We start from the raw sequence: 456,269 nt of genomic DNA on the forward strand, positions 1-456,269 counted from the left end.
TCTCCAGGCTGTCCGAGCCGTGCACGGCATTGGCGTCGATGGACTGGGCGAAATCGGCGCGGATGGTGCCGGCGGCGGCTTCCTTCGGATTGGTGGCGCCCATCAGGTCGCGGTTCTTGCTGACGGCGTTGTCGCCTTCCAGCACCTGGATCATCACCGGGCCGGAGATCATGAACTCGACCAGCGCGTTGAAGAACGGACGCTCGCGGTGCACGGCGTAGAAACCTTCGGCTTCCTTGCGCGAGAGATGCTTCATCTTGGCGGCGACGACCTTCAGGCCGGCCTTCTCGAAGCGGGCATAGATTTCGCCGATGACGTTCTTGGCGACCGCGTCGGGCTTGATGATGGAAATGGTGCGCTCCAGCGCCATGGTGTTGCTCCGTGGGTTCTAGGGGTTCGGGAGCCCGTGAATTTAACACAATTCCCCGTCCAATCGGGGGTTTAGCGCAAAACCCTGTGCAAGTCCGCAGGTGCGGCCGCCGGCCCCCGGGCCGGGTCGCCGGGCCAGGCCGGGGTCGCCCGGGGCGGGACCGGTTTCAATCAGCCATTTGACTGTCACGTTGGCCGGGGTACACTCGCCAACACCCGTTTGAATCGAACGCTGGCAGGCCATGACAACTACCCACTTCAACACCAAGGAACGCATCCTGGGCGCGGCGGAAGAACTGTTCGCCCAGCACGGTTTCGCCGGCACGTCCCTGCGCCAGGTGACCAGCCGGGCCGACGTGAACATCGCGGCGGTCAACTACCACTTCGGCAGCAAGGAAAACCTGGTCAACGAGGTCTTCCGGCGCCGCATGGACGAAATGAGCGAGCGCCGCCTGGCCCAGCTGCGGCTGGCCCAGGAGACCCGTCCGGGCGACCTGGAGGCCATCCTGGCCGCCTTCATCGAGCCGCCCCTGGCCCTGACCATCGATCGCCACGGCGGCTCGGCCTTCGTGCGGGTGCTGGCCCGCGCCTTCGCCGAAAAGAACGACCGCCTGCGCAAGTTCCTGTCCGACAACTACGGCCACGTGCTGCGCGAATTCGCCAAGGCCATCGGCAGCGCGGTGCCCAGCCTGGCCAAGGAAGAGTTGTACTGGCGGCTGGACTTCACCGCCGGCGCCCTCACCTACGCCATGGCCGACTTCGGCCTGATCAAGCGGCCCACCGGCGTGTCCGAGAAGGCCCACTGCGAAAAGGCCGCCCAGTCCCTGATTTCCTTCGCCGCCGCCGGCCTGCGGGCCGGCTGACCCCTTTCCCATCGTCTCCCCCACGGAGCTTCCCATGTCGCAACTTCGCATCCGCAAGGTGGCCGTGCTCGGCGCCGGCGTGATGGGCGCGCAAATCGCCGCCCACCTCGTCAACGCCGACGTCGACACCATCCTGTTCGACCTTCCCGCCAAGGAAGGCCCGCCCAACGGCATCGTCGACAAGGCCGTCGCCAACCTCGGCAAGCTGTCGCCGGCCCCGTTCGCCAGCAAGGCCAAGGCGGCCGCGATCACCCCGGCCAACTATGACCAGCACCTGGACCTGCTCAAGGACTGCGACCTGATCATCGAGGCCATCGCCGAGCGCATGGACTGGAAGAAGGCGCTGTACGACCGCATCGAGGCCTACGTGGCCCCGCACGCGATCCTGGCCTCCAACACCTCGGGCCTGAGCATGAACGGCCTGGCCGAGGTGCTGCCGGAGTCGCTGCAGGCGCGGTTCTGCGGCGTGCACTTCTTCAACCCGCCGCGCTACATGCACCTCGCCGAGCTCATCCCTTGCTCGAAGACCGAGAAGCAAGTCCTTGAAGGGCTTGAGACTTTCCTGGTCACCACCCTAGGCAAGGGCGTGGTCTACGCCAAGGACACGCCGAACTTCATCGGCAACCGCATCGGCGTCTTCTCGATCCTCTCGACCCTGCACCACACGGCCGAATTCGGCCTGGGCTTCGATGAAGTGGACGCGCTGACCGGCCCGCTGCTGGGCCGTCCCAAGTCGGCCACCTACCGCACCTCCGACGTGGTCGGCCTGGACACCATGGCCCACGTCATCAAGACCATGGCCGACACCCTGCCCGACGACCCGTGGCACAAGTACTTCGCCGCCCCGGCCTGGCTCAAGGCGCTGATCGACAAGGGCGCGCTGGGCCAGAAGACCGGCGCGGGCATCTTCATGAAGAAGGGCAAGGACATCGTTGTGCTGGACCTCAAGGCCCAGGACTACCGTCCGGCCACCGGCGAGGCGGCCCCGGAAGTGGTCGCCATCCTGAAGAACAAGAACCCGGCCGAGAAGTTCGCCCAGCTGCGCGCCAGCCAGCATCCGCAGGCGCAGTTCCTGTGGGCGGTGTTCCGCGATCTGTTCCACTACAGCGCCTACCACCTGGCCTCGATTGCCGAGACCGCGCGCGACGTCGACCTGGCCATCCGCTGGGGCTACGGCTGGAGCTTGGGCCCGTTCGAGGCCTGGCAGGCGGCGGGCTGGAAGCAGGTGGCCGAGTGGATCGCCGAGGACATCGTGGCCGGCAAGTCGATGTCCAGCGCGCCCCTGCCCGACTGGGTGTTCGACGGGCGCGACGGCGTGCATGCGGTCGAGGGCAGCTTCAGTCCGGCCCGCAAGGACATGCAGCCGCGCTCCAACCTGGCCGTGTACAACCGCCAGCGCTTCCCGGATCCGGTGCTCGGCGAGCGCCAGGCCCCGGGCGAAACCGTGTTCGAAACCGACGCGGTGCGCATGTGGCATGACGGCGACGGCATCGCGGTGCTGGGCTTCAAGACCAAGATGAATACCGTCGGCGACGGCGTGCTGGCCGGCGTGCTGGAAGCGATCGACCGCGCCGAGAAGGATTTCCAGGGCCTGGTGATCTGGCAGCACAAGGAACCCTTCTCCGCGGGCGCCGACCTTTCGGGCGCCATGGCCTCGCTGCAGGCCGGCAAGGTCGCCGAGTTCGAGGCGATGGTGGGCACCTTCCAGGCCACCAGCCAGCGCATCAAGTACGCGCTGGTGCCGGTGGTCGCGGCGGTGCGCGGCCTGGCGCTGGGCGGCGGCTGCGAGTTCCAGATGCATGCGGCCCGCACGGCCTTTGCCCTGGAAAGCTACATCGGCCTGGTCGAAGCCGGCGTGGGCCTGCTGCCCGCGGGCGGCGGCCTGAAGGAGATCGCCGTGCGCGCCTCGGCCGCGGCCGGCCCGGGCGGCGATGTGTTCGCCCAGCTCAAGCCGTATTTCGAGGCGGTGGCCATGGGCAAGGTTTCGGCGTCCGCGCTGGAAGCCAAGGAGCTCAAGCTGGCGCGCGAGGGCGACGTGGTGGTGTTCAACCAGTACGAGCTGCTGCACGTGGCCAAGGCCCAGGCGCGCGCGCTGGCGGAGTCGGGCTACCGCCCGCCCCTGCCCGCCCGCCAGGTACAGGTGGCCGGCGACGTCGGCATCGCCACCTTCAAGATGATGCTGGTGAACATGCTCGAGGGCCGCTTCATCTCCGAGCATGACTACGAGGTGTCCTCGCGCATCGCCACCGTACTGTGCGGCGGCGAGGTGGATCGCGGCGCCTTGGTGGACGAGGAGTGGCTGCTGAAGCTGGAGCGCGAGCATTTCGTCGCGCTGGCCCAGATGCCCAAGACGCAGGAACGCATCCTGCACATGCTCAAGACCGGCAAGCCGCTGAGGAACTGACCCCATGACCAAGCAAATCCAGGACGCCTACATCGTCGCCGCCACCCGCACCCCGGTGGGCAAGGCCCCGCGCGGCGTCTTCCGCAACACCCGTCCCGACGAGATGCTGGCGCACGTGCTGCGCGCCGTGGTCGCGCAGGTGCCCGGCATCGACCCGACCCGCATCGACGACGCCATCATCGGCTGCGCCATGCCCGAGGGCGAGCAGGGCATGAACGTGGCGCGCATCGGCCTGCTGCTGGCCGGCCTGCCCAACGTGATCGCCGCGCAGACCATCAACCGCTTCTGCTCGTCGGGCCTGCAGGCCGTGGCGATGGCGGCCGACCAGATCCGCCTGGGCAATGCCGACCTGATGCTGGCCGGCGGCACCGAGTCCATGTCCATGGTGCCGATGATGGGCAACAAGGTGGCCATGAGCCCGCAAGTGTTCGCGCGCGACGAGAACGTGGCCATCGCCTACGGCATGGGCATCACCGCCGAGAAGGTCGCCGAGGAGTGGAATATCTCGCGCGAGGACCAGGACGCGTTCGCCGTGGCCTCGCACCAGAAGGCGCTGGCCGCCCAGGCCGCCGGTGAGTTCAAGGCCGAGATCACGCCCTATCAGGTGATCTCGCGCCAGCCGGTGGTGGGCAGCAACACCGTCAAGCTGCGCGAGCTGCTGGTGGAGAACGACGAAGGCCCGCGCGCCGACACCAGCCTGGAAGGCCTGGCCAAGCTGCGTCCGGTGTTCCGCAACGGCGGCAGCGTGACGGCCGGCACGTCCTCGCAGATGTCCGACGGCGCGGCGGCGGTGATGCTGGCGTCCGAAAAGGCGATCAAGGAATACGGCCTGACGCCGCTGGCGCGCTTCGTCGGCTTCTCGGTGGCGGGCGTGCGCCCGGAAGTGATGGGCATCGGCCCGATCGCGGCCATTCCCAAGGTGCTCAAGCAGGCCGGCCTGACCCAGGACCAGATCGACTGGATCGAGCTCAACGAGGCCTTCGCGGCCCAGGCCCTGGCGGTGATCCGCACCTGCGGCCTGGATCCGGACAAGGTGAACCCGCTGGGCGGCGCGATCGCGCTGGGCCATCCGCTGGGCGCCACCGGCGCCATCCGCACGGCCACCCTGGTGCACGGCATGCAGCGCCGCAAGAGCAAGTACGGCATGGTCACCATGTGCATCGGCACGGGCATGGGCGCGGCCGGCATCTTCGAGTCGCTCTGACTCCTGGCAGCATGGGCGGGCCTCTTCGGAGGCCCGCTTTTTTTTCTTGCCGGGAAGAGGTTTTTTGACGCGGATGAACGCGGATTACGCGGATAGAAGCGGAAGGACGATTGGATTGCGATGCGCCCGGCTTCAAGCCATTAAACAGGCTTTTATCCGCGTCATCCGCGTTCATCCGCGTCAAAAATCATCTGCCCCACCCCTCCATCCGCGACTTCCACGCGTCCCTGGCTTGCAGCCACCAGTAGCTGAGCTGCGCACCCACGAAGCCGGCCGGCTTGAGGGCCGAGACCAGGCCGTAGTGCGAAAACTGCCGCCAGCGCGGATCGTCCTGGGCGATGGCCGAGGCCAGCACCTCGCCCGCGAAGGTGGTGGGCGCCACGCCGTGGCCACCGAAGGCCTGGGCCAGCCACAGGCCGTCGTCGATGCGGCCGATCTGCGGCATTTCGTGGCGGGCGTAGCTCATCAGGCCCGACCACGCGTGCTCGATGCGCACGCCTTCGAACTGCGGGTAGACCTTGAGCAGGTCGCGACGCAGCAGGCGCTTGACCGCGTCCGGCGCGCGGTCGCGCACCGAGATGCGGCCGCCCCACAGCAGCCGCGTGTCCGGCAGCGGACGGTAGTAATCGAAGGCGAAGCGGGTGTCATAAACCGCCGCCTGGGTGTTCAGGCCTTCCTGCAGCCTTGCGCCCAGCGGCTCGGTCACCATCACGTAGGTGGCAATCGGCAGCACGCCGGCATCCACGTCCCGCCGCAGCCCGGCCAGGTAACCACCGCAGGCCAGCACCACCTCGCGCGCCTGCACCTCCCCTTGTGCCGTGCGCACGCGCCAGGCGCTGCCTGCCCGTTGGAGCGAGATTGCCGGGCTGTTCTCATGCACCGCCACGCCCAGCCCCGAGGCGACGCGCGCCAGTCCGTGCGCGTACGCCAGCGGGTTGAAGTGCAGCGCGTTGCGTTCGAACAGGGCGTCACCGTAGCGCGGGGTACGCAGTCGGGTCGCCAGGTCCTCGCGCGGCACCCAGTCCCAGTGGGTGTCGAAGTGTTCGGCCAGCAGCGCCTGGCGCTGCCGAAGCACCGCAGGATCCCGGAACCAGTTTGCCCACAGGACGCCGGCATCGGTGGCCTGGCAGTCGATGCGGTGGCGGGCGATGCGTTGGCGGATCAGGTCCACGGCCGACTGGGTGCCCAGGTAAAGGCTGCGCGCCCGATCGGGCCCAAGCTCGGCCAGCAGTTGGCCCTCGCCCCGGGAAAAGCCGCCGAACACGAAGCCGCCGTTGCGGCCGGACGCCCCGTGGCCGATGGCCTGCGCCTCGAGCACCAGCACGTCGGGCCGGCCGCGCTCGGCCAGGCCCAGGGCGGTGTTGAGGCCGGCGAAACCGCCGCCGACGATGCATACATCCACCTCGCGGCGGCCCGTGAGCGGGGCGTAGCCGGCCTGCGGCGCGGCCGACGCACGGTAGTAACTGGAGGCGTCCATGGCCGTCACCGTCAGCAATCAGCGTCTAGGATGTCACCATCGCGCGGCGGCAGGAAACCATGGATCAACGAGAACAGCGCCGGGAGCACCAGCACCGTCTCCGCACCCTCCGGGTGCTGGGCACCGTGGCGGCCGTCGGTGTCGCGCTGCTGCTGGGCTACGAAGCCTGGCTGCGGCACGTGGCCGAGTTCGGATTCGATGATCCCGACCGCGCCATGCGCCAGGTGGCGATGGCGTCAACGCTGATCAACCTGGCGATCGCGGCGATGGCCCTGCTACTGGCGCGCTACCTTGCCGACTGGGCCAGGCAGACACGGGAACAGCGGCAGTGGCCCCCGGCGGGCCTGCAGTTGTTGGGCCAGCGACCCGTCCGGCATGGCGACGATGCACGCCGCGTCGCTTCGCGGCTGCAGGCCGCGGCGATCGGTTCGGTGGGGCTGGCGGTGGCCGTGATGGCCTGGACCGCGTGGCGACTGCTGTCCTGATCAGCGGGCCAGCGCGGCGCGCATGATCTCTCGGGTATCTTCGGCCAGGTCGTCGTGCTGCAGCGCGAACTCGATGGTGGCCTCCACCAGGCCGATGCGGCTGCCGCAGTCGAAGCGCTTGCCTTCGAAGCGGTGCGCCAGCACGCGCTCTTCCTTCATCAGCGCGGCGATGCCGTCGGTGAGCTGGATCTCGCCGCCGGCGCCCGGACGCGTGCGCGAGAGCAGGTCGAAGATGCGTCCGCTGAGCACGTAGCGGCCGACCACGGCCAGGTTGCTCGGCGCCACGTCCGGACGCGGCTTCTCGACGATCGCGTTGATCTGCGCCGTGCGGCCCTGCACGTCGCCGGTGGCGACGATGCCGTAGCTGCCGGTCTGGTCCGGCGGCACGTCCTGCACGGCGATCACGCTGGCCGATTCGCGTTCGGCCAATGCCGCCATCTGCCTGAGCGCACCGGGGCCCTTGTTCCAGATCAGGTCGTCGGGCAGCAGCACGGCGAAGGGTTCATCGCCGATCACCGGCCGCGCGCACAGCACGGCGTGGCCCAGGCCCAGGGCCTCGGCCTGGGTGACGAAGATGGCGCGGACGTGCCGCGGCAGCACGTCGCGGATCATGCCCAGCAGCTCGGTCTTGCCCGACTTCTCGAGCTTCACCTCTAGCTCGTAGGCCTTGTCGAAATAATCGGCAACGGCGTGCTTGTAGCGGTTGGTAACGAAGACCAGGGTGTCGCAGCCCGCTTCGATCGCCTCGTCCACCGCGTACTGGATCAGCGGCTTGTCCACGACGGGAAGCATTTCCTTGGGCACGGTCTTGGTCGCGGGCAGGAAGCGGGTGCCCAGGCCGGCGACAGGGAATACGGCTTTTCGGATGCGGAAACTCATTGCTCGGCGTATCTCACTCTTGCGACGGAAATGAGGCGGCCGGCGTTTCGCCGCCCTCCGGACCCGGAGTGTACTCCGGCACGGCTTCACGCAGCAGCGCGACCAGCGCCTGCTCGGAGCGCGCATCGGCCAGCAGCTGGTCCAGGCGCGCCAGCAGCGCGCGCTGCACGTCGCCACGCACCTCGCGCGGGGCCGCCTGCAGGATGCGCGGATGGCGCGTGCGCTGGTAGCGCTCGTCGGGATGGAAAAGGATTTCGTGCAGCTTCTCGCCCGGACGCAGGCCGGTGTAGCTCACCGCGATGTCGATGCCCGGCCGTTTGCCACTCAGGCGGATCATCTGCTCGGCCAGCTCGCGGATGGCCACCGGCCGGCCCATGTCCAGCGCGTACACCGACGATGGATCGCGGCCCAGGCTGACCGAATGCAGGATCAGCTGGCAGGCCTCGGGAATGGTCATGAAGTAGCGCGTCACTTCGGGATGGGTCACCGTCACCGGCCCGCCCTGGCTGATCTGCTTGCGGAACAGCGGCACCACGCTGCCCGCCGAATCGAGCACGTTGCCGAAGCGCACCACCGACAGCTGCACCTGGCTGCCCTCCAGCTCGGCCTGGCAGACCAGCTCGGCGAAGCGCTTGCTGGCGCCCAGCACGTTGATCGGGCAGATGGCCTTGTCGGTGGAAATCAGCACGAAATTGCCGACGCCCGCGTCCCGGCAGGCGCGGGCCAAGGTGGCGGTGGCGCGCACGTTGTTGCGCAGCGCCTCGCGCACCTGCCCTTCGAGCATCGGCACCTGCTTGCAGGCGGCGGCGTGGAAGACATAGTCCATGCCTTCGGCCAGGGCGATGCGGCAGGCGACCGCATCGCCGCAATCGGCCAGCACCGGCAGCACGTCCAGGTGGGGGAAATTGCGGCGCAGTTCGCTGGCGACATCGTCGAGCGGCAGTTCGGCCCGCTCGAGCAGCATCACGCTGCGCGCGCCCGCGGCGGCGCACTGGCGCGCCAGCTCGGAGCCGATGGATCCGCCCGCCCCGGTCACCATGACGCGCTTGCCCTGCACCGCCGCTTCGGCCGCACCGAATTCCACGGGCTTGCGGCCCAGCAGGTCTTCGATGCGGACCTCGCTCAGCTCCAGGCGCTGCGGCTTGCCGGCCAGCATGTCCGACAGGCGCGGCACGGTCCGGAACGGCAGGCCGGTTTCGTCGCACAGCGACACCACGCGCTGCATCTCGGCCGCGCTGGCCGAAGGCATGGCGATCACGATCAGCTTGGGCGCGGTTTCCTGCGCGATGTAGGGCAACTCGTCGATCGAGCCCAGCACCGGGACGCCCTGCACCTTGACGCCCTTGAGCGCGCGCTGGTCGTCGAGCAGGCCCACGGGTTGGTAGCGGCCGTCGCTTCGCAGGTCACGCAACAGGGTCTCGGCGGTGCGGCCGGCGCCGAGCACCAGCACGCGCTCGGTGGCGCCATTGCCCTTGCCCTGGCGGTGGTCCTTCCACAACCGGTACAACAACCTCGGCATGCCCAGGGCCACCACCAGCGCGATCGGATACGGGAACAGAACCCGGCGCGGCACCATGTCCAGCATGCCCAGCAGGAACAGGATGCACACGATCAGCAGCACGCCCAGCAGCGCCGCGCGCACGAGGTTGGCCAGGTCGGGAAGGCTCGCGAAGCGCCACAGCCCCTGGTACAGGCCGACCATGCGCAGCACCACGCCCTGGGTGCCGGCGACGATGGCCAGCTCCAGGCCCAGGGCCGAAGCGGGCGGTGCGCCGGCATAGCTGGCCAGCCAGCGCAGGCTGGTCCAGACCAGCGCGACCATGGCCAGGTCGTGCAGCACGATCAACAGCCGCGGCAGCACGCTGCTGGCGCCCGAATACACTCTCATCGCTGGAACTCCGTCACGGGCGCCGGCAGCGGCCAACGCCGGGTCGACCACGCATAGACCAAAGCCCCCAAGCCTGCCATGCCCAGCAGTAGCGCCAGCTGAAGCACGGCTGGCAGGCCATCGGCCGAGATCGCCAGCAGCACGCAGCACAGCGTCCAGGCGGCATAGGCCGCGGCGATGCCAACGTGGCTCCACCCTGCCGATACGGCGCGCTGGTACAGATGCCAGCGATGGGCCAGCCAGAATTTCCGCCGGCGCCAGACGCGCAAGGCCAGCGTGATGCCGGCATCGAGCAGGAACACAGAAGGCAGCAGCAGCCATTGCCAGGGGCTGGCATTGCCTTGGCCGACCACCATCAGGCCCAGCGCGGCGACCGCATAGCCCAACGCGTGGCTGCCCACGTCGCCCAGGAAAAGCCTTGCGGTAGGCAGGTTCCAGGGCAGGAAACCGAGGCAGGCCGCGGCCAGCATCACCCCGAGCCAGGCGGCCGGCGAACCAGCCGTGGCCAGCAGTGCCGACCCCGCGCCCACCAGCAGGGCCTGGCTGGCCGCGAGCCCGTTGCTGCCGTCCATGAAATTCCAGATGTTGACCAGGGACACCGTCAGCAGCCAGGCCGCGAACACGCCGGTCGCCTCGCCCAGCACGCCGGGCAGCAGCGGCCAGGCCAGGGCCAGCGGCAGCGCGCCCAGCGCCTGCAGCCCCAGCTTGGGCAGGGCCCGCAGCGGGCGCAGGTCGTCCCACAAGCCGCCCCCGGCGCTGATCAGCAGGCCCAGCGCGAAGAGCGCCCCGCCCTGCCCCAGCCAGGGGCTGGCCAGCAGCAGCGCCAGTGCAATGCCCACGCCGCCACCGCGCGGCGTAGGCACGGTGTGCAGCCGGCGCTCATCGGGCAGGTCCATCACCTGCCGCCGCAAGGCGAACCGGCGCCACGCGCCGCAGGCGACCAGCGAGACCAGCGCGGCCCCGAGGGCAAGGGCCGCGGGCGGCGCCGCGGGCCAGGCCATCATTCGCTCACCGCGCCATGCACCGGCTTGATGCTGCCCCAGGACTTGCAGCCCGGGCACTGCCAGTGATGCGCGCGCGCGCTGAAGCCGCAGCGCTGGCAGCGGTATCCCGGCGTACGCACCACCAGCTGGTCGGTGATCTGCTTCAGCGTCTGCAGTGCGGCATCGGCATTGCCATCGTCCTGGCGCAGGCTGAGGTCGATGAAGGCGGCCTCGCCGCGCACCGAGGGCCGCTGCTGCAGCTGGCGCGCAAGGAACCCGAGCGCGGCGGCCTGGCCCTCTTCCCGCTCGATCAGGCGCGTCAGTGCCAGTACCGGCGACACGCCCGGATAGTGCTCGATCATCTCCATCAGGAAGCCGCGCGCGCGGGCGCTGTCGTTGCGCCGCTCGTAGCAGCGCAGCAGGGGCTCGAGGATGTCGGGCAGGAACTCGATGTCGTGACGGGCCACGCGCTCGAAGGCGCGGATGGCGGCCGCGTCGTTTTCCGCCGCCAGCTCCAGCTGGCCCTCGGCCAGACCCGCGCGCACCGAGTGGCTGTCGGCGGCGTAGGCCTCGGCCACGTGGCGACGGGCGTCGTCGAGGGCGCCGGCGAGCCGGGCCTTCTCAGCCAGTTCGCAGTGGTACTGCGCGATCAGCTTGCCCATCGGCTCGCCGCTGGCGGCCTCGAACTGGCGCGCGTGTTCGATTGCCTTGCCCCAGTCGCGCTCGGCCTGATAGATGGAGATCAGGTGCCGCAGCGCCTGCGGCGCCAGCACGCCCATGCGCACCAGGTCGGTGAACAGGGTTTCGGCGCGATCGAGCAGGCCGGCGCGCATGTAGTCCTCGCCCAGGGCCAGAACGGCGCGCGTCTTCTGCTCCTCGCTCAGACCGTTGCGGGCGATCAGGCTCTGGTGCAGCCGGATGGCCCGGTCCACTTCGCCGCGGCGCCGGAACAGGTGGCCCAGTGCGAACTGCGTTTCCACCGTGTCCTTGTCCACGGCGGCGATCTGCAGGAAGACCTCGATGGCCTTGTCCTGCTGCTCGTTGAGCAGGTAGTTCAGGCCACGGAAGTAGGTGTTGGACAGGCGCGAAATGCGGGCACCGCCGCGGCGCTCGCCACCGCGCCGGCCGGCCAGCCAGCCGGTGCCCGCCGCGATGGGCAGCAGCAGGAACAGCCAGGCCCACTCAGTCATGGCTGGCGGGCAGGATCGGGTCGGAGGTGGGTGCGCCGCGGCGCAGGCGGTGGCGCAGTGGCCAGATGACGCCGGCGGTCAGCACCAGCCCCGCGAGCAGGGCGCCGGCCAGCACGGCCAGCAGCAGGCTGATGCCCAGGCTGGTGTCGAGGTTGGCAAAGCCGAGCTCGATGCGGACCGGGTCGCGATTCATGGCGCCGAACAGCACGCCAAGCGCGATGAACAGCAGGGCCAACAGGGCTTTGATCAATCGCATCCGCGGCGGGTCCAGGGGCGGGTCGCTGCAAGCTTAGCCCATGGCGGGCCGGAAACTCAGGCTTCCGGGGCAGCCGGGCTGGCGTTGACGCGGTCGCGCAACTCCTTGCCGGGCTTGAAATGCGGGACGTACTTTCCGGGCAGGGCCACGGAGTCGCCGGTCTTGGGATTGCGGCCCAGGCGCGGCGGACGGAAATGGAGGGAGAAACTGCCGAAGCCGCGGATCTCGATGCGTTCGCCCTGGGTCAGCGCGCCGCTCATCATCTCGAGCAGGGTCTTGACGGCCAAGTCCACGTCGTCGGCCTTGAGATGGGCCTGGCGACGCGACAGCACTTCGATCAGTTCAGACTTCGTCATGTCTGGGCGGAACCTCGGGAACGTTGCAGGGAAGGATCGCGCGGCCCGGGGGATGCCCCCGGGCCGCGGACCGGTGGGCGATTACTCGCCCTTGTTCAGCTGCTCGCGCAGCAGCGCGCCCAGCTTGGTGGTGCCGCTGGAAGCGTCGAACGACTTGTTCACTTCGGCCAGGTTGTCCTGCAGCTCGGCCTCGTCCTTGGCGCGGATCGAGAGCTGCATGGTGCGGCCCTTGCGGTCCATGCCGATGAACTTGGCTTCGATGGCGTCGCCGACCTTGAGGTACTGGGTGGCGTCGTCAACACGCTCCTTGGCGATGTCGTTGGCGCGCACATAGCCCTCGATGCCGCCGTCGAGCTCGATCGTGGCGCCCTTGGCGTCCACTTCCTTGACCACGCCGGTGACGATGGTGCCCTTCTGGGTGGTGGCCATGTATTGGCCCACCGGATCCTGCTCGAGCTGCTTCACGCCCAGCGAGATGCGCTCGCGCTCGGGATCCACGGCCAGCACGACGGCTTCCAGGGTGTCGCCCTTCTTGAAGTTGCGGACGACGTCTTCGCCGGTGGTGTTCCAGGAGATGTCGGACAGGTGCACCAGGCCGTCGATACCGCCGTCCAGGCCGATGAAGATGCCGAAGTCGGTGATGGACTTGATCTGGCCGGAGACCTTGTCGCCCTTCTTGAACAGGGCCGAGAACGCTTCCCACGGGTTCGGGGTGCACTGCTTGATGCCCAGCGAGATGCGGCGGCGCTCGCCGTCCACATCCAGCACCATCACCTCGAGCTCGTCGCCCAGCTGGACGACCTTGGACGGGTTGACGTTCTTGTTGGTCCAGTCCATCTCGGACACGTGCACCAGGCCTTCCACGCCCGGCTCGATCTCGACGAACGCGCCGTAATCGGTGACGTTGGAGACCTTGCCGAACAGGCGCGAACCGGTCGGGTAACGGCGGGCGATGTTGTCCCACGGATCGTCGCCCAGCTGCTTGAGGCCGAGCGAAACGCGGTTGCGCTCGCGGTCGAACTTCAGCACCCGCACGTCCAGCTCTTCGCCCACGTTCACGACTTCGGACGGATGGCGCACGCGCTTCCAGGCCATGTCGGTGATGTGCAGCAGGCCGTCGATGCCGCCCAGGTCCACGAACGCGCCGTAGTCGGTGAGGTTCTTGACCACACCCTTGATCACGGCACCTTCCTGCAGGCGCTCCATCAGCTGCTCGCGCTCGACGCTCGACTCGGACTCGACCACCGCACGGCGGGAGACCACGACGTTGTTGCGCTTGCGATCGAGCTTGATGATCTTGAACTCGAGTTCCTTGCCCTCGAGGTAGCCCGGGTCGCGGACCGGACGCACGTCCACCAGCGAACCCGGCAGGAACGCGCGGACGTCGCGGATGTCGACGGTGAAGCCGCCCTTGACCTTGCCGCTGATGCGGCCGGTGACGATCTCGCCGGCTTCCATGGAAGCTTCGAGTTCGTCCCACACCATGGCGCGCTTGGCCTTCTCGCGCGAAAGCACGGTCTCGCCGAAGCCGTTCTCGAGGTACTCGAGCGCGACCTTGACGGTGTCGCCGACGGCCACTTCGAGCTCGCCGGCTTCATTACGGAACTGCTCGATCGGGATGATGCCTTCCGACTTGAGGCCGGCATTGATCACGACCACGTCGGAGCGGACCTCGACCACGGTGCCGGAAACGATGGCGCCCGGCTTGAGCTTGTTGAGCGCGGTCTGGCTCTGTTCGAACAGTTCAGCGAAAGATTCAGTCATTGTTGGTTACCTGGTTGGACATACGGGCCACCGCATCCGCAGCGGACCCACCTGTTGGCGCTTGCGCGCGTGGATGGAGACTCCGCGCCTCATGGCGCGGGACCTGGTTTCTGCGTCAGAGAAGTCGCGCCCGGGTCGGGGCGGGATGCGCCGGGGAGACTTACGCCTGGCGGGGCGGACGGAGGTTTTCCGGCAGCACCGCCAGCACGCGCTCGATCACCTCGGTGATGGGCGTGCCGGTGGAGTCCACGATCACCGCATCGGCTGCGGGTTTCAGGGGCGCCACGGCACGTCCGGCATCGCGCTCGTCGCGAGCGGCGATTTCGTGCAGCAGACTGTCAAGATTAACCGAAACCCCTTTTTCCTTCAACTGCTTATAGCGCCTTTGCGCCCTTTCCGCGGCGCTGGCGGTCAGGAAGACCTTGTAGTCGGCGTCCGGGAAGATGACCGTGCCCATGTCCCGGCCGTCGGCGACCAGGCCCGGACCGCGCCGGAAACGGTGCTGCAGGTCCACCAGGGCCGCCCGCACGGGGGGGTGGGCGGCAATGGCCGAGGCCGCCGCGCCGGCGGTTTCGGTCCGCAGCTGGCGGGTAGCGTCCTTGCCATTGACGATCACGTGCGGCTCGCCCGAGCCCTGGGTCTCGAACCGGATCTCGGTGCGGGCCGCGCACTGGGCCACGGCGTCCGGGTCGCTCAGGTCCAGCGACTCCCAGGCCGCGGCCAGGCCGACGGCCCGGTACAGGGCCCCGGAATCGAGGTAATGCCAGCCCAGGCGCTCGGCCACGGCGCGGCTGATGGTGCCCTTGCCCGAACCGGAGGGGCCATCGATGGTCAGGACAGGAATGTGCGGCATGGCCCTGATTCTACTCGGCTTGGGGGCTGGAAAGTCCGAAGCCGACCGACCGTGCCAGCGGCACGAAGCCCGGGAAGGACGTGGCGACATTGGCACAGTCCAGGATCTCGACCGGGCCGGCGGCGCGCTGGGCCGCGATGGCCAGGCTCATGGCCACGCGGTGGTCACCGTGGCTGTCGGCGACGCCGCCGGCCAGGGCGCCGCCGTCGATCACCGCGCCGTCCGGAGCTTCGACGATCCGGGCGCCCAGGGCCTGCAGCGCGGCGGCGGTGACCGCGATGCGGTCCGATTCCTTCACCCGCAGTTCGGCCGCGCCCCGCACCACGGTGCGCCCCTCGGCCAGCGCGGCCGCGACGAACAGCGCCGGGAACTCGTCGATCATGTCCGGCACCAGGACCTCGGGCACCTCGATACCGCGCAGGCGGGCATGGCGCACGCGCAGGTCGGCCACGGGCTCGCCGCCCTGCTCGCCCGGGTCGAGCTCGGTGATGTCGGCGCCCATCAGCCGCAGGGCCTGCAGCAGGCCGGTGCGACGCGGGTTCATGCCGACCCGCCGGAGCAGCAAGTCCGAACCGGGCACCAGGCTGGCGGCGACCAGGAAGAAGGCCGCGGATGAAAAGTCGGCGGGCACGCTGACTGCCGTCGCTCGCAGGGCATGACCGCCCGGGACCACGGCCTCGCCCGGCCGGAACCGGACCGGCCAGCCGAACGCCGCCAGCATGCGTTCGGTGTAGTCACGGGTGGGATGCGGCTCGCGGACGCGGGTTTCGCCACGGGCGTACAGCCCTGCCAGCAGCACGGCCGATTTCACCTGCGCGCTAGCCACGGGGAGTTCATAATCAATGGCTTGCAACACATTATTCGCGTGGATTGTAAGGGGCGGCAAGCCCCCTTCCGCCGCATCGATCCGCGTACCCATCTGCCTCAGCGGCGTGATCACGCGCCCCATCGGCCGCCGAGACAGCGAAGCGTCGCCAACGAGCACACTCTCGAACGCCTGACCGGCCAGCAGACCCGCCAGCAGCCGCATGCCGGTGCCGGCGTTGCCACAGTCCAGCGGTCCCGGGGCGCCGCGCAGGCCGTGCAGGCCCACGCCATGGACCCGCCGGCGGCTCGGGTCGGGGGCATCGATGCGCACGCCCAGCGACTGGAAAATCGCGGCGGTGGCGCGCGTGTCCTCACCTTCCAGGAAACCTTCGATCTCGGACGTGCCGTCAGCGATCGCGGCCAGCATCACGGCCCGGTGCGAAACCGACTTGTCACCGGGGACCACCAGTTCCCCGCGCAAGGGCGAGCCCGCGCCGGCCTGCCAGTCAACGCGGCCAGAGCTCATGCCAGCGCCTCGTCCAGGACCTGCAGCAGGCGCCGGTTCTCTTCCCGGGTGCCGACCGTCAGGCGCAGGCAGGTGGCCAGCCCATAGCCTGCCATCGGCCGGGGGACGACGCCGCCGGCGACCAGGCGCGACTCGATCGGCGCCGCATCGCAACCGAAATCCACCAACAGGAAATTGGTTTGGGACGGCGCGACAATGAGTTCGCGTGCGCGCAATGCATCGGCCAGGGCCTCTCGCTCGCGCGCATTTCCGCTGCGCACGGAGGCCAGGTGTGCCGCATCGCCCAGCGCCGCCTCGCAGGCGGCCAGGCCGGGACCATTGACGTTGAAGGATTCGCGCACCCGCTCCATCACGGCCACGAGGCCGGGGTCGGCGACCAAGTAACCCACGCGCAGGCCGGCCAGGCCATGCGCCTTGGAGAAGGTCCGGGTCACGACGAGGTTGCGGTGTGCGGGCAGCAGGGTCAGCGCCGATACGAGCGCCGGGTCGGTCACGTACTCGAGGTAGGCCTCGTCCACGACCACCAGCACGTCGTCCCGCAGGCGCTGCAGGAACTCCGCCAATCGCGCGGTTTCGAACCAGGTGCCGGTGGGATTGTTGGGATTGGCCAGGTAGACCAGGCGCGTGTGCGGCGTGACCGCCGCGGCCAGCGCGTCCAGGTCGTGGCCACGCGGCATGGCGTGGTCCCCGGGCAAGGACTCCGCCCATTGCAGCTCGGCCCCCGCGGCCTGCGCCGCCAGCGCATACACCGCGAAGCCGTGCCGCGACATCACCACGCCCTGCCCCGGTCCGGCGAAGACTTGGGCCAGCATCATCAGCAGCTCGTGCGACCCGTTGCCGAGCAACAGCGATTCGGTCGCCACGCGGTGGTGCGCCGCCAGCGCCCGCTTGAGGTCGCCTCCGTTCGGATCGGGATACCGATGCAGGGAGCCGGCCGCAGCCACGAACGCGGCCCGGGCGGCAGGGCCCGGTCCCAGACTGTTTTCGTTCGAGCCCAGCTCGACCAGGCCCGGCAGCCCCGCGGTCCGCCGTAGCGCCACCAGGTCCAGGCCCGGGTCATAGGCGCGCAGGCCGCGCACGCCAGGCTGCGCCAGCGCCTCGAAGAAGGCCAGGTCCGCGCGCGGCGCCATGCTCAGAGCAGCGCGACCGGGTAGGAACCCAGCACCTTCACGTCGGCGGCGTACTCGCCCAGCTCCGACAGCGCGCGGCTGACCTTGTCGTCCTGCACATGGCCACTGACGTCGATGAAGAACGCGTACTGCCAGCGGCCCGTGTGCGAGGGCCTGGACTCGATGCGGTTCATGCTGACCCCGTGGCGCGCGAACGGGCTGAGCACGTTGTAGAGCGCGCCAGGCTGGTCACGCACGTACACCAGCAGCGAGGTGCGGTCGTGGCCGCTGGCGGTGAACAGCTCGCGCCCGAGCACCAGGAATCGCGTGGTGTTGTCGGGGCGATCCTCGATCGGGCCCGCAACGACCTTCAGGCCATAGACATGGCCGGCGCTCTCGCCGGCGATGGCCGCCGCATCGTCGGCCGTGCGCGAGCGTCGCGCCGCCTCGGCGTTGCTGGCGACCGGGATCTTCTCGGCCTTGGGCAGGTGCTGGCGCAGCCAGGCCTTGCACTGCGCCAGGGACATCGGATGCGAATACACCCGCTCGATGTCCTCGAGCCGGCCGGTGCGCGACATCAGGTGCTGGTGCACGGCCAGCTCCACCTCGCCGCAGATCTTCAGCGGCGAAGTCAGGAACATGTCCAGCGTGGACTGGATGGTGCCCTGCCCCGAATTCTCGACCGGCACCACGCCGAAGTCGGCGTGCCCGGCCTCCACTTCCTGGAACACCTCCTCGATGCTGGCCAGCGGCAGGCCTTGGGCCGAATGCCCGAAGTGCTTGTGCAGCGCCTGCTGGGAGAAGGTGCCCTCCGGACCCAGGTAGCCGACCTTCAGCGGCTCCTGCTGGGCCAGGCAGGCCGACATGATTTCCCGGAACAGCCGCAGCAGCACCTCGTCGCTCAGCGGCCCGTCGTTGCGGTCCAGCACCTGGCGCAGCACCTGCGATTCGCGCTCCGGCCGGTAGTAGTCCACCGCGGCACGCAGCGGGCCCTTGGCCTTGCCGACCTGCTGCGCCCAGCGCGCGCGCTCGGCGATCAGGGTCTGGATCTGGCGGTCGATGCCGTCGATGCGCTCGCGCACCTCCGACAGCACCGGAGCCGCGAGGACGGCCTTGGCCTTCGGGGCAGCCTTGGCCTTCGTCGCAGCCTTGGATTCAGGGGCAGCCTTGGCTCTGGAAGCGGGCTTGCCCGGCGCGGTTTTGCGGGTCGCCATGGCTCAACCGTTGCGACGCGCGAAGTCGGCCATGAAGTCCACCAGGGCCTGCACGCCGGCTTCGGGCATGGCGTTGTAGATCGAGGCGCGCATGCCGCCGACGGCGCGGTGGCCCTTCAGGCCCAGCAGGCCCGCCGCCTCGGCCTCCTTCAGGAAAGGCTTGTCCAAGGCCGCATCGGGCAGGAAGAACGGCACGTTCATCCACGACCGGGCCGCCACGTCGACGGTGTTGCGGTAGTAGCCGCCGGAGCCGTCGATGGCGGCGTACAGCGCGGCAGCCTTGCGCGCGTTGCGCTCGCCGATCGCGGTCGCGCCACCCTCGCGCTTGACCCACTGCAGCACCAGCCCCAGCACGTACCAGGCGAAGGTGGGCGGGGTGTTGAACATCGAATCGTTCTTGGCCTGGTTCTGCAGGTCGAAGATCGGCGGCAGGTCACGGCCGTGCCGGCCCAGCAGGTCCTTGCGCACGATCACCAGGGTCAGCCCGGCCGGCCCCAGGTTTTTCTGGGCACCGCCGTACAGCACGCCGAAGCGGGTCACGTCCACCGGCTTGGACAGGAAATTGGAGGAGACGTCGGCCACCAGCGGCACGTCGCCCACGTCGGGAATGTCGTGGAACTCAACGCCGTGGATGGTCTCGTTCGGGGTGTAGTGCACGAAGGCCGCGCCCGGCGTGAGCTGCCAGTCGGCGCGGCCGGGGATGCCGGTGTAGCCGCCGGCCTTGGCGCTGGCGGCGACGTGGGTCTTCATCGACGGACGCGTGTTTTCCAGCGCCTTTTCGCCCCAGTGGCCAGTGAGCACGAAGTCGGCGGTCTGGTCCGGGCCGGCCAGGTTCAGCGGCAGCAGCGCCGACAGTGTGGTGGCGCCACCCTGCAGGAACAGCACGGCATAGTCGGCAGGAATGCCCATCAGCTCGCGCAGGTCGCGTTCGGCGGCGGCGGCGCAGTCGATGAAGGCCTGGCCGCGATGGCTGACCTCCATCACCGAGGCGCGTTCGCCCTGCCACTCAAGCATCTCGTCCTGGATCTGGCGCAGGACGGGTTCGGGCAGCGCGGCGGGACCGGCGCTGAAATTGAAGGCGCGAGACATGGGGAAAACCTCGGGAACGTTGCGTTGGCAGGCTAGCACGGCGAAACCGCGCCTCGGAAGACAGCTCAGCCGACGATGCGGGCAGAGGCCAAGAGCAATTGCTCGAAGTCTTCCGGCGGCAGGGCCCGCGAGAATAGATACCCCTGCCCGAACTGGCAGCCGACCGAGCGCAGCAGCTCGCGCTGGCCCTCGGTTTCGATGCCTTCGGCGGTCAGGGCCAGGCCCAGCTCGTCGGCGAATCCGGTGATGGTGCGCACGATCGCCCGGTGCCGGGGATTGGTCTCCATGTCGCGGATGAAGACCTGGTCCATCTTCAGCGCATCGAAGGGCGAGGCGGCGAAGGACTCCAGCGACGAATAGCCCGTGCCGAAATCGTCCACGACCAGGCCTACGCCAAGCGCCTTGAGTGACAGCAGGCGCTGCTCGGCCTGGCCGCGGCCCGCACGGAACGCGGTCTCGGTGACCTCCAGCCGCAGGCTGGCGGGCGGCAGCCGGTGCTTCTGCAGCAGTCCGAACACCTCTTCGACGATCTCGGGCGAGACCATCTGCCGCTCGTCCACGTTGACGTTCATGCTCAGGCCGGCGTGCTCCGGGTAGCGGTCGCGCCAGTCGGCCAGCTGGCGGCAGGCCTCGCGCAGGGCCCAGGCGTCCATGTCCACGATCAGGCCGGTCTCCTCGGCCACGGCCAGGAATTCGCCGGGGGGCAGCAGGCCGCGGATCGGGTGCCGCCACCGCACCAGGGCCTCGGCGCCCACCAGCCGCCCCGTCTGCAGCTCGATGATCGGCTGGTAGTGCAGCCGGAACTCGGCCCGGTCGAAGGCCATGCGGAAATCGGTCTCCAGCTGCAGCCGGCTCAGCGCCTCCTGGTGCATGCCCTCGTCGAAGATGACGAAGCCCGACTTGCCGGCGGCCTTGGCCCGGTACATCGCGGTATCCGCGTCGCGCAGCACCTGGTCGGGCGATTCGTACTCCTTGCGGCCGATCACGATGCCCAGGCTGGCCGCCGAGAAGACCTGCTGGCCCCCGAGGTCGAAGGGCTGCTCGAACAGCTTGAGCACGCGCCGTGCGATGTCTACGGCGCGGTCGTGGTCGCAGTCGCCGTCGGGAAGCAGGGTGAACTCGTCGCCGCCGTAGCGCGCGATCAGCACGTCGCGCAGCAGGTTGTCCTCCAGCCGGCGAGCGATTTCGACCAGCAGCCGGTCGCCGGCGCCATGGCCCAGGCTGTCGTTGACCCACTTGAAGCCGTCCAGGTCCAGGAACAGCACCGCGTAACGCCGGCGGCGCCGGTCCTCGGCCTGCGCGGACTGCAGCATCGCCTCGGCCAGGCGCTGGTTGAACAGCATGCGGTTGGGCAGGCCGGTGAGCGGGTCGTGGGTGGCGTGGAAGCGCAGCCGCTCCTCGGCCTCGCGCTGTCGGGTCACGTCGAGCACGGTACCGGTCATGTGCTCGACCCCGTCGAGCAGCACCGGTCCGATGCTCACCCGCACGTGCACGCGGTGGCCGTCCTGGTGCAGCAGCACCGAGTCGAAGTCCGACGGCACCGGCTGACCCGACTCGCGCAGGCGGTCGCGGCGCTCGGACTGCGGGATGGCCTCGGGCGCCATGATGTCGCGGAAATCCAGGCCCGGCAGCGCGGTCTCCTCGTAGCCCAGCATGCGCGCGAAGGCCTGGTTGACGTAGGTGTAGCGGTCGCCGCGCATGATGAACACGCCCACCTGGCTGTGCTCGACCAGGGTGCGGTACTTGCTTTCCGATCGCAGCAGGGCCAGCTGCATTTCGTGGCGCTCGTCGATGTCCAGCACCGAGCCGGTGAAATGCGCCGGTTCGCCCTGCTCGTCGCGGATCAGCAGGGCGCTGGCGCTGACCCACTTGAGCCTGCCGCTGCGCGTGCGCACCCGGGTTTCATGCTGGCTGAAGGAGCCGTCGCGCAGCGCACGCGCCACCATGCGCTCGCGCTCGCCCGGATCGGCGTACACGTCGAGCATGTCGCTGACCGAGGCCTTGAGCTGCTCGACGCTGTCGTAGCCCAGGATGCCGGCCAGCACGCGGTTCACCTCCATCACGCGCCCATCGAGGCTGGTGCGGAACAAACCGGCCGGCGAGTTCTCGAACAGCTCGCGGTAGCGCAGCTCGGCCTCGGCGATGTCCCGCTGCCGGCGGCGCTCGTCGGTGACATCGCGCATGGTGCCGGTGGAGGCGATGTCGCCCTGGTACTCAACCGCGTCGGCGCGCACTTCGCACAGGATGCGGCGGCCGTCCTTGCGGCACAGGTGGATCTCGTAGACCTGCAGGTCGCGCGAGCCGGCCTCGCGCTCGGCCCGCCGGCTGGTCTGGGCCGGCTGGTCGCCGGCGTCCACCAGCTCCATGTATTCCTTGCCGAATAGTTCGCCGGCGCCGTAGCCCAGGATCTGCGCCATCGCCTCGTTGGCGAAGATGATGCGGCCGCGCTGGATCAGGAAGACGCCGTCGCGGCTGTTCTCCACCAGCACCTGGTACAGGGCCTGCGACTGGCGCAGCGCCTGCTCGGCCTCGACCTGCACGGTCACGTCCACCATCGAGCCTTCGAAGAACAGCACGTTGCGGTCGGCGTCGCGGATGGCGCGCGCATTCTCGCTGACCCAGATCACCCGGCCATCGCGCCGCAGCACCTGCGAGCGCTCGCGCTCGAGCCGGCCACCCGACATCAGCCGGGCGTGGATGCGGCGGGCCTGGTCCGCGTCCACGTAGAAGCGAACGGCGTCCCGCGCCGTCTCGATCAGCATCTGCCGCGGCGATTCGAAGCCCAGCATGCGGGCCATCGCCGGATTCACGTCCACGAAGCCGCCCTCGGGCAGGCTGCGGTAGATGCCTTCGGACGCGGCCAGGTAAAGCGACCGGTAGAGCGCATGCCCGGGTTCAGGCACGGTGGCGTCCTGACCCTCGGGCAACACATGCATCAGGCAGAACAGCACCGGCTGGTCGCCCTCTCGGGTGTATTCGACGTTCAGGTGGCCGGCGACGATGCGGCCGTCGGGGCAGGCCATGCGCATCGGCATGTCCACCACCCGCTGCTCGGCGCGCAGCACACTCCAGACGCTGGCCCGGAACTCCAGCTCCGGCCACAGGTCCAACTCCATCGGAAGGCGGCCGATCACCTGGTCGCGACGCCAGCCGGTGATACGCTCGAATGCGGCATTGACGCCGACGAAGGCCCCATCGCGGGCGCGGAGTACCGCGACCACGCTTTGCGACGCTTCGAACGCGTCAACCAGGCGCATCCTTTCCCCCGCTGGTCCCCTCAAGGGAAGGAGTATAGCCATGCCGCAAGGCCACCCACCCCACCCCGACGGAGCCAGCCCGTGAAGACCCGCATTCCGCACGACATCCCCGAATCCCAGGTGACCCCCGAGGCGGTCTACCGCAGCCGCCGGGAGTGGATGAAGCTCGGCCTGGCCAGTCCCCTGCTGGCCCTGGCCGGCTGCGCCGACGCCGAAGATGCTCCCGGCGCCGCGTCCGCTGCCCCGGCCGCACGGGACAGCGCCGACGGTTTCCGCGCGGCCGACGAACTCACGCGGGTGCAGGACGCCACCAGCTACAACAACTTCTACGAATTCGGCACCGGCAAGGTCGACCCGTCGAAGAACGCACATTCCCTGCGGACCTCGCCCTGGTCGGTGGTGGTCGGTGGCGAGGCCGAGCTCACGGGCACCTTCCCGCTCGAGGACTTCCTCAAGGGCCAGCCGGTGCAGGAGCGCATCTATCGCCTGCGCTGCGTGGAGGGGTGGTCCATGGTCATCCCTTGGCAGGGCGTGCCGCTCGGCGCCCTGCTGTCGCGGTTCAAGCCCACTTCCAAGGCCAAGTACGTCGCCTTCACCACGCTGGCCGACCCGGACCAGATGCCCGGCGTCCGCTACCCCGCGCTGGACTGGCCCTACCGTGAAGGCCTGCGCATGGACGAGGCCATGAACCCGCTGACCCTGCTGGCCACCGGCATGTACGGCAAGCCCCTGCCCAACCAGAACGGTGCGCCGCTGCGGCTGGTGGTGCCGTGGAAGTATGGCTTCAAGAGCATCAAGTCCATCGTCCGCATCGACTTCACCGAGCAGATGCCGCTGACCAGCTGGAACCAGTCGCAGCCCTCGGAGTACGGCTTCTATTCCAACGTGAACCCGGACGTCGACCACCCGCGCTGGAGCCAGCGCAGCGAGCGCCGCATCGCCGGCACGGCCAGCAAGCTGTTCGCCGAACGCATTCCCACCCTGCCGTTCAACGGCTACGCCGACCAGGTCGCGGCGATGTACAAGGGCATGGACCTGGCCAAATGGTTCTGACCCGGAAGGTCGCCTGGGACTGGGTGGCCTACAAGGCGCTCGCGCACGCGTTGTGCCTGCTTCCCTTGGCCCTGCTGGTGCAGGGCGTGGTCGAGGACAGCCTGGGCGCCGACCCGGTCGCCGCCATCACGCACAGCACCGGCGACTGGGCACTGCGCGGCCTGCTGGCCACCCTGGCGATGACCCCGCTGCGGCGGATCACGGGCCAGTCCTGGCCGCTGCGCTTCCGTCGCCTGCTGGGCCTGTACGCGTTCTTCTACGCCAGCTTGCACCTGAGCACTTACCTGGTACTGGACCTGGGCGGCTACTGGACCCAGGTATTCGAGGACATCGTCAAGCGCCCGTACATCACGGTCGGCTTTGCGGCCTGGCTGCTGCTGGTGCCGCTGGCGGTGACGTCGACCCGGGGCTGGATGCGACGCCTGGGGCGGCGCTGGGGGCAGTTGCACAAGCTGGTCTATGTCGTGGGCGTGCTGGCGGTGCTGCACTTCGTCTGGCTGGTGAAGTCCGACCTGCGCGAACCGCTGATCTATGCCGGCATCCTGGCCCTGCTGCTGGGCCTGCGGCTTTACTGGAAGCTGGCGGCCGGCCGGCGGCAGGCCGCTCAGCCGCCGATGCGCGGGGCGTAGACTAGCAACGCGGTGATCGAAGCAGCCAGCACCGTCGCGGCCGCAATCAGCCACCACAGGGCGCCGGGGTCGCGACGCGACGCTGGCTTGCCCGGCGCTTCCTGTCGGCCCGGCGCGGGGTCTTCAGCCACCGGCACCCGCACCGCCTTGAGCGTCTGGGTATGGGTGGCCGCGACCGGCCGCTGCCCGGCCAGCTGGCCGCGGTGCGGCAGGCCGGGGGCCTCGAGTACGAAACGGTGCTGGTCGATGCTCAGCTGGTCGCCGGGCGAAAGCACTGCATCGCGGACCGCCACGCCGTTGACCAGGCTGGTGTCGTTGCCCAGGGCGCGCAGCACCACGCGGTCGGCGTGCAGCTCGATGACCGCATGCCGCTCGGCCACGGCGGCATCGTCCAACCGGATGTCGGCAGACGCGGTGCGCCCGAACAGCCGCGGCTCGGTCAGGGTGTAGCTGCGGCCGAAATGCTGGCCGGTAAGTCCCCGCAGCACCACGCGGGACGCGGACACCCGCTGCGCCTCGTTCATGGCGGCAGGCTGGCTGGCCGGGATGCGGCGGTCGATTTCGGGCTGGTCGTCGGCCTTGAGCTGCAGCCGCAGCTTGTCCAGGCATACCAGGTCGCCCGGCCGGAGCTGGGCGAGGCGGCGAACCGGCCGCGCATTGAGGTGCACGCCATGCACGCCCGGGGGAACCCGGAGCCACAGGCCGCGCCGGTCCTGAACGAAGCTGGCATGCAGGGGCGCCAGCCCGCTGGCCGACAGGCACACCCGGCTGCCGCTGCGGCTGCCGACCGTCACCTCCCCCTGCAGGGGTACGTTCTCGTGCTCACCGTTGGGAAACGTCAGCTGCATCCAGGCCCTCCGCCCGGGAATCTAGCATGCCGACCGGCGGCATACCCTTGGTGGATACGGCAAGACAACGCAGAATAGGCCGCCGAGGAGGGCGCCATGGCCAACATCGATATCCGCCGCAAGCACACGCGGCCGCTCAAGGAAGCACGCGCCGCGATCGAGCGCGTGGCTGAACACATCGCCAGCAAGTTCGACGTCGAATACGGCTGGGACGGCAACAACATGCAGTTTTCGCGGGGCGGCGTGGACGGCAACATCGCCGTGACCGGCAAGGAAGTGCACGTCACCGCCAGCCTGGGTTTCCTGCTGATGGCCATCAAGGGTCCTATCGAGCGCGAGATCGAGCGCTACCTGGACCAGGAGTTCGGCTAGACCCGGGCCGGAACGGATCGGCGTCGGCGCGGAACAGCCGGCGCGACACCTCGCGTTCGCGGCTGCCAATCGCCTCCAGGAAGTCTCCGGCGCCATCCAGCGCCTCGAAGGCGGCGAAGCCCCGCTCGAGGAAACCCTGCAGCTCCGACAGGCCGGCCGCCTTGGCCGGGAACCGCGAGGCGCGCAGCAGCTTGTAGACGCCGTGCTTCTTGACGGCGGCATCCAGGGTCCAGCCCACGCCCAACACCAGCTCGATCTGGTGCCGGCGCAGCCGCGGGCATCCGACCGTCCGGTAGGCCTTCCCGTAGTCGGCCACCGTGATCGGCGCCAGCGGCTCGGGCCGGTCGGCCAGGGCCTGGGCCATGCGCAGGTCGAAGGCGTGGCTGAGCACCGCTAGCTCGATGGCATCGGTGGCCGCCACCAGCAGGCTTTCCGGCAGCAGGCGCGACATCAGGGGCATGATCCGGGCCACGTCGCGGTCGCGCGCGGAAAAGTCCCGCTCGCCGTACAGGTCGGTAAGAAAAAATTCGGCAGCCGGGCGCATGCGCGGGCTGGCCAGGAAGTCCTGGAAGCCGTCAGCCAGGCGACGGGTCTGCCAGGCGCGCAGCGGCGCCAGCGTCTTGAGCTTGTTGCGCGGCTCGGCCCGGACATCGTGCAGGGCCTGCTGCCAGGCAAGGCGCTTGGCCAGCCGATGGCGCTGGAACGTCTGGCTCATCGGGTCTGAAGCCGGGCCGGCCGGCGGTTGGGATCAGTGCGCTGGTTCACTCTTGTCCGGGTGCGTCCGCGGGCTACAATCGCCGCGCCTTCAAAGGAATGGACCCATAGCATGCTAGTTCTGCAGCCCGCCAGGAAGCGCAGGCAAGCCAGCAAGGCCCGGATCGGCCTGGCCATCGCCGGCGGCGGCCCGATCGGCGGGATGTACGAGCTCGGCGCGCTGCGCGCGCTGGACGTGGCAATCGAAGGCCTGGACCTGACCCGGCTGGAGGTCTACGTCGGCGTGAGTTCGGGCGCGTTCCTGGCCGCGGGCCTGGCCAACCGGCTCGACACGGCCGAGATGTGCCGCATCTTCATTTCCGGCGACAGCGACCAGGTCAGCTTCCGTCCGGAAATCTTCCTGCGCCCGGCCTTCCTGGAGTATTTCCGGCGCGCCTCGTCCCTGCCCCGGCTGGCCTTCGACTGGTGGAAGGGCGTGGTCACCGACCCCACCGGCTCGCACCTGAGCGAGCTCATCAGCCGTTTTGGCGGCGCCATTCCTACGGGCTTGTTCGACAACCGCGGCATCGAGCGCTTCCTGCGCCAGGTGTTCACCATCCGCGGCCGCAGCAACGATTTCCGTGAGCTGGCGGCGCGGCTGTACGTGGTGGCGGTCGACCTGGACAGCGGTGAAGCGGTGAAATTCGGCAGCCCGGGCTGGGACGACGTCAGCATTTCGCGCGCCGTGCAGGCCAGCTCCGCCCTGCCCGGCCTGTACCCGCCGGTGGACATCCGCGGCCACCATTTCGTTGATGGCGCCCTGCGCCGCACCATGCACGCCTCGGTGGTGCTCGACCACGGCATCGACCTGATGCTGGGCATCAACCCCTTCGTGCCCTTCAACGCCAGCCGCGGCGGGCGCCCGCCCGAAGGCATGGACAAACTGGCCGAAGGTGGCCTGCCGGTGGTGCTGTCGCAGACCTTCCGCACCATCCTGCAGTCGCGCATGCAGGTGGGCCTGGCCAAGTACGCCCAGCAGTACCCGGACACCGACCAGGTCGTGTTCGAACCCAACGAGGACGACGGCGAGATGTTCTTCACCAACGTCTTCAGTTACTCCTCGCGCCAGCGCGTTTGCGAGCATGCATTCCGCTCCACCCTGGCCGACCTGCGCAACCGCCGCGCGCAGCTGGCCCCGGTGCTGGCTCGCCATGGACTGCGGCTGCGCGACGAAGTGCTCGACGATGCCTCCGCCTCGATCATGGACGGCCTGGGCCTGTCGCCGCGGCCAACCGAAACCACGGCGCGCCTGCGCCGTGCCCTGGACGACGTGGACCTGCTGGTGCGCCAGCGTCGGGGCAAGCGTCGTCGCGCGAGCGCAACACGCGCCAAGTAGGCTGGGCGGCGTCCTCGCCTCTGGTGTGAATGCTCTAGACAGCCGGCGCAAATTGGCGCCACTCGGGCACCTGCCCAACCCCTTTACGCTTCGGAGTCAGCATGGCCAAGCTCAAGAAAAGCGTGCGTGCCAAATCGGCCGCCGCCAAGTCCCATCCCGACCTGCAGGCGAAGGCCGAGCAGATGTCGCGTTCGATCGTGGAGTCGGCTCAGCAGATCTGGATGGCGGGCGTCGGTGCGTTCACTCGGGCGCAGGGCGAAGGCTCGAAGCTGTTCGAAGCGCTGGTGAAGGAAGGCATGACCATCGAGCAGACCACCCGCAAGCTCGCCACCGGCAAGGTCGAAATGGTGCGTGACGCCGTCGAGGACCGCGTGGGCGTGGTGCGCGAGCGCGCCGTGGACACCTGGGACCGCCTCGAGACCGTGTTCGAGACCCGCGTGCAGCGCGCCCTCAATCGCCTGGGCGTGCCCAGCCGCGAAGATCTGGTGGAGCTGACCGACCGCGTCGAAGAGCTCAACGGTGAACTGCGCCGCATCTCGCGCCCGGCTGCCAAGTCCGCCACCAAGGCGCCGGCCCGCAAGGCCGCCAAGGCCAAGCCGGCGAAGGCTGCAAAGGCCGCCAAGACCGCCAAGACCACCAAGACCAAGGCCCCGCGCAAGTCCAAGGCCGCCAAGCCCGCTGCCCGCAAGGCCAGGGCGCCCCGCAAGGCCGGCCTTCCGAAGGCGCCGAAGCCGGTCGCACCGCAGGCCCCGTAATTCGGTTCATGTCCGCCAGCCATTAACGGTATCCGTTCGCTCCCTCCCCTTACGGCACCCGGCTGGCGGACATCTTCTACAGGCAAGGCCCGGCTCGCGCCGGGCCTTTTGCTTTGTGGGCCACCCGCTTCATCGCGGTCCGGCCGAGGCCCGGACCAATCCGCGTTATCCTGAGCGCCTGTCCGTCTTGTTCCTGGAGTGGTCTGGATGTTTGGCATGAGTCCCCTGATCGTGGCCCTGGCGGTCACCCTGGCCGCGTTCATCGCCAGCAGCTGGTGGTTTGGCGTCCTGCGCCGCCGCAAAGCGGAGACCGCCGCCGGCATTCGCGCGCTGGCCGGCATGAAGTGGCGCGAGTGCGCCGGACTGGTGCTTCAGGCGCTGGGCGAGAAGGGCTACGTCGAGGCGCCCTCCAGCCGCCAGCCCGGCGACGGCGGCACCGAGTTCCTGCTCAGCAAGGGCGACGAGCGTGTACTGCTGGGCTACAAGCACGGCACCGCCTATCGCCTGGGCGAAGCCAACGTGCGCGACTTCGCCAATGCCGTGCAGCTGCAGGGCGCCGGCAGTGGCATCCTGGTCACGCTGGGTACGGCCGAGGGCTTCGCCCGCGACCTGGCGCGCCGCTACGGCGTGGAGCTGATCGACGGCCGCAGCCTCTGGCCGCAGGTCGAACCCTTCGCGCCCTCGACCCTGGTCGAGGACATCCGCTACCAGGCCGCCAGCGAGATCCGCCGTGGCCAGCGCATGGGCGTTTTCGCCAGCATCGGTCTGGGCCTGCTGGTGTTCGTGGTCGGAGCGATGTTCGATCGCGATGATGCGGCGCCCGTGGCGCCACAGGCTGCGGCGCCGGCACCGGCCGCCGATCCGGCCCCGGCAGCCGCGGCGACGGCGCCTGTCGTGCAGGACCCGGCCTCGCGCGACGCCAGCGCGGCGATGAAGGAACTGGAAGCCATCGCCCGACTGTCCGACGAGGAGCGCGCACAGCGCCGGCTCACCGCCGCGGCGCGCGTCGCGGACCTGGAGCAGGCCAACAGCGCCATCTGGTCGACGCTGTCCACGCTCAACATCAGCCTGGTCAACGAAGACGGCATCGACACCGGCCTGGTCAACGAAGCCTGCGCGATCCTGATCGAGTACGAGGAACTGCGCTACACGCGCCTGCAGCTGGAACCCCCGGCCAGCTCGAAGGTGCCGGTGCGCTGGAGGCAGTGCCAGTAAGCCACCCCCGCCCCCGGCCGCTGCGGCCAGGGGGCGAAGGCACGTCCGATCACCAGTGCACGCCGCGCATCAGGGCGGCGAAGGCCACCTGTTCGTTGGTGGCGGTTTCGTCCTTGAGCGCCTTGCGGTCGCCCTTGGCGGCCGCCGAGTCCGGGAACATCTCGAACGCGGTGTTCATGATCACCTCGTAGGCCTTCGGCACCAGCGCATTGAGCGTGGCGGCGAAGATGCCCATGCGGGTGGCCACGCGGCTGGGACGCTCGATGATGGCCTTGACGATCAGGTCGGCGGCTTCTTCCGGCGTCAGCGTCGGCACCGAGTCGTACATCTTGGTCGGGGCGATCATCGGGGTTTTCACCAGCGGCATGTTGACCGTGGTGAAGGCGATGTTCTTGCCGCTGAATTCGGCCTGCGCACAGCGGCTGAAGGCATCCAGCGCCGCCTTGGAGGCGACGTAGGCCGAGAACCGCGGCGAACTGGCCAGCACGCCGATGGAGCTGATGTTGATCACGTGGCCCTTGCGGCGCGTGGTCATGCCCGGCAGGAAGCCCATGATCAGGCGCAGGCAGCCGAAGTAGTTGAGCTGCATGGTGCGCTCGTAGTCGTGGAAGCGGTCGTAGCTGGCCTCCACCGAGCGCCGGATCGAGCGGCCCGCATTGTTGACCAGCACGTCCACGTGCTTGTGCTCGGCCAGCACGGTCTTGACCAGGCCGTCGCAGCTGGCCAGGTCGGTCAGGTCGCAGGTGTAGGCCCAGCACTTGCCGCCAGCGGCGATGATCTCGTCGCGGGTCTCGTGCAGTTCCTTTTCGCCGCGGGCGACGATGATGACCTTGGCGCCGGCCTCCGCGATCTTGATCGCCGAGGCCTTGCCGATGCCCGACGAGCCGCCGGTGATGACCACGACCTTGTTCTCGACCTTGCCGCGCAGCGAGCGGTCGACGAACAGGTCCGGGTCCAGGTGGCGCTCCCAGTAGTCCCAGATCCGCCAGGCGTAGCTGTCGAGTTCAGGCACCGAGATCTTGCTGCCCTTGAGCGCGCGTTCGACCACCCGGGTGTCGAAGCGCGTGGGATAGGTGATGAAGGCCAGCGTGGACGGCGGGATCTTGAGGTCGCGCAGCACCATGTTGGTGAAGCGCTTCACCGGCGGCAGGTTCAGCACCGCGCCGCGGACCGCGCCCGGCACCACGGCCAGCATGCGTGCGTCCAGGCGCATGGTCATCTCGGGCGCGTGCGCGGCGCGGGCAAAGGTGTTCATCAGCTCGCCGAAGCGCATCGGCTCGGGGTCGACCAGGTGGAAGCACTGGCCGTCCAGGCCCTTCTTGTGGGCGATGTGGTCCATGGCATCGGCCACGAAGTCCACCGGCACCACGTTGATGCGGCCGCCCTCGATGCCCAGCGTGGGCACCCACTGCGGCAGGGTCTGGCGGATCTTCTTGATCAGGCTGAAGAGGTAGTAGGGCCCGTCGATCTTGTCCATCTCGCCGGTGCGCGAATGGCCGATGACCATCGACGGGCGGTAGATGCGGAACGGCACCTTGCACTCCTTGCGCACGATGCCTTCCGACTCATGCTTGGTGCGCAGGTAGGGATCCTTCAGGCCTTCGGCTTCCTCGAACATGTCCTCGCGGAACACGCCCGGATACAGGCCGGCCGCGGCGATGGAGCTGGTGTGGTGGAAGCAGCCGGCCTTGATGGCCGTGGCCAGCTCGATCGCGTGGCGGGTGCCGTCGATGTTGGCCACCTGCTGCGAGGCGGCGTCGGCGGACAGGTCGTAAATGGCGGCCAGGTGGAAGAAGTGCTGCACCTTGCCCGCCAGCGCCTTCACCTGCGCCGGCGTGAGGCCCAGCTTCGGCTTGGACAGGTCGCCGGTGACCGGGACGATGCGCTTGCGGTCCCAGCCCATGCTGGCCGCGATGGCGTCGAGCTTTTTCTCCGACCCCTTGCGCAGCAGCACGTGCACCGTGCCCTTGCGCTTGAGCAGGTTGCTGACCAGGTAACGGCCGATGAAACCGGTGGCGCCGGTGACGAAATAGCTCATGACAACTCCCCTGCCCTGTGCCGGGGCCAGTCCGTGATGGCTGGCCGCATGCGCCTAAGTTGCCAGACCGACACGGCCCTGACAAACGTCGCGTTGACCGTCCCGGGGGGCCGTGATATCACCCTCGCTTCAACCGGGGGATTACGAGATGGCCGACCTGAAAGAACAGTTCCAGAAAGCCGCCCAGGACGTCATGGGCCTGGCCGACCGACCCGACAACGACACCATGCTCCGCCTCTACGGCCTGTACAAGCAGGGTTCGGAGGGCGACGTCAGCGGTCCCAAGCCCGGCTTCTTCGACTTCGTGGGCACGGCCAAGTACGAGGCCTGGGAAAAACTGCAGGGCACCAAGCCCGAGGACGCGATGAAGAAGTACGTGGACCTCGTGAAGAAGCTGCGCGGCTGACGCCGCCCCATGGCCCGCCAGACCCGCCAACGCATCCTCGACACCGCCCTGAGCATGTTCAACCTGCAGGGCGAGCCGAACGTCACCACCAACCACATCGCCGACGAGCTGGAAATCAGCCCGGGCAACCTGTACTACCACTTCCGCAACAAGGACGACATCATCGAGCAGCTGTTCGCGCGCTACGAAGAGCGCATGGACACGGCCCTGGTCTCGCCCGAGGGCCGGCTGCGGGACCTGGAGGACATCTGGCTGCAGCTGCACCTGGTGTTCGAGTGCATCTGGGAATACCGCTTCCTCTACCGCGACCTGGTGGACATCCTCAGCCGCAACCGGCGCCTGCGCCTGCGCTTCGCCCGCATCCTCAAGCGGGCCGCGGACGGCGCCTCCTCGGGCATGAAGGGCCTGGTCCAGGCCGGCGTGATGCGGGCCTCGGCCGCCGAGGTGGAGGCCACGGCCACCAACATCCTGGTGGTGGCGACCTTCTGGATGAACTACGCCAGCGTGCGCGGCGACAAGGACGAGAACGAGGCGATCCGGCTGGGCATCGTCCAGGTGATGATGCTGCTCTCGCCGCTGCTGCGGGATGCCGAGCGGGTGCACCTGAACACCCTGACCCAGGCCTACCTGCGCTGAGCCCGCGCCCCCGGGGCCCCGTCCCGGCCTCCGGCCCGACCCAAACGCTTGTATTGCAAGCCGTTTTGTACTGGGCTATACTCCCGCTTCTTTATCGCCCCATACCCAAGGAATTGCCATGAAAGTGCTCTCGTCCCTGAAGTCGGCGAAGACCCGCCATCGCGACTGCAAGGTCGTGCGCCGCCGCGGCAAGGTCTTCGTGATCTGCAAGTCCAACCCGCGTTTCAAGGCTCGCCAGCGCTGAGCGCAGGCAGCAAGGGTTGCACCGCGAAACGCCGGCGAAAGCCGGCGTTTTCGTTTCCGGCCCCGCCTGCCTGCGGCCGGCGGCCCGGACATGGCGAATTCAGCCCCGTTTTGCGATGATCCCGACCCTACCCGTCATCCCGACGATCTAGCGGAGGTGGACCATGAAGGCCCTGACCCTGACCCTGGCGCTCACCGCCGGCATGTTCCTGCAGTCCCCGGCCCAGGCCGAGACCCTGCTGGTCGAGCGCGTGCAGACCGAAGCCAGCCAGTCCCTACCCGCCCGCGGCGCCAGCATGGGCCAGGTGGAAGCCAAGTTCGGCGCCCCGCAGCAGAAGCATGCGCCGGTCGCCGGCCCCAACAGCCGCCGGTCCAACCCGCCGATCACGCGCTGGGACTACCCCGGTTTCTCGGTGTACTTCGAGTACAGCCACGTCGTGGACGCGGTGGCGAAGAAGTCCAGCCCGACCGAGATCGGCCCCAAGCCCGTCCAGCAGTAAGCGATGTCCCAGAACCTGCGTTTCCCGGCGGAATGGGAACCCCAATCCGCCGTCCTGCTTGCGTGGCCGCATGAAGGCACCGACTGGGCCGAGCGCCTGGCCGGGGTCGAATCCACCTACGTGGACCTGGTGGCGGCGATCTGCCGCTTCCAGCCCGCGCTGATCTGCGTTGCCGACGTCGCGCTGCGCGAGCGCGCTGCCGCCCGCCTGGCGGCGGCCGGCGTGGATCCGGCGCGCGTTCGCTTTTTCGAAGTCGCCTACGACGACACCTGGCTGCGCGACTCGGGCCCGATCACCCTGCGCGAGGGCGAGGGCTTCCGGCTGCTCGACTTCCATTTCACCGCCTGGGGCGGCAAGTTCGAGGCCGGCCTGGACGACCAGCTGGTGGCGAAGCTGCACGCCTCGGGCCTGCTGGTGCCCTCGCGCCACCAGCGCGTGGATTTTGCGCTGGAAGGCGGCGGTATCGAGACCGATGGTGCCGGCACCCTGTTCAGCACCTGGACCTGCCTGCACGAACGGCACCCCGACCTGCCGCGCGACCAGATCACCGCCACGCTGGAATCGGCGCTGGTGCAGCGGCGCACGCTGTGGCTGGACCACGGTTACCTGGAGGGCGACGACACCGACGCCCACATCGACACCCTGGCGCGTTTCGCCGCGCCCGATGCGATCGTGTTCCAGGCCTGCGACGACCCGGACGACCGCCACTACGTGGAGCTGCAGGCGATGGCCGCGGAAATCGCCGCGCTGCGCACCGTCGACGGCCAGCCCTATCGCCTGTTCCCGCTGCCCTGGGCTCGCCCGATCCTCGACCAGGGGCGCCGCCTGGCGGCGTCGTACGCCAATTTCCTGATCATCAACGGCGCCGTGCTGATGCCCGCCTACGGCGATGCCAACGATGACGCGGCCGCCGCGGTGCTGGCGCGCGCCTTCCCGGGCCGCGAGATCATCCAGATCAACTGCCGCCCGCTGATCTGGCAGAACGGCAGCCTGCACTGCGTCACGATGCAACTTCCCGAGGGCCTGCTGGCATGAGCACGCGCATCCTTCCCGTGGCCCTGGTGCAGGACCGCGACCACGGCAGCACCGAGGCCAACCTGGCCAACATCGAAGCGCGCGTGGCCGAGGCTGCGGCGCGCGGCGCCCGGCTGGTGCTGCTGCAGGAACTGCACAACGGCGCCTACTTCTGCCAGCACGAGAGCACCGCCGAGTTCGACCGCGCCGAGTCCATTCCCGGGCCCAGCACCGAGCGCCTGGGCGCGCTGGCGAAGAAGCACGGCGTGGTGATCGTCGGCTCGCTGTTCGAGCGGCGCGCTGCCGGCCTGTACCACAACACCGCCGTGGTCTTCGAAACCGACGGCCGGCTGGTGGGCAAGTACCGCAAGATGCACATCCCCGACGACCCGGGCTTCTACGAGAAGTTCTACTTCACGCCGGGCGACCTGGGCTTTGAACCGATCGACACCAGCGTCGGCCGCCTCGGCGTGCTGGTGTGCTGGGACCAGTGGTATCCCGAAGGCGCGCGCCTGATGGCGCTGGCCGGCGCCGAACTGCTGCTCTACCCCACCGCCATCGGCTGGGACCCGGACGACGTGCAGGACGAAAAGGACCGCCAGCGCGGCGCCTGGATCCTGAGCCACCGCGGCCATGCCGTGGCCAACGGCCTGCCGGTGCTCAGCTGCAACCGCGTGGGCCACGAGCCCTCGCCGCTGGGCACCTCGGGCATCCGCTTCTGGGGCAGCAGCCATGTGCTCGGCCCGCAGGGCGAGTTCCTGGCCGAGGCCAACACCGACCACCCCGAAATCCTGATGGCCAACGTGGACCTGGCGCGCAGTGAACAGGTGCGCCGCATCTGGCCCTTCCTGCGCGACCGCCGCATCGACGCCTACCAGGACCTGCTCAGGCGGTACCGCGATTGAATCCCACCGACGAGGCCGTCCCGCACGGCCTGCACGACCAGCCGCATGCCATCGTCGAACGTGATGGCGTCCGTTACACCCTGCTCGGCACCGCGCACGTGTCGCGCGCCAGCGTCGAAGCCGTTGAAAACGAGCTGGCCAGCGGCCGCTACGACACCATCGCGGTCGAGCTGGACGCCCAGCGCCACCGCGCGCTGACCGATCCCGACGCGCTGTCGAAGCTGGACCTGTTCCAGATCCTGCGCGAGGGCAAGACCGGCCTGGTGGCTGCCAACCTCGCGCTGGCCGCCTACCAGCGTCGCCTGGCCGAGCAGCTGGGCGTGGAGCCCGGCGCCGAGCTGAAGGCCGCGGCGGTCGGCGCACAGCAGCGCGGCCTGCGGCTGTCGCTGATCGACCGGGACGTGGGCATCACGCTGCGCCGCGCCTTCGGGGCGCTGGGCTTCTGGGGCCGCACCAAGCTGATCGCCGGGCTGGCGGCCAGCCTGTTTGCCGACGAGGACGTGGAGTCGCACGAGATCGAGAAGCTCAAGGAAGGCGACTTTCTGGAATCGAGCTTCGGCGAGTTCGCGGCCGGCAGCCCGCCGCTGTACAAGGCGGTGATCGCCGAGCGCGACCAGTACATGGCCTCGCGCCTGCGCCAGGTCGGCGCCGAAGGCGGCAAGGAAGTGCTGGCGATCGTAGGCGCCGGCCACCTCAAGGGCCTGGCCACGCACCTGCGCGAGGAGGCTGCCGCGCCGGCGCCGCTGCTGGACGAACTCAACGTGCTGCCGGCCAAGGGCAACATTCCGTGGTTCACCATCGTGCTCACCGTGTTCCTGCTCGGTGGCTTCGCCTGGGGTTACTGGCAGGGTGGCGCCGAACTGGGCGGCGAACTGGTGCTGCAGTGGGTGCTGATCACCGGCATCGGCGGCGCGCTCGGCTGCCTGGCGGCGGGCGGACATCCGCTGAGCATCCTGGCGGCCTTCGTGTCCTCGCCGCTGACGCCGCTGCATCCCGCGCTGGCTTCGGGCACCGTCAGTGCCGTGGTCGAAGCCTGGGTGCGCAAGCCCACTTACGCCGACTTCCTGCGCCTTCGCGACGACACCGGCAAGCTCAAGGGCTGGTGGCAGAACCGGGTCGCGCGCGTGCTGGTGAACTTCTTCCTCACCAGCCTGGGCACCGCCGTCGGCGTGTGGACGGCTGGCCTGAACATCATCGGCAAGCTGGGCTGATGGCCGCACCGCACGCCGCAGGGCGTGCGATGCAGGCCGGGCCGGTCAGTCGCCCAAGGCCGGGGCAGCGTGAGCGGCCGGCTTGAGCGGCGACTTCTCGCGCGCACGGCGCATCTTGGCCGAGAAGCCCTCGCGCAGGTCGTCGAGCATCGCGTAGATGGTCGGCAGGAACAGCAGGCTGACCAGGGTCGAGAACGCCAGGCCACCGGCAATGGCGCGCGCCATCGGGTAATACGGCGGACCGTCACCGGCCATCTGCGTGCTGCTCAGCGCGATCGGCACCATGCCCAGGATCGCCGTGCCCATGGTCATCAGGATCGGGCGCAGGCGGTCGCGGCTACCCTGCACCAGGGCCGTCGTACGGTCCAGGCCCTGCCTTCGCAGCGTGTTGATGTGCTCCACCATCACGATGCCGTTGTTCACCACGACGCCCATCAGGACCAATATTCCTATCGAGGCCATGATGGTGAAGACGGTCCCGGTGATCCAGAACAGCCAGAACACGCCGAAGATCGAGAACACGATGCTGCTCATGATCGCGGCGGGGAACAGCAGCGACTCGAACACCGCAGCCATCACCACGTAGATCATGATCAGCGCGATCAGCGTGTTCCACAGCATCTGCTGGCCGGCCTCGTCGTCCTGGCGGAAGGCGCCGTCGAAGCTCCACTGGTAGCCCGGCGGCATCGTCATGGCCTTCAGCTCACCCTCCATGGCCGTGCGCGCCTCCTGCACGGTGACCTTCTCGGCCAGGTTGGCCTGGATGTTCAGCGTCGTACGCCGGTTCTGGCGGAAGACCTGGGTGGACGATGCCTGCACGTCCACGTTCACCACCGACAGCAGTGGGAGGGCGGTGCCGTCGGGCGCGCGCAGGCTCAGGCCGGACAGGTCCTCCAGGCCGAACTTTTCAGCGCCGTCGAAGCGCACCCACACCGGCACTTCGGACTCGCCGCGGCGGAACTCGCGCAGCGGCGTGCCGCGCAGGGCGATGCCCACGTACTGGGCCACCTGTTCGGCGCTGAAGCCGAAGGACAGTGCCCGCTCGCGGTCGACGCTGATGGCCAGCTCGGAGTTCTCGTCGCCGGTGTCCACGCGCACGTCGCGCAGCTCCTTGCGGGTCGCCAGCTGCGGGATGATGGTCGCCGCCAGGGCCTTGAGCTCCTCGGACGAGTCGCCGATCAGCGAGACCTGGATCGAGTCGCCGCCGCCCTGCCCGCCCTGCTGGCCGCCGCCCTGCTGGAAGCCGACCGTGGCCCGGGCTGAGCGCGGCATGCCGGCGCGGATCTCCTCCATGATCTCCGACGGGGGCCGCAGCTTGCCGCCGTCGCTGCGCAGCGTGATCTTGGTGCCGGCCCAGCCCTGTTCGCTGAACCAGGAATAGATCTGCTCGATCTGCAGCTTCTCGCGGTTCTCGTCCAGGTATTTCTCGACCTTGGCCACCTCTTCCGAGACCTGGCTCAGCGAATAGGCACCCTTCCACTGATAGAACATGTCCAGCTCGCGGCTGGGTTCCTGGTAGAAGAAGTCGGTCTTGGTCTTCATCATCGGCACCACGCTGACCGCGACGATCAGCAGGATGCCCAGCACGCTGATGCCGCGATGGCGCAGGGTCCACGCCAGGAACGCCGCGTAACGGTCCTGCAGCCGCGGGATCAGGCCGGTGCTGGCCATGGCGGCGGGCGGCGTCTTCATGCGGGCCGACAGCATCGGGATCAAGCTGATGGCCACCAGCCACGACGCCAGCAGCGACACGGTGATGGTGACCGCGATCTGCACCATGAAGATGCTGATCTGGTTGGTCTCGCCGAAGATATTGGGCACGAACACGATGCAGTGGCAGAGGGTGCCGGCCGACAGCGCGATGGCCACGTTCTTGGTGCCGACGATGGACGCCCAGGCGGGATTGCCCGGGGCCTTCTCGCGCTCCTGGTAGATGCTCTCCACCACCACCACCGCGTTGTCCACCAGCATGCCCACCGCCAGCAGCAGGCCCATCATGGTCAGCACGTTGAGGGTGACGCCCAGGAAATACATGAAGCCCAGCGTCATCACGAAGCAGATCGGAATGGCCAGGCTGACCATCAGCGTGGACGGCCAGTGGCGCAGGAAGAAGAACAGTACGGCCACCGACAGCAGCAGGCCGATGATGCCGGCCTCGGTCAGCGCCCACAGCGAGCCGGTGACGTTTTCGCCCTGGTTGTCGATCAGGGTGATTCGGATGCCCTTGAAGTCGGGCTGCTCGCCGATGCGCTCGATCTCCTGCAGCGCGGTGCGCGCCACGTCCACCAGGTTGGCGTTGCGCTCCTTGAACACGTCGATGCCGACCGCCGGCCGGCCCTCGAGGCGGCGGCCGTAGTCCATGCGCGCGGGCTTGAGGCGGACGTCGGCGATCTGCTCCAGCCGCAGTCCGTTGTTGCCCACCACCAGCTCGCGCAGCTCGCGGATGTCGCGCAGCTCGCCGATCGGCTGCACGCGCAGCCGGCGGTCGCCGTCGTCGATGGTGCCGGCCGACACCGAGAAGTTCACGGCCTGCAGCTTCATCGCCAGCTCGTTCAGGCTCAGGCCGTGCGCGCTGAGGCGGTCGGGGTCGATCGCCACTTCGATCTCGTTCGGCGTGGCGCCCGAGATCTCGACGCGCGCGACGCCAGGCATGCGCTCGAGCTGGCGCTTGAGCTTGAGGTCGATCAGGTCGTATTCGTTGGTCAGGTCGCGTTCGCTGGCCAGGCGCACCCGCAGCACGGGCTCGTCGCTGGTGGAGAACTTCATCACCGTGTACCGCTGGAAGTCGTCGGGCAGCTCGTCGCGGATGGCGTCGATGCGCTCGCGCGCCTCCGAAGCCAGCACTTCCACGTCGCGGTCCCAGTCGGAGAACTCGATCCAGACGTTGCCGCCGTCGGCGCGGCTGATCGAGTTCAAGGTCTTGATGCCCTGCAGGGTGGACAGCGCCTCCTCCACCGGCCGCACCAGGCTGCGCTCGACTTCCTGCGGGGTCGAGCCCGGGTACGGCAGATCCACCGCGATGAAGGGTGCGTTGAGCTCGGGGAACTGCTCCAGCGGCAGCCGGAAGGCGGCGATCATGCCGATGGCGACCATGGACACGAAGAACATGATCACCGTCACCGGACGGCGCAGGCTGAGCTCGGCGATGGTCATGCGTGCGCGCCCTCCGTCGCCCCGTCGCCGCCATCCGGACTGACGTTGAGCGGCTTGGCCCGGGCCACGTAGCTGGCGTCGCTGCGGCGGTCGAGCAGGTTGTACATCACCGGGATCACCAGCAGGGTCAGCAGCGTGGATACGGCCAGGCCGCCGATCACGGTGATCGCCATCGGCGAGCGGACCTCGGCGCCGGCGCCGGAGGCCAGGGCCAGCGGCAGGAAGCCCAGCAGCGCGGTCAGCGTGGTCATGATGATCGGGCGCAGGCGCGACTCGGCGCCGCGCAGCAGGGCTTCGCGCTTGGGCACGCCGGCTTCGCGCAGCTGGTTGACCTTGTCGATCAGGATGATGGCGTTCTTCACCACGATGCCGACCAGCAGGATTAGGCCGATGAAGACCACCACCGACAGCGAGGACCCGGTCACCACCAGGGCCAGCACCGCGCCGACCATGGCCAGCGGGATGGTGAACATGATGACGAAGGGATGCAGCAGCGACTCGAACTGCGAAGCCATCACCAGGTAGACCAGGAAGATGGCCAGCGCGAAAGCGAACACCAGCGAGTTGATCGAGGAACGCAGCTCCTCGCCCTGGCCGCCGATGGCCATGCTGACGTCGGTGCCCAGCGGATTGGCCTGCACCAGGTCGCGCACTTCCTGCACGGCGCTGCCCAGGTCGCCGTAGCGCAGGCTGGACGACACCACGGCCACGCGGGTCTGGTTGGCATGGTGGATTTCACTCGGACCGGTCGTGGCGACCACGTCCGCCACCGTTTCCAGCGTCACGGGAGCGCTGGATTCCGGGTTCACGATCAGGCGCTTGATGTCGGCCAGCGAGGCGCGGTCGGACTGCTGCGCGCGCACCAGCACGTCGATCTTGCGGTCGCGGAAGCTGTAGCGCGTGGCCACTTCGCCGCGCACCTTGCGCACCACCTGGTCGGCGATCTGGCGCGTGGTCAGGCCCAGGGCCGCGGCGCGCTCCTGGTCGAAGCGGATCTGGATTTCCGGGAAGCCCTCCTCCACCGTGGACTTCACGTCTACGAAGCGGTCCGAGCCTTCCATCAGCTTCACCAGTTTGCTGCCGGCCCGCTCCAGTTCACCCAGGTCCGAGCCGCGCAGTTCGATTTCCAGCGGCGTGGAGAAGCTGAAGATCTCGGGACGGCCGAACTTCACCTCGACGCCCGGGTACTGCTGCATCGTGGCGCGCAGGCGTTCGGTCTGGACCGCCTCGGTGTCGGCGCCGTGGCCCTCGGCCAGCACCACGCTGATCTTGCCGATGTTCTCGCCCGATTCGGTCGGGTTGGCGTCGAGCCGGGTGCCGCTGCCGCTGACGCCATAGAACGCCCGCACGCCTTCGTCGCCGGCGTGGGTTTCCTGGATCTTGCGCACCATGGCGTCGGTATCCCGCAGCTGGGTGCCCGCCGGCAGCTTCACGGTCATGTCGAAGCGGTCCTGCGCCAGCTGCGGAATCAGGTCCAGGCCCAGGGTGGGCACCAGCGCCAGCGAGATCGCGAACGCCAGGGCCGCGGCGCCAAGCACCAGCCCCGGGCGGTCCAGCGACTTCGGCAGCACGCGCTGGTAGCCGCTCGCCGCCCACTCATAGGGCTTGAGCACGAACTTGCCCACGACCGACAGCGCCCCGCCGACATAGCGGCTGAGGAAACGGAAGACGGTCGTGACGACCATCATCACCGCCAGCACCAGCGAGCCGAACACCCATTCGAAGCCACGCTTGATGCCCGCCACCGGCTTGAGCGCCCGGTTGGCCGGGCGCCAGTCCGGATGCGCCGGCTCGGCCGGGAACGCCAGCGGCGCCTTGGCCTTGAGCGAGGACAGCATTGGGATCAGGGTCAGCGACACGATCAGCGACATCAGGATGGCGATCGAGATCGTCATCGCCTGGTCCTTGAACAGCTGCCCCGCCACACCTTCGACGAACACCAGCGGCAGGAACACCGCCACCGTGGTCAGGGTCGAGGCCACGACCGCCATGCTGACTTCCTTGGTGCCGGCGATAGCCGCCTCGACGATGCCCAGGCCGCGTTCACGCGCCTTGGCGATGCTCTCGAGCACCACGATCGAATCGTCCACCACCAGGCCCGTGGCCAGCGCCAGGCCGCCGAGCGACATGACGTTCAGGCTCAGGCTGAACTGGTCCATGAAGAAGAAGGTCGCGATCAGCGAGATCGGCAGCGACAGCGAGATGACGAAGGTGCTCCAGCCGTCGCGCAGGAAGAAGAAGATGATCAGGATGGCCAGCACGCCGCCCAGCAGCGCGTCGAACTCGACGTCGTCGAGCGCGTCCTCGATGAAGATCGACTGATCCTCGACGGTAGTGAGCGTGGCGTCCGCCGGCAGGCCTTCGCGCAGTCGCTCCAGCGCCTGCTTCACTTCGGCCGCGACGCTGACCGTGTTGGCGTCGCCTTCCTTGTAGATCGCCAGCTCCACCGCTTCGCGGCCGTCCAGGCGGATGATGGATTCGCGTTCCTTGTGGTCCTGGGTCACGGTGGCGATGTCGCGCAGGCGGATCGCCTGGCCGCCGCCGGGCGACCCCGCACCGCCACCCGCGGCCGCACTTTGCGCGCTGGCCGATGCGGCCAGCGCTTCGGCCGAGCCCGAGATCGCCGCCACGCGCGCGGCCGCTTCCGCGGCTTCCTGGGCGGCGCTGTTGCCGTTGCCGCCGGTCCGCGCGGTGATCAGCAAGTCGCGCATCTGGTCGATGTCGGAGAACTGGTTGATGGTGCGCACCAGGTAGCGCTGGCTGCCGTCCTCGATGCGGCCGCCCGAAATGTTGATGTTCTCCGCCTTCAGGCGATCGATGACGGTGCCGATTCCCAGGTTGAGCTGGGCCAGCTTCTGCTGGTCGATCAACACCTGGATCTCGTCCTCCAGGCCGCCGCCGACCTTCACCGCGGCCACGCCTTCCACCGGCTCGAGCTGCTTCTTGAGCTCGTCGTCGGCAAAGCGGCGCAGGCGCACCAGCTCGGCATTGCCCTCGCCCGTGCCTTCCTTGGCCGAAAGCACCAGGCGCATGATCGGGTCGGTGGACGGGTTGAAGCGCAGCAGGACCGGCTGCTTGGCCTCCAGCGGCAGGCGCAGCGTTTCGAGCTTGTCGCGCACCTCCAGGCTGGTGCGGTCCATGTCGGTGCCCCAGGCGAATTCCAGGATCACGTCGCTCTGGCCCGTGCGCGAGATCGAGCTGAGCTTGCGCAAGCCCTTGACCACGCCCACCGCCTCTTCGACCGGCTCGGTGATCAGCGTTTCGATTTCCGAAGGCGCGGCGCCGGTGTATTCGGTTCGCACCGTGAGCGTCGGGTAGCTCAGGTCGGGCAGCAGGTTCACCGGCAGCGCCATGTAGCCGATGATGCCGAACAGCACGAAGGTGACCGTGACCATCAGGATGGTCACGCGCCGGCGGACGGAGGTTTCTACCAGGCTCATCGGGCGGGCGTCTCGGCGACGTCGGCGACCTTCGCGGCTTCGACCGCGCCGGCGGCCGGGTTGAGGACTTCCACCGTGGCGCCATCGCGCAGGGTGATCTTGCCGGCGGTCACCACCTGCTCGCCTTCCTTCAGGCCCTTGCGGACTTCGGCCAGCTCGCCGCTGAGGTAACCCACCTCGATCGGTACGCGCACGGCCTTGCTGTCGCGCACGGCGTACACGGCGGTTTCGCCCGCGTCTTCCAGCAGCGCCTGGCGCGGCACGGTGAGGGCGTCGGTGCGCGAGTCGTACACCACCTCGATGCGGCCGAACATGCCGGGACGCAGGCCTTCGCCGCCCTTGAACTTGGTGACCACGCGGAAGGTGCCGCTGCCGCCATCGACCACGGGGCTGACGCGGTCGATGCTGCCTTCGAACACGCGGCCCGGCATCGCATCGGCCAGCATGCGCACGGCCAGGCCCGGCTTCATCGTCGCCAGGTCGCGCTCGGGCACGTTGAGCACGGCCTCCAGGCGCGAGATGTCGACGATGCGGAACAGCGAGGAGTTGAGCTGGATCAGATTGCCCGGCTTGGCGTTGCGAGTGGCGATGACGCCGTCGATCGGCGCGACGATGTTGGTGTACGACAGCTCGAGCTGCGTCATGTCGTAGGCGGCGCGCGCGGCCTCGAGGTCGTAGCGGATCTGGTCGCTGGCCTCGGCGCTGACCAGCTTGGACGCCAGCAGCTCCTGCGAGCGGCGGTAGTTGTTCTCCAGCTTGCGCAGGGTGGCGCGGGCGCGCTCCATTTCCAGGCGCGGGCGGTCGGGGTCGATGCGGGCCAGCACCTGGCCGGCCTTGACCATGTCGCCTTCCTCGGCCAGCAGCTGCAGCATCACGCCCGAGGTCTTGGCCACCACCTGGGCCTCCACCGGGGCTTCCAGGTTGGCAGTGCCGGCATAGCTGGCCGAGATCGGCCGCTTGGCGACTTCGGCCACTTCCACCGGCACGGCCTCGGCCTTCTTTTCTTCGGGCTTGCCGTCCTTGCCCGCCGTTTCCGCGGCCTTCGCGTCGCCCTCGGGGGCTTCGCCGCCGCCGCAGCCCGCCAGGGCCAGGGAAATCGCCAGCGCCAGCAGGGCGGTGGTCCGGAGCAGCGGGGAGGTGCGGGAAGTCTTCATTTATCTCGGCTTTGGCGGGGGTGTATTAGTTGAATAGAACAGTACAGGACGGGCGTGAAGGCGCGCATATGCCGGAAGTCTGGATGCCGACAGGTGACGGTCCCGTTGCAGGTCCGTCAGTCCCCCTCGTCGGCGCTTGGATGCACAGGCTATAATTTCGGTTTAACGCCGCCCGCCCGACCCTTCGAGCCGGAAACCAATGATGAAGCGAATCGTGTTGTCCGCCGCCAGCCTCGTGCTCGCCCTCGCCTCCTTGCCCGTCCTGGCCAAGGGCGACGCCGAGAAGGGCAAGGCCCTGTTCTATACCTGCACCGGCTGCCACGGCATCGCCGAATACAAGAATGCCTACCCGACCTACCGCGTGCCCAAGGTCGGCGGCCAGAGCGAGCAGTACCTGGTCAGCGCCCTGACCAGCTACAAGAAGGGCGAGCGCCAGCACCCGACCATGCAGGCCCAGGCCGAAAGCTTCTCCGAGCAGGAGATCGCCGATATCGCCGCCTACCTTTCCAGCCTGAAGTCGGCCAAGTGAGGGCCTACCCGATGAATCTCCGCACGTTTGCCCTGCTGGCCCTGGCCACCTTCGCCGCTCCCGCTTTCGCCGCGGGGCCGGTCGGCGACGCCACCGCCGGCAAGGAAAAGTCCAAGACCTGCGCGTCCTGCCACGGCGCCACCGGCAATGAAAGCCTGGACGACACCTATCCCAAGCTGGCCGGCCAGTACCCCGAGTACCTGGCCAAGGCCCTGCACGACTACAAGTCGGGCAAGCGCCAGAACGCGATCATGGCCGGCTTCGCGGGCGCCCTGAGCGACGAGGACATCGACGACCTGGCCGCGTACTACGCCAGCCAGTCCGGCGACCTGCACGACCTGAGCAAGATCGACGAGCGCTGATCCGCGCGGCGGTCCGCACCTGGAAAGCCCGGCTTATGCCGGGCTTTTTCGTTGGCGGTGGTCCGCTCGCCGGGCGCCGCGACTACGGGCCGGCCTTGGGCTTGGGCGGCGACGTATCCTTTTCCAGGGGCTTGCGGCACTGGTTGTCGTACAGCTGCATCGTGTTGCGCCAGGCCGACTGCTCGGTGGCATTGACGATCTTGTCCCACCACAGCTTGCACTGCTTTTCCTCTTCGGGATTGAGCGTGTTCGGATCGTTGAGCTCGACCACGTAGCCATCGTTGTTGTTGACGATGCCGCAGCCGCCGCCCGCGGCAAGAATGGACACGGTGCAGACCATCTTGGAGCCGGGGCTGCCGGGCACCGGAATCTCGATGCTGCCGGTGGTGGCCTCGACGGCGCGCTCGAGCAGCGAGGTCAGCACGTCCTTTTCCGGTACCCAGTACTGGTCGAAGCGCGTGGCCTCGTACACCAGCACGGGCTGGCGCTTCATGAAGCGGCCCGACTCCATCAGGCCCGGCTGCTGGAAGCTGAACTGCCGCTCGTCGCTGGTGCTGGCACCCAATTGGTCCACCACTTCCGGCGGCAGGTCGAGCGAGCCGTCGGCGCGATAGAGCTGCAGGCTTCCGGCGGAGCCGGACGACGGCGGCAGCGTCACCGCCTGCATGGATCGAGGTCCGCCTTCCTCACCGGCCGGCGGCGAGGTGTCGGCCAGCGCGTCTGCGGCAGGCGGCGGTTCGCCGAGGGGATCGTCGGTGGTGGGCGGCACCTCTTCGGGCGGCACGTCGCCCAGCAACGGCTCGGGCTTTTTCTTTTTCCTGAGCGGATCGGGTTTGGCGGGCTCGGGATCCGGCAGGGCCACGGTGGTGCGTTCCGGACGCGCGGCGGTCACCGTGACCGGCTCGGGCGTGGGCGCCAGCGTCACCGAGGTCGAAGGAGCCTCCACGGTGACCCGCTCGGGCACGACCAGGCGATCAGGCTCGGGTTTGGCCACGGGCAGGATCACCAGCGTCGGTTCGGGCACGTCCACGGCTTCGGGCTGGGGTTCCGGTTCCGGTTCGGGCTCCGGCTCGGCTTCGGTCGGCGGCGTGGGCTCGGGCTCGGGTTCCGGCTCGGGCGTCGGTTCGGGCTCCGGCGTGGGCTGGGGCTCGGTCGGCTCGGGTTCCGGCTCAGGCTCGGGCTCGGGCTGAGGCTCGGGAACGGGCTCGGGTTCCGGCACCGGCTCGGGCACCGGGATCGGCTCGGGCGGGATCACCGGCTCGGGCTCCGGTGGTGGCGGGTCCAGGAACACCAGGGTGGTCACACGCTGGTCCGGCCGTTCGGGCAGGTAGAAGCCGCTCTGGTCAAACGCCCAGAACGAGACCAGGTGCCCCACGGTGACCAGTGCCAGCACGCCCAGGCGCATGCGCACCGACATCGGCTGCGGCGGGCGTCGCCGGCGCCAACGGTGGCCAGACTCGTTGAGTGCCTCGGCCGGATCGTACGTCACGCCGTTGTCGATCACAGGCACCGCGGTCAGGGAGGAGGCCGCGAGAGACTACCGGGGCGGCCCGGAAAAAATCGGTTAAGCGGCGATCGCGCCGTCGCGCCCATTCAGCCGCGGGCAATGTACGGCGCGCTGCCGCTGGCGTGGTCGGTGGCGTCGCGGACCGCGGTCACTTCGGGGAATTTGGCGATCATGGTCTTTTCGATGCCCTGCTTGAGCGTGACGTCGGCCATGCCGCAGCCCTGGCAGCCGCCGCCGAAGCGCAGGTAGACCACGCCGTCGGCATCGATGGAGTCCAGCGCCACGCGGCCCTTGTGCGAGGCCAGCTGCGGGTTGATCTCCGATTCGATTAGCCACTGCACGCGTTCCACCAGCGAGGCGTCGCCCTGCGGCTGGTCGCCCTTGATGCGCGGGGCCTTGATGGTCAGCTGGCCGCCGGTGGCATTGCCGACGAAATCGATGTCGGCCGAATCCAGGAACGGCACGCTGGGTGCATCCACGTAAAGCGTGAAGCCCTCGCAGTCGATCGCCCACTCGTCGCCGAGCAGGTCGCCGTGTTCGCAAAACTCAAGGCGCGCGTCGGCGCGAGGCGTGCCGGGATGCACCGCCGACAGACGGATGCCCACGGCGTCGCCGCCCTGGGACTGCATCAGGCGCTGGAAATAGGACTGGGCCGATTCGGTGAGATTGATCATGGGCGCATTGTAGACCCGCGGCCTATACTCCGGCCCAACCGCACTGGAACAGACCGATGACCGACCTGAGCACCCTCGCCGCCCGCCATTGCCAGCCCCTGAAGGGAGCAACGCACCGCCTCGCGCCCGAGGCCGTGGCCCGTCACCTGGGCGTGCTGCCGGGCTGGGAGTTGGTGGAGGACGGGGCCGCGATCCGCAAGACCTTCCCCTTCAAGGACTACTACCGGACGATGGCCTTCGTGAATGCGCTGGCTTACGTGGCGCATGGCGAGGACCACCATCCGGACCTGGGCGTGCACTACGACCGGGCGGTGGTGCGGTATTCGACCCATGATGTGGGGGGCTTGAGCGAGAACGATTTCATCTGCGCCGCGAAGGCCGAGTTGCTCGCGAGGTAGGTGGGAAAAGCAAGGTACCAGGTATGTTTTTCCGGAGTCGGTTATGGCTACGTAGCCAAGACCGACTCCGGAAAAACATACCTGGTACCTCGGCTCCGGCCGTATCGCTCAGGCAAGGCGATCGAGCACGGCGTTGAGCTCCTCGCTCAGCGGCGCATTGATGAGATAGGGCCGGGCGCCCTGCTCCAGCGCAAACTCGATCGAAGCCGCATGCAGGAACAGCCGCTTAAGGCCCACCTGCTGCGCCAGGCGCTTGTTCGCCTCTTCGTCGCCGTACTTGTCGTCGCCCGCCACCGGATGGCCCAGGTGCGCCGCATGCACGCGAATCTGGTGCGTGCGCCCGGTCTCGATGCGCACCTCGCAGAAGCTGTGGCCGCCGCGGCGCTCCAGCACCTTGAAGTGGCTGACCGAAGGCTTGCCCGCCGGATCGACCCGCACGCGCCGTTCGCCGCCCTGCAGCACCGACTTCTCCAGCGGCGCATCCACCGTGAGCGTGCCGTTGGGCACGCGCCCAACCAGCAGGGCCAGGTAGCGCTTGCCCGGACCCTCATCGTCCTCGCCCGCGCGCATCAGCTGCTGCAGCTCCAGCAGGGCCGCCCGCTTCTTGGCCACCAGGATCACGCCCGAGGTGTCGCGGTCGAGCCGATGCACCAGCTCCAGGGGCTCGCCCGGGCGAAGCGCCCGCAGCGATTCGATCAGGCCATGGCTGATGCCGCTGCCGCCGTGGGTGGCCAGGCCGCTGGGCTTGTTCACCGCCAGCAGGGCCTTGTCCTCGAACACGATGCTGGCCGCCAGGCGGTCCAGCAGACCCTGGGGCACGGCCCGGGCCTCGCCCGGCTCGTTCAGTTTCACCGGGGGCAGGCGCACCTCGTCGCCTCCGGCCAGGCGGCTGTCGGGCTTGGCCCGCTTGCCGTTGATGCGGACCTGGCCGCTGCGCACCAGCTTGTAGATCAGGCTGCGGGGGGCGCCCTTGAACTGCAGCAGCAGGAAATTGTCCAGCCGCTGGCCGTCCCGGTCCTCCGGCACCTTGACCATCCTGACGCCGGTGGACTGTTCAGTTGCCGCCATGGAGCCTTCACCTATACAATCGCTTCGCGAGATAACGTCCTGATTTCTCTGGGGTGCCGGCCGAAAGCCCAGCCCCGATGAATCCAGAGGGACCGCTACCACACCCCACGGGGGTGACCATGTTAGCCGGTACCGAAGGCGGACGGATATTGCCCATGCGTCGAAGGCGCGTGGCAGACCGGAGCACGCTGTGCGGGTTCCGGCCCCTTTGATGAACAAAACAAACAAGCGCTCCCGCGGGTACGCCCAAGGTAATGAAGCGCTGGAAGTTCTGCCCAGGCCGGGACGCGCGGTGCGCGCCCGACCGGAGACATCGGGCGCGGACCCCGGCGTTCCTCGCGGTAAGAGCGCGTGAGGAATCCAGACAATGAAGCGCATGTTGATCAATGCCACGCAGGCCGAAGAGCTGCGCGTGGCGATCGTCGATGGCCAGAATCTTTACGACATCGACATCGAGCAGCCGTCCAAGGAACAGAAGAAGTCCAACATCTACAAAGGCCGCATCGTGCGGCTGGAGCCGTCCCTCGAGGCGGCCTTCGTGGAATACGGCGGTGAACGCCACGGCTTCCTGCCGCTCAAGGAAATTTCCCGCGACTACTTCGTCCCCGGCGTCGACCCGAACAAGGCCGGCCTGAAGGAATTCCTGCGCGAAGGCCAGGAAGTGGTGGTGCAGGTGGACAAGGAGGAACGCGGCAACAAGGGCGCCGCCCTGACCACGTTCATCTCGCTGGCCGGCCGCTACATGGTGCTGATGCCCAACTCGCCCACCGCCGGCGGCGTCTCGCGCCGGGTCGAGGGCGACGACCGCCAGGCCCTGAAAGAGGCCATGGACGCGCTGACGATCCCGGAAGACATGGGCGTCATCATCCGCACCGCAGGCGTGGGCCGCGCCGCCGACGAGCTGCAGTGGGACCTGGATTACCTGCTGCAGGTCTGGAAATCGATCACCGACGCCGCCCTGGCCAAGCCCTCGCCCTTCCTGATCTACCAGGAATCGCGCCTGATCATCCGCGCCCTGCGTGACTACCTGCGCGCCGACATCGGCGAGATCCTGGTGGACACCCAGGAGATGTACGACGAGTCGCGCGAGTTCATGGCCTCGGTGATGCCGCAGAACCTGCGCAAGCTCAAGTTCTACGAAGACCCCACCCCGCTGTTCAACCGCTACCAGATCGAGTCCCAGATCGAGGGCGCCTACGAGCGCCAGGTGCGCCTGCCCTCGGGCGGCAGCATCGTGGTGGACCAGACCGAAGCCCTGACCGCGATCGACGTGAACTCCTCGCGCGCCACCAAGGGCAGCGACATCGAAGAGACCGCGTTCAACACCAACCTGGAAGCCGCCGACGAAGTGGCCCGCCAGATGCGCCTGCGCGACCTGGGCGGCCTGGTGGTCATCGACTTCATCGACATGGGCTCGGGCAAGCACCAGCGCCTGGTCGAGGAGCGCCTGCAGAACGCGCTCAAGCAGGACCGCGCGCGCGTGCAGATCGGCCGCATCTCGCGCTTCGGCCTGCTGGAAATGAGCCGCCAGCGCCTGCGTCCCAGCCTGGGCGAGTCCAGCCAGATCATCTGCCCGCGCTGCGAGGGCCACGGCCGCATGCGCAGCGTAGAGTCGCTGTCGCTGAGCATCCTGCGCCTGGCCGAAGAGCATGCGATGAAGGAAAACACCGGGCAGGTGCTGGTGCAGGCCCCGCCGGAAATCGCCAACTACCTGCTCAACGAAAAGCGCCGCGCGCTGATCGAGATCGAGCAGCGCCACGACGCGCCGGTGGTCATCGTCGCCGACGACCAGCTCGAGACGCCGCACTTCAACATCTCGCGCCTGCGCGAGAACGAACTGGGCGAGGAAGCCGGCAAGCCCAGCTACCACCGCACCACCCCGCGCAAGCTGGCGGTGCACTCGCTGACCAAGGCGCACATCAACGTGCCCGACCTGCCGGCGGTTACCGCCGTGCGTCCGCCGAACCCGGCGCCGCTGCGCGAAGAGCCCGAGCTGGAAGTGGCCCCGGCCCCGGTGTTCACCAACACGGCGCCGGCGCCGGTGGCCAAGCGCGGTTTCTTCGCGCGCGTGGCTGCCTTCTTCACCGGTGACGCCGCCGCCGAGCCGGCGCAGGCCGAAAGCCCGGCCAAGCCGGCGCGCAACGAGCGCGGCGAGCAGCGCGGCAACCGCGGCAACGACGGCCGTCGCGACCGCGGCGGCCGTGACCGCGGAGGTCGTGGCGAGCGCGGTGAGCGCGCGCCGCGCCCCGAGCGCGAGCGCGGCGACAAGCCGGCGCAGCCGCAGGGCGGCAAGCCGGCCCAGCCGCAGGCTGCGCAGGCGCGTCCGCCCAAGCCCGAGCGCACCGAGGAACAGAAGAAGCAGGACGAGCAGCGCCGGCTGGAAGGCCAGCAGCGCCGCGAGGAAAACCAGAAGAAGGAAGCCGAGCGCCGCGAACAGCAGCGCCTGGAAAACCAGAAGCGCGAGCTCGAACGCCGCGAGGCGCGTGCCGCGCGCCTGGCCGCGCAGGCCGCCGCCAGCGGCGGTGAGCTGGCCGAAGGCGAAGTGCCGATGCCGCCCGCCGAGGGCGCCGAAGGCCAGGTGACCGCCGGTGTCGACAACGCCGCCCCGGGCACCGACGCGGCCAATGCCGCCGAAGGCACCGGCCGTCGTCGCCGCGGCCGTCGCGGTGGCCGTCGCCGTCGTCGTCCGGATGAAGCGGGCGCCGAAGGCAGCAACGGCAACGAAGGCCAGCTGGGCGACAACGACAGCGAGTTCGACGACGAGGAGCCCGAGACCGAAGGCCAGGCCGGCGCCCCGCGCGCGGCGAATGCGCCGACCGTCAGCGCCGCCGAGTCGGACTTCGATGACCTGGGTCCGGCCCCGTCGGCCCCTGCGCCGAAGCCGGCGCCCGCGCCGCGCCCGGCGCCGGTGGCGATGCCCGTGGCCGCGTCCGCGCCGGCCTTCGTGCCGTCCGCGCCTGCGGCACCGATTGCCGGCCTGCCGCCGATGACCGACGAGGAAGGCGCCGAGCCGGAATCGTTCAAGGTCAAGCCGCTGCCTGCGGTGGATGCGATCGTGGCCGCCGTGGCGGCGCCGACGCCGACGCCTGCTGCGCCCGCGGCGACCCCTGCCCCGGCCGTGACCGCCGCGCCTGCCCCCGTCGTGCCCGCAGCTGCGGTTGCCGCGCCCGTGGTTGCCGCACCCGCCGCTGCGGCACCGGCGCCCGCCGTGCCGGTGGCGCCGTCGGTGCCGGCCACGCCGGAAGTGAAGCCCGTCGTCGCGGCGCCTGCCGCCGCGCCGGCCGCGGTCACGCACGCGCCGTCGGTTGCGCCGGCCGCGCCCGCGCCGGTGCAGGCCAGCCTGATCCCCACCGAAGTCGAGGCCCGCCCCGTGGCGCCGAAGCCGGTGGCCCCGGCCGCGCCGGTCAACCCGTTCCTGCGCACGCAGCCGGCGGTGTTCGACCTGCCGCCGCAGGCCAGCGAGATCAAGGCGGTGACGCCGCCGATCGCGCCGGACGCGGATGACACGCCGCCGCCGGCCGCGCCGGACTGGTCGCTGGATGGCGACGGTGAACCGCCGCAGGCGGGCAAGCCGAACTGAAGCGAAGGGCGCCGGAAGGCGCCCTTCCCTTTTGCAGCCTCAGATCGCGACCATCGGGTCGGACACGCCGTGCTGCCCGGCCAGACGCGCCAAGGCAACCGTGTCCTTGATGCCCAGCTTTTCGTAGAGACGATACTTGTGGGTGGCCACGGTCTTGCCGCTCAGGCTCAGGCGCTTGCCGATCTCTTCCATGCGCATGCCCTGGCACAGCATGCGCGCCACTTCCAACTCGCGCGGCGACAGCGCATCGAAGGGCGTGTCGTCGCCGCAGACCTTGGCCAGCGCCATGCGCTGCGCGACGTGGCTGGCCAGGTAGCGGCGGCCACGCGCCACCTCGCGGATCGCACGCACCAGCTCGACTGCATCGCAGCCCTTGCCCAGGTAGCCACCCGCGCCGGCCTCGATCAGGCGGCGTGGCATGGGACCTTCCTCCTGCACCGACACGATCAGCACCTGCGTGCCCAGCTCGGCGCGCACCAGGCGTTCGGTGATGTCCAGACCGCTGATGCCCGGCAAGTGCAGGTCGCAGACCACGACATGGGGCCGCAGGCGACGGATCATCGGCAGCCCGTCTTCGCCGCTGCCCGCTTCACCCACCACGTCGATGTCCTTCTCCTGCCCCAGGATGAGGCGGTAGCCGGCGCGCACCAGCGCATGGTCGTCCAGCAGGAACACTCGGATCATTGCACTCTCCCCAGAGCGATGGACCCACGCTAGCCGAGTCGTTGCGGCGGCAACACCGCCATCCTTCCCGGCGCGGCGTAGGAAATATCCGTAGCCGAAAACACCTGTGCGCCAACATAAGTCAGCGCCGGCACGCGTCCCGCGTCGCGCTGAACTTTGCCCCGAATCACTAACCGGGTGAGAACCCGGGCCGATGCCGGTGCTCGCTATCCTTCCGCCATGGCCGCCAGGCGCTGGCCGCACCGGGGACAAGAGGATGACGCGCATGACGCCCACCGCACGCACGCGACGGCTGGCGCTGGCCCTGCTGCTGCCGGTCGCGCATCTGGCGCTGACGGTGTTCTTCATCTTCGCCAGCCTGCAGTCGGCCACCCAGGATCGCGCGGTGATCTGGGCCGAGGGCAGCCCCGCGCAGCTGGCCGCGCTGGGCGCGAAGGTACAGGGCAATGGCCAGTTCCCCGCGCGGGGCACCATGCCGCAAGGCCTGGCCTCGCAGCGACCTGCGCAATGCCGGGACGGTGCGCGTGCGTTCTCGCTGGGCGGGCTGCGCGCCGAGGAAAGCCATGCGGCGCGGCAGCTGCTGGAAGGGTTGGCGGACGAAGCCGGTGTGCGGGTTTGCCTGAGCGACTACTTCATCCTCAACGAAGTGCCAGGCGAGGCGAGCGGAAATGCGCCGGGGGCCTTGCACCTGTTGCTGCAGTCGCAGCTGATACCTGCGGGGCTGGTGGGGGTGCTGTTCTTCGCACTCGCGCCCCATGCGGGCTTCGCGCCGCGCCCCGCCACGCTGTCGACGCGGGCCTTGCAGGTCGGCGCAGGCTTGCTCGTTGGCATTGGCGCGTGCGCCCTGGGGGCCGCGTTCGACCTCGTGTCAGGCGGCCCCGTCGAAGGCCGATCCGGCCTGTCGATTGCCGCGCTGGGCGTGGGCATGGGCTTTGCGCTGCTGGTGGTCGAGCCGGCCCTGAGCGAGCTGGTGCATCGACACTGGCTGATCACCGTGTCGGAGCCCGCGTTGGGAACCGCGGGTGCCGCGATGTTTTCGGTGCTGGTTTACGTGGCGCTGCAGCTGCCCACCGGACTCGCCGATGTCGGCCGGCCCCTGATCGAGGGGACGCTGCTGGCCCTGCTCTACCTGCGCACGCGCTCGCTGGCGGCCTGCATCACGGCGCACGCGGTGATCGCGGCCTGCGCCTTCCTCATGGCGCCTTGACCGGGCCTTCGGCCACTTCGGCCAACTGGCCCAGGAACCCCTGCCAGGCCCACACGCAGGTTTCGTAGCACGCCGCAGCCGGCGTCAGCCCTTCGTGCTCGAAGTCGATGATGCTGCCGGTGCCGCCGCAGGGACGCACGCGGAAGCGGATCACGGTGTCGCGCCACTCGCCGTCGTGGCCGCGGTCGTCGGTGACCAGCCAGTCGACCGCGCCGTCGGCCGCCTGCGTCACTTCCACGACGATGCCCGGGCGGGTGCCTTCCAGGCACAGCTGGAGCTGGCCACCGATGGTGCCGAGGCCGCGGACGGTGCCGCGCCACCAGGCCTGGATCAGGTCGCGCTGGGTGAGCGCGGCGAACACGCGCTGGGTGCTGGCGTCGCAGGCCTGGCGGTACCGCAGGCTGTCGGCGAGGTCGATGACGAGGGGACTGTGGACGTTCATGGCCGGCTCCGGCGGTCGTTTGGGAAGAAGGGTCAATCTCGGTCTTGCTGTTTGCAGGGCCGACGGCGGGCCGCCCTTGCACGCTGCAACAGGATGCGCAGGCGGTTATCGCGCATGGTCGCGCTCCGGCCGCGGGTCCTCGGTCAGCTGGCCGCTGCGGGCGGGTTCGGCATCCGTGCCGCCCTGCCCCGGTTTTCCGCCGGGACGGCCGCTCTTGTCCTGGTCCAGGTGGCCGTCGCTGTGCGACTCACGGGGGTCGTCGTTGGCCGCGGAAAGCGAGATGGGGAAGTTCATGGCGGGGCTCCGTGGGCGGACGCGGGAGGGCGTCCCACGGAGTCCTTTGCAGGGAGCGTGCCAACCGGGCGGGTAAAAAAAAACGCGCCCGGGAGGACGCGGTTTTGGACTGGCGGAGAGAGTGGGATTCGAACCCACGGAAGGTTTGACCCTTCGGCGGTTTTCAAGACCGCTGCCTTAAACCACTCGGCCATCTCTCCGTTGTGATCGTGTCGCCGGCGCCGTTGCGGGGCCGGCCAAAGTCTAGCGCTTCGCGCCGTTGCCCGGCTTGGCTCCGCCCGCTTCCTGGTCGCCCTGCCCCTTCGGGCACGGCAGGCCGCCGGGGCCGCCGCATTTTAGGCGCGTGTCCTCGATCAGCTTGGGCAGGCGCTCGGCCAGGAAGTCGATGAACACCCGCACCGCCGGCAGCAGGCCGCGGCGGCTGGGGTAGATGGCGTGGCAGATGCCCTGGGGCAGGCTCCACTGCGGCAGCACCACTTCCAGCTGGCCGGTGCGGATCGCGTCGGCACAGGTCAGCTCGGGCAGCAGCACCACGCCCATGCCGTCCACGGCCGCGGCCATCAGCAGCGGGAAGTCGTGCGCCATCAGCGCCGGCTGCAGGTCCACCTTCTGCACCTGGCCCTCGGGGCCGTGCAGGGTCCAGCGCTGGCGGCTGTCGTCCTCGCTCATGCTCAGGGTGGTGTGCTGGGCCAGGTCGCCGGGGACGACGGGGCGGCCCACACGGTCAAGGTATTTCGGGCTGGCCACCAGCAGCTCGCGCAGCTGGCCGAAGCTGCGGGCCACCATCTCGCCGTCGTCGGTGAGCTGGCTGCGCACGCGGATGGCGATGTCGAAGCCTTCCTGGATCACGTCCACGCGGCGGTTGCTGACGTGCAGCTGCAGGCGCACCTGCGGATGTTTCTTCATGAAGTCGGGCAGGATCGGGCCCAGCACTTCCTGCGCGATCGACACCGGGCAGCTGACCTTGATGCTGCCGCGAGGCGAGGCGCTGACGCGGTCCACCGCCTCGCGCGCAGCCTGGGCCTCGGCCAGCATGGTCTGCGCGTGCCGGTACACGCTCTGGCCCACGTCGGTGACGGCGAACTTGCGGGTGCTCCGCTGCAGCAGGCGTACGCCCAGTTCGGTCTCCAGCTGGGCGATGCGGCGGCTGAGCCGGCTCTTGGGCACGCCCAGCGCGCGTTCGGCCGCGGCGAAGCCGCCGTGCTCCACCACCATGGCGTAGAACTGCAGGTCGTTGAGGTCAGGATGGTTGTTCATCAGCCGATCCGCTCCAGGCCGCCAAGGTAGGGGCGCAGGGCCGTGGGCACGGTGAGGCTGCCGTCGGCCTGCTGGTAGTTTTCCATCACCGCGATCAGGCAGCGGCCCACGGCCACGCCCGAGCCATTGAGCGTGTGCACCGGCTCGGGCTTGCCGGTGGCCGGGTTGCGCCAGCGGGCCTGCATGCGCCGGGCCTGGAAATCGCCGCAGTTCGAGCAGCTGCTGATCTCGCGGTAGGTGCCCTGGCTGGGCAGCCACACTTCCAGGTCGAAGGTCTTGATGGCGCCGAAGCCCATGTCGCCGGTGCACAGCAGCACCTTGCGGTAGGGCAGCTCGAGTTTTTCCAGCACCACTTCGGCGCAGCGGGTCATGCGCTCGTGCTCGGCGTCGCTCTCGTCCGGGCGGGCGATGGTCACCAGCTCCACCTTCTCGAACTGGTGCTGGCGGATCATGCCGCGGGTGTCGCGGCCGTGGCTGCCGGCCTCGGCGCGGAAGCACATCGAGTGCGCGGTCATGCGCATCGGCAGCGCGGAGTCGTCCACGATCTCGTCGCGCACGATGTTGGTCAGCGGCACTTCGCTGGTGGGGATCAGGTAGCGGCGGCTGTCGCCGACGTCGGTGGCGAACAGGTCTTCCTCGAACTTGGGCAGCTGGCCGGTGCCCTTCATGCTGTCGGCGTTGACGATCAGCGGCACGTTCACCTCAAGGTAGTCGTGCTGCTGCGTGTGCAGGTCCAGCATGAACTGCGCCAGCGCGCGGTGCAGCCGCGCCAGCGGGCCGCGCAGCACGGTGAAGCGCGCGCCGCTGAGCTTGGCGGCGGTATCGCCGTCCAGCCAGCCGTCGCGGTTGCCCAGCTCCACGTGGTCCTTCACCGGGAAGTCGAACTCGCGCGGCACGCCGTAGCGGCGCACTTCCTGGTTGTCGGCTTCGCTGGCGCCGACCGGCACGCTGTCGTGCGGCAGGTTGGGCACGGCCAGGGCGATGCGGTCGATCTCGGCGCGGATCTGCTCCAGCCCAAGCTCGGAGGTTTTCAGCTCGTCGGCCAGGCCGGCCACCTCGGCCATCAGCGCGGCGGTGTCCTCGCCCCTGGCCTTGGCCTGCCCGATCGCCTTGGATCGCGTGTTGCGCAGGTTCTGCAGTTCCTGGGTGCGGGTCTGCAGCTGCTTGCGCTCGGACTCCAGCCCCTCCAGCGCGGCCACGTCCAGGTCAAAGCCGCGGGTGGCCTTCAGGCGCGCGGCGGTCTGGGCCAGCTGGCCGCGCAGCAGGATCGGGTCGAGCATGGGTCATTCCAAATTTGAAACGGGAGACGCGATTATCCTCCTCCTCCGCGCAGTCGTGCAACGAGCGAGCCCGGATGTCCGGACTCGTGTCGCCGTCCCGGTCGCCCAAAGCTCCCCCGGGTCGGGAGGTCGTGCCCCCAATGGCCCCAAATTGACCTCCCTCCCGTTCTATTGATCAGACGAGCCAGCCGGTTCGCCACCCGCACCACTGCCCGGAGCCTCCTGCATGAACAGCAAAGCGGTCCTTTCCCTCTCCCTCGTCGGCGCGATCGCGCTCGGACTGTGTGCCAACGTCTCGGCTGCCGTCCCCGGCGCCCAGCGCAGCAATGCCGTCGCGCAGACCTCGGTCGAGACCGGCAAGCTCACCCCGCGCCAGCGCGGCGAACTCACCCGCCAGCTCGTGCTCAAGTGGGGCAGCTACGTGCAGCAGGTCCATGGCGTGCCCGTGCGCACCTGGGCCGAGCGCATGGTTCCGTCGCTGATCCAGGCCGACTCGGCCAATTTCCGCGCCGCGGTCAAGCGCGACACCTTCGAGGGCGCGATGGCCGAGCTGACCGGCACCGGCCACCGCATCAACGACGAGGGCGTGATCACCAAGCTCGCCTTTAGTGACGCCGACCAGACCAAGGCCCTGGGCGCTCTGGGCAACGACCTGGTCTATACCCCGGTCGCCCCGTGCCGCATCCTGGACACCCGCAACGTTGCCGCCGGCGCCATTGCCGCCAACAGCACCCGCAACTTCGTGGCCTTCGGCGTTTCCAGCTTCGCCAGCCAGGGCGGCAGCGCCACCAACTGCGGCGTGAACCCGCTGGCGGCGACGGCGGTCGCGATCAACCTGACTGCCGTCACGCCCGCCGGCGCTGGTTACGCCACCGCCTACCCGTTCGGCACGACCCAGCCGGTCGCCGCCAGCATCAACTACGCCAGCGGCGCGATCGTCAACAACGCGCTGATCGTGCAGACGCCGAACCCGATCGCGACGTTCGACTTCACCCTGTACTCCTTCGCCCAGTCGCACTACGTGGCCGACATCGTGGGTTACTTCGCGCCGCCGGTGGCGACCGCGCTGCAGTGCGTGGAGACCACCAAGACCGTTGTCAACATCGTGGCCAACGGTACCGCCAATGCGAATGCCCCGGCCTGCGCCGCCGGCTACACGCAGACCGCAACCAACTGCGAGTCGTCGGACTGGCTGGTGCCGTTCGTGTTCATCAACGCCGGCACCTGCTCGGCCCGCAACAACAGTGCGGGCGCGCAGGAAATCCGCGCGTCGCGCACCTGCTGCCGCGTGCCGGGCCGCTGATCCGTCGCTGAGCTAGTCCGGAGGCCGGTCATCCTTGATGCCCGGCCTCTTTTTTTGCCTCAGCGCCGGCGACGCCCGAGCCACCAGGCCATCGGCAGCCCCGCCAGGAACCAGCCGACGCCGGTCATGATCAGGCTGCCGGCGGTGAACTGCACTGGGAACCGGTACCAGTTCCAGTACGGCACGCTGATCACCAGCCAGGCGAACAGGCCCATCACCGTGGCGATGGTCACGCGCTTTCCGAAGCTGAAGTTGCCCAGGCTCATCACCCAGGCCGCCAGCAGTGCGGCCAGTGTGCAGGTGCCGAACTCGGTGGCCAGCTGCGGGCCCATGGCCATGCCGTCGCGGCCGACCGGCTGGTAGATGATCACGGCATTGGGCTGGGCCACGGCCTTGGCCGAATAGGCGGCCACGGCAGCGGTGTCTTCGTATTGCTCGGGCGCGAGCCCGGGCACCATGTAGACGCCGGCCTGCGCCGGCAGGCCCTGCTTGAGCGCGGCCAGCACGACATCCTCGTTACTGGCTTCACCCATGCCCATGTTGCCGGTGGGCAGCAGCATGTGCGACACGAAACCCCAGCAGAACAGCATGACGCCACCCAGCAGGGCGGCAATGACCAGGCGCATGGCGATACTCCCTCCCCAGGAAGAAACCCGAGCCTACGCCCGGGCCTTCACGCCGCCAAGTGCCGCGGCCAGCGGCCGGATCAGCGCAGTTCGCGCCGCAGGATCTTGCCCACCGCCGACTTGGGCAGGCTGTCTCGGAACTCGATCCGCTTGGGCTGCTTGTAGCCGGTGAGGTTCTTGCGGCAGTGCGCCCGCAGGTCGTCCTCGGTCAGGGCCGGATCCCGGCGTACGACCACCAGTCGTACCGCCTCGCCGCATTTCTCGTCGGGCATGCCGACCACGGCCGCTTCCAGCACGCCGGGGTGCAAGGCCACGACGTCCTCGATCTCGTTGGGGAAGACGTTGAAGCCCGAGACCAGGATCATGTCTTTGCGCCGGTCGAGCAGGAAGTAATAGCCCTGCTCGTCCTGGCGCGCGATGTCGCCGGTGCGGAACCAGCCGCCTTCGAAAAACGCCACACGCGTTTCCTCCGGCTGCTGCCAGTAGCCGGTGGTCATCTGCGGGCCGCGTGCGCAGAGCTCGCCCGCCTCCCCGGGCGCCACCTCGCGCCCGGACTCGTCGCGCAGGCTGATCTCCACCTCGCCCAGGGCCAGCCCGATGGAACCGACAGGGTTAGGGCCGTCCCAGCGGTTGTAGGTGATGGCGGCGCTGGTTTCGGAGAGGCCGTAGCCCTCGACCACGTCCTTGCCGGTCAGCTGCTTCCAGCGCTCGGCGGTGCCGCGGCGCAGCGCGGTGCCGCCCTGCAGGCACAGTTTCATGCCCGACAGGTCGAGGCGCGCGAAGTCCGGCGAGTTCATCAGCGCGTCGTACAGCGTGTTGACGCCCGAGAAGAAGGCGGGCTTCTCCCTGTCCAGCGTGGCGACCAGCGCGGGAATGTCGCGCGGGTTGGTCACCAGTACCGCGTGGTAGCCGTGGGTGAGCGTGTAGACCAGGTTGGTGAACGCGGCGATGTGGTAGATCGGCAGGCAGATCACGAACACATCGGTGGCCGGATCCATCGCCAGCCCAAAGCACTGCTCGGCGGCGGCCACGTTGGCCACCAGTGCCCGGTGCGGCAGCACGGCGCCCTTGGAAAGGCCGGTGGTGCCGCCGGTGTACTGCAGCTGGGCGGTGTCGGTGGCATGGGCCTGCGACACCACGCGCGGGTGGGCGGCGCCGCGTGCCAGGGCCGTCGGCCATGGCAAGGCGCCGGGCAACGAGAACGGCGGCACCATTTTCTTGACGCGCTTGACGACGAAGTTGACCAGGGCCGACTTCGGCCACGACAGGTGGTCGGCCACCCGCGTGGTGATCACCTGGCGCACGGGCGTGCCCGGCAGCGCTTCGGCGGCGACGGCGCCGAAGTTCTCCAGCACCAGCAGCACCGATGCGCCCGAGTCCACCAGCTGGTGCCTCAGCTCGCGCGCGGTGTACATCGGGTTGACCAGCACCGCCACCAGGTCGGCGCGCTGCACGCCCAGCACGGCCACCGGGTACTGCAGCAGGTTGGGCAGCATGATCGCCACCCGCTCGCCCGCGGCCAGGCCCAGGTCATGCCGCAGGTAGGCGGCGAAGTCGGCGCTGAGCCGGTCGATGTCGCGGAAGCTGAGGCGATGGCCGAGGTTGCTGACCGCCGGGCGGTCGCCGTGGCGCTGGCAGGCTTCGATCAGCAGCTGCGGCAGCGTCTTGCCGGCGTCGAAGGCCGCGCTGGCGACGTTGCGGAACTCGCGCTGCGCGAGCACCGAGGGGACCTGGCTTCCGAAAGGTTTCATCCCGCGTCCCCTGCCCTTTTTGGCCACGATAACCCGCTGGCGCCGTGGCCGCCACGCAAGCGCGTCCCGGCGGCGCCGCGCAGCGGTTACGCGGGCCGGACCAGCTCGGCGAGGCGCGCACCCGCCCATACCAGCGCGAAGCCGCCGGCCAGGGTGATGCCCAGGTACAGCGCCAGCATTCCCGGCCGCGCCCCGCGCGCGTAGATCAGGCACTCGATCATCAGCGCCGAATACGTGGTCAGTCCGCCGAGCACGCCGACGATGAGGAAGGCCCGCAGCGACAGCGCGCCGGGCCCGCGGCCTTCGAGCCAGATCAGCAGGAAGCCCGCCAGGAAGCTGCCCGCCAGGTTCACCGCCAGCGTGCCCCAGGGCAGCCCCTGACCCAGCTGACGCAGCAGCCACGCGCCGATCAGGTAACGCGCGCCGGCGCCGAGGGCGCCGCCGGCCATCACCAGTGCTAGCAGGTTCCAGTTCACGGGCCGAGCCTAGCCCATCCGGCCCGCAGGCCGGAAGCGCACGTAGGCTCTCTCGTTGCCGCCGGCTCGCCGGTCGCTGCTACGCTTGGCGCTTTCCCGCCTGGTGCCGCCCGATGCGCTTGTTGACTGCACTGTTGATTGCCCTGCTCGCCTCCACCAGCCAGGCTGCCCCGGCGCCCCTGTCCACGGTGTCGGAGGCTTCCGGCTTCACCCGCACGGGCCGCTACGAGGAGGTGATTGCGCTGTGTGAGGCCTTCGCCCTCGCGTATCCGCAGTCGGTGCGCTGCCTGGACTTCGGCACCACGCCACAGGGTCGGCCGATGAAGGCACTGGTGGCGTCCACGCGCGGCGTGCTGACGCCGGAACAGGCGCGTGAATCGGGGCTGCCCGTGGTGTTGATCCAGGGCGGCATCCACGCCGGCGAGATCGACGGCAAGGACGCGGGCTTCCTGGCGCTGCGCGAGGTGCTGGAAGGCAAGGCCGCCAAGGGCGCGCTGGACAAGCTGGTGTGGGTGTTCGTGCCGGTGTTCAATGTGGACGGGCACGAGCGGTTCGGCGCCTGGAACCGTCCCAACCAGCGCGGCCCGGTGGAAATGGGCTGGCGCACCACCGCGCAGAACTACAACCTCAATCGCGATTACCTGAAGGCCGACTCGGCCGAGATGCGTGCCATGCTGGGCCTGGTGCAGCAGTGGGACCCGCTGGCGGTGGTGGACCTGCACGTCACCAACGGCGCGCAGTTCGAGCATGACGTGTCGATCCAGGTGGAGCCCGTGCACGCAGGCGATGCGGACCTGCGCAAGGTCGGCCGGCAGTGGCGGGACGGCGTAATGGCCGACCTGGCCCGGCAGGGCTCCCTGCCCCTGCCCTTCTACCCCTCGTTCGTGAAGTACGACGACCCCAGCTCCGGCATCGAGGACGGCGTCGCGCCACCGCGCTTCTCCACCGGCTACTTCTGGCTGCGCAACCGGCTGGGCATGCTGGTGGAAACGCACGCGTGGAAGTCCTATCCGGTGCGCGTGCGGGTGACGCGCAATACCATCGTGTCGGTGCTTGAGCACATCGCCGACCGGGGCGCGACCTGGCGCGAGACCATGCTGGCCGCCGATGCACGCGGATCCACCGCGCGCGATGCGCTGGCGCCGCTGTCGTACACGGCCACGCCGAAGGTGCGCATGATCGATTTCCGCGGCTATGCCTACACGCGCACGCCCTCGGACGTCTCCGGCGCGCTGATGACCAGCTACGACGAAACCAAGCCGCAGGTGTGGAAGATGCCCGTTCGCGACGAGGTGGTGCCGCTGCTGTCGGTGGCGCCGCCGGCGGCCGGCTACCTGGTGCCGGCGGAGCATGCGGGCTGGGTTTCTTCCCGCCTCGACGTGCATGGACTCGCGTACCGCCGCATCGCGGCGGCGGATGACGCCGCGGTGGAAGCCTTCCGCGCGCAGAAGGCCAGCCCGTCGGCGCAGTCGGTCGAGGGCCACCAGACGATGACGCTGGCGGGCGCCTGGGCGGCCGAGCGTCGCGACGTGCCGGCGGGAAGCCTGTTCGTGCCGATCGACCAGCCGCGCTGGCGCGTGGTGATGGCCCTGCTCGAGCCGGAGGCCCCGGACTCGCTGGCGGCCTGGGGCGACTTCAACAACGCCTTCGAGCGCAAGGAGTACATGGAGGACTACGTGGCCGAGCAGGTGGCCCGGGACATGATGGCGAAGGATCCGGCCCTGCGCGCCGCCTTCGAGCGCAAGCTGGCGGAAGAGCCGGAGTTCGCGGCCAGCCCGGCGGCGCGACTGGCCTATTTCCACGAGCGGCATGCGTCCTGGGACGAGCGCTACAACCTGTATCCGGTGCTGCGGGTTGCCGAGGCGCCCGGTGCCGATTGACGCCGTCGCGTAGTTTCCGCGGGCCGTGTCGGGTGGCGCGGTTCAGGACTTTCCGCGGGCCGCCTCGCGCGCGGCGCGCAGCCGGTCCAGCTTGTCCTTGAGCTTGATCTCCAGCCCGCGGTCCACCGGCTGGTAATAGACCTTCTCGCCCATCGCGTCGGGGAAGGCCGTCTGGTCCAGCGCGATGCCTTCGGGGGCGTCGTGGTCGTACTGGTAGCCGGTGCCGTAGCCCAGCTCCTTCATCAGCCTGGTCGGCGCGTTGCGCAGGTGCATCGGCACGTCCTGGGTGCCGTGCTCGCGCACGTCGGCCTGGGCGGCCTTGAAGGCCACGTAGCCGGCGTTGGATTTGGCGCAGCTGGCCAGGTAGATCACCAGCTGGGCCAGGGCCAGGTCGCCCTCGGGGCTGCCCATGCGTTCGTAGGCGTCCCAGGTTTCGATGGCCATCTGCAGGGCGCGCGGGTCGGCCAGGCCGACGTCCTCGATGGCCATGCGGGTCATGCGCCGGGCCAGGTAGACCGGGTCGCAGCCGCCGTCGAGCATGCGCGCGAACCAGTACAGCGCGGCGTCGGGATTGGAGCTGCGCACGGATTTGTGCAGCGCCGAGATCTGGTCGTAGAACTGTTCGCCCTGCTTGTCGAAGCGGCGCGTGCGGTCGGCCAGCACCTGCACCAGGGTGGCCTGGGTGATGTGGCCGCCTTCATCGGCGGCCAGCTCGGCGGCGATTTCCAGCAGCGTGAGTCCGCGGCGCACGTCGCCATCGGCCGCGCCGGCGATCTCCTGCAGGCGCTCGTCGTCCACGGTGATGCCCTGCCCGCCCAGGCCGCGGGTGTCGTCGGCCAGGGCGCGCTTGAGCGCCTGCACGATGTCGTCGCGCGAGACGGCTTCCAGCACGTGCACGCGGCAGCGCGAGAGCAGCGCGGAATTGAGTTCAAACGAGGGATTTTCGGTGGTGGCGCCGACGAACAGGATGCTGCCGCGTTCGATATGCGGCAGGAAGGCGTCCTGCTGGGTCTTGTTGAAGCGGTGCACCTCGTCCACGAACAGGACGGTGCGGCGGCCTTCGCCGAAGCGGCGCTCGGCGGCGGCCAGCACCTCACGCACCTGCGGCAAGCCCGACAGGACGGCGGAAATGGCCACGAATTCGGCCTCGGCGTAGCGCGCCAGCAGCAGGGCCAGGGTGGTCTTGCCGCAGCCGGGCGGGCCCCAGAGGATCATGGAATGCACGCGGCCCGACTCCACCGCGCGCCGCAGCGCCGAGCCCGGGGCTACCAGGCGGCGCTGGCCCACCATTTCCTCGATCGAGGCCGGCCGCATGCGTTCGGCCAGCGGCTTGAGGCCCTCCGGCGGCTGGAACAGCGACTCCTCGCCCGCCCGACCGCGGTCCTGGCGGGTGCGGCTCATTCGGCCAGGGGCAGCACTTCGGCCGATTCGGCGACATCGCCGACCTGGTCCACGCCTTCGGGCTTGACGAACACGAAGGTGCCCGCGGCGAAGGCCGGGTTGCGCTTCCAGGTCGAGAAACCCATCACCGTGCGCTGGCCGAGGCCATCGAACAGCTCCATCCGCACCAGGCCGCGCGGGCCGAAGCCCAGCCGGGCGCGGTCGAACGGCGCTTCATCGGCTTTCTTCGGCACCAGCAGCAGCCAGTCCAGGCCCTGGCCCTTGCCGCCTTCACTGACCTTGAATTGGCGCTCCAGCTCGGCCGGGTCGATCAGCATGGCGAGCGGGCTGTTCTGCTCTTCCAGGCTCTGCTGGCGCACGGTGACCTGCTCCATGTCCGGATCGTAGATCCAGATATGGTCGCCATCGGCCACCAGAAGCTGCGGGTGCGGCTTCTCGTACTCCCAGCGAAATTGGCGCGGCGCCTTGAGCTGCACGCTGCCGATCGAGGTTTCTGTGAGCCCACCGTTGGGGTCGTAGACCCGCTGCTCGAACCGCGCCGACAAGCCCTGCACGTCCTTGCTGAAACTGTCGAGCTGCTGCCGCGCAGTGGCCGCATCCGCCCCGCCCGACAACACCAGCAGGCACACGGCAATCAAGGCAAAAAGAGATTTCATGGCGATTTCCAAGGAATTGCGCGGGAGCATGCCGCCCCCCGCCTGAACAAGGCCGAAAAACCCACTGAAATCCTGGGTCAGAGTACGTTTAGAAATCCGGGGTCAGAGTACGTTTAGGAAGCGCGTCGCGAGGGGATAGCGAACTTGTCCTGCTTCCTAAACGTACTCTGACCCCGGATTCCCCGCATTTTAGCGGGGGGGTGGGGGGGCTATGACGGTGCGGTCGCCGTTGTGTTCGGGGCCGGAGACGATGCCGGCGGCTTCCATGGCCTCGATCAGGCGGGCCGCGCGGTTGTAGCCGATCTTGAGGCGGCGCTGGACGCCGGAGATGGACGCGCGCCGGGTTTCGGTGACCACCTTCACCGCTTCGTCGTACAGCGGGTCGGACTCGTCGCCGGAGCTGCCGGCTTCGGGCAGGCCGCCGGGGCCGACCACCACGCCATCGCCCATCATCTGGATCTCTTCCAGCACGCCCTCGATGTAGTCCGGGCCGCCGCCGGTCTGGCGCAGGTGCGCCACCACGCGGTGCACCTCGTCATCGCTGACGAAGGCGCCGTGCACGCGCTCGGGCATGGCGGTGCCGGGCGGCAGGTACAGCATGTCGCCGTTGCCCAGCAGCGTCTCGGCGCCGGATTGATCAAGGATCGTGCGCGAGTCGATCTTGCTGGACACCTGGAACGCGATGCGGGTCGGGATGTTCGCCTTGATCAGGCCCGTGATCACGTCCACCGACGGCCGCTGCGTGGCCAGGATGAGGTGGATGCCGGCGGCGCGGGCCTTCTGCGCCAGGCGCGCGATCAGCTCTTCGACCTTCTTGCCGACGATCATCATCATGTCGGCGAATTCGTCGATGAACACGACGATGTAGGGCAGTTCCTCCAGCGTGCGCGGCGCCTCGCCCAGGTCCGGGTTGGGCCGGAACAGCGGGTCCACCAGCGGCTGGCCGGCGTCGCGCGCATCCTTGACCTTGCGATTGAAGCCGGCCAGGTTGCGCACGCCCACCGCGCTCATCAGCTTGTAGCGGCGCTCCATTTCGGCCACGCACCAGCGCAGGCCATTGGCGGCCTCCTTCATGTCGGTGACCACCGGCGCCAGCAGGTGCGGGATGTTCTGGTAGACCGACAGCTCCAGCATCTTGGGGTCGATCATCAGCATGCGCACTTCCTTGGCGGTGGCCTTGTACAGCAGGCTCAGCACCATGGCGTTCACGCCCACCGACTTGCCCGAACCCGTGGTGCCCGCCACCAGCAGGTGCGGCATGCGCGCCAGGTCCACCACCACCGGCCGGCCGCCGATGTCCTTGCCCAGCGCCATCGCCAGCGGCGAGGCCAGCTTGTCGTATTCCTTCGAGCGCAGGATCTCGCTGAGGTAGATGGTTTCGCGGTGCGAATTGGGGATTTCCAGGCCCACCACCGACTTGCCCGGGATCACGTCCACCACGCGCACCGACTTCACCGACAGGCCGCGGGCGATGTCCTTGTCCAGCGAACTGATCTGGCTGCCCTTGACGCCCGGCGCAGGCTCCATCTCGAAGCGGGTGATCACCGGGCCGGGGTAGGCCCCGACCACCTGCACCTCGACCCGGAAGTCCTTGAGCTTGAACTCGATCTGGCGCGACAGCGTTTCCAGCGTTTCCTCGGAATAACCCTTGGGCTGTTCCTTGGGATCGTCCAGCAACGACAGCGGCGGCAGCCCTTCGCCGCCGGCGGCGTTGAACAGCGGGATCTGCTGCTCGCGCTGGGCCCGCTCGGACTTCTCGATCACCGACTTGGCTGGCGGTTCGATCCGCACCGGCTCGCGCTTGGCGCGCTTGGCGGTGTCGACCTTGCGCACTTCCTCCCGCTCCTCGCGCAGCACGCGGGCGCGCTGCCATTCGGCGGCCTGCTTCGCGCCCTGGCCGAAGCGGCCCAGCAGCTTCAGGATCTGCGCGCCGATCCAGTCCATCAGCGCGAACCAGCTCAGGCCCGTGGCCAGGGTGATGGACATCAGAACCACGGCGACCAGGAACAGGTTGCCGCCCATGCCGCCGAACACGGTGCGCATGGACGTCCCCACCAGCTGGCCCAGGATGCCGCCGGACTCGGCCGGCAGGTTCGGCGCCGCGCCGCCCTGGGTGTGGGCCAGGCCGCAGGCCGTGACCAGGAAACCGACGATGCCGATCAGGCGCAGCGCGGGGCCGAAGTCCACCCGGCCATCGCCGTCCGAATCCAGGCCGAACAGCGCGATCCACGCGATGCCGCCCAGCACCAGCGGGATGGTGTAGGCCACGTAGCCGAAGAACCAGAACGCCAGGTCGGCCAGGTAGGCGCCGACGATGCCGCCGAAGTTGTGCAGCGGCCCGGCCACGCTGCCGGTGCGCGACCAGCCCGGATCGTCGGTGTGGTAGCTCAGCAGGCTCGCCAGCAGGTACAGCAGCAAGGGCGAGATGGCGACCAAGGCCAGTTCGCGCCAGAGTTTCTGGCGGCGGTCGAGGCCGGCGGTGGAGCTTCGATCTGCGGTTCGCGCCACTGAGAGAAAAGACCTCAGGAAAACGTTATAGACGGCTGTTTATACAGCAATTGCCGGCGCGTTGCCTCGGCCACAAGTCCTGCCCGCCGAAACACAGAGGAAACCGGGTTCGCCTTGATTTGGCCCCCTTCGCCCTCCAAGCTACAGGACCTTCGCAGCCACCTCCGGAGCCTTGCTCCGGCGCCGCCGCGCTGCCCCTTTCCTGACCGAAGAATCATACATGACCGCCCCCAAGCACAGCCGCCTGCTCATCCTCGGCTCCGGCCCCGCCGGCTACGCCGCCGCGGTCTACGCCGCCCGCGCCAACCTCAAGCCGGTGCTGATCACCGGCCTGCAGCAGGGTGGCCAGCTGATGACCACCACCGAGGTGGACAACTGGCCCGGCGACGCCCACGGCCTGATGGGCCCGGACCTGATGGCGCGCATGCAGGCGCATGCCGAACGCTTCGAGACCGAGATCCTGTTCGACCACATCCACACCGTGGAGCTGGGCCGGCGCCCGTTCCGCCTGGTGGGCGACAGCGGCGAATACACCGCCGACGGCCTGATCATCGCCACCGGCGCCAGCGCCAAGTACCTGGGCATTCCGTCCGAGCAGCGCTTCATGGGCAAGGGTGTGTCGGCCTGCGCCACCTGCGACGGCTTCTTCTTCCGCGACCAGGACGTGGCGGTGATCGGCGGCGGCAACACCGCGGTCGAGGAAGCGCTGTACCTGAGCAACATCGCCCGCAAGGTCTACCTGGTGCACCGCCGCGACAAGCTGCGTTCGGAGAAGATCCTGCAGGACAAGCTGTTCGCCAAGGCCCAGGCCGGCAAGGTCGAGATCATCTGGGACCACGCGGTGGACGAGGTGCTGGGCGACGACACCGGCGTCACCGGCATGCGCATCCGCTCGACCAAGGACGACACGCCGCGCGAGATCGCGGTGCAGGGCTTCTTCGTGGCCATCGGCCACACGCCCAACACCTCGCTGTTCGAGGGCCAGCTGGAAATGCGCAACGGTTACCTGACCATCAAGTCGGGCCTGGACGGCAACGCCACCGCCACCTCGGTGCCGGGGGTGTTCGCCGCCGGCGACGTGGCCGACCAAGTCTACCGTCAGGCCATCACCTCGGCCGGCTTCGGCTGCATGGCGGCGCTGGACGCCGAGAAGTTCCTCGACAAGGAATAAGCCGTGCCGGCGGCGACCCGGTGCCGGCCTCGCGGCGGGTACCGGTTGTTGAGCACCACGTACACACGGCATCCCCGGACCGGCAGGTAGGCTGTGGCCATGGACCTGCGACTGCACGAGCGCATCGACGAGATCCCCGCCGCGGCCTGGGACGGGCTGCATGACGGCGCCAATCCCTTCGTCGCGCATGCCTTCCTGTCCGGCCTGGAACAGCAGGGTTGCCTGCGTCCGCGCTGGGGGTGGACACCGCGCCATGCCTCGCTCTGGCAGGACGGGCAACTGGTGGCCGCGGCTCCGGCCTACCTCAAGGGCAATTCGCACGGCGAGTTCGTGTTCGACCATGCCTGGGCCAACGCCTACGCACGCTACGGCCAGGCCTATTTTCCGAAATGGCTGGTGGCCGTGCCCTACTCGCCCGTCACCGGCCCGCGCCTGCTCGCGCACGACCCGGCGCATCGCCTGGCGCTGGCGCGCGCGCTGGTGGACCGGGCCGGACGCGACGGCCTGTCGTCGGTGCATGTGAACTTCCACGGCGAGGACGAGTCGGCGGCGTTCGGGGGACCGTGGCTGGCGCGCGAGGACGTGCAGTTCCACTGGCGCAACCGCGGCTGGCGCGACTTCGACGATTTCCTGGCGGCGCTGCAGCCCAAGAAGCGCAAGAACCTGCGCCAGGAGCGCGACAAGGTGCGCCGCGCCGGCTACCGCTTTCGCACCGTGCACGGCGACGAGGCCAGCGACGACGACCTGGCGCGCATGCACGGCTTCTACTGCCGCACCTTCGCCGACTACGGCAACCATCCGGCCCTGAGCCTTGATTTCTTCCGGCACCTGGCGCGCACGATGCCGCGTCAGGTGGTGATCTTCCTGGCCGACGCGGGCGACGAGGCCGTGGCCGGCGCGTTCTGCCTGCGCGGCGGCGACCGGCTGTACGGTCGCTACTGGGGCAGCAGCGAAGCGGTGCCGGCGCCCGGCCTGCATTTCGAGACTTGCTACTACCAGGGCATCGACTACTGCCTGCGCGAAGGCCTGCAGGTGTTCGAACCCGGCGCCCAGGGCGAGCACAAGATCGCGCGCGGCTTCCTGCCCGTGACCACCCGCAGCCACCACTGGCTGGCCGACCCCGCCTTCGCCAGCGCGATCGCCGACTGGTGCGCCCAGGAACGTGAGGGCACTGCGGGGTATCGTGCGTCCATCCTGGCCCACGGCCCCTACCGCGATGCCGATCCGACTACCGCTGCTGCCGGCTGATCCCAACGGTGCCTTCCCGCCGGCAGGACAGGCGCTTCGGGAGCCCAACGGCCTGCTGGCCATGGGCGGCGACCTGTCGGCGCCGCGGCTGCTCAACGCTTACCGGCACGGCATCTTTCCCTGGTATTCGGAAGGCGAGCCGATCCTGTGGTGGTGCCCGGACCCGCGCATGGTGTTCGACACGGCGAGCTTCCGGCTACCGTCGCGATTCCGGCGATGGCTGCGGCGCAGCGCCTGGCAGGTAAACGCCGACGGCGCCTTCGCCGCGGTGATCGACGCCTGCGCGCGCAGCCCGCGGCCGGGCCAGGACGGCACCTGGATCACGCGCGACATGCGCAGCGCCTACCTGGCGCTGCACCGACAGGGGCACGCGCACAGCATCGAAGTCCATGACGGCCCCCGGCTGGTCGGCGGCATCTACGGCGTGGCCGTGGGGCGCATGTTCTTCGGGGAAAGCATGTTCAGCGCCGAGCCCGGCGGCTCCAAGGTGGCCCTGGCCGCGCTGGCCCGGCACCTGGCCCGGCACGGCTGGCCGCTGATCGACGCCCAGGTCGAGAACCCGCACCTGGTGTCGCTCGGCGGCCGGCGACTGGCCCGCCCCGAATTCCTGGCCCGGGTCGCGCAATTGGCGGCAGAGCCCGTCGCACCGGGCTCCTGGGCCGGCACCCTGCCCGCCTTCGCGGCCTCGGAGCTGTCGGCTTAACCAAATTTTTGCAAGCCCGGCAAGGACATGGCAGAATGCGCGGCTTCCAAGGGCGGCTTTTCCGTCCAGCGCAATCAAGAATGTCCAAAGACGATTCCATCGAATTCGAAGGCACGGTGCTCGAGACCCTTCCGAACACCATGTTCCGGGTCAAGCTCGAGAACGGCCACGTCATCACCGCCCACATCTCCGGTCGCATGCGCAAGAACTACATCCGCATCCTCACCGGCGACAAGGTCAAGGTCGAGATGACCCCCTACGACCTGACCAAGGGCCGCATCACCTACCGCATGAAGTAAGGCGCGCTGCGCCCGACGCCGGCAGCACGGCCTTCAGGCCGGATGCTCGGCAAGCAACGGCGGCCCTGTGCCGCCGTTTTGTTTTGCCCGGTCTTCGCGCGCTCCAACCCCGGCGTTAGAATCAGCCGCCGCAAGTCCGGAGCCAGCCCATGCCAAGCCAAGCACCCAAGGCCGACGTTCCTTTTCTGGGGGTGGCGACGGCGGTCATCTTCTTTCTGGCCGCCTGGGGTGCCAGCTTCAGCCGGACCTGTGAGAGCGATGGCTGCATCGGCATGGTGTTTCCGGTGGGCGCGGCCCTGCTGACCCTGGCGGTGCAGCTGTTCGTGCTCATCCCGGTCCACGTCATCCGGTCCAAGGGCGGGAGCGGACCCCGCCCCCGCGTTGGCGTGTGGATCGCGGCCTCGATCGCGGCGTTCCTGATTCCGATGCTGTTCGCAGAAATCTGACCGGGCCCATCACAACAATGCCCGCCACGAAGGGCGGGCATTGCGATGCCAAACGCTGCGGTGGGATCAGACCGTCGCGGGCAGCAGCTTTTCCGGCTCGGCCTGGGCGTCCACCACCAGCTCGCCGTCGCGCACGTCCACCGTGACCTTGCCGCCCTCGGCCAGCTTGCCGAACAGCAGTTCGTCGGCCAGCGGACGCTTGATCTTGTCCTGCAGCAGGCGCGACATCGGGCGTGCGCCCATCTGCGGGTCGAAGCCGTGTTCGGCCAGCCACTGGCGCGCGGCCGGGGTGGCGGACAGCGAAACATGCTTCTCGTGCAGCTGCGCCTCCAGCTCGATCAGGAACTTGTCCACCACGCGCAGGATGTGCTCCAGGCCCAGCGCGCCGAACTGGATGATGGCATCCAGGCGGTTGCGGAACTCCGGCGTGAACGCCTTGCGGATGATCTCCATCGCGTCGGTGGTGTGGTTCTGCTCGACGAAGCCCATGGTGCGGCGGGCCGCCATTGCCGCGCCCGCGTTGGTGGTCATCACCACCACCACGTTGCGGAAGTTGGCCTCTCGGCCATTGGTGTCGGTAAGCACGCCACGGTCCATGACCTGCAGCAGGATGTTGAACACGTCCGGGTGCGCCTTCTCGATCTCGTCCAGCAGCAGCACGCAGTGCGGCGTCTTGACGATCTTCTCGGTCAGCAGGCCGCCCTGGTCGAAGCCGACGTAGCCCGGGGGCGCACCGATCAGGCGGCTCACGGAGTGGGCTTCCATGTATTCGGACATGTCGAAGCGCACCAGCTCGATGCCCAGCTGCATCGCCAGCTGCTTGGTCACTTCGGTCTTGCCCACGCCGGTGGGGCCGGCGAACAGGAAGTTGCCGATCGGCTTGTCGGGATTGCCCAGGCCCGAGCGGGCCAGCTTGATCGCCGAGACCAGGGTCTCGATCGACGCGTCCTGGCCGAAGATGACCATCTTGAGGTTGCGCTCGAGGTTCTTGAGCACGTCCTTGTCCGAGGCGCTGACCTGCTTGGTCGGGATGCGCGCCATCTTGGCCACGATCAGCTCGATTTCCTCGACGTCAACCACCTGCTTGCGCTTGTCGGGATCCACCAGCCGCTGGCGGGCACCGGCCTCGTCGATCACGTCGATGGCCTTGTCGGGCAGCAGGCGGTCGTTGATGTGCTTGACCGAGAGGTCCACCGCCGCCTGGATGGCGTCGCCGGAGTATTCCACGTCGTGGTGCTCCTCGAAGCGGGTTTTTAGCCCGTTGAGGATGGCCACCGCTTCAGCGATGGTCGGCTCGACCACGTCGATCTTCTGGAAGCGCCGCGCCAGCGCGCGGTCCTTCTCGAACACGCCGCGGTACTCCTGGAACGTGGTGGAGCCGATGCAGCGCAGCTCGCCGTTCTGCAGCACCGGCTTGATCAGGTTGGACGCGTCCATGGTGCCGCCCGAGGCCGAACCGGCGCCGATGATGGTGTGGATCTCGTCCACGAACAGGATGGCGCCCGGCTCCTTCTTGATCTGGTTGATCACGGCCTTGAGCCGCTTCTCGAAGTCGCCGCGGTACTTGGTGCCCGCCACCAGCGAGCCCAGGTCGAGCGAATAGATCACCGCGTCCTTGAGCACGGCCGGCACCCGGCCCTCGACGATGCGCCAGGCCAGGCCTTCGGCCAGGGCGGTCTTGCCCACGCCGGCCTCGCCCACGAACAGCGGGTTGTTCTTGCGGCGGCGGCAGAGCACCTGGATGGTGCGCTCGACCTCGTCCTCGCGGCCGATCAGCGGATCGATCTTGCCCTCGCGGGCCAGCTCGTTGAGGTTGCTGGCGAATTCCTGCAGCGGATTGGCCTTGGACTCGCCGCCCTCCTCGCCCTCGGCCTTGTTGGCCTCCGGCGCGGGCTTCTCGTCGGCGCCGTCGCCGATCTTGGCGATGCCGTGCGAGAGGTAGTTCACCACGTCCAGCCGGGTGATCTCCTGCTGGTTGAGGAAGTAGACCGCGTGCGAATCCTTCTCGCCGAAGATGGCGACCAGCACGTTGGCGCCGGTGACCTCCTTCTTGCCCGAGGACTGCACGTGGTAGACGGCGCGCTGCAGCACGCGCTGGAAGCCCAGCGTGGGCTGGGTGTCGCGCGGGTCGTCGGCCGGCAGCACCGGCACGGTGTCGGCGATGATCTGGCGCAATCCGGTGGCCAGCTTGGGCTGGTCGGCGCCGCAGGCCTTGAGCACGCCGGCCGCGGAGGGATTGTCCAGCAGGGCCAGCAGCAGGTGCTCGACCGTCATGAACTCATGGCGGGCTTCGCGGGCCTGCTTGTAGCACTGGCCAATGGTGAACTCGAGATCCTTGCTGAACATGGGGCGTCTCCGGAACGTTTGCTCCGATATGGGGCCAGCCTAGGTCTTTTCCATGGTGCACAACAGGGGGTGCTGGTGCTGGCGGGAATAGTCGTTGACCTGGGTCACTTTCGATTCAGCCACTTCCCGCGTGTAGACGCCGCAAACGCCCTTGCCACGGGTGTGGACGTGCAGCATCACCTGGGTGGCCTTCTCCCGGTTCATGGCGAAGAAGACCTGCAGGACCTCGACCACGAAATCCATGGGCGTGAAGTCGTCGTTGAGCAGCACCACCTGGTACAGGGGGGGCCGGACCACCTCGGGCTTGGCGGTCTCGACCGCCAGGCCGTGGTCGTGCTCGCGTTCGGGGTGGGGGTCTTGGCTCATTCCGGGAGTATAAATCGGGCCGGCGTGGCCCGGTTGCAAGGCCGCCTGCGTTGCGTGGACGCACCCGGCCCTTTGCGCCGACAATGGCCGGGCCGGAAAGCCGGCCAAAAACCAACCAGGGGAACACCATGAAGCTGCGTGCTGCCTGCCTTGCCGCCATCTGCCTCGCCCTCGCCGCCACCGCCGCCCATGCGGCCACGCCCGACCCCGTGATCAAGGCCCAGCTTGAGAAGAAGGGCACGCCGTTCACGGTGGATGACGACGGCGACTTCCAGATCACCGTGAACGTCGGCGACGGCCGCACCCAGCTGGTCTGGGTCCGCTCCGTGGTCGAGGAAACCGACAACCTGCGCATCCGTGAAATCTGGTCGCCCGGCTACCAGTCCGAAGGCGGCGCCTTCCCGGCCGCCGTCGCCAACGACCTGCTCGAGCGCAGCAACACGCTGAAGCTGGGCTCCTGGGTCAAGCAGGAAAAGACCGCGATGCTGGTCACCAAGATCTCGGCCGACGCCAATGCCGACCAGCTCGACGAGGCGATCGACCTGACGGCCGTCGCGGCCGATGCGGTCGAGCTTGACCTCACCGGCAAGGACGACCTTTGAGTTATCGCAGCGGCCGTTTCTGGCAGCCCGACGTCACCGTCGCCACCGTGGTGGTGCGCGACGGCCGGCTGCTGGTCGTGGAGGAAATGGTGCGCGGCGAGCGGGTGATCAACCAGCCCGCCGGCCACCTGGAGCCCGACGAAACCCTGCTGGAAGCCGCCCTGCGCGAAACGCTGGAGGAAACGGGCTGGGAGGTCACGCTCACGGCCTTCATCGGCGCCTACCAATGGAAGGCGCCGGCCGACGGCCGACACTTCCTGCGCATGGCGTTCGCGGCCGAGCCGCTGCGGCACCATCCGCAGCGGCCGCTGGACGAGGGCATCGTGCAGGCGCTGTGGCTCAGTCCGGCCGAGCTGCAGGCCGAGTCGGCGCGCCATCGCAGTCCGCTGGTGTGGCGCGTGGTGGACGATTTCCTCGCCGGTCGCCGCTTCCCGCTGCAGGCCCTGACGCACTGCGCATGAGTGCGGCCCGGGTCATCGTCGGCATGTCCGGCGGCGTGGATTCTTCGGTGGCGGCGCTGCTGCTGCAGCGACAGGGCGAATCCATCGCCGGCCTCTTCATGCAGAACTGGAATGACGAGGCCTCGTCCGATGGCGCGGAACCTTCCGCCGGCCGCGGCGACTGCCGCGCCGAAGACGACCGCCGCGACGCCCTGGGCATCTGCGGCCGGCTCGGCATTTCCTTCCATGCGCGCAACTTCGCCGCCGAATACTGGGCGGGCGTGTTCGAACACTTCCTGGCCGAGTATCGCGCCGGCCGCACGCCCAACCCGGACGTGCTGTGCAACCGCGAAATCAAGTTCAAGACCTTCCTGGACCAGGCCCACGCGCTGGGCGCCGAGCAGATCGCCACCGGCCACTACGCGCAGGTTGCCCGTCGCGATGGGCGCTGGTGCCTGCTGCGCGGCGCCGACACCGGCAAGGACCAGAGCTATTTCCTGCACCAGCTGGGCCAGGCGCAGCTGGCGGCCACCTTGTTCCCGATCGGCCACCTGCCCAAGGCGCAAGTACGCGCCCTGGCCGCCGAGGCCGGGCTGCCCACCGCCGCCAAGAAGGATTCGACCGGCATCTGCTTCATCGGCGAACGGGACTTCCGCGACTTCCTGGGCCGCTACCTGCCGGCCCGGCCGGGCGAGATCCGCAGTGTGGACGGCACCCGCGTGGGCGAGCATGCCGGCGCCTGGTACTACACCCTGGGCCAGCGCGAGGGCCTGCACGTGGGCGGCGTGCGCGGACGGCCGGCAGCGCCCTGGTACGTGGTCGGCAAGGACGTGGCCGCCAACGTGCTGTACGTGGACCAGGGCACCGACAGCCCTTACCTGCTGTCCTCGCACCTGCAGACGGAAACCGCGCACTGGATCGCCGGCAGCCCGCCGGCCGCGCGTTTTTCCTGCACCGCCAAGACCCGCTACCGCCAGGACGACCAGGCCTGCGAAGTGACGCTGGACGGCGACGGTGCGCTTTCCGTAGCCTTCGCGCTGCCGCAGCGGGCAGTCACGCCGGGTCAATCGCTGGTGCTGTACCGTGGCGACGAATGCCTGGGCGGCGCCGTCATCGCCCGCACCGACGCCCCCCTCGAACGGAAGACCTCCCCCGCATGAAGGATCGTGCCCTCGCCCTTGCCGGACTGCTGCAGTCGGTGCAGCTGGTCCAGCAGTTGGCCCAGACCGGCCAGTCCGAAACCCAGCCGCTGGCCGCCTGCATCGACAGCCTGTTCCGTTTTGATGCCGAAACCCCCGAGGCCGTCTACGGCGGCGCCGCCAACCTGGCACCGGGCCTGGGCCGGCTGATCAACCAGCTCGAAGGCGGCGCCGGCCGGGATGCCGCGCTGACCCGCATGGCGATGACGGTGCTGCATCTGGAGCGCCGCTTCATCAACCATCGCGGCGCCGTCGAGGCGATACGCACGGGCCTTGAGGACGTGTCACGCCAGCACGCGCACTGGGGCCCCACCCACGCCACGGTGATGTCGCGCCTGGGCGACCTCTATGCCCGCGAGATCAGTCCGATCGGGCCGCGCGTGCTGGTGCAGGGCAACCCGGTCTACCTGGGCCAGCCCGACCTGGTCGGTGAGGTGCGCGCCACCCTGCTGGCCGCCCTGCGCGCCGCGGTGCTGTGGCGCCAGCTGGGCGGCAGCTACTGGGACTTCCTGTTTTCCCGCCGCGCGCTGGTGCAATCGGCGCGCGAGTGGCTCGACGGCTAGCACGAACCGGGCCAAGGCCCGCCGTTTCGGGCATAATACGACGCTGTCGCGAGCGCCCGCCGCGCGCGCCTCCCAGCCATCCCCACCGCCGAATTCCAGCCCGGAGCCTGTCCATGAGCGACTCCTTCGCGACCCGCGACCAATTGGCCGTCAACGGTACGTCCTACACCTATTTCAGCCTCGCCAAGCTCGGCCAGCGCTTCAACCTGGCCCGCCTGCCCTACTCGATGAAGATCCTGCTGGAAAACCTCCTGCGCTGCGAAGACGGCGGCATGACGGTCGGCAAGGAGCACATCGAGGCCGTGGCCACCTGGGACGCCAAGGCCGAACCGGACACCGAAATCGCCTTCATGCCGGCCCGCGTGGTGCTGCAGGACTTCACCGGCGTGCCCTGCGTGGTCGACCTGGCCGCGATGCGCGACGCGGTGGTCAAGCTGGGCGGCAACGCCGACCAGATCAATCCGCTGATCCCGTCCGAGCTGGTGATCGACCACTCGGTGCAGGTGGACGTGTTCGGCAAGGCCGAGGCGCTGGACCTCAACGGCAAGATCGAGTTCGAGCGCAACCAGGAGCGCTACAGCTTCCTGCGCTGGGGCCAGAAGGCGTTCGACAACTTCAAGGTGGTGCCGCCCAACACCGGCATCGTGCACCAGGTGAACCTCGAGCACCTGGCGCGCGTGGTGATGGAGCGCGACATCGACGGCGTGAAGTACGCCTTCCCGGACACCGTGTTCGGCACCGACTCGCACACCACCATGATCAACGGCATCGGCGTGCTGGGCTGGGGCGTGGGCGGCATCGAGGCCGAGGCCGCGATGCTGGGCCAGCCCAGCTCGATGCTGATCCCGCAGGTCGTGGGCTTCAAGCTCACCGGCAAGCTGCCGGAAGGTGCCACCGCCACCGACCTGGTGCTCACCGTCACCCAGATGCTGCGCAGGCACGGCGTGGTCGGCAAGTTCGTCGAGTTCTTCGGCGACGGCCTGGACCACCTGCCGCTGGCCGACCGCGCCACCATCGCCAACATGGCCCCGGAATACGGCGCCACCTGCGGCATCTTCCCGGTGGACGAAGAATCGCTGACCTACCTGCGCCTGTCGGGCCGCGACGAGGCCCAGATCGCGCTGGTCAAGGCCTACGCCCAGGCTCAGGGCCTGTGGCGCACGCCCGGCCAGGCCGACGCGGAGTACAGCTCGGTGCTGTCGCTGGACATGGCCGAGGTCAAGCCCTCGCTGGCCGGTCCCAAGCGGCCGCAGGACCGCGTGCTGCTGACCGACATGAAGGCCAACTTCAACGCCAACCTGGAAGGCCTGGTCGCCAACCGCAAGCCGAAGAACGAAGAAACCAGCCGGATGGATGCCGAAGGCGCGGCGCAGCCGCAGGCCGAGCACCTGGCCTCGCGCCCGCGCTCCGCGATCCGCATCCAGGACCAGGACGCGCACCTCACCGACGGCTCGGTGGTCATCGCCGCCATCACCTCCTGCACCAACACCTCCAATCCGGCGGTGATGCTGGGCGCGGGCCTGCTGGCGCGCAATGCGGTGGCCAAGGGCCTGAAGGCCGCCCCGTGGGTGAAGACCTCGCTCGGCCCGGGTTCGCTGGTGGTCACCGACTACCTCAAGAAGGCCGGCGTGCTCGACGACCTCGAGAAGCTGGGCTTCTACGTGGTCGGCTATGGCTGCACCACCTGCATCGGCAATTCCGGCCCGCTGCCGGACGCCGTGTCCAAGGGCATCGCCGAGAATGACCTGGTGGTCACCTCGGTGCTGTCGGGCAACCGCAACTTCGAAGGCCGCGTGCACGCCGAAGTGAAGATGAACTACCTGGCCTCGCCGCCGCTGGTGGTGGCCTATGCCATCGCCGGCACCGTGGACATCGACCTGTCCACCGAGCCGCTGGGCACGGGCAGCGATGGCCAGCCGGTGTACCTGAAGGACATCTGGCCGAGCAACAAGGAAATCGGCGACTTCATCGCCCGCACCGTCGGCCCGGAGATGTTCCACAAGAACTACGCCAGCGTCTTCGCCGGCGACACCCGCTGGAACCAGATCGCCTCGCCCGACGGCGCCTCCTTCGCCTGGGACGAAGCCTCCACCTACATCAAGAACCCGCCCTACTTCGACGGCATGAAGATGTCGGTCGGCAGCATCCAGGACGTGCAGGGCGCCCGCGTGATGGGCATCTTTGGCGACTCCATCACCACCGACCACATCTCGCCGGCCGGCAACATCAAGGGCAGCTCGCCGGCGGGCAAGTTCCTGCAGGCGCGCGGCGTGCAGCCGGCCGACTTCAACAGCTACGGCTCGCGCCGCGGCAATGACGACGTGATGGTGCGCGGCACCTTCGCCAACATCCGCATCAAGAACCTGATGCTGGGCGGCGAGGAAGGTGGCAACACCCTGTATTACCCGGGCGGCGAGAAGCTGGCCATCTACGATGCGGCCATGAAGTACAAGGCCGACGGCGTGCCGCTGGTGGTGTTCGCCGGCAAGGAATACGGCACCGGCTCCTCGCGCGACTGGGCGGCCAAGGGCACCATGCTGCTGGGCGTCAAGGCCGTGGTGGCCGAGAGCTTCGAGCGCATCCACCGCTCCAACCTGGTCGGCATGGGCGTGCTGCCCTGCCAGTTCCTGGAAGGCCAGAACGCCCAGACCCTGGGCCTGAAGGGCGACGAGGTGGTGTCCATCGCGGGCCTGCAGGACGGCGCGGCCAAGCAGGCCACCGTGCTGGCCAAACGTCCGGACGGTACCGAGCTGCGCTTCCAGGTGCAGGTGCTGCTGCTCACGCCCAAGGAAGTGGAATACTTCCGACACGGCGGCATCCTGCACTTCGTGCTCCGCCAGCTGGCCGCGCGCAAGGCCGCCTGATCCCGCGGCTACGGCGGGAGGGCCTGCGGGCCCTCCCTGGATTCAGAGCGTCGGCTCCCAGCTGGCCGACAGCAGTTTCCACTCGCCATCTTCAAGCCGCCAGCCGGTCTTGACCCGGTAGACCTGCGCGCGGTCGGGCAGCCAGCCCTCGCCGCCGCGGGCCGCCGCGGTGAACTCGACCGTGGCGCGCTCGCCGATCAGGGCCACGTCCAGCGGCCCCAGCTGCACGCCCACTTCGCGGTTGCGCAGCCAGACCAGGGCCAGGTAGCGACGGAATCCATCGCGATCCATGCCCTCGGGCCCGGCGAATTCCTCCGACAGCGCTTCGGCCACCGCCGCCGAGTCCCGCGCTTCCGCCGCCACCTGCATCTGGTCGATGCGGGCCCTCAGCGCGGCCTCCGGCGGCTCGGTCGAACACGCGACCAACAGCAGGCAGGCCAGCGTGAAGAGCCACGTACGCAGGCCCGGCACCCCTACCCCCGCCGCCTTGCCTGTCCCCGGGGGGTATGCTCCAATCGAGTGAAAGCTCCAATCCGCACGAGCCTTGCGCCACGCGGCTTTTGGACGTCGCATCTCGGTTTTCAGGGGAATTTGCATGGGTTCTGAACGTCCTTGGCTGGCCAGCTATCCCGACGGAATTCCGGCGGAGGTGGATCTGGAGAAATACGCGTCCATCGTGTCGGTGCTGGACGAAGTATGCCGCGACTTCCGTGACCGCCCCGCCTTCGCCAACTTCGGCAAGCAGCTCACCTACGGCGACGTCGACCGCCTCAGCGCCCAGTTCGCAAGCTACCTGCTCAACGAGCTCAAGCTCAAGAAGGGCGACCGCGTCGCCCTGATGATGCCCAACATCCTGCAGTACCCCGTGGCCATCTTCGGCGTGCTGCGCGCCGGGCTCACGGTGGTCAACACCAACCCGATGTACACCGCGCGCGAGCTCAAGCACCAGCTCACCGACTCCGGCGCCAGCGCCATCGTCGTGCTGGAGAACTTCGCCAGCGTGGTGCAGGAAGTCGTGGCCGAAACGTCCGTGCGGAAGGTGCTGGTCACCGCCGTGGGCGACATGCTCAGCTTCCCCAAGGGCGCGATCGTCAACTTCGTGCTGCGGCACGTGAAGAAGCAGGTGCCCGAATACTCCCTGCCCGGCTCGATCCGCTTCAGCGAGGCCCTGGCCATCGGCGCGCGCCAGACCGCGCCGAAGGTCGACATACGCAGCCACGACATCGCCTTCCTGCAGTACACCGGCGGCACCACCGGCGTCGCCAAGGGCGCCATGCTGACCCACCGCAACCTGGTGGCGAACATGCAGCAGTCGGCAGTGTGGATCGGCGGCAACGCCAAGATGGGCCACGAGGTCATCATCACGGCGCTGCCGCTGTACCACATCTTCGCGCTGACCGCGAACTGCCTGGTCTTCATGAAGTTCGGCGGCCTCAATTACCTGATCACCAATCCGCGGGACATGAAGGGCTTCGTGGCCGAGCTCAAGACCATTCCCTTCACCGGCATCACCGGCGTCAACACCCTGTTCAACGGGCTGCTCAATACGCCCGGCTTCGACCAGGTCGACTTCTCCAAGCTGCACCTGACCTTGGGCGGCGGCATGGCCGTGCAGCGTGCGGTCGCCGAGCGCTGGAAGAAGGTGACTGGCATCACGCTGGTGGAGGCCTACGGCCTGACCGAAACCTCGCCCGCGGCCTGCATCAACCCGATGAACCTGGCCGACTACAACGGCGCCATCGGCCTGCCCATCTCCTCCACCGACGCCTGCGTAAAGGACGATGCCGGCAATGAGTTGCCGGTGGGCGAAGTGGGCGAGCTGTGCATCAAGGGCCCGCAGGTGATGGCGGGTTACTGGCAGCGCCCGGAGGAAACCGCCAAGGTGCTCGACGCGCAGGGCTGGCTGCACACCGGCGACATGGCCAAGATGGACGAGAACGGTTTCTTCTACATCGTCGACCGCAAGAAGGACATGATCCTGGTCTCGGGCTTCAACGTGTATCCCAATGAGGTCGAGGACGTGATCGCGCTGATGCCGGGCGTGCTGGAAGTGGCGGCCGTCGGCGTGCCCGACGACAAGTCCGGCGAAGCGGTGAAGGTGGTGATCGTCAAGAAGGACCCGGCGCTGACGGCCGAGCAGGTCAAGGCGTTCTGCAAGGACCAGCTGACCGGCTACAAGTTGCCCAAGATCGTCGAGTTCCGCGCCGAGCTGCCCAAATCCAACGTCGGCAAGATCCTTCGGCGCGAATTGAGAGATTCCCCCGCCCGGGCGTAGGAGAAACAGTGATGGCGGTCACAACCCCCCTAGCCTAAACAGGGGGTGCTTTACAATGGGCGATGAACAGGGTCTAGAATCGTAAAACCCTACGGTTCCGGGCAACCGCCCCGTTTCCGGCCTGGCCGGGCCGAGGGGTCCTGAGACACCCTCATCCCCCCCAGAGGTAACACCATGCAGAGGCGGCCGGTCGCGATCACCGGGCTGGGAGTCCTGTCTCCCTTGGGGCAGAGCCTTGCCGAGGTCACAGCATCGCTGCGCTCGGGCCGGTCCGGCATCCAGACGGTAACGCTCGATCCGCTGCTCAAACCGATCCCGGCGGGCGTGGTCACCGGCGACTTCGAGGAAGCCTTCACCCGGCTTGAACGCCCCTTCATGGACCGGGTGCAGCATTTCGCCGTACTGGCGGCCCGGCAGGCGATCGAGCACGCCGGTATCGACGACTTCAGCGCACATGGCCTGCGTGCCGGCGTGTACTACGGCAACGTCAATGGCGGCGCCGCGTCGGTGCAGGCCTGGGCACAAACCCTGCTGGCCGAAGGCAAGCAGGCCTCGCGGCCCTTCACCGCCATGGCCATCATGAGCAACGGCGGCGCCGCGCAGATTTCGATCCGCAACAAGATCATGGGGCCGGTGCTCACCCACGGCAGCGCCTGCGGTGCGTCGGGCGTCGCCATCGGCGAAGCCGCGCGTGCGATCGCCGACGGCTACCTCGACGTCGCGGTCGCGGGCGGTTCGGAGGCGCCGCTGTCGGCGATGGTCAGCGGCGTGTTCTCCGGCACCCGGGCGATGTCGCAGCCCGATCCGGAGGATGCCTCGCGCAGCTGCAAGCCCTTCTCGCAGGCACGCTCGGGCCTGGTGCTCGGGGAAGGCGGTGCCTTCGTCATCCTGGAATCAGAGGCACACGCCAAGGCCCGCGGCGCCACCATCCATGGCTACCTGCGCGGCTACGGCGTGTCCTCGGACGCCTCGCACATCGGCATGCCGGCCACGGAAGGCCAGGTACGCGCGCTGCAGGCCGCGCTGGAACACGCCGGCCTCCGCCCGGACGAGGTCCAGTACATCAATGCCCATGCCACCGCCACCGACGGCGGCGACGTGATCGAAGCAGAATCCATCCGCCGCGTCTTTGGCGAAGGCGTCGACGACGCGTACGTGAGTTCCACCAAGGCCGTGCACGGCCATCTCCTGGGGGCCGCCAGCGCACTTGAGCTGGTCGTGACGGTCCTGGCGATGCAGGGCTCGGTACTGCCGGCCAGCATGCATCTGGGTGAAGCAGATCCGCGGTGTTCGCTCAATCACGTGGGCCCCGCGCCCCGGTCCGGATTCCACATCGAGAACGCACTGTCGTTCAGCTGTGGATTCGGGGGCACCAACGCCGCCCTGATCGTGTCCCGCCAACCCAAGCCCGCTTGACCCTGCCTGTCCCGCCCCGGAGAACTGAAATGACCGTCATGCACACGCCCCACCCCACCGTCGCCCGCTTCGCCCACAAGCGCGTTTCCACCCAGTTCCGCCAGCTGGCCATGCCTGTGCTGTGGACCAGCTTCGCACCCGACCCGCTCACCGGCCTGCAGAACTTCACCCCTGACCTGGTGGCCGAGTTCCAGGGCGTGATCGACGGGCTGCGCAGCGAAGCCTGCACCGTCGTCGCGCCGCTGCACTATGCCGTCGTGCAGTCGCGCCATCCGGACTACTTCAGCGTCGGTGGCGACCTGAGCTTCTTCCGCGAGTGCATCCAGGCGCGCCAGGCCGATCGCCTGTACGCCTACTCGATGCGCTGCCTCAACCTGCTGCACGGCTGGTCGGCGCAGATGAAGGAATCGCTGGCCTCGATCTCGCTGGTGCAGGGCCGCGCCCTGGGCGGCGGCTTCGAAATGGCGCTCAGCACCGACTTCCTGATCGCCGAAGAGCAGAGCACGTTCGGCTTCCCGGAAATCATGTTCGGCCTGTTCCCCTGCACCGGCGCGATGTCGCTGCTGGCCGACCGCATCGGCGCCCGCCAGGCCGAGCGCATGATGACCAACAAGAAAATCTACAAGGCGGCCGAGCTGTTCGACATGGGCCTGATCGACCAGGTCTGCGCCAAGGGCGAAGGCGAGCTGGCGGTCGAGCAGTTCGTGGCCAACCATTCGTCCCGACTCAAGGCGCGCCTGAAGGTGCAGGCCAGCCGCTACCGGCACGCGCCGCTCAACCATGACGAGGGCGTGCGCATCGTCCAGGACTGGGTGGAAACCGCGATGTCGCTGACGGCGGATGAGCTGCGCATGCTCGACATGCTGATCATGATGCAGCGCCCCGAGAGCGCCACGGAAGCGCGCCTGGCGTCCTGACGCCCGGCACGCTCCGACGGGCTCAGTAGTCCCGGCCTGCGGCTTCGGACGGCGCGTACTGCCGGCGCAGCTCGCGCAGCGCGTTCACGCTCTGCGCATAGGTCTGGTTGAGCTCGGCCAGGTACTGGTTGCGCTCGTCGGCCAGCACCTGGTCGGAGATGGTCATCAGCCGGTCGGCGATGGCCGCCAGTCGTACCGCGCCGAAGCTCAGCGACAGGCCGCGCATGGTGTGCGCGTCGTGGTGCACGTCGGGCAGTCGATGCTGGCGCAGCGACGCGGCCAGCCTTGCCTGCGTGCTTTCCAGGTCTTCCAGCCCCTCGGAGATCATGCTGAACATGAACTCGGGTGTGTCCTTGATCTCGCGCAGGTTCTCGATGGCCTCCGGATCCAGGAACTCCACTGGCACCACGCGCAGGCGCGGTCCGGTCCGCGTAGCGGGCGGTGTCGACAGTGACGGGGCGGCCGCGCGCGCCACGGGGGCCTCGCCCGGAAGTGCCTCCTCGATCTCCTCGGGGAACTGGCTGGCGATGGCCTTGCGCAGGCTGTCGAAAGACAGGGGCTTGTAGATCACGCCGGCGGCCCCGGTCTCTCCCAGCCGCGCGGCGGTGCTGCGGGTCGCATCAGCCGTGATGAAATAGGTCGGCGCGGTGTTGATGCGGCCGAAGCAGTAGGTCTGGTAGACCGTCGCGCCGTCGATGTCACCCATGTTGAAGTCAAGCAGCACCAGGTCGAAGTCCTCGCGGGCCAGCAGCTGCAGGGCCTGCCCGCCGGAGGTGGCGGTGGTGACCTGGTGCTGGTCCTTGAGCAGCATCTGGCGCAGCAGCTCCAGGTTGACGCGGTTGTCGTCGGCGATCAGCACGCGCTTGCCCGTGACCACGCGCGGCGCCGCGCGCGGCATACTCTCCTCGCTGGCCTTCGCGGCATGCGGCATCTGCAGCTCGAACCAGAACAGCGTGCCCTCGCCCGGCTTGCTCTGCACCTGCAGCAGTCCGCCCATGCGCTTGACGTATTCCATCGCGATGGACGTACCCAGTCCGGTGCCGCCGAACTTTCGGTTGGCGCCCGACTCGACCTGGTAGAAGGGCTCGAAGATCCGCGACAGGTGCTCGGCGGGAATGCCGATGCCGGTGTCCTTGACGCCGAACTGGAGCCGGTAGCCAGCAGGCGTGTCCGCGACCAGGTCCACCTTGATGGTCACCGAGCCGACCGAGGTGAACTTGATGGCGTTGCCCACCAGGTTCATCAGCACGCCGAGCAGGTCCTGCGCGCTGCCCATCACCGGACGGACGATGCGCGGATCCGCGTCAAGACGCAGCTCGATGCCCTTGATCGACGCGGCCGGCGACAGCACACGCATGACGTGGCTGGTGACGTGGCTGAGTTCGAACGCGGCGGCCTCGCTGCGCGTGCCCTTGGACTCGAGTCGGGCCAGGTCCAGCATGCGCTCGATCTCGGCGTCCAGGCCGGACGCCATCTCGTGGATGGCCTGGGCGCGGTTGGCGATGGCCTCGTCGTCGGTTTCGACCTCGATCAGCTGCGCCGACGACACGATGCCGGTGAGCGGCGTGCGCAGTTCATGGCTCACCTTGGCCAGCAGCATGGATTTGGCCTTGCTCTCGTACTGGGCCAGTGCGGTGGCCGACTGCAGGCGGCGGATCAGGGACGATGCGTACAGCGGAACCATCGTCAGCACGACCAGATGCGAGATTTCGGCCAGGCCTGGCGTACGCCAGTGCGCAGACGCCAGCATCACGAAGGAAAAACCGAGGATGGACACCGCCTGGCACAGGAACATCGCCGCGTTGCCCAGCCGGAAACCGAAACCGAGCACGGTGAACACGTACATGCCCGCGAACAGGATCGCGGGATCGCCGAAGATGTAGAGCCACAGCGACAGGAACAATGGGTCGCTGACGGCCGTGATGTAGACGAGCGCCTGCGCATGGCGGTTGTCGCGCCTGGAGAAATAGCGCACCGCCAGCGTATAGGCGATGTACACGCCCATCGCGAGTTCCACGACATGTCGCTGCGTGATTTTCTCGGGGCTGACGTAGTACATTATCGCCAGCATCACCACCGCCACCGCGATGCCGAACTTCAGGCGGAAGTCGGCCTGGGCCCGCACATTGGTGGACAGCTCGTCTGGCGAAGTTGCGGTCATGGGCTAGCCTGTGTCGTGGGCAACCGAGGGCGTCATCGGAACCAACCTGGGGAACCGGACTTTCATGGACAGAAACAAGATACTGGAACTGTTGAAGCGCCTGCTCAAGGAAAAGTACGACGTCGATCCCGACAGCCTGACCGGCGCGTCGCGGCAGGATGAGATCGGCCTGGACTCGATGACCATGGTGGACCTGATGATGGACATCGAGACCGCCCTGGACATCCAGTTCCCGGACCTGAACCTGCCCAAGAATCCGTCCCTGGACGAAATCGTGGACCTGATCGCAAAAAGCTCCGGACCCTGAGTCGCCGGCGATCCCCGCGCCTGTGGGGGATATTGCAATAAGCGTGCCGACCTGCTTCATCCCGCCCGGGGCGGCCCGGGTGGGCAGCGTACCGGCCATTCCGCGGCTGCAGTTGCTCTCCCGTGTCAGTTATGGCCCGCCCGCAGGCATTTCCGGACGGGCGGTGCCGGGGCAAGCCCGGCCTGGCGGCCTCACCGCGAAAGCGGAGCCGGCGCGTGGAAGTCAAAGATCTCCTGGACCCGCTCCCGGCGCGCCATCAGCGCGTCAATCACCGCCGGATCGAACTGCTGGCCCGACTGCGACTTGAGGTAATCCAGGGCCTTGGCCATTGGCCAGGCCTCCCGGTAGGGGCGATCGGTGGTGAGCGCCTCGAGCACGTCGGTAACCGCGACGATGCGCGCAGGCAGCGGGATGCCTTCGCCCGACAGGCCGTCGGGGTAGCCACTGCCATCCCAGCGCTCGTGGTGGTGCAGCGCGATGCTGGCGCCCACCTGCACGAACTTGCTGCTGCTGCCACTGAGGATGTCGTAGCCCAGGCGCGGATGTTTCTTGATTTCCTCGAACTCGGCCGCGTCGAGCTTGCCCGGCTTGAGCAGGATCGCGTCGGACACGCCGATCTTGCCGATGCCGCGCAGCGGCGCCGCCAGTTCGATCATGCGCACCTCGTCCTCGGGCAGGCCCATCGCCTCGGCCAGCACGCCAGAGTAGCGCGAGACGCGCTCGACGTGGGCCACGCTGCCGCCGTCGCGGTACTGGGTGGCCTTGGCCAGGCGGTGCAGGATCTCGCGCTCGCGCTCGTCCAGCTCGTGCATGCGCGCCAGCAGCTGGCGCTCAAGCTCGTGGGCGCGGGTCTTGAGGTTCTGCTGCTGCTGGCGCAGGGCCAGCAGGTTGCGGCAGCGCGAGCGCAGTTCGCGCGGGCGCACCGGCTTGACCAGGAAGTCGATGACGCCGGCCTCGAGGGCGGCGTTGCGGATCGGCTCGTCGCCGACCACGGTGATCAGGATGATCGGCACGTCGCGGTGCGACAGCGGGCGACGGAAGCGGCGCGCAAACTCCAGGCCGTCGAGCTTGGGCATGCGGTAATCGAGCAGCAGCAGGTCGGGCGAGCTGCGCTGGGACCACAGCAGCGCCTCCACCGGGTCGCCGAAGTCGGTCACCTTCACTTCAGGGCTGATGTCCTCCAGCAGGTGGCGGAACATCGTCCGCTGCGAAGGCTGGTCATCGACGATCAAAACGTTCACCTGAAGCTCCCGGGTGCAAACACCGTGATTGCCGCTGTTCGCGGCTCGACCCCAGCTTACTCCGGATATTTCAACGTCGGCAAGGACTTGCTCCCGAAACCTGCACCCCACCCTGAACCCCGAAAAACATACCTGGTATGTTTTCCAGCGATTTCTCCAGACAATTCAGCGCACTCGCCTGGTGCGTAGCCCCCCTTGGCAAGGGGGGCGCGGCGACAGCCGCGGGGGATCGGAAGTAGTGAGCCCGGGGCCCGCGATCCGCGCAGCGGATCGTGGGGGAATCCTGAGTGAATACTCAGGATTCCGGCCGCATGTAGGGGAACAGCAGGACATCGCGGATGGACGCCGAGTCGGTGACCAGCATTACCAGCCGGTCGATGCCGATGCCCAAGCCGCCGGTGGGCGCCATGCCGTACTCCAGCGCGCGGATGTAGTCGGCGTCGAAGTGCATGGCCTCGTCGTCCCCGCCCTCCTTCGCCTCGACCTGGGCCAGGAAGCGCGCCTTCTGGTCTTCGGGATCGTTGAGCTCGGAGAAGCCATTGGCCAGCTCGCGGCCGCCGACGAAGAGCTCGAAGCGGTCGGTGAGCTCGGGATCGCGGTCGCTGGCACGCGCCAGCGGGCTGACCTCGACCGGATGGTCCGTGATGAAGGTCGGCTGCACCAGGGTGTGCTCGACGGTCTTCTCGAAAATCTCCAGCAGCAGCTTGCCCCAACCGTAGCTGGGCTTGAAGCGCACGCCCAGCCGTTCGCAGTGGCGCCGCATCGCGGCCAGGTCGCGCAATTCCCCGCGCGTGATCTCCGGGTTGTGCTCCAGCACCGCGTCGGTCATGGACCAGCGGCGGAACGGCGGCCCCAGGTCGATCGCCATGCCTTCCCAGGTCAGCGCCGCGGTCCCGCGCGCGCGCACGGCCACGTCGCGGATCAGGCCTTCGGTCCGGTCCATCACCTCGATGTAGGTGGCGTAAGCCTCGTACAGCTCGAGCATGGTGAACTCGGGGTTGTGCCGGGTGGACACGCCCTCGTTGCGGAAATTGCGATTGATCTCGTACACGCGCTCCAGGCCGCCCACCGTGAGCCGCTTGAGGTAGAGCTCGGGCGCCACGCGCAGGTAGAGGTCAAGGTCGAGCGCATTGTGGTGCGTGGTGAAGGGCTTGGCCGTGGCGCCGCCGGGGATGTAATGCATCATCGGCGTCTCCACTTCCAGGAAACGACGCGCGTCCAGCCACGCACGCATGGCCGACACGATGCGCGAGCGCTGCACGAACACCTCGCGCGCCTCCGGGTTCACGATCAGGTCCACGTAGCGCATGCGGTAGCGCTGCTCGACGTCCGCCAGCCCGTGCCACTTGTCGGGCAAGGGCCGCAGTGACTTGGTCATCAGGCGCAGCGCATCGGCCTTCACCGACAGCTCGCCGGTGCGGGTGCGGGTCAGGCCGCCCTGCACCGCCACGATGTCGCCCACGTCCCAGCCCTTGAAGGCGTCGTAGCTGTCGCCCAAGTCCGAGCCCTGCAGGTAGAGCTGGATGCGGCCGCTCATGTCCTGGATCTGCGCGAAGCTGGCCTTGCCCATCACCCGCTTGGCCATCAGCCGGCCCGCGACGGCCACCCGCCGGTCCAGCGCCTCCAGCGCCTCCGCCGTCCAGCGCTCCTTGTCGGCGAACTCGTCCTGCAGGTCCTGGCAGTAGTGCTCGCGCTTGAAGTCGTTGGGGAAGGCGATGCCCTGGCCGCGCAGCGCCGTGAGTTTCGCGCGGCGCTCGGCGATCAGCGAGTTCTCGTCGGCGGCGGGCGGAGGCGTGGTGGGCTGGGTCATGGCGGGATGGTTGTCAGGGAATTGGAGAAGGGAACTGGGCAGGGGGAACCGCGAACTACGCGTCTGACCGTTTGGCACCGACGGCCAGGCCCGCCTTCAGGCTGGCCTCGATGAATTCATCAAGATCGCCATTGAGCACCTTCTCGGTATCGCTGCGCTCGATGCCCGTGCGCAGGTCCTTGATGCGGCTCTGGTCGAGCACGTAGTTGCGGATCTGGCTGCCCCAGCCGATGTCGGACTTGGTGGCTTCCACCGCGTCCTTCTCGGCGTTGCGCTTCTGGATCTCCAGCTCGTAGAGCTTCGCGGCCAGCATCTTCATCGCGGTGTCGCGGTTCTGGTGCTGGCTGCGGCCGGTCTGGCAGGCGACGACGATGCCGCTGGGCACGTGCGTGATGCGCACCGCCGATTCGGTCTTGTTCACGTGCTGGCCGCCGGCGCCGGACGAACGGTACACGTCGGTGCGCAGGTCGGCCGGGTTGATGACGATGTCGATGTTGTCATCCACTTCCGGCGACACGAACAGCGAGGTGAAGCTGGTGTGGCGCCGGTTGTCGGAGTCGAACGGCGACTTGCGCACCAGCCGGTGCACGCCGGTCTCGGTCTTGAGCCAGCCGTAGGCGAAGTCGCCCTCGACCCGGAAGGTGGCGGACTTGATGCCGGCCACGTCGCCGCCGCTGACTTCCATCAGTTCGGTCTTCCAGCCGCGCGACTCGCACCAGCGCAGGTACATGCGCAGCAGGATCTCGGCCCAGTCCTGGGCCTCGGTGCCGCCGGCGCCGGCCTGGATGTCCACGAAGGCGTTGTTGGCGTCCATCTTGCCGGAGAACATGCGCCGGAACTCGAGCTGCTCGACTTCCTTGGCCGTCTTCTCGACGTCCTCGACGACGGAGGCGACGGTTTCCGCGTCATCCTCCATCTCGGCCAGGTCGATCAGCTCGTTGCCGCCGACCAGGTTGTCGGTGAGCGTGCGGATGCCGTTGACCACCTTCTCCAGCGAGGCGCGCTCGCGGCCCAGGGTCTGGGCATGCTCGGGGTTGTTCCAGACGTCGGGGCTCTCGAGCTCCCGGTTCACTTCTTCCAGACGTTCGACCTTGGTGTCGAAGTCAAAGATACCCCCGAAGCGAATCCAGCCGGCCCTTGAGGTCGGCGATGCGCTGGCGGATCGGATTGAGTTCCATGGTGTCCTGCAAAAAACGGGTTCGGGCCGCGAATGATAGCAGCCGGCCGACGCAGGGTCGCGCGCACGGCGCCGGAAGCACAACGGAACGTGACCGGCACGGCAGCTTCCGGCGCGGGCCGGGGCTACACTCGAAGCCAAGCCCGCCATGGACCCCTGCCCTGACCATGACTCGCCCTGCCCGGATCCTTCGCTACGCGGCGCCACTGGCACTGGCCGCGTCGATGTCGAGCCAGGCCGCCGTCCGCACGCCTGCACCGCCCGCGAGCGACCTGGACGCCACCGTCGCGCGCTGCTTCGAGCTGCGCACGCGCGAGCCGGCGGCAGCGGTGGCATTGGCCGAGGCCGCGCTCGCCACGCCCGACCTGCCCGTGGACCCGGAAGTGAAGCTGCTGGCCTGCCTGGCGCGAGCCGCCGCGCTGGCGGGCGACGCGGAGCGCACCGGCGAAGCCACCGCCCGCATCGACGAACGCCTGGCCCAGCATGCGATGCCGCCCGAATTCCGGCTGCGCGCCCTGAGCAATGCCGGCGCCGCGCTGCACACGGTGGGCCGAACGCCGGAGGCGCTGGATTTTTATGCCCGCGCTTTCCAGGCCGCCAGCCAGGATGAGTCGGAGGCGGCTCAGGTCACCACCCTGATCAATGTCGCCAGCATCCACAGCGAAGAGCTGGGCGCGTTCGAGCAGGCCGAAGCCTATTTCGCGCAGGCGGCGGCCATCGAATCCGGCAAGGGCCTGGCTGATCCGGCGCTGCCGTACAACCGCGGCATCAATCAGCTGCGCCTGGGCCGCGATGCGGACGCGCTGCAATCCTTCATCGCCGCCGAAACACGCGCGCTTGCGACCGGCCACGAGGTGGTGCTGCAGCGGGCGCGGGCCGAGCTGATCGCATTGCGCGCCGGCGAGGGCGAACTCGCCGCCGCGCTGGACTCGCTCGCGTCGGTGGCGGGCCGGCAGCTCGCCCGGCAGGACCCGGCAGGCGCGGCGATTTCGCTGATCCGCATGTCGGGACTGGCCCTGCAGGCCGGGGACGCCCCTGCCGCGCTCCGGCACGCGCTGGCGGCACGGGCCGCCGTGGCCGACACCGTGTTCCGCATGGAGCAACGCGACGGGCTGCGGGCCGAGATCGCGGCCCGGGTGGCCTTGGGGCAGTGGCGGCCGGCCTACGAAGCGACGCAGGCGCTGCGCACCCTGGAGACCGACCGGCTGCGGTCCCAGCAGCTTTCGGGACTGGCCGGCCTGCAGGCGAGGCTGCTGGACGCGCGCAGCGCCGAGGAACTGGCCCGCCTGCAGGACGAACGTCGGCTGGAGGCCCTGGGCCTGGCCAATGCGCGGCGCCTGCGTAATGGCGCGATCGCGGCGTTCTGCGCGCTGGCCCTGCTGGCCGGCGCATTTTTCCTCTACCAGCGGCGCGTCAACCGCAAGCTGCACCGACTGAGCAACGTGGATTCGCTGACCGGCCTGTCCAACCGCCGCGCGGCCGAGACGGCGCTGGCCGAAGTGGGCGCAGCGGTGGCCGAAGGCGACCGTCGCAGCGTGGTGTTCCTGATCGACGTGGATCGTTTCAAGGACTTCAACGACCGGCTGGGGCACGCCGCCGGCGACGCCATCCTGGCCGCCACCGCCGCCCGGCTGCGGGCTGCGTGCCGTCCCGATGACATCGTGGCGCGCTGGGGTGGCGAGGAATTCCTGGTCGGGTGTCGCGGCATTGATCGCGACCGCGCCGTCGTGATCGCCGAACGCCTGCGCGCCGCGGTGGGGGCCGGGGCTGACGAAACCTCCGGCCCGGTCTCGGTCTCGATCGGTTTCGCCAGCCTGCCCTTCTTGCCGGCGGCCACGCACCGCGCCGGGTGGCAGGACTCCGTGACCCTGGCCGACCGCGCCCTGTATGCCGCCAAGCATGGCGGCCGGAATACCTGGGTCGGGCTGTGGGGCGCCGCCGCGGGCAAGGCCACCTTGGCGGACCTGTTGGCCGATCCGGAGGCCCATGCGCGCCTGGGCCACCTGCAGGTGCTGGCGGCCCGGCAGCCCGTGGTCTGGGGCACCCCGCCGGCCTGAGGCGGACGCCTTGCCGGTGCGGGCGAAAACGAAGGGTTCAGCGGCCCCTGCCTATCATTGCCGCCATGAAATGCCTCTTTCCCCTGCTCGCGGCCCTTTCCCTGGCGCCCGCGGCTTCGGCCGTCGAGCCCGCGACCAGGCCGGCCGCCGACCTCGCGCGCTCGGCCCCCGACGCCGATCCGCACGTGATTGGCCTCGGTCTGCGGGCCATGCGCTGTGCCCAGGCGCGCGGCGTTGGGCCGAAGGCCAAACGCCTGGCCGTGATCGACTACCGCCTGCCTTCGCGCAAGCACCGCCTGTGGGTGTTCGACGTCGAGAACGGCCAGCTGCTGTTCCGCGAGCCGGTGGCCCACGGCCAGGGCTCGGGCGAAGACAAACCGACCCGCTTTTCCAACGTGCACGGCAGCCACCAGAGCAGCCTGGGCCTGTTCCTCACCGACCAGACCTACCACGGCGCCAACGGCTATTCGCTGCGCATGGAAGGGCTGGAACCGGGCTACAACGACCAGGCCATGGCGCGTGCGATCGTGATGCACGGCGCGCCTTACGTGGACCTGGGCACGGCGCAGGCGCAAGGCCGGCTCGGACGCAGCTGGGGTTGCCCGGCCCTGCGGCCGGCCGTGGCCAGGCCGCTGATCGACGAGATCAAGCAGGGCCAGTTCGTGTTTGCCTACTACCCCGACCCGGACTGGCTGCGTGACTCGCAAGTCCTGCACTGTGACAAGGCGGCCCTGGCCGCCCCCTAGCCCTGGCCCCGGGGGCCGGCGCTAGACTGGCCTCGCCCCCACGGAGCCGATGCCATGACCCTGTCGCGCCTTGCCTCGCTCGCCCTCGCCCTGAGTCTTTGCCTGGCGGTACCCGAAGCGGTCGCCGTGCCGTTCTGGGGCGCAAAAGAATCCCGCGCCGCAGGGACCGCGCCTGCCGACCTCAAGCCCGGCGAATGGCTGTGGCTGGCGCAGGCTGCACCGAGCGGTCCGGTGGTGGTGGTGGTCAGCCTTTCCGAGCAGCGTGCGTATGCCTACCGCAACGGCGTGGTGATCGGTATCAGCACCACCAGCTCGGGCAAGCAGGGTTATGAAACGCCCACCGGCGTATTCACCATCCTGCAAAAGGACAAGGACCACCACTCCAGCATCTACAACAACGCGGCCATGCCCTACACGCAGCGGCTGACCTGGGGCGGCGTGGCGCTGCACGCGGGCGGACTGCCCGGCTATCCGTCCTCGCACGGCTGCGTGCATCTGCCTTCGGAATTCGCACGGCTGCTGTTCGAGGTCTCGCCGATGGGCATGACCGTGGTGGTGGCGCAGGAGGGCAAGTCACCCGAGGACGTCGTCCATCCCGGCCTGTTCTCGCCGGTGGACGCCGCCACCGGCGCCGACGACCTGAAGCCGCGCCTGCCGGCAAGCCAGGACTACCGCTGGCAGCCCGAAGCCTCGCCCGAGGGACCGGTCACGCTGTTGCTCAGCGGCGCCGACCGGCGCCTGCTGGTGTTCCGCGGCGGCAAGGAAATCGGCCGCGCGCGCATCACGCTGCGGGATCCGGCCACGCCACTGGGCACGCAGGTGCTGGTGGTGAAGGACGGGGATTCGGGGCAGCCTGATCCGTTCGCCTCAGGGCAGACGATGCCGCTGTGGTTTTCGATCGGCGTGCCGGGCCACGAGACCGACACTACCGTGCCGCTGGATGCGCAGGCGCTGCAACGCATCGACCTGGCGCCGGAATTCGCGATGCGCGTGCGGCCGCTGCTGACTCCGGGCGTGAGCGTCCTGGTCACCGACGCGCCGGTGCTGCCGGGCGCCACCGGCGGCGCGCTGGACGTGCTGACCAGCGCCCCGCCCGAGGATCTGGCCAGCAACTGAGCCGCGCTCAGTCGGCCGGCAGCCAGTGCCGCACCAGCAGCTGCACGCCGCGACGACCGTTCCAGTCGTCGGTCTCGAGCTGGTAGGCCATCCGGATCCGCGCAGGCGGCGGTGATCCCGACCAGCCGCCGAAGTGGATTGCGGCGAGCACGGGTCCGCCGGTCGCGGGCACCACGCTCAGCTTCAGATGGCGATCGCCCAGCTGGCGCCACTGCGTCACGCTGAACTCCCCGTCGAACACGGGCTCGGGGAAACCCTGGCCCCACGGGCCGGCGAGGCGCAGCTGTTCGGCGAGCGGCCGGCCCAGCTCCGTGGCAAGCAGTTCGCCGTCGCTGTGCAGTTCGTTGTGCAGCTGCTCGGGCGTCAGCATGCGCGCCACCTGCGCGGCCAGCGCGTCGCGGAAGACGTCCAGGCGATCCGCATCCAGGCTCAGTCCCGCCGCCATCGCGTGGCCGCCAAAGCGCTCGATCAGGCCCGGATGCGCCGCGTCCACCGCCGCCAGCGCATCGCGCAGGTGCAGTCCGGCAATCGACCGACCCGAGCCTTTCAGCTGTGCACTGCCGGGTTCGGACGGCGCAAACGCGAACACGGGCCGGTACAGCCGGTCCTTGAGTTTCGACGCCACCAGGCCGACGACGCCCGGATGCCACTGCGCATCGAACAGGCACAGCGCCGGCGGCAACCCGCCATCGGGCTGCGGCAAGGCGTCCACCCAGGCTTCGGCAGTATCCACCATATGCTGCTGCACCTGCCTGCGCTCGCCGTTGATGCGGTCGAGCACGCCGGCCAGTTCACGCGCGCGCAGCGGGTCGTCGCACAGCAGGCATTCGATGCCCAGCGCCATGTCCTCGAGGCGACCGGCCGCGTTGAGCCGCGGTGCGATGCCGAAACCGATGTCGGTGGCGGTGAGCTGCGCCAGGTCGCGGCCGGCGAATTCCGCCAGGGCGCGCAGGCCGGGCTGGCACTGGCCTTGCCGGATCCGCCGCAATCCCGCCGAGACCAGCAGGCGGTTGTTGTAGTCCAGCGGTACCAGATCGGCCACGGTGCCCACGGCCACCAGGTCGAGCAGGCAGGACAGGTCCGGTTCGCCCTCGCCGAAGGCACCGGCTTCGCGCAAGCGACGGCGCAGCGCCAGCAGCAGGTAGAACACCACGCCGACGCCGGCCAGTGCCTTGCTGGGAAACCCATCGCCGTGGAGATTGGGATCCACGATCACGTTGGCGTCCGGCAGCGTGTCGCCGGGAAGATGGTGGTCGGTGACCACGACCTGCCAGCCGCGGGCGCGCGCCGCGGCGATGCCCGCATGGCAGGCGATGCCGCTGTCCACGGTGAGGAGCAGGTCCGGCGCCATCGGGACCAGGTGTTCGACCAGGGCCGGCGACAGTCCGTAGCCGTGGTTCACCCGATGCGGCACCTGGTAGCTGACGTGGCCCGCGCCCAGCAGGCGCAGGCCGCGCACCGCCACCGCGGTGCCGGTCGCACCATCGCAGTCGAAGTCGCCGACCACGACGATGTGGCGATGTCCTGCGATCGCTTCGGCCAGCAGGTCCACCGCTGCAGCGATATGCCCGAGCAGATCGGGCGACAGCAGCCTTGCCAGCTTGAGTTCACCCTGTTCGGGCGTAAGTACGCCGCGCGCGGCCAGGATGCGCTGCAGCAAGGCCGGAACCTGATCCGGCCAAGGGCCGTGCGGCGGCACCGCGCGGCGCACGATGCGCAGGGGCGCGCGGCTCACGCCAACGTTGCCATCGCTGATCGCCAGAGTCTCCAGCGCTGGCCGCTGCGCAACGACCAGCGCGCGCCATCGGCGAAATCCAGCTGCAGTTCGTCGTGGCCGAGTTCGGCCAGGCCCGGGCGCAGGCGCGCTTCAACGTCCGGCCACTGCCGCAGGCGGCGCAGGTCGAACAACTGCGCGCCCTCGCGCGGCGGATCCAGGCCGGCCAGCTTGGCCAGCGACAGCAGTTCGACATCGCCGCTGGACACCCCGCTGGCGGCGCTGCGCACGTGGTCGGGCAAGCGGCCCGCGCCCCAGAAGCACAGGCTGTTGACCGTGGGCTTGCCCGCTGCGGCGCGCGCCTGGTTCACCGGATGGTTGTGCAGGATCACCTGCGCCTCGTTGAGCAGGGCGCGCCACCGGCGGCCTTCGGGACCCTGCGGCAGGTGGGTCAGCAGGTCGTCGCCCAGCACCGCTTCGGGCGGGGAGAATTCCGGCAGCTTTGCCTCCAGCGGCAGCGCGAGGTACCAGCGTGCGGGCGTGGGCGCGGAGAGCTGGAAACCGGCGTCGCCGAACACGGGCTGCAGCGGCCGCAGCAGCGCCTGCGCTTCCTGCGGCTCAAGCCCGAGCTCGCCGATCGCCAGCACGCGGGCGCCATTGATGTCGGGACGCACGTGCGCCGGATCGGCGCGGAGCCATTGATGCAGGTGCGCGTCCCCGGCGTCGTGCTGGCGGGTGATCGCGGCCATCGGCCAGCCGCGCGGCAGCAGGCCGAAATGACGCAGCAGCTGGGCGCGTTCGCCGGTCTCGCCATCGGGAAGGCGGTCTGCGCGCGCCAGCGCCTTGCCGATGTCCGGCGCCAGCGGCTGGCCGGCGAATCGACGGCGCTCCGGCAGCAGCAGGGTCAGCGCGGGCAGCGCGGCGGCGCCGGCGGCCATGGGCGGTCAGCCCTGGTAGCGCACGGCGACGATGTCGTAGTCGCGGTCGCCGGCGGGCGCCTGGATGGTGACGGTGTCGCCCTCGTGCTTGCCGATCAGCGCGCGTGACAGCGGGGAGGAGATCGAGATCAGGCCCTGCTTGATGTCGGCCTCGAGGTCGCCGACGATCTGGTAGGTGACCGTGTCGCCACTGTCGCAATCCTCCAGCTGCACCTGCGCGCCGAACACCACGCGGGTGCCGGCGTTGAGCTTGGCCACGTCGATCAGCTGGGCGTGCGAGAGCGCGAACTCCAGCTCCTGGATGCGGCCTTCGATGAAACCCTGCTGCTCGCGGGCGGCATGGTACTCGGCGTTTTCCTTCAGGTCGCCGTGGGCGCGGGCCTCGGCGATCGCGGCGATCACGGCGGGCCGCTTCACCGACTTGAGGTTCTCGAGTTCATCGCGCAGGCGCTGGGCGCCGGTGACGGTGAGGGGTGCGATCATCCGTGGAGTTCCTTGTGCAGTTCCTGCAGCGACCAGACCCGCGGATCGTCGCGATGGTCGGTGGCGCGGATCAGGGCGCGCGCGCCCGGGATGGTGGTGGAATAGGTGACGCGGTGCTGCAGCGCCTCGCGCCGGATCGAGAACGAGTCGGCGATGGCCTGCTTGCCCTCGGTGGTGTTGACGATGTAGCAGATCTCGCCGTTCTTGATCAGGTCCACGATGTGCGGGCGGCCCTCGATCACCTTGTTGATGCGTTCGCAGGCGATGCCCTGCCCGCTCAGGAATCTCGCGGTGCCCTCGGTGGCGACGAGCGTATAGCCGCGTTCGATCAGGTCGTGTGCCACCGGCAGCAGGCGCTGCTTGTCCGGGTCGCGCACCGAGACGAAGGCCTTGCCCGGCTTGGGCGCGCGGATGTTGGCAGCCTCCTCGGCGCGGCCGAAGGCCTGGGCGAAGGTGCGGCCCACGCCCATCACCTCGCCGGTGGAGCGCATTTCCGGGCCCAGGATGGGGTCCACGTTCTGGAACTTGGCGAACGGGAAGATGGCTTCCTTCACCGAATAGTAGTCCGGCACGATTTCCCGGGTCGCACCCTGCTCGGCCAGGGTCTTGCCGGCCATGCAGCGCGCGGCGATCTTGGCCAGTGGGATGCCGATGGCCTTGGACACGAAGGGCACGGTGCGCGAGGCGCGCGGGTTCACTTCCAGCAGGAAGATGGTTTCCACGCCCTCGCCGTCGGTCTGGATGGCGAACTGGGTGTTCATCAGGCCGACCACGTTCAGCGCCTTCGCCAGCTGGGCGACCTGCACGCGCAGCTTGTCCTGGGTGGCGGCCGACAGCGTGTACGGCGGCAGCGAGCAGGACGAGTCGCCCGAATGCACGCCGGCTTCCTCGATGTGCTCCATGATGCCGCCGATCAGCACCTGACCGTCCTTGTCGGCGATCACGTCCACGTCCACTTCCACCGCGTTGTCCAGGAAGCGGTCCAGCAGCACCGGCGAATCGTTCGACACCTGCACCGCCTCGCGGATGTAGCGCGACAGGTCCGCGTCGGAGTACACCACCTCCATCGCGCGGCCGCCGAGCACGTAGCTCGGGCGCACGACCAGCGGGTAGCCGATCTGGTTGGCCAGGGCAATGGCCTGCTCGGCATTGCGGGCGGTGCGGTTGGGCGGCTGCAGCAGGCCCAGTCCTTCGACCAGCTGCTGGAAGCGCTCGCGGTCTTCGGCCAGGTCGATGCTGTCGGGGCTGGTGCCGATGATGGGCACGCCGGCCGCTTCCAGCGCCCGCGAGAGTTTGAGCGGGGTCTGGCCGCCGTACTGCACGATCACGCCGACGGGCTTCTCCAGGTCCACGATCTCCAGCACGTCCTCCAGCGTCACCGGCTCGAAATAGAGGCGGTCGGAGGTGTCGTAGTCGGTGGACACGGTTTCGGGATTGCAGTTGACCATGATGGTTTCGTAACCATCCTCGCGCAGCGCCAGCGAGGCGTGCACGCAGCAGTAGTCGAACTCGATGCCCTGGCCGATGCGGTTGGGTCCGCCGCCGAGCACGATGATCTTGTCGCGGCCGGTGGGCAGGGCCTCGCACTCGTCCTCGTAGGTCGAATACAGGTAGGCGGTGGACGTGGCGAACTCGGCGGCGCAGCTGTCCACGCGCTTGTAGACCGGACGCACGCCGAAGGCGCGGCGTAGCGCGCGCACGGCCGACTCGTCGGTGCCGGCCAGCTGGGCCAGGCGGGCATCGGAGAAGCCCATGCGCTTGAGCACGCGCAGGCGCGCCCCGTCCAGCGCCGGCAGGCCGGCCGCCGCCACTTCTTTCTCGGTGGCGATGATTTCCTCGATCTGGTCCAGGAACCAGGGGTCGATGAAGCTCAGGCCGAACACATCCTCGACGCTCAGGCCGGCGCGGAAAGCCTCGGCGACCTGGAACAGCCGCTCCGGGCCCGGCTCCTTCAGCTCGCGCCGGATGCGCAACAGCCCGTCCTCGCCCTGCTCGGCGCTGCCGGTGGGATCGAAGCCGACCTTGCCGATCTCCAGGCCGCGCAGTGCCTTCTGCAGCGATTCCTGGAAGGTGCGGCCGATCGCCATCACCTCGCCCACCGACTTCATCTGGGTGGTCAGGCGCGCATCGGCGGCCGGGAACTTCTCGAAGGCAAAGCGCGGGATCTTGGTCACCACGTAGTCGATCGCCGGCTCGAACGAGGCCGGGGTGGCGCCGCCGGTGATGTCGTTGCGCAGTTCGTCCAGGGTGTAGCCCACGGCCAGCTTGGCGGCGATCTTGGCGATCGGGAAGCCGGTGGCCTTCGAGGCCAGCGCGGAGCTGCGCGACACGCGCGGGTTCATCTCGATCACCACCACCCGGCCGTCCTGGGCGTTGATGCCGAACTGCACGTTGGAGCCGCCGGTGTCCACGCCGATCTTGCGCAGCACGGCGATGGAGGCGTCGCGCAGCCGCTGGTATTCCTTGTCGGTGAGCGTCTGCGCCGGCGCGACGGTGATGGAGTCGCCGGTGTGCACGCCCATCGGATCGAGGTTCTCGATCGAGCAGACGATGATGCAGTTGTCGGCGGTGTCGCGCACCACCTCCATCTCGAATTCCTTCCAGCCCAGCACCGACTCTTCCACCAGCACTTCGTGCGTGGGCGAGAGTTCCAGGCCGCGGGTGACGATCTCCACCAGCTCCTCGCGGTTGTAGGCGATGCCGCCGCCGCTGCCGCCCAGGGTGAAGGACGGGCGGATGATGGTCGGATAGCCCACGGTGGCCTGGATGCGGATCGCCTCGTCCAGCGAGCGCGCCACTTCCGCCTTCGGGCAGTCCAGCCCGATTTCCTTCATCGCCACGCGGAACAGCTCGCGGTCCTCGGCCATGCGGATGGCCTCGCGCGAGGCGCCGATCAGCTCGACGCCGTACTTTTCCAGCACGCCGGCGTCGGCCAGGTCCAGGGCGCAGTTGAGCGCGGTCTGGCCACCCATGGTCGGCAGCAGCGCGTCGGGCTTTTCCTTGGCGATGATGCGCTCGACCGTCGCCGGGTTGATGGGCTCGATGTAGACCGCGTCGGCCATGTCCGGGTCGGTCATGATCGTGGCCGGGTTGGAGTTGACCAGGATGACGCGGTAGCCCTCGTCGCGCAGCGCTTTGCAGGCCTGGGCGCCGGAGTAGTCGAATTCGCAGGCCTGCCCGATGACGATGGGGCCGGCGCCGATGATCAGGATGCTGCGAAGGTCGGTGCGCTTGGGCATGTGCTTACTCGAAGACGTCGTGGAATGGCGGGAAACGCAGCGGGACTCAACCCGCGGGGGCGGCGCCGGCGGCCGTGGCCAACCGCACCTTGATCACGTTGTACTTGGGCAGGCTCAGCGGAAAACCGCCATCGGCGGCCGACAGCTTGAGCACGATGCTGAGCGAACTGGCGCCGGTGAGCACGCCACGGCGCACGCTGCCAAGGCTGGTCTCCACCTCGACCGTGTCGCCCACGTAGCCGGGCAGGTCGTCATAGGCAATCTCCTGCCCCGGCTTGACGCGGGCAGCCGGGCCCTCACCCGAGGCCTTCGCGGGCGCGGCATCACCCTCGACCTGGCTGGCCGCGGGCGCGGCTTCCGCCGAGGGCGGCGCGGTGCCGGTGGCATTGGCCGGGTCCACGGCAACGGCTCCGGGGATTGCGGCATCGGCGGGCGGCGGACCGGCCGCAACGAACGTGAGCGGCGCAACGAAGTCGTCGTTGTGCTTCACGGTGGCGTCGAAATAGAGCGGCAGGCTTTCCAGCGTCAGGCCGCGCATCTGCATCACCGGCCCCGGCCGCAGGGGACGGAAGGCAATGGCCAGCGTGCCGCCATCGCGAGAGAAGCCTTCGTAGGCTTGGGTCAGCGCAGCGCCGGGCACGCTGCCGCCCTGCGCGAATTCGGCGCGCACCGCCGCCAGGTGCGTGGCCAGGAACGCCGCCGTGTCCACGCCCAGCTTCTTCGCGCAGTAGGCATTGCGGGTGGCCACGAAGCCTTGGTCCAGAAGCGTGAACTGCGCCTGCTGGAAGTTGGCACTGGCCAGGCGGATGGCGTCGTCGCTGCCGGCAGGCATCATCAGCTGCACCTCACCCCCCACCGCCGCGGCACCCGCCGTATCGGTATCGAAGCGCAGCTTCAGCAGGCCGGTGCCGTCGTTGGTCATCACGAAAGCGAAGGTGCTGGACGCCTTGTCCAGGCCCAGCTGGTTGGCGACCGCGAGGTTCATGCCCGGCTCGCAGCCCGCCAGGTCGAAGGGGAAAAAGACGTGGCCGCCGACTCCAACTGATTCGCGGGCAGCCGCGTCACCCTCGATGCGGGCGTTCTCGAGCCGCAGGCCAAAGCGCGAGGGGATCTCATCCGGCACGCCCAGCAGGCTGCTGCGCACCAGCCACAGCAGGCCCGGCGTATGCAGCACCACGCGGTCGGCGGTGACGGTCAGCGCCGGCATCGGGCTGTTGACCTGGGGCCGCATGACCAGCTTGCGGAACCCGATGTCGCCATCCAGGCCCAGCACGGTGGTTCCGCGCTGGATGTCGACATAGGGACGCAGGCGGTCGAGCTGCTTGTCGACCGCGGCATCGGCCCGCCACCAGAGCAGGCCGTACAGCAGGGCCAGCGGCAGCACCAGACGGGTGAGCAGCCACAAGACCGCCCCGCCGGCTCCAGGGCCAGACTTCTTGCCGCGCTTGAGTGCCTTCGTGGCCATGGCGATGCTCGCTGGGGGTCAGGTCAGGGGGACGACGCGGGGGCGGCACCCGCCTTGGCGGTGTGCTTGTCCAGGAACTTCTCCAGCGCCGTGTAGAGGTCGACCTGGTTCTGGAAATCGTAGAAACCGTGGCCTTCCTTGTCCTCGACGATGGTCACTTCCGGCGGCTTGCCGGCTTCCTGCAGCTTCTTGAGCAGAAAGTCGTACTGCGAGATCGGCACGCGCGGATCCTTGGCGCCGTGCACCAGCATCACTGCGGCGCGGATGCGGTCCACGTTGAAGGCCGGAGACTGCGCCTGGCGGCCGGCCTCGGTGTCCGGGAACACGTCGCGCTGGTAGTTGCGGCCGTACTCGGACTCGGCCACGTCGCTGTCCTTCATCCACAGCGACATGCTGTACAGGCCCACGTAGCCGACGGCGCACTTGTACATGGCCGGCTCGCGCACCACGCTCTGCAACGCGGCGTAACCGCCGTAGGACGCGCCATAGGTGCAGATGCGGTTGCGGTCGGCGACACCTTCCTCGATCACCCAGTTCACGGCGTCGGTCATGTCGTCGATCATGGTGGTGCCCCAGTTGCGGTAGCCCTTGCCCTCGAAGGCATCACCGTAACCGCCCGAACCGCGGAAATTGATCTGCAGCACCGCATAACCCCGGTTGGCCAGGAACTGCACCTCGGGATTGAAGCCCCACTCGTCGCGCGGACCGTGCGGGCCGCCGTGCGGGTGCAGGATCAGCGGCAGGTTGCGGCCATCGCTGTTCTTGGGGATGGTGAGGTAACCGTGCAGCGTGGTGCCGTCGCGCGCGGTGACCGTGATCATCTCCATCGGCGACATCTGGTCGGGCTTGATCCACTCGCGCGCCGCCAGCAGGAACTGGGCCCGGCCGGTCTCGCGGTTGAACAGGTAGTACGAGCCCGGGTCCACGTCGCTGAAGGCGCGGAACAGCACCAGTTTGCCGTCGCGGCTGATGCCGTCGAAGCTGAGCGAATGCTGCGGGAAGGCGTTGATCAGGCCGGCGTAGGTCTTGGATTCCGGGTGGTCGCGGTTGATGAAGGTGTAGTTGGGCACGCCATCCATGAAGCGCACGGCCAGCAGGTCGCGCTCGTCGCTGCTGACCAGGTAGTCGTCCGGGCTGACGTTCTTGTTCTGCGCCAGCAGCGTGTCCTGGCCGCCTTCCGGGTTGGCCACGACGATGCGCGCGGGCTCGCCCTTGTCGCTGACCGAGAACAGCACGCGCTCGTTCTTGGCGTCGAAGCCCAGCGGCGTCCGGGTGGAGTCACCCAGGCGCGCACGGTTCATCTCCGACCAGCCGTCGCCGTTGCGGCGCAGGGTGACGCGCTCGCCGGTCTTCTCGATGCCCACCGCATAGCGCACCTTGCCCTCGTGGTCGAGGATGAAGCTGCCGAAGCGCAGCGGCGCGCTGGCCACCGTGGTGACGCGGCCGGTGTTGACGTTGAGCTTGGACAGGTAGGCCGAGTCGACCGAACGCGAGACCAGGATGTTGCTGGGATCTTCCCAAAGCTTGTCCTGGATGGTGTAGGTGCCGCCGTTGGGGATGTCGGCGCGCTTGGTGCCGTCCACGTTGGTGGCATACACGTCGGGCGTGCCCACGCGCTGGTCGAAGCGGCCGACCTTCTCGGACACGTACATGAAGAAGCGCTCGTCGTTCACCCAGCTGACCTGTTCGATGTGCTTCTTCGCGCCGTAGTCCCACTTGCCCACCAGGGACATGTCCTTGACCCGGAACGCCGCCAGCACGGTGCGGTCGCCCTGGGGCACCGACACGGTGATGAATTCGCCGGTGGGGGACAGGGAAACGTCGGTGAACTCGGCGTCCTTGAAGAAGTCGCCCAGCGGCACTTCGGTGGCCTGTACGGTGACGGTCGCGACCAGCGCGAGCGACAGGAGCAACAGCTTGCGGATGGGATTCATGCGTTATTTCCTGTCGGTCAGGGGGCGGACATCATCGAGACGAAACGATCGAACAGGCCGGCGACGTCGCGCGGCCCGGGGCTGGCTTCCGGGTGGCCCTGGAAGCTGAAGGCAGGCGCATCGGTCAGCTCGATGCCCTGGTTGGAGCCGTCGAACAGCGAGCGGTGGGTCACGCGCACGTTGGCGGGCAGCGTGGCCTCGTCCACCGCGAAGCCGTGGTTCTGGCTGGTGATCATCACGCGCTGGGTGTCGAGATCGATCACCGGGTGGTTGGCGCCGTGGTGGCCGAACTTCATCTTCAGCGTCTGCGCGCCGGCGGCCAGGCCCAGCAATTGATGGCCCAGGCAGATGCCGAACACCGGAACACGCGCGGCCAGGATCTCGCGGATGGCGGCGATGGCGTAGTCGCAGGGCGCCGGGTCGCCCGGGCCGTTGGACAGGAACACGCCGTCGGGCTTCTCGGCCAGCACCTGCGCGGCCGGCGTCTGCGCCGGCACCACGGTGACGCGGCAGCCACGCTCGGCCAGCATGCGCAGGATGTTGCGCTTCACGCCGAAGTCGTAGGCCACCACGTGGAAGCGCGCTTCGACCCGCGCGAACTCGTTGCGGTCCAGGTCCAGCGAGCCTTCGGTCCAGCTGTAGCGCTCGCGCGTGCAGACTTCCTTGGCCAGGTCCATGCCCTTGAGGCCGGGGAACTTGCGCGCGGCCTCGATGGCCATGTCGGCGTCGATGCCCTCGCCGGCCACCAGGCAGCCATTCTGGGCGCCGCGGTCGCGCAGCAGGCGGGTCAGCTTGCGGGTGTCGATGCCGGCAATGGCGACCACGCCGCGCGCGGCCAGCCATTCGGGCAGGGCCACCTGGCTGCGCCAGTTGCTGGGGCGACGCGGCACGTCGCGCACGATCAGGCCGGCGGCCCAGACGCGCTCGGCCTCGTCGTCCTGTGCGGTGAAGCCGGTGTTGCCGATGTGCGGATAGGTCAGCGTGACCATCTGCCGGGCATACGAGGGATCGGTCAGGATTTCCTGGTAGCCGGTCATGGCGGTGTTGAACACCACCTCGCCGACGCTCATTCCAGGCGCGCCGACGGAAACGCCCTCGAACACGGTGCCGTCTTCGAGCGCGAGCATTGCAGGTTGGGTCACGGGCGATCGCCTTGCGATGGGGGAACCCGGTTCGCTGGGTGTGCGAGCACCCGCGGACAGGGCGAAACCGTGTCCGTACGGGTGAGGGTTCAGGCGAGCCGGAATTTTAGCGACCTCGCCCGCAAAAGGGAAACGCCGCGACGCGACCGGGGCCTCAGGCCGGCTCGCGATCCAGCAGCAGGCGGCCCAGGTCGCAGCGCCCGGGACCGCGCCCGGCCAGCCGCAGCGCGGCTTCCAGCGCGCCGCGGGCGAAAATGTCCCGGTTGGTGGCGCGGTGCACCAGCTCCAGGCGTTCACCGGGGCCACTGAGCTGCACCGTGTGTTCGCCCACGATGTCGCCGGCGCGCAGGCTGGCATAGTGCGGCCCACGTCCCCGCCCCGCTTCCACCGCAGCCCCGAGGTGCAGGGCCGTGCCCGAGGGCGCGTCCTTCTTGTGCACGTGGTGCGCCTCCACCACGTCGGCATCCCAGCCCGGCAAGGCCGCGGCGGCCTGGCGCACCAGTTCGGCCAGCACCGCCACGCCCAGGCTGAAGTTGGCGGCCCACAGCACCGGGATGCGGGCCGCGGCCGCATCCAGCGCGGCCCGCTGGCGGTCGGCCAGGCCGGTGGTGCCGCTGACCAGGGCACTGCGCCGGGCCAGGCATTGTTCCAGCACGCCATTGAAGGCCTCAGGCAGGCTGAAGTCGATCGCCACGTCGTACGCGGGCGCCTGGTCCATTCGCGACGACGGCAGCACCGGGCAATCGCCGGCTTCGGCGATCGGCTCACCGCGGGCGCTGACGGCCGCGACGACCGTCAGCCGCGGATCCTGCGCCGCCAGCCGCAGCAGGGCACGGCCCATGCGGCCGCTGGCACCGTGGATCAGGAGACGGGTGGATTGGTCGGTCATCGCCGAACGCTATCGGAAACCAGTCCGGGCTGGCAAACGGCTAGACTCGCCCCGACGCCCGAGGGCCCTGCCCCGGCCCGCCCGCACGAGGGTCCATGAGCCAAGCCAAGCCTGCGCCGCTACGCCTGCCCCTGCTGGCCCTGCTGCTGATCGCCGCCACCTTGTGGCTGGCCGGCGGCCTGGACCGCGCCGACAACGCCGTGTCGGACCAGCTGCTGGTACAGCACGCCGCCTCGCGCACCACGCCCGACGACATCGTGCTGGTGGCCATCGACCAGAAGAGTCTGGAAGACCTGCGCGAACTCGCCGGCGCGTGGCCCTGGCCGCGCTCGATCCACGCCGAACTGATCGACCTGCTGGCGGCGCACGAACCGCACGCCGTGGTGTTCGACGTGCTGTTCAACGAAGCCGACACCGTGCAGGCCGACAGCGACCTCGCCTTCCGCGACGTCGTGCTGGGCCAGGACAACCTGTTCTTCGCCACCCAGCGCATGCCCGATGGGCTGCCCACCCCGATGGACAAGCTGCCGCCATCCCTCGGCATCACGCGCGTGGACGGTGGCCAGGACGCCCCCATCACGCTGCTGCTGCCGCTGGTGCTGGATCCGCGCAGCTGGCAGGGAGGGCTCATCAACTTCGAGGCGGACACCGACGGACGGGGCCGCCATGCGCCCTTGTGGACGGACATCGGCGGCTGGAGGCTTCCCGGCATGTCGGCCACGGTCGCCCGCCATGCCGGCGCCACCCTGCCCGACCAGCGCCGCATCCGCCTGAACTGGTACGGCCAGCCGCCGCGCACGATTTCCTACAGCGACCTGTTCAACGACCTGGGCGAGGCCGAACCGAAGATCGCGCCCTCGCTGCGCGGCAAGACGCTCTTCATCGGCGCCACCGCCACCGGCCTCAACGACATGCGCCCGACTCCCCTGGGCACCCAGACCCACGGCGTGCTGGTGATCACCACCGGCGTGGCCAACCTGCGCGCCGGCGACTGGCTGCGCGAACGGCCCGCGCGCTGGCCGCTGGCGATCGTGCTGTGCGCGGCGCTGGTGCTGGGCTTCCGCCGGCGCCGCAGCCCGCTGCGGCTGGGCATCGGCCTGGCGGTGGCCAGCCTGGTGCTGCTGGCCGGCGAGTACCTCGCACTGAGCGCCAATCAATACGTGCCCGTGGCGGCCGCCCTGCTGCTGGCCTGGACCACGTATGGCCTGTTCACGCTGCAGGCGCAGTGGCTGGACCGCCAGGAGCGCGAGGCCACGGTGGGCATCTTCGGCCGCTTCCTGGACCCCCGCGTGGTCGAAAGCCTGGTCGAGGCCGGCGAACTCAACCGCGACCAGAAGCCGGTGGCGCGCGAAATCACCATTCTGTTCTCCGACATCCGCGGCTTCACCACCTTGTCGGAGACGCGCACGCCGGAACAGGTGGTCGACCTGCTCAACCGCTACTTCAGCCGCCAGGTGGACGTGATCTTCAGCAACGGCGGCACCCTGGACAAGTTCATCGGCGATGCGGTGATGGCCTTCTGGAACGCACCCACCGACATCCCCGACCACGCCGAGCGGGCGGTGGCGGCGGCGATCGGCATGACCGAGGCCCTGGATGCCTTCAAGCGCGACCTGCTGGCGCGCGGCGAGGGCCTGGGCGATTTCGATGTCGGCATCGGCCTGCATACCGGGCCCGCCGTGGTCGGCTTCCTTGGCAGCGACTCGCGGATGGAGTACACCGCCATTGGCGACACCGTGAACCTGGGCAGCCGGATCGAAAGCGCCACCAAGGGCGTGGCCCGGGTGCTGGTGTCGGACGCCACGCGGGCCGCTTGCGGCCCCGGTTCCCGTTTCCATTTCGAGCACCGGGGCGAATTCCACGTCAAGGGGCGCGAACAACCGGTGCACCTGTACGAACCCATGCTGCAAGCTGCACGAACCCCAGACGCTGCAAACAACGCGGAGCAAACGCAATGAGACAGCCCACCCTTCCCCGACCGCCCCGCCGACGCGTGATCGCGCTGGCGCTGGTGGCGGCTCTCGCCGGCGGCGCCGTGCTGGCCGAGTCCGGCACCGTGCTCAAGGACACGCCCCTGCGCAGCGAGCCCATGAATTCCGCCAGCCAGGTCGCCCAGCTCAAGGCCAAGCAGACCGTCGAGATCACCGCGCGGCAAGGCGCCTGGGCCAGCGTGAAGACCCCCACGGGCGAGGAAGGCTGGGCCCGCATCCTCACCCTCCGCACCGGCTCCGGCGCCGCCGCCTCGGCCGACGCCAGCCAGATCGCTTCGGTGTTCCGCACCGGCTCCAGCGGCGCCAGCGTCAGTACCGGCGTCAAGGGCCTGTCGGCCGACGAACTGATGAGCGCATCGGCCAACTACCAGGACGTGGCCCTGCTCGACAGTTACGCCGTGAGCAGCGACGCCGCCCGCCAGTTCGCTGGCCAGGTGCCGCTGGCCAACCAGCAGGTGCCCTACCTGCCCGAACCGCGTGCCGGCCGGAGGCAGCGATGAACAGCAAACTTTCCCTGCTTGCCGCCAGCCTGGTGCTGGTGCTGGCCGCCCCGTCCGCGCAGTCCTTTGGACGCCTGGGTGATGCCGAAGGCCTGCTCAAGTTCGGCGAGCGCGCCGCCAAGGCCAACCAGGAAATCACCCAGGAAGAAGAAATCGAACTGGGCCGCGGCATCGCCGCCAACGTGCTGGGCGCCGCGCCACTGGTGCGCGACGAGCAGCTGCAGCGCTACGTCAACCAGGTCGGCCTGTGGCTGGCGATGCAGACCGAGCGTCCCGACCTGCCCTGGCGCTTCGGCGTGATCGACAGCTCCGACGTCAACGCCTTTGCCCTGCCGGGCGGCACCGTGCTGATCACCGCCGGCCTGTACGACCGCCTGCGCGACGAGGCCGAGCTGGCCAGCGTGCTCGGCCACGAAATCGCGCACGTGGTGCAGAAGCACCAGGTGAAGGCGATCAAGAAGGCCATGGGCCGCGAGTTCGCCACCGAGATCGCCGGCGAAGTGGCTGGCCAGAGCGACAACGAGCTGGTGCGTCGCTTCGGCGACAAGGCCTTCAAGGCCGGCACCGAGATCCTGGCGCGCGGCCTGGACAAGCAGGACGAGTACGACGCCGACCAGCGCGGCATGGTCATCGCGGCGCGCGCCGGCTACAACCCGTTCGGCCTGGCCGGCGTGCTGCAGACCCTGGACTCGGCCAGCGCGTCCGACAAGTCGGTGGCGCTGCTGTTCTCCACGCATCCCACGCCGGCCAGCCGGCTGGAGCGCCTGGAAGCCGGCGTGGGCGAGCGGCTGGACGCTTATGCCGGGGCGCCGGCGCCGGGGCGGCTGTACCGGCCGAAGAAGTAGGCGCGGTTGTCGCGCATGAAAAAGCCCGGCTTCGGCCGGGCTTTTTTTTGGGTCAGGACGTCATGCGGTCCCAGAACGCCTTCACTCCATCCAGGAACCCGCTGGACCGCGGCGAATGCCGCGCGCCCTCGCCTTCGAACGTGGCTTCGAATTCCTTGAGCAGCTCGCGCTGGCGCGCCGTCAGGTTCACCGGCGTTTCCACCACCACGCGGCACAGCAGGTCGCCGTGGCCGTGGCTGCGCACGGACTTGACGCCCTTGCCGCGCAGGCGGAACTGCTTGCCGGTCTGGGTTTCCAGCGGCACCTTGATCAGCGCCTCGCCGTCGAGCGTGGGCACCACGATGTCGGCGCCCAGCGCGGCCTGCGAAAAGCGCACCGGCACTTCGCAATACAAGTCGTTGCCGTCGCGCTGGAAGATCGGGTGCTCCAGCACGCTCACTTCCACGTACAGGTCGCCGGCGGGAGCGCCGGGAGGACCCGCCTCGCCTTCGCCGCTGAGCCGGATGCGGTCGCCGTTGTCCACGCCGGCCGGGATCTTGACCTGAAGCACCTTCTCTTCCTGCACGCGGCCGTTGCCGTGGCAGGCCTTGCAGGGTTTGGCGATGGTCTTGCCGCGGCCGCCGCAGGTCGGGCAGGTCTGCTGCACGGCGAAGATGCCGCGCTGCATGCGCACCTGGCCGTGGCCGGCGCAGGTCTTGCAGGTGTCGACCTTGCGGTCCTCGGCGCCGGTGCCGTCGCAGGTCTTGCAGGCCACCAGGCTGGGCACCTCGATGCGCTTCTCGATGCCGAACACCGCCTCTTCCAGGTCCAGCTCGACCACGAAGCGCAGGTCGGCGCCGCGGCGCGGCGCGCGCTGGCGGCCGCCGCCGAAGATGTCGCCGAAGATGTCGCCGAAGATGTCGTTGACGTCGCCGAAGCCGGCGCCGCCGTTGCCGCCGCCCATGCCGTGCTCGAAGGCGCGGTGGCCGTGCTGGTCGTACATGCGGCGCTTGCCGCCGTCGGACAGCACTTCGTAGGCCTCCTTGGCCTCCTTGAAGCTGGCCTCGGCGTTCTTGTCGTCCGGGTTGCGGTCCGGATGGTGCTTCTGGGCAGCGCGCCGGTAAGCCTTCTTCAGCTCGTCCTCGGTCGCGGTGCGCGACACGCCCAGCACTTCGTAATAGTCACGCTTGCTCATGCGGAATTCCGGTCATCCCCTGATAGCAAAACGCCCGCGCCCACCGGGGCCTCCGGTCCGACGCGGGCTGCAGCCCGGCGCGCGCAGGCGCGCGCCGGTCAACGCACTTACTTGCGGTCGTCGTCCTTGACCTCGGTGAACTCCGCGTCCACCACGTCGTCGGCCTTGCCCGCCGCCGGACCGTCCTGGCCCGCGTCCTGCGCGCCCGGCTGGTTGCCGCCGGCCGCCGCCGCGTAAAGCGACTGGGCCGCGGTCTGCAGGGCCGCCGTGCGCGACTCGATCTGGGCCTTGTCGTCGCCCTTCATCGCGGTCTCGAGCTCGGACAGCGCCGACTCGATGCCGGCCAGGGTCTCGCCCGGCACCTTGCTGCCGTGCTCGTTGATCGCGCTGCGGGTGGTGTGGATCAGGCCGTCGGCCGCGTTGCGCGCGGTGACCAGCTCATGGAACTTCTTGTCTTCCTCGCGGTGCGTCTCGGCGTCGCGGACCATCTGCGCGATCTCTTCCTCGCTCAAGCCCGAACCGGCCTTGATCTCGACCTTCTGCTCCTTGCCGGTCTTCTTGTCCTTGGCGCTGACGTGCAGGATGCCGTTGGCGTCGATGTCGAAGGACACCTCCACCTGCGGCATGCCGCGCGGCGCGGCATCGATGCCGGACAGGTCGAACTTGGCGAGGGACTTGTTGAAGCGGGCCTGCTCGCGCTCGCCCTGCAGCACGTGCACCGTCACCGCGGACTGGTTGTCCTCGGCGGTGGAGAAGGTCTGCGAGGCCTTGGTGGGGATGGTGGTGTTCTTCTCGATGATCTTGGTCATCACGCCGCCCAGGGTTTCGATGCCCAGGCTGAGCGGGGTGACGTCGAGCAGCAGCACGTCCTTCACGGTGCCGGCCAGCACGCCGCCCTGGATGGCGGCGCCGACGGCGACGGCCTCGTCCGGGTTGACGTCCTTGCGCGGCTCCTTGCCGAAGAACTCGGCCACGGCCGCCTGCACCTTGGGCATGCGGGTCTGGCCGCCGACCAGGATCACTTCGGCGATGTCGCTGGCGCGCAGGCCGGCGTCATTGAGCGCGATGCGGCAGGGTTCGATGGTCTTCTTGATCAGGTCGTCCACCAGCGCCTCGAGCTTGGCGCGGGTGAGCTTGATGTTCAGGTGCTTGGGGCCCGAGGCGTCGGCCGTCACGTACGGCAGGTTCACTTCGGTCTGCTGGTTGGACGAGAGCTCGATCTTGGCGCGCTCGGCCGCGTCCTTCAGGCGCTGCAGGGCCAGCGGGTCCTTGCGCAGGTCGATGCCCTGCTCCTTGTTGAACTCGTCCACGAGGTAGTCGATGACGCGCTTGTCGAAGTCTTCGCCGCCCAGGAAGGTATCGCCGTTGGTGGCCAGCACTTCGAACTGCTTCTCGCCGTCGATCTCGGCGATCTCGATGATGGACACGTCGAAGGTGCCGCCGCCGAGGTCGTACACGGCCAGCTTGCGGTCGCCGCCCTTCTTGTCCATGCCGTAGGCCAGCGCGGCCGCGGTGGGCTCGTTGATGATGCGCTTGACGTCCAGGCCGGCGATGCGGCCCGCGTCCTTGGTGGCCTGGCGCTGGCTGTCGTTGAAGTAGGCCGGCACCGTGATCACGGCTTCGGTCACCGCTTCGCCCAGGTAGGCTTCGGCGGTCTTCTTCATCTTCTCCAGGATGCGCGCGGAGATTTCCTGCGGCGACATTGCCTTGCCGTCGCTGGTCTTGACCCAGGCGTCGCCGTTGTCGTGCGCGACAATGCCGTAGGACACCAGGTCCAGGTCCTTCTTGACTTCGGCGTCGGTGAACTTGCGGCCGATCAGGCGCTTCACCGCGTAGAAGGTGTTCTTGGGGTTGGTGACGGCCTGGCGCTTGGCCGAGGCGCCCACGATCACTTCGCCGTCCTTGGTGAAGGCGACGATGGACGGCGTGGTGCGGTCGCCCTCGGAGTTCTCGATGACCTTGGCCACGCCGCCTTCCATCACGGAAACGCAGCTGTTGGTGGTACCCAGGTCGATGCCGATGATCTTGCCCATGTGTGTGCTCCCTCGGATTTCTAAGTCTGGCGGCGTAGGCCGCGGATGGTTCTAAAGTGGGGTTGGGGGGCCCTGCTTCAAGGCCCGGGCGACGCTATTCGGCGGCGACCACGACCAGGGCCGGGCGCAGCAGGCGATCGTTCAGGGCGTAGCCCTTCTGGAACACCTGCACCACGCTGCCCACGGCCGCGCCGGGCGCGGCGACCTGGCTGATGGCCTGGTGCCACTCGGGGTCGAAGGCCTGGCCGACCGGGTCGACCTGGACCATGCCGTTGTCGGCGCCGACCTTGAGCAGCTGGCGCAGGGTCAGCTCCAGGCCGTCCTTGAGCGGGCCGGACTCGGCATTGGCCGCCGCCAGCCCGGCCTCGAGGCTGTCGAGCACCGGCAGCAGCTGCGAGAGCAGCTTTTCGTTGGCGAAACGGCGGGCCTGGTCGACGTCGCGGGCCAGGCGCTTGCGCTGGTTGTCGAGCTCGGCGCGCTCGCGCAGGGCTTCCTCGCGCAGGCTGGCCATGGCGGTGCGCAGCTGCTCGAGCTCGTTGTCCAGGCCGTAGTCGTCTTCGGGCGACGGGGCGCCCGGGGTGGGTTGTTCGCTGTGCATGGTCTTCCAGTGGCTGCCCCGTCCCCCGGGGTTCGACAGCCTTATGGGGCCGGGCTGGAGGGTTTCAAGGCGCCGGGGTCGAGCGCGGCGCCCAGCAGGTCGGCCGTGGCCTGCACCATCGGAATCACCCGGTCGTAGGCCATGCGGGTGGGGCCGATGACGCCCAGCACGCCCAGCACGCGGCCGTTGGCGCCGTAGGGCGCGGTGACCACGGTACAGGCGTCCAGCGGGGCCAGGCCGGTTTCCTCGCCGATGAACACCCGCACGCCGGGGGCGTGGATGGTGCGCTCGAGCAGCTGCAGGATCTCGCGCTTGCGGGAAAAGGCCTCGAACAGCTCGCGCAGGCGCTCGATGTCGGACAGGTCCTGGACCCCCATCAGCTTGGTTTGGCCGGTCAGCAGCATGTCGTCCTGGCCACCGGCGCCGTCGCCCAGGGCCTGTTCGGACAGCTCCACCGCGGCCGACAGCAGCCGCTCCATTTCGCTGCGGGTGTCGCGCAGCTCGCGCAGCAGGGCGGCGCGGATCTCGTGCAGGGGGCGGCCGGCGAAGTGGGTGTTGAGGAAGTTGGCGGTCTGCTCCAGCTCCGACGGGGTGTAGGGCCGACGCGGCGTGACGATGCGGTTCTGCACTTCGTTGTCGGTGAACACCAGGATCACCAGCACGCGCTGGGCGTCCAGGGCCACGAAGTCGATGTGCCGGAAGGCGAACTGGCCGCGCTGGGGCACGGTGACCACGCCGACGAACTGGCTCATGGCCGACAGCAGCTCGCTGGTGTTCGACAGCAGGGCCTGCGTGCCGGCGCCGGCCGCCAGGTTGGCGCGCATCTGCGACACCTGCGCCTCCTGCACCGGCTTGACCTGCAGCAGGCTGTCCACGAACACCCGGTAGCCCTGGGCCGTGGGCACCCGACCGGCCGAGGCGTGCGGCGCCGCCAGCAGCCCGATTTCCTCCAGGTCGGCCAGGATGTTGCGGATGGTCGCCGGGCTCACGTCCAGGCCCGAGCTGCGGGCCAGGGTGCGCGAACCCACCGGCTCGCCGTCGCGGATGTGCTGCGAGATCAGGGTGCGCAGCAGGCTGCGGGCGCGCGGGTCGAGGCTGAGTTCCATGCGTCATAGATAAGGCCCGCGGCCGCCCCGCGCAAGGCACGCGAGCGTGGCCCCTGCCCGGCCCGCGCCGCTTTCCTACCCGTTGCCGCCCCGGCCTCGGATGGACGGCCTCGCCCGGGGCAGCGAAACCTGCCTGCTTTCAGGCAAAATCGCCCGGCCCATGATCAGCCACCTCACGCTCAAGGATTTCGCCGTCGTCAGCACCGCCGAACTGGCCTTCGGGCCCGGCATGACCGTGGTTTCCGGCGAGACCGGCGCCGGCAAGTCGCTGCTGGTGGACGCCCTGATGTGGCTCACCGGCGCCCGCGCCGATGCCGGCATCGTGCGCCATGGCGCCGAACGGGCCGAGCTGGCCGCCGAATTCCGCCTGCACGACGCGCCCGCCGCCCTGGCCTGGCTGCGCGAACACGAGCTCGAGGACGAGGACGGCTGCCAGCTGCGCCGCGTGATCCGCGCCGACGGCGGCTCGCGCGCCTGGATCAACGGCCGCCCGGCCACCCTGGGCCAGCTTTCGGAACTGGGCGCCATGCTGGTGGAGATCCACGGCCAGCACGAACACCAGGCTCTGCTCGACCGCGGCCAGCAGCTGGCCCTGCTCGATGCCTTCGGCCGCCACGAAGCCGCCCAGGCCGAGGTGCGCGACCTGGCCCTGCGCTGGGCCGGCATCGACCGCCAGCTGGCCGAACTGGCCCGCGCCGGCGACGTCGGCGAGCGCGTGTCCTGGCTGCAGCACCAGGTGGACGAACTGGCCCGGGAAAGCCTGGACGGCAGCGATGTCGAGGACCTGCTGGCGGCGCATCGGCGCCAGGCCAACGCCGCCGGCCTGCTGCAGGGCTGCGAATCGGCCCTGGCCCGGCTGGCCGGCGAGGACGGCCTGTCCCTGGGCCGCGCCCTGCACCAGCTGGTGGCCGAGCTTTCGCGCCTTAGCGCCGACGAGCCGCGCCTGGCCGAAGTGGTGTCGCTGATCGAATCGGCCGACATCCAGCTGTCCGAGGCCAGCGCGGGCCTTGAGCGCATCCGCGATGATTTCGACCTCGACCCCGGCCGGCTGCAGCAGCTTGAGGATCGCCTGTCGCGCCTGCACGACCTGGCCCGCAAGCATCGCGTGCCGATGGAAGGCCTGGCCGCCCGCCGCGATGCGCTGCAGGCCGAGCTGGAGGGCCTGAGCGGAGCCAGCGAGCGCGGCGAGGCGCTGGCGCGCGAGCTGGCCGCCGCCGCCAAGGCCTGGCAGCTCGCGGCCGCGCGCCTGTCGCAGGCCCGCACGCAGGCGGGCCAGGCCCTGGGCCAGGCCGTGGTCAGCCTGATGTCGGAGCTGGGCATGGGCGGCGGTGAATTCAGCGTGGCCCTGGAACCGCTGGACACCACCCGTCCCACGCCGCAGGGTGCCGAGCGCTGCGAATTCCTGGTGTCGGCCAACCCCGGCCAGCCGGCGCGGGCGCTGCGCAAGGTCGCCTCGGGCGGCGAACTGGCGCGCATCAGCCTGGCCATCGAAGTGGCGGCGCTGGGCCTGGACGCGGTGCCGACCATGGTCTTCGACGAAGTGGACACCGGCATCGGCGGCGCCGTGGCCGAGGTCGTGGGCCAGAAGCTGCGTGCCCTGGGCGCCGAGCGCCAGGTGCTGTGCGTCACCCACCTGCCCCAGGTCGCGGCCCAGGGGCACCATCATTTCCAGGTCAGCAAGGCCGTGGCCGGCGACAGCACCCACAGCGCGGTGCGCCCGCTGGACGACAAGGCCCGCGTCGAGGAACTGGCCCGCATGCTGGGCGGCGTGGAGATCACCCGCGAAGTCCGGGCCAATGCCCGTCAGATGCTGTCGCGCGCGCAGGAAAGATGATTTTTTTGCCGCAGATTTACGCGGACGAGCGCGGATAGAGCAAAAAAAGAAGGTTTGTCCCGGCGCCGAAAAGTCAGTCGGCACAGAGGACCAACTCAGCCCTCTGCTTCATCCGCGTTCATGCGCTCTTGTCCGCGTCTAAAAGCCCTTATTTCTTTTTCTTGGGCCGCACGTAAAGCACCAACGAGTGCTCTTCGATCACGTAGCCATGCTTGGCCGCGATCTCGTGCTGCAGGCGCTCGATTTCCGGGCTGGTGAACTCGATGACCTTGCCCGACTCCATGTCCACCATGTGGTCGTGGTGCTGGCCGCGGTCGAGTTCGTACACCGCCTGGCCGCCTTCGAAGTTGTGCTTGAGCACCAGGCCCGCGGCCTCGAACTGGGTGAGCACGCGGTACACCGTGGCCAGGCCGATGTCGTCGCCCTTGTCCAGCAGGTGGCGGTAGATGTCCTCGGCGGTGAGGTGCCGGGGGCTGGACGACTCGAGCACGTCCAGGATGCGGATTCGGGGGTGCGTGACCTTGAGGCCGGCCTTGCGCAGGTCCTGCGATTCCATCGATTCCTCCTGAATGCCGTCCATCGCGGCGTGGTCGGCGGCCGGCTGGCGGCTGCGGGCCTTAGTGTATCATCGGCCGGTCGCCGATCCGGATCACCCCGCAATGCGCAAGGCTTTCATCCTTCTCGTCGCCGCCCTGCTGATGACCGGCTGCGGCATCATCTACCGGCAGCCCGTGTTCCAGGGCAACCTGCTGGAATCCAAGAACGTCGAGCAGCTCAAGGTCGGCCTCAGCCGTGCCCAGGTGCTCAGCCTGCTCGGCTCGCCGCCGGTGGCCGATCCTTTCCACCAGTCGCGCTGGGACTACGTGGCCACCGAGCGTCGCCGCGTCGGCGACACCGAGGTCAAGAACCTCACGCTGTGGTTCGAAGGTGAAACCCTGGCGCGCTGGGAAGGCGAATATTTCCCCGAGGCCGACAAGGCCCTGTCGGTGGAAATGCGCCGCTTCGGCAACATCGCGCGCGACAAGGACAAGCCGCGCCGTCCGCCCAGCGGCGGCTAAGGCTTCCCGGCACTCCGGGCGCGCTCACGGCGCGCCTGTTTGGGATCGGCCAGCAAGGGCCTGAGTATCTCCACCCGGTCGCCATCGTGCAGCGTGGTCTGCAGCGTGGCGCTGCGTCCGAACACCGCCAGCCGCGCCGGATCCACGTCCAGCCCCGGCACCTGCGCGCCCAGGTCGGCCAACGCCAGCGCATCGGCCACGGTGGCGCCCGCCGGCAGCTGCACCGCGACCCGCCAGCTGCGGTCGGGCAAGGCGTAGACCACTTCCACGGCCAGCATCGGCGCCATGCTCAGGCCCGGTCCGCCTCGCGGCAGAAATCGTCCACCATCTTGTCGGCCAGGCCCTGGAAGCCGACGGCCAAGGCCGTGCCCAGCACCACGCCGGCCACGTCGAAATCCAGCGACAGCGACACCTTGCAGGCGTCTTCGGCCAGGCTGTGGAACTGCCAGAGGCCGGTGAACTTGCGGAAGGGGCCCTCCACCAGCTTCAGCTCGATCCGGGTCGGCGCGCTGAGCGTGTTGCGCGTGGTGAAGCTGGTGCGCAGGCCGGCCACGGTGAGGTCGAGCCGGGCCAGCATGTGGGTGTCGGACGACTCCAGCACCTCGGCGTCCTCACACCAGGAAAACCGCGCCGGATAGGCCGCCACGTCGTTGACCAGGGTGTACATGCGCAGGGCGGAATGCCGGACCAGCGCGTGTCGGTGGATGCTCGTCATCGGGGAACCTGTGTCGGCGCCCTCCCCCAGCCGGCCCGCGATGGGCGACAATGCCCGCCAAGGAAGGATCATGTCCAAGAAGATCGAAAACAAGAATACCGGAAGCAGCAAGGACAAGGCGGCCAACAAGACCATCGCCCTGAACCGCAGCGCCCGCCACGACTACCACCTCGAGGACCGCTACGAGGCCGGCATCGCGCTGCAGGGCTGGGAGCTCAAGTCCATCCGCGCCGGCCGCATGAACATGGGCGACGCCTACGCGCTGGTGAAGGCCGGCGAGATCTTCCTGTTCGGCGCCCAGATCACGCCGCTGAGCCAGGCCTCCACGCACGTCATCGCCGACGACCGCCGCACCCGCAAGCTGCTGATGCACCGCCACGAGATCGACAAGCTGGTGGGCTACATCGAGCGCGAGGGCTACACGCTGATCCCCACGGCGGTGTACTGGAAGGGCAACAAGGTGAAGCTGGAGCTGGCCCTGGCCAAGGGCAAGCAGGCGCACGACAAGCGGCAGGCCAGCAAGGACCGGGACTGGCAGCGTGACAAGCAGCGCGTCATGCGCAAACACAACAAGGATGCGTAGTCAGATCGCATTCGCGAACTGACTACCCCACGATTCGCTGCGCGAATCGGGGGCCCCGGCTCACTCCTTCCGATCCACGCGCCTTTGGCGCGCCCCCTTACCAAGGGGAAGGTAACTCCAGCATTCGCTGAAGTTACCCCACGATTCGCTGCGCGATTCGCGGGCCCCGGCTCACTCCTTCCGATCCCCGCGCCTTCGGCGCGCCCCCTTACCAAGGGGGCTTTGCTCCAGCAGGTTCGAGGCACGGCTGGGTAATCCGCGTGTGTTGGTTGCCTGCTGGGTGCTGAACTTGGGGCGGGCTGGCCTTGTGGAGGGGTGCCGCGGGGCCCATACTTCGGGCATCGGTTGATCGATGTGTTTCCGACGTTTCCGGGGGTGTCCTGGCTTCGACGGGGGTTGCAAAGTCGACTGGTGCATGCCGAGGGGGTAGCTTTCCTCGTTAATCCAGCTGCAAAACTTGGTTGCCAACGACGACAACTACGCTCTCGCCGCTTAAGGCGTAAGCCCCGAACCCACTTGTGCCCGTGCTCGTGGATGTAGGGTCATTATCACGGAACAGCTTTCGGCGGCGACCCGCCAACCGGAAGTGAACTTAGCGGGTGTGGACGACGGTGTGCCTCGCACGTTGTGTTGCCGTCGTACGAGAACTAACAACGAGCTAAGCATGTAGTACCGGAGATGGCGTGCTCTCGGACGGGGGTTCAACTCCCCCCACCTCCACCAAAAACGGACTTGCCAGAGTCCAAGAAAGTCCAGAAACCCCGGGGAAACTCGGGGTTTCTGCATTTCGGGGGTCCATCGGAGTCCGGGGGTGTCCGACGAGGACGAGGGCGAAGACGAGAGCTGGGCGGCCTACTACGCGCTGCGCGTCTTCGCCTGTCAGTTCTACGGCATCCCGCTGGCGCATGACCTGCTGGGTTCGAAGTACGGATACCGGGCCACGCCGGCGCAGGCGATGGGCGAAGCGTTCGACCGGGTGGCGGACGATGCCATCACGCTCCTGGGCGGCGATGAGGTTGGTGCTCGCAAGGCAGCGCGAAACGCGGTCAACGCGGTCGGCTACGCCACCGGCCTGCCGCTGGCCGGGCCGTGGAAGCACATCGATTAACTGTGGCGCGTGTACGAGGGCGAGGAAGAGCCGGAGACGATCCCGGAGTTCGCTGCGGCCGCGCTCACCGGCAAGCGGGAAGAGAGTTAGGGATCCAGGGTAAGGGTAGGAACCGGGGCACGCCCCGCCTTCGGGCGGGGCCACTGATGAATCTATTCACCAGCCGGGCGATCTGCTTCAATTTCCTGGCGCGTCGGCTTGGCAATACGTGCGCGGATACCGCGTGGCGCGTTCGCGGTGTAGAGGATTACCCAGACGCGCCAACCCGATTCCTCGCAGAACTTTTCGACCTCGCTCCAATCGACCATCCCCTGCCACACAGCGCCGGCATCAAGCGGCGATGGCACTGCTTGTCGCTGGCCTGGGATCGCGGGGTTGGGAACTATCGCGCCCTTAGCTGCCCTCCGCCGCAGAAATCGCCACCACCACAAGCGCCCGGTATACGCGACCAGTCCCAAGTTTGTAACAGTAGTAGCCCGATCACCTGTATTGCTCGCGCTTACAAATAGGAACCGGTCGTTGGGATTGGCCAGAGGATTATTGAAGATCATCCCTCGAGACATGAGGCTGATTCGAATCCGAGGCCCAGACGTCCACCACCGAAGGACATCCAGCCCAACAGCCACGCTCGCAACGATCGCGGCGTAGATCGCGAGTGCGGTTTGCCAGGTAACGTGATCCACTTCGATCCCCTTTCCGACTACGAAGGATGCCACCAGCGTCAGCGAGCGTTGGAGGTCAGGCGCAGGGCCAACTGCTAGCATGGCCCAGCGCGCCCGGGTGGGCTACCGCGGGTGCCCAACTCGGCTTCGGCCGTGCGGCCCTGCCCTATGGAGACCCCGGGCGCGCCCTCGCCCGCGGCACTGCCTGAGGGGCTACCTGGTTCGCGGCTTGCCCTTCCCCTTGCCAACCCAGGGCAGCTCATCCTTTACCGGGGACGGGCGCGGGATCTCCACGCCTTCAGGGAATGGGAACGGCTGCTGGTACGTCGGGATCACCGGGTCCCGCGGCGGTTTGGGCTTTTCCATGCCGGCAGGATATAGCCCGGCGGCTCACCGGTTGAGACGAGCGGGTACACTGAGGTCCGGCCCCTGGGGAGGAGCGGCGCTGTGAGCGAAGAGATGGATCCACCACCGGTAGTTCCGAAGAAGTCCATTAAGGAACTTACGGCTGACGTCGGCATTTTGGTGCGATGGGCTCAGGAGCAGCAGGCCGGTTTCATACCCGAGACTGTTAAGCGGGTCACCGCTCTCGAAGAGGCCAGGATGGACGTTGAGATCGAAGAGGCCAAGAAGGTCTTGGTTGATCTCTTGAAGCACGTCAAGGGCTACACCAATCTGATCCTAGCGCTTGGATACGGCGGCATTCTGACGATTTGGAGTAACTCAGCTGAAATCATGTTGCCTGCCGCATTCGCGGGATGTGGGGCGGCGGTGATACTTTCGCTATTGATCTTCATCTGCAGCGAGATCGCCCAGACGAGATTGATCGTGAAGTCGATGCGAAACCCGATTGCAGAAATACCTGAGAAGTCGAAGTTGGCGAGTGCTCGCGCGGACAAAATATCGAATGCCACCTATTGGCCGATCCTGATTCTGGGATTCGGTGGCGGCTTCACAATGTTCCTCTGCTACGTCGGCGCATTGATCCGAGAGGCAGTGAAGGCATGGGGGTAGATCTGGGGGTACGGCCGCGCCCTGCCTGGCTGAAACCCGCGCAGTTTGGCCCTCCCGGACAGCATTTCAGTGGCCCCCACCTCCACCACACCACGGCCCTGCCAGGGGCCGGCAAGTCCAGGAACCCCGCAGCGATGCGGGGTTTTTGCGTTTCCGGGGGACTCCGTGGACAGGCGTTTCGGCCAGGAATAGGCTGCTCGCGACAGCCCTGGGGAGCAGGCCATGTCCGACCCGTTGCCGGTGCCGCGCAGCCTGCCGCTGCGTATCCTGCAGTTTCCGCTTGTGCGGCTGGTGCTGCTGGCGGTGTGCCTGCTTTACCTGATGGCGCTCAGCGGCGCGGTCCAGGAAAAGTTCACCGACGCGCCGCTGACGGGGCTGGGCCTGGTGGCCGTCCTCGCCGGTGCGGCGCTTGCCGTGTACAGCGCGCTCGTGCGCCGGATAGAGCGGCGTTCCGTCCATGAGCTCTCCCGCCCCGGCATGGGCCGTGAGCTGGGCATCGGCATGCTGATCGGTGCGGGGCTTTACACGCTGTGCGTGCTGATACTCATGGCCCTGGGCATCTACCGCATCGATGGCTTCAACCCGGTGTCCTACCTGCTGCCGGCGCTGGCGATGGCGCTGAGCTCGGGTGTGTTCGAGGAGCTGATCTTCCGTGGCGTGGTGTTCCGCATCCTGGAGGAGTCGCTGGGCGGATGGATCGCGCTGGCCGCCTCGTCGCTGCTGTTCGGGCTGGTGCACCTGACCAACCCGCAGGCCACGCTGGAAGGTGCGCTGTTCATCAGTGTCGAGGCCGGCGTGCTGCTTGCCGCGGCCTACATGCTCACGCGCCGGCTGTGGATGAGCATGGGCTTCCACATGGCCTGGAACTACACCCAGTCCGCGATCTTCTCGGGCATCGTCTCGGGCACCGAGGCCCAGCCAGGCTTGATCCAGGCCACGATCCAGGGACCGGACCTGCTGACGGGCGGAAACTTCGGGCTCGAGTCGTCCATCATCGCCTTCCTGCTGTGCACCACCACGGGCGTGGTGCTGCTGTGGATGGCGGCCCGGCGTGGCCGGATCGTGCCGCCGTTCTGGAAGCGTCGCTGAAGTCGGCGCCAGGCGGCTGACCAGGACGCCGATGCAGGCAGGACAGCGTTAGGGATACCTGACCAGATTCCCTCGCTGCGCTGCGCCACCCCCCGGCAGCGGGAACAATCGGAGCGATGCAGCCTGCACGGTCACGCGCACCAATGGCGTGCGTTCTTGCGGATGCATTCCCCCTCCCCCGCCAAGGACTCCGCATGACCCGTTGCTTCCGCCTGCTGGCGCCGCTGGTGCTGGCCAGCCTCTCTGCGCTGCCCACGATCGCCCTCGCGCAATGCGGCCCCGACATCGAACTGGGCGGCCGGCAGTACATCGTCAAGTTTTCGGGCAAGGTCGCGCCCGCCATGGCGGCGGGCGACCGCTCCTCGCGGGTGAAGCGCGAGATCGGCAGCCAGGCCACGTGGGTGCGCAGTGGCGCGCTGGGAACCGAGATCGTCCGCATGCCTGCCGTGGAGGGTTTCGTGGGCAGGCACCAGCTGTCGGCGCTGATGGCCCAGGGGCGCATCGAGTACATCGTCGAGGACAAGCGCATGCAGCCGCTGGCCACGCCCAACGACCCGCGCTTCGTCAACCAGTACGCGCTGGCCAATTCGCCGTCGGGCATCTCGGCGCCGGCGGCCTGGGACCTCGGCACCGGCACCGGCGCGGTCATCGCCATCCTCGACACCGGCATCACCCCGCACCCCGACCTCAATGCCAACCTGGTGGCCGGATACGACTTCGTCAGCGATCCCATGGCGGCGCGGGACGGCAACGCGCGTGATGCCAACCCCACCGACGAGGGCACCTGGGTGCGTCGTCCCGGCTGCACGCCCTACCCGTCCAGCTGGCACGGCACGCACGTGGCCGGCATCGCCGGGGCCGTCTGGAACAACGGCATCGGCATCGCCGGGACCGCCCCCGGCGCACGCATCATGCCGGTGCGCGTGCTGGGCGCCGGAGGCGGCGTGTTGTCCGATATCGCGGCGGGCATCACCTGGGCCGCGGGCGGCAGCGTACCCGGCGTGCCCAACAACCCCAATCCGGTCGAGGTCATCAACCTCAGCCTCGGCGTCGGCGGGGCCTGCGGTCCGGTCGAACAAGCCGCCATCGATTTCGCGCGAAGCCAAGGCGTGGTCGTCGTGGCGGCGGCCGGCAACAGCGCGCTCAACGGCTCGTTCTCGCCGGCCTCGTGCAATGGCGTGATTTCGGTCGCGGCCACGCACTACAGCGGCGGCAGGGCCACCTTCAGCAATTACGGTGCCGACGTGGATATCGCGGCGCCCGGCGTGGAAATCCTGTCGACGATCAACATGGGCGAGACCCGGCCGACCACCGGCACCGCCTACGTGCCCTACTCCGGCACCAGCATGTCGGCGCCGCACGTGGCCGGTGTCGTGGCGCTGATGCAGTCGCTCTCGCCGCGCACGCCGGTCGAGGTCGAGCAGATCCTGGCGGCCACCGCCAAGCCCTTCCCGATGGCCTGCGAGGGCTGCGGCGCAGGCATCGTGAATGCCTTTGGCGCGCTGCAGGCACTGAGCAACCTGCCGCCCGTTGCCAGCTTTTCCGAAACGCAACCCACCGTCTGCCAGACCGGCGGCAGCAAGTTCACCTACACGTTGACCAGCACCTCGACCGACCCGGACAACGCCATCGTTTCCCATGTCTGGGACCTGGGCAATGGCGTCACCGCCAGCGGCGTCTCGACCACACTGGTCCGCAATGCGGGGCAATGGGGCACGGTCAGCCTGACCGTCACGGATGCGGCCGGCGCGTCCGCCACCACGTCCAGGATCATTGGCTTCACCTGCACGGACTGATGCGGCTCCCGGCCCCCGGCCATCACCGGGGACCGCCGATGTTGCCGCACTGTATTTTCGAGCCGGGGAACGCGATGATCGGGCCCGGAAGCGCGCAAGGAAACCGGCATGAATTCCACTAAGAAACGCGCGGGGCTGGTCATCGCCCTGGCAGCGCTGGCAGCCATCGGGTGGCATGCCTTGCGGCCCGGCGCCGCGCCGTCCGCAACGGTGGAATCGGTGCAGGCGGCGGCGTCGGATGAGCAGGTGCCTGCCGACACAGTGAACTCGCCACCATTGCCTGTTCCTTCAAGCGTGCCGCTGCCGCCGGCCAGCGCGCCACTGTCGGTGATCGTCGATGATCTCAAGCGCCGCGCCGGCGCAGGCGAAGCCGCGGCAGGCTGCCGGCTCGCCGCGGAGTACACCTATTGCGCGCAACTTCCCTACCGCCGCAGCGAGTTCGACCGCTGGCTCGAGTCGCGCCAGCAGTCGCTGGAGCGGATCACGGAAGAAACGAGCCGGCAGGGCGTGGCTGCGATGATCGCGCGCGAAATGCCGGTCTGGGAGCGGCGGCTGCAGGAGCTGGAAGATCATTGCCGCGGCGTCGAGATTCCGGGCGCGCCGCAGATCGCCCGCACCTGGCGCGCGGCCGCGCTGGCCGGCGATGCGGTGGCGCTGAAGCAGTATGCCAGCGGCAATGCCTTCCGCTGGGGCAGTCTGCTCGATTCGCTGCCCGAGCTGGGTACCTACCGCGCTGAAGCCGAGCGCCTGGCCACGGTGGCCGCGCAGCGCGGCGACATGGACATGCTGCTGTCGCTGGCCGCGGCCTACGTGCCCGAGCCGCAGCAGCGCGCTTCGCTGCTGGAGCAGTCGATTTCGCCTGACGGTGCCCGTGCGCTGGCCCTGTACCGCCACATCGAGCGCGCCCTGGTGCGCAACGGCGGCGAGAACACCCAGGTGGCGATCCAGGTTCGGCAACGGATGGCCAACCTCTCCGCTGGCCTGTCGCCACAGCAGTTGGCGCAGGCCGACGCCCTGGCCCAGACCATGGCCCGCGACTGGGAGGCACCGACGGTGCGCGGCATGAACCTGCTCAACGCCAGCGGCAACCAGCGCGACGTCGACCGCAGCTGGCGCGGGCGCTGACGCAGGCCTGGATCGCCGGGCCTGCGCACGGTCATTGCAGCTTCACCCCCGGTGGGGCAAAACTGGGGCATGAAGACTCCAGAAACCCTCGACGTCGCCATCATCGGCGCCGGCTCGGCCGGCCTGGCCGCCCTGCGCCAGGTGCGCAAGCGCACCGAGCGCTTCGTGATCATCAACGACGGCCCCTACGGCACCACCTGCGCGCGCGTGGGCTGCATGCCGTCCAAGGCCCTGATCGAAGCGGCGCATGCCTTCCACGCACGCAAGCGGCTCGACACCTTCGGCATCCGTGGCGGCGACCAGCTGCAGGTGGACCTGCCGGCGGTGATGCGGCGGGTACGCGAGCTGCGCGACCGCTTCGTGCGCGGCGTGCTCAAGGCCACCGACAGGCTGGGCGAGCGCAACCTGCAGGGTCGCGCCCGGCTGCTCGGTCCCGGACGGCTGGTGGTCGGCGACCAGGAACTGCAGGCACGCAAGATCATCGTGGCCACCGGCTCGCGGCCGATCCTGCCCGACGCCTGGCGCCGCTTCGGTGCCCGCGTGCAGACCACCGACACGATCTTCGAGCTCGACACCCTGCCCCCGCGCATTGCGGTGATCGGACTGGGCGCGGTCGGCGTTGAGTTCGCCCAGGCCCTGGCGCAGCTCGGCATCCAGGTCACCGCCTTCGGGCGTGACGACCAGCTGGCCGGATTGACCGACCCGCGCGTTACGGCCGCGCTGCGCGAGATCCTCGCGCGCGACCTCACCCTGCACACCGGCGAAGACGCGACGCTGCACGAACACGCCGACGGCATCGCCGTACGTTCCGGCAGCCACGAGTTGGTGGTGGACCAGGTGCTGGTGGCGATCGGCCGCCAGCCCAACCTCGACGGCATCGGCCTGGACACGCTGGGCGTGCCGCTGGACGAACGCGGTCGACCTCCTTACGACCGCACCACCACCCGCATCGGCGACCTCGACGTCTTCCTTGCTGGCGACGTGGATGGCGGGGTGGCCCTGCTGCACGAGGCCGCCGACGACGGCTACATCGCCGGGTACAACGCCACCGCCGACGACCCCACCTGCTTCACGCGGCGCACTCCGATCGGCATCGTGTTCGCCGAGCCCGGCGTGGCCTCGATCGGCCAGCGCCACGCCGACCTCGCGCAGGGCGAGTTCTTCGAAGGCGAAGTGGATTTCAGCGATCAGGGCCGCTCGCGCGTGGCCCAGCTCAACGAAGGCCTGCTGCGCGTCTACGCCGCCCGCGACAGCGGCAAGCTGCTGGGTGCGGAAATGTGCGCACCGGCCGCCGAGCACCTTGCGCACCTGCTGGCGCTGGCCATCGGCCAGGGCCTGGGCGTGCACGACCTGCTGCGCCTGCCCTTCTACCACCCGGTGATCGAGGAAGGCCTGCGCACGGCCCTGCGCGACCTGGCCGGTCACTACCCGATCGACCACTCCGACCTGGCGGCGTGCGCGCCCTTCAAGGCCGAGGCGCTGGACTGAGGCTCAGGCCGATTTCTTCAGCGACAGCGCGTTGATGCAGTAGCGCAACCCGGTCGGCGCCGGGCCGTCGGGGAACACGTGCCCCAGGTGGCCGTCGCAGGTGCTGCAGGTGTTCTCGATACGCTGCATGCCGTAGCTGTTGTCGGCGATGTAGTTGACCACGTTGTCCTTCAGCGGCTGGGTGAAGGACGGCCAGCCGCTGTGGGATTCGAACTTGGCCGAGGCGTCGAACAGCGGCGTGCCGCAGCCGGCGCATTCGTAGATGCCCGGCTCGTACAGGCCACACATTTCAGAGCTGAAGGCGCGCTCGGTGCCGGCTTCGCGCATCACGCGGTAGGCATCGGGGCCGAGTTCGGCGCGCCACTCGGCGTCAGGCTTCTCGACCCTGCGGTCGGGCGCCGGGTTGCCTTTCGCGGCGCGTTCCAGGACCAGCTTCCAGGTATGCATGGCGGTCCTCAGTTCGCGGGCTCGTCGCCCAGGTAGGCGGCGGCGCTGGCCGAGGCCGCATCCACGGCCGTGGTCGCGGCCAGCAGCTTGGCCTGGCTGTCGGCCAGCTCGGCCTCGACCGCGCTGATCTCGGCACGCACGGCCATCACCGCATTGGCGGCGTCTTCCGCCACCTTGCGGTCGGCATCGACCTTCTCGCGCGTCAGGCGCCCGCGGGCGGCACTGGCCTCGGTCGCGGCCAGCTGCTTCTCGGCATTGATGCGGGCGGTGTCGGCGCGCTCGAGGTTGGCGCGGGCCGCGGCCAGCTTGGCCTGGCCCGTCTCAAGCGAGCTGCGCGCCGCCTGCACGGCCGCGACGGCGGTATTGAGCTGCTCGATCACCTGGGCCTTTTGCTCGGGCGTGCCCTCTTCGGCGGTGGCCGGCAGCGCAAACGCGCCGAGGGACAGGGCCAGCAGGCAGGCCAGGGAATGTCGAAGGCGATGGTTTTCCAATCCGGTTCTCCCGAAGGTGGGCCGTGCCCGCGGGCCGCGGGCGGATGCGGCGAGTCTATCCCCTGCCGCGCCGGCGTGTCGCGCCGCTCAGGCGACGTAGATGGTCTTTATGTTCATGAACTCATGGATGCCGTGCTCGGCCAGTTCGCGGCCAAAGCCCGAGGTGCGGGTGCCGCCGAACGGCAGCCGCACGTCGCTGCGGACGATCGCATTGACGAAGCAGGCGCCGGCCACCAGCTGGCGCGCCACTGCATCGCCGCGCGTGGCATCGCGGGTCCACACGCTGGCGCCGAGGCCGAAGGCGGTGTCGTTGGCGACGCGGATCGCTTCGGCCTGGTCCTTCACCCGCAGGATGCTGGCGACCGGACCGAACAGCTCCTCGTGGTAGGCCGGCATGCCCGGCACCACGTGGTCCAGCACCGAGGCCGGATAGGCGGTGTCGCCCTCCCCCGGCTCGCAGCCCAGCAGCGCCGTGGCGCCAGCCGCAATGCTGGCCTGCACCTGCTTGTGCAGCTCGTCGCGAAGGTCGGCGCGCGCCATCGGCGCCAGCGTGCTGGCCTCGTCGCGGGGATCACCCACCTGCAGCTGCGCGCTCGCCTGCACGAAGCGGCGCACGAATTCATCGGCGATGGCCTCGACCACGATGAAGCGCTTGGCGGCGATGCAGGTCTGGCCGGCGTTGCCGAAGCGCGAGGACACCGCCATCGGCACGGTCTGGTCCAGGTCGGCGTCCTCCAGCACCACGAAGGGATCGCTGCCGCCGAGTTCCATCACGCACTTTTTCAGGTGCTTGCCGGCGGTGGCGGCGACCGAACGGCCGGCCTTCTCGCTGCCGGTCAGCGTCACCGCCTTGATGCGCGCGTCGCCGATCACGGCGGCGGTCTGCTCGCTGTCGATGTGCAGCGTGGCGAACACGCCTTCGGGCAGGCCGGCGTCGCGCAGCACGCCGGCGATCGCGTCGGCGCAGCGCGGCACATTGGTGGCGTGCTTGAGCAGGGCCACGTTGCCGGCCATCAGGCCCGGCGCGAGGAAGCGGAACACCTGCCAGATGGGGAAGTTCCACGGCATGATCGCCAGCACGCAGCCGATCGGCTCGTAGCGCACGTAGCTGCGGGCGGCCTCGGTGGGTACGGCCTGGTCGGCCAGGTAGCGGCCGGCGTGTTCGGCGTAGTACTCGCAGGCCGCGGCGGACTTTTCGATCTCGGCCAGCGCCTCTTTGCGCAGCTTGCCCATCTCGGCGCCCATCAGGCCCGCGATGGCGTCGCGCTGCTCACGAAGCGTGGCCGCCACCCGGCGCAGATGCGCGCCGCGTTCCTGCAGTGCCAGCGCCGACCAGGCCGGGAAGGCCCGCTCGGCCGCCGCCAGCGCGCGTTCGATGGCCGCGGCATCGTCAGGTTCGTGCCGGCGAACTTCGCCGGTCCAGGGGTCACGGTTCTCGACGCTCATGTTCAGCCCTTCTGCAGCGCCATCTGCATGTCGCGCTGGCGCTTCTTGTCTTCGCGGGTGATCACCCACCAGCCGATCACCGCGGCCACGGAAACGGCCAGGATCATCAGGGTGGCGAGCGCATTGATCTTGGGGCTCACGCCCAGCCGTACCGACGAGAACACCTTCATCGGCAGCGTGGTGGACGAGGGGCCGGACACGAAGCTGGCGATCACCAGATCGTCCAGCGACAGCGTGAAGGCCAGCAGCCAGCCCGAGACCAGGGCCGGGGCGATGATCGGCAGGGTGATCACGAAGAACACCTTCAGGCGGTTGGCGCCCAGGTCCATCGCGGCCTCTTCCAGCGAGCGGTCCAGCTCCTGCAGGCGCGAGGAGATCACCACGGTGACGAAGGCCATGCAGAAGGTGACGTGCGCGATCCAGATGGTGAGCATGCCGCGCTGCTCGCCGATGCCGATGATCGGCCCGATGGACACGAACAGCAGCAGGATGGACAGGCCGGTGATCACCTCGGGCATCACCAGCGGCGCGGTGATCAACCCGCCGAACAGGGTCTTGCCGTGGAAGTCGCGGAAGCGGGTCATGATCATCGCGGCCATGGTGCCCAGGATGATCGAGGCCCAGGCCGTCCAGAACGCGATCTGGATGCTGACCCAGGCCGCCGACATCATCTGCTGGTCGCGGAAGAGTTCGCCGTACCACTTCACCGAGAAGCCCGACCACACCGTGACCAGCTTGGACTCGTTGAACGAGTACACCACCAGGCTGAGGATGGGCGCGTACAGGAAGACGAAGCCCAGGGCCAGCATGCCCTTGGTGAATCCGGAGTTGCGCGGGGCGCTCATGACAGCTTCGACTCCATCTCGCGCGACTGGTAGCGGTGGAAGATCATGATCGGCACGATCAGCAGCACCAGCATCACGATCGCCACCGCCGAGGCCACGGGCCAGTCGCGGTTGTTGAAGAACTCGTTCCACAGAACGCGGCCGATCATCAGGGTGTCGGCGCCGCCCAGCATCTCCGGGATCACGAACTCGCCCACCACCGGGATCAGCACCAGCATGGCGCCGGCGATGATGCCGGCCTTGGACAGCGGCAGCGTGATGGTGAAGAAGGACTTCCAGGGCCGCGCGCCCAGGTCGTTGGCGGCCTCCAGCAGGCGGTGGTCATGCTTGACCAGGTTGGAATACAGCGGCAGCACCATGAACGGCAGGTAGGCGTAGACGATGCCGATGTACACCGCCATCGGCGTGTGCAGGATCTGCAGCGGCTCGTCGATCAGGCCCAGGCCCATCAGGAAGTTGTTGAGCAGGCCGTTGTTCTTCAGGATGCCCACCCAGGCATAGATGCGGATCAGGAACGAGGTCCACGAGGGCAGGATCACCAGCATCAGGGCGATGTTGCGGTTGGCGGGCGACATCCGCGCAATCGCATAGGCCATCGGATAGCCCACCAGCAGGCACAGGAAAGTGGCGATGACGGCAATCTTCAGCGAGCTCAGGTAGGCGTTGACGTAGAGGCTGTCGCGCACCAGGTACAGGTAGTTGCCGGCATTGAGGCTGACCTGCAGCTTGTCGCCCACCCACTGGAACAGGTCGGTGTAGGGCGGCATGGCGATGGCCGCGCTGGCGAAGCTGATCTTCAGGGCGATGGCGAAGGGAATGGCGAAGAACAGGAGCATCCACAGGTAGGGCACCGCGATGACCAGCCAGCGCGGGCCGGGCAGGCGCTTCCTGATCGACGCCGGCAGCCGCCTCATGAGGTCAGCACCACGCCCGCCTGGTCGTCCCAGCTCAGCCAGACGCTGTCGTTCCAGGTGAATTTCTCGCTGGCCCAGCGCTGGCTGTTGATCATGTTGGCCAGGATCTTGGTGCCGTTGGCCAGCCGCACGTGGAAGACCGAGTGGCTGCCGAAGTAGGCGATGTCCTCGATGATGCCCTTGGCCTTGTTGTGCGGCTGGCCCGGTTCGTCCTTGCTGACGCTGATCTTCTCCGGCCGCAGCGCCAGCGCCACGTCCTGGCCCTCGAAGCCGGTGACGCCGTGGCCGACGTAGGCCAGGCAGTCCAATGCGGGGCTTTCGATGGTGATGAAGTCCTTCTCGTCGTCCTTGATCTTGCCCTCGATCAGGTTCACCGAGCCGATGAACTCGGCGGTGAAGCGGCAGCTGGGCTGCTCGTAGATCTCGTCGGGCGTGCCCAGCTGGCGGATCCAGCCGGCGTCCATGATGGCGATGCGGTGGGCCATGGTCATGGCCTCTTCCTGGTCGTGGGTGACCATCACGCAGGTCACGCCCAGGCGCTCGACGATGTTCACCAGCTCCAGCTGCATCTGCGAGCGCAGCTTCTTGTCCAGCGCGCCCATCGGCTCGTCCAGCAGCAGCAGCTTGGGGCTCTTGGCCAGCGACCGCGCCAGCGCCACGCGCTGCTGCTGGCCGCCCGACAGCTGGTGCGGCCGGCGGCGCGCGTACTTGCCCATCTGCACCAGGCCCAGCATCTCCTCCACGCGGCGGGCGATGTCGGCCTTGGCCATGCCGTCCTGCTTGAGCCCGAAGGCCACGTTCTGCTCCACCGTCATGTGCGGGAACAGCGCGTAGGACTGGAACATCATGTTGATCGGCCGCTCGTAGGGCGGCAGGTCCACGATGTCCTGGCCGTCGAGGATGATGCGGCCCTTGGTGGGCTTCTCGAAGCCGGCCAGGCAGCGCAGCAGGGTGGACTTGCCGCAGCCCGAGGCCCCCAGCAGGGCGAAGATCTCACCCTTGCGGATGGACAGGCTGACGTCGTCCACCGCCACGAAACCGTCGAACTCCTTGCGCACCGACTCGATGCGCAGGTAGTTGTCCGCGCCGAGCTTGTCGGTCTTGGGTGCGCCCGAGGGCGCACCGTTGCCTGCTACTGCTGCCATGTCGTTTCCCGGGGCGAGTGGTCGGCTATTGGCCGGTCTTGAGCGTGGTCCAGTGGCGCGTGAACAGGCGGTCCACCTCCGGCGTCAGCACCGCCAGGGTGTAAAGGCCCTTCTTGGCTTCCTCGGTCGGGTAGATGCCCGGATCGTCCAGCACCGCCTTGTCCACCAGCGGCAGCGCGGCCTGGTTGGCGCTGGCATACATCACGTAGTTCTGCACGCCGGCCATCACCTCGGGCCGCAGCAGGTAGTCCAGGAAGAGGTAGGCGTTGTCGATGTTCTTGGCGTCCTTGGGGATGGCCATCATGTCGAACCACATCGGCGCGCCTTCCTTGGGGATCAGGTAGCTGATGTTGATGCCCTTGCCCGCTTCTTCGGCGCGCGACTTGGCCTGGATGATGTCGCCCGACCAGCCCACGGCCACGCAGATGTCGCCGTTGGCCAGGTCGTTGATGAACTGCGAGGAGTGGAAGTAGGTGATGTGCGGACGCAGCTCGGTCAGGCGGTCCACGCCCTTCTGGATCACGGCCGGGTCGAAGCTGTTGGGCTCCTCGCCCAGGTAGTCCAGCACCGGCGGAATGATTTCGGAGGGCGTGTCGAGGATGGCCACGCCGCAGCCCTTGAGCTTGGCCAGGTTGGCCGGCTCGAACACCATGGCCCAGCTGTCGAGCGGGAAGTCCTCGCCCAGCGCGGCCTTGACCTTCTCGACGTTGTAGCCGATGCCGGTGGTGCCCCACAGGTAGGGCACGGAATGGCCGTTGTCGGGATCGTTCTGGGCGATCAGGGCCATCATGGCCGGGTCGAGGTTGGCGTAGTTCTTCAGCCGCGACTTGTCGATCGGGGCGTAGACGCCGGCCTGGATCTGCCGGGCCAGGAAGGTCAGCGAGGGCACCACGATGTCGTAGCCGGTGTTGCCGGTCATGACCTTGGTCTCGAGCACCTCGTTGGAGTCCATCACGTCGTAGACCACCTTGATGCCGGTCTCGGCCTCGAAGTTGGCGATGGTGTCCTCGGCGATGTAGTCCGACCAGTTGTAGATGTTCAGGACCTTGGACGCATCGGCGGGGGCATCGGCGCCCGCTTTCGGGTCGGCGGCCGGGTCACCGCCGCAGCCTGCGGCGATCAGGGCGAGAAGCAGTGCAGACAGTCTGAGTTTCATTCTGGATTCCCCTGTCGGTCATGAAATCACGGGTTTCTGCCGTTTCCATCATACACAGCGGCCCTGCCGCGGCCAGCCGGTCACGGCCAGCCTGCGCCGGCCGTTCCGAGCCTTTGCTCAAGCGCTGGACAGGCCCAGTTCGCGGGCGGTCATGTCCAGGGATTTCCAGGCCTTCTCGGCCAGTTCGTCGATCTGGGCGCGGCTGATCACCAGCGGCGGCGACAGCAGCATGGAATCGTTGGTGGCGCGCAGGATCAGGCCGTTCTTCAGCGCGATGTCGCGGCACAGCTGCCCCACCCTGCCCCGGTCCGGGAAGAATTCCCGCCGGGACTTGTCGGGCACCAGCTCCAGTGCGCCCACCATGCCGGCGATGCGCGCCTCGCCCACCAGCGGGTGCTCGCCCAGGCGGCGCCAGGCCTGGGCCAGGTAGGGACCGGTGTCGGTGCGGCAGGTCTCGACGATCTTCTCGTCCTGCAGGATGCGGATGTTCTCCAGCGCCACCGCGGCGCAGACCGGGTGGCCGGAATAGGTATAGCCATGGGCCAGCTCGCCGCCCTTGTCCTTGAGCACGCCGGCCACGCGGTCGTTGAACATCACCGCGCCCAGCGGGATGTAGCCGCTGGTGATGCCCTTGGCCAGGGTCATGATGTCGGGCTGGAAGCCGAAGTAGTCGGCGGCAAACCACTCGCCGGTGCGGCCGAAGCCGCAGATCACCTCGTCGGCGATCAGCAGCACGTCGTGCCTGCGGCAGATGCGCTCGATTTCCTGCCAGTAGTTCTTCGGCGGGATGTAGACGCCGATGGCGCCCATGATCGGCTCGCCGATGAAGGCGGCCACGCGGTCGGCACCGAGCGCGAGGATTTTGTCCTCCAGCCGGTGGGCGCAGTGCCGGCCATAGGTCTCCTCGTCCATGTCGCCGCCGTCGGCGAACCAGAACGGCGGGTCGATGTGGTGGATGTCCGGGATGGGCAGCCCGCCCTGTTTGTGCATGCCCTTCATGCCGCCCAGGCTGGCGCCGGCGACGGTGGAGCCGTGGTAGCCGTTGTGGCGCCCGATGACGATGTTCTTGCCCGGCTTGTCCTGCACCGCCCAGAAGTGCCGCACCATGCGCAGGATGGTGTCGTTGGCCTCGGAACCGGAGTTGGAGAACATGGCGTGGTTGAGATCGCCGGGGCACAGCTCGGCCAGCTTCGCGGCCAGGTGCACGGTGGGCTCGGTGGTGCAGCCGAAGAAGCTGTTGTAGTAGGCCAGCTGGGTCATCTGCCGCGACGCCACTTCGCCCAGTTCGCGGCGGCCGTAGCCGATGTTCACGCACCACAGCCCGGCGAAGGCATCGAGCAGCTTGTTGCCCTGCGAATCCCAGACGTAGCAGCCTTCGCCGCGGCTCAGGATGCGCGTGCCCTTCTTCGCCAGCGCGGCGTTGTCGTTGAAGGGATGCAGGTGGTGGGCGGCGTCGAGCTGCTGGAGGGCGCTGTGGTCCATCGGGACTCCGGATCGGTGGGACGGGTGGAAGGCCTGGGATTCAGACGTTGAGCAGCAAGAACTCGCGCTCCCAGCTGCTGATGACGCGGAAGAAGGTTTCGTACTCTTTCTGTTTCACCGAAACGTAGGCCTTGACGAAGCGGGCGCCCAGCAGCTGCTGGAGCTCGCCGCAGTCCTGCAGCAGGGCCAGGGCCTCTTCCAGCGAGCGCGGCAGCGCATAGCCCAGGTCCTGGGCGCTGCCGGCCAGCGGCTTGGTGGGCTTGAGCTTTTCCTGCATGCCCAGGTAGCCGCAGGCCAGGGTGGCGGCAATGGCCAGGTAGGGGTTGGCATCCGAACCGGCGAAGCGGCTCTCCACCCGCGTGTTCTCCGGCGTATCCATCGGCACGCGCAGGCCGCAGGTGCGGTTGTCGTAGCCCCACTGCACGTTGATCGGCGCCACCTGGCCCAGGGCCAGGCGGCGGTAGGAGTTCACGTTGGGCCCGAAGAAGGCCATGGCCGCGGGCACGTACTTCTGCAGGCCGCCCAGGTAATGCAGGAACCGGTCGCTGTGCTTGCCCGGCTTGCTGCCGGCGAATACGTTGCGGCCCGTGCGCGCGTCCACCAGGCTCTGGTGCACGTGCATCGAGCTGCCCGGCTCGTTCTCCATCGGCTTGGCCAGGAAGGTGGCGTAGATGCCGTGGCGCATCGCCGCCTCGCGCATGGTGCGCTTGAACAGGAACACCTGGTCGGCGCGCGACAGCGGGTCGGAGTGTTCGAAGTTCACTTCCAGCTGGGCCGCGCCGGACTCGTGGATCAGCGTGTCCACGTCCAGCTCCATCGCCTCGCAGTAGTCGTACATCAGGTCCAGGATCGGGTCGAATTCGTTCACCGCGTCGATCGAATACGACTGCCGCGCGGTCTCGGGCCGGCCGTTGCGGCCCGCGGGCGGCAGCAGCGGGAAATCGGGGTCGGTGTTGCGCTGGACCAGGAAGAACTCCAACTCGGGAGCGATCACCGGACGCAGGCCTTCGGCCTCGTACAGCGCCAGCACGCGGCGCAGCACGTTGCGCGGCGCCAGCTCGTGCGGGCTGCCGTCCTTGGTGACGCAGTCGTGGATGATCTGGGCGGTGGGGTCGGTGGCCCAGGGCACCATGCGCACGGTGTCCGGATCGGGCCGCAGAATCATGTCCGAATCCGAGGGCGACACCAGGTCGTCGTAGTTGTCCGGGTAGTCGCCGGTGACCGTGGTGGCGAAGATGCCCTCGGGCAGGCGCGTGCCGTAGTCGTGCGAGAACTTCGCGGCCGGGATGATCTTGCCGCGTGCGTTGCCGGTCATGTCCGGCACCAGGCACTCGACCTCGGTGATGCGGCGCTCCTTGAGCCAGCGCTTGAGCGTGCTTTCCTGCTGTTCGGCGGGGGTCTTGCGGGCGTCTTTCTTCTTGGACATGGGAGGCTAGGACCGGAGTTGGGCGCGGGCCCGGCAGGCGGCCGCGAAGGCCTGGAAGATGCCGAGGTAGAAGGGATTTTCGGTGACGCGCCATTCGGGATGCCACTGCACGGCCAGAAGGAAGGTGTCGGGCGCGTCCAGCCGCACCGCTTCCACCAGGCCGTCGTGGGCGGTGGCTTCCACCACCAGGCCCTGCCCCAGCGTGCGCAGGCCCTGGCCATGCAATGAATTCACCATCGCCGACGGGGCACCCGCGATCTGCGCGAGCAACCCGCCTTCGGCGAGGTCCACGGGGTGCGAGGGCGCGTACTGCACGCCCAGCGGATCGTCGGTGTTTTCGCGGTGGTCGTCGTAGCCGGCCACTTCGTGCACCTTCTGGTGCAGGGTGCCGCCCAGGGCCACATTCACTTCCTGGGCGCCGCGGCACAGGGCCAGGATCGGCAGCTTCATCTCGATGGCGAGCGGAATCAGGCCCAGCGTGGTGGCATCGCGCGCGGGGTCATGCAGGTTGCCGGGGTAGCTGGGCTCGTCGCTGTAGTGGCGGGGTTCGATGTTGCTGTAGGCGCCGGTGAGCAGCAGGCCATCCAGGGGCTGCAGCAGCGCGGGCAGGTCCAGCGGCGGCGACAGCGAGGGGATCAGCAGGGGCAGGCAGCCCGCGCCGTCCACCACCGCGCGTACGTACTTCTCGCCCACCGCCTGGAAGGGGTGGTGCCCGATCTGTTTTCGGTCCGAAGGCAGGCCGACCAGCGGGGTACGACGCATAGGCGCCTCGCAAGGGGATGAATGACCTTACTCCCGGCGTTTGATTTTATCAACGCGGGATGAGTATTTTTTACAGCCTCCGGAGCCGATGCTAGACTCGGCTGACTCCAGCGGACGCCGCAGCCCCATGACCTCGACCCCGATCCCGGCCGACGACGCCGCCACCCTCGAGCAGATCCCCGACTGCGAACAGATCGACCTGCTGCTGCCGGACATGAACGGCCTGCTGCGCGGCAAGCGCGTCACCCGCGAGGCGCTCGAGAAGGTGTACCAGAACGGCGTCTGCCTGCCGATGTCGCTGATCGCCACCGACATCACCGGCAACACCGTGGAAGAAACCGGCCTGGGCTACGACATCGGCGACGAGGACCGGCTGTGCCGGCCGGTGCCGGGAAGCCTGCGCGTGGTGCCGTGGCAGCACCGGCCGATGGCGCAGCTGCTGCTGCAGATGGAGGACGGCCAGGGCGGGCTGTTCGAGGCCAATCCGCGCGAGGTCCTCAAGCGCGTGGTGCAGCGCTATGCCGACCGCGGCCTGACGCCGGTAGTGGCGGTGGAACTGGAGTTCTACCTGCTCGACGCCGAGCTGACCCACGACGGTCGCCCGCAGACCTCGATCAATCCGGCCACCGGCGAGCGCAACCGCACCACCCAGGTCTATTACATGCAGGACCTCAACGACTACCAGGCCTTCACCGACGCGGTCGCCGATGCCTGCCTGGCGCAGGGCATCCCGGCCGACACGGCGGTGGCGGAATACGCGCCGGGCCAGTTCGAGATCAACCTCAAACACCGCGCCGACGCCGTGGCCGCCTGCGACGACGCGATGATGCTGCGCCGGGCGATCAAGGCCACCGCCGAGGAACAGGGCATGATCGCCAGCTTCATGGCCAAGCCCTTCGTCGACCAGGCGGGCAGCGGCACCCACATCCACGTCAGCGTGCTCGACGCGGCGGGCAACAACCTCTTCGCCTCCACGCCCGACCAGCCCGCCGACGCGCTGCGCCACGGCGTGGCCGGCCTGCAGCGGGCCAGCCGCGACTGCATGCTGATGTTCGCCCCGCACGCCAACAGCTACCGGCGCTTCGTGCTCAATGCCTTCGTGCCGCTCAACGACGCCTGGGGCTTCAACAACCGCACCGTGGCCATGCGCATCCCGCACAGCGACCCGGCCAACCTGCGCATCGAGCACCGCATTGCCGGCGCCGATGCCAATCCCTACCTGGTCACGGCCGCCGTGCTGGCGGGCATCCTGCAAGGCCTCGAAGACCAGGGTGACCCCGGCCCGCCGGTGGTGGGCAACGCCTACGAGCAGACCGGCCACCGGGAACTTTACTGGCGCGACACGATCAAGGACTTCATGGCCAGCGACTTCGTGACCCGGCATTTCGGCGCCAGCTTCCGCCACATCTACGGGCAGCAGAAGCTCAAGGAGCTGCGCAGCTTCAGCCGGGAAGTGACCACGCTGGAATACGACTGGTACCTGAGGCAGGTCTGATGGCGAAAACGCTGCGCACGCCCTCGGCGCACGTCGACTCCTGGTATTCGCAAACGGCGCATGCAGCGCCCGAGCACCCCCGGCTGCAGGGCCGGGAAACCGCGGACGTGGTGATCCTGGGTGCCGGGCTGACGGGATTGTCGGCCGCACTCGAACTCGCCGAGGCCGGACTGAGCGTCATCATCGTCGAAGCCCGCCGGGTCGGCTGGGGCGCCTCGGGCCGCAATGGCGGCCAGGTGATCTTCGGCTACGGCTGCGACCAGGCAAAGATCGCCGCGCTCGTGGGCATCGAGGCCTCGCGCGTGCTGTTCTCGTGGTCGGTGGAAGGCGTGCAGTTGGTGCAGCAGCGGCTGCACCAGCACGGCATCGACGCCGACTGGCGCGAGGGCCATGCGCACGTGGCGATCAAGCCGCGGCACCTGGACGAGCTCAAGGCCTGGCAGGACGACCTGGCCAGCAACTACACCTACCCGGTGCAGTGGTGGGACCGCGATCGCCTGCAGGCGCAGCTGCCCAGCCCGCGCTACCTGGGTGCGCTTTACGACCCGCGCTCGGGCCATCTGCATCCGCTCAACTACACCCTGGGCCTGGCCCGCGCCGCCGTCGCTGCGGGCGTGCGCATCTTCGAGAATTCACCGGTGCTGTCGCTGGTGCGCGGCGGGCGCCCGATCCTGCGCACCGCCGACGGCGAGGCCGAGGGCAGCTTCTGCGTGCTGGCCGGCAATGCGCTGGTGCACGGCATTGCACCCGAGCTGGACGACAAGATCATGCCGGTGGGCACCTACGTGGGCGCCACCGAGCCGCTGGGCGAGGAACGCGCCGCAGACCTGATCCGCAACGGCATGGCGGTGGCCGACATCAACTGGGCGCTGGATTATTTCCGGCTCAGCCGTGACCACCGGCTGCTGTTCGGCGGCCGCGCCAGCTATTCCACCCTGCCCCCGCCGAATTTGGCCGGCACGCTGGCCCGGCGCATGACGCGGGTATTTCCCCAGCTGGCCGGCGTTCGCTTCGACAGTGTCTGGGGCGGGCTGGTGGACATCAGTTTCAACCGCGCGCCACACTGGGGCCGGCTCGGCGACAAGGTGTATTTCGCGCAGGGCTTTTCCGGCCACGGCGTTGCAGCCACGGGACTGGCGGGACGCGTGATCGCCGAGGCCATCCGCGGCCAGGCGTCGCGACTGGATGCCTATGCCCGCATCCCGCACGCGAACTTCCCTGGCGGCCGCGCGCTGCGCACGCCGATGCTGGTGGCCGCGATGGCCTGGTTCAAGTTGCGCGACGCACTCTGGTAAGGGCGGGTGTTCCGCGGTCGGTTGACTTGACGATGGCGACGGTCAGGTCCATAAAACCCATCCATCCCTGGACGGATGCCGACCTGCAGGAGCCGCTGGATGAAGATTTCACCGTACCTGAATTTTGATGGCCGCTGCGAAGCGGCGATGCGTCGCTACGCCGAGGTGCTGGGCGGCCAGATCGTCGCGATGATGCCCTACGCGGGCAGCCCGATGGCCGACGAGGGCGAGTGTGACTTCCCCGACGGCTTCGCCGGCAAGGTGATGCACGCCTGCCTGCAGGTGGGAGACCAGATGATCATGGGCGCTGACGCCCCGCCGCAGTATTTCGAGAAGCCACAGGGCACGTCCGTGTCGCTGCACATCGACGACCCGGCCGAGGCCGAACGGGTGTTCGCCGCCCTGATGGAAGGCGAAAGCCGGATCACCCTGCCGATCCAGCCCACGTTCTGGGCCCTGCGCTTCGGCAGCGGCGTCGACCGCTTCGGCACCCCCTGGATGATCAACTGCAGTGACCCGGCGGTGCAGGCTTGAACGCGCCCGAACTGGTGATGCAACGCACGCTGCAGGCGCCGCGCGCGCTGGTGTGGCGCTGCCTGTCCGAAGCCGCCCTGTTCGCGCGGTGGTGGGGGCCCGGCAGCCACGCCACGGCCACCCCGCGTTTTGAATTCCGCCCCGGCGGCATCTGCCACTACTCGATGACCGCCGAAAGCGGCGTCATGTGGGGGCGCTTCGTGTACCTGGACATCGACGCACCGCAGCGGGTGGTGTTCCTCAACGTCTTCTCCGATGCCAGCGGCGGGATCACGCGCGCGCCCTGGGAGCCGAACTGGCCCCTGGAGATGCACAACACCCTGAGCCTGGCCGACGCCGGCGACACCACGACCGTCGAACTGCGCGTGCGGCCGATGGGCGAGGACGAAACCGAGGCGGCGGTGTTCCGCGCCGACCTGGCGTCCATGCACGAGGGTTTCGGCGAAACCTTCGACCAGCTGGCCACCCTGCTCGCCGCACTGCAGACCCCGGCGCCCGCCGCGCCGTGACGGAGGCCGGGTCGGCGCCGGGGCCCCGCGCCACGCGTCGGGAATGGATCGGGCTGACCGCGCGCGCCTGATCCGGGTCGCCTTGCCGGCGCCAGGCCGCGTGCCTAGGATGCAGGCATCGGCCGGACACTCCACCGGCTCCGCTGCTCCAGCACCCCGGGACCCCGATGGACTTCTCCTACACCCCGAAAGTCGAGGCGCTGCGCGCCCAGCTGCAGGCCTTCTTCGATGCCCACATCGTGCCCAACGACGCGCGCTACCACGCGCAGGTGGAGGCCCATCGCCGCGCCGGCAACGCCTGGGTGGCCAGCGAGGTGATCGAGCAGCTCAAGCCGCTGGCGCGCGAGGCCGGGCTGTGGAACCTGTTCCTGCCGCGTTCGGACCGCGCGCCGCAGGGCCTGTCCAACCTCGAATACGCGCCGCTGTGCGAGATCATGGGCCGCATCCCGTGGTCGGCCGAGGTGTTCAACTGTTCGGCGCCCGACACGGGCAACATGGAAGTGCTGGAACGCTACGGCACGCCGGCACAGAAGGACCGCTGGCTCGAGCCTCTGCTGGCCGGCGAGCTGCGTTCGGCCTTCCTGATGACCGAGCCCGACGTGGCCTCCTCGGATGCCACCAACATCGAGTGCTCGATCCGCCGCGACGGCGACGACTACGTGATCAACGGACGCAAGTGGTTTTCGTCCGGCGCGGGCGACCCGCGCTGCGGCCTTTACATCGTGATGGGAAAGACCGATCCCTCGGCGGAAACGCACCGTCAGCAATCGATGGTGCTGGTGCCCGCGGGCACGCCCGGCATCGAGGTGCTGCGCCCGGTGACCGTGTACGGCTATGACGACGCCCCGCACGGCCACATGGACATCCGCCTCACCGACGTGCGCGTGCCCGCCGCCAACGTGATCCTCGGCGAGGGCCGCGGCTTCGAGATCGCCCAGGGCCGCCTGGGCCCCGGCCGCATCCACCACTGCATGCGCAGCATCGGCCTGGCCGAGATGGCGCTGGAGCTGCTGTGCCGGCGCGTCAGCACCCGCGTCGCCTTCGGCCGGCCGATCGCCGAATTCTCGGTATGGCACGAGCGCATCGCCGACGCGCGCTGCCTGATCGAGCAGGCACGCCTGCTGACGCTCAAGGCCGCCGACGCCATGGACAAGGTCGGCAACAAGGCCGCGCGCCGCGAGATCGCCATGATCAAGGTGGTGGCACCCAACATGGCCGTGCAGGTGATCGACTGGGCCATCCAGGCCCATGGCGGCGCCGGCGTCAGCGCCGATTTCCCGCTGGCCGCGGCCTACACCAATGCCCGCTCGCTGCGCCTGGCCGATGGGCCGGACGAAGTGCACCGCGGCACCATCGCCAAGCTAGAACTGGCCAAATATGCCGTGACGGCCCCGCGCGGCGACTGAGGCGCCGCGCGCGGCCGGATCAGGGCGCCAGGTTGATCCAGGTGGCCTTGAGCTCGGTGTATTTCTCGAACGCGTGCAGCGACTTGTCGCGGCCGTTGCCGCTCTGCTTGTAGCCGCCGAAGGGCGCGGTCATGTCGCCGCCGTCCCAGTAGTTGACCCACACGCTGCCGGCCCGCAGTTTGCGCGCGACGCGGTGGGCGCGGCTGAGGTCGCTGGTGAACACGCCCGCGGCCAGGCCGTAGTCGCTGTCGTTGGCCATGCGCAGGGCATCTTCCTCGGTGTCGAAGGCGATGACGCTGAGCACCGGCCCGAAGATCTCCTCGCGCGCGATGGTGTGGCCGTGCTCGACGCCGTCGAAGATGGTGGGCGCGATGTAGCAGCCGCCGTCCACGGTCTCCAGCCGTTCGCCGCCGATCACCACGCGGCCGCCTTCGCTGCGGCCCTTTTCGATGTAGGCCAGCACGCGACGGGTCTGGTCCTCGTCCACCATCGCGCCCATCGGCGAACCGGGCTCCAGCGGATGCCGCGGCTGCATGCGCTGGCCCGCGGCCGCCACCCGCGCCACGAACTCGTCCTTGATCGCGCGCTGCACGAACAGGCGCGAGGCCGCGGTGCAGACTTCGCCCTGGTTGTAGAAGATGCCGCTGGCGGCGGCCTCGGCGGCGCGCTGCAGATCAGGCGCGTCGGCGAACACCAGGTTGGGACTCTTGCCGCCGCACTCCATGTAGGCGCGTTTCATGTTGGACTGGCCGGCGCAGGTGAGCAGGTGCTTGCCCACCGCGGTGGAGCCGGTGAACACCAGGCCGTCCACGTCCATGTGCAGGGCCAGCGGCTCGCCCGCGCCCTTGCCGAAGCCGGGCACGACGTTGAACACGCCGGGCGGCAGGCCCGCTTCGATCGCCAGCGCGGCGATGCGCAGCGCGCTGAGCGGGGACTTCTCCGAGGGCTTGAGCACCACGGAGTTGCCCATGGCCAGGGCCGGGGCGATCTTCCAGGTGGCCATCAGCAGCGGGAAGTTCCAGGGCACGATCGCGCCGACCACGCCCAGCGGCTCGCGGGTGACCAGGCCCAGTTCATCGGCCCCGGTGGACGCGACTTCGCCATAGACCTTGTCGATGGCCTCGGCAGTCCAGGCCATGCAGCGCACGGCGGCGGCGACGTCCACGTCCAGGGCGTCGTCGATGGGCTTGCCCATGTCCAGGGTTTCCAGCAGCGCCAGTTCCTGCGCGTGGTCCTGCAGCAGCGTCGCAAATTTCTGCAGCACCTTCTTGCGGTGCACTGGCTTGGCGCCCGACCAGTGGCCGGCATCGAAGGCGCGACGCGCGGCCTTCACCGCCAGGTCGATGTCGCGCGCGCCGCATTCGGCCACGCGGGCCAGCACGCGGCCGTCGATCGGGCTGATGCAGTCGTAGGCCTGGCCGCTGGCGGCGTCCACGTAGCGGCCATCGATGAAGGCCTGGTGCGGCAGCGACAGGCCGGCGGCGAGGCACTCCCAGTCCTGGCGGGTCTTGGGCGGGGTCATGGCGGGCTCCGGCGGCGAATGGGGATCAGAACGAGGGCGGCGTGTTGGCGCTGACCAGGATGGCCACGTCCTTGCCGACGTTGCGGAAACGGTGCGGCTGGCGGCTTTCGAAATAGTAGGCCTCGCCCGGGCCGAGCACGCGCACCTGGTCGCCGACCGTGACCTCCACCTGGCCCTGGAAGACCACGCCGCCTTCCTCGCCGTCATGGCTGAGCATGGTGACGCCGGTGTCGCTGCCCGGCGGCATCACCTCGCGCAGGATGCACATCTGGCGGTTGGCGCGGTGCTGGCCGACCAGGAAATAGTGGATGTCGTTGTTGCCCACGTCGGGCTGCTCGGCCGTGGCGTAGAAGGGGCTGTCGCCGGTGTCGCCCAGGTCCATGGTGAAAAAATCGGCCAGCGAGATCGGGATGCCGTCGAGCACCTTCTTGAGCGAGCTGATGGACGGGCTGACCTTGTTCTGCTCGATCAGCGAGATGGTGGAGTTGGTCACGCCCACGCGCTTGGCCAGCTCGCGCTGGCTCAGGTTCTTGCTCTTGCGCACGGCCTGCAGCCGGACTCCGATGTCCAAGGGGCTCACCTCCGGAATGTTGCGGAATATTTAACACCACACCCGCCAACGGTCAATTAAACCCCGGCATTCCGGGCGATTGTAAATTTTATTCAACGCGGTAAGCTGAGCATTGTCCGCACACGAGCCCCCGCCATGAGCCCCTCCGACTCCGACGCAAGCCTTGCCACCTATGCGGCCCAGGCCGGCGGACTGCCGGAGCGGACCGAGGCGTTCTGGATGCCGTTCACGGCCAACCGCCAGTTCAAGAAAACGCCCCGGCTGCTGGCCAGCGCGGAGGGCATGTATTACCGCTCGGTGGACGGCCGCGAGATCCTCGACGGAACCGGCGGCCTGTGGTGCGTCAATGCCGGCCACGCGCGTCCGCGCATCGTGCAGGCAATCCGGCAGCAGGCCGCGACACTGGATTTTGCGCCCACGTTCCAGATGGGCCATCCCCTGCCCTTCGTGCTGGCCGAGCGCCTGGCCGCGATCGCGCCCGATCCGCTCAAGCATGTGTTCTTCACCAACTCCGGCTCCGAATCGGTGGACACCGCGCTCAAGATCGCGCTGGCCTACCACCGCGTGCGCGGCGAGGGCCAGCGCACCCGCCTGATCGGCCGCGAGAAGGGCTACCACGGCGTCGGCTTCGGCGGCATCTCGGTCGGCGGCATGGTCAACAACCGAAAGTTCTTCGGACCGATGCTGGCCGGCGTGGACCACCTGCGGCACACCTTGGACATCGGTCGCAACGGCTTCAACCGCGGCCTGCCGCAGCACGGCGTGGAGCTGGCCGACGACCTCGAGCGCCTGGTGCAGCTGCACGATGCCAGCACCATCGCCGCGGTGATCGTCGAGCCCATCTCCGGCAGCGCCGGCGTGGTGCTGCCGCCCGAGGGCTACCTCAAGCGCCTGCGCGAGATCTGCGACAGGCACGGCATCCTGCTGATCTTCGACGAAGTGATCACCGGCTTCGGCCGCGTCGGCCAGGCTTTTGCCGCGCAGCGCTTCGGCGTCACCCCGGACCTGATCACCACTGCCAAGGGCCTCACCAACGGCAGCGTGCCGATGGGCGCGGTGTTCGCCTCGCACGCCATCCACGACGCCTTCATGCACGGCCCCGAGGGCGCGATCGAACTCTTCCACGGCTACACGTATTCCGGCCATCCGCTGGCCTGCGCGGCGGCGCTGGCCACCCTCGATACGTACCAGGCCGAGAACCTGTTCGACAAGGCCATCGAGCTGGGCAGCTACTGGGAAGATGCGATCCACGCGCTCAAGGGCCTGCCCAACGTGATCGACATCCGCAACTTCGGCCTGATCGGCGCGGTCGAGCTGGCCCCGCGCGAGGGCGCGCCCGGCGCCCGCGGCTACGACGCCTTCAACCGGGCCTTCCACGAACAGAACCTGATGGTGCGCTGCACCGGCGACGTGCTGGCCCTGTCGCCGCCGCTGATCCTGAACCGGGAGCACATCGACCTGATTTTCGACCGCTTGGCCGCTACCATACGCGCCACCGCCTGACCGGGCGGCCGAACCCACAAGAACAGATCCGCCCCGGGAGGGCAGCTCCATGCTTATCGGCGTCCCCAAGGAAATCAAGAACCACGAATACCGCATCGGCCTGACCCCGGCCGGCGCCCGCGAACTGGTGGAGCACGGCCACCAGGTGATCGTGCAGCGCGACGGCGGCAAGTCGATCGGCCTGAGCAACGAGATGTACGAGAAGGCCGGCGCCACGATCGTGGATACCGCCGCGGAAATCTTCGCGCGCGCCGACATGGTCATCAAGGTCAAGGAGCCGCAGCCGGTGGAATGCGCGATGCTGCGCCCCGGCCAGATCCTGTACACCTACCTGCACCTGGCGCCCGATCCGGACCAGACCAAGGCACTGGTGAAGTCCGGCGCCACCTGCATCGCCTACGAAACCGTCACCGACCGCAAGGGCGGCCTGCCGCTGCTGGCGCCGATGAGCGAAGTGGCCGGCCGCATGTCCATCCAGGCCGGCGCGCACGCGCTGGAGAAAGCCCAGGGCGGCTCCGGCGTGCTGCTGGGCGGCGTGCCGGGCGTCAAGCCGGCCGAAGTGCTGGTGATCGGCGGTGGCGTGGTCGGCATCAATGCCGCGCGCATGGCCATGGGCATGAATGCCCGAGTGACCATCCTGGACCGCTCGCTGGACCGGCTGAAGTACCTGGACGAACTCTACGGCGACAAGATCACCACGCTCTATTCCACCATCGACGCCATCGAGGAGCTGCTGCCGCAGTCCGACCTGGTGATCGGCGCCGTGCTGATCCCCGGCGCCGCCGCGCCCAAGCTGGTGTCGCGCAAGCAGCTGGGCCTGATGAAGCCGGGCTCGGTGCTGGTGGACGTGGCCATCGACCAGGGCGGCTGCTTCGAGACCTCCAAGGCCACCACGCACCAGGCGCCGACCTATGAAGTGGACGGCATCATCCACTACTGCGTGGCCAACATGCCCGGCGGCGTCGCCCGCACGTCCACCTTCGCCCTGACCAATGCCACCCTGCCCTACGCGGTGAAGCTGGCCAACAAGGGCGTGCAGGCGATGCTGGAGGACGAGCACCTGCTCAACGGCCTGAACGTGCACGCCGGCAAGGTGACCTACGAAGCCGTGGCCCGCGACCTGGGCTACGACTACGTGCCCGCCGCGCAGGCGCTGGCCCGCTGAGGCGATGAAATGACCGCGTCCGCCCCGCGCCGGATCCTGCACTTCATCCAGGGCCTGGCGCGCGACGGCGGCAGCGGGCGCTACGGCGACGTCTACGACCCGGCCACCGGTCAGGTGCAGGCGCAGGTGGCGCTGGCCTCGGCCGACGACGTGGCGGTGACGGTGGGCGCGGCCCAGGCCGCGTTCCCGGCCTGGGCGGCCACCACGCCGCTGCATCGCGCCCGCATCCTGTTCCGCTACAAGGCGCTGCTGGAAGCCCACGCCGACGAGATCGCCGCCTGCATCAGCTCCGAACACGGCAAGGTGCTGGCCGACGCGCGCGGCGAGCTGACGCGCGGCCTGGAAGTGGTCGAGTTCGCCTGCGGTGCGCCGCACCTGCTCAAGGGCGAGCACTCGATGAACGTCGGCCGCGACGTGGATTCCTGGACCGAATACGCGCCGCTGGGCGTGGTGGCCGGCATCACGCCGTTCAACTTCCCCTGCATGGTGCCGATGTGGATGTTCCCGGTGGCCCTGGCCTGCGGCAATACCTTCATCCTCAAACCCTCCGAGCGTGACCCGGGCACGCCGATGATCCTGGCCCGGCTGCTGCGCGAGGCCGGCCTGCCCGACGGCGTCTTCAACGTGGTGCACGGCGACAAGGTGGCCGTGGATGCGCTGCTGGACGATCCGCGCGTGCAGGCCCTGAGCTTCGTCGGCTCCACGCCCATCGCCGAATACATCTATGCCCGCGGCTGCGCCCGGGGCAAACGCGTGCAGGCGCTCGGCGGCGCCAAGAACCACATGGTGGTGCTGCCCGATGCCGACCTGGACGGCGCCGCGCAGGCGCTGCTGGGCGCGGGCTACGGCTCGGCCGGCGAGCGCTGCATGGCCATCTCCGTGGCCGTGTGCGTGGGCGACGCCACGGCGGATGCCCTGGTCGCACGGCTCAAACCGCTGGTAGAGGGGCTTCGGATCGGCCCCGGCTGCCAGGGTGATCCGGACATGGGTCCACTGGTGACGGGCGCACATCGCGACAAGGTGCGCGCCTACGTGGACCAGGGCGTGACCGAGGGCGCGCAGCTGGTCGTGGATGGCCGCGGCCTGCGCGTGGCCGGCGCCGAGCAGGGGTTTTTCCTGGGCGGCTGCCTGTTCGACCACGTGCTGCCGTCCATGGCCATCTACCGCGAGGAAATCTTCGGGCCGGTGCTGTGCGTGGTGCGCGTGCCCGACTTCGGCGCCGCGCTGGCCCTGGTCAATGCGCACGAATACGGCAACGGCACCGCGGTGTTCACCCGGGACGGCGAGGCGGCACGCGAGTTCGCGCACCGCGTGGAAGCCGGCATGGTAGGCATCAACGTGCCCATCCCGGTGCCCATGGCCTTCCACAGCTTCGGCGGCTGGAAACGCTCGCTGTTTGGGCCGCTGCACATGCATGGACCCGACGGCGTGCGCTTCTACACGCGGCTCAAGACCATCACCGGGCGCTGGCCGTCCGGCGCGCGGGCCACCGCCGAATTCGTGATGCCCACGATGAAATAGCGGCAACGCCGGACTGCGCGGCCCGCAGCGCGCCGGTGCCTGTGTTCGCTACCGAACGGAAGCGGCCGTTTCCACCTGCTAGACCGGAGCCTGAATCCCTGCGCCGCCCTGCGGCCAGGGACCCGCCCCGGGAGCCGCGTGCACCTCGACCTGACCAGTGACACCACTGCCGACGCGGCCCCCCGTGCCGATGCGCGGGCGCCGCTGCGCCGGAAGGACGGGGTTCGCGCCGCGACGCGCCCGGCCACGGCGCTGGCCACCCTGCCGGCACCCGTGCCGCTGCGGCCCGGCCAGGCCAGCGTCCTGGTCGTCGAGCACGACGCCCGGCAGCGCCGCCTGCTGCAGGCGCTGCTGCTGGCCGAAGGACACGCGGTGCGCTGCGCCGGAGACGGCCGCGCGGCGCTGGCCGAGGTCGCGCGCACGCCTCCGGACCTGGTGCTGCTGGCGGCCCGCCTGCCGCGCATGGATGGCTACCAGGTGGCCGCCGCCCTGCGCAGCGACCCCGCCTGCGGCCACCTGCCGGTGATCCTGATGCTGGGCAGGATGGACCGCAGCGCGCGCATCGCCGGCATCCAGGCCGGTGCCAGCGAGTTCATCACCCGGCCGGTGGACCGCGACGAGCTGGCCCTGCGCATGGGCAACCTGCTCAGGCTGCGCGAGCACGCCCGGCGCGCGCCGCCGCCCGCCCTACCCGCGGCCGAGGCCGCGCCCGAGGGCGAGCTGCAGCGATTCCGCAGCGCCATGGACGCCACCGTGGATGCGATCTTCCTGATCAGCCGCACCACCATGCGTTTCGTGGAAGTGAACCAGACCGCCTGCCAGCTGCTGGGCTACACCCGCCAGCAGCTGTTCGATGCCGGGCCGGTGCGGCTGTGGCCGGGCACCACGCACCGGCTGGAAGACGCCTTCGACGCGATCATCGCCGCGCACGGCGACACCGGCCCCACCGACACGCGCATGCGCCACAAGCACGGCCACCTGGTGGACGTGGAGATCCACCAGAAGGCGCAGCGCTATGGCGACGACTGGTTCATCGTGGGCATGGTGCGCGACATCACCCGCCGCAAGGAGACCGAGAACACGCTGCACCGGCTGGCGCATTACGACGCCCTGACCGGCCTGCCCAACCGGGCGCTGTTCTACGACACGCTGGCACGCACCCTGGCCCAGGCCTCGGCCAATGGCTGGCAGGTGGCGGTGATGTTCATCGACCTGGACAACTTCAAGTCGGTCAACGACACCCTGGGCCATGCGATCGGCGATGAACTGCTGAGCCAGCTTGCCAACCGCCTGGTCAAGTGCGTGCGCACCCGCGACGTCATCGGGCGACTGGGCGGCGACGAGTTCGCGCTGATCCTGGTGATGAACGACTGCCGCAACGGCGCCGCGATCGTCGCGGCCAAGGTGCGCGAGTCCCTGCGCGCGCCCTTCTACCTCATGGGCCACGACCTGTCGGTCACCGCCAGCATCGGCATCACCATCCACCCCGAGGACACCCGGGACCCGGCCACCCTACTCAAGTACGCCGACATGGCGATGTACCGCGCGAAGCAGGCCGGGCGGGATGCGACGCGCTTCTTCACCCCGCAGATGAACGTGGAAATGAACGCGCGCATGGCGCTGGAGAAGGCGCTGCGGGCCGCGGTGGAGAACCAGGAGTTCGTGCTGCACTACCAGCCCAAGCTGTCCCTGGCAGATGGCCGGACGACCGGACTGGAGGCCCTGCTGCGCTGGCAGCGGCCAGGGCACGGGCTGGTGTCGCCGCAGGACTTCGTGCCGGTGCTGGAGGAGACGGGGCTGATCGTGCGCGTGGGCCGGTGGGTGATCGACACGGCCTGCCGGCAGATCGGCCGGTGGCTGCAGTCGTCGGTCGGACGCATGCAGATCGCGGTGAACATTTCCAGCCGCCAGTTCACCGACAGCGACCTGGTGGAGGATGTCTCGTCGGCGCTGGCGCGCAGCGGCATCCCGCCCGAACTGCTGGAGCTGGAGCTCACCGAAGGCTCGCTGATGGACAACACCGACCGCACGGTGCAGACCCTCACCCGGCTCAAGGCCCTGGGCACCGAGCTCACCATCGACGATTTCGGTACCGGCTATTCCAGCCTGGCCTACCTGCGCCGGTTCCCGATCGACAAGCTCAAGATCGACATCGCCTTCATCCGCGACATCACCCGCAGCGACGACGATGCCACCATCGCGCTGGCGATCATCAACATGGCCCACAGCCTGCGCCTGACGGTGATCGCCGAAGGCGTGGAAACCAGCGAGCAGGTGGCCTACCTGCGCCGGCACCGCTGCGACCAGATCCAGGGCTTCTGCTTCAGCAAGCCCCTGTCGGCGCCGGCGATGGAATGGATGCTGCTCGACCGCGCACCCTGGGACCCGCCGGACCTGGCGCCTGGGTGGCAACTCGACGGCGGGGCGCCCGACCCCACCCAGGGTTGAATTCCGACACGGGCGGCCGCCAATGGCGTGGATCGCCGGCGGCCGGCGCTGTCTAGCCTTGGCGTGCCGGTCGCTCCCGCGGCCCGGCATCGCACCGGCGGCGCCCTGCCGCCGGGCCGGACCCCTGGAGGAATGCAATGAATCGCGCCATGTTGCTCGTGCTGCTAGTGCTGGCCTGCGTGTCCGCGGGCCTTCTGCCCCGCGTCGCCCGCGCCACCGAACCCCTGGAATGCAGCCAGGGCTGCCACATCATCGTCTGCAACAACGATGTCTGTTCGATCTGGCGCTGCGACAGCCAGGGCTGCCGCTACCTGGCCAACTGGCGCCGCGAGGACGCCACCAAGCGCCAGGGCCTGGCGGCGGCGCCGGCATCGCCGCCCGAGCGGGTCTATGCGCAGGTCTGCGCCGCCGGCCGGGACTGCGAACTGTACGAGGTGGGCGCGCACCAGGCCCTGCGTGTGGCGCGCTACGCCAACGTCGGCGACCTCGTGCGCGAGCGCCAGCGTCAGTTTTCGAGCCCGGCGCGCACCCGCTGAGCCGCAGCGCCTGCGGGGGCTTTTCCTACCCCTCCGCGGGCACTCCTGCGGTCGCCTGCAGGCCTGCACCCACCTAGCCTGAGCAGGCCCGGACACCGCCTGTTCCGGCCCCATGCCGTCGGCCCCAGGCCACGGCACCACGAGGATTCCCGAGGTCCGCCATGAAGACCCTGATCACTGCCGCGTCCACCCTGCTGCTGTTTGCCGCCGGCCTGTTGCTCCCCGCAACCGCGAAGGCTGACGGCTCGCCCGTCGACTGTTCGCAAGGCTGCTACATCGTCACCTGCGATGCCCAGACCTGTTCGCTCTGGCGCTGCGACACCGGCGGCTGCCGGCTGCTCACCGACTGGCCCAGCGAATGGTCCCAGCCGCAGTCCGTCCCCGGTGAACCGCGCCAGAAGCGGCCGGCGCCCTTGGCCTACGCCAAGGTCTGCGTGCCCGACGGCGACTGCACGCTCTATCAATTGGGCGTGCGCGGCGCGGTTCGGGTGGAAACCTTCGACAACATCGACGACGCCGTGCGGCGCCGGCCGGTGCAGGGCTCCGTGCGCCAGTAGGCGGCGGCCGCCTGCGGATCGGAGGCCAGGTCCTGGCCTCCGGTCCGTATCGTTCACTTCAGGCGATCAGGAAAGGCGTGCACCAGCTTCTCCACCTTGGGCAGGGACACGAACTGGATATAGGGCTGTCCCGGATTACGCGCGGCGTAGTCGTGGTGGTAGGCCTCGGCCACGAAGAAGGCCTCCAGCGGTTCGACCGTGGTGGCCAGCGGCGAGGCAAAGGCGCGCGCCTGCTCCAGCTGCTGCAGGTAGGCCTGCACGACGTCGCGCTGACGCTCGTCGAGCGGAAACACCGCCGATCGGTACTGGGTGCCAACGTCGTTGCCCTGGCGGTCCTTCTGGGTCGGATCGTGAGCGACCGCGAAGAAGACCTTCAGCAGTTGCCCGTAGCTGATGCGGGCCGGATCGTAGGTGATGCGGATGACCTCCGCATGGCCGGTGCGGCCGCTGCAGACCTTCTTGTAATCGGCGGTGTCGGCGCTGCCGCCGGCGTAACCCGGCTGCACTTCCTCCACACCGGCCAGCCGGCGGAACACCGCTTCGGTGCACCAGAAGCAGCCGCCCGCCAGCACCGCCTCACCGCGGTCTTCGTCGGCCGTCAGGTCCAGGGCAGGATCCGGGACCTGGTCGGGCGGCACGCGCAGGCCCAGGCCGGGCAGCTCACAGACGGGATTGGACATGGTGACGTCTCCGGATCGGGGGATCGACTATCCCCGGGAGACCGTTAGATGGGCGCGAGGACGCGCGAAGACAAGGCGTCGCGGCGCTCAGTCCGGCTCCGCCATCAGGGCTTCGGCGGCCTCGGCGCAGAACTCGCCCTCCCATTTGGCCATCAGGGCCAGGTAGAGCAGCTTCTCGAACTCGGGGCGGAAGCGCCGGATCACCGAATCCGGATCGGGCATCAGCTTGGCATCGGCGATCAGGCCGAAGTGCACCGCGCCGTTGTAGCTCAGGATGGAAATGCCCAGGCCGATCGAGCCGGTCTGCGGGACCCAGAACATCAGGTCGCGGATCTTGCTGCCGCCCAGGTACAGCGGCATCTGCGGCCCGGGCACATTGGTGGCCACGGCCGAGGCCTTGCGGCTGAACATCTCCAGCGCAAAGGCCTGTACCGCGGGGGGCGCCATGCCCACGGCCGCGAGCGCACCGAAGGTGGCCACCGCCTGGCGCGACTTGCGCAGCACCTTCATGCAGGCCGCGATGCGTTCCAGCCGCCGCATGGGATTGGCTTCCCCCACCGGCAGCTCCAGGAACACCAGGCCGAAGTGGTTGCCCAGCTGCTTGGCGTGTTCCAGGGGACGCAGGTTGACCGGCACGGTGGCGCGGATGGTGACGCCGTCAAGCTGTTCGCCGCGCTCGAGCATGTAGCTGCGCAGCGCGCCGCTGGCCGAGGCCAGCAGGATGTCGTTGACCGTGCAGCGCAGCGCGCGGCTGACCGACTTCACTTCCTCCAGGCCCAGCGGCTCGGCCCAGGCCACGCGCTTGCTGACGCCCAGCCGGCCGCGCAGGATGGTTTCGGGATCGTCAGAAAGCGCCAGGGCCAGGCCAACCTCCTTCGCGATGTCCACCCCTTCGTTGGCCAGCACGGCGGCCAGGCTGGGGTCGCGGTAGATGTCCATGCCCTTCTCGAGCATCTTGTTGCCCAGCTGCATGTAGCGGTCGATGGCGCCCACGCGCTTGGCCACGGGCGCGTGCTCCTCCTTCTTCAGCCAGCGCTTGGCCAGCGCCGCCTTGCGCTTGGGATCGATGCCCATTTCGGTGAGCGACAGCAGCACCTGCACCAGGGCGATGCCATCGGCATAACAGTGGTGGATGCGCGAGATCAGGGCCGAGCCGCCGCCGAACTTTTCGACCAGGTGGAACTGCCAAAGCGGCTTGGTTTTGTCCAGCGGCGTCGAGGCCAGCTGGCTGGTCAGGCGCTCGAGCTCCTTCTTGCCGCCCTTGCCGGGCAGCGCGGTCAGGCGGATGTGCCAGTCCAGGTCGAAGTCGGCATCGTCCTGCCAGAAGGCGCCGGTGGGCGTGTCCACCGCCTTCTGCCGGAAGCGCGGGTAGGACAGGAACTTGGACTCGATCACCTTGCGCAGGGTTTTGATGTCCAGCGGCGTCTCGAACATCATCACGCCGGTGATCATCATCAGGTTGGTGGGCCGCTCCATGCGCAGCCAGGCCGTGTCCACGCGCGACATCGGCGACTTGCGGATCCTTGCACGCGCCTCGGCCATGTCCCCTCCCCGATCAGGCCTCAGGATGCCGCCTGCGCCGCCGGGGCGTCAATTCTCGGTCGGCGGCTTGGTCTTGGGGCCCGAATACGCGGCCAGTGCGGCCTCGCGGCTGGCCTTGAGGTCCACGATCGGCGTGAGCGGATAGTCCGGGGCCAGGCGCCGCAGCAGCTCGGGCTGCTCCCAGGGCGCGGCCAGCGCGCTGTCGGGCAAGGCGGCCAGTTCCGGCACCCAGCGCCGGATGTACTTGCCGGCCGGATCAAAGCGCTCGGCCTGCGCGATCGGGCTGAAGATGCGGAAGTAAGGCGCGGCGTCGGCACCGGTGCCCGCGGTCCACTGCCAGCCCTGGGTGTTGTTGGCCAGGTCGGCGTCCACCAACGTGTCCCAGAACCAACGCGCGCCGTGCGTCCAGTGGTAGCGCAGGTTCTTGGTCAGGAAGCTGGCCACCACCATGCGCACGCGGTTGTGCATCCAGCCGGTGTGCCACAGCTCGCGCATGCCGGCATCCACGATCGGCACGCCGGTGCGGCCGCGCTGCCAGGCCTTGAGCCGCGCCGGCACCGGCCTGGCCCAGCGGAATTCGCTGAAACGGGGGTTGAGGTTTTCCTGCGCGGTGTGCGGGAAGTGGAACAGCAGGTGGTGGCTGAACTCGCGCCAGCCCAGCTCGCTCAGGAAATGATCGATGTCCGGCTGGACGGCCGCCGGCCAGCGCTGCGCCAGCACGCGCGCCACGATCTGGCGCGGCGAGATCTCGCCGAAGTGCAGGTGCGGGGACAGCTTCGAGGTGGCGATGCGGTCGGGGTAGTTGCGCTGTTCCTTGTAGCCGCTGGCCGCACCGTCCAGGAAGGCGTCCAGCATTTCCGCAGCGCCGGCTTCGCCCGGCTGCCAGTGCTCCCAGAATCCCGTGTCCCAGCGCGGCTGCGGCGGCGCGGGCTCCAATCCCAGGTCGTCCACGCCCAGTCCGAGCAGCCGCGTGGGCGGCTCCGGCAGCCGGGCCGGCGCCACCGGCGGCGCGGTGGCGTCCAGGCGCTGGCGCGCGTTTTTCCAGAACGGGGTGAACACGCGATACGGATCGCCGCTGCCGGTCTGCACCGTCCAGGGCTCCACCAGCAGCGCACCGTTGAAGCTTTCCACCGTCAGGCCCCGTGACTTCAAACCCTGCTTGATGCGGGTGTCGCGCGCGATCGAGGCCGGCTCGTAAAGGCGGTTCCAGTACAGCGCCTCGGCGCGGGTTTCGCCCAGCAGCTTCTCCAGCTCCGACAGGCTCTCGCCTCGGCGGATCACCAGGCGCGATCCGCGCGAGTGCAGGTCCGCGTCCAGCGCCAGCAGCGAGCGGTGCAGCCAGGCGTGGCTGGCCGCGCCCGGTGCCCACGGCGCTTCCTCGTCGGGCGCGTGCACGTACACGAATACCGGCGACTGCCCGGCGTCCAGCGCGGCCTGCAGGGCCGGGTTGTCGTCCAGGCGCAGGTCGCGCCGCAGCCAGATCAGGGCATGGGCCATCCGAACCTCAGGCGGTTTTGACGTAGGGTCGCACCGCCTGGAAGCCGCCGTCGAGCCCGATCACCTGGCCGCTTATCCAGCCGGCGGCATCGGACACCAGGAAGGCGCCCAGCGCCGCGGCATCGGCGGCTTCGCCGTGGCGGCCGAGCGGATACTGCGCCGCGATCGCGCGCGCCGCCGACTCGTTGGACAGCATGCGCTCGGTGGCCGGCGTACGCATCAGGCCGGGCGCAATCGCGTTGACGCGCAGACCGGCGCCGGAAAAATCCGCCGCCAGCGAGCGCACCAGGCCTTCGATACCGCCCTTGGCCATCGCGATCACCGCATGGTTGGCGACGCCGATGCCGGCGGCCACGGAACTGAAGAACAGCAGCGCGCCCGGCGCCTGCGCCTTCTGTACGCGCGGCGCATAGGCCTTGGCGACGAAGAAGGCGCTGTCGAGGTTGGCCGCCAGGCAGGCTCGATACTGCGCTTCGGTGGTGCGGCCGATCGGTGCGATCAGGATCGCGCCGGCGCAATGCGCCACCGCATCCGGCGGCGCGCCGAAGGCGTCGACCGCCTGTGCCAGCGCCGCCTCGGCGCCCGCTTCGGTGGCCACGTCGGCTTCGATCACGAGGTCGTCAGCGCCCGGCGCCAGCCGCGAGGCTTCGCGCGACACCAGCGCCAGCCGCCAACCCTGTCCGCGCAGCACCTCGGCCAGGGCCGCGGCAACGCCACCGCTGGCACCGGTGATCAGGCAGGTCTTCATGACGGTTTCCAGGTCGGGGCGGAGGCGCGCAGCTTAGCCGCCGCCCGCGTGTGTCGGCCGTGAATCCGGCGCCGCAGACAGCGCGTCTCGCAGCGACTGCGCCTGCGCGCGGATCGCCGCCAGCTCGTCGGCAGGCTTGCGCCCCAGGTTCTTCCACTGCAGTGCCGTGCGCGGGTGCCGGGCGAACCGCGCCTCGTGCCGGGCCAGGAAATCCCAGTACAGCGTGGTGTAGGGGCAGGCCTGCGGACCCACCGCCACGTCCGGCTTGAAGCGGCAGCCGGCGCAGTGGTTGGACATCTTGCGGATGTAGTTGCCGGAGGCGGCATAGGGCTTGCTGACCATGCGGCCACCGTCGGCGTACTGGCTCATGCCCAGCACGTTGGGCAGTTCCACCCACTCCACCGCGTCCACGTACACCGCCAGGTACCAGGCGTGTACCTCGCGCGGCCGCACGCCCAGCAGCAGGGCGAACAGGCCGGTCACCATCAGCCGCTGGATGTGGTGCGCATAGCCATGGTCGAGGGTCTGCCGCAGCGCATCGCGCAGGCAGGCCATGTCGGTGTCGGCGGTCCAGTAGAAGGCCGGCAGCGGCGCCTGCGCCTGCAGCGCGTTGTCGTCGGGGAAACCCGGCATGCGCAGCCAGTACATGCCGCGCACGAACTCGCGCCAGCCCAGCACCTGCCGCACGAAGCCCTCCACCGCCTCCAGCGGCGCCCTGCCCTGGCGCCAGGCCTCCAGCGCCGCTTCGACCACCCTGCGCGGCGACAGCAGCTTGAGGTTCATCGCGGCCGAGAGACGCGAGTGGTACAGCCAGGGCTCGCCTTCCCACATCGCGTCCTGGTAGCGGCCGAACAGCGGCAGCCGGTGCGCGATGAAATCGTCCAGCGCCTGCTGCGCCTGCGTGGCGTCCAGCGGCCAGTCGAAACTCTCCAGGCGGCCCGGGTGGCTGGCGAAGCGCGCCTGCACCACCGCAAGCACCTCGCGGGTCGTGGCGTCGGGCGGGAAGGAGATCGGCGCCGGCAGCAGGCCCGGGCCACGCCGGTCGAAGCTGCCGCGGTTGTCGGCGTCGTAGTTCCATTGGCCGCCCACCGGCTGGCCGTCCTGCATCAGGATGCCTTCGCGCTTGCGCAGCCAGCGATAGAAGAACTCCAGCCGGAACTCGCGGCGCTTGCCGGCCCAGTCGGCGAAGTCGTCGCCATCGCAGTAGAAGTGCCGGTCGGGATACGGGATCCACGGCACCCCGGCCTCGCGGCAGATGGCCGGCAGGGACTGGGCCAGGCGCCATTCCCCCGGACGCACCGCAATCACGTGTTCCGGCCGCAGCCGGGCCAGGTCGGCGGCCAGCGCGGCCTCGAGGCTTTCGGGGCCCGCATCGTCCAATTCGAGGTAGTGCACCGTCCACCCGCGCCCGCGCAGGTGGTCGCGGAAATGGCGCATGGCGGCCAGGAACATCGCGATGCGCGGCTGCGTGCTCCAGACCTGGGTGGCTTCGTGCGCGACCTCGGCCATCCAGACCGCGTCGCAAGCCGGGTCGAAGTCGTCGAATACGCTGGACTCGGCGTCGAGCTGATCGCCCAGCACGACCACCAGATTGCGGATGGCTTTTTTCCCCATGCCCCAGCCTGAGGCCAGGCGCGTGCAGGCGGCGTCTAGCCGGCCCCGGCCAGGGACGCCGCCAGCGCGGCATCACCGCCCACGTACTCGCGCGGCAACCGGCCATTGAGGCCGACCAGGATTTCGTAGGGGATGGTGCCTGCCGCCTGTGCCACGTCCTCGCAGCGGATCCACTGGCCGTCCTGGCCACCAATCAACACCACGGCGTCCTCGTTGTAGGCGGTGCCGTCCGGACCCAGGTCGGCCATGAACTGGTCCATGCAGATGCGCCCGACGATGGGCCGGCGCTGGCCGCGCACCAGCACGTCGCCGCGCGAGGACAGCGCGCGCGGATACCCGTCACCGTAGCCGATGGGAATGGTCACCAGGCGCGTATCCACCGCCGGCGCCCAGGTGGCGCCATAACTCACCGGATGTCCCGCCGGCACCACCTTGAAGTAGACCACCTGCGAGACCAGCGACAACGCCGGGCGCAGGTCCACCGTGGGCCGCGAGGCCGGATCGGGCAGCACGCCGTAGAGCGCGATGCCGGGGCGCACCAGGTCCAGGTGGGTCTGCGGAAAATGCAGCACGCCGCCGGAGTTGGCCAGGTGCCGCACCGGCATGGGCGCGCCCAGGCGCGTGAAATGCGCGCAGGCCTCGAGGAAACGCTCGAGCTGGCGCGCCGTCATCGGCGAGTCCGGATCGTCGGCGCAGGCCAGGTGCGAATACACGCCCTTGATGACGCAGCCACGCGAAGCCAGCGCGGCTTCGATGAAACCACCGGCGTGGTAGCTGTGCACGCCGATGCGCTCCATGCCGGTGTCGATCTTGAGGTGGATGGTGGCCTTCCGCCCCAGCGCCTCGGCCGCCGCCTCGACCTGGCGCAGCTTGTCGATCGAGGACACCGTGATTTCCAGATCATTGCGGATCAGCTCGGCCGCCTGCGGGCCGAAGATGCCGCCCATCACCAGGATCGGCACGTGCACGCCGGCGCGGCGCAGGGCCACGCCTTCCTCCAGGAAGGCCACGCCCAGCTGTTCGACGCCTTGCGCCTGCAGATGCAGGCCCACCCGCACCAGGCCATGGCCGTAGGCATTGGCCTTGACGACGGCCATCAACGGCACGCCCGCGTGCGCGCGCAGGGCGTGCAGGTTGTGCGTCAGGGCGTCGAGGTCCACGCGTACGCGCGTGGGGCGCTGGCCGACCGGGGAAACGGGACTCGGGGACGGAGACGTCATGACCGGATTGTAGCGTCTGGATGCGACGCCGTCGGGTCGGCGGCCGAAGGCGGGCAATGGTCGCGGCGCCGCCACGAAGCCGACGGCCCGCTACTCGAAGCTGCCGACGCTGTCGCGGGCCAGGTTGTCGAAGCGGGTGTACTCGCCGAAGAACTTGAGCTTGGCCATGCCGGTGGGGCCGTTACGCTGCTTGGCGATGATCACCTCGGCCAGGCCCTTGTCGGCCGAGTCCTTGTGGTAGTAGTCGTCGCGGTAGATGAACATGATGATGTCGGCGTCCTGCTCGATGGCGCCGGACTCGCGCAGGTCGCTCATCACCGGCCGCTTGTCGGTGCGTGATTCCAGGCCGCGGTTGAGCTGGGACAGCGCGATCACCGGCACCTTGAGCTCCATGGCCAGGGCCTTGAGCGAGCGCGAGATCTCGGAGATCTCGTTGGTGCGGTTCTCGGCCGAGCCGGGCACCTGCATCAGCTGCAGGTAGTCGACCACGATCAGGCCCAGGTCGTGCTCGCGCTTGATGCGGCGCGCCTTGGAGCGCAGCACGTCGGGCGACAGCGCCGGCGTGTCGTCGATGAAGACCTTCACTTCCGACAGCATCTTGATCGCCATGTTCACGCGCGACCAGTCTTCGTCCTCGAGCTGGCCGGTGCGCAGGCGGGTGGCGTTGACGCGGCCGATGGACGAGATCAGGCGGAAGGCCAGCTGCGAGGCCGACATTTCCATCGAGAACACCGCCACCGCCTTCTTGGTCTTGAGCGCGCCGTACTCGGCGATGTTCAGCGCCAGCGTGGTCTTGCCCATGGCCGGACGCGCCGCCAGGATGATCAGGTCGGACGGCTGAAGGCCGGCGGTCATCTCATCCAGGTCGTGGAAGCCGGTGGGCAGGCCGGTGATGTTGCCCTGGTTCTCGTAGCGGTCCTGCAGGATGGCGAAGGCGTCCTTCATCGCCTCGCGCAGCGGCACGAAGTCGGCGCGGCCGCGACGACCCTGCTCGGCGATCTTGAAGACCTTCATCTCGGCGGCCGACAGCACTTCCTGGCTGTCCCGGCCCTCGGGCTGGAAGCCGTCGTTGACGATCTCGGTGCCGGCCTCGATCAGCTGCCGCAGCACGGCCTTTTCGCGCACGATCTCGGCGTAGGCGCGGATGTTGGCGGCCGAGGGCGTGCTGGAGGCCAGTTCGATCAGGTAGCCGGTGCCGCCGATCTGCTCGGACAGGCTGTTGGACTCGAACCACTCGCCCAGGGTCACCGCGTCGAAGGGCTTGTTCTTTTCGCTCAGCTCGCGGATCGCGCGGTAGATCAGGCGGTGGTCGCGGCGGTAGAAATCGTGTTCGGTGAGGAAGTCGCCGACGCGGTCCAGCGAGTCCGGCGCCAGCATCAGCCCGCCGATCACGGCCTGTTCGGCCTCCACGGACTGGGGCGGCAGGCGCAGGGCGTCGATCTTGGCTTCGGAGCGGAAGGACTCGGAACGTGCGGGCATGTCAGCCTTCGTGGAAGCGCCGAAAGGGATCAGCGTTGGGTGATGCATCGGGTCAGCCATCGTACCGATCCCCTCGCCCGGACAACACGGACAACTCTGTGGATAACCGGTGGGCAGTTTCTCCCGCGGGCCTCTCACCAGGTGAGACAGGCCCAGGGACTGTCGGGGCACGGCGGACAGAAAAAAGAAGGGCGCCCGGAGGCGCCCTTCAGGTGTAGCGTAAGCGAGGGATCAGGCTTCGGCTTCGACCAGCACCTTGACGGTGGTCTGGACGTCGGCGTGCAGGCGGATCTCGATGTCGAACTCGCCGGTGCGGCGCAGCGCGCCTTCCGACATGACGACTTCGCTCTTGTCGAGCTTGTGGCCGGCGGCGGTGAAGGCCTCGGCGATGTCGCGCGGGCCGACCGAACCGAACAGCTTGCCTTCGGTGGACGCATTGGCCGGGATCGTGACCGTGGCGCCCTCCAGCTTGGCCTTGCGGGCTTCGGCGTCGGAGAGGATGGCGTTGGCCTTGGCCTCGTACTCGGCGCGCTTGGCTTCGAAGGTGGCGATGTTGGCGGCGGTGGCCGGCACGGCCTTGCCGAACGGCACCAGGTAGTTGCGGCCGTAGCCCGGCTTGACGTCGACCTGGTCGCCCAGGGTGCCGAGGTTCACGACTTTCTGCAGGAGGATCAGTTTCATCTTGTAGCTCCGTCACGTTAGCGGGGCGCGCGGCCCCGCAACTGTTGGCTGTCCGTTGGGACGGGTTGGAGCGCAGGCCCGGAGGCGCGGGCTCAGTTCTGGTGGTTGTCGGTGTACGGGATCAGGGCCAGCTCGCGCGCGATCTTGATCGCGGTCTGCAGCTGGCGCTGGTACTTGGCCTTGGTGCCGGTGATGCGGCTCGGCACGATCTTGCCGTTCTCGGTCAGGTACTGGCGCAGGGTGTTCAGATCCTTGTAGTCGATCTGCTTGACGCCATCGGCCGTGAACTTGCAGAACTTGCGGCGGCGGAAAAACTTGCTCATGTCGGTCTCCGGTCTCGGGCTCAGGCAGCGTCGTCGGTGGCGGCGATGCCGATGCTGTTCTCTTCATCGTCGCGGCGCGGGCGGCGCTCGCTCTTCTCGTCCTTGCTCTTCATGATCAGGGACTGCTCGGTGACCGCTTCCTCGCGGGCGAGAACGATGTGGCGCAGCACGGCGTCGTTGAAGCGGAAGCCGTCGACGAGCTCGGAGAGGGCCTTCTGGCCGCACTCGATGTTGAGCAGGACGTAGTGGGCCTTGACCAGGTTGTCGATGGAGTACGCCAGCTGGCGGCGGCCCCAGTCTTCCAGGCGGTGGATCTTGCCGCCGTCGGCCTCGATGAGCGACTTGTAGCGCTCGATCATGGCGGGCACTTGCTCGCTCTGGTCCGGATGGACCATGAACACGATTTCATAGTGACGCATTGGATTGTTTCCTTGTGGATGCGGCCGTGATGGCCTGGCAGCCCCCGGCATCTGGATCGGCCGTGGAGCAAGGTCTCCCGGGATTCGGGAGCCGCGTATTATGCCCAAGCCGACCACCTGCCCGCAAGCCCCTGTCCCAAAAGGAAAAACCAGGGCAAATCCGGGGTCAGAGTACGTTCAGCCTGCCCGCACGGCGGCCGGCGCGGGCAGGCTGAACCTACTCTGACCCCGGACTTGCGGACTTGCGGAGTTCAGGCGGTGGTGAAGGATTCGCCGCAGCCGCATTCGGCGGAGACCCGCGGGTTGCGGAAGACGAACTGCTGGTTCAGGCCCTGGGCGACGAAATCTATTTCGGTGCCGTCCACCTGGGGCAGGCTGTCGGCATCCACCCGCACGGCGACGCCGTCGGTCTCGAACACGGTGTCGTCGGGACCGGCCGCCTTGGCGATGTCCACCACGTAGGCGAAGCCCGAGCAGCCCGACTTGCGCACCCCGAAGCGCAGGCCGATGCCGCCCGGCGTCTCGGCCAGGTAGCTGCGGATGCGGGCGACGGCGGTGGGAGTGAGCGTGACGGCCATGGGCGGGTCTCCGGAACTGCGGGCAGTATACCGGCGCTGCGTGAATCCACGCCTGCGGGTATCCTTGCGGTCTCACCAAGGTTGGCCCGCAGGGGCAGGGATTCAAGAGCATGGCAGTGGTCAGCGTCCAGCAGGCGCTGTCCGGGGCAGTCGCCCCCGGCAGCGAAGTCACCGTCCGCGGCTGGGTCCGCACGGTGCGCGAGTCGGCGAAGCTGTGCTTCGTCAACGTCAGCGACGGCTCCTGCTTCGATCCCATCCAGGTGGTCGCCACCGATGCCCTGGGCAATTTCGACGGCGAGGTGAAGAAGCTCTCGGCCGGCTGCGCGGTGCTGGCCACCGGCACCCTGGCCGCCTCCCAAGGCAAGGGCCAGAAGTTCGAGATCCAGGCCACGGCGGTAGAGGTGGTGGGTTGGGTGGAGGATCCGCTCACCTACCCCATGCAGCCCAAGCAGCACACCATGGAGTACCTGCGTGAGTTCGCGCACCTGCGTCCGCGCACCAACCTGTTCGGCGCGGTCACCCGCATCCGCCACTGCCTGGCGCAGGCCGTGCACCGCTTCTTCCACGAGCAGGGCTTCTACTGGATCAGCACGCCCATCATCACCACCTCCGACGCCGAGGGCGCGGGCCAGATGTTCCGCGTATCCACGCTGGATCTGGCCAACCTGCCGCGCGACGGCCAGGGCCAGGTCGACTTCGCCAAGGACTTCTTCGGCAAGGAAACCTTCCTCACCGTGTCCGGCCAGCTCAACGTCGAGGCCTACTGCCTGGCCCTGAGCAAGGTCTACACCTTCGGGCCGACGTTCCGCGCCGAGAACAGCAACACCACGCGCCACCTGGCCGAGTTCTGGATGATCGAGCCGGAGATCGCCTTCGCCGACCTCAACGACGACGCCAACCTGGCCGAGGCCTTCCTCAAGTACCTGTTCAAGGCCGTGCTCACCGAGCGCGCCGACGACCTGGCCTTCATCGCCGAGCGCGTGGACAAGACCGCCGTCAGCAAGCTCGAGGCCTTCATCCGCGAGCCCTTCGCCCGCATCGACTACAGCGAAGCGGTGTCGGTGCTGCAGAAGTCGGGCCAGAAGTTCGACTACCCGGTGGAATGGGGCCTGGACCTGCAGACCGAACACGAGCGCTGGCTGACCGAGCAGCACGTCGGCCGCCCGGTGGTGGTGATGAACTACCCCGAGCAGATCAAGGCCTTCTACATGCGCCTCAACGACGACGGCCGCACCTGCGCCGCGATGGACGTGCTGGCGCCCGGCATCGGCGAGATCATCGGCGGCAGCCAGCGCGAGGAGCGCCTGGACGTGCTGGACGCGCGCATGGCGCAGTTCGGCCTCGACCCGGAGCACTACGGCTGGTACCGCGATTTCCGCCGCTACGGCTCGGTGCCGCACGCGGGCTTCGGCCTGGGCTTCGAGCGCCTGGTGGTGTACGTGTGCGGGCTGGGCAACATCCGCGACGCCATCCCCTACCCGCGCGCACCGGGACTGGCGACGTTCTGAAGCATGGGTACGGGCGCGGGCTCGCTGCTGCTGTTCCTTTTCCTGGGCCTGGCCGGTTCGGCGGCGCCCGCGCATTTCGGGTTCCGGGTGCTGGCCTTCCGGCACCAGCTGGACCGTCGCATCGCATTCGCGCCCGGCACCGAGGATGGCGGCCTGGGCTACAGCTGGTGGCTGATGCGCTGGAAGCACCGCGCCGCCGGCGACCGCAACCTCAACTTCTTCGCCGGCATCACCGCCGGCAGCGGCTGGCTGACCCTGATCGGGTCGCTGGGCGTGGTGGCCCTGATCGCACTGCAGTAAGGACGAACCCATGAACGAATCCCGCGAAGACGACGGCTACGACCCGCGCGACACCACCGGCGACCACTGGTGGCTGGCGGTGCTGCCGCGCATGCTGGTGTGGTCGCGGCTGCGGGTGCTGGAGAGCGGCGTGGCCGAAGTCTTCGACTGCGACGGCCGCGTCAACATCTACGAGAGCGAGGACATCGCCCGCGCCCAGCTGCTGGACGCCGACTTCCGCGAGCTCGACGGCATGGACGCCGACGACGCGGAAGCCTGGGGCCTGGACCTGGAAGAGATCGAGCCGCCGCGCGCCGACGACGACGAATCGCTGCGCGAACTGATGATGCAGCCGCTCAAGACCCCCCTCACCGGCCGCGACTGAGCGCGCCACACGGAGCCCCGCGCATGAGCCACCCCCTGCAAGGCAAGCACGCCCTCGTCTGCGGGGGTTCGGAGGGCATCGGCCTGGCCACCGCGCAGGCCCTGGCGGCCATGGGCGCCGACGTGACCGTGCTGTCGCGCCGCGCCAGCCGCCTTAGCGAAGTCGCGGCCGCCCTGCCCTGCCCCGCCCCCGGCCAGCGCCACGGCTTCGTCGCGGCCGATGCGTCCGACGGCGAAGGCCTGTCGGCGGCGGTGCAGGCGCTGTGCGCCGCGCAGCCTGTGCACATCCTGGTCAACAACACCGCCGGCCCGCCGGGCGGTCCCGCGCATGCCGCTTCGCCCGACGACTACGTGGCCGTGTTCGGCCAGCACCTGGTGGCCGGCCAGCGCCTGGTGCAGGCCGTGCTGCCCGGCATGAAGGCCGACGGCTGGGGCCGCATCGTCAACGTCATCTCGACCTCGGTGAAGGAGCCGATCGCCAACCTCGGCGTGTCCAACACCATCCGCGGCGCGGTTGCGTCCTGGGCCAAGACACTGGCCAGCGAGCTGGGCCCGTTCGGCATCACGGTCAACAACGTGCTGCCGGGCTACACGCGCACGCAGCGGCTGGACCAGATTCTCACCGAGCGTGCCGCGGCCACCGGCCAGCCGGCCGATACCATCGCCAAGGGCATGCTGGCCACGGTGCCCGCGGGGCGCTTCGCCGAGCCGGCGGAAATCGCCGCGGCCATCGCCTTCCTGGCCTCCGTTCCGGCGGGCTACGTTAATGGAATCAACCTGCCGGTCGACGGCGGCCGCACCCGATCCCTCTGAGGCCCCCCGCTTATGGATGTGAACGTCCGCTGGTCCGACCGCGTGCCCTACGCCGCCCAGGTGATGGTGATGTGCGGAGACCGGGCCTGGCTGTGCGAGGTGACCGACCTGTCCGAAGGCGGCTGCGGCCTGTTCCGTCCGGTGGACTGGGGCCTGGAAGTGGCCGAGATCGTGCAGCTGATCTTCTTCGACCTGCCCGGGCCGGCGGTGGTGGTGACGGCCCGGGTGGCGCGGGTCGAGCCCGGATCGCTGGGCTTCGAATACCACGAACCGCAGACGGTGCCGCCGGCGCGGACCTGAGCCTGGCGTTCGAAGCGCGGCACCACGCCCCCTGCACGCGTCGCGCCACAGACTGCCGCCATGCCTGAAGGTCCCGAAATCCGCCGCGCCGCCGACCAGTTGGCCAAGGCCGTGGTCGGCCAGCCACTCACCGCCGCCTTCTTCGCGTTCCCGGAGCTCAAGCGCTACCAGCGCAGCCTGGTGGACCACCGCATCCTGGCGATCGAGCCGCACGGCAAGGCCCTGCTCACCCATTTCGACCACGGGATCACCCTGTATTCGCACAACCAGCTCTACGGCGTGTGGAAGGTGGCCAAGGCCGGCGAACGGCCCGAGACCACGCGCTCGCTGCGGGTGGCACTGGAGACCGCGCGCAAGGCGATCCTGCTTTACTCCGCGTCCGAGGTGGAAATGTGGAAGACCGCGGAGCTTCCGCGGCATCCGTTCCTCGCAAAGCTGGGTCCCGACGTGCTGGATCCGCGGCTGCAGGTGGCCACGGTCGCAGCGCGGCTGCGCGATCGCCGTTTCAGCGGCCGCTCGCTGGTGGCGCTGCTGCTCGACCAGGCCTTCCTGGCGGGCATGGGCAACTACCTGCGCTCGGAAGTGCTGTTCGTGGCCGGCATCGCCCCCAATCGCGCGCCCAGGGACCTGGACGCGGACGAGATCGAACGCCTGGCAGCGGCCCTGCTGTCGGTGCCGCGCGCCAGCTATGCCACGCGCGGCATCCGGCGTGCGGCCGGCCTGCGCGAGGACTACCTCACCGATACGCCCGCAGGCTTCCGATTCGAGGTCTTCGATCGCGAGGGCGAGCCCTGCCGGCGCTGCGGCGACGTGGTGGTCCGGCACGAACTCGGCGGCCGCCGGCTCTACTGGTGCAAGGTCTGCCAGGCCTGAGGCCCCTCCTACTGGGAGGCGGTGGCGGGTAAGCTTGCCGGCATGGACCTGCGGCTGACCCAACTCATCGACGGCCAGGCCCGGGATTCGGGCGCGGGCGCCGTGCTCGAGGTGTTCGAACCCGCCACCGGCCAGGCCTACGCCACCTGCCCCGACGGCACCCCCGACGATGTGGCGGCGGCCGTGGCCGCGGCGCAGCAAGCCTTCCCGGCGTGGTCGGGCCTGGCAGCCAGCGAGCGCGCCGCCTGGATCCACCGCCTGGCCGATGCCCTGGAAGCGCGCCTGGACGCCTTCGCGGCGGCTGAATCCCGCGACGTCGGCAAGCCGCTGGCCCTGGCCCGCAGCCTGGACATCCCGCGCGCCGTGGCCAACCTGCGCTTCTTCGCCGCGGCCGCCACCCAGTTCGCCAGCGAATCGCACTCGGCCCCGGGCGTGGTGCACTACACCCTGCGCCAGCCGCTGGGCGTGGTCGGCGTCATCAGCCCCTGGAACCTGCCGCTGTACCTGTTCACCTGGAAGTTCGCGCCGGCCCTGGCCGCCGGCAACTGCATCGTCGGCAAGCCCTCGGAAGTGACGCCGGTGACCGCGTGGATGCTGGGCGAACTGGCGCGCGAGATCGGCTTCCCGCGCGGCGTGCTCAACATCGTGCAGGGTCGCGGCACCGGCGTGGGCCAGGCCCTGGTCGACCATCCGGACGTCAAGGCGATCAGCTTCACCGGCAGCACCGCGGTCGGCACCGCGATCGCACAGGCCTGTGCGCGCACGCTGAAGAAGACATCGCTCGAGCTGGGCGGCAAGAACCCGACCCTGGTGTTCGCCGATGCCCCGCGCGAGAAGCTGCTCGACACCGTGCTGCGCTCGGCCTTCCTCAACTCGGGGCAGATCTGCCTGTGCGGCTCGCGCATCCTGGTCGAGCGCAGTTACTACGACGAATTCCGCGATGCGCTGGTGGCACGCGCGCAGGCCATGATCGTTGGCGATCCTGCCGACCCGGCCACCACCCTCGGACCGGTGGTGTCGCAGGCGCATTTCGACAAGGTCATGGCCTGCATCGACCGGGCCCGTCAGGAAGGCGGCCGCGTGCTCTGCGGCGCCGAAGCGGTGAAGCCCGCCGGCCGTTGCGGCGAGGGCTGGTTCATCGCACCCACCATCATCGAAGGCCTGGGCCCGCACTGCCGCAGCAATACCGAAGAAATCTTCGGGCCGGTGGTGACGCTGCAGCCTTTCGACACCGAAGAAGACGCGCTGATGCTCGCCAACGCCACGCCCTACGGCCTGGCCGCCAGCGTGTGGACCAGCCACCTGGGCCGCGCCCATCGCCTGGCCGAGCGCATCGAGGCCGGCGTGGTCTGGGTCAATACCTGGATGAACCGCGACCTGCGCACGCCCTTCGGCGGCGTCAAACAATCCGGCGTGGGGCGCGAAGGCGGCTGGGAAGCCCTTCGTTTCTTCACCGAAGCCAAGAATGTCAGCATCGACCTGGGGTAACACATGCCGCTGAAGGAACTGCTTGACCGCAACAAGGCCTGGGCCGAGGCCATGCGCGCCGAGGACCCGCACTTCTTCCGCCGCCTGTCGCAGCAGCAGGCGCCCAAGTACCTGTGGATAGGGTGTTCCGACTCGCGCGTGCCGGCCAACCAGATCACCGGCCTGCAGCCGGGCGAGGTCTTCGTGCACCGCAACGTCGCCAACGTGGTGGTGCATACCGACCTCAATGCGCTGAGCACCATCCAGTTCGCGGTGGACGTGCTCAAGGTCGAACACATCCTGGTGGTGGGCCACTACGGCTGCGGTGGCGTGCACGCCGCGCTGACCGGCACGCGCGTGGGCCTGGCCGACAACTGGCTGCGCCACGTCGCCGACGTGTCCAGCAAGCACGCCGGGCTGATTGCCGAACTGGACATGGAAACCCTGCGCCACGCCCGCCTGTGCGAGCTCAACGTGATCGAGCAGGTGGTCAACGTCTGCCAGACCACGATCGTGCAGGACGCCTGGGCCCGCGGCCAGAAGCTGAGCGTGCACGGCTGGGTCTATTCCCTGCTCGACGGCCGCGTGCGCGAGCTGGGCATGGGCGTGGACTCGATGGAGGAACTGCCGGTGGCCTACAAGATGGCGCTGGACACCGTGCGCAACAGCGGGCAGCTGCTGAAATGACCGAGATCATCCAGACCGACAAGGCGCCGCACCCGGTCGGGCGCTATCCGCACGCCCGCCGCGTCGGGCAGCTGCTGTTCCTGAGCGGCATCGGCCCGCGCACGCCCGGCAGCAATGCCATCCCGGGCAACGTGTACAACGCCGCCGGCCGCCTGATCGACTATGACATCGTCACCCAGTGCCATTCGGTGTTCTCCAACGTGCGCGCGGTGCTGGAGGCCAGCCACTGCCGCTGGGAATGGCTGGTGGACGTCACCGTCTACCTCACCGACATGTCGCGCGACTTCCACGCCTACAACGGCGTCTGGGCCGAATACTTCCCGAACATCGACAAGGCGCCCTGCCGCACCACGCTGGGCATCACCTCGCTGCCGACGCCGATCGCGATCGAGCTCAAGTGCGTGGCGGCATTCCCGGAGAACCACCGATGATCGGATCGGCCTTCAACCTGCAGGCCTGGATCGACGAGCACCGGCACCTGCTCAAGCCGCCGGTGGGCAACAAGTGCATCGTGGACGGCGACTTCATCATCATGATCGTCGGCGGGCCCAACGCCCGCACCGACTACCACTGGGACGAAGGCCCGGAGTTCTTCTACCAGCTCGAAGGCGAGATGGTGCTGCGCATCCAGCAGGACGGCGCCGCCCGCGACATCCCGATCAGGGCCGGCGAAGTCTTCTACCTGCCGCCCCGCACGCCGCATTCACCGCAGCGCAGCGCCGGCGGCGTCGGCCTGGTGATCGAGCGCAAGCGCCTGCCGCACGAAAAAGACGGCCTGATGTGGTTCTGCGAGCAGTGCAACCACAAGCTCTACGAGGAATTCTTCGGCCTGAAGAACATCGAAACCGATTTCCCGGCCGTCTTCGACAGGTTCTACTCCTCGGTCGCACATCGGACCTGCCCCGCCTGCGGCCACCTCAACCCCGCACCTGAACGCTATCCCTGAAGCATCAGCCGCGGATTTTCGCGGATGAACACGGATAAAGACCCGCGCATCCAACAAGCTCCCGTTCTGCTCCATCCGATCTTATCCGCGTCAATCCGCGGCAAAAGCTCCACAAGAGACTCCACCTGATGCTCAAGATCGATACGCATGCGCACTACCTGCCCCGGACCTGGCCTAACCTGGCCGAGAAGTATGGGGACCCGCGCTTCCCCGTGATCCACCACGAGGACGGGCGGGCGCGCATCTACAAGGACGGCAAGTTCTTTCGCGAGATCTGGTCCAAGACCTGGGACCCGGCCGAGCGCATCGCCGACTACGCGCGGTTCGGCGTACAGGTGCAGGTGCTGAGCACCGTGCCGGTGATGTTCAGTTACTGGGCCAAGCCCCAGCACGCGCTGGAGCTGCACCAGTCGCTCAACGACCACATGGCCGAGGCCTGCCGCGATTTCCGGCGCCACTGCGCTGGCATCGGCACCGTGCCGATGCAGTCGCCGCGCCTCGCGGTGCAGGAGCTCGAGCGCTGCGTGGACCAGCTGGGCCTGCAGGGCGTGCAGATCGGCTCGCACATCGGCGACTGGAACCTGGACGCGCCCGAACTGCTGCCCTTCTTCGAGGCGGCGCAGGACCTGGGCGCCGCCATCCTGGTGCACCCCTGGGACATGATGGGCACCGAGTCCATGCCCAAGTACTGGATGCCCTGGCTGGTGGGCATGCCGGCCGAACAGAGCCGCGCCGCCTGCGCGCTGATCTTCGGCGGCGTGCTGGAGCGTTTCCCGCGCCTGAAGATCTGCCTGGCCCACGGCGGCGGCAGCTTCCCCTACACCATCGGCCGCATCGAGCACGGCTTCAACATGCGCCCCGACCTGGTGGCCACCGACAACCCGCACAACCCGCGCAGCTACCTGCCGCGCCTGTACTTCGATTCCTGGGTGGCCGACGACCGCGCCCTGCGCTACCTGCTCGACACCGTCGGCGTGCCGCGGGTGATGCTGGGCACCGACTACCCCTTCCCGCTGGGCGAGCAGGTGCCGGGGGCCGGCATCGCCTCGCTGGGCCTGGACGAGGCCGAGCAGGCCAGGCTCTACCACGGCACTGCGCTGGAATGGCTGGGCCTGACCCGCACGAGGTTCGAATGAACACGGCCGCCGAACTCGACGCCGCCGATCCGCTGCGGCATTTCCGCGAACGTTTCCACATCCCGCAGCATGACGGCCAGGACCAGGCCTATTTCTGCGGCAACTCGCTGGGCCTGCAGCCGCGCGGCGTGCGTGCGGCGCTGATGCAGGAACTGGACGACTGGTCGGAACTGGGCGTGGAGGCGCACTTCCGCGGCAAGCAACCGTGGATGCCCTACCACGAGAGCGTGCGCGACGCGCTGGCGCAGGTGGTGGGCGCGCTGCCGGTCGAGGTGGTGGCGATGAATTCGCTGACCGCCAACCTGCACCTGCTGATGGTGAGCTTTTACCGTCCCACCCGGGAGCGGCCCGCGATCCTGATCGAGGCCGGCGCGTTTCCCTCAGACCACCACGCGGTGGCCTCGCAGATCCGCTTCCACGGCTTCGACCCGGCCACCGACCTGATCACGCTGGCGCCCGACGAACCCGCGGGCACCATCTCGATGCAGGCCATCGAACGCGTGCTGGCCGAACACGGCCACCGCATCGCCCTGGTGCTGTGGCCGGGCGTGCAGTACCGCACCGGCCAGGCCTTCGACCTGAAGGAAATCGCGCGGCTGGCGCACGCCCGCGGCTGCACCGTGGGTTACGACCTGGCGCACGGCGCCGGCAACCTGCCGCTGCAGTTGCACGACAGCGGCGCCGACTTCGCCGCCTGGTGCAGCTACAAGTACCTCAACGCCGGACCCGGCGCGGTGGCCGGAGCCTTCGTGCACGAGCGCCATGCGCGCGCCGAGCTGCCGCGCTTCGCCGGCTGGTGGGGCCACGACCAGGCCACGCGTTTCCGCATGGGTCCGGAGTTCGTGCCCACGCCCGGTGCCGAAGGCTGGCAGCTGAGCAATCCGCCGATCCTGGCGCTGGCGCCGCTGCGCGTTTCGCTGGACCTGTACGCCGAGGCCGGCATGGACCGGCTGCGCGCCAAGTCGGAGAAGCTCACCGGCTATCTGGAAACACAGATCGCGCAGCACTGCCCTCAGACCCTGCAGGTGGTGACGCCGGCAGAGCCCGCGCGCCGCGGCTGCCAGTTGTCCCTGCGCGTGGCCGGTGGCCGTGAGCGCGGCCGCGCGCTGTTCGAGCACCTGGCGGCCCGCGGCATCGTCGGCGACTGGCGCGAGCCCGACGTGATCCGCATTTCGCCGGTGCCGCTGTACAACCGCTACGCCGACGTGGACCGCTTCGTCGCCGCGGTCGCCGCCTGGTCGCAGGGACCCGCCGCCCCGTGAGCCTGATCAGCCTGCGCCGCGATTCCTTCAGCCTGCTGCGCGAGCTGATGCGCTGGCGCGTGGCGATGGTGCTGTCGGTGCTGATCGCGGTGCTGATGGTGGTACTGGGCAGCGTGAACGTGCGCATGGGCCTGCAGGACACCGCCCAGCTGGCCTGGATCGTGCTGGGCATTGCCCTGGCCTGCATCGTGGCGCTGCTGGTGCTGCCGCGGCACACGGGCGGCACGGTGTTCTTCTGCGCCATCGCCCTGCTGATGGTGGGCGTGATGGCCTTCGGCTGGTACCACGGCCGCAACATGCAGCACTGGGCCTACATCTTCCCGCCGGTGATCGTGTTCCTGCTGCGTTCTGACCGGGCGCTGGTGGCGATGGTGCTGTTCGGCCTCTACGCCTCCGCGATGACCCTGCCGCTGGTGCCCGGCATCGACGTGGTGCGCTTCGCCAGCGGCTACGGCCTGCTGGTGTGCTTCATGTACACCTATGCGCTGCTGCAGGAGCGGGCCGCGCTGATGCTGCGCTACCACTCCGACCACGACGCGCTCAGCAACTGCTTCAACCGCCGCACCTTCAACGAAGCGCTGGAACAGCTGGCCGGCCCACGGTCCAGCGCGCGCCGCTGCACCTTCCTGCTGATCGACATCGACTACTTCAAGGCCATCAACGACCTGCACGGCCACCTGGTGGGCGACCGCATCATCACCCAGGTGGCGGCCGAGCTCGGGCGCGCGATGGACCCGGACATCCCGCTGTTCCGCTACGGCGGCGAGGAGTTTTCGGCGATGCTGGCCGACGTGCCGGTGGCCGAGGGTGCGGTGCTGGCCGAGCAGCTGCGCGCCGCGGTGGAGGCCGCCGATTTCCAGGGCGTGCCGGTGACGGTGAGCATCGGCGTGTCGCACTGGGTGCGCGGCGAAGGCAGCGTCACCGCCGCGCTCGACCGCGCCGACCGCGCCCTGTACGAGGCCAAGCGCAGCGGCCGCAACCGCTGCAGCGTGTCCGCCCCTGCCGATCCGGCGACGCCCGAAGGCGCCGCCCCTGTCCGAGTCCCCCAACCTTGAATCCCAGCCCCGAACGTTCTCTCACCCTGGTCGGCGCCGGCTTGGCCGGCGCCCTGCTCGCCACCCTGCTGGCCCGCCGGGGCTGGTCGGTGGACGTGTTCGAGAAGCGCCCCGACCCGCGTTCGCGCGGCTACGAAGGCGGGCGCTCGATCAACCTGGCCCTGGCCGAGCGCGGTCTCAATGCGCTGCGCCTGGCCGGCCTGCAGGACGCGGTGATGGCGCAGGCGGTGATGATGCGCGGCCGCATGGTGCATCCGCCCGGCGGCGGCCAGCAGCTGCAGCGCTACGGCCGCGACGACAGCGAAGTGATCTGGTCGGTGCACCGTGGCCGCCTGAACATCGCCATGCTCGACGCCGCCGAGGCGGCGGGGGCGCGGCTGCATTTCAACCGGCGCCTGGACGGCGTGGACTTCGACGCGCGCCGCGCCCGCTTCGTCAACGACCACGACCGCGACGCCCACGTGCAGGACTTCGAGGCCCTGCTGGGCTGCGACGGTGCCGGCTCGGGCCTGCGCGAGGCGATGCGCCCGCGCGTGGACCTGGGCGAACGCTTCGAGCCGCTGGGCCACGGCTACAAGGAACTCGAGATACCGCCCGATGCCTCCGGCGGCTTCCGCATCGAGCCCCATGCCCTGCACATCTGGCCGCGCGGCGGCTACATGTGCATCGCCCTGCCCAACACCGAACAGACCTTCACGGTGACGCTGTTCCTGCCGATGCGGGGCGACCCCAGCTTCGCCACCCTGCCCGACCTGGCCGCGGCGCGCGACTTCTTCGCGCGTGACTTCGCAGATGCGCTGCCGCTGGTGCCCGACTTCGACGCCGACTGGACCAACAACCCGGTCAGCGGCCTGGGCACGCTGTCGCTGCAGCGCTGGCACCTGGACGGACGCGCCGTGCTGCTGGGCGACGCGGCGCACGCCATGGTGCCCTTCCACGGCCAGGGCATGAACTGCGCCTTCGAGGACTGCGTGGCGCTGGACCGCCACCTGGCCGCCAGCCCGGATTTCGCCGCGGCGTTCGCCGCTTTCGAGGCCGAGCGCCGGCCCAATGCCGACGCGATCCAGGCCATGGCGCTGGAGAACTACGTCGAGATGCGCGACCGCGTGGACGACGCCGACTGGCTGCTGCAGCGCGCGCTGGAGCGCGTGCTGGCCGAGCGCCACCCGGGCCGCTTCGTGCCGCGCTATTCGATGGTCAGCTTCCTGCGCGTGCCCTACGCCACCGCCTTCGCGCGCGGCAAGGTGCAGCGCGCGATCCTGGTGCAGGCCACGCAGGGCAAGGCCGGCGTGGAGGAAGTCGACCTCGCCGCCGCCGACGCCCAGGTGCTGGCGCAGCTGGATCCGCTGGAGTGAGCGCGAAGTCCCTGCTCTGGTACGACCTGGAAACCTTCGGCCGCGATCCGCGCCGGACCCGCATCGCGCAGTTCGCGGCGATCCGCACCGACCTGGACCTGCAGCCCATCGGCGAGCCGGTGAGCCTGTTCTGCCAGCCCGCGCGAGACCTGCTGCCCTCGCCCGCGGCCACGATGATCACGGGCATCACGCCGCAGCGCGCGCTGGCCGAGGGCCTGCGCGAAGCCGACTTCATCGGCCGGGTCGCCGAGGAGCTGTCGCAGCCGGGCACCTGCGCGGTGGGCTACAACTCGATCCGGTTCGACGACGAGTTCGTGCGTTTCGGCCTGTACCGGAATTTCCACGACGCCTACGAACGCGAGTGGCGCAACGGCAATTCGCGCTGGGACCTGCTGGACGTGCTGCGCCTGGCCGAAGCCCTGCGCCCCGAGGGGCTGCAGTGGCCGCTGCGCGAGGACGGCGCGCCCAGCTTCAAGCTCGAGCACCTGGCCCTGGCCAATGGCGTGCGCGAGGGCGAGGCGCACGAGGCGCTGTCGGACGTGCGTGCGCTGATCGGCTTGGCGCGCCGCTTCAAGGCCGCGCAGCCGCGGCTGTGGGACTACGCCTTCGAACTGCGCGACAAGCGCAAGGTGGGCGCCCTGCTGGACGTGGCCAACATGACGCCGCTGCTGCACATCTCCTCGCGCTATCCCGCCAGCCGGCACTGCGCGGCGCTGGTGGCCCCGATCGCGCGGCATCCGCGGATCGAATCGCGGGTGATCGTCTGCGGTCTGGACGAGGACCTGTCCGCCCTGCTGACGATGGAACCCGGCGACATCGCCGACCGGCTGTACACGCCGGCGGCCGACCTGCCCGAGGGCGAGCGGCGCATCCCGCTCAAGGAAGTGCACACCAACAAGTGCCCGGTGCTGCTGCCGCTGGCGCACCTGCGCGAGTCGGACTTCCAGCGCCTGGGCATCGACCGCGAGGCCTGCCTGGCGCGCGCGGCCGAGCTGCGCGCCGCGCCCGGCCTGGCCGAGAAGGTGCGGCGGGTGTTCGCGGCCGACGCGGCGCGCGAACCCGCGGACGCCGATGCGGCGCTGTACGACGGCTTCCCGTCCGATGCCGACAAGCGTTTGTTCCCGCGTGTGCGCAGCGCCTTGCCGTCCGAACTGGCCGACTTCGCTCCGCGTTTCGACGACCCGCGCTATGCCGAACTGCTGTTCCGCTACCGTGCCCGCAACTGGCCCGACACCCTCGACGCATCCGAGCAGTCGCGCTGGGACGACTATCGTCGCCACCGGCTGGGCACGGCAACCGGCTTGTCGGAATACGATTTCCCCGGCTACCGCGCCGAGATCGCCGCCCTGCGCGCCAGCCAGGGCCCTGGCCCGGCGCAGGCCTGGCTGGACGCGCTGGAGGCCTGGGGCCACGACCTGGAGCAAGAACTGGCATGAGCACCTACTTCACCGCCAAAACCTTCAAGTTCCTGCGCGCGCTGGGGCGCAACAACTCGCGCGAATGGTTCAACGCGCACAAGGCCGACTACGAGGCGCACCTGCGCCAGCCCTTCCTGCAGCTGATCACCGACCTGCAGCCGGACCTGGCCGTGATCAGTGCGCACTACCGCGCCGATCCGCGCGCGATGGGCGGCTCGCTGTTCCGCATCCACCGCGACACCCGTTTCTCGAACGACAAGACCCCTTACAAGACCTGGTCCGGCGCGCGCTTCTTCCACGAGCGCAGCAAGACCGTGCCGGCACCCTCCTTCTACCTGCACGTGCAGCCGGGCGCCTGCTTCCTCGGCGCCGGCCTCTGGCACCCGGAGCCCGAGACGCAGCGCCGCATCCGCAACTTCATGGTGGACAACCCCACCGGCTGGAAGGCCGCCACGCGCGCGCCTGCCTTCAGGCGCCGCTTCGAGCTCACCGGCGACACGCTGGTGCGGCCGCCGCGCGGTTATCCGGCCGACCATGAGCTGATCGAAGACCTCAAGCGCAAGGACTTCGTCGCCGGCGCCGGCCTCGACGACGAGACGGTGCTGGGCCCGCGCCTGCGCCAGGCCGTGGCCAGCGGCTTCACCGGCATGGCGCCGATGGTGGACTACCTCTGCGCCGCGCTGGACCTGGAGTTCTGAGGCCGATGGACCTGGCGCTGTTCGATTTCGACGGCACCCTCACCGACCGCGAAACGATGCCGGTGTTCATGCACCGGGCGGTGCGGCCACGGCGCCTGGCCTGGGGCAAGCCGCTGCTGATGCCGCTGGTCGTGGGCTACCGCATCGGCGCAGTGCCGGGAACGGTGGTGCGCGCCGCGATCTGCCGGCTGGGCTTCCGCGGCGTGCCGGCAGCGGAACTGGAAGGCCACGGCCAGGCCTTCGCGCAAGACTACCTGCCCACCGTGCTCCGTCCGGAAATGATGGCGCGCATCGGCTGGCATCGCGATCGCGGCGATACCGTGGCCCTGGTGTCCGGCGGACTCGACGTGTACCTGGCCCCGTGGGCGCGGCAGCACGGCCTGGCCCTGCTGTGCTCGCAGCTCGAACGTGACGGCGACCGGCTCACGGGCCGCTACCAGGGCCACCAGTGCGTCGGCGCGGAGAAGGCCAGGCGTGTGCGCCAGCAGTACGATCTCGCGCGCTTCGGCCGCATCTACGCCTACGGCGACACGCCAGAAGACCGTGAGCTGCTGGCGCTGGCGCACGAGGCCTGCTATCGCGGCCTGGACGGCCGGGCGGAGCCGTAGGATTTACTGCGGCGGGTCCTTGGAACGCGTGCGCGATACCGCGGTCATGATGCCCAGGCCCAGCGCGATGAGGCAGATGATCACCACGTACAGCGTAGCCAGCCCCAGGGTGACCAGGCCCCAGGCGATGCCGCCGATGACCAGCAGCAAGCCGACCAGATAGATTGCGAATGACATGGCACGTCCTTTTGTCGCCGACCGGTTGGTCGAACCGCGCCCACTGTACTCATATCCTTCGCCGACGGCACCGGGCCCGGCGTGCGCGGCGTCATGATCGGTTCAAGCGGGGTGATTCGATTTGCACGGATGCGGTGCAATGTTTCGTGCAAGCTGCCGCCCGGAGGCTAGCGACGGGCCCGGGACCCGCCGCCAGAGTGCTCACAGAATCGGGGGCGCCACAAGACTGTTGCCGGGCCCCATCTTTGCGCACTATCCGCCTCGCCGACGCCGGATATCGCCAGGGAGGAGCATCCGGATGTACCGACACCCACGGAGCTGCCTGCGGCAGCTGCACCTGGTGATGGGCCTGGTGACCCTGGCCGCCTTCGTCCTGACCGGCCAGTACCTGGACAAGGTCCACGACCACCTGGTCGGCATGCCGGACGGGCCGCGACTGTTCCTTCGTTCGGCGCACATCTACCTGCTGTGGTCCGGTATCGCCAACGCCCTGCTGGGCTGTCATCTGGCCCGCGCACCGCGGGGATTCGCACGACCGCTGCAGACCTCGTCGAGCCTGCTGATCCTGGCAGCGCCCTTGCTGCTGGCCTATTCATTCTTCCTGGAGCCCTATGGCCCCGATCTCCAGCGACCGGTGAGCTGGTGGGCGAACGTGGCCGCCTTCGCCGGCGTGCTGGGCCACGCCGCGGCGCATTGGCTTGGCGGACGCGGCAACGCCGATGCCGCCATGACCCCGGCCGCCGAACGCTAAGCAAGGAGCAATCCCCATGTCCCGGCTACTGATGCTGCTGAGCACCGGAATCGCGCTGTTGCTGGGCGTGATCCATCTTGCCTACACCTTCTCCGGTTCGCGCCTGCTGCCGCGGGATCCTTCGCTGCTGGACGCGATGCAGCGCGCGCCGCTCAGCCTCACGGCGGAAACCACCGTCTGGCGCGCGTGGGTGGGCTTCAACGCCAGCCACGGGCTTGGGCTGGTTCTGTTCGCGCTGGTGTTCGCCTACCTCGCGATGGCGCAGCCGCAGGTGCTGTTCGCGTCCAACTTCCTGCTCGCGGTCGGGTTCGCGATGCTGCTGTGCCTGCTGGTCCTGGCGAGGGTTTACTGGTTCAGCATCCCGACCGCGGGCATGGCCGCCTGCGTGCTGTGTTTCGCCGCGAGCATCGCCGCGGCCCGGTTCTGGCCACACGGAGGCTGATCCGATGGTTTCCCACCCTGCAAGCACGCTCCGCACCCGCCTGGCCCTGGCTGATCCGGTGCCCATGGACTTCGAACACGGCGAGGTCGTCGAGGGCGATGGTTACGTGCGCCAACGGATCCAATACCGCGGCCGCGAGGATGACCTGATCCCGGCCTACCTGTTCAAGCCCCAGGCTCGCGACCCGGTGGGTGGCGTGGTGGTCTTCCACCAGCACAACGGCCAGTTCCACTTCGGCAAGAGCGAAGTGGCGGGCCTGGTCGGCGATCCGTTCCAGGCCTTCGGGCCGGCGCTGGCGCGCCGGGGCCTGGCGGTTCTGGCCCCGGACGCGATCAGCTTCGAGGACCGGCGCGAATCGGTGCAGGGCGTGCTGCCGGACGACTATGACTGGCTGCAGCACTACAGCGCGATGAGCTACCGCCTGCTCGACGGCGACCTGCTGATGCGCAAATGCCTGGACGACGCACAGCGGGCGCTGAGCGTGCTGCTGGGGGCCACCGGCCTGGACGCGCGGCGCGTGGGCGTCGCCGGGCATTCCTACGGCGGCTACACGGCCCTTTACCACGCCGCCGTGGATGCGCGTTGCCGATTCGCCTGCATCAGCGGCGCCGTCTGCAGCTTCGCGACGCGCCGGCGGGAGAAGACCGGGATCACGCTGTTCGAAGCCGTGCCCGGCCTCGCCCGCGACATGGACACACACGACGTGCTGGCCGCCATCGGTCCCCGCCCGACCCTGGTCGTGTCGGGAACCCAGGACAAATACTCGCGGGACGCCGACCAGGTGGTAGCCCGCGCCGGCGGCGACTTCATCACCCAACTGCGCGTGGACCGCGGGCATGCCCTGGACCAGGAAAGATTCGACGCGATCGTGGCGTGGCTCGTCGATTGCGTCGACCCACAGTGAACCAAGCCGGAGAAGGAAGCCGATGCATGTCGAACACTGCCATCAACCTGCGGCAAAAGCTGTCCCTGTTCGAGGAATGCTGGTCGCCGCGCGTCATCGCTGAAATGAACGACTACCAGTTCAAGCTGGTCAAGGTGATGGGAGAGTTCGTCTGGCACGCCCACGCCGACACCGACGAAGTCTTCATTGTCGTGGAAGGCGAAATGACCCTGGAATTCAGGGACAAGACGGTACCGCTGGCGGCGGGCGAGATGTACGTCGTGCCCAGGGGAACGGAACACCGTCCCGTGGCCACCCGCGAGTGCAGCGTGATGCTGGTCGAACCCCGCGGCGTGGTGAACACGGGTGACGCCGGGGGCGCATACACCGCACCGGACAATGTCTGGGTCTAGCTTCCTGCGGCACGCCCCGCACATCGGCCGAACGTCCCGAGGCACCCCTCCCGCCTGAACGGCCCCTTCGGCGGGCAAGCGCCAAGCCATTGAATTTGTTGCGCCGCGCCATCCATACGCTGCCGCACTGCAGCATCGAAATGTGTTGACCGTCACGATTTAGTCCGTAGTCTCGACCCCCATACGCCGGCGCATTGGAGTGCCGGCTTCTTGATGGACGGGGTCACGCAGGGACGGGGTCGCCGCGTTTCGCAAACGAATTCCTGGGGAGGGATCGTGCGCTATCTACTCTTGGCCGTACTCGCGGCCGCATCCGGCCTTTGCAATGCCAACACCGGCGTCGCCTTCGTGCACGGCACCGGCAAACAGACCAACGCCACGGCCGACTACTGGAAGCCCGAGTTCGTCAACAACGTGCGCGGCGGCCTGGCCAATCCGGCCAATTACGTGGTGATCAACTGTGACTTCACCAAGTACATGTGGGACGCGGCGGCCGGCGGCTGCCTGGCCGGGCAGCTCACCAGCTTCATCAACAGCAAGGGCATCACCCGCCTGATCGTGATCACGCACAGCAACGGCGGCAACGTGATGCGCTGGATCCTTTCCAACCCCACCTACGACAGCCGCTACCCGAACATCATCGCCAAGACGGTGCGGGTGAACGCGCTGGCGCCCTCGTCGGCCGGCACGCCGCTGGCCAATGCGGTGATCGCGGGCAACGTGTTCGAGACCTCGCTGGGCTGGATCGTCGGCCAGCGCAACGACGCGGTGCGCATGCAGCAGACCAGCTGGATGGCCAGCTACAACGCCAACAACCTCTACGGCACCGCCGGCCGCCCGGCCCTGCCCAAGCTGTTCCGCACGGTGGTCGGCACCGACGTCGACTCCGCGATCTGGGACAGCGACAGCTATTGCGGCGGCTACGTCGAGAACGTGGGCCTGGAGACCACGCAGCTGTGGCTCAACTCGTGCTCGGACGGCTTCCTTGAATGCTCCAGCCAGTCGGCCGCGGGCAGCGTGTGGTTCCAGGACAAGGCGCGCATGGCCGGCAGCGAACCGCTGTCGCACAACCAGAGCCGCCGGGCCTGCTTCGGCCTCGACACCATCCTGCGCAACGACATGAGGTCCTGAGCCATGAACAAGCGCCTCCTGTTGGTACTGATGTCCCTTTCCCTGTCGGCCCAGGCCGGCACCCTGTTGCCCGCCGGCAGCCAGGACGCCTCGCCGCGCCTGCTGCAGTCGGCGCCCGCGCCGGCCGGCGAGTTCGAGCGCAAGGCCCTGTCCTACGCCTGGGCGCTGGACCCGATGGCCGGCGTCGAAACGCAGGCACCCTACCAGGCCGAGAGCCGCGAGTTCTGGACCCTGGTGGACGCCTCGGAAATGAAGCGCGGCGTGGCCATCGACACCAGCGCGCCCGGCGCCGTGGTGCGCGTCAGCCCGGCCCTGGGCACTGCGAAGGTGAGCCCGGACGACCTGCGCGTGCTGCGCAACGGCAAGCTGATCCCGGAGCCGCAGGGCTTCCAGCGCAAGGCCACCACCGAGCAGCTGCAGCAGGCCGGCATGGACGTGCCGGACGGTTCGGCCGTGGTGCAGCTGGCCGACGCGCACGGCCAGGGCCGCTTCCAGCTGCAGCTGGCCAAGGCCAGCGGCCAGTACCTGGTGCATGTGTTCGAACCCAACAGCACGCTGGTGCTGCGCGCGCAGTCCAGCCGCAGCCAGCTGCTGGCCGGCGATACCCTGGAAGTGGCGGCGCTGATGCAGGACGGCCAGGCCAAGCTGGGCGGCGGCCGCATCGGCGGCGAACTGGTTTCGCCCTCGGGCCGCAGCTATCCGCTGGCCTTCGTGGACGGCAAGGCCCGGCTGCAGGTGCCGCTGGACGCCGGCGGCGAGCCGGGCCTGTGGGAAGTGCAGCTCTCGGGCGGCGCGCTGGCCAAGGGCGGCAGCGTGCAGCGCGATGCCCGCACCGCCGTGGCGATCTCGCGGCCGACGGCGCGCTTCGGCGGCAGCTATGCCTTCGATGCCAAGGGGCTGCGCTTCGACCTGCCCGTGCAGGTGGCCGCGCCCGGCCGCTATGAGGTGCGCGGCACGCTGTTCGCCACGGGCAGCGATGGCGTCAGCCGACCGGTGGCGCAGGCGCATGCGGCGCAGTGGTTCGCGGCCGGCAAGCGCCAGCTCGCACTGGCCTTCGGCCCGGGCAACGTGCCGACCGGATTCGGTGCGCCCTACGAGCTGCGTTTCCTGGAGCTCAAGGACCAGACGCGCATGGGCACGCTGGACACGCGTGAGCTGGCAGCCCGCGAGGCCGGCGCGCGCAGCGCCCCGGCGCCGCGTGCACCGGCGCCGGTGGCCCCGGTGCGCGGCGGCCGCGTCTCGCAGCGCTAGTTCCGGCCGCCGGGCAAACCGGCGATGATGACGGCCGGGCCTTCGGGTCCGGCCGTTTTCTTTTCGGACCCGCCACGGAATGGACGCCAGCCTCCGGCGCTTCTCGATCTTCTATTTTTTCTATTACGCCGCGCTGGGCGCGTACACGCCGTACGTGGGCCGCTGGGTGGACGGGCTGGGCCACAGTGGCTACGTGGTCGGCGCGATGCTGGGGCTGTGGTACGGAAGCCGCATCGTGTCGCCGCCGGCGTGGGCGGCGCTGTCGGGGCGCAGCGCCCGGCCAGGACACTGGTTCGTGGCGGGCTGCGCGCTGACGCTGCTGTGCTTCGCGGGCTTTCTCGCCACGGAATCGGCCTGGGCGCTGCTGGGTGTGATGGCGGCGTTCGGCCTGTTCTACAACGCGGTGATGCCGCAGTTCGAGGCGATGACACTGACCGCGTTGGGGCCGCGCACGGATCTTTACGGCCGCCTGCGCGTCTGGGGTTCGATCGGCTTCCTGCTCGTGGCCTCCACCTACGGCGCACTGATGGACCGCTTCGGCGACCGCGCCTTCCCGTGGCTCACCCTGCCCCTGTTCGTCGGAATGCTGATGGCGGCCTGGCCGCACCGGCGCGACACGCCGCCCGACCACGTGGACACCGTCGGGGACGCCGGCCATCTGTGGAAGCGCCCGGGCGTGCGCCGCTTCCTGCTGATGGCGCTGCTGATGCAGGTGGGCTTCGGGCCGTTCTATGTCTTCTACACGCTGCACATGCAGGCCGCGGGGCACTCGGGCGCCGCCATTGGCCTGCTGTGGGCCGTGGGCGTGCTGGTCGAGATCGGCATGTTCTGGCAGGCCCCGCGCCTGATCGCGCGTTTCGGCGCCAGCCGGCTGATCATGGTGTGCATGGCGGCAACGGTGCTGCGCTGGACCGTCACCGGACTGTATGCGCACTCGCTGCCGGTGATGGTGCTGGCGGCCAGCACGCACGCGCTGAGCTTCGCCGTCTTCCACGCCTGCTGCATGCGCCTGATGGCCGACTACTTCCCCGGCAGGCGCGCCGCTGCCGGCCAGAGCCTGCTGTACGGCTTCAGCTCGGGCGTGGGCGGCGTGCTGGGCGCGGGCATGGCCGCGCTGGCGTGGGAAAGCGCGGGCGGCGGGAGGCTGGCCTTCCTGCTGGGCGCGGGCGTTACTGCGGTGGCGTGGGTGGTCTACGCGCTGCGGCGGACGGTGCCGGCCATTCCCGTGAGCAGCTCGCCATGAACAAGCATCCCTGCAAAGCCCGTTCGCTGCTGGCGTTCGCCAGCCTGGCCCTGGTGCCCGGCCAGGCCCTGGCTTCCGACTTTTCGGGCCTGATGTTCATCGCCTATGCGATCACGGCCATCCTCGCCCTGCCCATCGCCGGAGTGATCTACCTGCTGACCCGGAAGGTGAAAAGCATCTGGAAGCGGGCGCTGGCGTGGGGGCCGCTGCTCGCGCTGGTGGCCACGCCGCTGAAGACCGATGGCGGCAACGGCACGTCGTCCGGGCCTCCGCTGCTGGATCTGGTGATCGTGGCCTTTGGCGGTGACCCGGTCTACGCGGTCGAGGCGATCAAGGCGCTGGCGATTTCGGTGCCGGCCTTCGTCGCCTTGGTGGCGCTGTGGCTGTGGGCCAGGCCGCGACCCGAGCCGGATCCGAACCCACCCTCGGGTAGCTGAGCTGTCGGGCAATGGCGTAGCTAGCTAATGCGCCTGTCCGCTTTCGACCAAAAAAGCGGACATCCCTGCAGGCAAGCCTCAGCAAGAAAATCTCACTCGTTGGATTGCCCCAGACCTCCAAGCTCCACCGCCTGCCAGCCGTCGTAGAAGAACGTGCGGTCAAAAGGTGAAAGCACTTGGGTTGGGTCGAAATCTCGCGCTGCCTCGAACCGGCAGGCAGGGTTGGTCGGATGTGCGCAAATGAGAAGCCAGTAGGCGTCGTAACCTTTTTTTCTGTACGTCGGCAAGAGGACTGACTTGACGTCCAAGCGCTCTTGCAGCACTTCCGTGGTGAGGGGCGCAACCCAGCTCGCCTCAATGCACTGCCAGACGCATCGATTGGTTTCGCGCCAAAATCTCAACTCGCGAACAATTCTTTGCAGCGCAGCCGGTAATAGTTCGCCAGCCAGAACAACCGCATCAAAATTTTCTTTCAAGGACACATTTAGAAGGAGACCAACAATTTCTTGACTCAGCTCTGCGCGGTTTATTTCTGCCAGATCAACTCCTTGATTGAAAGAAAAACATACGCTCAGCGGAGGGCCATTGTTTGCCTCGTATCCACACCTAACTCGCTCCACGACGTCGTCTTTGTGTGCACGTTTCGCTCGCTCGACCTTGCTCTTCTGAATTTCAGTTACCTCTATACCAATAAGCTTTCCGTTGAGGACCGCCCCAAGATCGGGAGCTTCGAAATCGCCGGGCAGAATTTGCGCGGGAACTTCAAGTCTTTCAAGCAAGCCGTAAAGCATTTGCCTTTCGAAAAGTTTCTTTCTTTGGGCGGTCATTTTTGTGCTGAGTGCCTTAGGCAAAAGGTGGGACGTTGGGATGCGGCTCTTCCTACTTAAAGGGTAGCTAGTCCGCTCTCGGCCGAAAGCAGCCCCTTCCTCTTCGTCACGCCGGGCTAGTACTGAACTTTGGGACGAAGCCAACCCACTCCTTTCTGAAATTTCGCCGTTTTCCAGTGGCCAGCGCGGTTGGCCCGCATTGTCGTCATACGCGTCGGGACATTCTCCTAGACCGAAAAAAACAAGCGTGCGGCGACAGAAGCCTTATCACCGACCGCTAGCCCTCGTTCGTGACGCCGTACGGAACGTGACCCGTGGCCACGTGGCGGCGCGCATTCTCGATGTTGTGCCGGGAATCGTCGAAGAAGATGTCGGCGCCAAAGGCTTCAAGGAAGGGGCCCTTGTCGCGGCCACCGAGGAACATGGCTTCGTCCAGCCGCACGCCCCACTCGCGCAGGGTGAGGATGACGCGCTCGTGCGCAGGCGCCGAGCGGGCGGTGACCAGGGCGGTGCGCAGCGGCGAGTCCTCGCCCGGCGGGAAGGCCAACTGCAGTTCGTGCAGCGCGGCCAGGAAGCCGCGGAAGGGTCCGCCCGAGAGCGGCTCGTTCACGCGATCTGCTTCGTTGCTGTGGAAGGCGGCCAGGCCGGACTGCTGGGACACGCGCTCGGACTCGTCGCCGAAGATGACGGCGTCGCCGTCGAAGGCGATGCGCAGCTGCGGGTGCGAGGGTTCGAAGGCCTTGGCCGGCAGGATGGTGGCCGCGGCAAACCCATTCTCCAGCGCGCCGCGCACCGAGTCGGGGTTGGCCGACAGGAACAGCTGCGCCCCGAAGGGCTTGATGTAGGGCCAGGTCTCGGCGCCGCTGGTGAACACCGCGCGCACGATGCCCAGGCCGTAGTGGCGGATGGAGTTGAAGATGCGCAGGCCGGTGTCGGAGGAATTGCGCGACAGCAGCACCACCTCTACCCGCGGCGCCTCCGGCGGCGCGCCCGCATTGAGCGCCAGCAGCTTGCGCACCAGCGGGAAGGCGATGCCCGGCGACAGCACGTCCCGCTCGCGGCTGCGCTGGAATTCGGCATAGGCCTCCAGGCCGCTGGACTGGAACAGCGCATGGCTGTCCTCCAGGTCGAACAGGGCGCGGGCGGTGATGGCCACCACCAGGCGTTCGGACGGACGTGCGGGCTGGGAGGACAGGGGCATGGACGGAGTATGCGGCCTCGCGGTCGCAGCGGCTGCGACGCTCAGGTGATGAACTGCTCGTTGAGGATGCGCTCTTCGAGGTTGTGTTCGCGGTCGAACAGCAGGGTGACGGTGCGCTCGCGCGATTCGCGGATGGTGACCTCGGCCACGTCGCGCACCTCGTGCGAGTCGGCGGTGGCGCTGACCGGGCGCTTGTAGCCGCCCAGCACCTCCAGCCGCACCACGGTGTCGGCCCGCAGCAGCGCACCGCGCCAGCGCCGGGGCCGGAAGGCCGCGATCGGCGTCAGCGCGATCACCTGCGAGCCCAGCGGCAGGATCGGCCCGTGCGCGGAGAAGTTGTAGGCGGTGCTGCCGGCCGGCGTGGCCACCAGGGCGCCGTCGCAGACCAGCTCCTCCAGCCGCACCTGGCCATTGAGGTGCACGCGCAGGTGCGCCGCCTGCCGGGTCTGGCGCAGCAGCGAGACCTCGTTGTAGGCCAGCGAGGTCACCGTGGCGCCGGATTCGGTGGTGGCCACCATTTCCAGCGGACGCAGCACGGTTTCCTCGGAGGCATGCAGGCGCTCGAGCAGGCTTTCGGGCCGGTGCTGGTTCATCAGGAAACCGACCGTGCCCAGCTTCATGCCGTACACCGGGCGGCCCAGGCCACCGTGGCGATGCAGGGTCTGCAGCATGAAGCCGTCGCCGCCCAGGGCGCAGATGACGTCGGCCTCGTCGGGCGCGACGCCGCCGTGGGCGGCCGACAGTTTGGCCAGCGCCGCCTGGGCCTCGGGCGTGGGGCTGGCGAGGAAGGCGATGCGCGGGTGGGCAGGCAGGCTCATGGCCCCGAGCTTACGTGATGTGAGTTGCGGGTAGGAGGGGCTTCCTGCGGGGACTCAGCGGGTGCCGGCGGCGACCACCTGCGCCAGGCGGCGGACCGCCACCGACAGCGTGGGGTAATCCAGGCCACGCAGGTTGCGCATGTCGGCGAACATGCCCAGCGTGTACTTCAGCGTGGCGTCGTCGCGGCCCAGCCAGTCGGCCAGCAGGGCCTGCGGACGGGTGCCCTTGCGCCCCGAGCCCAGCACCTGCCCCACCAGGGCGCGCTGCTGCGACTGCAGTTCGTCGCGCAGCACGCCGCGGGCCTGCGCATGCCAGCGGCCCTCGACCGGCAGGCTTTCGACCGCGTCCATCAGCCACTTGGTGTGCAGCGCGTCGGACAGGCCGAAATACGCGGCCGCAACGTCCAGCACGGCCAGGTCCTTCTCGATCGCCACCTCGACGATGTCCAGTGCGTAGGCCAGGAACGGCAGGCTGGCGAAGGCGCGCGCCAGATCTTCCGGGAACCCGAGCGCCACCCAGCGGGCCTGGTCGCCCAGCAGGTCGGCGCGGGCCTCGGTGGGCAGCACGTCCGCCATGGACCGGCGCAACGCGGCCACGCCCTCGGAATAGCGCTCGACCTTCTCGGCAATGTTGAGGTTTTCGCCGGGGCGGTTGAGCAGCCAGCGGGTCATGTTGCGCTGCAGATGCCAGATGCCGGTCAGCGCGTCGAGCTGGGCGCTTTCGGGCACCTTCAGGTCCAGCGCATCGATGCCGGCCCACAGCTCGCGGGCGTCCAGCACTTCGCGGCTGATGGTGTAGGCCTTGGCGATCTGGGCCGGGGTCTCGCCGGTGTCCTCCTGCATGCGCAGCAGGAAGGTCGAGCCCATGCGGTTGACGGTGGAGTTGGTGACGGCGGTGGCGATGATCTCGCGCCGCAGGCGGTGGTTTTCCATGTCCTGGGCGTACGTGTCCTGCAGGGCGCGCGGGAAGTAGCGCACCAGCTCCTTGGACAGGTAGGGATCCTCGGGCACGTCCGAGTCGAGCATCTGGTTGAAGATGACGATCTTGTCGTAGCTCAGCAGCACCGACAGCTCCGGCCGGGTCAGGCCCTGGCCGCGCGACTTGCGATCGTTGAGCTCGGCGTCGGTGGGCAGGAACTCGATGGCGCGGTCGAGCAGGCCCTCGGCCTCCAGCGTGCGGATGAAGTGGCCGAACGAGCCCAGGCGCGAAGCGCTCATGCGCTCCATCAGGCTGATGGCCTGGTTCTGGCGGTAGTTGTCGTTGAGCACCAGCTCGCCGACCTCGTCGGTCATGCTGGCCAGCAGGGTGTTGCGCTGCTCCTGCGACAGCTCGCCGCGCTTGACCGGGGCCGACAGCAGGATCTTGATGTTGACCTCGTGGTCGGAGGTATCCACGCCGGCGGAGTTGTCGATGAAGTCGGTATTGACCAGCACGCCGGCCTGCGCCCCCTCGATGCGTCCGCGCTGGGTCATGCCCAGGTTGCCGCCCTCGCCGATCGCCTTGCAGCGCAGCTCGGACCCGTTGACGCGCAGGCCGTTGTTGGCGCGGTCACCGGCGTCGGCGTGGGTTTCGCTGGTGGCCTTGACGTAGGTGCCGATGCCGCCGTTCCACAGCAGGTCCACCGGCGCCTTGAGGATGGCGTTCATCAGCTCCATCGGGCTCAGCTGCTCGGTGCCCTCGGGCAGGTCCAGCGCCTTGCGCACCTGCGGCGTGACCGGGATGGACTTCACCGAACGCGGGTAGATGCCGCCGCCCTCGGAGATCAGGCTGCGGTCGTAATCGTCCCAGCTCGAGCGCGGCAGCGCGAACATGCGCTCGCGCTCGAGGAAGCTGCGCGCCGAATCCGGGTTGGGGTCCAGGAAGATGTGGCGGTGGTCGAACGCCGCCAGCAGGCGGATGTGGCGCGAGAGCAGCATGCCGTTGCCGAACACGTCGCCGGACATGTCGCCGATGCCCACGCAGGTGAAGTCCTGGCTTTGCGAGTCGATGCCCAGCGAGCGGAAGTGGCGCTTGACCGACTCCCAGGCGCCCTTGGCGGTGATGCCCATGCCCTTGTGGTCATAGCCCACCGAGCCGCCGGAGGCGAAGGCGTCGCCCAGCCAGTAGCCGTGCTCGGCAGAGATGCCGTTGGCGATGTCGGAGAAGGTGGCGGTGCCCTTGTCGGCCGCGACCACCAGGTAGGGGTCGTCGTTGTCGTGGCGCACCACGTCCTGCCGGTGCACTACCTGCCCGTCCACCAGGTTGTCGGTGATGTCGAGCAGGCCGTTGATGAAGCGCTTGTAGCAGGCGATGCCCTCGGCCAGCTGGGCGTCGCGGTCGCCGCCGGCCGGCGGACGCTTGACCACGAAGCCGCCCTTGGAGCCCACGGGCACGATGACGGTGTTCTTCACCATCTGTGCCTTCACCAGGCCCAGCACTTCGGTGCGGAAGTCCTCGCGGCGGTCGGACCAGCGCAGGCCGCCGCGCGCCACCGGGCCGAAGCGCAGGTGCACGCCCTCGACGAAGGGCGAGTACACGAAGATTTCGCGGTACGGACGCGGCTTGGGCAGGTCGGGCACCAGGGCCGGGTCGAACTTGAAGCTGATGTAGTCGCGGTGGGCGCCGTCCTTCTTCTGGAAGAAGTTGGTGCGCAGGGTGGCGTTGATCAGGGCCATGTAGCCGCGCAGGATGCGGTCGTCGTCGATGCTGGTGACCACGGCGTCGAGCAGGATCTCCAGCGCGTCCACGCAGGCGTCGATCTGGGCGGTGCGGTCGAGCGCGTGGGCGGCGGCGATTTCCTGCGGGATGGTGTCCAGCGCCTGGCGCTTGTCGGCGGGCAGCAGCCAGGCGATCTGGTCGTGCAGGGCCTGCTGGCCGGCGGCGTCGAGCGGCTTCTCGCGGCCCGGCTCGAAGCGCGCGGCAAACAGTTCGAACAGCAGGCGCGCGATCACCGGATAGCGCTGCAGCGTCTCTTCCATGTACGGCTGCGAGAACGGCACGCCGGTCTGCAGGATGTACTTGGTGTAGCCGCGCAGCATGGCGATGTCGCGCCATTCCAGGCGGGCGCTGGGCAGCAGCTGGTTGAAGCCGTCGTTTTCGGCGTTGCCGCTCCAGATGGCCATGAAGGCCTCTTCGAACGGAAGGCGCGCGGCCTCGACGTCGATCTCGCCGCGGCGCGACTGCACCTCGAAGTCCTGGATCGAGACCTTCTCGCCCTCCACCTCGAATTCGTAGGGATGTTCGGTGAGCACGCGCAGGCCCAGGTTCTCCATCACCGGCAGCACGTCCGACAGCGCGACGTCGCTGCTGCGGCGCACGAGCTTGAGGCGCAGCTCGTCGCCGTGGCGGTAGAACGAGATGCGCTGGTCACCCGCGCCCGAAAGCCGCGAGGCCTGCAGCAGGTCGGCGGCGGCCAGCGCCGGCGAGACGGCTTCGACGTAGGCCGCGGGCAGCGCCCGGCCGTAGCGCTGGAACAGGCTCAGGCCGCGCTCCTCGCCGTGGCTGCGCACCAGGGTTTCGCGCAGCTCGTCGTGCCAGTCGCGCACGATGCCGGCCAGCTCGGCCTCGAGGCGGTCCTGGTCGAACTCCACCTTGGCGCCGGCCTTGGGGCGGATCACCAGGTGCAGCTGCGCCAGCGGCGATTCGCCGATCTGCACGCTGTGGTCCAGGCGCTCGCCCTGCAGTTCGCGCATCAGCAGCGCTTCGATGCGGTGGCGGATGCCGGTGTTGAAGCGGTCGCGCGGGATGTAGGCCAGCGCGGAGAAGAAGCGGCCGTAGCGGTCGCGGCGCAGGAACAGGCGGGTGCGGGCGCGCTCCTGCAGGCCCAGGATGCCCATCGCGGTGCGCTCGAGCTCTTCGGTGCTGGACTGGAACAGTTCCTCGCGCGGCAGCGATTCCAGGATGTGGCGCAGCGCCTTGCCGCTGTGGCTGTTCAGGGCCAGGCCCGAGGCCTGCATCACCGACTCGTGGCGCTGGCGCACCAGCGGGATTTCCCAGGGACGGCGGTTGTAGGCGCTGGAGGTGTACAGGCCGAGGAAGCGCTGCTCGCGGATGGCGCGGCCGGATTCGTCGAACACCAGCACGCCGATGTAGTCCATGTAGCCCGGACGGTGCACGGTGGAACGGGCGTTGGTCTTGGTCAGGATCAGGGCGTCGAGGGTGGCGCCGGGCGCCAGGTCGGCGGCGGCCAGGCCGGTGATCGGGCGCGGCTGCACCAGGTGGTCCTTGCCGCGCATCAGGCCCAGGCCGCTGCCGTTGACGGCGGCCAGCTGGCGGTCGGCGGTCACTTCGTATTCGCGGTAGCCCAGGAAGGTGAAGTGGTTGTCGGCAGCCCAGCGCAGGAAGGCCTGCGCCTCGAGGCGGCTGGCGCTGTCCACCGGCATGGTCCGGGTGTCGAACTCGCTGGCGATGCTGAGCATCTTGTCGCGCATCACTTCCCAGTCGACCACGGCCTCGCGCACGTCGCCCAGGGCGGCGCGCAGCGCGGCTTCGATGGCGGCCATGGCCTCGGCATCGGCCTGGCGGTCGATCTCCAGGTACATCAGCGATTCGGCGGCGCCCTCGCCCAGGCCCTGCAGCTGGCCGCCGGCGTCCCGGCGCACGGGCATCACCGGGTGGGCGATCTGGTGCAGGGTGGCGCCGAACTGGGTCAGCGCCATGCGCACCGAGTCGACCAGGAAGGGCATGTCGTCGTTGACGATGCGCACGACGGTGTGGGTGCTGTCGAAGCCGTCGTTGGCACGGGTGGGATTGAAGACCGCGATCTTGGGGGCACCGGCGGCGCGCTGGCCGGCGAAGGCCAGGAAGGACTGGGCAATGGCCGCCCATTCGGCGGGGTCGCGAGCTTCCAGTTCGTCCTGGGGCAGGCGCTCGTAGAAGCGGCGGGTGAACTCTTCCAGCAGGCCTTTCCCGGCGGTGGGCAGTCCCGCCGGCAGGGCGGCGATGACGGCATCAAGGGTATCGGCGGAGGCCAGGGCGTGGGCGTTCATTGACCGCGTTCTCGCAGGACGAAAAAAGGTGCGGAATTGTAGCCCCGGCACCCCTCCCCGGCCAGCCAGAACGTCGCGTTTGCTTCAGCTCCCCTTGGGATACGCCCCGGTACGGCCGAACGCTGCAGACGCGGTCCCCGTATGTACCGCGTGGTTCCCGGCCGAGGGTCCGACGCACCCGCGGGGCGCCCGGCCGTGGGTGTCCGCGTGGCGGGTGATGTCCGTATCCAGGCCTGCCTGCCGTAGTGGCCCGGGAATGACAGCCCGAGGCGGGACTCGACGCTGCAACGAATGTGGACGGGCTCAAGCGCCGGTCATGACCTGAAAACCAAGGTGGGATGGATCGATGGATAGTTCATGCAAGGCGATGCGCTCGTTCCTGCTCCGTGGGCTGGCTGTTCCGGTCTGCGTCTGGCTCGCCGGCAGTTCCGCCGTGCGGGCCCAGGACCTCCCGACCCCCTTGACGGTGATCGGTCTTGACCGGGACACGCACGAAGCGGTCGAGGTGCCGGCCGACATCCGCGCCAAGGCGGTCACCATCTACGAGATGCATGAAGAGGCCTTCTCGACGCCGCCGAAGATCACGGTCACGACCAACGGCGAGTACACGCTTTTCTACGTGAAGCGGGCAGAGGTCAACAACACCGCCGCGGCCGCAGGCAACCACCTGCCGTTCAAGTCCGCCACCTCGAAGATCCTGAGCACGAGTGAATCGGCCGTGCTGTCGCCGCTCAGGACCTACCGGGAGTCAGACATCTGCACCAACGGGATCGGCGAGGCGGTCCGCCAACAGGGCAATCTGGTGAAGTGGTGCGACGCCAACGGCCACTCCGTCCAGCTATTCGCCGACAGGATGGGGGAATGGAATACCGACCTGCTGATCTCCCACGAATTCATCCATCTTCGCCAGTACGAGAAGATCCCGGGGACCAAGAACGACGGCGCACCGTCCTGGGTCGTGGAAGGACAGGCGAACGGCATTGGATTCGGGATGTTCGAGCGTGAACCGGGCCCCGGCCGCCGCGCCATCGCACTCGAGACCAAAGACGCGAAGAACAGCAACTTCTCGTTCTTCCTCGGACTTCGGTACTTCGACCAACCGCTGGATGTCGATGGCTGGAGCGAACGCTATCCCAAGGACCATCCGGAATATCCCGTCGCCAGGACTCCCGAGGACCCGAACCACATCACGATGGCGGGCTACATGACCGGAAGTTTCTGGCGGCAGGTGATGCGGGGCCGCCCGAGAGGCTTCAATGCCTACCAGCAGATGCTCGACCGCGAAGGCCCTTCCGACCCCACGTCATCGGTGGAATGGCTGCAGTGGACGGACGCGGGCCTGAAGGCCGCGCGCTACCGGGACGTGCCGATCTGGCGGGGCGGCCTGCGCCAGGTGTTCTCCGAAATGGTGACCGAATATGCCGACTTCCCGGACATCGTTGCGCGGGACCGCACCGGCAAGCTGGCCCCCGACACCTTCGACGCGCTGATCTGGTCCAAGGGCTGCACGAAAGTGAACCTGACGGCCTCCCCGGCAGCGACGGTGCCGATCGAGATCCTGCCCTACTCGGCCCGGTGTCTCCGGGTGCGGATGCCCACCTACGGTCCGCAGGAGATCAACTTCGTCGCGAAAACCTCGTCTTGGCAGTTCGTGAAAACCCTGCCCGTCCCCTTCACCGTCGCGGCCATCGGCGACGACAGCTGCGAGGAACTGGAGCTTGGCACCCGGGGGCAACTTGTCCAGCATCCGGTGCTGGTGCGGCCCAAGGACAAGGGCTATTGCATCATCAACTGGCAGGCGGGCTACGCGCCCCTCAACGAGCACGACCCCAACGGCCTGCAGGGCTGGCAGACCATCACGCTCATTTACGCGCCGACGCTGCCGACCGGCGACCGGACGGCGAAGACGTTCAACCTGTCCATCGTCCAGCCGGTGGCGTCCGTCCAGGCGACGGGCTCCTATGCCGTTTCCGACAACGGCGGCCCGCCGCAGAGAAAGCCGCTGCCGAAGTCCAGGGGGAAAGTGGAAGTGCAGTCGAACGCCCTGAACATTGTCCCGGTTGAAGCCACCGACGAGGTATGCGATGCGGACGATGCCGCGAACTTCCTTTGCGGTGACACCGTCAGTTTCAGTGTGCTGACGGGAGACATGGCCGATACCGGCGCCGACGTCGGCAACGCCATCCTTGGCAGCGCGAACCTGCGCTACCTGCCCGGGACTTTCACGCGCGACGGGCTGCAAAGCCTCGGCGACATCTATGCCATGCTGGACCTGCCGACGTTCACCACCGGCCTGATGCCGCTCAGAGCCTCCGGGAAGACCGACGGCGCCAAATACATCATCTCCACCCGGCGACTGGCCGAGGGCGCCACGGGCACCTTCCCTGCGACGATCCAGGTGGAAACCTTCGACTCCGCCGGCACGGGCCAGGAGGACCTGAACTCCCTGGCTCCGAAACGGACCCGGACGGGACAGGATGGCTGCGTCACCGTCATGAGCCTGCAGACCACCGGCAGCCTGACCATTACGGTCAACGAAGGCGGGCTGTTGGTCGGGTCCTTCTCGGCAAATCTCTACGAACAAAACAGTGCCGAGGATCCTGAGGCCACGTGTCGCAATCCGCGCGTGCGCGCCGGCCAGGCAAGCGGCTCCTTTGCAAGCCCGGGCCTTTTCTACATTGGACCCGACGGCCCGAACGAGCTTGATTTCTCCCGGACCCTGACACAGCAGCATTACGACGCCGACATGACCGCGCAGGTCCTGACGCCACTGCATGAGCGGTCCGACCTGCTGCCCGACGATGAGCTGACACCGCAGACGCGCGCCGAACTGGCCGCTTATTCCTCCTCGGGCGCAGGCTCCGGAGGGGATGTCCCGCCGGATACGGGGACATGCGAGGGAACGCCGATCTCCGCTGAAGACAGGTCGGGCTTCCTCGCGGCGATAGCCAAGGGGATGGGCAACGAGGACCCGGCGACGGCGCAGCAGATGGTCGCAAGCATGAGCGGTTTCGGAACCGGCCTGCTGGCGCCGTATATCTGCCGATGGATTTCGCAGGGTCGCCCCGACACCTACACGATGGAAGAAGAATGATGAAGAATCTTGTTGTTGCGTTCGCAACCCTCCTGGCGATCGCCGGCGGAGCGGTGCTCTCGGCGGCCGGCGCGCAGGGAACAAGAGCCGACGTCACCTACCATGCGCTGCCACCGCCGCCTGCCATCGAGATCGCGGCAGAAGCGCCGGTCGCAGCGCCAGCCGCACGCCCACGCGCACCCCTGGTTTCAATGGCGCCGCCACCGCCGCGGGCCTGCATCACCAAGACCGAGTTGGACAACGCGATGATGGGGTCCGGCTGTTCCTGCACCTGCGACGAGTACGCGAACAAACCGGTCGCTCCGGTCTGCGACGTCGCCTGCATGGGCCATTACGCGTGCTGGGCGCCGCAGGTCACCGATGCGGAGCTGCAGGAAAGCCTGGCCGAAATGGGCATGGCCACAGCGGCGCTGTCCCGGGACGAGCGGGAAACCCTACGGGGCGTGGTCCGGGCAACGAAAGGCAGCGAGTGGAGCAGCGCGCGCATGTGCGAGAAGTGAGCCAGAAAAAAGCCCCGCCAAGGCGGGGCTTTTTCACGGGGAACCGCGGAGAAATCAGCGCAGGCCCGTCTCGTTGCGGGCGATGACCAGCCGCTGGATTTCGCTGGTGCCCTCGTAGATCTCGGTGATCTTGGCGTCGCGGAAGTAGCGCTCCAGCGGCATTTCCTTGGAATAGCCCATGCCGCCGTGGATCTGCAGCGCCGCGTGCGTGATGAACATCGCCGCTTCCGAGGCCGTCAGCTTGGCCACCGAGGCTTCGGTGCTGAAGCGGCCGCCGGTCTTCTCGGTTTCGGCCTTGGCCCAGGCGGCGCGCAGGGTGAGGATCTCGGCGGCGTCCAGGCGGCACTTCATGTCGGCGATCTTGGCCTGGATCATCTGGAACGAGCCGATCGGCTGGCCGAAGCTCTTGCGCTCCTTCGCATAGGCCACGGCTGCCTTGTACGCCGCCCTGGCCAGGCCCACGGCCTGCGAGGCGATGCCGATGCGGCCGGCATCGAGCACGCCCATCGCGATCTTGAAACCCTCGCCGTCCTTGCCCACCACTTCGTCGGCAGTGGCAACGTAGTCCTGGAACTCGATCTCGCAGGTGGCCGAGGCGCGGATGCCCAGCTTGGGCTCGGTCTTGCCGCGGTGGAAGCCGGGCTTGGCGGTGTCCACCATGAACGCCGTGATGCCCTTTGCGCCCTTGGACGGATCGGTCATGGCGAACAGGATGATGTACTTGGCCACCGGGCCCGAGGTGATCCAGCTCTTCTTGCCGTTGATGACGTAGCTGCCGTCGGCCTGCTTGGTGGCCTTGCAGCGCATCGCGGTGGCGTCGGAGCCCGACTGCGGCTCGGTCAGCGCGAAGGCGCCGATTTCGCGGCCCTCGGCGATCGCACGCACGTAAAGCTGCTTCTGCGCTTCGGTGCCGAACTTGAGGATGCCGTTGCAGAACAGCGAGTTGTTGACCGAGACAATGGTGGAATGGGCGCAGTCGGCCTCGGCGATCTCGATCATGGCCAGCACGTAGCTGATCGGGTCCATGCCGGCGCCGCCATACTCGGCCGGCACTTCGATGCCCATCAGGCCGTTCTCGCCCAGGGTGCGGATGTTTTCGAGCGGGAACTCGCCGGTGCGGTCGTGGTGTTCCGCGCTGGGCGCGATTTTTTCCTGCGCGATCCGGCGGGCCACGTCCTGGATCATCAGCTGCTCTTCGGTGAATCGGAAATCCACGGCGCGACCTCGTTGCATACGGACAAGTACGCAATTGTAGCGGCTCGGGCCGCGAGGCACAGGTGTCGGGGGCGTGAAGTCCGCGCGAGGCCCGCCGGACGCGGCCGTGCGAGGGGCCGCTTGCCTTGACCTGCCCCTGCCCCGGGCCTACCCTTCGCATATCTTTGAATCCGGATGAAAGGATAAAGCATGGACCTGGACGCCTGGTCGGCCTGCCTGAAGGTCCTGGCGGACCCCACCCGGGTGCGCCTGCTGGCCCTGCTCGAGCGCGAGGAGCTCACCGTGGCCGAGCTGTCGGGCATCACCCGCCTGGCCCAGCCGCGGGTGTCCACCCACCTGGCCAAGCTCAAGGAAGCCGACCTGGTGCGCGACCGCCGTGCGGGCGTCAGCGCCTACTACCGGTTCAATGCCGAGTCCCTTGATCCGGCCGAGGGCCGGCTCTGGGAAACGCTGCGCGACAGCACCGACGACCCGCTGCTGCGCCAGGACGCCGAGCGCCTGCCGGCCATCCTGGCCACCCGCGCCAGCGACCAGAACTGGGCCGATTCGGTGGCCGGCGACATGGAGCGCCACTATTCGCCCGGCCGCACCTGGGAAGCCCTGGCCCGCTCCACCCTGCCCCTGCTGGAACCCGGCGACGTGCTCGACGTGGCCTCCGGCGACGGCGTGCTGGCCGAACTGCTGGCCCCGCATGCGCGCCGCTACGTCTGCGTGGATTCCAGTGCGCGCGTGGTCGGCGCGGCCCGCGACCGGCTCAAGCGCTACCGACACGTGGAAGTGATGGAAGGCGACATGCAGGCCCTGCCCTTCGAGGCCGGCAAGTTCGACCTGGTGCTGCTGATGCACGCGCTCACCTACGCCAGCAAGCCGCCCCAGGCGATCGCCGAGGCCGCCCGCGTGCTGCGTCGCGGCGGCCGCCTGGTCGCCACCTGCCTGGGCAAGCACGAACACCGCGCCGCGGTGACCCCCTACGGCCACGTCAACCTGGGCTTTACCGCCAAGGACCTGCGCCGCCACGCCGAGAAGGCGGGGCTGGAAGTGACCGTGTGCGAGTCCGTCACCCGTGAAAAGCGCCCCCCGCACTTCGAAGTGCTCACCCTGTTGGCCCGCAAACCTTGAAGACCCTGCCCTGGCACCAGCCCGACCGCACCGCCCGCCTGCTCCAGGCCCTGTCCCGCCGCATCCTGGTGATCGACGGCGCGATGGGCACCATGATCCAGCGCCACGCGCTGGACGAAGCCGCGTATCGCCGCGACAGGTTTGCCCGCGGCTACGACGGCCTGCGTTTCTCCGAGGGCCATGCCCATGGCGCCGGCTGCGGCTGCAGCGAGAGCGACCTGAAAGGCAACAACGACCTGCTGACGCTGACCCAGCCGGCCATCATCGCCGGCGTGCACGAGGCCTACCTGGCCGCCGGCGCCGACCTGGTCGAGACCAATACCTTCAACTCCACCGCGGTTTCGCAGGCCGACTACCGCCTCGAACACCTGGTGCCCGAGCTCAACCGGGAAGCCGCCCGCCTGGCGCGCGCCTGCTGCGACCGGTTCGAGGCGCAGGACCCCGGCAAGCCGCGCTACGTGGTCGGCGTGCTGGGCCCCACCAGCCGCACGGCCTCGATCAGCCCGCGGGTCGAGGACGCCGGCTACCGCAACATCCACTTCGACGAGCTGGTGGCCAACTACGTCGAAGCCGCCACGGCCCTGGTCGAGGGCGGCGCCGACATCCTGATGGTCGAGACCGTGTTCGACACGCTCAATGCCAAGGCGGCGCTGTACGCCCTGGAGGACGTGTTCGAGGCGATGGGCGCGCGCCTGCCGGTGATGGTGTCGGGCACCATCACCGACCGCAGCGGCCGCACCCTGTCGGGCCAGACCGCCGAGGCCTTCTGGTACTCGCTGCGCCACGCGCGACCGATCTCGATCGGGCTCAACTGCGCGCTCGGCGCCCGCGACCTGCGCGCCCACGTGGACATGCTGTCGCAGGTGGCCGACACCCACGTCAGCTGCCACCCCAACGCCGGCCTGCCCAATGCCTTCGGCGGCTACGACGAAGGCCCGGACGAAACCGCCGCAACCCTGCGCGAATTCGCCGAGGCCGGGCTGCTCAACATCGTCGGCGGCTGCTGCGGAACCACGCCCGACCACATCGCCGCCATCGCGCGGGCGGTGGACGGCCTGCCGCCGCGCGCGCTGCCGCAGATCGAGCCCTACACGCGCCTGGCCGGGCTCGAACCTTTCGTGATCACGCCGCAGACCAACTTCGTCAACGTCGGCGAGCGCACCAATGTCACCGGCTCGATCCAGTTCAAGAAGCTGATCCTCGAGGGCCGCTACGACGAAGCCCTGGCCGTGGCGCGCCAGCAGGTCGAGAACGGCGCCCAGGTGATCGACGTCAACATGGACGAAGGCATGCTGGACGCCGAGGCGGCGATGGCGCGCTTCCTGAACCTGATTGCCGCCGAACCCGACATCGCGCGGGTGCCGCTGATGATCGACTCGTCCAAGTGGAGCGTGATCGAGGCCGGCCTGAAGTGCGTGCAGGGCAAGGCCATCGTCAACTCGATCTCGATGAAGGAAGGCGAGGCCGCCTTCCTGGAACACGCCGCCAAGGTGCGCCGCCACGGCGCCGCCGTGGTGGTGATGGCCTTCGACGAGACCGGCCAGGCCGACACCTACGCGCGCAAGGTGGAGATCTGCTCGCGCGCCTACCGGCTGCTGGTCGAGCAGGCGGGCTTCGCGCCCGAGGACATCATCTTCGACCCCAACATCTTCGCCATCGCCACCGGCATCGAGGAACACGACGGCTACGCGGTCGCCTTCATCGAGGCCACGGCCGAACTCAAGCGCCGTTTCCCGCTCAGCCACGTGTCCGGCGGCGTGTCCAACGTGTCGTTCTCGTTCCGCGGCAACAATGCCGTGCGCGAGGCCATCCACGCCGTGTTCCTGTACCACGCGATCCGCGAGGGCATGGACATGGGCATCGTCAACGCCGGCGCGCTGGCGCTGTACGACGACATCGAGCCGGCGCTGCGCGAGGCGGTCGAGGACGTGGTGCTGAACCGTCGTCCCGACGGCACCGAGCGCCTGCTGGCGGAAGCCGACAAGCACAAGATGAAGAAGGGCGAGGTCCGCACCGAGGACCTGGCCTGGCGCGACGCTCCCGTCGCCGAACGCATCAAGCACGCCCTGGTGCACGGCATCGACAAGTTCGTCGAGGCCGACACCGAGGAGGCGCGCCAGGCCGCCGCGCGGCCGCTGGACGTGATCGAGGGCCCGCTCATGGCGGGCATGAACGTGGTCGGCGACCTGTTTGGCGCCGGCAAGATGTTCCTGCCCCAGGTGGTGAAGTCGGCGCGGGTGATGAAGAAGGCCGTGGCCATCCTGATCCCCTACATCGAGGCCGAGAAGCGGCTCAGCGGTGACGCCGGCAAGCCAAAGGGCAAGGTGCTGATGGCCACGGTGAAGGGCGACGTGCACGACATCGGCAAGAACATCGTCGGCGTGGTGCTGGCCTGCAACAACTTCGACGTGGTGGACCTGGGCGTGATGGTGCCGGCGCAGACCATCCTTGACCGGGCGCGCGAGGAAAAGGCCGACATCATCGGCCTGTCCGGCCTGATCACGCCGTCGCTGGAGGAAATGAGCCACGTCGCCAAGGAAATGAAGCGGCAGGGCTTCGAGATCCCGCTGCTGATCGGCGGTGCCACCACCTCGCGCGCACACACGGCGCTCAAGATCGACCCGCATTACGGGCAACCCGTGGTCTGGGTCAAGGACGCGTCCCGCGCGGTCGGCGTGATGCAGTCGCTGCTCAGCGTGGACCTGCGCGCGCCCTTCGTGGCGGCCAACCAGGCCGATTACGCCGAAGTGCGCGCGCGACATGCCAACAAGGGCGACGCCAAGCCGCTGATGCCGCTGGAACGCGCGCGGGCCAAGAAGTTCGACGGCGGCTGGGGCGACTACGTGCCGCCGCAGCCGCTGAAGCCCGGGCTCACCGTGTTCGACGACTATCCGCTGCAGGACCTGGTCGGCCTGATCGACTGGACGCCCTTCTTCCAGACCTGGGAGCTGGCGGGCCGCTACCCGGCCATCCTGGACGACTCGGTGGTGGGCACTCAGGCGCGCGAGCTGTTCGCCGACGCCAAGGCGATGCTGCAGCGCATCCTGGACGGCAAGTGGCTCACCGCGAAGGCCGTGGCCGGCCTGTGGCCGGCCGAAGCGGTGGGCGACGACATCCATGTGCTGGGCGATACCCCCGCCGTACTGCATGGCCTGCGCCAGCAGGCCGACAAGCCCGACGACCGCCCCAACCTGTGCCTGGCCGACTTCGTCGCGCCGCGAGGCAGCGGGCGCAGCGACTGGGTCGGTGCCTTCGCGGTCACTGCGGGCCTGGGCATCGAGCCGCACGTGGCCGCCTTCGAGAAGGCCAACGACGACTACAACGCGATCATGCTCAAGGCCCTCGCCGACCGCTTCGCCGAGGCCCTGGCCGAGCGCCTGCACCAGATCGTGCGCACGCAGCTGTGGGCCTACGCCCCGGACGAGGCGCTGGACAACGAAGCGCTGATCCGCGAGCAGTACCGCGGCATCCGGCCCGCGCCCGGTTACCCGGCGTGTCCGGAACACAGCGAGAAGGCGACGATCTTCCGCCTGCTCGACGCCGAGCGGCATACCGGCCTGCAGCTGACCGAAAGCTACGCGATGTATCCCGCCGCCGCGGTCAGCGGGCTGTATTTCTCGCACCCGGGCAGCCAGTACTTCGTGGTGGGCCGGCTTTCGCGCGAACAGGTGGCCGACTACGCCCGTCGCAAGGGCGTGGGGCTGGCCCAGGCCGAGCGCTGGCTGGCATCGAACCTGGACTACGACCCCGAATGAGCGCGGCGCCGGTCCCGGGCACGCGCGAATGGCCGGTGCGTGCGCGCACGCTGGGCGAAGACCGCGTTCCCGGCGACGACAACGCCCTGCCCCTGCGCCACCTGGCCTCGCTGATGGTGATCTGGGGGCACGGCTACACCCTGGCGGCGCCCGGCCACGGTGGCACTGACCGCCTGGCCGCATGGCTGCCAGGCTTCACCACCGCCACGCTGGCGGTGTACGTGTTCTTCGCGATCAGCGGCTACCTGGTGATGCTGAGCCTGCTGCGGCGCCCCGGCTTCTGGCCCTACCTGCGCAATCGCGCGCTGCGGATCCTGCCGGCCTACTGGGTGCAGCTGGTCCTTTGCGCGCTGGTGCTGGGTCCCGTATTCACCACGCTGCCCGTGGCGGACTACCTGGGCCACGCCGGCACCCTTGCCTACCTGCAGGGCAATGCCTTCCCGCTGAGCTTTGTCTGGGACCTGCCGGGCGTGTTCCAGGACCTGCCCTACCCGCGCGTGGTCAACGGCAGCCTGTGGTCGCTGGGGCTGGAGATGCGCTGGTACGGCTACCTGGGCCTGCTGCTGCTCCTGGGCGCCGCGCGCCGCCGCTGGGCGTTCACCGCGGTGGCGCTGGCCTTCCTGGGCTATGCGGGCGTGGAATGGCTGCAGGGCAAGCCCGATCCGCTGCACTACCGCGCCTTGTCCTGCACCTTCGTCGCGGCGGCACTGGCGGCGCACTGGCGCCACCGCATCCGCCTTTCACACGCGCTGATGCTGGCGCTGGTGGTGGCGACGGCCGCCTGCCGCGGCACGCCGGCCTTTGGCGCGCTGGCCACCGCCACGGTGCTGTATGCCAGCGGCTGGATCGTGTACGCACTGCCCGTGCTGCGCTGGCCTGCGCACCGCGACTATTCCTACGGACTGTTCCTGTACGGCTTTCCCTGCCAGCAGGCGGTGGTGGCGATATGGCCGGGCATCACGCCGGCGGGATTGTTTTTCGTGGCCACCGGACTGGCGGCCCTGCTGGCCGCGCTGTCCTGGCACCTGGTCGAATCGCCGGCGCTGCGCTGGAAGGCCGCGTCGCGCTGAGTCTCACCAGACCAGGTCGTCGGGCACCTGGTACTGCGGGTCGGCATAGGGATCCTCGCCCGGCGCCGCGTCCGGATCCACGCGCAGCGCCACCGCCGGGGCGAAGATCGCCTCGGCCTGCGCCAGCAGCGCTGCGGTGACCAGCAGGTAGCGGCCGTCGAGCTGCAGCACGCCCAGTTCGCCGGCATTGAGCTGGCGCAGCTGGTCGGCATTGACGTGGATGCGCTTGATCTTGCCGCCGTAGGGAAAGTGGCGGGCGATGTCGGCAGCAGGATCGTTGAGGCCCTGGTCCTTCACCAGCTCGGCCAGGCGGGCCTTGGCCTCGCGGCGCACACGCGCCTCTTCCTGGCGCAGGCGTTCGGCCTCGATGCGTTCTTCCTTTTCCTTCTGCGCGCGGATGGCGTAGGCCTTGGCCAGGTCCATCTCTTCCTGGCTGCGCGGCCTGGCCGGGCGGCGCGCACCGGGGGCGCGCGCTTCGCCGGGCTTGCCGGCGTGCGGCGGGCGGCCATCGCGGCGGGGTTCGCCGGGCTTGCCTGCGGGCGCGGGGCGGCCGTCGCGGCGCGGTTCGCCGGGCTTGCCTGGCCGGCCATCACGACGCGCTTCGCCCGGCTTGCCGGACGGGCGCCCATCGCGACGCGGCGAACCGGGAGGCCTGGGCCCGCGGTCGCTGCGCGGTTCGCGCGCCTCACCCGACTTTCCGCCACCGGGCGCGCGCTCGGCGCGTTCGGGCTTGCGTTCGGGCTCGGGCGCCTTGAAGCCCAGGCCCATCAGTTTTTCACGGAGCGAATTGCTCATCGGTGCGGCCTTGGATTCAGTAGTGCGGCGGCGGGGGTTCGGCGCCGGGATCCGCGTACAGCAGGGTGCGCAGCTGCTTGAGGTCGGTCAGCGCGCGCTGCAGCGAAAGAGTATTGCGGGTGATCTCGGCGCGGGCCTCGGCCAGCGCGTCGCTGAGCTCGGTCAGCGTGTGTTCCTGGAAGGCCTGGCGGGTTTCCAGTTCCGCCAGACGCGCTTCCAGCGCGGGGTCCGTGCCCGCGCTCATCGTGCGTCGGCCGGCGCAGGCAACAGGCTGCGGCCGCGGCCGATGCCGTAGTAGGCCAGGCCTGCGGATTCCACGGCCGCGGGCTCGTAGATGTTGCGGCCGTCGAACACCACCTTGCCGGCCAGTGCCTGTTCCAGCACACCGAAGTCCGGGCTCCAGAATGCCTTCCACTCGGTCACCACGATCAGTGCGTCGGCGCCCTGCAGGGCGGCCTGGGGCGTGGCGCAGAGGCGAAGGTCGGCACGCTCGCCGAACACGCGCGCAGCCTCGTCCATCGCCTCCGGGTCATGCGCCTGCACGCGGGCACCGGCATCCCAGAGCTGGGCCAGCAGGGTGCGGCTGGGCGCTTCGCGCATGTCGTCGGTGTTGGGCTTGAAGGCCAGGCCCCAGACCGCGAACGTACGCCCCGAGAGGTCGTTGCCGAAGTGGCGCTGCACCAGTTCGAACAGCTTGTGCTTCTGCGCGTGGTTTACCGCTTCCACCGCTTCCAGCAGGCCGGCACGGTACTGGTGCTGGCCGGCGATGCGGCCCAGGGCCTGCACGTCCTTGGGGAAACACGAGCCACCGTAGCCGGCGCCGGGATAGATGAAGCTGTAGCCGATGCGCGGATCCGAGCCGATGCCGTGGCGAACCATCTCGATGTCGGCGCCGACACGCTCGGCGATGTTGGCCATCTCGTTCATGAAGCTGATCTTGGTCGCCAGCATTGCGTTGGCGGCGTACTTGGTCAGTTCGGCCGAACGCTCGTCCATCACCACGAAGCGCTCGTGGTTGCGGTTGAAGGGCGCGTACAGGCGCTTCATCTGCTCGATCGCGTGCGTGCTGCGCGAGCCGATGACGATGCGGTCGGGGCGCATGCAGTCATTGACCGCCGCGCCCTCCTTCAGGAATTCGGGGTTGGAAACCACCTCGAAGGCGATGTCCACGCCGCGGGCCGACAGCTGCTCCGCGATCGCGGCGCGCACCTTGTCGGCGGTGCCTACCGGCACGGTGGACTTGTTCACCACCACGGCCGGGCGGGACAGGTGCTGGCCGATGCTGCGGGCCACGGCCAGGACGTACTGCAGGTCGGCGCTGCCGTCCTCGTCCGGAGGCGTGCCGACCGCGATGAACAGGATTTCGCCATGGGCGATGGCGGCGGGCGCGTCGGTGCTGAACTGCAGGCGGCCGGCCGCATGGTTGGCCAGCACCATGTCTTCCAGGCCGGGCTCGTAGATCGGGATGACGCCCTGGTTCAGGCCCTCGACCTTGGCGCGGTCGATATCCACGCAGACCACGTGGTTGCCCACTTCGGCCAGGCAGGTGCCGGTGACCAGGCCCACGTAGCCGGTGCCAAATACGGTGACTCGCATGCTCACTCCGTGCCGCTGTCCGGCGGCGGGCCCGCCGGGATGACGGGCGTGGGGCGGCCGGAATCCCGGCCGCCCGCGCGCGGCTTACTTGACGATTTCGATCAGCTCGACTTCGAACTTCAGGGTGGCGTTGGGCGGGATCGGGCCGCCGCCGCTTTCGCCGTAGCCCAGCTCGGCCGGGATCCAGAAGGTGTACTTGCTGCCGACCGGCATCAGGGCCACGCCCTCGGACCAGCCCGGGATGACCTGGTTGAGGCCGAACTCGGCCGGCTGGTTGCGGGCGTAGGAGCTGTCGAACTCGGTGCCGTCGAGCAGGGTGCCGCGGTACTGCACCTTCACCACGTCGTCCTTGGACGGCTTGGGGCCGTTGCCGGCGCGCACGACCTGGTACTGCAGGCCGCTGGCGGTGGTCTGCACGCCCGGCTTGCCCTTGTTCTCGGCCAGGAAGGCCGGGCCTTCGGTCTTGTTCTTCTCGCCCTGCTCGGCCATGCGCTTGGCTTCGGCCTCGGCCTCGGCGGCCTGCTTGGCCTGCATCTTCGCGGTGAAGGCCTGCTGGATCTGCACCGACTGCTCTTCGTTGATCTTCGGGGTCTCGCCGGCGAACACGGCCGCCATGGCCTCGGCCAGCACGTCCACGTCGATCTGGTCCTTCACCGGAGTCAGCGACTTGGCCATGTCCATGCCGATCATGTAGCTGACCTGGGCGCGCTCGGTGTCCAGGCCCTTGATGCCCTCGACCAGGGGCGCGTTGTCGGCATCGGTCTTGGCGGCGGTGTCGGCCGCGACGTCGGTCTTGGCGTCGGCCTTGCCGTCCTTGTCTTCGGGCTTGCAGGCAGCGAGGGAGAGCACCAGGCTGGCCAGGACCAGCGGCGCGGCGAAACGCAGGGCGGAATTCATTGCGGGAGGACTCCTGAGGGGGCGGGCCGGATCGGCGCGTCGGCGGCTATTGTCGCGGCGGCAGGCCTTCACGGCAATGACGGCGGGTCGGGGCGGTTCAGGCAGCCCCGGGCCGGGCTCTGGTCATGCCACCCACACGCCCGGCCGGCTGGAATACCGGGCATGGACACCCTGAAAGAGCTCGAGGCCCTGCGCGGCCGCCATCCCCAGCCCCCGGCCGCCGGCAGCGCCGAGGAGAAGCGCGCCCTGGCCACCTTCGGCCAGTTCTTCTCCAGCTTCGCCCCGGACCGGGTGAGCAGCTTGCTGCCGCAGACCTATGCCGAGGACGTGTATTTCAACGACACCCTGAAGGTGGTGCGCGGCCGCGAGGCGCTGGCGCATTACCTCAAGGACAGCGCCGAAGCGGTCGAGTCCTGCCGCGTGGAGATCCAGGAAGTGACGCGCACCGCGCACGACGAACACCTGGTGCGCTGGACGATGATGATCCGCTTCAAGCGCTTCAAGCGTGGCGTGGATACGTGGACGGTGGGCATGAGCCACCTGCGGTTCGATGCCGATGGTCGGGTGGTCTACCACCAAGACTACTGGAACGCGGCCGACGGCCTGTTCCAGCACATCCCGCTGCTGGGAACGGCGATCTCGGCGATCAAGCGCCGGCTCTGACCGCGCGGATCGATACGGCCACCTGCCGTACCGATCCGCAGCGATTCCCCTGCGCTCAGGCCTTCGGCGCCGGCTTGGCCGGAACCGGCGCGGCCAGCAGCTTTTCGATCTCGGCCACCAGCTTCGGATCATCGGGCTTGGTGCGGCTGCCGAAGCTGGCCACCACCTTGCCGTTGCGATCGAGCAGGTACTTGTGGAAATTCCAGCCCGGCTCTTCGCCGGTGGCCGCGGCCAGGTCGCGGTACAGCGGCGTGGCGCCGGTGCCGCGCACCTGCACCTTCTCGAACATCGGGAACTTCACGCCATAGGTCAGCGTGCAGAATTCCTGGATCTCTTCTTCGCTGCCCGGCTCCTGGCCCATGAAATCGTTGGACGGGAAACCCAGCACCGCGAAGCCGCGATCCTTGTACTTCGCGTGCATCGCTTCCAGGCCCTCGTACTGCGGCGTGAAGCCGCACTTGCTGGCCGTGTTCACCACCAGCAGCACCTGGCCGCCGTAGCTGGCCTGCAGGTTCACCTTCTCCTTGCCGGCGAGTGGCCGGTACTCGCGCTCCAGCAGGCCCTGCGCCGCCAGCGCCGGCGTCGCCGCCAGCAGGCCCGCCACCACCCATGAGGTCCAGCTTTTCATGTCCGACCGCTCCCCGGCCCGGAAGTGGGCCTATGCCATCAGTTTGGTCCGAAAAGTGTGCACGGGGTGTTGACAGGCCTTTTCCTAGTGTTATAGTTACCTACAACACCTATCCATTACCTCACCAAGACGGGAGGCGGTATGTACCCCAAGTTCAAGACCAACCTGATCGGACTGGCCGTGGCGCTGGGTTTCGTCGTGGTCGGGTTCGGCCTGGGCGAAGCGCCCCGGTCGTCCCTGCCGGTCGAGATCCCGCCGCCGGCGCTGGTCCAGGTCGATGCCACGCCCCAGCTGGCCCAGGCCTCCGACGACGAAGCCAGCGCCTCGCGCCCGGCCCGCCGTGGCGCCCTCAAGCGCCACCTGGCCCTGCCCTACGTGTCCTTTGCGGCCCTGCTGCCGCGCCAGGAGTCCTGAGATGAATATCGCCTGGAACGACAGCGCGCCGATCTACCGGCAGCTGAAGGACAAAGTGGTGGCGATGATGCTCGACGGCGTGCTGCAGCCGGGCGAGGCGCTGCCCTCGGTGCGCCAGATCGCCGCCGAGTACCAGCTCAATCCGATCACCGTCTCCCGCGCCTACCAGGAGCTGGCGGACGAAGAACTCGTGGAAAAACGAAGGGGACTTGGCATGTACGTGACCGACGGGGCGCGGGAGAAGCTGTTGGCATCCGAGCGCGAGCGCTTCCTCAAGGAAGAGTGGCCGCTGGTGGTCGAGCGCATCCAGCGCCTGGGCCTGGACATGGACCGCCTGGTGCGCAGCGCCGACAAGGAGAAGAAGTGATGAGCGCCGTGATCTCCGCCCGCAACCTGAGCAAGTCCTACGGCAAGAAGCCCGCCGTCAACGGCGTCACCTTCGACATCCCGGCCGGACGCATCGTCGGCCTGATTGGCCCCAACGGCTCAGGCAAGACCACCACGCTCAAGGCCGCGCTGGGCCTGGTGCCCTTCGAGGGCGAGCTCAAGGTGCTGGGCAAGAACCCGCGCACCGAGCGCGACGCGCTGATGCAGGACGTGTGCTTCATCGCCGACGTGGCCGTGCTGCCGCGCTGGCTCAAGGTGAAGGACGCGGTGGACTTCGTGGCCGGCGTGCACCCGCGCTTCGACCGCAAGAAGGCCCAGGCCTACATCGCCCACACCAAGCTGACCCCGAACATGCGGGTCAAGGAAATGTCCAAGGGCATGATCGTGCAGCTGCACCTGGCCCTGGTGATGGCCATCGACGCCAAGCTGCTGGTGCTGGACGAGCCCACGCTGGGCCTGGACATCCTGTACCGCAAGCAGTTCTACCAGAACCTGCTGGAAGACTATTTCGACGAGCAGAAGACCATCGTGGTCACCACCCACCAGGTCGAGGAGATCGAACACATCCTCACCGACCTGATGTTCATCCGCGACGGCCGCATCGTGCTGTCGGCCACCATGGACGAGGTGGGCGAACGCTTCACCGAAGTGATGGTGCCGGCCGACAAGGCCGAGGCCGCCCGTGCGCTCAAGCCGATCGACGAGCGCCAGGTGTTCGGCAAGGCCGTGATGCTGTTCGACGGCGTGCCGCGCAGCCAGCTGGCGAACTTCGGTGAAACCCGCAATCCCGGCATCGCCGACCTGTTCGTCGCCACCATGAAGGGGACCTACGCATGAACACTTTCAAATGGCTGCTCAAGCGCGAGTACTGGGAGCACCGCGGCGGTTTCCTGTGGGCGCCGATCATCACCGGCGCGATCTTCCTGCTGCTTTCGACGCTGGCCATCATCGCCGGTGAATCGGTGCGCCGCTCTTCCGAGGGCGAAGGCAGCGGCCTGATGATGAACGGTGTCCGGCTCAGCGACCTGACCCAGAACCTCAGCGCCCAGGAGCGCCTGGAGATGGCCGGCGGCCTCGACCTGGGCACCCTGCTCGCGGGCTCCTGGCCCTTCCTGGTGCTGGCTTTCGTGGTGTTCTTCTACTGCCTGGGCTCGCTGTTCGACGAGCGCAAGGACCGCAGCATCCTGTTCTGGAAGTCGCTGCCGCTGTCGGACACGCAGACGGTGCTGTCCAAGCTGGCCAGCGCGCTGGTGCTGGCCCCGCTGATCGCCACGCTGGCGGCCATCGTGACGTCGCTGGGCTTCCTGGTGCTGCTGAGCATCTATGCGATGTTCCATGGTGGCAACGCGTTCGACCTGATCTGGGGCCCGGCCAGTCCGCTCACCATCGCCTTCAGCCTGATCGCCGCCCTGCCCGTCTATGCGTTCTGGGCCCTGCCCACCGTGGGCTGGCTGATGCTGGTGTCGGCCTGGGCCAAGGGCAAGCCCTTCCTCTGGGCCCTGCTGGTGCCGCTGTTCGCCGGCCTGCTGGTCAGCTGGTTCGACGTGATGGAAATGTTCGGCATGAAGGCCGGATGGTTCTGGCAGCACGTGGTCGGCCGCATCCTGCTGGGCACGGTGCCGGGCATGGACCTGGTCTACCGCGGCGCCAATGACCCGGCCATGCAGAACTGGAACCCCGACGGCCCCGCCGACATCGTGGCCCTGTTCTCGGCGCAGAACGCCTGGGGCGCCTTTGCCACCCTCGACCTCTGGGTGGGCGCCGCGGCCGGCGCCGCGATGATCGCCGGCGCAGTTTACTTCCGCCGGGCCCGCGACGAGGGTTGATGTCTGCACGACGGGAGGCCCGCAGGGGCCTCCCGTTTTTTCGTGGAAGATTCGGAGAACCGCATGCCAAGTCCCCGTCACCTGTCGCTGCTTTTGCTCACCGCCACCCTCGCCCTCGGCGCCTGCCGCCAGGACGACGCCGGAACCGGCGAAGATCGCAGCATCGCCGACAGCATCCGCGATGAAGTGCGCGAAGAGCTGACCACCCAGAACCTTCAGGTCGGCGGCGGGAAGGCAGACCTGCCCCGCGCCGAGATCTCGCCGCAGGGCGAGTTCTTCATCGGGGGCAAGAAGCAGCCGCTCGATGCCAGCCAGCAGGCCCTGCTGCTGCGCTACCGCACCCAGCTGGCCACCGTGGCCGACGCCGGCAGCGAGGTCGGCCTGCAGGGCGCGGCCCTGGCCGGCTCGGCGCTGAAGGAAGCCGCCAAGGGCGCCCTGGGCGGCGACACCAAGGAAGGCGAGGCGCGGATCGAGGCCGAAGCCGAACGCGTGCGCGCCTCGGCCCGCCGGCTGTGCGATCTGCTACCCGGCCTGCATGCGTCGCAGGAAGCGGCCAAGGCCGCGATCCCGGCCTTCGCGCCTTACGCCGACATGGACGAATCCGACATCACCGACTGCCGCGCCGACATCGACCGGCGCTGAGTGCGGCGCCGATCCCGTTGACCCGACCGCAGCCTGAGGAATCAGGCGCGCATCAGCCCGCGCCGCCGCCGGGCTTGCCGTGGATGCCGCCCTTGGCCAGGGCGGCCGGTTCCAGCAGTCGGCGCAGGGTCTTTTCCGGCAGGCCGGTCACGTCGCGCGCCACATCGAGAACCGGGCGCCCTTCGCGATAGGCCTGCTTGGCGATGGCGGCGGCCTTCTCGTAGCCGATCACGGGGTTGAGCGCCGTCACCAGGATCGGATTGCGGTCCAGCGCCTCGCGCAACCGCGACTGACGCACCGTGAACCCCTGGATCGCGGCATCGGCGAGCAGGCGCGCACCATTGCCCAGCAGCTGGATCGACTGCAGCAGGTTGTGCGCGATCACCGGCAGCATCACGTTGAGCTGGAAATTGCCGCTGGCACCGGCAATGGTGACCGTGGCGTGGTTGCCCATCACCTGCGCGCAGGCCATGCACAGGGCCTCGGGCACCACGGGGTTGACCTTGCCCGGCATGATCGAGCTGCCCGGCTGCAGCGCCGGCAGTTCGATCTCGCCCAGGCCGGCGAGCGGGCCTGAGTTCATCCAGCGCAGGTCGTTGCCGATCTTCATCAGCGCCACGGCCAGCACGTTGAGCTGGCCGGACAGCTCCACCGAGCCGTCCTGGCTGGCGATGCCCTCGAACAGGTTGCGGGCCTGGCTGAAAGTCGTGCCCGACAGCCGGCGCAGGGACACCGCCACGCGCTTGCCGAAGCGCGGGTCGGCATTGATGCCGGTGCCGACCGCGGTGCCGCCGATCGGCAGCCGGCGCAGGCGCACCAGGCTGTCCCCGATGCGCTCCTCCGCCGAGGCCAGCTGCGCCGACCAGGTGCCCAATTCCTGGGCCAGGGTCAGGGGCATGGCGTCCATCAGGTGCGTGCGCCCGGTCTTGACCACCTTGCCCAGGCCCCGCGCACGGCGGTCCACCGTGGTGCGAAGGTGGCGCACCGCCGGCAGCAGCTGCTCGCGACAGGCCAGTACCGCCGCCACCTGCAGGGCGGTGGGGATGACGTCGTTGGAACTCTGGCCCATGTTGACGTGGTCGTTGGGATGCACGGCGCCCCGGGCACCGCGCGAGGCCAGGCGGGCGATCACCTCGTTGGCATTCATGTTGCTGGAGGTGCCCGACCCGGTCTGGAAGACGTCCACCGGGAACTGGTCGTCGAACTCGCCGGCGGCGACCTGCAGGGCCGCGGCGCGCACGCGCGCGGCCACGCCCTTGGGCAGGTGGCCCAGGCTGGCATTGGCCTCGGCGGCCGCGGCCTTGACCAGGCCCAGCGCGCGCAGGAATTCGCGCGGCATGCGCAGGCCGGAGATCGGGAAGTTCTGCACCGCGCGCTGGGTCTGGGCGCCGTACAGCGCCTCGGCCGGCACCTGCAGCGTGCCCAGGCTGTCGTGTTCGGTGCGGGTCTTGCCGGCCATCTCGGAACTCCCTGCGGACTGGCCCCGAGCATACCGCCCCGGCCGCGGCGGTGAACGCGGAGTGCCGCGACCGGAGCGGTTAGAATGGGCGTCTTGACCGACCTGCCGGGAACCCCGATGTCCGACGCCGCCCTGACTGCCCTTTCCCCGCTGGACGGGAGGTATGCCGCCAAGGTGGAGGCGCTGCGGCCGATTTTCTCCGAGTACGGACTGATCCGCGCCCGGGTGCGGGTGGAAGTGGAATGGCTGCTGGCCCTGGCCAGCGAATCCCACCTGGTCGAGCTGCCGCCCTTCTCGCCCGACGCGATCACCCGCCTCAGGGGCCTGGTGTCGGACTTCTCGGTGGACGATGCGGCGCGCGTGAAGGCGATCGAGCGCACCACCAACCACGACGTCAAGGCCGTGGAATATTTCATCAAGGAGCGGCTCCGGGACGATGCCGAGCTGGGCCCGGCGCTGGAGTTCGTGCACTTCGCCTGCACCAGCGAGGACATCAACAACCTCAGCTACGCGCTGATGCTGCACGAGGCCTACACCACCGTGCTGGCACCGCGCACCTGGGCCGTGGTCGAAACGCTGCAGTCGATGGCCCATGAGCACGCCGGGCTGCCGATGCTGTCGCGCACCCACGGCCAGACCGCCTCGCCGACCACGGTGGGCAAGGAGCTGGCCAACGTGGTGGCGCGACTGCAGCGCCAGGTGGCGGTGATGCACGGCATCGAGTTCCCCGGCAAGATCAACGGCGCCGTGGGCAACTACAACGCGCATGGGGTGGCCTATCCCGACGTGGACTGGCCGGCATTGGCGCAGCGCTTCGTCGAATCCCTGGGCCTGGACTTCAATGCCTACACCACCCAGATCGAACCGCACGACGGCATCGCCGAGCTCTGCGACGCACAGCGCCGCATCAACACCATCCTGGTGGACCTGTGCCGCGACATCTGGGGCTACATCTCGCTGGGCTATTTCAAGCAGGCGGTGAAGGCCGGTGAAGTGGGCAGTTCGACCATGCCGCACAAGGTCAACCCGATCGACTTCGAAAATGCCGAAGGCAACTTCGGCCTGGCCAATGCCCTGCTGGGCCACTTCTCCGAGAAGCTGCCGATCAGCCGCTGGCAGCGCGACCTGACCGACTCCACGGTGCTGCGCGCGCTGGGCACGGCCTTCGGCCACAGCCTGGTGGCGCTGGACGCGCTGCAGCGCGGCTTGGGCAAGCTCAGCGTCAATCCCGAGCGCCTGGCCGCCGACCTCGACGCGGCCTGGGAAGTGCTGGCCGAACCGGTGCAGACCGTGATGCGCCGCCACGGCCTGCCCAACCCCTACGAGCAGCTCAAGGCCCTCACCCGCGGCCAGGGCATCACCGCCGAGTCCATGCGCGCCTTCATCCAGGGCCTGGACCTGCCCGCCGATGCCAAGACCCGCCTGCTCGCCCTGACCCCCGCCAACTACACCGGCCTCGCGGAATTCCTCGCCAAGGATGTGTGAAAGCGTTTGGCCACGGATTTACGCGGATAAGCGCGGATCAGAAACTTAAGCTTTCATTACTCCTCGCTTTATCCGCGGTCATCCGCGTAAATCCGTGGCAAAAAAAATGAAACAACTCGCGATCGAAGTGAATGGGGCCGGGGCACCGCCGCTGGGCATGCGCCCCGAGGTGTTCCTGCGCGACTACTGGCAGAAGCGGCCGCTGCTGGTGCGGCAGGCCTTTCCGGGCTTCGTGTCGCCGATCACGCCCGAGGACCTGGCCGGGCTGGCCTGCGAGGAGGCGGCGCTGGCGCGGGTGGTGCTGCATGACCGCAAGCGCGACCGCTGGGAGCTGCGCAACGGCCCCTTCAGCGAAGACTCCTTCCCCCGGCTGCCGAAGAAGGACTGGACCCTGCTGGTGCAGGACGTGGACAAGTGGGACATGGACATCCGCGCGCTGCTGGCGGCGTTCCGGTTCCTGCCCTCGTGGCGGCTGGACGACGTGATGGTCAGCTTCGCCGTGCCCGGCGGTTCGGTCGGCGCGCACGTGGACCAGTACGACGTGTTCCTGCTGCAGGCCCACGGCCACCGCCGCTGGCAGATCGACTCGCGGCCTGGCGCGCCGACCGCGTTCCGGGACGACGTCGAGCTCAAGCTGCTGCGCGAGTTCGAGCCCGACCACGACTGGGTGCTGGCACCCGGCGATATGCTGTACCTGCCGCCCGGCGTGCCGCACCACGGCGTGGCCGAGGATGCCTGCCTCACCTTCTCGGTCGGCATGCGCGCGCCCTCGCAGGCCGAGCTGATGCTGGACCTGGCCGAGGAGCTGGCCGCCGCGCTGCCCGAGGAAGCGCGCTACGCCGATCCCGACCTGGCCCTGCCCGCCGATCCGCACGAAATCGACGAGGCGGCCTTCAACCGCGTGCGCGCGGCGGTCGCGGGCCTGCAGTCCCTGGACGAGGCCGCGCTGCGGACGTGGTTCGGGCGATTCATCACCCAGTACCGCGCCGCGGGCAGCCTGGCGCCGCCGGTGCGCGTGCCCTCGGTGGCTACGGTGGCCGACACCTTGGCCCGTGGCGGCCGGCTGCTGCGTCATCCCCACGCCCGGCACGCCTGGGCGCGCGAAGGACGCGCGGCGCGGCTGCATGCCAACGGCCTGTCCTGGCCGATGCCGGTGGCCTCGGCGCGGCTGTTGGCCGGCGCTGACGACATCGACGGCGACGCGCTGGCCCGCCTGGACGAGGCCGGCCGCACGGCGCTGCACGCGCTGCTCGCCCAGGGCCATTACCATCTGGAAAAACCCGCCCGCCGCCGCTGAGCCCGCCCCCCATGATCGAAAGTGACTTCCGCGTAGAACCCGCCGACTACCGCGCCGATTTCCAGCAGCTGCGGCAGGTGCGCGAAACCGTGTTCGTGCTCGAGCAGAAGGTGCCGATCGAGGAGGAATGGGACGACCTCGACCCGCAGTGCCGGCACGTGATCGCACGCGACCGCCACAACCAGCCCATCGGTACCGGGCGGCTGACGCCCGAACGCAAGATCGGCCGCATGGCCGTGCTGCCCGAGTGGCGCGGCAAGGGCGTGGGCGACGCGCTGCTGCTGGCCCTGATGCAGCAGGCGCGCGAGCTGGGCTGGACCGAGCTGCGGCTCAACGCACAGGTGAGCGCCGAACGTTTCTACGCCCGCCACGGCTTTGCGCCCTACGGCGAGCGCTTCATGGAAGCCGGCATCGAGCACCAGGCCATGCAGCGCACGCTGGAGCCGCTGCCGCGCCCGCAGCGCGATGGCGGCCAGCCGCGCGGTCCGTCGGTGCCCCTGCGCGAGTTCGAGGGCCTGGCCGCCGCCACCGAAGCCACCCTGGCCCTGATTCAGTCGGCCCGGCGCGAGCTGTGGATCTACAGCCGCGACCTGGAGCCGGCGCTGTACGCGCAGCCGGCCGTGCTCGAGGCGCTCAAGCAGTTCGCCATCGCCGGCCGCGGCGGCGTGGTGCAGGTGCTGCTGCAGGAACCGGGCACCGCGCAGGCGGTCGGGCACCCGCTGCTGGGCCTGGCCCAGCGCATGAGTACCGTGTTCCAGTTCCGCATGCCCACCGACCCGGTGGACCAGCAGTATCCTTCCGCCTTCCTGGCCAACGACCGCGACGGCTACCTGTTCCGGCTGCTCGGCAGCCGCTTCGAGGGCGACTGGAGCCCGGCCCAGCCGGCCCGTGCGCGCCAGCTGGAGGAACATTTCGGCCGCGTCTGGGAGCGTTCGCGCCCCTGCACCGAGCTTCGCATCCTCGGCATCTGACCCGGGCCACCCGGCCCGGGGCACTGAACCGCGACCATGGTCGAAGGCCCCGGCACCCCGCCGCGGGCCGCTTCGGGTTCTAAAGGCCGGCGTCGCCGGCTATAATCCCGGGCCTTGCCTCCGCCCGCCGGAGCGCAGCCGACATCCCATTCCATCAATCACTTACCCGCTACTTGTGCGGGCCAGGCCAGGGTCGTGGATAGTCTGATCAAGCAGTTCAAGCAGACCTCGCAACTTGCCGGCGGCAACGCCGCCTTCATCGAAGACCTGTACGAGCAGTACCTGGTCGATCCGGACAGCGTCTCGCCGACCTGGAAAACCTACTTCGACGGCTTCAAGGGCCGCGAAGCCGGTGACGTGCCGCACTCGGCCGTGATGGCCCGGGTGCAGGCTGCCGCCCGCAATGGCGCCTCGCCCGTGGCGATGGACGACGAGGCCGCGCGCAAGCAGGCCGCCGTGGGCAAGCTGGTCACCGCCTACCGCTCGCGCGGCCACCTGGCCGCCGACCTGGATCCGCTGGGCATGATGGCCAAGCAGGAAGCCCCGGACCTGGACCTGCCCTTCCACGGCCTGTCCCCGTCCGACCTGGACCAGGAATTCACGGTGGACACCTGGTTCGCCGAGGGCAAGCTCAAGCTGCGCGACCTGCTGGCCAAGCTGCGCGCTTCGTACTCGGGCAGCATCGGCGCCGAGTTCATGCACATTTCCGACGCCACCCAGCGCCGCTGGATGCAGCAGAAGCTGGAGGGCGCGGCCGGCAAGTACGGGTTCCAGGCGCAGGAGCGCCAGCGGCTGCTCGAGCGGCTCACCGCCGCCGAAGGCCTGGAGCGCTACCTGCACACCGCCTTCGTCGGCCAGAAGCGGTTCTCGCTGGAAGGTGGCGATTCGCTGATCCCGCTGATGGACACCCTGATCCGCCGCGGCGGCAGCGACGGCGTCAAGGACGTGGTGATCGGCATGGCCCACCGCGGCCGCCTCAACGTGCTCATCAACACGATGGGCAAGCCGCCGCACAAGCTGTTCAACGAATTCCGAGGCCAGTTCGAGCACAACGACGACCCCGCGCACTCGGGCGACGTGAAGTACCACATGGGTTATTCCTCCGACGTCGCCACGCCCGGCGGCCCGGTGCACCTGGCGCTGGCCTTCAATCCCTCGCACCTGGAAATCGTCGATCCAGTGGTCGCCGGCTCGGTGCGCGCGCGCCAGATGCGCCGCGAGGACGGCAAGCGCCAGCAGGTGCTGCCGGTGCTGATCCACGGCGACGCGGCGTTCGCGGGCCAGGGCGTGGTGATGGAGCTGTTCCAGATGTCGCAGGCGCGCGGCTTCGCGGTCGGCGGCACGGTGCACATCGTCATCAACAACCAGGTCGGCTTCACCATCAGCCGCCAGGACGACGCCCGCTCCACCTTCTACTGCACCGACCCGGCCAAGATCATCGGCGCGCCCGTGCTGCACGTGAACGGCGACGACCCCGATGCCGTGGCCTTCTGCGCCCAGCTGGCCTTCGACTTCCGCAAGCAGTTCCAGCGCGACGTGGTGATCGACCTGGTCTGCTACCGCCGCCACGGCCACAACGAGGCCGACGAGCCGGCCGCGACCCAGCCGCTGATGTACAAGAACATCCGCGCCCGCAAGACCACCCGCGAGCTGTACGCCGAGCGCCTGGCCGCCGATGGCGTGCTCGATGCCGCCGGCGCCAAGGCCCTGGTGGACTCCTACCGCGACCGCCTCGACAAGGGCGACGTCACCACCGAACTGGCCAAGGTCGGCCCCGACCCGTTCGCGGTCGACTGGACACCCTGGCTCAAGGGCAAGCTCTCGGACCCGGTGGACACGAAGGTGGCCCGTCCCGCGCTCGATGCGCTGGCGACGTCCATCAACACCCTGCCGCCGACGCTGACGCTGCACCCGCGCGTGGCCAAGATCTACGAAGATCGCCTGAAGATGAAGGCCGGCGAGCTGGCCATGGACTGGGGCTTCGCCGAGAACCTGGCCTACGCCAGCCTGCTCGCCGAAGGCTACAAGCTGCGCCTGGTGGGCCAGGACGCGGGCCGCGGCACCTTCTTCCATCGCCACGCGGTGCTGCACGACCAGGTCAAGGGCGAGGCCACCCTGCCGCTGCGCCAGCTGGCGGCCAATCCCGAACACGTGATGATCATCGACTCGCTGCTGAGCGAGGAAGCGGTGATGGCCTTCGAATACGGTTATTCCACCGCCGAGCCGGGCACGCTCAACATCTGGGAAGGCCAGTTCGGCGACTTCGCCAACGGCGCCCAGGTGGTGATCGACCAGTTCATCACCTCGGGTGAATCCAAGTGGGACCGCCTCTGCGGCCTGGTGCTGTTCCTGCCGCACGGCTACGAGGGCCAGGGCCCCGAGCACAGCTCGGCGCGACTGGAGCGCTTCCTGCAGCTGTGCGCGCTGGACAACATCCAGGTCTGCACCCCGACCACGCCCGCGCAGATGTTCCACATGCTGCGCCGGCAGATGCTGCGCCCCACCCGCAAGCCGCTGGTGGTGATGACGCCCAAGTCCATGCTGCGCAACAAGCTGTCGGTGTCCAGCCTGGACGAGCTCAGCGGCGGCGGGTTCCAGACGCTCATCCCCGACACCGTCGCGCGCGATGCCAAGAAGGTGAAGCGCGTGGTGGTCTGCGGTGGCAAGGTCTATTACGACCTGCTGGAAGCCGCGGAGACCAGGAAGATCACCGACGTGGCCTTGGTCCGCGTGGAGCAGCTGTATCCGTTCCCGCGTCCCGAGCTGGCCGCCGAGCTCAAGCGCCTGGGCGCCGCCAAGGAAGTGGTGTGGTGCCAGGAAGAGCCGATGAACCAGGGCGCCTGGTACCAGATCCGGCACCACCTGGACCATTGCCTGGGCAAGGGCCAGTCGCTGAGCTACGCCGGGCGTTCGCGCTCGGCCTCGCCGGCCGCCGGCCACGCCAACACGCACAACGAAGAGCACGCCCGCCTGATCGAGGATGCCCTCGTCAACGCGCCGAACACGCACACCGCCGAATAACCCCATTCCAAGCCACAGGACCTCGTCCATGAGCATCGAAGTCAAAGTCCCGGTCCTCCCGGAATCCGTTTCCGACGCCACCATCGCCACCTGGCACAAGAAGGCCGGCGACAGCGTGCGCCGCGACGAGAACCTGCTCGACCTGGAAACCGACAAGGTGGTGCTGGAAGTGCCCTCCCCGGTCGACGGCGTGCTCAAGGAGCTCAAGTTCAAGGAGGGTGACACCGTCACCAGCCAGCAGGTGATCGCGATCATCGAGGAAGGCGCCGTGGCCGCCGCCGAGCCGGCGAAGGCCGCGCCCGCGGCCGCTGCCAAGGCCGACGCCCCGGCGAAGGCCGAACCGGCCAAGGCCGCCGCGCCCGCCGCCGCCAAGTCCGGCGCCTCCGAGCTGCCGCCCGGTGCCGCGGCCCACGCCGCGCGCAACGACGTGAACCCGGCTGACGTCGCCGGCACCGGCCGCGGTGGCCGCGTGACCAAGGAAGACGTGGTCAACCACATCAAGGTCGGCGGCGGCGCCCGTCCCGAGCAGCGCGTGCCGATGACCCGCATCCGCCAGCGCATCGCCGAGCGCATGATGCAGTCCAAGAACTCCATCGCCATGCTGACCTCGTTCAACGAGGTCAACCTGTCCAAGGTGATGGCCATGCGCAAGGAGCTGGGCGAAGGCTTCGAGAAGTCGCACGGCATCAAGCTGGGCTTCATGAGCTTCTTCGCCAAGGCCGCGGCCAATGCGCTGCAGAAGTATCCTGTGGTCAATTCCTCGGTCGACGGCACCGACGTGATCTACCACGGCTACGCGGATATCTCGATCGCCGTGGCTACCGACAAGGGTCTGGTGACCCCGGTGCTGCGCAACGTCGAGAACATGTCCTTCGCCGACATCGAGGGCTCGATCGCCGGCTACGCCAAGGCGGCCCGCGAGGGCGGCCTGAAGCTCGAGGACCTGCAGGGCGGCACCTTCACCATCACCAACGGCGGCACCTTCGGCTCGCTGATGTCCACCCCGATCGTCAATCCGCCGCAGTCGGCCATCCTGGGCATGCACGCCATCAAGGAGCGCCCGATCGCCGAGAACGGCCAGGTGGTGATCGCGCCAATGATGTACATCGCGCTGTCGTACGACCATCGGATCATCGACGGCAAGGACGCGGTGCTGTTCCTGGTGGACATCAAGAACCAGCTGGAAAACCCGCACCGCATGCTGCTGGGGCTCTGACCATGGCCGACAACTACGACGTCGTCGTCATCGGCGCCGGCCCTGCCGGCTACCACGCCGCCATCCGCGCTGCGCAGCTGGGCATGAAAGTCGCCTGCATCGACGCCGCGCTGGGCAAGGACGGCAAGCCTGCGCTGGGCGGCACCTGCCTGCGGGTGGGCTGCGTGCCCTCCAAGGCCCTGCTCGATTCCTCGCGCCAGTACTGGAACATGCAGCACCTGTTCGCCGAGCACGGCATCACGGCCAAGGACGCAAGCATCGACGTGGCCACGATGGTCGGCCGCAAGGACAAGATCGTCAAGCAGTTCACCGGCGGCATCGCGATGCTGTTCAAGGCGAACAAGATCACGCCTTACTACGGCTTCGGCACCCTGCATCCGAACAAGACGGTGAAGGTGAAGCAGCACGACGGCACGGAAGTGGAGCTGGTCGGCAAGCACGTCGTCATCGCCGCAGGCTCGGATTCGATCGAGCTGCCGTTCGCGAAATTCGACGGCACGCACGTCGTCGACAACGTCGGCGCGCTCGATTTCACCGAAGTGCCCAAGCGCCTGGGCGTGATCGGCGCCGGCGTGATTGGCCTGGAGCTGGGCAGCGTGTGGAAGCGCCTGGGCGCCGAGGTCACCATCCTCGAAGCCATGCCCGATTTCCTGGCCGCGGCGGACGCCGAAGTGGCCAAGGTTGCGCTGAAGGAATTCAAGAAGCAGGGCCTGGACATCAAGCTCGGTGCCAAGGTCAGCAAGGCCGAGGTGAAGAAGGATGGCGTGCACCTGACCTACAACGACGGCAAGGCCGACGCCGAGCTGGTGGTCGACAAGCTGCTGGTGTCGGTGGGCCGCAAGGCCGCGTCCAAGGGCCTGCTGGCCGAAGGCACCGGCGTGAAGCTTACCGACCGCGGCCAGATCGAAGTGGACGAACACTGCTTCACCGGCGTCGAGGGCATCTGGGCGGTCGGCGACTGCGTGCGCGGCCCGATGCTGGCGCACAAGGGCTTCGAGGAAGGCATCGCGGTGGCCGAACTGATCGCGGGCCTGCCGGGCCACGTCAATCTCGACACCGTGCCCTGGGTCATCTACACCGAGCCGGAAATCGCCTGGGTCGGCAAGACCGAGCAGCAGCTCAAGGCCGAGGGCGTCCCCTACAAGACCGGCAGCTTCCCGTTCGCCGCCATCGCCCGCGCCGTGGCGATGGGCGAGCCCGCTGGCTTCGTCAAGGTGATCGCGCACGAGGAGACCGACCGCATCCTGGGCATGCACCTGGTGGGCGTGGGCGTGTCCGAGCTGGTGCACGAAGGCGTGCTGGCGATGGAATTCCACGGTTCGGCCGAGGACCTGGCGCGCATCTGCCATGCGCATCCGACCCTGTCGGAAGCCATCCACGACGCCGCCATGGCGGTCGACAAGCGCGCCATCCACAAGGCGAACTGAGCATGCGCGCGGCCGTGGCGTCGGCGCTGTCGCTCGCCCTGCTGGCGGGATGCGCAACCCAGGGCGGCGACGTGTCCGCGCAGGAGGAAGCTGACCTGGCTTCCTTCCTCACGCCGGTGCCCGCCTCCCGCCCGCCGCTGGCGACCGATGCCCCACTGGGCACGGAAGAAAATCCGGTCCGGGCCGTGGGCCCGGCCGGTCAGCGCGACTACCTGGCGCGCCTGCGCTGCAAGGACGGTTTGGCGCCGGAGTTTTCGCGCACGGGATCTGTCGGCCTGAGCGGCTACGGCAAGATGATGGACGGCTACCGCGTGCAGTGCCGCGGGGAAGCCGAACGCATCGTCGTCATGGACATGTACCACTGCGCGCAGGAATCGCGCACCGTGCCGGGCTTCCAGCTGATGGACAGCGTGGCCACGCCGATGACCCAGCAGGGATGCGACGCACCGTGAGCGCCCCGGCTGCGGCATTTCGCGCCTTCCGCATCCACACCGAGGGCGGCCACCGCGCCGGCATCGAGACGATCACGCTCGACGACCTGACGCCCGGCGAGGTGGTGGTCAAGGCGGCCTATTCCAGCGTCAACTTCAAGGATGCGCTGGCGGGCACCGGCCAGGGCAAGATCCTGCGCAAGCCCAGCCTGGTGGGCGGCATCGATCTCGCGGGCCACGTGGTCGCGTCCAGCGATCCGCGCTTCAAGGAAGGCGACGCGGTGCTGTGCACCGGCAGTGGCCTGTCGGAAACGCGCGACGGCGGCTACTCCGAGTACGTCAGGCTGGAAGCCGACTGGACGATTCCCCTGCCCGCCGGCCTGTCGCTGCGCGAGGCCATGGTGCTGGGCACCGCCGGCTTCACCGCCGGCCTGTCGCTACTGCGCATGGAGCACAACGGCCAGTCGCCCGACCAGGGCCCGGTGGTCGTCACCGGCGCCACCGGCGGCGTGGGCATGCTGGCCCTGGACCTGCTGACCCGCGCGGGCTACGAGGCCCATGCGATCTCCGGCAAGGCCGACCAGGCCGATTTCCTGCGTGCCCTGGGCGCCCGAGAGGTCTTCCCGCGCGACACGCTGGACGCGGCGCGGCGCCCGCTGGAAAACGCCCGCTGGGCCGGCGCCATCGACAACGTCGGCGATCCGGCCCTGGCCGCGCTGACCCGAGTGATCCAGCCCTACGGCAACATTGCCAGCTGCGGCCTGGCCGGCGGCCCGGGCCTCGCCACCACGGTGATGCCCTTCATCATCCGCGGCGTGTCCCTGCTGGGCATCGCCTCGGCCGGCACCGCCCGCGCCCAGCGCGAGCAGGTCTGGGAGCGGCTTGCCGGCCCCTGGAAGCCCGCCCACCTGGACACCATCTGCACCCGCGAAACCACGCTCGACTGCCTGCCCGAGGTATTCCCTGCCATGATGGCCGGGGCATCTTTCGGACGAACGGTTGTCCGGTACTGACCCCGGTTGCGCCCTGACCGCCCCCCCGGCATACAATCACCTACCTGTTGGAGGCCCATTCATGGCACGCATCCTGATCGTCGATGATTCCCCGTCCCAGCTCATGGGTATGAAGCGCATTGTTGAGAAGCTGGGGCACGAGGCCCTCACCGCCGAAGACGGCGCCGCCGGCGTGGACATGGCCAAGGCGCAGAAGCCCGACCTGATCCTGATGGACGTGGTGATGCCCAACCTCAACGGCTTCCAGGCCACGCGCGCGATCTCCAAGGAAGCCACCACCTCGCACATCCCCATCGTGCTGGTCACCACCAAGGACCAGGAGACCGACAAGGTCTGGGGCATGCGCCAGGGCGCGAAGGCCTACATCACCAAGCCCTTCAACGAAAACCAGCTGATCGAAGTCATCAACGGCCTGCTCTCGGCGGGCTGATCGCTTCCCGCGATTTCGTAAAGGCTTTTTTGCCACGGATTTACGCGGATGATCGCGGATCCAGAAGCAGGATCAGAAAAGTAGAAAGGGTCCCGCGAGGGACCCTTTCCTGTTTGCGATCATCAGTTTTATCCGCGTTCATCCGCGTAAATCCGCGGCAAAAACTCACGCCTTCCGCGCATCGAAGTCGAAGGCCTCCGCCATCTGGCGATAAAGCGCCTTCTGCGCGTCGGTGTCGGCACGCGGCGCGCGCACTTCGATCTCGACGATCTGGTCGCCGGCCGCCGGCTTGCCCGGCAGGCCGCGGCCGCGCAGGCGCAGCTTGCGGCCCGTGTCGGAATCGGCCGGGATGCGCAGTTCGACCGAGCCGCCCAGCGTGGGCACGCTCACCGTCGCGCCCAGCGCGGCCTGCCACGGCGCCAGCGGCAGCGTGTACAGCACGTTGCGGCCGTCCACCTCGAACTCGCCGTGCGGGCGGTAGTCCACTTCCAGCAGCAGGTCGGACGCGCGCCCGGCGCCGCGCTGGCCCTGCCCCGCCAGGCGGATCACCTGGCCGGGCGCGATGCCGGCGGGCACGTTCACTTCCAGCGTGCGTCCGTCCACGTTGATGCGCTGCTTGCCGCCGGTGTAGGCCAGCTCCAGCGGAATGGCCAGCTTGGCGCGCACGTCGCCCGCCGGCTGCGGCCGCGCGGGTCCCCGGCCGCCGCCGAACAGCGACTCGAAGAAATCGCTGAAGCCGCCGCCCTGGCCGAAGTCCTGCTGGTAATTGAAACCGCCCTGCCCGAAACCGCCCTGGCCGAACCCCGGCGGCGGCCGGAACTCTTCGCCGGGCCGGTAGCCCTGCGACTTGAGGCGATCGTATTCGGCGCGCTTTTCCTTGTCGCGCAGCACCTCGTAGGCCTCGTTGACGGCCTTGAAGCGCTCCTCCGCGCCTTTTTCCTTGCTCACGTCGGGGTGGTACTTGCGCGCCAGGCGGCGGTAGGCGGTCTTGATCTCCGCCTCGCCGGCACTGGCCTCCACGCCCAGCGTTTCGTAGTAGTCCTTGAACTGCATCGTGTGCCTCTGGCAAGTGAAAGCCCGCGGAGAGCATCCGCGGGCCTAGTCTACCTGTTGCACCGCGACGGTCTGCGGCGTGGCGCTTCCCTGGCCACGCCCGCGCGACCGCCGCGGGACCTCCACCCGGGGGAGCGGGCCTTACTGGACCTGGATGCGGCGCGGGGTCACTTCCGGGCGCTTGGGAATGGTGATCTCCAGCACGCCGTGCTTGCCGGCGGCGCTGATGCCCTCCGGGTTGGCGCTGTCGGGCAGCGCGAAGCGACGATAGAACACGCCGTGCGCACGCTCCACGCGCGAGAAGCGCGCGCCTTCCTCGCTCGCACCGGTGCTGCGCTCGCCCTTGATGGACAGGATGCCCTTGTCCATCTGCACTTCGATCGACGCCGGGTCCACGCCCGGCAGATCGGCGAAGATCACGAAGCGCTCGGCCTCTTCCTTGATGTCCACGCGCGGCACCCACTGGCTGGTGACGACGCTGGACGCGTCGGTGTCGTCGGCATTGAAGAACTTCTCGAACGCCTGCTTGATCTCGTCCTGCAGGTGGCGCGGTGCGGTCTGGGAATAACGGGTCAGGCTCATCTGCTCTCTCCTTGGGTTCGGCGGCCGCTCGACCGCCATGCCACCAACATAGGGCCCGCCCCGCCCGCTTCAAGCCGTTGAAATCGGCCGGTCGCGGCCCCAATCCGGGTCTTTCCGCCATCACAACCGGGTAGATCTGGCGCCGGGCGAGCCGCGGAGGTGCAGGTCACTTTCTGCTCAGAGAATCTGCGCCTTTGGCCGTCCCCGCCAGATTCGCTTCTCGGGATTGCCAGGAACTCACCTCCGCCGCCGGGCGGACAGGTGTCCCGGTCTCGACGTCCATCGAGCTCGCGACCATGGGGGTCGCGTGTCCAGGTGGACACGCACGCGCTGACGCGCGGGTGGCAGGTGCATCGAATCGTTTAACCGCGAGATCAGCAGGAGAGATGGCCCGCCTTGGTCCGGATCGCACACGCGCAAGCATCGAAGCGCGTGGTCGCGGGCCTTCCGTTGAGCACCCGCGGCGGAGGGACCGGCGGCGCCGTGGAAGCGAAGGTCACTTTCTGCGAAATAAAGGCCTTGCTGAGCAGAAAGTGACCTTCGCTTCCGCGGTGACGCCGGCGCCACGCACCCCCAAGCCGAGTGATAGCAACGAACAAGGGCTAGACTGTGGAGCCATCCCCTGCCCCGGAGACCCGCATGACCATCCAGATCGGCGACAAGATCCCGCACGCCACCCTCAACACCCTCAAGGACGGCGTGCAGGCCGTGGACACCGGCGAACTCTTCGAGGGCAAGAAGGTCGTGCTGTTCGCGGTGCCGGGTGCGTTCACTCCCACGTGCTCGGCCAAGCACCTGCCGGGTTACGTCGAGAAGTTCGGCGAGTTCAGCAAGCGCGGCATCGAAGTGGCCTGCCTGTCGGTCAACGATGCGTTCGTGATGGACGCCTGGGGCAAGAGCCAGGACGTGCCGGAGGAAGTGCACATGCTGGCCGACGGCAACGGCGCCTTCACCCAGGCCCTGGGCCTGGAGCTGGACGCCACCGCGTTCGGCATGGGCCTGCGCGCGAAGCGCTTCGCGCTGTACGCCGAAGACGGCGTGGTCAAGCAGCTGCACGTCGAGGCGCCGGGCGAGTTCAAGGTGTCGTCGGCCGACTACGTGCTGGAACACCTGCCCTGATCCCGGGCCGGCGCGCGCGGCGGCACGGGCCGCGGCGCGATCGCTTCAGCGCACCACGCGCAGCGTGATCTCCGCCCAGGCGCCGGTGTCGGCCAGGGCGGTGATCTGCTGTTCGCCCGGCGCGTCGAACACATGCGTCCACGGGCGTGCGCCGCGGGTTTCGCCCGCCAGGCGTCCATTCACCAGCCAGCGCACGCGTGTCTCGGTGCCCAGGGCACGCAGGCGCAGCGTGGCCGGCCTCGCACTGCCCGGTGCCCGGGCCAGACGGCTGCCGTCGGAAGCGCCGTCGATGCGCAGGTTCTCCATGCCATCGAGCGCATCCGGCGCGCAGTCGGCCGCCAGCGGCGGGATGGCGCTCGCGCGGCGCTGCGCGGCCGGCAACCAGGGATAGGCCAGGCCGGGCCAGCGCGCGATCACTTGCGACTGGCGGCGGTGGGACGCCGTGCAGGACGCCGACAAACGCTGGCCGGTACGCGCATCCACGTCCATCTGCAGCCGGCCGGCGCCCCAGCGATGCGCATCGCGCTCGGGCAGCGTGGGCGGCAGGCTTCCGGCCAGGGCCAGGGCCTTGCGCGTCTGCTGGCACAGCGCAGGTTCCGCCGGATCCGGCGGCAGCCCCAGCGGCCAGCAGATGTCCACGCGCTGCACCTCAGCCGGCAGCGCGCGGCGGCGCGCATCCTCGCTGGCGCGCGGCAGGCTGTCCACCACTTCAAACAGCAGCGGCAAGGCCGTGATCGCGCCGTACTGGCCGGGCAAGGGCGTGCCGTCCGGCCGCCCCACCCACACGCCGACGGTGTAGCGGGTCGTGCTGCCCAGCGCCCAGGCATCACGAAACCCGTAGCTGGTGCCGGTCTTCCAGGCCACGCGCGGGCGGCCGCTGGTGTCGAAGGCCTCGTCGCGCTGGCCGGGCCGGCCATGCTGTTCGAGCACGTCGCGGATGATCCAGGCCGCACCCGGCGACAGTAGGCGTCGCTCCTGCAGCGGATCCTCGGGCGCGTAGCGCACCTGCCCTGCCAAACCGTCGGCGTTGAGTGCGCGGTAGGCCCCGACCAGTTCCTCCAGCCGCGTGCCGGTGCCGCCCAGGATCATGGACAGGTTGGGCTTGGCGCCGCGCGGCAGCCGCAGGCGCAGGCCGGCATGCGCCAGGCGCGCGGCGAAGCGTTCGGGGCCCACGCGGTCCAGCAAGTCCACCGCGGGCACGTTCAAGGACAGGCGCAGCGCATCGGATACCGACACCGGGCCGTTGAACGCCGGATCGAAGTTCACCGGCCGGTAGTCGCCAAAGCTCTGCGGTGCATCCACCAGCAGGCTTTCCGAGTGCACCAGGCCGTCGTCCAGCGCCAGCCCGTACAGGAAGGGCTTGAGCGTGGAGCCGGGCGAGCGCGTGGCGCGCACCATGTCCACGTGGCCCAGGCGCCGGGCATCGGCGAATTCCAGCGAGCCTACGTAGGCGCGCGCCTGCAGCGTGGCGTTGTCCACCACCAGCAGCGCGGCCGAGGTGCGTTCGGGCAGCTGCGCGAAGTAGCCGGCCAGCCGCTGCTCGAGCACGCGCTGCAGGGGCGCGTCCAGCGTGCTCGGGATCCGCGACTGGCCGGGATGCGCCGCGCGCAGTCGCTGCGCCAGCAGCGCCGCCGACAGTGGCTGCTGCAGGCGTCGCGCCACCACCGGCTCGATGCGGGCGTCGGCCACCTCGGCCGGCGTCCAGGCGCGCTGCGCCACCATGCGCGCCAGCAGCTTGTCGCGTGCCGCGCGCGCCGCTTCGGGATGGCGATCCGGACGCAGCCGGCTCGGCGCCTGCGGCAGCACCGCCAGCAGCGCGGCCTCGGCCTGCGACAGGTGGCGCGCGGGCTTGCCCAGGTAGGCCCAGCTCGCCGCCTCGACGCCCTCGATGGTGCCGCCGAAGGGCGCGTGGTTGAGGTACAGCGTGAGGATCTGGTCCTTCGAGAAATGGGCTTCCAGCTGCAGCGCCCGCAGCGCCTGCCGCAGCTTGCCGCCAGGGGTGCGGCGGTGCGGCTCGAGGATGCGCGCGACCTGCATGCTCAGGGTCGAGCCGCCCGACACCACGCGTCCGTTGACCACCCATTGCCCCGCGGCGCGCAGCATCGCCACCGGATTGATGCCGAGGTGGTAACGGAACCAGCGGTCCTCGTAGGTGGTCAGCGCCTGCAGGTAATGGGGCGACACCTCATCGGGGACAACGGGATAGCGCCATACGCCGGAGCGGTTGGCGAAGGCGCGCAGCGGCGTGCCGTCGGCGGCCAGCACCACGCTGCCGTTGTCCCGGGGGTCGGGCAAGGGCAGCGGGTACATCTGATCGAGCGCGAACGGCGAGGCCAGCACCAGCAGCCCCGCCGCGACCATGCGCCATCGGCGCACGTCAGGGCTGGACGACGGTCACCGACGCCGGCACCGCCTTCCCGACGCCGCGCAGCTGCGGCCGGTACATGTCCTCCACCTGCGGCGGCGGCACCACGTAGGTGCCGGGCGTCACCGCCCGCACCAGGTAGAACAGCTGCGCCTGCTGGCCCTGGTAGAGCTTGAGCGCGGCCACGTAGCGGTCGTCGCGGTACTCCTCGTGCCGGATCTCGGACGCGTTGGCCCGCTCGGTGATCGTGACGCCCTCGATCACCACGTCGGCCCACTGGTCGGGATCGCTGAGGTTGAGGTTCTCGATCTCCAGGCCGGCGGGCAGCAGGTCCACCAGCAGTGCGTCGGGCATCGCCTCGCGTGCCTCGACGCGCAGCGCGGCCACCAGCACCTGGCCTTCGCGCAGCGGGCCGGGCTTCCAGGCCGTGCCGTCGGGGTTGTACCAGCTGCGCTTGACGCTGATGGCCGAGTCGTCGGCCACCGGCGCGGTGCGCGGCACACCGGCCACGTCGATGCTGGCGAACAGCGGCGCTTCGGCCTGCGGGGCGAAGCGCACGCCGGCCGCGAGGTCGCCGTAGCCGAAGTCGCGGCTGAACATGCGGTCGGCGTCCACGTCCGTATCCTGCGCACCGACAGTGAGCACACCCGAGAAGGTGCGCTGCGCATCCAGCGACAGGCCCTTGCCGAGGCGGGCCAGGGCGATCTGCTCCTGCGTGCTGAACCAGGCGTAGCCGCTGGCGTTGCGCGCCTGCATCTCGCGCGACAGTGCCATCAGGCGGTCGTCCTGCTGCTTGCTGCTGCGCTTGTGCTCGCGCAGCAGGGCCAGCATCAGGCTCTGGTCGCGCAGCTCGGAGCCGTAGTCGCCCAGCCAGCGCGGACGGGCGTCCTTCTTCGCCAGCGCCTCGGCGATGGCCTTGCCGGCGCGGGCCTCGTCGCCCTGCAGCGACAGCGCCAGGCCCAGGTGCAGCAACGGCAGGCCGGTGAGCGACTTGCTGCGCTCGTTGTCGTACAGCGCGCGCAGCGTGCCCAGCGGCGCCCGGTTGACCTTGGCCAGTACGTAGCCGGCCTGGGCCTGGTAGGCGAAGCGCAGGTGGTCGGCGTCGTCGTACGCGTAGAACGGCACGCCGCCGGTAAGCAGGTCCTCGTTGAGGCGCTCGAGCGACTTCTGCAGCATCGCATCCGGCACCGCGAACCCGGCCTCGCGCGCCGCGAGCATGAACTCGGTGATGTAGGGCGTGAGGATGGCGGTGGAATCGTTGCCGCCCCACATCGAGAAATGCCCGTTGGCCGACTGCAGTGCCGCCAGGCGGCTGAAGGAGGCCTCCAGCCGCTTGCGGCGGGCCTCTTCGTCCAGGCCCGGGAAGCCCATGCGGCGCGCGGTGTCGGCATCGAGCAGCAGGGCCGCATAACCGCGGGTGGTGGTCTGCTCGACGCAGCCGTACGGGTAGCTGAGCAGGTCCTGCAGCGCACGCGCGAACGGCAGCGGTGGCTGCGTGGTCAGGGTCATGCGCGCCGAGACCGTGCCGGGCATGAGGCCTGCGGCCACGTCGGCGCCCAGGGTCACGGCAGAACCCGGCTGCACGGTCTGCGCGCGCGAGCGCACGACGGTGCCCCAGGCGGCGCGCACCGGCACGTCGAACTCGCGGTTCACCGTGTAGCCGCCGCCTTCCACGCGCAGCTTGAGCGTGCCGACGCCGTAGCCTTCGGTGCCGCTGAGCACGTAGGTCAGGGTCTGCTTGGCTTCGTCGGCCAGCGATACGCTGCGGCGCTCGCCGGCTACCGCGATCGGCCCTTCGGTGCCGAGGGTGACGACAAAATCACCGGCCTTGCCGGTGTAGTTCTGCAGGTCCAGCGTGACCGTGCTGCGGTCGCCGGGCGCCAGCGCGCGCGGCGCGCTGACCTCGGCCAGCACCGGCGCGCGCAGGATGCTCTCGGTGCTGCCCTGGCCATAGACCTCGTCGCTGAAGACCAGGGCCGACACGCGCAGCGTGCCGTTGAAGTCCGGCACCATCACCTCGACCTGGGCCTTGCCCTGGGCATCGAGCTTCACCGGGCCCGAGAACAGGTCCACCGTCTGCACGCGCGCGGTCGGGCGGCGGGCCTGCGGCAACGCCAGCAGCGCCATGTCGCCACCGAAGCGCAGCGTGGCCGCCTCGCCCTCGAAGCTTTCGATCACGCGGCCGTAGAGATCGTAGGACTCGATGCCCAGGCGGCGCTGCGCGAAGAAATGCGCACCGGCATCGGGCACCGGGAAGCGGGTGATGTTGAGGATGCCCACGTCCACCGCCGACACCGTGGCCCACGCGGTCTTGCCGGCCAAGGCCGGCGCGCTGAGCGTGACCGGCAGGGCCTGCTCGGGACGGGTCTGCGCCGGCGCCGTGACGGTGACGGGCACCGAGCGCGCACTGCGGTCCATGGGCACGTGCGCCACGCCCACGGCGCGCGCCGGCGTCACCTTCTCCACCGCCGAACCGCCGCGCAGCACCAGCGCGGTGATGTAGACGTCATGGCGCTCCCATGCATCGGTGACCTGGAGCTCGTAGGTTTCGCCCGGCTTGGCCGCCAGCGGCTGCACGTGCAGCAGCTGGTCGCTTTCGACGATCAGCAGGCCCTGGCCCGGCTGGGGCGGCGTGACCGTCACGCGCAGCGTGTCGCCGGCCCGGTAGGCGGTCTTGTCCAGCGCAATCTTGACCTTGTCGGGACGCGCGTCCAGGCCGCGGTTCTGGTTGTCCCAGCTCCAGCCGGCCACGAAGGGCAGGCGCGACAGCAGGCCGGTCTGCGGATCGGTGATCTCCAGCCGGTACTCGCCCCACTCCACCGGGAAGTCGATGCGCACGTCGCCGTCGGCGCGCGCGTCCAGCGTGCGCGTTTCCACCGTCTCGTAGCGTGCGGTGTAGTCGTAGCCCCAGCCGCCGTCCTCTTCCTGGCGCCAGTGGTAGTCGCGCAGTTCGCGCACCAGGCTGACCTTCAGGCCGGCGCCCGCCAGGCGCTTGCCGGCGGCATCGCTGCGCAGGATCTCGAAACCGGCCACGCCGTTGGCGGGCGCGCTTTCCTTGATGTCGAACAGCGGGCGCACGCCCACCAGGGCCGGCGCCGGCCACAGCGTGCGCTTGAGGCTGCGGCTGACCGGGCGGCCGCCGCTTTCGTACACGCTGCCGCTGAGCACCACGGCCACCGGTGCGGCCGGCTTGGCGGCTTCCTCCGGCAGGTCGACGTCGACGCTGAGCTTGCCCTGCGCATCCAGCGCCTGGTCGATCACGTCCTTGCCGTCCTTGGGCAAGGACACGGTCGGGTCGCCGAAGAAGTGATCCGGGAACGCCTCCACCGGATGCTGGTCGGCCGCCACCGACAGACGCGCGGTGAAACGATTGCCCGCGGCCGGCGCGCCGTAGAGATAGGCGGCGTCCACGCGCAGCGGCAGCGCGTCGCCCGGCGCCAGCGTCGGCTTGGCGCTGGCCAGGTCGAGCTTCATGCGCTCGGGCAGGAACTCCTCGATGCGCAGCGACATGCCCTGCACCACTTCGGCCGCGCCCGGTGCGGTGCGGAACTCCACCTGCCAGCGGCCGGTCGGCACGTCCGGCGGCAGCGCCTGGCTGAAGCTGAAGTAGCCGCCCTCGCCCGGCGTGAGCCGCGTCTCCAGGAAGACCTTGCCGTCGGGCTGCTTCAGGCTCAGGAACAGCGGCTGCGCCTTCACCGCGCGGCCGTCGTAGTCGCGCATCAGTGCGGACAGGCGCACGGTCTCGCCCGGGCGATACAGGTCGCGGCCCGACCATGCGAACACGTCGAACCAGGCCTGCGGCCGGCCGGCCACCGCGAACTCGGACAGGTCCAGCGCCGGCTGGTTGAAGGGCAGCAGCGATACGTCGTTGCCGCTGCGCGCCACCAGCACGTGGCTGGCGTCGAGCTTGTAGGCCACCAGCGCATTGCCGGCGCCATCGGTGCTGGCGCGCGACACCACCTCGCCCTTGCGGTCGAGCACGGTCAGCGCGACGTCGCCGGCGGGATCGCCCGACTGCAGCGAGGCTGTGTGCACGAACACCTTGTCGTCGTAGGCGCGCAGGTGCAGGCCGATGTCGCTGACGAAGAAGATGGCGGTGTCGTAGTCGTCGCTGTACGCCCCGACCTTGCGCATCAGCGCGAAGTACAGGCCAGGCTCCTGCAGCTGGGCGATGTTCTGCACCGGCAGGTAGCTCAGCCGGCGCTCGTTGTCGGCGCCGCCCAGCACGAAGCGGTTGAGGTAGACCGAATCGGCCACGCGCGTGATCGCCACGCGGTCCTGCCATTCGCTGTCGCTGAGCTCCCAGCCGCCGCGGCGGCCGCCGCGCTGGTAGCCGACGAAGAAGTTGGCCACTTCGCTGTCGCGCACGCGCAGGAATTCGACGTCCACTTCCGGCACGTTCACCGACACCACCGGCAGGCCGCGGGTGTCGCGCGCGGGCAGCACGCTGCCCTGCGAGGCGAAGCCGACGGCCGGCTCGACCGGACCGGTGTTGACCTTGCGGGTGTCGTCCTTGCCCAGCGTCTTGCCATCGGCCGCGGCCAGCCCCGCGCGCAGCAGCACGCTGTAGTCGCGGCTGGCCTCGACCGCGGGGAAGCGCAGCTTGGTGGCGCTGTCGTCCAGCACCCAGCTGCCCTTCACCACTTCACCGTTGGTGCCGGTGACCACCAGCAGTTCGTCGAACACCTGGCTGGTGGCCAGCGGCTGCGAGAACTCGAGTTCGATCGCCAGTTCGCCGCCCTGTTCGCTGCGGCCGGCGCCGACCAGCGCGAAGCCTTCGACCTTGGGCCGGGCATCGACCGCGTCGCCGCCCTGCAGTTCGGGCACTTCGTTGGCGTCGCGCTTGCAGCCCGCGAACACCAGGGCAACCACGACGAGGATCAACAGTGCCGCGACGCGGCGGAGGGCGTTGCTTGCGATCATGGGGCCTGCTCCCGGGGGATGCGGCCAGTATAGGGCGAGCGCCGCGGCGCCGATGCGCCACGGATTCGTCTCGGGAAAACGGTCAGCGCCCGGCGCGATGCCGGGACGCGTTTACTCGCCGCCGGCGACCGGCAGTTTGGCCGCCTGCGCGGTGGCGGCGGCCACCTTGTCGATCGGGGTCATGCGCAGGGCCATGTCGGCCATGTCCAGGCCCAGGCCCGCGCCGCGCGAACGCGACATGGCGGCCAGGTCGATGTCGACGTAGCCCATGGGCTTGCCCTCATGGGTGAAGGCCAGTCCCGGCACGCCGTCCACCAGCAGCCGGTAGGTCGGGGTGCGGGTTTCGCCCAGTACCAGGCCGGGGCGGAACACGGGTACGCCGCCCCACTCGTCCGAGGTGCGCATCAGCGAAAAGAACACCGTGCCCGGCTCGGCCTTTTCACCCTGGGACAGGTCCACGTAGTCAAGCTTGCCGGCCGGCTTGCGCAGCCGCAGCCAGGCCAGGCCCAGTTCGGCGTCGCGCGTGACCAGGTCGGCCGGCAGCCATTCCTCGCTGTCGGCCAGGCGCACGCGGAAGTCGCTGGACTTGGCCACCGGCGCCGCTTGGCCCGGGGTGGTGCCACCGAAGGCGCTGAAGTCGAGGCTGACCGACCGGTCGGGCACCAGCAGCAGGCCATCGGCGCTGACCAGCACCGCCTGGGTGCGGTCCTCGATGCGCTGCTCGTTGCCGGAATTGGTCACCGACATCACGAACTTCACCGTCACCACGGCCTGGGCGTGCTGCTGCACCAGGTCCTTGTAGATCGGGCGGTAGTCTTCGAACACTTCGGCGGCGTGGACCGCGGGCGCCAGCAGCAGCAGGGCGGGCAGGACGAGCAGGCGGACCAGGGTCATGGTTTCTCCGTGAGCCAGTAGCGTTCGAGGTAGAGGATGCGGGTTTCGCTGCCGCGGATCACCTGCAGCGGGATCACGCTGCCGTTGCCCTTGGCCAGCGCCGCGTCCAGGGCCTGGTTGAGATCGGACAAGCCGCGCACGGGCTGGTCGGCCAGGCTGATGATGACGTCGCCGCCCTGCAGGTGGGCCAGGCCGGCCGGACCGCCGGCCTCGACACCGTCCACGATCACGCCGGCCTGGCTGGCCGGCAGACGGCGCGCGGCGCGGTCGTAGAAGCCGAACTCGCGCAGCTGCGCGCGCAGGCGGGTCAGGGCCAGGGTGCGCAGGCCCGAGGTGTTGGTGGGTGATTCGGCCAGCGTGACCTCGAAGCTGCGGGCCTTGCCGGCGCGCATCGCGTCGAAGCGGGCCTGGCTGCCGATGGCCAGGTCGCGCACGCGCTGGTGGTAGCCGTCGGCCGAGGTTTCGTTGGCGGCGCGCAGCGGCTCGCCGTCGATGGCGGTGAGCAGGTCGCCGACTTCGGCACCGGCTGCGGCCAGCGGGCTGCCGGGATAGACGCGGATGATGCGGTAACCCTGCGCGCCCAGCCCCAGATCGCGGGCCAGGGTGGTGGTGACAGGCTGCACTTCCACGCCCGACCAGGCCTTGGCCAGTTCGGGCAGCGGCGTGCGCATGCGGTCGCCATGGATGGGCACCAGTACCGCCAGGCGCTGCTCGGCCTCGCGCTGGAACTCCACCACCATCGGCGCGCCGGGCTCGGCGCCGGGCTTGCCGGCCACCGCCTCCAGCTCGGCCAGGCTGGCCACCGCCTTGCCATTGACGCGGCGGATCAGGTCGCCCTGGGCGAGGGCCGGACGGGCGATGGCGGCCGGGCCGCCGGGGCGGATGCCGGTGACCAGCAGGCCGCGCGGATCTTCGAAATTGCGGCGACGGCCCATGGCCGCGGTCATCTCCGACACCGACAGACCGAACGGGGCGAAGGCACGCTCGACCGCGCGGTCGTCGGGCTGCGACTGCGCCACGATGCTGACCGTGCTGCGCTTGCCGTCGCGGTCGATGTCCAGCTTCACCGGCTGCCCGATCGGCATCTCGGCGATGCGGCGCTGCAGCGCGGGCACGTCCACCGGCTGAAGTGCGCTCACCGCGCTGCCCTGGAGCTGGACGATGCGGTCGCCGGCGCGCAGGCCAGCCTTCTCGGCCGCCGAGCCGCGCTCGACCGCATTCACCAGCACGCCCTCGCGCAGGCCCGTGCCCTTCAACGAACGCAGCCGGAAGCCCAGCTGGGCGCGCGCGACGTGGCCGTGCTCGATCAGCGTGCGCACCACTTCACCGGCATCGGGGCCGGGGATGGCGAAGGCCAGGTCGCCGCCGAAGATCATGCCGCGGGTGTTCACGCCGACGATGCGGCCCGACAGGTCCACCAGCGGGCCGCCGGAATTGCCCGGCGCGATCGCGGCGTCGTGCTGGATCCAGGCGTAGTAGCGGCCGGTGGGTTCGTCGGCGCCCAGCCGGTCTTCGTAGTCGGCCTCGTCGTCGAACAGCGACACCAGCAGGCGGCGCGGGTTGTTCACCACGCCGGCGCTCATCGAATTGGACAGGCCCCAGGGCGCGCCCATCGCCAGCACGGTGTCGCCGGGACGCAGGTCCAGCGTGGAGGCGAACTCCGCATAGGCGAAGGTTTCCGGACGCGGCGTCACCACCTGCAGCACCGCCAGGTCGGACAGGGTGTCGGTGCCCACCAGGCGCGCCGGCAGCTCGCGGCCGTCGGCGAACACCACGCGAAAGCTCTTGCCCTTCTGGGTGACGTGGGCATTGGTGGCGATGTGGCCCTCGGCCGACACCACGGTGCCGCTGCCGCTGGACACACTCAGCACGGGCTCGCCCTGCTGGTGGTCTTCGCGCACGTTGAGGATGCTGACCACCACCGGAAGCACGCGGTCGCGCGCTTCGGAGATGCGGTTGGCGTCGCTGGCGCGGACCGGCGCGGGGTCCGGCGTGGCGGCGGGCTGGGCCTGCACCACGGCGGCGGCCAGCAGGAGCAGCGTGGCCACGGCGGCCGCGGCAGGTCGGATCAGGGGCATGCGGGGCTCCAGAGAGGTTCCGGGCTTAGGGTACAGGCCGCGCGGAGAGTTCCGCGCGGCCCGGACGTGGCGACGAGGCTCAAGCCTCGGGCTGGGGCGGCGACGGTTCCGTGACGGCCGGGGCGGCGCCCTCGGCCGGCTCGGCCGCTTCGGCGGCATCCAGCGGCTCGATCACGTCCACCCGCTCGACCGCGATCAGCTCCTCGTCGGCCGCCACCCGCATCAGGGTGACGCCCTGGGTGTTGCGGCCCACCTGCGACACTTCCGAGGCGCGGGTGCGCACCAGGGTGCCCTGGTCGGAGATCAGCAGGATCTCGTGCTGTTCGGTGAGCTGGATCGCGCCGACCAGCGCGCCGTTGCGCTCGCTGGTCTGCAGCGCGATGACGCCCTGGGTGCCGCGGCCCTTCTTGGGGTAGTCCTCGACCGGGGTGCGCTTGCCGAAGCCCTTGGCGCTGGCGGTCAGGATGTCGCCATCGCCATCGACGACGATCATGCTGACCACCTTGGCGCCCTGCCCTTCGTCGTCTTCCTTCAGGCGCATGCCGCGCACGCCGGTGGCGGTGCGGCCCATCGAGCGCACTTCGGACTCGTCGAAGCGCACGGCCTTGCCGCTGCTGGCGAACAGCATGATGTCGCGCTGGCCGTTGGTCAGCTGCACGTCCACCAGGCCGTCGCCCTCGTCCAGGTTGATGGCCCAGATGCCGGTGCTGCGCGGGCGCGAGTATTCCGACAGCGGCGTCTTCTTGACGGTGCCGTCGCGGGTGGCGAAGAACACGAAGTGGCTTTCGTCGAACTCGCGCACCGGCAGCACGGCCTGCACCTTCTCGCCTTCCTGCAGCGGGATCCAGTTGATGATCGGGCGGCCGCGCGAGTTGGGGCCGGCGTCGGGCAGCTGGTAGACCTTGAGCCAGAACACGCGTCCGGTGCTGGTGAAGGTGAGCAGGGTGTCGTGCGTGTTGACGATCCACAGCCGGTCGATGAAATCTTCTTCCTTCACTGCGGTGGCCGAGCGGCCCTTGCCGCCGCGCTTCTGGGCGCGGTAGGTGGTGAGCGGCTGGCGCTTGGCGTAGCCGGCGTGCGACAGCGTGACCACCACGTCTTCCGAGGCGATCAGGTCGAGGATGTCGAGGTCTTCCTCGCCCGGGCGGATCTCGGTGCGGCGCGGGTCGGCGTATTCGTCTCGCAGCGTGCGCAGCTCGGTGCGGATGACCTCGAGCAGGCGGTCGGGGTTTTCCAGGATGTGGATCAGGCCGCGGATGGTTTCCAGCAGCTGCTTGTACTCGTCGGTGAGCTTTTCCTGCTCCAGGCCGGTGAGGCGGTGCAGGCGCATCTCGAGGATCTGCTGGGCCTGGATGTCGCTGAGCTGGTAGCCGCCCGGCTGCATGCCCAGGCCGGGCGCGAGGTCCTCGGGCCGGGAATCGTCGGCACCGACGGCGCCGAGCAGCGCGCCGACCAGGCCGGGCTCCCAGACGCGGGCCAGCATGCGCTCCTTGGCCACCGTGGGGTTCTCGGAGGTCTTGATCAGCTCGATCATCGCGTCGATGTTGGCCAGCGCGACGGTGAGGCCCTCGAGGATGTGGGCGCGGGCGCGGGCCTTGCGCAGCTCGAAGATGGTGCGGCGGGTGACCACCTCGCGGCGGTGCCGGATGAAGGCCTCGAGCATCTGCTTGAGGTTGAGCACCTGCGGCCGGCCGTCGACCAGGGCCACCATGTTGATGCCGAACACCGATTCCATCGGCGTCTGCAGGTAGAGGTTGTTGAGCACCACTTCGGCCGACTCGCCGCGCTTGACCTCGATGAAGACGCGCATGCCGTCCTTGTCGGACTCGTCGCGCAGCTCGCTGATGCCTTCGAGCTTCTTTTCCTTCACCAGCTCGGCGATCTTCTCGATCAGCCGGGCCTTGTTCACCTGGTAGGGCAGCTCGGTGACGATGATGGCCTCGCGGCCGCTGTCCTCGTTGACCTCGACCTCGGCCTTGGCGCGGATGCGCACCCGGCCGCGGCCGGTGTGGTAGGCGGCATGGATGCCGGCGGCGCCGTTGATGATGCCGGCGGTCGGGAAATCCGGACCGGGCACGTACTGCATCAGGTCGCCGATGCTGGTTTCCGGGTCGTCGATCAGGGCGATGGTGGCGTCGATCACCTCGCCCAGGTTGTGCGGCGGGATGTTGGTGGCCATGCCGACCGCGATGCCGGCCGAGCCGTTGACCAGCAGGTTCGGGAAGCGCGCCGGCAGGACCGTGGGCTCCTCTTCCTTCTCGTCGTAGTTGGGCTGGAAGTCGACGGTTTCCTTGTCGATGTCGGCCAGCAGCTCGTGGGTGAGCTTGGCCATGCGGGCTTCGGTGTAGCGCATGGCGGCGGCGGAGTCGCCGTCCACCGAGCCGAAGTTGCCCTGGCCGTCGATCAGCATGTAGCGCAGCGAGAAGGGCTGGGCCATGCGCACCAGGGTGTCGTACACCGACTGGTCGCCGTGCGGATGGTATTTGCCGATCACGTCGCCGACGATGCGCGCCGACTTCACGTGGGGCTTGTTGCTGTGCGTGCCCAGTTCGTTCATCGCGAATAGGACGCGGCGGTGCACGGGCTTGAGGCCGTCGCGGACATCCGGCAGGGCGCGGCCGACGATCACGCTCATGGCGTAATCGAGGTAGCTCTTGCGCATCTCGTCTTCGAGGTTTACCGGGATGATTTCCTTCGCCAGATCTGCCATTCGTCTTCCGTTTCTCGAGAGGTCCGGGGCTGTTTTCCGGCCCGGTCCGGACTGCCTGCACGCCGGGGATTCCAGCGTGCCCTGCAAGCGTGAAATGATACCACGCACGCACCCCGCAAAGCCTTGTTTTCCATGGTCAAGATCCTCCGATGAGCCCGCCCGCAGCGGGCTCCGCACCGCCCCTCCCGCAAGCCCCGTTTTCTGCGTCCTGGCGCTCCGTCGCCGGCCTGCTGCTGGCCCTGCTGGCGGTCAAGGCCGTGTGGCTCTGGGGCGACCCGGGCATGCGGGTCTTCATGGGCGACTCCGGCTCCTACCTGCATTCGGCGCTGACCGGCTGGATTCCGACCGACCGCTCGTTCACGTACGGCTGGCTCGTGCGCCACAGCGCGCTGGCCTGGCAGTCGCCGATGGCGCTGGTGCTGCTGCAGACCGGCGCCGGGCTCGCCAGTGGCCTGCTGCTCTTCTGGCTGCTGCAGCGGCGGCTGGCCGTGGGCGCAGGCCTCGCCGCAGCCGCGGCCCTGCTGCTGGCGCTCGACCCGCTGCAGTTGCTGTACGAGCGGATGATGATGGCCGAAGCCGCCGGCAGCCTGGCCCTGGTGGGGCACGTGGCGATGTTGGCGGCCTTTGCCAGCTCGGGACGCTGGCGCTGGATGGCGCTGGCTGCCGTGGCCGGCATCGCGGCGGTGAGCCTGCGCTTCAGCCTGCTGCCGGTGGTGGTCGGCCTGGCAGCGACCGTGCCGGTGGCGGTGGCGCTGTGGGGTCCGCGGCGTGGTCCACGCTGGCGGTCCTTGCTGCTGCACCTTGGCGTGGCCGCGATCACCACCTTCGCGGCGCACCAGGCCTACACGCGCTACTACGGCCAGCTGTTCGGATCCGAGCCGACCTACCTGCAGGCCCGCGGCATGATGCGCATCGGCCTGGTGGCCCCGCTCGTCCGCGCCGAGCATTTCCGCGACACCGGCGTACCCGGCACCGTCCTGGACGAAGTGAAGCTGGACCTGCGCGACCCACGCCAGCGTGAGGCCCACGTTTGGCATCCCGAGGGCCTGTATGCGGCGCTGGCGCGCCATACCGGCGACCCGGAACGCGTGGCGCGCAAGATCACCAGCCGCGCCCTGCGTTCCGACCGCTGGGCGGTGGTGCGCCTGGGCCTGGTCAACCTGTCGGATTATTTCGATGCGCCCCTGCTGCAGCACCGGCTGCAGGACGACCTGGGCCGGCGCGCACCCGACCCCGGCATGGTGGAAGCGCTGCGCGAGCACCTGGGCTACGACTATCGCGGCGTTGCCGAAGGCCGCACGCCCGTCACGACCTGGTTCGAGGCGGGGTGGCCCTGGATGCTGGCTTGCCTGTTCGGCCTGGCACCGGTGGCCACGCTGGCATTGCTGCTGGGGTGGCGTTCACCGCAGCGTGCGCCGCTGGCCGTGCTGTGGCTGGCTTCGATGGGCCTGGTCGCCAGCCTCGCGCTTTTCTCGCACATCCCGTCGCTGCGTTACCTGCACCCGCTCCCGTTTTTCATGCTGGCCAACCTGGCGGTCGTGGCCGACCAGCTGCGGCGCCGGCGTCAGGGACCGGGCGTGGCCAGGTAGGCCAGCATCTTTTTTTCGCGGCGGCCGCGCGTGACCGTATCAAGCACCAGTCCGGCCGTGAGCGACAGGCCGGCCATCAGCGCCAGGCCGGTGGCGAGGATCGCGGTGGGAAAGCGCGGCACCAGGCCGGTGTCGAGGTAGGTCGCCACGACCGGCGCGGCCAGCCCCAGCGACAGGCCCGCCAGCGCCAGGGCCGCCAGCCCGTAGAAAGGCAGCGGCCGCTCGGCGACGTACAGGCGCAGGATGGTCCACAGCACGCGGCAGCCATCGCGCCAGGTGCTGAGCTTGCTCACCGAGCCTTCGGGGCGCTCCTTGTACGGCGTGTCCACTTCGCTGATCGGCATCGCCAGCTCCAGCGCATGCACGGTGAGTTCGGCCTCGATCCCGAACCCGGTGGACAGCACGGGGAAGGATTTCACGCAGCGCCGCGAGAGCGCGCGGTAGCCGCTGAGGATGTCCTTGCAGGGCCGGCCGAACAGCCAGGAAAGGAATCCGGTGAGCAGACGGTTTCCCAGCACGTGGCCGGGCCGGTAGGCCAGTTCCGCCGTGGAGACGCGCACGCCCACGACCATGTCGGCGCCGTGCTCCAGCACCTGCCGCACCAGCTGCGGCGCGCTGGCGGCATGGTAGGTGTCGTCGCCGTCCACCATCAGGTATACGTCGGCCTCGACGTCGGCGAACAGGCGGCGCATCACCTGCGCCTTGCCCTGCAGGCCGACGTGCCGCACCTGCGCACCGGCGGCGCGGGCCAGGTCGCCGGTGCCGTCGCGCGAGTTGTTGTCGTAGACGTAGACCTGCGCGCCGGGCAGCGCGGCCTGGAAATCGGCCACCACGCGGGCGATGGTGACCGCCTCGTTGTAGCAGGGCACCAGCACCGCGATGCGCGGCGACATCAGGCGTTCCCCGCGCCGAACACCGCGCGCATGGCCGCCGCATCGGGACGCTCCACCACGCCCCTCTCGGTCACGATGGCATCGATCAGGCCGGCCGGCGTCACGTCGAACACGGGATTCCATGCCGCCACGCCCTCGGCGACAGTCCGCGTGCCCGACATGGACAGCAGTTCGGCCGGATCGCGCATCTCGATCTCGATCGACTCGCCGCTGGCGGTGTCCATGTCCACGGTGGACGACGGCGCCACCACCATCACCTTCAGGCCATGGTGGCGGGCGGCGATGGCGTGGGAATAGGTGCCGATCTTGTTGGCGGTGTCGCCGTTGGCGCAGATGCGGTCGGCACCGACCACCAGCCACTGCACCTGGCCCGACTTCATCAGGTGGGCCGCGGCGCCATCGCCGATCAGCGTGGCCGGGATACCGTCCTGCAGCAGTTCCCACACCGTCAGGCGTGCGCCCTGCAGCCAGGGCCGGGTTTCGCTGGCGAATACGCGCTCGATGCGGCCTTCGGCGACGCCGGCGCGGATCACGCCCAGCGCCGTGCCGAAGCCGGCGGTGGCCAGCGAGCCGGTGTTGCAGTGCGTGAGCACGCCGCTGCCGGGCGCGATCAGCGCCGCGCCCAGCGCGCCCATGTAGCGGTTGGCGGCCAGGTCTTCGGTTTCGATGGAGCGCGCTTCGGCTTCCAGCACGGCCAGCCAGTCGCTGCCGGCCGTGGCCAGGGCGCGACGCAGCCGGGCCAGCGCCCACATCAGGTTCACCGCGGTCGGACGCGCGGCCTTCAGCCGGTCCAGGGCGGGCGCCATCCGGGCCAGCGCCTCGGGACCGTCGGCCGCGACCGTGCCCTGCCCCGCCAGCACCGCGCCCCACGCGGCCGCGATGCCGATGGCCGGGGCGCCGCGCACCACCAGGTCGTGGATGGCCCGGGCCACGGCATCGCTGTCGGCGCAGTCCACCATTTCCACGGCGAAGGGCAGCTTGCGCTGGTCGAGCAGCGTCAGGTGGTCACCCTGCCAGCGGATCGGGCGGATGCGGTCGTAGCGGTCGAAGTCCATGTGTAGGTCCAGGGGGCGCAGGCCGATGCCGGAGTTTACCAAGGCCGTCGCCGCGTTATGCTCCGGGCCATGAGCCCACGCCCTGCGCCCGCGTCCCGCCGCAAACCCGTGCTGGTCGACACCGGCATCGAGCCCCTGCTGCATGCGGCCTGCGTCAAGGCCGGCGCCGGCGCCGCGCTGCAGGTGGGCCTGGACCGGGTGCCGCTGCTCAAGCCCTTCCTGCCCACGCGGCTGCGCAGTGCGGGCAGCAGCGAATCGGCCGAGGACATCCAGCGCCGGCTGGTGCAGGCGATCTACCGGCGCTACAAGCTCAAGCCCGCCGGCTGGGAAATCGAAGGTGTGCTAGCGGTGGCTCAGACCCAGGCCGTGCTGAGCCCGCTGGCCACGCGCGAAGGTTTGCGCACGCTGCTGCGGGGCTGGCTGCCGGCGGCGGTGAGCACGCCGCTGATGCGCTACACGCCGCTCGAACCGCTGGTGACCGCGACGGTGCGCGCGATCGCCGCCACCTGGGCCGCAGGGCGTTACGCCGACAGCGTGTGCCGGCTGCGCAAGGCCGGCGCCGACTGGCTGCCGGCACCGCTGGCGGGCGCGCTGAACCTGGCTCCGTCCAAGCTCAAGGCGTGGAGCGCCGAAGCGCTGGCACTGGCGATGCCGCCGCTGAAACTGGCCAGCGCACTCGGTCGCCAGCTGACCCAGGTGGTCGCGCCCCAGGCGTTGAAACCAGCGGCCAAAAAAACTTCGCCGCGCAAGCGCGCGGCGAAGTCAGTGTCCGGCTCGCGGGCCAGGACTCAGTAGACGCGGAACTCGGCGCGGCAACCGCGCTCGACCCAGATGCCGTCGCGACGGAAGCCCCAGCTGTAGTTGAACTCGCAGCGGCTGTCGCTCAGACGCCGGACGATATCGGCGCGGCGCACGCCACCGGGCACGCGGCAGAAGCGCGGGCGGTCATCCTGCGACTCGCACCGGATCACCTGCGCACCGCGGTTGTAGCCCGGGCGGTAGCCGTCGTCGTAGCCCGGGCGGCCATAACCGTAGCCGCCGCCAACCTCGAAGCGTGCGCGGCAGCCGCGCGTGACCCAGATACCGCGGCGGTCATAGCCCCAGGTACGGCCCTCGATGCAGGGCGAGCGCGAGTCCTGCTGCACGATGCGCACGCCGCCGCGGGTGTCCACGTTGCAGCGACGCGTGCGGTCGTCGTTGGACTCGCAGCGCACGATGCCGGCGCTGCCGTAGCGCCCGTCGTCGTAGTAGCGGCCCTGGGCCGACGCCGCCAGCGGCAGCGAGGCCGCCACCAGGGCAAGCAGGGAAACGAGGATGCGGCTCATGGTCTGGTCTCCGTCGCGTCGGCCACCCGGCCGCTCGGTTCGAAATCTAGGGCCTGCAGGATGAATCGACGGAGAATCGGGCCGGCCCCGGCCGCCGTTGCTTACCGGCTGTTCATGCCCGGTCGAACGGAAAGGCCAGCACGTCGGCGATGCGGTCGGTGCCCAGCAGCGCCATCATCAGCCGGTCCATGCCCAGGGCCACGCCGGCGCAGTCGGGCAGCTTGCCCAGGCTGGCCAGCAGGCGTTCGTCCAGCGCCGGCAGCGCCGCGTTGCGTTCGCGGCGACGCGCCAGGTCGGACTCGAAGCGCTGGCGCTGCAGGCCGGGGTCCTTGAGTTCGTGGTAGCCGTTGGCCAGCTCCAGCGGCCCCAGGAAGGCCTCGAAGCGCTCGGCCACGGGCGGCTCACCCTCGCGGATGCGGGCCAGCGCGCACTGGCTGGCCGGATAGTCGTACACCAGCAGGATGCGGTTGCTCGGGATGGTGGGCTGGATCAGATGCGTCATCAGCAGATCCAGCCAATCGTCACGGGTCAGTCCCGCCGGATCGATGCCGTACACGCCCAGCGGCGAGCGCAGGTCTTCCTCGGGCGCGGTGAACACGTCCAGCCCGAAGCTGTCCTGATAGAGCTGTCGGAAACTGGTGTCGCGCACCGTGGCGCGGCGGCCGGCCAGGGCCAGCGCGGCCTTGATCAGTTCGGCCGTCTCGTCCATCAGCTGATGGTGGTCGAAGCCGACGCGGTACCACTCCAGCATCGTGAAGTCGGGGTTGTGGCGCTTGCCGGCCTCGCCATTGCGGAACACGCGGCCCAGTTCGTAGCAGTCGCCGACGCCGGCAGCCAGCAGGCGCTTGAGCGGGAACTCGGGCGAGGTGCGCAGCCAGCGCGTGGCTTCGCCGGCGCTGCGCGCGCCATCGAACTGCAACGCGAAGCTTTCGATATTGGGATCGGTGTTGCCGGCGCTTGAAAGCACGGGTGTCTCCACCTCCAGCACCTTGCGCTCGGCGAAGAAGCGACGCACCAGCGCGTACAGTTCGGCACGCAGGCGCAGGGCGCGGATGTTGGCGGTGGGTTTCCAGTCCTTCATGGGATTACTTTACGCCCGGCCCGCGCAGGCCGGATGCGCCGGACTCAGGGCGCCGGGTGATCGTTCAGGAAGGCCAGCAGCCGCGCCTCGTCCCAGACTTCCACGCCCAGCTCCTCGGCCTTGGCAAGCTTGGAGCCGGCGGCCTCGCCGGCGACCACGAAGCTGGTCTTCTTCGACACGCTGCCCGAGACCTTGGCGCCCAGGGCCTGCAGGCGATCGCCCGCCTCGTCGCGGCTCATGGCCGACAGGCCGCCGGTCAGCACCACGGTCTTGCCCGCCAGCGGGCCCTCGGCCGAACGCTGCGGCGGCCCCTCGGGCCAGGTCACACCGGCGTCGCGCAGGGCCTGCACCACCTCGCGGTTGTGCGCTTCGGCGAAGAAGCCGGCGATGCGCGCGGCAACCACCGGCCCGACGTCGGGCACCTCGACCAGGGCGGCTTCACTGGCGTCCATGATCGGATCCAGGGCGCCGAAGTGCCGGGCCAGGGTGCGGGCGGTGGATTCGCCCACGTCGCGGATGCCGAGCGCAAACAGAACGCGCTCCAGCGTGGTCTGGCGGCTGTCGGCGATGGCGCCGACCAGGTTCTCGGCCCACTTGCTGGCCACCTTCCCGGCCTTCACCGTCTCGGGCACGGTGTCGTCGCGCTCGTCGGCAAGCCGCTTCATCTCCAGGAACGCATCCAGGGTGAGCGTGTAGAGATCGGCCACGGTGCGCACGTAGTCGAAGTCCACCAGGGCTTCGATGAAGCGTTCGCCCAGGCCCTCGATGTCCATCGCGCGGCGCGAGGCGAAATGCACCAGCGCCTGCTTGCGCTGCGCCGGACAGAACAGGCCGCCGGAGCAGACGATGGCCGCGCCTTCGGCGTACTCGATGCCGCCGGCCTTGGTCGAGCGAAGCACCTTGCGCACGGCTTCCGTATGCGAGCCGCAGGCCGGGCAGGTTTCCGGGAAGACATAGGGCGCGTGCAGCGGCTGGCCAGCCGCGTCGCGTGGCCGCTGGTCCTCGATCACGCGCACCACTTCCGGGATCACGTCGCCGGCGCGGCGCACGATCACGGTGTCGCCCACGCGCACGTCCAGGCGCGCGATCTGGTCGGCGTTGTGCAGCGTGGCATTGGTGACGGTGACGCCCGCCACCTGCACCGGCGCCAGCCGCGCCACTGGCGTGAGCGCGCCGGTGCGACCAACCTGGACCTCGATCGCCTCGACGGTGGTCAGCTGTTCCTGGGCCGGGAACTTGTGCGCGATCGCCCAGCGCGGCGCGCGCGAGACGTAGCCCATCGCCGCCTGCTGGTCGTAGCGGTCGAGCTTGTAGACCACGCCGTCGATGTCGTATGGCAAGCCGTCGCGGCGCTGGCCCAGGCGCGCAAAATACGCGAGCAGGCCGGAAACGCCCGACGCCACCGCCACCTCCGGCGACACCGGAAAGCCCAGCGCCTTCAGCGCCTGCAGCATGGCCGAATGGGTGTCCGGAAGTTCGAAGCCGGCGGTGACGCCCAGGCCGTAGGCGTAGAAGCTCAGCGGGCGCGCAGCCGCGAGCCGCGGATCGAGCTGGCGCAGCGAACCGGCGGCGCCGTTGCGCGGATTGGCCAGCACCTTGCCGCCGGTGTCGCGCATGCGCGCGTTGTAGGCCTCGAAGCCGGCGCGCGGCATGTAGACCTCGCCGCGCACCTCCAGCACGGCGGGCGCCGCGGATCCGGTGGCCTCGCGCCGAAGCGTGAGGGGAATGGCATGGATCGTGCGCAGGTTTTGAGTGACGTCCTCGCCGGTGGCGCCGTCGCCGCGGGTGGCCCCACGCACGAACACGCCGTCTTCGTAGCGCAGGCTGATCGCCAGCCCATCGAGCTTGGGCTCGACCGAAAACGCGGGATCGGCCACGCCCAGCTGTCGCTCGATGCGCTGCACGAACTCCCGCACTTCCTCGTCGCTGAAGGCGTTGTTGAGCGACAGCATCGGCTGCTCGTGCACCACCTGCTCGAAGCCCGGCAGGATGCCCGCGCCGACCCGCTGGGTGGGCGAATCCGGCGTGCGCAGTTCGGGATTGGCCTGCTCCAGGCCCTGCAGTTCGCGCAGGAGGGCATCGTACTCAGCGTCCGGGATCGCCGGGTCGTCGAGCACGTGGTAGCGGTGGTTGGCGTCTTCCAGCAGGCGCCGCAGTTCGGCAGCGCGGGCGGCGGCGGCGGTCATCGCGGTCGCCTCAGCGGGTGGTGCGCAGGTCCCACTTCTGCTGCTTGCGGTCGTAGTTGCGCAAGTCCTCGCGGATGTGGGCGATGCGCTGGCGGCCCAGGGCGTTGCGCTCCTCATCCAGCAGCACGCCGTCGAGCAGTTCGGCCATGCGCTGGGCCGTGGGCAGCATCGCGTCCCAGGCGTCCAGCGCGGGCATCGGGCCCGGCAGCGCCATGAAGAAGCTGATGCCCGGCGTGCGCAGGTCCTGGATCTGGGTCATGTCGAAGGAACCGGGCTTGACCAGGTTGGCCACGCTGAAGATCGGGCCCTGCTCGGGGTGGTTGTCCACCAGCCGGTGGAAGATGTTCATGTGGCCGTAGACCAGGCCGGCCTTTTCGGCCGCGACCACCAGGTCCGGGCCGCTGAGCACCTGGCCCGCGCGCGCGGCCAGGAACAGGCTGACCACCTTGTCGAAGCTTTCGTCGGGTCGCGCGCCGGGCAGCGGTGCCGGGTGCGGGCGACGGTCCGGCACGGGCTCGCCGGCCAGGGTCTTTTCCAGCAGGTCGAGCTCGGACTGCTCGATCGCGGCGGCGTCGCCGCCGGCGCCGGCATCGGCTTCCATCAGTTCGCGCAGCGTCGGCTCCTGGCGCGGACCGCCGGTCTCGCGCTGGGGCGCCGTGCGCTTGCCCTGCTCGGGTTTCTTGCGGCTGGTGAGCAGGATCACCGCGAACAGGACCAGGGCGGCGACGCCGATGGCGATGCGAAGCAGCGCGGTTTCGCTGAGTCCGTCGAGCATGGCGTTCCTCCCTGGTTGCCGTCACGGCCCCGCGAAGGCGGCCTGCTGCGAAATGATGCCCGAATTCTGCGGCGAGGTCAGGCCGCACCGACCAGGCGGGTGGCCTCGGCCAGGTCCACCGACACCAGGCGGCTGCAGCCGGGCTCGCGCATGGTGACGCCGGAGAGCTGCTTGGCGGCTTCCATCGTGGCCTTGTTGTGGGTCACGAACAGGAACTGCACCTTCTCGCTCATCTCGGTGACCATCGCGCTGAAGCGGCCGACGTTGGCCTCGTCCAGTGGCGCGTCCACCTCGTCGAGCAGGCAGAACGGCGCCGGGTTGAGCCGGAAGATCGCAAACACCAGGGCCACCGCGGTCAGCGCCTTCTCGCCGCCCGAGAGCAGCGAGATGTTGCTGACGCGCTTGCCGGGCGGGCGCGCCATGATCGAGACGCCGGTGTCGAGCAGGTCTTCGCCGGTCAGCTCGAGGTAGGCGTGGCCGCCGCCGAACAGGCGCGGATAGAGCTCCTGCACGCCGGCGTTGACGCGGTCGAAGGTTTCCTTGAAGCGGCCGCGGGTTTCCTTGTCGATCTTGCGGATCGCGCCTTCCAGGGTTTCCAGCGCCGAGGTGAGGTCGTTGTTCTGGGCGTCGAGGTAGGTCTTGCGCTCGCTCTGCTCGCCGTATTCCTGGATCGCGGCCAGGTTGACCGGCTCGAGCCGGCGCATCTTGGCGTCGATGTCGGCCAGCGACTTCTGCCAGCCTTCCAGGTCGGCCTTCTCCGGCAGTGCCTGCAGCACGTCCTCCAGCACCAGGCCGGCGGCCGCGATGGCCTCCGACAGCTGGCCGGCGCGCAGGCTCAGGGCCTGCTCGTCCATGCGGCGGGCCGAGATCGCCTCGCGCTGCGCCAGCGCCTGCTGGTCGCGCTGCTGGCGGGTCTGCTCGTAGCCGCGCATTTCGCTTTCGATGCCGTCCAGCGCCGAACGCGCCGCGGCCAAGTCCTTCTCGACGATCACGCGCTGGTCCAGCGCAGCCTGGCGCTCGGCCTGCAGCGCCACCACCGGCGCATCGCCGTCGGCCAGCTGGGCCACCAGTTCATTGAGGCGAACCTCGAGCTGGGCCTTCTGGCTGCCCATGCGGGCCAGCGACTGGCTGAGCGCGATCACGCGGGCGCGCTGCGATTCCAGGGTCAGCGCCAGCTGGTGGGCGGCGTCGCGCGCCTCGCGGGCGCTGGTGCGGGCGGCGTCGCGCTGTTCGCCGAAGCTGCGGCGCTCGGCGTCCAGGCGCTGGCGTTCCGACTCCAGGTCACCCATCTTGCCGACCGCCTGTTCAAGGCGGGCGCGGGCTTCGCGGGCGTTGGCCTGCGACTCTTCCAGCGTGGTGGACAGGGTGCCCAGTTCGGTGTCGATGCGGGCCACGCGCGCCTGCGCCGATTCCAGGCGGCTCTGCTGGCCCTGCAGCTGGCCGGCCAGCTCGGACACGCTGCGGTGCGCCAGGTACAGCGAGCGCTGCGCATCCTCGCGATGCTGCTCGGCTTCCAGCAGGCGGTCGCGCATCGAGGTCAGACCCTCGTTGAGCTGCTGTTCCTTCTTGCCAAGCGCGTCGATCTCGGCGCGCAGGCTCTGGATCTCGCGTTCGCGGCCCAGCGCGCCCTGCTGCGATTCACCGCTGCGCAGCACGCGCAGCCAGCCCGCACCCAGCCATTCGCCGGTGCGCGTGATCACGGCCTCGCCGTGGCCCAGCGCGATGCCGCGCGCCTGCGACGCCGAATCCACCGCGTGGATGCCCGCCAGCAGGCGGCGCACGGCCGCAGGTCCCTGCACCTTCGCCGCCAGCGAGCCGGCCGGCACGTCCACTGCTTCCTGGCTGCCGCTCACCAGGGCCACGCGGCCCTGGGCCAGCCCGGCGATGGCCTCCAGCCATTCCGCCGGCGCGTCCACGGTGACGGCTTCCAGCAGGCTGCCGAGCACGGTCTCGACCGCGGTTTCCCAGCCGGCCTCGACCTGCAGCGCCTCGCCCAGGCGGGTGTTGCCGGCGATGCCCTGCGACTTGAGCCAGTCCAGGGCCACGTTCTTTTCCTGGCCCAGCGCGGCATGCTGCAGCGCCTCAAGCGAGGACAGGCGGCCACGCGCGGCCTGCGTCTGCTTGCGCACGTCCGCCAGCTCCGCCTGCTGGTGGCGCTGCTGTTCCTGCAGCGCGGTCAGCGACGCCTTGCGCTGCTCGAGCACGGTGCCCAGGCCATCGAGCCCGGACTTCTGGCTGTCGTGGTCGGCCACCAGCCTGGCCAGCGCCTCGGTGACGGCGCTGGTGTCCAGCCCGCTGCGCTCGCCCGACAGGGCCTCGCGGCGGCGGCCGGCGTCCAGCGCCTGCTTTTCCAGGTATTCGATCTTGGTGCGCTCGACCTCGGCCCAGCGCGCGGCCTCGGCCTGCGCCTTGGCGTAGGTGTCCCAGCGCTGCTGCCAGTCCTGCAGCGCGGCCTCGGCGGCACGCAGCGCCTCCTGGCGGCCGGCGTCCTCGGACCGCAGGGCTTCGAGCCGGGGATCGGCGGCGGCGATGGCGTTGTGCAGTTCGGCCAGCTGGCGCTCGTCGCCGCTGATGTGTTCCCCGACCTGGGCGAAGGCCGCGTCGGCCTCGGCGCGCGCCGTCTCCAGGCGCTGGCGCAGTTCACGCTGGTGCTGGATCTGCTGCTCGATGCGGGCCAGTTCGCCGCCCACGCGATAGACCTCGGCCTGGGCCTTGCCCAGCGCCTCGCTGGCTTCGCCGTGCTGGCTGCGGCAGGCCTCGATCTGCGCTTCGGCCTGGCGCTGGTCGGCCAGCAGCGCCTGCAGCTTGATCTCGTCCTGGGTCAGGGTCTCGTGCAGCGCCTTGAGGTCGCCATCGTAGCGGCGGAACTCCAGGGCCTTCAGCTGGGCGTCCTTGTTCAGGCGTTCGCCCTGCAGGGCTTGATACTGCTCGGCGGCGCGGGCCTGGCGCTTGAGGTGCTCGAGCTGCTTGTCCACTTCCTCGCGCAGGTCGTTGAGGCGGTCGAGGTTCTCGCGGGTGGCCTTGATGCGCGATTCGGTTTCCTTGCGGCGCTCCTTGTACTTGGAGATGCCGGCGGCCTCTTCGAGGTACACGCGCAGGTCTTCGGGCCGGGCCTCGATGATCTGGCTGATCATGCCCTGCTCGATGATCGAGTAGCTGCGCGCGCCCAGGCCGGTGCCCAGGAACAGGTCGGTGATGTCGCGGCGGCGGCAGCGGGCGCCGTTGAGGTAGTAGTTGGACTGGCCGTCGCGGCTGACCATGCGCTTGACCGAGATCTCGGCATAGCGCGCGTACTCGCCGCCGATGCTGCCCTCGGAGTTGTCGAACACCAGCTCCACCTGCGCCTGGCTGACCGGCTTGCGGGTGGACGAGCCGGAGAAGATCACGTCGGTGAGCGAGTCGCCGCGCAGGCGGCTGGCCGAGCTTTCGCCCATCACCCAGCGCACGGCGTCGATGATGTTGGACTTGCCGCAGCCATTGGGACCGACCACGCCGGTCATGTTGGTCGGCAGGTGCAGCACCGTGGGGTCAACGAAGGATTTGAAGCCGGACAGCTTGATGGTGGAAAGGCGCATTCGTCAGGGTTCTCAAGCAGCCGGCCAGTGGTCGCCGGCCACGGGGCGCGCAGGGCGCTCCGCCGCAGGGTCGAAGGGAAGCACGCGTGGGGGTCTGCAGCCCGGGCCAAGGGGTTGATTCCATTGGCATAGCGCGGTCCCCGGCACGCGGCCGTGGGCCAGTATACCAGCGGTGCCGGGCGCCCTCGCCCACCGGCCGCGCGGGCCGGGCTTCAGGCTTCGGCCGGGGTCCGGGCCTGGATGGACAGGGCGTGGATGTCGGTCTGCATCAGGTCGCCCAGCGCGGCGTAGACCAATCGGTGGCGCGCCAGCGGGGCCTTGCCGGCGAAGGCGTCGCTGACGATGACCACCGCGAAATGGCCGCGGCCGTCGCGGGCACCGGCGTGGCCGGCGTGCTTGTGGCTCTCGTCCACCACGTCGACGTGGCCCGGTGCAAAGGCCTCTTCCAGCAGGGCCCGGATCGCCTGCGGCCGCTGTGCCGGGGCCAGGCTCATGGCAGCACCGGCCGGAAGGGATAGACGTCCGCACGGACGTACACGCCGGCATCGAGATACGGATCGGCGGCGGCCCAGGCGCGCGCTTCCTGGATCGAGCCGAACTCCGCGACCACCAGGCTGCCGGTAAACCCCGCCGGACCCGGATCTTCGGCATCGATGGCCGGCAGCGGACCCGCCAGCTTGAGCCGGCCCGCATCGCGCAGTGCCTCCAGCCTGGCCAGGTGCGCCGGACGCGCGGCCTTGCGGCCTTCCAGCGAATTCGGAGCATCAATGCCGTGGATCACGTACCACATGGGGCTGGGCCATTTGATTGCGGGCCTGCATGATAGCGGCATGAGTGAGCGACTAAGCGTCCATCCCGTCAACCCGCAATCGCGCCTGATCGACAAGGCCGCGGCCGTTCTGAAGGCCGGCGGCCTGGCCCTGGTGCCCACCGATGCGGGCTATTCCCTGGTCTGGAGCCTGAACGGCAAGGACGCCGAGGACCGGGTGCTGCGCCTGCGCGAACTGGACAGGAAGCATCCTTTCACCTTACTCTGTCGGCAATTGAGTGAGGCCGGCCGCCTGGCCCGGCTCGACGATCCGGCCTTCCGGCTCCTGCGATCGCTGACCCCCGGACCCTGCACTTTCATTCTTCCGGCCTCAGCGGACCTGCCCAAGCGCATCAAGAACAGCGGCCGAAGCAAGCGCCGCGACATTGGCATACGCCTGCCCGACCACGTGGTCACGCGGGCCCTGCTGGAAGCGATGGGCGAGCCCTTGTTGTCGACCAGCCTGGTGTTGCCGGACGAGGTGGATCCGGTCAGCCACGAGGCCGAAGTGGTGGCCGAGCGCTGGTTGCGCTGGGCCGACGTGATGCTGGATGCCGAGGACTGCGAGCCCGGCCCCACCAGCGTGGTGGACTGCACGGGCGACGAGCCCGAGGTCGTGCGCCAGGGGTTCCATCCCGTGACACTGTGAGTCACCTATCCATGAGTCTTTGATGAGCGAACCGACCGCGATCCCAGCGGAGCACCCGGCGTTCCCGGTGCCGCCCCAGCAGCAGGAAATGCCCCTGGCCGTGTTCAAGGGCCAGCCCGTGCTGCAGATGCCGCAGGACCTCTACATCCCGCCGGATGCGCTGGAGGTGATCCTGGAGGCGTTCGAGGGTCCGCTGGACCTGCTGCTCTACCTGATCCGCCGCCAGAACCTGGACATCCTGGACATCCCGGTGGCGGAGATCACCCGCCAGTACGTCGACTACATCGGCGTGATGGAGGACCTGCGCTTCGAGCTGGCCGCCGAATACCTGGTCATGGCCGCCATCCTGGCCGAGATCAAGTCGCGCATGCTGCTGCCCCGCCCGCCCAGCGAGGAGGGCCTGGAGGCCGACCCGCGCGCCGAGCTGGTGCGCCGCCTGCAGGAGTACGAGCGCTTCAAGAAGGCCGCCGAGGACATCGACGAGCTCGACCGCCTGGACCGCGACACCCACGTGGTGCATGCCCACCTGCCCGAGCGCGCCGCGGTCAAGGTGCCGCCGCCGGTGGACCTGCGCGAGATGCTGTTGGCCCTGCGCGACGTGCTCAAGCGCGCCGACCTGTTCACCCACCACGCCATCCGGCGCGAGGCGCTCAGCGTCCGCCAGCGCATGGGCGACGTGCTGGGCCGGCTCTCGGACGGCAAGTTCCACGCCTTCGAAAGCCTGTTCAACGCCGAGGAAGGTCGCCTGGGCGTGGTGGTGACTTTCCTGTCCATCCTCGAGCTGGCCAAGGAACAGCTGCTTGAGATCGTGCAGGACCCGCCGCCGGAACACGCCAGCCTGCAGGGCCCGCGCCCGGTGCTGGCGCCGATCTACCTCAAGTCGCTGGCCGCCGGCGACGGCGAACCCGAACTTCCCGACCCCACCTCGGACGGCGGCGATGATGCCCTCGCCTGATACCGGAACCTTCGAATCCATGGATCCAAGCCTGATCAAACACATCGTCGAGGCGGCCCTGCTGGCCTCGCCGCAGCCGCTCACCCTGGCCCAGCTGGCCGGCCTGTTCCCCGAAGAGGAGCAGGCGCCGCCGGGCGCCATCGAACAGGCCATCGCCGAGCTGCGCGCCGGCGACGCCGACCGCGGCGTGGAGCTGGTGGAGGTGGCCTCGGGCTTCCGCTTCCAGGTCAAGGCGACCGTGCACGGCTGGGTGGCGCGCCTGTGGACCGAGCGCCAGACCAAGTACACCCGCGCCACGCTCGAGACCCTGGCGCTGATCGCCTACCGCCAGCCGATCACGCGCGGCGAGATCGAGCAGATCCGCGGCGTCAGCGTCAACGCCAACATGATCAAGATGCTGGAGGAGCGCGAATGGATCCGCTCGGTCGGCCATCGCGACGTGCCCGGCCGGCCCGAGCTGTTCGGCACCACCAAGACCTTCCTGGACTATTTCGGGCTCAAGAGCCTGGATGAACTGCCGCCGCTGGCCGAGCTCAAGGACATCCCCGAGCTCGAACCGCAGCTGCCGTTCGACATGAACCCGCCTGGCGTCGCCAACGCCGCGCTGCTGGCCGAGCTGGAAACCGGCGAGCTGCCGGACGGCGACGACGGCAGCCTCGACGACGAGGCCGACCTGGCCAACGACGATGGCGACGAAGACGAAGTACTGAACGACGATCCCGCCGTCGAGACGACGACCGGGCAATCCACCGATGAGGCCGGCGACCACGCCGAGCCGGAGCAGAAGTAATGAGCGACAAGATCAAGAAAACCCTGTCCCTGAAACTCAAGGGCAGCGAACCGGCGACCGCCAAGGTCGAAGAGCGCCTGCACAAGGTGCTCGCCCAGGCCGGCCTGGGCTCGCGCCGCGCGCTCGAGGAGCGCATCGCCCAGGGCCTGGTGAAGGTCAACGGCGCCGTGGCCCAGACCGGGCAGTCGGTGAAGGGCGGCGACCGCATCGACCTGGACGGCAAGACCTTCGTGGCCACCGCGCTGACCGAGCCGGCCAGCGTGCTGGTGTACAACAAGCCCGAAGGCGAAGTGACCACGCGCGAAGATCCCGAAGGCCGCCCCACCGTGTTCGAATCGCTGCCGCGCCTGAAGGGTGCGCGCTGGATCGCGGTCGGCCGCCTGGACATTAACACCACCGGCCTGCTGCTGCTCACCACCGACGGCGAGCTGGCCAATGCGCTGATGCATCCGTCCAGCGGCATCGCCCGCGAATACGTCTGCCGCATCCATGGCGAGGTGCCCGACGACGTGGTCGAGCGCCTGGCCAAGGGCGTGCAGCTCGAGGACGGCGCCGCCAAATTCGACGAGATCGAGCGCATCGGCAGCTCCGATTCGCACGCCTGGTTCAAGGTGGTGCTCACCGAGGGCCGCAACCGCGAAGTGCGCCGGCTGTGGGAGTCGCAGGGCTTCAACGTCAGCCGCCTCAAGCGCGTGAAGTACGGCAGCGTGCACCTGCCGCGCCTGCTCAAGCGCGGCCACTGCGAGGAAATGACGCCCGAGGCGGTGGAAAAGCTGCGCGCCCAGTTCCGCCTGGAAGACAACCCGCCGGTGCTGACGCTGCAGCCGGTGATCGGCCAGCGCAAGTCGCGGCCCACCGAGATCCGCGTCGGCAAGGACCGCAAGCAGGCGTCCTACGTCAACGGCGCGGTGGACGACGAGGCGCGCGAGCTGCGCCGGTTCGACACCTTCCGCGAAGACAAGCCCGGCGGCCGCGGTCGTGGCCGGCCCGGTGCCGGTGCCGGCAAGCCTTACGCGGGCAAGGGCAAGCGCGGTCCCGGCAAGCCCTTCTCCGGCCCGATGGGCGCCGATGCGCCGCGTGGCGCGCGGCCCGGTGGCCCGGGCGGTCCCGGCGGCAAGCCCTTCCGCGGCGGCAAGCCGCAGGGCGGTCCGCGCGACGACAACTTCGGCAACCGCGTCGATGGTCCGCGCGGTCCGCGGCCCGGTGCCGGTGGTGGCTTCGCCGGCAAACCGCGCGGCCCGCGCGGCGACGCGCAGCCCACGCACAATTCCAATGCCCACGACAGCAATCCGGCCGCGTTCCGCAGCTGGTACGTGCCCGAGGGCGTCGAGACCGGTTCCAAGGTGGCGCCGCCGCGCGGCCAGCGTCCGGCGGGTCGTCCGGCCGGTCCGCGCCCGCAGGGTGCGCCGCGTCCGTTCAACGAGCGGGGCCCGCGTCCGCAGGGTGACGGTCCCTACGGCCAGCGCGGTCCGCGCGGTCCCAAGCCGGCCGCCGATGCGCCTTACGGTCACTCGCGGGGTCCCGTGGGTCCGCGGGGTCCGAAGCCGGCGGGCGGTAGTCCCTACGCGGGTCCAGGCAATCGGGGTCCGCGCCCGCAGGGCGGCCAGGGTCCGCGCCCGGCCGACGGCAATCGCGGTCCGCGCAAGCCGGGTCCGGGCGCGCCGCCGCCGTTCAAGCGCAAGCGTCCTGAAGGCCTGCCCTCGGACGACTGAGCGCCGCCATGTCCGACCCCGAAACGCGCTGCCTGGACCGTGACTGGTTCTATCCGTTCCGACTCGCGTCGGGGCGGGTGACCCGCACCTACGTCAGCGCGGAGGTGGCGAAGATCCACGACACCCGCCTGCAGATGCTGCAGGCAGCGGTGCAGGCGCATTTCGGCGCCGATGCCTCCGGACGCAGCGCGGTGGACCTGGCCTGCCATGAAGGCTGGTTCTCGCAGCAGGTTTCGGCGCTGGGCTTCGCGCCGGTGCTGGGCCTGGATGCGCGCGAACAGCACGTGGCCGATGCGCGTCTGGCCGCGCAGGCCTGTGGCGCCAAGCACAGTCTGGTCTTCCGGCAGCAGGACGTGCACGCGATCACCGCCGGCGAGCACGGCCAGTTCGACCTGGTGCTGTGCCTGGGCCTCATCTACCACCTCGAGAATCCGGTAGGCGCACTGCGCGTGGCGCGTGCCCTCACCCGCGCCGGCGGCCTGTGCCTGGTCGAGACCCAGGTGGCGCCGGGGCTGTCGGGCCATATCGATTACGGCCACCACACCTTCGTCAAACCCGTCACCGGCAGCTTCGCGATCGTGGACGAAACCGACGAGACGCACGGTCCGGAAACCTCCACCACCGGCATCTGCCTGGTACCCAGCCTCGACGCGCTGCTGTGGATCCTGCGCAAGGTCGGCTTCGCGCGGGTGGAGTTGCTGCCCGTGCCGGACGATGGCTACGAGCAGCTGCGGCACCACAAGCGGGTGATGGTGGCGGCCTACGCCTGAGCCGGTGGCTCAGCGCAGTTCGAACGCGTCCGCGTCGAGCTGGGCCGGGAACCGTTCGCGGTGCCCGGCCAGGGCCTCGGCCGACAGCGTGGTGGTGGCCACGCGCACCTGGTCATCGAGTTCCACCAGCGGCTGCCCCAGGAAATCCAGCGCAACGCTGTCGCCGCTGTAGCCGTGGCCGTTGCCGTCGGTGCCGACGCGGTTGACCGCGGCGACGTAGCTCAGGTTCTCGATCGCACGCGCGCGCAGCAACGTCTGCCACGCGTAGCGGCGCGGGCTGGGCCAGTTGGCGACGAACAGCAGCAGGTCGTAGTCGAACCGCTCCGGCGCTTCGACCCCGAAGCGATTGCGGATGAAGACCGGAAAGCGCAGGTCGTAGCAGACCAGCGGACACACCCGCCAGCCCTTGAGGTCCAGCGTGAGGCGATCGCGACCGGCCGCATAGCGCTCGTGCTCACGCGCCATGCGGAACAGGTGGCGCTTGTCGTAGTGGTGCAGGCCGCCTTCCGGCGTGGCCCACAGCAGGCGGTTGTAGACGCCCTGCTCCGTGCGCAGCTGCACGCTTCCGGTCACCACGGCGCCGAGGCGCCGGGCCTGGTCGCGGATCCAGGCCACGGTCGGCCCCTGCATGTCTTCGGCCTGCGCCAGGGCGTCGTTGCTGAAGCCGGAGGTGAACGTTTCCGGCAGCAGCACCAGGTCGGTGGCGCCGGCCAGCGGCGCGATCAGCTCGGCATACATCGCGCGGTTGCCCGCCGGGTCGTGCCAGCGGGTGTCGCCCTGCACCAGGGACACGCGCAGGTCGGGGCGTGCCGCGGACGTCGCGCTCATATGCGCGCCAGCCTTTCGATCGCGGCGTCGAGCGTGGATTCCACCTTCGCGAAGCACAGGCGCGCCAGGCGCTGGCCCGGCGGCGGCGATTCGTAGAACGGCGACAGCGGGATCGCCGCCACCCCCTTCTCGATGGTGAGCCAGCGGCAGAATTCGGCGTCGGGCAGGTCGCTGATGGCCGAGTAGTCCACCAGCTGGAAATAGCCGCCCGGCACCGGCAGCGGCTGCAGGCGCGTGGTCTGCAGCTGCTCGCGGAAGCGGTCGCGCTTGGCCTGGTAGAAGGCGCCCAGGCCCTCGTAGTGTTCCGGCTCCTGCTCGATCATCGCGGCGAACGCCCACTGCGCCGGGGCGAAGGTGCAGAAGGTGTTGTACTGGTGCACCTTGCGGAATTCGGCGCTGAGTGCCGGCGGGGCAATGGCGTAGCCGATCTTCCAGCCGGTGCAGTGGTAGGTCTTGCCGAAGCTGGAGATGACGAAGGCGCGTTCGGCCAGTTCCGGGTAGCGCAGCACGCTTTCGTGGCGGCGGCCGTCGAAGATGATGTGTTCGTACACCTCGTCCGACAGCAGCAGGATGTCGGTGCCGCGCAGGAGGTCGGCCAGGGTCGCCAGGTCGTTGGCGTCCATCATCGCGCCCGAGGGATTGTGCGGCGTGTTGGTCATCAGCAGGCGCGTGCGCGGCGTGATCGCGTCGCGCACGCGCTGCCAGTCCACCGCGAAGGTGACCGGGTCCAGCGGCACGTGCACGGCGCGGGCGCCGGCCAGGTCGATAGCGGGCTCGTAGCAGTCGTAGCACGGGTCGAGCACGATCACTTCCTCGCCCGGGCGCACCACGGCGTGGATGGCGTTGAAGATCGCTTCGCTGGCGCCGCTGGTGACGGTGACTTCGGCATCGGCGTCGACCTGGCGGCCGTAGCAGCGCAGGGTCTTGGCGGCGATGGCCTGGCGCAGGGCCGGGATGCCGGTCATCGGCGCGTACTGGTTCTTGCCTTCGGCCATCGCCCGGGCCAGCTCGTCCACCAGCCGCTGCGGCACCGGGAAGTCCGGAAAGCCCTGTCCCAGGTTCACCGCCTTGTGGTCCAGCGCTAGCTGGGACATCACGGTGAAGATGGTGGTGCCCACCTTGGGCAGCTTGGTCTGGGGCGTCATGGCGGCATCCGCGGGGCGTGGCCCCCGATTATGCCGCCCCCCGCCCCGCCACGGAAAACATACCTGGTATGTTTTCCTGAGTCAGGGGGTGCAGCCCTGGGTGGCGCTGAGGGCGGTCATGGAACCGCTTTCGCTCCAGGTGCCGGGCAGGCCGCCGAAATAGGTGCCGCTGCTGGCGATCGAGGCGATGGTGTTGCTGCCGTAGGTGCGGCTCAGCGTGCCGATGGTCGTACGCACCGGGGCCGCGTGCGGGCCCAGGGGCGCGAAGCCGTTGAGCTGTTCCAGCGGCAGGGCGGCGCCGCCGGTGTTGAACGCACCCCCGCGCTCGGCCACCAGGAAGCGCGGCTGGCCCAGCCCGTCGTACGCGAACACGGCGTGGAACTCGTAGTTCGCATTGACCTGCACGCTGTAGCCATAGCCGGGCTTGGCCGCGTTGAACCAGTGCGAACTCACGTTCAGCGGCGAGCCGCCCACCGTCGGGCACCCGGTGAGGAAGGCTTGCATCGGCTCGGCGCCGGTGAAACCGTCGATGTTGTAGGCCATGGTGAAGGTGTTGCTGGTGGTGGGCGCGATCACCAGGTTGCCCACCGCCACCAGGTGGTTGGCTGCGCCGTTCCAGGCCGAGCGGTAGACGATGCCGTTGAACACGCCGTTGGCGCCGGGCTGGGCGCCCTGCACGTAGTACCAGGTCGGCGTGCCGTCCTGGAAGTAGGTGTACCAGAGCAGGGCCAGGTCCGGACCGGACGGATAGAAGAACACGCCATGGCCACCGCGCGGGGCGTTGAAGTACGAGCCCGGCTTCGCCACCAGGGCGGCGCCGCTGCTGTTGATGGTGGCGGTGACGGTGACCTGGGCCGTGCCCGCACCCGTGTTGACCGGCGTGAGGTACCAGCGCCCGGCCTGCAGCGCCGCGCCGGAGACCGTGATGGTCTGGTTGGCGCCGGCCGCCGTGGCGGCGATGACACCGGCGGCATTGCGCGCCGGTGCGGCCGCCACCACGGGCGTGGTCGGCGCCGCATCGCGCGCGGCGTACAGCGACACCGAGCCGCTGCCGCTGGTGGTGAAGGTCACCGAGGTGGCGTTGGCCGGCACCGTGAAGAACAGCCGCTCGTGCGCCGCACCGGCCGGCAGGGTCACCGCGCGGCCGACACCGGGCGCCAGCGCGAAGGGCTCGAAGCTGGTGCCGCTGCGCGTGAGCCGCACTTCCAGCGCATGCGCGGTGGAGCCGGCGGTGGGCTGGATCAGCACGTAGCCCACCCGTTCGGCTCCGGCCACCAGCGTCGCGTCGTCATAGCCCACGCGCAGCTTGAAGCCGGCGCCCGCCGCGGTGACGCCCGGACCGGTGGCCACCAGGCTGGCCCCATTGCCGGCCACCAGCGGCACCACGTAGGAATCCACGGTGACGCCGGTGCCCGCGCCGGAGAAGTTCTGCACCATCACCCAGTAGTTGGTCGCCGCGGCTTCGCTGAGCACGGACAACTCGCAGGTTTCCGCCGACTGCGCCGAGGTCGAACGGCACAGCTCTTCGCCGGCATCGGGCTCGCCGTTGCCGTTGGTGTCGCGCCCGACGAACAGGTCGATGTCCGGCGCCGCGGCGCGCGTGCCGACCCGCAGGCGCGTGGTGACCGGCGGGCTGCCGCCCGGCGTGGCCGGCACGACCAGGATGCGGCGATAGTTCGAGCCGACGTTGTCGTAGGGATCGTCGTTGCTGGGATCCACCGCGATGGTCTGGGTGCTGCTGGTCGGTGCAACGAGATTGGTGGCCGGGAAGCGCGCGTTGGCCAGCGGCACCAGATCGGTCAGGTCGAGGTCGAAAAAATCACGCTCGCGCGTGACGGTGCGGCTGACGCGGGCCAGGGAAGTCTCGGCCACCTGGCTCGCGAATGGCGTGGCATAGATGGCCACCGGCAGCTTGAGGTTGGGACGCCCGCCGCCCGCGGTGTTCACCAGCGTCACCGACCCGTAATGCCATTTGCCGGCCAGCTGGGGCGCATCGACGTTGATGCTGAAGGCGATCGAGGTGCCGGCGCCGCCATTGGGCGTGAACGAGGTGACGCTGGGCACCAGGGACACCCCAGCCGGCATCGACACCTGCACGTTGTAGTTGCCGGCAGCCGCGCCCGGCATCAGCTTGAACACGCGCGTGAGGCTGCAGGTGCGGAAGCAGGCCCCGTGCGCCAGGCTGGGCAGGTTGATGTCCTGCGCGCCGCCGCTGTAAGGATTGACGCGTGCGGTGGAGAAGCCGCCAGCGGGAACATCGAGGTAGACGCCGGCCTTCACCGCCAGCGAGGCGTCGATGGTGCCCGCGCCCTGTTCGTGCGGCGTGGCGGCCACGGCGCCGTTGGTGACCGAAGACCGCGCGGTCAGCACCAGGGCCGAGACCACCTGGCTGGGCGTCAGCGCCGGGTTGACCGAACGCACCAGCGCCGCCGCGCCCGCGACGTGCGGCGTGGCCATGGACGTGCCGCTGAGCGTGCGCGTGCTGGTGGCGCCGCTGGTGCCGGCGGCGATGATGGACACGCCCGGCGCGGTGACGTCGGGCTTGACCACACCCAGGGGCAGCACCGGACCGCGGCCGCTGAAGCTGGCCAGGCGATCGCCGGCACCGCTGCGGTCGTGGGTGGCGGCGGCGACGCCGATGACCCACGGCGCGTTGCCCGGATTGCCATGGGTGCCCGGCGAGGGGCCGTCGTTGCCCGCGGCCACCGCCACCACGATGCCGGCCTCGCGCGCGGCGAGGAAGGCTTCGTTGTCGTCGTTGATGGCGCCGCCCAGCGTGGCCCAGGGATCGTCCGGACCCGAGCCGATCGAATAGTTGATGACGTCCACGCCGTCGGCGACGGCCTGGTTGATGGCGGCCAGGATCGCCGAGCCGTTGCACTGGGTGTCCGGGCAGGCCTTGTAGGCGATCAGGTTGGCGCGCGGTGCCACGCCGCTGTAGGTGAGGAAGGCATTGCCCACTGCGGTGCTCGCCACGTGGGTGCCGTGGCCATCGTTGTCCACCGGGTCGGAGGTGTTGCCGGCGCCGACGGTGAAATCCCACAGGCCCACCAGCTTGGTGTTGCAGGCGGTGGGATTGGCCACGCAATAGCCGCGGAACCCGCCCAGCGGATTGCTGATGCCGGTGCCGGCGAAGGCGACATGGCTGCGGTTGATGCCGCTGTCGATCACGCCGACCACGACGCCTTCGCCGCGGTTGGCGGTACCGGTGGCGGCCCCGCTCCAGACCAGGTCGGCCTTTATCCACGCCGGGCCGCGATCGGTCTGCAGGAAACGGTGGAATTCGGGCTTGACGCTGCGAACGCCCGGCATCGTCGCCAGCGCCTCGGCCTCGGCCGGGCTGAGGGTCACGGCCATGCCGTTCATCGCATGGGTGTAGACCAGGCGCGAAACCAGCGGCCGGCCAAGGCGCACGGAAGCGTCGCCCAGGCGGAGCCGGCGCAGGTCGTCCAGGTAGGCGACGTAGGCGCGGGCCTGCGGGCTGTCGGCGTCATAGCGGTCCTGGCCGGTGGCGGCGGGACTGGTGGCGGCCAGGCGTGGCCGCTGCTTGTCGGTCGCCGGGAAGCCGCGGAAGCGCGCGGCGGCGGGCTCGTCGAACACCACGATGTAGGTCCGCATCGCGGGCGAGGACTTCAGCCCTGCGGAGGTGGAGGTGGCGGCCTGCAGGGCATCGGTGGGCAGGCCCAGCGCGAGCGCCATGGCGAGCATCAGGGGGGCTGCGCGCATCGTCATTCCTTGCTGCCATGGGGGGAAAGGTGGCATCGCGATTCTCACGCAGCGCCGCGTCGACCACAACGACGGAACTGGGCCTGGCGGGCCTCCAATCCGTGACCACCGTCACATTTCCCGCCAGCCAGGCTTGGGGATGGCCGCAAACGACGACGGCCCCGAAGGGCCGTCGAAGTTAAGCCTGGTCCAATTGCCGCAGGATCAGGGCGTGCAGCCCTGGGTGCCGCTGAGCGCGGTCATCGAACCGCTCTCGTTCCAGGTGCCCGGGACGCCGCCCACGAAGGTGCCGGTGCTGGCCATCGTGCTGAGCGTGCTCACGCCGTAGGCGCGCGTGAGCGAGCCGATGGTGGTGCGGGTCGGCGCCGAGTGCGTGCCCAGCGGCGAGAAGCCGGTGAGCTGCTCGAGCGGCAGCGGCGCGCCACCGGTGTTGAACGCACCGCTGCGCTCGGCCACCAGGAAGCGCGGAACGCCGATGCCGTCGTAGGCGAACACGGCATGGAACTCGTAGTTCGGGTTCACCTGCGTGCTGTAGCCGTAGCCCGCGCGCGCCGCGTTGTACCAGTGCGTGCTCACATCCAGCGGCGTACCCGAGACCGTCGGGCAGCCGGTAAGGAACGCCTGCATCGGCTCGACGCCGGTGAAGCCGTCGAGGTTGTAGGCCATCGTGAACGTGTTGCTCGAGCTTGGCGTGATCAGCATGTTGCCCACGGTGGTGAGCACATTGCTGGTGCCGTTCCAGGCCGAACGGTAGATGGTGGCGTTGAACACGCCGTTGGCGCCCGGCTGCGCGCCCTGCACGTAGTACCAGGTCGGCGTGCCGTCCTGGAAATACGTGTACCAGAGCAGGGCATGCTGGCCACCCGACGGGTAGAAGAAGATGCCGTGGCCGCCGCGCGTGGCGTTGTAGTACGAACCCGGCTTGGCCACCAGGGCCGCGCCGCTGCTGTTGATGGTCGCGGTGACGTTGACGTCCGCCGTGCCGCCGCCCGTGTTCACCGGCGTGACGTACCAACGGCCGGGCTGCAGGTTGCCGCCCGTCACGGTGATGGTCTGGCTGGCCCCGGCAGCGGTGGACGACAGCACGCCCGGCGCATTGCGCGCCGGAGCGGCCGCGACCACCGGGTTGCCCGGGGATGCGACGCGCGCCGCATACAGCGACACCGAGCCCGTGCCGGTGGTGGCGAAGGTCACCGAGGTGGCATTGGCCGGCACGTCGAACACCAGGGTCTCGTGCGCGGCACCCGCCGGCAGCGTGACCGCGCGGGCAACGCCCGGCGCCAGCGCATACGGCGCGAAGCCCGCACCGGTGCGGGCGATGCGCACCGGGATCGAATCCACGGTGCTGCCCGGGGTGGGCTGCAGCATCAGGTAGCCGATGCGGTTGGTACCCGGGATCATGGTGGCATCGTCGTAGGCCACGCGCACCTTGAAGTCGGTGTTGACCGGCACGTTGCCCGGGCCGGTGGCGCGCAGGCTGTTGCCGCTGCCGGGCACCAGCGCCACCGCGTAGGACTCCACCCGCACGTTTGTGCCCGGACCGCTCCAGTTCTGCGCCATCAGCCAGAACACCTGGGGCGTACCGGCGGTGGTGATGGTCAGCTCGCACACTTCGGTCGAGCCCGAGCTGCCCGAGATGCACAGTTCCTCGGACTCTTCGGGCGTGTTGTTGCCGTTGGAGTCACGGCCGACGTACAGGTCGATGTCGGGCGACGCGGCCGAGGTCGACACGCGCACCTTGTAGGTCACCGGGCCGGTGCCCGGGCTGGCGGGCACGACCACGGTGTCGACGTAGTTGATCGCCACGTTGTCATAGGCGTCGGTATTGGTGGTGTCGGCGGCGATGTTGGTGGTGACCACGTTCGGCGCCGTCAGGTCGGTGGTGACGAAGCGCGCATTCGGCAGCGGCACCAGCGAACCGAGGTCGACGTCCACGAAGCCGCGCTCCAGCGGCGCATTGATCGCGACCTGGGCCAGCGCATCGGCGTCGCTGGAATACGCCGCCGAGTAGACCGCGATCGGCAGGCGCAGGTTGGGACGGCCGTCGCCGGAGTTGTTGACCAGGGTGACGGTGCCATAGACCCACTTGCCGACCAGGCTGGGCGAGGACACGTTCACCGTGAAGCTGACGGGGCTGCCGCCCGCGCCGCTGGTGAAGCTGTTCACGCTCGGCGTGACGGTGGCGCCGGCGGCGATGCTGGTCTGGATGCTGTAGTTGCCCGCCGCCGCGCCCGGCATCAGCTTGAAGTTGCGGCTGAAGGTGCAGGACTGGAAGCAGCTGCCGTGCGCGAGCGCGGGCAGGTTGAGATTGTGCGCATCACCGGTGTAGGTGTTGGCGCGGGCGTTGCGGAAGGCGTTGGCGGGCACTTCCATGAACACGCCGGCGCGCGCCGCCAGGGCGACGTCGGTCATGCCGCTGCCCTGCTCGTGCGGATTGGCCACGTCGGTGACGTTGAGCTTCACCGAGGGACGCGCAGTGAGGTTGAGCGCCGAGATGATCTGGTCGGCGGTGAAATTCGGGTTGATCGACTTGAGCAGCGCCGCGGCGCCCGCAACGTGCGGGGTGGCCATCGAGGTGCCGCTAAGGGTGGCGGTGCTGGTGCTGCCGTTGATGCCGGCGGCGATGATGCTGACGCCCGGCGCGGTGATGTCGGGCTTGAGCACGCTGAATGGAAGCACCGGGCCCCGGCCGCTGAACGAGGCCAGGCGGTCGGCGGTGTTGATGTTGTTGCGGTCGTGGGTGGCCGCGGCCACGCCCATCGCCCACGGCACGTTGCCCGGGTTGGTCACGGTGCCGGCATTGGGGCCGTCGTTGCCGGCGGCGATGACGGCGACGATGCCGGCCTCGCGCACGGCCAGGAAGGCCTCGCTGTCGTCGGTGGCGCTGATGCCCACGGTCTGCCAGGGATCGTCCTGGCCACCGCCGATGGAATAGTTGATCACGTCCACGCCGTCGGCAACCGCGCGGTCGATGGACGCCAGCAGGGCCGAGCCCTGGCAGGTGTCACCCGGGCAGGCCTTGTAGGCGATGATGTTGGCGCGCGGCGCGACGCCGCTGTACTGGCCGAACACGTTGCCGGCCGCGGTGCTGGCGACATGGGTGCCGTGGCCGTCGGTATCCACCGGGTCGGAGGTGTTGCCGGCGGCGCCGTTGGTGAAGTCCCACAGGCCGATCAGCTTGCTGTTGCAGGCGGTGGGCGTGGTGGCGCAATAGCCGACGAAGCCGCCGAGGGGATTGCTGATGGCGCCGCCACCGGCGAACGAGGTGTGGGTGCGGTTGATGCCGCTGTCGATCACGCCGACGATGACGCCTTCGCCGCGGCGCGAGGGCACGCCCGGCACGGTGCCGTTCCAGATTTCGTCGGCATTGATCCAGCCCGGGCCGCGGTCGGTCTGCAGGCGGCGGGTGAATTCGGGCGCGATGGCCTTGACGCCGGGCATGGCCCCGACGATGCGGGCCTCGTCGGCGGTGAGCTCGACCGCGACGCCGTTCATCGCGTGCGAGTAGACATGCAGGGGCTCGAGGGGACGTGCGAGCTTGATGGCGGCGTCGTTGAGGCGCACGCGGCGCAGTTCGGACAGGTAGTCGACGTAGGCGACGGCCTCCAGGCTGCGCGCGTTGTATTTGCGCTCGCCGGTGGCGACCGGGCTGGTGGCGGCCAGGCGCGGGCGGTTCTTGTCGGAAGCATTGAAGCCACGGAAGCTGGCGGAGGGCGCTTCGTCGAAGACCACGATGTAGGTGCGCAGCGCGTCGGCGCGGGTGGTGGCTTCACGCACGGGCGTGGCGGCATCGGCGCCCACGGCGGGCAGGCCCAGTCCGAGGGCAATGGCAAGCATCAGGGGGGTCGCACGCATGTCTTGGCTGTCCTGCAGATGAATGAGCCCCTCGATTCTCACGTACATTCATTGCAATCACAATGTATCCGCCACCGTGCGGCACGGTTTGGTTCGTGAAGACCCGGGCGAGTGCGGATTGCAGTCTAAAATGGACACCGGTTTCCGCCAGTCGGTAGCATCCGCACGCCATGACCCCCTCGCCGTCCGCTCCGGCACTGCTGCTGCACGCCAGCGGGCTGTGCTTCGCCCGCAACGACGAGCCGGTGTTCGGGCCGCTGCGTTTCGACCTGGGACCCGGCGAAGCGCTGCTGGTGCTGGGCGGCAACGGCGCCGGCAAGACCACCCTGCTGCGCGTGCTGGCCGGCCTGCTGCCCGCCACTGAAGGCGAAGTACACCTGCAGGGCCGCCGCGTGGACCGCGAGCACCTGGCGCGCGGCACGGCCTACCTGAGCCACCTTCACGGCCACAAGGCCGAACTCTCCACGCTCGAGAACCTGGCCTACACCCGCGCACTGCAGGGCGGCGGCGGGACCTCGCCCGGCGAAGCCCTGGCCGAGGTCGGCCTGGCCGGCTACGAGGACACGCCCGCGCGCCGGCTGTCGGCGGGCCAGAACAAGCGCCTGTCCCTGGCCCGGCTGCGGCTGCAATCCGCGCCCGTGTGGTTGCTGGATGAGCCTTATGCGAACCTCGACCTCGACGGCATCGCGCTGGTGAACCGGCTGATCCAGGCCCATCTCGCCAGCGGCGGAGCCGCGCTGCTGACCACGCACGGCGCCTATGCCGCACCGCCCGTTCCCGTGCGCACCCTGGCCCTGGGCGCGCAGGAGCTGCCGGCATGACCGGTCCCGGCCTGTGGACCGCGGCCCGGGCCCAGGCCCGACGCGATCTGCAGCTGGTGTGGCGTCGTCGAGGCGACGCCGCCCAGCCGCTGCTGTTCGCGCTGATGGTGGTGGCCCTGTTTCCCCTGGCGCTGGGCTCGGACCCGGCGCAGCTGGCCCGCATCGCACCGGGCGTGCTGTGGGTGGCGGTGCTGCTCGCCGGCCTGCTCACGCTGGACCAGCTGTACCGAAGCGACGTCGAGGACGGCAGCCTGGAACAGATGCTGCTGGCGCCGGTGCCCCTGCCCTGGCTGCTGGCCGTGCGCGTGGCGGTGCACTGGCTCACCACCGCCCTGCCCCTGGTGCTGGCCACGCCCCTGCTGGCCGAGCTGATGTTCCTGCCTGCGGAACTCCTGCCGGTATTGATGGTCTCGCTGGCGGTGGGCACGCCGCTGCTGAGCCTGCTGGGCGCGGTGGTGGCGGCGCTGACGGTGGGGATACGCCGCTCTGGTATGCTTTTGGCCCTGTTGGCGCTGCCCCTGTTCCTGCCGGTGCTGGTGTTCGGGGCCGGCAGCGTGATGGCCGCCGCACAGGGCCTGCCCTGGCACGGTGCGCTGCTGATGCTGGGGGCCGGACTGGTCCTCGCCCTGGTGCTGGCTCCCCTCGCCGCGGCCGCGGCGATCCGCATTGCCTTGAACTGAAAACAATCCCGTGAACCCCGTCCTGCTCTGGTTCCACCAACTCGGCTCACCCCCCGTGTTCGACCGTTTCGCCGCGCGCTGGGCGCCGGTGGGCTTCGGCCTGGCCGCGCTGACGATGGCCGTGGGCCTGTACGGCGCGCTGTGGGTGGTGCCAGCCGACTACCAGCAGGGCGACAGCTTCCGCATCCTCTACATCCACGTGCCCAGCGCCTGGATGAGCCTGTTCGTGTACGCGCTGATGGCGTTTTACGCGGCCATCGCGCTGGTCTGGCGGATCAAGCTGTGCGAAGTGCTGGCCATGGCCTGCGCCCCGATCGGCGCCCTGTTCACCGCCGTCACGCTGGCCACCGGCTCGATCTGGGGCAAGCCGATGTGGGGCACCTGGTGGGACTGGGATCCGCGCCTGACCTCCGAACTGGTGCTGCTGTTCCTGTACCTGGGCGTGATCGGCCTGAATGCCGCCATCGAAGACCGCCGCGCCGCCGCACGCGCCGCCGGCTTCCTGGCCATTGTCGGCGTGGTGCTGCTGCCCGTCATCCGCTACTCGGTGGAATGGTGGAACTCGCTGCACCAGGGCGCGACGATCCGCCTGTTCGGCGAATCCACGATGGATTCGTCCATGACCTGGCCGCTGTGGGTGATGGTGCTGGCCACCAAGTTCTGGTTCATCGGCTCGCTGCTGCAGCGCGCCCGCGCCGACAACCTGGAACGGGAGTCGGGCAAGGACTGGGCGCGGGCCGCCGCCGGGGTGCCGCGATGAGCTATCGCGAATACGTGATCGGCGCCTATGCCGTCTTCGCCACCTTCCTGGCCTGGGACTTCCTGGTGCCGCGGATCCGGCTGGCGCGCGCCCGCCGGGCCATCCTGCAGCGCGTCGCGCGCGAGTCCGCGCGCGCGCAACACGCCGCCATGGTCAAGGACGCTGCCGAATGAACCCGACCCGCAAACGCCGCCTCTGGCTGATTGCCGCGCTGCTGCTGGCTTCCGGCGCCGCCGCGGCGCTGGTGACCCTGGCCCTGCGCGAGAACATCACCTACCTCTACACGCCCAGCCAGGTCTACGCCGGCGAAGCCGGTGACCAGGCGGTGTTTCGCCTGGGCGGCATGGTCGCCAAGGACAGCCTGCAGCGCGAGCCCGGCACGCTGAAGGTCAGCTTCGGCGTCACCGACGGCGACGCGGTGATGACCGCGCACTACGAAGGCATCCTTCCCGACCTGTTCCGCGAGAACCAGGCGGTGATCGCCACCGGCCGCCGCGAGGGTGACGCCTTCATCGCCACCCAGGTGCTGGCCAAGCACGACGAGGCCTACATGCCGCGCGAAGTGGCCGAAGCCATGGGCAAGGCGCACGAGAAGCACAAGGTGCCCGACGCGGCCGCCGCCGACGCGCCCGAGCCGGGAGCCTACTGAGTGCTGCCCGAACTCGGCCTGCTGAGCCTGGTGCTGGCGCTGCTGCTGGCCATCACGCTTTCCATCCTGCCCCTGCTGGGCGCGCACCGCGGCAATGCCGCGTGGATGGCCACCGCGCGGCCGCTGGCCTACGCGCAGCTGCTCACGGTCGCCTTTTCCTATGGCCTGCTGACCTGGGCGTTCCTGCAGCATGATTTTTCGGTGGCCTACGTGGCCACCAACTCCAACTCGCTGCTGCCGCGGGTATACCAGTTCACCGCGGTGTGGAGCGCGCACGAAGGCTCGCTGCTGCTGTGGATCCTGTTCCTGGCGCTGTGGGTGGCGGCGGTGGCGCGCTACTCGCGCTCGCTGCCCGAGCCGGTGGTGGCGCGGGTGCTGGCGGTGCTGGGCATGGTGGCGGTGGGCTTCCTGGCCTTCACGCTGTTCACGTCCAACCCCTTCGAGCGCCTGCTGCCGGGCGCCGACGAGGGCCGCGACATGAACCCGCTGCTGCAGGACCCGGGCATGATCTTCCACCCGCCCCTGCTCTACATCGGCTACGTCGGCTTCGCGGTGGCGTTCGCGTTCGCGGTGGCGGCGCTGATCGACGGCAAGGTGGACGCGCAGTGGGTGCGCTGGTCGCGGCCGTGGACCAATGTGGCCTGGGCGGTGTTGACCCTGGGCATCGCGCTGGGCAGCTTCTGGGCCTATTACGAACTGGGCTGGGGCGGCTGGTGGTTCTGGGATCCGGTCGAAAACGCCAGCTTCATGCCCTGGCTGGTCGGTGCGGCCCTTATCCACTCCCAAGCGGCTACGGAAAAACGCGGCAGCTTCCGCGGCTGGACCCTGCTGCTGGCGATCGCGGCGTTTTCGCTGTCGCTGCTGGGCACCTTCCTGGTGCGCTCGGGCGTGATCACCTCGGTGCACGCCTTTGCCTCCGACCCCGAGCGCGGCGTGTTCATCCTGGCCTTCCTGGCGCTGGTGGTCGGCGGCTCGCTGCTGCTTTACGCACTGCGCGCGCCGCGCGTGGAAACCGGCAAGCCCTTCGCCGCGTCCTCGCGCGAGACCTTCCTGCTGGCCAACAACCTGCTGCTCACCGCCGCCGCGGCGATGATCCTGCTGGGCACGCTTTACCCGCTGCTGGCCGAGGCGCTGGACCTGGGCAAAATCTCGGTCGGCCCGCCCTACTTCGGCCTGCTCTTCATCCTGCTGATGGCGCCGCTGGTGGCCCTGCTGCCGTTCGGGCCCCTGACCCGCTGGCAGCGCGAGGACCTGTCGCAGCCGCTGCGCTGGCTGGCGCCGTGGGCGGCCCTGGCGCTGGCGGTGGCCGTGATCACCTTCTTCGCCTGGCCCAACGGTACGCTCAAGACCGCGTTCGGCCTGCTGGGCGCCACCTGGATCCTCGCCGGCACCGCCCGCTTCATCTGGCAGCGCTCGCAGTCCCAGGGCAGCCGCTACACGGCCGAGATGGTGGGCATGATCTGCGCGCACGTGGGCGTGGGCGTCTTCGTGGCCGGCGTGTTCATCACCGAATCCACCAGCATCGAGCGTGACGTCGCCGCGCGTCCGGGCCAGAGCTTCGAGCTGCGCGGCTACGATTTCCATTTCGACGGCGTGGCCAAGCGGCAGGGCCCCAACTTCCTGGCCGACCGCGGCACCGTGCGCGTGACCCGCAACGGCGACGACGTGGCCGTGCTGCACCCCGAGAAGCGCGCCTACGCCAGCGGCGGCCAGGTGATGACCGAAGCGGCGCTGGACGGCGCGCTGTCGCGCGACCTGTACGTGGCCCTGGGTGAACCGCTGGACCAGGAGGGCACCTGGGCATTGCGCCTGTACGTGAAGCCCTTCATCCGCCTGATCTGGCTGGGCTCGATCTTCATGGCCCTGGGCGGCTTCATCGTGGTGTTCGACAAGCGCTTCCGGCGCCCGGTGGCGGCATGATGACGCGCCTGCTGCCGCTGCTGGCCTTCATCGCGCTGGCGGTGCTGCTGGGCGTGGGCGTGAAAATGAACTCGGGCAAGGACACCAGCGCGATCCCCTCGCCGCTGATCGGCAAGCCGGCCCCGGCCTTCTCCCTGCCGGTGCTGGGCGAGCCGTCCCGGATGATTTCCAACGCCGACCTGCGCGGCGAGCCCTACCTGCTCAACGTCTGGGGCAGCTGGTGCCCGGCCTGCCGCGACGAACACCCGGTGATCACGCAACTGGCGCAGGACGGCGTGGTCAAGGTGATCGGCTACGACTACAAGGACTCGCCCGAGGACGCGCAGCGCTGGCTGGACCAGTTCGGCAATCCCTACGCCCTGGTGATCACCGACCAGGACGGCCGCGCCGCGCTGGACTGGGGCATCTACGGCGCGCCCGAAAGTTTCCTGGTGGATGCCGAAGGCATCGTGCGCTGGAAGTTCATCGGCCCGATCACGCCCGAGGTAGTGCGCGAGCAGCTGATGCCCGAGCTGGAGAAACTCAAGTGAAGCGCTGGCTGCTGGTGCTGATGATGCTGCTGGCCGGCCTGGCCGCGGCGATGGAGCCGATCCGGTTCACCGACGCGGCCGAAGAGGCGCGCTTCCGCGCGCTGGCGGCCGAGCTGCGCTGCGTCATGTGCCAGAACCAGTCGCTGGCCGACTCCAACGCGCAGATCGCCCATGACCTGCGCCTGCAGGTGCTTGGCCTGATGCGCGAAGGCAGGACCGACGCGCAGATCAAGGAATACCTGGTCGCGCGCTATAGCGACTTCGTGCTCTACAACCCGCCGGTGCGCCCGGCCACGTGGTTGCTGTGGTTCGGTCCGGGCCTGCTGCTGGTGGGCGGGGCGGTGGTGGTGGCCGTGGTGGTGCGGCGCCGCGCCGCGGGCGCGCCGGCCAGTTCGCCGTCCGAAGACAGCCAGGAGTGGTGATGGCCGGTTTTGCGATTGCTTCCCTGCTGCTGCTGGCCATCGTGCTGGTGATCGTGCTGCCGCCGCTGTGGCGCGGCGCGCGACGCACGGCGCTGGTGCTGGCGCTGGCGCTGCCCTTGGGCGCCGCGGGTCTGTACCACCTGCTCGGCGTTCCGGCCGCGCTGGACCCCAAGAACGTGCAGGCGCCGGAAACGCTTGAGGACGCCATCGGCCAGCTTGAGCGCCGGCTGGCCGAAGAGCCGGGCAGCGTCGAGGGCTGGGTGCTGCTGGGCCGCAGCCGCATGGCCCAGCAGAAATACGTCGAGGCACGGGACGCGTTCGCGCGCGCCAACGCGCTGCTGCCCGACGAGCTCGACCTGCGGGTGGAACTCGCCGACGCGCAGATGCGCGCCGCGGGCGATGGTCGTTTCCCGGCGGAAGCGGTCGCCCTGCTGGAGTCGGTGGTGGCGGCCGAGCCCCGGCACCAGCGCGGGCTGTTCTTCCTGGGCGCGCAGCGCCTGCAGGCCGGCGAGCCGGCGCAGGCGGCGGAATTCTGGGAGCGGCTGCTGCCGCTGGTGGATGCGTCCACCGCGCAGGCGCTGCTGCCGCAGATCGCGATGGCGCGTGAGCAGGCCGGCCTGCCGCCGCTGGAACCGCCGGCCGCCGCCGCGGACGGCCCGTCCATCACCGTTCGCATCGAACTGGCGCCCGCGCTCGCTGCGCAGCTGGCCGCGGGCGACACGCTGTTCGTGTTCGCGCGCACGCCCGACGGCGCCGGCCTGCCGGTGGCGGTGAAGCGGCTGCCGGCCGCCGACTTCCCGCTGGAGATCACGCTGTCCGACGCCGATGGTCTGATGCCGGCGCAGAAGCTGTCCATGCAGCGCGACGTGCGGGTCATGGCGCGCATCTCCAGATCCGGCGACGCGGCCGCCGCGCCGGGCGACCTCGAGGCCAAGGCGCAGGTGATCGCCGTCGGTGACGCCGCCCGCCTCACGCTGGTGATCGACCAGGTGCGGCCGTGACCGAGACCATCCCGCCGGGCACGCAGTTCGTCGCCCTGCCCTCGCCCTTCGCCTTCAAGCGCGGCGGCGAACTGCACGGCGCGCGCATGGCCTTCGAAACCTGGGGCGAGCTGAACGCGGCGCGCGACAACGCCGTGCTGATCCTCACCGGCCTCTCGCCCAATGCCCACGCCGCCTCGCATGCGGACAACGCCGAGCCCGGCTGGTGGGAAGCGATGCTGGGGCCGGGGAAATACATCGACACGACGCGCTGGTTCGTCGTGTGCGTGAACTCGCTGGGCAGCTGCAAGGGATCGACCGGCGCCGCATCGCTGAATCCGCGCACCGGCGAGGCCTACCGGCTGGACTATCCGGACCTGTCGATCGAGGACGGCGCGCGCGCCGCGCACGTGGTCGTGCGCGCGCTGGGCATCGAGCGCCTGGCCTGCGTGATCGGCAATTCGATGGGCGGCATGACGGCGCTGGCCTACCTGCTGCTGCATCCGGGCGCAGCGCGCACCCACATCAACGTCTCGGGCAGCGCCCAGGCCCTGCCCTTCTCGATCGCGATCCGGTCGCTGCAGCGCGAGGCGATCCGGCTGGACCCGAACTGGAACCAGGGCCACTACACCGACCAGGATTACCCCGAAAACGGCATGCGCATCGCCCGCAAGCTGGGCGTGGTGACCTACCGTTCCGCCATGGAATGGGACGGCCGCTTCGGCCGCGTCCGCCTCGACAGCGAGATGCACAAGGACGAAGACCCCTTCGGCCAGGAGTTCGAGGTCGAACGCTACCTGGAAGGCCACGCGCGCCGCTTCGTGCGCAGCTTCGATCCCAACTGCTACCTCTACCTGGGCCGCTCGATGGACTGGTTCGACGTGGCCGAATACGGCGGCGGCGACGTGATGCGCGGCCTCGCCAGCATCCGGGTCGAACGCTCGCTGTCCATCGGCGTGCACACCGACATCCTCTTCCCGCTGCAGCAGCAGGAACAGGTGGCCGAGGGCCTGCGCGCCGGCGGCGCCGAGGCCGAATTCCTGCCCCTGCCTTCGCCGCAGGGGCACGATGCGTTCCTGGTGGACATTGCGCGCTTCGGGCCGGCGATTGGTGGGTTTCTTGGCAAGCTCTGAGGGCGTTTTTTGCCGCGGATTTACGCGGATGAACGCGGATAAGAGCAAATGAGGTTGATGGGGTCGCGCGCCCGGATAAAGCACGGGACGCCTAAGCGACACGTTCACCCTTTTCAGAATCGCACTATCGGCTTTTATCCGCGTTCATCCGCGTAAATCCGCGGCCAAAAAAAAGCCCGCAAGCGCGGGCATCTTTTGGTACCGGTGATAGGACTCGAACCTACACGACATCGCTGCCAAGGGATTTTGAGTCCCCCGCGTCTACCATTCCGCCACACCGGCACTGCGCGGGGATTATAGCCCAGCGCGCGCGATCAGGCCGCTTCGTCCAGGCCCAGCTGGCGGTCGGCCTTGGTGTACCAGCCATCGCCGGTGGGGTGGAAGTGGGCGCAGCAGGTCAGGGCCTGCTTGTAGATGTGCAGCGAGACCGCGATGGCGCTGGCGCTGGGGTTGCGGATGGTGTGGTACTCGTGCGGCGGGATCAGGCTGCCGGCCGAGCCGGCGCCGGCCAGGTGGGTGCCGACCGGGACGAAGCGGAAGCGGTCGCCCGCCTGCTCCTTGAGGTCGTACTGGGTGATCTCGAGCTGGCCGTGCCAGATGCCCTCGACGCACCAGACCCCGGAGTGGTCGTGGATGGACGTGCCCTGCCCCGGGCCCCAGGTCATGGCGACCACGCTGTAACCGGATTCCTCGCAGCGGTACAGCTCGCGCCGGGCGTAGTGGTCGGCCACCGGCTCGAGCACGCAGTCGGGCAGCTGGATCTCGCCATCGCGGATGGCATCGGACAGGCCATTGCGCAGCGCGTCGGTGACCGTCTTGTCGTCGCCGGCGGCGACGGCCTGGTCGATCATCGCCAGCAGGCGGCGACAACCGGGAAACTCTAGGGCCAACATGGCGTTACCCCGCGTGGATGGGTGTGCCGCCAGTTTAACACCGCCGTCACGTGGCCGGATTTGCGCCCGGTCAAGCCCAGGGCCACCAGCCGCGGCCGGTCTGCGCGTAGCGGTCGGCGGCCTGCTCGAAGCGGTTGCGGTGGCTGATGCCGCCGCAGGCGAAATACAGCGGCAGGAACAGCGGTCCCAGCACCAGGGCCTGGTAGACGTGGGCGCGCTCGTGGTCGCCCAGGCGCACGCGCTCGTCGTGGCCGCCGCGGGCGGCGCAGGCGTAGGTCCGGGTCTGCTCGTCCATCGAGGCACCGGTGTGCAGGATCACGCAGCCCAGGGTCAACGCGCCGCCCGGACCCCAGGGAAAGTGATGGAACACCAGCGCGGCGTCGGAGAAGCGTGCCCGCGCGCCGAACGGCAGCGCCACCAGCCCCGCCAGCAGTCCGGCCAGGCTCATCGGGCTGGCCCAGACCGCGCCCAGGGCGTACAGCAGCACCGCCCCGGCGCGGGCCATGGCTACTGGTCGCCGGCCCAGATCATGCGCGACAGGGCTTCGGCGCTGTCGGGCGAAAGCTGGGTGGCGTTGTGGGTCAGGGTGTTGATGGCCCAGCAGGCATCCTCGTCGGAGGCCGCGACCGGGTTCTGCACCACGGCTGCGATGCGTTCACCGAAGCGGCCCGGAAACTTCTGTCCCAGCAGCATCAGCGCATCCTGCCGCGCCGCCGCGTTCACCGGCTTGATCGGCGCCTGCGTCACCTCGGCCTTCAGCGCGCGCAGGTAGAAGTCCCAGAGGTTGTAGTGGTGGATCGGGGGCAGGCGCTCCAGCGCGGCATCGATGTCGCGGCTCAGCGGCAGGTCGAAATCGTCGGCCGGGCGCATCAGCTTGGCGCAGCTGTGCTGCGGCAGCCGCGGGATCATGGCCGCCATCGCCTTCGTGGCCTTGACCAGGGACGGACCGTCGAGCGACTGGGCGCCGCGCTTGAGCGCGAACTGCACTTCCGCGAACAGGCCCTTGCTGGTGAAGGTGCCGGCGAAGCGCTCGCGCAGCTGCGGATCGGCGTTGAACTGGTCCACGAAGCGCTGCTGCTGCGCGTACAGCGGCGAGGTGGGCGCCAGCACATTGGTGATGCCCGGCTCGGTCTTGAGCAGCGGAACATTGCCCTTGCCGCTTTCCTTCACGATGACCACCGCCACCACCAGCAACACCAGCGCGATCAGGACCTTCTTCATTCGACAACCCCTGTTTTCCCCGGCCGACATGATAATCCGACTTGTGGCCGGCCCGGGCAGTCTGCGAGGCTAGCGGCCTTAAGCCAGGGGATCCCATGGAACCGCACGCGCCCGCTCCCGAAGAACCCCAGCAGGTTCCCAAGCGCACCACCCCGACCTGGGAGATGGAGCTGCTGCTGTCGGGCGCCACGGTGTTCGCGCTGTGGCAGATCGCAGGCGCCATGGCGCCGTTCGCCTCGGAAATGATGCCGCGCCTGTCGCCCTCGATCGCGCAGATCCTGAGCGTGATCTACATCTATCTTTCCGGCGGCGTGATCATGATCGGGCTGGCCTTCATCCTGCACCTGATCCTGCGCGCGCACTGGGTGGCGCTGGTGGGCATGCACTCGGTGTTCCCCAACGGCCTGCGCACCGACAAGCTGGGCGGCGGGCCGATCATGCGCGAGGCGCTGCTGGCGCGCTGGCAGGACATGGAAGCGGCGATCGAGCGCGCCGACAACCGGGCCACGGTGGTGTTCGGGCTCGGCATCGGCGTGGCCAGCGTGCTGATCCCGATCACGATCACCGTGGTGGTGCTCTACGGGGTCACGGCGGCCTTGTGTTGGGCTGTCGGCCGCATGGATACCTTGTCCTGGGTATTCCCGGTGGTGTCCATGCTGGTGCTGTTGCCTTACGTGGGCGTGCAGCTGGTGGACCGCTATTTCGGCAAGCGCATGGCGCCCAAGGGCCGGGCCTACCGCACCGGCCTTCGGATCATCGGCGCGTACTCGCAGCTGGGACTGGGCCGCGAGGCCAATCCCCTGGTCACGCTGTACTCCAGTAATGTCGGCAACCGCAAAGGCACCGTGGTGGTGATGGTGGTGATGATGGTCTCGCTGCTGGTGGCCAGCGTGTCCCTGTTCGCGCAGCGCATGGACCTGGGGGTCGGCAACTACCGTGTCTTCCCGGAACCGTACCGGGGCATGCCCGACACCCTGGATGGAAGGTACTACGCGTCCATGCACGACCCGGGCGCGAGTCCGCTGGTGCCGCACATCCCGGACCCGGTGGTGCGCGGCGATTACCTGCGCCTGGTCATCCCTTACGTGCCTTTCCGCCAGGCCGGTCCGCTCGAGCGATGTGCAGACAAGGTGTCTGCGGCGGAATCGCCGGCCGACGACGGCACCACCGGCACGTCGGCTACGACCGGAAGCGTAGCCCTGCGGGAAGCCGCGCGACGCAGTGCGCTGCTGGCCTGCTGGGGCCGCCTGCACACCCTGCGCCTGGATGGCCAGCCGCTGGCGCTGACGCCGCAGTGGTACACCGACCCCCGCCGCAACCTGCGCGGTCTGGTCTACATGGTGCCGGTGCATGATCTCGCGCGCGGCCGCCACGAGCTGGAGCTGCGCAATCCCGATCCGCGCGAACCGGGCAGCGAGGAGCCGGTGCCTATTCCCGACCGGATCGCATTCTGGCGCTGATCACGAGTCGCGGCTGGGGTCGGCCAGTGCCAGCGATCCGAGCAGCACGCCGGCCTGGGTGCGGTTGCGCACGCCCAGCTTCTCGAAGATGGCGCTCATGTGCGCTTTCACCGTGCGCTCCTGGATGCCCAGCTCGTCGGCGATCTGCTTGTTGAGCCGGCCTTCGGCCACGCGCGTGAGCACCTTGAACTGCTGCGGGCTGAGCGTGGCCAGGCGGGCCGCCGTCTCGCGGTCCTTCGGATCGGACGCGGCCGCGGCCACCGACTCGCGCAGCGCCGGCGGCAGCCACTGTTCGCAGGCCAGCACCGCCTTGAGCCCGGCCTGCAGCTGCACCAGGTCGGCGCGCTTGGTCAGATAGCCGGCCGCGCCGTAGGCCAGCGCGCGGCGGATGGTGGCGGGGTCGTCGTGCGCCGAGATCATGGCCACGGCCACGCCCGGGTGCTCGGCACGCAGCGAGGCCAGGCCCATCAGTCCGTGGCTGCCGGGCATGTGCAGGTCCAGCAGCACCAGGTCGATGTCGGGATGCGCGCCCAACGCGGCGTGCACGCCGGCGATGTCTTCGGCCTCGGTGATGGCGGCGTCCGGCAGCACGCCGCGCACGGCCTGGGTCAGGGCCAGGCGATAGAGCGGATGGTCGTCGGCGATCAGCAGGTGGGTCATGCCGGCATTGTATGCGAGGCCTTCGCCGCCGCTGCCTACTCGACCCGCTTGAACGAGAACAGCGCCGACAGCGGATGGCGCCGCTTTTCGATGCCGGCCCGCAGCAGCGCGGCGCCGATCATGCTGTAGGTGATGCCGTTGCCGCCGTAGGCCATGGCGAACAGCACCCGCGGTCCCAGCGAGGGATGCGGGCCGAAGAACGGCAGCCCGTCCTCGGTTTCGGCGAAGGTGCCGGCCCAGGCGAAGGCCGGCGTGTAGTCCAGGTCCGGGAACACCTTGGCCAGCTTCTTCTGCAGCCGCGCCTGCTTCTTCTCCACGCGCGCATCGCGCCGCGCGGGCACGTCCACGGTGTCGTCCTCGCCGCCCACCAGCAGCCGGCCGTCGGCAGTGCTGCGCAGGTAGAGGTAGGGGCGCGCCGATTCCCACACCAGCGTGTCGGCGATGAATCCCAGGGCCTCGGGCGACATCGGATCGGAGATGAAGGCGTAGCTGCTGCGGTTGCTGGCCACGGACTTGGGCAGCCACTTCTGGCTGGCGTAGCCCGCCGCCATCACCACATGGCGCGCGCGGATCACCGCACCCTCCTCGGTCACCAGGCGCACGCCGCGGCTACCGGGGGTGATGTCCGAGATCCGCGTGCGGTCGTACACGCGGGCGCCGGACCTTTCCAGGCGCATGAAGAGACGGTAGGCCAGGCGATAGGGATCCACGCGGGCGGCCTGCGCGCTCAGGATGGCGCCCGGGGCATCGATGCGGAACCGGGACGCCAGGGCATCGCGGTCCAGCCATTCGACGTCGAAACCGGTGCGCTCGCGCAGCTCGAACTCCTTGCGCACCCCGCGCGCCTGCCAAAGCCCGGAGGCGTAGTAGAGGCTCTGCTGCTTCGCGAACTCGACATCGCGGAAAGGCCGTGTCACCTCACGCAGCGAGTCGATCGCCTGGTCGCAGGCGCGGTAGGCCAGCAGGGCGTCGTCCTCGCCGTACTTGCCGGCCAGGTCCACCAGGTGTTCGTCGATTTCGTACTGCAGCATCGAGGTGCTGGCCGAGGTGCTGCCCCAGCCGATGTCGCGCTGCTCCACCACCATCACCTCGTGGCCGTGGCGCGAGAGCTCGTCGGCGATCAGCGCGCCGGTGATGCCGCCACCGACCACCACCACGTCGGCGTCGGCATCCTCGCGCAGGCGCGGGAAGGCATGCATCAGCCCGTTCTTGACGGCCCAGTAGGGGTAACCACTCTTGAGGTCCACGGGCGCATCCAGTGCTGAGGGAGCGACACTGTAGCTTTCCGGACCCGTGCACGTTCCGTGAAGCACAACGCGGACTGAACCCGGCGCCCGGATTCATGCCCGGTTGTCGGGCTCCGGGCCAATGTCGGGCTTCCCCCTCCCAGGAGTTCCGCCATGAAAACGCTGCCGTTTGCCCTGTGCACCCTGCTCGCCACCGGCGCCGCCTTCGCCCAGTCGCAGGAAGTGACCTTGCCGGTCACCGAAGGCACCGTCACCGTCAAGTCGGTGCAGCCGCCCATCGCCAATGCCAGCGACTACCAGGTCAAGGTCGCCGACGTGGATGCCAATGGGGACGGCGTCATCAGCAAGAAGGAAGTGCCGACCGACCACGCGCTGTATTTCGAGTTCAAGCTGGTGGACACCGACGGCAACGGCCGCGTCACCGACGAAGAACTGGCCAACTGGAAGTAAGCCCTACTGCGCGGTCCAGCCGCCGTCCACCGGGATGGCGGCCCCCGTGAGGTTGTGGGACTGCTTGCGACACAACCACACCACCAGGTCCGCGATTTCGGCGGGCAGCGACATGCGCTGGCTGGGCTGCTTCTCGCGGAGTAGCTCGCGCACGCCGGCATCGCGGTTGCCGCCAACGTCTTGGGCCTTCGCGGTGATCTGCGGTTCGATCAGTGCGGTCTCCACCCAGCCCGGGCAGACACAGTTGACCGTCACGCCGCCGCTGTCGCGCGAGCCGGCCGACGCGTATTCCAGCCCCGCCACCTTGCTCAGGCCGATCAACCCGAACTTGCTGGCCACGTAGGGCGACTTGTTGATGGACGCCACCAGTCCGTGGACTGAGGCGATGTTGACCACGCGTCCGTAGCCGCGGGCGGCCATGCCGGGCAGCGCCAGGCGCATGGTGTGGAAGGCGGCGCTGAGGTTGATCGCGATCAGGCGGTCCCAGGTCGCGGCCGGCATGTCGGCGATCGGTGCGGCGTGCTGCACGCCGGCACAGTTCACCACGATGTCGGCCGGTGACCAGGCCGCGAGTGCCTGCATCATCTGCTCCACGGCACCGGCATCGGCCAGATCGGCACCGAAGTGACGCACCTGCGGCGCGCCCGCGGCGTGAACGGCGGCGACGGCCGCCGCAATCTGCGCCTCGTCACCCAGTCCGTTGACGGCCACCCGCGCGCCCGCGGCGCCCAGGGCCTCGGCGATCGCCAGGCCGATGCCCGAGGTCGAGCCGGTGACCAGCGCCGTACGGCCCGCGAGGAAAATGTCGCCCATGTGCCCTGCCCCGAATTTCGACCGGACCACCGTAGCAGCCATGCCCGCCGGCCGCGTCGTACCAAGGTACGATGCCGTCCTCGTGCACGGTTGATAAGGTCGGCGCATGAGCCCGAGCCCGCCGCTGCCTTCCCGCCCCCAGCCCGCCTGGGACCGCCGCACCCGGCCCGTGTCGCAGCGCCTGCCTGTGCCCGGGGCTCCGACGCCCGCGCGCGAACCGGAACTCCCGGCCCGGCCGGCGCCAGAGCCGCGCACCACGCTTGCCCTGGCCGTTCTGGCGGTCGCCCTGGCAGCCTGCACCGGTCCGGGCACCCGCGAGACCGCCGCTGCGGACCTGGCCCAGGGCATGCGCGTGCAAAGCCATGCCGAGGCCGATGACCTGCTGACAGCCGGACTGGGTGAAGCCGGACTGCGCAGTCCGGTGCCGCCGGCCTTCGCCGATGCGCTGTCCCCGACCGCGCAGGAACTTCGGCGTCGCGCCATCTGGTCGAACTGGCGCGGCATCGCCGACCTGTCGCCGGGCAGCGGCTATGGTTCGGCCTACGGATCCTTGGCCAGGGTGCCCGGCCGCGAATACCACGCCTTCGCCACGCTGCCGGGCCGGCAGCAGCCGCACCGCCTGATGGTGCAGCTGCCGGATGCGTTCGATCCGGACCGGCGCTGCGTCGTCGTCACCGCCTCGTCGGGATCGCGCGGCGTGTACGGTGCGATCGCGCTGGCCGGTGCCTGGGGCCTGCCGCGCGGCTGCGCCGTGGCCTACACCGACAAGGGCGCGGGCACGGGCTTCGTCGACACGGCCAGCGGCCAGGGCACCGCGCTGGACGGCCGTCCTGCCGCCGCCGGCGAAGTGGTCGAATTCCGCGTGCCTGCGCATGCCGGCGACGGCATCGCGCCGGTGGCGGTGAAACACGCGCACTCCGGCGACAACCCCGAAGCCGACTGGGGCCTGCACGTGCGCCAGGCCGCCGACTTCGCGCTGCAGGTGCTGGACCGGGCCCGCCCGGGCGAGGCGCCGTGGACACACGCGAACACCCGCGTGATCGCGGTCGGTGTGTCCAACGGCGGCGGCGCCGTGCTGCGCGCCGCTGGATTGCCGGGCGACTGGATGGATGCCGCGGTGGCGGTGTCGCCGAACATCCTGCCGCGTGACGGCGGGCGGGCGCTGTACGACTACGCCACCGAAGCCGCGATCTGGATGCCGTGTGCGCTAAACGCCGCGGCCTTCGACACGGTCGCGCTGGCGCGGCCCGGCGGCGCGAAGTCGCCTGCCGGCACCGCGCGCTGCGCGGCCCTCACCGCCGGCGGCGAACTGCAGGGCGACACCGCGCAGTCGCAAGCGGAAGCGGCCCGCGCGCACCTGTTGGCGCAGGGCTGGACCGATGCCGCGATCACCGCCGGCGCGCTGAGCACGGCCTTCGATCTTTGGCGCGCGGTGGACGTCACCTACGCGTCCTCCTACGCCGGCACCGGACCCGGCGACATGCCCTGCGGCTACTCGCTCGCGGCCGTGGACGCGGCCGGTGCGCCACGCGCGCCGACCGCGACCGAACGCGCCGCGTGGTGGAGCGATGCCAGCGGGATTCCGCCCAGTGCCGGTGTCGGCATCCTCGACACGCTGGCCGCCGGCGATGACCGTGCCCTGCCCGGCCTGCGCTGCCTGCGCGCGCTGTGGGATGGCCGCGATGCGCGTGTGCGCACCGCCATCGAGGCCACGCGCGCCGATCTGCCGCGGGCAGGCCTGCCCTTGGTGGTGATCCACGGGATTGACGACGGCTTGGTGCCGGAGGCCTTCAGCGGTGCGGCCTATGCCGCCTGGCTGCGTGCGAACGGGCGAGAACTGACCTACCTGCGCCATCCAAAGGCCCAGCATTTCGATGCCTTCGTGGCGCTGCCGGCGCTAAGCGGCCAGTACCAGCCGCTGCTGCCGCAGGCCTACCGCGCGCTGGACGAGGTGTGGCGGCAGCTGCAGGCGACGCCCGCGCACTGAACCACGCGGTCATCGCCTCCGGGCTTGCTCAGGCGGGCGCCAGCAGGCGCGACATCACCGACTTCAGCGCCAGAGGCTTGAGCGGCTTGTGCAGCAGCGTGCAGCCGGCCGCGGCAACCGCATCGCGCACCTCGGCGCTGTGGTCGGCGGTGATGATCACGCAGGGACGTACCGGCATGGCCGCCGCCAGCCGCTCGCGCAGCATCAGGCCGGTCTGGCCGCCATCGAGGTGGTAATCGAGCAGCAGCAGGTCGGGCGTGGCCTGCGACACCAGGCGCAGGGCCTCGTCGCCGTCGCGCGCGGCCAGCACCTCGCACTGCCAGCCCGACAGCAGCGCCTGCATGCCGCGCAGCACGTCGGCGTCGTTGTCCACCACCAGCACGCGGCTGCGCGGCGGCTCGGGCGTGGCGATCTCGGGCAGGGCTGCGGCTTTCGGCGCGGGCGCCGCGCGCGGCACCTGGATCGAAAACACGGTGCCGCGTCCCGGGCGCGAACGCAGGCCCAGCGGGTGGTCGAGCAGGCGCGCGATGCGTTCCGCGATGGCCAGGCCCAGGCCCAATCCCTGGCCGCCGCGGTCCAGGCGCCGGAACTCCTCGAAGATGACCGCCTGGTCGGCCTGGGCGATGCCGGGCCCGGTATCCCAGACCTCGATCGCCAGCGCGTCGCCGCGCCGGCGGCAGCCCACCACGATGCGGCCGCGCGCGGTGTAGCGCACCGCATTGCCCAGGAAGTTCTGCAGCACGCGCCGCAGCAGCTGCGGATCGGTGCGCACCCAGGCACTGCAGGCCACGCAGTCCAGCGGCAGGCCTTTTTCAGCCGCCAGCACGCGGAACTCCGCGGCCAGGTGCTGCAGCAGTTCGTCGATGCGGAACACCTGCGGCTTGGGCTCCATGCCGCCGGCATCGAGCCGCGAGATGTCGAGCAATCCCGAAAGCAGCGACTCGGCCGAGCCCAGCGCGCCGTCGATGTTGCCCAGGGCCTGCTGGTGCTCGGGGCGCGAGAGCTGCGGCGCGAGCGCATGCACGAACAGGTGCGCGGCGTTCAGCGGCTGCGCCAGGTCGTGGCTCACCGCGGCCAGGAAGCGCGTCTTGGCGCGGTTGGCGCGCTCGGCTTCGCCCTTGGCACCGGCCAGTTCGGCCGTGCGCTCGGCCACGCGCTGCTCCAGGGTCTCGGCCACCGACTTGAGCTCGGCCTCGCTGCGCCGGAAGTCGGTGACGTCGGTGAAGGTGGCCACGAAGCCGCCGCCGGGCATCGGATTGCCGCGGATCTCGACCACGGTGTCGCCGAAACGCCGCTCGGCCACGTAGGGCGTACCGGCGCGCATGTGCGCGATGCGCTTGTCGACCTCGCCGTCCTCGCGCCGCTCGCCGGCCAGGCCGCGCGCGATGTTGTGCGCCACCAGTTCCGACACCGGCACGCCCACGCGCAGCAGCGAGGGCGGATAGTCGAACAGTTCGGCGTAGGGGCGGTTCCAGGCCACCAGCCGCAGCTCGGCGTCCACGACGCTGATGCCCTGGCTCATGTTTTCCAGCGCGGCCTCGAGCACGCGCTGGTTGAAGCGCAGCGCCTGCGAGGCTTCGCCGACGATGGTGGCGACCGTGTCGAGGTCGCGGCCCTGTTCGCTGCGCGCGGCGTCCAGCAGCAGGCGCGCCGAGGCGGCACCCAGCACGGCGGCCAGTTCGCGCTCGATGCGGTGCTCCACTTCCTCGGGCACCGCGCCCTGACCGCGTGCATCGGCCAGCGCCGCGTCCACGCGCGGCATCGGCAGGAAACGCGCGGCCACCTCGCGCAGCGTGTCGCGCGACAGGCGGGCGCCGGCCTCGCGGTGCGGCGTGGCGTCCGGTCGCGACGCCAACATCCACGTCACCAGGCTGCCTGCGGCCAGGCTCAAGACTGTGGCACGCGCCAGCCGGCTCCATTCGCCCAGCCCCATCAGCGTGTCCGGCGCCAGCCAGGCCAGGCCCCACGGTCCCTCCAGCAGCCAGCCGCCGCGTTGGCCGAAGGCATCGGCCAGCGCCGGCACCAGCAGCACCCAGCTCCAGATCGCCACGGCGGCGAGCAGGCCGACCATCACTGCGCGCGCCGGCGTTTGCGGACGCCAGACCGCGAAGGCCACCGCCGGGGCCAGCGTGGCCAGGCCCGAGAACGACAGCGCGCCGATATCGGCCAGCGCATCGCTGCCCGCGATCGCGCGGCTGTACAGCCAGGCCAGCAGCACCACCACCAGGATGCCGACCCGGCGCTGCATCAGCACCGCGCCGCGCAGGTCTTCGCCCTTGCCGGTGCCGGCCCAGGCGCCGCGCACCAGCAGCGGCGCCAGCCAGTGGTTGCCGATCATCACGCTCAGCGCCAGCGTGGCCAGGATCACCATGCCGGTGGCGGCACTGAGGCCGCCCAGGAAGGCCAGCAGCGCCAGGGCCTCGTGGCCCTGCGCCAGCGGCAGGGCCAGCACGTAAAGGTCGGAGGGCACGCCCATCGGCGCCAGCAGCGCATCGCCCGCGCGCGCGATCGGCAGGATCGGCAGCGCGATCGCCAGCATGTACAGCGGGAACAGCCAGCGCGCGGTGCGCAGCTGGCGCTCGTCGCGGCACTCGACCACGCCGACGTGGAACTGGTGCGGCAGGGTGAACATGGCCAGCGCACCCAGCAGCACCAGCGCCGGGAAGCCGCTGGCGCCGTCGGTCGGCGGCGGGGGCGCCGGTACGTCCGGAAGATCGAGCCCGAACCAGACGAAGGCGCCCAGGGCCAGCATCGCGCCCAGCTTGAGCAGTGATTCCACGGCCATGGCGAGCACCAGGCCGCGGTTGTGTTCGGCCGCAGACGCGCGCCGCGTGCCGAACAGCATCGCGAACAGCGCCATCGCCAGCGCCACGTACAGCGCGCTGTCCTGCCACGGCGGCGGCGACAGGTCGGACGCGCGCGTGAGCAGGCCGTAGCTCATCGCCACCGCCTTGAGCTGCAGCGCGATGTAGGGAACGATGCCCAGCACCGCGACGAAGGTGACCACGGCCGCGAGCCAGGAGTTCTTGCCCAGGCGCGTGGCGATCAGGTCGGCCAGCGAGGTGGAGTTCTGCTCGCGCGCCAGCCGCAGCAGCTTGAGCAGGAAGCCGAATCCCAGCACGTAAAGCAGGATCGTGCCCAGGAAGGTCGGCGGGATCGGCCAGCCCGAACGCTGCGCCTGCGTGACCGTGCCGTAGAAGGTCCACGAGGTGCAGTAGACCGCCAGCGACAGGCTGTAGACGACGGGCCATTGCCGCGACAGCAGCCCCGGCCGGCGTTCGGCCCACAGCGCGGTGCCGAACAGCAGGCCCAGCCACAGCAGGCCTGCGCCGACAACCAGCGTATCGGTCAGCACGCGCCGCGCCCTCGCGGGGTCACGGTCGCCGCCTCAGCCGCAGGATCGCTCAAGGCGCAGGCGGCGCGCCCGCATCCAGCGGGGCGCCCAGCGCCGCCATGGCCGCGGCCAGCCAGCGCTGCTGGGCGCCGCGCCGGGTGTCGTAGTCCGGTCCCGTGTAACCCCACCAGTCCCAGCATGCTTTTGGATTCAGCGGCAGATAGCTCGATCGCACCTGAGGATACAGCACCACCAGGCGATGCACGTCGGCCCAGCGGTTGTAGCCGGCGTCGCGCACGAAAGCCTCGCCGACCTTTTCCTCGTTCTGTTCGCAGCCGTGGAAAACCACCAGCGCGCCGCAGGTTTCGCCCGCGGCGCAGGCGGCCGGCACGTACAGGAAACCGTCGGCCGCCAGCTGCGCGTCCTGTCCGTCGGCCAGCAGCACATCCTGGTCGAAGCGGCGCAGTTCGCCCGTGGCCGCCGCCGCAGGTACGGGGGCGTCGCCGAAGATCCAGGCCAGCTGTTCACCCGCGGCGTCCCAGCCGCAGGCGCCCAGGTAGGGGCTGCCGCCCGCGACGCAGTCGACGCCCGCGTCCACCGTCGGCATCAGGTGGCCGAAGGCGCGCTCGCCGTCCCAGTGCACGGCCGGAGCCTGGTCGGCGCCGCCCAGCTTTTCGTACAGCATTGCCGAGGCGCGGCTGACGACGGGGTTGACGATGCGGTCCCCGGTGCCGTGCGAGACGTGCACGCGATCCCTGGCCAGGCCGGCGAGCGGGGCGATGTCGCCCTGCTCCGCACGCCGCACCAGGCTGGCCGCCAATGCATCCACGTCGGGTGCGCCAGGGTCGGCGATCATGCAGGGGCCCAGCGCGGTTTCCATCTTGCCGTCGGCGCATCCATACGGACCGCCCGCCACCAGCCCGGCGCCGCGAAGGTGATCCGACCACGCGAAATGCGTCTGGGTGGCCATGTAGGCACCTGAGGACAGGCCCGCCACGGCCACGCGATCCGGGTCGATCACCAGCCGCGGCAACGGCGCCGGGCGCGGTTCGCTGCAGCCTGCCGCCAGCAGCATGACCGCCGGAACAAAAACACGGGCCGCTTGCGCGGCCCGTTGGGAAAATTCCCGGGGAATCGTCGACATCAGAACTCGTAGCGCGCCGACAGGCTGTACTGGCGCGGCGCACCGTAGAAGCCGGTCTGCACGCCCAGCGCCGCGTTGAGGTTGTAGCCCGTGGTGCGGTATTCCTTGTCGGCGAGATTGGTGCCCTGCAGGGCGAAGGACCAGGCGCCGCCGGTGTTCCAGATGATGCCGGCGTTGACCAGGCCATAGGCGTCCTGCGTGATCGGCAGCGCGCCGGTCCGCACGATCTCGGTGGTGGCCACCACGTCGTCCTGGTAGCTGTAGCCGATGCGGGCCGACAGGTCGCCGCCGCCCGAGAGCTCGGTGCGGTACTCGATGTTCAGCGCGCCGGAGAACTTGGGCGCATTGGTGAACTCCTGCTCGTCGGCGATGTTCAGGCCGGTGTAGATGAACTCGTCGTACTCGGCGTCCAGGTAGGCCAGGTTGCCGCTGATCAGCCAGTTGCGGGTCGGCAGCCACTGGTACTCGACCTCGATGCCCTGCACCGTGCCCTTGCCGGCGTTGGTGAAGTCGCCGAAGAACGCGTCCAGCGAGCCGTTGCCGTCGCTGTCGTAGCTGGTGAACACCGAGAGCTGGATGTCCTCGTACTTGTTGTGGAAGGCCGACAGGTTCAGGAACAAGCGCTGGTCGAGGAAGGACATCTTGGTGCCCACCTCGAAGCTGTCCACCACCTCGTCGTCGAAGGGCTCGGCCGAGCGCGGCACGGCCGTGGCCTGGGCGCGGATGTTGTAGCCGCCGGACTTGAAGCCGCGGGTGGCCAGGCCGTAGACCAGGATGTCGTCGTTGACTTGGTAGCCCAGCGAGATCTTGGGCGCGACGTTGGTGAAGTTGATGGTCTTGTCGAAGTCGGCGACCACGCTGATCGGCACCGTGTAGGTGGCGTTGGTGTAGCCGCGGTTGAGCACGTCGGCGCGCTTGTCCTCGTCGGTGAAGCGCACGCCCAGGTCCAGGTTCCACTGGTCGGTGAGGTCGATGCTCCAGTCGCCGTACAGGGCCACGCTTTCGGTGTAGACCGTGCCCTGGGTGTCGCCGAACAGCAGGTTGAAGAAGTTGTTGCGCACCTGGCCGCCGGCGGAACCGTCGAACACGTACAGGCCCATCACGCCGCGGTGGCGGCCGCCGCCGTCGTAGTTGAGCTGAAGCTCGTGGCTGACCTGCTCGTCGCTGTAGAAGGCCTTGACGTCCGCGATGATGTTGGGAAGGGTGTCGAAGTCGATGTTGGTCTCGGTATCCGACTCGCGCTTGGAGGTGACGAACTTGAAGTTCCAGTCGTCGTTGATGCGCCAGTTGGCCGTGGCCGAGACGCCGCCCATCGAGGTGTCGTTGATGTTGGGCATGCCGTTGCGCACGTCGTAGCGGCTGTCCATCGGCAGCGTGCCGGGCGCGAAGCGGTTGGCGGCCAGCATCTGCGCGCCGCGCACGCCGGACTGGTCGTCGAGCCAGTCGAAGGCGAACTGCAGGTTGAAGTCGTCGGTGACGTAGGCGCCCAGCTGGCCGCGCACCGCCAGGATTTCCTTGTCGCTCACTTCCTGGTCGGTGCGGGTGTTCTGGCCGAAGCCGTCGCGGCTCAGGCTGGCCACGGCCAGTCGCCCGCGCAGGGTCTGGCGCTCGTCGAAGGCACCGCCGATGGCGGCCTTCACGTCCAGCTGGTTGAAGTTGCCGATGGTCACCTGGGCGGTGCCGCCGAATTCGGTGGGCATGCCGCGGGAGATGTACTTGATGGCGCCGCCCACGGTGTTCTTGCCGTACAGCGTGCCCTGCGGGCCGCGCAGCACTTCCACCCGCTCCACGTCGAACACGTCCAGCAGCGCGCCCTGCGGGCGGGCGATGTAGACGTCGTCGAGGTAGATGCCCACGCCCGGGTCCACGCCCCAGAGCGGATCGGACTGGCCGACGCCGCGGATGTAGGCGGTGACGGTGCTGCTCGATCCACGCGCTGCGTAGATGGTCAGGTTCGGCACCTGCGCATCGAGGTCGGAGATGTCGCGGATGTTGAGCTTGTCCAGGGTCTCGGGGGTGAAGGCGGTGACGGCCACCGGCACTTCCTGCAGCGTTTCCTCGCGCTTGCGGGCGGTGACCTGCACGGCCTCGAGCGTCACCGACTCGTCGCTGGCGGGCGCCGCCGGGGCGGCTTCCTGGGCCTGCGCCTGCAGCGCGGCCAGGGACAGGGTCAGGCCGATGGCCAGGCTCAGATGGTTGCGCTTCATGGTCTCCCCTTGCGGAACGTGACAACGGCCGGTCGGCCGGTTGCCACGCAGACTATGACGCAGGGCCGGGGGCGGGTACCTGTACCTTGGTACAGGTGGCCGGCGGCACCGGGCCTGCGGACACTCGGGGCCTGGGAATTCCGGGGGAACCGAAGGCATGTCCTTCCTGATCGTGCTGGCCGCGCTGTGCTTCCTGATGCTGGTGGCCTACCGCGGCTACAGCGTCATCCTGTTCGCGCCGGTGGCGGCGCTGGGCGCGGTGCTGCTGACCGATCCGGCGCTGGTGGCGCCGATGTTCACCGGCCTGTTCATGGACAAGATGGTCGGCTTCCTGAAGCTGTATTTCCCGGTGTTCCTGCTGGGCGCCATCTTCGGCAAGCTGATCGAGGTCTCGGGCTTTTCCAAGTCCATCGTGTCGGCCGTGATCCGGCTGTTCGGGCCGGACCGGGCGATGCTTTCCATCGTGGTGGTGTGCGCACTGCTCACGTATGGCGGCGTTTCGCTGTTCGTGGTGGTGTTCGCGGTGTACCCGTTCGCGGCCGAACTCTTCCGCCAGGGCGACCTTCCCAAGCGCCTGATCCCGGGCACCATCGCGCTGGGCGCGTTCACCTTCACCATGGATGCACTGCCGGGTACGCCGCAGATCCAGAACATCATCCCGGCCTCCTTCTTCGGCACCGATGCCTGGGCCGCACCGGTGCTGGGCACGCTGGGCGGCGTGTTCATTCTGGCGCTCGGCCTGATGTACCTGCAGTGGCGCCTGCGCGTCGCACGCCGCGCCGGCGAAGGCTACGGCACCGAGTTGGTGAACGAGCCCGCGCCCTTCGTCGGCGACCGCCTGGCCAACCCCTGGGTGGCGCTGCTGCCGCTGCTGCTGGTGGGTGTATCCAACAAGGTGTTCACCCTGCTGATTCCGCGCTATTACGGCACCAGCCACGAATTCCTGCCTTCGGTGATCGGTGCGCCGGCACCCGTGGTGCAGGAGATCTCGAAGGTGGCGGCGATCTGGGCGGTGGAGGCGGCGCTGCTGGTGGGCATCCTGGCGGTGCTGCTGCTGGCCTGGCGCTCGGTGGCCACGCATTTCGCCGAAAGCACCAAGCCGGCGATCGGCGGCGCGCTGCTGGCCGCGATGAATACGGCGTCCGAGTACGGCTTCGGCGCGGTGATCGCGGCCCTGCCCGGCTTCCTGGTGGTGGCCAATGCGCTGGGTTCGATCGCCGACCCGCTGATCAATGAAGCCATCACCGTCACCTCGCTGGCCGGCATCACCGGCTCGGCCTCGGGCGGCATGTCGATCGCGCTGGCGGCGATGGCCGAAACCTTCATCGCCAATGCCAATGCGGCGGGCATCCCGATGGAGGTGCTGCACCGCGTGGCCTCGATGGCCAGCGGCGGCATGGACACCCTGCCCCACAACGGCGCGGTGATCACCCTGCTGGCCGTGACCGGGCTCACGCACCGGCAGGCCTACAAGGACATTTTCGCCATCACCATCATCAAGACGATGGCGGTGTTCTTCATCATCGCGGTGTTCTACGCCACCGGCTGGGTGTAGGCCGCCGTGGCTTGACAGGCCTGCCGCTGCGCTGAAAAGTAGCGGCCACCGATGTCCGACCAGAACGCCATTGAACGCGACGGCTACGTGCTGCTGCGCGGGCCGATCCCGGCCGCCTGGCTCGACGGGCTGCGCGCGTGCTTCGACCAGGGCGAGACGCCTTCGCACCTGTGGCCGGTGCCGCGCCAGCACGGCTGGCGGCATTCGCTGGTGGACCTGGACCCGACCGTGCAGGCCGTGTGCCGGCTGCCGCCCCTGCTGGAGGCCGTGGGCCGGCTGATCGGCGAACGCTTCTTCCTGTCGCAGGCCGAGGGCCGCGAACCGCTGCCGGGACATGGCCACCAGGGCCTGCATCGCGACCTGTCCGCCTTCCGGCCCGGCGACACGGTGAACGCCATGGTGTTCCTGGACGATTACGGTCCGCACAACGGCGCCACCCGCTTCGTCCCCGGCAGCCATCGCCCGGGCCCGGAGGCGCCGCCGCTTTGCGACGCCGACGAAGCGGCCGCGGTGCGGATCGCCGGCCGCGCCGGCGACATCCTGGTGTTCGATGCCGACCTGGCGCATGGGGCCAGCCAGAACACCAGCGGTGAACGCCGCCGGTCGCTGCTGGTCAGCTACCGCAGCCAGGGCCAGCGCGAGGACCACGCGCGCACGGCGCACCTGCGCGCGGTGCGCATGGCCACCGACGAATACTTCGACCCGCCCGCGCCCGGCCCCACGTGACGGCAAGGGGCACTTGCGCTAGTTTTGGCGCGACCCCCTCCCTGCCACGAGGCCACCGATGCGCGCGATCCATTGCCTGTTGCTGCTGACCAGCCTGGCCTTCACGGCTTCCCCGCGGACCGAAGCCGCGACCTACCGCATCGACCCGAACCACTCCACCGTGGTCGCCAGCTGGGAACATTTCGGATTCACCCGCACGGTGCTGCAGTTCTCGGCGCTGGACGGACAGGTGGTGTACGACCCTGCCAATGTCGGGAAATCCAGCGTCGACGTCCGCATTCCTTTTTCAGGCCTGCTCACGGGGGCGCCCGAGTTCCGGGACCACCTCGCCAGTTCGCAGTTCTTCGATGCCGACAAGTTTCCCGAGGCCCGGTTCACCAGCACGTCGGTACAGGCGGCCGGCACGGGCAAGCTCAAGGTGGTTGGCAACCTGACCCTCAAGGGCATCACGCGCCCGGTCACGCTGGACGCCACGCTCAACAAGGCCGGCATGCAGCCGATGGCGAGAAGGGATGCCGTCGGCTTCAGCGCCAAGGGCGTGATCCGACGCAGCGACTTCGACATGGGCGACTACGCACCCAACGTCAGTGACGAGGTCGAGCTGCAGATCTTCGTCGAGGCCATCGTGCCCCGTACCGATCCGTGACGCTTAAGCCGCGCCTCTCCCGCTTCGTCCTCCTGCTGCTGGTCTGCGCGGCTTTCGTCGCGCTCGGCATCTTCCTGGTCCTGCGCGGCCAGATGCTGCTGGGCTGGCTCAACGTCGGCTTCTTCGGACTGGGCGTGGCGGTGGCGGCGATCAGCCTGCTGCCGGGCAGCAATTACCTGCGATTGTCGCGCGACGGCTTCGAAGTCTGCTCGCTCTATCGCCGCGGGACGGTGCGCTGGCGGGACGTGCAGGCTTTTTTCCCTGCCGAGATCGCGCGGCGGCCGCTGGTGTGCTGGAACTATGCCGATGACTACGACCGCCAGCGCGCCGGGCGCCTGCTGGCCACCGAATTGGCCGGTGTCGAGGCCGCCTTGCCCGACACCTACGGCCTCTCGGCCGACGCCCTGGCGCAATTGCTCAACCAGTGGCGTGCCCGCAGTCTCGACGCCAGCAATACTCGCTAGCCTCACCGCTTCTTCGTGGACTACGCTCGGACCCCGGGGGCAGCCCAAGGTGTGCTGCACTCGGTGGATCAATCGACTAGGGGCGACACGATGGGCATGTGCATGGGGCTGTGTGCGGTAAGCGACGCGACCATCCAGCGCCTGCACGCGGACCCGCCGCTGGTCTGGCGCGTACTGGCCCCGGACGACGATGAGCCTTACACCGCGGCCCGCCAGGCCGGCCGCGGCTGGCTGGAGCGGCTGTTCGGAAGATCCGTGCCGGATCCTGCGCCCGTGGACCCGGCGCAGGGCGACGTGGACCTGGACAAGTCCTGGCACGGCATCCACTACCTGCTCACGGGCACGGCCTGGGCCGGCGAGCCGCCGCTCAACTTCCTGGCGGGCGCCGGTCAAACGGTGGGCAACGTGGATGTGGGCTATGGCCCGGCCCGCAGCTTTTCCTCCGACGAGGTGGCCGCCATCCACGCCGCGCTCGCGCCGGTAACCCGTGACTCACTGCGTGCGCGCTTCGATTCAGACGCGATGGCCAAGCTCGACATCTACCCCGCCATCTGGCGCGACGAGGGGGATGGCGCATTCGACTACTGCGCCGACTACTTCGACGAGCTCAAGGCCTTCATTGCCGATGCGTCCGCGCGGGGTCTGGGACTACTCATCCACACCTCGTGAACGGCGCGCAAGGACGCTCAGGGCTTTGGAATGCGTAGCGTCTTGCTGATCATCAGCGAGCCGGACACGGCGAACATCAGCACCAGCGGATGCAGCTGCCAGCCCAGGTCCACACTGCCCAGCCACAGGTCCGGGCCCAGCCGGCCCTGCCAGGCCGCGACTGCCAGCACCACCACCAGCGCCAGGCTGGTCGGGATGGGCGTGCCCTCGAAGAACGTGACCTTGCCTTCGTCACCGGAGAGCGCCTCGGCCGTGACGTTGTAGCGCGCCAGCCGGCTGACGCCGCAGCACACGAAGTAGGACAGCACCACCCAGTCCCAGCCGCCCTGCATGCCGCAGGCGTAGGCCAGCGCCGCCGGCGCGACGCCGAAGGAAATCACGTCCGACAGCGAGTCCAGTTCCCGCCCCAGCGTGGACGAGGTGTGCCGCGAGCGCGCGATCCGCCCGTCGAGTGCGTCGAAGATGAAGGCCAGCGGGATCAGCGCCATGCCCCACAGCAAGTAGGGCACGTGGCCATCCTGCAGGAAGCGCATCGCAGCGAAGATGGCCCCGGTGCCGCAGAAGGCGTTGCCCAGCGTGAACCAGTCGGCGAGGTGGAACTCGCGCAGCATCGAAAAATGTCGCTTCATGGCGTCGCACTCGCAGGGGGTTGTGCAACAGGGTGCCAAATTGCCGGCGACATTGCAGCGCGGATATCAAAAGCGGGCCGAAGCCCGCCGTCGCACTGTGCAGAATGCAGCCCCGGATACGGCCCGGGGCGCTGATCACTCAGGGCTGGCAGCCCTGCGTGGTGCCGGTGCCGCCCAAAGGCTGAACCGTATCCTGCGCGCTCCACGATCCCGGCACGATGCCGGTGTAGGTTCCGTTGACGCCCAACGTGACCAGGCTTCCGCCACTGATCGTGCGCGACAGAGTTCCGACATTTACGCGCGTCGGCGCCGACAGCCGCTCGCAGGTCGGGCAGAAACCAGTGAGCTGCTGAAGCGTGAGCGCCGCCGCCGGTCCGCCGATGGTCGGACGTTCGGCCAGCAGGTAGCGCGCGATGCCCTGGCCGTCATAGACAAACGCCGCATAGAACTCGTAGTTCGGGAACAGCTGCACGCTGTAGCCGGTGCCGCCTCGCGCGGGATCGAACCAGTGCGAGCTGGCATCCACCGACAGCCCGCCCACCGTCGGGCAACCGCGACCCAGGGCGGTCATCGGCTCCGAGCCGGTTTCTCCGTCGACCGAGAAGCTGAAGCGGAAGGCATCCGGCCCGGTCGGCGACACGACGGCCCGACCGATGACGGTGAGCTTGTTGCTGCTCCCGTTCCAGGCCGAACGGTACAGGGTTGCGTTCCAGAGGCCGTTGAGCCCCGGCTTGAGCCCCTGCAGGTAGTACCAGGTCGGCGTGCCGTCCTTGAGGTAGGTGTACCAGAGTCCGGCCCAGCTGCCGCCAGCGGGATAAAGGAACAGACCATGGCCGCCGCGGGCAGCATTGAAGTAGCTGCCCGGACGGATGACTGGCGCCACACCTGTGACGCTGGCGGTGAGGGTAACGATGGCCGCGCCCGTGGGGCTGGTGTTGACCGGCGTCACGTACCAGCGGCCCGGCGTGAGCTGGCTGCCCGCCAGGCTCACCTCGCGCGTGCCCTGCACGGCCATCAGCGACGCCGAAGCGGCGTTGCGCGCGGGCGCCAGGGCGATGCCGGGACCGGCGTCCTGCGCGCCGCGGGCGAGGTACACATCCACGTCGAAACCGCTGGCGGACACCGTGAGGCTGCTCGCGCCCTCGGGCACGTCGATGAACAGGCGCTCCTGCGCTTCGCCCGACGACAGACGCAAGCGATGGGCGATGCCCGACTGAAGGGCCTTGCCCGCGGACTGCCTGCCCACGCGATCGAAGCCCACGGGGAACTGGCCGTACTCGACACCGCCGGACAGGACGCGCACGAAGCCGCGGCGGCGCAAGCCATCCAGCGCGCCGGGCTCGTCCCAGCCCCAGGTCAGGCGGCCGGTCGCTGCCGGCGCCAGGCTGCCCGGTCCCGTGGCCACCAGCGTGCCGTCGGTCGCCACCAGCGGCACCGCGAACGCGTGCGTGTTCACCGCGCGGGTGTCGAAGTCGATGTTGTGCAGCATCACCCAGTAGGCCAGCGTGCCCGTGCCCGGGTGCTGCAGGCCGAAATCACAGGTCTCGGCGGCGGTGCCGGCCTTGAGCGAGGTGCAGCGCAGCTCGTCCAGCGCGGGCAACCCGTCGCCGTTGCTGTCCACGCCGACGTACAGGTCCACGTCGGCGGCCTGGGCCGCCGAGGCCTCCACCAGGATCCGGAACTTGCGAGGCAGGCCGTCCGTGGGCGCCGCGATCGTGTAGACGGCATGGCTGCTTCCAGACCTTCCGTTGTCCCAGGGCGAGGTGGGTGTGGCGTCGGGCGCGGGAGCGTGCTGCGTCACGTTGGGAACGGCCAGGGGCGTGGCCTGGAATTCAAGGGACGGCAGCGCCGGCAGGCCTTGCAACACGCTGCTCGAATTCCCCGACACCACCGCCGACGTCACCACCGACCGCGGCGACGGACGCAGAACGATCGTGGCCATGGCCTCGACGCAGCGACCGCCGGATTCGCACACCCGGTAGGCGAAGACATCCTCGCCGCTGAAGCCTTCGGCCGGCGCGTAGCGGATGAAGTCGTCGGCGGCGGAGCCCGAGGTGCCGGACGTCCAGGCCGAAGCGCTGCCGTGCAGCGCCGGCTCGGTGATCGTGACGCTGCCTCCGGCGAGGCGGGCGGCGGTGAATACGTCGTTGTCCAGCACGTCCAGCAGCGTTTCCGCGGCGTTGACCGGAAGCTCGTAGCGGTCGTCGCGGGCCGCCAACGGAGGCGGCAGCGGATTGTCGTTGTTGCGGATGGTTCCGACGGCCTGGTCGATGCCCAGCGTCGCATTGCTGACGCCGTGCAGCACGACACGGAAGGTTTCGTCAGTCTCGCTCACGCCATCGGCCATCAGGCTGACGGGGAAGGCCGCGCTGGTGTTTCCGGCGGAGATGGAAAGACTGGCCGTACGGCCGACGAAGTCGGCCCCGGACGTTGCCGTGCCGTTCTCGGTGCGCAGGCTGAATCCCACCGGCGCGGACGCGGCGCGATCAAGGCGGACCACGAACACGGCCTCGCTGCCCTCCTCGCCGCTCGCCGGCGAGAGGGAGAGGATGGGCAAGGTCTGCGCGGTGCCGGGCACGACGGCCGCCGACAGGGCCGACGGCAGGCCCGGACCGACCGCATTGATGGCGCGCACCGAGAACCGGTAGCTGGTGCCGTTCTGCAGCCCGGTGACGATGCGTCGCCGCGTCAGCGTACCCGCCTCGGCATCGATGGCGCCCGCCGGCGTGGAGGTGAGCAGGTAGCCCGTGATCGGACTGCTGCCCGGGTTGGCCGGCGGATCGAACGAGATGACGGCCTTGCCGTCGCCGGCGACCGCGACCGGCGCGTCGGGCGTGCCCGGCACGGCCGCGACCGCGCCCAGCGACACCACGCGGATGCGTTCGTTGTCCTCGTCGGAAACGAACACGCTGCCGCTGCCCTGCGCGGAGTAAGCCACGTCATTGACATGCGTGAAGCGGGCGCCGGCCGCGGGCCCACCATCGCCGAAGAATCCATAGTCGCCGTCGCCTGCGATCTGCTGCCACTGGCCGCCCACGGTCAGCTTGTGCACGCGACGCTCGTTGGCGATCGCCAGGTACAGGTTGCCCTCGGCATCGTCGTCCATGCCCAGCACCTGCCCCACGGGAATCTGGGTCGCGGTACCGGGCCCGGTGTACGGGACCATGCCATTGCCGGCGACGGTACTCACGACGCCATCGGCGGCAATGCGGCGAAGCCGGTAGTTGCCACAGTCGCCGACGTACAGCGAACCCTGCGAATGAAGCAGCGAGCACGGATTGCGGAAACTCGCGGCCGCCGCCTGGCCCCCGTCGCCGGAAAAGCCCGCCGCCACCGTGCCCGCGAACACCGACTGCACGCCGGCCGGGGTAATGCGCAGGATCTGGTTTCCGGCCACGGTGTAGAGGTTGCCGGCCGGGTCGCGTGCCAATCCCGTCAACCAGGGGATCTGGGCGAAGGTGGAGATGACACCGTCCGGGCCGACGCGGCGGATGCGCCACGCTGGCGAATCGACAAAGAAGACTTCCCCGGGCACACCACCGACCAGGCCGCCGACGCTGCCGATCTGGGCTGCAGACGCGGGGCCGCCATCGCCGGTGAATCCTTCCTGGCCAAACCCGGCCACGGTGCTGATGATGCCCGCGGGCGTGATGCGGCGGATGCGGCCGTAGGTGGAGACCAGCACATTGCCTTCGCCGTCCACGGCAACACGCCCGGTCTCGCCCAGGTAGGCCTGGCTGGCCGCGCCACCATCGCCCACGCCGCCGCCGGCGAAGCGCTGGATGCTGCCGCCGACGGTGGCGATGCGCACGGTGAAGCCATTGGCGACGATCGCGATCCGCCCGTCCGGCGCCAGCGTCACCGACTCCACGTAGCCCAGGCCGGCCTCGATGGCGGGGCCGCCGTCGCCGGTGGTGTCGGTGCCGCCATTGCCTGCGACGGTCGTGATCAGGCCACTGGCCACGCGCCGCACGCGGTTGGCGTTCTCTTCGCCGATGTAGAGCGCACCGTCCGGGCCGATGCCCACGCTGCTCGGCGCGCGCAGCTGCGCCTGCAGGGGCGGTATGCCGTCGGCATCGGTCATGCCGCCGCCGGCGACGGTCGAGATCTGGCCACCGGTATCCACGCGCCGCACCACGGCATGGAAGGGATCGGCGATGTAGAGGTTGCCGGCCGCGTCGAAGGCGACGTCGCTGGCGGCCGCGATGCTGGCGCTGGTGGCCGGGCCGCCGTCACCGGTATAACCCGCCACGCCGTTGCCGGCGACCGTGGTCAGGAAGCCATCGGGCGCCACCTTGCGGATGCGCTGGTGGTCGGCGCCGTCGGCGATGTAGACGTTGCCCGCCGCGTCCAGCGCCAGGGCGGACAGGTAGGAGAAGCCGCCCGTGAGGCCGGGGACGTTGTCACGGAAGACGCTGCTGCCGTCGCCCGCCAGCGTGGTGATGGTGCCGTTGGTCAACACCTTGCGCAGGCGCAGGTTGCCCAGGTCGGCGATGTAGAGATTGCCGGCGGCATCCACCGCCACGTCCATGGGTTGGCTGAGCCGGGCCGACGTCGCCGGGCCGCCATCGCCGCTGAAACCCGACACGCCAGTGCCGGCGACGGTGGTGATGACACCATTGGTGCCGACCTTGCGAACGCGATGGCCGCCACGTTCGGCGAAATAGAAATTGCCCGCGGCGTCGAAGGCACCGCCGGCCGCGCGGCGCACATAGGCCTGCGTGGCCTGGCCGCCGTCGCCGGCGCCGCCCCCGGCGAAGGTGGAGATGGTCTGCGCGGATGGGGCGGTGGGAACGGCCAACAGCAGCGAAAAAACAGCACAGAACGCGCGCACGCCCGACATCCCCATGAACCCCTGCCCTGTTGTCGTTTCCCCAGGCGCAACTTTAACCCACTCGGGTTCCTGCAGGTGGTGCACGGGTCGCAGATCTACGGAGACCCGCAAAGAAAAAGCGGGCCGAAGCCCGCTTTTCCTTCACCTGAGACAGGCGGGGAAGGCTTACAGCCCCTCGCCCTCTTCCACGGCCTTCATGGACAGGCGGATGCGGCCCTGCTTGTCCACTTCCAGCACCTTGACCTTGACGATGTCGCCTTCCTTGAGCTTATCGGAGACCTTCTCGACGCGCTCGTTGGAGATCTGCGACACGTGCACCAGGCCGTCCTTGCCGGGGGCGATGGTGACGAACGCACCGAAGTCCATCAGCTTGGCGACCTTGCCCTCGTAGATGCGGCCCGGCTCGACGTCGCTGGTGATCGACTCGATGCGCGCCTTCGCAGCCTGGGCGGCGGCGGCGTTCACGGAGGCGATGACGATGGTGCCGTCGTCCTGGATGTCGATCTGGGTGCCGGTTTCCTTGGTGATCGCCTGGATCACCGAGCCGCCCTTGCCGATCACTTCGCGGATCTTGTCCGGATGGATCTTCATGGTCAGCAGGCGCGGCGCGTACTCGGACATCTCGGTGCGCGAGGTGGAGATGACCTTGGCCATCTCGCCCAGGATGTGCAGGCGGCCCTGCTTGGCCTGCGCCAGCGCGACCTTCATGATGTCTTCGGTGATGCCGTCGATCTTGATGTCCATCTGCAGGGCGGAGATGCCGCCCTCGGTGCCGGCCACCTTGAAGTCCATGTCGCCCAGGTGGTCTTCGTCACCCAGGATGTCGGACAGCACGGCGAAGTCGGAACCTTCCTTGATCAGGCCCATCGCGATGCCCGCGACCGGCGCCTTGATCGGCACGCCCGCGTCCATCAGGGCCAGCGAGGAACCGCAGACCGAGGCCATGGACGAGGAACCGTTGGACTCGGTGATCTCCGAGACCACGCGGATGGTGTACGGGAACGACTCCATGGACGGCATCACGGCCTGGACGCCGCGGCGGGCAAGGCGGCCGTGGCCGATCTCGCGACGCTTCGGGCCCATCATGCGGCCGGCTTCACCCACCGAGTACGGCGGGAAGTTGTAGTGGAACAGGAAGTGGTCCTTGGACTCGCCTTCCACCGCGTCGATCACCTGGCCGTCGCGGGCCGTGCCGAGCGTGGTGACGACGATGGCCTGGGTCTCGCCGCGGGTGAACAGCGCCGAGCCGTGGGTGCGCGGCAGCACGCCGGTCTTCACGGTGATCGGGCGCACGGTGACCAAGTCGCGGCCGTCGATGCGGGTGCGGGTCTTGAGCACCGAGTTGCGCATGGTGCTGTATTCGAACTCGCCGAATTCCTTCGACAGTTCGGCCGCATTCCAGCCATTGGCTTCGATCTGCGGGGCCAGCGACGCCAGCACTTCCTTCTTCACCGCCGAGATGGCGTCCTTGCGCTCGAGCTTGTCGCGCACCTGGAAGGCGGCCGACAGCTTGTCGCCGATGGCGGCCTTGAGCGCGTCGATCGGGGCCTGGGCCTTTTCCGGCGCGGTCCAGGTCCAGTGCTTGACGCCGACTTCGGCGACCAGCTCGTTGATGGCGTTGATGACGACCTGCATCTGCTGGTGGCCGAACATCACGGCGCCCAGCATCACGTCCTCGGACAGCTCCCGGGCTTCCGACTCCACCATCAGCACCGCGTTGGCGGTACCGGCGACCACCAGCTCCAGGTCGGAGGTCTTGAGGTCGGTGGTGGACGGGTTGAGCAGGTACTGGCCGTTGGCGTAGCCGACCTTGGCGGCGCCGATCGGGCCCGCGAACGGGATGCCCGACAGGGCCAGCGCGGCGGAGGCGCCGATCAGGGCCGGGATGTCGCCGTGGATTTCGGGGTTCATCGACATCACGGTGGCGATGACCTGCACTTCATTGCGGAAGTGCTCGGGGAAGAGCGGGCGGATCGGGCGATCGATCAGGCGGGACACCAGGGTCTCGCGCTCGGTCTGGCGACCTTCGCGCTTGAAGAAGCCACCCGGGATGCGGCCGCCGGCGTAGAACTTCTCGATGTAGTCGACGGTGAGCGGGAAGAAATCCATGCCCTCCTTCGCATTCTTGTTGCCCACGGCCGTCACCAGCACGACGGTGTCGCCGAACTTGACGATGACCGAGCCACTGGCCTGGCGGGCGACTTCACCCGTCTCAAGCGTGACCTGGTGCTGACCGTACTGGAACGTCTTGGTTACTTTCGCCACGATTTTTTCTTCCTCTTTGCGGATTCATTCCGGCGGGCACCCTGCCCGGCGGTTTGGCCCCGGCGTTTCCGGGGCCCCAAATGCAACGCGGCGCATCACTGCGCCGCGTTGGTTTACTTGTCTTAGCGGCGCAGGCCCAAACGCTCGATCAGGGTCTGGTAGCGCGCGGCGTCCTTCTTCTTGAGGTAGCCCAGCAGGCTGCGACGCTGGTTGACCATCTTGAGCAGGCCGCGGCGGGAGTGGTGGTCCTGCTTGTGGGCCTTGAAGTGGTCGGTCAGCATGTCGATGCGGGCGGACAGCAGGGCGACCTGGACTTCCGGCGAGCCGGTGTCGTTGGGGACGCGACCGAAGTCCTGGATGATCTTGGCGGTGTCGACGGACATGGTGTTTTCTTCTCGGTAGATGCGCAGCCTGCAGGAACGACGCCAGGATTGACGCCGCACCGCGTGGCCCGCCGGTTGGGGAGGTGCTTGTGAAAGCCGCGAAATGATAGCCGACCGGGCCTTTTCGAACAAGGCTTTAGCGCGCTGAAGGCGGTCTCTGGCGGTCGTTGCCGGCGGTGTTCAGCACACGGAAGCCCAGCGGAACAGGCGCTTGGGCCAGGCGGTGCCGTCTTCACGCAGTTCGCCCAGGCCCAGTGAGCGGCCCGCGGCATCGGTGAGATTGAGCGTGGCGGCCGGGGTCCATCCCGCGGGCAGTTCGGGCCGGATGGCCTGGCCCTGCCCCAGCCTCCGGGCCTGGTCCGGGTCCACCACCAGGGCCGGCCAGTGCGCCAGCCCGGCCTCGACCGGCAGCAGCAGGGCATCCAGGGCGGTCTCGCCGCCGGCCGCGGACACGGCCTGCAGGTCCTCCAGCGTGTGCATGCGCGGGGCGGTGAAGGGCTCGACCCAGGTGCGACGCAGCGCGGTGATGTGGCCGCCGCAGCCCAGCACCTCGCCCAGGTCGCGGGCCAGGCTGCGGATGTAGGTGCCCGAGCCGCAGGTCACGTCCAGTTCCAGCCAGTCCGGCCCCAGCGCCAGCAGCTCGATGGCGATCACGTCCACCTCGCGCTCGGGCACCTCGATGAGTTCGCCGCGGCGGGCCTTCACGTACAGGGCTTCGCCGCCCTGCTTGAGCGCCGAGTAGATCGGCGGGCGCTGGCGGATGCGGCCGACGAAGCCCTGCAGGGCCTCACGCACGCGGGCGGCCTCCAGCGACGGGACCGGGCGTTCGCGCAAGACCACGCCGTCGGCGTCGTCGGTGTCGGTGGTCCGGCCCAGGGCAATGCCGGCGCGATAGGCCTTGCGGCCGCCCAGCAGCAGGCCCGCGATCTTGGTGGCCTCGCCGAAACACAGGGGCAGCAGGCCGGTGGCCAGCGGATCGAGCGCGCCGGTGTGGCCGCCCTTCTCGCCGCGATAGAGCAGGCGCGCCTGCTGCAGGGCCTGGTTGGAGCTCAGGCCCGCGGGCTTGTCCAGCAACAGGAGGCCGTCGAGCGGACGGAAGACGGTGCGGCCCACGCGGGCCTCAGTCGTTCGCGTCGTCGGTGGGCGGCGGCGTCGGGTTGTCGCGCAGCAGCTTGTCGATGCGCTCGCCCTTGTCCACCGAATCGTCGTAGTGGAAATGGATCTCGGGCACGTGCCGCATGCGCACGGCCTGGCCCAGGCGATAGCGCAGCTCGGGCGCGATTTCCTTCAGCGCCTTCACCGCCGCCGGGCCCTGCTCGGCCATCAGCGCGGTGACGAACACCTTGGCGTGCGCCAGGTCGCGCGTCACCTCGACGTCGGACACGCTGACCGAGGGCAGCCCGAACTCGCGCACCGCCTGGTGCACGATCTGGCCGATGTCGCGCCGCAGCTGGGCCGAGACGCGATCGGTGCGATGGAAGCTCTTGGTGGCCATGGCTGCGCGCGCGCCTTACAGCGTGCGCTGGACCTCGATGCGCTCGAAGCACTCGATCTGGTCACCCGGCTGCACGTCGTTGTAGGCCTTCACCGCGATGCCGCACTCGGTGCCGCTCTTGACCTCTTCGACGTTGTCCTTGAAGCGGCGCAGGGATTCCAGCTCGCCCTCGAACACCACCACGGAGTTGCGCAGCACGCGGATGGGCTTGGACTTCTTGACCGTGCCCTCGATGACCAGCGAACCGGCGACCGCACCGAACTTGGAGCTGCGGAACACGTCGCGGACCTCGGCGATGCCCAGGATCTCCTCGCGGATTTCCACGCCCAGCAGGCCGGAAGCCACCTGCTTCACCTGGTCGATGACGTCGTAGATGATCGAGAAGTAGCGCAGGTCCAGCCCGTTGCTCTCGATGATCTTGCGGGCGGTGGCGTCGGCGCGCACGTTGAAGCCGATGATGACGGCCTTGGAGGTCGCCGCCAGGGTGGCGTCGGACTCGGTGATGCCGCCCACGCCGGAGCTGATGACGTTGATCTTGATCAGGTCGTTGGACAGCGCGACCAGCGACTGGCGCAGCGCCTCCACCGAGCCCTGCACGTCGGCCTTGACCAGCAGGTTGAGGTTGGCCTGGCCCTGGTTCTGGCCCATGGACGCCATGATGTCTTCCATGCGCGAACCGGCGGTGGCGACCAGGCGCGACTCGCGGCGCTTGGCATCACGCTGCTGCGCCACTTCCTTGGCCAGGCGCTCGTCGGCCACGACCACGAAGTCGTCGCCGGCGTCGGGCACGCCCGACAGGCCCAGCACCTGCACCGGGATCGAGGGCGCGGCCGAATCGACCTGCTTGCCGTTTTCGTCGAACAGCGCGCGGACGCGGCCGTAGTGCACGCCGCAGACCAGGTAGTCGCTCTTCTTGAGCGTGCCCTGCTGCACCAGCACCGTGGCGACCGGGCCGCGGCCCTTGTCCAGTGCCGACTCGATGACCACGCCGGTGGCGCGGGCGTCGTAGACGGCCGTGAGTTCCATCACCTCGGCCTGCACCGAAATGGCATCCAGCAGGGCGTCCACGCCCATGCCGGTCTTGGCCGAGACGGGCACGAACTGCACGTCGCCGCCCCACTCTTCCGGCACCACTTCAAGCTTGACCAGGCCCTGCTTGACGTTGTCCGGGTTGGCCTCGGGCTTGTCCATCTTGTTCACGGCGATCAGCAGCGGCACCTTGGCGGCGCGCGCGTGGTTGACCGCTTCCACCGTCTGCGGCATCACGCCGTCGTCGGCCGCGACCACCAGCACCACGATGTCGGTGAGACGGGCGCCGCGGGCACGCATGGCGCTGAACGCCGAGTGGCCCGGGGTGTCGAGGAAGCTGATGACGCCCTTGTCGGTTTGGACGTGGTAGGCACCGATGTGCTGGGTGATGCCGCCGGCTTCGCCGGTGGCCACCTTGGTGCGGCGGATGTAGTCGAGCAGCGAGGTCTTGCCGTGGTCCACGTGGCCCATGATGGTGACCACCGGCGGGCGCGTGCGGCGCTCGCCCTGCAGTTCGTCCTGGTGCGCGACCAGCGCGACCTCGGCGTCGTCGTCGTTGGCCTTGCTGGCGCGGTGGCCCAGTTCCTCGACCACCAGCACCGCGGTGTCGTGGTCGATCACCTGGTTGATGGTGGCCATCACGCCCATCTTGAACAGCGAGCGCACCACTTCGCCGCCCTTCATGGCCAGCTTGGCGGCCAGGTCGGCGACGGTGATGGACTCACCGATGTAGACGTCGCGCACGATCGGCGCGGTGGGGCGCGAGAAGCCGTGCTGGCCGCTGGCCGTGCGCGAGGGCTCGGACGTGCGCAGCTTGGGCTTCTTGCGGTTGCCGGCAGCGCCGCGACGGGCGCGCTCGGAGTCGGTGAGGTGCAGCTGGCCGGCGGCGAAACGCTGCGCCTGGCCCTCTTCGCCCTCGTTGTCGACCATCGAGTTGGAGCCGCGCACGGTCTTGTTCTTCGGCGGGGTCTGCTGGCTCTTGTTGGCGCCGCCCGCGGGCGGGCGGTTCGGGCCGCTGGGGGCCGGACGGGCCGGCGGGCCCGGCTTGCGGTCCATGGCCGGACGCGCGGGGCGGTCCTCGACGCGGGCCGGCTTGCGCACTTCGGCTTCCACGGCCGCGGGGGCTGCTTCGGCCTCGGCGGCGGCAGCGGCCGCAGCGGCGCGGGCTTCCTCGGCGGCGCGGACACGGGCCTCTTCGGCGTCACGCTCCATCTTCCGCTTGCGGTCGACTTCGCTCAGGGCCGCCAGTTCGGCGTCGTTGCGGGCCTTGGACTCTTCAAGCTTGCGCAGGGCGTCCTGGCGCTCGTCGGTCACCGGCGCGTCGACGTCGTCACGCTTGACGTAGGTGCGCTTCTGGCGCACCTCGACCGTGACCGTGGACTTGGTCTTGCCGGCGCTGACGGTCAGCTCTTCCTGCTTGCGGCGCTGCAGGGTGATCTTCTTGGGCGCGGAGACTTCGGCCGGCTTCTCTTCCTTGCCGTGGGTACGGCGCAGGAAGCCGAGCAGCTTCATCTTCTCGGTGCTGCTGACCACCTGATCCGGCCCGCTGAAGGTCATGCCGGCGCCGGAAAGCTGCTCGAGCAGCTTCTCGGTGGGCATACCCAGCACTTTGGCCAGCGACGCTACGGTGACTTCAGACATTGGTTGGTGATTCCTTGGGGCTGCGCGCCGGGCGCGCGATGGTGTGTCCTGGAACGGCTTGGAGCGGTGGCCTTATTCGAACCAGTGCTGTCGCGCGGCCATGATCAGCTTGGCGGCGCGCTCGGCATCCATGCCGTCGATGTCGGTGATGTCGTCGGTGGCGAGGTCGGCGAGGTCGTCGCGGGTGACGATGCCCCGGCCGGCCAGCGTGTAGGCCAGGGTCTCGTCCATGCCGTCGAGCGAGAGCAGGTCGTCGGCGGGCTTGTGCTCCTCGATCTCCTCCTCGACCGCCAGGGCCTCGGTGAGCAGCGCGTCGCGGGCGCGGGCGCGCAGTTCCTCGACGATGTCCTCGTCGAAGCCCTCGACCGCCAGCAGCTCGGCCGCCGGCACGTAGGCGATTTCCTCGACCGTGCTGAAGCCCTCGGCCACCAGGATGCCGGCGATTTCCTCGTCCACTTCCAGCTTGTCCATGAACAGCTGGCGCGCGGCGGTCTGCTCGCCCTCGGACTTGGCGGTGACCTGGTCCTGGGTCATCACGTTGAGCTGCCAGCCGGTGAGGCGGCTGGCCAGGCGCACGTTCTGGCCGCCCTTGCCGATGGCCTGGGCCAGCTTGTCCTCGGCCACGGCCAGGTCCATCGAGTGCTTCTCTTCATCCACGATGATGGACTGCACCTCGGCCGGCGCCATGGCGTTGATGACGAACTGGGCCGGGTTGTCGGACCACAGCACGATGTCGATGCGCTCGCCGTTGAGCTCGTTGCTGACGGCCTGGACGCGCGAACCGCGCATGCCGATGCAGGCGCCGATCGGATCGGTGCGGTGGTCGTGGGCCAGCACGGCGATCTTGGCGCGGTCGCCGGAGTCGCGCGCCGCGGCCTTGATCTCGACCAGGCCCTGGCCGACTTCCGGCACCTCGAGCTTGAACAGCTCGATCATGAACTCGGGCGCGGTGCGGCTGATGAACAGCTGCGGGCCGCGGGTCTCGGCGCGCACGTCGAGCAGGTAGCCGCGCACGCGGTCGCCCGGGCGCAGCACGTCGCGCGGGATGGCCTTGTCCTTGGGGATGAAGGCCTCGGCGTTGCCGCCCAGGTCCACGTAGACGTTGCCGCGCTCGACCCGCTTGACGATGCCGTTCACCAGCTCGCCGATGCGGTCGCGCCAGGCTTCCAGCACCTGGGTACGCTCGGCCTCGCGCACGCGCTGCACGATCACCTGCTTGGCGGCCTGGGCGGCGATGCGGCCGAACTCGGCGTTCTCGACCTGCTCCTCGATGAAGTCGCCGATCTGGGCGTCTTCCTTTTCGTCCACCGCGTCCATCATGCGGATCTGGCGCTCGGGCGATTCCATCACCACGTCGTCGGCCACCACTTCCCAGCGGCGGAAGGTTTCGTAGCTGCCGTCCTTGGGGTTGATGGCCACGCGCACGGACACGTCCTGCTCGTGGTAACGCTTCTTGGCGGCCGAGGCCAGCGCGGCCTCCATCGCCTCGATGATCACGCCACGCGGCACGCCCTTTTCATTGGCCACCGCTTCCATCACCAGCAACAGTTCCTTGCTCATCTTTTGCAGCTCCGTCAAAGGCGGCCACGCCGCCTCGGGGTTGATCAGGATTCTTTCTTCGGGGCCTTGCGGCGCGAGCCGCCCGGACCGGTGGGCTTGGGCTGGGCGGCGAGGCCCAGGGCGACCAGGTCGGGGACCAGGCGCGCCTTTTCGATGTTGTCGTGCTCCACGCGCATGTCGCCGGCCTCGTGCGCCAGCAGCACCACGTTGCCCTCGACGCCGGTGATGCGGGCAATGAAACGGCGGCGGCCGTCCTGGGCCATGCGCAGCGTCAGCTTGGCCTGCTCGCCGACGAAGCGGCCGAACTGCTCGGCGGTGAACAGCGGGCGGTCGATGCCGGGCGAGGAGACTTCCAGCGTGTACTGCGAGGTAATCGGGTCTTCGACGTCGAGCACGGCGGCCACTTCGCGGCTCACGGCTTCGCAGTCCTCGATGCCGACCAGGCGGCCGGGGGCGTCGATGTACAGGCGCAGCAGCGCGCTGTGGCCGGTCGCCGCGAATTCCACGCCGAGCAATTCAAGCTCGAGCGCCGCGACGGTGGGCGCCAGCAGTTCGCTGATTTCGTTGGCCTTGCTGCTCATCGGTGCGGCGGTCGCCTCTGAATTTCTTGAATTTCGAAAACAAAAAAGGGCCGTAAGGCCCTTTTCCGGTACATCCAGGTTCCGGCTTCCCGGGGCTGCCATGTGGGCCAACCCGAGGGAAAAAGCCTGTGCGATGAATCCTTTCGGAACCAAAGCCAGAAACTGGTAGCGGGGGCAGGATTTGAACCTGCGACCTTCGGGTTATGAGCCCGACGAGCTGCCAGACTGCTCCACCCCGCAGCAGTAGACGCGCATTATAGGGGGCCGGGTGAATCCGGCGCAAGCCCAATGATGAGCGGGCGATTCAGGCCCGCCGGATCAGACCGGGAACGCCAGCCGGCACCAGCCCATGATCCATTCGGCGAACAGGCCCAGCACCAGCAGGGCAGAGGCGTTGACGGCGAATACCAGCCGCAGGTGGCCATCGGGATGAACCCGGGCGCCCTCGCCTTCCGGCTCGTCGAAGAACATCACCTTGATCACGCGCAGGTAGTAGAAGGCGCCGACCACCGCCATCACCACGCCGACCACGGCCAGCCACAGCAGGCCGGCGTCGACCGCGGCGCGCAGCACTTCGAGCTTGGCCCAGAAGCCCAGGAACGGCGGCACGCCGGCCAGCGAGGCCATCACGAACAGCACCAGCATGGCCTGCATCGGATTGCGCGACCACAGGCCCTTGAAGTCCTCCAGGTTCTCGGACTCGAAGCCCTTGCGCGACAGCGCGATGATCGCGCCGAAGGCCGCGGCCGCCATCACCGCATAGCTGATCGCGTAGAACATCGCCGCCGAGTAGCCCAGCTGCCCGCCCTGCGACAGGCCCATGAACAGGAAGCCCACGTGCGAGATGGTCGAGTAGGCCAGCATGCGCTTGAGGTTGGTCTGCACCAGCGCCACCAGGTTGCCGATCACCAGCGACAGCGCCGCCAGCCAGGCCACCATGTCCTGCCAGTAGGCATCGATGGGTCCGACGCCCGACTCGAGCAGCCGGTAGGCCATGGCGAAGGCCGCCAGCTTCGGGGCCGAGCCGATGAACAGCGTGATCGCGGTCGGGGCACCGTGGTAGACGTCCGGCAGCCACATGTGGAACGGCGCCGCGCCGAATTTGAAGGCGATGCCCACCAGCATGAAGACCACGCCGAACAGCAGCAGGGTGCGGTCGCCGACGCTGGACGCGGCCACGCTGATCTCGGCCAGCTCCAGGCTGCCGGTGGCGCCGTAGACCATGGACATGCCGTACAGCAGCAGGCCCGAGGCCAGCGAGCCGAGCACGAAGTACTTCATGGCCGCTTCCGACGAGCGCGGGTTGTCGCGGTCCATGCCGACCAGGCCGTAGGAGCTCAGCGCCAGCAGCTCCAGGCCCAGGTACAGGGTGAGCATGCTGCCGGCCGAGATCATCAGCATCATGCCCAGCACCGAGAACAGGCCCAGGGCGTAGAACTCGCCCTTGAACAGGCCGCGGTCCTGCAGGTACGGCTTGGCGTAGACGAAGGACATGCCGGCCACCACGTACACCGCCAGCTTGAGCACGTCGCTGGCGGTGTCGCGCACGAACAGGTTACCGAAGCCGTAGACCGGTTCCATCGCCATGTCGCGCGCGGTCAGCACCGCCGCCGCGGCCAGGATGAACAGGGCCAGGAAATGCGTGAGGCCGCGCCGCTGGTCGGACAGGAACAGGTCGATCATCAGCAGGGCGAAGGCCGCGCCGCAGACGAAAATTTCCGGCCCCAGGGGCAGCAGGTCGGCAACGGTGGGCATCGGCAGGGCCATCTTGTTCCTCTTACAGCTTGGTGGCGGCGAGCTGGGTGAGCAGCTGCGCGATCGGTGCTTCCATGAGGTCGGTCAGCGGCTTGGGGTACACGCCCAGCAGCAGGGTGCCCAGCGCGAACACGCCCAGCACCAGGGCCTCGCGGCCGTTGATGTCGGTCAGCTCGGCCACGTGGTGGTTGGCCACCTCGCCGAAGATGACCCGCTTCACCATCCACAGGGTGTAGGCGGCGCCCAGGATAAGAGTGAACGCGGCGCCGAAGGCGACCCACACGTTGTGCTGGAACGCGGCCAGGATGACCATGAACTCGCCCACGAAGCCGGACGTGCCGGGCAGGCCCGAGTTGGCCATCGCGAAGAAGACGAAGAAGGCGGCGAACCAGGGCATGGTGTTGGCCACGCCACCGTAGTCGCGGATCATGCGGCTGTGCATGCGGTCGTAGACCACGCCCACGCACGAGAACATCGCGCCGGAGATGAAGCCGTGCGAGATCATCTGCACCATCGCGCCCTGCAGGCCCAGCTGGGCCGCGTCGGTGCTGCCCAGCTCGCGCACCAGCGCGAAGGCGATGAAGGTGCCCAGGGTGACGAAGCCCATGTGCGCGACCGAGGAGTACGCGATCAGCTTCTTCATGTCCTCCTGCACCAGGGCCACCAGACCGACGTAGATCACCGCCGCCAGCGACAGGCCGATCACCAGCCAGGCCCACTCCTGCCCCGCGTCGGGCACGATCGGCAGGGTGAAACGCAGGAAGCCGTAGCCGCCGATCTTGAGCATGATCGCCGCCAGGATCACCGAGCCGCCGGTGGGTGCCTCCACGTGCGCGTCCGGCAACCAGGTGTGCACCGGGAACATCGGCACCTTGACCGCGAACGCGGCCAGGAAGGCGAAGAAGATCCAGGCCTGTTCGCTGGCGCTCAGCGGCAACGCATAGAAGTCGGCCAGCTGGAAGCTGGGATTGCCGGCCTCCACCGTCTGCAGGTACAGGTAGACCAGGCCGATCAGCATGAAGACCGAGCCCAGGAAGGTGTACAGGAAGAACTTCAGCGACGCGTAGACGCGGCGCGGGCCGCCCCAGACGCCGATGATGATGAACATCGGGATCAGCATGCCTTCGAAGAAGACATAGAACAGCATGGCGTCGAGCGCGCAGAACACGCCCACCATCAGGCCCTCGAGCACCAGGAAGGCGGCGAAATACTGGTGCGCGCGGCGCTCCACCGAGGTCCAGGCGCCGATCAGCACCAGGGCCGAGGTCAGCGTCGTCAGCGCGATCAGGGCGATGGACAGGCCGTCCACACCCAGGTGGTAACGGATGTCGAAGCTGGGGATCCAGGGCAGGTCCTCGACGAAGCGCATCGCCGGCGAGGCGTAGTCGTGGCCCACGAACAGCATCAGGCTGACCGCGAAGGTGGCCAGCGCCACCAGCAGCGCGAACACTTTCGCCTGCCCGGCACGGGCGTCGCCGAAAGCCAGCGTGAGCAGGCCGCCGACGATCGGCAGCCAGATCAACACGCTAAGCAGGGGCCAGGTGGCTTCCATCAGGTCTTCCTTGTGGGTCTCAGGCGCCGACCATCCGCACCAGCACCGCCAGCAGGACGATGAGGCCGAGGATCATGGCAAAGGCATAGTTGTAGAGGCGTCCGGTCTGCAGCTGGCGCACCAGGCCGGCCACGCGGTCGACCAGCAGGGCCGAGCCGTTGACGAAGAAGCCGTCGATCAGGCCGGCGTCGCCGCGCTTCCAGGAGAACTTGCCCAGCTTGATGCCGCCGCCGGCGAAGCCCTTGATCCAGAGGTCGTCGAAGCCGTACTTGTTCTCGAGGATGCGGGTGAAGAAGGCGCCGACCTTGCTGTGGCGCATCTTCGTGGCGGTATCCGGAAAGAACAGGTACAGCGCGGTGGCGGCCGCGAAGCCGGCGAACGCCATCCAGAACACGATCGAGCCGTAGAAGTGCAGGCCGAAGCCGACCGCGGCGCTGAGCCAGCCGTGCTGGTCATGCCACAGCGTCTTGCCCGCGGCGGCCACGGTGTCGTGCGCCGGCATCACCTCGATCGCACCGCGGAAGAAATCGCCGAACAGCATCGGACCGACGGTGAAGAAGCCGATCAGGATGGACGGGATGGCCAGCAGGATCAGCGGCACCGTCACCACCCACGGCGACTCGTGCGGCTCGACGGGACCATGGTGGTGGCCATGGTCGTCGTGCGCGTGCTCGTCGTGGTGGGCGTCGGCCTTGGCGATGTGCGGGCCGTCGTGCGCGCTGACATCGGGCTCGTGGTGGGTCTCGGGCTGGGCGTCGTCGTGCGGCATCTCGCCGTGGGCATGCGCCGGTGCGGCGTCACGGAAGCGCTCGCGGCCGTGGAAGGTCAGGTACAGCAGGCGGAAGCTGTAGAAGGCGGTGACGAACACGCCCAGCAGCACCGCCCAGTAGCCGTACTGCTGCACCCAGCCGCCGGTCTTGGCGGCCTCGTGCGCGGCCACGATGATGGTGTCCTTGGAGAAGTAGCCCGAGAAGAACGGCGTGCCCACCAGGGCCAGGGTACCGATCAGGCTGGTGATGTAGGTGATCGGCATGTACTTGCGCAGGCCGCCCATCTTGCGCATGTCCTGCTCGTGGTGCATGCCGATGATCACGCTGCCGGCCGCCAGGAACAGCAGGGCCTTGAAGAAGGCATGGGTCATCAGGTGGAACACCGCCGCCGAGTAGGCCGACACGCCCAAGGCCACGGTCATGTAGCCCAGCTGCGACAGCGTGGAATAGGCCACCACGCGCTTGATGTCGTTCTGCACGATGCCGATCAGGCCGGTGAACAGGGCCGTGGTGGCACCCACCACCAGCACGAAGGACAGCGCGGCCTCGCTCTGCTCGAACAGCGGCGACATGCGCGCCACCATGAAGATGCCCGCGGTCACCATGGTGGCGGCGTGGATCAGCGCCGAGATCGGGGTCGGGCCCTCCATCGAGTCCGGCAGCCACACATGCAGCGGCACCTGGGCCGACTTGCCCATCGCGCCGATGAACAGGCAGATGCAGATGAAGCTGATGACCTGCACCTCGACCGAACCCGACAGCACCTGCCAGGTGTGGCCGAACAGGCTGACCTGGCCCGACCACAGGCTGAAGGTGGAATGCAGCTCGGGGTTGGCGGCATTGGCGAAGGCGGTGGCGTAGTCCAGGGTCCCGATCCAGGCCAGCACGCCGGCGATGCCCAGCAGGAAGCCGAAGTCGCCCACGCGGTTGACCAGGAAGGCCTTGAGGTTGGCGAAGATGGCGGTCGGCCGCTTGTACCAGAAGCCGATCAGCAGGTAGGACACCAGGCCCACCGCTTCCCAGCCGAAGAACAGCTGCAGGAAGTTGTTGCTCATCACCAGCATCAGCATGCTGAAGGTGAACAGCGAGATGTAGCTGAAGAAGCGCTGGTAGCCCGGGTCCTCGGCCATGTAGCCGATGGTGTACACGTGCACCAGCAGCGACACGAAGGTGACCACCACCATCATCATGGCGGTGAGCCGGTCGACCATGAAGCCGACGTGGGCCGAATAGCCGCCCACTTCGAAGAAGGTGTAGACGTTCTGGTTGAACGGGTCGGCGTTCTGGGCCACCAGCAGCCAGAGCACCTGCAGCGACAGCGCGCAGCTCACCGCCACGCCCAGGATGGTGACCCAGTGCGCGCCGGCGCGGCCCACCTGCTTGCCGAACAGGCCGGCGATGGCGCTGCCCAGCAGGGGCGCCAGCGCGATGACCAGGAGCGTGTTCATCGAGATCATCGCGCGCTCAGCCCTTGAGTGAATCGAGTTCGGCGACGTTGATGGTCCGCTTGTTGCGGAACAGCGTCACCAGGATCGCCAGGCCGATGGCGGCCTCGGCGGCGGCCACGGTCAGGATGAAGAAGACGAAGATCTGCCCGTCCACGTCGCCCAGGAAGCGCGAGAAGGCCACGAAGTTGATGTTCACCGCCAGCAGCATCAGCTCGATGCACATCAGCAGCACGATCAGGTTCTTGCGGTTGATGAAGATGCCGGCGGTGCTGATGCAGAACAGCACGGCGCCCAGCGCGAGGTAGTGGCCCAGGCTGATCACGGGTTGCCCTCCTGGCGCGGCTCGGCGGCCATTTTGACGAGGCGGATGCGGTCTTCGCTGCGCACGGCCACCTGGCGGCCGGCGTCCTGGTGCTTGGTGCCCGGGCGGCGGCGCAGGGTCAGCATCACCGCCACCACCAGGGCCACCGTCAGGATCACGGCGGCGATCTCGAAGGGCAGGATGAACTTGCTGAACAGCGTCTCGCCGATCCATTCCAGGTTGGTCTTGCCGGCGGCGACCGCCGGATCGGTGGCCGACAGGCCCACCTCGAAGCGCTTGCCGCCGATCAGCATCACCATCTCGGCCGCCATCACCACCACCACGGCGGCGGTGAACGGCAGGTAGCGGGTGTAGCCCTCGCGCAGCGGCGTGGTGTTGATGTCCAGCATCATCACCACGAACAGGAACAGCACCATCACGGCGCCGATGTAGACCAGCACCAGCACCACGCCCAGGAACTCGGCCTGCAGCAGCAGCCACAGGCAGGCGGTGGAGAAGAAGGTCAGCACCAGGCTGAGCACGGCGTGCACCGGGTTGCGCGACAGGATGACGCCCATCGCGGCCAGCACGGTGACCGTGGCGAAGGCCCAGAAGGCGGCGAGTTCGTAGCTCATTCGGTCTGTCCCCTGCGCTCAGCGGTACGCCGCGTCGGCGGCCCGGCGCTGCGCGATCTCGTCTTCGAAGCGGTCGCCGATGGCCAGCAATTGCAGCTTGGTGACGACGTTCTCGCCGCGCTTCTCGAAGTGGTATTCGTGGATGTGGGTTTCGACGATCGAGTCCACCGGGCAGCTTTCCTCGCAGAAGCCGCAGTAGATGCACTTGAACAGGTCGATGTCGTAGCGGGTGGTGCGGCGCGAGCCGTCGGCACGCGGTTCGGAGTCGATGGTGATGGCCAGCGCCGGGCACACCGCCTCGCACAGCTTGCAGGCGATGCAGCGCTCTTCGCCGTTGGGATAGCGGCGCAGCGCGTGCAGGCCGCGGAAGCGGGCCGACTGCGGGATCTTCTCGAACGGATAGTTGACCGTGTACTTGGGCTGGAACAGGTAGCCCAGGGTCAGCTTCATGCCGGCCAGGAGTTCCAGCAGCATCAGGCTCTTGAGGTAGGTGGCGATGCGGTTCATGTGATCCTCAGGCCCCGATGGTGAACCAGTTGTTGTAGGCCATGACGGCGGTCACGAAGATCCAGAAGATCGTGATCGGGATGAACACCTTCCAGCCCAGGCGCATGATCTGGTCGTAGCGGTAGCGCGGGAACGTGGCGCGGAACCACAGGAAGCTGAAGGCGAAGAAGGCGAACTTGAGCGCCAGCCACCACCAGCCCGGCTCGCCCAGCAGGCCCCAGGAGGCCGGGAACGGCGACAGCCAGCCGCCCATGAACAGGATCGGCGTGAGCAGGCTGACCAGCATCATGTTGGCGTATTCGGCCAGGAAGAAGATGGCGAAGGCCGAACCGGAGTACTCGACGTGGAAGCCGGCGACGATTTCCGACTCGCCTTCGGCGACGTCGAAGGGCGCGCGGTTGGTTTCGGCCACGCCGGAGATGAAGTAGATGATGAACAGCGGGAACAGCGGGATGAAGAACCACTCCAGCGCGCCCTTGCTGCCGGCCTGTGCGTAGACGATCTCGCTCAGGTTCATGGTGCCGGCCGCGACCAGCACGCCGACCAGGGCGAAGCCCATCGCGATCTCGTAGCTGACCACCTGCGCCGCCGAACGCAGCGCGCCCAGGATGGCGTACTTGGAGTTCGAGGCCCAGCCGCCCAGGATGATGCCGTACACGCCCATCGAGGTCAGGGCCAGCAGCACCAGCAGGCCGGCGTTGACGTTGGCCAGCACCACGCCGTCGTCGAAGGGGATCACCGCCCAGGCCGCGAACGCCGGCGCCAGCGCCAGCAGCGGCGCCAGCCGGAACAGCAGCGGGCTGGCCGAACTGGGAATCACCAGCTCCTTGAACAGCATCTTGAACACGTCGGCGAAGGCCTGGATGACGCCGATGCCCATGAAGCCGCCGATGAACTGCGGCCCGTGGCGCACGTGCATCCAGCCGATCACCTTGCGCTCGGCCAGGGTGTAGAAGGCCACGCCGATGGTGATCGGCAGCACGATGACGATGATCTTGACCAGGGTCCAGAGCACCAGGCCCAGGTCGCCGAAGGAGAGGAAGAACTCGCGGATCGCGTCGATCATCTCAGGCCCCCACCACCGCGAGGCGCGCGACCGGCGACATCGGCGCGGTGGCTTCGTAGCCGTTCTCGATCCACACGGCGCCGCGCGGCACGCGCGGGCTGACGCTCACCGGCAGCGCGGCGCTGCCGACGCCGTCGCCGACCTTGGCGATGCCGCCGTCGGACAGGCCACGGGCCAGCGCTTCTTCCGGGTGCACCACCACGCGCGCGCCCAGCGTGAGCGGGTGCGCGTTGAGCGCCGCGGCGCGGCGCAGCACGGCATCGCCGCGGTAGATCGGCGTGCTGGCGATGCGCTCCAGGCCCGGATCGGCCTTGGCGACCTCGGCCAGGCCAGTCCCGGCCTTCGGAGCGGACGGCGCGAGGCCGGCGCGCAGGCCGTGCAGGTCGGTGAAGTCGAAACCGGCCAGTTCCAGCTGGCCGCCCAGCGCACGCAGCACGCGCCAGCCGGCGCGCGCCTCGCCCGGCAGCTTGCCGCCGGCCTGGGTGGCCTGGTCGGTGCCGTCGAGGTTGGTCAGCGTGGCCTCGATCTCGGGCAGCAGGCCGATGGGCAGGATCACGTGCGCCAGCTTGCGCAGCTCGTCGGAGGCGAAGGCGGCGAAGGCCACGACCTTGGCGCCGGCCAGGGCCTTGAGCGCCTGGGCGCCGTGCGCGAAGTCGTACTGCGGCTCTATGCCGTACAGCAGGTAGGCCGGCAGCGGCTTGGCCAGCATGGCGGCGGCGTGCCTGCCCTGCCCCGTCGGGTGCAGGCCGTGGCGCGCCAGGCCGATGGCGTTGGCGCCCTGCGGAATGCGGTTGAGCTGCGCGCCGGTGGCCTGGGCCAGGGCGCGCGCGGTGGCGCGCAGCCAGGACGCCTGCGCGTGGTTCTCGGCCAGCTCGCCCAGCACGATCACCGCGCTGCCGGCCTTGGCCAGCGCCTCGGCCATGGCCTGGGCGCCATCGTGGTCCTGCGCGGCGATGACCGAAGGCAGCGTGGCGCCGGCGGCGGCGGCGACCGCGGCGAAGGCGCCGGGCAGCTGCGAGGGCGCGACGATGCGCTTGCCGGCCAGGGCGAAGGTGGTTTCGAAGTCGACCGGGTTGATGGCGTAGACCTTGGCGCCGCGCTTGCCGGCCTTGTGCAGGCGCTGGTGCAGCAGCGGCAGCTCGTGGCGCAGGTTGCAGCCCACCAGCAGCACCGCGTCGGCGGTTTCCATCGCCGCCGAAGCCAGGCCGAACGGCTCGGCGTGGGCGTCGTCGGCGAAGTCGAGCGCCTTCAGGCGGTGGTCCACGTGGCCGGTGCCCAGGCCACGCGCGATGGAAGCCAGCAGCGCGCCTTCCTCATTGGACGTGGCCGGGTGCGCCAGCACGCCCAGCGATTCACCGGCCTCGCGCAGCAGCTTGGCGGCGAGCGGCAGCGCCTCGTCCCAGCTGGCTTCGCGCCAGGCGTCGCCTTCGCGCAGCAGCGGACGGGTGGCGCGGTCGGCCGCGGCCAGGCCCTGGTGCGAGTAGCGGTCGCGGTCGGACAGCCAGCATTCGTTCACGGCTTCGTTGTCGCGCGGCACGGTGCGCAGCACGTCGCCGCGGCGCGCGTGCAGGTAGAGGTTGGAGCCCAGCGCATCGTGGTAGCCGATGCTTTCGCGGGCCACCAGCTCCCAGGCGCGGGCGCGGAAGCGGAACACCTTGTTGGTCAGCGCGCCGACCGGGCAGACGTCGATGACGTTGCCCGACAGCTCGGTCATCAGCGGCTTGCCGTCGTAGGTGCCGATCTGCAGGTTCTCGCCGCGGCTCATGCCGCCCAGCTCGTAGGTGCCGGCGATGTCGGCGGTGAAGCGGATGCAGCGCGTGCACTGGATGCAGCGCGTCATGTCGGTGGCCACCAGTGGGCCCAGGTCCTCGTCGGCGACCACGCGCTTGCGGTCCACGTAGCGCGACACCGAGCGGCCGTAGCCCATCGACACGTCCTGCAGCTCGCATTCGCCGCCCTGGTCGCAGATCGGGCAGTCCAGCGGGTGGTTGATCAGCAGGAACTCCATGACGTTGCGCTGCGCGTCGAGCGCGCGCTTGGTCTGGGTGGTGACCTTCATGCCTTCCATCACCGGCGTGGCGCAGGCCGGGGCCGGCTTGGGCATCTTCTCCACGTCCACCAGGCACATGCGGCAGTTGGCGGCGATCGGCAGCTTCTCGTGGTAGCAGAAGCGCGGCACGGCGATGCCGGCCTTGTCGGCGGCCTGGATGATCATCGAGCCCTTGGGCGCGGTCATCGCGACGCCATTGATCTCGATGTTCACCACGTCGGGCGCGGTGGCGGGGGCGGTGGGGACGGCGCTCATGCGGCTTCCTCGGCGGCGACGACCAGCGTGCCGGCGGCCTGGTCATCGACGTAGAAACGCTTGTTGACGATGGCGTATTCGAATTCGTGCCAGTAGTGGCGCAGGAAACCCTGCACCGGCCAGGCGGCGGCCTCGCCGAAGGCGCAGATGGTGTGGCCCTCGATCTGGCCGGCGGCGCCCTTGAGCATGTGCAGGTCTTCCATGGTCGCCTTGCCTTCGGCGATGCGGGTCAGCACGCGGTACATCCAGCCGGTGCCCTCGCGGCACGGGGTGCACTGGCCGCAGGACTCGGCGTAGTAGAAGCGCGCGATGCGCTGGCAGGCACGCACCATGCAGGTGGTCTCGTCCATCACGATCACGGCGCCCGAGCCCAGGCCGGAACCGGCCTTCTGGATCGAGTCGTAGTCCATCGTGCAGGCCATCATGGTGTCGGCCGGCAGCACCGGCATGGACGAGCCACCCGGGATCACGGCCTTGAGCTTGCGGCCGCCCTTCACGCCGCCGGCCAGGGCCAGCAGGTCGGCGAACGGCGTGCCCAGGCGGATCTCGAAGTTGCCCGGGTTCTCGACGTGGCCGGAAACCGAGAAGATCTTCGGGCCGCCGTTGTTGGGCTTGCCCAGGTTGAGGAACCACTCGGCGCCGTTGCGGATGATCGCCGGCACAGAAGCGTAGGTCTCGGTGTTGTTGATGGTGGTCGGGCGGCCGAACAGGCCGTAGTTGGCCGGGAACGGCGGCTTGTAGCGCGGCTGGCCCTTCTTGCCTTCCAGCGACTCCATCATCGCGGTCTCTTCGCCGCAGATGTAGGCGCCCGCGCCCAGCGCGGCGTACATGTCCACGTCCACGCCCGAGCCCAGGATGTCCTTGCCCAGCCAGCCGTTGGCATAGGCTTCCTTCAGCGCTTCCTCGAAGTGCTCGAAGGGTTCGTGGTGGAACTCGCCGCGCAGGTAGTTGTAGGCCACGCTGCAGCCGGTGGCGTAGCAGGCGATGGCCATGCCCTCGATTACCGCGTGCGGGTTGTAGCGCAGGATGTCGCGGTCCTTGCAGGTGCCCGGCTCGGACTCGTCCGAATTGCACAGGATGTACTTCTGGCCCGGCGCGCTGCGCGGCATGAAGCTCCACTTCAGGCCCGTCGGGAAGCCGGCGCCGCCGCGGCCGCGCAGGCCCGACTGCTTGACCATGTCCACCACGGCGGCCGGATCGGTCTTCTCGGTCAGGATCTTGCGCCAGGCGGCATAGCCGCCGGTCTTGAGGTAGTTCTCGTAGGACCAGGGCTTGTCGAAGTGCAGCGTGGTGTAGACCACGCTGTGCTCCTGCGGCGCGGGGCCGACGGGACCGGTGGGCTCGGAGTAGTGGGAATGGTGCGCCATGGTCTTGCTCACTCCAGTCCGTCGAGCAGCGCATCCACTTTTTCAGTGGTGAGCTTCTCGTGGTAATGACCGTCCACCACCATCATCGGCGCGCCGGCGCAGGCGGCCAGGCACTCTTCCTCGACCTTCAGGAAGATGCGGCCGTCGGCGGTGCTTTCGCCGTGGCGGATGCCGAGCTTGCGCTCGCAGTGGCGCACGATGTCTTCGCCGCCGTTGAGCCAGCAGCTGATGTTGGTGCAGATGGCGACCTTGTGGCGGCCAACCGGCGCCAGGTCGAACATCGAATAGAAGGTGGCCACTTCATAGGCCCACACCGGCGGCAGGCCCAGGTACTTGGCGGTGGCGGCGATGATCTCGTCGCTCAGCCAGCCGCCGTTCTGGTCCTGCGCCGCCATCAGGCCCTGGATCACGGCCGAACGCTTGCGGTCGGCAGGGAATTTCGACACCCAGTGGTCGATGTGCGCGCGCGTGGCGTCCGACAGCGCGACCATCGGGTCGACGTGCTGGCAGGCGGCGAAGTTTCCTGTGGCTTTCATCGGTCAGTGGATCCTTAGCGATCGATTTCGCCGAAGACGATGTCGTAGGTGCCGATCATCGCGACGACGTCCGGCAGCATGTGCCCGCGCACGATGGTGTCCATGGACGAGAGGTGGGCGAAACCCGGGGCGCGCAGCTTGAGCCGGAACGGCTTGTTGGCGCCGTCGGAGACGATGTAGGCGCCGAACTCGCCCTTGGGCGCTTCCACCGCGGCATAAGCCTCGCCGGCGGGCGTGCAGTAGCCCTCGGTGAATAGCTTGAAGTGGTGAATCAGCGCTTCCATGTCGTCCTTCATTTCCGCGCGGCTGGGCGGCGCGACCTTGAAGTTCTTCACCATCACCGGGCCCGGGTTGGCACGCAGCCAGGCCACGCACTGCTTGATGATGCGGTTGGACTGGCGCATTTCCTCGACGCGGACCAGGTAGCGGTCGTAGCAGTCGCCCTGCACGCCCACCGGGATGTCGAAATCGACCTGGTCGTAGGCGGCGTAGGGCTGCTTCTTGCGCAGGTCCCAGGCCAGGCCCGAGCCGCGCAGCATCGGGCCGGTCATGCCCCAGGCCAGGGCCATTTCCGGCGGCACCACGCCGATGCCGACCGTGCGCTGCTTCCAGATGCGGTTGTCGGTAAGCAGGGTCTCGTACTCGTCCACGCGGCGCGGGAAGTCGTCGGTGAAGGCGTCCAGGAAGTCGAGCAGCGAACCCTCGCGCCATTCGTTGGCGCGCTTGAGGTCGGCGCCCTTGCGCCAGGGCGACTCGCGGTACTTGGGCATCGTATCGGGCAGGTCGCGGGCGACGCCGCCGGGACGGTAGTAGGTGGCGTGCATGCGCGCACCCGACACCGCCTCGTAGCAGTCCATCAGCTCTTCGCGCTCGCGGAAGGCGTACAGGAACACCGCCATCGCACCCAGGTCCAGGCCGTTGGAGCCGATCCACATCAGGTGGTTGAGGATGCGGGTGATCTCGTCGTACATCGTGCGGATGTACTGCGCGCGCACCGGCGCCTGCACGCCCAGTAGCTTCTCGATGGCCAGCACGTAGGCGTGCTCGTTGCACATCATGGACACATAGTCGAGCCGGTCCATGTAGCCGATGGACTGGTTGTAGGGCTTGGACTCGGCCAGCTTCTCGGTGCCCCGGTGCAGCAGGCCCACGTGCGGGTCGGCGCGCTGCACGACTTCGCCGTCCATCTCCAGCACCAGGCGCAGCACGCCGTGCGCGGCCGGATGCTGGGGGCCGAAGTTGAGGGTGTAGTTGCGGATTTCCTGGGTCATGGGGTGGCCGGGTCCTTGCGCGGGTGCTCGGTGGCGGCCTGTTCCCAGCGCGAGTCCTCGCGCACCACGCGCGGCACGCCCACGCGCGGGTCGATGCTGACCGGCTCGTACACCACGCGCTTGCGTTCGGCGTCGTAGCGGACCTCGACGTTGCCGGTGAGCGGGAAGTCCTTGCGGAACGGGTGGCCCACGAAGCCGTAGTCGGTGAGGATGCGGCGCAGGTCCGGGTGGCCTTCGAAGAGGATGCCGAACAGGTCGAAGCACTCGCGCTCGAACCAGTTTGCTACGGGAAATACATCAACAAGCGACGCGACGACAGGCAAACTATTGTCCGAGGCAAAACAACGGAGCCTCACGCGCCGGTTGTGCTTGACCGAAAGCAGGTGCGCGACCACCGCGAAGCGGCGCTCCGGACCGTTGCCGCGCGGGCGGTCGGCCCAGTTGAAGCGGCCCGGGCCGGCGCCTTCGACGCCGCGCGAGAAGCCTTCCGAGGAGACGTCGGTGGTGTCCCACTCGTCCTCGCCGTAGCCCAGGAAGTCGACGCCGCACAGGTCGATCAGCGACTCGAAGTGCAGGTCGGCGTCGTCCCGCAGCAGGCGTGCGCCCTCGAGCCAGCCTTCGGGCGTGAGCTCGACCGTGGTCTCGCCCAGCGCTTCGCGCACCGAGACGACGCGGTCCTGCAGGCGCGCCCGGAGGCGCTCGGTGAAGCTCGTCGTCGGTTCGACCATGGCGGCGGCGGGGTCCTTAGCGGGCGATGGTGTTGGTGCGGCGGATCTTCTTCTGCAGCTGCAGGATCCCGTAGATCAGCGCCTCGGCGGTCGGCGGGCAGCCGGGCACGTAGATGTCCACCGGCACCACGCGATCGCAGCCGCGCACCACCGAATACGAATAGTGGTAATAGCCGCCGCCGTTGGCGCAGCTGCCCATCGAGATCACCCACTTCGGATCGGGCATCTGGTCGTAGACCTTGCGCAGCGCCGGGGCCATCTTGTTGACCAGGGTGCCGGCCACGATCATCACGTCGGACTGGCGCGGCGAGGGGCGGAAGATCACGCCGTAGCGGTCCAGGTCCAGGCGCGAGGCGCCGGCGTGCATCATCTCGACCGCGCAGCAGGCCAGGCCGAAGGTCATCGGCCACATCGAGCCGGTGCGGGCCCAGTTCACCAGGGTGTCCACGCTGGTGGTGACGAAGCCGCGCTCGAGCAGCGGGTTGTCGCCTTCGGGGCGAAGGATGTCGTCCACCGAGCCGATCGGCTCGGGGTTGTTCATCACGCGCGCGATCGCCGAGGTCACTCCCATTCCAGGGCTCCCTTCTTCCAGACGTAGATGAAGCCCAGCACCAGCAGGCCGATGAAGATGCCCATCTCGGTGAGGCCGACGATGCCGAGGTTGCGGAAATTGACCGCCCACGGGAAAACGAAGGCGATTTCCAGGTCGAAGATGATGAACTGGATGGCGATGAGGTAGTAGCGCACGTCGAACTGCATGCGCGCGTCCTCGAAGGCCTCGAAGCCGCATTCGTAGGGAGAGAGTTTTTCGCTGGTGGGCCGCTTGGGGCCCAGGGCCCAGCCCATCACCAACAGGACGATGCCCAGGCCGGTGGACACGAACAGGAACAGCAGGATCGGCAGATATTCGCCCAGCACGCGCGCTTCCTCACCCTTGCGCCCGTGGGCGCGTTCGTGCCGCCGCTCCAGCTTCGCCGGGCGGCAGCCCGTACAACAAGTTGGTGCCCGAGGGGGGACTCGAACCCCCACGACTTACGTCGCTACCACCTCAAGGTAGTGCGTCTACCAATTCCGCCACCCGGGCAGGTGTGCCTCGTTTCCGGAAGCCCGGAAAGGAGGCGTCAAATTGTACCAGCCGATCAGCCGCCTTGGCTGCCCTGATCGTCATCCGCGGCCGGCGCAGGTTCGGCCGGGGCCGCTTCCGACGGGGTCGCTTCGGCCGCAGGCGCGGCCTTGCTGGCGGCCGGTTCGACGGCCGGGGCCACCGGCGCGTCGGCCGGGGCGTTGGTCGGCGCGACCGGGATCACCGGCACGTCGGAGGTCGGGGCCTTGCCTTCCGGCGCGGCGGGCGCGGCCGGCACGTCCGACATCACGCCCAGGTCTTCCTGACCGGGGGTGTGGACGATGGTGCGGGTGGCGTTCCAGGCCATGCCCAGGCTCATCAGGAAGAACACGACGGCCAGCCACTTGGTGGCTGTGGACAGGAAGTTGGCCGAGCCGCGCGCGCCGAACACGGTGGCCGAGGCGCCGGCACCGAAGCCCGAGCCCGCGGCGGCACCGGAGCCGCGCTGCATGAGGATGAGCACGATCATGGCGATCGCGACCAGCACGTAGATGACACTGACGATGGTGAGCAGCATGATGTGTTCGTTTACCTCGCCGCCGCGGCGACGATTGCCAGGAAATCCTGGGCCACGAGGGACGCGCCCCCGATGAGGCCACCATCGACGTCGGGCTGGGAAAACAGCTCGGCCGCGTTGGCGGGTTTGACGCTGCCGCCATAAAGCAGGGGCAGCGAGCCGGCGATTCTAGCATCGTGGGCCCGGAGTTCGCCACGGATGAAGGCGTGGACCTCCTGGGCCTGCTCCGGCGTGGCCGTGCGGCCGGTGCCGATGGCCCAGACCGGCTCGTAGGCCAGCACCGCGTCGGCGAAGGCGGCGATGCCCGCCAGGGCCAGCACCGGCTCCAGCTGGCGCTGGATGCACCACTCGGTCTGGCCGGCCTCGCGCTGGTGCAGGGTCTCGCCCACGCACAGGATCGGCCGCAGGCCGGCCTTACGGGCCGCGACGAACTTCTCGGCCACCAGCTGGCTGCTTTCCTCGTGGTACTGGCGGCGCTCGGAATGGCCCACCAGAGCGTAGCGGGCACCCACGTCCAGCAGCATCCGGCCCGAGGTCTCGCCGGTGTAGGCACCCTGCTCGTTCACCCCCAGGTCCTGGGCCCCGAAGGCGAGGCCGCGCGGGCCGTAGGCGGCGACCAGCTCGGCCAGGTAGGGCAAGGGCGGCAGGATGGCGATTTCGACGCCCGCTGCGGCCGGGGCGGAGGCTACCGCATCGAGCAGCTGCCGCGCGAAGGCGCGGTCCCCGTGGAGTTTCCAGTTGCCGGCGACGATCTTCTGGCGCATGTCGGTGTCCTCTGGCTCAGGCGCCAAGGATACCGCGCCCGGCTAGGGGCTGACGATGTCGCGGTGCATCGGTGCCAGCCGCACCAGCAGCCGGTTCTGGGCCCGTCGCGGGATGCCGCGCGCGTCCATCGCGTCCACCAGGTCTTCCACCAGCGCGTTGAAATCGGCCTCGGTCACCGCCAGCGTGGCGTGCGATTCGGCCATGGTCTTGCCGGTGTAGGTGCAGGGGCCGCCCACCTCCACGCAAATCTGCTCGACCAGGCGGTCATTGAGGTTGACCAGGTCCACCTCGGCGAAACCTTCGTTGATGCGCGGGTCTTCGAGCACGCGCACCAGCAGTTCCTCGACCAGTGCCTCGATGCCTGCGCGTTCGCCGAATTGCTGGTACAGGGTCTGGCGCGGCGTGCTGGCGCAGGCAGCCAGGGCCACCAGCAGGACGGTCAGGACGAGGTGGCGCAGGCGCATGCCGGGACCCTTCAGTAGCTCAGCTGCAGCGAAAGATAGGCGCCGCGCTGTTGGCGCAGGCCGGCGATGTCGCCCAGGTCGGCCCAGGCGGCCACCACGGCCACATGCTTGTTCGGGAACCACGCCACGAAGGCATCGCGCCAGTCGTCCTCGGCGGCGAAACCCAGGTTGTCGGGCTTCTGGCGATACTCCACGCCCACCGCCCAGCGGGGATCGAGCATCACCGCCGCCGAGCCCTCCCAGACCAGCGAACGGCCGCCATCGCGGTCGCCGCCGAAGCCCAGCAGGCCGGCCTGGTTGGCTCGGGTCGAGCGCAGGGTGGCGTTGAGCAGCAGCTGGTAACCGCCGGCCGCATCAAGGAACAGCTTGCTGGCACTCACGTAGACATCCGTGCCTTGGTCGTCGCGTGCGCCCACGGCCAACGGCAGCGCGCCGTCGCGCAGGCGCTTGCGCTGCACGCCCAGGCTCAGCTGCGGCCAGCCGCCGTAGACGAGGTCGCCGTGCAGGCGCAGCTTGGCGCCGAAGATGTCCTGCTCCAGCGCGTCCCAGGGCAGCGACAGCCGGTCCTGCAGGGCGCCCAGGTCGAAGCGCTGCCGGGCGATGGACAGCTCCAGCCGATTGCGGAAAGTCCACGCGGCGCCATAGGCGTCCAGCGCGTAGTCGCCGGTATCCACGCGGGTGTAGAAGGCGGTGCCGCCGTTTTCGTCGCGCGTGCCATAGCCCGCCAGCACGGCCCAGGGCACGATGCCGCCGCCGGCCGCGCCCTCGACCTGGCTGGCGCCGCCGGTGGCCAGCAGCCTGCCCTCGCCCGCCGCGGCCAGCGCGGGCGCGAACATCAGCATGAGAACGAGGAGGATGGAATGCCTGACCCGGACCATGGCCGGAAAAAGACCACAAGCCGCCCCGCCCTTCAAGCCCCGACCCCGGAAAAATCGCGGCACCAGTCCACCAGCGCCCCGCCCTCCAGCGGCGCGCTGAACAGGTAACCCTGCACCATGTCGCAGCGGTAGCGCTTGAGCAGGTCCAGGCTGATGTCGGTCTCGACGCCCTCGGCGATCACCGAAAGACCCATGTTGTGGCCCAGCTCGATGGTCGAGCGCACGATCACCGCGTCGTCGCTGCCTTCGGTCATCTGCATCACGAAGCTCTTGTCGATCTTGATCTCGTCCACCGGCATGCGCTTGAGCTGGGCCAGCGACGAATAGCCGGTGCCGAAATCGTCGATGGACAGCCGGATGCCGCCGGCGCGAAGCCGGTGCAACATGCGCACCGCGTAGTCGACGTCCCGCATCAGGGCGCTTTCGGTCACTTCCAGGATCAGCCGGGTCGGCGGCACCTGGTGCCGCCTCAGGCAGTCCTGGATGAAGTCGGGCAGGTCCGCGTCCATCAGGTCCATGGCCGAGAGATTGATCGCCATGCCCAGGTCCAGGCCCTGGGCGCGCCAGCGCTGGTTTTCCCGCAGCGCCGAATCAAGCACGAAACGGGTCAGCTCGTGCACGAAGCCGGAGCGCTCGGCCAGCGGGATGAACTCGTCCGGCGGCACCGAACCAAGCTGGGCGTGGGTCCACCGCAGCAGGGCCTCGACGTGGCGCACCTGGCGGCTGGCCAGGTCCACCTTGGGCTGGAACTTCAGGCCCAGCTCGCCGCGCGCGATCGACTGCCGCAGGTCGCCCATCAGGGTGAGCTGGCGCAGGTGCACCTCGTCGCGGCCGGGCTGGTACACCGCCACCCCGGTGCGCGCCTGCTTGGCGTCGTACAGCGCGATGTCGGCGCGTCGCAGCAGGGTCTGGGCGTCGTCGCCGTGGTCGGGATGCAGCACCATGCCGATGCTGCAGTCCAGGTTGATGCGGGTGCTGGGCAGGTCCAGCGGCAGCCGCAGGTGCTCGAGCAGCGACTGCGCGCGCCGCACGGCATGGTCGCGCTCCACGTCCTGCATCAGCACCATGAATTCGTCGCCGCCCAGCCGCGCCACCATGTCCTCGCTGCGCACGGCCTGGCGCAGGCGCTTGCCCACTTCCTTCAGCACCTGGTCGCCGAAGCCGTGGCCCAGGGTGTCGTTGATTTCCTTGAAGCGGTCCAGGTCCAGCATCAGCACCGCGCAACAGTGGCCGTCGGGAGGACGGATCGCGATGGCCTGCTCGAGCCGGTCGCGCGCATGGGCGCGGTTGGGCAGGCCGGTGAGGCCGTCGTGGTTGGCCTGGTGCAGGATGCGTTCCTCGCGGGCCGCGATGCCGCGCTGCATGTGGCCGAAGGCATTGGCCAGGCCAGAAATCTCGTCCTTGCCGGCGGCCTGGATCGGCTGGCTGTAGTCGCCGGACTGGATGCGCTGCGCGGCTTCGGACAGCTGGCTGACCGGCCGGCTGATGCTGCGCCCGAAATACGCGGCCACCAGCAGGGCCAGCAGGCCCGCGAGACCCGACAGCAGCAGGATGCGGCCCTTGAGCGACGCGTACGGCGCCATGGCGCGGTCCAGGGACCCCTGCAGCACCACCAGCACGGGCGCAGCGGTGTCACCCGGCAGGGCCTGGGCAAGCACGAAGTACTGGCTGCCGCCCAACTCCAGCCCGTGCACGCGCTGGTCGGCCTCGATGCGTTCACCCGCGGTGCCGGCCAGCGAGGTGCGCGCGGCCGCGGGCAGACTGGAGCCATAGACCCGGAGACGCTCGCCCTCGCGCCGCACGAAGCTGGCGTCCAGGCCCGTCAGCGCGCGGTAGTCGCCGGCATAGGCATCGCCGAAGGACGAGCCCAGCGCCACCCATGCGATCTGGTCGGGCGCCATCACCGGCAGCAGCGCGACCACGTGCAGCTCACCGTCCAGCGCCACCACCGACACCGCGAAGCCGTCCTCGCGCGCCTGCCGCAGCAGCGGCGCCATGGCCTCGAGCTGGCGCTGGGCATTGGCACCGGCCAGGCCCGCGCGCAAATCACCTTCCGGACCCAGCAGCAGGGCGGCGTCGGCGCCGATGCGGCTGGCCTGGTTGCGCAGTGCCGATTCCATCGTGGCGCGGTCGCCGCTGGCCGCCGCGGCCTTGAAGCCGAAGTCGTCGGCCAGCACCAGCGCTGATTCCAGCAGCTGGCTGCTGCGGTTGTCGTAGAAACGCTGCCACACGCGCTCGCCCAACTGCAGGGATTCCACCAACTGGCGGCTGACGCTGCGTTCGGTGGCCACGTGCACCACCGCGAACGTGGCGAGCTGGGCCGCCAGCACCAACAGCACCAGCAGCAGGAAGATCTTGGTCTGCAGGCGTGAACGCATCAGGGGTCCCGCTTGAGGCTGCGCAGTTTTTCCTGCAGCGCGCGCAGGCGTTCGCTGCCTTGCCGCAGCGGCGGCGCCGGGCCCAGGGCAAGGCTCAGATCCACCGGGACCTGGCCCGGGCCGATCACCACGTCCCGGTCAGCCAGGGGCGCCTTCTGTCGCGCATGCCACACGCGCAAACGGTACTTGCCGGGCGGCGCGGCGACGGCGACGCGGCCCTGGGCGTCGGTCTTGCCGAAGTACGGCGTCTCCAGCACCACGATGTAGCCGATCATCCAGTCGTGGATGTTGCAGCCCACCACCACCACGCCCGGCCGGTCGAACAGCACCGGTGCCTGCGGCGTGCCCGAATACAGCGGCAGCTCGAAAGGCTTGGGCGCGGAGAAGGAATAGACCTGGTGCTGCACGGTGTCGCTGTTGGGGAAGCTGACCCGGGTACCTACCTGCACGGCCAGCACGCCCGGTTCGAAGGCGGAATTGCGCTGGTCCATGACGGCCTCGCCGCCCTGCAGCGGCACTGCCTCGGCATGCAGGCTGACCACGGCATCGGGAACGGGCGCCGGGCCGTCGCTTACTGCAATCTTGAGTGGCGCGGCCTGCACCGGCCCCGACAGCGCCAGAACAAACAAGAGCCCGGCGTACCCGCCGAGCCTGTGGAAAACAGCCATGACACCCCCTGTGTCCGGCAGGCCCGGTCCAGGCCAGGTTCGATTAGCCCGCAGGCGCGGTGATAATGGCGCGAAGTCGGCCCTCCGCCGAGACGCCCGGAACCCAGAACCATGACGCAGTCCACGAAATCCGGCCACGCCCTCGTCACCGGCGCCTCCAGCGGCATCGGCGCCGCGATCGCCCGCGAGTATGCCCGGCGCGGCAAGCCGCTGGTGCTGGTGGCGCGCCGCGCCGACCGGCTCGAGGCACTGGCCGCCGAGCTGTCCGCCCGCGTGCCCTGCGTGGTGATCGCCGCCGACCTGGCCGATCCCGCCACGCCGGCGCGGTTGTTCGCCGATACCCAGGCGCGCGGGATCTTCGTCGACACCCTGGTCAACAACGCCGGTTACGGCGTGCCGGGCCGCTACCTGTCGGCCGACTGGAAGACCCACGCCGACTTCCTGCAGGTGCTGATGACCTCGGTGGCCGAACTCACCCACCGCTACCTGCCCGCGATGGAAGCGGCGCGCCATGGCCGCATCCTCAACGTGGCCTCGCTGGCCGGCCTGGTGCCCGCCACCGCCGGCCACACGCTCTACGGCGCGACCAAGCTCTGGCTGATCCGCTTTTCCGAATCGCTCGACCAGGAGATGCGCCCGCACGGCGTGCACGTCACTGCCCTGTGCCCGGGCATGACCTACACCGAATTCCACGACGTCAACGGCATGCGCGAGAAGGTGTCCAAGCTGCCCAAAGGCATCTGGCTGGGCAGCGATGACGTGGCCCGCCTGGGAGTGGACGCGGTGGAATCGGGCCGGGCGCGCATCGTCACCGGCCGCGCCAACCGGCTGATCGCGGCGCTGTCGAAGTACCTGCCGGACGCGCTGGCGCGGGCGCTGATCAGCTCGCGCTCGAAGGACTTCCGCGACGCCGATTGAGGCGCCGGCTCAGACCAGTTTGATCTCGCGCAGCCGCTCCATCAGGTACTCGTGCGAGGTGATGGGCGTCGGGTACCGGTCGGGATTTTCGGCCGTGACGCAGCCCGGCAGGGTCTTGATCAGGAAGTTCGGGTTGGGGTGCAGGAAGTACGGCGTCGAGTAGCGCGGCTTGCGCGCGGCCTCGCCCGGCGGATTCACCACGCGGTGGGTGGTGGACGGGTACACGTGGTTGCTCAGGCGCTGAAGCATGTCGCCGATGTTGACCACGATGGTGTCGGCGTCCGAGGTGAACGGCACCCACTCGCCCGCGCGCGAGCGCACTTCCAGGCCGGCGGCGCTGGCGCCGACCAGCAGGGTGATGAAGTTGATGTCCTCGTGCGCGCCGGCGCGCACGTTGGGAATGTCGTCGGCGGTGATCGGCGGGTAGTGGATCGGCCGCAGGATGGAATTGCCGAAGTTGGTCTTGTCGGCGAAGTAGTCCTCGGGCAGGCCGATGTGCAGGGCCAGCGCGCACAGCACGCGCGATCCCAGTTCATCCAGCGACTGGTAGAGGCCGTAGGCCACCTCCTTGAACTCGGGCACCTCGGCCGGCCAGAGGTTGGGCGGCATCACGTCGGCATACTTCGAGTCGCGCGGGATCTCGCGGCCGACGTGCCAGAACTCCTTGAGGTCGAAGTGCTTGGCGCCCTTGGCCGTCTCGATGCCGAACGGCGTGTAGCCGCGCGCGCCGCCGATGCCGGGCACGTGGTATTGCCGCTTGGTCTGCTCGGGCAGCGCGAAGAACTGCTGGAACACGTCGTAGGCGCGGTCGATCTGCGCCTGCGGGATGCCGTGGTTGCGGATGCCCGCGAAACCCCACTCCCGGTAGGCCGCGCCCAGCTCGGCGACGAAGGCCTCGCGGTCGGCGGCGCTGGAGGGATGGCTGAAGCGCTGGATGTCGAGAGTGGGGATTCGGGCGGTCACGGCGGGATTCCGGGATCAGGTTGGGGGGAAGTCTAGGCCAGGCGCGCCGCGCCTGCCTTGACCGGACTCAAACGGCGGCGCGCACCACGGTGGCCAGCTGGTCCAGCACCTGCCGCATCAGCTGGTCGTCGTCGGCCTCGACGGTGACGCGAACCACCGGCTCGGTGCCGGAGGGACGCAGCACGAGGCGGCCACGGCCGACCAGGGCACGTTCGGCCTCGGCGCGGGCGGCCTGCACGGCGGCCGACTCCAGCGGCTTCACGCCGGCGGCCACGCGCACGTTGATCGTCTGCTGCGGCAAGGGGCGGTAGCCCTGCAGCGCCTGCGCCAGCGACTTGCCCTGCGAGCGCAGCGAGGCCAGCACCTGCAGCGCGCTGACAATGGCGTCACCGGTGCCGGCGCGGTCCAGGCACAGCAGGTGGCCGGAGGCTTCGCCGCCCAGCACGCCGCCGCCCTCGACCAGGGCCTGGTGCACGAAGCGGTCGCCGACGCGCGCGCGCACGAAGCCGATGCCGGCCTCGCCCAGCGCACGCTCCATTGCGTAATTGGTCATCAGCGTGCCCACCACCGCGCCGCGCAGGCGGCCGTTGGCGTGCCAGTGGTGGGCCAGCACGTAGATCAGGCCGTCGCCGTCCACCAGCCGGCCCTGCCCGTCCACCATCAGCACGCGGTCGCCGTCGCCGTCGAAGGCGATGCCGAGGTCGGCGCCGGTTTCCAGCACGCGGGCCATCAGCGCCTCGGGATGGGTGGAGCCGACGCCATCGTTGATGTTCAGCCCGTCGGGCTCGGCACCGATCACGTCCACCTCGGCGCCCAGCTCGGTGAACACGCGCGGGGCGACCTGGTAGGTGGCGCCGTGGGCGCAGTCGAGTACCACCCGCAGGCCGTCGAGCTTGAAGTCCTCGTCCACGGTGGACTTGCAGAATTCGGCGTAGCGGCCCAGTGCATCATTGACGCGCGAGGCCTTGCCCAGGCGCTCGGAAGGCTGGGTGCTGAAGTCGCGCTCCAGCTCGGCCTCGATCGCCAGCTCGACCGCGTCGGCCAGCTTCTCGCCCTGGGCCGAGAAGAACTTGATGCCGTTGTCGTAGTGCGGGTTGTGCGAGGCGCTGATCACGATGCCGGCGTCGGCGCGCAGCGAGCGCGTCAGGTAGGCCACCGCAGGCGTGGGCATCGGGCCCAGCATGCGCACGTCGGCGCCCGCGGCCACCAGGCCCGCCTCCAGCGCCGCCTCGAACATGTAGCCGGAAATGCGGGTGTCCTTGCCGATCACCACCGTGGCCTGGTCCCTGCCCTCGCCCACCAGCACGCGACCGGCGGCCGCGCCCAGGCGCAGCATGAAATCGGCGGAGATGGGCCACGTACCGACCCGGCCGCGGATGCCGTCGGTGCCGAAATACTTGCGGCTGCTCATGCGGCGGTCGGCGCGGGGTCGGCGTCGGGCATCGGCTGGCGCATCATCAGGGCAAGCAGGGCCGACAGCTTGTCGCGCATCTGGCGGCGGTCGATGATCAGGTCCACGGCGCCGTGCTCGACCAGGAACTCCGAGCGCTGGAAGCCTTCGGGCAGGGTCTCGCGCACGGTCTGCTCGATCACGCGCGGCCCGGCGAAGCCGATCAGCGCATGCGGCTCGCCCACGTTGATGTCGCCCAGCATGCCCAGCGAGGCGGACACGCCGCCGGTGGTGGGATGGGTGAGCACCGAGACGAACGGCAGCCCGGCCGCCCGCAGGCGACCCAGCGCGGCCGAGGTCTTGGCCATCTGCATCAGCGAGAACAGGCCTTCCTGCATGCGGGCGCCGCCGGTGGCCGAGAAGCAGACCAGTGGGCAGCCGATCTCGAGCGCGCGCTCGGCGGCCAGGGTGAACTTCTCGCCCACCACCGAGCCCATCGAACCGCCCATGTAGCGGAACTCGAAGGCGGCCACGCAGATGTCGCGGCCCTTGAGCCGGCCCTGCACGGCCACCAGCGCGTCGCGCTCGCCGGTGGCCTTCTGCGCGGCCTTGATGCGGTCGGCGTACTTCTTCTGGTCCTTGAAGTGGAGCGCGTCCACCGGTCCCAGCGCCGCGCCGATTTCCTCGCCGCTGTCGTCATCCAGGAAGGCCACCAGGCGCTCGCGGGCGCCGATGCTCATGTGGTGGCTGCACTTGGGACAGACCCGCAGGTTCTTTTCCAGTTCGGGGCCGTAGAGGGCGGCGCCGCAGCGGTCGCACTTTTCCCACAGGCCCTCGGGCACGGCACGCTTGCCGCCGCCTTGGGTGCGGATGCGGGAAGGCATCAGTTTGGTCAGCCAGCTCATCGAGCCACCGGTCTTGTTCGGGTCGTGAAGTTTAGCCCGAAAGGCCGGGGCGGGAAGCCCGGCCCGGCCGCGGTTCAGGTCACGGCGTCCAGGGCCGCGCGCAGCGGCGTCAGGAAGGCCCGGGCGCGCTTGGCGGCCTCGTCCGGGCTGGTCGCGCCCGAGAGCGCGTCCACCAGGGCGCTGCCGACCACCACGCCATCGGCGGCCGGGGCCAGGGCCGCGGCCGAGGCCGCGTCGCGGATGCCGAAGCCCACCAGCACCGGCACCGTGGCCTGTGCGCGCAGTTGGCCCGCGCGTTCCAGCACGGCCCCGGTGTCGAGCTGGCCGCCGCCGGTGACGCCGGCGAAGGACACGTAGTACAGGTAACCCTGCGACTCGGTGGCCAGGCGGGCCAGCCGGTCCGGCGTGGTGGTCGGTGCGGCCAGCGAGATCAGCTGCAGGCCGGCGGCGTTGAAGGCGTCCCGGGTCGGGCCGGCCTCTTCCGGCGGAAGGTCGACCAGCAGCACGCCGTCCACCCCGGCTTCGGCGGCAACGCGGGCGAAGGCCTCGGCACCGCGCATCTCGACCGGATTGAGATAACCCATCAGCACCACCGGGGTGTCGGCATCCTGCCGGCGGAAGTCGGCCACGGCCTCGAGCACGTAGCGCAGCCCCGCGCCGCGCTCGATCGCGCGCTCGGAGCTGCGCTGGATCACCGGCCCGTCGGCCATCGGATCGGAGAACGGCACGCCGAGCTCGATCACGTCCGCCCCCGCCTGCACCAGCGCATGCATCACCGGCACCGTGGCCTCCAGCGAGGGATCACCGGCGGTGATGAACGGAACCAACGCCTTGCGGCGGGCGGCCTTGAGCTGGGCGAACCTGGAATCTATGCGGGTCATTGTTTTTTGGCCACGGATTTGCGCGGATGGACGCGGATTCAAAAGCGGATTTCGGACGGATGAAGACGGTTGGACGAAGGTGAGGGGATCGTACGCAGTGGCGCGGAGACAAATAAGGATCGCGGCGTCCGGAACGCCCAGACCCTAGGCGCAATCGGATTTATCCGCTCTTATCCGCGTCCATCCGCGCAAATCCGCGGCAAAACAATCAAAGCTCGATCCCCTCGCGGCGCGCGATGGTGAAGATGTCCTTGTCGCCGCGGCCCGAAAGGTTGCACAGGACCAGGGCGTCGCGCGGCAGGTCGCGGGCGAGCTTGATGGCCTGGGCCACGGCGTGGCTGGATTCCAGTGCGGCGAGGATGCCTTCCTGCCGGGCCAGCAGGTGGAAGGCCTCCATGGCCTCGTCGTCGGTGATGCCCACGTACTCGGCGCGGCCGGTGTCCTTGAGGAAGGCGTGCTCGGGGCCGACGCCGGGGTAGTCCAGGCCGGCGGAGATCGAGTGGGTCTCGGTGATCTGGCCGTCGTCGTCGCAGATCACGTAGGTGCGGTTGCCGTGCAGCACGCCCGGCCGGCCGGCCGACAGCGAGGCGGCATGGCGGCCGGTGGCGATGCCGTCGCCGGCGGCCTCGGCGCCGACGATGCGCACGTCGCGGTCGTTGAGGAAGGGGTGGAACATGCCGATGGCGTTGCTGCCGCCGCCGACGCAGGCCGTGATGGCGTCGGGCAGGCGGCCGTACTGCTCCAGCATCTGCGCGCGCGCCTCGGTGCCGACGACCGCATTGAAGTCGCGCACCAGCCGCGGGTACGGATGCGGGCCGGCCACGGTGCCGATGATGTAGAAGGTGTCGTGCACGTTGGTGACCCAGTCGCGCATGGCTTCGTTGAGCGCGTCCTTGAGCGTCTTCGAGCCCGAGGTGACCGGAACCACGGTGGCGCCCAGCAGCTTCATCCGGAACACGTTGGGCGCCTGCCGTTCGATGTCGGTGGCGCCCATGTACACCACGCACTCCAGGCCCAGGCGCGCGGCCACGGTGGCGCTGGCCACGCCGTGCTGGCCGGCGCCGGTCTCGGCGATGATGCGGGTCTTGCCCATGCGCTTGGCCAGCATGGCCTGGCCGATGGTGTTGTTGATCTTGTGCGCACCGGTGTGGTTCAGGTCCTCGCGCTTTAGCAGGATGCGGGCGCCGCCGACGTGCTGGCTCAGCCGCGCGGCGTGGTAGATCGGGCTGGGGCGGCCGACGTAGTGGCGGTAGTCGTGCTGCAGCTCGGCCAGGAACTCGGGGTCGGCGCGGTAGCGGTCATACGCGGCCTCAAGCTCGCGCAGCGGGCCGATCAGCGTTTCGGAGACGAACACGCCGCCGTAGCGGCCGAAGTGGCCGGCCGCATCGGGCCAGGCGCCGAAATCGGCGATGTCGGCGGCGGCGGGGATCTCATTCCGGGGCATTGCGGTCTGCACGTCTTACCTCGTCCACGAACTGCTGCATTTTTTCGCCGTCCTTCAGGCCCGGCGCGCTTTCGATGCCACTGGATACGTCCACGGCATAGGGCCGCGCCGCGCGGATGGCCTGCCCCACGTTCGACGGCACCAGGCCGCCCGCCAGGAAGACGGGGCGTCCCAGGGGTGGCAGGGTGGTCCAGTCGAAGCGCTCGCCGCGACCGCCGGGCTGGCCGGGGCCATGGCCGTCGAGCAGGAAGGCACTGGCCGAAGGGTAGCGTTTCCGCGCCAGCACCGCATCGTCCGCGCCCTGCCCCATGGGCACCACCTTGATGAAAGGCAGGCCGAAGCTGCGGCAGAAGGCGTCGTCCTCGCCGCCATGGAACTGCAGCAGGGTCGGCTTGAGCACGCGCAGCGCGGCCACCACCTCGCTGCCGGGGTTGTCCATGAACAGGGCGACCGCGTCGACCAGCGGCGGCACCGCCTGGCGCAGGCCTTCCAGCTGTTCGATCGCGAGCCGGCGCGGGCTGGCGGCGGCGAACACGAAGCCCAGCGCGTCCACGCCCAGCTCGACGGCCAGGCGCACGTCGCCGGGCCGCGTCATGCCGCAGAATTTTATCCGTGTGCGCATGGCCGCATTCTACCGGGCAGCCGTGCTGGGGCCGTGATGCTCCGGCAGATCATCCAGCGTGACCTCGGCCGGCAGCTGCCACTGCGAGGGATAGCGCGGGCCCAGGAAGACCAGGCCGTTGGAAGGCGCGGTCGGTCCGGCCAGAGTGCGGTCGCGCCCGGCCAGCAGGCGCGCGGGCCAGTCCTCCGGCTGCTCGCCGCGACCGACCGGCAGCAGGCTGCCGACGAAGTTGCGCACCATGTGGTGCAGGAAGGCATTGGCCTGCACCTCGATCACGACGCGGTCGTCCTCGCGCTGCACGCTGATCGAATGCACGTGGCGGTTCGGATGCGGGGCCTGGCAGTGCACGGTGCGGAAGGCGCTGAAGTCGTGCTCGCCGACCAGGCCCTGGGCGGCGCGATGCATCGCCGCCGCGTCCAGCGGCAGCCGCTCCCAGGTAAGGTAGTCGCGCTGGAAGGCTGCTCGCATGGGCCGGTTGAGCACGGTGTAGCGATAGCGGCGCGCGCGGGCGGAATAGCGGGCATGGAAATCCTGGGGCACCGGCTGGCACCACAGGATGGCGATACCGCCCGGCAGGCGGCTGTTGCCGCCCTGCTGCAGGGCGTACGGCGTGCGGCCCGATTCCGTGTCCAGGTGCACCACCTGGCAACGGGCGTGCACGCCGCTGTCGGTGCGTCCGGCGCAGACCACGTCCAGTGGATGGTTGGCCACGAACGACAGCGCCGACTCCACCGCGGCCTGCACCGAGGCGCCATGCGACAGCCGCTGCCATCCCTGGAAGCCGCTGCCGTCGTATTCGATGCCGAGTGCGTAGCGCATGCCGGTGACGAGAAGGGCCGGGTCGCCCCGGCCCTGCCTGTGGAAAGGGGCGGGAGCGCGAGGTTAGCCGATTTCGCGCAGCAGCCGCTCGGCCTCCGCGCGGCCCGCGGGCCCGGCCTCGGCCATCACTTCCTCCAGCATGCCCTTGGCACCATCGATGTCGCCGATGTCGAGGTAGGCCTTGGCCAGCTCGATCTTGGTGCTGCTGCCATCGTCGTCACTGCCGGTGTCGGGCGCGGCCTCGGTTGCGGGCGCCATGTCGGCCGCCTCTGAATCCGCATCGGTCGCCGCGACAACGGAGAAGCGGTCCCAATCTTCCTCCGGATCCACCGGATCGGGAGATCCCTGCAGCTCCAGCCCGGACAAGTCGTCCAGATCGGCGGCAGGCGCGGGCGTCGCGGCCGCTTCCGGCGCGGGCACGCCGGCGGTGGCGGGCAGGACCCCGGTGTCGCCGAACTTGGGCGCATTCCACCCGGCCTGGCTGAACAACGGATTGGCTGGCGACAGGGTCACGCCCATCACCACGGCCTCGCGCCAGCGCGGATCGAGCGTGCTTCGGACCTTGATGCGCATCGCCTGCGCGGCGACCTCGTACTGCGCCTTGTGGCCGTGCTTGTAGTGGTGGCGCAGCAGGCTGATGTGCGCCTCGAGGTCGTCCGGACGCTCGGCCACGTTCTGCTTGAGCTGGGCCAGCGCGGCTTCCTCGGCGGTGAGTGCGGGGGCATCGGCTTCGGCGTCGTCACCGGCGTCCGAATCGGCGCTGTCCAGGGCCGTCGGCCGGTTGCTTTCGAGGCTGGCCTTGAGCGCGTCGTCATCGGAAATCCGGCGGCCCACCACCGGCACCGGGCTGGCGGTCCGGCGACCGCGCAGCGCCAGCACCAGGCCGAACAGGACCAGCAGGCCTGCGCCACCAAGCACGAAGGGATTGAGGTACCAGGGCGCGGCGGCGGCAGGCTCGACCGCGACCGGGGTGGCGCCGGCGGCGGCCGGCTCGGCCGGCGCAGGCGCCGGGGCTGCCGGTTCGGGCGCGGCCTGGACCTGGCCCAGGCGCTCCTGCAGCGCCTTCATCTGGCTGTCCTGCATCTGGATCAGGCGCTGCGAATCGGCCTGCTGCTGCTCGAGTTCGGTCAGCTGCGAGCGCAGTTCGGACACTTCGGCCTCGCGGGCGGCCAAGTCCTCGCGGGCCTGGGTGAGCTCGGCGCGCAGTTCGGCGCCGGTGCCGGTACCGCTGGCACCCGACTGCACCGCCCGCGCGGACTGCTCGTCGCCCGAGGGCGGCACGATTTCCAGGCGACCATCGGCGCGCGGCGTTGCCGCCGGCCGCGTGGCCGGACGCGCAGGAGCGACCTCGGGCGCAGGCGCCGGTTCGGCGGCCACGGTCTCGGCGGGCTGCGGCACCGGCTGGCGACGCGACTGCCAGGCGTTGGCCTGTTCGCGCACCAGGGCGGCGGCCTCGGCCTCGCCCAGGGTGGCGACCTCGTCGCGCGCCGGGATGCGAAGCACGGCGCCGCGCTTGAGCTGGTTGATGTTGTCGTCGATGAAGGCTTCGGGGTTGGCCCGCTGCAGCGCCAGCATCATCTGGTTCACGGTGACCGAGGCGTCGGGCCGCACCGACTGCGCCAGGCTCCACAGGGTCTGGCCTTCGGTGACGGGGCCATAGCTGTCCGGGCTTGCAACGGGTTCCGGCGCCGGCGCCGGAATCGGCGGCGGCGGGGCCACCGGCTCGGGCACGGGCAGCGGCTCGGGCTCGGCGGCAATGGGTTCGGGCTGCGGCGCCGGTTCCGGTGCGGGCTCTGGAACGACCGGCTCGGGCTCGGGCATCACCGGCTCGGGCGCGGGCTCGGGGGCGGCAGCGACCGGCTCGGGCGGCAACGGCTCGGCCACCACCGCCTCCGGTTCCGGCTCGGGCAGCGGCGCCGGCTCGGGCAGCGGCTCGGGATCGAGCAGGGTGTCGGTGACGATCAGCTCCGGCTCTGGCTCCGGCACGGCCGCGGTTTCAGCCTCGGCCTCGGGCGCGTACACCGGGGGAGGCGGCGGCGCGGTGGGCTGCGTGGCCACGGCCGGCGCTTCCAGCGGACGGATCACGGCGGGTGCGATGTAGGGCGGATCCACCAGCGCGCTGTATTCGCGCACCACGCTGCCCCGACCCCAGTTGGCCTCGAGCAGGAAGGTGAGGAAAGGCTCGCTGAAGCGGCCGGGCGTGGTCACACGCACCACCGGCTGGCCGGCCGCGTTGCGACCGACGCTCATCTGCAGGTTGGCGGTCAGGCCGACCGGGCGCTCCAGCCCCACGCGGGCGAAAGCCTCGGGCGACGCCAGGCGCACCTCTAGCTCGTCGAGCTCGCCGGGGCCGGCCGAGAGGATGGGAATCTCGGCGACCAGGGGCTCGTTGAGCCCCGACTTCACTTCGATCTGGCCCAGCCCCAGCGCATGGGCGCTGGACGCGCCCAGGGCCAGTGCCAGGGCGAACGGTAGCTGCAGATGCCTGTTCTTCACGCTTTCACTCTCCCCGATGAAGGCTGGCGCGACCACTCCCCTGCAGCGGCCCCGTCGGTAAACGTCCCGAATATACCGGTCAGGAACGCTCTTTGACCACGAGTTCCGCCAACTGCACCGCGTTCAGGGCGGCGCCCTTGCGGATGTTGTCCGACACGATCCACAGGTCCAGGCCGCGCGGATGCGAAACGTCCTCGCGGATCCGGCCGACATAGACCGGGTCGGTGCCGGCCGCGTGGGTCACCGGCGTCGGATAGCCGCCCGGTGCGCGGTCGTCCACCACCACCACGCCCGGCGCGGCCTCGAGCAGGACGCGCGCATCGGCGGCCGACAGCTTCTGTCGCGTCTCCAGGTGCACCGCCTCGGAGTGACCGTAGAACACCGGCACGCGCACCGCGGTCGGATTGACCTGGATGCGGTCGTCGCCAAGGATCTTGCGGGTCTCCCACACCATCTTCATCTCTTCCTTGGTGTAGCCGTTGTCCAGGAATTCGTCGATGTGCGGGATCAGGTTGAAGGCGATCTGCACCGGGAACTTCGCCGGCTCGTAGGTCTGGAATCCCAGCATCGCCGCCGACTGCCGGCCGAGCTCCTCCATGCCGCTGCGGCCCGCGCCGGAGACCGACTGGTAGGTGGCCACGTTGATGCGCTCGATGCCCACGGCACGGTGGATCGGCGCCAGCGCCACCAGCATCTGCATGGTGGAGCAGTTGGGATTGGCAACGATGCCGCGCGGCCGGTTCGCCAGGTCCTGCGGATTGACCTCCGACACCACCAGCGGCACCTCGTCGTCGTAACGGAAGGCCGAGCTGTTGTCGATCACCACCGCGCCGGCCGCGGCGAACTTCGGCGCGTATTCCTTCGAAATGCCGCCGCCGGCGGAGAACAGCGCGATGTCCACCCCGGCGGGATCGAAGCCGGCCAGGTCCTCGACCACGATCTTGCGGGCGCCGTAGTCGATCTTCTCGCCGGCCGAGCGCGCGCTGGCCAGCAGGTGCAGCTTGCCGATCGGAAACTGGCGCTCGGCCAGCACGGACAGCATCGCCTCGCCCACCGCACCGGTGGCGCCGACGATGGCTACGTTGTAGGTCTTGCTCATGGGGTTTTAGGTATTCCAAGAATTTTGTTTTTTGGCCGCGGATTTACGCGGATAAGAGCGGATAGGGCGAACAGGGGGTGGGCCTCGGGGGCTTGGGGGTCAGGCGCGCGTGCGCGGGGACCTAGCTGCCCCGAGGCGATCGTTTTCGGGCCAGCACGATTCGGCTCTTGTCCGCGTCCATCCGCGTAAATCCGCGGCAAAAATCGCTCTTGTTCATGGCGAGGCACCCGGCAGACGGGGCGTGACCGGGCCGACGTCGCCGCACTGGGCGCGGTGGCGCAGGGCGTGGTCCATCAGCACCAGGGCCAGCATGGCTTCGCAGATCGGCGGGGCCCGCAGGCCCACGCAGGGGTCGTGGCGGCCGGTGGTGATCACCTCGGCCGGTGCGCCCTCGACGTCCACGGTGGCACCGGGCAGGCGCAGGCTGGACGTGGGCTTGAACGCCACCGAGCACGTGATGTCCTGGCCGCTGCTTATGCCGCCAAGGATGCCGCCCGCATGGTTGCTGGCGAACCCGGCCGGCGACATCAGGTCGCGGTGCTCGCTGCCCTTCTGAACGATGCTGCCGAAGCCGGCGCCGATCTCGACGCCCTTGACCGCATTGATGGACATCATGGCCGCGGCGATGTCGGCATCGAGCTTGCCGTACACCGGCTCGCCCCAGCCCGGGGGCACGTTGCGCGCGATGGCATCCACGCGCGCGCCCACCGAGTCGCCGGACTTGCGCAGCGCATCCATGAACGCCTCGAGCTCGGGCGCCTGGCCCCCGTCGGGCCAGAAGAAATCATTGCCCTCGACCGCGGCCCAGTCGAAGGCGCGAGGGCGCAGGTCGGCGATCTGCGACACGCAGGCCTGCACCGTGATGCCGTGGCGCTCAAGCAGCCACTTCTTGGCGATCACCGCGGCCGCCACCCGCATCGTGGTCTCGCGCGCCGAGCTGCGGCCGCCGCCGCGCGGATCGCGCAGGCCGTACTTCTGCCAATAGGTGTAGTCGGCGTGGCCGGGACGGAACTGCGCGGCGATCTTCGAATAGTCCTTGCTGCGCGCGTCGGTGTTGCGCACCAGCAGGCCGATCGGCGTGCCGGTGGTTAGGCCCTCGTACACACCGCTGAGGATCTCGACCTCGTCGGCCTCGTGGCGCTGCGAGGTGTGGCGGCTCTTGCCGGTGGCGCGGCGGTCCAGGTCGGTGCGGAAGTCGTCGGCCGTGATCGCGATGCCGGGCGGGCAGCCGTCGATGACGCAGCCGATGGCCGGTCCATGGCTTTCGCCGAAGGTGGTGACGCGCAGCAGCCGGCCGAAGCTGTTGTCGCTCATGCGGGGGGCTCAGGCGCGGCGGGCATCGGCCAGGGCCTTGATGCGCGCGTGGTGCGCCACCAGGTCCCCGCGCTCGGCGACGAAGATGCCCATCTGCCCCACCCTGAATTCGACCCAGGCCAGCGGCAGCTCCGGCAGCAGGGCCACCAGGGCGTGTTCGCTCTCGCCCACCTCGCAGATCAGCAGGCCGTTCTCGGACAGGTGCCGCGGCGCATCGCGCAGGATCTCCAGCGCCAGGTCCAGGCCATCGTCGCCGGCGCGCAGGCCCAACTCGGGCTCGTGCGCGTACTCGGGCGGCAGCGCGTCGGTTTCGGCATGGGTTACATAGGGCGGGTTGGTGACGATCAGGTCGTACACCTCGCCATCGAGGTTGCGGAACAGGTCCGAATGCACCAGGCGCACGTTGCGCGTCTCGAGCCGCTCGACGTTCTCGCGGGCCAGGGCCAGCGCGTCCTCGCTCAGGTCGGCGCCGTCCACCTGCCACTGCGGGTTGTAGTGCGCGGTGGCGATGGCGATGCAGCCCGAGCCGGTGCACATGTCGAGCACGCGCTGCACCTCGCGGCCCCCCAGCCAGGGCTCGAAGCCGGCTTCGATCAGCTCGGCAATCGGCGAACGCGGCACCAGGGCGCGCGCGTCGGTCTTGAAGCTCAGGCCGGCGAACCAGGCCTCGCCGGTGAGATAGCAGGCCGGAATGCGTTCCTGGATGCGCCGCTCGAACAGGGCCAGCACCGCGGCGCGCTCCTCGGCCACCAGCTTCGCGGTGCCGTAGGCCGGGCCGAGGTCCGGCGGCAGGTGCAGCGCATGCAGCACCAGCTGCGTGGCCTCGTCCAGCGCGTTGTCGTGGCCATGGCCGAAGCTCAGGCCGGCGGCGCCGAAACGGCTGGCGCCGTAGCGGATGAAGTCAACGATGGTTACAAGTTCGATCGACATCTTGTTGAAATTCCTTGCAATGGCCGGAGTATAGCCGCGCCCCGGCTATAATTGACGCCCCCTGCCCCGCCCCGGAGCGACCGTGTTCAATCGCAACACCCTGCTGATCCTCGTGGCCGCCCTGGCGGCGGGCCTGGGGCTGTGGGCGGCCCAGGTCGCCTTTGCGCCCCGACAGGGCACCGCGCCGGTGGTCGAGGCCACGGCGGCGCCGCCGGCCGCGGCGGTGGACCGCGCGCAGCTCAAGGCGGTGCGCCTCTACCCGCAGCACCGTGTGCTGCCCGCCTTCGCCCTGCAGCAGTCCGACGGCACCCCGCTGACCAATGACGAGCTGCGCGGCCACTGGACCGTGGTCTTCCTGGGCTTCACCCATTGCCCCGATGTCTGCCCGACCACCCTGTCGGACCTGGCCCAGGCGCAGAAAGCCTGGCAGGACCTGCCGGCCGACCGGCAGCCGCGGGTACTGTTCGTGTCGGTCGACCCCGAGCGCGACACGCCGCAGAAGACCGGTGAGTACGCCGCCTACTTCCACCCCGCCACCCTGGCCGCCACGGTGCCGGAACCGGCGCTGCAGGATTTCGCCAGCAGCCTGGGCCTGGTCTACATGAAGGTGGCCGGCATCGACGGCGACTACACCATGGACCACTCCACCGGCCTGGTGGTGATCGACCCGCAGGGCCGCCAGGCGGGCCTGATCCGTGCGCCGCTGGTGCCTGCCGACATCGCGGCCGACCTGGCCCTGCTGGCCCGGGACGCGCCATGAGCCCGAAGGTCGCCCTGCAGTACCTGCTGCCGCACCGGCTGCTCACCTCGCTGGCCTACCGGATGGCGCGCATCCGCACGCGCTGGTTCAAGGACTGGCTGATCGGCCTGGTCATCCGCCAGTTCAGGGTGGACATGGCCGAGGCCGCGGACCCGGAGCCGCGCAACTACCCGCACTTCAATGCCTTCTTCACCCGCGAACTGGCGCCGGGCATGCGCACCGCGGATCCGGACCCGGCCACGCTGGTGATGCCGGCCGATGGCAAGGTCAGCCAGGTGGGTCGCATCGAAGCAGGCCGCATCTTCCAGGCCAAGGGCCAGGCCTTCACCGCGGCCGAACTGCTGGGCGACGAGGCGATGGCCGCGCCCTATGCCGACGGCTGGTTCGCCAACATCTACCTCTCGCCGCGCGACTACCACCGCGTGCACATGCCCTGGACCGGCACCCTGGTGGAAACGCTGCACGTGCCCGGCCGCCTGTTCACGGTGGCGCCCTGGGGCGTGCAGGCCATTCCGCGCCTGTTCGCGCGCAACGAGCGCCTGGTGTGCCACTTCGACACCGACTTCGGGCCGATGTGCTCGGTGATGGTCGGCGCGCTGCTGGTGTCGGGCGTGGAGTCGGTCTGGAACGGCGAGGAAATCCCGCCCTACGCGCACAAGCCCGTGCGCCGCGACTGGCGCGGCCGCAACATCACGCTGGCGCGGTTCGCGGAGATGGCGCGCTTCAACTACGGCTCCACCGTGATCCTGCTGTTCCCGCGCGATGCGGTGACGCTGGACACGATCGCCACCGAAACCGTCACGCGCCTGGGCCGTCGCCTGGGCCAGGTGAACGCGCTGCGCTGAACGCGGCCTGCCGGCCGTTGGCACCGGGCTGAACGCCACGCGCGTCGGATGCGTGCGTGGCGCGTTCGCTGACCCCGCCTTCACCTGCGGACACGCGCGATCGGCGACCATGCGGTCTCGAACCCTGCGACGGCCGCATGCCACCCTTGCAAGATGCAGACGCTTGAAAAACTCGCGATCCTGGCCGACGCCGCCAAGTACGACGCGTCCTGCGCCTCCAGCGGCGCCGACCGTCGGAACTCGCTGGGCACGGGCGGCATCGGCAGCACCGAAGGCATGGGCATCTGCCATTCGTACACGCCCGACGGCCGCTGCGTTTCGCTGCTGAAGATCCTGCTCACCAACTTCTGCACCTTCGACTGCGCGTACTGCGTCAACCGGGTGTCGAGCAACGTGCGGCGCGCACGCTTCACGCCGCAGGAAGTGGTGGACCTGACGCTGGACTTCTACAAGCGCAACTACATCGAGGGCCTGTTCCTGTCCAGCGGCATCATCCGCGACAGCGACTACACGATGGAGCAACTGGTGGAAGTGGCGCGCTGCCTGCGCGAGGACCACAAGTTCGCCGGCTACATCCACCTCAAGACCATTCCCGACGCCACGCCCGAGCTGCTGGCGGCGGCCGGCCGCTACGCCGACCGGCTCAGCATCAATGTCGAACTGCCGACCGAAGCCGGCCTGGCGCAGCTGGCGCCGGAGAAGAAGCTGCCGGGCATCCGCGCGGCGATGGGCGACCTGCGCTGGCGCATCGAGGAAGGCAAGGAGGCGCGCAAGGCCGCGCCGAAATTCCGCGCCAAGCCGCCGCGCTTCGCACCTGCCGGCCAGAGCACGCAGATGATCGTCGGCGCGGACCAGGCCGACGACCGCGCCATCCTGACCACGACCGAAAACCTGTACGGCAACTATCGGCTGCGGCGCGTGTACTTCTCCGCCTTCAGCCCGATCCCCGACGCCTCGAAGAAACTGCCGCTGCTGGCACCGCCGCTGCAGCGCGAGCACCGTCTCTACCAGGCCGACTGGCTGCTGCGTTTCTATGGCTTTGGCGTGGACGAGATCGCGCCGGCCAGCGGCGACGGCATGCTGGACCTGGACGTGGACCCGAAGCTGGCCTGGGCGCTGCGGAACCCGGCCCGCTTCCCGGTGGACATGAACACCGCGCCGCGCGAGATGCTGCTGCGGGTGCCGGGCATGGGCACGCGCAATGTCGAGCGCGTGATCAGTTCGCGCCGGCACGGCGCGCTGCGGGTGGCCGATCTGGCCCGGCTGCGGGTGCCGATGAAGAAGGTGCTGCCCTTCGTGTCGCTGCTGGACCACCACCCCAAGGCCAGCCTGGACGATCCGCTGCGGCTGCGCACGCTGCTGGCGCCGCCGCCGCGCCAGCGCGGCCTGTTCGAGTGATCCTGCCGGCGTGTATTCGGCCAAGGTAGACCCGCCCTGGGACGGCGCCGCCTGGCGTCCGCTGGCGCGCGCCGCCCTTCGCGCCGGGGTGGCGCCGCCGGACATCGACTGGAGCGGCGATGCCCAGGCCACGCTGATGCCGGGACCGTCACTGGATTCGCTGCCGCCGCTGCGCGCCACGCCGCGGGTGCCTTCCGATTTCCTGTCGCTGGCCGACGCGGTGCTCTGCCATCGCGACCCGCAGCGCCACGCCCTGCTCTACCGCCTGCTCTGGCGCATCGCCGAGGGCGAGCGCGGCCTGCTCGAACGCGCCACCGATCCGGACGTTCGGCGCGCGCAGGTGCTGGAGAAGGCCGTGGGCCGCGACAGCCACAAGATGAAGGCCTTCGTGCGCTTCCGTGCGGTCCCGGGTCACGACAACACCTTCGTGGCCTGGTTCGAACCCGCGCACTACATCCTGGACCGCGTGGCGCCCTTCTTCGCGCGCCGTTTCGCGGGCATGCACTGGGCGATCAGCACGCCCTACCGCAGCGTGCGCTGGGACGGCGCCGCGCTGGCCTTCGGGCCCGGCGGCGCGCCCGGCGACGTGCCGGCGGAGGACGCGCAGGAAGACGCCTGGCGCATCTACTACGCCAACATCTTCAATCCCGCCCGCCTCAACCCGACCATGATGCGGCAGGAAATGCCGCAGAAATACTGGAAGAACCTGCCCGAGGCGGCCGAGCTGCCGCGGCTGATCCAGGGCGCCGGCGCGCGCGTGCGCGACATGGCCGAGCGCGAGGCCCAGCCCGCTCGCCGCCGCATTCCCGAGCGCGTCGCCACGCCGCTGCCCGCGCCGTCGGAGGGCCTGGCCGCGGCGCGTCGCGCGGCCAGCGATTGCCGTGCCTGCCCACTGTGGCAGCCCGCCACGCAGACCGTGTTCGGCGAGGGCCCGGACGATGCCAGGGTGATGGTGGTCGGCGAACAGCCCGGCGACGAGGAGGACCTGCGCGGCCGCCCCTTCGTCGGCCCTTCGGGAAAACTGCTGGACCAGGCCCTGGCCGAACTGGGCTTGGACCGGTCCACGTTCTACCTCACCAATGCGGTCAAACATTTCCGCTTCGATCAGCGCGGCAAGGCCCGCCTGCACCGCAACCCCGATGCCCTGCACGTGCAGGCCTGCCAGCGCTGGCTGATGCTGGAGCTGGCCAGCCTGCGACCGGACATCGTGCTGTGCCTGGGCGCCACCGCTGCGCGCGCGGTGCTGGGACCGGGCTTCCGGCTGATGCAGGAACGCGGCCGCTGGCACGCACTGCCCGACGGCACGCGGGTGCTGGCCACCGTGCATCCGTCCTGGATCCTGCGCCAGCGCGATCCCGCCGCGCGCGAATCGGCCTGGCGCGGCTTCCTGCACGACCTGCGCCTGCTGTTGCCTCCGTCGGCGCCGTAATAGACTGCGCGCATGGGAAACCAGCCCGCCATCCGACTGTTCCAGACCGTCGAACACGCCTGCGGCTACTGGCCGGACCGGCTGTCGCGCGACCTGATCATCGACCCCACCGATCCTTATCTGTCGACGCTGTTCGCCCGCGCGCTGGCGATGGGCTTCCGCCGCTCCGGCGGCCACGTGTACCGGCCCTACTGTTCGGGCTGCCGCGCCTGCATCTCGGTGCGGGTGCCGGCCGCCACGTTCGAGCCCAACCGCAACCAGAAGCGCTGCCTGGCCCGCAACGCCGACCTCGAGGTGCGGCATGCGCCGGCGCGGCGCACCGCCGAGAATTTCGCGCTGTATCGCCGCTACCTCGACACCCGGCATGCCGGCGGCGGCATGGACGATCCGGCGCCCGAAAACTTCGACGCCTTCCTGTCCTGCCACTGGAGCCCGACCGAGTTCATGGAGTTCCGCCTGGCCGGCGAGCTGGTGGCCGTGGCGGTCACCGATGTCGTGCCCGACGCCCTGTCGGCGGTGTACACCTTCTACGCGCCGGAACTGGCGGCGCGCAGCCTGGGCACCTACGCGATCCTGCGCCAGCTGCAGCGCGCGCGCGAGGAGGGCCGCAGCCACCTGTACCTGGGCTTCTGGCTCGAGGGCCACCCCAAGATGGCCTACAAGCGTGCGTACCGCCCGATGGAATTCCTCGACGGCGCGCACTGGCGACCCATGCCCTGATGCCGCCGCCACGGCGGATGCCGCGCGGCCCGATTCCCGGCACAATCGGCGCATGAAGAGACCCTGGTTTTTCCTCGCCGGCGGGCTGTGCCTGGCCCTGCTGGCCGCCTGCGCCGGATCCCGCACCCCGATGAGCACACCGACGCCTGCCGATACCGATGCCGCGGCGCGTCCGCTGCGCTTTGCCACGTTCAACGCCTCGCTGTACGACGAAGAGCACGGCGGCCTGGTGGCACGGCTGGCCGACGGCGACGAGGATGCGCGCCGGATCGCGGCCACGGTTCAGCACCTGCGGCCCGACGTGGTGCTGATCAACGAATTCGACTACGACGACGCGGGCCGGGCGAAGACGCTGTTCCTGAAGCTCTACCTGGGCGTGGGCCAGGACGGGCAGGATCCGATCCACTACCCCTACGCCTACACGGCCGAGGTGAACACCGGCGTGCCCAGCGGACTGGACCTGGACCAGGACGGCCGCATCGGTGGCGAAGGCCGCTACCACGGCAACGATGCCTGGGGTTACGGCCTGCATCCGGGCCAGTACGGCATGCTGGTGCTGTCCATGCATCCGATTGACGAGGCCGCGGTGCGCAGCTTCCGCCTGCTGCGCTGGAGCGCGATGCCCGGCGCCCTCAAGCCGGTGCGGCCCGATACCGGCCAGGCCTTCTACCCGGAGGCCGTGTGGTCGCAACTGCGCCTGAGTTCGAAGTCGCACTGGGACCTGCCGATCGACACGCCGCAGGGCCGCATCCATTTCCTGGTCGCCCACCCCACCCCGCCCGTGTTCGACGGCCCGGAGCGGCGCAATGCCGCGCGCAACCACGACGAGATCCGGCTGTGGGCGGAATACCTCAGCCCGGGCGAAAAACCCTGGCTCTGCGACGACGCCGGCCGCTGCGGCGGGCTGGCCGAAGGCGAACGCTTCGTGATCGCCGGCGACTACAACGCCGACCCGGCCGACGGCGGCAGCCTGCCCGGCAGCATCCACCAGCTGCTGGAACATCCGCGCGTGCTGCGCTTTGCCACGCCGCGCAGCGAAGGTGCCGTGGCCGCGGCGCAGGCCGAGCCCGCCAACCGCACGCATCGCACCGCCGCCGCGCACGACACCGCGTCCTTCGGCCCGCGCAACGGCAACTACCGCGTGGACTACGTGCTGCCCTCGGTCGGCCTACCGGTGCAGGCCAGCGGCGTGTTCTGGCCGCAGGCGGGCGAAACCGGTGCCGGTTGGCTGACGGCGACCGACCATCGTCTGGTCTGGGTGGACCTGGCCCCGGACGCGCGCTGAGCCGACCCAGCAGTTGCGGTGGCGGTATCGGACCGGACCGCGTCCGCCGATCGACTCACTCCGGCCGCAGCGTCACCGTCAGGGCGGCCGCTGCGCGACGCGCCTTGGCGCGCGCGGCCTCGATGTCCTCGCCGCGGGCCAAGGTCACCGCGACCCGCCGGTGGCCCTCGACGCGCGGCTTGCCGAACAGGCGCAGCGCGGTGTCGGGTTCAACCAGGGCCGCGTCCACGTTCGAGAACTCCGGAACGCCGTGGCCGGTGGCCAGCACCGCGCAGGACGCGGACGGGCCGAGCGTGGCGATGTTGGGGATGGGCAGCCCAAGGATGGCGCGCGCATGCAGCGCGAATTCACTCAGCTCCTGCGACACCAGCGTAACCAGGCCGGTGTCGTGCGGGCGCGGCGATACCTCGCTGAACCAGACTTCGTCGCCCTGCACGAACAGCTCCACGCCGAACAGGCCCCAGCCGCCCAGGTTGTCGGTGATGGCCGCAGCGATCTCGCGCGAACGCTGCAGCGCAAGTGCGGACATCGGCTGCGGCATCCAGCTTTCGCGGTAATCGCCGTCCACCTGCAGGTGGCCAACCGGATCGCAGAACGAGGTGCCATCGCGGTGGCGTACGGTGAGCAGCGTGATCTCGTAGTCGAATCGGATGAAGCCTTCGACGATGCAGCGGCCTTGGCCGGCGCGGCCGCCGGTCTGCGCGTAGTCCCAGGCCGCATCCACGTCGGCCGCGGTGCGCACGGTGCTCTGGCCCTTGCCCGAGGACGACATCACCGGCTTGACCACGCAGGGCAGGCCGATCGCGGCGACGGCGGCGTGGTATTCCTCGCGCGTGTCCACGAAGCGGTAGGGCGAGGTGGGCAGGCCCAGGGTCTCGGCCGCGAGCCGGCGGATGCCCTCGCGGTCCATGGTGAGGCGCGCGGCGCGCGCGGTGGGGATCACCCGCACGCCGCCCTCGCCTTCCAGCTCCACCAGGGTCGGGGTGTGGATGGCCTCGATCTCCGGAACCACCAGGTCGGGTTTTTCATGCGCGATCAGGTCGCGCAGGGCGGCCGGATCGAGCATGTTCAGCGTGTGGCAACGGTGCGCCACCTGCATCGCCGGCGCATGGTCGTAGCGGTCGGCGGCGATCACCTCCACGCCCAGCCGCTGCAGTTCGATCACCACTTCCTTGCCCAGTTCGCCCGAGCCCAGCATCAGCACGCGGCGCGCGTGCGGCGAGAGGGGCGTGCCGAGGGTGACGGGTCCGGGCGAAGTCATGGGTAGGTTCCGTGCGGGAAACCGTGGATTGTAGCGTTTGGCCCGGCCGCGCCGGCGGCCTCGGGCCGGATCCGGTTCTGCCCGGGGCGTGTTTCTGGCATCCTCGCTCTTCCAAGACAGAACCCCGCATGCATCGACTCCTGTTCGCCCTGCTCCTGCTGTCCGGGCCGGTTTTCGCCGCCCGCTGGTCCGCCCCCGAAGTCGCGGGGCTGGTCACGCACAAGGCGATGGACGAGATCAGCGGGCTGGCGCCTTCGCGCAGCCACCCGGGCTTGTTCTGGGCCATCAACGACGGCGGCAACAGCGCGCAGTTGCACCTGATGGATGCCCGCGGCCAGCACCAGGCCAGCGTGGACATCCAGGGCGTCCGCAACGTGGACTGGGAAGATCTGGCCTCGTTCGAACTCGACGGCCGCCATTACCTGCTGATCGCCGACACCGGCGACAACGGCGGCATCCGCCGCGACCTGGCCCTGCAAGTGATCGAGGAGCCCAGCGACCTGGCCTCGCCGGCGCCGGTGGCCTGGACGCTGGAGTTCGACTGGCCCGACGGCCCGCGTGACTGCGAGGCGGTGGCCGTGGACGTGGCCCGCGGCGAAGTGCTGCTGATCTCGAAAAAGCGCGTGCCCGCCGAGTTGTTCCGCATTCCCCTGGCCCGCAGCCCGCAGCGCCAGACCGCCGAGCTGGTGGGCACCCTGCAGGGCATCGAACAGCCCGACGGCAGCGACCTGCAGCGCAGCCCCACCTATGGCCGCTATCGCGCCCAGGTCACCGGGGTCGACCTGAGCCCCAATGGCCGCGTGCTGGCCGTGCTGAACTACCGCTCGATCCATTTCATCACCCGCGACGGCGGTGGCGACTGGGCCGAGGCGCTGGCGCGCCCGCTGCCGCACCTGGATCTGCCTTGGATGCCCCAGGCCGAGGCCGTGGCCTTCTCGCTGGATGGCCTCAGCCTGACCATCGCCAGCGAACAGCTGCCCTCGCCCCTGGTCCGGTTCCGGGTCGAGCGCTGAGCCGCGGGCCAGGCCGGAGGTCGGCCCGGCTTCCGGCATCTTGCAAGATGATATCTTTATGATATCGTCGGATCACCTCAAGGGAGATCCGCCATGAAAGAACAGTCGCTCCGCTCCGTCCCCGGCATTCCGACCGTGCTGGCCCTGCTGCTGGCGCTGGGCGGCGCGCTGGCCCTGTTCATCTACGGCATCCGGGAGCACGACGCCGCCTTCATCGTGGGCGCCCTGATCCTGGGCGTGGTCGCACTGTTCGGCATGTGCGGCTTCTACATGGTCGAGCCCAACCAGGCCGCCGTCCTTAGCCTGTTCGGCGAGTACAAGGGCACCTGCAAGGATCAGGGCCTGCGCTGGAACAACCCCTTCTACTCTGCAAAGAAGATTTCACTGCGCGTGCGCAACTTCGAGTCGGGCAAGCTCAAGGTCAACGACCTCGACGGCAGCCCGATCGAAATCGGCGCGGTGGTGGTCTGGCAGGTGGTGGATTCGGCCGAGGCCGTCTACAACGTGGACGACTACGAAAGCTTCGTGCACATCCAGTCCGAAGCCGCGCTGCGCGCGATGGCCACCAGCTATCCCTACGACCAGCACGAGGACGGCAAGATCTCGCTGCGCAGCCACGCCGCCGAAATCGCCAAGCACCTCACCGAAGAAATCCAGGAGCGCCTGGCCCAGGCCGGCGTGAACGTGGCCGAGGCCCGCATCAGCCACCTGGCCTACGCGCCGGAGATCGCCCAGGCCATGCTGCAGCGCCAGCAGGCCGGCGCGATCATCGCCGCCCGCACCCGCATCGTCGAAGGTGCGGTCAGCATGGTGGAAATGGCGCTGGAGCAGCTGTCGGCCCGCAAGGTGGTGGACCTGGACCCCGAGCGCCGCGCGGTGATGGTGAGCAACCTGCTGGTGGTGCTGTGCGGCGAGCGCGGTACCCAGCCGGTGGTGAACGCCGGCTCCATCTACTGAGATGGCCATGGACGAAATGCTGCTCGGTGGAATGATCGCGATCCTGAGCGCCCTGCCGGGCCTGGCCCTGGGCGTGGCCTTGCTGATGGGCAAGTGGCGGCCCGCGTCGATGAGCACGGCGCGGGACCCGGCGCGGGCGCGCGCGGCCCTGGGCATCTACCTGATCCTGATCGACGGCCTGATCCTGCTGATGGGCGTCCTGCTGATCGCGCTGCCCGCCGAGCGCGTCGTAGCCCTGGTCCCCTATGCGGTGGGCACGGTGGTGGCGGTGTCGACCCTGGGGCTGGTGCCGCTGCTCCGGGCCGGCCGAAGCTGAGCGATGGCCGAGAAAAAAGCCTATCCGCTGCGCATCAACGCCGAAGTCCTGGACGCGGTCCAGCGCTGGTCGGACGACGAGCTGCGCTCGCTCAACGCTCAGATCGAATACGTGCTGCGCGACGCGCTGCGCAAGGCCGGTCGCCTGCGCACGCCGGAAGGCGCCGACGATGCCGAGCCCGGCTGACCCCGCCCGGAACCCACGATGGACCGTCGCTTCGAACTCACCCCGCTGGGAAAGATGCCGATCCTGTTCGCGCTCGGCTTCGGCGCGCTGATCCCGCTGGGCGTAGCGGTGGCGATGGTGCTGCAGGTACAGGAGGGACGGTTGGATCCGATGGCGCTGCTGGTGATCCAGGCCGGGGTGGCGCTGGTGTCGCTGGCCGTGGTGCTGCCGATCTGGCGCCGCGAGGCCTGGTTCGACGGACAGCGGCTGAAGGTGAGGGCCACCTGGTACACACGCGAGGCGCCGCTGGAACAGTTCGACCTGGACCAGGCCCGGGTCACCAACCTTCGCGAGCAGAAGGAATTCCGGCCGCTGCTCAAGACCAACGGCTATGCCCTGCCCGGCCTGCGCGCGGGCCATTTCCGGTTGCGCGACCGGCGCAAGGCCTTCTGCCTGATCACCGACCCGACCCGGGTGATCGTGCTTCCCCACCGCGACGGCCGGGTCTGGCTGCTGAGCGTGCAGCACCCGCAGGCCGTGCTCGACATCCTGCGCCGGCCCCGGCGCTGACATCTTCCGGTCACACACTCGTCGCAGGCTGCGCGCATGGGCGAAGCCATCTTGGGACTGGGACTACTGCTGGCGCTGGGCACGGTGCTGGCGCTCGTGGTTCGCGCGCGGCGCCCGCGTGCGGCCCGCAAGCAGGACGGCCGCGGCGACGACATCTCGCCGCTCTGGGTAATCGGCGGCGGGGACACCGGCGGCGGTCGCGGCAAGCACGCCGACCACGGGCACGATGCCAGCGATGGCGGCGGTGACGGGGGCGGGGGCGGGGGCGGGGGCGGCGACTGAGCGCTTCCTTCGGCCGGGACGCGAAGGCTAAGCTGGCCGCATGCAGCCCCTGGACTGGCACCTGATCAACACCCAAGGCCTGGAGGCCGTGCCGGCGCGGCTGCTGCGCGCGCGCGCGAATGCGCACGCCCGCACGCTGGCGCAGGCGCAGTGGCTGGTGCGGCGCAAGCGCGATGGCCGCTTCCTGGGCGCGATCGCCCAGGGCCGGCTGCGGCCGCTGTCGCCAGCGCTGTGGCGCGAACCGGGTCTGGGCGAACTGCTGGACGCGCTGGGCGCGGCGCCCGAGCGCGCCGGTCTCGCGCCCTCGCTGCCGCTCGAGGGCCTGCGAGAACGCCTGCACCAGCTGGGCCTGGACGCGTCCTACGGCGACACGACCGGCCTGGCCCTGGTGGCCGAACCCGCGCGGCTGGAATTCGCCGGACGCGACCGCTACCGACGGCCACTGTGGCTGCTGGCGCCGGCGGCGCGCGCCTGGCGGCGCATGCAGGCGGCGGCCGTCACCGAAGGCGTGGTGCTGCAGGCGATCTCCGGCTACCGCAGCCACGACTACCAGCTGGGCATCTTCGAGCGGAAGCTGGCGCGCGGCCTGACCCTGGCCGACATCCTCGCGGTCAATGCCGCGCCCGGATACAGCGAGCATCACGGCGGCTGCACGATGGACATCAGCACACCCGGCGAACCGGCCGCGGAAGAAAGTTTCGAGACGACGCCGGCGTTTGCGTGGCTGTGCCGGCGTGCGGGCGACTTCGGTTTCGTGATGAGCTATCCGCGCGGCAACCCGCACGGCATCGTCTACGAGCCCTGGCATTGGCGCTGGCATGCGGGGCCGCGGGACGCGGGCGCTGCGGTCAATCCTGCGAGCGCTTGACCGGCGGCTTTGCCGGCGCGCCGCTGTCGGCGATCCGCCACAGGTACAGCGCGGCCAGCGTGCGGTAGGGTCCCCACTTCACCCCCCGTTCCAGCAGCTGCTTCGGTGTCGGCATCGCTTCGCTGCGGTCGAGCAGCTGCGCGCCCTTGCGCACGCCCAGGTCGTCCACCGGCAGCACGTCGGGCCGGCCCAGCTGGAACATCAGCATCATCTCCACCGTCCAGCGGCCAATGCCGCGCACGGCGGTGAGGCGCTGGATGATGTCGTCGTCGGCCATGCCGGCCATTTCGCGCGAGCCGGGCACTTCGCCGCGGGCCGCGCGCGCGGCCAGGTCGCGCAGGGCCAGGGTCTTGTTGCCCGACACGCCGCAGGCGCGCAGCGTGGCGTCGTCCACGCGCCCCAGGGTGTCGGCATGCAGCTTCTTCGCGCCGATGGCCTGCTCGACGCGGCCGACGATGGTGGCCGCGGCCTTGCCGGAAAGCTGCTGGTAGAGGATGGCGCGCGCCAGCGAATCGGTGGTGTCGAAGGGCTTGCGCCAGCGGGCGCCGACGTCCAGCGGGCCGATGCGGTCGATCCAGCGCACGAAGCGGCGGTCGCGCCGGCGCAGGTGTTCGCTGGCGGCCAGCAGGTCGAAGCCGCGCACGTGTCGGGTCATGGCCGCACCGCCGGACGCAGTGCGTCCGCGGCCAGCAGCAGCCAGCCCAGCATCAGCAGGATGCCGCCGGTGGGCGCCAGCGCCGTGGAGGCATCGAAGAACACGGCGGCCAGCAGGCTGCCGCAGAACAGGGCCACGCCCGCCACCAGCACGAACAGTCCTGCCAGCCGCAGTCGCGCCACCGCCGTGGGCGCCAGCACCAGCCAAGCCAGGCCGTGACCGAACAGGAAGGCCGCGGCCAGCGAGGCACGTTGGGAATCCTCGCCGTCGAGCCCGTGCATCGCGTAGGCCGACAGGCCGATCGCGGCCGCGCAGGCGAAGCCACCCGCCGCCGCGAGACCACGGCGCGCCGCGCCGCTCATGGTTGGCCTGCGAGATAGTCGCCGCGCGACTTCGCCAGGGCCTGCGCCTTGTACGGCGGCAGCAGGAACTGCCGGCCCTCGAAACTGGCCTGCCAGGCCGCGACCTGGGCTTCCAGGGCCGCCAGCCGCGTCGCCGGGTCGCCTGCCTCCTGCCGCGCCGTGTCGTCGGCAGCGCCGCGCGCGAACCAGGCCGAGGCGCGCTCGCGATCCAGGGAGACCGACAGGCGTGCCCAGGTCTGGCTGCCCTCGCCGGGCCAGGTCGAGACCGTGACAGCCAGGCCATCGACGCTTTCGAAGACCGCGGTTTGGGTCGGTGCGGTCCCCGAATCCCTGGCCACGTCATCAAGCGGAAGCTGGTCGGTGAAACCGGCGATGGCATTGCCTGCATCGGGATTGGCCAGCGCGGCAGACGCCAGGCCTTCCAGCACGAAATCGTCATCGCGGCGCGACAGCACGAAGGAGCGCCCCTGGGCCGGCGTCACGCGGACCGTCTGCACGCGCGCCATCGGCAGGTCGATCAGCCGGCGGTCGAGCCAGTCGGCGGGATTGCGCGCGGGCGCGATGTCCTGGTCCAGCAGCCAGGCCTGCGGGTCGTCGCCAACGCGCACGTAGCTGCCGCCCAGGGACGGATGATTGTTGCCCACGACCAGCGCGAGCGGCTCGCTACCCCCGCCGGACAGGCGCAGACCGACGCCCTTGGCGTCCGCGGCCGCGAGATCTTCCACGCCCAGCCGGACGTGCAGCGATGGCCTGGCGGTCTTGGCTTCGATGCGCCTGGCCTGCCCCAGCCGGAACAGCGCACGGCTGATCTCGCGCTGGTTGCCCGGCCACTGGTCGCGATCGGGCATGCGCCACTGTCCCTGCACCTTTTCCAGCGTGACCAGGGCGGCCTTGCCCGCGCCCGTCACTTCGATGCGATCGATGGTGTCCACGCGCGCCGCGAAGCCCAGCGCCAGCAGCCCGGGCCCGTCGCCCTGCCCCGCGCCATCGCGATCGAGCAGCCACCAGGCCGCGCCGGCCAGCGCCAGCACCGCGGCCGCAAGCGCCAGCAGGCGCACGGGACGCATGGCTCAGGCCACCGCGACGCGGCGGCGCGACCAGCGACGCCAGGCCACCAGCAGCGCCACCAGCACCACCAGCGCCGGCATGCCGAGGATGTTGAGCAGCTTCAGCCGCTGGCCGAGGTCCTCGATGTCGGCGTTGAGCCGGTGCTGCACGTCGCGCAGCTCCTTGCGCATGCGCAGCTTCTCGTCCTGGAATCGCAGGATCTCGGCCTGCTGCTGCGCGCTCAGCGCCTGCGCCTGGCCATCGGCCCCCGGCTGCTGCAGCGCGGTGAGCTGCTGCTCGAGCGCGTCGAGTTCGGTCTGCAGCTGCTGTTCGGTGCTGCGGTAGCGTTCTTCCGCACTGCGACGCAGCGCCGCGACGCGCTCGAACGGACGCGCCGAAGCCGCGCGCGTGCGCACCGAGATCAGGTCGGCGTTGCCCACCAGGTTGTCGACCGCGTTGAACACGAAGTCGCCGTTGTTGGCGAAGGCGTTGTAGACCGGCTGGCCCAGGAAATCGTTCACCTGCACCCACAGCCGATCCGACAGCACATCGGTGTCGGCCACCACGATCACGTTGACCGGCGATTGGCTGGCCGCCACGTGGTCCTTGCCGCTGCGGTCGGGGAAGGCCGTCTTCAGCGCGCCGGTGAAGCGCGCGGCCAGCACGTAGGCTTCGCCGGTGGGGCTGAAGCCTTCGCGCAGCCGGGCCGGGTCGGCCACGGCATCGCGCACCGCGGCCACGTCCGCCATCGCCGAGGCACCGGAGCTCTGCGCCAGCGGCTCCATCGCCAGCGTGGCCTCGCGCGCCAGGCCCAGGGCGCCGACGCTGGAGAAATGCACGGTCTGCAGCTCGGCCGACACCACGTCGTCCTGGTTCAGGGTGTCCTTGCCCAGGCCCAGCACCGCCAGGTGCCGCACCGGCGGACCGTTGGGGTCGGGCTGCACCTGCAGTGCGTGCTTGTCATCCAGCACCAGGCGCGTGGGATCGAATTCGATGCCCCAGCCGCGGAACAGCGTCGGAAGGTCCGAGCTGCGCGGGATGTCGCGCGAGAGCGGATCCAGCGGGTCGATCGCGGACTGGTCGGCCTCCGAGTCCGGGTCCACGAACACCAGCAGCCGGCCGCCGCGCAGCACGAACTGGTCGATCGCGTACTGGGTGTCCTCGGGGATGTCCTTGGGGTGGATCAGCATCAGCAGGTCGACGTCATCGGCGATGCTGGTGGGTGCACCCTGCAGGCGGCGCATCTCGAACAGTTCGCTGATCTGGCGGTCGATCACCCAGCCCGCACTGGGGCGGCCGGTGGGATCCATGCTGGGGCCGGTGGGCAGCCCGCTGATCACCGCCAGCACCGGCTTGGTGTCGACGCTGAGCGTGGACACCAGCTTGGCCACGTCGTATTCGAGGAACGCTTCCTTGTCGGGCTGGATGAACGGCATCGCGGTTTCGCCATCGGTGCTGTTCACGCCCACCAGGCCGAAGTAGAGCTTGTCGCCGGTGCTGCCCAGCGGCACCGCCTGCAGCCCGTAGGCCGCGGCCTGGTCCTCGGCCTCCGAGAACGGCTCGGGGTCGATCACTTCCAGCGTCAGCTTGCCGTTGGAGCGGGCGGCGATTTCCTCCAGCAGCTCGCGCACGCGGGTGGCGAACACGCGGAACTGCTGCAGATCGCGGGTGGCGTGCTCGGAGTAGTACAGCTTGAGCTGCACCGGCTCCTCCAGCCGGCCCAGGATATTGCGGGTGCCTTCGGACAGCGTGTAGAGCTGCTTGTCGGTCAGGTCCACGCGCGCGCCGCGCAGCAGCACGGACGACAGCGCCACCAGGGCGACGAAGGCCAGCGCCAGCAGGGCCAGCGCGAGCAGGGGAACGGAACGTCGGGGCAGGGCTTTCATCGCGCTCAGTCCGCTTTCTTCATGTCGATCACGACCACCGTCGCCGCCAGCCACGCAGCGATGCACAGCAGGAAGAACACCACGTCGCGCAGGTCGAGGACCCCGCGGCTGATGGCCTGGAAGTGGGTGAGGAAACTCAGGCCCGCGAACGCATCCACCCAGGCCTGCGGCGCCCAGCCGCGCACCAGGTCCAGCGCCATCGGGAAGCCCGCCAGCAGCAGCAACAGGCAGATCACCACGGTGAGGATGAAGGCCACCACCTGGCTGCGGGTGGCCGCGGACAGCGCGCTGCCGATCGCCAGGAACGCACCCGCCATCAGCCAGCTGCCCAGGTAGCCCGCCGCGATGACGCCGTGGTCGGGATCGCCGAGCCAGGCCACCGTGATCCACATCGGGAAGGTCAACGCCAGCGCCAGGCCGAGGAAGGCCCAGGCGGCCAGGAACTTGCCCAGCACCGCCTGCCACAGCGACAGCGGCAGGGTCAGCAGCAGCTCCAGCGTGCCGGTCTTGCGCTCCTCGGCCCACAGGCGCATGGCCACGGCCGGCGCCAGCAGCAGGTACAGCCAGGGATGGAAGCGGAAGAAGGGCTGCAGGTCGGCCTGCCCCGCTTCATAGAAACCGCCCAGGTAAAAGGTGAACGCACCCGCCAGCGCCAGGAAGATCACCAGGAACACCGCCGCCAATGGCGTGGCGAAATAGCTGGCGAACTCGCGCTTGAACACCGCGCGCACCGCGCTCATGCGCCCACCCCTTCGGTGGTGATGCGGCGGAAGACTTCGTCCAGGCGGCCGCGTTCGGGCTGCAGGCCGCTGTAGGCAACGCCGCGCTGGCGCAGGCGCTCGGCCACCGCATCGGCGGCCACGGGCTTGCCCTGCGGGAAAACGTACAGGCGGCCGTCGCCGGCGTCCTGGTGGAAGCCGCTGACGCCGGGCATGCCGTCGAGCGCGGCGCGTGCGGCGATGCTGTCGGCGGCCAGCAGCGACACCGCGCCCTGGTAGCGCGAACGCGCCAGCAGTTCGGCCGGCGTGGCATCGGCCAGCACCTTGCCGCGCGCGACGATCATGGCCCGGCTGCACACCGCCTCGACCTCTTCCAGGATGTGGGTGGACAGCAGCACGGTGCGGTCGCGCGCAAGCTCGCGGATCAGGCCGCGCACTTCGTGCTTCTGGTTGGGGTCCAGGCCGTCGGTGGGCTCGTCGAGAACCAGCGCGGGCGGATCGTGCAGGATCGCGGCGGCCAGGCCGACGCGCCGCTTGAAGCCCTTGGACAAGGTGTCGATGGGCTGGTGCAGCACGCCCTCGAGCGACAGCCGCTTGAACACCGCCTGCAGCCGCTCGCGCCGGCGCTCGCCGGAAAGTCCGCGCACGTCGGCGATGAAGCCCAGGAACCCCTCGGGGCTCATTTCGCCGTAGCCGGGTGCGCCCTCGGGCAGGTAGCCCAGCGCGCGACGCGCGGCGATCGGATCGGACTGCACGTCGTGCCCGCAGACCGTGGCCGTGCCCGAACTGGGCGCCAGGAAGCCCGCGATCATCTTCATCGTGGTGGACTTGCCGGCCCCGTTGGGGCCCAGGAACCCGAGCACTTCGCCCGGTTCAACCTTGAAACTGATGCCATCCACGGCCAGCAGGCGGCCGTAGCGCTTGTGCAGGGCATGTGCCTGGATCATCGGTTACCTCAGAAACGACAGGGCGGGCACTCGGCCCGCCCTGCGGTGTATCACTCAGGCGGCGGCCGGTGCTTCGGCCGGCGCTGCATCGGCCGGGGCCTCGGCGTCGGCCGGGGCGGCTTCGCCCTCGGGCGTTTCCGCGGCCGGCTCGGGCGCGATCTGCACCGGGTCGGCGGCTTCGACGCCCGGCACGCGGACCGGCCAGTACACGTTGAACTCCGCCTCTTCCGAGAGCATGTCCTTGATCGCGTCGAGGTATTCCTCGTACGGACGATCGACCGGCTCGGCACCGCGCACCATGGACCAGGCGCGCACCAGGTCACGCACGCGCGGCAGGCCGGGCGACGGACCGGTGTAGCTGGTCTTGGCGGCACGGATGGCCGGGTACTGCACGTACAGCACCGGACCCTCGACCTTCACCAGGTAACGCTCCAGCGGGGCATTCGGATCCACCGGCGCGGTGGCGACCGGGGCCGCGTCGGCGGCGTCGGCGGCGGGCTCGTTGCCCTCGCCTTCGCTGCCCTCGTCCGCGGCGGGCGCCGGGCCGGTGCCCTTCTTGCGGATCGGCTGCACCACGTCGAAACCATAGGTGTCGGTGGTGAATTCGTTGGTGACGATGCGCATCGGGCCGGCGGGCTCGAGGCCGTTCTTCTCCATCACCTGCTCGATCCACTTGTCCTGGTTGGTCATGGCCAGGGCGATGTCGTCGTTGGCGCGCTTGGCCGCCGTGGTCACCACCAGGGCGTTCACCGCCGGCAGGTCCACGAACTCGAAGCCGGGCTCATGCTGGCTGTAGTCGAAGCGCGGGATGGTGGTCAGCAGGTTGCTGAGCTTTTCCAGGCCACGCTTCATGTCGTCGCCGATCTTGTCGGTGACGTACAGGCCGGCGTAGCGACCGAACAGGTCATAGCCGTAGTCGACCGTGTAGCGCTGGGTGATCTTGACGTTCTGGTTGCGCTGGCCGGTCCGCTCGAAGCGGATGGTCATGCGCTTGTTCTCGCCGCGGCCCGGGGTCTGCAGGGCGTAGACGATCTTCTCGCCCGGCTCGCTTTCCACGATTTCCCAGCTGCCCTCGCCGACGGTCGCCTGCTGGGATACGAAGTCCAGCTTGGCACCGACGCCGGTCTCGGGGCCCGAGGTGGTCAGCGTCATGCGCGGGTCATAGTTGATCAGCGCGTTCCAGTCCTTGAACCGCGTGAAGCCGTTCAGGATGTCGTTCACCGTGGACATCGGGCGATTGGTCTCGACCGAATGCGAAACGGTGCGGGTAGAAGGCAGGAAAAGGCCGATCGCCACGAACAGGGCGATGACGATAACCAGGGAAATAATCCACTCGATAACTCGGGTCATTCGGAAGCTCTCCAAGAACGGACCCCTCGGCGGGTTCACGTGCCCGGCCGCAGGAAACCGGGAGGATATCAGGTCAGGCCGCCGCCCGGCAGGGGGCGCGGAAACCGGTGCCCAGGGCCGGGCCCGCAGGCCCTGCGGGCTTCACACCAGCTTGAGCTCGAAGGCCTTGAGCACGGCGCGCGTGCGGTCGCGCACGCCCAGCTTGGACAGGATGTTGGACACGTGGTTCTTCACCGTGCCCTCGGCCACGCCCAGCGAATTGGCGATTTCCTTGTTGGAGAAGCCGCCCGCCATCAACCGCAGGATCTCGGTCTCGCGATCGGTCAGCGGATCGGGCTGGTCGAGGCTGACGAACTCATTCTGCAGCCCTTCCAGCCCCGACAGCAGGCGCTGGGTGACGGCCGGCTGAACCAGCGAGCCGCCCTCGGCCACGGTCTGGATGGCGTTGACCAGCTGGTCCAGCGAGACATCCTTGAGCAGGTAGCCGCGCGCGCCGGCGCGGATGCCGGCCAGCACCAGCTGGTCGTCGTCGAAGGTGGTCAGGATGATGGTGGGCGGCAGCTGGCCCTTGGCGCTGAGCGCCTGCAGCGCCTCCAGGCCCGACATCACCGGCATGCGCATGTCCATCAGTACCACATCGGGCTTGACCTGCGGGATCAGCTCCACCGCCTGGCGGCCGTCGCCGGCCTCGGCCACCACTTCGATGCCCTCGGCCAGTTCGAGCAGCGATTTGACGCCCTGGCGCACCAGGGTCTGGTCGTCGACGAGGCAGACACGGATCATGCGGCGTTCTCCAGGGGCAATCGGATGTCGAGCGCGAATCCCTGCCCGCGCCCGGTGAGGATATCCACCCGGCCGCCATAGGCGAGCAGGCGTTCGCGGATGCCGCGCAGGCCATTGCCGTGGCAGGCCTCGGCATCGGCGCCGCGGCCGTCGTCGCGGGCCTGAATGCGGGCTTCGGCGGCGTCGCGGGCGATGCTGAGCCACAGCGTGGACGCGCCAGCGTGGCGCACGGCATTGGTGATGATTTCCTGGGTGCAGCGCAGCAGCACGTGCGCGCGCTCGGGGTCTTCGATGTTCAGCGGCTCGGGCAGGTCCAGCCGGATGTCCAGCGCCGGCACGCCCTCGACGAGGGTGCGGATGGCGCCGCTGAGGTCGATGGCGCCCTCGTCGCGCATCTCGCTGACCGCCTCGCGCACGTCGGTGAGCAGCAGCTTGGCCAGGGTGTGGCTCTGGCGCACGTGCTCCTGGGCGCGGCCCTCGGTGAGGTGGCCGGCCACTTCCAGGTTCAGGCTGAGCGCGGTGAGGTGGTGGCCCAGCAGGTCGTGCAGCTCGCGCGAGATGCGCACACGCTCGCTCATCCGCGAACTCTCGGCCAGCAGGGCGCGGGTGGCGCGCAGTTCCGCATTGAGCCGGCGCTGCTCTTCCCGGGCCTCGGCCTGCTGGCGCGCGACCAGGCCGATCACCATCGCGAAGCTGGAATAACCCACGTAGGTCATCGCCTGCAGCACCGCGAAGCCCGGCGTGAAGCCTTCGAGCTTGCTGAACACCGGCACCAGCGCGGCATGCTGCAGCACCAGCCACAGCACGCCGATCTGCAGCGGCACCAGCCAGGGGATGACGCCGGCGATGATCATCATCAGCACCGCGCCCACGCCGCTGCCGGTCTGGTAGCTGACCACGATGGCCGACACCGTCAGCGCCGCCAGCAGCACGATGTCGCCGGGGCGGCGCTTGCGCAGGCCCAGGGCGCGCGTCATCTGCCAATAGATCAGGCCGAAAGCGCCGTAGGCCAGCACCAGCAGCACCAGGCCCGCGTCGAGGATGCCGGGCACGCCCTCGGCCGCCTCGATGGCCGGGAAATACCAGGTCAGGGCCACCACGGGGATGCCGACCACCGCCCAGGTGAACAGGCCGGAGTAGCGCAGCAGCTGGGTGTGGGAGAGGCGGTTCAGCATCCGGGCATCATAGGCCGCCCGCGCCCGGGGCAAGGCCCCCGAAAGTCACGGGTCGGGCCGATGGCCTTCCGCCGCCCCGCCGCCGGGCACCCGTGCGATAATCCCAGCCCGATCGCCCGCCGGCACTCCCTGCACAGGCGGCCCTCATGCCATCGGAGTCCCGAAGACAATGCCGATCACCATCCGCGACGTGCGCGAGCACGAGCTGGATTCCGTACTTGCCCTGAACAACGCGGCCGGGCCGTCCATCCTGCCGATGGACCTGGCCAAGGTGCGCTTCTTCTGGGAACACGCCGAATACTTCCGCGTCGCCGAACAGGACGGCCTGATCACCGGCTTCCTGGTGGCGCTGAGCCAGGACGCGCCGCACGACAGCCCGAATTTCCTCTGGTTCCATGAGCATTACGACCGGTTCCTGTACGTGGACCGCATCGTCATCGCCCGGCCCCGCCGCGGCGGCGGCCGCGGCCGCGCCTTCTATGCCGACGTGCAGAGCTTCGCCGAAGTGCGCTGGCCCAAGCTGTGCTGCGAGGTCTTCCTGCAGGCGGGCAACGACCCGGCCCTGCTCTTCCACGGCAGCTTCGGCTTCCGCGAGGTCGGCCAGCAGGTGATGTCGGGCACCGACATCCGCGTGGCCATGCTGATCAAGGAAATGTGCAGCTACCCGTTCGTGGCCGACGCCTACGGCGACCACCTGCCCGACCAGGCCTGGCTGAGCGCGCGCGCCCTGCCCGGCCGCGCGCCCGCGCTGGCGACGGGGACCTGAGCATGGCTGCGACCACGATCGACTACGAACAGGCCGGCGAACTCAAGTTTGGCCAAGTCGGCATCGCCAACCTGCGCGTGCGCACGCTCGACCCCGCGCGCCTGGCCGCCGAGATGACCGAACGCGTGCAGCGTGCCCCGAAGATGTTCGCGCGGGCCGCGGTGGTGATCGATTTCGGCGGCCTGAGCCGCTGCCCGGACGCCAGCGAGGCGCTGGCCCTGATCGACGCGCTCAAGGGCGCCGGCGTGATGCCGGTGGCGCTGGCCTACGGCACCAGCGCAATCGAGGAACTTTCGCAGGCCGTGGGCCTGCCGCTGCTGGCCAAGTTCCGCGCGTCCTACGAGCGCGAGGGCGAGGCCGATCCGGCGCCCGCGCCCCGTCGCGCCGCCGCGCCCGAGCCCGCGCCGGCGCCCGTGCCCCCGTCGCCCGCCGCGAAGGCCGAACCCGGCCTGATGCACGTGCATCCCGTGCGCTCCGGCCAGCAGGTATATGCCCAGGACCGCGACCTGACCGTCTGCGCCACCGTGGGTGCCGGCGCGGAGGTCATCGCCGACGGCTCCATCCACGTCTACGGCGCCCTGCGCGGCCGCGCGCTGGCCGGTGCCGGCGGCCTGGCGAGCGCCCGCATCTTCTGCCGCGAGTTCCATGCCGAGCTGGTGGCCGTGGCCGGCCACTACAAGGTGCTTGAGGAAATTCCCAGGGAGCTGCTCGGCAAGGCCGTGCAGATCTGGCTGGAGCATGACAAGCTCCGCATCGAACAGCTGGACTGAAACCCTTTAAAACAAGTGTCCGCGCCCCGGGCGCGGCGTCATGGAGAAGCAAATTGACTGAAATCATCGTGGTGACCTCGGGCAAGGGCGGCGTCGGCAAGACCACCACCAGCGCCTCGCTGGCCTGCGGCCTGGCCAAGGCCGGCAAGAAGACCGTCGTCATCGATTTCGACGTCGGCCTGCGCAACCTGGACCTGATCATGGGCTGCGAGCGCCGGGTCGTTTACGACTTCGTCAACGTGGTCAACGACGAGGCCAACCTGAAGCAGGCCCTGATCAAGGACAAGCGGTTCGAGAACCTCTACGTGCTCGCCGCATCCCAGACCCGCGACAAGGATTCGCTGACCAAGGAAGGCGTCGAGAAGGTGCTCAAGGGCATGGTCGACGAAGGCTTCGACTTCATCGTCTGCGACTCGCCGGCCGGCATCGAGAAGGGCGCCTTCCTGGCGATGTACTTCGCCGACCGCGCCGTGGTGGTGGTCAACCCGGAAGTGAGCTCGGTGCGCGACTCCGACCGCATTCTCGGCCTGCTCGCTTCCAAGACCCGCAAGGCCGAGAACGGCGAGCGCGTGAAGGAGCACCTGCTGCTGACCCGCTACAGCCCCAAGCGCGTGGAGGCCGGCGACATGCTGTCCATCGCCGACGTGCAGGAAATCCTGGGCCTGGACGTGGTTGGTGTCATCCCCGAATCGCCCGAGGTGCTGCAGAGCTCCAACGCCGGCGTGCCGGTGATCCTGGACGAAGCCTCGCCCGCGGGCCAGGCCTACACCGACGCCGTCGCGCGCATCCTGGGCGAGAACCGGCCGATGCGCTTCACCACCGTCGAGAAGAAGGGTTTCTTCTCCAAGATGTTCGGGGGTTGAGCCATGGGCCTGTTTGATTTCCTCACCCAGCGCAGCAAGAACACCGCCAGCACCGCCAAGAGCCGCCTGCAGATCCTGATCCAGCAGGAGCGCTCGATGCGCGGCGCGCCCGACTACCTGCCGATGCTGCAGCGCGAACTGCTGGAGGTCATTCGCAAGTACATCAACGTGGACACCGATGCGGTGAAGGTGGCCATGCACAAGGACGGCGACAACGAGCTGCTGGACATCTCGGTGGCGCTGCCCGACAAGGCCGCCCCGGCGGGCGGCTGAGGCCACGGTCCGCGCCTCGGCGCGAACCGGGTACGTCACCCGTGATGGACGCATCGCCCCGCAGTCCGGCACCGGCCGCAGCGGACGTGCTGCGGCTGGACGCGCTGGGCTTCGCGCCGGCCGCCGCCCTGCTGGCCCGGCATGGCCTGTCGCTGCAGCGCGTGGCCGATGGCGAGCGCATTCCCGGCAGCTACTGGGGCGACTGCGAAGCCGGCCTGATCGGCTGCACTGTCTACGCACGCGCCGATACGCCCGTGCATTCGCTGCTGCACGAGGCCTGCCACCTGATCGTGATGCCGCCCGAGCGGCGTGCGCGCGTGCACACCGACGCCACCGATTCGGTGCCCGAGGAAGACGCGGCCTGCTGCCTGCAGATCCTGCTGGCCGACCAGCTGCCCGGCGTGGGCCGCGACCGCCTGATGGCCGACATGGATGCCTGGGGGTACAGCTTCCGGCTCGGGTCGGCGCGGGCCTGGTTCGAAAACGATGCCGAGGACGCCCTGGCCTTCCTCGCCCAGCGCGGCCTGGCGACCTGACGTACGCCCGGCCTGGCCAGGCCTCCGGCCCTTGCGTGGCCCCGGCGACGGGTCTAGCCTGCGGCGACTTCCGTTTCCCGCCGCTCTGGAGCCTTACCTGTGAAATCCCAACGCGCCCTGCTGGCGCTCGCCATTTCCGCCAGCCTGCTTGCCCTGGCTGCCTGCAACAAGACCGACACCGCGGCCCCGGCCGCTCCCGCCGCGGGCACGGCGCCGGCGACCTCCGCCGCCGCGCCGGCGGGTGAAACCGCCGACCAGTTCGTCGCCCGCGTCAACAAGACCGCGGTGGAGATGACGCCCGAGCTGACCTCGGCCGCCTGGCTGGGCGCCACCTACATCAACTCCGACAGCCAGCGCCTCGAGGCCCTGGCCAACGAGCGCTACCTCACCCTGAACAATGCCTTCGTCGAACAGGCCAAGTCCTACGACGTGACCGGGCTGAATGCCGACACCGCGCGCGCCCTCCACCTGCTCAAGGTGAGTGCGTCCCTGCCCGCCCCGCGCGACCCGGCCAAGCTCAAGGAGCTGACCGAGATCGTCAGCCGCATGGGCGGCACCTACGGCGCCGGCAAGTGGTGCCAGGACGGCGACAAGGGCTGCAAGGACATCGGCCAGGTGTCGGAGATCCTGGCCAACCCGGCCAGCAGCTACGACGACCTCAAGGCTGCCTGGGAAGGCTGGCACACCATTTCCGTGCCGATGCGCAAGGATTACCAGCGCTTCGTCGAGCTGACCAATGAAGGCGCGCGCGAGATGGGCTTCGCCAACACCGGCGACGTCTGGCGCGCGGGCTACGACATGCCGGCTGCCGACTTCCAGGCCGAGGCCGACCGCCTCTGGGGCCAGGTGCAGCCGCTGTACGAGCAGCTGCAGTGCTACACCCGCGAGAAGCTGGTGGCCAAGTACGGCGAGCAGGGTTCGGTGGACGGCATGATCCCGGCCCACCTCACCGGCAACCTGTGGCAGCAGGACTGGGGCAACCTCTGGCCGATCCTGCAGCCCTACGACGGCGTCGGCAGCCTGGACGTCACCGGCGCGCTGGAGAAGCAGCGTGACGCGATCCTGTCCGAGCTGGTGTCCGACGCCGGCGGCATGGGCAAGCTGACCGCGGCCGAGCAGGTCGAGATCGAGCGCAAGGCCGATTACCAGATGGCCACGCGCATGACCAAGCTGGCCGAAAGCTTCTACACCGGCCTGGGCATGCCGGCGCTGCCGGAAACCTTCTACACCGACTCGATGCTGGTGCAGCCGCGCGACCGTGAGGTGGTGTGCCACGCCAGCGCCTGGCCGATGAACACCAGCGGCGACGTGCGCATGAAGATGTGCATCAAGCCCAACGAGGAAGAGCTGACCACCATCTACCACGAGCTGGGCCACATCTATTATTACCTGGCCTACAAGGACAAGCCGCCGATGTTCCAGAACGGCGCGCACGACGGCTTCCACGAGGCCATCGGCGACACCATCGTGCTGTCCATGACGCCCGACTACCTGGCCTCGATCGGCCTGGTGGACAAGCCGGCGGTCAGCGACGAAGCGGTGATCAACTCGCAGATGCGCATGGCCCTGGCCAAGGTCGCCTTCCTGCCCTTCGGCCTGATGATCGACCGCTGGCGCTGGGGCGTGTTCGACGGTTCGATCGCGCCGGAGAACTACAACGCCGCCTGGTGGGAACTCAAGGCCAAGTACCAGGGCGTGGCGCCGTCCGGCGCGCGCGGCGAGGAGTTCTTCGACGCCGGCGCCAAGTACCACGTGCCGGGCAACACGCCGTACACGCGCTACTTCCTGTCGCACATCCTGCAGTTCCAGTTCTACAAGTCGCTGTGCGACGCGTCCGGCCACACCGGCCCGCTGTACACCTGCAACTTCGCCAACAATCCGGAAGCAGGCAAGCGCTACTGGGCGATGATGCAGCGCGGCGCCTCGCAGCCCTGGCAGCAGACGCTGAAGGAGCTGACCGGCGGCGAGCAGATGGACGGCTCGGCGGTGCTGGAGTACTTCGCGCCGCTGCAGACCTGGCTGGTGGAGCAGAACAAGGGCAAGTCCTGCGGCTGGACCCCCGGCGGCAATGCCCCGGCCACTCCGGCGCCGGCGACCCCTGCCGGTTGATCCTGCGCAAGGCGCAAGTCCGCGGCCGGCGAAGAAATTCTCCGGCCGTTTTTTTGTCCGACGGCCGCCGCTAGGGCAGCTTGAACTTCCGCATGGGGCGCAAGGGCCACAGCGAGGTGAAGCGGTCGCCCCCTTCCACCCGGAATCCGGCGGACACGCCCTGCAGCAGGCTGCTGGCCTCCAGCACGCGCTTGACCCGCCGGAACGAATGGCGCGGGTCGGGCGTCACGATGAACAGGCTGATCTCCTTGGCGCTGGTGTCGTAGCCGTCCAGGGTGGCCGCATCGCCCAGCGCCTGCTTCAGCTCGGTCTCGAGGGTCGGCAGGAAGGTTTCATCGGCGAGCGAGGCGCGCCAGAACTTGATTACGAGCTGATGGTTCATGGCAGGAAGTATGGGACCCGGGCCTGTATCGAGAGTGACGGCCGACCGGCAGCTCGGCAGGCCTTGCCGCCCCCGGGCTTTCGCGGACCCGGCCGCCGCGCAATACTGCCGTCTTGCCCCGATTGGCCCGCCCCATGAACCCGCCGCTGCCCGACCCGCTCGCCCCGCAGACCCTCGGCCACGCGCTGGCCCTGCACGCCGACTTCTACCGGGGCGAGGCCATGCTGGAGCGCGACCGCACGGCCGTGTTCGCCTGCAGCTGGCAGCTGGTGGGCCACGTGTCGGCGCTGGCCAACGCGGGCGACCACGTGGTGTCCGATATCGCTGGGCTGCCGGTGATCGTCATTCGCGACACCGCGGGCCAGCTGCGCGCCTACCACAACGTCTGCCGGCATCGCGCCGGTCCGCTGGCCACCTGCGACGGCAAGGCGGCCAAGGTGCTGCGCTGCAAGTACCACGGCTGGACCTACACCCTGGAAGGCGTGCTGCGCAGCGCGCCCGAGATGCAGACCGCCCAGGACTTCGAACCCGCGACCGTCCGGCTGCCGGAGCTGCGCGTGGCCGAGTGGGAAGGCCTGGTGTTCGTCGCCGGCGACGGCGCGCCGGCCTTCGCCGATTTCAGCGCGGGCTTCGACGATCCGCTGCGCGGGCTGTCGCCGAAAAACTACGTCTTCCACAAGCGGTTCCGCTACGAGGTGGCCTGCAACTGGAAGGTGTACTGCGACAACTACCTCGAGGGTTACCACGTGCCGCACATCCATCCGGGCCTGAACAGCCTGCTGGACTACCGGCAGTACGTGACCGAGGCCAGGGACTGGTTCTCCTTCCAGTACAGCCCGCTGCAGAGCGACGACGGCCTGTATGGCGACGGCGACGCGGTCTACTACTTCATCTACCCCAACACCATGCTCAACCTGCTGCCGGGACGGCTGCAGAGCAACCGCGTGCTGCCGCGGGGGCCGGACCGCTGCGTGGTCGAATTCGACTACTACTACGCACCCTCCGACTGCGCGGAGGCCGAGGCGCGCAAGCAGGCCGACCACGACTTCGCGCACCAGGTGCAGGACGAGGACATCGAGATATGCGAGCACGTCCAGCGCGGCCTGGCGTCGGGTTCGTATGAACCAGGCCGGCTGAATCCGCTGCGCGAGAATGCGGTGTTCCACTATCACGAGCTGCTGCGCGCCGCGTATCGCGCCTCGCCCTGAGGCGACCCCGCTCGGCCCCGCGAGTCACCCTGGCGGCACTAAGCCTCTGACTTGGCGTGCCTGGTGCTGTCTTGACCCTGCATCGAGGTCTGTCCGATATTCGGGAGTCCGACAGGGACGGCCAGGGGACCGGGCGAATGGACATGAACACCGTCGTACTGGGCGCCGCCGCGCTCATCTCCGTTGCGCTGGTGCTTGGCGCACTGACTTGGCGGGAGGGCTACGGCTGGCTGCCCGCCTTCCTGCTGGCCATTCCGGCGGCCATCTGGTTGCCCGGCTTCTTCTTCGCGCCCTGGCAGCGCACTGACCTGCTGTGGGCGCAGCTGGCGGGTTGGCCCTGGATCCTGATCGCGTTGGCGGCCGTTTGGACGCTGCGTCATCGCGTGCAGTGGTATGCCTGGGACAGCCGCAACTTTTTCGCCAGCCTCGTGCTCGGCTGGCTGGCCGCGGCCCTGGTAGCGCGTGGCGGGCTGGATGTGGTGCGCAAGCTGCCGGAACTGCTGGCCTCCAGCGCCACCGATGGCCTGGATCCGTGGCTGTACCGGCTGCTGACACTGGCGATGGTGCCGGTGATGGCCTGGTCGCTGTGGATGATCGGCGTGGCGCTGGGACGGGTGTTCGGCCTGCTGCCCATCGCGCTGCTGCGGCGCGTACGCGGCCTGGGCTTCTATTCCTCGCGCCTGAAATTCCGGCACCGCCCGGGCGAGGAAACCGTGGAGTGGCACTACCACTCCCGCAAGGCGCCCAAGGGCTGGCAGCGCCGCGACGTATCGCTGCGCCACCTGTCGATGTTCACCCATGAATCCCGCACCGAGCAGGTCTACGAACGCAACATCCAGACCTTCGAAGCGCGCGGCCGCTTCAGCGGCGAACAGATCACCGGCACCATCGAGGGGCCGGGCCAGTGGGTCAACCGCACGCGCTTCACCGGCAAGAGCCACCTCACGCTGGGCGACCTGTCGATGGAAGTGCCGACGCCGCAGGCGGCCAGCGCCAATCGCACCCTTGAGCTGCTGTTCAAGCGCTACGTCGGCGCCCTGCACCGCGCCGACAAGGAGCGCCAGGAGCAGGAAGTGCTGGCGGCGGTCGCGCAGCGGAAGGCCGAGGAAGCCCGGGCGCGCCAGCAGGCCATCGACGATGCCGAGGCCCAGCGCCAGCGCGAGGCCGAGGAGGCGGCGCAGCACCAGGCGCGGGTCGAGCGCTCGCGCATCGAGGCGCACGCGAACCTGCAGTCCCTGCTCGCGCAGGCCGGCCTGGCGGGCGAGGACCTGTGGAGCAAGTACGCGCACGACCTGGATGGCCGCATCGTCGCCCTGGTCGCGGCCAATCGCGCGGGTCGTGGCGTGGTCGTGCATGCCGACGGCAACGACACCTGGATCGGACAATGGCGCGGTGCCAGCGCGCGCGTCGCCGACGGGCGGCTGGAAGTGCAGGTGGACGATCCCGCCTGGCGCCGGCAGCACCTGAGCGAACGCCGCTTCGTGCTGGGCGAGCGATGGACGTCCGAGGAGCGCCAGACCTGGGCCGACCGGATCGGCCTGCTGTCGGCCGGCGCCGGCTGAGCGCGCCGGCCGCGACGGGTCAGAGCTCGCCGGTGGGCTCGTGCCGCGCGATGTTGGGATCCGGGTCCGGCACGTGCGGGTACCGCCCGCTGTGCGACACGTACCAGCGCCACAGCGCATAGGCCAACGCCGTGAACACCGCCGCGGCCAGCGCCAGGTGCAGTCCGCTGTCGCTGACCATCGGCGACAGCACGCCGGCGATGACCGCGTTCGACAGCAGGCCGACGAAGGCCTGCATGGACGAGGCGCCGCCGCGGTGGCGCGGATACATGTCCAGGATCGCCAGCGTGACGATCGGGAACACCAGCGCGATGCCGAACGCGCCCAGCGCCGTGGGCAGTACGGCCCAGGGCAGGGTCGGCGCGTCGGTCCAGGCGTTGTAGCCGATGTTGTAGGCCGCGGCGAGGCCGCAGAACAGGAAGCCCCACTCCACCAGCCGCTGGCCGCTGATGCGCCCGGCCGCACGTCCGCTGACGAAGGCGCCCAGCATCATGCCGCCGATGGTGGGCGCGAAGAACCAGACGAAATCCTGCTCGCCCAGCCCCAGCAGGTCCATCACGAAGGCCGGCGCCGAGGCGATGTACAGGAACAGCGCACCGAAGTTGAAGGTGCCCGCCAGCGCCAGCAGCCGGAACTTGCGGTTCGACAGCATGCGCGCGTAGTCGGTCACCAGCGTGCGCGCGTGCAGCGGCGTCCGGTTCGCCACCGGATGGCTTTCGGGCAGGCCCCAGGCCGTCAGCACCAGCAGCAGCAGGCCGAACAGCGCCAGGAACCAGAAGATGCCGTGCCAGTTGCTGAAGCCGAGGATCCAGCCGCCGATCACCGGCGCGATCGCCGGCGCGATGCCGAAGATCATCGATATCTGGCTCATCAGCCGCTGCGCGTCGTCACCCTGCAGGCAGTCGCGCACGATCGCGCGCCCCACGATCAGGCCGACGCCCGCGGAAAGACCCTGCAGCCCGCGGAACACCAGCATCGTGCGCATGTCGGTGGCCAGCGCACCGCCGATGCAGGCCAGCGTGAACACCACGATGCCCGCCAGCAGCACCTTCTTGCGCCCGATCGCATCGGAGATGGGGCCGTGGAACAGCGACATGGCCGCATAGCCGATCAGGTAGACGCTGATCGTCTGCTGCATGGCCACCTTGCCCACGCCCAGATCGCTGGCCATCACCGGGAAGGCCGGGAACACGGTGTCGATCGAGAACGGCCCGAACATGGCCAGCCCCCCCAGGATGAAGGCCAGACGCGCACGCGAAATCTGCAGATGGGGGATCATGGAGGCCTGGCGCGGAAAAACCGTGCAAGCATACAAGCCCGTCCCCTGCCCCGCTTGAACCCGGCCTCAACGCCCCAACCTGCCTGCCATGACCGACGCCCGCGCCCCGAACCCCGAAGCCCCGCCGGTCGCCGAACGCAGCCTGGGCGCCGTGCTGCGCGAACTGCTGCCCTTCCTGCGGCCTTACCTGGGCCGCATCCTGCTGGCGCTGGCGTTCCTGGTGGCGGCCAAGCTGGCCAACCTGGGCGTTCCACTGGTGCTCAAGCGCCTGGTGGACGGGCTGGACGTCGAGCCTTCGCTGCTGGTGCTGCCGGTGGCGCTGCTGCTGGCCTACGGCGCCGCGCGGCTGTCGGTGACGCTGTTCACCGAGATGCGCACCATCGTGTTCGCGCGGGTGATGGCGCGCAGTTCGCGCACCGTGATGCTGCGCGTGTTCCGCCACCTGCACGCGCTGAGCCTGCGCTTCCACCTCAACCGCCGCACCGGCGGCGTGGCGCGCGACGTCGAGCGCGGCGGCACCGCCATCTCCGACCTGCTGGACTGGACCATCTACACCATCCTGCCCACGATCCTGGAGATCACGCTGGTCACGGCGGTGCTGGTGTGGAACTACGACTGGGGCTTCGCGGCAATCACGCTGGGCACCATCGCGGTGTACGTGGCCTGGACCTTCCGCGTCACCGAGTGGCGCACGCGCTACTACCGCGCCGCGGTGGAGGCCGACACGCGCGCCAGTGCGCGCGGGGTGGACTCGCTACTCAACTACGAGACCGTGAAGTACTTCAACAACGAGGACCACGAGGCCCGGCGCTACGACGAGCACCTGCAGGACATGGAGAACGCCACGGTCAAGAGCCTGAAGTCGCTGGCCGTGCTCAACCTGGGCCAGAGCGCGATCATCGCCCTGGGCATCACCGCGCTGATGTGGCGTGCGGCCGCGGGCGTGGCCGCCGGCGAGATGACCATCGGCGACCTGGTGCTGGTCAATGCCTACCTGCTGCAGCTGTCGGCGCCGCTGAATTTCCTGGGCATGGTGTACCGCGAGGTCAAGCAGGCCATCACCAACATCGAGCGCCTGTTCGGCCTGCTGGACGAGGACCAGGAAGTGCGCGACCGGCCCGGCGCCCAAGTGCTGCAGGCGCGGCAGCCGCGCGTGGCCTTCGAGGACGTGCGCTTCGGCTACGACGCGCGCCGCGAGATCCTGCATGGCGTCAGCTTCGTGATTCCGCCCGGCGGCACGCTGGCCGTGGTGGGGCATTCGGGCAGCGGCAAGTCCACGCTTTCGCGGCTGCTGTACCGGTTCTACGAGATCGGCGGTGGCCGCATCAGCATCGACGGCCAGGACCTGCGCGACCTGACGCAGGACTCGGTGCGCGCCGCGATCGGCATCGTTCCGCAGGACACGGTGCTGTTCAACGACACCATCCGCTACAACATCCGCTACGGCCGGCCCGGCGCCAGCGATGCCGAAGTGGAGGAGGCCGCGCGCTCGGCCCACATCCACGACTTCATCCTGGGCCTGCCCGACGGTTATGACAGCGAAGTGGGCGAGCGCGGCCTGAAGCTGTCGGGTGGCGAGAAGCAGCGCGTGGCGATCGCGCGGGCCCTGCTCAAGAACCCGGCCATCCTGATCTTCGACGAGGCCACGTCGGCCCTGGACTCGGCCAGCGAGCAGGCCATCCAGGACGAGCTCGACCGCATCGCGATCGGCCGCACCACCCTGGTGATCGCCCACCGGCTGTCCACGGTGATGGACGCCGACGAGATCCTGGTACTGGACCAGGGCCGCGTGCTCGAACGCGGCAGCCATGCCCAGCTGCTGGCGCGCGACGGCCACTACGCGCGCATGTGGCGGCTGCAGCAGCAGGAGTCGCCGGCGGTCGCTACGGACTGACCGGGCCACCTGGGCCCGGTTTGTGGTTCCCGGCGCGCAAGGTTAAGGTCGGCCCAGGACCTTCCCGCAGCGACGGCATGCCCCGAGCCCGACCGACGTCATCCTGCTTGCCCGCCCGCGCCGCGGGATGGGCGCTGGCCCTGTCGGTTTTCGCAGGCCTCGCGCAGGCGCAGGTGGACTCCCCCGCCCCGGCCGAAACGCAGGTGCCGGCCGCGGCGCAATCCCCCGCCACGGCGTCGACGCCGGTGCCTGGTGCGAAGGTCGTGCCCGACGAGGCCACCCGCACCGCCGTTGCAGAATGGATCGACACGCTGCGGCCCTGGGCCAGCACCCTGGGTGCGTTCGGCGGCACCGGCGCCGAGCTGCGCTGGCGGCACCGTCACGCGCGGCTGGCGCAGGCCGCGCAGTCGCCTCACGTTCTCGACTACTGGCGGAAGCAGGCGGCGCTGGGCCGGGCCACGGGTTTCCATCCCTACCGCAAGCGCGCGCAGTCCGAGATCAGCAACCTGGGCTACCGCCGGGGCGACTACGCGCTGACCCAGGCGATCGAAGAAGAGGCGCTGGCCGATGCCCGCCGCTACGGTGACCTGCGCGACGAGGCGGGTTCGCTGCAGGACCTGGGCCTGGTGGCCACTGCCACCGGGCAGCCCGACCTGGCCGAGCAGCGCTTCAACGAGGCGCTGGCGATCTGGAACCGCCTGGACGACCCGCTGGGCAAGGCGCGGGCGCTGCGTGGCCTGGGTCGCGTGCAGGAAGTGCGCGGCCGCTACCCGCAGGCGATGGCCACGATGGTGTCGGGCCTGGAGCTGATGCTGCAGCACGGCAGCCAGATCGAGCAGTCGGAAAGCTATTACTCGCTGGCCCGCCTGTTCCTCAACCTGGAGGACTACGACGCGGCCCATCGCGCCATCAACGAGGCGATCCGCCTGATGGGGCCGACGCCGCCGGATTTCCCGCTGGGCCTGAACCTGGTCGCGCGCTCCACCATCCGCCGGCATCAGGAACGCTACGACCAGGCCGCCGAGGATGGCGTGCTGGCGCAGGACGCTTTCGCGCGTGCGCGCAGCCCGCTGGGGGGCGCCATCGCGCAGCTGGCGCTGGGCCAGGCCCGGGTCGCGCAGGGCCAGCCCGAGGCCGGACTGGCGATGCTGGCGGAAGGCGTGGACACCGCGCGCGGCCTGGGCGAAACCACCCTGGTCAGCGACCTGCTGCTGGCGCAAGGCGGCGCCCTGATTTCGCAAGGCCAGTACGACCAGGCCCTGCCTCTGCTGACCGAAGCCTATGCGATCGGCGAGCAACTGGGCCTGGACCGCCTGCGCCAGGACGTGAGCCTGGCCATGGAGTCCCTGCATTCCGGTCGCGGCGACAGCGCCCAGGCCCTGCTGTGGAGCCGGCGCGCCTTCGATTTCCGCGGGCGCCTGTCGGGCCTGCAGCAGCTGGGCGACCAGGCACAGTCGCGGCTGGACGACGCGGCCGAGGCCCGCAAGCGCTTCATGGCCATCGACCCGGCGCAGGTGCGCGCCGAACGCGAACCCGCGCAGGCGCCGACCGCGCCGCCGCCGTCCCGGGCCTGGATGTGGCTGCTGCTGCTGCCTTCGCTGCTGCTGCTCTGGGGCCTGCTGCGGGTGGTACGGCACGCGCGTGGCCTTCGGGCGGAAAAGGACCGCATGCACGACCGCCAGCGCGAGCTGGAAAGCGCGCACCTGGCGCTGCAGTCACAGTCCGAATACCTGCGCCGCCAGGTCAGCGTGGACCCGCTGACCGGCGCGATGACGCGGTCGGCCTTCGCGGCCGAACTCGAGGCGCTGCTGGCGCACGCGGCGGCGCACCACCAGCGGGTGGCGCTGATGGTGCTGGACCTGGACAACTTCAAGCAGATCAACGACCGCCACGGCCACCTCGCCGGCGACGCGGCACTGCAGCTGGTGGTCGGCATCGCCCGCGGAAAGCTGCGCAGCGAAGACCTGCTGGGCCGCTTCGGCGGCGATGAATTCCTGATCGCCTGCCGCGGCCTGGACCTGGCCGCCGCCGAAGCGCTGGCCGAGACCATCCGCTTCGACGTGGTCTGGCGCGGCGCCGACCAGGACCCGCCGATGGCGGAGCTGGGCATCAGCGTCGGCGTGGCCCTGGCCGACGTGAGCCAGGGCTATGCCACCGAATCGCTGTTCCGCCGCGCCGACACCGCGCTGTACGAAGCCAAGCGCGCCGGCCGCAACCGCGTGCACACCGCACAGGGCGACGTGCAGCCGCCGCCGGCGACCGAAGCACGGCTGCGGAAGCTGGGTGCCGCGCTGGACGACACGCCCGCCTGAGCGCGCGCGCGGGCTCAGACGCCCAGCCGCGTCTCGTAGTCGTCGCGCAGACGCTGCCACGTCGGCCAGAACGGCGCCGGCGAGTTGCCTTCGATGCGGTCGGCCAGGATGTCGAGGTGGGAATGCCAGCCTGCCGCCACCTTGAGCAGCACGTCGCGGCTCGGCGGCCGGCGGTGGTTCACCGTCAGCCGAACGTGGCGGCCCTCTTGCCGGAGGTCGAAGGACACCTCGCCTGCCTCTCCCCAGGTGAACGCCAGGCGATGCGGCGGCGACACCTCCAGGATCCGGCTGTGCATGCGGTGCTCGGCTTCGAAGCCGGCAGGCCGCGGGCCCGGGGGCGTGGTGAGCTCGTCGTTGCGCCACACCAGCTCGAACGGCGCCCCCACTTCCAGGCGCATCTGGCCGCTGGCCAGCCACTGTCGGCGCAGCTCGCCGCGGGTCAGGTAATCCCACACCCGGTCGATGGGGCCGGGCAGCACGCGTTCGAGGGTCAGGGTCGCGGGGTCGCTCAGCGCGGCGTGGCCGCGCTCCGGGGCAAGGGTGCTCATGCTCATTTCCTCTTGGGTCGGGAAGCGGACTTGCCGGCGTCGTCCTCGCGCAGCAGGCGGTCCAGCAGGTCGAGGCGATCGGTCCAGAAGGCCTCGTAGTGGCGCAGCCAGGCGTGGGCGCTGGCCAGCGGTCCCGGCTCGAGCCGGCAGACATGGGTGCGGCCGCGGATGTCGCGGCGGACCAGGCCCGCGTTCTCCAGGGCCTTGATGTGCTTGGACGCGGCCGCCAGCGAAATGTCGAAGGGGCCGGCCAGTTCGCCCACCGTGCATTCGCCGCGCGAGAGTTCGCGCAGCATCTGCCGCCGGGTGGCGTCGCCCAGGGCGCGGTAGACGAGATCGAGCTGGGAAGCGTTATATTCAACCATGTGGTTGAATGTAGGCGTCCCGCGCCAGATTGTCAACCCCTTGGTTGAATGAATCGTCCGCCCCGGGGGCGGACCCGCTATCCCGCCCCGAGCATCGGCGAGAACACGAAATACAGCCCCAGCAGCACCACGCCCACCAGCAGCAGGCGCACGACGAGGGCGGTGACTTTCCAGGCGATGAGCCCGGCGATGATGATCATGAGGATGCCGGCGATGGTCATGGTGCGCTCCGAGTGCAGGTGGGCCCATCCTGCGCCCTGCGCCTGAATCCACCGTGATTGCCCGGGTCGCGGCGATACAATGGCGGCTTACGCACTGCACGAGCCCCGCCCCGAATGACCGAGCCAGCCCGCCCCACCTTCCACGGCTTCGAACAGATCCCGCTGCGCGAGTACGCCGAGCGCGCCTACCTGGACTATTCGATGTACGTGGTGCTGGACCGCGCCCTGCCCTTCCTGGGCGACGGCCTCAAGCCGGTGCAGCGCCGCATCATCTACGCGATGAGCGAGCTCGGCCTGGGCGCGGGTGCCAAACCCAAGAAGTCGGCGCGCACCGTGGGCGATGTGATCGGCAAGTTCCACCCGCACGGCGACAGCGCCTGCTACGAGGCGCTGGTGCTGATGGCCCAGCCGTTCTCGTACCGCTATCCGCTGATCGAGGGCCAGGGCAACTTCGGCTCCACCGACGATCCCAAGTCGTTCGCGGCGATGCGCTACACCGAGTCCAAGCTCACGCCGATCGCCGAAGTGCTGCTGGGCGAACTGGGCCAGGGCACGGTGGACTGGGTGCCCAATTTCGACGGCACGCTGCAGGAGCCCAGCTGGCTGCCGGCGCGCCTGCCGCACCTGCTGCTCAATGGCACCACGGGCATCGCCGTGGGCATGGCCACCGACATCCCGCCGCACAACCTCAACGAGGTCGTCAGCGCCGCCATCCGCCTGCTCGACGACCCCGACGCGACCGTGCGCGACCTGTGCGAACACGTGCGCGGCCCGGACTACCCCACTGCCGCCGAGATCATCACCCCGGCCGCCGACCTGATCGCGATGTACGAGACCGGCGGCGGCAGCGTGCGCTCGCGCGCCACCTGGACCCGCGAGAACCTCAACATCGTCATCACCCACCTGCCCTACCAGGTCTCGCCGTCGAAGATCATGGAGCAGGTGGCGCTGCAGATGCGCGCCAAGAAGCTGCCCTGGCTGGAAGACCTGCGCGACGAGTCCGACCACGAGAACCCGGTGCGGCTGGTGCTGGTGCCACGCAGCAACCGCGTGGACTTCGATGGCCTGATGGGCCACCTGTTCGCCACCACCGACCTGGAGAAGAGCTTCCGGGTCAACTTCAACATCATCGGCCTCGACGGCCGGCCGCAGGTGAAGAACCTCAAGACCTTCCTCGGCGAGTGGCTCGAGTTCCGCACCCGCACCGTCGCCAAGCGCCTGGTGCATCGCCTGGAACGGGTCGAGCGCCGCCTGCACATGCTGCAGGGCCTGCTGGTGGCCTTCCTCAACCTGGATGAAGTGATCCGCATCATCCGCACCGAGGACGACCCCAAGGCGGTGCTGATGGCGCGCTTCGGCCTGGACGAGGAACAGACCGAGTACATCCTGGAAACCAAGCTCAAGCAGCTGGCCCGCCTGGAGGAGATGAAGATCCGCGGCGAGCAGGACGAGCTGGCCAAGGAGCGCGACAAGATCAAGTCCATCCTCGACTCGAAGGCCAAGCTGAAGAAGCAGGTGAAGGACGAGCTGCTGGCCGACGCGAAGAAGTTCGGCGACGCCCGCCGCTCGCCGCTGGTGCAGCGCGAGGCCGCGCAGGCCATCAGCGAGACCGACCTGGTGCCCAGCGAGCCGGTGACCGTGGTGCTGTCGAAGAAGGGCTGGATCCGCTCGGCCAAGGGCCATGACGTCGATGCCGCCTCGCTGAGCTACCGCGACGGCGACGGCCTGCTGCAGGCGGTGCGCGGGCGCAGCACGCAGCAGGTGGCCTTCGTGGACTCCACCGGCCGCAGCTATTCCACGCTGGCCCATACCCTGCCGTCGGCGCGCGGCAACGGCGAGCCGCTAAGCGGGCGCTTCTCGCCACCGGCGGGCGCGTCCTTCGTGGGCCTGGCCACGGCCGACAACGACGCGCGCTTCGTGCTGGCCTCCAGCTGGGGCTACGGCTTCGTCACGCGCTTCGAGAACTTCACCGGCCGCAACAAGGCCGGCAAGGCGCTGATCAATGCCGACGACGCCGCCGACATCCTGTCGCCGGTGGCAGTCACCGACGCCAAGTCGGACTGGATCGTCAGCATCACCAGCGCCGGCCACCTGCTGGCCTTCCCGATCACGGAACTGCCCGAGCTGGACAAGGGCAAGGGCAACAAGCTGATCCAGATCCCGCCGGCCAGGCTCAAGAGCGGCGAGGAAAAGGTGATCGCGCTGGCCAGTGTGCGCAACGGCGGCGAGCTGACGGTGTATTCGGGCAAGCAGAAGCTGGTGCTGAGCTGGCGCGACCTGCAGGCCTACGAAGGTTCGCGCGCCAGCCGCGGCAATCTGCTGCCGCGCGGCTTCACCAAGGTCGATCGCGTCGAGAGCACCTGAGTCCGGCCTTGCCCACTTCCTAGCCCCCGCATTCGATCCAAGGAGTCCGCCATGTCCCTGAAGTCCATCCTGCCGGGCAAGCTCGGTTTCGGCACCGCCCCGCTGGGCAACATGTTCCGCGCCATTCCCGAGGCCGAGGCGCAGGCCACGGTGGACGCCGCCTGGAACGACGGCATCCGCTACTTCGACAACGCGCCGTTCTACGGCGCCGGCCTGGCGGAGCTGCGCATGGGCCAGGCCCTGGCCGACAAGCCGCGCGACGAATACGTCATCAGCACCAAGGTCGGGCGGCTGGTGCTGGACGAAGTGGAGGACATGAGCGCCCGTGACCTCGGCGAAAAAGGCGACGTGTTCAAGCACGGCCGCCCGAACAAGGTCGTCAACGACTACTCGTACGACGCCACCCTGCGCTCGATCGAGGACAGCCTGGTGCGCCTGAAGACCGACCGCATCGAGATAGCCTGGGTGCACGACGTGGCCCAGGACTTCTACGGCGACGAGTGGCTGGCGATGTTCGAGAGCGCGCGCAAGGGCGCGTTCCGCGCGCTGGACCGGCTGCGCGACGAGGGCGTGATCAAGGCCTGGGGCCTGGGCGTGAACCGCGTCGAGGCGATCGAACTGCTGCTGGACCTGGAAGAACCGCGCCCCGACGGTTTCCTGTTGGCCGGCCGCTACACCCTGCTCGACCACAGCCGCGCGCTGCAGCGCCTGATGCCCAAGGTGGTCGAACGTGAGCTGGGCATCGTGGTCGGCGGGCCCTACAGCTCCGGCGCGCTGGTCGGTGGTCCCAACTTCGAATACGCGCCGGCCACGCCCGCGATCCTGGACAAGGTGGCACGCATCAAGGCCCTGGCCGATCGCCACGGCATCAGCATGAAGGCCGCCGGCCTGCAGTTCGCGCTGGCGCATCCGGCGGTGGCGGCGGTGATTCCCGGCGCCAGCCAGCCCAGCCGCATCGCGGAGGACAGCGCGGCCCTGCGCGAGCAGGTGCCATCGGATTTCTGGCGCGAGCTGCGGGCGGCCGGCCTGGTCGATCCGGCGGCGCCATTGCCTATCCCGGGCTGAATTCGGCGTCGCAGGGGCCGGCGGGTCCCTGCCTCATTCCTTCGCAGGCTATGCCAGACTTGCGCCTGGAGCGCGGCCGGCACCGCGCCAGGGGACAGGCATGGCGGAGGCACCGGGGCAGGCTCCCGTGACCGAACTGCTGGCGCGCAGCCGCGCCGGCGACGCGGCGGCCCGCGATGCCGCCTACGCCGCCGTCTACGCACAACTCAAGCAGGCCGCGCACAAGCAGCTGCGCGGCCAGCGCCACGCGCTGCAGACCACCGCCCTGGTGCACGAAGCCTGGCTCAAGCTGGCCGGCAATGCCGACCTCGCCCCGTCCGACCGCAACCATCTGGTGGCCCTGTCCACCCACGCCATGCGCCATGTGCTGGTTGATCATGCGCGCCAGGTGCACGCCGCCAAGCGCGGTGGCGGCCAGCCGCCGCTCACGCTCACCGCCAGCGGCGTGGCCGAACCGCAGGCCGAAGTGGAAGTGCTGGCCCTGCACGGACTGCTGGAGGAACTGCAGGGCTTCGACCCGCGCGCCGCGCAGATCGTCGAGCTGCGCTATTTCGGTGGCTACGAAGAACCTGAAATCGCCGCCCTGCTCGATGTCAGCCTGACCACCGTGCAGCGCGACTGGCGCCGCACGCGCGCCTGGCTGGCGGCCAGGCTCGGCGACTGAGCCCACGACCCGCGAGCCACACGCATGGGCACCGACCGCAGCACGCAGGCGATGCGAATCTTCGAACAGGTTGCCGACCTGCCGCCGCCGCAGCGCCGCGCGACACTGGACCACCTCTGTGCCGGCGATCCCGCCCTGCGCGCCCTGGTGGAAGCCATGCTGGCCGCCGATGAGCGCGCGGACGAACCCTTCTCCGGTAACGCCGCGCGATGGAGCGCGGCCTTGGGCAGCGACGCCGCCGATGAAGCGCCCGCCGCGCCGGCCGGCAGGACCCTCGGCCCCTGGCGCATCACCGGCGAACTCGGCCGCGGCGGCATGGGCGCGGTGCATGCCGTGCAGCGCGACGACGGTGCCTACACCCAGCGCGCGGCCCTGAAGCTGATCCGCAGCGCCGCCGATTCGCCGGCCGCGCGCGAACGTTTCCTGCGCGAGCGCCAGCTGCTGGCCCAGCTGCAGCACCCGCACATCGCCACCCTGCTCGACGGCGGCTTCACGACCGACGGCGACCCCTACTTCGTCATGGAATACGTCGACGGCCAGCCCATCGACGCCTGGTGCGACGCGCGCCGCCTGGGCCTGCGCGAACGCATCGCCCTGTTCGGCCAGGTGCTGGACGCGGTGAGCCACGCGCACCGCAACCTGGTCGTGCACCGCGACCTGAAACCCTCCAACCTGCTGGTGGACGCCCAGGGCCAGGTGAAGCTGCTCGACTTCGGCATCGCCAAGCCGCTGGAGGGCGCCGACGCGACCGCCACCAACGATCGTGCACTGACCTTCGAATACGCCAGCCCGGAGCAGCTGCATGCCGGGCCGATCACCACCGCGACCGACCTGTGGCAGCTGGGCATCGTGCTGCACCGGCTGCTGTCGGGCGCGCATCCGTTCGGCCTGGGCCGCGACACGCCGCTGCCCAGGCAACTGCAGCTGCTTGAACGCGAACCGGAACCGCTGACGCGGGCCGCAGCGCAGGCGGACGCGGAAACCGCTGGCTTGCGCGACGGCCTGAGCCCCGCGGCGCTGGCGAAGCAATTGCGCGGTGCACTGTCGAACGTGGTGCAGGGCTGCCTGCGCCGGGACCCGACCCAGCGTTACGCCAGCGCCGACGCCCTGGCCGACGACCTGCAGCGCTGGCTTCAGGATCGGCCGCTGCGCATCACCCCGCCCTCGCGCGCGACCGCCGCCCGCCTGTGGCTGCGCCGCAACCGCGGTCCGGCCGCCGCCGCCGCCGCCGTGGGGCTGGCGATCCTGGCGGGCAGCGGCGTCGCGCTGTGGCAGGCCCGGGAAGCGCGGGCACAGGCGACGATCGCGGAACAGCAGCGCAATGAAGCCCAGCGGCAATTCGCGGCCGCGCGCGCGTCGCTGCAATTCCTCACCGACACCCTGGCCGCCGCAGCCCCGGAAAACGCGCTGGATACCGAAGTCAGCGTGCGCCAGCTGCTGGACCATGCGCGCGCCACGCTCGATCGGCGCGGCGCGGTCGATCCGCAGGTGAAACAGCCGGTGCAGCGCCTGCTTGGCGAGCTCTACCACTCGCTGGGCGACCTGAAGACGGCGGCCGCGCTGTTCGCGGCCGGCTTCGAGGGCGTGGCGCCGCGCAGCCGAGAGGAAGCCGAAAGTCTGGCCAGGGAAATGGCCACGCACTCGGGCGTGCTGCACGGCCTGGAGCGTGGCGAAGAAAGCCTGGCCGCCGCCGAACGCGCCGCGGCCTGGTACCGGCTTGATGCCGAGGGCGATGCCGTCGCGCAGGTGAAGGCCCTGGTCGTGCTGGGGTCGGGGCACGCCGCCGTGGCCGACTACCCCGTGGCGGAAAAGCAATGGCAGGCCGCGATCGCGCTGGCCAAACCGATGCCCTCGCCACCGCGCGACGATGTCATCGAGGCCTACCAGCTGCTGGGTGGACTGCTGAACCTGACCGGCGAGTACGCGCGCGCCCTGAAGGTCCTGGACGAAGGCCTGGCCTTTGCCGACGCGCACGGCGTTCCGCCCGATTCGCTGCGGCGCGTCAGCCTGCTGCGCAACAAGGGCGAAGCCCTGGGCCACAACGGCGACTTCGCGGCGGCAGAAAGCACGATCCGCGCGGCCATCGCGCTGCAGGAAAAGGCCGTCGGCTCGCGCGGCACCACCACCAGCCTGCTGTACGGTGCACTGGGCACCGCGCTGAACAATCTCGGCCGCTACAAGCAAGCGCTGGCAGCGCTCGAGCACGCCGATGCCCTGGCCGTCGAGTCCCGCGGCGCGCCGCTGGACGCGGCCATCAACCTGAGCAACCTCGCTTCGGTCTACGAGAGCGCGGGCGACTATGCGAAGGCGGTCGAATTGTTCGAACGCAGCCTGGTGCGCCTGGAGGAAGCGCGTGACTCGGGCGAAGCCCAGGCGATGCGCTGGGGACTGGAACGCAACTACGCGCGCGGACTGGGCCAGGCTGGCCGGTTCACGGAAGCCGCCGCCATCTTCGACCGCCTGCGCGCCAAGGCACTGGCCGACGAAGGCGCGGACTCGTTCGCCTACGCCTTCATCCTCTGGCAGCAGGTGGTGCTGGCCAAGCGCATGGGCGATGCCGGGCGCGGATCGCCGCTGTTGGCAGAAGCGCGCGCGCGGCTGGGAAAACTGGCGCCGGCAGCCCACCCGGTCTTCGCCCACGCGCTGCGCGCCGAGGCCGAGTTCGCGCGGGTGCGGGGCGACCTGGCGGCCGCGGAAACCGCGCAGCGTGATGCGCTGGCGAGGCTGTCGGCGACCGGTGGCACCGACACCGCGATCGCGCAGGCGGAGCTGGCCGCCATCCTCGCCGGCGGCGGCAAACGCGACGAGGCGCAGGCCCTGCTGCGGCAGGCCCTGCCGGTGCTGCGCGAGGCGGTGCTGCCGCAGGAACTGCACCGCGCCGCCGCCGAGAAGCTGGCCTCGCAACTCGGGGTGTGACGGTCGGGCCGTCAGCATGGTGGGCTCCGATGGCTGGCGCGGTTCAGCGCCGGTCGCAGCGGGTGACGCTGTCGAAGACCAGGGTGCTGCCCTCGAGCTTGGCGACCATGTTCCCCATGTCGTTGCCGGAGAACCGCAGCTCGTGGCCCACCACCGACAGCGTGCCGCCGCCCGCGCTGGTGCGGTAGCGATTCCCGGCGATGTCGAAGCTTATGCTGGGGATCGAATCGACCATCATCATGGACGAGCCTCCGGCACCGGGCATGTAACGCACCGACGACACTACGCATTGCCAGTGACCGTCCAACTGCCCTGCGCCGCTGGCCACGGGCGCACCGGACACGGTGGCCGGTGCGACGGCCGCCGCGGTCGCCGCCGGGTCGGCCGCCGGCGCCGCTGGCAGCAGGCGGCCCACCTGCTCCGGCTCCATCTTCAGGATCTCTCGACTGTACTGGGCGGCCAGGGCGCGCGCCTGTTCGATCTGCGCCTGGTTGCCGGTCTGCTCACCGTCGATGTACAGCAGCAGTGGCAGGCTGATGCTGGCAATCAGCGTGTTGTACAGCGTGGACTTCTCCCGGTCGGAAACGCCGGCCAGGTCCGGCGCCAGGGTCTGGCCCATTTGCGCGAACAGCCGGTCCTCCGCGGCGCCATCGGGCACCTTGCCCGTCCAGACATAGCTCACGCCGCTGATGAAGAAGGTGTAGGCCCCGGCGACGTTGTTCTTCCAGCCCTTGGATGCGTAGCGCTGCTCGAAGATTTCGGTCTTCGCCGTGGTGATGGCCTGCAGCATCTGCTCGCGTTCGGACGCGTTGTTGCCCAGCTTGTCGGCGAACTCCTTCAGCGAGGCATCGCCGGGCGGTGCCGTGAACCGCAGCGCGGTCGCCGCCTGGGTAACGCCGGTGCACAGCATGAGCAGGATCGAAAGAGCGGCGGTGTGTTTCATGGCTTTGTCCATTGAGGGAGGGGGCTGGCTGAATCCGGCAGGATCAGCGCTGCAGGACGGCAGGCGACTTCACGTTGGGCCGGGGCACAGGGACCACGGGCTCACTCCTTGCAGTCGTCGACCTGGGTCCAGATGAAGGCTCCGAACGTGCGCGGCCCGGTGCAGGCGGTCATGCCCGCCCCCTGGCCGCAGATCTTTCCCATGGTGTAGATCGCGGTCATCTCCTCCTCCGGGCCGTGCAGCACATAGCTGCCCTTGGCATCGGCGAAACCCTTGCCACCGTCGAAGTGGAAGGTGAACTCGCCGCCGCGGTCGCTGGTGGGGTTGTGCGTCCAGGTCACCTTGCCGCCGCACACCTTGTTTGTGAACGGCTTGCTGACGTCGCAGACCGTGATCGGTTCCGAACAGGCGCCGTCGCCGGAGGCGACGATGCGGTAGCCATGCTTCTTCGTGTCGAAGTCCAGCGTGGCCCGACCGACGCCGCGCCGGCTGCGCGCTTCAAACGCGATGCTGGCGCTCTGGTCCTTCTTCTGCGGATTCTGGTAGTCGAACTGCGCGTCGGCCCGGACCTTGTCCCGCGGGTTCAGCGAATGCGCGCCGGTCAGCGTGGCGCGCACGGTGCCGCCGGCCGGCGCGCCGTCCTGCTTCGCCCGGGGTTCGGCGAACAGGGTGTAGGCGGTGTTCGGCCTCGCACCCTTGCGCTTGGCCGGGTCGCTGCGCACCGTCAGCTCGACGCAGCGGCCCGACTCCCACGGCGCCTGCTTCCCCATCGCGCCGCTCAACATCGCGTCGGCCATGAACCGCATCGTGCTCAGCGTGCCGTCGCGCAGCTTCTGAGTGTGCTCGGTGTCGCCGGGATTGAAGATGGTGAAGCCCCGCTGGCTTTCGACACCGCCGCTCACGGCGCCGGTGCGGTCGATGGCGGAGGTTTCGGTGAACGACAGCGGATTGCCCGAGGCGCCGGTGCCGCTCATCTCGATGTGGAATTCGTCCGCGGCGCCATCGGTTCCCTCGATCAGTTGGGCGTCGTCGTCCAGCCAGCGCTCGCGCCGGTACTTGATCTTCACCGCTCCGCTGTGCGCACCGGCACTCATCTGCGATTCGGTTTCGATGGTTATCACCAGCTTGCCCTGGGGATCGGGGCAGGCGTCGATATGCACTTTCGTCTTGACCTTGCCGGTGACGCCGTTTTCGTTGACGGTGTGTTCCAGCGTGGTGTCGAGCCCGCTCTGGGTAATGTCCACGCCCATGGCGCCCTGCGGGTCGTCGAACTTTATCGGGCCGTTCTCGATGGCCTGCGCGATCTGCGACTCGCTCAGCCCGCCGTTGAGCATGCCGCCGGCGAGGTAACCACCGACCAGGCCGTAACCGGCCCCCAGCAGGCCGGCGTCCATGCCGGTGCCGTCGAAGGTCGGGACCATGCGCGGCAGTTCGTTCTGCGCGGCCAGCGAGGAACGCTCGAAGGCCAGGCTGACCGCCTGCATCGCGGCAATGGCGTTCTGTTCGCCGCCCAGCGCTTCCTCCATGCCGGTGGCCTTCATCAGCTTGTAGTGCGCCCAGAATTCCAGCCTTGAGGCGGCGCGCGCGTACGGCAGCGGGCCGTCGACCCTGAGCCGCTCCAGGTCGGCGCGCGCAGCCGCCGGCGGTGTCGCCGCCGGATCGGCCGTGGCCGCGGCGGCGCGACCGGCGGACGCCTGCTGCCCGCCCTCGGGCGCCGGTGAACAGGCGCCGACCAGCAAGGCGATGGCGGAAGCGATGAACAGAGGGCGTGCGTGCATGGCGTTTCTCGTGTGTGGGTCCGGCGCCAGAGCACCGGAATCGGTTGCGACGGAACGACGCCGCCGGCTCAGGTACCGCGATTGAACAGGCCGCGCAGCAGACGCCGGCCGCGGCCTTCCTTCCGCTCGTCCGGGTCGCCGGCTTGCTCCAGGCCCAACACCAGGCTGGCGGTGGACTTGGTGCGCACGCGCACGTTCCACTCAGGCCTCCACGCCGCCAGCTTCCGCGCATCGGTCGGCCGCGGCGGATACGCGATGTGGGTTTCCGGTCCGTAGGCCGCCATGTTGAGCACCGCGACGCTCGCCACGCCGCTGTCGTCGGCGAAGATGCCCTGCGGCACGGTGCAGCTGCTGGCGCTGGCCGGCAGCAGCACGCGCTGCTTGAGCCAGTTGCTGATCTGGGGCGGGCCCAGGTAGTCAACCAGCGTCTGGCCCGCCCCGCCCACCTCGGCGCTGCTCCAGACCACCACGTCGAACTTGTTCACGCCCTGCCTGGCCGGCGTCTTCATCTGCGCGGCCTGCAGGAAATACGCCTGCGCGCGCTCCACCGGCGACCAGCGCAGCTCGATCGGCGCTTCGAGGTCGCCCTGGCCGGTGAGCGCGATCTCGGGCATGAAGTCGGCGTTGCGATCGAGGTCGAACTTCAGCGACGCCGGCACGCCCTGGCCGGTGAACCGGTGCGCACCGACCACGCTGGCACTTTCGGGAACGCGCGTGCTCTGCAATTCGTTGGGCCACAGCACGTGCGCCGGGCCCGGCTGGATGTCGCCATCGGGCGCGAACCGGCCGGCCGACACGCCCGCGCCGCTCACCGTGGCGTCGCCGGCCTTCAGGCGGAAGGTGGTGACCTTCGGCTGCCCACTGCGCACCGCCGCGCCGCAGCCCCAGTATTCATGCACGGTGAATTCGACATCGGGCGCATCGCCGTCCTGCTGGCCGGGCTGGGACGGGCCCACCGGAGGCGGCGGCATCAGCACCAGGGTGCCGCCTAGGCCCAGGCCGGCCGGGATCGCGTCTTCGACCTGCGCGCCCGGGCGCAGCCGGTTGTGCACGGCGACGTCGAGGTAACGGCCGGTGCCGCCGGGATGTTCGGTGGTCGGGTACTTCGGCTTCGACGCGTCGCGGTCCATCATGCGCTGCGCGAACCGGCCCATGCCGCCCAGGTCGGGTTCGTTGACGTGGTGGTGGGTGGCCACGTCGATCCAGACCTGGGTCGGCGGCGTCGGCGTCGCCGCCTGGCCGGCGGGCGGCGCGAGTGCGGCGGTGACGGCCAGCGCCAGGGCGAGGGGCGCGATGCGGGGGCGGTGCAGCGACGGGACCATGGGGTTCTCCTGGGAGCCGGGGTGGGGGACTCACAGGGCTTATCGCGAAGTCGGGGACACAGCCTTCATGCCCCGCCATCCACCGGGATGAAGGCTGTGTCCCCGGCTTCGCGATAAGCCCGGCATGGCGACAGGTCCGTCGCCGCCTTCCCACCGGAGAATCGCCATGTCCCGTTGCCGCGCCGCCCTGGTCAAGCCATGTCTTCCCTTCCTCTGCCTGGCGGGCGTGCTCGCCGTGATGGCACAGCCCGCGGGCGCGCAACGACGCGACAGCGCAACGGCGCTTCCGCAGGCCGCCGTCCCCGACGACTCGCCCGGCGCACGCGAGGCCGCGCTGCAGCGCCTGCGCAGCGCGGCCCCGCGCGCGGGCTGCGCCGACAGCGCGACCATGGGCAGCGTCTACGGCAGTTCCTGCAACAACCGCGAGTTTCCCGCGCCGCCGATCCTGGCCGCGCCGAACCGGAGCTGGCAGACGACGCCGGGCTGGTGGGGCGCGTGGTCGCCCTTTCTGGTCGGCGACCTGATGCTGACCGGCAGCTGCAACAACGACGGCAATGCCGGCCTGTCCGCGCTCGATCTGCGGACCGGCAGGACCGTCTGGCGCATCGCCGAGATATGCGCCGTCGGCAACCGGCGCGGCTCGACCGGCAATGTGGCGTTCCACGAACTCTCGTCAGGCAAGGTGCTGATGATCTATCCCCGCGACGACGGCGGCCCGACCGACTACTACGTGATCGACGTGGGCGCCGGGCGCCTCGCCGGTTCGCTCAAGCCGGCGGCGAACGTCACCCTGCGCGGGCTGGGCGGCGTCTTCACCGGCGTCAACCAGTCCTTCGGCGAAGGTGTCAGCAACGTGATCGGTTTCAGTGCGGACCTGGGCCAGGTGCGCTGGCGCAACCGTGGATTCCGCCTGGCGATGGACAAGAACGACTCGCACTACCAGCCCACCTTCAGTCCCACGGCGATGGCCGGCGGCGTGCTGTTCGTCACCGCGCGCAGCAAGGACCAGCCCGACCCGCCGACGCGGCAACTGCACGCCATCGACACCGCGACCGGGCGGACGCTGTGGCGGCATACGCAGCAGCCCAGGGCCGAGGGCGCGTGGCGTTCGGACGACGGCACGCCCATGGTCGCCGGCGGCAAGGTCATCGTCCGCGTCCAGGGTCTGCTGGGCGGAGTCAGCGAGGGCCGCAAGCCTGACGGCGATGCGCTGCGCGCCTTCGACCCCCGCAGCGGCGCGGTCGCCTGGACCTCGAAGCCGGTGCCGGGCACGGCCATCGCCAACTACGTTGCCGTCGGTGACACCCTGGTGGCCGAGGTCGACCGGGGCGGCGCACGCGAACTGTGGGGCTTGCGACTGGGCGACGGTTCGCTGGCCTGGCGCCGGCCCGCCGCGAAGGACACCCGGGTGCTGGCCTCGTCCGGCGGCGCGTTCTACGCGTCCGAACGCGTGCCGATCGCCGGCCGCGAAGCGGGCAACTTCGACTACCGCCTGCAGGGCTTCGACGGACAGACCGGCACCTCGCTGTGGACTACCACCCTGCCAGGCAAGAACCTGCTGTTCGACGACGGCTGGGGCATCGTGCCGGACCCGCGCCGCGATGGCGTGCAGGGCCCGGCGTGGCGCATCGGCCGGGACGGTGCGATCTACGGCGTGACGCTGACAGGCGCCTACCGCCTGCAGTGACACGCCGTGCAGTCCGGGCGTCGCCGATTACAGCGTGCGGATGGCAAGGCTGGCCATTGCCATCCCGGTCCTCAAGGCGCGTGCGTCGTCTCGGCCGCGGTGCGGAAAAGATGCGCCGCCGACAGCCACGCCGCGATGAAGAAGCCCGACAGGACGACTACGTAGCCATGCCCCGCCAGCGCGATCCAGGCCATCACCGCCGCCTGCGCCAGCGCCGTGGCCACCATCGCCCGCGCCATGCCCTGCGGGCGGAAGCGTCCGATCGCGGCGGCGATGGCGCCGACCATCAGGATGCCGAAGAACAGCTGGTTCACCGGGTTGTTCTCGTTGCCGACGATGCCGACCGCCAGGTTGATCCAGGTCATCAGGAAGCCCGCCGCGATCGCGACACCGAAGCCCGCGCGGTAGGCCCAGTGGCCCGACAGCCGCGCCCCCAGCTCGTAGACCAGGCAGCAGGTGCCCAGCATCACGCCCATCACGACGAAGTCCCCGGCGGTCCAGTCCACCTCGTCTGTGAACTGCATCGCGATCGCGGGCAGCAGCAGCAGGCCGGCCGCGGTGGTCCAGACCGGAATGCGCCACGGGTTGCCGCGGCGGGTGGGCGTGTTCGGGGCAGCTGCGGACATGGGTCTCTCCTGGGCCTTGAAGGGGATGGCGGCCAGCCTCGCGCCGCTCTGTGAAGCCAGCAAGAAGTCCGCCGCACGTGCCGCCGGCGCGGGCGGCTGCGCTATCCTCGGCGCACGGAGGTGGCATGGCGCGGATCCTGCTGGTGGAAGACGAAGGAGCGATCGCGCAGACGATCGAATTCGCGCTGCGCTCGGAGGGCTTCACCACCGCACACGCGCTCGGGGGCCGCGAGGCGCTGCGGCTGGCGTCCGGCGACCCCTTCGACCTGGCCATCCTGGACGTGGGACTGCCCGACACCGATGGCTTCACCCTGTGCCGCGAGCTGCGCCGCCGTGGTGACCTGCCGGTGATCTTCCTCACCGCACGCGATGCCGAAGCCGAGCGCGTGCGCGGCCTGGAGCTGGGCGCCGACGACTACGTGACCAAGCCCTTCTCGCCGCGCGAACTGGTGGCGCGGGTGCGCGCAGTGCTGCGCCGCAGCGGCGTGCGCGCGAGCGACGCGGGCTTCGAGCTCGACCCGGTCGGCCACCGCATCCACTTCCGCGGCAAGCGGCTGGACCTCACCCGCTACGAATACGGCCTGCTGGCCGAGCTGCTGCGCCGCCCCGGCGCCATCCTCACGCGCGCACAGCTGCTGGACCGGGTCTGGGGCAGCGAGCGCGACAGCACCGACCGCACCGTGGACACCCACGTCAAGACACTGCGCGCCAAGCTTCGCGACGTGGACGCCGCCGCCGACCCGATCCGAACGCAGCGCGGCCTGGGCTACAGCCTGCAGGTGGACTGAGGCGATGCGCATCGGTCTGCGGATCCTGCTGGGCTATTTCCTGGTGGTGGCGCTGGGCGCGCTGCTGGTCACCCAGGTGTTCGTGGCCCAGGTGAAACCGGGCGTGCGCCAGACCATGGAAGACACCCTGGTGGACATGGCCAATGTGCTGGCCGAGCTGGCGGCGCCGGACCTGCAGGCGGGCCGGATCGCGGACGGCCCGTTCGCCGGGCGGATCGTCCGGATGCGGGGGCGCGATCCGGGCGCGGAGATCTGGGGATTCCAGAAACGCGACGCGCCCTATCGCATCTACGTCACCGATGCGGCCGGCATCGTCGTGTTCGACAGCCACGGCCAGGACGTGGGCCGGGACTATTCCAAGTGGAACGACGTGCATCGCACGCTGCGTGGGCGCTACGGCGCGCGCTCCACCGCCACCGATCCCGCGGATCCGGAGTCGACCGTCATGCACGTGGCCGCGCCGGTGCGCGACGAGGCGGGCCGCCTCATCGGCGTGCTCACCGTGGCCAAGCCCAATGCGGTGATCGCGCCGTTCATCGAGCGCAGCCAGCGCATCGTCGCCACCTGGGGGCTGGTGCTGCTGGCCTCGGCCCTGCTGATCGGCCTGCTGGCCGCGAGCTGGCTGTCGCGTCAGCTGGCGGCGCTGCGCCGCTATGCGCAGGCCGTGACGGCCGGCGAGCGCACCACCCTGCCGCGCACCGCCGGCGAGTTCGCCGAGCTGGGCCAGGCGCTGGAAACCATGCGCGACAAGCTCGAAGGCAAACAGTACGCCGAACGCTACGTGCAGGATCTCACGCACGAGATGAAGAGCCCGCTGGCGGCGATTCGCGCCAGCGCCGAACTGCTGGAGACGCCGCTGCCACCGGCCGACCAGGCCCGCTTCGCCGAAGCGATCGGCCACCAGAGCGATCGCCTGGCGCAGATGATCGACCGGCTGCTGGCGCTGGCGGCGGTGGAGCATCGCCAGGCGCTGGACGCGCCCGAACGTCTCGACGTGGCCGCGCTGCTGGACGCCGTGGCGCAGGACAGCGCAACCCGGTTGGCGGAGAGGCAGCAGACCCTCGCCATCGACGCGCCGCCACGCATCGGGGTGACCGGCGACGGCTTCCTGCTGCGGCAGGCGCTGGACAACCTGGTCGACAACGCCTCGGCGTTCGGCCCGCCGGGCAGCGTGGTGGAACTGTCGGCCACGGTCGAAGCCGACCACGTGCTGCTGCGCGTGCGCGACCGTGGACCCGGTGTGCCCGACTTCGCCGCCGATCGCGTCTTCGAGCGCTTCTATTCCCTGCCCCGCCCCGACGGCAGCCACCGCAGCAGCGGCCTGGGCCTGAGCTTCGTGCGAGAAGTCGCCGCATTGCATGGCGGCTCAGCCAGCCTGGAAAACCGACCCGAGGGCGGTGCCTGCGCGACGCTGCGCGTTCCGCTCACGCCACCCCGGTAATCCGACCATCCCCTCAGGTGTTGCCGAGCGGGCTTCGCCTCACGCCGGAATCCGCTTCCCGAGATCGGCGCGCGCCGCAGGCTCCACGGCCAGCGCACCCGCGCGGCGCATGCTGGTATCGCCCATCATGATCGACCACAGCCTGCCGAAGCGCCGGAACACGCTCTCCTCGACATAGGGCACGCCGTGCTTGCGGCAGATGGCCTTGAGCCGGGGCGCGGCCTGGCGGTACTTGAGCAGCGGCAGGTCGGGCCAGACGTGGTGTTCGATCTGGTAGTTGAGGTAACCCTGCAGGTAATCCTGCACGTCGGTGCCGCCCGGGTAGTTCACCGAGCCGGCGCACTGCTGCAGGTAGAACTCGCCGCGGCTCCTGCAGCCGCTGTCGAAGCGATACAGGTCATCGCCCGTGTGGTTGGGCGCGATGGTGACGAAGGTGACCACGTTGGCCACCACCTCGGCCAGCAGCGAATTGACCAGCACCGCCATCCAGGCCCAGGTGCCCAGCGGCAGGAACAGCGCCGGGATCAGGCCGAACCGCACCAGGCCATAGGGCAGCACGCAGCGCAGCCAGAATTCGATACCCCAGGCCGTTACCGGCAGCATCACGCGTTCGCCCGGGATCACCAGGCACGCGACCTCGCCCATGGCGGGCAAGGGATGGGCCCTGGCCTGCGCCGCCGTCTGCGCGCGGATCCTGCGGTGCTGCTTGAGCGCGAAGAAGGTGTTGGGCGCGTAATACGTCAGCTTCCAGGTCATCATCACCAGCACGATGATCAGCGCCTTGACCGGGCGCGGCACCCGGCGGTGCCGGATGAACCAGGCGTTGCGTTCGACCAGGTCCGGGTCGCCCTGCTGGCCCGTCTGGAAGTGGTGCAGCTGGTTGTGCTCGTGCGCCCAGGCGTCCGGATGCAGCCAGTCCAGCCAGTCCAGCCAGCGGCGCCAGCCCATGGCGAAGCGCTTGCTGGTGTAGTGCGCGGGCACGCCCGGCACCGCGTCGTAGCCCCGGTGCATCACCGGGTGGGTCACGCAGGTCCAGCGACCCATGTTGCCCAGCCCCATCAACAGGGCGGCCACGGGGTTGGGCACGATCCAGGCCACCGCGTAGCCCAGCACCGTCAGCATGCGCGACCAGCGGGCCATCCTGCGCAGGTGCACCAGGTCTGCCTGTCCAAGGTCGGACTTGAGCGATCGGTGCAGGGCTTCGACATCGGCGGCGAAGGCCTTGAGGTCGATGCCCGCGAACGGCGAAGGCTGGCTCAAGGGCCGGTCAGCCGTGGACTTCGGCATGTGATGGGAATCCAGAAGGGGCACCGGGCAAAGGGTACACCGCCGTGTTGTACGGATCGTTCGCACTCCGCAAACCGGTCACATACCGCCCGCAAGAACGTCCCAAGTACAAGCCCGGCCGTTCCGGGCAGGGAGCAGGAACATGGTCACTACAGGTCTCAAGGCTTGGCTGGTTGGCGCGGCGCTGATCTATGCACTGGGCATGGCTTGGCTTCTTTGGCTGGGCGCGCCGCCGGCGGTTTTTGGCATGGCGTCATGCCTGGCAGGAACCCTCGTGGCGCTGGCGGCCGCGTGGCGCCGGACGTCGGCGCCGCGCGGTCGCTGCGCGCAGGCGGACTGGTGCCTGAGCGGCAGGTGGTTTAGCGTGCGCGCATCGTTCGCTGCCGGATTTCCCCGCACCAATGAGCTCTCCTCCTGGTCGTTACGCGCGCGCCGCCGCCTGCGGCCGCCCGCCCCTGCGTCTGCCCCGGTATTCGCTGCCCGCCCTGCTGCTGGCGCCCGCCGCCGCGCACGCCTCCGATCCCCTCGCCGACTGGCAGTGGATCGCGCTGGTGGCGATGGTGACCTCGGTCTTCGCGATCCTGGTGTACGCGCTCAGCGCCGCCCTGTTCCTGCGCTTGATCCGGCTCGGCAAGCTGGCCTCGCCGCGGCTGGCCCATGCGGTGCCGATGGCCGTGTTCGGGGCCTACGTGCTGCTGCGCGTGCTTTCGGGTTCGCTGCAGGATGGCGTGGTGGTGGCCGGCGTGCTGGTCGGCTGGCTCTGCGCCGCGGCCCCTTACACGCTGCTGGTGCAGTGGTATTGGGCAAAGCGGCAAGCCGAGCTGGGCCACGATGGCTGAACGGCCTGCCTTCACGGTACGCGCGCTGTCGGGCGACGACCTGCCGGCGATGCACGGCCTGCTGACGCTGTTCGGCGAAGCCTTCTTCCAGCCCGACGTCTACGGCGATGCCCGGCCCGACGACGCCTACCTGCGCCGGCTGCTGGACGGCGACAGCTTCATCGCCGTGGTGGCCGAGGCCGAAGGCCGCGTGATCGGGGGCATCGGCGCCTACGAGCTGCGCAAGTTCGAGCAGGCGCGCTCGGAAATCTACCTCTACGACCTGGCCGTGGCCGAGGACCAGCGCCGCCGCGGCGTTGCCACCGCGCTGATCCGCCGGCTGCAGGCGATCGCGCGCGAACGCGGGGCCTACGTGGTGTTCGTGCAGGCCGACCTGGAGGACGCGCCGGCCGTGGCGCTGTACACCAAGCTCGGCCTGCGCGAGGAGGTGCTGCATTTCGACCTGCCGCTGGATCCCGCGCGTGGGGACTGACACCGTGCCGGACGTCACTTGATTCCGTCGCGCCTGCGTCCGACGATGCGGGTGTCCAACGACCGGAGTGCCCCATGAAGATCCTGCTGACCGCGGTGTGCTGGTGCCTGCTGCTGGTCCTGGCGTGGCCGCTGGCCGTGGCCGTGCTGGTGCTGTGGCCGGTGCTGTGGCTGCTCAGCCTGCCGCTGCGCGCCGTCGGGATTGCCCTGGACGGCCTGTTCGCGCTGCTGCGGGCCGTCCTGATGCTGCCGGCAAGGCTGCTCGGCCATCGCCCTGCCCCGGCGACCGCGCGGTGATGCTGGCCACCGGGCATCGCTTGTGAGCGCACCCGCTGGCCCGCGGGCCGTCCTGGACTTCTGGTTCCACGAACTGGTGCCCGAAGCCTGGTGGAAGACCGATCCGATGCTGGACCTGCAGATCCGGGACCGCTTCATCGCGCTGTGGAAGCAGGCGGCTGCCGGTGAACTGGCCTGGTGGCGCGCCGATGCACGGGGCCGGCTGGCGGAAGTGATCGTGCTGGACCAGTTCTCGCGCAACCTGCACCGCGACAGCGGGCAGGCCTTCGCGCAGGACCCCATGGCCCTGGTGCTGGCGCAGGAGGCCGTGGCCGGTGGCGCGCTGGCGGCGCTGGACGCCGACGAGCGGAATTTCCTGTTGATGCCCGCCATGCACAGCGAATCGGCGGCGATCCATGCCTGGGGCGAGCCACTGTTCCGCGCGCATGCGCCCGAGAAGAATCACGCGTTCGAACTCAGGCACAAGGCCATCATCGACCGCTTCGGCCGCTACCCGCACCGCAATGCCGTGCTGGGCCGCGTATCCACTCCGGAGGAACTCGAATTCCTGCAGCAGCCGGGCTCCTCGTTCTGAGCGAGCCCGCTCCTCCGCCCTTGTCCGGAACCGACCATGGATGCCCCCTCCTCAATTGGTTCGGCCCTGCATCCGCTGCGCGATGCGATGCGCGAGCGCGCCGAGGTGGTCGAGCCCGGCGACTCCTACTGGTTCCATCGGCCGCAGCGCCGTTTCCCGCCGCCCTCGGTGCGCGATCCCGACGCCTACGACGGCGGCGACCGGCTGTCCCTGACGGTGACGCAGACTGACCTGCCGGCCGCCAGGCAGCGCGATCTGGTCAGGCGGTGGTGCCATCTGCTGCCGACGCTGACGGGCGTGCGCACGCTGTGGTTCCACACCAAGGTGACCCAGGAGCTGTTCGAGGCCGCCTGCGGCATGCCTGGCCTGGCCGGCCTGTACATCAAGTGGAGCAGCATCACCTCGCTCGCGCCGGTCGCGGGCCTGCAGGCGCTGTCCCATTTCCATCTCGGCGGTGCGCCGTCCGCACGCGACATCACGGCGCTGGCGTCGCTGCCGCGGCTGGTCGACCTGGAACTGCGCAAGGTGGCCGCGGCGGCCGACCTGGACTTCGTGCAGGGCCTGCCCGGACTGCGCGCGCTGCAGCTGGCCGGCGACACGCACGGCGGCAAGGCGCTGAAGCTGGCCAGCCTCGCGCCGCTGGCGGCGCTTGTAAACCTGGAGAAGCTGCAGCTGTTCGCCCTGCAGGTCGAGGATGGCTCGCTGGATGCACTGGCGATGCTGCCGGCGCTGCGATACCTCGACCTGTCCAACCAGTTCCCGATGGAAGCGGTGGCGCGCCTGGCCGGCCAGCGGCCGGACCTGGCCTGCACCAGCTTCGCGCCGGTGACCGGCCCGCACACGGCGTTTGCCTGCAAGACCTGCGGCCAGCGCCACATCCTGCAGCTCACCGGCAAGGGCAAACCCTGGCTGTGCAGTGACTGCGACGCCGCGCGGGTGGCGGAGCACATCGCGCGCTTCGAGGCCATCGTGCGGGCGCAGCGCGCCCTGCCTTGACGCCGGTTTCGCCGGCCGCCGCTACAATGGCGGCCTGTCGCCGCACCGATCCCAGGCCCCCGGACACCCCGCCCCCATGAATCCGACCATCGAACTCAACCTGGCGATGCTGCTGTTCCTGCCCTGGTTCGCCATCCTGGGCGGCCTGTTCTGGTGGTATCCGCGCGCGCCGCGCACGCCGGCGCGCCGCTGGTTCGACATCGCCAGCCTGGTGCTGGCAACCCTGGCCGCGGTGCTGGGCACCTGGTGGAGCTACTGGAATGCCGACCTCAGCGTGGGCAACCTCTGGCGCCAGCTGCTGGCCAGCACGATTTCCTACGGGCTGTTCCTGGGCGTCATGCTGCTGGCGATCTGGATCCGCCATCGCACCCTGATCCTGCCGAACCGGGCGCCGCCCGCCACGATGTCGGCCTGAGCCGCGCTTCCCCGACCGGGGCGGGGACATCAGCGACGCTACTTCTTCGGCTTCGGAGGCTTGGCCCACGGGTTGCAGTGGGGCCCGGACTGGCTGGGTTCGGGCGCCAGCCCGGTGTCGGTGGTGTCGCTCAGCTGCACCAGGTCGATGGCGCAGCCGCCCGTCACATCCTGCACGGCGCCGACGTAGCGCCGGCCTGGCTCGAACGTGTAGCTGGCGCCGGGTACGCAGGTGTAGGTGACATTGTAGTCGGCCCGCACCACGTAGGAGTACAGCGAAATCCGCTTGTTGGCCGGCACCTGGATGGTGCCGTCCTTGGCCACCTTGGCGTCGTAGCCCACGCCGTCGGCGCAGAACGACGGCGACGGCAGGCGGTCGGCCTGGATGATGGCCACCGGTTCGCCGGCGGCCGGCGCGTAGGTGGGCAGGATCACGCAGCCGCCCAGCAGGGCCGCGGCGGCAGGCAGCGCGAGCAGCAGTTTGCGGGCCATGCGCTCAGTCCTTCTTCGTTTCGACGATGACGCGCGACAGCACGTCGGCGGCGTCCAGCGCGCCAGGCCGGGCCTGGTCCAGCGGCAGGATGTAGATCATCGAGAAGGGCTTGCCGCCCAGCTGGTGGATGCCCAGGTCTTCGCCCACGGTGTTGTTGCGCGCCGCATCGCCCAGGCTCACGTAGGCCCAGAAGTGGGTCTTGCCCTTTTCCTGCACGACTTCGCAGGCGCGGCGCAGCACGTAGCGGCGCACGGTCTCGGCGTCGGTGTAACCGTTGGCGCCGAAGCCGACGGTCACCAGCTTGCCCGGTCCCGGCAGGTCGTAATAGCCGCCGGCCATGCCCGTGATCGGGTTGGTTCCGTCGGTGTAAGTGGTGGCGCAAGCGCCCAGCATCGCCATTGAAACGGCGAGCAAACCCGTGACTGCTCTGTTCCTGACCATCCCCTGGCCGATCCCCTGTTTTCCTGCGGGCAAACCACAGTACGCGGCGCCGCGCGGCGACTTTATCCGAGCCCGGCGGCAAGCCACAAGCCCGCGTAACAAGCTCAGGTCGCCGCGAGGTGCACCCCCGCCACCGCGCGCCCGGACGGATCGGCCGCGGCGGCGAAAGCCGGGTCCCAGGCAATGGCCGCCGGCGAGGAACAGGCGATCGACTTGCCGCCGGGAATCGTGCGTGCGCAGGCCTCGCCCGGGAACTCGCGCTCGAACAGGTCGCGGTACCAGTAGGCTTCCTTGGTCTGCGGCGGATTGACCGGGAAACGCAGCGGCGCCTGCGCCAGCATCGCATCGCTGACGTAGGTTTCCGCGTGCGCCTTGAGGCCATCGATCCAGCCATAGCCGACGCCGTCGCTGAACTGCTCCTTCTGCCGCCACAGGATTTCGTGCGGCAGCACGCCTTCGAAGGCCTCGCGCAGCACCGCCTTTTCCATCCGGCCCGGGCCGGCCATCTTGTGGCGCGCGTCCATGGACATCGCCAGGTCCAGGAACTCCAGGTCCAGGAAGGGCACGCGCGCTTCCACGCCCCAGGCCATCATCGCCTTGTTCGCCCGCAGGCAGTCGTACAGGTGCAGGGCATCGAGCTTGCGCACGGTCTCGTCGTGGAAGGCGCGGGCATCGGGCGCCTTGTGGAAGTACAGGTAGCCACCGAAGATCTCGTCGCTGCCCTCGCCGCTGAGCACCATCTTCACGCCCATGGCCTTGATGCGCCGCGCCAGCAGGTACATCGGCGTGGACGCGCGCACGGTGGTGACGTCGTAGCTTTCGATGTGGCGGATCACGTCGGGCAGCGCGTCCAGGCCTTCCTCGAAACGATAGGTGTAGCCGTGGTGCACCGTGCCCAGCGCCTTGGCCGCCACCTCCGCCGCAGCCAGGTCCGGCGAACCCGCCAGCCCGATCGCGAACGAGTGCAGGCGCGGCCACCAGGCCTCCCCGCGGTCGTCATCCTCGACCCGCTGCCGGGCGAAACGCGCCGCGCAGGCCGCCACCAGCGACGAATCCAGCCCGCCCGACAGCAGCACGCCGTAAGGCACGTCGGTCATCAGCTGGCGATGCACCGCGGCCTCGAAGCCGGCGCGCAGTGTCGCGGGTTCGACCGACACGCCCTGGGTCACGGCATGGTCGCGCCAGGGCCGGTCGTGGAAACGCACGGCGGCGCCCACCCGGCTGTCGTAGACATGGCCGGGCGGGAACGCCGCGACGTCGGCGCAGTGCCGCGCGAGCGCCTTCATCTCCGACGCCACCCACAGCCGGCCATCGGCATCGTGGCCCCAGTACAGCGGGCACACGCCCATCGGATCGCGCGCAATCAGGAAGCGTGCCTGCGCGGCGTCCCACAGCGCAAAGGCGTAGATGCCGTTGAGCCGCGCGATGCCGTCGGCACCTTCCTGGCGGTACAGCGCATTGATCACTTCACAGTCCGAACCGGACTGGAAGTCGTAAGGCACCGTGAGCGCGCGCTCGAGCTCGCGGTGGTTGTAGATCTCGCCGTTCACGGCCAGCGCCAGCGCCCCGTCGGCCGACAGCAGCGGCTGCGCGCCGCCGGCCGGGTCGACGATGGCCAGGCGCTCGTGCACCAGCAGGCACTGCGCGTGGGTGTACACGCCGGACCAGTCCGGGCCGCGATGCCGCTGCCGCGCCGACAGCGACAGCGCCAGCGGCCGCAGCGGCGTGAGGTCGGCGCCTTGGCGCAGGTCGAACACTCCGAGTATCGAACACATGGGACATCTCCTTGGACGGTTTCCGGAAGCACAAATGGAAACGGCCCGCACTTCGCAGTGCGGGCCGTCGGTGACTGGGGCGGGGAAGCGGTGCGCGCCTAGTCGTCGACCCGCAAGCGGGGACGATTATTGGTATTGGCGTTATTGACGGTGCCGCCGGCCAGCAAGCCGAGGGGCTTGCGCAGGGCAGTCGGGGCGATGGCGGCACGGCAGGACATGGGCCATCCTAGGCACAGACCCCGACGACCCGCAAGCCAAACCCATGCGCAAGCTGCTCCGCTTCACTTTCCGCCTGTCCGTCGTGCTGCTGGTGCTGGCGCTGCTGGCCGCGGTGCTGGCCTGGTGGGCCGTGCGCGGCAGCCTGGCCCGGCTCGACGGCGAACTGGCCCTGCCCGGCCTGAGCGCCCCGGTGCAGGTGCAGCGCGACGAACTGGGCGTGGCCACCGTCGAAGCCGCCAACGAGGCCGATGCCGCGCGTGCGCTGGGCTTCCTGCATGGCCAGGAACGTTACTTCGAGATGGACCTGCTGCGGCGCTCGGCCGCCGGCGAGCTGTCGGCGCTGTTTGGCCCGCGCGCGATCGAACGCGACAAGGCCGTGCGCGTGCACAGGCTGCGGGCGCGGGTGGCCGAGAACCTGGATGCCGTGGCCGGCGAGCGGCTGCCCGTGCTGGAGGCCTACCGCGACGGCGTCAACGCCGGCCTGGCCTCGCTGCGCAGCCGGCCCTGGCCCTACCTGCTGCTGCAGGCGCAGCCCGAGCCCTGGACCGTGCCCGACACCGCGCTGGCCGGCTACGCGATGTTCTTCGACCTGCAGGACGAGACCAACTCGCGCGAGCTGGCGCTGTGGCGCATCCGCGAAAACGTGCCGCCGGCGCTGTACGCGCTGATCGCGGTGGACGGCAGCGAGTGGGATGCGCCGCTGTTCGGGCAGGCGCGCGGCAATGCCGTGCTGCCGGGTCCGGACGTGCTGGACCTGCGCACGCTGCCGGCGCCGGAGGACAAGGCCGACTACGACGTGTCCGAGCCCGCCGCACCGGGCAGCAACAACTTCGCCGTGGCCTGGCAACTCACGGCCGATGGCAGGGCCATCGTCGCCGACGACATGCACCTGGGCCTGCGTGCGCCCAACCTGTGGTTCCGCGCCCGGCTGAAGTACGCCGATGCGCGCGCGCCCGGCGGACGCGTGGACGTGAGCGGCTTCACCCTGCCGGGCATTCCCGCGGTGATCGTGGGCAGCAACGGCCACGTGGCCTGGGGCTTCACCAACAGCTATGGCGACTGGCTGGATTTCTACCGGGTGGAATGGGCCAACAAGCAGCGCACGCGCTACCACGTGCCCGGCGGCGACCAGCAGGTGCTGCGCGTCAGCAGCGAATGGATCCAGATCAAGGGCGGCGCGGCGGTGGAACTGCCGGTGCGCGAAACCCGCTGGGGCCCGATCACCGCCGAACTCGACGGCACCACCTCGCTGGCGCTGCGCTGGACCGCGCAACTGCCGGGCGCCCTCAACTTCGGCCTGGCCGACCTGGCACACGCGGGCAATCTTGACGCCGGCCTGGCCGCGGCCGACCTGGCCGGCATTCCCGCGCAGAACCTGGTGATCGGCGACCGCACCGGCCGCATCGGCTGGCGCCTGACCGCGCAGTTGCCCGAGCGCGCGGGCACCTGCCCGGCCACCGCGCCGCTGGCGCTGGCCGATGCCTGCCGCTGGGCCGGCTGGCTGTCTCCGACCGAAAACCCGAGCCTGGTGGATCCGGCGAATGGCCGGCTGTGGACCGCCAACAATCGCCTGCTCGACGGCGAAGCGCTGCGGCTGGTCGGCGACGGCGGCTATGCCAATGGCGCCCGCGCGCGTCAGATCCGCGATGGCCTGCTGGCCAAGGACCGCTTCACCGAGGCCGACCTGCTGGCGATCCAGCTGGACGACCGCGCGCTGTACCTGCAGCGCTGGCATGCGGCGCTGCAGTCCGAGGCCGCGCGCGGCAACAGCGAGGCACTGAAGGCCCTGGCCACCGCGGCCGCGACCTGGGACGGACGGGCCAGCGTGGATTCGGTGAGCTACCGGCTGGTGCGCGCCTGGCGCCTGGCGGTGGTGGAGCGCATCCAGAACGGCCTGATGGCGCCCGCGCAGGCGGCCCTGGGCGATGCGTTCGTGATGCCCGACCTGCCCCAGCTGGAAGCCGTGGCCTGGCCGATGCTGCAGCAGAAACCCGCGCACCTGCTGCCGCGGCGCTTCGACAGCTGGGACGCCCTGCTCGATGACGCCGCGCGCGACATCCAGGGCCAGCTGCTGGCCCAGGGTCCGCTGGCGCAGCGCACCTGGGGCGAGCGCAACACCGCGGCCATCTGCCATCCACTGGCCGGTGCGCTGCCGGCGCTGCTGCGCGGCCCGCTGTGCATGCCGGCCGACCCCTTGCCCGGCGACGGCAACATGCCGCGGGTGCAGACGCCCACCTTCGGCGCCAGCCAGCGCATGGTGGTGTCGCCGGGCCACGAGGCCGACGGCATCATCCACATGCCCGGCGGCCAGAGCGGCCATCCGCTGTCGCCGTTCTGGGGCGCGGGCCACGCGGCCTGGGTGCGCGGCGAGCCCACGCCCTTCCTGCCCGGCGAGGCGCGCCACCGCCTGCAGTTGCGCCCGGAATCGTGAGCCCAGTCACAGTTTGAGCAAAAGTTGCTGACAGGCGTCACGTTTTGGGCCATAAACGGCGTGCTGCCCGGCTCGCTCCGCCGGTGCAGGGACGGGTTGGATCGCCGTCAGGGGGAGCGATCCACCGCACCGATTCTTCGAACCGGCAAGGTGGGTTGGTATGGATTTCCTGATCACGATGCTGACGCAGCTGCGTCGCATGATGTTGTCCAAACAGGCCGCGGCGGTCCGCCAGGCCGTGCTGGCCCTGAACATGGACCAGCGCAAGCAGACGGCCGAACACACGCTGTCCGAGATCCAGGCGGCGGCACGCCTGCCCCTGCCGCACCTTTACGGCGGCAATGGCGACTCGCTCTATCGTCCCTGGACGCCGGTGGCCACCACGGCTGCGGGCCGCGTTCGCGACCGCTCCATCCAGCTTCGCCAGCGCAGCATCGCCACGTGGCTGGCCGTGGTGTACCACGAGACCCGCAACGCGAAGGACGAGGGCCTGCTGGCCGTGCACCGCGAGGTGCTGGGCATCCTGCGCGAACTCAAGGACCACAAGGTGGCGCCCGCGGCCGAGAAGGCCTGGTTCAACGCGGCCGCCTGACGCAGACACACCGGGGGAATCGGACAGCGGGAGGTCAGGCGGGCAACAGCCGTTCGGCGATGGCTCGGAACAGCGCGGGGAGGCGCTCGAGTTCATCCACGGCGATGCGTTCGTCCACCTTGTGGATGCTGGCGTTCACGGGACCCAGCTCCACCACCTCGGCGCCCAGGGGCGCAATGAAGCGGGCGTCCGAGGTGCCGCCACCGGTGTTTTCTTCCGGGCGCATGCCCAGGGTTTCCTGAAGCACCGCGCGCACGGCCGCCCGCAGGCGGCCCTCGCCGGTGAGGAAAGGCTCGCCGCCGCGGTGCCAGGCCAGGGTGTACTGCAGGCCATGGCGGTCGAGCACGGCCTGGGTTTCGCGCTCCAGCGCCTCGGCGCTCCAGCCCGGGTTGTAGCGGAAGTTGAACACCACCTCGCAGTGGCCGGGGATGACGTTGTTGGCGCCGGTGCCCGCGTGGATGTTGGAAATCTGGAAGCTGGACGCCGGGAACTCCGGATAGCCGCTGTCCCATTCGCGCGCGCTGAGCTCGGCCAGGGCCGGCATGGCCTGGTGGATCGGGTTGCGCGCCTTTTCCGGATAGGCCACGTGGCCCTGGATGCCCTGCACGGTCAGCGTTCCCGACAGCGTGCCGCGGCGTCCCACGCGCAGCAGGTCGCCCAGCGCGGCCTTGGACGAGGGCTCGCCGGTGACGCAGAAGTCGATGCGGCGGCCGATGGCCCGGAAGTGGTCGGCGACGCGGCGTACGCCGTCGATGGCGTCGCCCTCCTCGTCCGAGGTCAGCAGCAGGGCCACCGTGCCCGCATGGTCCGGATGCGCGGCCACGAACTGCTCCAGGGCCACCACGAATGCGGCCACGCTGCCCTTCATGTCGGCCGCGCCGCGACCGTAGAGGTAGCCGTCGCGGATCTCGGGCACGAAGGGGTCGCTGGCCCAGGCCTCGCGCGGGCCCGGCGGCACCACGTCGGTGTGGCCCAGGAAACACAGCACGTCGCCGCCCTGCCCGTGCGTGGCCCAGAGGTTCTTCACCGCGCCGAAGTCCAGCGACTCGCAGGTGAAGCCGGCGGCGGCCAGCCGCGCCGCCAGCAGCGCCTGGCAGCCGGCATCCTCGGGGGTTACCGAGGCGCGGGCGATCAGGTCGCGGGTCAGGTCCAGCACCTGGCTCATTTGGATTTCCCGAAGCGCAGCTTGTAGGCATTGTCGGTGAAGCCGACGCTGACCGTGCCGTCGTCGGTCACCAGCACCGGGCGCTTCACCAGCGCCGGATGTTCCTTGATCAGCAGGGTCCATTCGGGGTCGCTGGCCGGCGCCTTGCGTGCCTCCGGCAGCTGGCGCCAGGTGGTGGAGGCGCGGTTGACCAGCTTGTCCCAACCGCCCAGCTGCGCGGCCCAGGCCTTCAGGGTTTCGGCCGGCACGCGGTTGGCGCGGTAGTCGACAAAGGCATGGTCGACTTCGAATCGCTTGAGCCAGTTGCGTGCCTTGCGGCACGTGTCGCAGGCCTCGAGGCCGTAAAGCGTCGTCGTCACTGGCTGTCTCCCGCGGGCATGCGGCCTAGTTTGCCCGTTCGCCGCCCAGGTGTGTGGCCAGGAAGGCGAGCAGGCGGGTGTAGTGGGCGCGCCGGTTGTCTTCGGCGAAGAAGCCGTGGCCCTCGGTGGAAACGTACAGGGTTTCGACCGGCGTTCCGGCCGCCTTCAGCGCGCGCTCCATCGCCCTGGTGTGTGCGATCGGGGCGATGCGGTCGCGTCCGCCGGCCACCAGCAGCACGGGCGCACGGATGCGGGCGGCCACCGTGGTGGCGGATGCCTCGCGCAAGGCCTCGCCCTCGCCTACCCATTCCGAGAGCCAGAGCTTGCTCGAGGCGCCGCGCCGCGCGTCATCGTCGACCATGCGCTGCAGGTCGTAGACGCCGACATAGCCGACGCCGCAGCGGTAGAGCCCGGGTTCGCGCGCCAGGCCCATCATGCTGGCGTAGGCGCCGTAGCTGGCACCGTAAAGGCAGATGCGGGCCGGATCGGCATGGCCCTGTGCGATCGCCCAGCGGGTGGCGTCGGTGACGTCGTCCTGCATGCGGCCTCCCCATTGGCGGGCACCGGCCTGCAGGAAGGCGCGACCTCGGTTGCCCGAACCGCGGAAATTCACCTGCAGCACCGCATAACCGGCCTGGGCCAGCAGTTGCGCTTCGTTGTCGAACTCCAGGGCATCGAACTCACCGAAGGGACCGCCATGCGGCATCACCACCATCGCCTTCGGCCCCGGCGCTCCCTTCGCGCGGGTCAGAAGGCCATGCAGCACGAGGCCGTCGCGCGCCTCGATGAGTACCGGTTCGACCGGAGCGGTGGCCGCGGGATGAAGCCACTCGCGTCGGCTCAGCACGCGGTTGGCCTTCTTGGCAACGGTGTCGAACAGGAAAAAATCGCCCGGGTTGCGCGCCGACCAGTTCAGCAACAGGGCCAGGCGGCCATCGTCGGTGCTGGAGATCACGTGCACGGGATCGCCCCCGAAGCCCTTTTCCAGGCTGCGTTGCAGCAGGGCTGCCGGGGATTTTTCGTCGAAGTAGGCAGTGCGCACTGAGGCGCCGCTATACATCACACCCAGGGGTGCCCGCGACCTGCCGGTATCGCGCACGATCCGGTAAGGGTCGAGCTCCTCGTCGCGCAACACGGGCCGGCGCTCGCCGGTGCGGGTGTCGAAGGCAACCACCGAATTGGGTCCCTGGGCATGCTCGACTTCGAGGTACGCGACCTGGTCGTCCGTGGCGAAGCCCAGGGGAAACTCGCGCACCCGGCTGCTGGACTCGTCGTTGACCAGCGTCCACTCGGCGTCGTTGTCGGCGCGATGGTAGAGCTTGCTGATGTTGTCGGCAGCCGCGCCCACGGCGAAGCGCACCCGGCCCGCATTGTCGGTGCCGAAGCTGGCGCGCGGTACCGGGCCTTCGGCAACGGGACTGCGCCTGCCGCTGCGAAGGTTCATCTTCTGGACCTTGGTGCGTGGCAGGGTCTCGTACGGCCACACCTCGATCAGCACGTGCTGGGGGTCGTCGGGAAGACGGTGCAACAGATGGGCCGCCACATCGCGCGGGCGGTTCAACTGGACCACGCCCACATGCGGCCTGGGATCATCGCCCGCGCGGAAACCCACCAGCGTTTTCGCTTCGCCATCCACGGCCGCGACGCCGTAGAGCTCGCCGGTGGGCACGGGGGTTTCCAGTGCACCGAACTTCTCGGCGATGGACACCAGCAGGTAGTCGTCGCTGACCCAGTCGAAATCGGTGACGTGGCTGTTCGGACCCAGGTTGAAGACTCCGGTGGCCGCCATGTCGCTGCGGCGGATCACCACCAGCGAGGTGGCGTTCTCCTGGGCCACGGTGGTCGCGTAGTAGGTGCCGGCGGGGGACAGCGCCAGGTCGTCGTAGGCGTTGGGCCGCAGGTGCGAAGACAGGTCGATGCCGGCGTTAGCCGGGCCCGCCAGTGCTGCCGCCGCAAGTAGGGCACCGGCGAGAACTACGGCTTTGACGCCTGCGCAGACGCCGGCCTGTCCCAACAGCCTCATGGCGCCTTCGCCTTGGCACCTCCAAGATGGCGCGAGAGGAAGTCGAGCAGTCGCGTGTAGTACTCGGTGCGGTGTTCGGGCGTGTAGAAGCCGTGGCCTTCAGTCTTGTAGTAGAGCGTTTCCACCTGCACGCCAGCGCGCTGCAGCGCCTTCTCCATGCGCTCGGTGTGCTCGATCGGCGCGATGCTGTCTTCGCCGCCGGCGGCCATGAACACCGGCGCCTTCACCTTGGCAGCCAGGGTGATGGCGGAGTTGGCCTGCAGCGTATTGATGGGACCGACCCAGTCGTTCATCCAGGTCTTCGCCGAGTCGCTGTCGCGGCTGTCCTGCTGGTGCATCATCGGCAGGTCGTACACGCCGACATAGCCGGCGGCACAGCGGTAAAGCTCGGGTTCGCGCGCCGCGCCCACCAGGGCCGCATAGGCGCCGTAGCTGGCGCCATAGATGCAGATGCGCGACGGATCGGCGATGCCCTGGGCGATGGCCCACCGCGTGGCATCGGTCACGTCGTCCTGCATGGCGCCGCCCCACTGGCGCGCGCCGGCCTGGTTGAAGGCCCGACCGTAGTTGCCGGAACCGCGGAAGTTGATCTTCAGCACCGCATAGCCCGCCTGTGCCAGCATCTGGGCCTCGTCGTCGAACTGCCAGGTGTCGAAGATTCCGAACGGGCCGCCGTGCGGAAGCACCACCATCGGCAGCTTGCCGGTGGCGCCACGGGGCCGCGTCAGGTAGCCATGCAGGGCCAGGCCGTCGCGGGACTTCAGCGTGACCGGCTCGGCCTGGGCCATCTGCTCGGGGTCGAACCAGTCGCGACGGCTGATGACGTGCTCGGCTTTCAGTGCTTCGCGGTCAAACACGTAGAAATCGCCCGGATTGCCGTCGGTGTAGGTCTGCACCAGCGACAGCTTGCCGTCGCGGGTGGTGGACGTGATCAGCACGGCCTGGCCGGCGAAGGCCTTCTCCAGCGTGCGGTAAAGCCGCGCATCGGCGGACGCGTTGTCGAAAAATTCGGTACGCGGCTTCCCGTCCATGAACACGGCGCCCACCGGCGCGCGACCCGCGCCCGTCTGCCGGATCACCAGCCACGGATCCACGCTGTCGTCGCTGAGCACGGTCTTGCGCTCGCCGCTGGCGACGTCATAGGCCACGATCAGGTCCGGACCCTGCCGCTGGTCGGACCGCAGGTAGGCGATGCGATCGTCGGGCGAAAAACCGATCACGCTGTCGACGCGGCCGGTCTTGAGCTCGTCGTTGATCAGCTCCCACTCGGTGTCGGCGTCCTTGCGGTAGTACAGCTTGCTGGCGTTGTCCGAACCGGCGCCCCGGGCAAAGCGAACCACGCCATGGTTGTCGGTGGCGAAGACGGCACGCTGCACCGGCACCCGGGCGGCCGTGGTCCGGCGGCCCGTGTAGACGTCCAGCCGCTCGGCGCGGGTGTAGGGCTCGGCACTGAACGGCGAGATCGAGACGATGACGTGCTTGTCCTCGTTGGGCAGATCGTCCACCAGCTCCGCAAACACGTTCTCGGCCTCCTTGGGCCGGATGCGGGTGCCGGCACCGGCGTTCTCGACGCGGAAGCCCACCAGGTTCTCCGCCCGCGAACCGTCCACGTTGACCGCGAACAGTTCACCGGTGAGCACGGGCTTGTCGAGCTGGCCGAAACTTTGCGACGGGCTGATCAGCACGCGGTCGTTGCTGACCCAGTTGAATTCCTCGATGTGGGTGTCCTTGCCCAGGGCGAAGGAGGCCGTCTTCTTGCCATCGGAACGCTGCAGGATGACCAGGCCGGTCCGGTCCTCCATGGGCACGGTGGCGGCGAGGTATTCGCCGGTGGGCGAGATCTTGATGTCGCGGAAGACGTCGCGCTTGACGAAGGCCGCCACATCCACGCCGGCGGCGCGTGCAGGCGGGGCGGTGAGCGTCGCGTTAAAGGCCAAGGCGAGAATCAGAAGGGAGGTGCGCATGGATTCCCCGAAATGTGGGCCAGGTGGATTTCCAGCGCCTAGTATTCCTGCACCGCCCCTGCCCGTCGATCCTGTAGCGACGTCGACATCGAAAATGGTGGCCCGCGTCACGGATCGCGGGCCGCGTTCCTACTCCAGCGCGCCCCGCAGCAGCTCGTTCACGGAGGTCTTTGCGCGCGTCTTGGCATCCACCTGCTTCACGATGACGGCGCAGTAAAGCGAGTACTTGCCATCCGCCGACGGCAGCGAACCGGAGACCACCACGCTGCCGGCCGGCACCCGGCCGTGCGTGACCTCGCCGGTGGCGCGGTTGTAGATGCGGGTGCTCTGGCCGATGAAGACGCCCATGCCGATCACGCTGCCCTTCTCCACCACCACACCTTCCACCACCTCGGCGCGGGCGCCGATGAAGCAGTCGTCCTCGATGATGGTCGGGCTGGCCTGCAGCGGCTCGAGCACGCCGCCGATGCCGGCGCCGCCCGAGAGATGGCAGTTCTTGCCGATCTGCGCGCAGCTGCCGACCGTGGCCCAGGTGTCGACCATGGTGCCGGCACCGACGTAGGCGCCGATGTTCACGAAGCTGGGCATCAGCACCACGTCCTTGCCGATGTGGCAGCCGGCGCGCACCACGGCGCCGGGCACCACGCGCGCGCCCACCTCGCGGAAGTCGGCCTCGTCGAAGCCCTGGAAGCGCTGCGGCACCTTGTCCCAGAACGGCGACGGGTAGGCTTCCACCAGTTCCATGTCGTTGACGCGGAAATACAGCAGCACGGCCTTCTTCAGCCACTGGTGCACTTCCCAGCCGCCCTTGGCCGGCGTGGCCACCCGAACGCGGCCGGACTCGAGCAGGGCGATGGCTTCCTCCACCGCGGGCCGGGTGGAGCCGTCGATTTCGGCGGCGCTCAGCGTGGCGCGGCGTTCGAAGGCATCTTCGATGATCGCCTGCAGCTGCTCAGTGTCGGGCTTCTTTCTTGCCATGCTCCATGTCTCCATCGACGCAGGCCACGATGGCCTGGCTCAGCTTGTCCAACAGGGCCTGGTCCTCGATGGCGCGGTCGCGCTCGTCGGTGAGCAGGAAAAAATCCTCGACCTTCTCGCCGAAGGTGGCGATGCGGGCATCGTGAACGCGCAGCCGGTGCTGGCGCAGCACCTGGGCCACGCCGGCCAGCAGCCCGGGCTGGTCGGTGCAGACCAGGCTCATGCGGGTGCGGCTGCCGTCGGGCAGGTGGTCGAAGGTGACGCGCGCGGGCACGCGGAAATGCCGCAGCTGGCGCGGCGCCGCGCGGCGGGCCGGGCGCACGCGCGCCGGGTCGCGCAGGGCGGCCAGCAGCGCGGCTTCCACCGCGGCCGGGTCGGGGGCCTGGCCCTGCGGCGCGACCAGCTGGAAACTGTCGAGCGCGTGGCCGTCGGCCGACCCCAGCACGCGCGCATCGAGCACGTTCAGGCCCAGCCGGTCGAGCGTGGCGACCAGGGCCGCGAACAGGCCGTCGCGGTCGGGCGTGCGCACGAACACCTCCAGCCCGTCCTGCTGCAGGTGCGGTCGCACCAGCACCTGGGTGTCGCCGCCGCGGGACTCGGCGATGCCGCGCGTCTGCCAGGCGATCTGTTCGGGCCGGTAGCGCAGGAAGCCGACGTCGGGATAGCTCTTCCAGATGGCTTCCACCTCGGCCTGGTCCAGGCCCTCGCCCAGCAGCCGCTCCATCGCCACCGCGCGGGTCTCGGCCATGATCTCGTTGGCGTGCACCGGGTTTTCCAGGCCACGCCGCAGCGCGAAACGCGTGGCCGAATACAGGTCGGCCAGCAGGCGGTCCTTCCAGGCATTCCACAGCTTGGGGCTGGTGCCGGCGATGTCGGCGCAGGTGAGCAGGTACAGGTAGTCCAGGTGTTCGCGGTCGGCCACCTTGTTGGCGAAGCGCGCGACGACGTCCGGGTCGGAGATGTCCTGGCGCTGCGCGGTCACCGACATCAGCAGGTGCTGTTCGACCAGCCAGGCCAGCAGGTCGGCGTCGGCGGCGGGCATCGCGTGCACCTGCGCGAACTCGCGCGCATCCACCGCGCCCAGCTCGGAATGGTCGCCGCCGCGGCCCTTCGCGATGTCATGGAACAGCCCGGCCAGCAGCAGCAGGTGCGGCTTGCGCAGGCGCGGCAGCACCTCGTGCGCGATCGCGAAGCGCTCGTCCACCCGGCGCGCGAAGCCATCCATGTGCGCCAGCACGGTCAGCGTGTGCTGGTCGACGGTGTAGACATGGAACAGGTCGTACTGCATGCGCCCCGACACCTTGCCGAAGGCCGGCAGGTAGCGCGCCAGCACGCCCATGCGCGCCATGCGGGTGAGCGTGGCCACCGCGCGGCGCGATTCGAGCAGCTGCATGAAGCGCTGGCGCACCTCGGGCGGCTGCTCGGTGCACGGCGCGATCGCCTGCAGCGACTCACCCAGCGCGCGCGCGGTTTCCGAATGCAGGCCGCGGGCCTCGGGCAATCCGTCCCAGACCGCGAACAGTTCCAGCATCGGCGCCAGGCCTTCGCGCAGTCGCTCGGGCCGGGTCATCGCCAGGTAGCCGTGGCGCAGCTCGTAGCCCTCGCCCGCCGGCACCGGCGGCTCGTCGCCCGAGAGCTGTTCCTCGAATCGCTGCAGCAGCCGGTCGTTGATGCGCATCACGGTGGCGGCGCTGCGGAAGAAGCCCTGCATCATCTGCTCCACCGCCAGGTTGTCGCGGTGTTCGTCCTTCAGGCCCAGCATGGCCGCCAGCGACTTCTGGTGGTCGAAGCCCAGGCGCTCCTCGCGCCGCGGCGCCAGCAGGTGCAGGCCGAAGCGCAGGCGGGCCAGCTGGCGCCATTCGCGCTCGAGGCTGGCGCATTCGTCTTCGCCCAGCAGGCCCAGCGGCGTCAGTGCACGCAGGCCCGGCACGCCGTACAGGCGCATGCCCATCCAGGTGACGGTCTGCAGGTCACGCAGTCCCCCGGGACCTTCCTTGATGTTGGGCTCGAGGTTGTGGGCGGTGTCGTGGAAGCGGGCGTGGCGCTGGCGCTGCTCCTCGCGCTTGGCGTGGAAATAGTCCGCCGGCGGCCAGATCGCCGGCGGCGCCAGGGCGCTGGCTAGGCGGCCGGGCGCCCCGGGTTCGCCCGACAGCAGGCGGCATTCCATCAGCGCGGTCAGCACCGTGATGTCCTCGCGCGCCGCATCCACGCACTGCGCCAGCGAGCGCACCGCCTGGCTGGTGGCCAGGCCGGCGTCCCACAGCAGCGAGAAGAAGTGGCCGATCGCGGTTTCGTGCGCCTGCTGGGCGGCGGGTTCGGCCAGCACCAGCAGGTCGATGTCCGACTGCGGATACAGCTCGGCGCGGCCGTAGCCGCCGGTGGCCAGCAGGTGCAGGGCCGCCTGCGCCGGCAGGCAGCGGGTCCAGGCCGACAGCACCACGGCATCGCTGGCTTCGGTGCACAGCGACACCAGCCGGTCGATGGCCTCGCCGGCCTCGAAGCGGCGGCGCAGCTCGAGCCGGCGCGCGGCCAGCCCGGCCTTGGCGGCCTCGCGCCAGGTGGCGTCGTCGCCGGCCGCGGCGAGGGCGGCCACCAGGGTCGGGGAAACGGGCGTGGGCACGGCGCTCATGGGCCGGCCCCGGTCACAGGTCGTTGTCGTCGCCGGGGAGGCGGGTGAGGATCTCGACGCCATCGTCGGTGACCGCCACCGTGTGCTCCCACTGGGCCGACAGCGACTTGTCCTTGGTCACGACGGTCCAGCCGTCGTTGAGCAGCTTCGTATGGCGGCTGCCTTCGTTGATCATCGGCTCGATGGTGAAGGTCATGCCCTTCTGCAGCACCACGCCCGACTGCGGCTGGCCGTAGTGCAGCACCTGCGGGTCCTCGTGGTAGATGCGGCCGATGCCGTGGCCGCAGTACTCGCGCACCACGCTGAAGCGCTCGGCTTCGGCGTACTTCTGGATGGCGTGGCCGATGTCGCCCAGGGTAATCCCCGGCTTGACGATGCGGATGGCGCGAAACATGGCCTCGCGGGTCACCTCGACCAGGCGGCGGGCCTTGATGCTGGGCTCGCCGACGAAATACATGCGGCTGGTGTCGCCGTGCCAGCCGTCCTTGATGACGGTGACGTCGATGTTGACGATGTCCCCGTCCTTGAGGATCTTGGCCTCGCTGGGGATGCCGTGGCAGATGACGTTGTTGACCGAGGTGCAGATGGTGGCCGGGAAGCCCTTGTAGCCCACGTTGGCCGGGATGGCCTTCTGCACGTCCACGATGTGGTCGTGGCAGATCCGGTCCAGCTCGGCGGTGCTGACGCCCGGCTTCACGTGCGGGGCCACGACCTGCAGCACCTCGGCGGCCAGGCGGCCGGCCACGCGCATGCGTTCGATGTCTTCGGGGGACTTCAGGGTGATCCTCATGCCCGGGATTATCCCTCAGTTGCGGCCGATTCGGCCAGCGGGCTATAATCCCGCGGCTTGATTCCCGCCAGACCCCTACCCGGGCCTGCCGGGGGGCCAAGTCCGCCCACGCCGGGCGTCACCGGTGAATTCACACACCTGGCACTACCCCGCCCCGGGGTGCCCGAGGGTCCGCAAGGTCCCGAAGGTTCGAGGCGGTGGCCAGGTGGAGGCCCAACCCCGGAGCTCCGAAGCCGCCAGCGTGCGGCCGGCTCCCTATTCAAGGAATACCCAGATGACCCAGGTCACCATGCGCCAGATGCTGGAAGCCGGCGTTCACTTCGGCCACCAGACCCGCTACTGGAACCCCAAGATGGGCCCGTACATCTTCGGCGCCCGCGGCAAGATCCACATCATCAACCTCGAGAAGACGCTGCCGCTGTTCACGGACGCGATGAACTTCATCTCGGGCATCGCCCAGAAGCGCGGCACCATCCTGTTCGTCGGCACCAAGCGTTCGGCCCGCGAAGCCATCAAGGAAGAGGCCACCCGCTGCAACCAGCCCTACATGAGCATGCGCTGGCTGGGCGGCACCCTGACCAACTTCGCCACGGTGAAGAAGTCGGTGGCCCGCCTGAAGGAGCTCGAGGCCGCTGAAACCGACGGCACCTTCGAGAAGCTGGTCAAGCACGAAGTGCTGGGCCTGCGCCGCGAGCGCGAGAAGCTGTTCGCGTCCCTGGGCGGCATCAAGGACATGAACCGCCTGCCCGACGCGCTGTTCGTGATCGACATCGGCCACGAGAACATCGCCGTGCAGGAAGCCAAGAAGCTCGGCATCCCGGTCATCGCCGTGGTCGACACCAACTACGACCCCAACCTGGTGGACTACGCCATCCCGGGCAACGACGACGCCATCCGCGCGGTGCAGCTGTACGTGCACGCGGCCGCCGACGCCGTGCTGGAAGGCAAGGCCGCCTCGCCGCAGGCCCACGTGGCCGCCGACGAGTTCGTCGAGCTCGACGCCGAGGGCAACCCGGTCGCCAAGGCCGACACCAAGCCCGCCCCGCGCCGCGCCCCGCGCGACGACAAGCGTCCGGCCCGTCGTGGCCCGGGCGGTCCCGGCGGCGACAAGCGCGACGCCCGCTGAGTCACCGCGGCGTCATGCCGCGGCGCCAAGCTGCGCCGCGGCACATCTTCGAGCGTGATGCCTGCACGGCATCGCGCCACTACCAATAGCTGGAGAAACTCATGGAAATCACTGCTTCCCTGGTCAAGGACCTGCGCGAGCGTACCGGCGCCGGCATGATGGAGTGCAAGAAGGCCCTCGTCGAAAACAAGGGCGACATCGACGCGGCCGCCGAGTGGCTGCGCAAGTCGGGCCTGGCCAAGGCCGACAAGAAGGCCGACCGCGTTGCCGCCGAAGGCCGCATCGTGGCCGCCAGCGAAGGCGGCAAGGCCGTGCTGGTCGAAGTCAACTCCGAGACCGACTTCGTGGCCAAGGACGACAACTTCCTGGCCTTCACCAACGCCGTCGCCCAGGCCGCCCTGGCTTCCGGCGCCGCCGATGCGGAAGCGCTGAAGTCCGCCAAGCTCGCCACCGGCGAGACCGTGGAAGAAGCCCGCGCCGCCGTCATCGCCAAGGTCGGCGAGAAGGTGGACGTGCGTCGCCTGGCCAAGGTCGACAGCGGCAACACGGTCGCTGCCTACATCCACGGCGGCCGCATCGGCGTGCTGGTCGAGCTCAAGGGCGGCGACGCCGAGCTGGCCCGCGGCATCGCCATGCACGTGGCGGCGATGAACCCGCCCTACAACAAGGCGGCCGACGTGCCGGCCGACTTCCTGGCCAAGGAAAAGGAAATCGAGCTGGCCAAGATGTCGGAGAAGGACAAGGCCAAGCCGGCCGAGATCCTCGAGAAGATCATCGGTGGCAAGGTCGCGAAGATCGTCAACGAGGTCACGCTGTACGGCCAGCCGTACGTGCTCAACACCGACCAGACGGTCGAGGCGGCGCTGAAGGCCGCGGGCGCGGACGTGGTGCAGTTCCAGCGCCTGGCCGTGGGCGAAGGCATCGAGAAGGTGGTCGAGGACTACGCGGCGGAAGTCGCGAAGGCCATGGCGGTCTGAGTCGTCGCGCCACCCGTTGAATGAAAAGGCCGCGGAGCGATCCGCGGCCTTTTTTCTTGCCGGCGCTTTTGGCTTGGGTCAGAACTCCCAGCGGAAGCCCAGCGACAGCGTCTGCTGGTCGATGCCCGAGCGGGCGACCAGGCGCTCGTAGGTGATGAAGCCCGAGCGGCCTTCGGTCAGCACCAGGGACAGGCCCAGGCCGATGCGGAAGTAGTCGTTGTCCAGGTCGTCGCCCAGCACCAGGATCGGGGTCTGGGTCGGGTCGTCGACGAAGAAGCCGCGGAAGGCCTCGGTGTCGCTGCCGTATTCGTGCACCCACTCGGCCTCCAGCTGCGGCACCAGGATGCCCCACGAGGCGCTGTGCGCGTAGGCCGCCTTGCCGCCCAGGGTCGAGGACAGGCCGGTGACGGTGCGCGACTCGACCCGCAGGGCCAGGCCATTGCCGTTGAGCGAATCGTCCACTTCTTCCTGGAAGGCGTCGAAGCCCAGGCGGCTGTACGCCGCGCGGCCATAGGCGCCGAAGGTCCAGGCGCCGCGCGAGAAATCGCGGCCGAAGGTGACCGTGGCGCTGAGGTCGGTACCGTCGGAGTCGGCCTTGGCGACCTGGTCCACCACTTCGCCGGGCAGCACGTACTGGATGCGGCGGGCGTGGTCGTACTGGTTGTTGCCCAGCGTCACCACGCTGTCCAGGTACCAGTCGTTGCCGTGGTACCAGGTGGAATAGCCCGACAGGCTCAGGCCCTGCATCTCGACCGAGCCCTGCCCGCCCGACAGGTCGGTGTCCTGGCGCGTGTAGCCCAGGGCCGCGCCCAGCACCAGGCTGTCGCTCCAGCGGTAGTCGACGCCGGCAGTGAGGCCTTCGACATCGAAGTCGTAGCGCGGCGTCAGGCGGGTGGGATCGGATTCACCGCGGCCGATGTTGCCCGACACGAAGAAGCCCCACTTCTCGAACGCCATTTCTTCCGCCGGTGCGGTCTCCGCCGCGCCCAGCAGCGACAGGCCCAGCGGCGCCAGCGCCACGCGGCCACCCGAGGCCGCCAGCGTGAGGCCCGCGAAGGACAGCTTGGCCACCGGCGCGCCGCTGCGCAGGCCCACCATGCGGGTGTTGAGGTTGTTGAACTGCGCGCCCACCGCCGCCTTGCCGGCATCGGCCTGGGTCTGGGCCACGTCGGGAAGCATCGCGGTCAAGGCTTCGCCCACCGCGCCCGGATCCGTCGTCGAAGCCAGGATCAGGGCATTGCACTGGTCCACCAGGTCCTGCTCTTCCGGCGTCAGCGTGCCGCTGCCGCCCAGCGTGAGGCAGGCCGCGTCCAGGGCTTCGGCCACCGAGGCCTCGTTGATGGACAGGCTGGGCAGCGCGGCCAGGTTGGAGTTGTGCGTGAAGCTGACGCTGGAGCCGACGAACTCGTTGAAGGTCGGGAAGCTGGCCGTCACCACCGTGGTGCCCGAGCCGGTGACCGTGACGCGGTTGCTGGTCTTGCCGGTGGCATCGGTGACGGTGGTGGCACTGTCGAGGGTGCCGCCGGTGGTGGTCCAGGTCACGGTCTGGCCCGCCAGCGGCGTGCCGTTGCCGTTCAAGGTCAGCTCCATCGGCGCCGAGGGCGTGCCCGGCGTCAGGGTCTGGCCGTCGCCGGTGGGCGCGGTGACGCTGGTCACCACCAGGGTGCCGGTGACGGTGGCAGTGAATTGCGTCACCACGCCGCCCGGCGCGGTGGCTTCGATCACCACCGGGCCCGGCGTCAGCCCCAGGGTCACCTGCGTGCTGGCCTGACCCGCGGCATCGGTGACGGTGTTGGCCGGCGCCAGCGTGGCGCTGCCCGAGACCACGACGAAGCTGATCGGCACGCCGGACAGGTCCGGCGCCGGATCCACCAGCTGGATCACCAGCGGCTGCGCCAGCGGATCGCCGGGATCGCCGGTCTGGCCGTCGCCGCTGGCCGCGGCGATGCCGCCGGGCGGCTGGCTGGTGGCCGAGGCGTCGGCGGTGGCGCCGTCGTTGAACACCGAGGCGCGGATCACGATCGGTCCCGGCTGGCTGCCATAGCTGAAGCCCACGTCGGCGTTGCCGCCGGCATCGGTCATGGACATCGGCGTGCTCAGCGTGGCCGAGCCCGACTCCACGGTCCAGGCCACGGTCTGGCCCGCCATCGGCGCGCCGTTGCCGTCGAGCAGCTGCACCTGCACCGGCGTCGCCGCCTGGCTGCCGGCCAGGCCGCTCTGGCCGTCGCCCGCCACCACGCTGAGCGTGGGCGGCGTGATGTTGAAGCTGAAGGTGACCGACAGGCCGGGCTGGTCCGCGCGTTGCGCGGTGACGGTGAACGGATCCAGGTCGAAGCCGGTGTCGGTGACGGTGATGGTGCTTTCGCCGGCGCCGTCGGTGATGGTGCTGTTCGAGCTCAGCTGCACGCCCGGCGAGGCGCTCCAGAAGATGGTGACGCCCGGATCCGGTGCGCCGTTGTCGGTGGCCAGCACCACCAGCGGGTTGGGCAGCGGATAGCCCTGCGCCTCGGTCTGGTTGTTGCCGCTGACGATGGCCAGGTCGCGCAGCTCGACCGCATTGACCGTGAAGGTCTGCTGCAGCAGCGGCGAGTCGGCGCGGCTGGCGCGCACGGTGATCGTGCCGGGGAACGGGCCCGCATCCACGAAGGCCTGCGCCAGGCCGTTGGCATCGCTCACCGCGGTGACGCCGCTGAGGCTGCCATTGCCGCTGATCACCTGCCAGGTCACGGCGACGCCGGCCTGCGGCGCGCCGTTTAGCTGGGTGCGCACGACCAGGGGCGCGGCGGTGGTGGTGTCCACCGGCGTGGTCTGGCCGTCGCCGGAAATCTTGTCCAGCGCGGCGATGTTGATGGTGAGCGTGAACACGGCGCCGACGCTGTTGTCGGTGCGCGTTGCGGTGACGGTGACGGGACCCGGACCCGGCCCGAGGCTGGTGACATTGACGCGCGCGCGGCCATCGGCGCCGGTGGTTGCGGTGGCTGCCGACAGCGTGGCGCCGCCCGTCACGGTCCACTGGATGGTGACGCCGGACGCCGCGCCGCCGCCATTGAGCGCCACGACTTCCAGCGGGATCGGCAGCGGGTTATTGGCCAGGCCGCTCTGGCCGTTGCCGGCCAGTATGGCCAGGGTGCCGGTGCTCGAACCGTTGTTGCCGTCGCCGTCCGAGCCGGTGGTCGAGGCCGCGCCGATCAGCGCCAGTCCGGCGCCGGCCCCCGCGACCCAGCGCAGGTCGCGCTGCTTTTCGCCGGTATCGGCCACGTCGGCGGCCGACGCCAGCACCACGATGCGATGCGCGACCAGCACGCAGTCGGCGGAGGCACAGCCGGCATCGCGCGGCATCTGCACGGTGATGCCGTGGCGGCCGGCCGTGGCCGCGGTGAAGCGCGCGCGGCCGGAGCCGGCGGCGACGCCTTCGCCGGCGGCGCGCGAGCTGGCGTCCAGGCGCTCGAGCTGTCCGGACCCGGGCGACTCCAGGGACCAGGTCAGGGCTTCGCCGGCCCGGGCCTGGCCATCGCGACTGGCGATGACCTGGAGTTCGACCGGCTCACCGACGCGGGCCGGCACTTCGGCCGGCTGGTCGGCCGGCGAGGCCAGGCCCGCGGTACCCGGGGCCTGCGCGGCGGCGGTGGAGACCAGCCCCAGCGCGAGCAGCAGCGTGGACGTGACCGCGCGGACCGCGCGCACCGACTTGCCGGCGAACTGGATCATGCATGCCCCCTGTGCCCGGCGGGCCGACCAAGACGGGCGGCGGTGTCCAGACTCGGGCTGGCACACATGCAAACGGGGCCGGGGGTGACGTTCGGCCACCCTGCGCTGCCCCAGCCGGCGCCGTGGCGCTCCCTGCCGATCCTGCTTGCCTTCATGCCGCCGCTCCCCTGTCGTGGCCCGTTCGGACCCTCATGCGGACCGAAGTCCGCGCCCTGTAACCCCCAGGGCGTGAAAGGAGGCCGGATTGGCTCAGGGCGCGCGGGTGGGCGGAGCAAGGCGGGCCGGACTCAGCCGCCCTGGGCCCGGTACAGCACTTCCTCGTAGGGCTGCACCACCACCCAGCCCTCGCCATGGAACTTGAGCTGGATGCTTTCGCCCGAGCCGCGGCCCAGCAGGGTGCGCAGGGTGATGTCGGTCTTGATCTCCGGCACCAGGCCGCCCGACCAGGCCACCGTGGCATTGGGGTCGGTGAACACCGGCCCGGTGCGGCGCGACACCGGCAGGGTCAGCGGCTCGTAGTGAGAGGTGATGGCCACCAGGCCGCTGCCGCTGAGCCGCATGTTGAACAGCCCGCCGGACATCATGCCGGCCATGCGCCGCATCATCGTGATTTCCGAGGCCACGCCCGACTCGAAGGCCAGCACGTCGTTGCCGTTGACGAAGATGGTGTCGTTCTCCAGCCGCAGCAGGGTCACCTTCTTGCCGGCATCGGCAACGTAGAGCCGGCCCTGGCCCTGCACCTTCATCAGCTGCATGCCCTCGCCGCTGAGCGCCTTCTTGAACAGCGTCGACAGGCCCTGCTCGCGGATGCCCTGGCGGATGAAGCGCAGGTCGCCGTGGTAGGCCACCATCGCGCCGGCCTTGGTCCAGACCCAGTCCTGCAGGCGTATTTCGAGCATCCGCGGGCTTTCGAGCTCGAAGGCCTCGGCGGAGGAGTCCTTCTGGGCCGAGGCGGCGAGGAACTGGGAGATCGTCTTGATGGCCATGCGGGGCGTCCGGAAAAGGTGGCCCAAGGTAGGCGATGGGTTCCACGGGCCGCAACTCCGACGCTGGCCGGAAGGCACGGCAGGGGTCGCGATCGGCTAGAATTCCGGCGTTTGCCCGCCTTCGGAGAGCCCCATGAGCCAGCCCCCCCTCAAGTACCGCCGCATCCTGCTCAAACTCTCCGGCGAGGCCCTGATGGGCGAGGTGGACTACGGCATCGACCCGGCGGTGATCAGCGCCCTGGCCGCCGAAATCGTCGAGGTGCAGCGCGCCGGCGCGCAGGTGGGCCTGGTGATCGGCGGCGGCAACATCTTCCGCGGCGCCGGCCTGGCCGCCAACGGCATGGACCGCGTCACCGGCGACCACATGGGCATGCTGGCCACCGTGATCAACGCGCTGGCCATGGCCGACGCGCTGGAGAAGCAGGGCGGCTTCGCCCGCGTGATGAGCGCGATCAAGATCAACGAGGTTTGCGAGGACTACATCCGGCGCCGCGCCATCCGGCACATGGAAAAGGGCCGCATCACCGTGTTCGCGGCCGGCACCGGCAATCCCTTCTTCACCACCGACTCGGCCGCGGCGCTGCGCGCCAGCGAGATCGGCGCCGACCTGCTGCTCAAGGCCACCAAGGTGGACGGCATCTACGATGCGGACCCGAAGAAGAACCCCGGCGCCAAGCGCTTCGACCGCCTCAGCTACGACGAGGTGATCGCCCGCAACCTGCAGGTGATGGATACCGCCGCCTTCGCGCTGTGCCGCGACAACCAGGTGCCGCTGCGCATCTACGACATGATGCAGCCCGGCGCGCTGATGCGGATCCTGCGCGGCGAAGACCTGGGCACGCTGGTCGCGTCCTGAACCGGCCCGGACCGCGCCTGAGCGCGGCCACCGCCCTGCCCCTATAATCCCCGACTGCCTGATTTCCGCGGAGCCCCCGATGCTGAACGACATCAAGAAAGACGCCCAGATCCGCATGACCAAGAGCGTGGACGGCTTCCGCCAGGAACTGACGAAGCTGCGCACCGGCCGCGCCACCACCGCCCTGGTCGACCATCTGAAGGTCAACTACTACGGCTCGGACATGCCGCTGTCGCAGGTGGCCACCGTGCAGGTCGCCGACGCGCGATCGCTGGTGATCACGCCCTGGGAGAAGGGCATGGTGGGTCCGGTCGAGAAGGCGATCCTGGCCTCCGACCTGGGCCTGAACCCCAACACCGCGGGCACCGCGATCCGCATCAACCTGCCCCCGCTCACCGAAGAGCGCCGCAAGGAGCTGTCCAAGCACGTGCACGCCGAAGGCGAGAATTCCAAGGTCGCCATCCGCAACGTGCGCCGCGACGCGATCCAGCAGGTGAAGGAACTGCTCAAGGAAAAGAAGGTCACCGAGGACGAGGCGCACCGCGCCGAGGACGAGATCCAGAAGCTCACCGACAAGCAGGTCAAGGACGTGGATGAAGTGGTCAAGGCCAAGGAACAGGAACTGATGGCGGTTTGAACCCCGCCGTCGCCATGTCCTCGCCTCCTCCCGCTTCCCGCACGCCCCGCCACCTGGCCGTCATCATGGACGGCAATGGCCGCTGGGCCGAGCGTCGCCAGCGTCCGCGCACGCTGGGCCACCGCGCCGGCGCCAAGGCGGTGCAGGTCTGCATCGAATTCTGCCTGGCCAATGGTGTCGAGGCCCTCACCCTGTTCGCCTTCTCCAGTGAAAACTGGAACCGGCCACAGGAAGAGGTCGGCGCGCTGATGAAGCTGTTCCTGCGCATGCTCGACTCGGAGGTCGAGGAAATGCACCGCCGCGGCATGCGGGTGGCCTTCATCGGCGACCGCAGCGGCTTCCCCGAGCCAATCCGCGCGCGCATGGCCCAGTCCGAAGCGCTCACGCGCGACAACCGCCGCATGGTGCTGACCATCGCCGCCGGCTATGGCGGCCGCTGGGACATCACCCAGGCCTGCCGGCAGCTGGCCGAGGACGCCGCCGCCGGGCGCGTCGACCCCGCTTCCATCGACGAATCCCTGGTGCAGTCGCGCCTGGGCCTGGCCGGCCTGCCCGAGCCCGACCTGTTCATCCGCACCGGGGGCGACGTGCGCATCAGCAACTTCCTGCTGTGGCAGCTGGCCTACACCGAAATGTGGTTCACCGACCTGCTGTGGCCCGACCTCGACACCGCCTCGCTGCAGGCCGCGTTCGATGCCTATGCCGCGCGCGAACGACGCTTCGGCCTCACCAGCGCCCAGGTGTCGGGAGGCGCGGCATGAGCCGGCGCCAGCGCATTACCACCGCCCTGGTGCTGGCGCCGCTGCCGGTGCTGGCCGTGCTGTTCCTGCCCACGCCTTGGCTGGCGGCCGGCGTCGCGGCGGTGATCCTGGCGGGTCTGTGGGAATGGACCGCATTCGCCGGGCTGGAGGACAAGACGCCGCGCGTCCTGTTCCTCACCGCCAATGCGCTGATGATGGCGGCGCTGGTCTGGGGCGGCGGGCCCAGCCTGTTCACGCTCAAGCTGGTCAGCCTGATCGGCGTGGTGTGGTGGGGACTGGTGCTGCTGTGGCTGGCACGCCCGCGCTTCGCCGCCGCCGACAACCACGCCACCCGCAGCCTGAAACTGCTGGCCGGCAGCCTGTGCGCCGTGCCCGCGTGGTGCGCGCTGGGCTGGCTTCATTCCGAGGGCGACCTGGGCCCACGCTGGACCCTGTTCGCGCTGGCCCTGGTCTGGGCCGCCGACAGCGGCGCCTATTTCGTCGGCTCCAAGTTCGGTCGCCGCAAGCTGGCCCCCAGCATCAGCCCGGGCAAGACCTGGGAAGGCGTGATCGGAGGTCTGGCCACCAGCGTCCTGCTGGCCGCGCTGGTGCTGCCGCTGCTGGGCCTGGGCTGGTCGGCGCTGCCGGCGCTGGCCCTGCTCACCGTGGTCACGGCCGCGATCTCGGTGGTCGGTGACCTGTTCGAAAGCCTGATGAAGCGGCATTCGGGCGTGAAGGATTCCGGTGCGCTGTTTCCCGGGCACGGCGGCCTGATGGACCGGCTGGACAGCCTACTGGCCGCGCTGCCGGTGTTCGCGGTGGGCAAGGCATGGCTGGGCCTCTGAACACCCTCGCCCTGCTGGGCGCCACCGGGTCGATCGGCGGTTCCACCCTGGACGTGGTGGCGCGGCACCCGGACCGCTTCCGCATCGGCGCGCTCAGCGCTCACTCGCGCGTGGACGAGCTGCTGGCGCTGTGCGCGCGGTTCCGTCCCGACGCGGCGGTGATCACCGACCCCGCCGGCTACGGCGCGCTGCGCGACGGCCTGCAGGCGCTGGGCCTGCCCACGCGGGCAATGGCGGGCCCGGCCGCGCTGGACGAGGTGGCCGCCGATCCCGCCAACGACATCGTCGTCGCCGCCATCGTCGGCGCGGCCGGCATGGCCTCGACCCTGGCCGCCGCGCGCGCCGGCAAGCGCCTGCTGCTGGCCAACAAGGAATCGGTGGTGCTGGCCGGCGACCTGCTGATGCAGGCCGTGCGCGAAGGCGGCGCGACCCTGCTGCCGGTGGACAGCGAGCACAACGCCATCTACCAGTGCCTGCCGGCCGATGGCCAGCGTGGCGGCGTAAGAAGGCTGCTGCTGACGGCGTCCGGCGGCCCGTTCCGCGGCCGACGCCGCGAGGACCTGGCCGACATCACGCCCGACCAGGCCTGCGCCCATCCCAACTGGGTGATGGGCCGCAAGATCTCGGTCGACTCGGCCACGCTGATGAACAAGGGCCTGGAGGTGATCGAGGCCCGGCACCTGTTCGGCTTGCCCGCCTCGCAGATCGAGGTGGTCGTTCACCCGCAGAGCGTGATCCATTCGCTGGTGGACTACGTGGACGGTTCGGTGCTGGCCCAGCTGGGCAATCCCGACATGCGCACCGCGCTGGCCTATGGCCTGGCCTGGCCCGAACGCATCGATTCGGGCGTGGCGCCGCTGGACCTCACCGAGCTGGCGCGCTTCGACTTCGAGCCGCCGGACCGGGCGGCCTTCCCCTGCCTGGACCTGGCCTACCGCGCCCTCGAGGCCGGCGGCAGCGCCCCGGCCGTGCTGAACGCGGCCAACGAAATCGCGGTTTCAGCCTTTCTTCAGGGCCAACTGGGTTTCCTAGGCATTCCCGACCTGATCCGGGCCTGCCTCGACGCCCACCCCGGCGGTCCGGCCGGCGACCTGGACCAGCTGATGCAAACCGACGCCGACACCCGGCGCGCGGCCGAGAGCCTGCTGCCGAGGATGCGCAAGCCATGACGGAGTTCTTCGGTTCGGTGTGGTGGCTGATCGTCAGCCTCGGCATCCTGGTCACCATCCACGAGTTCGGCCACTACTGGGTGGCGCGGCGCTGCGGCGTGCGCGTGCTGCGTTTCTCGGTGGGCTTCGGCAAGCCGCTGTGGACGCGGGTGGGCAAGGACGGCACCGAATGGGTGATCGCCATGCTGCCCCTGGGCGGCTACGTGAAGATGCTCGACGAACGTGAGGTCGAAGTGGCGCCGCACGAGCGCCACGAAAGCTTCAACGCCAAGCCCGTGGGCCAGCGCATCGCGATCGTCGCGGCCGGGCCGCTGGCCAACCTGCTGCTGTGCATCGTCCTGCTGTGGGCGATGTTCGTGATCGGCAAGCCCGACCTGCAGGCCGACATCGGCCGCGCCGAGGGCGTGGCGGCCGAGGTCGGGTTCCAGCCAGGCGACCGCTTGCTGGCGGTCGGCGAACGGGAAACGCGCAGCCTCACCGAGGCCGGCATCGCCCTGTCCAACGCGGTGATGGACCGCGCGGCCACCCCGGTGCGCGTACGCACCGCCCAGGGCGACGAGGCCGTGCGCGTGCTGCCGCTGGACCGGCCGGGGCTGGCGGTGCGCGAGGAGCAGCCCTTCCAGGACCTCGGTTTGGTGCTGGCCTACCCCGCCGTTGTCGGTGACGTGGCCGCCGGCAGCGCCGCCGACGGCCGCCTGCAGACGGGCGACCGGATCGTGGCGGTGGAGGGTGAAACCATCCACACCTACGACCAGGTCGGCCCCGCCGTGCAGCGCGCGGCCAGCAACGGCCAGACCCTGGACCTGCGGGTGGAGCGCGCCGGCCGCACGGTCGTGGTTCAGGTTGACCCGCAGCTGAGCAACGACGACGGCCCGTCCCGCTGGGTGATCGGCGTGCTTCCCCAGGCCCGGTCCGAGGACGCCCTGCTGCGCTTCGGCCCGCTGCAGGCCCTGCCCGAATCCCTGGCCAAAACCGCCGAAATGAGCGGGGATGTGCTGAAAATGCTGGGCCGGATGGTCACCGGGCAGGCCTCGCTGCAGAACATTTCCGGCCCGATCACCATCGCCCGGGTCGCCAACGGCAGCGCCAGCCTGGGCCCGGCCTGGTTCCTGAACTTCCTGGCGATCCTGTCCCTGAGCCTGTGCATCATGAACCTGCTGCCCATCCCGGTCTTGGATGGGGGGCACCTGCTGTATTACCTTATCGAGCTGGTCAAGGGCAGCCCGGTCGGCGAGCGTGCGCTCGTGGCGGGCCAGTACGTCGGCTTGGCCATGCTGGCCAGCCTGATGGGACTGGCCTTCTACAACGACATTCTCCGCCTCGGCTCCTGACCCCACTTTTTTCGCGGACGCACTTGCGTCCGTTACCAACGGATTGATGATGACGCGACCCACTGTTCGCCGCTGCCTCCTGAGCCTCGCGCTCGCCGCCGCCATTGCCGGCCCCGCGCACGCCCAGAACTTCGACGCCTTCACCGTCGCCGACATCCGGGTCGAGGGCCTGCAGCGCATCTCGGCCGGCACCGTGTTCACCTACCTGCCGGTGGAAAAGGGCGACACCCTGGACCGCGGCAGCTCGGGCGCCGCCATCCGCGCCTTGTTCAAGACCGGCTTCTTCAGCGACGTGCGGCTCGAGCGCCAGGGCGAGATCCTGGTCGTGGTCGTCACCGAGCGCCCGGCCATCAACACCATCACCCTGACCGGCAACAAGGACATCAAGTCCGAGGACCTGCTGAACGGCCTGAAGAACATCGGCCTGAGCGAGGGCGAGACCTTCAACCCGCTCAACCTCGACCGCGTCACCCAGGAACTGATCCGCCAGTACAACAACCGCGGCAAGTACAACGTCTCGATCACGCCGACGGTCACCAACCTCGACCGCAACCGCGTGGACGTGTCGATCGTGATCGCCGAGGGCAAGGCTGCGCGCATCCGCGACATCAACATCGTGGGCAACCAGACCTACCCCGACCTGGACATCCGCGAGGGCTGGGAATCGGGCACCAGCAACTGGCTGTCCTGGTACCGCCGCGACGACCAGTACTCGCGCGAGAAGCTCTCGGGCGACCTGGAGAAGCTCAACAACTACTACCTCGACCGCGGCTACGTCGACTTCAACGTCGAGTCCACCCAGGTCGCGATCAGCCCGAACAAGCGCGACATCTTCGTCACCGCCAACGTCGCCGAGGGCGAGGTCTACACGGTGTCGTCGGTGAAGGTGACCGGCGACACGATCCTGCCGATGGAGGACGTCGAAAAGCTGGTGGTGCTCAAGGAAGGCATGACCTTCTCGCGCGGCCTGGTCGAGCTGACCTCCGACAGCATCATCGCCACGCTGGGCAACATCGGCTACGCGTTCGCGCAGGTCAATCCGGTGCCGGAGATCGACCGCGAGAAGCGCGAGATCGGCCTGAACTTCTTCGTCGATCCGGGCCCGCGCGTGCAGGTTCGCCGCATCACCTTCAAGGGCAACACCAACACCGCCGACGAGGTGCTGCGCCGCGAGATGCGCCAGTTCGAGGGCGCCTGGTTCTCGCAGGCCGCGGTCGACCGCTCCAAGATCCGCCTGCAGCGCCTGGGCTTCTTCGAGGAAGTGGACATCGAGACCCCGGAAGTCACCGGTTCGCCCGACCAGGTGGACGTGGTGATCACGGTGAAGGAGCGCAACGCCGGCCAGTTCACCTTCGGCCTGGGCTACCAGCAGGCCTATGGCCTGATCACCAGCGTGCAGCTGGTGCAGAACAACTTCCTGGGCACCGGCAACCGCTTCAGCCTGGCGGTGCAGAACAACAGCTTCTCCAAGCAGTTCTCGTTCGGCGTCACCGACCCCTACTTCACCGATTCCGGTGTCAGCCTGGGCTACAACCTCAGCTACAGCGACTACGACTACTCCAGCCGCGACACCAACCTGGCGCAGTTCGACAACGCCGTGGCCGCCGGCGAGATCGTGCTGGGCATTCCGCTCACCGAAACCGACAGCATCAGCATGGCGCTGGGCATCGATCGCAACGAGCTGACCACCGACGACGGCAACACCCCGCCGCCGCTGATCGACTACCTGGTGGACTCGCTGGGCGACCGCCTGCGCTTCCCGCAGTTCCACATCAACGACGACCTCGACGACGACACGCCGCCCGAGAACGACGACGACGATCCGACCACGACCGACCCGCTGTCCACCGGCGGCTTCCGCAGCTGGAACGTCAACGCCTGGCGCGTGCAGCTGGGCTGGCAGCGCGATTCGCGCAACGACTTCCTGATGCCGACCCGCGGCACCTACCACCGCATCGGTGCCGAAGTGGTGCTGCCGGGCAGCGACCTGGAGTACTACCGCCTCAGCTACAACTTCGAGCACTACCGCCTGCTCACCAACTGGCTGGGCCTGAAGATCGGCGCCGAGCTGGGCTACGGCGACAGCTACGGCAAGACGGCCGACCAGGTCTGCACCGTGTACGACGACTTCGGCGCGATCGTGCCGGGCGCCACCACGTCCTGCGGCCTGCCCTTCTTCCGCAACTACTACGCCGGCGGCCCGCAGTCGGTGCGTGGCTTCGAGACCAACACCATCGGTCCGTTCTACGCCTTCAGCAGCGACTACCGCCAGCCGCTGGGCGGCCCGCTCAAGACCGTGGGCACGTTCGAGCTGTTCTTCCCGACCCTGTTCGACAGCCGCGGCACGCGCCTGTCGGCCTTCATCGACTACGGCAACGTCTACCGTTCCGTGGACGACTGGGAAGCCAAGACGCTGCGCATCTCGGCCGGCCTGGCGCTGCAGTGGCAGTCGCCGATGGGCCCGATCTCGATCAGCTACGCCGCGCCGATCCAGCGCGAGCGCTCCGACGAGATCGAACGCCTGCAGTTCACGTTCGGCGGCCAGTTCTAAGGGCCCGGCGTGCCGGCGCCGGCCCCGTCGCACAGCCTGGCCGAGCTCGCCGAGCGCTTCGGCCTCACGCTGCGCGGCGAAGGGACGGTGCGCATCCACGGCGTCGGCACGCTTGCCGCCGCCGGTCCCGGCCAGCTGGCCTTCCTGGCCAATCCGCGCTATCGCAAGGAGCTGGCGTCCACGTCCGCCAGCGCCGTGGTGCTGGCCGAAGCCGATGCCGAGCAGTGCCCGGTGCCCTGCCTGGTGGCGGCCTCTCCGTACACCAGCTTTGCGCGGATCGCGGCGCTGTTCGAACCCGTGGCGGAGGCCATGCCTGGCGTGCACGCCAGCGCGGTGATCGATCCGTCTGCCCACATCGATCCCTCGGCCCATGTCGGCCCCTACACCACGATAGGCCCCGGCAGCCGCATTGACGCCGGCGCCGTGATCGGCCCCGGCTGCATCATCGGCGAACACTGCGTGGTCGGCCCCGATTGCCGGCTGGTCGCGCGCGTCACCCTGGTGGCGCGGGTGCGGCTGGGCGCGCGCGTGCGCATCCACCCCGGTGCCGTGCTCGGCGCCGACGGCTTCGGCTTGGCCATGGAGTCCGGACGCTGGATCAAGGTGCCCCAGCTGGGCGGAGTCCAGGTCGGCGACGACTGCGAGATCGGCGCCAACACCACCATCGACCGCGGCGCCATCGAGGACACCGTGCTGGACGAGGACGTGCGCCTGGACAACCAGATCCAGGTCGGCCACAACGTCCGGATCGGCGCCCACACCGCCATCGCCGGCTGCGTGGCCATCGCCGGCTCGGCCCGGATCGGGCGCTATTGCCTGATCGGCGGCGCCGTCGGCATCACCGGCCACCTGGAAATCTGCGACCGGGTGACCGTCACCGCCATGAGCCTGGTCACCGCCTCGATCACCGAGCCGGGCGAGTATTCCTCGGGCATGCCGGTCCAGGACAGCCGGTCCTGGCGCCGCAATGGCGCCCGTTTCAGGCAACTCGACGAGCTGGCGCGTAGAATGGCGGCCCACGACCGGGATTGAAGGCAAGGAAACAGCGGATGAGCGACGACACCATCAAGATGCCCGTGGATGTCTCCTGCATCCTGCACCTGCTGCCGCACCGCTACCCCTTCCTGCTGGTGGACCGGGTGATCGAGCTGGAGCCGCACAAGCGCATCCGGGCCATCAAGAACGTCACCTTCAACGAACCCTTCTTCCAGGGCCACTTCCCCGGCCGCCCGGTGATGCCCGGCGTGCTGGTGATCGAGGCGATGGCGCAGGCCGGCGGCGTGCTGACGCAGCTCTCGCAGCCCAAGGACGAATGCCAGCAGGGCAAGCTGTTCTACCTGGTCAAGGTGGACAAGGCGCGCTTCAACCGCATGGTGGTGCCGGGCGACCAGCTCGACATCGAAGTGCGGGTCAAGCGCCTGATCCGCAACATGGCCCTGTACGAGTGCGTGGCGCGCGTGGACGGCAAGGACGTGGCCAGCGCCGAAATCCTCTGCGCCGAAGGCAAGCGCGACGCATGATCCATCCCAGCGCCCAGGTCGACCCCGGCGCGCGGCTGGGGGCCAACGTCAGCATCGGCGCCTTCGCCGTGATCGGCCCCGAGGTCGAGATCGGCGACGGCACACGCATCGATGCGCATACCGTGGTCACCGGCCCCACCCGCATCGGCCGCGACAACCACATCCATGCCCACGCCGCGGTCGGCGGCGATCCGCAGGACAAGAAGTTCGCCGGCGAGCGCACCGAACTGGTGATCGGCGACCGCAACTCGATCCGCGAGTTCACCACCATCAACCGCGGCACCGGCACCGGCGGCGGCACCACCCGCATCGGCAACGACAACTGGATCCTGGCGTACGCGCACATCGCGCACGACTGCCAGGTCGGCAACCACTGCGTGTTCTCCAACAACGCCACCCTGGCCGGGCACGTGGAAGTGGGCGACTACGTGATCCTGAGCGGCTTCGCCGGCATCCACCAGTTCTGCCGGATCGGTGCGCACGCCTTCATCGGCATGGGCGCGCTGGTCAATGCCGACGTGCCGCCCTACCTGATGGTCGCGGCCGAGGGCTACAGCCGTCCGCGCGGCATCAACGCCGAGGGCCTCAAGCGCCGCGGCTTCGACGCCACCCGCATCGCCCAGATCAAGCGTGCCTACCGCGCCCTGTACATGTCGGGCGCACCGATGGCCGCCGCCCGCGAGCAGCTGGCGCTGGTGGCGGCCGAGTCCGACGACGTGCGGCTGATGCTCGAGTTCATCGAGCGCAGCGAGCGCGGCCTGTTGCGCTGACCGCGGCGGCCCGGCCCGTGCCTGGCCCCTACCTGCCTCCCCTGCCCGGCCAAGCGGCGCCCGCGCCGCGGCGCTGGCGCATCGCCGTGGTCGCAGGCGAAGCCTCGGGCGACCTGCTGGGTTCGGGCCTGGTGCGCGAGCTTCGGCTGCGCTACCCCGAGGCGGAATTCGCCGGCGTCGGCGGCGAGCACCTGCGCAGCGCCGGCATGGACACCTGGCACGACTGCAGCGAGCTGGCGGTGATGGGCCTGGCCGAGGTGCTGCGGCACCTGCCGCGGCTGCTGCGGCTGCGGCGCGCGCTGCGCCAGCGCCTGCTGGCCTGGAAGCCGGACGTGTTCATCGGCATCGACGCGCCCGACTTCAACCTGGGCCTGGAGCGCCAGCTCAAGCGAGCCGGCATCCGCACCGTGCACTACGTCAGCCCCTCGGTGTGGGCCTGGCGCGAAGGCCGCGCGGCGAAGATCGGCCGCAGCGCGGACCGCGTGCTGTGTCTGTTCCCGATGGAGCCGCCGATCTACGCGCGCCACGGCATCGATGCGCGCTTCGTCGGGCACCCGCTGGCCGACGCCTTTCCGATGCACCCCGACCGCGAGGCCGCGCGCGCTCACCTGGGCCGCGATCCGGTGGCGCCCCTGCTCGCGGTGCTGCCCGGCAGCCGGCTGGGCGAGATCGAGCGGCTGCTGCCGACCTTCCTGGAAGCCGCGCGCTTCGTCACCGCGCAGGTGCCGGACCTGGTGGTGGTGATTCCCGCGGCCAACCCGGGCTGCCGCACGCTGATCGAATCGCTGCTGCACCGCTCGGCCCTGGCCAATGCCATCGTGGTGGACGGCCAGGCCCACGACGTGATGGTGGCCTCGGACGTGGTGCTGCTGGCCTCGGGCACCGCCGCGCTGGAAGCCATGCTGGCCAAGCGGCCGATGGTGGTGGGCTACCGCATTTCGGCCCTGACCTACCGCATCGTGATGGGCCTGGGCCTGATGAAGGTGAACCGCTACAGCCTGCCCAACGTGCTGGCCAACGAACCCATCGTGCCCGAGCTGATGCAGCACGACTGCACGCCGGAGAACCTGGGCGAAGCGGTGATGCAGTGGTTCCGCCAGCCCGAGGCCCGCGCCGCGCTGCTGCCGCGCTACCAGGCCATCCACGCCACGCTGCGCCGAGATGCCTCGGCCAGCGCCGCCGACGCCGTGGCCGAACTGCTGGAGCGCCCATGAGTGCGCGGCGCATCGCCGGCGTGGACGAAGCCGGCCGCGGCCCGCTGGCCGGCCCGGTGGCCGTGGCCGCGGTGATCCTGGATCCGCGCCGGCCGATCCCGGGCCTGGGCGATTCCAAGGCGCTCAGCCCGGCCCGCCGCGAGGCACTGGAACCACTGATCCGCGAACGCGCGCTGGCCTGGCAGCTGGAGCTGGTGAGCGCGGCCGAGATCGACCGCCTCAACATCCTGCGCGCCACGCTGGAAGGCATGGCGCGCGTGGTGCGCGCGCTGGTGCCCTGCGCCGAGCACGCGCTGATCGACGGCAACCGGCTGCCGCCGGGCCTGCCCTGCCCCGGCCAGACGCTGGTCCGCGGCGATGCGCTGGAACCGGCGATCATGGCCGCATCCATCCTGGCCAAGGTCGGCCGCGACCGCTGGATGTGCGAACTCGAACTGCGCCATCCCGGCTACGGTTTCGCGGTGCACAAGGGTTATCCCACGCCCGAACACCTGCACGCCCTACGCATGCTGGGTCCCTGCGACCAGCACCGGCGCAGCTTCGCGCCCGTGCGCGCCTGCCTGGCGCCGGAACTGCCGCACGTGTGATCGCGCCGCGCCGCGCCGCGCGCAAGCTGTCCGCAAACTGAATTAGCCCGAAGGTCACACTCACTTACGGGCGTCGTGCCTTCGTCTGCAACGCGGCACTCTGGTCGCGCATCCACAAGGATGTGCGCCGGCCGCGGAATGGTTCCGCGGTGACGCGATCACCGAGAGACCGCCATGAACGCCCGCCTCGCCACCGACCGCCTCGAACTCCGCCTGCCGCCCGAATCGCGCGATTCCCGCCGCCGCCAGGTCGGCGCGATCGCCATCGACGACGACGCCATGGCCCACTTCAACGCCCTGCTCGCGCAGCTGGATGCCAACGCCCCGCACGTCAGCGCCGACCAGATGGTCACGCTGGCGCGCTGGCTGCAGGACCAGCCGCGTGACGATGCGATGGCCGTGCTGTCCGAACGCCTGGGCCGCGCCGAGCAGCTGCGCCGCATGCTCAACGACAGCGACTGGGACGTGCCGGGCGACACCCGCGAGCGCGCCCGCATGCTGATCAGCTACCTGCAGCAGGTGCAGGACCTGATCCCCGACGACCAGCCGCTGGTCGGCCATCTGGATGACGCGCTGCTGGTGGAGCTGTCGTGGCCCGCCTTCGCCGCCGAGACCGTCGACTACGTCGATTTCTGCCGCTTCCGCAGCCAGGAGCGTCCGCGCGGCAGCGCCGCCGAACGCCGCCTGGCCTGGGAAACCGCCTGCCTGGCAGAAGCCGCGCTGCTGCAGCAGCGTCGCCAGGTGCGCGCCCGGCCCTACGCCGCGGCGCCACGCCTGCCCGACTTCCTGCGCGTGACCTGACCGTCTCTCCAACGGGGCGGGCGGCAAGGCCTGGCAACAGGGACTGTCAAGCCTTGTCCGCCCCCACCCTCGGGGTAAACTGCCGGTCGGCCACGCGGTCCCCGGCATGACGCCAAGCTTCGTCCACCTGCACCTGCACAGCGAGTATTCGCTTACCGACTCCACGATCCGCATCCCGGAACTGGTGGGGCGGTGCGCCGCGCTCGGGCTGCCGGCGGTGGCGATCACCGACACCAGCAACCTGTTCGCGCTGGTGAAGTTCTACAAGGCGGCCGAACCGGCCGGCCTCAAGCCAGTGGCCGGCGCCGACCTGTGGCTGTCGGGCGAAGGCAGCGCGCCCTCGCGGCTCACCCTGCTGTGCCAGGACCAGGCCGGCTACCTGTCGCTGTCGCGCCTGATCACGCGCGCCTTCCTCGAGGGCCACGCCGGCGACTACGTCGCCATCGAACCCGATTGGCTCTACCGCGACTGCCAGGGGCTGGTGGCGCTGGCCGGCCGCGAAAGCCCGCTGGGCCAGGCGCTGGCCGCGGGCCGCGAAGACCAGGCCGAGCGCGTGCTGTCGGAACTGCGCGCCGCCTTCCCCGACCGCCTGTACCTGGAGCTCACCCGCACCGGCCGCGACGGCGAGGAGGCCTTCAACACCGCCGCCGTGGCCCTGGCCACGCGCCACGGCCTGCCGCTGCTGGCCAGCAACGACGTGCGCTTCCTCTCGCGCGACGACTTCGACGCGCACGAGGCGCGCGTGTGCATCGCCACCGGCCGGGTGCTGGACGATCCCAAGCGGCCGCGCGAGTACTCGCGCGAGCAGTACCTCAAGTCGCCCGAGGAAATGGCCGAGCTGTTCGCCGACCTGCCCGACGCGCTGGAGAACACCGTCGAGCTGGCCAAGCGCTGCAACCTGGAGCTGAGCCTGGGCAAGTACTTCCTGCCCGACTTCCCGGTGCCCGAGGGCCACACGCTCGACAGCTGGATCGCCGAGGAATCCCACCGCGGCCTCGACCTGCGCCTGTCGCGCTTCGAGACGGCACCCGGCCACGATGCGGCGGCCTACCGCGCGCGCCTGGACGTCGAGCTGGGCGTGATCTGCAAGATGGGTTTCCCCGGCTACTTCCTGATCGTGGCCGACTTCATCAACTGGTCCAAGCGCAACGACATCCCGGTCGGACCGGGCCGCGGCTCCGGCGCCGGCTCGCTGGTGGCCTGGGCGCTGGGCATCACCGACCTCGACCCGATCCGCTACGACCTGCTGTTCGAGCGCTTCCTGAATCCCGAACGCGTGTCGATGCCCGACTTCGACATCGACTTCTGCATGGACCGGCGTGACGAGGTGATCGACTACGTCGGGCGCAAGTACGGGCGCGACAAGGTCAGCCAGATCATCACCTACGGCACCATGGCCGCCAAGGCCGCGGTGCGCGACTGCGGCCGCGTGCTGGGTTATCCCTACGGTTTCGTGGATTCGGTGGCCAAGCTCATCCCGCTCACGCTGGGCGTGACGCTGGAAGACGCGCTGGGCCTGAGCGACGCGGCCCGCAAGAACAGCGACCTGGCCTCGGCCGAGCTGATCCAGCGCTACCGCGACGAAGACGACGTGCGCGACCTGATCGACCTGGCGCGCAGCCTGGAAGACCTGACCCGCAACGCCGGCAAGCACGCCGGCGGCGTGGTGATCGCGCCGACGCCGCTGACCGACTTCAGCCCGCTGTTCGCCGAACACGTGGCCAAGGGCGAAACCGCCAAGTCCATCGTCACCCAGTTCGACAAGGACGACGTGGAAGCGGTGGGCCTGGTGAAGTTCGACTTCCTGGGCCTGCGCACGCTGACCATCATCGACTGGGCGGTGAAGGCGATCAACGCGCGCCGCGCCGAGGCCGGCGTGCCGGCGCTGGAAATCCTGGCGCTGCCGCTGGACGACCCGGGCACCTACGCGCTGCTGTCCAAGGGCCAGACCACCGCGGTGTTCCAGTTCGAATCCCGCGGCATGAAGGAGTACATCAAGAAGCTGCAGCCATCGACCTTCGAGGACCTGATCGCGCTGGCCGCGCTGTACCGCCCCGGTCCGCTCGGCGCGGGCATGGTCGACGACTTCATCGACCGACGCCACGGCCGCGCCGAAGTCAGCTATCCGCACAAGCTGCTCGAGCCGATCCTCAAGCCCACCTACGGCGTGATCGTCTACCAGGAACAGGTGATGCAGATCGCCCAGGTGCTGGCCGGCTACTCGCTGGGCGGTGCCGACCTGCTGCGCCGGGCGATGGGCAAGAAGAAGCCCGAGGAGATGGCCAAGGAGCGCGTCAAGTTCGAGTTCGGCGCCGAACAGCAGGGCATCGAGGCCGCGGTCGCCAGCCCGATCTTCGACCTGATGGAGAAGTTCGCCGACTACGGCTTCAACAAGTCGCACTCGGCCGCCTACGCGCTGGTGGCCTACCAGACCGCGTGGCTCAAGGCGCACCATCCGGCCGAGTTCATGGCCGCCACGATGTCCTCGGACATGGACAACACCGACAAGGTGGTGACCTTCCTGGAGGAATCGCGCGAGATCGGGCTGTCGGTGCGCGCGCCGGACGTCAATGCGTCGGACTACATGTTCGTCGCGCTCGACGGCAAGACCGTGCGCTATGGCCTGGGCGCGGTGAAGGGCGTCGGTCGCGGCGCCTGCGAATCCATCGTCGAGGCGCGCCGCAGCGGCGGGCCGTTCCGCGACCTGCTCGATTTCTGCCGCCGGGTGGATTCGTCCAAGCTCAACCGGCGCGTGCTGGAAGCCCTGGTGCATGCCGGCGCGCTGGACGCACTGGGCAGCAACCGCGCCTCGCTGATGCTGCAGCTGCCCGAGGTGATCAAGGCCACCGAGCAGATGGCGCGCGAGCGTGCGGCGGGCCAGGTGTCGCTGTTCGGCGGTGGCGGCGACGTGCCCGAGATCCAGCTCGAACTGCCCGAAGCGCCCGACTGGCCGCTGGAAACCAAGCTGCTGGGCGAACGCGAAACCCTGGGCCACTACCTCAGCGGCCATCCGCTCGATCCCTGGCGCGGCGAACTGCAGGCACTGGTGGGTTCGACCCTGGCCGACCTGGACACGCTGTGGAGCACGAAGAAGGATCGCCGCGGCGAGGCGGCGGTGGTGCTGGCCGGCATCGTCACCAACGTGCGCCGGCGTGGCGACAGCATGGGCTTCGCGCGCATCGAGGACGGCCGCGGCCAGCTTGAGGTCGCCTTCTTCCGCGAGGCCTTCGCCGAGTCGGGCCACCTGCTGTCGCGCGACCGCATCCTGCTGGTCGAAGGCAACCTGGCCGAAGACCAGTTCTCCGGTGGCTTCGTGCTGCGCGCCCGGCAGTGCTGGGACTTCCGCGCGCTGTGCGCCCAGCACGCGCGCCGCCTGGCGCTGACGGTCGACCTGCGGGCGCAGGGCGCCTGGGACCGCCTGCAGCAGACCCTGGCCGCCTTCCGGCCCGGCGCCACCCCGCTGCGGCTGGACATGCTGACCCCCAACAAGGCCCGCGGCACCCTGGACATCAACGGCAGCCAGGGCGTGCGCACCGACCCCGAGCTGATCAGCCAGCTGCGGGCCCTGCCCGGCATCAGCCAGGTCAGCCTGTCCCTGCACCGCCCCTGGCAACAGGGCGGCTGAGCGCCCGCGGGGGCCGGCATGGCCTGAGGGCGGCAAGCCCGCTAGAATCCCGGCTAGAACCTTTGCTCTAGACGCCCGGCCCCAGGCTGGCGGCGTCCTCCGCGAGTAGACAATGAACCCGAACTTCCTTGATTTCGAACAACCCATCGCTGAACTGGACGCCAAGATCCAGGAACTGCGGCGGGCCAGCACCGGCCCCGCGGTCAACATCGAAACCGAAGTCAACGGCCTGCAGGAGAAGCTGCGCGCCCGCACCGCCGAGATCTTCAAGGCGCTCACGCCCTGGCAGATCTCGCAGCTGGCCCGGCATCCGCAGCGGCCCTACACCAATGACTACCTCGGCCTGGTGTTCGACGAATTCCACGAACTGGCGGGCGACCGCGCCTATGCCGATGACGCCGCCATCGTGGGCGGGCTGGCGCGGCTCGATGGCCGCGCGGTGGTGGTGATCGGCCAGCAGAAGGGCCGCGACACCAAGTCCAAGATCCGCCGCAATTTCGGCATGCCGCGCCCCGAGGGTTACCGCAAGGCGCTGCGCCTGATGAAGATGGCCGAGCGCTTCCGGCTGCCCCTGCTCACCTTCATCGACACGCCGGGCGCGTATCCGGGCGTCGGCGCCGAGGAGCGCGGCCAGTCCGAGGCCATCGCCCGCAACCTGCTGGAGATGGCCGAGCTGCGCATCCCGGTCATCTGCACCGTGATTGGCGAAGGCGGTTCGGGCGGCGCCCTGGCCATCGGCGTCGGCGACCGCACGCTGATGCTCGAGTACAGCACCTACTCGGTGATCTCGCCTGAAGGCTGCGCCTCGATCCTGTGGAAGTCGGCCGACAAGGCCCGCGATGCCGCCGAGGCCCTGGGCCTGACCGCCAAGCGCCTGTTCGAGCACGGCCTGATCGACAAGATCGTGCCCGAGCCCCTGGGCGGTGCACATCGCGATCCCGCCGAAATGGCCCGCACGCTCAAGCAGACCATCCTGGTGGAGCTGGCCGCGCTGGACCGCGTGGACATCCCCGAGCTGCTGGAGCAGCGCTACCGCCGCCTGCGCAGCTACGGCGCCTACGAAGCGGCCTGAGCGCGCGGCCACCGCCGCGCCGGCGCCATGGTCCTGAGCCTGCCGCCACCGCCCCATCCCGGTCCGGTGGCCGTCGCCTTCAGCGGCGGCCTGGATTCGACCGTGCTGCTGCACAGGCTGGCCGCTGATCCGGCGATCCGTGCGCAGGGACTGCGCGCGCTGCACGTGGACCATGGCCTGCACCCCGAATCCGCGAAGTGGTCCGAGCACTGCCGCCTCGCCTGCGCGATGCGGGGCGTGCCCTTCGCCTCGCGCCGCGTGCAGGTGCAGGAAGCCGGCCAGGGACTCGAGGCCGCCGCCCGCGACGCGCGCCACGCGGCTTTCGCCCAATGGCTGCAGCCCGGCGAACTGGTCGCCCTGGCCCACCACCGCGACGACCAGGTGGAAACGGTGCTGCTGCGCCTGCTGCGCGGCTCCGGCGACGGGGTCGAAGGCATGCGTGATTTGCGACCCTTCGGGCAGGGCTGGCTGTGGCGGCCGCTGCTGGCCGTGCCGCGCTCGGAACTGCTGGACTACGCGCGCCAGCGCGGACTGGCCTGGATCGAGGATCCGTCCAACGACAGTCCGCGGCATGACCGCAACTTCCTGCGCCATCGCGTGCTGCCCGTGCTGGCCGAACGCTGGCCGCAGGCCGGCGCCGCAATCGCACGCAGCGCGCAGCTGCTCGCCACGCGTTCGGACCTGCTGGCGGACGAGGACCAGGTGCGGCTGGCGCAGGTGCAGGGCCTGGACCCGGCCTGCCTGTCGGTGCCGGCGCTGATGGCGCTGTCGCCGCCCTGGCGCGACCGCGTGCTGCGCGCCTGGGTCACGAACCTCGACCTGCCGCCGCTGCCGGGGCACGCCCTGGCCACGCTGGCCACCGACCTGCTGGCTGCGGACGACAGCGCGCAGCCGGAATACCACTGGAGCGGCGCGGTGATGCGCCGCTGGCGCGACCTGCTGCATGCCGGCCCGCCGCTGCCGCCGCTGCCCGAGGACTGGTCGGCCAGCTGGGACGGCCGTGCGCCGCTGGGACTGCCCACCGGCGAGAGCCTGTCATTGATGCCGGGCCTGCCTTTCGACGCACCCTGCCGCGTGCAGGCGCGCCAGGGCGGCGAACGCATCCGCCTGCCGGGACGCGCGCACCGCACCGAACTGCGCGACCTGCTGCAGACCCTGGGCATCCCGCCCTGGCAGCGCCGCCGGCTGCCGCTGCTGTTCGCGCCCGATGGCGAACTGCTGGCCGCGGGCGACGTTGCCCTGTCCGCCACCCTGGTCGCATGGCTGGATGAAAACCAGGCCCGGCTGCGCCTCACGGCCGCGTTCGCCTGATCGCAGCCGCCATTGACCGTGGCGGCACCCGCCGCGCAAACTTCACCCATGGCCGCCAAGACCCCCGCAACGCCGCCGTCGCCCGTCGCCCAGTTCGAGACCTCGCTCGACGAGCTTGAACAACTGGTCCAGAAAATGGAAAAGGGCGACCTGTCTTTGGATGATTCGCTGGCCGCGTACGAACGCGGCGTCGGCCTCTACCGTCAATGCCAGGGCGCCCTGGAACAGGCCGAACTGCGCGTGCGGCTGCTCACCGATCCCACCGATCCCGAGACCGCGCAACCGTTCCAGCCCGATGCTGCGTGAGCCGCACTGGGCGCGCTGGCGCCAGGGCGTGGAAACCGGACTGGAACGCGCACTGCCGGCCCATCCGCTCGGAAACAGCACGCTGCATGCAGCCATGCGCCACGCGGTGCTGGGCGGCGGCAAGCGCCTGCGACCGATGCTGGTGCATGCCGCCGGCGAGGCCACCGGCGCCGACGAAGCCCTGCTGATCGCCCCCGCGCTGGCGGTGGAACTGGTGCATGCGTTTTCGCTGGTGCACGACGACCTGCCGGCGATGGACGACGATGCGCTTCGCCGTGGCCAGCCCACGGTGCACGTGGCGTTTGACGAAGCCACCGCGATCCTGGCGGGCGATGCGCTGCAGTCGCTGGCCTTCAGCCTGCTCGCGCACGCCGATGCGCCGGCCGCGCTGCGGGTCGGCTGGCTGGCTACGCTGGCCGACGCCACCGGCATGGCCGGCATGTGCGGCGGCCAGGCGCTGGATATGGCGGCCACCGGCCAATCGCTGGACCTCGCGCAGCTGGAAGCACTGCATGCCCTCAAGACCGGCGCACTGATCCGCGCGTCGGTCCGCATGGGTGCCCTGGCCGGCGGCGCCGACAACGCGACGCTGGCTCGGCTGGACGATTACGCCAGCGCGCTGGGCCTGGCCTTCCAGATCCGCGACGACCTGCTCGACATCGAGGGCGACAGCGCGCAGTTGGGCAAGACCGCGGGCAAGGACCAGGCCCAGGACAAGTCCACCTACCCTGCCCTGCTGGGCATGGACGGCGCGCGCCAGGCGCTGCAGCACCAGCGCGAGCGCATGACGGCGGCACTGGCCGGCCTGCCCTCCGGTGCGGACGCCCTGGCGCAGCTGGGCGAATTCGCAGTCCGTCGCGAGCATTGATCTCGCTTCCGCGTCGACGCCGGCGCCATGAACCCACGCGCGCGAAAAAAAAGAGCGGCCCGAAGGCCGCTCCGTTTGCCAGGCGCCGAGAACCGCGCCAGCCGGGATTACTTCACCAGGCGGAGGGTGAACGGGTAGCGGTAGGCCACGCCCTCGTTGGCCTTGATGCCGGCCATGATGGTGAGCACGATCCAGGCCAGGCCCACGACCAGCAGCAGCAGGAAACCGATCAGGATCAGGGTGAGCAGGCCGCTGATGATGCCGGCGATGGCGACCGTGATGTTGAAGTTCAGCGCTTCCTTGCCCTGGTCGTCCACGAACGGCATCGTGTCCTTCTTCACCAGCCAGACCACCAGCGGTGCCAGGATGTTGCCGAGCGGGATGATGAAGCCGATCAGCGATGAAAGGTGGGCGATCATGCCCCAGGTCTTCTGTTCCTGCGTAACTTCGTTCATTGGTGCTCCCCTGCGTGATTCGGCGCCCGCGGCGCCGACATCCCGCTAATTTCCGGCCTTGTGACGACAGTGTCAAGGCAACGGGGAATCAGGCCTCTCCGGCCACCATCATCCGCCCCACCAGGATAGAACCCACGGCCACGTGGGACCGGCGGTCCACGTCGGCGCCCACGGCCTCGATGGCCTGGAACAGGTCCTGCATGCGGCCGGCGATGGTGAGCTCGTCCACCGGGTGCACGATCTCGCCGTCCTGGACCCAGAAGCCCGAGGCGCCGCGGGAATAGTCGCCGGTAACGGTATTGGCGCCCTGCCCCATCAGCTCGGTGACGAGAAGGCCGGTGCCCATGCCCCGCACCAGCGCATCCAGGCCCGGCGCATTGGCCTGCACCTGCAGGTTGTGCACGCCGCCGGCGTTGCCGGTGCTCTCCAGCCCCAGCTTGCGGGCCGAATAGCTGCCCAGCAGGTAGCGGCACAGCACACCGTCGCGCACCAGGTCCGAGTCCACGGTGGCCACGCCCTCGGCGTCGAACGCCGCCGAGCGCAGACCGCGCGGCAGGTGCGGGCGCTCCACGATCGAGAACCAGGGCGGCAGGATGCGCTGGCCGGCCTGGTCGAGCAGGAAGCTGGCGCGGCGGTACAGGGCGCCACCCGAGATCGCGCCCAGCAGGTGGCCGACCAGGCTGCGCGCCATCTCGGGCGCGAACAGCACCGGGTAGTCGCCGGTGCGGATCGGCCGGGGATCGAGCCGGGCCACGGTGCGTTCGGCGGCCTGGCGCCCGACCTGCAGGGGCGACTCCAGGTCGTCGGGCGACAGTGCGCTGGTGTACCAGTAGTCGCGCTGCATCCCGTCGCCGCTGCCGGCGATCAGGGACAGGCTGAGCGAATGCTGGGTGCCGCGCTCGGCGCCGACGAAGCCGTGGCTGTTGGCGTACACCGACAGGCTTTCGCTGCTGTTGGCGCCGGCGCCGTCGGAGTTGGCGATGCGCGGGTCGGCCTCGCGGCCGGCGGCCTCGGCTTCCAGCGCGAGGGCGATCGCGCGGTCGGCGTCCAGCGGCCACGGGTGCCAGCTGTCGAATTCGCGAAGGTCCGTGGCCAGGCGCGCGGCATCGGCCAGGCCCGCCGCAGGGTCGGGCTCGGTATGGCGCGCGATCGCGCAGGCCTGGGCCACGGTGGCCTGCAGGCTGGCCGGCTGCAGGTCGGCGGTGCTGGCGCTGCCCTTGCGCTGGCCGAAGTACACCGTGACGCCGACGCCGCGGTCGCGGGTGCGCTCGACGGTTTCCACCTCGCCCATGCGCACGTTCACCGACAGGCCGCTGTCCTCGTTCATGGCCACTTCGGCCTGGGTCGCGCCCAGGGCCTCGCACTGGCGCAGCACCTCGCGCGCCAGGCCCGACAGGCGCTGCAGGCGCGCCTGGGAATCATCGGAAGCTGCGGTCAGGGGGGTCATGGGCGTATCCTTTCGCTCCGGAACGGTGGTGGACGATGCACAGCGAAGATTTCGACGAGGAAGACCAGGACTTCGGCCCCAGCCGCAGCGAGCAGCGCCGCGAGGCGCTGGGCGTGTTCGAGCTGGCGCTGCAGCTGGTCGAGCAGAGCGACGCGCGCATCCTGCAGATCCCGATGGACGAGGACCTGCGCACCCTGGTGCTGCAGTCCAAGAAGATCACCGCCCAAATCGCGCGGAAGCGGCAGGTGCAGTTCCTGGCCAAGATGATGCGGCGCGAGGACGACGAGGCCCTGCAGGCCATCCGCGCCGCGCTGGACCACGACCGGGTCGAGCGCCGGCGCGAGGCCGCGTCCCTGCACCGGGTCGAATACTGGCGCGACCGCCTGCTGGCCGAAGGCGACGACGCGCTGTCGGAGCTGCTGGTGGAATACCCGGCCGGCGACCGCCAGCAGCTGCGCCAGCTGGCCCGAAACGCGGGCCAGGAAAAACTGAAGAACAAACCGCCGCACGCCTCGCGCGAACTCTTCCGCGAACTGCGCACCCTCATCGCTGCCGATGAGGGTGGGGACGGGGCGTCCTGACGGGAGAACTTTTTTTGCCACGGAATTACGCGGATGAACGCGGATAGGGCGAAGACATTCCAGTGAGGCGAGCATGTTCATGCCGGCCAGCCATATCCCGAACTTGCCTTTGCTTCATCCGCGTTCATCCGCGTAAATCCGCGGCAAAAATCTTCTTGGTCAAGCACGGGTGCCGCCGATGGTCATGGCGTCTATCTTGAGGGTGGGCTGGCCGACGCCGACGGGCACGCTCTGGCCGTCCTTGCCGCAGATGCCCACGCCCTCGTCCAGCGCCAGGTCGCGGCCGACCATGCTCACGCGCGTCATCGCCTCCGGGCCGTTGCCGATCAGCGTGGCGCCCTTGACCGGACGCGTGATCTTCCCGTCCTCGATCAGGTAGGCCTCGGTGGCCGAGAACACGAACTTGCCGCTGGTGATGTCCACCTGGCCGCCGCCGAAGTTGGGCGCGTACAGGCCCTTCTTCACCGAGGCGATGATTTCGGCGGGATCGTAGTTGCCGGCCAGCATGTAGGTGTTGGTCATGCGCGGCATCGGCAGGTGCGCGAAGCTTTCGCGGCGGCCGTTGCCGGTGGGCGCCACGCCCATCAGGCGTGCATTGAGCGTGTCCTGCAGGTAGCCGCGCAGGATGCCGTCCTCGATCAGCGTGGTGCACTGGGTGGGGCTGCCCTCGTCGTCGATGTTGAGCGAGCCGCGCCGCCCCGGCAGCGTACCGTCGTCGACGATGGTGACGCCCGGGGCCGCCACGCGCTCGCCGATGCGGCCGGCGTACACCGAGGTGCCCTTGCGGTTGAAGTCGCCCTCCAGCCCATGACCGACCGCTTCGTGCAGCAGCACGCCGGGCCAGCCCGGACCCAGCACCACCGGCAGCGTGCCGGCGGGCGCGTCCACGGCCTCCAGGTTCACCAGCGCCTGGCGCAGCGCTTCGGCAGCCACGGCCTGCGGCCGGCCACCGGAGAACAGTTCTTCGTACGAATAACGGCCGCCCGCACCCGAGTAGCCCTGCTCGCGACGCCCGTCCTGCTCGACGATCACCTGCACGTTGAAGCGAACCAGCGGCCGCACGTCGGCGGCGATCGCGCCGTCGCTGCGCGCCACCAGCACGGTGTCCACGCCGCCCGACAGGCTGACGATGACCTGGCGCACGCGCGGGTCGCGCGCGCGCAGCCACTGGTCCACCTCGCGCAGGGTGGCGATCTTGGCGTCGGTGGCCATGCCGTCCACCGGATCCACCGGCGCGTACAGTTCGCGGCCCGGCACCACGATGCGCTGGCCACCGTCGGCCTGCGCACCGCCGCGGCTGATCGCACGCGCGGCCGAGGCCGATTCGAGCAGCGCGTCGGCGCGGATGTCGTCGGAATACGCAAAGCCGGTCTTCTCGCCGCTGACCGCACGCACGCCCACGCCCTGCTCGATCGCATGCGAGCCGTCCTTGACGATGCCGTCCTCCAGGCTCCAGCTCTCGCGCCGGCTGTGCTGGAAATACAGGTCGCCGTAGTCCACGCCCGGGCCCATCAGCCGGCCGAACGCCGCATCCAGGCCCTCCAGGCCCAGGCCACCGGGCGTGAGCAGGCGTGATTGCGCGAGTTGCAGGGTGTCGGACATGGGCGGCCAGTCGGGAAGTGAGTGGATGATGTTACAGGTGGGGGCGGTGGGGGGCGGAGTCAATTCGCTGACGGCCGCACGCTCTCGCGCGCCGCCGGCGGCCCCTTCTCCACCACTTCCACCTTCGGATCCGCCCACGGCCCGGTCACGTGGTAGACGGTGCGCGCGGCCTGCTTGAGCGGCTTCTGCAGCACGGCCTGGGCGACGGCGCCGACGGCGGCACCGACGGGGCCGCCGGCGATCGCGCCGATCGCAGGCAGCACGCCGCCGGTCTTGGGCAGCACTTCGATGCGCTGGTCGTACTGCTGGCTGCGCAGGTCGGTGGCGCCGCTGACGCGGATCTCGGCGGCCGGGCCGTCGATGCGCAGCAGGTCGGTGGTGGCGCGGCCATCGGCGAACACGAACTCGCCGCTCATGGTGTTGAAGCCGAAACCCTTGTCGAAGAAGTCGCTGAAATCCAGGGTCAGCCGGCGCGGGATCTCGGCCAGGCTGATCAGGCCCAGCACGCGGCCGCCACCCCCGGGCTCGAGTTCCAGCAGCTGGCCTTCGCCGACGTCGGCCTTCATGCGGCCAGTGAAGCGCGAGAGCGCGAAGGCGCCGGGCGAACCGGGCCATCCGCCGTCGAGGCGGCCGCGGGTTTCGCCGTCCTCCACCATGCCGGCCAGGCCGAAGGCGCCGAGCAACTGCCCCAGGCTGCTGGCGCGGAATTCGACTGCGAAATCCGATCGGCTTGTGCCCACGCCGCTGCGGCGCCAGTCGCCGCTGGCCTTTAGCTCCAGGCTAGGCGTGCCGGTGGTGAAGCGCTCGATGCGCAGCCCGCCCTCGATCGGCTTGGCCACGAGTTCGGCGCGACCGAGTTCCAGTTTGCCCACGCGCAGGTCCTGCACGGCGAAATGCAGCGCCGGCACCGCCGCAGGATCGTTGCTGCGCCCGGCATCCTCGTCGGCGCGCTGCTGGTCGCGCGCCGCACGCGCGACGGCGTCGAGCTCCTCGACCGGCACCGGCGCGGGCTTCTCCGGCCAATGCAGGCGATCAAAGCTGCCCTTGACGCCGGCGGCGAGGTCGCGCGGGATCTCGACGTTGCCCAGGATGCCCGCGCCCGTCACCTGCACGCGCGTGCGCTGCGGTTCGCGCTGCAGGCGCAGGCGCGTGTCGGTGAAGGGTGAGCCCAGCAGGTCGAGCGAGGCGACGCGCAGGTCCACTTCGTTCAGCGCGCCGGCGCCATCGCCACCGGCTGCGAAGCCGATCCAGCCGGCGGCATCGAGCGTGTCCGCGGTGCCGCGCACCACCAAACCCTGGGCTGGCACCGGCAGCTCCGCACCCGGCCCGAGCTGCAGCAGTGCCGCCATCGCATCGTCGCGGCCCATGCGGCCACGCAGGCGCAGCAGGCTGCCCCATTCCAGCGTGACTTCGCCATCGGTCACCGGCAGCGGCGCGGACAGGCGCAGCGGCCGGCCGATGCCCGCGGCCTTGCCCAAGGGCGCCGGCAGGCCCACGACGGTGCCGACCAGATCGGATTCCACCTGCAGCCGCGCCGGCGGCGCCGGCTGCCCTGGCACCGCCTGCGGCACGTCCACGGCCACGCGCCAGGCGCTGCTGCCGCTGAGATATTCGCGCAGCCAGGCCAGCGGCTCATGCCGTGCCAGCAGCACCTGCGGCGGGAAAGTTCCGTCCAGGCGGGCGCGTGCGGCAAGCGCCGCGCTGCCGGTGTAGGGCTCACCCACCGCCAGGTTGAACACGCCGGGCTGGCCCTCGAACTCGACCTGCAGATCCTCGGTGCCGAAGCCCTGGTCACTGAAGCGCGTCGTGCCGTTGACCTTGGCCAGGTCGATCTGCCAGCGCGGGTCGGACAGGTTGGCGTCCTGCAGCGTGAGCGTGCCCTCGATGCGGCGGCCGCCCAGGCGCGCGGCCAGCGGAAGGTCCAGCTGCAGCGAAACGGTGGCCGGTCCGCGGATGCGCGCGCTGAGCAGGTGCTCCTCGTACTTCGCGCGCAGCGGGCTGGCCAGCATCAGCGCCTGCAGCGACTCGCCATTGGCCGGCGAGTCGATGTCCAGGCGCAGGCGCGGGTCGCGGAAATCGGCGATGCCGCCGGCCACGCGACGCACGCGGTTGCCCTGGATCATGCCTTCGCCTTCCAGCGCCATGCCGGGGCCATCGAAGCTCACGTCCAGGTCCAGGGCCTCGGCCTCGGGCCAGCCGGGATTGAAGGCAACGCGCGCCTCGCGCACGCGGGTGCGCGCATCGAAGCGGCCCTGGCCTTCGCGGAAGGGCCAGTCGTCCAGGTCGCCCGCCAGCACGGCGCGACCCCCGACCACGTCGCCCGCGCGCAGCGCATTGTCGAGCCATTCGATGGTGGCCGGCGGCATCTTGCCCTGCACCCAGAACTTGCCGGCCGCCTGCACCGTGGACGGATCCACCGTGGCCGCCAGGTCCAGCCGCGGCTTGCTGCCGTCGCCCTGGAACAGCAGCTCGGCGCGCACGTGCGCACCAAAGTCCTCGCCGCGCACGCGCAGGCCGCTGGCGCCTACGGTCCAAAGTCCGCCGTCGCGCCACCACGCAAGGTTTCCGGCCAGGCGGAAATCCAGCGGCTGCCGGAAGCGCGGCCAGCTGAAGCGCGCCGGCCCCTCGGCCAGGCGCAGCACGCCGCCGTCCTGGTCGAAGGCGGCGTGGCCGCCCAGTCCCTGCACGCCCGGGCGATCGCCGTAGGGACTCCAGCCCACCGCATCGAAGCGCGCGGTGCCGGTCCAGCGCTCGCGGGTGCCCTGCACGCGCACGTCGTGCAGCTCGCCGTCGGGCGCGGCCTCGTGCAGCCACTCGCGCAGGCCGGGCGGCAGCGCGTCGCTCAGGCTAGCCAGCGCACGCGCGGGCGCGAAATCCATCCGGGGCGCCTGCAGCGCGTAGCGTTTGCCGCCCGCCAGCCACAGGCCATCGAAACTGCGCGGTTCGCGGCGGCCGGTCTGGTGGAAATGAAGTTCGGGCGCGTGCAGCTGCCAGCCGTTGTCGTCCACCTGCCAGCGCGCCAGCACGTCGGCGCGTTCGAACGCCACCGCGGGTGACTGCAGCCCGCCCGCCTCGCGCCGGCGCCAGGGCGTGCGTGAACTCAGGGCCAGCGGCGCGAACGCGGCGCGCGTGCGCACGTCCATCACCCGCTGGTTGTCGATGCGTGCCCACAGGTCCAGCTCGGCGCGGCCCGCCACCACCAGACCGGTGTCGGCCAGCAGCGGCGACCATTCGCCCAGCGACAGCCGGTCGCCGCCGGCCCACAGCTCGCCCGACCAGTCTTCGCGCGCCAGGTCGACCACGCCCGACAGCGGGGTGCCGCGCGGCGTGGCCCAGGCGCGCACGCCGGCCCGCAGCCGCTCGCCGCTGACGCGCAGGCGCAGGTCCAGCCGCGGCAGCGACAGCGGCTGTTCCAGCGCCGGCGAACGCACCGCCAGGCGCGCATGCTCGATCTGCAGTTCGCCCAGGGCCTCGAGCACGTCCAGCGGATCCACGCCCGGCTGGGGCTGGAACGGCAGTCCGACCATGCGCCAGCGCCGGTCCTCGCCCTGCTCCAGCGACAGCGACAGGTCGCGCACCTTGAGTTCGGTCAGCGGTTCGCCCGGCAGCAGGCCGGAATACACGGCCACCAGCAGCTCGGCGCGGCCGATGTCGAGGCTGCGGTCGCCGGCGCCGATGCGCAGATCGTCGAGCGTGAAGCGGGGGCCGCGGCGCGTCCATTCCCCGCGCGCCAGACGGAAGCTGACGGGCTCACCCACTCGCTCGGACAGCCAGCTGGCCACCTTCTCGGGATTGCGCTCCACCAGCGGCAGCAGCTGGTTGAGCAGGCCCACCGCCACCGCCGCCAGGATCAGCACCACCAGCAGGCCGTACCCGACCCAGCGGCGCGTGTGGCGGATCCGTCGGCGCAGCGCGCTGGGCATGGCCGCTTAGAGCAGCACCACGTCGTACTGCTCCTGCGCGTACTGCTCGTCGGCCTGGAATCGGATGGTCTTGCCCAGGAATTCCTCAAGCTCGGCCACCGCGGCGGATTCCTCCTCGGTGATCTTGCCCACCACCTTGGGCGACGCGATCACCAGCAGCTGCGAGGCCTCGAACTGGCGCACGGCGCGGGTGATCTCGCGGAAGATCTCGTAGGTCAGGGTTTCGGCGGTCTTGAGCGTGCCGCGCCCGCCGCACTCATGGCAGGGCTCGCACAGCAGGCGCTCGAGGCTTTCGGTGGTGCGCTTGCGCGTCATTTCCACGAGGCCCAGCGGCGAGAACTCGTAGACCGAGGTGCGGGCGTGGTCGTGCGACAGGCCCTTCTCGAGCGTGCGCAGCACCTGGCGCTTGTGCTCGTCGTCGGTCATGTCGATGAAGTCGATGATGATGATGCCGCCCAGGTTGCGCAGCCGAAGCTGGCGCGCGACGGCCTGCGCCGCCTCGAGGTTGGTGCGGTAGACGGTTTCCTCCAGGTTGCGCTGGCCCAGGAAGGAGCCGGTGTTCACGTCCACCGTGGCCATGGCCTCGGTCTGGTCGATGATCAGGTAGCCGCCGGACTTGAGCGGCACCTGCTTCTGCATCGCGCGCAGGATCTCGTCCTCGACGCCGTAGAGGTCGAAGATGGGGCGCTCGCCGGCGTAGTGCTCGATGCGCTCGGCCAGTTCGGGCATGAACTGGCGCGCGAACGCGGTCAGCCGGTCGAAGGCCTCGCGCGAGTCCACCCGCACCTTGTCCACTTCCTTGCGCATCAGGTCGCGCACGGCGCGCAGCGGCAGCGACAGGTCCTCGTAGATGCGCTGGCCGACCTTGGTGCTGGCGCTGGCGGCCTGGATCACGCCCCAGGCGCGGCGCAGGTAGGCCACGTCCTCGGCCAGGGCCTCGTCGGGCTGGCCCTCGGCATTGGTGCGCACGATGTAGCCCTGGCCCGAGCCGTTGGCCAGGGTGGCCATCAGGGTCTTGAGCCGGGCGCGCTCGGTTTCGTCCTCGATGCGCGCCGACACGCCCAGCACGCGCGAATGCGGCAGGAACACCAGGTAGCGCGAAGGAATCGAGATCTGCGTGGTCAGGCGCGCGCCCTTGCCGCCGATCGGGTCCTTGACCACCTGCACCACGATCTCCTGGCCTTCGTGCACCAGCGAGTTGATGGTGGGCGTGGGGCCGGGCGCGGGGGGCGCGGATTCCTCGCCCTCCACGGGCTGCGCCAGCGGCAGCTTGAGGATGTCGGAGGCGTGCAGGAACGCGGCGCGATCCAGCCCGATTTCCACGAATGCCGCCTGCATGCCCGGCATCACCCGCTGCACGCGGCCCTTGTAGATGTTGCCGACCACGCCCCGGCGCGAAGCGCGCTCGATGTGCAGTTCCTGCAGCATGCCGTTCTCGACCACCGCCACGCGGGTCTCGCGCGGCGTCACGTTGATCAGGATTTCCTCGGACACGGGGTTCCCTCGGGTGGATCGATCGGGTGGTGCGGCGAAGGCCTCATTCCAGCAGGCCGAACCCGCGCAGCAACTCGGCGGTCTCGTGCAGCGGCAGGCCCATGACGCCGGAGTGGCTGCCGGAAAGGTGCGAGACGAAGGCCGCGGCGCGGCCTTGGATTGCGTAGGCGCCGGCCTTGCCGAAGCATTCGCCGGTGGCCAGGTAGGCGTCGATGCGGGCCGGCGTGAGCGTCTCGAAGCGCACGTCGGTCAGGCTGGTGGCATGCAGCTCGCGGCCGGCGTCCACCAGCCACACCGTGGACACCACGCGGTGCGTGCGGCCCGACAGCAGGCCGAGCATGCGGGCCGCCTCGGCCGCGTCAGCCGGCTTGCCGAACACGACGTCGTCAAGCACGACCTCGGTGTCCGCGCCCAGCACCACCGCACCGGGCGTGCCGACCACCGCCAGCAGGCCGGCGCCGGCCTTTTCGCGCGCCACGCGGCTGACATAGGCTTCGGGCGGTTCGCCCGGCAGGCGCTGTTCGGGAACGTCCACGTCCAGCAGCCCGAACTGCATCCCCAACTGGGTGAGCAACTCGCGGCGGCGTGGCGATTGCGAGGCTAGATAGAGCATCCGGCAAGCATAGCCGCTGAGGCCGGGGTCGGGCACCCGCGGCGGGTCGACGGCCCGCTGTCGTTCAGGCGCGATGGTAGGGATGGTTGGCCAGCAGGCTGGCGGCGCGATAGAGCTGCTCGGCCAGCACCAGCCGCACCAGCATGTGTGGCAGGGTCAGCGGCCCCAGCGACCAGCTTTCGGCCGAGGCCGCGATCACTTCGGGCGCATGTCCTTCCGGACCGCCGATCAGGAAGGCCAGGTCCCTGCCCTGCTGTCGCCAGTGCTCCAGTCGCTGCGCCAGCTGTTCGGACGACCAGGCCTTCCCGCGGCCATCCAGGCTGACCACATGCGCGCCGCGCGGCACCGCGGCCAGCACGCGCGCGCCTTCGTCCGACATCGCACGCGCGGCATCGCGGCCCTTGCCGCGCACGCCCGGCGCCACTTCCACCAGTTCCAGCGGCAGCCAGTGCGAAAGCCGCTTCTGGTACTCGCCAAACCCGGTCGCCACCCAGTCGGGGGCACGCTCGCCCACGGCGATCAGCCGGGCTTTCATGTGTGCGTAACGGAGGGCATTTCAGACGCGGACAAAAGCGCATGAACGCGGACAGAGCGTTGAAAATAAGGGTGCGTTCGCGCGCGTTCCGGGCCTGGCCCCATTTCTCTTCTCGCCCTTATCCGCGTCAATGCGCTCTTATCCGCGTCAAAAAACCGCTCCAGGCCCTATCCGCGGCCATCCGCGAAAATCCGCGGCAAAAAAATGCGGCAAAAAAATCAGGCGTGCCCGACATCTTCCGGCGGCTGGTCGCCCACGGTCCACAGCCGCTCGAGCGCGTAGAACTCGCGCACACGGGGCAGCATGACGTGCACGATGACGTCGCCCAGGTCCACCAGCACCCACTCGGCCTCGCGCTCGCCCTCGACGCCCAGCGGCATCACGCCGCACTTCTTGGCGAAGCGGACCACTTCGTCGGCGACCGACTTCACGTGGCGGGTGGAGGTGCCGGACACCACCACCAGGTAGTCGGCGATCGAGGTCTTGCCGCGCACGTCGATCTCGACGGCATCCTTGGCCTTCATCTCCTCCAGCGCCAGGTGGACCTGCTTGAGGATCGCCTCCGGCGAGGGGGCCGGGTCGGGCATCTGGGTCTTGATGACGTGGGTTGGCGTGGTCAACGTGGCGCTCTGGCGGGAAAGACGAGCCGGATTATACGCCCGCTAGCCGGCGCCGGCCCGGTACAGGCCGTGAACGGCGATAAACGCCGCCACGCCGGGCGCCAGCCAGTCACCGGTCGGTTGGCCGTCACGCAGCCGGTGGCGGATTTCGGTGGCCGAAGCGGGATGGGGCGGCATCTCCAGCACCAGCACCCTGCCCGCGGGCGCGGTCCACAGGTCAGCCGCGTCCCCGGTCCAGCGGCCCTCGCAGGCCTGCTGCAGCGCCTCGGGCAGGTCCGAAAGGTCGTGGCCAGGCCGAACCGCCACGACAAAATGGGCCAGGCCGGGCAAGTCACGCCAGTGGTGCCAGCTCGGCAGTCCGCGGAAGGCATCGGCCCCGATCAGCCAGACCACCGGGTGGTCGGGGCCGAGTTCGAGGCGCAACTCGTGCAGCGTGTCCACGGTCCAGGACGGGGTGCTGCGGCGCAATTCACGCCGGTCCACCTCGAAACCCGGGTGTCCGGACACCGCCAGGTCCAGCATTTCGGCGCGCTGCACGGCACTGGCGCCCGGCGCGGCGCGGTGCGGCGGATCCGCCGCGGGCAGGAAGTGCAC

General features: G+C 69.4%; 394 protein-coding genes, 4 tRNA genes, 1 other RNA gene and 3 pseudogenes (2 of these 402 only partly in view). 196 read left to right on the forward strand and 206 right to left on the reverse strand.

Annotated features, from left to right (window positions below; all coding sequences use genetic code 11):
* A protein-coding gene (gene ndk / locus ACOQFR_RS12755; protein WP_421382464.1) for a nucleoside-diphosphate kinase crosses the window boundary here: on the reverse strand, positions 1-370 show its 5' portion. Its footprint begins 56 nt before the window's first position; the window shows 370 of its 426 coding nt (coding positions 1-370); it begins with the start codon at positions 368-370; the stop codon falls past the left edge of the window.
* 241 nt (positions 371-611) lie between these two features.
* Between ndk and ACOQFR_RS12760 the strand changes: the two genes are divergently transcribed.
* The 3 genes from ACOQFR_RS12760 to ACOQFR_RS12770 are packed head-to-tail and all read left to right on the forward strand — an operon-like array spanning position 612 to position 4,840.
* A complete protein-coding gene (locus tag ACOQFR_RS12760) occupies positions 612-1,232 on the forward strand; it encodes a TetR/AcrR family transcriptional regulator (RefSeq protein ID WP_421382466.1) in 621 nt (206 codons plus the stop codon).
* A gap of 34 nt (positions 1,233-1,266) precedes the next feature.
* On the forward strand, positions 1,267-3,636 hold the full coding sequence (locus ACOQFR_RS12765) for a 3-hydroxyacyl-CoA dehydrogenase/enoyl-CoA hydratase family protein (RefSeq protein ID WP_421382468.1): 2,370 nt from the start codon (positions 1,267-1,269) through the stop codon (positions 3,634-3,636).
* A gap of 4 nt (positions 3,637-3,640) precedes the next feature.
* Positions 3,641-4,840, forward strand: a complete 1,200-nt coding sequence (locus tag ACOQFR_RS12770) for an acetyl-CoA C-acyltransferase (protein WP_421382470.1) — start codon at positions 3,641-3,643, stop codon at positions 4,838-4,840.
* 187 nt (positions 4,841-5,027) lie between these two features.
* On the opposite strand, the gene ACOQFR_RS12775 is transcribed toward ACOQFR_RS12770, so the two are convergent.
* Positions 5,028-6,317 (reverse strand): NAD(P)/FAD-dependent oxidoreductase, encoded by a 1,290-nt coding sequence (locus tag ACOQFR_RS12775; RefSeq protein WP_421382472.1) that lies wholly within the window; start codon positions 6,315-6,317, stop codon positions 5,028-5,030.
* Between the two features lie 59 nt (positions 6,318-6,376).
* Here ACOQFR_RS12775 and ACOQFR_RS12780 point away from each other — a divergent pair, with 59 nt between their 5' ends.
* The gene (locus ACOQFR_RS12780) at positions 6,377-6,802 is read left to right on the forward strand and encodes a hypothetical protein (protein ID WP_421382474.1); all 426 of its coding nucleotides are present in this window, start codon (positions 6,377-6,379) and stop codon (positions 6,800-6,802) included.
* Here ACOQFR_RS12780 and galU read toward each other — a convergent pair whose 3' ends face one another.
* The 13 genes from galU to ACOQFR_RS12845 all read right to left on the reverse strand — a co-directional run bounded on the left by galU (position 6,803) and on the right by ACOQFR_RS12845 (position 22,973).
* On the reverse strand, positions 6,803-7,681 hold the full coding sequence (gene galU / locus ACOQFR_RS12785) for a UTP--glucose-1-phosphate uridylyltransferase GalU (RefSeq protein WP_421382476.1): 879 nt from the start codon (positions 7,679-7,681) through the stop codon (positions 6,803-6,805).
* Between the two features lie 13 nt (positions 7,682-7,694).
* Positions 7,695-9,569, reverse strand: a complete 1,875-nt coding sequence (locus tag ACOQFR_RS12790) for an SDR family NAD(P)-dependent oxidoreductase (RefSeq protein WP_421382478.1) — start codon at positions 9,567-9,569, stop codon at positions 7,695-7,697.
* Positions 9,566-10,570 (reverse strand): MraY family glycosyltransferase, encoded by a 1,005-nt coding sequence (locus ACOQFR_RS12795; RefSeq protein WP_421382480.1) that lies wholly within the window; start codon positions 10,568-10,570, stop codon positions 9,566-9,568. Before ACOQFR_RS12795 ends, ACOQFR_RS12790 begins: the two co-directional genes overlap by 4 nt.
* Positions 10,570-11,742, reverse strand: a complete 1,173-nt coding sequence (lapB, locus tag ACOQFR_RS12800) for a lipopolysaccharide assembly protein LapB (RefSeq protein WP_421382482.1) — start codon at positions 11,740-11,742, stop codon at positions 10,570-10,572. The genes ACOQFR_RS12795 and lapB overlap by 1 nt, the downstream gene beginning before the upstream one ends.
* Positions 11,735-11,998 carry a lipopolysaccharide assembly protein LapA domain-containing protein gene (locus ACOQFR_RS12805; RefSeq protein ID WP_421382484.1) on the reverse strand — a complete coding sequence of 88 codons (264 nt, stop codon included), beginning with the start codon at positions 11,996-11,998 and terminating at the stop codon, positions 11,735-11,737. Before ACOQFR_RS12805 ends, lapB begins: the two co-directional genes overlap by 8 nt.
* Positions 11,999-12,054: 56 nt before the next feature.
* A complete protein-coding gene (locus tag ACOQFR_RS12810; protein WP_421382486.1) occupies positions 12,055-12,354 on the reverse strand; it encodes an integration host factor subunit beta in 300 nt (99 codons plus the stop codon).
* An 81-nt stretch (positions 12,355-12,435) separates the two neighbouring features.
* Positions 12,436-14,118 carry a 30S ribosomal protein S1 gene (gene rpsA, locus ACOQFR_RS12815; RefSeq protein WP_421382488.1) on the reverse strand — a complete coding sequence of 561 codons (1,683 nt, stop codon included), beginning with the start codon at positions 14,116-14,118 and terminating at the stop codon, positions 12,436-12,438.
* A 160-nt stretch (positions 14,119-14,278) separates the two neighbouring features.
* A complete protein-coding gene (gene cmk / locus ACOQFR_RS12820; RefSeq protein WP_421382490.1) occupies positions 14,279-14,971 on the reverse strand; it encodes a (d)CMP kinase in 693 nt (230 codons plus the stop codon).
* A gap of 10 nt (positions 14,972-14,981) precedes the next feature.
* Positions 14,982-16,304, reverse strand: coding sequence for a 3-phosphoshikimate 1-carboxyvinyltransferase (gene aroA / locus ACOQFR_RS12825; protein WP_421382492.1), 1,323 nt, complete (start codon positions 16,302-16,304; stop codon positions 14,982-14,984).
* A complete protein-coding gene (gene hisC / locus ACOQFR_RS12830) occupies positions 16,301-17,434 on the reverse strand; it encodes a histidinol-phosphate transaminase (protein ID WP_421382494.1) in 1,134 nt (377 codons plus the stop codon). Before hisC ends, aroA begins: the two co-directional genes overlap by 4 nt.
* A gap of 2 nt (positions 17,435-17,436) precedes the next feature.
* Positions 17,437-18,627: a prephenate dehydratase gene (gene pheA, locus ACOQFR_RS12835; RefSeq protein WP_421382496.1), complete on the reverse strand. Its 1,191-nt coding sequence runs from the start codon at positions 18,625-18,627 to the stop codon at positions 17,437-17,439.
* 3 nt (positions 18,628-18,630) lie between these two features.
* On the reverse strand, positions 18,631-19,716 hold the full coding sequence (serC, locus tag ACOQFR_RS12840; protein ID WP_421382498.1) for a 3-phosphoserine/phosphohydroxythreonine transaminase: 1,086 nt from the start codon (positions 19,714-19,716) through the stop codon (positions 18,631-18,633).
* A gap of 65 nt (positions 19,717-19,781) precedes the next feature.
* Positions 19,782-22,973, reverse strand: coding sequence for a PAS domain S-box protein (locus ACOQFR_RS12845; protein WP_421382500.1), 3,192 nt, complete (start codon positions 22,971-22,973; stop codon positions 19,782-19,784).
* An 81-nt stretch (positions 22,974-23,054) separates the two neighbouring features.
* Between ACOQFR_RS12845 and msrP the strand changes: the two genes are divergently transcribed.
* Together msrP and ACOQFR_RS12855 are read left to right on the forward strand one after the other, a co-directional pair.
* Positions 23,055-24,026 (forward strand): protein-methionine-sulfoxide reductase catalytic subunit MsrP, encoded by a 972-nt coding sequence (gene msrP / locus ACOQFR_RS12850; protein WP_421382502.1) that lies wholly within the window; start codon positions 23,055-23,057, stop codon positions 24,024-24,026.
* Positions 24,017-24,655, forward strand: coding sequence for a sulfite oxidase heme-binding subunit YedZ (locus ACOQFR_RS12855; RefSeq protein WP_421382504.1), 639 nt, complete (start codon positions 24,017-24,019; stop codon positions 24,653-24,655). The genes msrP and ACOQFR_RS12855 overlap by 10 nt, the downstream gene beginning before the upstream one ends.
* Here ACOQFR_RS12855 and ACOQFR_RS12860 read toward each other — a convergent pair.
* Positions 24,631-25,503, reverse strand: coding sequence for an FHA domain-containing protein (locus tag ACOQFR_RS12860; RefSeq protein ID WP_421382506.1), 873 nt, complete (start codon positions 25,501-25,503; stop codon positions 24,631-24,633). The two genes, ACOQFR_RS12855 and ACOQFR_RS12860, sit on opposite strands and share 25 nt — an antisense overlap.
* Before the next feature lie 96 nt (positions 25,504-25,599).
* Between ACOQFR_RS12860 and ACOQFR_RS12865 the strand changes: the two genes are divergently transcribed.
* Positions 25,600-25,875: a polyhydroxyalkanoic acid system family protein gene (locus ACOQFR_RS12865; protein ID WP_421382508.1), complete on the forward strand. Its 276-nt coding sequence runs from the start codon at positions 25,600-25,602 to the stop codon at positions 25,873-25,875.
* On the opposite strand, the gene ACOQFR_RS12870 is transcribed toward ACOQFR_RS12865, so the two are convergent.
* A complete protein-coding gene (locus ACOQFR_RS12870; RefSeq protein WP_421382510.1) occupies positions 25,829-26,590 on the reverse strand; it encodes an FFLEELY motif protein in 762 nt (253 codons plus the stop codon). The two genes, ACOQFR_RS12865 and ACOQFR_RS12870, sit on opposite strands and share 47 nt — an antisense overlap.
* 111 nt (positions 26,591-26,701) lie before the next feature.
* On the opposite strand from ACOQFR_RS12870, the gene ACOQFR_RS12875 reads away from it, so the two are divergent.
* From ACOQFR_RS12875 to ACOQFR_RS12885, 3 genes are all read left to right on the forward strand, one after another.
* A complete protein-coding gene (locus tag ACOQFR_RS12875; protein WP_421382512.1) occupies positions 26,702-27,964 on the forward strand; it encodes a patatin-like phospholipase family protein in 1,263 nt (420 codons plus the stop codon).
* A 101-nt stretch (positions 27,965-28,065) separates the two neighbouring features.
* Positions 28,066-28,719 (forward strand): phasin family protein, encoded by a 654-nt coding sequence (locus ACOQFR_RS12880; RefSeq protein ID WP_421382514.1) that lies wholly within the window; start codon positions 28,066-28,068, stop codon positions 28,717-28,719.
* Positions 28,720-28,935: 216 nt separating this feature from the next.
* The gene (locus ACOQFR_RS12885; RefSeq protein WP_421382516.1) at positions 28,936-29,934 is read left to right on the forward strand and encodes a restriction endonuclease; all 999 of its coding nucleotides are present in this window, start codon (positions 28,936-28,938) and stop codon (positions 29,932-29,934) included.
* A gap of 49 nt (positions 29,935-29,983) precedes the next feature.
* On the opposite strand, the gene ACOQFR_RS12890 is transcribed toward ACOQFR_RS12885, so the two are convergent.
* Complete coding sequence (locus tag ACOQFR_RS12890; protein ID WP_421382518.1) at positions 29,984-31,972, reverse strand: SDR family oxidoreductase; 1,989 nt, start codon at positions 31,970-31,972, stop codon at positions 29,984-29,986.
* Positions 31,973-32,120: 148 nt separating this feature from the next.
* Between ACOQFR_RS12890 and ACOQFR_RS12895 the strand changes: the two genes are divergently transcribed.
* The 7 genes from ACOQFR_RS12895 to ACOQFR_RS12925 all read left to right on the forward strand — a co-directional run bounded on the left by ACOQFR_RS12895 (position 32,121) and on the right by ACOQFR_RS12925 (position 36,887).
* Entirely contained in the window at positions 32,121-32,378 is a 258-nt protein-coding gene (locus ACOQFR_RS12895) for an acyl-CoA-binding protein (RefSeq protein ID WP_421382520.1), read from the forward strand.
* A 9-nt stretch (positions 32,379-32,387) separates the two neighbouring features.
* The gene (locus tag ACOQFR_RS12900) at positions 32,388-33,014 is read left to right on the forward strand and encodes a TetR/AcrR family transcriptional regulator (RefSeq protein WP_421382522.1); all 627 of its coding nucleotides are present in this window, start codon (positions 32,388-32,390) and stop codon (positions 33,012-33,014) included.
* Positions 33,015-33,132: 118 nt separating this feature from the next.
* Complete coding sequence (gene ykgO / locus ACOQFR_RS12905) at positions 33,133-33,258, forward strand: type B 50S ribosomal protein L36 (RefSeq protein WP_005913193.1); 126 nt, start codon at positions 33,133-33,135, stop codon at positions 33,256-33,258.
* Positions 33,259-33,421: 163 nt separating this feature from the next.
* Complete coding sequence (locus ACOQFR_RS12910) at positions 33,422-33,757, forward strand: hypothetical protein (RefSeq protein WP_421382525.1); 336 nt, start codon at positions 33,422-33,424, stop codon at positions 33,755-33,757.
* Between the two features lie 3 nt (positions 33,758-33,760).
* Positions 33,761-34,792: an agmatine deiminase family protein gene (locus ACOQFR_RS12915; protein WP_421382527.1), complete on the forward strand. Its 1,032-nt coding sequence runs from the start codon at positions 33,761-33,763 to the stop codon at positions 34,790-34,792.
* Positions 34,789-35,676, forward strand: a complete 888-nt coding sequence (locus ACOQFR_RS12920) for a carbon-nitrogen hydrolase (protein ID WP_421382529.1) — start codon at positions 34,789-34,791, stop codon at positions 35,674-35,676. The genes ACOQFR_RS12915 and ACOQFR_RS12920 overlap by 4 nt, the downstream gene beginning before the upstream one ends.
* Complete coding sequence (locus ACOQFR_RS12925; protein WP_421382530.1) at positions 35,673-36,887, forward strand: TraB/GumN family protein; 1,215 nt, start codon at positions 35,673-35,675, stop codon at positions 36,885-36,887. Before ACOQFR_RS12920 ends, ACOQFR_RS12925 begins: the two co-directional genes overlap by 4 nt.
* A gap of 45 nt (positions 36,888-36,932) precedes the next feature.
* Here ACOQFR_RS12925 and ACOQFR_RS12930 read toward each other — a convergent pair whose 3' ends face one another.
* The 3 genes from ACOQFR_RS12930 to ACOQFR_RS12940 are packed head-to-tail and all read right to left on the reverse strand — an operon-like array spanning position 36,933 to position 44,634.
* Entirely contained in the window at positions 36,933-40,040 is a 3,108-nt protein-coding gene (locus tag ACOQFR_RS12930) for an efflux RND transporter permease subunit (RefSeq protein ID WP_421382532.1), read from the reverse strand.
* Positions 40,037-43,480 carry an efflux RND transporter permease subunit gene (locus tag ACOQFR_RS12935; protein WP_421382534.1) on the reverse strand — a complete coding sequence of 1,148 codons (3,444 nt, stop codon included), beginning with the start codon at positions 43,478-43,480 and terminating at the stop codon, positions 40,037-40,039. The genes ACOQFR_RS12930 and ACOQFR_RS12935 overlap by 4 nt, the downstream gene beginning before the upstream one ends.
* Entirely contained in the window at positions 43,477-44,634 is a 1,158-nt protein-coding gene (locus tag ACOQFR_RS12940) for an efflux RND transporter periplasmic adaptor subunit (protein WP_421382536.1), read from the reverse strand. Before ACOQFR_RS12940 ends, ACOQFR_RS12935 begins: the two co-directional genes overlap by 4 nt.
* A 202-nt stretch (positions 44,635-44,836) precedes the next feature.
* Between ACOQFR_RS12940 and ACOQFR_RS12945 the strand changes: the two genes are divergently transcribed.
* Together ACOQFR_RS12945 and ACOQFR_RS12950 are read left to right on the forward strand one after the other, a co-directional pair.
* Positions 44,837-45,163, forward strand: coding sequence for a c-type cytochrome (locus ACOQFR_RS12945; RefSeq protein ID WP_421382538.1), 327 nt, complete (start codon positions 44,837-44,839; stop codon positions 45,161-45,163).
* Between the two features lie 11 nt (positions 45,164-45,174).
* Positions 45,175-45,525, forward strand: coding sequence for a c-type cytochrome (locus ACOQFR_RS12950; RefSeq protein ID WP_421382540.1), 351 nt, complete (start codon positions 45,175-45,177; stop codon positions 45,523-45,525).
* An 82-nt stretch (positions 45,526-45,607) separates the two neighbouring features.
* Here ACOQFR_RS12950 and ACOQFR_RS12955 read toward each other — a convergent pair whose 3' ends face one another.
* Positions 45,608-47,014, reverse strand: coding sequence for a hypothetical protein (locus tag ACOQFR_RS12955; RefSeq protein WP_421382542.1), 1,407 nt, complete (start codon positions 47,012-47,014; stop codon positions 45,608-45,610).
* A 104-nt stretch (positions 47,015-47,118) separates the two neighbouring features.
* The gene (locus ACOQFR_RS12960; protein WP_421382544.1) at positions 47,119-47,706 is read right to left on the reverse strand and encodes an NfuA family Fe-S biogenesis protein; all 588 of its coding nucleotides are present in this window, start codon (positions 47,704-47,706) and stop codon (positions 47,119-47,121) included.
* Positions 47,707-47,762: 56 nt separating this feature from the next.
* Here ACOQFR_RS12960 and ACOQFR_RS12965 point away from each other — a divergent pair, with 56 nt between their 5' ends.
* The gene (locus tag ACOQFR_RS12965; protein ID WP_421382546.1) at positions 47,763-48,104 is read left to right on the forward strand and encodes a 4a-hydroxytetrahydrobiopterin dehydratase; all 342 of its coding nucleotides are present in this window, start codon (positions 47,763-47,765) and stop codon (positions 48,102-48,104) included.
* 108 nt (positions 48,105-48,212) lie between these two features.
* Here the strand turns inward: ACOQFR_RS12965 and ACOQFR_RS12970 are convergent, their stop codons facing one another.
* Positions 48,213-49,172, reverse strand: coding sequence for an RluA family pseudouridine synthase (locus ACOQFR_RS12970; RefSeq protein ID WP_421382548.1), 960 nt, complete (start codon positions 49,170-49,172; stop codon positions 48,213-48,215).
* A 376-nt stretch (positions 49,173-49,548) separates the two neighbouring features.
* Between ACOQFR_RS12970 and ACOQFR_RS12975 the strand changes: the two genes are divergently transcribed.
* Positions 49,549-52,752: an Rne/Rng family ribonuclease gene (locus ACOQFR_RS12975; protein WP_421383298.1), complete on the forward strand. Its 3,204-nt coding sequence runs from the start codon at positions 49,549-49,551 to the stop codon at positions 52,750-52,752.
* Between the two features lie 39 nt (positions 52,753-52,791).
* On the opposite strand, the gene ACOQFR_RS12980 is transcribed toward ACOQFR_RS12975, so the two are convergent.
* Entirely contained in the window at positions 52,792-53,436 is a 645-nt protein-coding gene (locus ACOQFR_RS12980) for a response regulator (RefSeq protein ID WP_421382550.1), read from the reverse strand.
* Positions 53,437-53,701: 265 nt separating this feature from the next.
* Here ACOQFR_RS12980 and ACOQFR_RS12985 point away from each other — a divergent pair, with 265 nt between their 5' ends.
* Complete coding sequence (locus tag ACOQFR_RS12985) at positions 53,702-54,643, forward strand: type II CAAX prenyl endopeptidase Rce1 family protein (protein ID WP_421382552.1); 942 nt, start codon at positions 53,702-53,704, stop codon at positions 54,641-54,643.
* Here the strand turns inward: ACOQFR_RS12985 and ACOQFR_RS12990 are convergent.
* From ACOQFR_RS12990 to serS, 5 genes are all read right to left on the reverse strand, one after another.
* Complete coding sequence (locus tag ACOQFR_RS12990) at positions 54,630-55,085, reverse strand: SRPBCC family protein (RefSeq protein ID WP_421382554.1); 456 nt, start codon at positions 55,083-55,085, stop codon at positions 54,630-54,632. The genes ACOQFR_RS12985 and ACOQFR_RS12990 overlap by 14 nt on opposite strands.
* Positions 55,086-55,190: 105 nt before the next feature.
* Positions 55,191-55,379 (reverse strand): hypothetical protein, encoded by a 189-nt coding sequence (locus tag ACOQFR_RS12995; protein ID WP_421382556.1) that lies wholly within the window; start codon positions 55,377-55,379, stop codon positions 55,191-55,193.
* Positions 55,380-55,489: 110 nt separating this feature from the next.
* Positions 55,490-55,579: transfer RNA gene (locus ACOQFR_RS13000), tRNA-Ser, on the reverse strand.
* Between the two features lie 43 nt (positions 55,580-55,622).
* Positions 55,623-56,636, reverse strand: a complete 1,014-nt coding sequence (locus tag ACOQFR_RS13005; protein ID WP_421382558.1) for a LysR substrate-binding domain-containing protein — start codon at positions 56,634-56,636, stop codon at positions 55,623-55,625.
* Positions 56,636-57,916 (reverse strand): serine--tRNA ligase, encoded by a 1,281-nt coding sequence (serS, locus tag ACOQFR_RS13010; RefSeq protein ID WP_421382560.1) that lies wholly within the window; start codon positions 57,914-57,916, stop codon positions 56,636-56,638. The genes ACOQFR_RS13005 and serS overlap by 1 nt, the downstream gene beginning before the upstream one ends.
* 226 nt (positions 57,917-58,142) lie before the next feature.
* On the opposite strand from serS, the gene ACOQFR_RS13015 reads away from it, so the two are divergent.
* Positions 58,143-59,219 carry a hypothetical protein gene (locus ACOQFR_RS13015; RefSeq protein ID WP_421382562.1) on the forward strand — a complete coding sequence of 359 codons (1,077 nt, stop codon included), beginning with the start codon at positions 58,143-58,145 and terminating at the stop codon, positions 59,217-59,219.
* 59 nt (positions 59,220-59,278) lie between these two features.
* On the opposite strand, the gene ACOQFR_RS13020 is transcribed toward ACOQFR_RS13015, so the two are convergent.
* The 3 genes from ACOQFR_RS13020 to crcB form a co-directional block, all read right to left on the reverse strand.
* Complete coding sequence (locus tag ACOQFR_RS13020) at positions 59,279-59,845, reverse strand: hypothetical protein (protein WP_421382564.1); 567 nt, start codon at positions 59,843-59,845, stop codon at positions 59,279-59,281.
* Positions 59,846-59,925: 80 nt separating this feature from the next.
* A complete protein-coding gene (locus ACOQFR_RS13025; protein WP_421382566.1) occupies positions 59,926-61,596 on the reverse strand; it encodes an AMP-binding protein in 1,671 nt (556 codons plus the stop codon).
* Between the two features lie 86 nt (positions 61,597-61,682).
* A complete protein-coding gene (crcB, locus tag ACOQFR_RS13030) occupies positions 61,683-62,072 on the reverse strand; it encodes a fluoride efflux transporter CrcB (RefSeq protein WP_421382568.1) in 390 nt (129 codons plus the stop codon).
* A gap of 113 nt (positions 62,073-62,185) precedes the next feature.
* Here crcB and ACOQFR_RS13035 point away from each other — a divergent pair, with 113 nt between their 5' ends.
* A complete protein-coding gene (locus ACOQFR_RS13035; protein WP_421382570.1) occupies positions 62,186-63,952 on the forward strand; it encodes a M14 family metallopeptidase in 1,767 nt (588 codons plus the stop codon).
* Positions 63,953-63,994: 42 nt separating this feature from the next.
* On the opposite strand, the gene ACOQFR_RS13040 is transcribed toward ACOQFR_RS13035, so the two are convergent.
* The 3 genes and pseudogenes from ACOQFR_RS13040 to ACOQFR_RS13050 all read right to left on the reverse strand — a co-directional run.
* The gene (locus ACOQFR_RS13040) at positions 63,995-65,266 is read right to left on the reverse strand and encodes a replication-associated recombination protein A (protein ID WP_421383300.1); all 1,272 of its coding nucleotides are present in this window, start codon (positions 65,264-65,266) and stop codon (positions 63,995-63,997) included.
* An 83-nt stretch (positions 65,267-65,349) separates the two neighbouring features.
* Positions 65,350-66,009: an outer membrane lipoprotein chaperone LolA gene (gene lolA, locus ACOQFR_RS13045; RefSeq protein ID WP_421382572.1), complete on the reverse strand. Its 660-nt coding sequence runs from the start codon at positions 66,007-66,009 to the stop codon at positions 65,350-65,352.
* 189 nt (positions 66,010-66,198) lie between these two features.
* Positions 66,199-68,481: pseudogene (locus ACOQFR_RS13050) on the reverse strand (DNA translocase FtsK); the annotation flags it as partial.
* A gap of 256 nt (positions 68,482-68,737) precedes the next feature.
* Between ACOQFR_RS13050 and trxB the strand changes: the two are divergent.
* The 5 genes from trxB to ACOQFR_RS13075 all read left to right on the forward strand — a co-directional run bounded on the left by trxB (position 68,738) and on the right by ACOQFR_RS13075 (position 72,384).
* Positions 68,738-69,688: a thioredoxin-disulfide reductase gene (gene trxB / locus ACOQFR_RS13055; protein ID WP_421382574.1), complete on the forward strand. Its 951-nt coding sequence runs from the start codon at positions 68,738-68,740 to the stop codon at positions 69,686-69,688.
* A 93-nt stretch (positions 69,689-69,781) separates the two neighbouring features.
* Positions 69,782-70,936, forward strand: a complete 1,155-nt coding sequence (locus tag ACOQFR_RS13060; RefSeq protein ID WP_421382576.1) for a GNAT family N-acetyltransferase — start codon at positions 69,782-69,784, stop codon at positions 70,934-70,936.
* On the forward strand, positions 70,905-71,639 hold the full coding sequence (gene aat / locus ACOQFR_RS13065; RefSeq protein WP_421382578.1) for a leucyl/phenylalanyl-tRNA--protein transferase: 735 nt from the start codon (positions 70,905-70,907) through the stop codon (positions 71,637-71,639). Before ACOQFR_RS13060 ends, aat begins: the two co-directional genes overlap by 32 nt.
* 80 nt (positions 71,640-71,719) lie before the next feature.
* The gene (infA, locus tag ACOQFR_RS13070; RefSeq protein ID WP_034211033.1) at positions 71,720-71,938 is read left to right on the forward strand and encodes a translation initiation factor IF-1; all 219 of its coding nucleotides are present in this window, start codon (positions 71,720-71,722) and stop codon (positions 71,936-71,938) included.
* Between the two features lie 149 nt (positions 71,939-72,087).
* Positions 72,088-72,384, forward strand: coding sequence for a hypothetical protein (locus tag ACOQFR_RS13075; RefSeq protein WP_421382580.1), 297 nt, complete (start codon positions 72,088-72,090; stop codon positions 72,382-72,384).
* Between the two features lie 66 nt (positions 72,385-72,450).
* On the opposite strand, the gene clpA is transcribed toward ACOQFR_RS13075, so the two are convergent.
* Positions 72,451-74,730, reverse strand: coding sequence for an ATP-dependent Clp protease ATP-binding subunit ClpA (gene clpA, locus ACOQFR_RS13080; RefSeq protein WP_421382582.1), 2,280 nt, complete (start codon positions 74,728-74,730; stop codon positions 72,451-72,453).
* A 39-nt stretch (positions 74,731-74,769) separates the two neighbouring features.
* Positions 74,770-75,096, reverse strand: coding sequence for an ATP-dependent Clp protease adapter ClpS (gene clpS, locus ACOQFR_RS13085; protein ID WP_421382584.1), 327 nt, complete (start codon positions 75,094-75,096; stop codon positions 74,770-74,772).
* Positions 75,097-75,224: 128 nt separating this feature from the next.
* Here clpS and ACOQFR_RS13090 point away from each other — a divergent pair, with 128 nt between their 5' ends.
* From ACOQFR_RS13090 to acnA, 5 genes are all read left to right on the forward strand, one after another.
* Entirely contained in the window at positions 75,225-75,698 is a 474-nt protein-coding gene (locus tag ACOQFR_RS13090) for a hypothetical protein (protein WP_421382586.1), read from the forward strand.
* Entirely contained in the window at positions 75,695-76,159 is a 465-nt protein-coding gene (locus ACOQFR_RS13095; protein WP_421382588.1) for an NUDIX hydrolase, read from the forward strand. The genes ACOQFR_RS13090 and ACOQFR_RS13095 overlap by 4 nt, the downstream gene beginning before the upstream one ends.
* Complete coding sequence (gene mnmA, locus ACOQFR_RS13100) at positions 76,156-77,298, forward strand: tRNA 2-thiouridine(34) synthase MnmA (protein ID WP_421382590.1); 1,143 nt, start codon at positions 76,156-76,158, stop codon at positions 77,296-77,298. Before ACOQFR_RS13095 ends, mnmA begins: the two co-directional genes overlap by 4 nt.
* Positions 77,295-77,900: a high frequency lysogenization protein HflD gene (gene hflD, locus ACOQFR_RS13105; RefSeq protein ID WP_421382592.1), complete on the forward strand. Its 606-nt coding sequence runs from the start codon at positions 77,295-77,297 to the stop codon at positions 77,898-77,900. Before mnmA ends, hflD begins: the two co-directional genes overlap by 4 nt.
* A gap of 113 nt (positions 77,901-78,013) precedes the next feature.
* The gene (acnA, locus tag ACOQFR_RS13110; protein ID WP_421382594.1) at positions 78,014-80,764 is read left to right on the forward strand and encodes an aconitate hydratase AcnA; all 2,751 of its coding nucleotides are present in this window, start codon (positions 78,014-78,016) and stop codon (positions 80,762-80,764) included.
* Between the two features lie 42 nt (positions 80,765-80,806).
* Here acnA and ACOQFR_RS13115 read toward each other — a convergent pair whose 3' ends face one another.
* Positions 80,807-81,235, reverse strand: coding sequence for a nuclear transport factor 2 family protein (locus tag ACOQFR_RS13115; RefSeq protein ID WP_421382596.1), 429 nt, complete (start codon positions 81,233-81,235; stop codon positions 80,807-80,809).
* A gap of 124 nt (positions 81,236-81,359) precedes the next feature.
* Here ACOQFR_RS13115 and ACOQFR_RS13120 point away from each other — a divergent pair, with 124 nt between their 5' ends.
* The 3 genes from ACOQFR_RS13120 to ACOQFR_RS13130 all read left to right on the forward strand — a co-directional run bounded on the left by ACOQFR_RS13120 (position 81,360) and on the right by ACOQFR_RS13130 (position 85,372).
* A complete protein-coding gene (locus ACOQFR_RS13120; RefSeq protein WP_421382598.1) occupies positions 81,360-83,039 on the forward strand; it encodes a long-chain fatty acid--CoA ligase in 1,680 nt (559 codons plus the stop codon).
* Positions 83,040-83,213: 174 nt separating this feature from the next.
* On the forward strand, positions 83,214-84,455 hold the full coding sequence (locus ACOQFR_RS13125; RefSeq protein WP_421382600.1) for a beta-ketoacyl-[acyl-carrier-protein] synthase family protein: 1,242 nt from the start codon (positions 83,214-83,216) through the stop codon (positions 84,453-84,455).
* Between the two features lie 29 nt (positions 84,456-84,484).
* Complete coding sequence (locus ACOQFR_RS13130; protein WP_421382602.1) at positions 84,485-85,372, forward strand: crotonase/enoyl-CoA hydratase family protein; 888 nt, start codon at positions 84,485-84,487, stop codon at positions 85,370-85,372.
* 22 nt (positions 85,373-85,394) lie between these two features.
* Here ACOQFR_RS13130 and ACOQFR_RS13135 read toward each other — a convergent pair whose 3' ends face one another.
* Complete coding sequence (locus tag ACOQFR_RS13135) at positions 85,395-87,533, reverse strand: ATP-binding protein (RefSeq protein WP_421382604.1); 2,139 nt, start codon at positions 87,531-87,533, stop codon at positions 85,395-85,397.
* A 64-nt stretch (positions 87,534-87,597) separates the two neighbouring features.
* On the opposite strand from ACOQFR_RS13135, the gene ACOQFR_RS13140 reads away from it, so the two are divergent.
* The gene (locus tag ACOQFR_RS13140; RefSeq protein ID WP_421382606.1) at positions 87,598-87,840 is read left to right on the forward strand and encodes an acyl carrier protein; all 243 of its coding nucleotides are present in this window, start codon (positions 87,598-87,600) and stop codon (positions 87,838-87,840) included.
* Positions 87,841-88,031: 191 nt separating this feature from the next.
* On the opposite strand, the gene ACOQFR_RS13145 is transcribed toward ACOQFR_RS13140, so the two are convergent.
* The 3 genes from ACOQFR_RS13145 to prfB form a co-directional block, all read right to left on the reverse strand.
* Positions 88,032-89,150 (reverse strand): HD domain-containing phosphohydrolase, encoded by a 1,119-nt coding sequence (locus tag ACOQFR_RS13145; RefSeq protein ID WP_421383302.1) that lies wholly within the window; start codon positions 89,148-89,150, stop codon positions 88,032-88,034.
* 226 nt (positions 89,151-89,376) lie between these two features.
* Positions 89,377-90,891: a lysine--tRNA ligase gene (gene lysS / locus ACOQFR_RS13150; protein WP_421382608.1), complete on the reverse strand. Its 1,515-nt coding sequence runs from the start codon at positions 90,889-90,891 to the stop codon at positions 89,377-89,379.
* A 55-nt stretch (positions 90,892-90,946) separates the two neighbouring features.
* A protein-coding gene (gene prfB / locus ACOQFR_RS13155) for a peptide chain release factor 2 (RefSeq protein WP_421382610.1) occupies positions 90,947-92,069 on the reverse strand; the annotation gives its coding sequence in 2 pieces (ribosomal slippage) (positions 90,947-91,996 and positions 91,998-92,069; 1,122 coding nt in all).
* Between the two features lie 166 nt (positions 92,070-92,235).
* Between prfB and ACOQFR_RS13160 the strand changes: the two genes are divergently transcribed.
* The 3 genes from ACOQFR_RS13160 (at position 92,236) to ACOQFR_RS13170 (ending at position 95,987) form a co-directional block, all read left to right on the forward strand.
* The gene (locus ACOQFR_RS13160; protein WP_421382612.1) at positions 92,236-94,125 is read left to right on the forward strand and encodes a GGDEF domain-containing protein; all 1,890 of its coding nucleotides are present in this window, start codon (positions 92,236-92,238) and stop codon (positions 94,123-94,125) included.
* A gap of 65 nt (positions 94,126-94,190) precedes the next feature.
* A complete protein-coding gene (locus ACOQFR_RS13165) occupies positions 94,191-94,871 on the forward strand; it encodes a murein L,D-transpeptidase catalytic domain family protein (RefSeq protein ID WP_421382614.1) in 681 nt (226 codons plus the stop codon).
* 54 nt (positions 94,872-94,925) lie between these two features.
* A complete protein-coding gene (locus ACOQFR_RS13170) occupies positions 94,926-95,987 on the forward strand; it encodes a L,D-transpeptidase (protein ID WP_421382616.1) in 1,062 nt (353 codons plus the stop codon).
* Positions 95,988-95,994: 7 nt separating this feature from the next.
* Here ACOQFR_RS13170 and recJ read toward each other — a convergent pair whose 3' ends face one another.
* From recJ to dapB, 8 genes are all read right to left on the reverse strand, one after another.
* Positions 95,995-97,722, reverse strand: coding sequence for a single-stranded-DNA-specific exonuclease RecJ (gene recJ, locus ACOQFR_RS13175; RefSeq protein WP_421382618.1), 1,728 nt, complete (start codon positions 97,720-97,722; stop codon positions 95,995-95,997).
* A complete protein-coding gene (locus ACOQFR_RS13180; protein WP_421383304.1) occupies positions 97,719-98,618 on the reverse strand; it encodes a phosphoglycerate mutase in 900 nt (299 codons plus the stop codon). Before ACOQFR_RS13180 ends, recJ begins: the two co-directional genes overlap by 4 nt.
* Before the next feature lie 27 nt (positions 98,619-98,645).
* Positions 98,646-99,122 carry a transcription elongation factor GreA gene (gene greA / locus ACOQFR_RS13185; protein ID WP_421382620.1) on the reverse strand — a complete coding sequence of 159 codons (477 nt, stop codon included), beginning with the start codon at positions 99,120-99,122 and terminating at the stop codon, positions 98,646-98,648.
* Positions 99,119-102,361, reverse strand: a complete 3,243-nt coding sequence (carB, locus tag ACOQFR_RS13190) for a carbamoyl-phosphate synthase large subunit (protein ID WP_421382622.1) — start codon at positions 102,359-102,361, stop codon at positions 99,119-99,121. Before carB ends, greA begins: the two co-directional genes overlap by 4 nt.
* Before the next feature lie 46 nt (positions 102,362-102,407).
* Positions 102,408-103,826, reverse strand: a complete 1,419-nt coding sequence (locus ACOQFR_RS13195; RefSeq protein ID WP_421382624.1) for a hypothetical protein — start codon at positions 103,824-103,826, stop codon at positions 102,408-102,410.
* 23 nt (positions 103,827-103,849) lie between these two features.
* The gene (locus ACOQFR_RS13200) at positions 103,850-105,760 is read right to left on the reverse strand and encodes an alpha/beta hydrolase family protein (RefSeq protein WP_421382626.1); all 1,911 of its coding nucleotides are present in this window, start codon (positions 105,758-105,760) and stop codon (positions 103,850-103,852) included.
* Positions 105,761-105,777: 17 nt separating this feature from the next.
* Positions 105,778-106,902 (reverse strand): glutamine-hydrolyzing carbamoyl-phosphate synthase small subunit, encoded by a 1,125-nt coding sequence (carA, locus tag ACOQFR_RS13205; RefSeq protein WP_421382628.1) that lies wholly within the window; start codon positions 106,900-106,902, stop codon positions 105,778-105,780.
* Between the two features lie 154 nt (positions 106,903-107,056).
* Complete coding sequence (gene dapB / locus ACOQFR_RS13210) at positions 107,057-107,791, reverse strand: 4-hydroxy-tetrahydrodipicolinate reductase (RefSeq protein ID WP_421382630.1); 735 nt, start codon at positions 107,789-107,791, stop codon at positions 107,057-107,059.
* Between the two features lie 95 nt (positions 107,792-107,886).
* Between dapB and ACOQFR_RS13215 the strand changes: the two genes are divergently transcribed.
* From ACOQFR_RS13215 to ACOQFR_RS13225, 3 genes are read left to right on the forward strand one after another with little or no spacing between them, the layout of a single operon-like run.
* Entirely contained in the window at positions 107,887-109,749 is a 1,863-nt protein-coding gene (locus ACOQFR_RS13215; RefSeq protein WP_421382632.1) for a CHASE2 domain-containing protein, read from the forward strand.
* On the forward strand, positions 109,746-110,282 hold the full coding sequence (locus tag ACOQFR_RS13220; protein WP_421382634.1) for an SH3 domain-containing protein: 537 nt from the start codon (positions 109,746-109,748) through the stop codon (positions 110,280-110,282). Before ACOQFR_RS13215 ends, ACOQFR_RS13220 begins: the two co-directional genes overlap by 4 nt.
* On the forward strand, positions 110,279-111,127 hold the full coding sequence (locus ACOQFR_RS13225) for a M48 family metalloprotease (RefSeq protein WP_421382636.1): 849 nt from the start codon (positions 110,279-110,281) through the stop codon (positions 111,125-111,127). The genes ACOQFR_RS13220 and ACOQFR_RS13225 overlap by 4 nt, the downstream gene beginning before the upstream one ends.
* Positions 111,128-111,179: 52 nt before the next feature.
* Here the strand turns inward: ACOQFR_RS13225 and dnaJ are convergent, their stop codons facing one another.
* The 4 genes from dnaJ to hrcA all read right to left on the reverse strand — a co-directional run bounded on the left by dnaJ (position 111,180) and on the right by hrcA (position 116,038).
* Positions 111,180-112,301, reverse strand: a complete 1,122-nt coding sequence (gene dnaJ, locus ACOQFR_RS13230) for a molecular chaperone DnaJ (protein WP_421382638.1) — start codon at positions 112,299-112,301, stop codon at positions 111,180-111,182.
* Positions 112,302-112,408: 107 nt separating this feature from the next.
* Positions 112,409-114,334: a molecular chaperone DnaK gene (dnaK, locus tag ACOQFR_RS13235; RefSeq protein WP_421382640.1), complete on the reverse strand. Its 1,926-nt coding sequence runs from the start codon at positions 114,332-114,334 to the stop codon at positions 112,409-112,411.
* Between the two features lie 94 nt (positions 114,335-114,428).
* The gene (grpE, locus tag ACOQFR_RS13240; protein ID WP_421382642.1) at positions 114,429-114,932 is read right to left on the reverse strand and encodes a nucleotide exchange factor GrpE; all 504 of its coding nucleotides are present in this window, start codon (positions 114,930-114,932) and stop codon (positions 114,429-114,431) included.
* 41 nt (positions 114,933-114,973) lie between these two features.
* Positions 114,974-116,038: a heat-inducible transcriptional repressor HrcA gene (gene hrcA, locus ACOQFR_RS13245; protein WP_421382644.1), complete on the reverse strand. Its 1,065-nt coding sequence runs from the start codon at positions 116,036-116,038 to the stop codon at positions 114,974-114,976.
* 160 nt (positions 116,039-116,198) lie between these two features.
* Here hrcA and recN point away from each other — a divergent pair, with 160 nt between their 5' ends.
* Positions 116,199-117,872, forward strand: a complete 1,674-nt coding sequence (gene recN / locus ACOQFR_RS13250) for a DNA repair protein RecN (RefSeq protein ID WP_421382646.1) — start codon at positions 116,199-116,201, stop codon at positions 117,870-117,872.
* Between the two features lie 148 nt (positions 117,873-118,020).
* Here the strand turns inward: recN and fur are convergent, their stop codons facing one another.
* On the reverse strand, positions 118,021-118,428 hold the full coding sequence (gene fur / locus ACOQFR_RS13255; protein WP_421382647.1) for a ferric iron uptake transcriptional regulator: 408 nt from the start codon (positions 118,426-118,428) through the stop codon (positions 118,021-118,023).
* A gap of 103 nt (positions 118,429-118,531) precedes the next feature.
* Here fur and ACOQFR_RS13260 point away from each other — a divergent pair, with 103 nt between their 5' ends.
* Positions 118,532-118,930 carry an outer membrane protein assembly factor BamE gene (locus ACOQFR_RS13260; RefSeq protein ID WP_421382649.1) on the forward strand — a complete coding sequence of 133 codons (399 nt, stop codon included), beginning with the start codon at positions 118,532-118,534 and terminating at the stop codon, positions 118,928-118,930.
* Here ACOQFR_RS13260 and ACOQFR_RS13265 read toward each other — a convergent pair.
* Positions 118,927-119,217, reverse strand: coding sequence for an RnfH family protein (locus tag ACOQFR_RS13265; protein WP_421382651.1), 291 nt, complete (start codon positions 119,215-119,217; stop codon positions 118,927-118,929). The two genes, ACOQFR_RS13260 and ACOQFR_RS13265, sit on opposite strands and share 4 nt — an antisense overlap.
* 2 nt (positions 119,218-119,219) lie before the next feature.
* A complete protein-coding gene (locus ACOQFR_RS13270; protein ID WP_421382653.1) occupies positions 119,220-119,645 on the reverse strand; it encodes a type II toxin-antitoxin system RatA family toxin in 426 nt (141 codons plus the stop codon).
* A 70-nt stretch (positions 119,646-119,715) separates the two neighbouring features.
* Here ACOQFR_RS13270 and smpB point away from each other — a divergent pair, with 70 nt between their 5' ends.
* The 8 genes from smpB (at position 119,716) to ACOQFR_RS13310 (ending at position 128,510) form a co-directional block, all read left to right on the forward strand.
* Positions 119,716-120,228, forward strand: a complete 513-nt coding sequence (gene smpB, locus ACOQFR_RS13275; protein WP_421382655.1) for an SsrA-binding protein SmpB — start codon at positions 119,716-119,718, stop codon at positions 120,226-120,228.
* 371 nt (positions 120,229-120,599) lie between these two features.
* Positions 120,600-120,951, forward strand: a transfer-messenger RNA (tmRNA) gene (gene ssrA / locus ACOQFR_RS13280).
* Positions 120,952-121,039: 88 nt separating this feature from the next.
* Positions 121,040-121,336 carry a hypothetical protein gene (locus ACOQFR_RS13285; protein WP_421382656.1) on the forward strand — a complete coding sequence of 99 codons (297 nt, stop codon included), beginning with the start codon at positions 121,040-121,042 and terminating at the stop codon, positions 121,334-121,336.
* 1,109 nt (positions 121,337-122,445) lie between these two features.
* On the forward strand, positions 122,446-123,012 hold the full coding sequence (locus tag ACOQFR_RS13290) for a hypothetical protein (protein WP_421382658.1): 567 nt from the start codon (positions 122,446-122,448) through the stop codon (positions 123,010-123,012).
* Positions 123,013-123,234: 222 nt separating this feature from the next.
* Positions 123,235-124,101, forward strand: coding sequence for a CPBP family intramembrane glutamic endopeptidase (locus ACOQFR_RS13295; protein WP_421382659.1), 867 nt, complete (start codon positions 123,235-123,237; stop codon positions 124,099-124,101).
* Between the two features lie 194 nt (positions 124,102-124,295).
* Positions 124,296-125,897 carry a S8 family serine peptidase gene (locus tag ACOQFR_RS13300; RefSeq protein ID WP_421382660.1) on the forward strand — a complete coding sequence of 534 codons (1,602 nt, stop codon included), beginning with the start codon at positions 124,296-124,298 and terminating at the stop codon, positions 125,895-125,897.
* 108 nt (positions 125,898-126,005) lie between these two features.
* Entirely contained in the window at positions 126,006-127,022 is a 1,017-nt protein-coding gene (locus ACOQFR_RS13305) for a hypothetical protein (protein ID WP_421382662.1), read from the forward strand.
* Between the two features lie 69 nt (positions 127,023-127,091).
* Complete coding sequence (locus ACOQFR_RS13310) at positions 127,092-128,510, forward strand: dihydrolipoyl dehydrogenase (RefSeq protein WP_421382663.1); 1,419 nt, start codon at positions 127,092-127,094, stop codon at positions 128,508-128,510.
* 3 nt (positions 128,511-128,513) lie between these two features.
* On the opposite strand, the gene msrB is transcribed toward ACOQFR_RS13310, so the two are convergent.
* The 10 genes from msrB to ACOQFR_RS13360 all read right to left on the reverse strand — a co-directional run bounded on the left by msrB (position 128,514) and on the right by ACOQFR_RS13360 (position 138,624).
* Positions 128,514-128,957 (reverse strand): peptide-methionine (R)-S-oxide reductase MsrB, encoded by a 444-nt coding sequence (gene msrB, locus ACOQFR_RS13315; RefSeq protein WP_421382665.1) that lies wholly within the window; start codon positions 128,955-128,957, stop codon positions 128,514-128,516.
* An 8-nt stretch (positions 128,958-128,965) separates the two neighbouring features.
* On the reverse strand, positions 128,966-129,448 hold the full coding sequence (locus ACOQFR_RS13320; protein ID WP_421382667.1) for a hypothetical protein: 483 nt from the start codon (positions 129,446-129,448) through the stop codon (positions 128,966-128,968).
* Positions 129,449-129,535: 87 nt separating this feature from the next.
* Positions 129,536-130,894 carry an NAD-dependent succinate-semialdehyde dehydrogenase gene (locus ACOQFR_RS13325; protein ID WP_421382669.1) on the reverse strand — a complete coding sequence of 453 codons (1,359 nt, stop codon included), beginning with the start codon at positions 130,892-130,894 and terminating at the stop codon, positions 129,536-129,538.
* 2 nt (positions 130,895-130,896) lie between these two features.
* Positions 130,897-131,739, reverse strand: coding sequence for an ABC transporter permease subunit (locus ACOQFR_RS13330; RefSeq protein WP_421382671.1), 843 nt, complete (start codon positions 131,737-131,739; stop codon positions 130,897-130,899).
* A complete protein-coding gene (locus ACOQFR_RS13335; RefSeq protein ID WP_421382673.1) occupies positions 131,736-132,653 on the reverse strand; it encodes an ABC transporter permease subunit in 918 nt (305 codons plus the stop codon). Before ACOQFR_RS13335 ends, ACOQFR_RS13330 begins: the two co-directional genes overlap by 4 nt.
* A complete protein-coding gene (locus ACOQFR_RS13340) occupies positions 132,650-133,798 on the reverse strand; it encodes an ABC transporter ATP-binding protein (RefSeq protein WP_421382675.1) in 1,149 nt (382 codons plus the stop codon). The genes ACOQFR_RS13335 and ACOQFR_RS13340 overlap by 4 nt, the downstream gene beginning before the upstream one ends.
* 25 nt (positions 133,799-133,823) lie before the next feature.
* Positions 133,824-134,954 carry an extracellular solute-binding protein gene (locus ACOQFR_RS13345; RefSeq protein ID WP_421382677.1) on the reverse strand — a complete coding sequence of 377 codons (1,131 nt, stop codon included), beginning with the start codon at positions 134,952-134,954 and terminating at the stop codon, positions 133,824-133,826.
* 117 nt (positions 134,955-135,071) lie between these two features.
* Positions 135,072-136,436, reverse strand: a complete 1,365-nt coding sequence (locus ACOQFR_RS13350; protein ID WP_421382678.1) for an aspartate aminotransferase family protein — start codon at positions 136,434-136,436, stop codon at positions 135,072-135,074.
* Between the two features lie 40 nt (positions 136,437-136,476).
* Positions 136,477-137,862, reverse strand: a complete 1,386-nt coding sequence (locus tag ACOQFR_RS13355) for a glutamine synthetase family protein (RefSeq protein ID WP_421382680.1) — start codon at positions 137,860-137,862, stop codon at positions 136,477-136,479.
* A 6-nt stretch (positions 137,863-137,868) separates the two neighbouring features.
* Positions 137,869-138,624: a gamma-glutamyl-gamma-aminobutyrate hydrolase family protein gene (locus tag ACOQFR_RS13360; RefSeq protein WP_421382682.1), complete on the reverse strand. Its 756-nt coding sequence runs from the start codon at positions 138,622-138,624 to the stop codon at positions 137,869-137,871.
* Positions 138,625-138,751: 127 nt separating this feature from the next.
* Between ACOQFR_RS13360 and ACOQFR_RS13365 the strand changes: the two genes are divergently transcribed.
* The 5 genes from ACOQFR_RS13365 to ACOQFR_RS13385 all read left to right on the forward strand — a co-directional run bounded on the left by ACOQFR_RS13365 (position 138,752) and on the right by ACOQFR_RS13385 (position 143,863).
* Complete coding sequence (locus ACOQFR_RS13365; RefSeq protein WP_421382684.1) at positions 138,752-140,119, forward strand: glutamine synthetase family protein; 1,368 nt, start codon at positions 138,752-138,754, stop codon at positions 140,117-140,119.
* A complete protein-coding gene (locus tag ACOQFR_RS13370) occupies positions 140,119-141,414 on the forward strand; it encodes an NAD(P)/FAD-dependent oxidoreductase (protein ID WP_421382686.1) in 1,296 nt (431 codons plus the stop codon). Before ACOQFR_RS13365 ends, ACOQFR_RS13370 begins: the two co-directional genes overlap by 1 nt.
* A 99-nt stretch (positions 141,415-141,513) precedes the next feature.
* Positions 141,514-141,948: a VOC family protein gene (locus tag ACOQFR_RS13375; RefSeq protein WP_421382688.1), complete on the forward strand. Its 435-nt coding sequence runs from the start codon at positions 141,514-141,516 to the stop codon at positions 141,946-141,948.
* Positions 141,945-142,457: an SRPBCC family protein gene (locus ACOQFR_RS13380; protein WP_421382690.1), complete on the forward strand. Its 513-nt coding sequence runs from the start codon at positions 141,945-141,947 to the stop codon at positions 142,455-142,457. Before ACOQFR_RS13375 ends, ACOQFR_RS13380 begins: the two co-directional genes overlap by 4 nt.
* 167 nt (positions 142,458-142,624) lie before the next feature.
* A complete protein-coding gene (locus ACOQFR_RS13385; RefSeq protein WP_421382692.1) occupies positions 142,625-143,863 on the forward strand; it encodes an acyl-CoA dehydrogenase family protein in 1,239 nt (412 codons plus the stop codon).
* Positions 143,864-143,882: 19 nt separating this feature from the next.
* Here ACOQFR_RS13385 and ACOQFR_RS13390 read toward each other — a convergent pair whose 3' ends face one another.
* Both ACOQFR_RS13390 and ACOQFR_RS13395 read right to left on the reverse strand, forming a co-directional pair.
* Positions 143,883-145,385, reverse strand: coding sequence for an aldehyde dehydrogenase (locus ACOQFR_RS13390; protein WP_421382694.1), 1,503 nt, complete (start codon positions 145,383-145,385; stop codon positions 143,883-143,885).
* A gap of 25 nt (positions 145,386-145,410) precedes the next feature.
* Positions 145,411-145,956: a cupin domain-containing protein gene (locus tag ACOQFR_RS13395; RefSeq protein WP_421382696.1), complete on the reverse strand. Its 546-nt coding sequence runs from the start codon at positions 145,954-145,956 to the stop codon at positions 145,411-145,413.
* A gap of 135 nt (positions 145,957-146,091) precedes the next feature.
* Between ACOQFR_RS13395 and ACOQFR_RS13400 the strand changes: the two genes are divergently transcribed.
* The 6 genes from ACOQFR_RS13400 (at position 146,092) to ACOQFR_RS13425 (ending at position 153,686) form a co-directional block, all read left to right on the forward strand.
* Entirely contained in the window at positions 146,092-147,459 is a 1,368-nt protein-coding gene (locus ACOQFR_RS13400; RefSeq protein WP_421382698.1) for an aspartate aminotransferase family protein, read from the forward strand.
* 49 nt (positions 147,460-147,508) lie between these two features.
* Positions 147,509-148,624 (forward strand): alanine dehydrogenase, encoded by a 1,116-nt coding sequence (gene ald, locus ACOQFR_RS13405; protein ID WP_421382700.1) that lies wholly within the window; start codon positions 147,509-147,511, stop codon positions 148,622-148,624.
* A gap of 9 nt (positions 148,625-148,633) precedes the next feature.
* On the forward strand, positions 148,634-150,145 hold the full coding sequence (locus ACOQFR_RS13410) for a CoA-acylating methylmalonate-semialdehyde dehydrogenase (protein ID WP_421382702.1): 1,512 nt from the start codon (positions 148,634-148,636) through the stop codon (positions 150,143-150,145).
* A gap of 138 nt (positions 150,146-150,283) precedes the next feature.
* The gene (locus ACOQFR_RS13415; protein WP_421382704.1) at positions 150,284-152,593 is read left to right on the forward strand and encodes a putative bifunctional diguanylate cyclase/phosphodiesterase; all 2,310 of its coding nucleotides are present in this window, start codon (positions 150,284-150,286) and stop codon (positions 152,591-152,593) included.
* Between the two features lie 149 nt (positions 152,594-152,742).
* Positions 152,743-153,129 (forward strand): hypothetical protein, encoded by a 387-nt coding sequence (locus ACOQFR_RS13420; RefSeq protein WP_421382706.1) that lies wholly within the window; start codon positions 152,743-152,745, stop codon positions 153,127-153,129.
* A gap of 161 nt (positions 153,130-153,290) precedes the next feature.
* Positions 153,291-153,686 (forward strand): hypothetical protein, encoded by a 396-nt coding sequence (locus ACOQFR_RS13425; RefSeq protein ID WP_421382708.1) that lies wholly within the window; start codon positions 153,291-153,293, stop codon positions 153,684-153,686.
* A gap of 53 nt (positions 153,687-153,739) precedes the next feature.
* Here the strand turns inward: ACOQFR_RS13425 and msrA are convergent, their stop codons facing one another.
* From msrA to ACOQFR_RS13480, 11 genes are all read right to left on the reverse strand, one after another.
* Complete coding sequence (gene msrA / locus ACOQFR_RS13430; RefSeq protein WP_421382710.1) at positions 153,740-154,366, reverse strand: peptide-methionine (S)-S-oxide reductase MsrA; 627 nt, start codon at positions 154,364-154,366, stop codon at positions 153,740-153,742.
* A gap of 87 nt (positions 154,367-154,453) precedes the next feature.
* On the reverse strand, positions 154,454-155,908 hold the full coding sequence (locus ACOQFR_RS13435) for a WS/DGAT/MGAT family O-acyltransferase (protein ID WP_421382712.1): 1,455 nt from the start codon (positions 155,906-155,908) through the stop codon (positions 154,454-154,456).
* Between the two features lie 48 nt (positions 155,909-155,956).
* Entirely contained in the window at positions 155,957-157,405 is a 1,449-nt protein-coding gene (locus ACOQFR_RS13440; protein ID WP_421382714.1) for a cryptochrome/photolyase family protein, read from the reverse strand.
* A 7-nt stretch (positions 157,406-157,412) separates the two neighbouring features.
* Complete coding sequence (locus ACOQFR_RS13445; protein ID WP_421382716.1) at positions 157,413-158,153, reverse strand: SDR family NAD(P)-dependent oxidoreductase; 741 nt, start codon at positions 158,151-158,153, stop codon at positions 157,413-157,415.
* Positions 158,154-158,186: 33 nt separating this feature from the next.
* The gene (locus ACOQFR_RS13450; protein ID WP_421382718.1) at positions 158,187-159,767 is read right to left on the reverse strand and encodes a cryptochrome/photolyase family protein; all 1,581 of its coding nucleotides are present in this window, start codon (positions 159,765-159,767) and stop codon (positions 158,187-158,189) included.
* A gap of 35 nt (positions 159,768-159,802) precedes the next feature.
* On the reverse strand, positions 159,803-160,987 hold the full coding sequence (gene alr, locus ACOQFR_RS13455) for an alanine racemase (RefSeq protein WP_421382720.1): 1,185 nt from the start codon (positions 160,985-160,987) through the stop codon (positions 159,803-159,805).
* Positions 160,988-161,077: 90 nt separating this feature from the next.
* The gene (locus ACOQFR_RS13460; protein WP_421382722.1) at positions 161,078-162,466 is read right to left on the reverse strand and encodes a replicative DNA helicase; all 1,389 of its coding nucleotides are present in this window, start codon (positions 162,464-162,466) and stop codon (positions 161,078-161,080) included.
* A 231-nt stretch (positions 162,467-162,697) separates the two neighbouring features.
* Positions 162,698-163,147, reverse strand: a complete 450-nt coding sequence (rplI, locus tag ACOQFR_RS13465) for a 50S ribosomal protein L9 (protein ID WP_421382724.1) — start codon at positions 163,145-163,147, stop codon at positions 162,698-162,700.
* Positions 163,148-163,239: 92 nt separating this feature from the next.
* Entirely contained in the window at positions 163,240-163,470 is a 231-nt protein-coding gene (gene rpsR / locus ACOQFR_RS13470) for a 30S ribosomal protein S18 (protein WP_421382726.1), read from the reverse strand.
* A 20-nt stretch (positions 163,471-163,490) separates the two neighbouring features.
* Positions 163,491-163,889 carry a 30S ribosomal protein S6 gene (gene rpsF, locus ACOQFR_RS13475; RefSeq protein ID WP_421382728.1) on the reverse strand — a complete coding sequence of 133 codons (399 nt, stop codon included), beginning with the start codon at positions 163,887-163,889 and terminating at the stop codon, positions 163,491-163,493.
* 251 nt (positions 163,890-164,140) lie between these two features.
* Complete coding sequence (locus ACOQFR_RS13480; RefSeq protein WP_421382730.1) at positions 164,141-164,467, reverse strand: HesB/IscA family protein; 327 nt, start codon at positions 164,465-164,467, stop codon at positions 164,141-164,143.
* Between the two features lie 110 nt (positions 164,468-164,577).
* Here ACOQFR_RS13480 and asnS point away from each other — a divergent pair, with 110 nt between their 5' ends.
* The 17 genes from asnS (at position 164,578) to ACOQFR_RS13565 (ending at position 179,256) form a co-directional block, all read left to right on the forward strand.
* Positions 164,578-165,975 (forward strand): asparagine--tRNA ligase, encoded by a 1,398-nt coding sequence (gene asnS, locus ACOQFR_RS13485; protein WP_421382732.1) that lies wholly within the window; start codon positions 164,578-164,580, stop codon positions 165,973-165,975.
* A 3-nt stretch (positions 165,976-165,978) separates the two neighbouring features.
* Positions 165,979-166,275: a hypothetical protein gene (locus ACOQFR_RS13490; RefSeq protein WP_421382734.1), complete on the forward strand. Its 297-nt coding sequence runs from the start codon at positions 165,979-165,981 to the stop codon at positions 166,273-166,275.
* 10 nt (positions 166,276-166,285) lie between these two features.
* Positions 166,286-166,639, forward strand: a complete 354-nt coding sequence (locus ACOQFR_RS13495; protein ID WP_421382736.1) for a hypothetical protein — start codon at positions 166,286-166,288, stop codon at positions 166,637-166,639.
* Between the two features lie 23 nt (positions 166,640-166,662).
* Positions 166,663-167,451, forward strand: a complete 789-nt coding sequence (locus tag ACOQFR_RS13500; RefSeq protein WP_421382738.1) for an SDR family oxidoreductase — start codon at positions 166,663-166,665, stop codon at positions 167,449-167,451.
* A 12-nt stretch (positions 167,452-167,463) separates the two neighbouring features.
* On the forward strand, positions 167,464-167,751 hold the full coding sequence (locus tag ACOQFR_RS13505) for a PilZ domain-containing protein (RefSeq protein ID WP_421382740.1): 288 nt from the start codon (positions 167,464-167,466) through the stop codon (positions 167,749-167,751).
* A gap of 60 nt (positions 167,752-167,811) precedes the next feature.
* Complete coding sequence (nei, locus tag ACOQFR_RS13510) at positions 167,812-168,624, forward strand: endonuclease VIII (RefSeq protein ID WP_421382742.1); 813 nt, start codon at positions 167,812-167,814, stop codon at positions 168,622-168,624.
* Positions 168,625-168,666: 42 nt separating this feature from the next.
* Complete coding sequence (locus ACOQFR_RS13515) at positions 168,667-170,112, forward strand: aldehyde dehydrogenase (RefSeq protein ID WP_421382744.1); 1,446 nt, start codon at positions 168,667-168,669, stop codon at positions 170,110-170,112.
* Between the two features lie 3 nt (positions 170,113-170,115).
* Positions 170,116-170,778 carry a carbonate dehydratase gene (gene can / locus ACOQFR_RS13520; RefSeq protein ID WP_421382746.1) on the forward strand — a complete coding sequence of 221 codons (663 nt, stop codon included), beginning with the start codon at positions 170,116-170,118 and terminating at the stop codon, positions 170,776-170,778.
* Positions 170,775-171,209 carry a RidA family protein gene (locus tag ACOQFR_RS13525; protein ID WP_421382748.1) on the forward strand — a complete coding sequence of 145 codons (435 nt, stop codon included), beginning with the start codon at positions 170,775-170,777 and terminating at the stop codon, positions 171,207-171,209. The genes can and ACOQFR_RS13525 overlap by 4 nt, the downstream gene beginning before the upstream one ends.
* Positions 171,206-171,724, forward strand: coding sequence for a 3-hydroxyanthranilate 3,4-dioxygenase (locus ACOQFR_RS13530; RefSeq protein WP_421382750.1), 519 nt, complete (start codon positions 171,206-171,208; stop codon positions 171,722-171,724). The genes ACOQFR_RS13525 and ACOQFR_RS13530 overlap by 4 nt, the downstream gene beginning before the upstream one ends.
* A 128-nt stretch (positions 171,725-171,852) precedes the next feature.
* Positions 171,853-172,860 carry an amidohydrolase family protein gene (locus ACOQFR_RS13535; protein ID WP_421382752.1) on the forward strand — a complete coding sequence of 336 codons (1,008 nt, stop codon included), beginning with the start codon at positions 171,853-171,855 and terminating at the stop codon, positions 172,858-172,860.
* Complete coding sequence (kynU, locus tag ACOQFR_RS13540; protein ID WP_421382754.1) at positions 172,857-174,122, forward strand: kynureninase; 1,266 nt, start codon at positions 172,857-172,859, stop codon at positions 174,120-174,122. The genes ACOQFR_RS13535 and kynU overlap by 4 nt, the downstream gene beginning before the upstream one ends.
* Positions 174,119-175,177, forward strand: a complete 1,059-nt coding sequence (locus ACOQFR_RS13545; protein WP_421382756.1) for a diguanylate cyclase — start codon at positions 174,119-174,121, stop codon at positions 175,175-175,177. The genes kynU and ACOQFR_RS13545 overlap by 4 nt, the downstream gene beginning before the upstream one ends.
* The gene (locus ACOQFR_RS13550) at positions 175,174-176,532 is read left to right on the forward strand and encodes an FAD-dependent oxidoreductase (RefSeq protein WP_421382758.1); all 1,359 of its coding nucleotides are present in this window, start codon (positions 175,174-175,176) and stop codon (positions 176,530-176,532) included. Before ACOQFR_RS13545 ends, ACOQFR_RS13550 begins: the two co-directional genes overlap by 4 nt.
* Entirely contained in the window at positions 176,529-177,968 is a 1,440-nt protein-coding gene (sbcB, locus tag ACOQFR_RS13555; protein ID WP_421382760.1) for an exodeoxyribonuclease I, read from the forward strand. The genes ACOQFR_RS13550 and sbcB overlap by 4 nt, the downstream gene beginning before the upstream one ends.
* A complete protein-coding gene (locus tag ACOQFR_RS13560; RefSeq protein WP_421382762.1) occupies positions 177,965-178,648 on the forward strand; it encodes a DUF2461 domain-containing protein in 684 nt (227 codons plus the stop codon). The genes sbcB and ACOQFR_RS13560 overlap by 4 nt, the downstream gene beginning before the upstream one ends.
* A gap of 5 nt (positions 178,649-178,653) precedes the next feature.
* The gene (locus tag ACOQFR_RS13565) at positions 178,654-179,256 is read left to right on the forward strand and encodes an HAD family hydrolase (protein ID WP_421382764.1); all 603 of its coding nucleotides are present in this window, start codon (positions 178,654-178,656) and stop codon (positions 179,254-179,256) included.
* Between the two features lie 3 nt (positions 179,257-179,259).
* Here the strand turns inward: ACOQFR_RS13565 and ACOQFR_RS13570 are convergent, their stop codons facing one another.
* Entirely contained in the window at positions 179,260-179,433 is a 174-nt protein-coding gene (locus tag ACOQFR_RS13570; RefSeq protein ID WP_421382766.1) for a hypothetical protein, read from the reverse strand.
* A gap of 298 nt (positions 179,434-179,731) precedes the next feature.
* Between ACOQFR_RS13570 and ACOQFR_RS13575 the strand changes: the two genes are divergently transcribed.
* From ACOQFR_RS13575 to ACOQFR_RS13610, 8 genes are all read left to right on the forward strand, one after another.
* The gene (locus ACOQFR_RS13575; RefSeq protein ID WP_421382768.1) at positions 179,732-180,184 is read left to right on the forward strand and encodes a hypothetical protein; all 453 of its coding nucleotides are present in this window, start codon (positions 179,732-179,734) and stop codon (positions 180,182-180,184) included.
* Positions 180,185-180,200: 16 nt separating this feature from the next.
* On the forward strand, positions 180,201-180,626 hold the full coding sequence (locus ACOQFR_RS13580; RefSeq protein WP_421382770.1) for an LIC_13387 family protein: 426 nt from the start codon (positions 180,201-180,203) through the stop codon (positions 180,624-180,626).
* A 4-nt stretch (positions 180,627-180,630) separates the two neighbouring features.
* Complete coding sequence (locus ACOQFR_RS13585; protein ID WP_421382772.1) at positions 180,631-181,530, forward strand: dienelactone hydrolase family protein; 900 nt, start codon at positions 180,631-180,633, stop codon at positions 181,528-181,530.
* 26 nt (positions 181,531-181,556) lie between these two features.
* Complete coding sequence (locus ACOQFR_RS13590) at positions 181,557-181,922, forward strand: cupin domain-containing protein (RefSeq protein ID WP_421382774.1); 366 nt, start codon at positions 181,557-181,559, stop codon at positions 181,920-181,922.
* 276 nt (positions 181,923-182,198) lie between these two features.
* The gene (locus ACOQFR_RS13595) at positions 182,199-183,053 is read left to right on the forward strand and encodes a hypothetical protein (protein WP_421382776.1); all 855 of its coding nucleotides are present in this window, start codon (positions 182,199-182,201) and stop codon (positions 183,051-183,053) included.
* Between the two features lie 3 nt (positions 183,054-183,056).
* Positions 183,057-184,304 carry a DUF4785 domain-containing protein gene (locus ACOQFR_RS13600; protein WP_421382778.1) on the forward strand — a complete coding sequence of 416 codons (1,248 nt, stop codon included), beginning with the start codon at positions 183,057-183,059 and terminating at the stop codon, positions 184,302-184,304.
* Between the two features lie 79 nt (positions 184,305-184,383).
* Positions 184,384-185,547 carry an MFS transporter gene (locus ACOQFR_RS13605; RefSeq protein ID WP_421382780.1) on the forward strand — a complete coding sequence of 388 codons (1,164 nt, stop codon included), beginning with the start codon at positions 184,384-184,386 and terminating at the stop codon, positions 185,545-185,547.
* Positions 185,544-185,984 (forward strand): hypothetical protein, encoded by a 441-nt coding sequence (locus ACOQFR_RS13610; RefSeq protein WP_421382782.1) that lies wholly within the window; start codon positions 185,544-185,546, stop codon positions 185,982-185,984. The genes ACOQFR_RS13605 and ACOQFR_RS13610 overlap by 4 nt, the downstream gene beginning before the upstream one ends.
* A 92-nt stretch (positions 185,985-186,076) precedes the next feature.
* Here the strand turns inward: ACOQFR_RS13610 and ACOQFR_RS13615 are convergent, their stop codons facing one another.
* From ACOQFR_RS13615 to ACOQFR_RS13630, 4 genes are all read right to left on the reverse strand, one after another.
* Positions 186,077-186,811, reverse strand: coding sequence for a hypothetical protein (locus ACOQFR_RS13615; RefSeq protein WP_421382784.1), 735 nt, complete (start codon positions 186,809-186,811; stop codon positions 186,077-186,079).
* 277 nt (positions 186,812-187,088) lie between these two features.
* Positions 187,089-188,012 carry a 5'-nucleotidase gene (locus ACOQFR_RS13620; protein ID WP_421382786.1) on the reverse strand — a complete coding sequence of 308 codons (924 nt, stop codon included), beginning with the start codon at positions 188,010-188,012 and terminating at the stop codon, positions 187,089-187,091.
* A 41-nt stretch (positions 188,013-188,053) separates the two neighbouring features.
* On the reverse strand, positions 188,054-188,824 hold the full coding sequence (locus ACOQFR_RS13625; protein ID WP_421383306.1) for an NAD kinase: 771 nt from the start codon (positions 188,822-188,824) through the stop codon (positions 188,054-188,056).
* Between the two features lie 60 nt (positions 188,825-188,884).
* On the reverse strand, positions 188,885-193,798 hold the full coding sequence (locus tag ACOQFR_RS13630) for an NAD-glutamate dehydrogenase (RefSeq protein ID WP_421382788.1): 4,914 nt from the start codon (positions 193,796-193,798) through the stop codon (positions 188,885-188,887).
* Positions 193,799-194,165: 367 nt separating this feature from the next.
* Between ACOQFR_RS13630 and ACOQFR_RS13635 the strand changes: the two genes are divergently transcribed.
* A complete protein-coding gene (locus tag ACOQFR_RS13635; protein ID WP_421382790.1) occupies positions 194,166-196,892 on the forward strand; it encodes a hypothetical protein in 2,727 nt (908 codons plus the stop codon).
* Complete coding sequence (locus ACOQFR_RS13640) at positions 196,889-197,392, forward strand: hypothetical protein (protein ID WP_421382792.1); 504 nt, start codon at positions 196,889-196,891, stop codon at positions 197,390-197,392. Before ACOQFR_RS13635 ends, ACOQFR_RS13640 begins: the two co-directional genes overlap by 4 nt.
* 54 nt (positions 197,393-197,446) lie before the next feature.
* On the opposite strand, the gene ACOQFR_RS13645 is transcribed toward ACOQFR_RS13640, so the two are convergent.
* Positions 197,447-198,625, reverse strand: a complete 1,179-nt coding sequence (locus tag ACOQFR_RS13645) for an acyl-CoA dehydrogenase family protein (RefSeq protein WP_421382794.1) — start codon at positions 198,623-198,625, stop codon at positions 197,447-197,449.
* Between the two features lie 171 nt (positions 198,626-198,796).
* Between ACOQFR_RS13645 and ACOQFR_RS13650 the strand changes: the two are divergent.
* The 3 genes and pseudogenes from ACOQFR_RS13650 to ACOQFR_RS13660 form a co-directional block, all read left to right on the forward strand.
* Positions 198,797-199,723: pseudogene (locus ACOQFR_RS13650) on the forward strand (ArsR/SmtB family transcription factor); the annotation flags it as partial.
* 8 nt (positions 199,724-199,731) lie between these two features.
* Positions 199,732-203,481: a methionine synthase gene (gene metH, locus ACOQFR_RS13655; RefSeq protein WP_421383308.1), complete on the forward strand. Its 3,750-nt coding sequence runs from the start codon at positions 199,732-199,734 to the stop codon at positions 203,479-203,481.
* On the forward strand, positions 203,478-204,551 hold the full coding sequence (locus ACOQFR_RS13660; protein ID WP_421382796.1) for an acyltransferase family protein: 1,074 nt from the start codon (positions 203,478-203,480) through the stop codon (positions 204,549-204,551). The genes metH and ACOQFR_RS13660 overlap by 4 nt, the downstream gene beginning before the upstream one ends.
* Before the next feature lie 3 nt (positions 204,552-204,554).
* Here ACOQFR_RS13660 and ACOQFR_RS13665 read toward each other — a convergent pair whose 3' ends face one another.
* From ACOQFR_RS13665 to ACOQFR_RS13680, 4 genes are all read right to left on the reverse strand, one after another.
* On the reverse strand, positions 204,555-205,346 hold the full coding sequence (locus ACOQFR_RS13665; protein WP_421382798.1) for a DUF2058 family protein: 792 nt from the start codon (positions 205,344-205,346) through the stop codon (positions 204,555-204,557).
* A 16-nt stretch (positions 205,347-205,362) separates the two neighbouring features.
* Positions 205,363-205,590, reverse strand: a complete 228-nt coding sequence (locus tag ACOQFR_RS13670; protein WP_421382799.1) for a SlyX family protein — start codon at positions 205,588-205,590, stop codon at positions 205,363-205,365.
* Positions 205,587-206,942 (reverse strand): UDP-glucose dehydrogenase family protein, encoded by a 1,356-nt coding sequence (locus ACOQFR_RS13675; RefSeq protein ID WP_421382801.1) that lies wholly within the window; start codon positions 206,940-206,942, stop codon positions 205,587-205,589. Before ACOQFR_RS13675 ends, ACOQFR_RS13670 begins: the two co-directional genes overlap by 4 nt.
* An 84-nt stretch (positions 206,943-207,026) precedes the next feature.
* Positions 207,027-207,839, reverse strand: a complete 813-nt coding sequence (locus ACOQFR_RS13680; RefSeq protein ID WP_421382803.1) for an FKBP-type peptidyl-prolyl cis-trans isomerase — start codon at positions 207,837-207,839, stop codon at positions 207,027-207,029.
* 162 nt (positions 207,840-208,001) lie between these two features.
* On the opposite strand from ACOQFR_RS13680, the gene ACOQFR_RS13685 reads away from it, so the two are divergent.
* On the forward strand, positions 208,002-208,502 hold the full coding sequence (locus tag ACOQFR_RS13685; protein ID WP_421382805.1) for a nuclear transport factor 2 family protein: 501 nt from the start codon (positions 208,002-208,004) through the stop codon (positions 208,500-208,502).
* A gap of 55 nt (positions 208,503-208,557) precedes the next feature.
* Here ACOQFR_RS13685 and ACOQFR_RS13690 read toward each other — a convergent pair whose 3' ends face one another.
* Positions 208,558-209,130 (reverse strand): glutathione peroxidase, encoded by a 573-nt coding sequence (locus ACOQFR_RS13690; RefSeq protein WP_421382807.1) that lies wholly within the window; start codon positions 209,128-209,130, stop codon positions 208,558-208,560.
* Between the two features lie 141 nt (positions 209,131-209,271).
* On the opposite strand from ACOQFR_RS13690, the gene ACOQFR_RS13695 reads away from it, so the two are divergent.
* From ACOQFR_RS13695 to ACOQFR_RS13715, 5 genes are all read left to right on the forward strand, one after another.
* On the forward strand, positions 209,272-209,544 hold the full coding sequence (locus ACOQFR_RS13695; RefSeq protein WP_421382808.1) for a hypothetical protein: 273 nt from the start codon (positions 209,272-209,274) through the stop codon (positions 209,542-209,544).
* Position 209,545: 1 nt separating this feature from the next.
* Positions 209,546-209,911: a GntR family transcriptional regulator gene (locus ACOQFR_RS13700; RefSeq protein WP_421382810.1), complete on the forward strand. Its 366-nt coding sequence runs from the start codon at positions 209,546-209,548 to the stop codon at positions 209,909-209,911.
* Complete coding sequence (locus ACOQFR_RS13705) at positions 209,911-210,768, forward strand: ABC transporter ATP-binding protein (protein WP_421382812.1); 858 nt, start codon at positions 209,911-209,913, stop codon at positions 210,766-210,768. Before ACOQFR_RS13700 ends, ACOQFR_RS13705 begins: the two co-directional genes overlap by 1 nt.
* A complete protein-coding gene (locus ACOQFR_RS13710) occupies positions 210,765-211,757 on the forward strand; it encodes a hypothetical protein (protein ID WP_421382814.1) in 993 nt (330 codons plus the stop codon). Before ACOQFR_RS13705 ends, ACOQFR_RS13710 begins: the two co-directional genes overlap by 4 nt.
* A 63-nt stretch (positions 211,758-211,820) precedes the next feature.
* The gene (locus tag ACOQFR_RS13715; protein ID WP_421382816.1) at positions 211,821-212,399 is read left to right on the forward strand and encodes a hypothetical protein; all 579 of its coding nucleotides are present in this window, start codon (positions 211,821-211,823) and stop codon (positions 212,397-212,399) included.
* A gap of 52 nt (positions 212,400-212,451) precedes the next feature.
* Here the strand turns inward: ACOQFR_RS13715 and ACOQFR_RS13720 are convergent, their stop codons facing one another.
* A complete protein-coding gene (locus ACOQFR_RS13720; protein WP_421382818.1) occupies positions 212,452-213,858 on the reverse strand; it encodes a class II fumarate hydratase in 1,407 nt (468 codons plus the stop codon).
* 117 nt (positions 213,859-213,975) lie between these two features.
* Between ACOQFR_RS13720 and purB the strand changes: the two genes are divergently transcribed.
* From purB to ACOQFR_RS13765, 9 genes are all read left to right on the forward strand, one after another.
* On the forward strand, positions 213,976-215,343 hold the full coding sequence (gene purB / locus ACOQFR_RS13725; protein ID WP_421383310.1) for an adenylosuccinate lyase: 1,368 nt from the start codon (positions 213,976-213,978) through the stop codon (positions 215,341-215,343).
* 106 nt (positions 215,344-215,449) lie between these two features.
* The gene (locus tag ACOQFR_RS13730; RefSeq protein ID WP_421382820.1) at positions 215,450-216,640 is read left to right on the forward strand and encodes a JmjC domain-containing protein; all 1,191 of its coding nucleotides are present in this window, start codon (positions 215,450-215,452) and stop codon (positions 216,638-216,640) included.
* Between the two features lie 11 nt (positions 216,641-216,651).
* Positions 216,652-217,611, forward strand: a complete 960-nt coding sequence (locus ACOQFR_RS13735) for a GNAT family N-acetyltransferase (RefSeq protein ID WP_421382822.1) — start codon at positions 216,652-216,654, stop codon at positions 217,609-217,611.
* Between the two features lie 195 nt (positions 217,612-217,806).
* A complete protein-coding gene (locus tag ACOQFR_RS13740) occupies positions 217,807-220,632 on the forward strand; it encodes a 2-oxoglutarate dehydrogenase E1 component (RefSeq protein ID WP_421382824.1) in 2,826 nt (941 codons plus the stop codon).
* 28 nt (positions 220,633-220,660) lie between these two features.
* Positions 220,661-221,848, forward strand: a complete 1,188-nt coding sequence (sucB, locus tag ACOQFR_RS13745) for a dihydrolipoyllysine-residue succinyltransferase (RefSeq protein ID WP_421382826.1) — start codon at positions 220,661-220,663, stop codon at positions 221,846-221,848.
* 2 nt (positions 221,849-221,850) lie between these two features.
* Positions 221,851-223,275, forward strand: a complete 1,425-nt coding sequence (lpdA, locus tag ACOQFR_RS13750) for a dihydrolipoyl dehydrogenase (RefSeq protein ID WP_421382828.1) — start codon at positions 221,851-221,853, stop codon at positions 223,273-223,275.
* Between the two features lie 2 nt (positions 223,276-223,277).
* A complete protein-coding gene (locus ACOQFR_RS13755; protein ID WP_421382830.1) occupies positions 223,278-223,727 on the forward strand; it encodes a hypothetical protein in 450 nt (149 codons plus the stop codon).
* The gene (locus ACOQFR_RS13760; protein WP_421382832.1) at positions 223,724-224,719 is read left to right on the forward strand and encodes an oxidoreductase; all 996 of its coding nucleotides are present in this window, start codon (positions 223,724-223,726) and stop codon (positions 224,717-224,719) included. Before ACOQFR_RS13755 ends, ACOQFR_RS13760 begins: the two co-directional genes overlap by 4 nt.
* Before the next feature lie 61 nt (positions 224,720-224,780).
* Positions 224,781-225,149, forward strand: coding sequence for a response regulator (locus tag ACOQFR_RS13765; RefSeq protein ID WP_421382834.1), 369 nt, complete (start codon positions 224,781-224,783; stop codon positions 225,147-225,149).
* Between the two features lie 165 nt (positions 225,150-225,314).
* Here ACOQFR_RS13765 and ACOQFR_RS13770 read toward each other — a convergent pair whose 3' ends face one another.
* Positions 225,315-226,202, reverse strand: a complete 888-nt coding sequence (locus ACOQFR_RS13770; protein WP_421382836.1) for a DnaJ C-terminal domain-containing protein — start codon at positions 226,200-226,202, stop codon at positions 225,315-225,317.
* 141 nt (positions 226,203-226,343) lie between these two features.
* Positions 226,344-226,784, reverse strand: a complete 441-nt coding sequence (locus tag ACOQFR_RS13775; protein WP_421382838.1) for an Hsp20/alpha crystallin family protein — start codon at positions 226,782-226,784, stop codon at positions 226,344-226,346.
* Positions 226,785-227,423: 639 nt separating this feature from the next.
* Between ACOQFR_RS13775 and ACOQFR_RS13780 the strand changes: the two genes are divergently transcribed.
* Positions 227,424-227,903: a peroxiredoxin gene (locus tag ACOQFR_RS13780; protein WP_421382840.1), complete on the forward strand. Its 480-nt coding sequence runs from the start codon at positions 227,424-227,426 to the stop codon at positions 227,901-227,903.
* Between the two features lie 45 nt (positions 227,904-227,948).
* Here the strand turns inward: ACOQFR_RS13780 and pbpC are convergent, their stop codons facing one another.
* From pbpC to gyrA, 5 genes are all read right to left on the reverse strand, one after another.
* Positions 227,949-230,264 carry a penicillin-binding protein 1C gene (pbpC, locus tag ACOQFR_RS13785; protein WP_421382842.1) on the reverse strand — a complete coding sequence of 772 codons (2,316 nt, stop codon included), beginning with the start codon at positions 230,262-230,264 and terminating at the stop codon, positions 227,949-227,951.
* Positions 230,265-230,280: 16 nt separating this feature from the next.
* A complete protein-coding gene (locus tag ACOQFR_RS13790) occupies positions 230,281-235,191 on the reverse strand; it encodes an alpha-2-macroglobulin family protein (protein ID WP_421382844.1) in 4,911 nt (1,636 codons plus the stop codon).
* A gap of 111 nt (positions 235,192-235,302) precedes the next feature.
* Complete coding sequence (locus tag ACOQFR_RS13795) at positions 235,303-236,085, reverse strand: hypothetical protein (RefSeq protein WP_421382846.1); 783 nt, start codon at positions 236,083-236,085, stop codon at positions 235,303-235,305.
* Positions 236,082-238,163 (reverse strand): PDZ domain-containing protein, encoded by a 2,082-nt coding sequence (locus tag ACOQFR_RS13800; protein WP_421382848.1) that lies wholly within the window; start codon positions 238,161-238,163, stop codon positions 236,082-236,084. Before ACOQFR_RS13800 ends, ACOQFR_RS13795 begins: the two co-directional genes overlap by 4 nt.
* Before the next feature lie 79 nt (positions 238,164-238,242).
* Complete coding sequence (gene gyrA / locus ACOQFR_RS13805) at positions 238,243-240,873, reverse strand: DNA gyrase subunit A (RefSeq protein ID WP_421382850.1); 2,631 nt, start codon at positions 240,871-240,873, stop codon at positions 238,243-238,245.
* A gap of 149 nt (positions 240,874-241,022) precedes the next feature.
* Here gyrA and ACOQFR_RS13810 point away from each other — a divergent pair, with 149 nt between their 5' ends.
* Positions 241,023-242,462, forward strand: coding sequence for a hypothetical protein (locus ACOQFR_RS13810; RefSeq protein ID WP_421382852.1), 1,440 nt, complete (start codon positions 241,023-241,025; stop codon positions 242,460-242,462).
* On the opposite strand, the gene ACOQFR_RS13815 is transcribed toward ACOQFR_RS13810, so the two are convergent.
* On the reverse strand, positions 242,438-243,355 hold the full coding sequence (locus tag ACOQFR_RS13815) for a glycosyltransferase family 2 protein (RefSeq protein ID WP_421382854.1): 918 nt from the start codon (positions 243,353-243,355) through the stop codon (positions 242,438-242,440). The two genes, ACOQFR_RS13810 and ACOQFR_RS13815, sit on opposite strands and share 25 nt — an antisense overlap.
* Entirely contained in the window at positions 243,355-244,410 is a 1,056-nt protein-coding gene (gene mtnA, locus ACOQFR_RS13820; RefSeq protein ID WP_421382856.1) for an S-methyl-5-thioribose-1-phosphate isomerase, read from the reverse strand. Before mtnA ends, ACOQFR_RS13815 begins: the two co-directional genes overlap by 1 nt.
* A 69-nt stretch (positions 244,411-244,479) precedes the next feature.
* Here mtnA and ACOQFR_RS13825 point away from each other — a divergent pair, with 69 nt between their 5' ends.
* Positions 244,480-245,205 (forward strand): hypothetical protein, encoded by a 726-nt coding sequence (locus ACOQFR_RS13825; RefSeq protein ID WP_421382858.1) that lies wholly within the window; start codon positions 244,480-244,482, stop codon positions 245,203-245,205.
* On the opposite strand, the gene ACOQFR_RS13830 is transcribed toward ACOQFR_RS13825, so the two are convergent.
* The 7 genes from ACOQFR_RS13830 to ACOQFR_RS13860 all read right to left on the reverse strand — a co-directional run bounded on the left by ACOQFR_RS13830 (position 245,199) and on the right by ACOQFR_RS13860 (position 254,142).
* Positions 245,199-245,735, reverse strand: coding sequence for a DUF3011 domain-containing protein (locus ACOQFR_RS13830; protein ID WP_421382860.1), 537 nt, complete (start codon positions 245,733-245,735; stop codon positions 245,199-245,201). The genes ACOQFR_RS13825 and ACOQFR_RS13830 overlap by 7 nt on opposite strands.
* 112 nt (positions 245,736-245,847) lie before the next feature.
* Positions 245,848-246,816, reverse strand: coding sequence for an EF-P lysine aminoacylase EpmA (gene epmA, locus ACOQFR_RS13835; RefSeq protein ID WP_421382861.1), 969 nt, complete (start codon positions 246,814-246,816; stop codon positions 245,848-245,850).
* Positions 246,817-246,860: 44 nt separating this feature from the next.
* Positions 246,861-249,002 (reverse strand): NAD-dependent DNA ligase LigA, encoded by a 2,142-nt coding sequence (gene ligA, locus ACOQFR_RS13840; protein WP_421382863.1) that lies wholly within the window; start codon positions 249,000-249,002, stop codon positions 246,861-246,863.
* Between the two features lie 10 nt (positions 249,003-249,012).
* On the reverse strand, positions 249,013-249,777 hold the full coding sequence (gene zipA, locus ACOQFR_RS13845) for a cell division protein ZipA (protein ID WP_421382864.1): 765 nt from the start codon (positions 249,775-249,777) through the stop codon (positions 249,013-249,015).
* A 77-nt stretch (positions 249,778-249,854) separates the two neighbouring features.
* Positions 249,855-253,352 (reverse strand): chromosome segregation protein SMC, encoded by a 3,498-nt coding sequence (gene smc / locus ACOQFR_RS13850; RefSeq protein ID WP_421382866.1) that lies wholly within the window; start codon positions 253,350-253,352, stop codon positions 249,855-249,857.
* Positions 253,353-253,564: 212 nt separating this feature from the next.
* Positions 253,565-253,846 carry a BolA family protein gene (locus ACOQFR_RS13855; protein WP_421382868.1) on the reverse strand — a complete coding sequence of 94 codons (282 nt, stop codon included), beginning with the start codon at positions 253,844-253,846 and terminating at the stop codon, positions 253,565-253,567.
* A complete protein-coding gene (locus ACOQFR_RS13860) occupies positions 253,843-254,142 on the reverse strand; it encodes a YciI family protein (protein WP_421382870.1) in 300 nt (99 codons plus the stop codon). Before ACOQFR_RS13860 ends, ACOQFR_RS13855 begins: the two co-directional genes overlap by 4 nt.
* 40 nt (positions 254,143-254,182) lie before the next feature.
* Between ACOQFR_RS13860 and ACOQFR_RS13865 the strand changes: the two genes are divergently transcribed.
* The 5 genes and pseudogenes from ACOQFR_RS13865 to ACOQFR_RS13885 all read left to right on the forward strand — a co-directional run bounded on the left by ACOQFR_RS13865 (position 254,183) and on the right by ACOQFR_RS13885 (position 259,036).
* The gene (locus ACOQFR_RS13865; protein WP_421382872.1) at positions 254,183-254,809 is read left to right on the forward strand and encodes an L-threonylcarbamoyladenylate synthase; all 627 of its coding nucleotides are present in this window, start codon (positions 254,183-254,185) and stop codon (positions 254,807-254,809) included.
* A gap of 22 nt (positions 254,810-254,831) precedes the next feature.
* Positions 254,832-255,764, forward strand: coding sequence for a segregation and condensation protein A (locus tag ACOQFR_RS13870; protein ID WP_421382874.1), 933 nt, complete (start codon positions 254,832-254,834; stop codon positions 255,762-255,764).
* A 19-nt stretch (positions 255,765-255,783) separates the two neighbouring features.
* Positions 255,784-256,335: pseudogene (scpB, locus tag ACOQFR_RS13875) on the forward strand (SMC-Scp complex subunit ScpB); the annotation flags it as partial.
* 218 nt (positions 256,336-256,553) lie between these two features.
* Positions 256,554-258,266, forward strand: coding sequence for a pseudouridine synthase (locus ACOQFR_RS13880; protein ID WP_421382876.1), 1,713 nt, complete (start codon positions 256,554-256,556; stop codon positions 258,264-258,266).
* Positions 258,267-258,274: 8 nt separating this feature from the next.
* Positions 258,275-259,036 (forward strand): class I SAM-dependent methyltransferase, encoded by a 762-nt coding sequence (locus ACOQFR_RS13885; RefSeq protein WP_421382878.1) that lies wholly within the window; start codon positions 258,275-258,277, stop codon positions 259,034-259,036.
* Between the two features lie 9 nt (positions 259,037-259,045).
* Here ACOQFR_RS13885 and ACOQFR_RS13890 read toward each other — a convergent pair whose 3' ends face one another.
* The 4 genes from ACOQFR_RS13890 to ACOQFR_RS13905 all read right to left on the reverse strand — a co-directional run bounded on the left by ACOQFR_RS13890 (position 259,046) and on the right by ACOQFR_RS13905 (position 268,590).
* Positions 259,046-259,864: an amidohydrolase gene (locus ACOQFR_RS13890; RefSeq protein ID WP_421382880.1), complete on the reverse strand. Its 819-nt coding sequence runs from the start codon at positions 259,862-259,864 to the stop codon at positions 259,046-259,048.
* On the reverse strand, positions 259,861-261,009 hold the full coding sequence (locus ACOQFR_RS13895; protein WP_421382882.1) for a pyridoxal phosphate-dependent aminotransferase: 1,149 nt from the start codon (positions 261,007-261,009) through the stop codon (positions 259,861-259,863). Before ACOQFR_RS13895 ends, ACOQFR_RS13890 begins: the two co-directional genes overlap by 4 nt.
* 81 nt (positions 261,010-261,090) lie before the next feature.
* Complete coding sequence (locus ACOQFR_RS13900; protein ID WP_421382884.1) at positions 261,091-264,735, reverse strand: S8 family serine peptidase; 3,645 nt, start codon at positions 264,733-264,735, stop codon at positions 261,091-261,093.
* A gap of 204 nt (positions 264,736-264,939) precedes the next feature.
* The gene (locus ACOQFR_RS13905) at positions 264,940-268,590 is read right to left on the reverse strand and encodes a S8 family peptidase (RefSeq protein WP_421382886.1); all 3,651 of its coding nucleotides are present in this window, start codon (positions 268,588-268,590) and stop codon (positions 264,940-264,942) included.
* Between the two features lie 170 nt (positions 268,591-268,760).
* On the opposite strand from ACOQFR_RS13905, the gene ccmA reads away from it, so the two are divergent.
* The 10 genes from ccmA to metX are packed head-to-tail and all read left to right on the forward strand — an operon-like array spanning position 268,761 to position 276,485.
* A complete protein-coding gene (ccmA, locus tag ACOQFR_RS13910) occupies positions 268,761-269,411 on the forward strand; it encodes a heme ABC exporter ATP-binding protein CcmA (protein ID WP_421382888.1) in 651 nt (216 codons plus the stop codon).
* Positions 269,408-270,091, forward strand: coding sequence for a heme exporter protein CcmB (gene ccmB, locus ACOQFR_RS13915; protein ID WP_421382890.1), 684 nt, complete (start codon positions 269,408-269,410; stop codon positions 270,089-270,091). Before ccmA ends, ccmB begins: the two co-directional genes overlap by 4 nt.
* 10 nt (positions 270,092-270,101) lie before the next feature.
* On the forward strand, positions 270,102-270,851 hold the full coding sequence (gene ccmC / locus ACOQFR_RS13920) for a heme ABC transporter permease CcmC (protein ID WP_421382892.1): 750 nt from the start codon (positions 270,102-270,104) through the stop codon (positions 270,849-270,851).
* Positions 270,848-271,024 (forward strand): heme exporter protein CcmD, encoded by a 177-nt coding sequence (locus ACOQFR_RS13925; RefSeq protein WP_421382894.1) that lies wholly within the window; start codon positions 270,848-270,850, stop codon positions 271,022-271,024. Before ccmC ends, ACOQFR_RS13925 begins: the two co-directional genes overlap by 4 nt.
* Positions 271,021-271,500, forward strand: a complete 480-nt coding sequence (ccmE, locus tag ACOQFR_RS13930; protein WP_421382896.1) for a cytochrome c maturation protein CcmE — start codon at positions 271,021-271,023, stop codon at positions 271,498-271,500. Before ACOQFR_RS13925 ends, ccmE begins: the two co-directional genes overlap by 4 nt.
* Positions 271,501-273,420 (forward strand): heme lyase CcmF/NrfE family subunit, encoded by a 1,920-nt coding sequence (locus ACOQFR_RS13935; RefSeq protein ID WP_421382898.1) that lies wholly within the window; start codon positions 271,501-271,503, stop codon positions 273,418-273,420. It begins immediately after the preceding gene.
* Positions 273,420-273,950: a DsbE family thiol:disulfide interchange protein gene (locus ACOQFR_RS13940; protein WP_421383312.1), complete on the forward strand. Its 531-nt coding sequence runs from the start codon at positions 273,420-273,422 to the stop codon at positions 273,948-273,950. The genes ACOQFR_RS13935 and ACOQFR_RS13940 overlap by 1 nt, the downstream gene beginning before the upstream one ends.
* Positions 273,951-273,970: 20 nt before the next feature.
* A complete protein-coding gene (locus ACOQFR_RS13945) occupies positions 273,971-274,372 on the forward strand; it encodes a cytochrome c-type biogenesis protein (protein ID WP_421383314.1) in 402 nt (133 codons plus the stop codon).
* Positions 274,372-275,373 carry a tetratricopeptide repeat protein gene (locus ACOQFR_RS13950; RefSeq protein ID WP_421382900.1) on the forward strand — a complete coding sequence of 334 codons (1,002 nt, stop codon included), beginning with the start codon at positions 274,372-274,374 and terminating at the stop codon, positions 275,371-275,373. Before ACOQFR_RS13945 ends, ACOQFR_RS13950 begins: the two co-directional genes overlap by 1 nt.
* The gene (metX, locus tag ACOQFR_RS13955; RefSeq protein WP_421382902.1) at positions 275,370-276,485 is read left to right on the forward strand and encodes a homoserine O-acetyltransferase MetX; all 1,116 of its coding nucleotides are present in this window, start codon (positions 275,370-275,372) and stop codon (positions 276,483-276,485) included. The genes ACOQFR_RS13950 and metX overlap by 4 nt, the downstream gene beginning before the upstream one ends.
* Positions 276,486-276,681: 196 nt before the next feature.
* Here the strand turns inward: metX and ACOQFR_RS13960 are convergent.
* From ACOQFR_RS13960 to ACOQFR_RS13975, 4 genes are all read right to left on the reverse strand, one after another.
* Positions 276,682-276,767 (reverse strand) — tRNA-Leu (locus ACOQFR_RS13960).
* Positions 276,768-276,799: 32 nt separating this feature from the next.
* Positions 276,800-277,378 carry a cysteine dioxygenase gene (locus ACOQFR_RS13965; protein ID WP_421382904.1) on the reverse strand — a complete coding sequence of 193 codons (579 nt, stop codon included), beginning with the start codon at positions 277,376-277,378 and terminating at the stop codon, positions 276,800-276,802.
* Between the two features lie 70 nt (positions 277,379-277,448).
* Complete coding sequence (locus ACOQFR_RS13970) at positions 277,449-277,883, reverse strand: hypothetical protein (RefSeq protein ID WP_421382906.1); 435 nt, start codon at positions 277,881-277,883, stop codon at positions 277,449-277,451.
* Between the two features lie 2 nt (positions 277,884-277,885).
* Positions 277,886-278,599: a hypothetical protein gene (locus ACOQFR_RS13975; protein ID WP_421382908.1), complete on the reverse strand. Its 714-nt coding sequence runs from the start codon at positions 278,597-278,599 to the stop codon at positions 277,886-277,888.
* A gap of 95 nt (positions 278,600-278,694) precedes the next feature.
* Between ACOQFR_RS13975 and ACOQFR_RS13980 the strand changes: the two genes are divergently transcribed.
* On the forward strand, positions 278,695-280,059 hold the full coding sequence (locus tag ACOQFR_RS13980; protein WP_421382910.1) for a hypothetical protein: 1,365 nt from the start codon (positions 278,695-278,697) through the stop codon (positions 280,057-280,059).
* Here the strand turns inward: ACOQFR_RS13980 and ACOQFR_RS13985 are convergent, their stop codons facing one another.
* Together ACOQFR_RS13985 and ACOQFR_RS13990 are read right to left on the reverse strand one after the other, a co-directional pair.
* Positions 280,060-280,719, reverse strand: coding sequence for a response regulator (locus ACOQFR_RS13985; RefSeq protein WP_421382912.1), 660 nt, complete (start codon positions 280,717-280,719; stop codon positions 280,060-280,062).
* A gap of 35 nt (positions 280,720-280,754) precedes the next feature.
* On the reverse strand, positions 280,755-281,966 hold the full coding sequence (locus tag ACOQFR_RS13990) for an NAD(P)/FAD-dependent oxidoreductase (RefSeq protein WP_421382914.1): 1,212 nt from the start codon (positions 281,964-281,966) through the stop codon (positions 280,755-280,757).
* A 153-nt stretch (positions 281,967-282,119) separates the two neighbouring features.
* Here ACOQFR_RS13990 and ACOQFR_RS13995 point away from each other — a divergent pair, with 153 nt between their 5' ends.
* The gene (locus tag ACOQFR_RS13995; RefSeq protein ID WP_421382916.1) at positions 282,120-282,416 is read left to right on the forward strand and encodes an EF-hand domain-containing protein; all 297 of its coding nucleotides are present in this window, start codon (positions 282,120-282,122) and stop codon (positions 282,414-282,416) included.
* Between the two features lie 3 nt (positions 282,417-282,419).
* Here the strand turns inward: ACOQFR_RS13995 and ACOQFR_RS14000 are convergent, their stop codons facing one another.
* On the reverse strand, positions 282,420-283,229 hold the full coding sequence (locus ACOQFR_RS14000; RefSeq protein ID WP_421382918.1) for a 3-hydroxybutyrate dehydrogenase: 810 nt from the start codon (positions 283,227-283,229) through the stop codon (positions 282,420-282,422).
* A gap of 106 nt (positions 283,230-283,335) precedes the next feature.
* Between ACOQFR_RS14000 and ACOQFR_RS14005 the strand changes: the two genes are divergently transcribed.
* Positions 283,336-285,216 (forward strand): 3-hydroxybutyrate oligomer hydrolase family protein, encoded by a 1,881-nt coding sequence (locus tag ACOQFR_RS14005; RefSeq protein WP_421382920.1) that lies wholly within the window; start codon positions 283,336-283,338, stop codon positions 285,214-285,216.
* Positions 285,217-285,244: 28 nt separating this feature from the next.
* Here the strand turns inward: ACOQFR_RS14005 and ACOQFR_RS14010 are convergent, their stop codons facing one another.
* The 3 genes from ACOQFR_RS14010 to ACOQFR_RS14020 all read right to left on the reverse strand — a co-directional run bounded on the left by ACOQFR_RS14010 (position 285,245) and on the right by ACOQFR_RS14020 (position 291,901).
* Positions 285,245-288,571, reverse strand: coding sequence for a NahK/ErcS family hybrid sensor histidine kinase/response regulator (locus ACOQFR_RS14010; RefSeq protein ID WP_421382922.1), 3,327 nt, complete (start codon positions 288,569-288,571; stop codon positions 285,245-285,247).
* Positions 288,572-288,620: 49 nt separating this feature from the next.
* Positions 288,621-289,625 (reverse strand): hypothetical protein, encoded by a 1,005-nt coding sequence (locus ACOQFR_RS14015; protein WP_421382924.1) that lies wholly within the window; start codon positions 289,623-289,625, stop codon positions 288,621-288,623.
* Positions 289,626-289,693: 68 nt separating this feature from the next.
* On the reverse strand, positions 289,694-291,901 hold the full coding sequence (locus ACOQFR_RS14020; RefSeq protein WP_421382926.1) for a TonB-dependent receptor: 2,208 nt from the start codon (positions 291,899-291,901) through the stop codon (positions 289,694-289,696).
* 157 nt (positions 291,902-292,058) lie between these two features.
* Between ACOQFR_RS14020 and ACOQFR_RS14025 the strand changes: the two genes are divergently transcribed.
* The 5 genes from ACOQFR_RS14025 to ACOQFR_RS14045 all read left to right on the forward strand — a co-directional run bounded on the left by ACOQFR_RS14025 (position 292,059) and on the right by ACOQFR_RS14045 (position 295,961).
* Complete coding sequence (locus ACOQFR_RS14025; RefSeq protein WP_421382928.1) at positions 292,059-293,456, forward strand: GntP family permease; 1,398 nt, start codon at positions 292,059-292,061, stop codon at positions 293,454-293,456.
* A 51-nt stretch (positions 293,457-293,507) separates the two neighbouring features.
* Complete coding sequence (locus ACOQFR_RS14030) at positions 293,508-294,182, forward strand: phytanoyl-CoA dioxygenase family protein (RefSeq protein ID WP_421382930.1); 675 nt, start codon at positions 293,508-293,510, stop codon at positions 294,180-294,182.
* A 58-nt stretch (positions 294,183-294,240) separates the two neighbouring features.
* Complete coding sequence (locus tag ACOQFR_RS14035) at positions 294,241-294,828, forward strand: YceI family protein (protein WP_421382932.1); 588 nt, start codon at positions 294,241-294,243, stop codon at positions 294,826-294,828.
* Positions 294,825-295,292, forward strand: a complete 468-nt coding sequence (locus ACOQFR_RS14040) for an STM3941 family protein (protein ID WP_421382934.1) — start codon at positions 294,825-294,827, stop codon at positions 295,290-295,292. The genes ACOQFR_RS14035 and ACOQFR_RS14040 overlap by 4 nt, the downstream gene beginning before the upstream one ends.
* A 90-nt stretch (positions 295,293-295,382) precedes the next feature.
* Positions 295,383-295,961 (forward strand): YfbM family protein, encoded by a 579-nt coding sequence (locus tag ACOQFR_RS14045; RefSeq protein WP_421382936.1) that lies wholly within the window; start codon positions 295,383-295,385, stop codon positions 295,959-295,961.
* A gap of 17 nt (positions 295,962-295,978) precedes the next feature.
* On the opposite strand, the gene ACOQFR_RS14050 is transcribed toward ACOQFR_RS14045, so the two are convergent.
* The 31 genes from ACOQFR_RS14050 to ACOQFR_RS14200 all read right to left on the reverse strand — a co-directional run bounded on the left by ACOQFR_RS14050 (position 295,979) and on the right by ACOQFR_RS14200 (position 331,412).
* Entirely contained in the window at positions 295,979-296,590 is a 612-nt protein-coding gene (locus tag ACOQFR_RS14050; protein ID WP_421382938.1) for a CDP-alcohol phosphatidyltransferase family protein, read from the reverse strand.
* Between the two features lie 139 nt (positions 296,591-296,729).
* Entirely contained in the window at positions 296,730-301,439 is a 4,710-nt protein-coding gene (locus ACOQFR_RS14055; protein WP_421382940.1) for a Calx-beta domain-containing protein, read from the reverse strand.
* 150 nt (positions 301,440-301,589) lie between these two features.
* Entirely contained in the window at positions 301,590-303,689 is a 2,100-nt protein-coding gene (gene pnp / locus ACOQFR_RS14060) for a polyribonucleotide nucleotidyltransferase (protein WP_421382942.1), read from the reverse strand.
* Between the two features lie 122 nt (positions 303,690-303,811).
* Entirely contained in the window at positions 303,812-304,072 is a 261-nt protein-coding gene (rpsO, locus tag ACOQFR_RS14065; RefSeq protein WP_421382944.1) for a 30S ribosomal protein S15, read from the reverse strand.
* A 180-nt stretch (positions 304,073-304,252) separates the two neighbouring features.
* The gene (truB, locus tag ACOQFR_RS14070) at positions 304,253-305,185 is read right to left on the reverse strand and encodes a tRNA pseudouridine(55) synthase TruB (RefSeq protein ID WP_421382946.1); all 933 of its coding nucleotides are present in this window, start codon (positions 305,183-305,185) and stop codon (positions 304,253-304,255) included.
* A 7-nt stretch (positions 305,186-305,192) separates the two neighbouring features.
* Positions 305,193-305,567 (reverse strand): 30S ribosome-binding factor RbfA, encoded by a 375-nt coding sequence (rbfA, locus tag ACOQFR_RS14075; RefSeq protein WP_421382948.1) that lies wholly within the window; start codon positions 305,565-305,567, stop codon positions 305,193-305,195.
* Positions 305,568-305,582: 15 nt separating this feature from the next.
* Positions 305,583-308,237, reverse strand: coding sequence for a translation initiation factor IF-2 (infB, locus tag ACOQFR_RS14080; RefSeq protein ID WP_421382950.1), 2,655 nt, complete (start codon positions 308,235-308,237; stop codon positions 305,583-305,585).
* 72 nt (positions 308,238-308,309) lie between these two features.
* Positions 308,310-309,797 (reverse strand): transcription termination factor NusA, encoded by a 1,488-nt coding sequence (gene nusA / locus ACOQFR_RS14085; protein WP_421382952.1) that lies wholly within the window; start codon positions 309,795-309,797, stop codon positions 308,310-308,312.
* Positions 309,798-309,841: 44 nt separating this feature from the next.
* Positions 309,842-310,378: a ribosome maturation factor RimP gene (gene rimP, locus ACOQFR_RS14090; RefSeq protein ID WP_421382954.1), complete on the reverse strand. Its 537-nt coding sequence runs from the start codon at positions 310,376-310,378 to the stop codon at positions 309,842-309,844.
* Between the two features lie 163 nt (positions 310,379-310,541).
* Positions 310,542-310,618: transfer RNA gene (locus ACOQFR_RS14095), tRNA-Met, on the reverse strand.
* A 78-nt stretch (positions 310,619-310,696) separates the two neighbouring features.
* Positions 310,697-312,145: an NADH-quinone oxidoreductase subunit NuoN gene (gene nuoN / locus ACOQFR_RS14100; protein WP_421382956.1), complete on the reverse strand. Its 1,449-nt coding sequence runs from the start codon at positions 312,143-312,145 to the stop codon at positions 310,697-310,699.
* A gap of 10 nt (positions 312,146-312,155) precedes the next feature.
* Positions 312,156-313,685: an NADH-quinone oxidoreductase subunit M gene (locus ACOQFR_RS14105; RefSeq protein ID WP_421382958.1), complete on the reverse strand. Its 1,530-nt coding sequence runs from the start codon at positions 313,683-313,685 to the stop codon at positions 312,156-312,158.
* 19 nt (positions 313,686-313,704) lie between these two features.
* Positions 313,705-315,912, reverse strand: coding sequence for an NADH-quinone oxidoreductase subunit L (gene nuoL / locus ACOQFR_RS14110; protein WP_421382960.1), 2,208 nt, complete (start codon positions 315,910-315,912; stop codon positions 313,705-313,707).
* Positions 315,913-315,919: 7 nt separating this feature from the next.
* Positions 315,920-316,225: an NADH-quinone oxidoreductase subunit NuoK gene (gene nuoK / locus ACOQFR_RS14115; RefSeq protein WP_421382962.1), complete on the reverse strand. Its 306-nt coding sequence runs from the start codon at positions 316,223-316,225 to the stop codon at positions 315,920-315,922.
* Positions 316,222-316,839 carry an NADH-quinone oxidoreductase subunit J gene (locus ACOQFR_RS14120; RefSeq protein ID WP_421382964.1) on the reverse strand — a complete coding sequence of 206 codons (618 nt, stop codon included), beginning with the start codon at positions 316,837-316,839 and terminating at the stop codon, positions 316,222-316,224. Before ACOQFR_RS14120 ends, nuoK begins: the two co-directional genes overlap by 4 nt.
* Positions 316,840-316,857: 18 nt before the next feature.
* The gene (gene nuoI / locus ACOQFR_RS14125; protein WP_421382966.1) at positions 316,858-317,346 is read right to left on the reverse strand and encodes an NADH-quinone oxidoreductase subunit NuoI; all 489 of its coding nucleotides are present in this window, start codon (positions 317,344-317,346) and stop codon (positions 316,858-316,860) included.
* 7 nt (positions 317,347-317,353) lie between these two features.
* A complete protein-coding gene (nuoH, locus tag ACOQFR_RS14130; RefSeq protein WP_421382968.1) occupies positions 317,354-318,412 on the reverse strand; it encodes an NADH-quinone oxidoreductase subunit NuoH in 1,059 nt (352 codons plus the stop codon).
* Between the two features lies 1 nt (position 318,413).
* Positions 318,414-320,717 (reverse strand): NADH-quinone oxidoreductase subunit NuoG, encoded by a 2,304-nt coding sequence (gene nuoG, locus ACOQFR_RS14135; protein WP_421382970.1) that lies wholly within the window; start codon positions 320,715-320,717, stop codon positions 318,414-318,416.
* Positions 320,714-322,084 (reverse strand): NADH-quinone oxidoreductase subunit NuoF, encoded by a 1,371-nt coding sequence (gene nuoF / locus ACOQFR_RS14140; protein ID WP_421382972.1) that lies wholly within the window; start codon positions 322,082-322,084, stop codon positions 320,714-320,716. The genes nuoG and nuoF overlap by 4 nt, the downstream gene beginning before the upstream one ends.
* 8 nt (positions 322,085-322,092) lie before the next feature.
* Positions 322,093-322,620, reverse strand: coding sequence for an NADH-quinone oxidoreductase subunit NuoE (nuoE, locus tag ACOQFR_RS14145; protein ID WP_421382974.1), 528 nt, complete (start codon positions 322,618-322,620; stop codon positions 322,093-322,095).
* Positions 322,621-322,634: 14 nt separating this feature from the next.
* The gene (locus tag ACOQFR_RS14150; RefSeq protein ID WP_421382976.1) at positions 322,635-323,891 is read right to left on the reverse strand and encodes an NADH-quinone oxidoreductase subunit D; all 1,257 of its coding nucleotides are present in this window, start codon (positions 323,889-323,891) and stop codon (positions 322,635-322,637) included.
* On the reverse strand, positions 323,888-324,619 hold the full coding sequence (locus ACOQFR_RS14155; RefSeq protein WP_421382978.1) for an NADH-quinone oxidoreductase subunit C: 732 nt from the start codon (positions 324,617-324,619) through the stop codon (positions 323,888-323,890). The genes ACOQFR_RS14150 and ACOQFR_RS14155 overlap by 4 nt, the downstream gene beginning before the upstream one ends.
* A gap of 16 nt (positions 324,620-324,635) precedes the next feature.
* Positions 324,636-325,190 (reverse strand): NuoB/complex I 20 kDa subunit family protein, encoded by a 555-nt coding sequence (locus ACOQFR_RS14160; protein ID WP_421382980.1) that lies wholly within the window; start codon positions 325,188-325,190, stop codon positions 324,636-324,638.
* Entirely contained in the window at positions 325,181-325,537 is a 357-nt protein-coding gene (locus ACOQFR_RS14165; RefSeq protein ID WP_421382982.1) for an NADH-quinone oxidoreductase subunit A, read from the reverse strand. The genes ACOQFR_RS14160 and ACOQFR_RS14165 overlap by 10 nt, the downstream gene beginning before the upstream one ends.
* Before the next feature lie 81 nt (positions 325,538-325,618).
* Positions 325,619-325,703, reverse strand: a tRNA-Leu gene (locus ACOQFR_RS14170).
* Between the two features lie 55 nt (positions 325,704-325,758).
* On the reverse strand, positions 325,759-326,259 hold the full coding sequence (gene secG, locus ACOQFR_RS14175; protein WP_421382984.1) for a preprotein translocase subunit SecG: 501 nt from the start codon (positions 326,257-326,259) through the stop codon (positions 325,759-325,761).
* Positions 326,260-326,270: 11 nt separating this feature from the next.
* A complete protein-coding gene (gene tpiA / locus ACOQFR_RS14180) occupies positions 326,271-327,023 on the reverse strand; it encodes a triose-phosphate isomerase (RefSeq protein ID WP_421382986.1) in 753 nt (250 codons plus the stop codon).
* Positions 327,024-327,065: 42 nt separating this feature from the next.
* A complete protein-coding gene (locus ACOQFR_RS14185; protein ID WP_421382988.1) occupies positions 327,066-327,488 on the reverse strand; it encodes a group I truncated hemoglobin in 423 nt (140 codons plus the stop codon).
* 11 nt (positions 327,489-327,499) lie between these two features.
* Complete coding sequence (locus ACOQFR_RS14190; protein WP_421382990.1) at positions 327,500-328,366, reverse strand: DUF3034 family protein; 867 nt, start codon at positions 328,364-328,366, stop codon at positions 327,500-327,502.
* Positions 328,367-328,398: 32 nt separating this feature from the next.
* Positions 328,399-330,744: a putative bifunctional diguanylate cyclase/phosphodiesterase gene (locus ACOQFR_RS14195; RefSeq protein ID WP_421382992.1), complete on the reverse strand. Its 2,346-nt coding sequence runs from the start codon at positions 330,742-330,744 to the stop codon at positions 328,399-328,401.
* Positions 330,744-331,412, reverse strand: coding sequence for a methylamine utilization protein (locus ACOQFR_RS14200; RefSeq protein WP_421382994.1), 669 nt, complete (start codon positions 331,410-331,412; stop codon positions 330,744-330,746). Before ACOQFR_RS14200 ends, ACOQFR_RS14195 begins: the two co-directional genes overlap by 1 nt.
* A 111-nt stretch (positions 331,413-331,523) precedes the next feature.
* Between ACOQFR_RS14200 and ACOQFR_RS14205 the strand changes: the two genes are divergently transcribed.
* Entirely contained in the window at positions 331,524-332,330 is an 807-nt protein-coding gene (locus tag ACOQFR_RS14205) for an SDR family NAD(P)-dependent oxidoreductase (protein WP_421382996.1), read from the forward strand.
* Positions 332,331-332,339: 9 nt separating this feature from the next.
* On the opposite strand, the gene ACOQFR_RS14210 is transcribed toward ACOQFR_RS14205, so the two are convergent.
* The 11 genes from ACOQFR_RS14210 to prmB form a co-directional block, all read right to left on the reverse strand.
* A complete protein-coding gene (locus tag ACOQFR_RS14210; protein WP_421382998.1) occupies positions 332,340-333,293 on the reverse strand; it encodes an isopenicillin N synthase family dioxygenase in 954 nt (317 codons plus the stop codon).
* Between the two features lie 67 nt (positions 333,294-333,360).
* Entirely contained in the window at positions 333,361-334,704 is a 1,344-nt protein-coding gene (gene glmM / locus ACOQFR_RS14215; RefSeq protein ID WP_421383000.1) for a phosphoglucosamine mutase, read from the reverse strand.
* Complete coding sequence (accD, locus tag ACOQFR_RS14220; protein ID WP_421383002.1) at positions 334,701-335,588, reverse strand: acetyl-CoA carboxylase, carboxyltransferase subunit beta; 888 nt, start codon at positions 335,586-335,588, stop codon at positions 334,701-334,703. Before accD ends, glmM begins: the two co-directional genes overlap by 4 nt.
* Positions 335,589-335,662: 74 nt before the next feature.
* Positions 335,663-336,469 carry a tryptophan synthase subunit alpha gene (gene trpA, locus ACOQFR_RS14225; RefSeq protein ID WP_421383004.1) on the reverse strand — a complete coding sequence of 269 codons (807 nt, stop codon included), beginning with the start codon at positions 336,467-336,469 and terminating at the stop codon, positions 335,663-335,665.
* A gap of 208 nt (positions 336,470-336,677) precedes the next feature.
* Entirely contained in the window at positions 336,678-337,913 is a 1,236-nt protein-coding gene (gene trpB / locus ACOQFR_RS14230; RefSeq protein ID WP_421383006.1) for a tryptophan synthase subunit beta, read from the reverse strand.
* Complete coding sequence (locus tag ACOQFR_RS14235) at positions 337,900-338,535, reverse strand: phosphoribosylanthranilate isomerase (protein ID WP_421383008.1); 636 nt, start codon at positions 338,533-338,535, stop codon at positions 337,900-337,902. Before ACOQFR_RS14235 ends, trpB begins: the two co-directional genes overlap by 14 nt.
* A 9-nt stretch (positions 338,536-338,544) precedes the next feature.
* The gene (truA, locus tag ACOQFR_RS14240) at positions 338,545-339,354 is read right to left on the reverse strand and encodes a tRNA pseudouridine(38-40) synthase TruA (RefSeq protein ID WP_421383010.1); all 810 of its coding nucleotides are present in this window, start codon (positions 339,352-339,354) and stop codon (positions 338,545-338,547) included.
* A gap of 63 nt (positions 339,355-339,417) precedes the next feature.
* Positions 339,418-341,850, reverse strand: a complete 2,433-nt coding sequence (locus ACOQFR_RS14245) for a FimV/HubP family polar landmark protein (RefSeq protein ID WP_421383012.1) — start codon at positions 341,848-341,850, stop codon at positions 339,418-339,420.
* 79 nt (positions 341,851-341,929) lie between these two features.
* A complete protein-coding gene (locus tag ACOQFR_RS14250; protein WP_421383015.1) occupies positions 341,930-342,949 on the reverse strand; it encodes an aspartate-semialdehyde dehydrogenase in 1,020 nt (339 codons plus the stop codon).
* 213 nt (positions 342,950-343,162) lie between these two features.
* Complete coding sequence (gene aroC, locus ACOQFR_RS14255) at positions 343,163-344,263, reverse strand: chorismate synthase (RefSeq protein WP_421383017.1); 1,101 nt, start codon at positions 344,261-344,263, stop codon at positions 343,163-343,165.
* Positions 344,264-344,272: 9 nt separating this feature from the next.
* Positions 344,273-345,193, reverse strand: a complete 921-nt coding sequence (gene prmB / locus ACOQFR_RS14260) for a 50S ribosomal protein L3 N(5)-glutamine methyltransferase (RefSeq protein ID WP_421383019.1) — start codon at positions 345,191-345,193, stop codon at positions 344,273-344,275.
* An 82-nt stretch (positions 345,194-345,275) separates the two neighbouring features.
* Here prmB and ACOQFR_RS14265 point away from each other — a divergent pair, with 82 nt between their 5' ends.
* From ACOQFR_RS14265 to ACOQFR_RS14290, 6 genes are all read left to right on the forward strand, one after another.
* Entirely contained in the window at positions 345,276-345,953 is a 678-nt protein-coding gene (locus ACOQFR_RS14265; protein ID WP_421383021.1) for an SCO family protein, read from the forward strand.
* Positions 345,950-346,798 carry an archaetidylserine decarboxylase gene (asd, locus tag ACOQFR_RS14270; protein ID WP_421383023.1) on the forward strand — a complete coding sequence of 283 codons (849 nt, stop codon included), beginning with the start codon at positions 345,950-345,952 and terminating at the stop codon, positions 346,796-346,798. The genes ACOQFR_RS14265 and asd overlap by 4 nt, the downstream gene beginning before the upstream one ends.
* A 153-nt stretch (positions 346,799-346,951) precedes the next feature.
* Positions 346,952-348,196 (forward strand): putative DNA modification/repair radical SAM protein, encoded by a 1,245-nt coding sequence (locus ACOQFR_RS14275; RefSeq protein WP_421383025.1) that lies wholly within the window; start codon positions 346,952-346,954, stop codon positions 348,194-348,196.
* Between the two features lie 10 nt (positions 348,197-348,206).
* Complete coding sequence (locus ACOQFR_RS14280; RefSeq protein ID WP_421383027.1) at positions 348,207-349,625, forward strand: UdgX family uracil-DNA binding protein; 1,419 nt, start codon at positions 348,207-348,209, stop codon at positions 349,623-349,625.
* A gap of 12 nt (positions 349,626-349,637) precedes the next feature.
* Entirely contained in the window at positions 349,638-350,345 is a 708-nt protein-coding gene (locus ACOQFR_RS14285) for an arginyltransferase (RefSeq protein ID WP_421383029.1), read from the forward strand.
* 52 nt (positions 350,346-350,397) lie between these two features.
* A complete protein-coding gene (locus ACOQFR_RS14290) occupies positions 350,398-351,630 on the forward strand; it encodes an endonuclease/exonuclease/phosphatase family protein (RefSeq protein WP_421383031.1) in 1,233 nt (410 codons plus the stop codon).
* Between the two features lie 55 nt (positions 351,631-351,685).
* Here ACOQFR_RS14290 and purT read toward each other — a convergent pair whose 3' ends face one another.
* Positions 351,686-352,891 carry a formate-dependent phosphoribosylglycinamide formyltransferase gene (gene purT / locus ACOQFR_RS14295; RefSeq protein WP_421383033.1) on the reverse strand — a complete coding sequence of 402 codons (1,206 nt, stop codon included), beginning with the start codon at positions 352,889-352,891 and terminating at the stop codon, positions 351,686-351,688.
* Between the two features lie 128 nt (positions 352,892-353,019).
* Between purT and ACOQFR_RS14300 the strand changes: the two genes are divergently transcribed.
* From ACOQFR_RS14300 to ACOQFR_RS14330, 7 genes are all read left to right on the forward strand, one after another.
* The gene (locus ACOQFR_RS14300) at positions 353,020-353,904 is read left to right on the forward strand and encodes a hypothetical protein (protein ID WP_421383035.1); all 885 of its coding nucleotides are present in this window, start codon (positions 353,020-353,022) and stop codon (positions 353,902-353,904) included.
* A 93-nt stretch (positions 353,905-353,997) separates the two neighbouring features.
* On the forward strand, positions 353,998-354,861 hold the full coding sequence (locus ACOQFR_RS14305) for an SPFH domain-containing protein (RefSeq protein WP_421383037.1): 864 nt from the start codon (positions 353,998-354,000) through the stop codon (positions 354,859-354,861).
* 7 nt (positions 354,862-354,868) lie between these two features.
* The gene (locus ACOQFR_RS14310; RefSeq protein ID WP_421383039.1) at positions 354,869-355,177 is read left to right on the forward strand and encodes a hypothetical protein; all 309 of its coding nucleotides are present in this window, start codon (positions 354,869-354,871) and stop codon (positions 355,175-355,177) included.
* Positions 355,178-355,180: 3 nt separating this feature from the next.
* Positions 355,181-355,363, forward strand: coding sequence for an Arc family DNA-binding protein (locus tag ACOQFR_RS14315; protein WP_421383041.1), 183 nt, complete (start codon positions 355,181-355,183; stop codon positions 355,361-355,363).
* An 18-nt stretch (positions 355,364-355,381) separates the two neighbouring features.
* The gene (locus ACOQFR_RS14320; protein ID WP_421383043.1) at positions 355,382-355,912 is read left to right on the forward strand and encodes a hypothetical protein; all 531 of its coding nucleotides are present in this window, start codon (positions 355,382-355,384) and stop codon (positions 355,910-355,912) included.
* Between the two features lie 36 nt (positions 355,913-355,948).
* Positions 355,949-356,194 (forward strand): hypothetical protein, encoded by a 246-nt coding sequence (locus tag ACOQFR_RS14325; RefSeq protein ID WP_421383045.1) that lies wholly within the window; start codon positions 355,949-355,951, stop codon positions 356,192-356,194.
* A 40-nt stretch (positions 356,195-356,234) separates the two neighbouring features.
* The gene (locus ACOQFR_RS14330; protein WP_421383047.1) at positions 356,235-357,062 is read left to right on the forward strand and encodes a M15 family metallopeptidase; all 828 of its coding nucleotides are present in this window, start codon (positions 356,235-356,237) and stop codon (positions 357,060-357,062) included.
* Here the strand turns inward: ACOQFR_RS14330 and ACOQFR_RS14335 are convergent.
* From ACOQFR_RS14335 to ACOQFR_RS14375, 9 genes are all read right to left on the reverse strand, one after another.
* Positions 357,043-357,717, reverse strand: a complete 675-nt coding sequence (locus tag ACOQFR_RS14335) for a DNA-3-methyladenine glycosylase family protein (RefSeq protein ID WP_421383049.1) — start codon at positions 357,715-357,717, stop codon at positions 357,043-357,045. The two genes, ACOQFR_RS14330 and ACOQFR_RS14335, sit on opposite strands and share 20 nt — an antisense overlap.
* Positions 357,714-358,079 (reverse strand): DUF423 domain-containing protein, encoded by a 366-nt coding sequence (locus tag ACOQFR_RS14340; RefSeq protein ID WP_421383051.1) that lies wholly within the window; start codon positions 358,077-358,079, stop codon positions 357,714-357,716. Before ACOQFR_RS14340 ends, ACOQFR_RS14335 begins: the two co-directional genes overlap by 4 nt.
* Positions 358,076-359,146 (reverse strand): DUF4340 domain-containing protein, encoded by a 1,071-nt coding sequence (locus ACOQFR_RS14345; protein ID WP_421383053.1) that lies wholly within the window; start codon positions 359,144-359,146, stop codon positions 358,076-358,078. The genes ACOQFR_RS14340 and ACOQFR_RS14345 overlap by 4 nt, the downstream gene beginning before the upstream one ends.
* A gap of 3 nt (positions 359,147-359,149) precedes the next feature.
* On the reverse strand, positions 359,150-361,012 hold the full coding sequence (locus ACOQFR_RS14350) for a GldG family protein (RefSeq protein WP_421383055.1): 1,863 nt from the start codon (positions 361,010-361,012) through the stop codon (positions 359,150-359,152).
* Positions 361,013-361,017: 5 nt separating this feature from the next.
* Positions 361,018-361,752, reverse strand: coding sequence for an ABC transporter permease subunit (locus ACOQFR_RS14355; RefSeq protein WP_421383057.1), 735 nt, complete (start codon positions 361,750-361,752; stop codon positions 361,018-361,020).
* Positions 361,749-362,678 carry an ABC transporter ATP-binding protein gene (locus tag ACOQFR_RS14360; RefSeq protein WP_421383059.1) on the reverse strand — a complete coding sequence of 310 codons (930 nt, stop codon included), beginning with the start codon at positions 362,676-362,678 and terminating at the stop codon, positions 361,749-361,751. The genes ACOQFR_RS14355 and ACOQFR_RS14360 overlap by 4 nt, the downstream gene beginning before the upstream one ends.
* 54 nt (positions 362,679-362,732) lie before the next feature.
* Positions 362,733-364,028: an SRPBCC family protein gene (locus ACOQFR_RS14365; RefSeq protein ID WP_421383061.1), complete on the reverse strand. Its 1,296-nt coding sequence runs from the start codon at positions 364,026-364,028 to the stop codon at positions 362,733-362,735.
* A 141-nt stretch (positions 364,029-364,169) separates the two neighbouring features.
* A complete protein-coding gene (locus tag ACOQFR_RS14370) occupies positions 364,170-364,811 on the reverse strand; it encodes a response regulator (protein ID WP_421383063.1) in 642 nt (213 codons plus the stop codon).
* Positions 364,808-365,986, reverse strand: a complete 1,179-nt coding sequence (locus ACOQFR_RS14375) for a sensor histidine kinase (RefSeq protein WP_421383065.1) — start codon at positions 365,984-365,986, stop codon at positions 364,808-364,810. The genes ACOQFR_RS14370 and ACOQFR_RS14375 overlap by 4 nt, the downstream gene beginning before the upstream one ends.
* 169 nt (positions 365,987-366,155) lie before the next feature.
* Between ACOQFR_RS14375 and ACOQFR_RS14380 the strand changes: the two genes are divergently transcribed.
* The 6 genes from ACOQFR_RS14380 (at position 366,156) to ACOQFR_RS14405 (ending at position 371,303) form a co-directional block, all read left to right on the forward strand.
* Positions 366,156-366,752 carry a GNAT family N-acetyltransferase gene (locus tag ACOQFR_RS14380; RefSeq protein WP_421383067.1) on the forward strand — a complete coding sequence of 199 codons (597 nt, stop codon included), beginning with the start codon at positions 366,156-366,158 and terminating at the stop codon, positions 366,750-366,752.
* 2 nt (positions 366,753-366,754) lie between these two features.
* Positions 366,755-367,522, forward strand: a complete 768-nt coding sequence (gene minC, locus ACOQFR_RS14385) for a septum site-determining protein MinC (protein ID WP_421383069.1) — start codon at positions 366,755-366,757, stop codon at positions 367,520-367,522.
* Between the two features lie 53 nt (positions 367,523-367,575).
* Positions 367,576-368,385, forward strand: a complete 810-nt coding sequence (minD, locus tag ACOQFR_RS14390) for a septum site-determining protein MinD (RefSeq protein WP_421383071.1) — start codon at positions 367,576-367,578, stop codon at positions 368,383-368,385.
* Positions 368,386-368,388: 3 nt separating this feature from the next.
* Entirely contained in the window at positions 368,389-368,658 is a 270-nt protein-coding gene (gene minE / locus ACOQFR_RS14395) for a cell division topological specificity factor MinE (RefSeq protein WP_421383073.1), read from the forward strand.
* A gap of 44 nt (positions 368,659-368,702) precedes the next feature.
* Positions 368,703-369,194, forward strand: a complete 492-nt coding sequence (locus tag ACOQFR_RS14400; RefSeq protein ID WP_421383075.1) for a hypothetical protein — start codon at positions 368,703-368,705, stop codon at positions 369,192-369,194.
* Between the two features lie 99 nt (positions 369,195-369,293).
* Positions 369,294-371,303, forward strand: coding sequence for a M2 family metallopeptidase (locus ACOQFR_RS14405; protein WP_421383077.1), 2,010 nt, complete (start codon positions 369,294-369,296; stop codon positions 371,301-371,303).
* A gap of 70 nt (positions 371,304-371,373) precedes the next feature.
* On the opposite strand, the gene ACOQFR_RS14410 is transcribed toward ACOQFR_RS14405, so the two are convergent.
* Entirely contained in the window at positions 371,374-371,685 is a 312-nt protein-coding gene (locus ACOQFR_RS14410; protein WP_421383079.1) for a hypothetical protein, read from the reverse strand.
* A gap of 134 nt (positions 371,686-371,819) precedes the next feature.
* On the opposite strand from ACOQFR_RS14410, the gene ACOQFR_RS14415 reads away from it, so the two are divergent.
* A complete protein-coding gene (locus ACOQFR_RS14415) occupies positions 371,820-372,893 on the forward strand; it encodes an aromatic ring-hydroxylating oxygenase subunit alpha (protein ID WP_421383081.1) in 1,074 nt (357 codons plus the stop codon).
* A 143-nt stretch (positions 372,894-373,036) separates the two neighbouring features.
* Positions 373,037-374,455 (forward strand): hypothetical protein, encoded by a 1,419-nt coding sequence (locus ACOQFR_RS14420; RefSeq protein ID WP_421383083.1) that lies wholly within the window; start codon positions 373,037-373,039, stop codon positions 374,453-374,455.
* Between the two features lie 19 nt (positions 374,456-374,474).
* Here ACOQFR_RS14420 and ACOQFR_RS14425 read toward each other — a convergent pair whose 3' ends face one another.
* On the reverse strand, positions 374,475-375,734 hold the full coding sequence (locus ACOQFR_RS14425) for a multidrug effflux MFS transporter (protein ID WP_421383085.1): 1,260 nt from the start codon (positions 375,732-375,734) through the stop codon (positions 374,475-374,477).
* An 88-nt stretch (positions 375,735-375,822) separates the two neighbouring features.
* Here ACOQFR_RS14425 and ACOQFR_RS14430 point away from each other — a divergent pair, with 88 nt between their 5' ends.
* A complete protein-coding gene (locus tag ACOQFR_RS14430) occupies positions 375,823-377,628 on the forward strand; it encodes an ABCB family ABC transporter ATP-binding protein/permease (protein WP_421383087.1) in 1,806 nt (601 codons plus the stop codon).
* A gap of 173 nt (positions 377,629-377,801) precedes the next feature.
* Complete coding sequence (locus ACOQFR_RS14435; protein WP_421383089.1) at positions 377,802-379,940, forward strand: diguanylate cyclase; 2,139 nt, start codon at positions 377,802-377,804, stop codon at positions 379,938-379,940.
* Positions 379,941-379,954: 14 nt separating this feature from the next.
* Here the strand turns inward: ACOQFR_RS14435 and ACOQFR_RS14440 are convergent, their stop codons facing one another.
* The 3 genes from ACOQFR_RS14440 to ACOQFR_RS14450 all read right to left on the reverse strand — a co-directional run bounded on the left by ACOQFR_RS14440 (position 379,955) and on the right by ACOQFR_RS14450 (position 381,074).
* Complete coding sequence (locus ACOQFR_RS14440) at positions 379,955-380,488, reverse strand: SRPBCC family protein (protein ID WP_421383091.1); 534 nt, start codon at positions 380,486-380,488, stop codon at positions 379,955-379,957.
* A gap of 2 nt (positions 380,489-380,490) precedes the next feature.
* The gene (locus ACOQFR_RS14445) at positions 380,491-380,853 is read right to left on the reverse strand and encodes an ArsR/SmtB family transcription factor (RefSeq protein ID WP_421383093.1); all 363 of its coding nucleotides are present in this window, start codon (positions 380,851-380,853) and stop codon (positions 380,491-380,493) included.
* A gap of 77 nt (positions 380,854-380,930) precedes the next feature.
* Positions 380,931-381,074 carry a hypothetical protein gene (locus ACOQFR_RS14450; RefSeq protein ID WP_421383095.1) on the reverse strand — a complete coding sequence of 48 codons (144 nt, stop codon included), beginning with the start codon at positions 381,072-381,074 and terminating at the stop codon, positions 380,931-380,933.
* A gap of 114 nt (positions 381,075-381,188) precedes the next feature.
* Here ACOQFR_RS14450 and parC point away from each other — a divergent pair, with 114 nt between their 5' ends.
* The 4 genes from parC (at position 381,189) to ACOQFR_RS14470 (ending at position 388,083) form a co-directional block, all read left to right on the forward strand.
* Entirely contained in the window at positions 381,189-383,438 is a 2,250-nt protein-coding gene (gene parC / locus ACOQFR_RS14455) for a DNA topoisomerase IV subunit A (protein ID WP_421383097.1), read from the forward strand.
* A gap of 51 nt (positions 383,439-383,489) precedes the next feature.
* The gene (locus ACOQFR_RS14460) at positions 383,490-384,503 is read left to right on the forward strand and encodes an aldo/keto reductase (protein WP_421383099.1); all 1,014 of its coding nucleotides are present in this window, start codon (positions 383,490-383,492) and stop codon (positions 384,501-384,503) included.
* Positions 384,504-384,630: 127 nt separating this feature from the next.
* The gene (locus ACOQFR_RS14465) at positions 384,631-385,167 is read left to right on the forward strand and encodes an ECF-type sigma factor (RefSeq protein WP_421383101.1); all 537 of its coding nucleotides are present in this window, start codon (positions 384,631-384,633) and stop codon (positions 385,165-385,167) included.
* Between the two features lie 24 nt (positions 385,168-385,191).
* Positions 385,192-388,083, forward strand: a complete 2,892-nt coding sequence (locus tag ACOQFR_RS14470; protein ID WP_421383103.1) for a protein kinase domain-containing protein — start codon at positions 385,192-385,194, stop codon at positions 388,081-388,083.
* A 43-nt stretch (positions 388,084-388,126) separates the two neighbouring features.
* Here ACOQFR_RS14470 and ACOQFR_RS14475 read toward each other — a convergent pair whose 3' ends face one another.
* The 3 genes from ACOQFR_RS14475 to ACOQFR_RS14485 all read right to left on the reverse strand — a co-directional run bounded on the left by ACOQFR_RS14475 (position 388,127) and on the right by ACOQFR_RS14485 (position 392,126).
* Positions 388,127-389,026: a DUF6683 family protein gene (locus tag ACOQFR_RS14475; protein WP_421383105.1), complete on the reverse strand. Its 900-nt coding sequence runs from the start codon at positions 389,024-389,026 to the stop codon at positions 388,127-388,129.
* Between the two features lie 101 nt (positions 389,027-389,127).
* A complete protein-coding gene (locus ACOQFR_RS14480; protein WP_421383107.1) occupies positions 389,128-390,804 on the reverse strand; it encodes a hypothetical protein in 1,677 nt (558 codons plus the stop codon).
* A 68-nt stretch (positions 390,805-390,872) separates the two neighbouring features.
* Positions 390,873-392,126 (reverse strand): hypothetical protein, encoded by a 1,254-nt coding sequence (locus ACOQFR_RS14485; protein ID WP_421383109.1) that lies wholly within the window; start codon positions 392,124-392,126, stop codon positions 390,873-390,875.
* Between the two features lie 166 nt (positions 392,127-392,292).
* On the opposite strand from ACOQFR_RS14485, the gene ACOQFR_RS14490 reads away from it, so the two are divergent.
* Complete coding sequence (locus ACOQFR_RS14490) at positions 392,293-393,813, forward strand: PQQ-binding-like beta-propeller repeat protein (protein WP_421383111.1); 1,521 nt, start codon at positions 392,293-392,295, stop codon at positions 393,811-393,813.
* Between the two features lie 71 nt (positions 393,814-393,884).
* On the opposite strand, the gene ACOQFR_RS14495 is transcribed toward ACOQFR_RS14490, so the two are convergent.
* The gene (locus ACOQFR_RS14495) at positions 393,885-394,439 is read right to left on the reverse strand and encodes a hypothetical protein (RefSeq protein WP_421383113.1); all 555 of its coding nucleotides are present in this window, start codon (positions 394,437-394,439) and stop codon (positions 393,885-393,887) included.
* Positions 394,440-394,564: 125 nt separating this feature from the next.
* Between ACOQFR_RS14495 and creB the strand changes: the two genes are divergently transcribed.
* Entirely contained in the window at positions 394,565-395,227 is a 663-nt protein-coding gene (creB, locus tag ACOQFR_RS14500) for a two-component system response regulator CreB (protein ID WP_421383115.1), read from the forward strand.
* A gap of 4 nt (positions 395,228-395,231) precedes the next feature.
* Positions 395,232-396,668 (forward strand): two-component system sensor histidine kinase CreC, encoded by a 1,437-nt coding sequence (gene creC / locus ACOQFR_RS14505; RefSeq protein WP_421383117.1) that lies wholly within the window; start codon positions 395,232-395,234, stop codon positions 396,666-396,668.
* Positions 396,669-396,707: 39 nt separating this feature from the next.
* Here creC and ACOQFR_RS14510 read toward each other — a convergent pair whose 3' ends face one another.
* A complete protein-coding gene (locus tag ACOQFR_RS14510) occupies positions 396,708-397,955 on the reverse strand; it encodes a fatty acid desaturase family protein (protein ID WP_421383119.1) in 1,248 nt (415 codons plus the stop codon).
* Positions 397,956-398,356: 401 nt separating this feature from the next.
* Here ACOQFR_RS14510 and ACOQFR_RS14515 point away from each other — a divergent pair, with 401 nt between their 5' ends.
* The 6 genes from ACOQFR_RS14515 to ACOQFR_RS14540 all read left to right on the forward strand — a co-directional run bounded on the left by ACOQFR_RS14515 (position 398,357) and on the right by ACOQFR_RS14540 (position 401,547).
* A complete protein-coding gene (locus tag ACOQFR_RS14515; RefSeq protein ID WP_421383121.1) occupies positions 398,357-398,794 on the forward strand; it encodes a hypothetical protein in 438 nt (145 codons plus the stop codon).
* The gene (locus ACOQFR_RS14520; protein WP_421383123.1) at positions 398,787-399,266 is read left to right on the forward strand and encodes an AAC(3)-I family aminoglycoside N-acetyltransferase; all 480 of its coding nucleotides are present in this window, start codon (positions 398,787-398,789) and stop codon (positions 399,264-399,266) included. Before ACOQFR_RS14515 ends, ACOQFR_RS14520 begins: the two co-directional genes overlap by 8 nt.
* Positions 399,267-399,340: 74 nt before the next feature.
* Positions 399,341-399,562: a hypothetical protein gene (locus ACOQFR_RS14525; RefSeq protein ID WP_421383125.1), complete on the forward strand. Its 222-nt coding sequence runs from the start codon at positions 399,341-399,343 to the stop codon at positions 399,560-399,562.
* A gap of 22 nt (positions 399,563-399,584) precedes the next feature.
* Positions 399,585-400,136: a DUF924 family protein gene (locus ACOQFR_RS14530; RefSeq protein ID WP_421383127.1), complete on the forward strand. Its 552-nt coding sequence runs from the start codon at positions 399,585-399,587 to the stop codon at positions 400,134-400,136.
* A 36-nt stretch (positions 400,137-400,172) separates the two neighbouring features.
* Positions 400,173-401,132, forward strand: coding sequence for a hypothetical protein (locus ACOQFR_RS14535; protein ID WP_421383129.1), 960 nt, complete (start codon positions 400,173-400,175; stop codon positions 401,130-401,132).
* A gap of 76 nt (positions 401,133-401,208) precedes the next feature.
* Positions 401,209-401,547 carry a hypothetical protein gene (locus tag ACOQFR_RS14540; protein WP_421383131.1) on the forward strand — a complete coding sequence of 113 codons (339 nt, stop codon included), beginning with the start codon at positions 401,209-401,211 and terminating at the stop codon, positions 401,545-401,547.
* A 38-nt stretch (positions 401,548-401,585) separates the two neighbouring features.
* Here ACOQFR_RS14540 and ACOQFR_RS14545 read toward each other — a convergent pair whose 3' ends face one another.
* The 3 genes from ACOQFR_RS14545 to asnB all read right to left on the reverse strand — a co-directional run bounded on the left by ACOQFR_RS14545 (position 401,586) and on the right by asnB (position 404,255).
* Positions 401,586-402,038 (reverse strand): hypothetical protein, encoded by a 453-nt coding sequence (locus ACOQFR_RS14545; protein ID WP_421383133.1) that lies wholly within the window; start codon positions 402,036-402,038, stop codon positions 401,586-401,588.
* Between the two features lie 4 nt (positions 402,039-402,042).
* Positions 402,043-402,453, reverse strand: a complete 411-nt coding sequence (locus tag ACOQFR_RS14550) for a hypothetical protein (RefSeq protein ID WP_421383135.1) — start codon at positions 402,451-402,453, stop codon at positions 402,043-402,045.
* A 131-nt stretch (positions 402,454-402,584) separates the two neighbouring features.
* Positions 402,585-404,255 carry an asparagine synthase B gene (gene asnB, locus ACOQFR_RS14555; RefSeq protein WP_421383137.1) on the reverse strand — a complete coding sequence of 557 codons (1,671 nt, stop codon included), beginning with the start codon at positions 404,253-404,255 and terminating at the stop codon, positions 402,585-402,587.
* Positions 404,256-404,517: 262 nt separating this feature from the next.
* Between asnB and ACOQFR_RS14560 the strand changes: the two genes are divergently transcribed.
* Together ACOQFR_RS14560 and ACOQFR_RS14565 are read left to right on the forward strand one after the other, a co-directional pair.
* Complete coding sequence (locus tag ACOQFR_RS14560) at positions 404,518-406,905, forward strand: penicillin acylase family protein (RefSeq protein ID WP_421383139.1); 2,388 nt, start codon at positions 404,518-404,520, stop codon at positions 406,903-406,905.
* Positions 406,906-407,065: 160 nt separating this feature from the next.
* A complete protein-coding gene (locus ACOQFR_RS14565; RefSeq protein ID WP_421383141.1) occupies positions 407,066-407,497 on the forward strand; it encodes a hypothetical protein in 432 nt (143 codons plus the stop codon).
* A 34-nt stretch (positions 407,498-407,531) separates the two neighbouring features.
* On the opposite strand, the gene dapE is transcribed toward ACOQFR_RS14565, so the two are convergent.
* The 7 genes from dapE to map all read right to left on the reverse strand — a co-directional run bounded on the left by dapE (position 407,532) and on the right by map (position 417,405).
* The gene (gene dapE / locus ACOQFR_RS14570) at positions 407,532-408,662 is read right to left on the reverse strand and encodes a succinyl-diaminopimelate desuccinylase (protein WP_421383143.1); all 1,131 of its coding nucleotides are present in this window, start codon (positions 408,660-408,662) and stop codon (positions 407,532-407,534) included.
* Complete coding sequence (locus ACOQFR_RS14575) at positions 408,659-409,021, reverse strand: Spx/MgsR family RNA polymerase-binding regulatory protein (protein WP_421383145.1); 363 nt, start codon at positions 409,019-409,021, stop codon at positions 408,659-408,661. The genes dapE and ACOQFR_RS14575 overlap by 4 nt, the downstream gene beginning before the upstream one ends.
* A gap of 25 nt (positions 409,022-409,046) precedes the next feature.
* Positions 409,047-411,044 carry an alpha/beta hydrolase family protein gene (locus tag ACOQFR_RS14580; protein ID WP_421383147.1) on the reverse strand — a complete coding sequence of 666 codons (1,998 nt, stop codon included), beginning with the start codon at positions 411,042-411,044 and terminating at the stop codon, positions 409,047-409,049.
* Positions 411,041-413,008 carry an alpha/beta hydrolase family protein gene (locus ACOQFR_RS14585; RefSeq protein ID WP_421383149.1) on the reverse strand — a complete coding sequence of 656 codons (1,968 nt, stop codon included), beginning with the start codon at positions 413,006-413,008 and terminating at the stop codon, positions 411,041-411,043. The genes ACOQFR_RS14580 and ACOQFR_RS14585 overlap by 4 nt, the downstream gene beginning before the upstream one ends.
* A gap of 129 nt (positions 413,009-413,137) precedes the next feature.
* Positions 413,138-414,001: a 2,3,4,5-tetrahydropyridine-2,6-dicarboxylate N-succinyltransferase gene (gene dapD, locus ACOQFR_RS14590; RefSeq protein WP_421383151.1), complete on the reverse strand. Its 864-nt coding sequence runs from the start codon at positions 413,999-414,001 to the stop codon at positions 413,138-413,140.
* Entirely contained in the window at positions 413,961-416,615 is a 2,655-nt protein-coding gene (gene glnD / locus ACOQFR_RS14595) for a [protein-PII] uridylyltransferase (RefSeq protein WP_421383153.1), read from the reverse strand. The genes dapD and glnD overlap by 41 nt, the downstream gene beginning before the upstream one ends.
* Before the next feature lie 13 nt (positions 416,616-416,628).
* Positions 416,629-417,405 (reverse strand): type I methionyl aminopeptidase, encoded by a 777-nt coding sequence (map, locus tag ACOQFR_RS14600; protein WP_421383155.1) that lies wholly within the window; start codon positions 417,403-417,405, stop codon positions 416,629-416,631.
* A 274-nt stretch (positions 417,406-417,679) separates the two neighbouring features.
* On the opposite strand from map, the gene rpsB reads away from it, so the two are divergent.
* On the forward strand, positions 417,680-418,531 hold the full coding sequence (gene rpsB, locus ACOQFR_RS14605) for a 30S ribosomal protein S2 (RefSeq protein ID WP_421383157.1): 852 nt from the start codon (positions 417,680-417,682) through the stop codon (positions 418,529-418,531).
* A 101-nt stretch (positions 418,532-418,632) separates the two neighbouring features.
* A complete protein-coding gene (gene tsf / locus ACOQFR_RS14610) occupies positions 418,633-419,508 on the forward strand; it encodes a translation elongation factor Ts (RefSeq protein WP_421383159.1) in 876 nt (291 codons plus the stop codon).
* Between the two features lie 78 nt (positions 419,509-419,586).
* Here tsf and ACOQFR_RS14615 read toward each other — a convergent pair whose 3' ends face one another.
* Together ACOQFR_RS14615 and ACOQFR_RS14620 are read right to left on the reverse strand one after the other, a co-directional pair.
* Complete coding sequence (locus ACOQFR_RS14615; protein WP_421383161.1) at positions 419,587-423,216, reverse strand: autotransporter domain-containing protein; 3,630 nt, start codon at positions 423,214-423,216, stop codon at positions 419,587-419,589.
* A 287-nt stretch (positions 423,217-423,503) separates the two neighbouring features.
* Entirely contained in the window at positions 423,504-424,202 is a 699-nt protein-coding gene (locus tag ACOQFR_RS14620) for an AIM24 family protein (RefSeq protein WP_421383163.1), read from the reverse strand.
* Positions 424,203-424,335: 133 nt separating this feature from the next.
* On the opposite strand from ACOQFR_RS14620, the gene pyrH reads away from it, so the two are divergent.
* The 18 genes from pyrH to ACOQFR_RS14710 all read left to right on the forward strand — a co-directional run bounded on the left by pyrH (position 424,336) and on the right by ACOQFR_RS14710 (position 444,405).
* Positions 424,336-425,058, forward strand: coding sequence for a UMP kinase (gene pyrH, locus ACOQFR_RS14625; RefSeq protein WP_421383165.1), 723 nt, complete (start codon positions 424,336-424,338; stop codon positions 425,056-425,058).
* A 79-nt stretch (positions 425,059-425,137) separates the two neighbouring features.
* A complete protein-coding gene (gene frr, locus ACOQFR_RS14630) occupies positions 425,138-425,695 on the forward strand; it encodes a ribosome recycling factor (RefSeq protein ID WP_421383167.1) in 558 nt (185 codons plus the stop codon).
* 14 nt (positions 425,696-425,709) lie between these two features.
* Positions 425,710-426,456: a polyprenyl diphosphate synthase gene (gene uppS / locus ACOQFR_RS14635; protein ID WP_421383169.1), complete on the forward strand. Its 747-nt coding sequence runs from the start codon at positions 425,710-425,712 to the stop codon at positions 426,454-426,456.
* Positions 426,453-427,280: a phosphatidate cytidylyltransferase gene (locus ACOQFR_RS14640; RefSeq protein ID WP_421383171.1), complete on the forward strand. Its 828-nt coding sequence runs from the start codon at positions 426,453-426,455 to the stop codon at positions 427,278-427,280. The genes uppS and ACOQFR_RS14640 overlap by 4 nt, the downstream gene beginning before the upstream one ends.
* Entirely contained in the window at positions 427,265-428,449 is a 1,185-nt protein-coding gene (locus ACOQFR_RS14645; protein WP_421383173.1) for a 1-deoxy-D-xylulose-5-phosphate reductoisomerase, read from the forward strand. The genes ACOQFR_RS14640 and ACOQFR_RS14645 overlap by 16 nt, the downstream gene beginning before the upstream one ends.
* Positions 428,446-429,780 carry an RIP metalloprotease RseP gene (gene rseP / locus ACOQFR_RS14650; RefSeq protein WP_421383175.1) on the forward strand — a complete coding sequence of 445 codons (1,335 nt, stop codon included), beginning with the start codon at positions 428,446-428,448 and terminating at the stop codon, positions 429,778-429,780. Before ACOQFR_RS14645 ends, rseP begins: the two co-directional genes overlap by 4 nt.
* 49 nt (positions 429,781-429,829) lie before the next feature.
* Complete coding sequence (gene bamA, locus ACOQFR_RS14655; RefSeq protein WP_421383177.1) at positions 429,830-432,331, forward strand: outer membrane protein assembly factor BamA; 2,502 nt, start codon at positions 429,830-429,832, stop codon at positions 432,329-432,331.
* A 9-nt stretch (positions 432,332-432,340) separates the two neighbouring features.
* Positions 432,341-433,363 carry a UDP-3-O-(3-hydroxymyristoyl)glucosamine N-acyltransferase gene (gene lpxD, locus ACOQFR_RS14660; protein ID WP_421383179.1) on the forward strand — a complete coding sequence of 341 codons (1,023 nt, stop codon included), beginning with the start codon at positions 432,341-432,343 and terminating at the stop codon, positions 433,361-433,363.
* Between the two features lie 17 nt (positions 433,364-433,380).
* A complete protein-coding gene (fabZ, locus tag ACOQFR_RS14665; protein ID WP_421383181.1) occupies positions 433,381-433,851 on the forward strand; it encodes a 3-hydroxyacyl-ACP dehydratase FabZ in 471 nt (156 codons plus the stop codon).
* Positions 433,848-434,621 (forward strand): acyl-ACP--UDP-N-acetylglucosamine O-acyltransferase, encoded by a 774-nt coding sequence (gene lpxA / locus ACOQFR_RS14670; protein WP_421383183.1) that lies wholly within the window; start codon positions 433,848-433,850, stop codon positions 434,619-434,621. The genes fabZ and lpxA overlap by 4 nt, the downstream gene beginning before the upstream one ends.
* Positions 434,622-434,638: 17 nt before the next feature.
* A complete protein-coding gene (lpxB, locus tag ACOQFR_RS14675; protein ID WP_421383185.1) occupies positions 434,639-435,835 on the forward strand; it encodes a lipid-A-disaccharide synthase in 1,197 nt (398 codons plus the stop codon).
* Entirely contained in the window at positions 435,832-436,422 is a 591-nt protein-coding gene (locus ACOQFR_RS14680; RefSeq protein WP_421383187.1) for a ribonuclease HII, read from the forward strand. The genes lpxB and ACOQFR_RS14680 overlap by 4 nt, the downstream gene beginning before the upstream one ends.
* A gap of 174 nt (positions 436,423-436,596) precedes the next feature.
* Positions 436,597-437,223 carry a hypothetical protein gene (locus ACOQFR_RS14685; RefSeq protein WP_421383189.1) on the forward strand — a complete coding sequence of 209 codons (627 nt, stop codon included), beginning with the start codon at positions 436,597-436,599 and terminating at the stop codon, positions 437,221-437,223.
* Between the two features lie 106 nt (positions 437,224-437,329).
* Positions 437,330-440,848, forward strand: coding sequence for a DNA polymerase III subunit alpha (gene dnaE, locus ACOQFR_RS14690; RefSeq protein ID WP_421383191.1), 3,519 nt, complete (start codon positions 437,330-437,332; stop codon positions 440,846-440,848).
* Between the two features lie 112 nt (positions 440,849-440,960).
* The gene (locus tag ACOQFR_RS14695) at positions 440,961-441,920 is read left to right on the forward strand and encodes an acetyl-CoA carboxylase carboxyltransferase subunit alpha (protein WP_421383193.1); all 960 of its coding nucleotides are present in this window, start codon (positions 440,961-440,963) and stop codon (positions 441,918-441,920) included.
* A 27-nt stretch (positions 441,921-441,947) separates the two neighbouring features.
* Positions 441,948-443,231 carry a tRNA lysidine(34) synthetase TilS gene (gene tilS / locus ACOQFR_RS14700; RefSeq protein ID WP_421383195.1) on the forward strand — a complete coding sequence of 428 codons (1,284 nt, stop codon included), beginning with the start codon at positions 441,948-441,950 and terminating at the stop codon, positions 443,229-443,231.
* 48 nt (positions 443,232-443,279) lie between these two features.
* On the forward strand, positions 443,280-443,537 hold the full coding sequence (locus ACOQFR_RS14705; RefSeq protein WP_421383197.1) for an exodeoxyribonuclease VII small subunit: 258 nt from the start codon (positions 443,280-443,282) through the stop codon (positions 443,535-443,537).
* Positions 443,527-444,405, forward strand: coding sequence for a polyprenyl synthetase family protein (locus ACOQFR_RS14710; RefSeq protein WP_421383199.1), 879 nt, complete (start codon positions 443,527-443,529; stop codon positions 444,403-444,405). Before ACOQFR_RS14705 ends, ACOQFR_RS14710 begins: the two co-directional genes overlap by 11 nt.
* A gap of 107 nt (positions 444,406-444,512) precedes the next feature.
* Here the strand turns inward: ACOQFR_RS14710 and ACOQFR_RS14715 are convergent, their stop codons facing one another.
* On the reverse strand, positions 444,513-444,860 hold the full coding sequence (locus tag ACOQFR_RS14715; RefSeq protein ID WP_421383201.1) for a DUF4870 domain-containing protein: 348 nt from the start codon (positions 444,858-444,860) through the stop codon (positions 444,513-444,515).
* Positions 444,861-444,948: 88 nt separating this feature from the next.
* On the reverse strand, positions 444,949-446,307 hold the full coding sequence (gene pmbA / locus ACOQFR_RS14720; protein WP_421383203.1) for a metalloprotease PmbA: 1,359 nt from the start codon (positions 446,305-446,307) through the stop codon (positions 444,949-444,951).
* 35 nt (positions 446,308-446,342) lie between these two features.
* Here pmbA and yjgA point away from each other — a divergent pair, with 35 nt between their 5' ends.
* Complete coding sequence (gene yjgA / locus ACOQFR_RS14725) at positions 446,343-446,888, forward strand: ribosome biogenesis factor YjgA (RefSeq protein ID WP_421383205.1); 546 nt, start codon at positions 446,343-446,345, stop codon at positions 446,886-446,888.
* 159 nt (positions 446,889-447,047) lie between these two features.
* Here yjgA and tldD read toward each other — a convergent pair whose 3' ends face one another.
* The 7 genes from tldD to nadD all read right to left on the reverse strand — a co-directional run.
* Positions 447,048-448,490 (reverse strand): metalloprotease TldD, encoded by a 1,443-nt coding sequence (gene tldD / locus ACOQFR_RS14730; RefSeq protein WP_421383207.1) that lies wholly within the window; start codon positions 448,488-448,490, stop codon positions 447,048-447,050.
* A 59-nt stretch (positions 448,491-448,549) separates the two neighbouring features.
* Positions 448,550-452,413 carry a YhdP family protein gene (locus tag ACOQFR_RS14735; RefSeq protein ID WP_421383209.1) on the reverse strand — a complete coding sequence of 1,288 codons (3,864 nt, stop codon included), beginning with the start codon at positions 452,411-452,413 and terminating at the stop codon, positions 448,550-448,552.
* 6 nt (positions 452,414-452,419) lie between these two features.
* The gene (gene rng / locus ACOQFR_RS14740) at positions 452,420-453,907 is read right to left on the reverse strand and encodes a ribonuclease G (RefSeq protein ID WP_421383211.1); all 1,488 of its coding nucleotides are present in this window, start codon (positions 453,905-453,907) and stop codon (positions 452,420-452,422) included.
* A 43-nt stretch (positions 453,908-453,950) separates the two neighbouring features.
* Positions 453,951-454,520 (reverse strand): Maf family protein, encoded by a 570-nt coding sequence (locus ACOQFR_RS14745; RefSeq protein WP_421383213.1) that lies wholly within the window; start codon positions 454,518-454,520, stop codon positions 453,951-453,953.
* Between the two features lie 64 nt (positions 454,521-454,584).
* Entirely contained in the window at positions 454,585-455,055 is a 471-nt protein-coding gene (rlmH, locus tag ACOQFR_RS14750; RefSeq protein ID WP_421383215.1) for a 23S rRNA (pseudouridine(1915)-N(3))-methyltransferase RlmH, read from the reverse strand.
* Positions 455,056-455,273: 218 nt separating this feature from the next.
* On the reverse strand, positions 455,274-455,642 hold the full coding sequence (gene rsfS, locus ACOQFR_RS14755; RefSeq protein WP_421383316.1) for a ribosome silencing factor: 369 nt from the start codon (positions 455,640-455,642) through the stop codon (positions 455,274-455,276).
* A gap of 75 nt (positions 455,643-455,717) precedes the next feature.
* On the reverse strand, positions 455,718-456,269 hold the 3' portion of the coding sequence (nadD, locus tag ACOQFR_RS14760; protein WP_421383217.1) for a nicotinate-nucleotide adenylyltransferase. It continues 96 nt past the right edge of the window; only the last 552 of its 648 coding nucleotides appear in the window; its start codon lies off the right edge, out of view — the gene reads right to left on this strand; its stop codon occupies positions 455,718-455,720.

The organism is Arenimonas sp. MALMAid1274, from assembly GCF_049195245.1.
Classification (GTDB): domain Bacteria; phylum Pseudomonadota; class Gammaproteobacteria; order Xanthomonadales; family Xanthomonadaceae; genus Arenimonas.

Bases quoted from the DNA above. Each gene is read 5' to 3' on its own strand.
- ACOQFR_RS13200 (WP_421382626.1), bottom strand. From the start codon at position 105,760: ATGAATCCCATCCGCAAGCTGTTGCTCCTGTCGCTCGCGCTGGTCGCG.
- dapB (WP_421382630.1), bottom strand. From the start codon at position 107,791: ATGACCGACCAATCCACCCGTCTCCTGATCCACGGTGCCAGCGGCCGC.
- ACOQFR_RS14150 (WP_421382976.1), bottom strand. From the start codon at position 323,891: ATGACCCAGGAAATCCGCAACTACACCCTCAACTTCGGCCCCCAGCAT.
- minE (WP_421383073.1), top strand. From the start codon at position 368,389: ATGGGCCTGTTTGATTTCCTCACCCAGCGCAGCAAGAACACCGCCAGC.
- ACOQFR_RS13305 (WP_421382662.1), top strand. From the start codon at position 126,006: ATGAATTCCACTAAGAAACGCGCGGGGCTGGTCATCGCCCTGGCAGCG.
- ACOQFR_RS14490 (WP_421383111.1), top strand. From the start codon at position 392,293: ATGTCCCGTTGCCGCGCCGCCCTGGTCAAGCCATGTCTTCCCTTCCTC.
- ACOQFR_RS14695 (WP_421383193.1), top strand. From the start codon at position 440,961: ATGAACCCGAACTTCCTTGATTTCGAACAACCCATCGCTGAACTGGAC.
- ACOQFR_RS13425 (WP_421382708.1), top strand. From the start codon at position 153,291: ATGAAGACCCTGATCACTGCCGCGTCCACCCTGCTGCTGTTTGCCGCC.
- ACOQFR_RS14525 (WP_421383125.1), top strand. From the start codon at position 399,341: ATGAAGATCCTGCTGACCGCGGTGTGCTGGTGCCTGCTGCTGGTCCTG.
- ACOQFR_RS13325 (WP_421382669.1), bottom strand. From the start codon at position 130,894: ATGAGCGTCGAGAACCGTGACCCCTGGACCGGCGAAGTTCGCCGGCAC.
- ACOQFR_RS14585 (WP_421383149.1), bottom strand. From the start codon at position 413,008: ATGCGCACCTCCCTTCTGATTCTCGCCTTGGCCTTTAACGCGACGCTC.
- pyrH (WP_421383165.1), top strand. From the start codon at position 424,336: ATGAGCCAGCCCCCCCTCAAGTACCGCCGCATCCTGCTCAAACTCTCC.
- ACOQFR_RS14470 (WP_421383103.1), top strand. From the start codon at position 385,192: ATGGGCACCGACCGCAGCACGCAGGCGATGCGAATCTTCGAACAGGTT.
- galU (WP_421382476.1), bottom strand. From the start codon at position 7,681: ATGAGTTTCCGCATCCGAAAAGCCGTATTCCCTGTCGCCGGCCTGGGC.
- ACOQFR_RS12760 (WP_421382466.1), top strand. From the start codon at position 612: ATGACAACTACCCACTTCAACACCAAGGAACGCATCCTGGGCGCGGCG.
- ACOQFR_RS13525 (WP_421382748.1), top strand. From the start codon at position 170,775: ATGACCGAGATCATCCAGACCGACAAGGCGCCGCACCCGGTCGGGCGC.
- ACOQFR_RS13535 (WP_421382752.1), top strand. From the start codon at position 171,853: ATGCTCAAGATCGATACGCATGCGCACTACCTGCCCCGGACCTGGCCT.
- ACOQFR_RS14615 (WP_421383161.1), bottom strand. From the start codon at position 423,216: ATGATCCAGTTCGCCGGCAAGTCGGTGCGCGCGGTCCGCGCGGTCACG.
- ACOQFR_RS14685 (WP_421383189.1), top strand. From the start codon at position 436,597: ATGAACGCCCGCCTCGCCACCGACCGCCTCGAACTCCGCCTGCCGCCC.
- trpA (WP_421383004.1), bottom strand. From the start codon at position 336,469: ATGACCCGCATAGATTCCAGGTTCGCCCAGCTCAAGGCCGCCCGCCGC.
- mnmA (WP_421382590.1), top strand. From the start codon at position 76,156: ATGAGTGCGGCCCGGGTCATCGTCGGCATGTCCGGCGGCGTGGATTCT.
- ACOQFR_RS13195 (WP_421382624.1), bottom strand. From the start codon at position 103,826: ATGGCCACGAAGGCACTCAAGCGCGGCAAGAAGTCTGGCCCTGGAGCC.
- ACOQFR_RS14050 (WP_421382938.1), bottom strand. From the start codon at position 296,590: ATGAAGCGACATTTTTCGATGCTGCGCGAGTTCCACCTCGCCGACTGG.
- ACOQFR_RS12935 (WP_421382534.1), bottom strand. From the start codon at position 43,480: ATGAGCCTGGTAGAAACCTCCGTCCGCCGGCGCGTGACCATCCTGATG.
- hflD (WP_421382592.1), top strand. From the start codon at position 77,295: ATGAAGGATCGTGCCCTCGCCCTTGCCGGACTGCTGCAGTCGGTGCAG.
- frr (WP_421383167.1), top strand. From the start codon at position 425,138: ATGCTGAACGACATCAAGAAAGACGCCCAGATCCGCATGACCAAGAGC.
- ACOQFR_RS13705 (WP_421382812.1), top strand. From the start codon at position 209,911: ATGAGCGCCGTGATCTCCGCCCGCAACCTGAGCAAGTCCTACGGCAAG.
- lpxA (WP_421383183.1), top strand. From the start codon at position 433,848: ATGATCCATCCCAGCGCCCAGGTCGACCCCGGCGCGCGGCTGGGGGCC.
- nuoL (WP_421382960.1), bottom strand. From the start codon at position 315,912: ATGATCTCGATGAACACGCTCCTGGTCATCGCGCTGGCGCCCCTGCTG.
- ACOQFR_RS14335 (WP_421383049.1), bottom strand. From the start codon at position 357,717: ATGACCCGACACGTGCGCGGCTTCGACCTGCTGGCCGCCAGCGAACAC.
- rpsF (WP_421382728.1), bottom strand. From the start codon at position 163,889: ATGCGTCACTATGAAATCGTGTTCATGGTCCATCCGGACCAGAGCGAG.
- ACOQFR_RS12895 (WP_421382520.1), top strand. From the start codon at position 32,121: ATGGCCGACCTGAAAGAACAGTTCCAGAAAGCCGCCCAGGACGTCATG.
- ACOQFR_RS14415 (WP_421383081.1), top strand. From the start codon at position 371,820: ATGAACCCGCCGCTGCCCGACCCGCTCGCCCCGCAGACCCTCGGCCAC.
- ACOQFR_RS14450 (WP_421383095.1), bottom strand. From the start codon at position 381,074: ATGACCATCGCCGGCATCCTCATGATCATCATCGCCGGGCTCATCGCC.
- ACOQFR_RS13825 (WP_421382858.1), top strand. From the start codon at position 244,480: ATGAGCCCACGCCCTGCGCCCGCGTCCCGCCGCAAACCCGTGCTGGTC.
- tsf (WP_421383159.1), top strand. From the start codon at position 418,633: ATGGAAATCACTGCTTCCCTGGTCAAGGACCTGCGCGAGCGTACCGGC.
- ligA (WP_421382863.1), bottom strand. From the start codon at position 249,002: ATGACCGCCGCCGCCGCCCGCGCTGCCGAACTGCGGCGCCTGCTGGAA.
- uppS (WP_421383169.1), top strand. From the start codon at position 425,710: ATGTCCTCGCCTCCTCCCGCTTCCCGCACGCCCCGCCACCTGGCCGTC.
- ACOQFR_RS14545 (WP_421383133.1), bottom strand. From the start codon at position 402,038: ATGGCCCGCAAACTGCTGCTCGCGCTGCCTGCCGCCGCGGCCCTGCTG.
- ACOQFR_RS14710 (WP_421383199.1), top strand. From the start codon at position 443,527: ATGCTGCGTGAGCCGCACTGGGCGCGCTGGCGCCAGGGCGTGGAAACC.
- cmk (WP_421382490.1), bottom strand. From the start codon at position 14,971: ATGCCGCACATTCCTGTCCTGACCATCGATGGCCCCTCCGGTTCGGGC.
- ACOQFR_RS12965 (WP_421382546.1), top strand. From the start codon at position 47,763: ATGACCGACCTGAGCACCCTCGCCGCCCGCCATTGCCAGCCCCTGAAG.
- serS (WP_421382560.1), bottom strand. From the start codon at position 57,916: ATGCTCGACCCGATCCTGCTGCGCGGCCAGCTGGCCCAGACCGCCGCG.
- lpdA (WP_421382828.1), top strand. From the start codon at position 221,851: ATGGCCGACAACTACGACGTCGTCGTCATCGGCGCCGGCCCTGCCGGC.
- tldD (WP_421383207.1), bottom strand. From the start codon at position 448,490: ATGTCCGACACCCTGCAACTCGCGCAATCACGCCTGCTCACGCCCGGT.
- ACOQFR_RS13445 (WP_421382716.1), bottom strand. From the start codon at position 158,153: ATGAAGACCTGCCTGATCACCGGTGCCAGCGGTGGCGTTGCCGCGGCC.
- ACOQFR_RS14155 (WP_421382978.1), bottom strand. From the start codon at position 324,619: ATGGTCGAACCGACGACGAGCTTCACCGAGCGCCTCCGGGCGCGCCTG.
- ACOQFR_RS13605 (WP_421382780.1), top strand. From the start codon at position 184,384: ATGGACGCCAGCCTCCGGCGCTTCTCGATCTTCTATTTTTTCTATTAC.
- ACOQFR_RS14410 (WP_421383079.1), bottom strand. From the start codon at position 371,685: ATGAACCATCAGCTCGTAATCAAGTTCTGGCGCGCCTCGCTCGCCGAT.
- rbfA (WP_421382948.1), bottom strand. From the start codon at position 305,567: ATGGCCACCAAGAGCTTCCATCGCACCGATCGCGTCTCGGCCCAGCTG.
- ACOQFR_RS13590 (WP_421382774.1), top strand. From the start codon at position 181,557: ATGTCGAACACTGCCATCAACCTGCGGCAAAAGCTGTCCCTGTTCGAG.
- ACOQFR_RS13880 (WP_421382876.1), top strand. From the start codon at position 256,554: ATGAGCGACAAGATCAAGAAAACCCTGTCCCTGAAACTCAAGGGCAGC.
- hisC (WP_421382494.1), bottom strand. From the start codon at position 17,434: ATGGCGCCGCGCGCGGACCTGGCCTTCTTCGAGGCGCTGGCGCAGCCT.
- asd (WP_421383023.1), top strand. From the start codon at position 345,950: ATGAGCCCGAAGGTCGCCCTGCAGTACCTGCTGCCGCACCGGCTGCTC.
- fabZ (WP_421383181.1), top strand. From the start codon at position 433,381: ATGAGCGACGACACCATCAAGATGCCCGTGGATGTCTCCTGCATCCTG.
- greA (WP_421382620.1), bottom strand. From the start codon at position 99,122: ATGATCGCACCCCTCACCGTCACCGGCGCCCAGCGCCTGCGCGATGAA.
- ACOQFR_RS14020 (WP_421382926.1), bottom strand. From the start codon at position 291,901: ATGAAGCGCAACCATCTGAGCCTGGCCATCGGCCTGACCCTGTCCCTG.
- ACOQFR_RS14560 (WP_421383139.1), top strand. From the start codon at position 404,518: ATGCGCAAGCTGCTCCGCTTCACTTTCCGCCTGTCCGTCGTGCTGCTG.
- ACOQFR_RS13940 (WP_421383312.1), top strand. From the start codon at position 273,420: ATGACGCGCCTGCTGCCGCTGCTGGCCTTCATCGCGCTGGCGGTGCTG.
- rpsO (WP_421382944.1), bottom strand. From the start codon at position 304,072: ATGTCCGTCGACACCGCCAAGATCATCCAGGACTTCGGTCGCGTCCCC.
- ACOQFR_RS14705 (WP_421383197.1), top strand. From the start codon at position 443,280: ATGGCCGCCAAGACCCCCGCAACGCCGCCGTCGCCCGTCGCCCAGTTC.
- gyrA (WP_421382850.1), bottom strand. From the start codon at position 240,873: ATGGCAGATCTGGCGAAGGAAATCATCCCGGTAAACCTCGAAGACGAG.
- sucB (WP_421382826.1), top strand. From the start codon at position 220,661: ATGAGCATCGAAGTCAAAGTCCCGGTCCTCCCGGAATCCGTTTCCGAC.
- ACOQFR_RS13945 (WP_421383314.1), top strand. From the start codon at position 273,971: ATGATGCTGCTGGCCGGCCTGGCCGCGGCGATGGAGCCGATCCGGTTC.
- ACOQFR_RS13895 (WP_421382882.1), bottom strand. From the start codon at position 261,009: ATGACGCCCCAGACCAAGCTGCCCAAGGTGGGCACCACCATCTTCACC.
- ACOQFR_RS14735 (WP_421383209.1), bottom strand. From the start codon at position 452,413: ATGCCCAGCGCGCTGCGCCGACGGATCCGCCACACGCGCCGCTGGGTC.
- ACOQFR_RS13020 (WP_421382564.1), bottom strand. From the start codon at position 59,845: ATGCGCCTGGTCATTGCCGCCCTGCTGGGTGGCGTCATGCTGTTCTGC.
- ACOQFR_RS14330 (WP_421383047.1), top strand. From the start codon at position 356,235: ATGCAGCCCCTGGACTGGCACCTGATCAACACCCAAGGCCTGGAGGCC.
- ACOQFR_RS13700 (WP_421382810.1), top strand. From the start codon at position 209,546: ATGAATATCGCCTGGAACGACAGCGCGCCGATCTACCGGCAGCTGAAG.
- glmM (WP_421383000.1), bottom strand. From the start codon at position 334,704: ATGAGCAGCCGCAAGTATTTCGGCACCGACGGCATCCGCGGCCGGGTC.
- ACOQFR_RS12890 (WP_421382518.1), bottom strand. From the start codon at position 31,972: ATGAGCTATTTCGTCACCGGCGCCACCGGTTTCATCGGCCGTTACCTG.
- hrcA (WP_421382644.1), bottom strand. From the start codon at position 116,038: ATGGAACTCAGCCTCGACCCGCGCGCCCGCAGCCTGCTGCGCACCCTG.
- asnB (WP_421383137.1), bottom strand. From the start codon at position 404,255: ATGTGTTCGATACTCGGAGTGTTCGACCTGCGCCAAGGCGCCGACCTC.
- ACOQFR_RS13340 (WP_421382675.1), bottom strand. From the start codon at position 133,798: ATGGCAGCAGTAGCAGGCAACGGTGCGCCCTCGGGCGCACCCAAGACC.
- ACOQFR_RS14540 (WP_421383131.1), top strand. From the start codon at position 401,209: ATGAATCCGACCATCGAACTCAACCTGGCGATGCTGCTGTTCCTGCCC.
- recN (WP_421382646.1), top strand. From the start codon at position 116,199: ATGATCAGCCACCTCACGCTCAAGGATTTCGCCGTCGTCAGCACCGCC.
- ACOQFR_RS13970 (WP_421382906.1), bottom strand. From the start codon at position 277,883: ATGGCCCGCGCCGGGGCGGTGCTGCTGTACGCCCTGGGCGCGGTCTGG.
- ACOQFR_RS13620 (WP_421382786.1), bottom strand. From the start codon at position 188,012: ATGCCCCTGTCCTCCCAGCCCGCACGTCCGTCCGAACGCCTGGTGGTG.
- ACOQFR_RS13005 (WP_421382558.1), bottom strand. From the start codon at position 56,636: ATGAACAACCATCCTGACCTCAACGACCTGCAGTTCTACGCCATGGTG.
- ACOQFR_RS12985 (WP_421382552.1), top strand. From the start codon at position 53,702: ATGACGCCCACCGCACGCACGCGACGGCTGGCGCTGGCCCTGCTGCTG.
- pbpC (WP_421382842.1), bottom strand. From the start codon at position 230,264: ATGGTCGCGGCGGGGCTGCTGGTGCTGGCCTCGCCGTTCGCGCTCGAT.
- fur (WP_421382647.1), bottom strand. From the start codon at position 118,428: ATGGAATCGCAGGACCTGCGCAAGGCCGGCCTCAAGGTCACGCACCCC.
- ACOQFR_RS13670 (WP_421382799.1), bottom strand. From the start codon at position 205,590: ATGAGCGCGGGCACGGACCCCGCGCTGGAAGCGCGTCTGGCGGAACTG.
- ACOQFR_RS13790 (WP_421382844.1), bottom strand. From the start codon at position 235,191: ATGATCGCAAGCAACGCCCTCCGCCGCGTCGCGGCACTGTTGATCCTC.
- ACOQFR_RS13370 (WP_421382686.1), top strand. From the start codon at position 140,119: ATGGCGAAAACGCTGCGCACGCCCTCGGCGCACGTCGACTCCTGGTAT.
- ACOQFR_RS13600 (WP_421382778.1), top strand. From the start codon at position 183,057: ATGAACAAGCGCCTCCTGTTGGTACTGATGTCCCTTTCCCTGTCGGCC.
- ACOQFR_RS12970 (WP_421382548.1), bottom strand. From the start codon at position 49,172: ATGGCGGCAACTGAACAGTCCACCGGCGTCAGGATGGTCAAGGTGCCG.
- infA (WP_034211033.1), top strand. From the start codon at position 71,720: ATGTCCAAAGACGATTCCATCGAATTCGAAGGCACGGTGCTCGAGACC.
- ACOQFR_RS13345 (WP_421382677.1), bottom strand. From the start codon at position 134,954: ATGAAACTCAGACTGTCTGCACTGCTTCTCGCCCTGATCGCCGCAGGC.
- ACOQFR_RS14325 (WP_421383045.1), top strand. From the start codon at position 355,949: ATGGGCGAAGCCATCTTGGGACTGGGACTACTGCTGGCGCTGGGCACG.
- grpE (WP_421382642.1), bottom strand. From the start codon at position 114,932: ATGCACAGCGAACAACCCACCCCGGGCGCCCCGTCGCCCGAAGACGAC.
- ACOQFR_RS13890 (WP_421382880.1), bottom strand. From the start codon at position 259,864: ATGAGCGCGACGTCCGCGGCACGCCCCGACCTGCGCGTGTCCCTGGTG.
- ACOQFR_RS14120 (WP_421382964.1), bottom strand. From the start codon at position 316,839: ATGAGCTACGAACTCGCCGCCTTCTGGGCCTTCGCCACGGTCACCGTG.
- ACOQFR_RS14365 (WP_421383061.1), bottom strand. From the start codon at position 364,028: ATGACCCGAGTTATCGAGTGGATTATTTCCCTGGTTATCGTCATCGCC.
- ACOQFR_RS14030 (WP_421382930.1), top strand. From the start codon at position 293,508: ATGTCCGACCAGAACGCCATTGAACGCGACGGCTACGTGCTGCTGCGC.
- ACOQFR_RS13795 (WP_421382846.1), bottom strand. From the start codon at position 236,085: ATGACCCTGGTCCGCCTGCTCGTCCTGCCCGCCCTGCTGCTGCTGGCG.
- ACOQFR_RS12805 (WP_421382484.1), bottom strand. From the start codon at position 11,998: ATGCGATTGATCAAAGCCCTGTTGGCCCTGCTGTTCATCGCGCTTGGC.
- ACOQFR_RS13635 (WP_421382790.1), top strand. From the start codon at position 194,166: ATGCGCTCGTTCCTGCTCCGTGGGCTGGCTGTTCCGGTCTGCGTCTGG.
- ACOQFR_RS12920 (WP_421382529.1), top strand. From the start codon at position 34,789: ATGAGCACGCGCATCCTTCCCGTGGCCCTGGTGCAGGACCGCGACCAC.
- ACOQFR_RS14055 (WP_421382940.1), bottom strand. From the start codon at position 301,439: ATGGGGATGTCGGGCGTGCGCGCGTTCTGTGCTGTTTTTTCGCTGCTG.
- infB (WP_421382950.1), bottom strand. From the start codon at position 308,237: ATGTCTGAAGTCACCGTAGCGTCGCTGGCCAAAGTGCTGGGTATGCCC.
- ACOQFR_RS14715 (WP_421383201.1), bottom strand. From the start codon at position 444,860: ATGAACGAAGTTACGCAGGAACAGAAGACCTGGGGCATGATCGCCCAC.
- ACOQFR_RS14105 (WP_421382958.1), bottom strand. From the start codon at position 313,685: ATGGAAGCCACCTGGCCCCTGCTTAGCGTGTTGATCTGGCTGCCGATC.
- yjgA (WP_421383205.1), top strand. From the start codon at position 446,343: ATGCACAGCGAAGATTTCGACGAGGAAGACCAGGACTTCGGCCCCAGC.
- dapD (WP_421383151.1), bottom strand. From the start codon at position 414,001: ATGGAGACATGGAGCATGGCAAGAAAGAAGCCCGACACTGAGCAGCTG.
- ACOQFR_RS13335 (WP_421382673.1), bottom strand. From the start codon at position 132,653: ATGAGGCGGCTGCCGGCGTCGATCAGGAAGCGCCTGCCCGGCCCGCGC.
- ACOQFR_RS13560 (WP_421382762.1), top strand. From the start codon at position 177,965: ATGAGCACCTACTTCACCGCCAAAACCTTCAAGTTCCTGCGCGCGCTG.
- pmbA (WP_421383203.1), bottom strand. From the start codon at position 446,307: ATGACCCCCCTGACCGCAGCTTCCGATGATTCCCAGGCGCGCCTGCAG.
- ACOQFR_RS13730 (WP_421382820.1), top strand. From the start codon at position 215,450: ATGAAACAACTCGCGATCGAAGTGAATGGGGCCGGGGCACCGCCGCTG.
- ACOQFR_RS13565 (WP_421382764.1), top strand. From the start codon at position 178,654: ATGGACCTGGCGCTGTTCGATTTCGACGGCACCCTCACCGACCGCGAA.
- ACOQFR_RS13135 (WP_421382604.1), bottom strand. From the start codon at position 87,533: ATGACCGCAACTTCGCCAGACGAGCTGTCCACCAATGTGCGGGCCCAG.
- ACOQFR_RS13980 (WP_421382910.1), top strand. From the start codon at position 278,695: ATGGAACCGCACGCGCCCGCTCCCGAAGAACCCCAGCAGGTTCCCAAG.
- purB (WP_421383310.1), top strand. From the start codon at position 213,976: ATGTCCGACGCCGCCCTGACTGCCCTTTCCCCGCTGGACGGGAGGTAT.
- ACOQFR_RS13660 (WP_421382796.1), top strand. From the start codon at position 203,478: ATGAGCGCGGCGCCGGTCCCGGGCACGCGCGAATGGCCGGTGCGTGCG.
- ACOQFR_RS14375 (WP_421383065.1), bottom strand. From the start codon at position 365,986: ATGCTGAACCGCCTCTCCCACACCCAGCTGCTGCGCTACTCCGGCCTG.
- ACOQFR_RS14300 (WP_421383035.1), top strand. From the start codon at position 353,020: ATGCATCGACTCCTGTTCGCCCTGCTCCTGCTGTCCGGGCCGGTTTTC.
- purT (WP_421383033.1), bottom strand. From the start codon at position 352,891: ATGACTTCGCCCGGACCCGTCACCCTCGGCACGCCCCTCTCGCCGCAC.
- tilS (WP_421383195.1), top strand. From the start codon at position 441,948: ATGGTCCTGAGCCTGCCGCCACCGCCCCATCCCGGTCCGGTGGCCGTC.
- ACOQFR_RS13905 (WP_421382886.1), bottom strand. From the start codon at position 268,590: ATGCGTGCGACCCCCCTGATGCTTGCCATTGCCCTCGGACTGGGCCTG.
- ACOQFR_RS13685 (WP_421382805.1), top strand. From the start codon at position 208,002: ATGGACACCCTGAAAGAGCTCGAGGCCCTGCGCGGCCGCCATCCCCAG.
- ACOQFR_RS14445 (WP_421383093.1), bottom strand. From the start codon at position 380,853: ATGGTTGAATATAACGCTTCCCAGCTCGATCTCGTCTACCGCGCCCTG.
- ACOQFR_RS13220 (WP_421382634.1), top strand. From the start codon at position 109,746: ATGAGACAGCCCACCCTTCCCCGACCGCCCCGCCGACGCGTGATCGCG.
- ACOQFR_RS14035 (WP_421382932.1), top strand. From the start codon at position 294,241: ATGCGCGCGATCCATTGCCTGTTGCTGCTGACCAGCCTGGCCTTCACG.
- ACOQFR_RS13865 (WP_421382872.1), top strand. From the start codon at position 254,183: ATGAGTGAGCGACTAAGCGTCCATCCCGTCAACCCGCAATCGCGCCTG.
- ACOQFR_RS13675 (WP_421382801.1), bottom strand. From the start codon at position 206,942: ATGCGAGTCACCGTATTTGGCACCGGCTACGTGGGCCTGGTCACCGGC.
- ACOQFR_RS14460 (WP_421383099.1), top strand. From the start codon at position 383,490: ATGTCCCTGAAGTCCATCCTGCCGGGCAAGCTCGGTTTCGGCACCGCC.
- truA (WP_421383010.1), bottom strand. From the start codon at position 339,354: ATGCGCTACGCACTCGGCATCGAATACGACGGCAGCGGCTTCCAGGGA.
- nuoE (WP_421382974.1), bottom strand. From the start codon at position 322,620: ATGAAAGCCACAGGAAACTTCGCCGCCTGCCAGCACGTCGACCCGATG.
- nuoF (WP_421382972.1), bottom strand. From the start codon at position 322,084: ATGGCGCACCATTCCCACTACTCCGAGCCCACCGGTCCCGTCGGCCCC.
- carB (WP_421382622.1), bottom strand. From the start codon at position 102,361: ATGCCCAAGCGCACCGACCTTCGCAGCATCCTGATCATCGGCGCCGGC.
- bamA (WP_421383177.1), top strand. From the start codon at position 429,830: ATGACGCGACCCACTGTTCGCCGCTGCCTCCTGAGCCTCGCGCTCGCC.
- ACOQFR_RS13390 (WP_421382694.1), bottom strand. From the start codon at position 145,385: ATGACCCCGCCCAAGACCCGCCAGGACTGGGAGTGCCTCGCCGCCGGC.
- msrA (WP_421382710.1), bottom strand. From the start codon at position 154,366: ATGTCCAATCCCGTCTGTGAGCTGCCCGGCCTGGGCCTGCGCGTGCCG.
- ACOQFR_RS12860 (WP_421382506.1), bottom strand. From the start codon at position 25,503: ATGCAGCTGACGTTTCCCAACGGTGAGCACGAGAACGTACCCCTGCAG.
- ACOQFR_RS13225 (WP_421382636.1), top strand. From the start codon at position 110,279: ATGAACAGCAAACTTTCCCTGCTTGCCGCCAGCCTGGTGCTGGTGCTG.
- nuoI (WP_421382966.1), bottom strand. From the start codon at position 317,346: ATGAACCGCATCGCCACCTACCTCAAGAGCCTGATGCTGCTGGAACTC.
- ACOQFR_RS13215 (WP_421382632.1), top strand. From the start codon at position 107,887: ATGAGCCAAGCCAAGCCTGCGCCGCTACGCCTGCCCCTGCTGGCCCTG.
- ACOQFR_RS13570 (WP_421382766.1), bottom strand. From the start codon at position 179,433: ATGTCATTCGCAATCTATCTGGTCGGCTTGCTGCTGGTCATCGGCGGC.
- ACOQFR_RS12795 (WP_421382480.1), bottom strand. From the start codon at position 10,570: ATGGCCTGGCCCGCGGCGCCGCCCGCGGCCCTTGCCCTCGGGGCCGCG.
- ACOQFR_RS14745 (WP_421383213.1), bottom strand. From the start codon at position 454,520: ATGCTCTATCTAGCCTCGCAATCGCCACGCCGCCGCGAGTTGCTCACC.
- ACOQFR_RS14360 (WP_421383059.1), bottom strand. From the start codon at position 362,678: ATGATCCAGGCACATGCCCTGCACAAGCGCTACGGCCGCCTGCTGGCC.
- ACOQFR_RS13310 (WP_421382663.1), top strand. From the start codon at position 127,092: ATGAAGACTCCAGAAACCCTCGACGTCGCCATCATCGGCGCCGGCTCG.
- ccmB (WP_421382890.1), top strand. From the start codon at position 269,408: ATGACCGGTCCCGGCCTGTGGACCGCGGCCCGGGCCCAGGCCCGACGC.
- ACOQFR_RS14620 (WP_421383163.1), bottom strand. From the start codon at position 424,202: ATGGCCATCAAGACGATCTCCCAGTTCCTCGCCGCCTCGGCCCAGAAG.
- ACOQFR_RS14400 (WP_421383075.1), top strand. From the start codon at position 368,703: ATGGACGCATCGCCCCGCAGTCCGGCACCGGCCGCAGCGGACGTGCTG.
- dapE (WP_421383143.1), bottom strand. From the start codon at position 408,662: ATGAGCCAGGTGCTGGACCTGACCCGCGACCTGATCGCCCGCGCCTCG.
- ACOQFR_RS14235 (WP_421383008.1), bottom strand. From the start codon at position 338,535: ATGCGCACACGGATAAAATTCTGCGGCATGACGCGGCCCGGCGACGTG.
- ACOQFR_RS14485 (WP_421383109.1), bottom strand. From the start codon at position 392,126: ATGGTCCCGTCGCTGCACCGCCCCCGCATCGCGCCCCTCGCCCTGGCG.
- ACOQFR_RS13575 (WP_421382768.1), top strand. From the start codon at position 179,732: ATGTACCGACACCCACGGAGCTGCCTGCGGCAGCTGCACCTGGTGATG.
- ACOQFR_RS14565 (WP_421383141.1), top strand. From the start codon at position 407,066: ATGGATTTCCTGATCACGATGCTGACGCAGCTGCGTCGCATGATGTTG.
- ACOQFR_RS13645 (WP_421382794.1), bottom strand. From the start codon at position 198,625: ATGCAACGAGGTCGCGCCGTGGATTTCCGATTCACCGAAGAGCAGCTG.
- ACOQFR_RS13515 (WP_421382744.1), top strand. From the start codon at position 168,667: ATGGACCTGCGGCTGACCCAACTCATCGACGGCCAGGCCCGGGATTCG.
- ACOQFR_RS12900 (WP_421382522.1), top strand. From the start codon at position 32,388: ATGGCCCGCCAGACCCGCCAACGCATCCTCGACACCGCCCTGAGCATG.
- ACOQFR_RS12765 (WP_421382468.1), top strand. From the start codon at position 1,267: ATGTCGCAACTTCGCATCCGCAAGGTGGCCGTGCTCGGCGCCGGCGTG.
- ACOQFR_RS14355 (WP_421383057.1), bottom strand. From the start codon at position 361,752: ATGAGCGCGGTGCGCGCGGTGTTCAAGCGCGAGTTCGCCAGCTATTTC.
- ACOQFR_RS13090 (WP_421382586.1), top strand. From the start codon at position 75,225: ATGAAGCTGCGTGCTGCCTGCCTTGCCGCCATCTGCCTCGCCCTCGCC.
- ACOQFR_RS14025 (WP_421382928.1), top strand. From the start codon at position 292,059: ATGTCCTTCCTGATCGTGCTGGCCGCGCTGTGCTTCCTGATGCTGGTG.
- ACOQFR_RS13410 (WP_421382702.1), top strand. From the start codon at position 148,634: ATGACCGCGTCCGCCCCGCGCCGGATCCTGCACTTCATCCAGGGCCTG.
- ACOQFR_RS13015 (WP_421382562.1), top strand. From the start codon at position 58,143: ATGAACAGCAAAGCGGTCCTTTCCCTCTCCCTCGTCGGCGCGATCGCG.
- ACOQFR_RS14250 (WP_421383015.1), bottom strand. From the start codon at position 342,949: ATGAGCAAGACCTACAACGTAGCCATCGTCGGCGCCACCGGTGCGGTG.
- ACOQFR_RS14645 (WP_421383173.1), top strand. From the start codon at position 427,265: ATGGCTGGGCCTCTGAACACCCTCGCCCTGCTGGGCGCCACCGGGTCG.
- ACOQFR_RS13885 (WP_421382878.1), top strand. From the start codon at position 258,275: ATGTCCGACCCCGAAACGCGCTGCCTGGACCGTGACTGGTTCTATCCG.
- ACOQFR_RS13385 (WP_421382692.1), top strand. From the start codon at position 142,625: ATGGACTTCTCCTACACCCCGAAAGTCGAGGCGCTGCGCGCCCAGCTG.
- ACOQFR_RS13165 (WP_421382614.1), top strand. From the start codon at position 94,191: ATGAAATGCCTCTTTCCCCTGCTCGCGGCCCTTTCCCTGGCGCCCGCG.
- ACOQFR_RS12880 (WP_421382514.1), top strand. From the start codon at position 28,066: ATGGCCAAGCTCAAGAAAAGCGTGCGTGCCAAATCGGCCGCCGCCAAG.
- ACOQFR_RS14495 (WP_421383113.1), bottom strand. From the start codon at position 394,439: ATGTCCGCAGCTGCCCCGAACACGCCCACCCGCCGCGGCAACCCGTGG.
- ACOQFR_RS13855 (WP_421382868.1), bottom strand. From the start codon at position 253,846: ATGAGCCTGGCCCCGGCACAGCGGCCGCAGGCGATCCGGGCCCTGCTG.
- ACOQFR_RS13995 (WP_421382916.1), top strand. From the start codon at position 282,120: ATGAAAACGCTGCCGTTTGCCCTGTGCACCCTGCTCGCCACCGGCGCC.
- ACOQFR_RS13950 (WP_421382900.1), top strand. From the start codon at position 274,372: ATGGCCGGTTTTGCGATTGCTTCCCTGCTGCTGCTGGCCATCGTGCTG.
- clpS (WP_421382584.1), bottom strand. From the start codon at position 75,096: ATGAGCCAAGACCCCCACCCCGAACGCGAGCACGACCACGGCCTGGCG.
- ACOQFR_RS14350 (WP_421383055.1), bottom strand. From the start codon at position 361,012: ATGAAAGCCCTGCCCCGACGTTCCGTTCCCCTGCTCGCGCTGGCCCTG.
- ACOQFR_RS13580 (WP_421382770.1), top strand. From the start codon at position 180,201: ATGTCCCGGCTACTGATGCTGCTGAGCACCGGAATCGCGCTGTTGCTG.
- ykgO (WP_005913193.1), top strand. From the start codon at position 33,133: ATGAAAGTGCTCTCGTCCCTGAAGTCGGCGAAGACCCGCCATCGCGAC.
- ACOQFR_RS13755 (WP_421382830.1), top strand. From the start codon at position 223,278: ATGCGCGCGGCCGTGGCGTCGGCGCTGTCGCTCGCCCTGCTGGCGGGA.
- ACOQFR_RS14480 (WP_421383107.1), bottom strand. From the start codon at position 390,804: ATGCACGCACGCCCTCTGTTCATCGCTTCCGCCATCGCCTTGCTGGTC.
- glnD (WP_421383153.1), bottom strand. From the start codon at position 416,615: ATGAGCGCCGTGCCCACGCCCGTTTCCCCGACCCTGGTGGCCGCCCTC.
- ACOQFR_RS13125 (WP_421382600.1), top strand. From the start codon at position 83,214: ATGCAGAGGCGGCCGGTCGCGATCACCGGGCTGGGAGTCCTGTCTCCC.
- ACOQFR_RS12885 (WP_421382516.1), top strand. From the start codon at position 28,936: ATGAGTCCCCTGATCGTGGCCCTGGCGGTCACCCTGGCCGCGTTCATC.
- kynU (WP_421382754.1), top strand. From the start codon at position 172,857: ATGAACACGGCCGCCGAACTCGACGCCGCCGATCCGCTGCGGCATTTC.
- ACOQFR_RS14045 (WP_421382936.1), top strand. From the start codon at position 295,383: ATGGGCATGTGCATGGGGCTGTGTGCGGTAAGCGACGCGACCATCCAG.
- secG (WP_421382984.1), bottom strand. From the start codon at position 326,259: ATGCTGCTCACCATCGTCAGTGTCATCTACGTGCTGGTCGCGATCGCC.
- ACOQFR_RS13460 (WP_421382722.1), bottom strand. From the start codon at position 162,466: ATGCCCGCACGTTCCGAGTCCTTCCGCTCCGAAGCCAAGATCGACGCC.
- ACOQFR_RS14160 (WP_421382980.1), bottom strand. From the start codon at position 325,190: ATGGGAGTGACCTCGGCGATCGCGCGCGTGATGAACAACCCCGAGCCG.
- ACOQFR_RS12960 (WP_421382544.1), bottom strand. From the start codon at position 47,706: ATGATCAATCTCACCGAATCGGCCCAGTCCTATTTCCAGCGCCTGATG.
- ACOQFR_RS13925 (WP_421382894.1), top strand. From the start codon at position 270,848: ATGAGCTATCGCGAATACGTGATCGGCGCCTATGCCGTCTTCGCCACC.
- ACOQFR_RS14440 (WP_421383091.1), bottom strand. From the start codon at position 380,488: ATGAGCACCCTTGCCCCGGAGCGCGGCCACGCCGCGCTGAGCGACCCC.
- nuoG (WP_421382970.1), bottom strand. From the start codon at position 320,717: ATGAGCGCCGTCCCCACCGCCCCCGCCACCGCGCCCGACGTGGTGAAC.
- ACOQFR_RS14185 (WP_421382988.1), bottom strand. From the start codon at position 327,488: ATGCGCCTGCGCCACCTCGTCCTGACCGTCCTGCTGGTGGCCCTGGCT.
- tpiA (WP_421382986.1), bottom strand. From the start codon at position 327,023: ATGCGCCAGAAGATCGTCGCCGGCAACTGGAAACTCCACGGGGACCGC.
- ACOQFR_RS14310 (WP_421383039.1), top strand. From the start codon at position 354,869: ATGGACGAAATGCTGCTCGGTGGAATGATCGCGATCCTGAGCGCCCTG.
- ACOQFR_RS14580 (WP_421383147.1), bottom strand. From the start codon at position 411,044: ATGAGGCTGTTGGGACAGGCCGGCGTCTGCGCAGGCGTCAAAGCCGTA.
- ACOQFR_RS13775 (WP_421382838.1), bottom strand. From the start codon at position 226,784: ATGAGCCTGACCCGTTATTCCCAGACCGCACCGCGCCACCTGCAGGAC.
- ACOQFR_RS13640 (WP_421382792.1), top strand. From the start codon at position 196,889: ATGATGAAGAATCTTGTTGTTGCGTTCGCAACCCTCCTGGCGATCGCC.
- ACOQFR_RS14205 (WP_421382996.1), top strand. From the start codon at position 331,524: ATGACGCAGTCCACGAAATCCGGCCACGCCCTCGTCACCGGCGCCTCC.
- ACOQFR_RS12775 (WP_421382472.1), bottom strand. From the start codon at position 6,317: ATGGACGCCTCCAGTTACTACCGTGCGTCGGCCGCGCCGCAGGCCGGC.
- trpB (WP_421383006.1), bottom strand. From the start codon at position 337,913: ATGCCCCGGAATGAGATCCCCGCCGCCGCCGACATCGCCGATTTCGGC.
- ACOQFR_RS14475 (WP_421383105.1), bottom strand. From the start codon at position 389,026: ATGAAACACACCGCCGCTCTTTCGATCCTGCTCATGCTGTGCACCGGC.
- ACOQFR_RS13900 (WP_421382884.1), bottom strand. From the start codon at position 264,735: ATGCGCGCAGCCCCCCTGATGCTCGCCATGGCGCTCGCGCTGGGCCTG.
- ACOQFR_RS12875 (WP_421382512.1), top strand. From the start codon at position 26,702: ATGCTAGTTCTGCAGCCCGCCAGGAAGCGCAGGCAAGCCAGCAAGGCC.
- prmB (WP_421383019.1), bottom strand. From the start codon at position 345,193: ATGTCGATCGAACTTGTAACCATCGTTGACTTCATCCGCTACGGCGCC.
- ACOQFR_RS14345 (WP_421383053.1), bottom strand. From the start codon at position 359,146: ATGCGTCCCGTGCGCCTGCTGGCGCTTGCGGCCGCGGTGCTGGCGCTG.
- ACOQFR_RS12945 (WP_421382538.1), top strand. From the start codon at position 44,837: ATGAAGCGAATCGTGTTGTCCGCCGCCAGCCTCGTGCTCGCCCTCGCC.
- map (WP_421383155.1), bottom strand. From the start codon at position 417,405: ATGAGGATCACCCTGAAGTCCCCCGAAGACATCGAACGCATGCGCGTG.
- acnA (WP_421382594.1), top strand. From the start codon at position 78,014: ATGAGCGACTCCTTCGCGACCCGCGACCAATTGGCCGTCAACGGTACG.
- rplI (WP_421382724.1), bottom strand. From the start codon at position 163,147: ATGAAACTGATCCTCCTGCAGAAAGTCGTGAACCTCGGCACCCTGGGC.
- ACOQFR_RS14340 (WP_421383051.1), bottom strand. From the start codon at position 358,079: ATGAGCGGCGCGGCGCGCCGTGGTCTCGCGGCGGCGGGTGGCTTCGCC.
- ACOQFR_RS13770 (WP_421382836.1), bottom strand. From the start codon at position 226,202: ATGCAGTTCAAGGACTACTACGAAACGCTGGGCGTGGAGGCCAGTGCC.
- ACOQFR_RS13435 (WP_421382712.1), bottom strand. From the start codon at position 155,908: ATGGCCGAGGCGCGTGCAAGGATCCGCAAGTCGCCGATGTCGCGCGTG.
- rsfS (WP_421383316.1), bottom strand. From the start codon at position 455,642: ATGCCCGACCCGGCCCCCTCGCCGGAGGCGATCCTCAAGCAGGTCCAC.
- ACOQFR_RS13665 (WP_421382798.1), bottom strand. From the start codon at position 205,346: ATGAGCAATTCGCTCCGTGAAAAACTGATGGGCCTGGGCTTCAAGGCG.
- ACOQFR_RS12910 (WP_421382525.1), top strand. From the start codon at position 33,422: ATGAAGGCCCTGACCCTGACCCTGGCGCTCACCGCCGGCATGTTCCTG.
- ACOQFR_RS13025 (WP_421382566.1), bottom strand. From the start codon at position 61,596: ATGAAACCTTTCGGAAGCCAGGTCCCCTCGGTGCTCGCGCAGCGCGAG.
- ACOQFR_RS12855 (WP_421382504.1), top strand. From the start codon at position 24,017: ATGGTTCTGACCCGGAAGGTCGCCTGGGACTGGGTGGCCTACAAGGCG.
- ACOQFR_RS13035 (WP_421382570.1), top strand. From the start codon at position 62,186: ATGCGCTTGTTGACTGCACTGTTGATTGCCCTGCTCGCCTCCACCAGC.
- ACOQFR_RS13360 (WP_421382682.1), bottom strand. From the start codon at position 138,624: ATGCGTCGTACCCCGCTGGTCGGCCTGCCTTCGGACCGAAAACAGATC.
- rseP (WP_421383175.1), top strand. From the start codon at position 428,446: ATGACGGAGTTCTTCGGTTCGGTGTGGTGGCTGATCGTCAGCCTCGGC.
- ACOQFR_RS14200 (WP_421382994.1), bottom strand. From the start codon at position 331,412: ATGGCTGTTTTCCACAGGCTCGGCGGGTACGCCGGGCTCTTGTTTGTT.
- dnaJ (WP_421382638.1), bottom strand. From the start codon at position 112,301: ATGAGCAAGCGTGACTATTACGAAGTGCTGGGCGTGTCGCGCACCGCG.
- ACOQFR_RS13420 (WP_421382706.1), top strand. From the start codon at position 152,743: ATGTTGCTCGTGCTGCTAGTGCTGGCCTGCGTGTCCGCGGGCCTTCTG.
- ACOQFR_RS12950 (WP_421382540.1), top strand. From the start codon at position 45,175: ATGAATCTCCGCACGTTTGCCCTGCTGGCCCTGGCCACCTTCGCCGCT.
- ACOQFR_RS13170 (WP_421382616.1), top strand. From the start codon at position 94,926: ATGACCCTGTCGCGCCTTGCCTCGCTCGCCCTCGCCCTGAGTCTTTGC.
- ACOQFR_RS13500 (WP_421382738.1), top strand. From the start codon at position 166,663: ATGAGCCACCCCCTGCAAGGCAAGCACGCCCTCGTCTGCGGGGGTTCG.
- ACOQFR_RS13350 (WP_421382678.1), bottom strand. From the start codon at position 136,436: ATGGACCACAGCGCCCTCCAGCAGCTCGACGCCGCCCACCACCTGCAT.
- ACOQFR_RS13330 (WP_421382671.1), bottom strand. From the start codon at position 131,739: ATGAGCGCCCCGCGCAACTCCGGATTCACCAAGGGCATGCTGGCCCTG.
- ACOQFR_RS12810 (WP_421382486.1), bottom strand. From the start codon at position 12,354: ATGACGAAGTCTGAACTGATCGAAGTGCTGTCGCGTCGCCAGGCCCAT.
- pheA (WP_421382496.1), bottom strand. From the start codon at position 18,627: ATGGCGACCCGCAAAACCGCGCCGGGCAAGCCCGCTTCCAGAGCCAAG.
- ACOQFR_RS13160 (WP_421382612.1), top strand. From the start codon at position 92,236: ATGACTCGCCCTGCCCGGATCCTTCGCTACGCGGCGCCACTGGCACTG.
- ACOQFR_RS13040 (WP_421383300.1), bottom strand. From the start codon at position 65,266: ATGCGGCCGGCCTCGATCGAGGAAATGGTGGGCCAGCGCCGCCTGGTA.
- nuoH (WP_421382968.1), bottom strand. From the start codon at position 318,412: ATGATCGACGCGATCCGCGAGTTCTTCCTCTCCTTCGGCGACCTGGGC.
- rpsA (WP_421382488.1), bottom strand. From the start codon at position 14,118: ATGACTGAATCTTTCGCTGAACTGTTCGAACAGAGCCAGACCGCGCTC.
- ACOQFR_RS12780 (WP_421382474.1), top strand. From the start codon at position 6,377: ATGGATCAACGAGAACAGCGCCGGGAGCACCAGCACCGTCTCCGCACC.
- ACOQFR_RS13985 (WP_421382912.1), bottom strand. From the start codon at position 280,719: ATGACCCACCTGCTGATCGCCGACGACCATCCGCTCTATCGCCTGGCC.
- ACOQFR_RS14015 (WP_421382924.1), bottom strand. From the start codon at position 289,625: ATGCTGCTGGCGGCAGGCTGCAGCGAACCGCGCCCGGCGCCGTTGCCG.
- zipA (WP_421382864.1), bottom strand. From the start codon at position 249,777: ATGCTCGACGGACTCAGCGAAACCGCGCTGCTTCGCATCGCCATCGGC.
- nusA (WP_421382952.1), bottom strand. From the start codon at position 309,797: ATGAGCAAGGAACTGTTGCTGGTGATGGAAGCGGTGGCCAATGAAAAG.
- nuoN (WP_421382956.1), bottom strand. From the start codon at position 312,145: ATGGCCCTGCCGATGCCCACCGTTGCCGACCTGCTGCCCCTGGGGCCG.
- ACOQFR_RS14005 (WP_421382920.1), top strand. From the start codon at position 283,336: ATGAGCCCGAGCCCGCCGCTGCCTTCCCGCCCCCAGCCCGCCTGGGAC.
- ACOQFR_RS12770 (WP_421382470.1), top strand. From the start codon at position 3,641: ATGACCAAGCAAATCCAGGACGCCTACATCGTCGCCGCCACCCGCACC.
- ACOQFR_RS13715 (WP_421382816.1), top strand. From the start codon at position 211,821: ATGCCAAGTCCCCGTCACCTGTCGCTGCTTTTGCTCACCGCCACCCTC.
- serC (WP_421382498.1), bottom strand. From the start codon at position 19,716: ATGTCTCGCGCCTTCAATTTCAGCGCCGGTCCCGCCGCGCTGCCCGAA.
- ACOQFR_RS14190 (WP_421382990.1), bottom strand. From the start codon at position 328,366: ATGGTCCGGGTCAGGCATTCCATCCTCCTCGTTCTCATGCTGATGTTC.
- ACOQFR_RS13530 (WP_421382750.1), top strand. From the start codon at position 171,206: ATGATCGGATCGGCCTTCAACCTGCAGGCCTGGATCGACGAGCACCGG.
- ACOQFR_RS13810 (WP_421382852.1), top strand. From the start codon at position 241,023: ATGAGCCCGCCCGCAGCGGGCTCCGCACCGCCCCTCCCGCAAGCCCCG.
- ACOQFR_RS13075 (WP_421382580.1), top strand. From the start codon at position 72,088: ATGCCAAGCCAAGCACCCAAGGCCGACGTTCCTTTTCTGGGGGTGGCG.
- ACOQFR_RS13295 (WP_421382659.1), top strand. From the start codon at position 123,235: ATGTCCGACCCGTTGCCGGTGCCGCGCAGCCTGCCGCTGCGTATCCTG.
- lysS (WP_421382608.1), bottom strand. From the start codon at position 90,891: ATGACCCAGCCCACCACGCCTCCGCCCGCCGCCGACGAGAACTCGCTG.
- ACOQFR_RS14380 (WP_421383067.1), top strand. From the start codon at position 366,156: ATGCCGATCACCATCCGCGACGTGCGCGAGCACGAGCTGGATTCCGTA.
- parC (WP_421383097.1), top strand. From the start codon at position 381,189: ATGACCGAGCCAGCCCGCCCCACCTTCCACGGCTTCGAACAGATCCCG.
- ACOQFR_RS13130 (WP_421382602.1), top strand. From the start codon at position 84,485: ATGACCGTCATGCACACGCCCCACCCCACCGTCGCCCGCTTCGCCCAC.
- ACOQFR_RS14285 (WP_421383029.1), top strand. From the start codon at position 349,638: ATGGGAAACCAGCCCGCCATCCGACTGTTCCAGACCGTCGAACACGCC.
- minC (WP_421383069.1), top strand. From the start codon at position 366,755: ATGGCTGCGACCACGATCGACTACGAACAGGCCGGCGAACTCAAGTTT.
- smc (WP_421382866.1), bottom strand. From the start codon at position 253,352: ATGCGCCTTTCCACCATCAAGCTGTCCGGCTTCAAATCCTTCGTTGAC.
- ACOQFR_RS13300 (WP_421382660.1), top strand. From the start codon at position 124,296: ATGACCCGTTGCTTCCGCCTGCTGGCGCCGCTGGTGCTGGCCAGCCTC.
- ACOQFR_RS12865 (WP_421382508.1), top strand. From the start codon at position 25,600: ATGGCCAACATCGATATCCGCCGCAAGCACACGCGGCCGCTCAAGGAA.
- ACOQFR_RS13270 (WP_421382653.1), bottom strand. From the start codon at position 119,645: ATGACGAGCATCCACCGACACGCGCTGGTCCGGCATTCCGCCCTGCGC.
- ACOQFR_RS13695 (WP_421382808.1), top strand. From the start codon at position 209,272: ATGTACCCCAAGTTCAAGACCAACCTGATCGGACTGGCCGTGGCGCTG.
- ACOQFR_RS13400 (WP_421382698.1), top strand. From the start codon at position 146,092: ATGAGCCCCTCCGACTCCGACGCAAGCCTTGCCACCTATGCGGCCCAG.
- ACOQFR_RS13365 (WP_421382684.1), top strand. From the start codon at position 138,752: ATGACCTCGACCCCGATCCCGGCCGACGACGCCGCCACCCTCGAGCAG.
- smpB (WP_421382655.1), top strand. From the start codon at position 119,716: ATGTCCAAGAAGATCGAAAACAAGAATACCGGAAGCAGCAAGGACAAG.
- ACOQFR_RS14640 (WP_421383171.1), top strand. From the start codon at position 426,453: ATGAGCCGGCGCCAGCGCATTACCACCGCCCTGGTGCTGGCGCCGCTG.
- ACOQFR_RS14510 (WP_421383119.1), bottom strand. From the start codon at position 397,955: ATGCCGAAGTCCACGGCTGACCGGCCCTTGAGCCAGCCTTCGCCGTTC.
- ACOQFR_RS14680 (WP_421383187.1), top strand. From the start codon at position 435,832: ATGAGTGCGCGGCGCATCGCCGGCGTGGACGAAGCCGGCCGCGGCCCG.
- ACOQFR_RS13450 (WP_421382718.1), bottom strand. From the start codon at position 159,767: ATGGGGAAAAAAGCCATCCGCAATCTGGTGGTCGTGCTGGGCGATCAG.
- can (WP_421382746.1), top strand. From the start codon at position 170,116: ATGCCGCTGAAGGAACTGCTTGACCGCAACAAGGCCTGGGCCGAGGCC.
- ACOQFR_RS13735 (WP_421382822.1), top strand. From the start codon at position 216,652: ATGATCGAAAGTGACTTCCGCGTAGAACCCGCCGACTACCGCGCCGAT.
- ACOQFR_RS12915 (WP_421382527.1), top strand. From the start codon at position 33,761: ATGTCCCAGAACCTGCGTTTCCCGGCGGAATGGGAACCCCAATCCGCC.
- ACOQFR_RS13120 (WP_421382598.1), top strand. From the start codon at position 81,360: ATGGGTTCTGAACGTCCTTGGCTGGCCAGCTATCCCGACGGAATTCCG.
- ACOQFR_RS12930 (WP_421382532.1), bottom strand. From the start codon at position 40,040: ATGACCATCGCCGAGCTCAGCCTGCGCCGTCCGGTGACGGTGATCATG.
- ACOQFR_RS13800 (WP_421382848.1), bottom strand. From the start codon at position 238,163: ATGCCCCTGATCCGACCTGCCGCGGCCGCCGTGGCCACGCTGCTCCTG.
- ACOQFR_RS12990 (WP_421382554.1), bottom strand. From the start codon at position 55,085: ATGAACGTCCACAGTCCCCTCGTCATCGACCTCGCCGACAGCCTGCGG.
- ACOQFR_RS12870 (WP_421382510.1), bottom strand. From the start codon at position 26,590: ATGAGCCAGACGTTCCAGCGCCATCGGCTGGCCAAGCGCCTTGCCTGG.
- ACOQFR_RS13265 (WP_421382651.1), bottom strand. From the start codon at position 119,217: ATGGCGCCGATGCTGGCCGTGGAAGTGGTCTACGCCTTGCCCGACCGC.
- ACOQFR_RS12975 (WP_421383298.1), top strand. From the start codon at position 49,549: ATGTTGATCAATGCCACGCAGGCCGAAGAGCTGCGCGTGGCGATCGTC.
- ACOQFR_RS13965 (WP_421382904.1), bottom strand. From the start codon at position 277,378: ATGTTGGCCCTAGAGTTTCCCGGTTGTCGCCGCCTGCTGGCGATGATC.
- ACOQFR_RS14535 (WP_421383129.1), top strand. From the start codon at position 400,173: ATGGATGCCCCCTCCTCAATTGGTTCGGCCCTGCATCCGCTGCGCGAT.
- ACOQFR_RS13615 (WP_421382784.1), bottom strand. From the start codon at position 186,811: ATGACCGCCCAAAGAAAGAAACTTTTCGAAAGGCAAATGCTTTACGGC.
- ACOQFR_RS14315 (WP_421383041.1), top strand. From the start codon at position 355,181: ATGGCCGAGAAAAAAGCCTATCCGCTGCGCATCAACGCCGAAGTCCTG.
- ACOQFR_RS13610 (WP_421382782.1), top strand. From the start codon at position 185,544: ATGAACAAGCATCCCTGCAAAGCCCGTTCGCTGCTGGCGTTCGCCAGC.
- ACOQFR_RS13490 (WP_421382734.1), top strand. From the start codon at position 165,979: ATGGGTACGGGCGCGGGCTCGCTGCTGCTGTTCCTTTTCCTGGGCCTG.
- ACOQFR_RS13975 (WP_421382908.1), bottom strand. From the start codon at position 278,599: ATGAAGAAGGTCCTGATCGCGCTGGTGTTGCTGGTGGTGGCGGTGGTC.
- ACOQFR_RS12980 (WP_421382550.1), bottom strand. From the start codon at position 53,436: ATGATCCGAGTGTTCCTGCTGGACGACCATGCGCTGGTGCGCGCCGGC.
- asnS (WP_421382732.1), top strand. From the start codon at position 164,578: ATGGCAGTGGTCAGCGTCCAGCAGGCGCTGTCCGGGGCAGTCGCCCCC.
- ACOQFR_RS12790 (WP_421382478.1), bottom strand. From the start codon at position 9,569: ATGAGAGTGTATTCGGGCGCCAGCAGCGTGCTGCCGCGGCTGTTGATC.
- ACOQFR_RS12940 (WP_421382536.1), bottom strand. From the start codon at position 44,634: ATGAAGACTTCCCGCACCTCCCCGCTGCTCCGGACCACCGCCCTGCTG.
- ACOQFR_RS13720 (WP_421382818.1), bottom strand. From the start codon at position 213,858: ATGGCCGGCAAGACCCGCACCGAACACGACAGCCTGGGCACGCTGCAG.
- ACOQFR_RS13440 (WP_421382714.1), bottom strand. From the start codon at position 157,405: ATGGCCCATGCCCTGATCTGGCTGCGGCGCGACCTGCGCCTGGACGAC.
- rpsB (WP_421383157.1), top strand. From the start codon at position 417,680: ATGACCCAGGTCACCATGCGCCAGATGCTGGAAGCCGGCGTTCACTTC.
- ccmE (WP_421382896.1), top strand. From the start codon at position 271,021: ATGAACCCGACCCGCAAACGCCGCCTCTGGCTGATTGCCGCGCTGCTG.
- ACOQFR_RS13710 (WP_421382814.1), top strand. From the start codon at position 210,765: ATGAACACTTTCAAATGGCTGCTCAAGCGCGAGTACTGGGAGCACCGC.
- clpA (WP_421382582.1), bottom strand. From the start codon at position 74,730: ATGTTCAGCAAGGATCTCGAGTTCACCATTGGCCAGTGCTACAAGCAG.
- alr (WP_421382720.1), bottom strand. From the start codon at position 160,987: ATGACGTCTCCGTCCCCGAGTCCCGTTTCCCCGGTCGGCCAGCGCCCC.
- ACOQFR_RS14305 (WP_421383037.1), top strand. From the start codon at position 353,998: ATGAAAGAACAGTCGCTCCGCTCCGTCCCCGGCATTCCGACCGTGCTG.
- ACOQFR_RS13765 (WP_421382834.1), top strand. From the start codon at position 224,781: ATGGCACGCATCCTGATCGTCGATGATTCCCCGTCCCAGCTCATGGGT.
- ACOQFR_RS14515 (WP_421383121.1), top strand. From the start codon at position 398,357: ATGAGCTCTCCTCCTGGTCGTTACGCGCGCGCCGCCGCCTGCGGCCGC.
- aat (WP_421382578.1), top strand. From the start codon at position 70,905: ATGCCGATCCGACTACCGCTGCTGCCGGCTGATCCCAACGGTGCCTTC.
- ACOQFR_RS13870 (WP_421382874.1), top strand. From the start codon at position 254,832: ATGAGCGAACCGACCGCGATCCCAGCGGAGCACCCGGCGTTCCCGGTG.
- ACOQFR_RS13690 (WP_421382807.1), bottom strand. From the start codon at position 209,130: ATGAAAAGCTGGACCTCATGGGTGGTGGCGGGCCTGCTGGCGGCGACG.
- aroA (WP_421382492.1), bottom strand. From the start codon at position 16,304: ATGAGCTCTGGCCGCGTTGACTGGCAGGCCGGCGCGGGCTCGCCCTTG.
- ACOQFR_RS13505 (WP_421382740.1), top strand. From the start codon at position 167,464: ATGGATGTGAACGTCCGCTGGTCCGACCGCGTGCCCTACGCCGCCCAG.
- ACOQFR_RS14320 (WP_421383043.1), top strand. From the start codon at position 355,382: ATGGACCGTCGCTTCGAACTCACCCCGCTGGGAAAGATGCCGATCCTG.
- ACOQFR_RS13680 (WP_421382803.1), bottom strand. From the start codon at position 207,839: ATGAATTCCGCCCTGCGTTTCGCCGCGCCGCTGGTCCTGGCCAGCCTG.
- ACOQFR_RS14420 (WP_421383083.1), top strand. From the start codon at position 373,037: ATGAACACCGTCGTACTGGGCGCCGCCGCGCTCATCTCCGTTGCGCTG.
- ACOQFR_RS13585 (WP_421382772.1), top strand. From the start codon at position 180,631: ATGGTTTCCCACCCTGCAAGCACGCTCCGCACCCGCCTGGCCCTGGCT.
- lolA (WP_421382572.1), bottom strand. From the start codon at position 66,009: ATGAAATCTCTTTTTGCCTTGATTGCCGTGTGCCTGCTGGTGTTGTCG.
- ACOQFR_RS14000 (WP_421382918.1), bottom strand. From the start codon at position 283,229: ATGGGCGACATTTTCCTCGCGGGCCGTACGGCGCTGGTCACCGGCTCG.
- ACOQFR_RS13780 (WP_421382840.1), top strand. From the start codon at position 227,424: ATGACCATCCAGATCGGCGACAAGATCCCGCACGCCACCCTCAACACC.
- rlmH (WP_421383215.1), bottom strand. From the start codon at position 455,055: ATGAAAGCCCGGCTGATCGCCGTGGGCGAGCGTGCCCCCGACTGGGTG.
- ACOQFR_RS13375 (WP_421382688.1), top strand. From the start codon at position 141,514: ATGAAGATTTCACCGTACCTGAATTTTGATGGCCGCTGCGAAGCGGCG.
- ACOQFR_RS13355 (WP_421382680.1), bottom strand. From the start codon at position 137,862: ATGTCCAAGAAGAAAGACGCCCGCAAGACCCCCGCCGAACAGCAGGAA.
- rpsR (WP_421382726.1), bottom strand. From the start codon at position 163,470: ATGAGCAAGTTTTTCCGCCGCCGCAAGTTCTGCAAGTTCACGGCCGAT.
- ACOQFR_RS12845 (WP_421382500.1), bottom strand. From the start codon at position 22,973: ATGCGCCTGGTTGACGCGTTCGAAGCGTCGCAAAGCGTGGTCGCGGTA.
- ACOQFR_RS14195 (WP_421382992.1), bottom strand. From the start codon at position 330,744: ATGCGTTCACGCCTGCAGACCAAGATCTTCCTGCTGCTGGTGCTGTTG.
- creC (WP_421383117.1), top strand. From the start codon at position 395,232: ATGCGCATCGGTCTGCGGATCCTGCTGGGCTATTTCCTGGTGGTGGCG.
- ACOQFR_RS13860 (WP_421382870.1), bottom strand. From the start codon at position 254,142: ATGTGGTACGTGATCCACGGCATTGATGCTCCGAATTCGCTGGAAGGC.
- ACOQFR_RS14275 (WP_421383025.1), top strand. From the start codon at position 346,952: ATGCAGACGCTTGAAAAACTCGCGATCCTGGCCGACGCCGCCAAGTAC.
- ACOQFR_RS12995 (WP_421382556.1), bottom strand. From the start codon at position 55,379: ATGAACTTCCCCATCTCGCTTTCCGCGGCCAACGACGACCCCCGTGAG.
- ACOQFR_RS13140 (WP_421382606.1), top strand. From the start codon at position 87,598: ATGGACAGAAACAAGATACTGGAACTGTTGAAGCGCCTGCTCAAGGAA.
- epmA (WP_421382861.1), bottom strand. From the start codon at position 246,816: ATGAAGGACTGGAAACCCACCGCCAACATCCGCGCCCTGCGCCTGCGT.
- accD (WP_421383002.1), bottom strand. From the start codon at position 335,588: ATGAGCTGGCTGACCAAACTGATGCCTTCCCGCATCCGCACCCAAGGC.
- ACOQFR_RS13815 (WP_421382854.1), bottom strand. From the start codon at position 243,355: ATGTCGCCGCGCATCGCGGTGCTGGTGCCCTGCTACAACGAGGCGGTC.
- ACOQFR_RS14370 (WP_421383063.1), bottom strand. From the start codon at position 364,811: ATGATCCGTGTCTGCCTCGTCGACGACCAGACCCTGGTGCGCCAGGGC.
- mtnA (WP_421382856.1), bottom strand. From the start codon at position 244,410: ATGGACTTCGACCGCTACGACCGCATCCGCCCGATCCGCTGGCAGGGT.
- ACOQFR_RS13495 (WP_421382736.1), top strand. From the start codon at position 166,286: ATGAACGAATCCCGCGAAGACGACGGCTACGACCCGCGCGACACCACC.
- dnaE (WP_421383191.1), top strand. From the start codon at position 437,330: ATGACGCCAAGCTTCGTCCACCTGCACCTGCACAGCGAGTATTCGCTT.
- ACOQFR_RS14425 (WP_421383085.1), bottom strand. From the start codon at position 375,734: ATGATCCCCCATCTGCAGATTTCGCGTGCGCGTCTGGCCTTCATCCTG.
- ACOQFR_RS13260 (WP_421382649.1), top strand. From the start codon at position 118,532: ATGCGCAAGGCTTTCATCCTTCTCGTCGCCGCCCTGCTGATGACCGGC.
- creB (WP_421383115.1), top strand. From the start codon at position 394,565: ATGGCGCGGATCCTGCTGGTGGAAGACGAAGGAGCGATCGCGCAGACG.
- ACOQFR_RS13630 (WP_421382788.1), bottom strand. From the start codon at position 193,798: ATGAACGCCCACGCCCTGGCCTCCGCCGATACCCTTGATGCCGTCATC.
- aroC (WP_421383017.1), bottom strand. From the start codon at position 344,263: ATGAGCGACAACAGCTTCGGCCGGCTGCTGCGCGTCACCACCTTCGGC.
- ACOQFR_RS14290 (WP_421383031.1), top strand. From the start codon at position 350,398: ATGAAGAGACCCTGGTTTTTCCTCGCCGGCGGGCTGTGCCTGGCCCTG.
- ald (WP_421382700.1), top strand. From the start codon at position 147,509: ATGCTTATCGGCGTCCCCAAGGAAATCAAGAACCACGAATACCGCATC.
- rimP (WP_421382954.1), bottom strand. From the start codon at position 310,378: ATGAGCAGCAAGGCCAACGAAATCAGCGAACTGCTGGCGCCCACCGTC.
- ACOQFR_RS14520 (WP_421383123.1), top strand. From the start codon at position 398,787: ATGGCTGAACGGCCTGCCTTCACGGTACGCGCGCTGTCGGGCGACGAC.
- dnaK (WP_421382640.1), bottom strand. From the start codon at position 114,334: ATGGGCAAGATCATCGGCATCGACCTGGGTACCACCAACAGCTGCGTT.
- ACOQFR_RS13830 (WP_421382860.1), bottom strand. From the start codon at position 245,735: ATGAGCCGCATCCTCGTTTCCCTGCTTGCCCTGGTGGCGGCCTCGCTG.
- msrB (WP_421382665.1), bottom strand. From the start codon at position 128,957: ATGCATACCTGGAAGCTGGTCCTGGAACGCGCCGCGAAAGGCAACCCG.
- trxB (WP_421382574.1), top strand. From the start codon at position 68,738: ATGACCGCCCCCAAGCACAGCCGCCTGCTCATCCTCGGCTCCGGCCCC.
- ACOQFR_RS14430 (WP_421383087.1), top strand. From the start codon at position 375,823: ATGACCGACGCCCGCGCCCCGAACCCCGAAGCCCCGCCGGTCGCCGAA.
- nei (WP_421382742.1), top strand. From the start codon at position 167,812: ATGCCTGAAGGTCCCGAAATCCGCCGCGCCGCCGACCAGTTGGCCAAG.
- ACOQFR_RS13480 (WP_421382730.1), bottom strand. From the start codon at position 164,467: ATGGCCGTCACGCTCACTCCCACCGCCGTCGCCCGCATCCGCAGCTAC.
- ccmA (WP_421382888.1), top strand. From the start codon at position 268,761: ATGACCCCCTCGCCGTCCGCTCCGGCACTGCTGCTGCACGCCAGCGGG.
- lapB (WP_421382482.1), bottom strand. From the start codon at position 11,742: ATGACTGAGTGGGCCTGGCTGTTCCTGCTGCTGCCCATCGCGGCGGGC.